Genomic DNA, 461,373 nt, shown 5'->3' on the forward strand with positions numbered 1-461,373 from the left:
TATCACAAAAGAATACAATATCAGATATATGATGTTACTCAACAACTTAGGAAAGGTACTAACGCAATAGGCGTGATATTGGGAGATGGTTGGTACAGAGGGGTGTTGAAGTGGAGAAGCCAACGAAATCACTATGGCGAAAAATTACAGGCTATCTTACAATTAGAAATCACTTATACCGATGGTTCGAAAGAAACGGTTGTGTCCGATAAGAGTTGGAAATCCAATACAGGACCTATTGTGAAGTCTGATATTTACAACGGAGAAAGTTATGATGCCCGATTGGAGATGAAAGGCTGGGATAATCCTCATTATCCGGATTCTCAATGGAGCGGAGTAATAATAAAAGAAGTAGACAAAAAATTGCTGGTGACTTCGGAAAGTGTACCTGTCCGAATCACTCAGACAATTAAACCCATTGCTAAGATCATCACGCCTAAGAACGAGTTGGTATTCGACTTTGGACAAAACTTTGTTGGTTAGGTGGAATTTAATTTAAAAGGTAGTAAAAATGATAGTATATGTTTAAATTTTGCAGAAGTGCTTGATAAAGAAGGCAATTTTTATACTAAAAACCTTCGTACAGCAAAGGCAGAAGATAATTATATTTTCAAAGGTGAAGGAGTTGAAAAATATGAACCACATTTTACTTTTCATGGATTCCGTTATATGAAAATAAGTGGTTATAAAGGCGAAATTACTTTGGATGACTTTATTGGCAAAGTTGTTACCTCAGATGTTGCTACTATAGGATACTTCACTTGTTCCGACACTTTGGTTAATCGTCTGCAGGAAAATATTAAGTGGGGATTGCGGAGTAATTTCTTAGATGTCCCGACTGACTGCCCACAGCGCGACGAACGTCTTGGATGGACAGGCGATATCCAAGCTTTTTCACCGACAGCTTGTTTTAACGTTCATGCGGCGACTTTTTTGAGCAAATGGCTAAAAGATTTGTCTGCCGATCAATTAGAGAACGGTAGTGTTCCTCATTTTATTCCGGCTGTAAAAACAGGTCATGGGGCTGCAGGTTGGGCAGATGCTGCAGTAATTGTACCATGGGAAGTGTATATGGCATATGGAGATAAGACTATACTGGAAACGCAATATCCTTCCATGAAGGCTTGGGTGGATTTTCTGAAACAAGGTGCAAATGAATATTTGATTGCAGATAACGGAGATAATTTTGGAGATTGGTTGGCTTATGCCCCGGCCCTGCGCGACTATCCGGGAGCGACTACTGACAAGGATTTGATTGCTACCGCTTTTTTTGCATATTCTACCAGGTTGCTAGCGCAAACGGCGAATGTATTAGACAAACAGGATGATGCAAAATCATACTTTGATTTGTATGAAAATATAAAAAAAGCGTTTCAGAAAGAATATATGACCCCGACCGGACGCCTGTCTTCTAATACCCAAACGGCTTATGCCCTGGCTCTGGCTTTTGAATTGATGCCTGACAGCCTGAAAGCATCTGGCGCTGAACGGTTGGCAGAGAATGTCCGTTCTTTCGGTCATATTACCACCGGATTTCTTGGTACCCCGTTGATAAACAATGTGCTGAGCCGATATGGATATAATGAAGAGGCATATACTTTGCTTTTTCGCAAAAAATATCCTTCATGGCTATATCCGGTAACTATGGGGGCAACCACAATCTGGGAACATTGGGACGGAATTAACCCGGACGGAAGTTTCCACACACCTGGTATGAATTCATTCAATCACTACGCTTACGGAGCCATCGGACACTGGTTGTACACACACGTGGCCGGTATTTCTCAAGCGTCAAATTCGGCAGGTTACAAAAAGATCGTAATTAATCCTGTTCCTGATAAAAAAATATTGCAGTATGCTGAGGCTAGCTACCATTCTGTCTATGGAGAAATTGTTTCTCACTGGGAAAAAAAGGATGGATTTTTTACGTTGAAAGTAGTGGTTCCAACCAATACAACAGCCACAGTATATCTTCCGGCCCGGACAATAACGGACATCACAGAAACTGGAAAACCGTTGGGTAAAGTGGACGGGATATTGAAATCTGAAGCACTGGGAGGCAAAGTGATACTCGAGATAGGTTCAGGAGAATATAATTTTTCTACACTTCTCCAACAATAGCTTTCTAAGCTAAATAGCTACAATCCGAGTTCCTGATTAGATATGCTCAAAGGTCTAATTTGGAACTCATTTTTTATTTTCTCCATTTTTTCATATTAAGCCATTATTGAGGGTACTGCCTATCGTTTTGGTTTCTACTGCACCCTCTATGGTACCAGAAAACGTTCCCCAAAGATATAGGGATAATCATACTGGGACGGAAACTATATTCTAATTTTCAGATAAAAAAGTACCATAATTATTCCGCTCAATTCTATTTTATGTGTGTTATTTACTTATTGTAATTTTTGTGTTCAGGCAACTTTATAATATGATTTTATCATATATTATTTTTATTTTTTATTTATTTGCTTACAATTGAGTATATTAATGTTTTATTGTATTGTTTTTGTTAATTATTTTCTTTGCTTTTATTTATATTTATTAGTTAATAAAGTATATTTGTATATAGATAAATAACAGATATGAATACTATTTTCAGAGAAGTGACCCCATTGTCGGCCGAAGATTGTTTTATGATCTTTTCGCGTGTGAAGTCGGAATTCAACTTTCCCATACATACTCATGCCGAATATGAGCTGAATTTTATTGAAAATGGAGCCGGCGCAAGGCGTGTAGTGGGCGATAGCGTGGAGGAAATAGGAAGCCTGGAACTGACGCTTATTGCGGGCTCTAACCTTGAGCATGGTTGGCTGAATCATTATTGTAAATCGGATCAGATTAACGAAATCACAATACAATTTCATAACAATCTGGTAAATAATGATTTACTTTCAAAGAACCAGTTTATTTCGATGAAAGAGATGTTTGATAAAGCCTCCTGTGGCCTTACCTTTTCCAATGAAGCTATTCTGAAAATAAAAGATAGGCTTTATTCTCTGGCAACAGAGCAGGAGGGGGTGCATTCGGTTCTGAAACTTATTGGTATTCTGTATGACCTGTCTCTCTCAAAAGCATCGAGAGTGTTATCCAGTACTTCTTTTGTGAAGGAGGTACAAACCTATGATAGCCGTCGTATAGAGCGCGCTTATACTTATATGCTCGAGAACTATAGTAAAGAGATATCTTTGTCCGATATTGCAGGCATTGTGGGTATGACAGAGGTCTCATTTAGTCGGTTTATCAAAAAAAGAACCAGTAAAACATTTATCGATTCGCTCAACGAAATCAGGCTGGGGCATGCTACCCGCATGTTGGTAAATACTACCCATAATGTGTCAGAAATTTGTTTAGCTTGCGGTTTTAATAATATATCCAACTTTAATCGCCTTTTTAAAAAGAAAAAAGGTTGTACGCCCAGCGGATTCAGGGAGAACTATAATGAAACAAAGATATTCTTATAGAGTACGCTTTTCCCTTTTTTAATTCTTTATGTATTGATGATAATGAGTTCTGTCTAATTATGTACTTATAATACAATGATTAGATAAAAAAGTATATTCAAAAAAGATATAAAGGATATACTTTTGTTTATCGCTAATCTATCGTATCATTCAATACATGAATCTATGAATTTTGAACAAAGACTACTTGACGTAACTAATGCTTACGAAACGCTTATTACTCGGAAAAACGAAACCTTATTGCCGGGAAATGGCATTTTTGAGCGCTATAAATACCCTGTATTGACAGCTAATCATACCCCTCTATTTTGGCGATACGACATGTCGCCCGATACCAATCCATATTTTATGGAGCGTTTCGGGATCAATGGAACGTTTAATGCCGGAGCCATGAAATGGGAAGAAAAGTATCTGATGGTAGTCAGAGTAGAAGGAAACGACCGGAAATCTTTTTTCGCCATAGCCGAAAGTCCCAATGGAGTGGATAATTTCCGTTTCTGGGATTATCCTATTGTTATTCCCGAAACTGACGATCCGGACACGAATGTGTATGATATGCGCCTGACAGTTCACGAAGATGGTTGGATATATGGCGTATTCTGTACCGAAAGGAAAGACCCTGCTGCTAAATTAGGTGATTTGTCGTCAGCCGTTGCAGCCGCAGGTATTGTGCGCACAAAAGATTTGAAGACTTGGACGCGATTGCCTGATGTTATCAGTAGTCATCAACAACGTAATGTGGTGTTGCACCCTGAGTTCGTAAACGGAAAATATGCTTTATATACTCGTCCGCAAGACGGATTCATTGATGCCGGAAAAGGAAGGGGCATTGGGTGGGCTTTGACCGATGATATTTGCAATGCGAAAATCGAAGAAGAGAAAATTATCAATTTCCGCTATTATCATACAATAAAAGAACTGAAAAATGGCGAGGGACCGCATCCTATAAAGACAGCTAAGGGGTGGTTACATATGGCTCATGGAGTGCGTGTATGTGCTGCCGGGTTGCGTTACGTCCTGTATTTGTATCTGACCGATTTGGAAAATCCGGAAAAACTAATTGCCGAACCGGCAGGACATTTGATGGCTCCGGTTGGTGAAGAACGCATAGGCGATGTATCTAATGTTTTGTTTAGCAATGGCTGGATCGCAGATGAGGATGGTACAGTATTTATCTATTACGCATCGGCCGACACCCGGATGCATGTGGCAGTTTCTTCTATCGATAGGCTTTTGGATTATTGCATCAACACTGCCGTTGATGGATATCGTTCGGCTACATCGGTTGAAACACTGACAACATTGATAAAGAAAAATAGAGAATCAGGTGAATCGGTCTGATAATAGTGATTGATTGAAGAAACTGAAACTTGTAAAGTAAGGAGCAGATAGTCTCGGTATAATTGTATATATGCATGCAAGTAAATAAACTTTCCATTTTTGTTTTCGGTACAAAAAGAGACATAACATATATTTGCCTTTTGTGAATTGTTAACCCTATATTCCTTTCAGGGAATTAAAATAGAACCATGCAAAATCTTTCAACCAAAGTGACTCTTAAGGAAAAAATCGGCTACGGATTGGGCGATGCAGCCTCTTCTGTGTTTTGGAAACTATTCAGTATGTATCTGCTGTTTTTCTATACTGATGTTTTTGGGATAGATGCAGCAATAGCAGGTACAATGTTTCTTATTACCCGCATTTGGGATTCTCTTCTCGATCCCGTTGTGGGAGTCATCGGTGATCGTACAGAATCGAAATGGGGAAAATTTCGTCCTTATTTGCTGTATTTTTCCGTGCCATTCGGTGTAATAGGGGTATTGACGTTTACGACTCCCGACCTTTCGGCAACAGGTAAAATCATTTATGCCTATATCACCTATTCGCTTATGATGATGATTTATTCGCTCATCAACGTTCCCTATGCATCACTTTTAGGGGTAATGTCTGCTGCTCCCAAAGAAAGAACGGCACTATCGTCTTACCGGATGATATTTGCTTTCTTGGGAAGTATTCTTGCTCTTGTCCTTATTGAGCCGTTGGTCAGGCTATTTAGTGGAAACGATGGCAATCTTCAGTCTGGCTGGTCCATGGCTGCATTGGTTTTTGCCGTGATATCCGTTGTCTTTTTCCTTTGCACTTTTTCTTGGACAAGGGAACGGGTGCGTCCTATAAAAGAAAGTGGCAACTCACTGAAAGATGATTTAAACGATTTGTTAAAGAACAAACCTTGGTGGATATTGTTAGGGGCAGGTATTGCCGCATTAATATTCAATTCGATTAGAGATGGGGCTGCAGTGTTTTATTTTAAATATTACGTGGCTGCATCCGAAACGTTTGATCTGGGAATCATCAGTTCGGCACTATCTCTTACTACCGTTTTTCTCGTATTGGGACAAGGTGCCAATATATTAGGTATACTTCTGGTAACCCCTGTTTCTAATCGTATAGGGAAAAAGAAAACATATCTGTCGGCCATGCTTATAGCTACTGTATTCAGCATTGCTTTCTATTTTGTAGATAAGAATAATATTTTAACAATGCTTTTCTTGCAAGTCATTATTAGTGCCTGTGCAGGAAGCATATTCCCGTTACTGTGGTCTATGTATGCCGATATTGCCGACTACTCCGAATGGAAAACTGGTCGTAGAGCTACAGGCTTGATATTTTCCTCTTCCTCTATGTCTCAAAAGTTCGGATGGTCTATAGGAGGCGCGTTAACCGGGTGGTTACTGGCTTTATATGGATTTGAAGCTAACGCAATACAAACAACTGAAACCCAGACTGGTATAAGGTTGATGATGAGTGTATTACCAGCTATAGGGACTATTCTGTCTGTGGTTTTTATCTCCATTTATCCTCTTACCGAAAGTAAGTTGAAAGAAATAACCGGGAATCTGAATGCAAAACGAAAGAAAAATGATTGAAGAATTCCATATAGAATTGACTGCTAATATCTTGCCGTTTTGGATGAATAAGATGGCAGATAGCGAAAACGGAGGGTTCTATGGGCGCATAGATGGTAGTGGAATATTACATAAACAAGCCAATAAAGGTTCGGTATTGAATATGCGTATCTTATGGGCATTTTCTGCGGCATATCGAATATTATGTAGAGAAGAATATCTCGAAATGGCAAATAGGGCATTTGATTATATACAGAGCCATTTCATAGATTACAAAAACGGCGGGGTGTATTGGGAGTTGAACTGCAAAGGCAAACCTGTAAATACAAAAAAGCAGGTTTACGCGCAAGGATTTGCCCTCTATGCATTTTCGGAATATTATCGTGCTACCCAAAATACAAAAGCGTTGGAATTGTCTAAAGAGTTTTTTTATCTGATCGAAGGACAATGCAAAGACAAAGAAAGGGGAGGCTATTTCGAGGCATTTACCGAAGATTGGAAGCCAATAGATGATATGCGTCTGAGTGGGAAAGACGCGAATGAGAAGAAAACCATGAATACGCATCTGCACATTCTGGAACCATATACAAATCTATATAGAGTATGGCCCGACAAAAACTTGCAGAGAGCCCAAACTGAACTTATAGATATTTTTTCAAACCAAATCTTGAACAAAAGGAATCATCATCTGAACCTGTTTTTTGATGACAATTGGAACTCTAAATCCACTATTGTTTCATATGGGCACGACATCGAGGCTTCATGGCTCTTGTTCGAAGCCGCAGATGTACTGGGAGACAAAAAGCTTCGTGCAAAAGTTAGAAGGATATCTCTTCGGATCGTTGATGCGGCTATGGAAGGCTTTCGGGAAGATGGCAGCCTGATTTATGAAACAGCCGGAGCTCATGCCGATACCGATCGTCATTGGTGGGTGCAAGCCGAAGCTGTGGTCGGATTAATGTATGCTCATAAAAACTCAGGAGATAAAGTGCATAAAGAAAAAGCCGCAAAAACTTGGGAATACATTAAGCGATATCTGATAGACTATAAAAGTGGTGAATGGTATTGGAGTGTATTACAGGATGGCAGTATAAACCTGAAGGATGACAAAGCAGGCTGTTGGAAGTGCCCTTATCACAACGGGCGGATGTGTATGGAAATGATAGAGCACTTTTCTGATGATAAGACTAATTAAATATAGATTTTTTATTTCATTGATATAATTAACCAGAATTTAAACTTTACTTAAAAATACGAGCCTATGGAATGATATAAATATTCAAATCTAATTGACTATGAAAAGATAAGTGAAAACCGGCCGCAATACAATCGAACCGGTTTGTAAAAGAAAAATTTAAGTATTAAACACTCTGTGGAATAATCGTAATAAAATCTACAGATTCTATTAACAAAAATCATCTATGAAAAAAAATAAAAAAAGAATACTCTGTTATAGGTGGCTAACTATGCTTCTGACTGTTTGTCTATTCTTCAATTTGGCAAATGCACAGAACGATAAAAGGACGCTCAAGGGAGTTGTTACAGATCCTTCGGGTGAAACCCTGATTGGAGTAACTATAATAGAAATAGGTACAAATAATGGAACAGTTACCGATTTAGATGGTAATTTCACGTTACAGGTAAAAGCCGGAGCAAAGATCAAATTCAGCTACGTGGGTTATAATGCCAATATAGTAACTGTTGGGAATCAATCTACACTAAATATAATAATGGAGCATGGTGCAGGATCGGAACTGGACGAGGTGGTAGTAGTGGGATATGGTGTGGTAAAGAAAAAAGACCTTACCGGATCTGTTGCATCTGTCAATTCACAGAAATTAATGGAAAGTCCCGGACTGACAGTTGCCGAAGCCATGCAAGGTAAAATTCCCGGAATGTTGGTTACAAAAAGTAGCTGGAAGCCGGGAGCGAGTGCTTCGGTTCTTATTCGTGGGACACGATCTATATCAGCGAAGAATGATCCACTATATGTAGTGGATGGTATTCCTGTAACCGGAGCCTTAGACGAAATCCCTCCGGGAGATATAGAATCTGTCGATGTGTTGAAGGATGCTTCGGCCACAGCAATTTATGGCTCTCGTGGAGCAAATGGAGTGATTATCATCACTACCAAAAAAGGAAAAACAGGAAAAGTCCAGGTCGACTATAATGGATACTTTGGTTTCCAAACAATTAAGAATAAATTGGAGTTAATGAATGGAGCAGAGTATGCCGACTATATACGAGAGTCGTATCGCGGGAAAGGTGAATATTCTTCGGCAACGCCTGATAAAACGCTGGACTTTACCATTGCGGCATTTGGCGGTAATCCGACTAAACCTAACGACTCCCCTCTTGATGCATATACATGGCAATCGATCGCAATGGCCTATGATGCCAATGGAAATTACAACCCGTCCAAAATTCGTTCCGGTGCATTGTGGTGGAAAGATGTAGAGCAAACAGGTATCGTAACCGACCATCAGGCAACAGTACGAGGTGGAAATGATAAGACTCAGTTTGCATTGGGTTTGACTTATTTTAGCAATGAAGGGGTATATAAAACACAGCAATACGACAGATATTCGGTTCGTTTGAGTCTCGATACAGAAGTGACCGACTGGCTGAAGATTGGAGGCCAGACACAATTCTCTCATTCGGTGAATAAAAGAGGACGCAATTTTCAAGACGATTGGCGGGTAAATCCGTTAGGGGCATTGTATGATGAAAACGGCAATCTGACAGAATGCACAACAGGTGTTGATGTTCAGTATTGGAATCCTTTGCAGTATTTAGTAAACGGGGCTATAGTGAATCCGCTGAAAGTAAATCGTTTTTTTGGCAGTTATTATGTAGAAGTAAAATTGCCTCTGGATGGCCTGAAATATCGTTTGAATGCAGGTATTGATTATTTTGGAGTTGAAGACAACAGCTTTTCTTCAAGTCTGGCAAATCAAGGTAGGGTGAATAGCGCGAGCAATTCTAAAACAAACACTTATGCATACACCATCGAAAACCTGCTGTTCTATAATAAGGAAATAGGCGAGCACTCGTTTGGAGGAACATTATTGCAGTCGGTAGAGCAAAATCGTAAAGAAAGCCTTAATGCTTCCGTAGAAAATTTACCATCGGATTATTTAACTTATAATGATATTGCATCTGCTCTTACTATCAAGGAAATAGGGAGCAATAATACTGTTGCAAGCTTAGCTTCTTTTATGGGCAGAGTAAATTATAATTATAAGGGGCGTTATTACTTAACTGCTTCAATGCGTTACGATGGATCATCGCGCCTGGCCGATGGACATAAATGGGTTGCTTTCCCTTCTTTTTCATTGGCTTGGCGTATGAATGAAGAATCGTTTTTAAACTATGAAAGCCTGGATAACTTGAAACTGCGTTTTGGATATGGCGTAACTGCAAATCAGTCAGTAGATCCTTATCAGACAAAGGGCTTATTGTCGAAGAAATATTATAATTATGGCAACGATTTGGTGATTGGTTATGCGCCGGGTGACCTGCCTGATAAAAATTTGACATGGGAAACAACAAAGCAATGGAATATTGGCCTTGACTTTGGATTCTTTAAAGGACGCATAAACGGTACTCTGGATATTTATAGTCAAAATACATACGACCTGCTGTTGCACAGGCAGATACCTGCGGTTTCGGGATATAGCCGAACTCTAACTAACATAGGAAAAACCAAAAATACAGGATTGGAGCTGAGTTTGAACACAGTTAATTTAAGCTTGCGCGATTTTCTATGGACTAGTAATTTTACCTATAGTACCAATAAGGAAGAAATTGTAGAGCTCTACAATGGAAAAACAGATGATATAGGTAATAAATGGTTTATAGGTGAAGCTGTGAATACATTCTATGATTATAATAAAATAGGAATCTGGCAAAATACACCCGAAGATTTAGCTGAAATGGCAAAATTCAATACTAATGGGCATAAATTTAAACCGGGTCAGATTAGGGTAGAAGATATCGATAAGGATTATAGAATCAGCGCGGATAAAGATCGGGTAATTATAGGACAAAGAAATCCAAAGCATATCTTTTATCTGGGAAATACGTTTGTATATAAAGGATTTGACCTAAATGTAGTTGCATACTCAACCCTGGGAGGAATGCTGTCTAACAATATTCGTTACAATCATCAATCGGATCGTAATAATAATGTGAAATACGATTATTGGACAGCCACTAATCCGACTAATGCTTATCCACAGCCTGACAGAGGTTTTCAAAACATCGATTATGAATCTTCTCTGTATTACGAAAAATCGGATTTCTTACGATTGAAAACAGTCACATTAGGTTACACTCTTCCTAAAAAACTAATAATAAAAGCTGCTCTATCAAGGTGTCGCATATACTTTACAGCCGAAAACCCATTGTTGTTTACAAACTATTCAGGGATAGATCCAGAGGGTGCAACCGGTTATGCGGCGCCAAGTTTAAGCAGTTGGATACTTGGTCTTAATTTAAGTTTTTAATAGTATATAAAGAAAAAATATGAAGAGCAATAATTATATAAAAACAATCAAAGCATTTTCTATTGCAGCCGGAATATTATTCCTAAGTGTTGGGTGTGATGATTTTTTGGCAGAAAAAGAAGTGCCTCGCATAGGCAATGAGTTTTATAAAACTAAACAAGGAGTACTTTCTGCAGTTGATGCTACATATAGCTATATGCGTTACGGAGTAGGGGGCGAATTTACAAACCTGTTTACCGAACTGGGTACTGACCTGATCGTTGGAGCGGTAGGAGGCATATCAAAACCAACTGATTCTTACAATTCCGGATTAAATCCAGCTTGGGAAAATCTCCATAATTGGTGGGAAAATAATTACAAAGCAATTAATATCACTAACGAAGTACTGCAAGCATTACCCGAAATAGAAGGCATGTCGGAGTCCGAAAAGAGACAATGTACCTCAGAAATGCGGTTTTTCAGAGGATACTATTATTTCGACTTGGTGCAGCAATTTGGAAGTATTCCTTTGGTAACAGTGGCAGATCCGGTCTCGGTAAGGACAGATTTTAAACGTGCACCGGTTAGTAATATCTATAATCAGATTATTTCGGATTTGCGTTATGCTGAAGAAAATCTGAATGAAACAGCAACTGAAAAAAAAGGGAAAGCGACAAAATATGCAGCAGCCCACTTGTTGGCCAAAGTATATTTGACCCGTGGCAGTGCGGTTGCTGAGCAAAGAGGTCAACAAACGACCGATATGGATAGTACCTTATATTATGCCCGAAAAGTGATCGGCAATACAAAATATGCCTTATTAGACAACTTTTCGGATTTATGGGATATTGATAATATGGGAAACAAGGAAGTAATTTTTTCAGTCCAGTTTACTTACGATCTTATTTATAATGGGGGGGGGAATTATGGGCATTTATACTGGTGTTCGTCGTACGAAAGTGTCCCGGGAATGGTCCGTGATATAGCTAATGGCAGACCTTGGGGATTTCACCGTCCGACCAATAAAGTAATGTTCGAATTGTTTGACCGCAAAAATGACTCTCGCTTTTATAAAAGTTTTCGTTGGGTAAATTATGCAAATAAAGCGGAAAAAGGTTTGGCAATAGGTGATACAGCAATATATTACAGCCTGAATGCACCAAAACCGGGAAGTACGCATAAATATACTTACTTTCAGTGGAACAAGGAAGATGAGACTAAGAACAATGACAGATATCCTTCGCTAATCAAGCATTTTGATCCTAAGCGTGCTACAGTAGCAGAACAGAGGGGTTCACGCGAATGGGTGCGTATGCGTTTGGGCGAGACATATCTGATAGCTGCCGAAGCCGCAGGTCGAAAAGGGGATTATACCACAGCCATAACCTATATTAATAAATTACGCGAACGCGCTGCCTGGAAAGCAGATGAGGCAAAATATCCTCAATATTGGATAGAAGAAGGGGGGGAGGAAGGAGATACAAATTCGACCTTTCCATTAATCAAAGTAACCGAGAACGATATAAAGACCAATTTCGTAGATTTTATGTTGGATGAGCGGGGACGTGAGTTGCTTGGCGAATATTATCGTTGGGAAGATCTTGTACGTTGCGAAAAGTTGGTGGAATATGTCACTAAGTGGAATGCTACAGCTGCCAGAAACATCAAAGACTATCACAGAGTACGCCCTATTCCACAAAAACATATCGACCGGTTGAATCCTAGAGGTCCTATAGAGGAAGAACAAAATAAAGGTTACTTCTAACAGCTATTATTGCCTTGTTATTGATATTATAGCAAGATAAGTGTCTTATCAGACCCAGATTACGAACCGCATGAGAAATGTCTCTCTTGTATATTGGAAAATGATACCGTAGCATTACGGATGGCTCATTATCCCTCAATAATATATTAATAAGAAGGTATGGCGAGTGTAAAAAACTCTTCATACCTTTATGTAAAACAAACTCTTTTTCATTATGAAAATATTAAAACATTTGCTTGTTTTTTTTATAGTAAACCTTATTATATTACCACTTTCAATACCAATACATGCCCAGCCGGGCAAGAACATAGAGAAAAGTTCCTTTAATGCCGCCAGACAATTAAATAATGCTACTGTTCAATACCGACACATGATAAAAAAACTGAACGAATCGGGTAAAGATCAATTTCCCAGAACCAATAATCCATATTTGCAGCGTTTGCAAACATCTAATTCTAGTTGGTGGTGCAGTGGATTCTATCCCGGTACATTATTTTATCTGTACGAAGAGATGGGCAAGAAGGAGCTATACGACGAAGGTTTGCGTATGCTGAAACTGTTAGAAAAAGAACAATTCAATACCGAAACACACGACATAGGCTTTATGATGTATTGCAGCTATGGTAATGCCAACCGCATATCGCCAAAACCTGAATACAAGGGAATATTGATAAACAGCGCTAAATCACTTATCACACGTTTCAATCCGAAAGTAGGTTGTATAAAATCACACAACCGCGAACCCGAAGATTTTATTGTCATAATAGATAATATGATGAATCTTGAATTGCTCTTTTGGGCAACTCAAGTAACTGGCGATAGTACTTATTATAACATTGCCGTTACGCATGCCAATACGACTATGAAAAACCATTTCAGAACAGACAACAGTTTGTATCATGGAATCAATTATCATCCCGAAACAGGTAAAATTGTTTACTATCAGGGAGGGCAAGGCTATTCCCAAACATCAGCATGGTCGCGCGGACAGTCATGGGGGTTGTATGGCTTCACGATGATGTATCGTTTTACCAAAGACCAAAAATATCTGGATACGGCAATCAAAATAGCAGAATTCCAATTCAACCATCCCAGTATGCCTCAAGACCTGATACCGTACTGGGACTTTAACGCTCCTGATATACCGGATTCTTTGTGTGATGCATCGGCGGCGGCTATTAATTGCTCGGGATTGCTGGAACTGGCGCAATATGTATCCCCGGCACTTTCCCAAAAATATGAGAACTATGCAAAAAAAATACTTATAGCGTTATCGTCGCCTAAGTATACGGCTCGCCCAAACACCAATGGAGGATTTATTCTTATGCACTCGGTAGGTAATATTCCGGCAATGACCGAATTGGATGTCCCGCTTACTTACGCCGATTATTATTATGTAGAAGCATTGAAGCGTTATAGAGACCTGAATAAATAAGGTTGCAGACCTCTTTTATAGCTTTACATACGCTTTGCTCCGGTGAATATTTTTAGTATGTATAACATTATGAGATAGTTATTCTATAAAAACATATCGTTAAATACTTTATATTATTTAAAAATCTTTTTTGATGCAAAATAAAATTATATCTCTGGGTCTTTTTTTGTTATTTACCGTTTTTGTAGCGGCTCAACAGCAGGATATAGACCTGATTACCGGACGTCTTGTCGATCAACATCTGCAAGGCAGTTACAGTCCACAACAGGTGAACCAGTACATGAGCAGCATAAAAGCCGATGGCAGCTGGAGTGATGTAGACTATGACGCCGTGGTCCGGGAGTTTCCTTCCGGCCCTCACCTCGAACGTCTCGTGCAAATGGCGCTAGCATACCGAAAAACAGGTTCTGAGTTTTCCAATTCTAAGTTTTTGTTGGATAAGATCCTTTTGGGAATCGATTATTATTTCAAAAAACACCCACGTTCTACCAATTGGTGGTGGAACGAAATAGGCGGGCCGCAAAATTATATGGCGGTACTCATCTTATTAAAAGGAAAAATCGAAAAGGAAAAATTACATCATTATTCATCTTATCTGGAAGATAGAACATCTAATGCAGCACATAAAGGGAAAAACCGGACTTGGATATCGTCTATCACCATGCACAAGGGTTGTATCGAAGATAATTATCAATTGATTTCCATCAGCTTCAACTCCATCGCTTCTACCATCATCATCGCCGACAGTAAAATGGTGGAGGGAATGAAAATAGATAACAGCATACATCAACATCGGCCACAGCTATATTCGGGCGGGTATGGAATGTCTTTTATGAGCGATCTTGCTCAATTTATCCATTTGTCACGTCAGACATCTTTTGCCCAACTGTTCACTCCCGAAAAAATGGAGATATTCAGGCAAACCATGTTGGGTGGACAGCAAATATTCGGTTACAGGAGAACTTATGATTTTGGTACCGAAGGACGTAATATCAGCCGTGTGGGGCATATGACCAACATATCGCCTGGCGTATTGGAACTGATGGCTGTGATAGATTCCGCAAATGCTCCGGCATACGATGCTTGGCGTAGACATTTAGATGGCGCTCCTTTTCCGCAGGTGGGCAACAAATTTTTTTGGAATTCGGCTATTATGACATATCATGGTGGCAATTATTACTTGTCGGCCAAAGTGATCTCGACCCGAACTAATGGGACCGAAATGCTGAACGGTGAAAACCTGAAAGGCTACAATTTGCCTTTGGGTACCACCAATATACTGACATCCGGGAAAGAATATTTCGATATCTTTCCTGTTTGGAACTGGGCGCGCATCCCAGGCACTACGGTACTGGCCAATCAGGACTCTACACGGTTGGAAGGATATCATTTCGGCACTAATAAGTTTGCGGGAGGAGTTAGCAACGGCAAAAATGGAGTACTGGCATATGAGCACCACTATAGAGGAGTGCAGGCAAAAAAAGCATACTTTTTTGCAGGCGACGCCATGTTATGTTTAGGTGCGGGCATTTCGTCTGTTGCACCAGACAAGGTAGAGACTACCCTGAATCAATGTTTTGCTAATGGCGATGTATTTTATTCAGAAAATGGGAAAGTCCAAAAATTAGATAATACTGGAAAGACCTCATCTCATATAGACTGGGTGCATCACGATAATGTCGGGTATATCTTTCCGCAAGCGTCAAACTGTGTCATACAAAGTACCGACCAAAAAGGTTCGTGGCAAATGATAAGAGATTTAGGCGATGAGGAAGAATTGACCGAAAAGGTGTTTAGCCTGTGGGTAGATCATGGCAACAAACCACAAAATAGCAGTTACGCCTATATCGTGATGCCCGATGTTTCGATATCCAATTTTGAGCAAAAGGCTAAACAGCATGGCTTCGAGGTACTGGAAAATACCAGTCGGTTGCAAGTAGTAAGGAATAAGGAAGCGGGCTCCTGTATGATTGTTTTTTATTCGCCGGGAACAGCGACGTTGGCAAAAGGCTTCCGGATTACTGCCGATAAACCGGCTATGGTGCTTTTGGAAGGAAAAGACGAAGAATACCAGATCTCGGTATCCGACCCCTTATACGAAGCCAGAGAAATTACTTTAAACGTGAGTAAAAAACTAAATGGGCCGGGAGCTACGGTTCTGGAAAAACAGACCGCAATTAAAATAGAGCTTCCTCAGGGAGAATATGCCGGTAGCATTGTGGACCGGAAATTTAATCTTATAAAATAATATACAGTAAAGCATGAAGAAAATCTGTTCGATCCTTATTTTATCTATGGTTGTTCTATGGCAATCGTGCGCCAACAAGACCGGCTTCAATGTGAAAAATTACGGGGCTGTAGGCGATGGGGCTACCATAAACACGCAGGCCATTCAGAAAGCTGTTGACGAGTGCCATAGCAAAGGCGGAGGCACTGTAATTATTCCCGAAGGAGTGTATATATCAGGAACATTGTATATGAAAGACAATGTGAACTTGCATCTCGAAGAGAGAGCCATACTAAAGGGCAGTGCTTCTTTCAGTGACTATCCCGACAATAAAGTGAAATACATAAACTCATTTACGCATCCACCGGGAAAAGAGTTTGGTTGCAAGGCTCTTATTTTTGCCGAAGGAGTGCGCAATGTGTCCGTTACAGGAAAGGGAACAATTGATGGAAATGGAGACAACCCTGCATTCCAACTGGGTAACGACTCAAGTCCGGAAAGCCGTAAACGCCCCTGTATGCTTCTGTTTATTGATAGCAAAAACATAAAAGTGCATGGCCTCCATTTGCGTAATTCGGCTTATTGGTTACAAAATTATTTGGGTTGTGATACCTTGCATCTGAAAGGGTTGAATATTTACAATCACACCAATTTTAATCAAGACGCTATGGATATTGATGCCAATAATGTATTGGTAGAGGATTGCAATATAGATGCTGATGATGATGGTATCTGCCTGAAAAGCCATGACCCGAACCGTATTGTAGAAAATGTAACAGTACGTAACTGTACTATTGCTACCAATTGCAATGCAGTGAAATTCGGTACAAAATCGGATGGTGGATTCAGAAATATCAATATCTCTAATTGCTTCATCAAAAAAGCATCGGAAGACAATATGCGCAAATGGCAAGAGAATCTGAAATTTATAGAATTGCCTACTACTGTAATTTCGGGTATTGCTTTAGAGTCGGTAGATGGTGGCATGGTAGATAATGTGACAGTCTCGGATATCACTATGCAAGATGTACAAACTCCTATTTTTGTGATAATGGGGCGTCGCAATGCGGGGCAGGCAGGTAATCAAGACTTCTATAATTCGGAGAAAAACGGATTAGAACCGTCTTTGAAGGTAGGCCGGGTTTCTAACCTCACTCTCCGCAACATTACGGCTATTAGCCACAGCAAAATGACCAGCTCGATAAGCGCGGTCCAGGGTTACTATGTAGAAAATGTGACATTGGAAAATATAAAAATAAGTACTATGGGCGATGGGACAAAAGCCGAGGCTGATGCTCCTTTGCCGGAATACGCAGGCTCATACCCCGAAAATCGTATGTATGGTTTTGTATATCCATCAAGCGGATTATTCTTGCGCCATATAAAAAATGTGACGTTAAAAAATATCGACTTATCAGTCAGAAAAGAAGATTTCCGCCCATCGGTTATTTTAGACGATGTGCATAAGATAAGCATAGACAATCTTATGGCGGCGCCTCCGGCAGGAAATCAGCCGATATTCAAGATAATAAACAGTACCGCCATAGATTTATCTAATACTAAAACTGGCACCAATCCTTTGGCTGTTCTTGCAGGAACAGATAAAAAGGAGGTGACAGGTAATCACGATCGTTGATACTATAACATGCCGATTTTTGTAAAAAATATTGACCGGTGATTTAAAATCAAAATTTAATTTATTTTTATATATGCGCTTATTGTCTATTTCCTTCATATTCTTTTTGTCTGTGCTGCTTGTGAAACCTCAGGCTCCTACCAATCTGACAACAGATTTATTAGAACATACCGACAGAGTATTTTTAGATGGCTATCTCACTACCATGTCTTTGTCTGATATAGATTCGGCTATAGAGCATTATCAAATAGCAGCAGTGCGCAGCGCACAGCCTTGTTTTGGGTGGGTGGTAAATAGTAAAATGCCTAACGCTTTACAAGTCGCATACCGCCTGGAGGTGGCTTCGTCTAAGGAAATATTGGAAGCGGGTAGGGCGGATGTATGGACTAGTGGAACAGTAGCAAGCGAAAACTCTGTTGCAGTTGAGTATAAAGGTGCTCCTCTTCAACCGTCAAAAGTTTATTTTTGGAGAGTGAAAACTTGGGATAATCATGGAAATGAAAGTCCGTTTTCGGTCATAAAGCCCTTTATGACCGCTTCGGAACTGGATGGTAAAACAACACAATATCCACTTCAAATCACCGACGAATATCCTGTCGATATAAATAAGACCGGAAACCAAAATACTTTTATTGATTTTGGAAAAGCGGCATTTGGAAGATTAAAATTAACGTTGGCTTCCGAAAATGGTGAAGATACAATCACTATACGATTGGGGGAGCGGAGCAAAGATGGGTTAATTGATAGAAACCCCGGAGGATATATCCGATACACCGAGTATAAGTTGCCACTGATGGCAGGAATTCATTCTTACACAATCAAATTCAGGCCTGACGAGAGAAACACAAGTAAGAAAAAGAACGAAAGTAATACAGACCCGGTCTACATGCCCGATTATATAGGAGAGGTTTATCCGTTCCGCTATTGCGAAATAGATAACTACTCTTATCCATTAACCGGCAAGAGTGTGATGCGTCAAAGTGTTCATTATCCTTTTAATGACATGGCGGCTTATTTTCATTCTTCAGATTCTGTTCTGAATCAGGTATGGGAACTATGCAGGTATTCGATAAAAGCAACCTCTTTTATGGGTACTTATATTGATGGCGATAGGGAACGTATAGCATACGAAGCAGATGCGCTTATAAATCAGCTTGGACATTATGCTGTAGACAGGGAATATACTATGGCGCGCCATACGCACGAATATCTTCTATATACTCCGACATGGCCTACCGAATGGAGTCTTCAATCGGTTTTAATGTCTTGGTATGACTATATGTATACCGGGAACAAAGCCTCTCTCGAACGTTATTACAATGACCTGAAAGCTAAAACATTGATGGCGTTGAAAGAGGACAATGGATTAATATCCACGAAAACCGGAAAACTAACTGAGGAATTTAATAAGAGTATACATTTCAAAGGAAAATCTATAAGGGATATCGTAGACTGGCCTCAGTCGGGAATTATCGGCGATGAGAAAGAAAATCCTGGTGAAGCTGATGGGTATGTGTTAACTGATTATAATACAGTAGTGAACGCGTTTCATTACGAAGCTGTGAGAGTGATGGGTATGATAGCCGGAGTATTAGGACATAAGGCAGATCTAGAGTATTGTGCAGCAGAAGCACAACAGATAAAGAAGCAATTTAACCAATTGCTGTTCGACCCCAAGAAGGGTTATTACAAGGATGGTATAGACACAGATCATAGTTCTTTGCATGCGAATATGTTTCCGATGGCTTTTAATATGGTTCCAGACAAAAATGTGACGCAAGTTGCAGATTTTATTAAATCCAGGAAAATGGCGTGCAGTGTCTACGGTTCGCAATTTTTGTTAGATGCTATGTACAATGCGCATGCTGCAGAGCATGCTCTACAACTACTTACTTCGACTAAAGAGCGTAGCTGGTACAATATGATAAGAGCTGGTTCTACAATTACATTGGAAGCATGGGACGACAAATATAAACCCAATTTAGACTGGAATCATGCATGGGGGGCGGCTCCAGCCAACCTGATACCAAGAAAATTGATGGGTATTGAACCTATTGAACCCGGATTTAAAAAGATACGCATCAAACCGCAGCCGGCACATCTGCGTGAAGCATCAATAAAAGTTCCTTCCATAAGAGGAGATGTGATAGTATCGTTTGTAAATAATTTGCAAGAACGTTTCTTGATGGATGTCCGGATTCCCGCTAATATGGAGGCAGAGGTATGGCTTCCGTATATAACAAAAGGATATAGGCTGGAGGTGGATGGGCTGAAGCAGAAAGGCGAATCAGTGAATGGTTTTGTAAAAGTAAATATAGGCTCGGGTAAGCATACTTTGGTGATTTTGGGAGCAACCAGCCGGCAATAAGTTTCGTTATATTGTTACAGGTACCGCCTTATGCTAAAAAATCTTCTACAATATATATGTGTCTATATGAATGTATTAATAATGCGAATCAGTAGTTGAGTTTTAACGATCTATTCTTCTGACGCTCCTGCGGGCTTGTTTTATTAAACGTTGCCTTGATGCAAAAGTTACAAAAAATCAAGGCTACACCTCCTTCGGCGACCCAAAACCGTAAGTTGAAGCGGGGCGCAAAAGCGTTTTTGTTTCCTTTTGCGGCCTGGGCAGGAAGTAACCTCGTATAAAAATTTGTGTTCTTTGTGATCAAACCTTTTTTGCCACAAAGAACACAAAGAAAAAGTATTAAGGACACAAATATTCGATTGTGTTATACTGATAAAGAATTGATTATATATTTTTCTTATATCCAGCTCACGTAAATATTGATATACAGCCTGTTACTCTTAAAGAGGATTATCCCTGTATATAAATTCTGTTATTTTTTCACGCCATTGCGAATCAACAATGCATCCACAGACGGTTCTTGTCCTCTGAATTTGACATACAGGCTCATCGGTTCTTCTGTATTTCCTCTTTCAAGGATATTTTTACGGAACGATTCTGCTGTTTCCTTGTTGAAAATACCGGTTTCCCTGAATAAGGCGAAAGCATCGGCATCGAGTACCTCAGCCCATTTATAGCCATAGTATCCGGCTGCGTATCCACCCGAGAATATATGACCGAATGAAGGAGACATTGCACTCCCATCTACCAGTGGCAGGAGAGCGGTTTTAGCCATTGCTTTACGTTCAAAGTCGATCACATCGCCTGTATAGGGCTGAGTAAGCGTATGCCAGGCCATATCCAGATATCCGAACGATAATTGGCGATAGCACAGGTAACCTGCATTATAGTTAGCAGCATCCACCAGTTTCTTTACCAGTCCGGCGGGAATTTTCTCTCCCGTTTTGTAATGTACGGCAAACTTATCCAGATATTCTTTTTCTGTCAGCCAGTTTTCCATTATCTGAGATGGAAGTTCCACAAAATCGTGTAAGACATTCGTGCCGGATAAAGATTCGTAAGTGCATTTTGTAAGCATGCCATGCAACGCGTGCCCGAATTCATGCAGGAATGTTTCTACTTCATCAAATGTAAGCAGGGCGGGATCTGTACCCGCCGGACGGGTAAAGTTCATTACAATAAGCACCTGCGGGCGGGAATCCTTACCTTTCTCTATGTATTGTCCTTTAAATTCTGTCATCCACGCGCCTTGTCTCTTTCCTTCGCGCGGATGGAAATCCGTATAAAGCACAGAAAGAAAGCTTCCTTTTTCGTCTAATACATCAAAAGCTTCTACTTCAGGATGATAAACCGGTATTTTCGTATTCTTTCTGAATGTGATGCCATACAAATCGGTAGCCAGGCCGAATACGCCTTTCTTTACATTTTCCAGTTCGAAGTATGGGCGTACCAGTTCGTCACTGACACTATATTTGGCATCTTTCAGTTTTTCGGAATAGTACGACCAGTCCCAAGGCTGAAGATCTATATCTTTATTTTCCATACCGACAGCGAAGCCTTCGACCATTTTCACATCTTCGCGGGCTGCTTTAGTATAGGCATCGAACAGATTGTCAAGTAGTTCATATACGTGTTTCTTATCCTTAGCCATTTTGTTACGCAATACATAAGTTGCATAATCGGAATAACCCAGCAGATTGGCGATTTCCATACGGATTTTGGCTATTCCTTTTACATTTTCCTGATTGTCGAATTCGCCGCCTGCGGCACATTGGGTCGTATATGCCTTATATAGCTTTTCCCGCAGATCGCGGCGTGAAGAGTATTTCATAAATGCAATATAGCTGGGAGCCGACAAGTCGAATAGCCATCCTTCCTTGTCCTTTGACTTGGCTTTAGCTTCAGCAGCATCCAAAGCCATTTTAGGAAGTCCGGCAAGATCTGCTTTATCGGTCAGCAGCATTTCGAATTTGTTGTTCTCTTTCAACGCATTTTGTCCGAAAGTCAGAGTTAATTGGCTCAATTTGGAAGATAATTCCTTATAGGTATCCCTGTCTTTGCCTGTGAGTGTGGCTCCTCTGTTTTCGAATCCCTGATATGTTTTTTCCACCAGACGGATCTGCTCAGGATTAAGGTTGGATTCGAACCGTTTGTCATATACAGCTTTCACTTTCTGAAACAACCCTTCGTTAAGGTTTATTTCATTTGAGTGTGCCGAAAGCTTCGGTTGCACCCGTTGCGCTATTTGTAGCATTTCGTCATTACTTTCCGCACTTAGCAGGTTGAAGAACACTGATGTCACACGGGATAGAAGTTTACCCGATTCATCCAGCGGTACTATTGTATTCTCAAAAGTAGGGACAGCCCTGATCATTACTATCTTGTTTATTTCCATAGTATGGTCTTTAATACCTTTCTCTATGGCAGGTTCGTAATGTTCGTTTTTTATTTTGTCGAACGGGGGAGTATCGTAAGGCGTTTTGTACGCCGAAAAGAACGGGTTTTGAGCTTGAATTGTTGTCATCGCTGTTATTAATAATAAAATAGATAATATGAGTTTTTTCATATAAATCAGGGTTTTTAAAGTTAATAAGTAATAGATAGAATTTAATAATATATTTTCTGTAAAATTTAAGCAGTTACTAAACAGGTCTGTGACCTTAACCGTGTTGTAAACTGTTTTACTTTATAGTTTGTTCACTGCACAAATTATTTCCATTGAGCAACTTCATTTACAGAGAAACGAACTGTATCTTTACTATCCTCTGCGGCTTTCCCTATAGATAAGAGTAATACAGGAATATATCGCTTAGGGTCAAGATTTAGGGTTTCGGTCAGTTCTTTACGCAAAAATCCGCCTATGGGATTGGTGTCATAGCCGTAATTTTTGGCGGCAAGCATCAGCTGCATTGCCACAAAGCCGCAGTCAAGTAAGATGGAATTTCTTAGTCTTTCCTCAGTATAACCGGTGCCATAGCCGTTTATGATTTCCAGCATTTTATCTTTGTGTTCCTGTGCCATCAAGTCATATTCCACATTGGCCGACAGTATTTTATCGGCAGAGGAATAATTGTCCATATCACCATAGATGGCTATTATGGCAGACGAAGTTTCCCATTGCAGCTGGTTAAACATCATATATGGCTTTATCAGTTCTTTACCTTCTTCGCTGTCGAAAATGAAAAAACGCCAGGGTTGGAGGTTGAATGACGAGGGCGCAGTCATTGCATCTTGGAGGATATCGGACATTTCCTCTTTACTGATTTTTATAGACGGGTCATATTTTCTGATTGAAGTGCGTTCTGTAAACAGATTGTTGGCCTGATTATTAACTTTCTTTAATTGCATAGCTCTCTTTTGGGATTAATAGACTCAGGCAAAGGTATAAAAACTAATCTAAAAACTTTATCTTTGCCCATTAAATAAGATATTTGCGGAGATTGAAGAGTCTGAAAAAGTTCTTTGCCGGGATATACTTTTTTTAATGTTTTTTCGTTATTAATTAACCAGTGTAATATAATAGTTCCTATGTTTAAAATCGGAAGCGACGGATAGGTAGCGAAGAAATAAGCTATACCATTTTAGTTAACTTTATTTTGAAAAGAAGTTTAACTTAAACAATATAGCTTATGAGAACAACACAAAGAAAAGGATTGGATTTCAAAGGACAAAATATTTATGTAGGAATTGATGTCCATTTGAAGAGTTGGTCGGTAACGGTGTTATCAGAAAATTCAGTCCTGAAAAAGTTCAGTCAGTCACCCGATGCAGGAGCATTGTTCAGGTTTTTATCAGCAAATTATCCGGGAGCGAGTTATCACTCGGTTTACGAAGCGGGATTTAGTGGATTTTGGATACATCGCCAATTAGTGAAGTTTGGAATCACGAATATAGTCGTTAATCCGGCAGATGTACCGACTATGAGTAAAGAGAAATTGCGAAAGACAGATTCTGTTGATAGCAGTAAACTAGCCAGAGAATTACGGTCAGGAAGCTTAAAAGGTATTTATGTTCCTGATGATGTGATGCTGGAAATGCGATCTTTGATAAGGTTAAGAAACACAATTGTAAAAGACAGTACACGCCAGAAGAACCGTATAAAGTCCCTGTTGCGTTTTCACGGCATAGAGATTCCGGATCAGTTCATGCGTCATTCTGTGGGTAACTGGTCCAAGCATTTTCTCAAATGGCTGGCAGAGGTAGAGCTATCTACCCAATACGGCAGACAAGCATTGAATTTGCATATTGATCAGTTTATTCGTCTTCGGGCAATGTTATTGCAGCAGACAAGGATTATACGCAGCATATCTCGCAGTGAAGCATTTACAGAATCAATAAGTTTGCTGACATCTGTACCTGGCATAGGCATAACTACAGGTATTACATTCCTGCTTGAAATAGATGATATCAGTCGCTTTGGCAGTGCAGATCAACTTGCCTCTTATGTGGGATTGATCCCCATGTGTCATTCTAGTGGAGACAAAGAAGGGATTGGAGATATAACGGTTCGTAAACATGCCATCTTGCGATGTTATATTATTGAAGCTGCCTGGATTGCCGTAAGGAAAGACCCTGCTATGACATTGGCTTATGAAGGATATAGAAAGAGAATGAATCCTCAAAAAGCGATTGTCAAAATAGCCCGCAAGTTAGTGAATAGAATATTTTTCGTACTTAAACGCAGACGGTTATATGTGCCATGTATTGTCAAATAAAGCATAATCTTATAGATAAACAGCTTTTTCATGAGAGATAACACTACATAACTCTTGCAGCTTTGAAGTCTGCTCAAATTAGAATGTGACTCTCACCTACAGTAAACTGATAGAGGAACTTGCAGCTCTCACTAGTGGGTAGTCTGCTATGGAAAGGCTGTTTACAATAGGATTTATTATTAGGTTTTTTTAGCCATATGGACAGTATCAGTAATAGAAAAGAGAGGCGATGATACGCCTCCCTAAGTAGCATTACTGCGTACCGTCAGGATGTTTATTGCTGACAAGTTGCTCCCCAGCAGAGCTTGTTTCCTCTTAACATCCTGATATAAAAGTAAAAAATAAAAGTTAAGTAAAATAATTGTCCAAGTTTATTTGGATTTTAAATGGAAAGTGTGCCGAAAGCTTCGGTTGCACCCGTTGCGCTATTTGTAGCATTTCGTCATTACTTTCCGCACTTAGCAGGTTGAAGAACACTGATGTCACACGGGATAGAAGTTTACCCGATTCATCCAGCGGTACTATTGTATTCTCAAAAGTAGGGACAGCCCTGATCATTACTATCTTGTTTATTTCCATAGTATGGTCTTTAATACCTTTCTCTATGGCAGGTTCGTAATGTTCGTTTTTTATTTTGTCGAACGGGGGAGTATCGTAAGGCGTTTTGTACGCCGAAAAGAACGGGTTTTGAGCTTGAATTGTTGTCATCGCTGTTATTAATAATAAAATAGATAATATGAGTTTTTTCATATAAATCAGGGTTTTTAAAGTTAATAAGTAATAGATAGAATTTAATAATATATTTTCTGTAAAATTTAAGCAGTTACTAAACAGGTCTGTGACCTTAACCGTGTTGTAAACTGTTTTACTTTATAGTTTGTTCACTGCACAAATTATTTCCATTGAGCAACTTCATTTACAGAGAAACGAACTGTATCTTTACTATCCTCTGCGGCTTTCCCTATAGATAAGAGTAATACAGGAATATATCGCTTAGGGTCAAGATTTAGGGTTTCGGTCAGTTCTTTACGCAAAAATCCGCCTATGGGATTGGTGTCATAGCCGTAATTTTTGGCGGCAAGCATCAGCTGCATTGCCACAAAGCCGCAGTCAAGTAAGATGGAATTTCTTAGTCTTTCCTCAGTATAACCGGTGCCATAGCCGTTTATGATTTCCAGCATTTTATCTTTGTGTTCCTGTGCCATCAAGTCATATTCCACATTGGCCGACAGTATTTTATCGGCAGAGGAATAATTGTCCATATCACCATAGATGGCTATTATGGCAGACGAAGTTTCCCATTGCAGCTGGTTAAACATCATATATGGCTTTATCAGTTCTTTACCTTCTTCGCTGTCGAAAATGAAAAAACGCCAGGGTTGGAGGTTGAATGACGAGGGCGCAGTCATTGCATCTTGGAGGATATCGGACATTTCCTCTTTACTGATTTTTATAGACGGGTCATATTTTCTGATTGAAGTGCGTTCTGTAAACAGATTGTTGGCCTGATTATTAACTTTCTTTAATTGCATAGCTCTCTTTTGGGATTAATAGACTCAGGCAAAGGTATAAAAACTAATCTAAAAACTTTATCTTTGCCCATTAAATAAGATATTTGCGGAGATTGAAGAGTCTGAAAAAGTTCTTTGCCGGGATATACTTTTTTTAATGTTTTTTCGTTATTAATTAACCAGTGTAATATAATAGTTCCTATGTTTAAAATCGGAAGCGACGGATAGGTAGCGAAGAAATAAGCTATACCATTTTAGTTAACTTTATTTTGAAAAGAAGTTTAACTTAAACAATATAGCTTATGAGAACAACACAAAGAAAAGGATTGGATTTCAAAGGACAAAATATTTATGTAGGAATTGATGTCCATTTGAAGAGTTGGTCGGTAACGGTGTTATCAGAAAATTCAGTCCTGAAAAAGTTCAGTCAGTCACCCGATGCAGGAGCATTGTTCAGGTTTTTATCAGCAAATTATCCGGGAGCGAGTTATCACTCGGTTTACGAAGCGGGATTTAGTGGATTTTGGATACATCGCCAATTAGTGAAGTTTGGAATCACGAATATAGTCGTTAATCCGGCAGATGTACCGACTATGAGTAAAGAGAAATTGCGAAAGACAGATTCTGTTGATAGCAGTAAACTAGCCAGAGAATTACGGTCAGGAAGCTTAAAAGGTATTTATGTTCCTGATGATGTGATGCTGGAAATGCGATCTTTGATAAGGTTAAGAAACACAATTGTAAAAGACAGTACACGCCAGAAGAACCGTATAAAGTCCCTGTTGCGTTTTCACGGCATAGAGATTCCGGATCAGTTCATGCGTCATTCTGTGGGTAACTGGTCCAAGCATTTTCTCAAATGGCTGGCAGAGGTAGAGCTATCTACCCAATACGGCAGACAAGCATTGAATTTGCATATTGATCAGTTTATTCGTCTTCGGGCAATGTTATTGCAGCAGACAAGGATTATACGCAGCATATCTCGCAGTGAAGCATTTACAGAATCAATAAGTTTGCTGACATCTGTACCTGGCATAGGCATAACTACAGGTATTACATTCCTGCTTGAAATAGATGATATCAGTCGCTTTGGCAGTGCAGATCAACTTGCCTCTTATGTGGGATTGATCCCCATGTGTCATTCTAGTGGAGACAAAGAAGGGATTGGAGATATAACGGTTCGTAAACATGCCATCTTGCGATGTTATATTATTGAAGCTGCCTGGATTGCCGTAAGGAAAGACCCTGCTATGACATTGGCTTATGAAGGATATAGAAAGAGAATGAATCCTCAAAAAGCGATTGTCAAAATAGCCCGCAAGTTAGTGAATAGAATATTTTTCGTACTTAAACGCAGACGGTTATATGTGCCATGTATTGTCAAATAAAGCATAATCTTATAGATAAACAGCTTTTTCATGAGAGATAACACTACATAACTCTTGCAGCTTTGAAGTCTGCTCAAATTAGAATGTGACTCTCACCTACAGTAAACTGATAGAGGAACTTGCAGCTCTCACTAGTGGGTAGTCTGCTATGGAAAGGCTGTTTACAATAGGATTTATTATTAGGTTTTTTTAGCCATATGGACAGTATCAGTAATAGAAAAGAGAGGCGATGATACGCCTCCCTAAGTAGCATTACTGCGTACCGTCAGGATGTTTATTGCTGACAAGTTGCTCCCCAGCAGAGCTTGTTTCCTCTTAACATCCTGATATAAAAGTAAAAAATAAAAGTTAAGTAAAATAATTGTCCAAGTTTATTTGGATTTTAAATGGAAAGAGTTATGATTGACTATATAAAAGGTGAAATCACGGAATTAACCCCGGCCTCAGTCACCCTTGAAACCTATGGCGTAGGATATTTTATAAGTATATCGTTGAATACATATTCGAACCTGACCGGCAGGAAAAGTGCACAACTTTTCATTTACGAAGCTATAAGAGAAGATGCTCACCAGTTATTTGGATTCTTTGATAAACAGGAACGTGAGTTGTTTATGCTGTTAATCAGTGTATCCGGTATCGGAGCCAGTACCGGGCGTATGATATTATCTTCGATGAGTACACAGGAACTTGCAAATGTTATTGCTTCAGGCAATTCAGATATGTTGAAGACAGTGAAAGGTATTGGATTAAAGACGGCCCAACGTGTAATTGTAGATCTGAAAGATAAAATAAAAGTGAGCGGAATAGAACAGGTCGATATGTTTACGTCGGGGCATCCGTCGGGAGAAGAAGCTGTGGCTGCATTGGTTATGCTGGGATTTACCCAGCAGGCATCCCAGAAAGTAGTAGCTAAGATATTAAAGGATAAGGCTGATAGCACAGTTGAGCAGATTATAAAGACAGCGTTGAAGATGCTCTGAGCCTGTAGTGTATTTTAACTTGACAAGGCAATAAATAGGTTTGGTACCTTATTATCGGTTATTTATTTTTAGAGTTGAAAAAATATATCAAATATTCATATGTAGTTACGCTCCTCATAAGTTCTGTAAGTTTGTTTTCCGGTATTACCGGTAAGACCGTATCCTTTTTTGCCTATGCGGATGAATTGCAATCGCAGGATACAGTACCCCGTTATCCTGTCAAGAAAATCCAGATAACTACATATGACGATTTGAAAGATAATCCGCCGGCCGATCTGAAAACTCCGTCTAATATTGAGACTTCGGTAGAATATGATCCCAATACAAAGCTATACATCTTTCGTACAAAAGTAGGAGAACAGGAGATCTCAACACCTTTTTCACTTACTCCTAAAGAATACATGGACTATACGCTGAAACGCTCTATGTCCAGTTATTTTAAGGGAAAGAATGCAGAGACCTACAACAATAAGGATGAAAAAGATGAATTTTCATTGAAGGATATAAAACTGGATATCGGTCCCGCCGAGAAGCTCTTTGGCCCTGGAGGAGTAAAGGTTAGGACACAAGGATATGTAGAGGCCACAATGGGAGTCAAGCATACAGGCACAGACAATCCGACCTTATCGGAACGCAACAGAAGTAAAACAGCTTTTGAGTTTAATGAGGATATACAGATGAACGTAACAGCATCTGTAGGCGATAAGATCAATTTCGATATGAATTATGACACAAAGGCATTATTCGATTTTGATTCTAAAAAACTAAAATTGGCATATGAGGGAAAGGAAGATGAGATAATAAAACGTATCGAAGCCGGAAACGTAAGCATGGCAACCACCAACTCCCTCATTAACGGAGGAACATCTCTTTTCGGTATCAATACAGAACTCCAGTTTGGTAAATTACGTATTAATACGGTAGTATCGCAACAAGAGTCGGAATCTCAGACTACGAGTTCGAAAGGTGGTATCCAAACCAATGAGTACGAATTCAAAGCCGATCAATATGATGCCAACAGGCATTTCTTCATATCCAACTATTTTAGGGACAACTATGATAAGGCTATGTCTAAACTGCCTTTTATTCAGTCGCCTGTCAATATTACAAATATTGAAGTATGGGTGACGAACAAGAGGGGGGATTATACGCAATCCCGTAATATAGTAGCGTTTGCCGATATCGGTGAACATACAAAAATCAAGAATGGTAAATGGTCTGCCGCCGTAGGTAAGCCGGACAATCCAGATAATGATGCAAATAATCTGTATGCTACCATTAAATCGGAAAAATCCGGAGCCAGAGATATATCCCAGATTACGGGACTTTTTAGCGGATATATAGAAAGCGGCCTCGATTATGAAAAAATAGAGAGCGCCCGGTTGCTGACCCAGGCTGAATATACTTTTAATCCTCAATTGGGTTACATATCGCTGACTTCGGCCCTGCAAGCCGATGAAGTGCTTGCTGTAGCTTATACATACAGAGCCAACGGCAAAGATTACAAGGTGGGTGAACTGGCTACTGATATTGTGGATAAATATGATTCCGGCAATCCAAAATCCGGAGCTTTGTTTATAAAGCTGATAAAGCCGGTTTCTCTTTCTCCTCGCTCCTACACCTGGGATATGATGATGAAGAACGTATATAAGGTAAGTGATAATGCTGTCCAACAAGACCATTTCAGGCTGAATATATCTTATCAGTCAGACACTATTGGTACGTATATAAATTACATTCCGGAAGGTAATATCAAGAATGAACTGCTGTTGAGAGTAATGAATCTAGACAGGCTCGATTCCCGCAACAATGAAGTAACGAGTAAAGAAGGCACTAAAGGTGACGGTATCTTCGATTTTGTGGAAGGATATACCGTTAAGTCGCAGAACGGACGTGTTTTCTTTCCTGTGGTCGAACCTTTTGGCTCTCATTTGAGGCAGATGATAGGAAATAATGCCATTGCGGATAAATATGTTTATCAGGAGTTATACGATTCCACGTTGACTGTTGCCCAGCAGATCGCAGAGAAGAATAAATTTAAAATATCAGGATCATACCGCGGGTCGGGTTCCAGTAATGCAGAGATAGACCTTAACGCCACCAATATACCTCAGGGTTCCGTGAAATTAACCGCTGCAGGAGCTACCTTGGTCGAAGGTGTAGACTATATAGTCGATTATATCGCGGGAAGGGTTACTATTATCAATCAGAATTTGCTGGATTCCAATACACCGATACAAGTTTCTTCCGAGGGGAGAACTTTTAATATGCAACGAAAAACTTTGCTGGGACTTAATCTGAGTTACGATATCTCAAAAAATTTCAATATTGGTGGTACTATTATGCACTACTATGAGAAGCCTCTGACGATGAAAACACAGATTGGAGACGAGTCTGTGAAAAATACTTTGTGGGGGCTGAACACATCCTACAAAACAGAATCGATGTGGCTGACAAATCTTGTAGATAAGTTGCCATTTGTAGAAGCGACCCAGCCATCGCAGATATCGTTCAATGCCGAGTTTGCCCAGATGATACCCGGACATTATCAGAGCAAAGAAGCGGGAGGATATTCTTATCTGGATGATTTCGAATCATCACAATCTAGAATAGATATAAAAAACCCTTATGCGTGGACTTTAGCATCGACTCCTTTGGGCGCTAAGGGTAAGGATAATAATATTCTATTTGATGAAGCAAGATTAAGTGACAGTATCAGGTATGGAATGAACAGAGCCATGCTCTCGTGGTTTATGATAGACAATCTTTTTACCCGGAAAGGTTCGTCTCTGACACCTAATCATATAAAAAATGACCAGGAACAATTATCCAATCATTTCGTACGGGAGATCAATATGTATGAGATTTATCCCCAAAAGGATATTCCGTCTAATGAAGCTGCTACTATTCCGGCCCTGAATTTGTCTTTTTACCCCAATGAGAGAGGCCCTTATAACCTCGACGCAACCAATATAGATTCGGATGGGAAGCTTGGGGATCCGGAAACCCGTTGGGGAGGGATTACCCGCCGGATGGATGTTCGCGATTTTGAAGCGTCAAATGTGGAATATATCGAATTCTGGCTGATGGACCCATTTGTCTATGACAGAACGGTTAAAGGGGGAGAATTATATATAAATCTGGGGGAAATATCGGAAGACGTACTCAAAGACGGTAAAAAATTCTTTGAAAACGGGCTTCCTGTCAATGATGATCCCGAAGCTACAGAAACTACCGTATGGGGTAAAGTGCCCAAACGCCAGTCGACTGTCTATGCTTTTGACGATAATGCCGGAAGCGATGCCCGCAGAAAGCAGGATGTGGGACTGAATGGGTTGAGCACAGAAGAAGAACGTACATTTGGTACATATAGTAGATATTTGCAGGATTATGACGCCAAACTATCGGCGGCGGCAAGAGAAAAATTAAACGCTGATCCATTTTCACCACTGAACGACCCTGCCGGGGATACTTACCATTTCTACCGTGGGACAGATTATGACCGCGATGAGGTAAGTATCCTCGACCGTTATAAATATTATAATAACACCGAAGGAAACTCCCCTGATACCAGGCAGACATCAGAGAGTTATTCTACCGCAGCCCGGCCTGTCCCCGATGTAGAGGATATAGATCAGGATAATACGTTGAATGAGACAGAAGCCTATTTCCAGTACAGGATAGAGCTTGACCCGAAAAAAATGAATGTCGGCGAGAATTATATAGCTGACAGCCGTAAAATGACAGTGCCGCTTCGTAATGGAACAAATGGGGAAATAACATGGTACCAGTTTAAAGTACCGGTACGTCAGGGTGAAAAAATCGGGAATATTTCGGACTTTAAGAGCATCCGCTTTATGCGTATGTTCCTGACCGGTTTCGATCAGGCAACATTCCTGCGATTCGGTACATTGCAATTAGTCCGTGGCGACTGGCGTACATACGAACAAACACTAAATAAAAATAATGAGCCGTCAGGGAATGGGACTCTTGATGTTGCAACAGTAAATATAGAAGAAAATTCGGACCGTAAACCTGTAAATTACGTACTTCCTCCGGGACTTAGCCGCGTCACCGATCCCGATCAGGCACAGATGACAAAGGAGAATGAGCAATCCTTGTCTATGCGGATACACGACCTGAGTGCAGGGGACGCGCGGGCGATTTATAAAAATACATATTATGATCTCAGGCGGTATAAACGCCTGCAAATGTTCACCCATGCCGAAGAACTTATCGACGGGGAGAAATTGGTAAGAGGCGACCTCACTGTATTTATCCGCCTGGGTTCCGATTATAAGAATAACTACTATGAGTACGAGATACCTTTAGTAATAACTCCCGAAGGCTCAACCGACAGGAATGTGGTATGGCCTAACGAGAATATGTTCGATTTTCCGTTAGAATTGTTGAAAGATGTAAAATTGCACCGTAACAGGGAAAAACGAAAAGCGGGTTCTGCCGTTTCATACACGACACTCTACTACGAGTATGACCCTGATAAACAAAACAACAGGGTAAGTGTGATCGGTAATCCTTCATTGTCCGAAATTAATGTGATAATGGTTGGGGTAAGAAATAACAGTACGGTGATCAAGTCGGGAGAAGTATGGATAAACGAACTTCGCCTAACCGATTTTGACGAAGAAGGCGGATGGGCAGCACAGGGAAATCTGAATGTGGCGCTATCCGACCTGGGTACGATCAATGTCTCGGGCCGGAAGGAAACAGTAGGATTCGGAGCTTTGGACCAAAAGCTGATGGAGAGACGTTCCGATGATTACCATACATATAGTATTGCTGCCAATATAGAATTGGGTAAATTCTTCCCGGAAAAAGCTAAAGTAAGCCTGCCTTTATATTATTCATATTCGAATCAGACGACTACCCCTAAATATGATCCGTTCGATCAGGACGTTACATTAAAGGAAGCTTTGAGCATAGTGGAAACCAAGGCTGAAAAAGATTCAATAAGGAGTCTGGCTGAGGAAAAAACTACTACGAAGAGTATTAGTGTGAATAATGTTAAAGTAAATATTCAGAGCAAGACCCCGATGCCATACGACCCGGCAAACTTTAGTTTCGGCTATTCATATAGCCAGAGTGAGACGAAGAATCCAACCACGGTGTACGATGTGAGTAAAAATTACAGAGCCACATTCAACTACTCATACAGCCCGATGGTAAAGACCTGGGAACCATTCAAAAATGCCAAGAGTAAGTCAGGGGCTGCGAAATTTGCCCGGTCTTTAGGCTTTAATTATTTGCCGTCCAATATTGCCTTCAATTCAAATATCGTACGGTATTATACCGAAACTGCGTTACGCGATATAGAAAGTTACAGGCTGGGAGGAGGTACCGCGAGCCAGTTTTTATCATGGAGCCAGTCATTCTTATGGGACAGGGACTTTAATATCGATTGGGACTTTACCCGTAACCTGAAGTTTTCTTTTCAGTCGGGAACCAGGGCAGAAATAGAAGAACCGTATCTGCAGGTGAATAAAAAACTGAACAGGGACCACTATGATACGTGGAAAGATGCGGTTATGCGTAGTCTGAGAAGCCTTGGAGATCCGCTTTCGTACCGGCAAGCAGTAAAAATTACATACCAGCTTCCTTTCAAGAATATTCCGGCGATGGATTGGGTTACGTCTAATGCCGGCTACACAAGCGGTTATCAGTGGGATCGCGGAGCTAATATCGATAGTGTGGAAATTGGCAATACCATAAGCAATACAATGACGCTGGAACTGACAAACCGGTTTAATATGACTTCGTTATATAATAAGTCATCATTCTTGAAGAGAGTAAACGACCGTTTCGATGCAAAGAGAAGGTCGCAGTCACCCGGCCAGCGTGAGCGCGAAAAACGGGAACCTGAAAAGCGCAGGTTTACTCAAGATGTAATATTGCACAGAGATACCACAACTACAGTAACACATGGCCTCGAGACTAAGAATATACAGGTGACAGCGAGAAAAGACGGAAAGGCATATACTGTCAAATTTAAAAAAGTAGATGATAATACAATCTTAATTAATAATAAAGACTCGGCCAATATCCGGTTAAGCATTGAAGGCAGGTATCGGGAGACCGGAACATCGAAGGTATTACAGGATATAATTGAATACTCGGCTCGTGGACTAATGTCGTTGCGTACGGTAGGTTTTAATTATTCAAGGCATAACGAAACGTATATTTCAGGTTTCAAACCGGGTATAGGCGACGCGTTTGGTCAGAAAGGTTCCGATTATGGAATGGTTCCGGGGCTTGGCTTTGCTTTCGGACTGGAGGGCGGTGATGATTTTATACAAAGGTCGATAGAAAGGGACTGGCTGGTAGGGAATACCCTGAATGTGTCGCCGTCGGTTTTTAATACTGCTGAAACATTCGAATTCAGAGCACAGATAGAACCGTTCAAAGACTTTAAGATAGAACTGAATGCCAAACATGAGGATAATAAGCGGACAGAAGTTCAATATACTGTTTTAGAAGATAATACACCGAATACAATGAGGACATTCGGCGGCAATTTCTCTATGACCACCGTGGCCTTGTCTTCAGCCCTTAAAAGCAGTAACGCTAAAAACGGTTATTATTCGGCTGCCTTCGAGAAATTCCTTGAAAACAGGTATCATATAAAAGACAGATTAGAAGCTAAATATAGAAATACATCTTATCCTGCGGGAGGTTTTATCAGCGATAATACTCCAGGCCTTATAAATAAGCCATATTCGGCTGCTAATGGGGAAGTTGATGTCAATTCCGCCGATGTGCTTATTCCTGCATTTATATCTGCTTATACGGGGCGTAGCGCGGATAATATAGCGCTTACAGCATTTCCGTCTTTGTTATCCATATTACCCAACTGGACAGTGGCATATGACGGGCTGACCAGTATCCCACTTATAAAAGAGAAATTTAAGAATTTACGGCTGAGTCATGCTTATACCTGTTACTATCAGGTGAGTAATTATAATTCTTTCTCAAATTGGGTACAGGCAGACGACGAACTAGGATATATACGTGATATACTCAGCGGGAATCCGGTACCATCTTCACCATACAATATATCATCGGTCGGCATATCCGAAGTGTTTAATCCTCTGTTCGGAGTTGAAGGTACATTGAATAATAATATGACAATAAATACACGTTATAATAATGCACGTACTTTAACCTTAAATATGTCATCTTATCAGATTATAGAGTCATTGCAGAAAGAATTTATAGTTGGGTTCGGATATCGTATCAACGAATTTAACCGCCTGATAGGACTGAGCCAGAAATCAACAGGGCAGTTCAACAACGATTTGAATATAAAAGCAGACTTGTCACATAAAACAGTCGAAGCATTACTTCGCAAGATACAGGAGAATTTTACGCAGGCAACAAGTGGCACGACTATTGTAACATTAAAAATATCGGCGGATTATGCAATGAGCAGGTCTTTGACTTTGAGGGCATTCTATGATCGTATTCTGAACAGGCCATTAATTTCATCATCGTCATATCCGACAACAAATAGTAATTTTGGAATAAGTTTAAAATTTATTTTGATACAATAAAAAAAATTTATAAGCTTGCATAGAAAAAATATTTCCTTTATGTTTATTTTTTCAAATGTTAAACAATATCTTTGTCTTAATTGTTAAATAGTAAAACCAAGACGTATAAAATTTATTTAATTAAAGTAAGCAAGTCTTGATAGAATAGAGAGGCTAAAATGAAAAAATCGACAATATGGATACTCGCCGGAATAATGGCATTCGCGTTCTTTGGCCTATTGTATTTGCAAATAACCTACCTTCGGGAATCTATAAGGATAAGGAGTGATCAGTTTAATGAGATCATTAACAGAAGCCTTCTGCAGGTCTCTCGCAGTTTGGAACTCGATCAGACACAAAAGTATCTGAATGAGGCTTTTCTCGAGAATCAGAAAAAACAGGCGGCCGCTTATAACAGATCACTATCCTTGCAGAATCAGGTGCAGGAAGAAACCGTAACGCATCAGCAAAGGGTGAAGATGACAGCTCCCGATATGGAGATAAATATGGAGTTGAATATGTCGACCACTACCCAGGCTCCGAAGAGCCAGATTTTCCAGTCGCCTAGCAAAGGTGGGACGAATGCTATATCGAAAACTATATTCGGTATGCAGGATGAACAAAAAAAGAAATATCTTTACGAGAGCGATATAATGAACGAGGTGCTGAACCGTATCATAAATACGGCAAGTAGCATACCTATAGCCGAACGGGTAAACCTGAAATCGCTAGAAGTTCTTATCAGAAACGAGATAAAAGGGAATGGTATAGAGTTGCCGTTCCAGTACGAAGTGGTGGACAAAAACGACAAGCCAATATATCAGCAGCCGTTTTTTACGATGCAAAACAGGAAGGACTATTATCTCCAATCGTTATTTCCTAACGATCCGCAGGATAAGGTTACATACCTGAAAGTATATTTTCCTGATAAGGATAAATACTTGTTTAGTGAGGTAAAATTTCTATATCCGTCAATTTTGTTTACCTTTATATTATTGGTAACGTTTATCATAATCATTTATATTACATTCCGCCAAAAGCGTTTGTCGGAAATGAAGAGTGATTTTATGAATAATATGACACATGAACTGAAGACACCTGTGTCGACAATATCCTTAGCTGCACAAATGCTGAAAGATGGTTCTATAACAAAGTCACCGGAAGTTTTCAAACATATATCAGGCGTGATAAACGATGAAACCGAACGGCTAAGTTTTCAGGTAGAAAAAGTTTTGCAGATGTCTCTTTTCGAGAAACAAAAGGCAACCCTGAAAATGAAAGAACTGGATGCCAACGATGTGGTTGTAAGTGTAGCTAATACTTTCCAAATAAAAGTCGAAAAATTCGGCGGTAATCTGGATATTGATTTGGAAGCCACAGAATCAGCTATTGAAGCAGATAAAATGCATTTTACCAATGTGTTATTTAACCTATTGGATAACGCGGTGAAGTACAGAAGGGAAGATGTGCCGCTGGAATTGATGATACGTACATGGAATAGCAATAATAAATTGTATATCTCAGTAGAGGATAATGGCATAGGTATAAAGAAAGAATTAGTAAAGAAGATCTTTGAGCGTTTCTATCGCGTATCCACAGGCAATAGGCACGATGTTAAAGGATTCGGCCTGGGACTGGCATATGTGAGGAAAATAGTTGAAGACCACAAAGGAACAATAAAAGCAGAGAGTGATTTAGGAAAGGGCACCAAGTTTATTATTTGCCTGCCTGTGATGAAGAATAATGAGCAACTCAAATAAATTGTATGTAAATAAGTAAGTTATGGAAGAAAAATTGAAATTATTTTTATGTGAAGATGATGAGAATCTTGGTATGCTGCTAAGAGAGTATCTTCAGGCAAAAGGTTACGACACTGACCTTTACATTGACGGAGAAGTTGGATACAAAGGGTTTGTAAAAGAAAAATACGACCTGTGTATCCTGGATGTGATGATGCCTAAGAAAGACGGTATCACTCTGGTAAAAGAAATCAGAGCAATCAACACGGAAATCCCTATTATATTCTTGACCGCTAAGAATATGAAGGATGATATCCTTGAAGGCTTTAAGGCCGGAGCTGACGACTATATTACAAAACCGTTCAGCATGGAAGAACTTGTTCTTCGTATCGAGGCTATTTTCCGTCGTGTAAAAGGAAAGAGAAGTAAAGAACAACAGGTTTACCAATTCGGTAATATGAACTTTGATACTCAAAAGCAAATTCTGACTATCAATGGTGAAAGTACCAAACTAACAACTAAAGAAGCAGAACTATTGGCTCTGTTATGTGCTCATGCTAACGACATATTGGAAAGAAATCATGCCCTGAAACAAATCTGGGTTGATGACAACTATTTCAATGCCCGTAGTATGGACGTATATATCACAAAGTTGCGTAAACTGTTAAAACCGGACCCAAGTATTGAGATCATCAATATCCACGGTAAAGGTTATAAACTGATTGCCCCTGTGAACGAGGAAGAAGGAACTGAATAATATCAGTCCGAATATAGAGTAAAAAGCCGGTTGATACCGGCTTTTTTTATTTAGTCAATAGCCTTTTTTCGTAAATACTTTGTCAGATATTCATTGAATATGATACCAAATACGATCAGGAATAATCCCACATATGTAGTCACGTATATTTGCTCCCCTAATATCAGATGAATCAGGAAAAGGGAAATAAACGGCGATAAATAGCACATCTGATTCACCAAAGCCGGATTATTGGTTTTCCTGATAGCCAGCCCGAAAAAGATGAACGGTATCCCCATCTCAAAAGCGCCTACATAGATACTGGATAATATTCCGGGCACAGAATTCAGACTGACTCCTATAAACAAAGCTCCTATCAGTAAGTATAATGAGCCAAACAGGAAACTGAGGAATAATGCGACTATCCCATCCACTTTTTTATTCTGATTATTTACTATCCAATATGTTGCCCACAAAAATGCACTTAGGAAAGCGAGTAGTAATCCTGTAATAGGTAAACTCTGTCCGCTTATACTTCCCGAACCTAACGATATAAGGGCAACTCCTCCGAGAGACAGCGCCATGCCGGCATATTTTGTCTTGGGTATTGGCTGGCGGGCAATTATTGCCAGCAGGACCAGCAATACAATCGGCCATGAATAGTTTATCGGTTGTGCTATTTGCGCAGGCAATAAAGCATACGATTTGAAAAGGACCAGATAATAAGTTACCGGATTGAGTAAGCCGACCAGTGAAAACCATCCCCACTGCCTTGCGGGAAGAGTTTGCAGGTCTGACCATTTTTTCAGTATAGTCATGGCTATGCTGAATATAAGTAGCGCGGTAAAACTGGCAACCAAAAGCATTTCGAAATGAGAGAAATACTTCAATGCCGTTTTAAACATCGTGGCTACTGTAGACCAGCTTAATACGGCAATGCCGCCATAAATAAGCGCTTTATTACTATCCTGCATCGTTATCTTAAAGCTTCTACTTCTTCGGTAGTCAATGGTATCTTTTTGCCTAACCTGCGGGAACCTGTTTCTGTAATGAGGAAATCTTCTTCGTTACGCAATCCGCCAAAGTCCCTGTATGCATCCAGCTTGTCGTAATTGATGAATTCTTCGAATTTCTTTTCACCTTTCCATAAGTCTATCAGTTCGGGTATAAAGTAGACGCCCGGCTCGATAGTGAGTACAAAACCCGCTTCCAGTTTCCGTCCCAACCGTAACGATTTCCGTCCGAACTGCGTACTTTTGGGCTCTCCGTTGTAACCTACCCAAACTTCACCCAGATTTTCCATATCATGTACATCCAGTCCCATCATATGTCCCAGTCCACACTGGAAAAACATCGCATGAGCGCCGGCCTGTACAGCTTCGTCCATATCACCTTTCATCAGGCCCAGCGATTTCATCCCTTCGCAAATGACCTTTGCCGAAAGTTCATACACTTCCCTGAACGGGATGCCCGGCCGTAATGCTTCTACCGATGCAATATGTGAAGCTACCTGAATATCATATACGTCTTTCTGGCGGGACGAGAATTTCTTTCCGGCAGGTATGGTAGACGACATATCGCCTGCATAACCCATTTCGGTTTCCGCACCGGCGTCGATGAGGAACATATCGCCTTCTTTTACTGTGTTTCCGTGATAGTGATTGTGCAATGTTTGTCCGTTTACTGTGGCGATAGTAGGGAAGGAGAGCCTTCCTCCGGCTGCATAGGCTACTTCTTCCAGTGCTGCCATCACCTCATATTCTTTCATTCCTACACGGACTTTCTTTATCGCGGTAATGTGCATATCGGCTGTAATATCACAGGCCTTTTCTATTTCAGCGATTTCTTCTTCCGATTTATAGATACGTTGATTTACCACACCCTGAATAAATGGGAGGGAGGCCTCTTGTTGTGCAGGTTTAAGACCAGTCCAGTCCATTAGCCTGAGTGTATGTTCCGCCCTGTAAGTTGGCAGGTAATGTACTTTCTGTCCTTTAGTTGCCGCTTTTGACAGATAACTGCCTAATGACGGATACGGTTGAATATTTGCTACTCCGATTCTTTCACTTTTTTCCTTCAATGTAGGCTGTGTCCCCATCCATACTATTTGGTCGATAGTAAGTTCGTCTCCGAATATGATCTCCTTATCTTCGTCTATATTGATAACGGCTGCTAGTCCGGCATATGGAAGCCCGAAGAAATAAAGAAATGTGGAATCCTGACGGAAAGGGTAGGTATTGTCTTCATAATTCATTCCGGATTCGTCGTTTCCGAGGAATAGGAGAATGCCCGAACCTATTGTTTTTTTCAATTGGTTGCGGCGGCGGATGTAAGTTTCTTTTGAAAACATAATATTATTATTTTATATTGATTAGCAATTTATAATTTTCTCACCGTATTTTACAGGGTGTGAGTTAATAAAAAGTTGACAAACTTTACATATTTTACACTTTTTCTTTATTGTCACTATTTCCTTCTATTAGCCGATAGCTTTTAGCCTTTAGCAATGCGGGCCGATAAAAATTTTTAGCTCGTTGCTGCTTGCAGGGAGAAGTAACACAAATTCTTTACTTAAAACTTATAACTTGTTAAAATCTGACAAACTTTACACTTTTTTCATATTTTTTATTCTTATGTACTTAGGGGATAAATTTTTCTTTACCACAAGTGTACAAAAATTTACAGAAGGACACTATATAAAAACTTGACAAACTTGACACATTTTGCACTATTTTTATTCCTTTATTTTTTATCCTCTGATAAACCAGGATACTAAAAACTTATACATTAAAGTCGTCAATACTTTTTATTTTAGTATTATTTTGTCATTGGCTCCGCTTCGCTCTGCCGAACGTTGTTTCTGAGGTACGAAGAATCTCGTTTCAGGGGATGTTTGCCTTGTCTCGCTTCAACGATTTTGACTCCGTCGATTTTCAATTCAATTCACTACCGTTCAACATGACAAAGAGAATAAAAACAGATAAAAAGAAACTTTTATTGAAAAGTCTGGACGGCTTCATTTAAAAGTATCAAAGGACTATCAATTATCAGCTAAATATATAGATAAAGTTTTCAAATACCGATCAGCATAATACATGGAATTTATATTTTCTTCTCTTGGTTCGGCATAGGCTCTGCCTACGTCGTGGTATAACTAAAGTTCCTACTTTTGATGTTCTCGTACATGCCGGTTCCAGCAATGATTATATATTTATCTATACTGTGAAACAAAGTTTTACCCCGCTCGCGCGGACTTCCAGTCCGTGTGTTGCGAAGCAAAACTTATTCAATAATAATTACATTTAACAAACCTTTCTCTCCCGAATAATCAACAGCGCTGCTATATACATAATCTTCTGCCCGAAAAACCAAGCCTTCTTCAACCGGATTATTATGCAAATAGTCCAACTTTTGATTAATAACCTCATTACTCCATAGTTCTATCGGATGGTTTTCTGTTGCCCAAAAACAATTACCTTCTACATCCCTAAATTTTTCCAATAACCACTCTTTGCGACTTTCTTGAGGATTATTACTGATTGCTTTTAATATTTCTCTGGATGTAAAGCCTTTAAAATCCCTCAATATATTTTGTAGCAAACACCCTTCCTCTGTTCTAACAATCAGATGAACATGATTGGTCATTATACACCATGCAAACAGTTCTAAGCCCTTATGGTTTTGGCAAAAATTCAAACTGTCAACCAATATATCTTTATATTCATTACGGGTAAAAACATCAACCCAATCTTTAACAGCAAAGCTGATAAAGTAAAGCCCATCCGGATTATGAAATTTATATCTTCTACTCATAATAGTTACAATCTATTTTTGCTGCGCAACACACGGACGAGACGTCCGCGCGAGCAGGCAGAGCCTATGCCAAACGATTATTCTATAAACGACTTAAATCTTTCAGGACTATTGCCTGAAAGATTTAAATCGTTATTAATTAGGTTGTTATTTAAATAAACAAAAAGGCTCTGGTGCGAATACAGTATTCTTATTTCAATGCAGATTCGCTGAATTTCAGAACTTCACGTACCGAGTGCGCCCAGAAATTGCGAAGACCAAATCCCTGTGCCTTACCATCAGCTTTCCAGCTATCGATAATATTGCGGGTTTTTATATCAAAAAACACGACATCGAAGTATCCTCTGTTCTTTGCCTTGCTTAATCTTTCGGCTATGATGATTACTCCGGTACCATCAGTCTCTTTTATCGAAAGGGATTTTACAATGTCCTTTATTGTATTGTCCTCCAGTTGATATGCAGCATCTGTAGTAAGAATATCATCGGCTTTAAGGTCTGATATACGTGTTTTAACAACATCAACATAAACACCCAGAACCCTTTTCTTCAAATACTTAGCAATGTCATATTTTTTTGCTTCTGTAATGAATAGATTGTTTATATCCTGAAAAGCATATTTGAAATGTTCACCGGATTCTTTTGCACCATATACTTTCGCATGAGAAAAGTCAACCCCGTAAAAATTGATGGCTTGAATGTCTTTTAAAAGCTCTTTCTTCTGAGAAAAACCGCATACACTTACCAGTAGCGCAATAACTAAAACTAATTTTTTCATATAAATAAGATTTTATTAGTGATTTTATACCAAATGTAAGAAAAAGCCTCTTCTTATCAAAGGAATTACCGTAAATCTATAAATTTAACAGCTTTCCGGCTCATAGGCGGAGTCTGAATCTGCGCTATATATTCAGGGGATTCGAAAGTTATGTTTGGTGCAACTCTAACCTTCGATCTGAACAGGTCCTTGATTTCTTTTATAAAAGCTTCGCTCCTGCTTTCATCACAGCCTACCCGCACTAATATTTCATCTGTTCCCAGATCGTTGGTAAATACTTCAACTACATAATTCTTGATATGCGGTATATTGTCCAGTATATCGAATAAGGCAGGCGGATAAAGCGTAGTACCCTTATATTTTATCATCTGTCCCCTGCGTCCCAATACGCTGCTCAGGCGTATGGTATTCCTGCCGCAGCTGCAAGGTTCGGTATAGTGATAGCATACATCTCCTGTCTTGAAACGCAGGAGGGGCATACCTTCCACTCCCAGAGTAGTAATCGTGACTTCTCCGGACTCGCCTTCTCCGACAGGATTGTCGTTATCGTCCAGAAATTCCACTATAATCAGTTCCGGCTGTAAGTGACCGCCGCAAAAGCCGTCGCATTCTGTGAAAGATGCCTGCATTTCGGTAGAGGCATATGTGGAATATAATTGCAGGGAATTCCATTTTTCCCGGATGCGTCTGCCCAAGGTATTTAGTTCGAAGCTTTCTTTGCGTAAAGATTCTCCTATACAAAGGCATTTTTTGATGGAACTGTTGTTGTAATCGATTTTATTTTTTTCGGCAAAATCTATCAGTTTTATGAGGAATGAGGGTACTGCTATTCCGCATGTGGGCTGTATCCGTTCTATCGTGTCCCATTGGAGTTCAGGTATTCCGTTTCCCACACGGGCTACACCCATACCTAGTTCGCGCGCTCCGAGGAAATAAGCCAGCCCGGCCATGAAACGGCGGTCTATGGTTGTCATCAATTGCATGATGTCATTTTTGGTAAATCCTGCGGTGGTAAAAGACAGGTATTCGTTATAGGCGAGGCGGTCGAGGTCTTTGCCGGTGAGGGCAAATGTGATGGGATCGCCCAGAGTCCCCGATGTAGTTACATAATCAATGATCCGGGATTTCTCTACACAAATAAAATCTTCACTGTATTTTTGCAGGTCATTCTTCGTGGTGACAGGTAATTGCCGTAGATCTTCGATTGTCTCGATTCCCTTTATATCGATATTCTGTTCTTTGAACATCCTTTGATAAAAAGCGGAGTGTTCCTTTAGGTATTGCAGAGCAGCCTGTAGTTTCGTTTCCTGATATTCTTTGATCTTGATGGCAGGCTGAAATTGTATGTCGGGGTGTTTTTCCATTACGTTGTTATTTACTTTTTTTCAATATCCGTTCCTTTTCGGAGACTTTCGGTATCTCTTTTGTTAATGCTTTTTGCCAGTAATCCTTAGCCTTCTCTATTTCTCCTTGCGACAGGTAATAATCCCCCACTATTTCGTACATATGATAATATTCGGGATTAGAGGCTTCGTATTTATTTAATATTCCCGAAGATACGGAACTCTTCTCTTTTGTCTTAGCTTTTATATCTTTTGTCAGTTCCTTATATGTCAGTAGGTTACTGAACATATCGCCATGTATCAACGAATCTTCGGGAATAGTGTATTCCGGGGAATATATCTCTTTCCTGAAATCCGTATCTTCGCCGAATATCTTATTCAGGTCATAAGCCACATATCTACCCATTTGCCAGGGGTGGGTAGACACCCATATTATCCGCTGTTCGGGCTTGAATATGACCGAGTGGTGCGCGATAAACTGGTTGATTGCCATTTCGTTCGTCAGGCCGATATCCTTATTTCCCGATCCTTTTGTGTTGCGGAGGATAGAGGCTGCTTTTGTTACATCTAAAGGTTTGTTTTTATCGAGGAGTTCGGTCAATCGCCGGAAACGGTATTGGCTGTCTGTCGTACGGATATTTTCGAGATTTCGCTCGTCCTTGGCGAATGTTTCGGATTGGAAATGATTGGTACATATAATTTGTTCTCCATCGGTAGTGAATAAACCTATCTTATCAGGCGATTTTTCTATAATGGCCGCTTTCTTGTCTTTCGCTGAACCTATAAGGATGGATTCGGATACAAAAGTCTCTCTCTTTTTCGCAATCTCATACGCTTCCTCAATTGTTGACGCATATTGCAATATCTCCCTTGTAAGGATAGATATTGGCGTTTTAGCGGATGTAGGCATGGACGATTTTGCGGCATTAATTGTTACAGTCAGCCCTTCTTCATTCATTCCTGATAATACGCCGGTCATCCCCGGCCAGGCTACAGATACGAATTTATAACCTTTTTCGGGCGCATAGAACTGCACTTCTTTATTCTTTGCAAAATCATCCCCTGCATAAAAATCGAAATTGCGGCCGATTACCAATGTTGAATCGGCGCTTGCCGTGCCCCATGTAGCAAAGGAACTGCATCCTACGAGCATATAGTCTTGCATGGCATGTCCTAAATCATGTGCAGCGTGGTAGTTTAACTGTCTTTCGTAGGGAGTGCCGATATAACTGAATTCATCGGAGCAGGAGTGGGATATTCCGTAAATTTCGCGTCTGTATTCCTCAGGTATGTTCTTTCCCAGATTACGGTTGTACAGGATGGTAAAGAAGCCGAGGAACCGCAGGTAATTTTCGGATGGGACAAGTACCTTTATCTGGTCTACAAATACTTTTTCCTGATAATATAGCAGGTCTTTCGACATCTCTCCTATAGCGATGCCCCGTTCATAATCGCTGCCGGATACTTTCAGTTCCCACAATCCGCTTTCACTCTTGCGGAGATAATTGTCGCCCCACTGACGGTAATCAGGTTCTTCTGTCAGTTTATAGGCGGGAACTTCTTCCGTTATTTCGGGGACACACATGTCCGCTGAAAAATACATATAGCCGGTAATTCCCCCAAAAGCGAGAATGAATATCAGCAGCACATATAATCCGGTCTTCAGGCCTTTTTTCAGCAATTTATGCATTTCCTACTTTTTTAGCTAAATATTCCTGACCTACAAATTCGGCGCAAGTGAACATGGATGTGAGCGTTACACCTAAAGCTCCGTGCACATTCATATTCTGACCTGTAAAGTAAAGGTTTTTCAGTTTCGTTTTTGTGGAAATAAAACCTAATTCGGGAAACTTACAATCTTTTACTATACCGTATGCCGAGCCGTAAGGCGTTCCCGTATAGTCACGGTAACTTAACGGTGTGGTGCTATATATGCTTTCTATCTTACCGGAGAAATCGAATCCTTTGCCTTTCAGAAACTCGAGGACATTATTTGAATAGGCTTTCTTGAAAGCGATGTAATCATCCCCCCGCTTGCCCACAGTAGTGTTTTCCCATTCTTTCAGTTCCGACATGTACATCGGTGTCAATACGGAGATTACATCCGTATAGTCACTATTGCTGTTGCATTGGAAGCAGAGCAGGGCGTTGTTGATCTTATCTCTGGACGAATCGTCATTATACCATACATTATCAGTTCCATGCACATAATAATTACTGTTGATATAGGGTTGGGAATCCGGCTTCATCACCAGATATGTTGTGAAGACTCCGAATGAATTAGGCAAAGCATTGATGCGTGATATATAAGCGTTTTTTATATAGCGGCTCTTTTCCAGTATCTCCAGTGTGCGTTTGGGGTGGATATTGGAGATAAAATGGTCGGCCTCGAATATTTCTTCATTGTTTACTTCCGCTGCCGTTACCTGATTGTCCGTTACTATCAGGCGGGTAACTTCCTTATTGTTCAATACGGTGCCTCCGTTTGCGCGGATAACGTCTATCAGCCGTTCGGCTATCTGCATCGTTCCGTCTACAAAACGGTATGGACTTTCGATATACGAGTTATTGGTCATCGCATGATGGTAGAAGGTAGAACTATTCTTTATTCCTCCATACAGCATGGATGTAGCGGCTAAAACACTCCTCAGTGTTTCATCCTTAACTGTATCTGCTATCATCTGAGTAGCCGACGCATAAAAATATTTCATGCCGTTTTGTGCTATATTTCCTTTTTTCAGGTTATCCACATCTATGAGCCTGCTCACATCTTTAAGGATAGAGGTATATGCTTTCAGGGTCTCCCGTTCATGGGGAAAAGATTGGGCCAGCGTATCTGCGAAATGGTCGTGGCCAACCGCGTAATTATATACTTTATCTTTATAGAATATGGTGTCGAAAGAATCGGTGTCGAGACGTTTTATGTTCAGCTTATCCATTATACCGAAGTATTTGAAATACTGGTTCATTATCTGTCCCTCATCCAGACTACCGATATAATGAATCCCTGTATCGAATTGATGTCCTTTCCGGATGTATGTTTGCAGGCATCCACCGAATAGCACGTTCTTTTCAAGCACGCATACATTGTATCCCTCTTTGCTCAGAATGGCAGCGCATTCGAGACCGCCCAATCCGCTTCCGGCTATAATGATATCGTATTTACCCATTTGTTTTCTCTTCTTTCTTCTTAAATATAAAAATAGTATTAGACGTATATTTATCGTTTTTGAAGCTCTCTATTGCCATATTACAGCTTTCTGCTATTTCATACAGCTTTTCAGCCGAAGTAAAACAAAGTTCTTCTTTTGTTTTATTAAAACCAAATATACGGGTAGAGAATATCTCCGATAACTTTGTCAGTTTTTGTTTTTGCTTATCCCGGCTATCTCCGTCACGAACGATAATCAACCCGTTGTCACGAAGATTCCATATGCATTTTTTTAATAACGATTCCTGTTTCCGGCTATCCATATAATGTAACATGTCATTCAATACAAACACATCGCTTTCAGGTAGCGGATATTCCAATGCGTCGGCATATACAAATACGGTATTCTCTTTATGTAAATATCCGTACCGGGCGACTCCGGCTTTATCTTCATCATAATCTATGCCTAATACCTGCCTGTCAGGCGATAACATGGCAAGCATATATCCTAAAGTGCCATATCCGCAACCGATATCTGTGATTTGCCCCCTCTCAGGTATCAGTTCATCGAATATTTTATAGCTTTTTTCCATTTTCACCTTTATGCGTACATACCATTCCATCACCGGCCCCTTATAGATGTAATTCTTTACCAGCATATGATAGAAATACGGGTTGATAGCTGTATTATATTCTGTACAAACTCTTATATATTCGGATGCGAAATAAGCCGCCGTGTTTTTTGTCCTTTCTTTATAAGTGTTTCCGAACGAGCGGTCTTCATAAGTAACGCGGGGCAGGATTTTAGTCGCTATTATTCCCCGTTTCAGATAGAATGGCTGTGATTTTGAAATAACCATCCCCGTGCCATATAATATGATGGGGATTATATCCAGTTTCAGTGCCTCAGATAGATAGAACGCACCTTTGTGGAAGCGCTTCAATCTTCCATCGTATGAACGTGTGCCTTCAGGGAATATGACAACGGAGTATCCTTCATCGATACGTTCTTTGATATGCGATACCGAATTTTCATATCCTTCGCCTGTATAAAAATAGCCTGCATACCTGATTACTGCGCCGAAGAACGGAGATCTCCATACCCATTCGTTTGTAACCATTACCATTTTAGGGTGGAGTGTAAGCAACAGGAGTATATCGAGGAAAGACTGATGGTTGGCTATGATAATGGCGGGTTTCTTAAATGTTTCGCCACCGGTATTTACTTTCTTTTTCTTCAGTATAAATCCTGCAAAGCAGATGAACCGGCAGTTGAGCATTATCAGGTAGCAAATGAATTGCCGCTTTTTACTTTTCTTTACAGGAACAAGATACAATAACAAAATCGTTATACGGAGGAATACGCATCCGGCAAAGAATAGCCCGTATATAAAGGCGGTTATCAAAATAGAGGCCAGTGTATATGGCGGCAGCCCTTTTGTTGTCTGTGAAGACATAAAGATGCGGAAGATGACAGGAGGGATAGTATATGAAACCAGAACCACGACTATCATTCCGAGGATAGACATCAATGAAATAGATTGCAGGGCGGGATGCTGTGCGAAAATCAAGGCTCCCATTCCTACAATAATGGTGAAAGCCGAAAAGAAGATGGCTGTTTTATGCCCGTTCAGCGCAGGCTTATTTGTCCGGTATTTATTCTGTAAACCGTCCATAATAAATATACTGAAATCGTCCCCGATACCAAATATGAAAGTGGACAGGATGATATTGATGATATTGAATTCCATCCCGGATATTCCCATGATACCGATAATGATAATCCAGCTGATAAACATTGGGGAGAAACTAATCAGTGTTAATTCGATACGTCCGTAAGATATAAGTAAAGTGATGAAAATGAGGAATGATGAAATGAATAATATCAGATAAAAATCATCATTGATAGCAGATACCCACTTCTTTGTAAAGAAGGAACGGTCTAAAATCACAACTTCATTGCCATTATTGAAGTGTTGATATACTTCTTCCTTATTTTTATCATCGAGCTGCACTTGTGAAATGAGCAGGGTAAGGCCCGGCACATTAGTTTGCCAGTCGTTTAATATCCGGTTTGTCTCTGTAATATCTTTATGCAGGGTAAAGTCAGAATCTATCCATTTGTAGAATGGGGCAAAAGCGTCCTGACGAAAATTAAATGTTGCAGACTCGCTTTTCAGCGTTGTTTTCAAAAATTCTTTCTTTCCGGCAGTCCAGTAATTATTCCATTTTTGTAAACGTTCTTGCCGGATATCTTCGGGGATAAGGAAGTAATCGGCGGAAGCGAAGTTGTTAATCAGGCCTTGTCCTTTTAGTACTGATAATTTTTTATTGGTCGCATTATAGTTTTGTATTGCTTCATCTGTATTTTTACCTACACTTACGAACAGGATATTTTTCTTATCGTTATCTACGATCTCCGCCAATTTCTGTTCGGCTCCTTTCAGATGTTCCGGTTCATAATTCATATGCATCATGTCGGCATCGAAACCCACATTGCGTGAAGTAAATATACAGATGACCGTTAATATTAAGATACCGCCTACAAGCCATTTGTTTTTATCGAAGCGGTAAGCATTGAAGCGCTCTATAAAGCGGAGCAATGCGCTTCTCTTCTGATGAACCCTTCCGTCAAGGAAGTGAGGCAGGTATATGAGGCAGAAGATAATTGTACCTATCAGCGTCATAGATGCAAAAAGTCCGAAGTCTCGTAATAATTCCGAACTGGTGAAAAGTAATCCTAAAAATGCGCCGATTGTTGTAAAACTACCGACAGTGAGAGGGTAGGTGAGTTCCTTTATCAGTTGCGTCACAGACGCGACATGGCTCTGGTGTACGACCATGTGTATGGAATAACTTAGGGCGACACCCATGATTATGGAGCCGGAACCGACGGCGATAGACGAAATACTGCCTTTCAAGAGTGAAATCATAAAGAGGGCGAACAATCCCCCGAATATAGTCGGTGTGATGATCTGGAAGATAGTTCTCTTTTGTCTGAAGGCCAGCAGGATGAAAACAATGATTATAACCAGTGCCAGAGTGATTGTCAGTATGGAGTCTTCTTTTATCTGACGGGCATTATATACACCGACAGAAGGACCTCCGTAGTATTGAGCTTTTACAGAAGGGTAGTCTTTGTTAATAGCGGCTATTTCCTTTTCGATGGCCGAGATAAGTTTATCGTTTTGTCCCGTACTTCCCATACTGTATGTAGGAGTAATGAACAACAGCAACATGGAGCCGTCTTTGGAGAAGATGTATCCGTCTTGTTGCTCGAAATTATTATCCAGTTGGAAGTCCTGTAGGCGTTTCAGTGCATTTCCTCCAAGACTGAGAGGGTCTCTCATAATGTATTCTTTGAGAAAGCCTCCGGCCGGAGACAACAGGTTGGAATAATTTCGGTGCATAACCGATGCGATTTTTTCTTTTGAAAACAAGGAATCTATACGCTGATAATCGCTGTCGCTGAGTAAGATCGGAAGATTGTCATAGACGAAATTCTGCATCTCGGTTTTCAGACTGTCGTCTATGCGGAGGAGTATATTGTTTACATATGTTCCTTGTGTCCGGGCCAACAGGCTATCTGCGAATAAGGTCGCGCTTTCTGTCAATACTGCGGTATCGTTGTCCTGTTCCTTATCCGATGACGAGAACGAGAACATGACAATAATCTTGTCCTTGATACGCAGGTTGTCGAAAACAGTATTCAGGTTTTGTTCGTTTTTGGTATCAGGAAAGAACTGGGTGATATTTTCCTCGAATTTGAGTTGCAGGGCAAAATAACCCATAATGGCTATACTTGCAACCAGCGACAAATAGAGGATTATCTTATGCCGGGTGAAATAATTATATAGATTGACGAAAAAGTTACTCATTTATACTTCTAAATTAAATATCTACTGCCTGTTTCCTTTTTCTGAATATCAGCAGTAAACTTGCCGAAATAATACCTGCCAGGATACTGCAAACCAAAGCGAAAACTATACTGCCGGTCAGATACTGGAACAGGACCGTCTTCATTCTTTCCAATGAAACACCGGTGAAATCGAACGATACAGGGCTATTTGTAAGAACGCAGCCGGTAGCATAGCTCCCATACAAAAGGAACGGCATTACCGGGGGAATACTGATATTGGAAGCAACCAGCGAAATTACTTTGTTCAGTCTCAGAAAATGGGCAAGGAAAACCGTCACAATCATCTGATACCCCCATATGGGAATAATTCCCATGAAGATACCCAACATAATGGATAGTGTCATGGTTCTGTTCGAATCTTTCGACTTTAGTATTTCCTTATCTATAAAAGCGCGGATATTTGCCCATGTCAGTTTCCTTAAAAATTTCAAGGGTAGTATCCACAAGAAGGTGGCTATAACAAGTATTGTATTCAGTATGCTGATGCGTGTAAAATCCCTTAACGGTCGGAAGTGTGATACCCGTTCGTCCTGTGGCGGGTAATATACATTTACAGGGATATTTTTTACATTCACGCCTTTCCATGCCAGAAATACGATCATTTCCAGTTCGAATTCATATTTGGCTGTGCAATACTTCATTTTTCCTATATGATGGAGCGGATAAAGGCGATAGCCGGATTGTGTGTCTTCCAGCTTTATTCCTGTTTCGAGCTGAAACCAGAAGTTCGAGAATTTATTGGCAAATGTATTTTTACCCGGCATATTATTGGCTGTCAGATTTCTTGCCCCCACAAGCATAGAATCGGGATGCATCTCTATTTCATTCACAAACGCAGGTATATCGGCAGGGTAATGCTGTCCGTCGGAGTCTATCGTTATCGCATATCTGAAACCCTGTTCTTTTGCTGCTGATAATCCATTTTTGAGAGCATAGCCTTTTCCTTTATTTTTTGTGTGGGTAATGATCTGAATGCCGGGGATGGATTTCAGTATTCCGGATGTTGTGTCGGTAGAGCCATCGTTGACCACTATAATATGTTTGCTGTATTGTTTTACCCCTTCGATAACGGATAGGAGAGTCCTGTCGTTATTGTATGTAGGGATAATAACAACGATACCGAGATTATTTAATATCTCCTGCCATATTATAGTATCTACGGATTCATTCATTTTCAATCTCTTTCAAAGTTGCTTTTACTTTGATGAATACGGTATCTGTGTTTTGATATTTTCCTTCTGCGGACAGGGAGATACGGTTATCATCTGTATTTTTTAACGAAATATTAAACTCTATCAGGTCGTTGACTACCGGGTCGACCAAAGACAGGAATTTTGAGGAGGCTATGTATGCGTACATGTACTCTTTACCGGATAGTTTTTCAGCGCAGTCTTTTATAATTTGTAATGTGCATACCCCCGGAACTATCGGTTGTCCCGTGAAATGTCCTTCATATATGCGATGCGAAGGATTCAGCTTCACTCTTAAACGATCAGAGGGCTCACCTCTCATTACATCGGTTATTTCGTAAAAATCATTCAATAACATTGTTTTCTCCCATTTTTTCCAGTCCGATAGTTAATCGTAACCAGAAGTGCTTTATTTGTATTTTCTCAGGAACGTTCTCTGTCTCAGGCGTGACGTAAATCACCCCCTTGGATATACCTCCTCCTGTTACAAATTTAGTATATTCTTTTGTTTTTTCTACTTTTTTAACGTTCCTGTCAGGTAAAAATAACAGTCTGAAATCAGTTTCAAAGATTTTCAGTACGCGGTCTTTCCGCATAGGCTCTATGCAACTATAAACATTCCAGTTTTCACCTTTTATTCCGAAATCGAACAGACTAAGCCCGAACATGGTAGATGCGACAATGCGTATTTCACCATCTTCCATTGTTTTTGCGATAAGCATACCGTTAAAATGTTTGCCTCCGAAATCCAGCGTCATATTATACTTCTGCGCTTTATTCCCAACGGATATAATAGGAGCAGGCCCTGTTTTCAGCGGATATGTATTCTTAGAACAGGAGACGAAAGTAAGGCATACCAACAAGAGACTAATTAACTGAAAACTTCTTGTCATCTGTCAGTGTATTAAACTTTTTGTTCTGAAACAGGTAATCGGTATAATCGGTGGCATTCTCGGATATACGCAATTTGGATACCGACATGTCTTTTTTGTCCATATAAATATCGAAGCCTGAGATATATGCCTGTACAGATTTATTGGTTGGTTTTATTTTTATCAGATAGGAGTTGCTATCTTCAAAGTATTCCATGTTATAACCTGATATTTGCGAAATATTGCCCGACATACACGCGGCGAGCATACTTCTCATTTCGCTCATGACTTTATTCGATTTCAGGTTCACAACATTTTTTTTACCATCCGAAACTATCTTTAGTTTATCAGCATTTATAACAATCAGGTATTTTGTCGGGGAACTATAATCGAGGCTTATTTTATCATTGTGCCTGTAATAGAATTTACCTTTCGAAGTTATATCTTCATTAAACAGGTCGAGATGCTTTATTTGAGTAAAATCACTTTCTATACTTTTTATAGATACAGCCTCCCGGAGAACCCGTTCATTAAAGGCTTTCACATCTTTCATCTTTTTCATCTGCGCGTTTATCTGCGGTATACAAATGAAAATAAGTAAATAACAAATATATATGCGTTTCATTTCGTTGTTTTAGGTATATCAAATAATTTATCTACTCTCTCTATGGTGTAATCGTTTTCTTTCAGAAGATCGAGCACTTTTCGTAACAGGCTGTCACTCTGCGGCAAGGGATCGTGTAAGAGAATGACCGCTCCCGGCTTTAGTCCTCGCTTTATTCGCTTCAATACCGTGTTTTCTTTCTTACATGTATCTAAAGAGCGGATACTCCAGCCAATAGTCAGATAACCCATTGTCCTGACCACCTTTGCTATGGTCGGATTGGTGATTCCGAAAGGCGGACGAAACAATATCGTTCTTTCTCCTGTTACCTCCTCAATAGCCTTTTCACAATCGCTTAGCTCCATTCTCATTCGTTGCGACGCATACAAAGGAAACGAAAAAAAGTGATTAAAAGTATGATTACCGATTAAATGGCCTTCCTCTTTCATCCTTGACAGGATACTCTCATTGCCTTTAATCTTGCTGCCGATACAAAAAAAAGTAGCTTTGATATCATATTCTTTCAGAATATCAAGCACCTTGGGCGTCTGCTCTTTGTCGGGCCCGTCGTCAAATGTGAGCGCTACGACTTTTCCTCTCTTTTCATTCCGGCATAATGCTTTTAAGTATATTCCCGACCGGATGCTGTAAGAGGCATAGATGAGGAATATAAGCAGTATAGCGGCTATGGATGAAATGAAAATCAGCATTTTCTCAATAATATCAATGAATGATTTATATTGTAATAATGATTGTAGATAAGCAGGTATCGTATATCACCGGATTCTTTTAATAGATTTAATCCTTTCCACATACCGAAAGCCGAAGCGGTCGGGTATTCCCCGCAAATATCTTTGAATGTCGAGTATGAGGTGGATGGGAATAATTGCTCCACAACATTATATACCAGGTCATCGGTCGTATTTCCGTTTCTGCCTGTAATAAGATGTTGTATATCTGCTGGCTTCAGATTGTTTTCTGTCAAAAATATTTTTATCTTTTGCAATATTTCCTCCGAAGACAGCTCTCCTGTGAATGTCCTGACAGCTGCGAGTTCGGCAACAGTATGTAATTCCTTTTCAGCCGCTAATGTAAAAAACTGGGAGCCTTCGCCCAATGTAATATTATCGAGCATACCCAGCCTTTTCAAGATAGTATGTCCGGCCGGTAACACTTCATCGGCAGCGCCGACCAGTACCAGATTGTCACCTTCCCATATCCTCATCATGCCGTCGATCAGGGCGCTTTCGAAGCTGAGGCCACGGTGCACATAGGTATTGTTATAAGAATGGCTGCCTGTAATCAGGGCGATCTGAGCGCCTATGACATTGAATGTAGATTGTATAAAAGCCGAAGGATTCAGCAGTTGCTCCTCATTTTCTATGAGATTATCCAGAAATTTTTCTGTATCGGTCAGGCATCCAAGTCCGGTGGCTGTAATAATGGCATCTATATTTTTGTTTCCACTTTGTTCCAGACAAATCAATCCGCACGCAACACCCATCCTTACAATGTGGCTCATACGGCGGCGCATATTCGCGTTGGTTATGATGTGCTTGTAATCAGGCTCCACCGCATGCAGCATCCCGCTTTCTCCGGTAATACCATCGGGGTGGATAGATGCGAATGAGTTTATATAACAAGGTCTTTTCATAACTAAGAGTCTATTCTATTGCCGAAAAAAGTAAAGAAGAATCATTCCCTCCGAATCCGAAAGAGTTGGATAAGACATGTTTGATCGGTAAGCCTTCGTCACATTCTGTAACAGGAATAAGATTCGTATCTTCTATCGGTTTTTTAAAGTTGAGGTTCGGATAAACGATTCCTTCAGATATGGATAATACGGATAAGGCCGCCTCTATCCCTTCCGAAGCTCCTAATGTATGCCCTATAAACGGTTTCAATGAACTGAATCCAGGTGTACCCTCACCGAAAAGATGTATGATCGCTTTCCCTTCCGACAGGTCGTTGTTAGGCGTTCCCGTACCATGCACGTTGATATAGTCCACATCACGGGGAAGTATATTTGCCATTTCAACAGCTTCTTTCATACACAGGTACGGCCCGTCTCCATCGGGAGAAGTGGCTGTCTGGTGATAAGCGTCATTTGCATTGGAATAGCCGGAGAGGATACAATATGGTTTTCTTTTTAATGTTTTTTCTGATTGTAATACAAGATAACCGGCACCTTCGCCCAGATTCAGGCCTTCACGGGATTTGTCAAATGGTTTGCACAGTTCTTTATCCAGAATCATCAGCGAGTTAAAGCCATTCAGGGTAAACTTACATAAAGCATCGGTTCCACCGACGATAACAGCGTCCAGCAATCCGTTTTTAATCATCCTTGCCCCCAGCATTATCGCGTTTCCTGCGGAAGAACAGGCTGTACTTATTGTTGTTACATAATCGGTTATACCCAGATAGGACACAATTTTTTGAGTACTGTCGCCGCAATCGTGCGAAACAATATCCCTTAAACGGCCCTTTTCCTCATCTTTCCGGAAATCGACGTAAAAGTTTTCACTTAAATCCATACCGCCCACCGAGGTGGAAGATATAAGTCCGGTGCGTTGGGCGTTTACGTCTATATCTGAATCCGATAAGGCTTCCTTTGCCGCCAGTATTCCAAGCAAAGCAGTCCGGGAGTATGTTTTACCGGAAGGTAGAGCCAATAGCTCTTTAAGCTGCTCATTTGTATATTTCACCTCACTTACAGGAACATCGAGGCTGGTAGGGAAAAGTGTAACTTTCCCCATTCCATGACTTTTGTGCCGGATAGCATGCAGGTTTTCTTCTGCATTTATGCCTATACCCGATACAATACCTATTCCTGTAATGTAAATCTTCATTATTTCTGATGTGTAGAAATAAATTCGGCTAATGATCTTACCGACCTGAATATTTCGCGTCCTTCACCTTCTCCCGGCTTTTTGATTTTGATACCGTAATTACGTTCGAGGATAAGGATAATTTCGAGAGCGTCGATGGAATCCAGACCCAAGCCGTCTCCGAATAACGGGGCATCGGCATCTATATCTTCGGGAGTCATTTCTTCAAGATTTAATTCCTGTATCAGTTCTTTTTTCAGTTTTTCTATCAATTCTTCCATATTTTATCTTTCTTTATGAGTATGAATTCAGCTTTGTATTTATTTGCAAAATATTCGCACCGACCGGTGATGCAAAATTGTAATTTACTCCTGTTCATGGCGAGTTTTACATATTTTTCCTGTCTTTCCGAACTATCGGGATATTCGATAAAGAAGGTATTTTCACCTTGTATTTTATGACGGATACATATTTCACCGGCAACAATGTTGGGCAGTGTATAAACGAATACAGCCGGACTGGCAGCATCGTCTCCACCTTCATCTATTATCCGCTGATGCTTTAAATCCGTATCTGATGACGAAGAGTAATTGGATAAGATAATTCCCATTTCATCGGAATTAAAAGTGATTCCATCTAGTAAATGCAGCGCTGCTATATATCCCAGTTTGCAGAGGTCATCCATCTTATAGAACTTCTGGTTGCTGTCGCCTGTATTTTTGTATGCTTCGCGGATGAAAACGGCAAAATCACCGGATGTGGAGTTAAATATGACTTCATCATTTACTTTTATAGAACTATTCTCTATAATACAGCGCTTTATTTCGTTGAATAAAAATGTTCCCTGCTCGATTGACTTATGCGAAGGTATTTTGGATAATATAATAGCAGCATTACAACCGCCAAAGCCGGAAGCCGTTTTTAAACAGGTGTTTATCGTCTTTTCACAGATGTGATTATTACTTACATTCAGGGATTGTGAAACACCATTTGTCTGATAACCTAATGTGCCGTATATGACGTTCTCTTTTAATTGGTGTGCGCAAATAATTGTTTCAATGATTCCCGATGCGCCTAATGTATGCCCGAAATACGACTTTAGGCTATTGACAGGAACCTTTTCTAATTGAGCCAGATGAACAGCTTTTGCTTCCATTTCATCGTTGAAAACGGTTGCAGTGCCATGCAGGTTTATGCAGTCAATGTTATTGGCTGTTACTCCGGCTTCATCCATTGCGTCCCTCATTGCATAGTACAGGCCATCACCTGTGCGTGATGGGCCTGATATATGATTGGCGTCGTTGCTTATAGCCCCGCCTCTGATAATTATATTGTTCGTTTCGGATTCTGCGGACAGCAGGATGCTTCCACAAGCTTCTCCCAGGTTTAACCCGTCCCTTTCACTGTCGTAAGGCCTGCAAAGGTTTTCACTCAGGGAACGGAATGACCGGAAACCAGTGGTAATAAAATGAGAAAGGACATCTACCCCCGTAACGATTATATGCTTGTAGTCACCATTCAGGAGTAAGCGGCGGGCAATAATAAGAGCTGATACCCCCGATATGCAGGCATTGGAGACAACCATAGCCCTATCGTCCATTCCGAAATAATCTGTAATCTTAGACGCGCTTTCCCTGAGAAAAACGTTCCTGTCAATGTTTTCTGTATGATGTTGCAGTAAGTCTACATTCCCTTTTGTTGTAGAAAGAATGAAGCCACACTGCTTCAGATCTATATCTTTTTGCGATAATAAGTCCTTAATTGATAATATGGCGAGTTGTTCGGCCTTGCTGAATTCTTGCAGGCTATGCTTTTCTGTCAGTCCGTTCAGAATACCGGAATTAATTAACCCGGCAAGAATTGGTGCATCGGAGATTTTTCCTGCTTCGACAGAGGCAATCCCGGATTTATTCAGATTAATGGCACCGACATTCTCTTTAGTCGTAAATCCTAAAGAACTGATAATGTTATCGGCAGTAATGTATATGTCATTCAGATATTCCATTTCTTCTTCCACTCCTGATAAAAATCGGGATTTGTCCACTCCAGTTCATTATTAGAATTTAAGAATACCTGAACCGTACTTCCTGTAGCAACAACTGTCTCACCATCACTTTTGTAAACAGTATATTCAAATATTATTTTTGCGGCATCCGAAGCTATATAGTTTGTTTCCACAATGGCTTCTTCCCCGAATGATAAGGATTGCTTATACTGGCAGGTGAGGTCGACAATGGGTGCAGTGTATCCGTTTTCGTAAATGTCGCAATAACCGATTCCATATCGTTTGCCAAAGGTTTCCCGGCCATCCTCAAAATACTTGATGTACTGGCCATGCCATACAATACGCATGGAGTCTACTTCACTGAAACGGACTTTTATAGTAGTTCTGTCTGTTAGCGCGGATTCTTTAGCTCTGTATTTATGTTTTTTCATTCCTTTTTCAAAAATATTTTCATACGGCATTCGGCGACAAGGTTATCTCCGATTTTTACTGTCGCACCTATCAGGGTGATTTCGGCGACTTCCTGTATTATTTTTATCTCGGTATGCAGTTCATTACCTACCTTTGGTAAGATGTGAATTGTCATCTTGTCTACAGATCCGATAAAGCCGAGTGGTACGGCGACATTATTTTGCCTACAGATATATCCCACACGTGCTGCGGCCGATTGCGCGATATGTTCTATAATACCGGGTTCCTTGAAATAATTGTTTTCAATGAAAATATTACCGGGGCTGATTGTCAGTCCCGTATATGAACAGTCACCTTCAATTCCATAAAACTTATCGACCATCACTATTGGTGGACGTTGCGGAATTAAGTCCAATATACCTCCTTCTTCTGTTATTACCAGTTTACTCATATTCGTTTACAAACCATAATGCTATGCCCCAATCCCAATCCGTCGTGTATTTCGTTAACTTCCAGTCCGGCTGCTTTTACACAGCGTATCATATCATCCGAATGATACATCTTGCTGTTGCCGTTTGCCAGTGCCGTAAAATACAGGCTGGTCAGAGTGAGGCAATAAGCTGCTGTTTCAAATTTCTGACGATCCCAGAATGTTTCCATAATGTAAAGGAACGAAGATTTTTCCATAGATGCCGCGGCGCGGGTCAAAATACTTGTAGCTTCTTCTTCCGAAAAACAGTCGAGAAACTGACTCATCCATATAGCATCGAAGCCTTTTGGGAAAGGTGCTTCTTTATCCAGCAGATTGCACCCATGCCCGTGTATGCGATCGGAGCCGGTTTGTCCGGAAGTTTGTTTTTTCATCAATTCAAGTTGCTGGGGTAAATCCATGATGGTTACATCTACTTCGGTGTTGAATTCAACGCACTTCATGGCCCAGCGGCCTGTATTACCTCCCACATCGAGCAATGTACGGGGATTGTTTGCAAAGACGATTTCCAATGCTTGTGAAAAAGAATTATCGGAATAAAAATGGTCGAAACCGAACCAGCTTTTTTGTACATTTTCGGGCAACTTTGACAGGCCTTCGTATATTGTCGGCCACTCACCAAATACTTTCAACCCTTCAGGTTTCCCATTCAAAAGAGCTTCTTCCAGATTGAATAGTCCCTGATAGTTTACATCATGATTAAAGTTCATATTGATACGTACCATTTCATCGTTCAATAAGAACCATCCGACCTTGGACAGCATATATTTATCGTCCTTTACCAATACTGTGCCAATCGAAAGCGAAGCCTCCAGCAATACTTGAACTGCATAACGGGATAGCTTCTTATATTCTGATATTTCATTCAATGTTAATCCCTCACGCTTCTCTGCTAACAATTCGAAAACACCGAATTTGAGCATAAGCCGTGATACCTGAAAAACAATAGGGCCAAAGGCTATTTCCTGGGCCATCCGCTGTGCTTCGGCCGCTGAAAACTGCTCTTCGGAATATCTTTTTTGTAAGGAAGGAAACAAGTTCATGATTGATTATATGTTAGTCGGATTGTTATGCTTTACTTTTCGTTCCAGAATTTATAGTAGTTGAACCATTGTTCCGGATATTTTTTTAGAATATTTTCCAGAGCCGGGATATATTGGTCAAGTAATTGTTGTTCAGGCTTTTCTTTTTCATTTTTAGAAACAGGTGCAGCCACAATGAAATGGAACCGGTACGATTTTTTAGGTTCGCGCATGGCAAAATAAAATACTACGGGGACTTTCATCTTTGTCGCCAATAGAAAAGGTCCGGATGGAAAGCTGGTTTCTTTTCCCATGAATATACCTTTCAGGCGTCTCTCTTCATTGATATACCGGTCGCCCTGAAAACAGATATACTCTTTATTATCCAAAGCTCCCTTTATAGCAAATACATGGTTCAGATCAGTATCATTTACAGGAATTACTTTAAAACCGGCCGGAACGGAATTTTTTTGAAGTAATTCTTTTATCCTCTTATATTCAGCGTCATATAAAAGGATGTTGATTTTTTTACCATATTCCTCAAAGAACGGTGTACCCATTTCCCAATTGCCGACATGCGCCCCGATTATAATTGCTCCCGTGTCGGCATTCAGTATATCAAGGAAACTTTCATAATTTTCGAAACGGAAAGTATATTTATCTTTCATTCCGTTGCCGATAGCAATTTTATCTATCAGCGTTTGCCCAAACCTGTAATAGCTACAAAAGAGCATTCCGATAGAGGAAAATATGCTTTTGTTTAGTACCTTACGGGAATAGTACCAGATACTTCCGGTAGCTTTTGGCGCAAAGGGGATAAAGTATAAGACGATAGTGCTTAAAAATATATAAGCCGCAGTAATTCCGATTTTCTTTATCAGGAAGATAAAGAAAAGGTATCCGAATACTCCTCCTCTGGTTTTACCCTTCCATTCCGTCATTTGGCTTGTCGAGATGTTCTATGATAAAATCATAGAAATCCTGAAAAGTTTTTATATTTACAAAGTCATTACCATTTACGGTAAATCCGAAATTCTGTTCTATCAGTACGACCATATCTACAAAGTCGAGGCTATCCATTTCCAGTGTCTCGATCAGAGGCGCATCCGGCTGGATAGTTTCTACATCTACTTCGAATTCTTCGGCTAAAGTAGTTCTTATTTTCTCTATTATCTCCTCGTTCGTCATTTCCATAAAAGACTAGTTACTCTTTGAATTTTTTAATTATCAGGGTTGAATTTGTCCCTCCAAAACCGAATGAGTTGGAAAGGAACATGTCAAATGATGTATCGATACGCTTATTAGGTATATTAAGCAAAGCCGAGGCTTCGTCTGCTTCTTCAAAATTAAGATTCGGGGCAATGAAATTATTATTCATCATCAATATCGAATAGATCGCTTCGCTGGCTCCCGCCATCCACATTTCGTGTCCTGTCATTGACTTTGTGGACGTTACAAAAGGCTTATGTTCACCGAGTACCATGCTGATCGCTTTAGCCTCATTCATGTCCCCGATAGGGGTAGATGTGGCATGCGCGTTTATATACCCGATTTCTTCCGGCTTTACATTTGCGTCTTTCAGGCACATCTCCAATGAACGGACTGGCCCGTCTATATTCGGGGTAGATATATGGTCCCCGTTTGAAGAGAATCCATATCCGATTACTTCTGCCAGAATATTAGCGCCGCGTTTTACCGCAGATTCGTAGCTTTCCACTACCAGACTGGCGGCACCGCCGCTGGGAATAAGCCCGTCCCTGTTCTTGTCGAATGGGCGGGATGCTCTGGCAGGTTCATCTGTCAATTTGGAAAATGTTCCCAATCCATCGAAGCTACCTACCGAATATGGGTTTACTTCTTGGGCGCCTCCGCAAAGGATACAATCCTGTAAACCGTTTTTGATGAGGAAGTATGCTAATCCGATAGCATGTGAACCACTCGCACATGCGCCCGAAACAGTGAGATTAATACCCCTCAGTTTGAAAATAACAGAGAGATTCATTGTTACGGTCGAGTTCATCGACTGGAAGATTGATCCCGAGCCAACGAGCACTGTATTCTTCTTGTTACGGATAATATCGGCGGCTTCTATGACAGGGAGCGCGCTGCTATCGTTGCCATAGAGTACACCTACCTCATTCGCTTCGAGGAATACATCGTCTATTCCTGCATTCCGGAAGGCTTCGAGAGTAGCGACATATGCATATTCGCCCTGTTCGGCTAAGAAGTTACGCTTTTTACGATCGAGAAGTTTTTTCATGTCAGGCCTTTCTATTATGCCTGTCAGAGGGGAAAGGAAACCGAAGTCCAGTCTTTCGGGGTCGATGCCTATACCCGATTTGCCATGATATAGCGAATCTTTTACCTCATCAAGATTTTTTCCGATGCAGGAATAAATTCCCATGCCTGTTATAACAACTCTCCTCATTTATGTATTTATAGTATTATCAGGTATATATACCGCCATTAATGGAAATCACTTCGCCTGTAATGTACGATGCTTCTTTCGAAGCCAGAAAGCCGACTAATGACGCTACTTCTTCCGCTGTGCCGAAACGCCCTGCGGGTATCAGTTTTTTCAACTCTTCTTCCGGCAGGTCTTTTACCATATCCGTTTGTATGAATCCCGGAGCTACGGCGTTTACAGTCACGTTTCTTGGGCCGACTTCAGCTGCAAGCGCTTTTGTCGCTGCTATAAGGCCGCCTTTGGCTGCCGAATAGTTTGCCTGTCCTTTCATTCCTTTAATGCCGGACAAAGATACAATATTTATAATTCGGCCGAATCTCTTTACCAGCATATTTTTCAACATATACTGGGTCACATGGAAGAATCCGTTGAGGCTGACGTTTAATACACTTGTCCAGTCTTCTTCGGGCATCCATATCATCAGGTTATCTTTTCTGATACCTGCGTTATTTACCAGAACTTCTATATATTCGTTTTTATGTCGGGCTGTCCATGTATCGAGAACCGACTTTGTTTCGGCGGCATCCGATACATCAAATTTCAGCAGTTCCCCGTCAGAGCCTTTTTCCTTAACCAACTCTAATGTTTTTTCTGCGTCTTCACGGCTCGAATTATAGTTGATGAGGATAAAATATCCCATTTCGGCAAGTCTGAGACTGGTTGCTCTGCCGATTCCTTTGCTGGCTCCTGTTACTAAAGCGTATTTCATAATGAAATTTTTTCTATCTCTTTATTCGTTAGGTAATTTGTCAGCTTACCGATCTCTTTGTATTTCGGTGTATCTTCTACAAATTTAGGGAAGATCTCCCTTATTTCATCATAGATTACTTTTGTATTCTTTGATAAGTCGTTTTGTATATCCAGACAGTCTATCGCCTGTGTTATCCCCATAAACAAAACAGACATAACCTGATATCCGTTGTCTATTACCGTTTTGGCAAGTAGGGCCGAATTTGTCCCCATGCTTACAATATCCTGATTGTCATTGTTATTCGGTATGCTGTGTACATACATAGGATAGGAGAGTGTCTGGCACTCTGCCGTGGTGGAGGTTGCTGTAAATTGCGCAGCCTGTAATCCGTAGTTCAATCCCAGTACACCCATATTAACAAAGGGAGGAAGTATATCGTTTATCCGGTCGTGAAACAGGTAATTGAGCTGCCTCTCGGAAAGCATAACCATTTTTGTTACAGCGATTTTCAGTTTATCCATTTCAAAGGACACATAATCGCCGTGGAAATTTCCGCCATGATATACATTTCCGCTTTCTTTGTCTACAATAGGGTTATCACAGGCCGAATTGGTTTCGTTAACCAATACCTCCTCGGTATTTACCAAAGTATCGTGTACCGGGCCTAATATCTGAGGAATGCAACGTAATGAATAATATGGCTGGACTTTATGCTTAAGTATTTTTTCTTTATTCTCTTTATTATACAGGTAATTCTCACGCTTGCGTAAGCTGGAACTTCCCTTGCTCCATTTACGCATCATCTTGGCTATCTCTTTCTGACCTTTATGATGTTTTGTCGCATTCAGTTCTTCGGACATAAAGTCATCATACGAAGAGGCTATCTCATTTATCATCACTGATGCCGCAACAGCCCAGTGCAGTAATCTCTTTGCGTATATGAGGTTTACAATACCGATTCCTGTCATTACAGAAGTTCCGTTGGTAACCGAAAGGCCCTCACGTATATGCATGGAGATTGGCTTCAACCGGTTTTCTTTCAATACCTCCGCCGTATCTCTCAATTCACCGTTGTAAAATACTTCACCCTCACCTATTAAAGCTAATGCGATGTGTGCCAATTGTACAAGGTCGCCACTTGCTCCTACGCTGCCATGCTCGGGTACAAACGGACAGATGCCGCGGTTGATAAATTCCGCTAATAAATGAATTAATTCGGGATGAATACCTGATTTTCCCTGCAACAGATTATTCAGGCGTACTATCATCGCCGATTTCACATAGAGGGCGTCCAGAGGTTTGCCTGCTCCTGTGGAATGGCTGCGGATAATATTGTATTGGAGATTGTTCAGGAAGTCATCATCGACACGGTATTGGGCCATAGGGCCAAATCCGGTATTGATACCATATATGATCTTATCCTCCGAAAATTTTTTCAGAAAGTCATAGCTTTGTTGTACTTGGTCAATACTATCTTTATCAACAACCAGTTTCTTTTCCTTAAATAAAAGTGTGTATATAGAATCAATGTCAAGGGCTTTTCCCATTTTTCTTTATAATCAGATTAAAGATTTGCAAAAGTATTACTTTTTGACATCTCCTGCAATGCGCTAAAGAAAAAAACAGTTAAATATAAATATAAAAGACTGAGATTAAAATGAGATATTTTATTTTATAAAGCCAAAAAAAGGTTGTATCAGTGTAAGTATTTCATCATGTATCACAGTATTGTTCGATGCTACAATATGGTGGTTATTAAAAAGGAATTCCTTTCCTTCAAAGTTTGTAATCCGTCCGCCGGCTTCTTCTACTATGAGTGCGCCTGCCATAAAGTCCCAGGGATTGATGAAGGCTTCACACCAGATATCGAACCGTCCGGCAGCTACATAACATAACGACATGGCGGCCGAACCATTGACGCGGATACTGGATGCTTTGCCGTATAACTGATCCATAAAGTGGTTCATCAGGGGTTTGTACTCTTTGTCGTTATATGGTAAATCAAGTCCCACCAGAGCCTTGTTTATGTCGTTCGTGGCAGATACTGATATCTGTTTTCCATTCAGGTACGCGTTGCCGCCTTTCCATGCATAAAAGCATTCATCACGGCATACTTCATATACAACGCCTACTAATGGCTTCGATTTGTAGGTAAGGGCTATACTTACACAGTACGGAGCGTTGTCGTGAATAAAGTTGGTTGTTCCGTCGAGTGGATCGATAACCCAGCAATAGTCTTTTTCTTCGGTTTTTATAGTTTCTTCTTCGGTGACAAATCCGGCTTCCGGCAACAGGGCCGATAATTTTTTTACCAGAAGTTTTTCAGTCTCTTTATCCACATACGATACATAGTCGTGTGCGTTCTTTTCTTCTACTCTGTTTCTTTGAAAAACTTTTCTCTCCTTTGCGAGAAAATGTCCGCCTTCGGTAGCTATTTTGCAGACTTCGGATGTTATATGTTCTAAATTCATAAGTTTATATTAAAAACGGTTCAAATTTAATGAAATAAAAAAGAGTTGTAACTTTATATCGCTATTTATTGTTTAATATTATCTATTAAAGTGTCCATCGTTCATTATTCTGTAATTGCATGGTATACTTTTTGCGGGTTTATAATATATAGATAAATTTATGGAAGTGTTATACATAAAAAATATGGTTTGCAACCGTTGCATTATGGTTGTGGAATCGGAGCTCGAAAAACTGAATATACAACCGCTTTCGGTTGAATTGGGAGAAGTCCGTCTCGATAAGAAACTAACCGCAGAGCAGAAAAATAAGCTGAGCGGGAGGCTCGAATCTCTGGGATTTTCGTTGATAGACGATAAAAAAGGCCGTTTGATAGAACAGGTCAAGAACCTTATTATAGAGTTGGTGCATTATAATAACAATAATCTGAAAATCAATCTGTCTGATTATATCAGTGCGAAGCTTCATCACGATTATAACTATACCAGCAATCTGTTTTCGGAAGTAGAGGGCACTACGATAGAAAAGTATTTTATCGCCCAGAAAATAGAAAAGGTAAAGGAATTGCTGGTATATGATGAGTTAACGCTGAATGAAATAGCTTTCAACCTGAATTATTCCAGTGTTGCTCATCTTAGCGCCCAGTTCAAGAAAGTAACGGGCCTCACCCCGAGCCACTTCAGGCAAATAAGAACAAACAAGCGAAAGCCATTGGATGAGGTGTAAATCTCATAAACTTTCCAAAGAATAGTATAACAAATTCCGGCTATTTTGTTGCCATCTTTGTACAATCAAAAGATGAAGATTATGAAAGCAACAGATAATACAGTAAAGAAGACGTTCCCCGTACTCCAGATGTCATGCGCGTCGTGTGCTATAAGCGCGGAGAGTATTGTTAAGGGACTGAAAGGGGTGGTAAATGCATCAGTTAACTTTGCTACTGCAACATTGACTGTAGAATATTTACCGGATGATATATCTCCCGAAAATATGCGTGATGCAATTCAGGACGGGGGATATGACCTACTTATTGAAGAAGACAAGAATACAACCACTGAAACTTTGGAAGAAATTCACCGGAAGAAATTCGGTGATCTGAAACGGAAAACGATATTAGCCATCGTCCTTTCTATACCGGTAGTTGTGATAGGGATGTCCTTTATGCATATGCCCTATGCCAACGAAATAATGTGGGTGCTTTCCACTCCTGTTATTTTCTGGTTGGGTAAAGATTTCTTTATCAATGCGTGGAAGCAGACAAAGCACAGATCTGCAAATATGGATACACTCGTGGCGTTGAGTACAAGTGTGGCTTATTTGTTTAGCGTATTCAATACGCTGTTCCCTGATTTCTGGATAGCGAGAGGAGTAGAACCCCATGTCTATTTCGAGGCTGCCAGCGTTATCATCGCATTTATTCTATTAGGACGGTTGCTGGAGGAAAAGGCAAAAGGGAATACTTCGTCTGCCATAAAAAAGCTGATGGGCTTGCAACCGAAGACCGTTACGATTATACAAGAAGATGGCAGTCACAATCAAATTCCGGTTGAAAATGTAAGTATAGGTGACCTGATCCTGGTAAAGCCGGGAGAAAAGATTGCGGTCGACGGACGGGTTACAGAGGGTACATCGTATGTAGACGAAAGTATGCTGAGCGGAGAGCCTGTACCTGTATTGAAGGAAGCAGATGAAAAAGTATTTGCCGGAACAATAAACCAGAAGGGAAGTTTCCGCTTCAAAGCAGAGAAAGTAGGTTCCGAAACCATGCTTGCCCAAATCATAAAGATGGTACAGGAAGCCCAAGGGAGTAAAGCGCCAGTGCAGAAACTGGTTGACAAAATAGCAGGGATATTTGTTCCTGTGGTGATAAGCATTGCGATTGTGTCTTTCATTATCTGGCTTGTGTCAGGCGGTAGCGGAGGGTTTACGCATGGATTACTGGCATTGGTAACGGTGCTGATTATAGCCTGTCCTTGTGCTTTGGGACTTGCTACGCCGACAGCGATAATGGTCGGGGTAGGGAAAGGCGCTGAAAAAGGCATCCTGATAAAAGATGCCGAAAGCCTCGAACTGGCGAAGAAGATAAACGCAGTTGTGCTGGACAAGACCGGAACCATAACAGAAGGTAAACCTCAGGTAACCGATATTCTCTGGCTGAATAATGATGACAGCCGCAAAGCCGCTTTGTTAAGTCTGGAGAAGCAGTCGGAGCATCCGCTGGCAGAGGCTGTGGTACGATATTTCGATGCATTGGCGTCTATTCCTGTTTCTGGTTTCGAAAGTATTACGGGAAAAGGAGCTAAAGGCTTTGTTGGCGGGCAGTTATATTTTGCCGGAAATTATAAATTGCTGAATGATAACAACATTGTTATAAATGAAGCCTTAGGCAAAAAGGCCGAAGAACTTAGTTCCCAGTCTAAAACCGTAATCTGGTTTGCTGATGATAAGCAGGCGATTGCTGTCGTTGCCATTGCAGATGAGATAAAGATGACTTCGCAAACCGCTGTGCGGGAATTACAATCCTCAGGAATAGAGGTGTATATGCTCACCGGCGACAATGGCTCCACAGCTAAGGAGATAGCCGCGAGAACCGGTATAAAACACTATAAAGCCGAAGTGTTGCCTCAACAAAAAGCTGAATTTATAAAGCAATTGCAAGCAGAAGGTAAAATAGTAGCGATGGTCGGAGACGGCATTAATGACAGTACGGCGCTGGCTCAGTCCGATTTGAGCATAGCGATGGGTAAAGGCAGCGATATTGCTATGGATGTGGCAAAGATGACAATTATATCGTCGGACCTCACCAAAATACCCGAAGCGATTAAGCTGTCGCGGCAAACTGTGACTACTATACGGCAAAACCTGTTCTGGGCATTTATATATAACCTGATAGGGATTCCTATTGCCGCGGGTATCCTTTTCCCAATCAACGGTTTTTTACTTAATCCGATGATAGCAGGCGCGGCGATGGCATTGAGTAGTGTCAGCGTGGTTAGTAATAGCTTACGCTTGAAATGGAAGAAATAAAGATTTATAACCCTCATAACTGGTAGGGCAAAGTAATTCATAACTTATAACTCATAACTCATTAAACATATGGAAACAAAGACATTTACATTTAAGACCAATATCAATTGTGGCGGATGTATCGCCAAAGTTACCCCATTCCTCGATGAAGTGAAGGGCATTTCAAACTGGAATGTTGATACCACGAATAAGAATAAGGTACTGACTGTAGTATCGGACGGCATCACCGAAAGTGAAGTAATAGATACTGTACAGAAGGCCGGATTCAAAATAGAAACGATATAAAGCATTATTTAACGGGCGGCTGATTATATAATTAGTCGCCTGTTTTTTGAGTGAATTCATCTCTGTTATTAAATATCTAAATACTTTTTAATTATTTATATCTCTGGTTATACTGAAGCTTTATAAACTTTTCAAAGAACGCTTTCTTTTTATATATAGATAAAGTTTTTACGAAAATATTCAGATAGTTACCAGAATTTTCATCCGTGTAATATTGGCGCATTCGTTTTTATTGTCTTACCTTTGTCGCAGCATTTCTAACGTTGTGTAATGTCATGGATTGGTTAATGGAGACCATTTTTGAGCCCTCGTCGGTTCAATCTATTATAGTTATTTCGGTCGTTTCGGCCATTGGGTTGCAACTGGGCAAGTTGAAACTGTTCAATATTTCACTGGGTATCACCTTTGTTTTCTTTGTCGGCATTATACTAGGGCATTTCAACCTTGACCTGAATAAAGATATGCTTAGTTTTGCACAGAACTTCGGGCTTATACTGTTTATCTATGCGTTGGGATTACAGGTTGGTCCAGGCTTCTTTTCATCTCTGCGGAAAGGTGGCCTTCGTTTAAATCTGCTGGCTTTGGGCGTTGTATTCCTCGGTTTGGTAATGGCGCTTATATTCAGTATCGTAAGCGATATTTCTTTACCTAATATGGTAGGCATCCTATGTGGAGCCACTACAAATACTCCGGCTCTTGGTGCTGCCCAACAAGCCTTGAAGCAAATAACCGGCGGAGATGCAAAAGCCATAGCTGATATGGCATTGGCTACAGCCGTTGCATATCCTTTGGGAGTAGTAGGTGTAATATTGGCTATCATATTTCTGAAGAAGGTATTTGTGGCCAAAGGAGCCTATGCTGTTCCCAGCGAGAAAAAAGACCATAATACATATGTAGGAGAGTTTCATGTGACTAATCCTGCTATAGAAGGAAAGACAATCCGTGATTTAATGAAGCTGTCTCCAAAGCGTTTTGTCATATCACGCATATGGCGCGATGGTAAAGTGACTATCCCTACGTCCGAAAGTGTGATGCAACATGATGACCACCTACTGATTATCTCCATTAAATCGGATGTAGAGCATATCAAGGTTTTGTTCGGTGAGCAGGAAAACGTGGACTGGAATAAGGAAGATATAGACTGGAATCATATAGATAACAGCCAGCTTGTATCGCGCCGCATCATTGTCACCCGCAGCAAGGTCAATGGTGTGAAACTGGGTGCTTTAAGACTTAGGAACAATTATGGGATCAATATTACCCGTATCAACCGCGCAGGTATAGACCTGCTTGCTTCCCCGGACTTATCGTTGCAGATAGGCGACAAGCTCACAGTGGTAGGAGAAAAGGCGTCGATAGACAATGTGGCTAAAATACTCGGTGACGAAGAGAAACGTCTCGACCGTCCCAACCTCATCGCTATTTTTGCCGGTATTGCCTTAGGTCTTATCTTGGGTGCATTACCATTGCCTTTCCCGGGTATGACATTCCCTGTGAAGCTGGGTATAGCCGGGGGACCTATCATTGTAGGAATACTGATGGGCGCATTTGGCCCACGATTCCGCTTTACTACATATACGACTCAGAGTGCAAACTTGCTGATGCGCCAGTTCGGGCTCACGGTCTATCTGGCATGCTTGGGAGTCAGCGCCGGAGAGCATTTCTTCGATACGGTATTCCAGACAGAGGGACTGATATGGATAGGCTTCGGCTTTATCCTGACCGTTGTTCCTATCATTATTATAGCCCTGTTTGCCATGAAGATGTTCAGACTCAACTATGCCAGATGTGTCGGAATGCTATGCGGCAGTATGGCAAACCCAATGGCGCTCAACTATGTAAACTCGATAATAGAAGACGATGAACCATCAGTAGCGTATGCCACTGTTTATCCCGTATCTATGTTTGCCCGGATAATCTTTACGCAACTGTTGCTGATGTTCTTTATATAGTTACGAGTTACTTCGCCTTTCGGGAAGTTACAAGTTACGAGTTTTGTCGCTTTGCGCCATTTATTCATGCGTCAGCCGACTTGTATCTTGTAACTCGTATCTTGTAACTATACTTCCTCTTCCGGCTTAGCGCCATTATAGCAATATGTACAAACGCATTCTTTGGGCAGTCCGATCGATGCGATCAGGTCCTCTACTGTAATAAACTTCAGTGTTGTTATATTCAGCTTTTTACGGATGCAGTCTATCATATTCTTATATTGCGGCGAATCGGTAGTCGCGTACTTATCCAGATCTTTTGCGTGATTACCTTCGAGTTCCTCCACTGTACGGCGGGCAATCAGTTCCAATGGTGAACGTGATGCCGAAAAACCCAGGTAAGGGCATGAGAACAAAATCGGCGGGCTACCTAAACGGATATGTACTTCTTTGGCTCCGTATCCGTAGAGTATATTCACATTGTCGTTGAGCTGCGTGCCCCGTACAATGGAATCGTCACAGAATATTACCCGCTTATCCCTTAGCAGTTCCCGGTTTGGGATCAGTTTCATCTTAGCTACCAGATCCCGCACTTTCTGATTTGCCGGTGTAAAGCTTCGCGGCCACGTAGGGGTATATTTGATAATGGCACGGCGATAAGGGATTCCTTTTCCTTCGGCATATCCCAGGCCCATCCCGATACCCGAGTCGGGGATAGCTGCCACATAATCCGCTTCCGTATCGTCTTTCTTAGCCATGGCTTGTCCACTGGCATAGCGCACAGCATCCACGTTTATCCCTTCATAGTCGGATACCGGATAACCATAGTACACCCAGAGGAAAGAGCAGGCCTGCATCTTTTTATTTGGTTTGCGCAGTTGGGTCATACTGTCGGCAGTAAGCATGACTACTTCTCCCGGCCCGACATTATATTCTAATTCGTATTCCAGATTGGGAAAACTGCAAGGTTCGCTTGTTGCCGCATATGCTCCGTCTTTCTTTCCTATAAGGACGGGGGTACGCCCCCATTTATCACGTGCCGCGATAATTCCTTCTTCGGTAAGGATAAGCATGGAACAAGAGCCTTTTATCTTTTCCTGAACAAGCTCTATCCCTTCTACAAAGGTATTGGCCTGTGAGATAAGGAGAGCTATCAGCTCCGTTTGATTAATTTGTCCGGCATTAAATTCCGAAAAGTGACAACCTTTATCGAGCAGTTCCTTTTCCAGCTCATCTATATTGTTTACTTTGGCGACCGTTACCACTGCATATTTGCCCAGATGGGAACTGATAAATATAGGCTGAGGGTCGGTATCGCTGATGATACCGATACCTGAGTTGCCCTGAAATTTATCCAGGTCGGCTTCGAAGCGCAGACGGAAATATGAATTTTCCAGATTATGAATAGCCCGTTTAAAAGTCCCGTCATGGAGTGTAACCATTCCTCCCCTGCGGGTACCTAGATGAGAGTTGTAATCCGTGCCGTAAAAAAGGTCTGTAGCACAGGCTGTTTTAGATATTGTTCCAAAGAAACCACCCATTTTCTATTGTGTTTTTTAATTATAGTCGCAAAAAGGTAATTTTATATTGTGCCTTAAAGTCATCATAACTGCCAATCATAGTTATACTTATATGGATAACATAAGGCGTGATGCCTTGTTTTTTCAGATTGGGATATAAAAGTACTGGTTTTCGTTGAAATATTCGCCCTGTAAGCAACAGATTAATATTTTTAATTAATATACTTATTGTACTTATGTTACCATTTTTTATCGTGAAATCCACGGTTAAAGGTAGCAAAACAACCGGATCTGCAAAGGCAAAGGGCAGTATAATCCATCCTTTGGCAATCGAATTTATCCGAAGGATTTTCTTTCCCTGTTTAGCCCTGTTTTTCATAACATTCTGTAGCTCATTGATATATAACTTAAATGTAAAAAATGAGCCTATGAAACCGGAACTAAAGGGTTTGTTCTACCTAAAAAAGAACCAACGCAACAAAGGAGGCCTCTGCCCTGTAATGGGATACATCCGTATCGGTAAATCCGTGTCGCAGTTCAGTCTGAAAATAGACGCTGATACTAACCTGTGGGATACCAAAGCAGGACGGGTGAAAGGCAAAAGCCACCAGGCTCTAGAAATCAACCGGGTTATCCACACCCGCTATAAAGAGTTGAGCGAAATTAATTCTCAGGTCGATGCCGATGACCTGAAAAATGCCGTACAGGGTATAGCTTCCATCCAGCCTACAGTACTGGATTCTTTCCGGACAATGAATGATGCTATTTCTGCACGGGTGGGAAAAGACTATAGTAAGGCGGGATTCGAACAATAATACATTGTCCGGAGAAAGCTTCCAGCATACGCCCTGCAACTATATCGTAAATCTTCCGTTCGTCATAATACTTTATAACCAAGAAAGAGATATTTCTTTTTCGAAATACCTCCTTCTTTCAGCGGCTAAAGCCTTGAATCCGGATCGTTCATATAGCTGTCTTTAAGCAAATCCAGAAATGGCGAGACATCCGCCATTTCGTTGATACGCGTTACTTTATTATGCGGCCGATTCACCTTCCTGTTGAAAAAGACTTCCAGTTATTTTTCAATATCTATAAACCTGGTTCTCTTTCCTTTATGAAAGGAGATATTGGCGACATACAGCGATCTGGCCAACTCTATAAGGTCGTTATCCGAAATTTGCCAGTCGAACGCAGAAGATCCTGTCATAGGTGAGACTTTCTTCCATGGCGTATCAATCTGTGTATAAAAGAGTTTCGGCTCCGCCAGCAATTGCCTTTCCACCCACTCAATATGTATGTCGACCAGCTTAATGGCTTTATACAGATAAGTCCTTACATTTTTTCCCGATACGCCTGTCAATCCTGCAAATTCAGCGCGGGTATAAGCAAGTGTGTTGCGATATACGGTCTTATCGGTAGAAGCGGTGCTTTGAGTAAACAGAAGCCCGGCAAACTCGTTATAGCTGCTTTCCAATGTCCGGGTGTCGATGTCGATATCTTTACGTGAAGCCTCCTGCAATGTGCAGAAGAACTTCGTAGTGATAAATCGTTTCATGATTATTTGAAAAAAGGAGATTGTCCGTTTATTCGTAGACAACCTCCTATTTATTTAATGTTTATAAATAATAACAAATGGAATTAAAGTTTACAACTGCCAGCTTCTCATAACTAATAATCAAAGAGAAGTACCTTTGATATATATAATTTCGGAACCGCCCTCCCATATTAATTTCAAAGTAATATCCCGGTCTGACTTTACCCGGATATCAGGCTTGTCTGTCTTTCTCTTCCTTTTATGACATATGAAATCGGCAAAATTTCCTTTCCCAACAGGTAGATTTTTTACGCCAAACGTATCGGTAAGCCGGACATCCCAGACAACGCTGTTTCCTTCAGGTTGGATATGTATCCCATAAATATATTCGAACAAAATGCTTATAGGGGTAATACCTGTCCAGCCGACAAAATCCTTACGGCTTTGTTTTGGGAAGAACCCTTTTTCAGGAGCATAGTTCTCCCATAATGTACCTGTCCTGTTATATACATCTATGACATTGTTATAATGATTCAAGGCAATCTCGTATGCCAGGGAATCCTGTTTACAATTAGTCAGCCCTTTTAATAGCATATAAGTTGTGGGGGCCCATACGCCGCCACGCCAATATCCGCCGTCCGGTTCGTATCCTAGATGATCTGCGGACAATGTGGGCGGACGGTGATTACGATTAAATTCCATAGGGTTGCTCAGATGTTCTAAAAAGCGTTCCAACTTATCATCCGGGACTATATTTGCCAGTAAAGACCAATATGCCGCTATACTTTTTACATAATTGGGGGTGCCGTCTCTATATAAATCATAATAGTAAGCGGAAGCTTCATCCCACATTTTATCTCGGACATACTGTCTCAGAAATTTATTTTCTTCTATTATATCCTTAACATCGTCCCTGCGATTAATGATTTCAGCTATTTCAACCAGAATATTTCCGGCAAATACCTGTTGAATTGTAATATCTACCCACGACATAAATCCATGGCTGAAATCAACACTGTAACCTTTTTGCAGACGGGGCTGGTTATCCATACCACAGCCCCAGCCTGAAGAGAAATACGATCCGTCCGGCCAACTGTAATTTGACCTGAACCATTGGTAATAGGCAAGCAATGCGGGAAAAACATCTTTTAACCTTTCCTTATTACCAAACATAAGATAATATTCCCACTCAGCCCAGGGTAACAGGTTGGGGCCTGTACTCGAGATATCGTATTTTTCAAAACTTTCACTCCCGTCTATTTGAGAAATTTCCCGGCTTATAAAGCCATCTCTATGTTGTTTTGCATAGAAGTTATCCAGTGTTTGCTGAAAATTAAAGGCGTTTTTCCCATAACGCCCAAACATTACCATAAAACTACTATCCCACATAAAAAGATGGCGATTGAACGCTGCATCTATATAAGGTGAGATCAATCCGCTTCCCGGTTCTACAGTATACAGATTTGAAAATGCAATTTCCCAAGCTTTCCAATAGGCGCTGATAGCATCGGGACACGCTTCCCATTCGGGTTGAGGGAGCTTCGCCTTACATTCTTCAAAGGACCGGGGAATCATATTGTCGGGACTCTTTTGGAGGAATTTGTTTTCAGAGACATAACGATTCGGGATATCGGTAAGAAGGCTTTTTTGAGCTGAAAGCGTATTTATGCTAAAAAGCGATAATAGTATAATTATACTGTTTCTTATGAAGAAGGTATTTACCATATATTTTATTTTTGGTACGACCAATTCAATCAGACATTAATTTGTTTACAAATGTGTAAAAATAGAGAGTCTCCGGTTGAATGGACGAACATTAATCTATATGGGGCGAAAAAAATATTCGCCCCATAAACCAATTTTATTCATTAACAACGAACCCGTGTAATTTTACGTCATCCAACTCAACAAAGCGGTCATTTCTAGGGTCAGCGTTACCGATACGCCAGAAATAAATACGGAATTCCACAGGCTTATCTTTCTGCGTAGCCAAAGAACTGATATCTACTTCATTCATAACCCATCCGCTAACCGTATTGACTTCATTTGCGAAAACTTCAACGGGATTTCCTAAGCGTTTACCCACAGAGAAACCATCTACATTGCTGTACAGGGCAGCAAAATAAGATAACTTATTATTTCCCAAGCGTTCAGTTGTGCGAGCCTGTAGCTTAAAGCTTAGCCATTTAAGATCGAGTCTTTTACCTGCTTCGGGGGTGACGGTAAAGGTCAGATAATCGCTTTTTTGCGATCCCGCTGTAGTAGCGTTAAGTACTTCTGTTTCACTCGTACAATTAATATGTTCGGGTAATTGCCCAAAGTCATGTATGCATCTTCTTACACCAATCCCCTCTGGAGCTTCGAATGGAACGAAAGTAACATTGTTTTTACCGTCCTCAATGTGGTTATCAAATGATGTAGCGCTCAGTTTAGCCTGCGTTCCTATCAGGGGATTGAAGGTTCCGTCCTCAAAATCATATTTTAACAGCAACTCTACTTCATCCGAAGGATATTTTGGCCAGTCAACCGAAGCAATTATAACTTTCCTCTGGGTAGATACTGGTCCCCCGTCGCACATACCTGTAAAAGTAATTGTATATTCACCTGTATAAGGTATAAATACCGTATCTATTTGCCTGGTAGATATTCCGGCTACGTAGTTCCAGTAAGGAGCGTACTGGGTAGTATTGTTTTTGAGCACAATAGCATTTGTCCCCGGCGTGAGTGGATAGACTTCTATATCAAACACGCTTTCCGAAGGAAGAGCTTCCAGACTCCGGTCCGATTCTACCGGGTCGAGGCAGGAAATCATCGAGAAAAGTACTACTGACAGTACTAATATTAATAGCTTATAATTTTTCATATTCCAACAATTTTAATTTTACAGTTAATATAGATGTTGTCCCGATTCCCATCCCGGATTCTGGGTAAGTACACCTTCCGATAAGTCTATCTGTGTTTGAGGTATTTGCAGAAAACCTCCTGTTTCAGTACGGAATACAATATTCCTTTTATAATCCACACCAACATCCTTCACGGGAATATCCGTTTGATTGGCAGTAAGGACATCCTGATCGTGCCAGCGTAAAATATCATAATAGCGTACACCTTCGAACGCAAGTTCATAGCGGCGTTCCTTTTTAATATTCTCCAGCGTAGCGGGAACAGAAGCCAAGCCTACACGGCCGCGTACCCTGTCCATATATTCCTGTGCCTTTGAACTGCCTAATTCGGCTGCCATCAACAACACATCGGCAAAACGTATTATGACCATATCCTGCGTATGTTGGAGTTGACGGTCTTTTTGAGCCATACCATAAAGTTCCATACTGTATGGACATATATTACCATCTTTATCCAGAACATTGAGGGGAATATACTTTTTCTGGATGTATCCAGTTTCATCCATATTCTGGGCAACATTCCATACAAATCCGTTAATTTCCCTTGCACAATCTACAACGGACGCTTCCTTACGGGGGTCATCGTTAGGCCACTCTGCCATCAATTTAGGATTTACATTTCCCCATCCCCAACCTATGGCGAAAGGCAAACACGTTTTCCAATTTGCGGCGTTTCTTAATCCAAAAAATTGTATCATGATATTCGAATAATGTTCCGCTCCGCTCCATCCTCCATAGATAGAATATTTGACAGCGAAAACAGTTTCTATATTATCGCCGGTTTCACGTATCCATTTTAACCCCTGTGACACGGGGTATTTACTATAGAATCCTCCTTCACTGCAATAAGAGTAGGGCCACAAGTTTCTAAAGTCAGAAGTAATCAGCCCGTGCCCGCTTCTTGAAATACACTCATCGATCCATTGTATTACCTGCTGTTTACTGATTTTGTCCCCATTTGTGGGCAGGGCATCCGTTTTATAATAGCCTGTATAGAACAGGAACACCTTTGCCACCAAGGCTTGGGCTGTCCATTTGGTAGCACGTCCCAGGTCTGATTCCGGCATTTCCTGAAAGGATTGTTCGGGCAACATATTTATTGCCCTTTGCAAATCTTCGGCTATTTGGGCATATATTTCATTAGCCGCGGTCTTGGGCTTATTCACCTTTTCTGTAGAGGTCAGAAGGGGAACTGAACCGAACATACGCACTAAATCGAAGTAAAAATATGCCCTTAGGAAATAAGTTTCGCCAAGTATTTTGTTCTTTACAGCCATATTATTTTCGGTCCACGGTACAAGGTCGATTGTTTCCAATAAGGAATTGGCCCGGTAGATAGCTTTATAATATGCTGCCCACGCGCCACTGAACATGTCATTATTCGTAACTAGAAAACGGTCTACAGCTTGTGCGTACCTGTCATCTGTTCCACCACCCCCAAGGCGGTCGTCAGACATAAGTTCCGATACCATGAAAAGGCTTTGCCGGTCAATACCGCCTGCCGTCTTAGCCAGCCCTGAATATACTCCTGTCAGTGCCTGCTGTGCGTCCTGTTCTGTCTTAGGAAAGTTCTCTGTACTCTTTTCCATCACATTTTCCGTATCCAAAAAACTTTCACCGCAGGAAGCAAATAATAGCACAAGGGATAGGAGCAAAATTATTTTGTTTATATATTTCATCATGATTGTCATTTTTTTAGAATTTTAAATTACATCCGATAAAGAAAGTTCTGGTACCCGGGAAATTACCTACATCTATACCCGACACCCAGCCTTTACCATCGCCATAGCCTATTTCCGGATCCATTCCTGAATACTTGGTGAAGGTATAAGGATTTTGAAGGGAGATATAAAGACGTACCTGTTCGCATGGAATACTTTTCAGGAGCCTTTTAAAATCATATCCTAATATAATATTGTTTATACGCCAGTAGTCCCCGTTTTCAAGATACAAACTGGAGATATACTGATGACTGATATCCGTTGAGGCTGTTAATTTTGGTATTTTGTTTGAGGTACCTTCTCCATGCCATCTGTCCAATATATCTTTCGTATAGTTATGAAGCGGGCTGGCAGCAAACTCCCGGTATGACTTGGCGATCTGGTTGCCTAACATTCCACTTGTAACAACCGACAGATCAAATCCTTTGTACCCCAGATTGAGTGAAAACCCAAAAAGGACGTCCGGATGAGGGTTACCTATCATTGTCCGGTCATCTACAGTGATAACGCCATCGTTATCATAATCGACAAAGCGAATATCTCCCGGACGGGCTTCCGGCAACAGCATTTCTCCTTTACTGTTTACATATGCCCTGACTTCATCTTCGTTTTGGAAAATTCCATCTGACTTATAGCCGTAGAAATAACCTATAGGATAACCTACCTGCGCACGGTACATTTCATCGGTGCCCTGACTCAGTACATTTTTTGCTCCATGAATAACCCCTTCCGAATTGGCTATCCTCAATACTTCATTCTTATTATAGCTGACATTCGCATTTACGCCATAACGAAAATCACTTATTTTGTCGTCCCAGGTCAAAGCGAGCTCAACACCTTTGTTCCTTACATCGCCACCGTTGATATAGGGAGCATCCGCTCCATAGGAGGCCAGAACGGGAGCCTGCACCAGCCAGTCCTTTGTTGTTTTATTATACAAATCTAAAGTCAGCCCCAGCCGGCTTTTTAAGAAACGGGCGTCCACACCGAAGTTTAACTGTTCGGATGTTTCCCATTTCACGTCAGGATTTGCCAGGCGATTCGGATATGCTCCTAAAGCCCTGACCGATTTGTCGGGCCCGAAGAAATAGTCTGCTAGGTCAAAACTTATAGGGGCTACATATTGAAACCCGGTAATACTTTGGTTACCGTTCTGTCCCCAGCTTGCCCTTATCTTTAGATAATCCGCCCAGCCACGGATACTTTCAGCGAAATTTTCATTCGTCAGAATCCAGCCGGCAGATATCGATGGAAAATATCCCCAACGGTGTCCTCTTGCAAAGTTGGAAGAACCATCGGCCCGCATCACTACTGTAGCCATGTATTTTTCCTGAAAATCATAATTGATACGGCCAAAATAAGAAACCAGGCTGCTTTTGCCCCACGGGCTACCTGAATAAGACGTTCCACCCACAAGTACCGCTGGCGTATTACCCAGATAGGCATGATCCATATCATCAAAAATAGGGTTCACATTGGATGCCCCGACGTTTTCGCCCAAACCGCTCTTCTCTGCTGTCATACCGGCCATAACGTTGAAGTGATGGCTTTCACTGAGTGCCAGATCATAGGTGAGCATATTCTCGAATACCCAGTTTGTACCAACAGACATATCCTGGCTTATTTTTTCATCTTTTTTATACCTGTACTGATTCGCGCTTATATAGTTTGCCATTTGATACGACCGGTTACTGGATGCCGACATATTTATCCCGAAGCTTGTCCTGTAAGTAAGATTTTTGACAGGTTCGAGAACTGCATATATGTTTCCTCTCAAACCATGTCTTTTACTTACTCCTTGTGAACGGTCATAATACAGGTTAGCAAGCGGATTCTTGGCTTGTGGTGCCCATCCGACAGGTCCGTGAAAATCACCGGACTCGGTGTAAGCGGGCATAAACGGACTTGTCGTCAGCGCCCAGTAAATATCATTACCGGTCTGTCCTCCTGTAGCCATGCCGAGTCCTGTCTTTTGAACGAAATTATAATGAAGGTTTTCCCCGACTTTCAGGATATTATGGCCTTCCCCCTTGAAAACCGTATATTCATTGTTTATGCGTAAAGTATAACGTTCGTACTGAGAATTTACATTTTTAGGTACCAGGGCACTTTCCTGCGAAGTGTACCCAACCCCGAAAGAGAAGACAGAGCGGTCTGTTCCTCCTGTTACGTTAATTGCATGGTTTTGAGTTAAGGCATCCTTGTTCAGCATCTCCCCAAACCAGTCTGTACCCTGCCACTCCCCACGTTCGATACGATCCCAGTCAGGTACCAGCGTAGAAAAATCATAAGGGGTAAGTTTGTCATTCATTCGGGCTTCATTCATTATCATCGCATACTCTTTCGCATTCAGCATACCCGGTTTTTTGTAAATATTCTGCCACCCTACATATCCGTCATAACTGATTTGCGTTTTTCCGGCTTTTCCCTGCTTTGTTGTTACAAGGATTACCCCATTTGCCGCACGTGCACCGTAGATGGCTGCGGATGCTGCATCCTTGAGTACATCTATGGATTCTATATCGGCAGCGTTCAGCGTGTTTATATCCGCTCCTATTATACCGTCCACGATGTACAACGGAGTAGAATTGCCAACGGTACCCAATCCGCGTACGGTAATTTTGAATCCTTCCCCGGGTTTTCCATTCGATTTAATAATATTCACCCCCGGAGTCTGTCCTTGCAAGGCGCCAATAGCATTGACAGTATTACGGCGCAATATATCGTCACCGTTTACCTGTATTGTAGCGCCTGTTATCAATTTCTTTTTTTGCACGCCATACCCTATGACGATCATTTCGTCCAATGCATGCCCGGCGGACTGCATTTCTACATTTATCCTTTCTTTGTCCGCTTTAACAGTAAGTGCAGTATAACCGACATATGAAAATTTCAGCGATTGCCCTTGTTTTACATTAATAGAATAGTTACCGTCTACATCAGTGATTGTACCTTGTGTAGTCCCTTCAATGACGACGGAGACCCCGATCAACGCTTCCCCGGTTTCGTCAACAACCTTTCCCGAAACGCTTATCACTCCCTTTTGTGTTTCTGAATTTGTGCTTTTCGACTGAGCGTTTGCAACATTGGTTATTCCGGTTGCGCAAATCAGCAGCAAGCACAGAATAGTCCCCAATAATGTTTTTTTCTTGGCTAACGTTTTTCTCATAGTTAAATAAAATAGGTTTATAAATAATACATTAATTCTTAACTTTCAACGTGATCTTTTGCAAGTCCTCGTCACGGGACGACGAACCTATCATTAGCGTGAAGGTGCCTTCTTCGACTCCGTATTCCATATCGGCGTTATAAAAAGCCAGCTGTTCAGGAGTCAGCCGGAATGAGATGGTTTTCCTTTCTCCCTTTTTCAGGGATATCCTGCTGAAGTCTTTTAATTCTTTTACCGGACGCGTAGCCGAACTATAATCGTCCCGGATATAAAGCTGAATAATCTCTTCACCGTCAAACTGTCCGGCATTAACTACATCTATACTAGCTGTCACAGATTCTTTCGATGTAACCTGTTCTTTTTCTATTTTGAGATTTTCATATTTGAATGTTGTATAGCTCAATCCATAGCCAAACGGATACAGAGGCCCGCTGTTACCGATAGCATACGGAAACCATTTTGTAGTATATTTATGGTTATAAACACACTGTATCTGCCCCACATTGCGGGGAATGGTGACAGGCAGCTTCCCAGATGGATTTACTTTACCATACAATATTTCGGCTATGGCCTGGCCACCGAAGGAACCCGGTTCCCAGGCTTCAACGAGGGCCTGTACATTTCCGGCTATCCACTCTACTCCTAACGGCCGGCCGTTGATCAAAACCACAATAGTCGGTACTCCTGTGTTATAAATAGTTTCGACCAGTTCCTGCTGTAATCCGGGGAGATTAATATCCATACGGTCGGTATTTTCCCCACATGTTTTTTCTCCCCAATGTTCACGCATCGAATTTTCCCCGACCACGACAATTGCCAGATCGGCCTGTTTTGCCATAACACCGGCCTGCTTTATTTTTTCTGGCTTCATAGTCCGAAGGTTCCAGCCAAACTCCAGTGTTGTGAACTGCGTTTCCGGTGAAATCCGTTTCAATCCGTCCAGGACAGTAACTATATTTTCCCGGGGTTGTGGAACAGCCCAGTCCCCCAGGATTACATGAGTGTCTGCATTAGGGCCTGTTACAAATACTTTTTTATACTTTGATTCCGTAAGAGGTAAGATATTATCGTTCTTAAGAAGCACAATGGATTTACGTGCTATGTCCAAGGCCGTCTTCTGATGGGAGGGATTAAACAGCACCTCTTTACTTTTAACCTCATCGTAATAGGGATTCTCAAATAGCCCCAGCTTGAATTTTGCAGTCAATATCTTGCGTACGGATTCGTTTATTCTTTTCTCAGATAGCTTGCCTTCACGGACAGCTTTTACAATTCCTTCCATAAATCCGGGACCATGCATATGCATATCCATTCCGGCACTGACTGACATTATGAATGCGTCGTCCATCGATTCCGCCACACTATGGTAATCATGCATCCGTTCTATATCCATCCAGTCACTGACAATAAATCCTTTAAAATTCCATTCTTTGCTTAATATGTCCTGCATCAGCCATTTATTACCATGTGCCGGTATTCCGTTCACTTCATTATGGGCAGTCATTATCGTATAAGCGCCTGCTTCTACGCAAGCTTTGAAAGGCGGGAAAAATATCTCGCGCAGTGTCCGTTCGGAGCCGTCGAAAGGCGCTCCATTGATACCGTTTACAGGCTGGCTTCCTCCTACAAAATGTTTGGCACAGGCCAGAACATTCTCCGGTGTATCGAAATTTTCTCCTTGCAGGCCTTTTATGGTTGCAACGCCCATTTTCGAGACAAGGAACGGATCTTCTCCGAAAGTTTCCCCAACCCTTCCCCAACGCGGATCCCGTGCTACTTCCACATTTGGGGTGAAAGACCAATGCGATCCCATAGCCCTCATTTCCAGTGCGGTCTCTTTCGAGACTTGCTCTACCAGAGCGGGATCGAAGGTTGATGCTTGCCCGATAGGGGTAGGATAGATCGTCGCTCCTACGCATTGCCCATTGCCGTGAATAGCGTCGATACCCATGAGCAATGGTATCTTCAGCCGGCTCTTCTGTGCAAGGCTTTGCAGGTAATTCGCCTCTTTCAGGTCTGTCGCATGAAGGAAAGAGCCGATCATTCCCTCTTCAACCATATGTACAAGATCAGAAGAATGTAACCCGGGGTAAAAACCCTGTGCATGGTTTTTCTTCAATTCCTTTACCGTCATATTTTTTTCGGCAATCTGCATATGCTTCAATCCTACGTATTGGCACATCTGCGCGACTTTTTCTTCCAAAGTCATCTGCGACAAAAGATTTTCAACACGCTTTTCCACAGGCTGGCCGGCAGACTTATACAAGTCTTTGTCATCGGTTGAACAACCGGCAACAGTTATCAAAGCGGCTGAAACAACCATCCATCTTATCAAATAATGTTTTTTCATATTCTATATATCATCTGTTTGTTTATCAATATGTTTTGTTTTATAGATTTTGACCGGAAATATTCCAGCCTTCTATCCGGAAAGAAACATCTTCCTGTCCGATAGCTTTATTATGAAGCTCTATACTGATTTCCTTAGACTCTCCGGGCATCAATGAAAAATAATTGTCACTGAAATAGACAGGTAGTATTTGCCCCTGGGACTGGGTGTCAATCGCTTTTATGCGAATCAGAAGTGCCGGACTATCCCCCTCGTTGGTTACTGTGATTTTATAATATCCGTTATCTGCCGGTCCTGAGTTTCCTTTCAGTTTTGCCTGTGGAATTTCCGATAGCTTGGTATAATCTTTTTTCCCGTCGGCATCAATCCATGTGAAGTTATCGGCAATAATCCTGCCTTTTTCATAAATCCCTGATTTTATGAAGATCAGTCCTGACAGTTCTTTCAACTCAAGTTTCGAAATAATGCTTCTGCTGTCTGCAACGGCTGATTTTACAAAAACGCTTTCTTTCAACAGTTTTCCGTTCAGATCGAAAAGCCGGATAACAATATTTAAGCCGTCCTTATCTTCCGTTGTATTATTCGTCAATACAAAATCCTGGGTAGATGGATTATAAATCAGATTAACAGGCTGATTGGCCTGCTTGACAGCAAAATACCCAGCATTCGTATCATAGTAATAATCATAAGTTTGCCAAACCATTGATGGCCACGATGACTGGCTCATCCACATGAGCATTCCGTTACTGTTATTGGTATAAACCGGTTCGAAAATACCTTTATGTCCAATATAATTTACCATCTGCGCTACCCTGGAAAAGGATTTCAGGTCATTGTATGTTCCATACCGATTCATTTCCTCAAGGAATTTCTTGCCATGTTGCGCCCCTTCCATCGTAAAGTCATGGATACCCCATACATCATCAACAGGCCAGTGGTTTTCAGGAGGAAGCATACGCGCCAGGCTTTCATAGGCAGGTATGTTGGGCATTCCCCTTTCACTGTGAATAGTAGGGAATGTATTCTCGAAATACCATTCGCGATCCTGGACAGCATATGGTCCCCAGCCGCTAACCGCTCCGTTTGCGGAATGGGATATGTAAGTCCGTGTTCCGTCCAGGCGTTCGGTAGATAAGGCAAGGTCTTTGTCCAGCGATTCAGGAGGATTCCCTTCGTTCCGTCCGCAGTATAAAGCCACTGAAGCATAGTGCCGGTTTCGCTTTACTTTATCGATGGCATTGTGCATGAACATAACTTCATTGTCCGGATCAGGGCCATCACCGGGATTTGCCAGCCAAAAGTCATCCCATATCAAAATCCCGTATTTATCACATGCACGGTAGAAAGCATCTTTCCGGGTCATTCCGATCCAATTGCGGATCATAGTCAGGTTTGCTTCGGCATGCATTTTGATCTTGATGTCGTAATCATCACTGGTTGCGGCCAAATTACCATCGTCCATACCCCAGTTCCCTCCCCGACATACAATACGTGTACCGTTGCAATAGATTGTCAGTGGCCTGTTCGTATCGTATGTAAATTCACGGACACCGAATTTAAAACCAATACTGTCCGACAGCCTGTCTCCAGTGACAGCTTCAAGTTGCGCAGTATAGAGGAATTGCTCTCCATATGTATTCGGCCACCATAGGCGCGGATTTACCATTGTCAGGTCAGCGACGGATAACTCCCGTGTTTCACCCGGCTCCAGGGTGAATACCGGACTTTGAAAATCTAATCCCGATGGCTGTATTTTACCTTTGACAAATACTTCCTGCTTTTTATCCGAGGAATTTCTCACTTCCGTTTTTACAGAAAGATATGCTTTTGAAAAATCTTTTTTCCCGGTATCGAGGTCTACGGTAATCCATGGATTTAATAACTGCACATCCTGAGTGTAGGAAATAAAAACATCGTCGTATATACCTATATTTCTACCACGTATGGTCGGGAGCCAGTCCCACCCGATACTGGCGTGGATTGTCGGATTATCTGCTCCCAGAAGTCCGCCGTTGTGTCCGGGATTTCCTTTTGTCTGAATAGTGACTTCTCCCGGGGTATCATTTTTATGAACAAGTACCGCCAGATAATTATCTTTTCCCCACTTTACATAGTCTGTAATATTGAACTGCCCGCGGATAAAAGCCCCGTCAATACGTCCGAGGTATGTTCCGTTAAAGAAAACATCGGCTTTCCAATTAACGGCATTAAAATTCAGCCAAGTTATTTTCCCTTTTTGTGAAGATGGTATTTCAAATTTGTTCCTGTACCAGAAATCGGCGGTGAAATAAGAGTCCGAAACCAGCCGTTGCTGCTCTCCATAATTCGGATCCGGTATGGCTCCGGCTTTCAGATAGGACATAAGAACTGTTCCGGGAACTGTTGCCGGAAGCCAGCCTGCATCATTGAAACCGGATAAGGAAAGTTTTTTTCCATCCTGGACAGGTACCTCGGATGCCCTCTGAATACGCCAGTTGCCTCCTGTCAAATATTGCGTTCCATTGGAAGACGGAGCTGGCACTGCTTCCGGTTTATGATCGATATTATTCGATCCGGATACTTCCATTTCGATGAGGGAGAAATTGCTCCACTTGCCCGAGATACAATTAAGACGGACGAAACGGGCTGTTTCCGTATTTTTTACCGGGCATAACGCTGTACCTCCATCGCCCTTTTGTTGTGAAAAAATGGTTTTCCACTCTTTAGCATCGTCGGATACCTGTATTTCATACTGGGTCGCAAAATTTTCAGTATCCCAATATAATTTTATATTTTCAATTTTACTCTGGGTCCCCAGATCGACATAAACCCATTCATCTCTGTTTGTCTTACTTACCCAACGGCTGTCCAACTGTTGGTTTTGACTGATACTGCCATACTTATTGACAGTATAGATGCCATCGGTGATGAGATGGCCTGTGGAATTGAAGTTAATGGCACTGGACTGATAAACAGCCCGCCGGAAAGCGATATTTTTTATTCCGTACAGATGTATGCAACCGGTCATTAGTATCATTGTAAGCAATGACAAGGTCAATACAAGTTTTTTAGGGTTGATCATAATTTTGAATTTGAATTTTTTATAACATATGAGGTTTCTTTATTCAATTGAACCATGCGGCCTGCGGTTTTCTCCTTCGCGTTTGGTGAGATTATCACCTAGGTCTGTTCTGGCACTGTCGGCTACAGCCGACAGGCGTTTAACGGCATCGGGATATAAGTCTGCGACATTATATTGCTCGCCCGGATCACGGCGCATATCAAACAATGACACGGATATCCTTGACCGGCCCCTTATGCCCGGAAAACCGTCGTTTCCCGGCAGGTTTGTACGGTAAGACTCATGTTCATGGGGAAAAATCAATTTAAACCGGCTGTCCCTAATGGCTTCCAGATCATTGCCGCCATAGTAGTAGAGAAAGTACTTGCGGGGCGATTCATCCATATTCCCGGTTAATAACGGTAATATGCTTACTCCGTCTATTTTATTCGAAGGTGAAGCAGCTTTTGTGATTTCTGCCAGAGTAGGCAGGATGTCAATGGCAGACGTTAGTTCATTGCAAATTTTTCCTTCGGGGATGACTCCTTTCCATCTCATAATACATGGTACCCGTTGCCCGCCTTCAAAAGTAGTGGCTTTTGCTTCCCGCAATCCTCCGGTGCTTCCTGCATGATTTCCGAAATTAGCCCATGGCCCGTTATCGGAAGTAAAGATGATAAGCGTATTTTCGTCTAACTGATATTCTTTAAGGGTGTTCATGATCTCCTGTAAGCTCCAGTCGATTTCCATCATCGCATCCCCATATAGCCCTTGCCTGCTTTTTCCCTTGAATTTGCCGGATACAGCCAGAGGCACGTGTGGCATGGAATGTGCAAAATAGAGGAAGAAAGGAGTTTCTTCATGTTTGCATTTCCTGATAAATTGTATGGCTCTCTGTGTATAGAGCGTGGTTAGCTGGCCTTGATCTTCCAGTGTCCATATTTCTTTTACCTTCTCATTTCCATCAATCAACGGTAACGCCGGGTGCCTTAATTTATGAGCCAGGCCGGAGTCTGGAGTAACCCTGTTCCCTTCATAATCGACTGGCCACATATCGTTGGAATAAGGTAACCCCAGATAATCGTCAAACCCGTTTTGCAAAGGCAGAAAGGGTTGCATACTTCCTAAATGCCATTTACCTACCATGCCGCACATGTATCCCTTTTTTTTCAATATTTCGGCAATCGTTTCCTCATCTTTGTTTAAGCCTATTTTACTTTGAGGATACAAAGCCCCGCTGATTCCCACCCTGTTGGGGTAACAGCCTGTCAGCAATCCGGCGCGTGACGCGCTGCTTATCGGCTGGGCCGAATAGAACTGCGTAAAGGTCATTCCTTCACCGGCCAGCCTGTCAATAGCCGGAGTATGATATTGGGTAGCCCCCGTTACAGTAAGGTCTCCATAGCCCATATCATCAGCCAGAATGAGGATTATATTGGGCGCTTTCTGGGCATATGCCTGGAAGGAGACTAATCCGCAGCAGGCAAACGTTATCTTTGTTATCTGATGCATCATTGTTTCTACCAGTATTTTTCGTTCAATCGTTCCATTTCAGGATAATTCTTATCTTCGTCTCCATATTTTTCTTTCAGTAACAGCAATTCTTCTTTGAGAAGTTTTATTAATTCCCTATTAGCCGGGTCGCTGTATATATTATGCATCTCGGCAGGGTCTTCCTGCAAATCGTATAGTTCCCATTCAGGTTTAAGCGCCTTTTTGCCGGTACCGCTCATCCCCAGGGATTGGGCATAGTAATAGATTAACTTATACCGGTCGGTACGTATTCCATAATTTCCGGGAACATGATGGTGCCAGTCGTCATTCATCCAGTAGCGGTAATACATAGACTTGCGCCAATCCCGAGTTGTCTTTCCCTGAAGATTTTTACGGAAGCTCTCACCTTGCATATAGCCGGGAGTTTCGATTCCGGCATAATCAAGAAATAAAGGGGCAAAATCCAGATTAAGAACAATATCCTTATTGATTCCCTTTGGTTTTATTTCTTTCGGATAACGTATCAACAGAGGCATACGCAGGCATTCTTCATACATCAGCCGTTTATCGAACCAACCATGTTCGCCGAGGAAGAAACCCTGGTCACCTGTATAGATTACAATTGTGTTTTCAGAAAGCCCATGTTCGTCCAGATAGTTCAGGATACGTCCTATATTTTCATCGACTCCGGCAATACAGCGCAGGTAATCTTTTATATATATCTGGTATACAAAATGTCTTTTTTCATCACGGCTCATATTCTCTGGAGGCATATTCCCTTTCAGATCATTCCAATCCATATTTTCCATAGACATGGTCAGAGAGTGCGTATACAGCCCTTTCCCTTCATAAGTGTCAAGCAGATTCCGGGGTTCAGGTATAGCCACGCTATCTAACAGTTTCCTGAAACGCTCAGCCGGTTCCCATGGACGGTGAGGTGCCTTAAAATGGCACATGACAAAAAACGGTTTGTCTTTGCCTGCCGATTGCAGGTATTTAATGGTTTCGTCAGCAATCACATCGGTAGAATGACCTTTGTATTCAGTTGTTTTTGGCTTGCCGCCTTCTCCTTTATCCCAGTCCCCTTTCTCTATAAATAAGGGATTGTGATACCTGCCCTGCCCGGGCAAGACATTATAATAGTCGAAACCCATTGGTTCTGTACCCAAATGCCATTTACCGATAATAGCGGTTTGATAGCCTGACCGTTGTAGTTCCTTTGCTACTGTAGGCAAAGCCGGGTTCAACGAGTCATCTAGGGTATACACTCCGTTTTTCTGGCTATATTGGCCTGTCAGAATACAGGCGCGACTTGGGGTACTGATGGAATTCGTAACGAAACAGTTATCCATTCTTACCCCTTCGTTTGCAATACGGTCTATATTAGGAGTAGGCAGATAAGGGGCTAAGTACCCTCCGTATGCACTTATCGCCTGTGACGTATGGTCGTCGGACATGATAAAAAGAATATTGGGCCTGTCTGCATTGGTTTGAGCATGCAGCAAACTTCCTCCGGCAACAGCGACAGATGCGGAATATAATCCGGCAAAAACTTTTTTATAAGGAAATCGCTTCATAATATTAAATCTATTGTTTAGATATATGTTCTTAGTTCCAGAATAATGCGGAACCTGTTTCCATGATGCAATTTTATGGTAATTCTACAATTATGAGGTTTGGATTTTGCTTAAAAGGGTTTGATTACAGCTAAAACATTCAATTAATTTCCGCATCTATATACAGACGTGACAATTTGTTGATTTTAAGCAGAGTTAACAAAATGAGGATGGGGCAATATGGCATTGGATGATATTTCCGGTGCAAAGTTATTTCCCCCGTTGACTGATATAGGTTAAGGTTTATACCGGATAATAAATAGTTGATGAATGTTTGTGTTCATATCAGGTCAAAAAATACTTATTTTATTAAAGTATAAATGCTTCTCAAAATTTCTCTACGGCTTTTCTTTTCAGGTTTGAAAGAAATGCCCGATTTCTCCATCCATATTATGGAAGTTTCCGGATCAATTTCCTTATCCAGCTCAGCCATCCATCCCGGCAGGTATCCACGGAGTCCCATATATTGAGCTATTTCGAAATCCGGGTCGTTTATTTTCATATCAGAGAAATAGAACAATGTAGTTTTCCCTTTCAACAAAATTTCCTGGACATCTTCTATATTCACCTGTCCCGGTTCGATATTCCGGTCTATAGAAACTGACGCGGCAACTCCCGCCGCTTGTCCAAGCGCCATCCAGCAAGGCTCCATCCTCAATGTTGAGAAACCGACATGTGTTGCAGAAGCAGGAACGGGTATTAATAAATTTTTCACGTCCCAGGGAAGTATTACCTCATAGGGTACCGTGTAAACTGCCGAGCCGTAACTGAAAAACCCATCGAGCGCCAGCTTCTCCTTCTCGCGCTTTCGGACGGCATGGGAATCCAATGCATAATGGCTGGATGTGATACTGGAACGATACAATGGCGGGCGTCCTTCCCTGGTTACCGGTAGAGCGTCATTTGCTGTAAAGATATGCTTGCCGTGTAAACGGCGTCCTTCCCGCACATAAACCTGACGTGGAAAATGGTGGTTATCAAGATATTCATCTTTAGCAAATCCCCATTCCTGACATGCCATCCTGAATGCTTCAGGTAATTCCTTATCGTTTTGGGCAAACCAAAGCAAGCCTGTAATATATTCTTCCAGTCGTTTGGCAAATTTGTCCCTCCATTCCCAATTGGCTGTAGGCCATTTCCAGTTTTCCTCAGGCAAGTCGGTTGAAATCAGGGCTAAATGCTGATTATTCGCGTCTGTTTTCCCGTTCGGTAACGCAACCATATTGATAATTTTGGATATTCCCCATGGGTCGCCCGGAATGGAGGTCTTTTCTCCGCCTTCCAACAGATATTTTTTATTAGCCTGCTGCATTTCAGGTGTAACCTTCAATATTCCCGACCCGGCATACCTCCCCAGATAAACGTCGTCAATCAAAGAAATATAATCGGAACGCTTATATCCCTCCGGCTTTTGAGGCAGTATTCTGTTTTCCGGATTTTTAGTCAGGCATAACCTGTAATTATACGCCTGAACGGCGTTATCCGCCGCATGAGTGGACCCTTCCAGCTCAGGGCTGTCCCAGAGTTTATATAATACGCCGCTTCCTATTTCATCATATTCATTCCTGCCTTCCCTCCCAATAGAGAAAGGAACACCTGCGGCAGCGCCCAGGTCTCCTTCATATGTGGCGTCTATGAAAACAGTTCCGGCATATTGTTCTGTTTTTTTTGTTTCCCGGTTGTATATCCTGATACTTTTTATAACGCCATCCTTTCTTTCTACATTCCGGGAAAGAGCATCAAACTGGCGTTGTTTAAAGACGGTGATTTTATCCTTCTCCGTTTCCAGCATACGATCTATAACTATCGCGGCGACATGGGGCTCAAAATGATACCCTCCATTACACACGCTTACCTGTTCGGAGTTTTTTCCATATTTTTCTATATAGTAGGATAATACCCCATCGACAAACTCCCTGAACAGTCCGGTGGTAGCTCCTCGTGTCGCGATATCGGTAGCTCCCAGCCCATTTACAGGAAGACCACCAATATTATTAGTCCGTTCCAGAATGACAGAAGTTTTTCCTTCCCGTGCAGCCGCGATACCCGCCATAATACCTCCGGGCGTTCCTCCGACTATAACAAGATCATAACTGGCAGTTTGTCCTGTAAGACTACCGGAAAATAACAAACATAAAAATTGAATAACAATAAATATTTTTTGCATAATAGATAAATTTTCAGTATTCCTTTATAAGTAAGCTCTTAAGTGATACAAATGAATAAGTTTGAAAATCGATAATTATAGTTTATTTAATTATTTTACTCGGACTTATGCCAAATCGTTCTTTAAATACGGTACTAAAATATTTGGGGTCGGTAAAACCGGTCATGATGGATACTTCGAATACATTATATTGTCCTATCTGCAATAATTCTCTTGCTTTACTCAACCTGATATTTCTGGTAAATGTATTTGGTCCTTCCCCCGTTAGGGCTTTAAGTTTATTATAATAAGTAGAACGGCTCATCCCCATTGTTAAGTAAAGGTTATTCATCGAAAAGGAAGGATCGTCCAGGTGTTCCTCTACGATACGGATGGTTTTTTCCAGGAACTCCTTATCGAGGGGATTGGTATATTCCGGATTTTGATCCGGGTTACCGGATGAGCTCAATGTCTTTTTCAGATTTTCCCGGAACTGTAATATATTCCTGATTTTAGCTTTCAGAATGGATATGTCGAAAGGCTTGGTAATATAATCGTCAGCTCCGCAACTCAATCCTTTCAATATATTTTCTTTTTCTGCCAATGCCGTTAACAGAATAACCGGAATATGGCTCGTCTCCATCGAGTTTTTTAACCGGGCGCACATTTCATCCCCATTCATATTCGGCATAAGGTTGTCTGAAATAATGAAGTCGGGATGCGTTTCGGTTATGATTGAAAGCGCTTCCTGTCCGCCCAGGGCTTCTATAATATCGTAATGTGCAGACAGATTATTTTTCAAATACAGGCGCATATCATCGTTATCTTCTACAATAAGCAGCCTGATTTTCTTTTTTTCTTTTTCATATTCTTCTATACCGGTATTTGTCCCGGATATTTCAGTATCCCTGTCACTATGAAGGCTTTCCTCTTCTATTACAGATACCTTTAACATTTCTTTCTTACGGAAAAATTCTTCACCTTTCTGGAAGGATAATTTAAATTCCGTTCCGGTATTTTCTTTACTTGTGAAGTTAATTGATCCTTCATGCAGCTTAACAAGCTTCTTTGTAAGCATTAGTCCGATCCCGCTTCCCGTTTCTCTTGAGTTTATCGCATTCCTGGCTCTGAAAAACTGTTTAAAGAGGTACTTTTGTTCCTGTTGCGGAATACCGATACCATTATCTGCAACTGATAGATACCAATATTTCTGGTCATGCGATACATTGACTATGATCTGACCGTCGTTTCTGGAGTATTTGACTGCATTTGATAACAGGTTGTTGATTATTTTATCCATTTTCTCACGATCAAACCAAACGTGTAGCTGCTCGAATCCCATTTCCAGTATAAGGGTAATATTTTTATGTTCGGCTTCTACTTTATAAAGTAATATCCTTTCCTGAATATATTCTTTCAATTCGTGTTTCGAGACTACCAGCCGTAGCAGCGATAGATCTGCCTTCTGAAAGTCCAGTAACCGGGTTATCATCAGTGCCAGTTTTTCTGTATTGCGGGTAGCGATATCCAATGCAATCTGTCCTTTTTCCGTTAGATTCTCATTTTCCGACAGATCATTTAAAGGAGCCTTAATTAAAGAGACAGGCGTTCTGATATCATGTGCCATATCGATAAAGAATTGATTCTTTTCTTTTGTATAGCGCTTTTCTATGGAACCCTTCATATACTGGGTAGCTAGTTTTATTATAAACGCGAATAGAACAATATATAAAATATATGCATAAGTTGATTTCCAGAAAGGGGGACTGATGTGTACAGCTATGGTTCTTTCATCGATAAGTGCCCTGCTATCTTTATTTAAGATCTTTAGCCTGAACTGATAGTTGCCGGGACTGATATTTGTATAACTAACTGTATTGTTCTCTGTAGCTGTGTACCATTTATCATCGAAATTCTCAAACATATAGGAGTAAATTATCTGCTTGGGGGAACTGTAATTAATTGATGAGAAGGCAAAAGAAAAAGAATTTTGTTTATACGTCAGCGATAAAGAATTTGTTTCGTTAATAGCATTTTTAAGTATACCGTTATCCTCTCCTATTTTTACAGAATTATAAAACAGCTTGAAATCCGTGAAGATAAGTTTTGCTCTTATATCCGTATTCGTGATTCCATCAATGGGAAGTTCCAGTACACCGTTGATAGTACCGAATACTAAATTACCGCTCTGCCTCCGGATAGACGTACAAGGTGTAAAACTAAAATTTTTAAGCCCCAGATAACTACTAATACCATAAAATTGTCCGGTTTGCGGATTAAACTTAAAAATATCCCGTTCGGTAGTTATCCAGATATTCCCGTTCTTGTCATCTTCGATACTGTAGATGTAGTTTGATGTAAGGCCCTGATCAGTGGTATATGCCTGAAACGATTCGGTACGCGGATTAAACAAGACTAGTCCGCTACCCTCTGTACCCAGCCACACTTCGTTTTCCCCGGCAACATAAAAATCACGAACTGCACTTTTCTTATTTTTTCCTTCAAATCCGGAATATTCCTTAAAATACGAAGTTCCGGTATCTAACAGACAAAAACCGGCAGTTGTTCCTATCAGCAGGTATTTTTCGCTTAAAGGCCTTATTTCCCCCAGGGTCTCTATGCTATAATACTGGAACGTATTTTCCCTGATATTATATCGTGTAAGCTTCCCCCATAATCCGCCGAACCAGACATTGTCCTTTTTATCCGTATAGATCGAATATATATAATTTGTATTGATCGAAGCCTGAAGTTTTTGGTCTTCTTTCTTATAATTGACTACTTCTCCGCTCTGCCTGTTTATCCGAAAAACTCCCATTCCGTAAGTTCCTGCCCAAATATTTTTATAACCGTCTTCATCAAGGGATATAACAACAGCTTTTCTTGTTTCATTATTCATCAAATAATGTTTCCATTTTTTTGTTTCCGAATGATAGCAGCTTATGCCGTTATTCGTACCGACCCATAAGTTCCCGTCAGAATCTTCGAGAAGGGCATTTACTTGGTTATTGGCTAACGAATTCGGCTCATTATATATATGCTTATAATAAGAAATACCTGAAAGTACGGGAACAATAATATTGACTCCATTGGCATAAGTTGTGATCCAGATATAATTATTTTCATCTACAGCGATGTCATATACAGAGTTACTGGTCAATTCATTCCCCGAATTATGATCGGAATCAAAATAAGATACCAGTGAGTCCGAATCACAATCTATTATATAGACCCCCGAGCCGTCTGTCCCGATTACAATTTTATTGTAACCGGCATAATTCAATGAGCGGATTGCAGCATGAGGTATTACAGGAAATAATGATTTTACCAGATTAGTGGACATATCGAATACAGATACTCCTTTCAATTCGGTTCCTATATATATTTTCTGTCCTTTACAGAGCAAACGGCTTACCTTTCCGTATTGCGATCCAATATCGACTTGTTGTACTATGACATAACCTCCGGTGATTTCCTTAGCCAGTTTATACAGGTGCTTATCTGTCCCTACATAAAAAGACCCTTTGCCATCTTCCTGTACGCAGGACGGAAGCTCATTATCAAAAATGAAAAGGGACTGGAAATCTTCACTTTGCGGATTGAAAACATATAATCCGAAATTCGAGACAATCCACAGCTGATCGTTAGAATCAAGGTACACAGACAACAGCATTAAATCCTTGTAATTAATTCTCTGCCTGATATCGAAGTATAATTCGAAATCATCCGTAAATTTATTATAACGGAATATTTTTCCTCCCTGTAAAGCGACCATAAACTCACCCTTATTGTTAAGTAATGCCCGGGTATAGGAAGGATAGTTTTCATATACCAAGCTGTCATCTTTCAATTTGTAATGCTTTACCTGATATCCGTCAAACCTGTCGATGCCCATATAGGTAATAAACCACATGAATCCGGTTGAATCTTTTTCAACCTGAAATACCTGATTACTGCTTAATCCGTCGTCCATATCAAGATATCTGAAACCCTGTGAATAAATATCAGGAATAATACATATTAAGAAAGAAAATAAAAACAGAATTCTCATATATGAAAGTTTTTCAACTCCTATCAAAAATTACAATATATTACTCAAGGTTCCAAATTCAAGTCTGTGTTGGATTTATATGTTGCAAATTAACGGAGATTTTTTATTTTAAACGTCAATTTCATGGTATTAAAATATTTAAGATAAGACATTAACAATGTCTGCTATCAGTTCCGGGACGTCTGTTAATGCCTTATTTTACATTTTATCAGGGTTGTCTTTCGATATAATACTATCTGGAATAACCGTGTACTTTTATATTATCGAATTCGAGCCATCTTTCGCTTCGTTGATTTGTGCTTCCGACACGCCAAACATAAATACGGAATTCGGCGACCTCTCCTCCTGCAAATTTCATCTTACTTATATCAAATTGCGCTGTAACCCAGCCGCTCACACTGTTTTCTGTATTCGATGATACGGAAACAGTCTTTCCTGTATGGTTAATTATTCCATCTTTACAGGTATAGAGTGCTGCAAAATAGGTAAGTTCGGGAGGAGTATCCGGTGCACCTGTCCGCGCCTGTATATCAAAGGTAAACCAATACAAATCCAGCTTCTTGTTATCCGAAGGGCTTATGGTGAAAGACAGATAGTTGTTTTTTTGGTTACCGCTGTTTATATTTACAGCCTCGTTCTCTGTAAGAGCGTTTATATGATCCGCTCCTTGTCCATGATCCCGTATCCATTTTCCTCCGTCCGAAGTATGCGGATCACCCTGCGTCGAAAACAACTCAAAACTTAAATTGTGATTATTTAGCCCACTCGCCGTAATAGTACCGGCATTATTGATAACAGGTTCTAAAGAGCTTCCGTTGAAATCATAGCTTAACAGCACATCTACTTGCCCAGGAGGAAGAGTTGGAGTATATTCCCTTTTCATCACCGGATTTTCTTCATTATGTAAAGAAACGAAGTTTTTCGCACGCAAATATACCTTATCTTCATCGCCATGTTTACGGATGTATTCGTCATTCATGAAAACCCATGCCCTTAGGCCATCTGCATATAAAGCGTCTAAGGATGCATTTGTAAACATATCGTCCATAAATAAATCGAACGCTCCCTGGGCATCAGCTATTTTTTTGTCTATCGGGTCTGGATTATCATCGGGGCCTCCACTCCATATCTTGAAATGAGAAACCATTACAGGCTTGTTATAGGTTCCGAGCTGGCTTACCGCATTACGTGTTTTCCCCGGTATCTGTTGCCAATTCTTATAACTTTGCATTTGCTGTACGCATGTGAAATCACTTGCTTCTATAGCTTCGTCCCAACGAGTTATATCGCGTGTCCCCGGTATTGCCTGCGGCCAGTGATAACCTCCCAGTCCAAGTCCGACCCACGCTTTATCATATGTGTCGTGAATCGTGCCTGCTGCTTTTATATAAGCGGCGGAAAGCTGCTTTTTGTAATTTTCCGCCGCTGCTTCTCCTGAAGGGGGATAGGTCTCCAACTCGGTAAAAAGGACTATATACAAAGGACCATAATTAGGACCGTTACCCTTAAATATTTCCGTCAGTTCTTTTATATCATCTTGAAACTGGTCTCCAATGGCATAATCGGCAGTCTCCCTGTTTTGGGCCAACCATACGATAAGTTGTATTCCATATCCTTGCGCGTAAATATCGGAAACTGTCGTTTGATTTTTATATCCTCGTATCCAGCTCATATCCTGAGGCCCATTATACCAATGGGATACTAACTTTATAGATGTTTCATTGAGAAGAGCGCTGCTTTTTGCGCCTGTAAAATTATCTCCGATTCCCCAAAGAATTTTGGTAGTTGACGGCAGTGTGTCAAGTTCCTCCTCTTCGTTATTATTTTCATTATTATTTATCAGCGGCTCGTCAATAGGTTCTTCGAAATCTTTACACCCCCCAAATAAAAATGATAAAAGAACAATATACAAGAGACAAAACAAATTTTTCATAAAGATTCAGGTTTTGGTTTTTAATCAAGTTAGTTTTCATGATGCAAATATACTTTGGCATTAACATAAAGCAGGTTTGTTTTTTGCCTGATTAGGTTTGTATTTTACTTTTTAACCCGTTTGAGGAAATTAAATTTCCAGATTCAGATTCTATCCTAAACCTTTTTGTAGACTGCCTTGTACTCAATCAGTGTTCAGTCAAATGGATATGCTGATATACATATTGCGATATAATTTTACGTAATAGTTATGTAACAATATTTGTCAGGTTTCTTGATAATTGTGTAATGTTCTGCATACTTAAGTAACAAAGGTAACAGTTTTTTAGCTTTCTTATCTTGTTATATTTTCTAATATATTCAGCTTTTCAAAGAACAACATACTGATGACTACGATATTGATAAAATCTTAAAAAAATCATGCACATTTTAAATATCAATATTAAGTTTGTATAAAAATAAAAGCATGGAAAATATCCCATGCTTTTATCTTTACTATAATATAATAATACTGTCTTCTATTTCTTCAGTGTAAAGAAGAATTCCAATCCCCCGCCGGCACGGTTTTTAACCTGTATCTCTCCTTTGTGGAACAGGACGGCATTCTTTACAATGGATAAGCCTAAGCCAGAACCGCCCGTATCGCGTGTGCGCCCTTCGTTAACGCGATAGAAACGTTCGAAAAGCCTTGCCAGATATTGTTCGTCAACGCCCCGGCCAGTGTCGCAGAAACTAAAATACAGATATTCATTATCCTCCATATAGTTTTTGATGTTGATCTCTATATGTTGTCCGGCATAGCTGATCGAATTATCTACCAGATTGCGGAAAATAGAATAGAGCAGTGTATAATTCCCGTCTATAGTCAGGTCGTCTTTGATAGACACGTTTAACTTTATGTCGTTTGCCGCCAATCCGTCAGCTAAATCTATCCTTACTTCGTCTACGAGCTGTGCCAGATTCACTTTCTCCAGTTTAAACTGTGCAGGAGCTTCTTCTATTTTACTGATAAGGCTTACATCGTCTATCAGGTTCGACAGGCGGATGGTCTGCTGATGGGCCCGGTGGATAAATTGCGCCTGCTTGTATGCTTCCAGTTTTTGGGAATCCAACGTCTCGAGATAGCCACGCAGGCTTGTAACAGGAGTTCTCAGTTCATGGGCGATATTATTTGTCATTTCCTGTTTCAGCAGGCGGGTTTTTTCGGTGCGGGTAATGTCTTTTATTGTAATCTCGAAGCTGTCGTCTTCGAAAACAATTGTCTGAATTGAGAAGGTCTTTCCATTCTTTTTCAGTTGGAAAGTATGGAAGTTCTCATCCTTTGTCCGTTTGCTGATAAACTCTATCGCAGGATCGAATATTTCTTCCTTGATAATGGCTTCCAGGTTGAAAACAGGCTGGTCTACAATAAAGTTGAAATACTGGAAGAAATGTGTATTGGCATAGATCTTCTTGAAATCTTTATCGAAGATGCAAATACCTTCATGTGAAAACTGGAAGTGTTGTATCAGTTTTTCCCGCTCAACTTCTATCTCCCGTTTGCTGTTTTCTTTCTGTTTGAGTATGGTTACCAGTTGCCTGCCGATTTCACCCAATTCATCGTCAGGGAATTCTATCTTCTCGGTCAACGGCTTGTCATCTTTAATTTTAGTGGTCAATGTTTTTAGCTGCGAGATAGACTTTCCGAATCGTCCCGCCGCATAATTCAGTAGAACCAGTACTATAATAAACATGCCGATGACAATATATATAAAGAAGCTGTCGGCTTTAAGCATGCTTTTTGTCTCTACCGTATATGGCAGGGCTACACGTACATAGTACTTTTTGTAATGTTTGGCATAATACAGATATTCGTGCCTGGTAGATACAGACATCCGGATATTGGAACCAGTATTCTGATACAGGGCATTGCGTATCTCCGGACGGTTGAGGTGATTTTCCAGTGTGCTGATATCCTTAACATCCTTGTCGAAAGTAACCTTACCATCCGTATTTATAATGCTGATACGGATATCTTTGGGTAATATATAGGCCAGGGTATCTATGTGTGTCATGTCGCTGTCGGTCAGTTGGCGCATTTCTATATATGTATGTATCATCTCGGCATAGCTGTCGAGCCTGTTTTCCATGGCTTTTGTACGTTGCGCCTTTTCCTCTTTCTGTTCGAATACTATAATAGACACCGTGAAAAGTGCGAATATGATGAAGAAATAGGAGAATATCCGTTGCTTGTAAGTCAGTTTCATAATCTTTTCGGTTACGAGTTACGAGTTACGGGTTACAAGAATAGGAACTTGTAACTTGTAATTATTTATTTTGTAAATTGAATGTATATCCATATCCGGTACGGTTTACGATATAATCGCCATAAGCACCGATCTTTTTCCTGAGACGCGCGATGTGTACATCTACAGTTCTTTCCAATACAATGCCATCATCTTTCCATGCCTTGTCCAGTATGTCGGTGCGTGAAAATATGCGGCCTGTGTTCTGTACAAGCAATACCAATATATTGAATTCGGTTTTGGTAAGCTCTACAACTTCCTTATCCACGGTAACGGTTTTGGTATCGAAATCTATTTCCAGATTGTTCACTGTCAGCAGATTTTTCTGAGCCGCGTTACTTTGGTTCTCTGTTCTTTTCAACACGCTTCTTACACGGGCCACCACTTCCTTTATTGAGAAAGGTTTGGAAATATAGTCGTCCCCTCCGATAGAGAAGCCTGTCAGCATATCATTCTCGGTATCTTTTGCAGTCAGGAAAATGATAGGGATACTATTGCCGTCTTTTCTTAACTGGTCGGCAAATTTAAACCCTGAAATACCCCCCATCATGACATCCAGTAATATCAACCGGTGTTTAGGTGTCAGCATTTTCACGGCCTGTTCGGACGATTCGGCGAGATCTATGTTGTACCCTTCGTTTTGAAGATTAAACTGGAGGATTTCGCGGATATCCGGCTCATCGTCCACTATCAAAATGGATATATTCTTATTGTTTGTTTCCATGTCTGATGTCTTTTCCTTCTGTTAAATAAATAGTGGCTTCAGCGATATTAGTGGCGCTGTCACCGATGCGTTCCAGATTGTGAGATATGGAGTTTACATTTATCATATTCTGTATTTCTTTTTTGCTCAGCTTCTTGTCAGCAAAAGTCTCTTGTAAAGATAAGCCTATTTGATGATATAATTCATCAACTTTATCATCATCTTCTATCACCTGATAAGCTATATAGCTATCTTCGTTGGAGAAAGAGAATATTGCGTTCCGGAGCATTTCGCTGGTATATTGTACCATCTTGCTGATAATCTTTTTTATATCCTCAAAATACGGAGTGGATAAATCCACTTTTTTAAGGAAATGGATGATATTCAGCAGCATATCGCCAATACGTTCCAGGTTTGTGGTCAGATCCTGATAAGTTATTATCTTACGCAGGTCGGCGGCAATAGGGTTGAACTGGAAAATGGTAAATACCACCTCTTCACGTACTTTTATTTCCAGCCTGTCCATGATTATTTCGTTCGATTCGGCTTCTTCATAAAGGGATTCGATTGTATTGTCGTTAAGCAATTTGGTGGTTATCTGCATCTGTATCATGGCCGTTTTTGACAATAGTTCGAAATCGTGGAGAAGAAGTTCGAGTTGCTTGGCTTTTATATTTGTTGTCATGTCTTTTAGCTTTTAGCCATTAGCTTTTAGCCAATAGCTTTTTGTTTTACATTATAATATTTTAGGCTAATAGCTAACAGCTATCAGCTAAAGGCTATATTAACTAAATACTCCTGTCAGGTAATCCTCCGTACGCTTATCTTTCGGTTTGGTAAACATCTGTTTGGTGGTACCATATTCTACCAGTTCCCCCAGATACATAAACATCGAGTTGTCCGATAAACGGGCTGCCTGAGACATATTGTGCGTAACAATTACTATAGTATATTCTTTCTTTAGTTCAAATATCAACTCTTCTACCCTGTTCGTCGATATAGGGTCGAGGGCCGAAGTCGGCTCATCCATCAGCAACAATTCGGGTTTCAGTGCCAGTGCGCGTGCAATGCACAAGCGTTGCTGCTGTCCTCCCGAAAGGAATGTTCCTTTTTTATTCATAGAGTCCTTCACTTCGTCCCAGAGGGCGACACTGCGTAAACTGCTTTCCACAACTTCGTCCCGTTCCGTTTTACTCAGCTTAATATTATTCAGTTTATATCCAGCAATGACATTGTCGTAGATACTCATTGTCGGAAAGGGGTTAGGCCGCTGAAATACCATGCCTGCAAGCCTGCGTACTTTCATAGGGTTCATATCAAAGATATTTTTCCCTTTCAGCAGGATTTCCCCGGTTGTTTCAATATCGGGATACAATTCATGCATGCGGTTTATAGCACGCAGAAGTGTACTTTTTCCACAGCCCGATGGTCCCATGATGGCCGTAACCGTATTCTCCCTGATATTGGCATTCACCATATTCACTGCATTCTTGCCGGGAGTATAAGATACGGATACATCTTTGAGTTCCAGTATATATTGTTCGTTCAAATTTACTGTATTTTCCATTTTTTAGCTATACTTTTTGCAAAAAGATTTATACCCAATACAAATAAGAGAAGCAGCAGGGAAGAAGACCATACCAGATTCGCCAGATTGGGATCGTTATAAAATTCCCATATCAGTAAGGATATGGCACTTGTGGGGTTGGTTGCATCCCAGTTTACAGTAGATGCTCCGAGTGCCGTAACCAGCAGAGGAGCAGTTTCGCCCATCACACGCGATATGGCCAGTAGCGAGCCGGTAAACAATCCGCTGAATGCCGAAGGTAATAATACCCGCAACACAACGGTTGTGTATGAACCGCCCAATGCCAGTCCGGCTTCCTTAAGGGATACCGGCAGCATTTTTAAACTTTCTTCGGTAGAACGTATTATCATCGGCAACATCATTATGGCAAGAGCAATACTACCTGCCAGAGCTGAATAGCCCGACATAGGGATAACTATCCAGATGTAAACCACAACCCCGATGACTATCGACGGTATTCCCTGTAAGAGGTCACTAAGGCTGCGTACAAAACCCGCCATACGTTTTTTTGGGTTTTCGGCAAGGTAAACGCCCACCATTATCCCGACAGGGATAGCTATTACTATAGCAATGGCGAGGATAAGCAATGTACCGGTGATACCATTCAGTATCCCCCCCGGTATAGGGCTGTCGCTGATACGGGCGAGCATGGCTTCCATAGAGGTAGGCGCTACTTCCGTAAACAAGTTTAGATTGAATTGTTTGTATCCTTTTTTTACTAGTTCCCAAAGGATAAGAAAAAGAGGAATCATAGTGATAGCCGACAAGGTGCAAACAGCGAAGAAGAATATTTTACTCTTCGTCAGCCTGTATTTGGCTGTGGATGTCAGTCTCTTTTTCTTTTTCATTTATTTACCATTTTCATGATGTATTTGGCTACAAAGTTGATACATGCCGTTATCAGGAACAGTAATAATCCGATAGCCATCAGCGAGCTTAATTTCAGTCCGCTGGATTCTCCAAACTGATTGGCAATGATACTTGCCATTGAATTTCCTGTATCTGATATACTGACAGGTATGTTATTGGTATTTCCTATCAGCATGGTCACGGCCATTGTCTCTCCCAGGGCGCGACCGAATGCCAATACATAGGATGCGAATATACCCGAACCTGCAACAGGCAGGTTTATAGAGGTTATTACTTCCAGATTGGTGGCTCCGAGGCTGTATGCTCCTTCTTTAAGATCGTTAGGTACCATAGCGATGAACTCGGCACTGAGCGATGATGCATAAGGGATAATCATAATTGCCAGAACGATAGATGATAGCAATATGCCGAATCCCTGATCGCTCACACCCATATCAATCAATATAGGGCGCAAGGTATAAAAACCCCACAACCCATATACTATCGACGGTATTCCCGCCAGCAGGTCTACAACAGAACTTACTATTGTCGATACCTTTTTATTTCTGAAATACTCCCCGTTAAACAATGCAACAGAGAGAGAGAACGGGATACAGAACAGCAGGGCCAGGATAGATGTCATCATTGTGCCCGCAATGAATGGCAGTGCGCCGTATACATTATTCCGTGAATCCCATTCGGTAGAGGTGATAAAGCCTAACCCAAATTCGGAGAATGCTCCGATGCTCTTGCTTACCAGCCCGTATATGACTCCTGCTGTGAGTAATATTATCAGGCAGGCTGCAATAAATAATGTGGCTTTAAATATTTTATCTTTGAGCCCGTCCGAACCTCCCCGGCGGGAGGCTTTGGTGGACTCTGATGAATTTTTAGTCTTCAAATAAAACATGTTGTATCATTTTATTGACCTTCCACTCAGGGGAGGTATGAAGGGAGCTTAGTGGGCAGCTCCTTTTGCTACTGATAATTGATATGTTTCTATTTTCTTTCCATCATAAGTCATCGACTCTATAATAGCTTTTGTTTTTTCTACAGCTACCGGAGGAAGCGGTGCATAGTGCGTCTTAGTGGCTATGGTCTGTCCTTCTTCACTGATGATATAGTTGAGTAATCCGGCAAGTGCTTTGGCCTGAACCTCAGATCTTACATTGTAATTCTGCTCTTTGTAAGCGATGATCCATGTAAATGTGCTGATTGGATAAGCTTCCGGATTCGGAGAGTTTGTGATAACTACACGTGTGTCGTTCGGGATATCTACATTGGCAGAAGCCGAGATACTTTTGCTGTCGGCCGCTATAAAGTTGCCGGCGCTGTTTTGCAATAATGCTGCGGACATATTTAATGCCAACGCGTATTCAGAGCCGATATATCCTATCGCGCCTTCTGTTTCGGCGATAATTCCTGCTACGCCCGGATTTCCTTTAGCTGCGATACCTACCGGGAATTTCAATGATTTGCCTTCGCCTATCTCTGTTTTCCATGTTTCATTTACTTTCGACATATATTCGGAGAATACAGATGTGGTTCCACTGCCATCTGAACGGTAAACAGCTGTAATGCCTTTATCCGGTAAGTTTAAATCAGGATTTATTTCCTTGATCCTGGCATCATTCCAGTTGGTTATTTTACCTCTGTAAATATCTGAAATGAGATCTGCTGTCAGTTTCAGGTCTTTTACATCTTTCAGGTTATAAGATAAAACCACAGCTCCCAGACAGGTTGGAATATGTACTATGTCCGCACCCATATCTTTCAATTCTGTATCCGATAAGAATACATCGGTTGCGCCGAAGTCCACCGTCTGGTCTTTGAGGCTGCGGATACCGCCGCCGCTACCGATAGCTCCGTAGGTAACGGGGCTGCCGATTTTTGCGTACTCTTTAAATACTATGTTGTAGAATGGTGCAGGGAATGTCGCTCCGGCTCCGGATAATGCCGATTCTTTCTTTCCGCACGAGCTTAGTGCGATAATTAATGTTGCTGCTGTGAATAATAAAACTTTTTTCATTTCCTTTTATTTTTAAATTCTGATGCAATATTATTATGTTATTATAACAAATGGACTAAGGATTTGTTACGAAACAGTTAAGATTGAAAATGATGAATGTAATTGAACATTAAAATTACAAATACTTTGTTCCTGCGGATTTTATTTCAACTACTGATTGGCATACAATGATAAAAAACGCCCATTAAAAAATGAGCGCTCAAGATTATTTTGTGCATCAGAAAATTTACAAATTAATCTCCAGGTTTATAAAGAAATACTGTTCAGCTTTGCCTCTGTCTGCATTTATGTTGCGAAAGTTTGGAGCGATTTTCAATTGCTTCAATGGCTGGAATTCCGCACCTATCATCATAAGCTGGCCATCGAGGCTGTTCCATGGCGATGTAAAATTATCGGGATTGGACGAATCCATCAGGTCGTACCGGGCGAATGTTCTCCATTTCGGGGCTACTTTGGCCGATGCATAAACGGAATATCCATAATAATCTTTTTTGTCTATAAAGCCTTTGTTATAAACTCTGTTATACTCCACACCTCCCGATATTTTCTTATCCTGGTAGCCCGCAAAGAGAGATAATGAGTATTGGTCTTTGTATTTAGCGTCTGTTATACCCGTAGGCAGGGCGTCTCGCTGTGTCTCATCATCATTATATACGTCTGCATAAACTCTCAATATTGTATTTTTTATCGGGTGCAGGCTTAGTCCGGCAGCATAACGCATGCTATTGTCCTTTTTTACTTTTTTGTATCCTTCTCCGTTGGTAAGGCTGAAGTCGGCCGAAATGTAATTATTGAAAGTATATTCTGCTGTAAAACCTAAATCTACGCTAGGTGCCATTTTATTCAAATCCTGAAAAGATTTCATCACATAGCGGTGCATCCAGTATTTTTCCTGAATGCTGAATTGCATCAGGTTGGTTTGTCCGAGATTTACATTGAAGCCTTTGTCGTTCCAGTTTACAAAAGCATTGCGTAGATATACTTCCAGTCCGTCGGATGATGTTTTTCCTGCCGCTCCGTCAATTATGACCTGTGCCTGTATTGTACGGGTAAATTTATAGTTATATCCGAGGAATGCCCGTGTAATATCAAATCCTTTTTCTTTGTTCACGTGTCCAAAACCTGTACTGTAATCTAAAAATCCCCGTGCAATAACATTACCTGACGGTTTAAACGAAACGGAGTCTTTTTCCTGAGCAAAACAAGGGCTAATGGCCTGTAAAATTATGAGGCTGAAAATAAAATAAAGTTGTTTCATGTCTATTTCCTGATTTTTTTTTGCAAAGTAAAGCTTAAAGATTTGAAAACAGCTTTGTATTATCATTAAGGTTTGGTTAAGATAAGGTTACGATTATCTACATCCTTCGCTATACAATGATTGCCATATCTAAAACAGTTACCTGACCAGCATGGGGAACCTACCTTCCGGATTTTTTATACCTTCCCCGGATAGTCGAAATTACGCTGATCTGATAAGGTTGTCCTTGATCCCTTTTAATAACGACCCCTCTCTGTAACCTAATCGGCTTTATTTTGGCCTATCCTCAAAAACGTTTTGTTTTTACTGAAAAAGCAATCGAGCGTATCATTAATATTATATATACGGAAACTGTTTGCATAACTCCAGGTGCCTCTTACATATACTTTGCAGAGATAGACTTCACCGGGGTTTTCGCGCTTATCTTCGGGTATTTCTTTGTATGACAATGCGTTCACCTCTTCTATTTTTGTAATAGTACCATTGTCGGCATCCCTGTATTTGAAATGGCTTTTTACAGCTTCGCCCATTTTATCCAGATCGCTTTGGCAAGAAGTTGATGAAAGCATGCCAAAGAGAATGATTATTGAAAATATACACTTTTTCATATTGGTTTTATTTTTAAATTAGCAAATCCGGATATTAGCAGATTAGCAAATAAGGTTGTCGCTTTGCATTATTTACCGATTTTCGAATCTGCTAATTTTCCAATTATCTGTACCAAATCTTATTGTTCCATCCGCTTCATATATACATTGTAATCATCACTTCCCGACGACTCTTCGTATATTGTGAGTCCGAAATACTGTACCACGCTTATCAGATGATTCATAATTTCGGCTAATATAGTCTCGTACTCTGCCCATATGGTTGTGCTGGTAAATGTATATAATTCTATAGGTAGGCCTTGTGTCGTTGATGCCAGCTGCCTTACCAAAAGTGTCATATCCTTATTTATATCCGGATGGTTGCGCAGATAATATATGCCGTATTGCATAAACAGGTCGCAATTGGTAATGGCATGTTTATTCAATGGTAAATCGCTATTGCTCTGTTTATTCAACTTTGCATACACACCTTGCTTCTCCTTAATATAATCGGAAAGCCCGTCTACTTTTTTAAATTTTTCAATTTCGTCTTCTGTCAAAAAACGGATACTGTCATATTTGATATTTAATGCCCGCCTGAATCGCCGTCCACCGGATTCCTGCATACCGCGCCAGTTTTGGAATGAATCGGAGATCAGGGCGTAAGTCGGGATCGTAGTAATTGTTTTGTCAAAGTTGCGGACTTTAACAGTGGTCAATGTTATTTCTTCCACATTTCCATCCGCCCCGTATTTGTTCATTGTTATCCAGTCGCCTATCTGAACCATGTCGTTGGTTGTAATCTGTATACTGCCGACAAAGCCCATGATAGAGTCTTTAAACATCAGTAGTAATACGGCCGAAGCGGCTCCCATAGCTGCAAAAAAAGCCGTGGCGGACCGTCCTGTAAGAATAGCGTATACAACTACCGCTCCGAATATGAAAAGAATGATTTGTATTACCTGGAAATAGCTTTTCATCGGCTTGTTCTTAAATGCAGGTTTCTCCTGTAAAACATCCCCGAACGATCTCACCAGTGCCATCACAGTCCATATAACCATAAAGACCAGGTAAATATCCGTCAATTTTATCAATGGGGTAATCAAACCTTTAAAGTCATAGAATACAATCGGTATTGCCCCTCTGACGAACGAGTATGGCACGACCAGAGCCAGATAGTGAGGGAGCTTATTGCTTATAGTGTACCCGAAAAATGATAATGTGGTTATTTTTTCGATACGGTGGAAAACAAATGTAAGTATTTTCCTTACTACGAGCTGTAACACATACACTGTGACAGCAACTATAACCAGCAATACTATCAGTTTGACATATTCAATCCATTGTTCGGGAACTCCCAGATCAGACAATATTTTTTGCATCCACCGGGCTATCGAGACAGTCATGGACTCGTAATCGGATTGTAAATCTTTTATATCCATATTATTTATACTTTTTTTAATATACTCTTTGTGTAAACAGATTTTGTCAGGCCTTAGTTTTTATTTTCTAAAATGAGTAACAGGAAGTATTTAATGAAAGGGATAGCTGCCTGTAATTCTTATCTCAATAAGCCAATAAATATAATGCCTGCGGCCTTGATTCCCCCAAGCCTCCCAAATTTAAGAATTAAAAATTGCCGATACAAGGGAGGATCGTAATTATGTATAAAAAACTGAATGTTTTGAATCGCACAGGCGGGGCAAAAGTAATGGATGCAATTGAACAGTTAGATTTGACATTACTCATATATTTTAATAAGTTTACAACTTATTTTTATACATTAGCGTGTCCTTAAGAACTACAGGAAAAAGAGTAAAAATGGAAAAAAGCAAAAAGAAGTTTTCTATAAAAGAAAGGCTATTAACATTCAAACATGTCTTTTGCGGCTTTAAGGTATTGTGGGCAGAGGAACACAATGCCCGCATCCATATTATTGTATCCGTCATTGTCGTTATACTAGGCGCCTTACTGGATATATCCCTGACCGAATGGCTAATTGTACTGGTACTGATCGGACTGGTTTTGTCTCTGGAAATTATCAACACATCCATAGAAAATATATGTGATTATATATCGCCCGAATGGCATATGATAATTAAGAAAATCAAAGACCTGGCAGCTGCCGCCGTTTTTCTGGCTGCTATGATATCTGTGGTTTGCAGAATCATTATTTTTTTACCCAAACTTTGTGATTTTTTTATATAAAATTGAGACTAATGTTAAATATTATGGACGTAAAATATTAAATTTAATTCCTATTACCCTTAATAAACAATAAAGAATCTCATAACAAACATATTATACTAAACTAAAACATTTAAGTATGAGGAAATCAATTATTTTATTTGCTTTTGTAGTTATAACCGGGCTGATAAAAGCGCAAATGCCTCAGCCATTACCGATAGATCCGCAGGTAAGATTCGGCACGCTCGAAAATGGTCTGACATATTATATCAGGCATAATGCATATCCGGAGAAAAGAGCTGATTTCTATATCGCTCAAAAAGTAGGTTCAATGCAGGAAGAGGATAATCAGGCAGGGCTTGCTCACTTTCTGGAGCATATGGCTTTTAATGGTTCAAAAAACTTTCCGGGCAAAAAAACAATCCTTAATTACCTGGAAAGTATCGGTGTGAAGTTCGGTGCAAACGTAAATGCTTATACATCTTTTGACGAAACCGTATATAATCTGTCGGATGTACCGGTTGTGCGTCAGACGGTCATTGACTCTTGTCTGTTGGTATTACACGACTGGTCGAGCTTTATTGCCCTCAAAGACGAGCAGATTGACGAAGAACGTCTGGTTATTAAAGAAGAATGGCGTACACGCAGCGGGGCGCAGTCGCGTATTTGGGACAAGCAGCTTCCTGTTATATTCAAAGACAGTAAATATGCCGACCGCATGCCAATAGGAAAGATGGAGATAGTGGAAAACTTCCCGTATCAGACACTAAAAGATTATTACCATAAGTGGTACAGACCGGACCTACAGGCTATCATTGTGGTAGGGGATATAGACGTAGATGCGATAGAAGCACAGATAAAAACTATGTTTGCCGATATACCTAAACCTGTCAGCCCTGCCGAAAGGGTATATTTCCCTGTACCGGACAATGAAGAACCCATTGTATCGGTAATAACGGACCCGGAAGCCGTGCAAACTGTTGTCAGCCTGTATATAAAGCATGATATTCTGCCCGAAAATCTGAAGAAAACACAAGCTGAACTTATGTCCGGCATTGTTAAGAATCTGGCATCCAGTATGCTATCCGACAGATTAAACGAAATATCTCAGAAAGCTGATGCACCATTCGCAGCATCATATGCCTACGATGGTAATTTCTTCGTCTCAAAGACCAAAGACGCATGGACAACAATGGCTTTGAGTAAAGAAGGGAAAGTAGACGAAACTTTGGCCAGTATGGTAAGGGAGAACGAACGTATCCGCAAATTCGGGTTCACCGAAGCCGAAGTAGAAAGAGCCAAAGCTACCCTCCTGCAAAGATATGAGGATATGTATAATAATAGGAGTAAAGAGTTGAACAGAAGGTATGTGCAGGAATATGTGCGCAGCTTTTCCGACAATGAAGGTATTCCGGGAATAGAATATGAATACAACTTCCTGAAACAGATAGCCCCGATGCTTGATGCCAAAATGATCAATGCAATGTCGCAGGGACTTATCAACAACAAGAATATTATCATTACCGTTACCGGACCAGAGAAAGAAGGGCTGGTATATCCGACAACGGATGAATTACTGAATGTTTTCAGGACTGTAGAAGCCGAAAACATTACTCCGTATGCGGAAACAGTATCCAATGAACCGCTTATCGCGCAATTGCCACAGGCAGGTAAAGTAGTTAGTACAACAAAAGACGATAAGCTGGGTGCTACAGTCTGGACGTTATCCAATGGCATTAAAGTCGTTCTTAAAAAGACCGACTACAAGGATGATGAGATCATCATGGCTTCGCATGGTTATGGCGGTACATCCATCATAGCCGATGCCGATATAGATAATGCAAACATGGCATCTATGGTGCCATATGTGGGTGGTATCGGAAATTTCAGTTCTACAGACCTGAAAAAAGTATTAGCCGGAAAGTCGGCAAATGTAAATGCCAATATATCAAGCTGGACACAGGGGATGAATGGTTCATCAAATATCAAAAACGTAGAGACCTTGTTGCAGCTTACATATCTGTACTTCACCGCGCCTCGTAAAGATGAGGGCGCATACACGACATTGATGGACGCGATAAAGAACCAGCTGAAGAATCTGGCTTCCGAACCGTCATATGTAATGAGCCTGCGTACTATTGCTGCCCGATACGGCGACAATCCGCGTATGAAGGAAATGACCCTGGAAGATGCGGAAAAATTGAATTACGACCGTATCATTGAAATATACAAAGAAATATTTGCCAATCCGGGCTCATTCACTTTCACATTTGTGGGAACTATAGATGAAGCTACTTTAAAACCACTGGTAGAACAATATCTGGCCTCTCTGCCGTCCGGCAATAAAGATGCTAAATACAAGGATGTAAAAGCGGATATACGCAAAGGTAAGTTTGAAGATATATTCGAGCAGGAAATGAAAACGCCTAAAACCTCTGTATTCGAATTGTATAGCGGGACATTGAAACGTGACCAGAAAACTCAAATAGCGCTTTCCGCATTGAAGCAAATTCTGGACATTGTATATATGCGTACCATCAGGGACGAAGCCGGTGGCACATATGGTGTGGGTGTGGGTTCGGATATTAACCGCATACCTGAGGGACAAGCCAGATTAGTAATGACATTCGACACTGATCCTGAAAGAGCTTCATCGATAGCTCCTATTGTTGACCGTGAAGTGAAAAACATAGCAGAAAAAGGACCTGAAGATGCCGACTTCCAGAAAGTGAAAGAATATATGGTGAAAAAATTCCAGGAAGATGAAAAGCAAAACGGCTACTGGGTGGGTACCCTGAGTGCATATCATTTCTATGGAGAGGATAATTATTCCGATTATTTGTCAATAGTAAATGCATTGACTAAAGATGATATCAAGGCTGTAACAAAACAACTGATATCGCAGGGTAACTTTATTGAAGTAATAATGAATCCTAAGAAATAACCTGTTTCATTATAATTTATACGGTAAAAAAGCTGCCTGGATTTATTTCAGGCAGCTTTTTAATTTATTAAAAAGATTTGGATTTGCTGCATCACAACCTTTTTGTCAGATAATGTGTCGTGTTTGTTTATCACCCGTTCTTATGCTAATTGCCACGAATTTAACCGAACCTGTTTTGACGCCGGAAGCCGGCGACTGGACACTTTCGCAAATATCAAATTCCGGAGAGAACAGGGGAAATACTCTGTAAGAGCAGCATATAAATTTTTGTCATGTACTTAGCAAAAAAATATTTTTTTCGAAAAAGTTTATCTATATATGAAGCCGATAGCCTTTAGCTGATAGTTCTTTGAAGTGTTGAAGAAGCCCCCTAAGTCCCCCTTGGGGGACTTACAGAGAGGGAAAAAAGGAACAGATAAAAAATAGTGGGAAAAGTGTAACTTTTGTAACTTTTTTGATATAGTTACGAGTTTGCCTCGCCTTTGCTTCGGCGAATGTTATTTCTGCGCCCTTTGAGCAGTTACAAGTTACAAGTTACGAGTAGACAAGATACGAGATACGAGTTGTTAACTGATAACTGTTTACTGTTTACTGATATATCTGTTACCTTTTGCGTCTTTGCATGAGAATACTGTTTACTGTTCACAGAAAAGTGTCAGGTTTTAACATAGTGCAGTTAATAAAAGTGAATATTTGACCGGTGGTTATAAGGGCCGATTTTCGTGCGTTTATTCAGATAAAAAACACGCTTATAATAACATATCGTGAACTTTTCATTATCTTTGTGCTTCGAAAAAGAGGTGAAGTATATGACTAAAAATAAGCAACAGCTGCTGGATGAACGTTATATGAGAATGGCAGCTATCTGGGCTGAAAATTCATACTGTGTACGCAGGAAAGTAGGGGCGTTAATTGTTAAGGATAAAATGATTATATCGGATGGATATAATGGTACTCCGGCAGGTTTTGAAAATATCTGCGAAGATGAGAACAATGAGACCAAACCGTACGTTTTACATGCCGAGGCCAATGCCATAACAAAAGTAGCATGCTCGCACAATAGTAGCATGGACGCAACAATGTATGTAACAACATCTCCCTGTATCGAATGTGCAAAATTGATTATCCAGGCAGGTATCAAAAGGGTTGTTTACAACCAGAGATACAGGCGTAGCGATGGCGCGGCTTTGTTGGAGCGTGCCGGGATCGAAGTTGTGCTTATCGAGATGGATGAAACTGAAAATAAAATAGAGTTAGAAAATAAATGAAAAGTAATAAAAAGATATACATTTGGCTGCCTTTGTGCATTGCATTGAGTATCGCTGTAGGAATTCTTATCGGAAATATATTTTCCGTATTTACCCCTGTACGGAAAATATTCGGAGGTAGCAACAAACTGGAGACTATATTTGAATATGTGAATAAGTCGTATGTAGACACAGTCAATGTAAATGAACTGGTTGAAGATGCCATTCCTACGATTCTGGCCGGGTTAGACCCTCACTCTGTGTATATTTCGGCAGAGAATATGGCGTATAACGGTGATGAACTGGAAGGCCATTTCAGTGGAGTGGGAGTGGAGTTCCTTATCAAGAACGATACGGTAAATATTGTAAACGTTATACCCGGAGGACCTTCTGAAGCAGTAGGGATTATCCCCGGCGACAGGCTGGTATATGTGAACGACAGTCTCTTTGTCGGGAAAGGGCTTAGCGAAGAGAGAGTTTTCAAAACATTGCGGGGAAAGAAAGATACCAAAGTAAAAATAAAAATAAAAAGGGATACAAGTCCCGACCTGATCGAATTTGAGGTTACACGCGCGGATGTACCTGTGAAAACAGTTCCGGTATCATATATGATAGACGATAAGATAGGCTATATCAAAGTTACGAAATTTGGAAGCACTACTTATAATGAGTTTATCACAGCTATAGCAAAACTGAAAAGTCAGGGTTGCGAATCATTCATCATAGACCTCCAACAGAATACGGGTGGTTATATGGGCGCGGCAATAATGATGACGAATGAGTTCCTTGCAAACGGTAATATGATTGTCTATACCGAAGGCCGTGCGTATCCCCGCGAAAATGTATTTGCCGATGGTTCGGGTACATGTAAAGATAATCAGTTGATCGTGCTTATAGACGAAGGAAGTGCTTCTGCCAGTGAAATTTTTGCGGGAGCGATGCAGGATAACGACAGGGGCTTGATTGTAGGACGTCGTTCGTTCGGAAAAGGTCTTGTGCAAAACCGGTTTATGTTCAAAGACGGTTCGGCTTTACAATTAACCATTGCCCGCTACCATACACCTTCGGGAAGATGTATCCAAAAAGCATATAAGAAAGGTGACCGTACCGATTATGATATGGATATACTAAACCGTTATAATAGGGGTGAATTTTCTAACAGAGATAGCATAAAACTGGATAATCTTCCTTTGTTCCACACTTTGGCGGGACGTCCTGTATATGGTGATGACGGTATCCTGGCCGATGTGTTTGTCCCCCGCGACACCACAGGGATAAACTCTTATTACCTGAAAGTGGCTAATAGCGGAATGATGCGTGAATACTCTTTCGTTTACTCAGCGAAGAACAGGGAAAAGTTGAAAGGTTATAAAACATGGCAGGAGGCTCATAAATATCTCGCTACACAACCGGTTGTCGATTATCTGGTTGAGTATGCGTATGGTAAAGGAATACGCCGCCAGCCATACCTGATCGAAGAATCGAGAAGGCTCCTGCAGGCACAGATGGAAGCGATTATCCTGCGGAACATTTTCGGGGAAGATGCATACTATCCGGTAGCCCAGAGAGACGACCTGATAATGAAAGAGGCCGTTAAACTGCTGAAAGCAAATAAAGCGACACCCGAAGCTATAAAGAGCGAACAGTATAAATAGGATAATATAAGAAAGGAGCATGAGTTATAAACTCATGCTCCTTTATGGGTTCACCGTTCTTCTGCTTTATTTGCCGGCAGATAGTGGCCTGATAATTCTTTTCCGGATGCCTTGCGGAATGTTGTAAGCTGATAAACCAGTATCAGCCATACCAGCAGGCTTGGGAATGCTTTGAGTGAATATGGCCTTATGACCTCTCTCCTTATAAAAGCCGGGATTAGATCCGAATTTGCGAAAAGAGTAAGAAATAAGGTGAATACAAATAAAATGAGCAGGTATTTATTCAAAGGCTTCTTTTGTATAAGGAACCATATAGCAACCCCGGTCACGGCTATGATGTAAGTGCTGTTTTCGGAGCCGGTGCTGAATAAGACGATAAAGATAAGTGTCGATGCTAAAAGGCCATATTGATAAACCGGGTTTCGGTATTCCTTTACCGGTATATATTGCAGGGCAAAGAGAATGACGGCAGGAATAAGAATGATCAGATTTGAGAACGTTAACCCCAAAACTTTTTGTATCAGGCCTATTGCTGATATATTTTGATAGACCGAACCCGTATTCAATGTATTCTTCAACATCAGCGATTCGTACCAGTCCGCATAGCTTTGTACGATAAACTGGGGAGAAGATATTACCATTGGCAATATGAAGAAAATAATGCCCCACAGAAACAAGTAACCGATAAACTTTGGCTTATGTTTTGAAAAAAAGAAGAATGCCAGCCCTGCAATGCCGTATAACTTTATAAATAGACCGAGCATAATAAAGCAGGCTGCCCAAAAGTCTTTTTCTGACTTGATGCAGATGAAAGCCCCGATTATCAATGCAGCTATAAGTGTATTTGTCTGGCTGTTGGTCGCATTCAGATATACTTCGAGCATGGCAATCCAATAGATGATAACTTTGCCTTTCCACGACATCGGAAGTTTATAGATCGCTACCAGTAGAGTAGCGGCAATTACCATTTCCCATAAAGGTATTCCCAAAAAATCAGGCAGCACGGCAAAAGGTGCTATTATAATACTGAACAGCGGCCCGTAGTGATTCGAGTCAAAATACTGGTCCGGGTATTCGGTATACAGGTTTACCTGCTCTATCGTATGGTAGAATACATATTTGAATATCTGATAGTTATTGGCCTTGTTCAGATGACTCAGTCCTGCCAGCAGAGCAGCCCCGATCCATAAGGCGAATATCAGACGTTTATCATAGAAAATCGGTTTCTGAAAGAATTTGACAATGGCATGCATAACAATTGCGTCTTGTTTTTTTAGGGTAATTTTTATTTTCAGCTTCAAAAATAGGATAATATTACCGAAGAAATGTATTTTTGTCTGATATTTCTATATCAGGCTGAATTATGGTACGTTATTTGTCAGCCTCAATAGTTAAAAAAAAATGAGCAATATACAACAAGCGAAAGATAAATTACGAAAAGAGATTTCTGCACTTAAAAAGAAATTTACTTCTGATGAATTATATAATCGTTCACAGGAAGTATTATCTGTCCTTGAATTGACAGGGATATTTCAGGAATCCAAAACGATATTTATATATAATAGCCTTGATGATGAAGTGCAGACTTTCGATTTTATTCGCAAATGGAGCGCCGGCAAAGATTTTTACCTTCCGGTGATTGAAAAAGACGAAATGGTTTTCAGAAGATGCACGACCAATACATGTTTCCAGCAATCGGCTTTCGGTATCATGGAGCCTGTAGGGGATAATTATACGGATTATAAGAAAGTTGATCTGATAATAATTCCTGGAGTGGCATTTGATCGGAAAATGAATCGGATGGGAAGAGGGAAAGCTTATTATGACCGCTTTTTACCTAAATTGAAAGCTCCCAGGCTCGGTATATGCTTCGAATTTCAGCTGTTCGATGGAATACCTGCAGATAAAAATGATGTAAAGATGGATTACATTGTATCAGAAAATGAGTTGATTTGGTAAGGAGTCAGTTAACAGAAGCTAATTCATAATTCATAAATTATGACTCGTCATTTAAAATATTATCTTTACGCCCAAAATAGAACCAGAAATTGAAGTATGTCTATAGTAGTTAGAGAAGTAAGTGAGAATGATAAGGCTTTAAAGAAGGCCTTTGTGAAATTCCCGATAAAATTATATAAAGATTGTCCGTATTATGTGCCCTCGCTGATACTGGACGAGTTGGACACCCTGGATATAAAGAAAAACCCTGCATTTGATTTTTGCGAGATGCAGATGTTCCTGGCTTATGAGGAGAATCAGATTGTAGGCAGGATTGCAGCGATCATTAACCATAAGGCCAATGAAGTATGGAACGAAAAACATGCACGTTTCAGCTTTGTTGATTTTATAGATGATAATGAGGTGGTAGATGCTTTATTCGCCGCAGCGATAAAATGGGTAAAAGATAAGGGTATGGACGCCATAGTAGGGCCTATGGGTTTTACGGATCTCGATCCTGAAGGTATGCTTATAAAAGGGTTTGATCAGGTGAGTACTATGGCCACTAAATATAGTTACCCGTATTATGTGACACAACTGGAGCGATTGGGCTTCGGGAAAGAAGCCGACTGGAATGAATATCGGATTCCTGTGCCTGATGCAGTGCCTGAAAGGCATCAACGCATCGCCAATATGGTAGCCACCCGCTATGGCCTGAAAGTTTTGAAGTTTAAGAATTTGAAGCAGATTGCACCATATGTAGACAGGCTGTTCAAATTGATGAACGAAGCCTATAAGCCTCTTTATGGTTTTGCACCTTTAACCCAGAAGCAGATAGATCATTATGTGAAAATGTATGTACCTCTTTTACGATGGGATATCGTATCTATCATTATAAAAGAAGAAACGGATGAAGTTGTAGGCTTTGGTATCGGAATGCCAAGTTTATCCCGGGGGCTGATTAAGTCGCGTGGAAAACTATTCCCTTTCGGATGGTATCACCTGTTGAAAGATCTGAAGAGCAAAAAGAATCCGGTTATAGACCTACTATTGATAGGTATTGCACCTGAATATCAGGGGAAAGGGGTAAACGCGATTATATTTAATGACTTTATACCATCGGCATACAAATGTGGTTTTCAGTTCGCCGAATCCAATCCCGAACTGGAAATGAATAATAAAGTGGCATCATTATGGGACGGCTTTAATGCAGAGAATCATAAGATGCGCCGGGCTTATATAAAACATCTGAATTGAGGATGAGGGGTGTCACTTTAACTTTTTCTTCCGAAGAATTTTTTATAATTTTACGCTGCGTTTTTCATTACTAGAGATTTTTAAAAAGTTTATGGAAGAAGAGAAGATCGAATTACCCGAAGTTAATTATTCCGATGATGATATAAAAACCCTCGATTGGCAGGAGCATATCCGTCGCCGTCCGGGGATGTATATTGGTAAGTTGGGCGACGGCTCATCGGCCGATGATGGTGTCTATGTACTTCTGAAGGAAGTGTTGGATAACTCTATTGATGAATACATGATGGGCTATGGCAAGACTATCGATGTCGCTATCGAAGAAGGTGTTGTCAGAGTGCGTGACCACGGACGTGGAGTCCCATTGGGTAAAGTGAAAGATGTATCATCGAAAATGAATACCGGAGCCAAATATGACTCTAAGGCTTTTAAAAAGTCGGTAGGACTGAATGGGGTAGGTATAAAAGCTGTAAATGCCCTTTCTTCATTTTTCCGTATTCAGAGCTTTCGCGATGGACAAACTACTTTTGTAGAATATAGTAAAGCGATTGTTACTGATGAAGATAAGGTGCACAGCACTACGGAAGAGAACGGTACATTGATAGAGTTTATCCCGGATAATACGATTTTTACGAGTTATAGCTTCAGGGACGATTATGTGGAAAGTCTTCTCAAAAACTATGTATTCCTCAACACCGGACTTACGATTATTTATAATGGTAAGAAATTCTTCTCCAAAAACGGGCTTGTAGATCTCCTGAACGAGAATATGACCTCCGAAGCCCTGTATCCGATCATTCACCTGAAAGATGAAGATATAGAAGTCGTTATTACGCATACCGACCAGTACGGGGAAGAATATTATTCGTTTGTGAACGGACAACATACCACACAGGGAGGGACGCATCAGTCTGCGTTTCGTGAATCATTATCCCGTGTAGTCAAAGAATACTATAATAAAAATTTCGATTATGCTGATATCCGTAGCGGTATTGTGGCAGCTATCAGTATAAAGGTTGAAGAACCCGTATTCGAATCCCAGACCAAAACGAAGCTGGGATCAAAAGATATGGGACCGGGGGGGCCTTCTGTACAGAAATTTATCGGGGACTTCCTCAAAAAGGAGTTGGATAACTATCTGCATAAACATACCGATGTATCGGAGACGTTACTTAAAAAGATCCTTGACTCGGAGAAAGAACGTAAGGCTATCGCAGGAGTAACGAAGCTAGCCCGTGAACGTGCAAAAAAAGCCAATCTGCATAATAAGAAATTGCGCGACTGCCGCATTCATTATAACGATACCAAGGGTGATAATCTGGATGAAACCAGTATTTTTATTACCGAAGGGGATTCCGCCAGCGGTTCTATCACAAAGAGCCGTAATCCGAATCTGCAAGCGGTATTCAGCCTTCGTGGAAAGCCATTGAACAGTTTCGGGTTGACAAAGAAGATTGTATATGAGAATGAAGAATTCAACCTGTTGCAAGCAGCTTTGAATATCGAAGACGGATTGGACGGGCTACGCTACAATAAGATAATAGTTGCTACCGATGCTGATACGGATGGTATGCACATCCGTTTGCTGATACTGACTTTCTTTTTGCAATTCTTTCCGGATTTGATAAAGAAGAATCATGTATATATATTGCAAACACCGCTTTTCCGCGTTCGCAACAAGAAAGAGACATTCTATTGCTATACCGAGGAAGAACGAATTGCTGCCATCAGTAAGTTGGGTGCAAATCCTGAAATAACCCGCTTTAAAGGTCTGGGTGAAATATCACCGGACGAATTTGTGCATTTCATAGGAAAAGATATGCGCCTCGACCGGGTGACAATGAAGAAAGAAGATTTAGTGAATAATATGCTCAATTTCTACATGGGTAAGAATACCCCTGAGAGACAAGAGTTTATTATTGATAATCTGGTGATAGAAGAAGACTAAATAAATTAAAATGAACAACGCCCACGCAATTATACTTATATCTTCACCCGACCAGCCGGGGCTGGTAGCTGCCGTTACCGATTTTATCAATGTGAATGGAGGTAATATCATCAATCTGGAACAACATGTGGATAAGCAGGAGAATACGTTCTTTATGCGTATCGAATGGGATTTAACCAATTTTATTATTCCCCGTGAGAAGATCAGCGATTACTTCCAGACGATGTATGCTAAGAAGTACGATATGACATTCCGGCTCTATTTCAACGACTATACGCCACGTATGGCCGTTTTTGTTTCTAAGATGTCACATTGCCTGTTCGATATACTGGCTCGCTACACAGCAGGAGAATGGAATGTGGAGATTCCCCTTATCATAAGTAATCACGAAGATATGCGGTGGGTTGCCGAACGCTTCGGTATTGAATACCATGTATTAAAGCTCAACAAGGATAATAAGGATGAAATAGAAGCTCAACAGCTGGCTTTGTTAAAAGATAAGGAAATCGATTTTATTGTTCTTGCACGTTATATGCAGATATTGACGGATAAATTCATCGAAACATATCCTAATAAGATAATTAATATCCACCATTCTTTCCTTCCCGCTTTTGTGGGAGCAAAGCCTTATCATGCGGCATATGAGAGAGGTGTGAAAATTATCGGCGCTACAAGCCACTATGTAACAGCCGAGCTTGATGCAGGGCCGATCATAGAACAGGATATTACCCGCATTACGCATCGCGATAGTGTGGAGAACCTGGTGCGTAAAGGGCAGGATCTGGAGAAGATAGTATTATCCCATGCTATCGAATATCATCTTACTAGAAGAGTATTGGTATATAAGAACAAAACTATCTTATTTGCATAAAAAATGCCGTTAGCAGGGTTTTATGTTCTTTAATATGTTTGGATAAAACGATTATCTGGTATGTTTTCTTACTTTTGTAAAGTTTAATACCATAGGAAGGAATGAAATAACTTATAATATTAATCTTAAATATAATTTTATGTTTAAAAATCATCCTAAAGGTTTATTAGCGGCCTCATTGTCAAATATGGGAGAGCGTTTCGGCTTCTATATAATGATGGCTATTCTGTCCCTCTTCTTAATGTCAAAATTTGGTTTGGATAAATCAAATGCAGGTATTATTTACTCTGTATTTTACTTTTCTATTTATGCTTTGGCTCTTGTCGGGGGTCTTATTGCAGATAAAACGAAGAAATATAAAGGTACAATTCAAGTAGGTATTATATTAATGGCCGTAGGGTATTTACTTATAGCGATTCCGACCCCTACCCCGGTTCCTAATTTAGCTTTATATCTAACTCTTACTTGTTTTGGCCTATTTGTTATCGCCTTTGGGAATGGTTTATTTAAAGGTAATTTGCAGGCCCTGGTGGGTCAAATGTATGATAATGAAGAGTATGGAAAAATGCGTGACTCCGGTTTCTCATTGTTTTATATGTTTATTAATATAGGTGCTATTTTTGCACCGCTTATTGCAGTAGGTATCAGAAACTGGTGGCTTAAAACAAACGGTTTTGTATATAATTCCGATCTTCCGGCTCTTTGTCACCAGCAAATCGGTGGAACTCTTACAGGTGAAGCCGCTGAACGTTTTACAAAGTTAGCTCCCGAAGTTAGTCTGAATGGTGCCCCTGCTGATCTGACTTTGTTTGCCAATGAATATCTTGGTGTATTTAATACAGGATTCCATTATGCCTTCGGTATAGCAATCTTTGCCATGCTGATCTCTCTTACTATTTATACTATAAATAAGAAGCGTTTTCCAGATCCGGCATTGAAGAAAGCTGTAAAGAAAGATCACTCAGCAATACAAGAAGCGCCTGCTATGGATGCGAACGAAGTGAAACAGCGCTTATACGCTTTATTTGCTGTATTTGCTGTTGTGATTTTCTTCTGGTTTTCATTCCATCAAAACGGATTAACTTTAACATTCTTTGCAAACGATTACACCGATTTGAGTAGTATGAAGCTTGATCTGTTTGGTTTAGTTACATTGGAAGGCGCAGAACTATTTCAGTCATTTAATCCGCTGTTTGTTGTTTTATTAACGCCGATAATTCTGGCTGTATTTGGCTGGTTACGGGCAAAAGGCAAAGAGCCTTCGGCTCCTAAAAAAATTGCCATTGGTATGGGTATTGCAGCTTTGGCCTATGTTGTAATGTCTTTGGGTTCCTTAGGTTTGCCATCAGCTAATGAAGTAAAAGCAGTGGGTGGATTAGCGGATTCTGCTCGTGTAACACCATTCTTATTGATAGGAACTTATCTGATATTGACAATAGCGGAATTATTTATCAGTCCTCTGGGGATATCATTTGTGTCTAAAGTGGCACCTCCACAATATCAAGGAATTATGCAAGGATGCTGGCTTGGTGCTACGGCATTAGGTAATCAATTGTTGTTTATTGGTGCTATTCTGTATGAAAATATTCCTATTTGGGCCACATGGTGTGTATTTGTTGCAGCATGTTGTATATCAATGTTTACAATGCTCTTTATGTTGAAATGGCTTGAGCGCATTACAAAGTAAATAATATATAAATATTAAAAATAAACCCCGGTTTCTGCTATGAAACCGGGGTTTATTTATCTCCAGATACTAATTTAAAGTATGTTGCAAATACAAAAAGAAGAGCAAAAGATCACGTTTCAATACATTGATTATCAAATATATAAACTATTTGGAGGCATTGTAAAAATTGCAACTATTAATAATTAGCTTGAACAGATTATTCACATTTCGCTAAATTGTATTATCTTTGACCCCGAAATACAGGATTATAAATTATCTAAGCGTAGATAATTGATTCTGTTCCCAAAAGTTGGGAGGGTCTTTTTCCCTTTTCTGTGAAGGAAGTGAGGGATAAAGACTTTAGTGGTAACCTAATGATTATTTTATGAAGTATTTGAAGTACTTCTTGATTGCGGGTGTAACTTTTATCAGTTTATCATCCAACATATCAAGAACTTCTAGTCTTTCGGAAGGTATTTATCCGGGAAACCTGTTGCCTGATATTAAAAATTTGGTAAATGAATCAGGAACAAAAATTAATTTGTCTGACCTTAGGGGTCAAAAAGTATTGGTAAACTTCTGGGCGGCTTACGACGCCTATTCGCACAAGGACAATGTGTTGCTGTCTCATATTATCGAGAATAAGCGGTATCCGGTGCAGATGGTTTCAGTTTCTTTTGACAAGAGCGAGTCAGTGTATGAGAGGACATTGGTCATGGATAAAATTGATACCAAGTATCAGTTTCTGGCCAAAGGGGAAGTTTCCTCCGGGCTGTATGATCGCTATCAGTTGGAACGAGGGTTTAAGAATTACCTGATTGATGAAAACGGGGTAATCGTGGCAATGAACCTTACGCCTAACGATCTGGGCAGACTGTTGAATGAGAATTAAATTATTTTACTTTTTATTAAAGCGTTTCATTTCCTGAAAATGAGACGCTTTATTCTTTTTGTCTAACTTGGCATAGTTATTGTTCTGGTAAATAAAATATTAGGGATTTAGAATAATGACTGACAACAAACAAAATATAAAGCCAAACAAAGGGCTAATGGCCAAAACGCTCGACTGGGCATATTCAAAAGCTGTAGTCGGCCTGACGGGTGTCGATTCAGCCTATGATCTGGGCAATAGCTATCTCCATCAGGATGGTACACTGAGCCAGCAAGTAGACTCGCTAATCAAATGGCAGGTAGCCAAGGCTGCTACAAGTGGTTTCGTCACCGGGCTTGGCGGCGTTATGATTATGCCCCTGACTGTTCCTGCAAATATTGCCAGCGTGATTTATGTACAAATACGCATGATCGCAGCTATAGCCTATATGGGTGGGCACGATATCAGAGACGATAGAGTCAAATCCCTAGTCTATATTTGCATGGTAGGCAATGGAGCAAAGGAACTACTGAAAGATGTAAGTATCAAGGCCAGTGAAAAACTGATAACCAGAACCATCGAAAAAGTCAGTGCCAAGCTGGCAGCAAAAGCAGGCGAAAAAGGAGTAACCTCCATAGGGAAAGCCGTACCTGTAGTCGGCGGTGTGGTTGGCGGCTCATATGATGCCATATCCACAAGGATCGTGGGCAAAGTAGCCAAAAAGATTTTTATCGACAGTTTCGACGGAAATATCCCAGCCAAAGAGTAGAACGAAAAGCTTATTTATTCACCCTGCCTATTGGCCTGCGGTTTGCTCCTTTCATATTCGTGAGATTATCGCCGATATCTTCTCTTGTTGTCATAGCTGCTTTTTCCAGCCTGTCGGCTATTTCGGGATATTCGTTTATAATATTATAGCTTTCACCCGCATCGCGGCGCAGATCGTACAATTGTGGTTCTTTCAATTCAAAATCTTCTTTCACTTCTCCCGGTTTTCCGTCATTACCCGGGGGAAACAGGCTGTATGTCCTGTGCTTGTGCGGAAATATAAGTTTATAAGTCCCGTCGGTTACGGCTTCCAGATCGTTTACCCTGTAATAATAGAAGAAATATTGGTGAGGAATCATTTCCATATCACCTTTCATCAGGGGCAGCAGGCTGACCCCGTCGATCTTGTTCTGTGACAGCGGCGCATTGCTTATATCTGCCAATGTGGGTAGTATGTCTATATTGGACGCCATCCTGTTACATACTGTCCCCGCTTCTATTTTGCCTTTCCAGTATGCGATGAAGGGAACACGGTTTCCACCCTCGAAGGTAGTTCCTTTTGCTTCTCTCAGTCCGCCGGTCGAACCAGCATGATTGCCGTAATTTATCCACGGCCCATTATCGGATGTGAGTATGACCAGTGTATTTTCTTCGAGGTTCAGGTCTTTCAGCGTTTGCAATACCTGACCTACACTCCAGTCCAGTTCCATCATTACGTCTCCGTAAAGCCCCTGTTCGCTTTTACCCTTAAACTTGCCGGATACCGCCAGCGGTACATGGGGCATGGAATGTGCCAGATAGATAAAGAAGGGTACATCCTTATTCTTTCGTATGAAGTTGATGGTGCGGTCTGTATAGTCAGTCGTAAATTTCGACTGGTCTGTATTATATCCTATAATCTTATTGTTCTCGATGGTCGGCAAATCCGGAAAGTTGAACCATATGCCGTTTTGAGGATGATACGGCCACATATCGTTCGAATAAGGTAGTCCGTAGTATTCGTCAAATCCGTTTTGAAGCGGGAGAAAAGGTTCGAGATGCCCTAAATGCCATTTACCGTAAACGGCTGTGGCATAATTCTTCTTTTTCAGCACTTCGGCAATCGTTTCTTCTCCGGCATCTATTCCTGTTTTGGAGTCCGGGCCCGGTGCCCCGGAAAATCCGATTCTGTTTGGATAACATCCTGTAAGCAACGCGGCACGTGACGCCCCACTGACAGGCTGGGCCGCAAGAAAATGCGTAAATTGCATTCCTTCTGCCGCCATTTTGTCAATGTTGGGAGTCCTGTATCCCAGTGCGCCTTTATAAGAAAAGTCCCCATATCCGACATCATCCAGATTTATAACGATAAAATTAGTGTGTACCTGCGCCTGTACGGGAATAAATGCGCACCCTGACAGTACGGATAAAATCAGTTTGTTTTTCATGGTATATGTTATGTATAAATATCAGTTGGTTTCAGAATTTATAGTTCACGGCTGTTTCGAAGCGGACTCCCATTCTTTTGGCTTTATCGAATATCGCTTTTGCGCTCTCATTCTCAGGATTGATCCAGGACATGCAATCCGTGAGAACCACAGTCTTCTTTGCCAATCCGCTACAGGTATCGAGTATGTCATTAAGAGAATTGGCGACGCAATAATCAGCGGCTTCCCCTATAAGCAATACTTCATCATATGAGTTCAGAATAGACAGTAATCTGCTATTCAATTGCGTTTTAGGTTGGAAATCCCATTCTACAGCCGCTCTGAAGATACTATAATGCTCTGTCGATTGCGAATAACCCTTATAGAATAGTTCATACGACTTATTATTATTCACGGCCCATTCAGTAAGGCTGTCGGTAATAGTTTTGTCTATAGACCAGCCGTTTGTTCCTAATATACAGTGCATAGGCCATATTGTACACACTTCGCCTTTGGTTTCAAGCTGTTCCAGATATGGAATGGCTAATTCCTTGTTATATTGCGCCTGCCATAATCCCGACTTAACATCCGCAGCGCTGATAATGGAGAACAATGGCGGGTGGTTCCCTCCCTTATCTTTCCAATAGATCTGATGCGCAATATGTATAGGCTGATGTGAGTCAAGCGTAAGGGCTATATAATCTATTTCAGTCTGGTTTTTCCGGATAAAGTCTGCGATACGGGCTACGTCTATATCGGCATCCTTCACAAACAGGGAACCTGCAGGAGTGGTGAAGTCGTTTTGCAGGTCTATGGCTAAGATGGCTGTTCTTTTCATTGCTTAAGTATTACATTCTGATGCAAATATAAGTAAAAAAGCAACCCCTAAAGGCAGGAGTGGTCGGAAGAAATATCTTCCGACTATTTTTTTATATAATCATTTGATATTAAGCTGATTATGTTTGTTTTTATCACATAGTTTTATTATCTTTAAGTATTGATAATCATATATTTATGGCAATATTTAAAGATCATAGGATTGGAATAAATCAACTATTGGGAGTTATTCCAGAGGCACTTTTAAGTCATTTATCCGAAAATACAAAAGTTGACTATTATTCAAAAGTTCTGCATGGCAAGAAATTGTTTTACCTTTTGATGTATGGCATTTTAGAGAATGACAGATTAAGTCAGCGAACCTTAGAGGATACCTTTAATGATCCAGTCTTCAAGATGCTTTTTAACTTAGACAAATCAGAGAGTGTTCGCCGAAGTTCCATATCAGAACGGCTTTCTAAGATTGATGCGGACTTCTTCAAACAAATATATGAATGTATTTATGAACAATTCTCAGCAGCCTATTCATCGACAGAAAAAGAGGAATATAATCTGATACGAGTTGATTCTTCAATGGTAAGTGAAGCTTGTAGCAAACTCTTAGAAGAAGGTATTGACCATAAAAACGGAAAGAAGTCAGTTAAGTATAGCATTGCTTTTGATGGCATTTTACCTTGTGATGTTAAGATATTTACAGACTCCAAATACTCTGGCGAAGAAACAGCTTTACCTGAGGTTATAAGAAGTCATGTGAAACAAGAAACCGGACATCACAATATTTACATTTTGGACAGAGGATTGCAGTCAGCTAGAACCATGAAAGATTTTTCCGGAGAATCTATCCCTTTTATAATAAGAGCAAAAGAGAATCGAAAACATGTTGAACTAAAATCCTTGAAAAGCGATGATATTGATCTAGACTTGGGTAGTTTGATGCTTTTGAAAGATAGTGAAGTTTATTTATATACCGGTAAGCCTATTAATAATAAACGAGGTAATATCCATTACAAAGAAGAGCTGGTAGAAGTACCTTTTCGCTTAATTGTAGCACAAAGCAAAGATGATCCTGATAAAGAATTTTGGTTTATCACCAATGTGCTTAACTTATCAGCCAAAGATATTACGGACGCTTACAGGCGAAGGTGGGATATCGAAGTATTCTTCCGATTTATAAAGCAGGAACTAAATGTGAGTACTCTTGTGTCACTCAATAAAAATGGAATAAAAGTTATCCTATATATGACTTTGATTGTGGCTATACTTATCTTGATATATAAACAGGCTAATAAACTTGGATATAAAACTGCTAAAAGAAGATTTTCCATGGAATTGAGAAACCTGATTATATCTATGATTGTTGTGCAGTGTGGTGGTGATCCTTCTATTTTCTTCAAAACGTAGAAAACAAAAAGTGATCGGAATTTCTTCCGACCACTCCTGCCCCTAAAGGCTGCTTTTCCAATATAATAAACACTACTTTATCAATAACGAGCTTCTACAGCGCTCCAGTCAATTATCTTCCATAATTCGGCAAGATGGTCTGCACGACGGTTTTGGTAATCAAGATAATAAGCATGTTCCCATACGTCGAATCCCAAAAGCGGAGTCAACCCCTTTGTAATAGGGTTTCCGGCGTTAGGTTCTTTTGTAATTTCCAGGTTGCCTGCGTTATCTTTAGCCAGCCATACCCAGCCTGAGCCGAATACTGCTGTACCTGCTGTAACGAATTCTTTTTTGAAGTTTTCGAACGAACCCCATTTTTTGTTAATGGCTTCGGCGAGTTTTCCCTTAGGCTCTCCACCACCGTTAGGGCTGAAAGAAAGGAAATATATATTGTGGTTCAATGTCTGTCCTGCATTGTTGAAAATAGCTCCGTCACTTTCCTTTACGATTGTCTCAAGGTCGGCATTCTCAAATTTGGTTCCGGGAACAAGATTATTCAGGTTTGTTATATAAGTCTGAAGGTGCTTACCATAGTGTAACTCGATAGTCTGTTGGCTTATAACCGGCTCTAAAGCATTTGTCGCATATGGCAACTTTGGTAATTCAAATTTCATAGCTTTTGTTTTTTGATTGTTATTATTATCGTTGTTTATATTTTGTGCTTTAGCATTACTAATAAGTAATACAGAGAGCGTTAGACACGTAAAAAATATCCTTTTCATAAACTTCTGTTTTTTAGTGTGTATGCAAAATTAACAATCTTAATCCGATATTTGTTTAACAATTAGCTGATAATTATCATAAATTGTTTTTAAGGGATTATCGCTAAAATCTATAAGTGTTGATTGTGATATAAATACAGACTATGTTTCTTAAATTATATAGATAAAGATTTTAGAAAAAGATATCAGAATAAATATGTATTTTTGTTCTCAAAATTATCGAGTATATGCTTTTTGTAGATTCGTCCTTTATTTTATCGGAAATCGTAGAAGAAAATCACCAGTTGATCCCTGTTATCAACCGTTTTGGAATAAAACTGGGGCTGGGGGATAAAACCATAGACGATATTTGCCGGAAAGCAAATATCAATACGGAGTTTTTTCTCGCCATACTCAATACTTTCCTCAACGAGGATTACTTCCCTGAGCGCAAACTCCAAAAATTCGATATTGAATTGGTGGTCACATACATAAAGCAGACTGATGCATACTTGATACACGGGCAGCTACACAATCTGGAAAAGCATCTGAACGCTTTCATATCTATGAGCGACCCCAATAACCCCCAGTTGAAACTAATAAGCCGTCTGTTTACCGAGTTTAAGAATGAACTGATAGGACAGATTGAGCAGGGGATGATGAAAGGGGATGCTCCGTTGGCTCTTCTTACCGATCTTAAAAGCATTATAATTAAACATATATCCGGAAACTTTAACGAAAATATGTGCTATGCCACTATATTTACCATAGACAGTTTTCAACGGGATTTGGAGAAGCATAACCGCATCAGGGAGAAAATCTTAAAACCCATGATTGCGGATTTGTCCGAATCGGGGATAGAAGACCTGCAGGAACTGATATCGGTTAGCCATGCTATTAAAGCAACAAAAGCACAGGCTCTGTCGCAGCGGGAGCTGGATGTACTTCGCCTCGTGGCTTTGGGGCTGTTGAACAAAGAGGTGGCCGATAAACTCAATATAAGCCTGAACACCGTATTGTCGCACCGAAAGAATATTACAGCCAAATTGGGGATAAAAACAGTATCCGGTCTGATATTCTATTGTATGACAAACGGATATATTACCGCCGACGAAATAGAACTATAATATTATGGATAAGTTAAACCGTTACATATCTTTCGAATTACTTTTTGCCCTGTTGTTTATAATAGCCTTTTCGTTGCCGTGGCTCGATATGGGATTAGTGAAAATTGTAGGTTGGGATATACCGGACATACAGAAAAAGGTAACGAAAGTAACAAATTTTTTCTCCCGCAACAAAGAGTCGGTTTATACTACATATGTTGTTTATCTCGTTCCTCTACTCAGTATCTTCAGCGCCGTATTATGGCTGTCCCTCAAAAAGAAATCAGCGCGGGTATTCCTGATGATAGCAGGCGTATTGGCTTTTGCAGTCTCTCTCAATCTTTTCTATAAGCTGCCGAAATACGGGAGCGGGGTATATCTGCTCTGTGCCACTTCTGTCCTGTCGGTAGTATATCTGATAATCGTATTCCGAAAAAAGAAAGTGCAACCGGTAATAGATGAAGATGATCTATTAGATAATCCCGGCCCGGACATTCTCAGTGAACGGTAAAGAATATTTTCACGCAAAGGCGCAAAAGGTAACACATATATCAGTAAACAGTAAACAGTCAGCAGTTAACAACTCGTATCTCGTATCTTGTCTACTCGTAACTTGTAACTGCCCGAAGGGCGAAGTAACTTGTAACTGTTAAAAGGTAACACTTATTTCAGTAAACAGTAAACAGTAAACAGTCAGCAGTTAACAACTCGTATCTCGTATCTTGTCTACTCATAATTTGTAACTGCCCGTAGGGCGCAGAAATAACATTCGCCGAAGCGAAGGCGAGGCAAACTCGTAACTATATCCAAAAAGTTACAAAAGTTACACTTTTCCCACTATTTTTTATCTGTTCCTTTTTTCCCTCTCTGTAAGTCCCCCTTGGGGAAACAACGTTCGGCGGAGCCAATTTAGGGGGCTCCTTCAATACTTCAAAGAACTATCAGCTAAGCGCTGTATATATAGATAAAATTCTAAAGATAAGATAACATATCCCTTCTGGCATAGAAATACGGATATATCGGGCACTGCAATATAGAGAGCATTTAACAAATTAAATTTGACATAGAATTATTAAATGTCATTCTTTTTTCATTTCTTTGTTGTGGAAACGATTTCAAAAAAAACAGCACGCACAATAAATGAGATATGTATATATAATATTAGGGTTTATAACTCTAAGTCTGGGTTTGTTGGGTATAGTTACACCGGGATTACCGACCACTCCTTTTATTCTTCTTACAGGTATTTTGTTTGCGAAAAGTTCGCCACGCCTGCATCAGAAGCTAATGGACAATAAGTTGACGGGTAAATATATTCGCCGGGTCAATGAAGGATTTAGCTGGAAAGGACTGGCAATTTCGATAGGAATCATGTGGAGTATGATTATATTTACGGCATTTGTCGTATTCGGATATGGCACTATGCGTTTTGTAATGCTCGGTTTAGGATTGATCGGTACCATTTCCCAAATAATAGTCCTGAGTAAAAAGAAAAGGAAAAAAGCGGTGCTGATGCCGATAGATTTACCTGATAGCAACGTGGATACGGAGGATGAACTCAAGGTATCATGAGACGCTTAAAATATGTATATTTGTGTTATAAAATATATATGCTTTCCTTTGATTTTATGCGATATTTCTGTTTCTTTGTAGAAAGGGCTACGGGAAAGGAGATTTTATTAGGTTGCAATAAATAATTTAGCTGTGCTGACCGTTGGTTCATAGAAGACATTTGTAATTTGCTGATGGACAAAATCCTGAAATCTTGAAATTAAATTTATATAATAGAAAAGTTATGGAAAATAGAAATGAACAGGACAATCAGATTCAGATAGAACTGCCGGAAGACGTAGCCCAGGGAACATACTCAAATCTAGCTATCATAGCCCATTCCTCATCCGAATTTGTCATTGATTTTGTTCGCATTTTGCCCGGATTATCGAAGGCAAAGGTACAATCACGTATTATATTGACCCCCGAGCATGCCAAGCGTTTGCTATATGCGTTAAATGAAAATATCAATAGGTTCGAAGCCCAGAACGGGCCTGTATCTGCCGATAATTCGGCCGGATTTCTTCCGCCGATAACAGGACCAATAGGAGAAGCATAAAGTTATATTTTTAACTATTAAATAAAAGATTCTTATGAAAATCGGAATTCCTAAAGAGCTGAAAGCTTTTGAAAATCGGGTGGCAGTTACACCGGCAGGTGTGTATGAGTTTGTTATTGAGGGACATGAAGTATTTGTACAAACCGGAGCCGGGCTTAGCAGCGGCTTCACCGATCTGGACTATACGGAGGCCGGAGCAACCATTCTTTCCACCATCGGGGAGGTATATGCTATCGCGGATATGATTGTGAAAGTGAAAGAGCCGATTAAAGAGGAATATGACTTGGTAAGGGAAAATCAGATTGTATTTACTTATTTCCATTTTGCCTCCAGCCTTGAGCTTACCAAGGCGATGATAAAGAGTAAAGCGATCTGTATAGCTTATGAAACAGTAGAATTGCCTGACCGCTCACTGCCCCTGCTTGTGCCTATGAGTGAAGTTGCAGGGCGTATGGCTATTCAGGAAGGTGCGCGTTTTCTCGAAAAACCGCATTTGGGAAAAGGTGTTCTTCTGGGAGGAGTACCGGGCGTAAAACCGGCACATGTAATTGTTATCGGAGGCGGTATTGTAGGCGCACAATCAGCTAAAATAGCAGCCGGAATCGGAGCCAGAGTGACTATTCTGGACAAGAGCCTGCCTCGCTTGCGTTACCTGAGCGATATCATGCCTGCAAATGTCACCACCCGTTATTCGGATGCCCATACAATCAAGGAATTGTGTAAAGACGCCGATCTGATTGTCGGAGCAGTACTCATTGCCGGAGATAAAGCCCCGCAGGTGATATCGAAAGATATGCTCAAAATCATGCAGGCCGGCACAGTATTGGTAGATGTGGCCATAGATCAGGGCGGATGTTTCGAAACATCAAAACCGACTACACATCTCGACCCCGTATTTGTTATTGATGATGTAGTACATTACTGTGTTGCGAATATACCGGGCGCTGTACCTATGACTTCTACTTTAGCCCTTACAAACGCGACATTCCCTTACGCCCTCAGTATTGCAAACCTGGGCTGGGAAGAAGCTTGCCGTCAGTATAAAGATTTACGGAAAGGACTGAACATTCTGAAAGGCGATATTGTTTACAAAGCCGTAGCCCATACATTCGGCCTTGAATATAAAGAATATTGATATCGGAAATGCGAAGTGAAAAACGGAGAATGATAAATGAAACATGAAAAATATTTTTCACTTTTTGTTTTTCACTTCAGCTAAATAATAATAGAAATCCTCATATATTTACTAATATAAAACTAATATTTATGGAACTACTAAGTACATCGTTAATAGACTGGTCAAGAGCCCAGTTTGCTATGACAGCAATGTATCACTGGTTGTTTGTGCCCCTTACCCTCGGGCTGGGGATCATAATGGCAATCATGGAGACAATGTATGTGCGTACAGGTAACGAACAGTGGAAGAAGACCGCTAAGTTCTGGATGGTCATTTTCGGTATCAACTTCGCTATAGGGGTTGCTACAGGGATTATCATGGAATTTCAATTCGGTACCAACTGGTCTAACTACAGCTGGTTTGTAGGCGATATTTTTGGCGCGCCACTGGCTATCGAGGCCACACTGGCATTTTTCCTTGAAGCCACCTTTATTTCCATTATGTTCTTCGGATGGAAACGGGTTGGCAAAAAAGCTCACTTGACAGCTACATGGTTAACTGTTACCGGAGCGACCCTTTCGGCGTTATGGATACTTATTGCAAATGCGTGGATGCAATATCCTGTGGGAATGGAGTTTAATCCGGATACTACCCGTAACGAGATGATTAACTTCTGGGATATCGCTTTATCTCCGGTAGCTATTAATAAATTCTTTCATACGGTGCTTTCGGGCTGGATACTGGGTGCGGTATTCGTAGCCGGAGTGGCTGCGTGGTATCTGCTGAAAAAGAGAGATACCGAGTTCGCCAAACAGAGTATGAAAGTTGCAGCAGGATTCGGGTTAGCGTCATCTCTTCTTATAGCCTGGACAGGACATGGTTCGGCCCAGCAGGTAGCGGATAAGCAACCGATGAAGCTGGCTGTGATGGAAGGCTTATATGAAGGTGGAGAAGGAGTGGGGCTTATAGCCTTTGCCATCCCTAATCCGGCGAAAGAGTCATATAAAGACGGTGTGGACCCATATCTAATCAATATAAGTATACCGAAAGGCCTGTCATGGCTTAGCTTTGGCGAACTGGACGCCTACGTTCCGGGTATCAAGGACATAATTGACGGCGGATACAAAGAGCCGGATGGTTCTACTGCCCTTTCATTTGCAGAAAAACAGATCAAAGGAAAAGCAGCTATCCAGGCACTCGCCGATTACAAAAAGGCTAAAAAAGAGGGAAATGAAACGGCAGCCAATGAATATAAAGAAATATTGAAGTCTAATTATTCATATTTCGGATATGGTTATCTGGATACTCCGGAGCAACTGATACCGAATATACCGTTGGTGTACTGGCCATTCCACATTATGGTTTACCTTGGGGGCTGGTTCGTATTGTTGTTCGTTGTGCTTTCCTTCTTTGTGTATAGGAATAAAGATATCGAAAATAAGAAATGGCTTCTGTGGGCGTGTCTGTGGACTATTCCTTTGGCATACATTGCCGGTCAGGCCGGGTGGATGGTTGCCGAAATCGGACGCCAGCCTTGGACTATACAGGATGTATTACCACTACAGGCAGCGGTATCGGCTATTTCTGTTAAATCGGTAATGATATCATTCTTCTTGTTCCTGGCTTTGTTTACAGCATTACTTATCGCGGAGATTCGTATTATGCTCAATCAGATTAAAAAAGGTCCGGAGGACTCTCACTAATTAAGATTTTAAGATTTAATAATTTCAAGATTTCAAGATTAAAGTCACGAAATCTCTAAAAGATATAATTATGGATTATTCATTTTTACAACATTATTGGTGGTTCCTCATATGCCTGATCGGAGGTCTCTTCGCATTCCTTCTATTTGTTCAGGGCGGACAATCGATGCTCTTCTCTTTAGCTAAAGACGAAAAAGAGCGCATGATACTTGTTAATGCTTTAGGTCGCAAGTGGGAATATACATTTACTACTCTTGTAACTTTTGGCGGAGCTTTGTTCGCATCTTTCCCATTGTTTTATTCTACCAGTTTCGGCGGGGCATATTGGGTATGGATGGCGATTCTGTTCTGCTTCGTATTGCAGGCGGTATCATATGAGTTTCAGTCGAAACCAGGTAACCTGTATGGGCGTAATACGTACCGTTGGTTCTTGTTTACCAACGGCTTGCTGGGTACGTTCCTCGTGGGGGCGGCACTGGCTACATTCTTTACAGGATCTGACTTCACAGTGAATAAAGAAAATATGACTGATGTGATAAACCCGGTTATCAGCCGTTGGGGAAGTGAATGGCATGGCTTGGAAGCTCTTGCCAATCCTCGTAATTGGCTGTTAGGGCTGACAGTTTTCTTCCTTGCACGTACGCAGGCTTGTTTGTTCTTTATCAATCGCCTTCAGGACGAAAAGCTGGTAGATCGTTCGCGTAAGTTCTTATTGTATAATTGTGTACCATTTGTAATATTCTTCTTGGCATTTGTTATCTGGGCGTTTATTGCAGACGGGTTCGCTGTAAACCCTGATACAAAAGAAGTATTTATGGAACCACATAAATACTTTAATAACCTGATAGAGATGCCTGTAACGGGTATTGTGTTTGTCGCAGGAGTTTTGCTTGTACTATTTGGCATCGGTAAAACATTATTGACTAAAGGTTATAGTTTCGGTATATGGTTTACAGGGTCAGGTACAGTGCTGACTGTATGTATGCTGCTTCTTATCACAGGGTTCAACAATACAGCTTATTATCCATCTGCTACCGATCCTCAAAGCTCGTTGACAATACAAAATTCTTCTTCGAGTGAATTCACGTTAACAGTGATGAGCATTGTTTCCATCCTTGTTCCGTTTGTGCTTGCATATATTATTTATGCATGGAATTCTTTGGAAAAGAAACGCTTCGATGTAAAAGACTTCAAAGATGACGGACATGTGTATTGATCTGTCTTGTTAAATAGAAGAGACGGGAATACCAGCAAAGTATTCCCGTCTCTTTTTTTGTCCGTTAGTTATGGGGTAGCCTTCGATACAGTCTTTGACTGTGCGTAGCATAAAAGAATCCAACATTTAAATACAACTACTGATCCGCACTTTTAGTCAGCCAGTGAGTAAAGGAGAATTTATTATTCTATTTCGGACTAATAGAAACTTTTTGTAAATTTGGGTTATGATAATCTCAATAAATGTATGAGCCAGCCATTAGCAGAACGTTTGCGTCCACGTACCCTGGACGAATATATAGGACAAAAGCATCTTGTGGGTGAGGGCGCTATCCTGCGCAAGATGATAGAATCGGGGCGAATACCGTCATTTCTTCTCTGGGGACCTCCCGGAGTAGGAAAGACGACGCTGGCCCAGATAATAGCCAACACACTGGATACGCCGTTCTATACATTGAGCGCGATAAACTCAGGGGTGAAAGATGTACGTGAGGTGATAGAACAGGCCAAAAAGAGCCAGTTCTTCAATACAAAAAGCCCTATCTTATTTATCGATGAAATCCACCGTTTTTCAAAATCACAACAGGATTCGTTGCTCAATGCGGTAGAAACGGGGGTGATTACATTGATAGGCGCCACAACGGAAAACCCTTCATTTGAAGTTATACGGCCATTGTTGTCTCGTTGTCAGGTGTACGTTTTACAATCCTTGGATAAGAATGACCTGATCGAACTGGCTCACCGTGCCGTGACACAGGATATTATACTTAAAGAGCGGAATGTCGAATTACAGGAGACCAATGCATTGCTTCGCTTTTCGGGAGGTGACGCCCGCAAGTTGTTAAATATACTCGACTTAGTGACGGGAGCAGATGTCGGCGATAAGGTTGTCATAACAGATAAGGTAGTGACAGAACGCTTGCAGGAAAATCCGGCAGCATATGATAAAGGAGGCGAGATGCATTATGACATTATTTCAGCCTTTATCAAGTCTATCCGGGGCAGTGACCCCGACGCGGCCATCTACTGGCTGGCACGGATGGTGGCCGGTGGAGAAGATCCGAAGTTTATCGCCCGGCGGCTGGTTATTTCGGCGGCGGAAGATATAGGGCTGGCAAACCCCAATGCCCTCTTACTGGCGAATGCATGCTTCGATACTTTGCAGAAGATTGGCTGGCCGGAAGGCCGGATTGTCTTAGCCGAAGCTACTGTTTATCTGGCAACTTCGCCAAAGAGTAACTCGGCATATATGGCTATAGATGAGGCTATCGCGTTGGTGAATGAAACGGGTAACCTGCCGGTCCCCTTGCATCTGCGCAATGCTCCTACCAAGCTTATGAAAGAACTGGATTACGGTAAAAACTACAAATATGCGCACAGCTTCGAGAATAACTTTGTACAGCAGGATTATGTGCCTAAAGAAATAAAAGGACGCCAATTCTGGAAGCCTCAGCAAAATGCATCGGAGAGCAAAATTGTGGAATGGCTGAAAAAATTGTGGAAGGACAGGTATTGAACAGTGTGCCGGTATGCCAATCGGTAAATGTACCAATGAAATATGGGACGGTAAAAGAACTTTATAAATGATGAAAAAAGCTGTAATCAGAATCTTTGTGGTTTTATTATCACTCTATATATTTCTATGTGGGTTTTTTTACTTTTTTCAGGAAAAGCTGATATTTTACCCTACAAAACTTGATAATAACTATATTTTCCGGTTTAAGCAGGATTTTGAGGAAATATATTTAAAAGCGCAGGATGGGACACCATTGAATAGCCTCCTGTTCAAAACAGAAAATCCGAAAGGATTGATTTTCTATCTGCATGGTAATGCCGGGGCTCTTGATTCATGGGGACATCTGGCTTCTGTATATACGGATTTAGGCTACGATGTTTACTTCCTCGATTACAGAGGATTCGGCAAAAGCGGAGGAGAGGTTGATAGCCAGAATCAATTATTCAGTGATATCCAGCTCGCTTACAATGAGATGAAGAAGCGATATGATGAGGACCAGATAATTGTACTGGGTTTCTCTATCGGAACCGGTCCGGCCGCAAAGATTGCCGCGACAAATAATCCTCACCTGCTGATTTTACAGGCTCCTTATTATAGCCTTACAAATGTTATACAGGACATTTGTCCTGTTATCCCGGGTTTTCTGGTCAAATACAACTTGGAGACATGTAAATATGTGAGTGAATGTAAAATGCCGGTTGTCATCTTTCACGGAAATAAAGACAAGGTGATTAATTATAATAATTCCATGAGATTGAAGGCTGTATTAAAAAAATCGGATTCGCTGATTACATTAGAAAATGAAGAACACAACAATATAACTGATAATGAAGTGTATAGAAGGGAAATAAAAAGGCTGCTGGATAAATGAAATAGATATGACTGTGTCCTTAATCATCTTTACAACAATCGCAACCCTCATGTTTATCCAATACCCGATGCGGAAAATCGCCGTGTCCGACAATTTCGATGGGGCAGGAGGAGTATGATTCTTCGAGCCATTCGGTCGTAATATTGGTACCGGAATGATAGTGAAGGCCTTCATTCACGCAGGCTATATTTTTAACGAGCGATATCACCGTACCCACATCATGTGAGACAAGAATAATGGCGGTGTCTTTATTTATATCTTCGAGTATTTTATAAAAATCAGTCTCAAAACGTTTGTCCACATACGAATTAGGTTCGTCGAGCACCAGCAGGTCCGGTCCGTCTATAATAGCGCGTCCAAGTAAGGTGCGTTGGAGCTGGCCTCCGGATAATGCGCCTATAGGCCTGTCGATAAGTTTATCCAGTCCCATCTGATTCGCGATTACCCCTACTTTTTCTTTTTGTTCTTTGGTATAAGGTGAAAAAATACGGTGTTTGATAGTCAGCCCCGATAGTATAACATCGTGTACAGATATGGGGAATTTTTTATCTATCTGATTTATCTGGGGCAGATAACCGATGTTTATCTTATCTGTTTTTACGTTATTCCTGAAAAAAGATATAGTGCCGTTCGCTGGTTTTACAAGCCCGAGTATCGTTTTCAACAAAGTGGTCTTTCCACCGCCGTTAGGGCCGATAATACCCAGAAAATCGTCTTGAAAAACATTCAGGTTCACGTTTTTCAAGACATAAGGGCTGTCATCATATCCGACCGATAGGTCTCTTATTTCAAGTATCTTACTCATCAGTTTTCCTGTGCCAATGCTTTGGCTATTTTTATCATTTCTTCGTCCCAATTATACGATAACAGGTTTATCCGGATTGTTTTCCCATTTATCGCTTCTGCTACGGTTTCTGCATTTTTCGTATCGAATTCCTGCTGAATGAATACAACTTTTACTCCTTCAGCTTTTGCTTTGTCAATCAGTTCCTTTAACTGGGATGGAGATGGATTTTTTCCCTCGTATTCTATTGAATACTGAGTCAGTCCGTATTCATCGGCAAAATAGCTGAGTGCAGGATGATAGATTATAAATGATTTGCTCGGGGCTTTGTCTAAATACGATTTTATAATGCTGTCGGTATTGTTTATTCCCGACACCAACTTGTTGTAATTAGCCGTATAATCAGCTTCATTTTCGCCATCAAGTTCTAACAATGCTTTATACATGTTTTCGGCTATGATCTTAGCCGACCTTACCGAACTCCATGTATGCGGATCACCTCCGGCATGTCCGTATGTATGATTGTGTTTGTGACTGTCATCTTCGCAATGTATATGGGCATCACCTATAGGTTCTATTCCTTGCGAACAGTTTACTATCTTAAGTTCCGGATTACTCTGCGATACTTTATCTATCAATGTATTTTCTATGCCCAAATAACCGATTTTGAAGTATGCCACACTTTTGTCCATAGCCATCATCTGTGATGGGGTGAAGTCTGCACTTTCGGGATTGGACCCGGATGGAACAATACAATTTATCTGATAATGGTCCCCGGCAATTTTACTCAGGAAATATTTTTGTGGTTCTATAGTTACCGACAGAGTCCGGATTTTATCTGCTTTAGATGGTTTACAACCACTAAGAGATAGAATACCCAGTAATATCATGGTAACAACTAATTTATAACTCATAACTTATAATTTATAACTTGCGTCAGACCTATTCTCCTTTTGTTAGATCGTATATCTTGCGGATACGGTTCAGTTCTTTTTCAAAGTCTATTTCCAGATCGTGGAGTATACCGTCGTTCAAGTCATAGACCCAGCCGGCCACACGCGGATATCCCTTTGCCAGATACGATTTCTGTACTTCCGCCGTCTTTATTATATTCAGACATTGTTCGTATACGTTTATTTCTACCAGGCGGTTATACCTGGCTTGCGGGTCGGAAATGGTATCCAGTTCTTTCTCATGCAGGCGGTATACATCACGTATGTTACGCAGCCACGGATTCAGTATTCCTAAATCTTTAGGCTCCATAGCGGCTTTTATCCCCCCGCAATTGTAATGTCCGCATACAATGATATACTTTACATTCAGGTACTCCACCGCATAGTTTATTACCGACAATACATTAAGGTCATTGTTGACCACCATATTGGCAATATTACGATGTACAAATACTTCTCCGGGTTGAAGCCCCATTATTTCATTTGCATGCACACGGCTGTCGGAACATCCTATATAGAGATAATCGGGGTTTTGTTCATTTGCCAGATGGGTAAAAAAGTCCGGATTGTCCTCGCTTATTTTCTCTACCCATTTTTTATTTGCATCGAATATACCCTTGTATGATTTTTGTATTTCCATTATGTTTTATAAGTCTTTTACTTGTTTCAGAATACCGAGCACTTGTTCAACCAGTGAACGTGTCCCATCATTAACAATTACAAAATCAGAAAGTTTAGCTTTCTCTTCATCCGGCATCTGGTTTTGCATACGTTCCAGTACTTTTTCGCGGGTAGTATTATCCCGTTTCATAGTGCGTTCCAGTCTTATTTCCAGAGGTGCGTATACCATCACTATCCTATCCATAAGCTTATTGAAACCAGACTCGAAAAGAATCGCGGCTTCGTGTGCTATCACCGGATAATGTGCATGGTCAGTTACCCATTCTTTGAAATCTTTTTCTACTTCGGGATGTATTATTGCGTTTACCTCCTCCAATTTGGCTTTATCATTGAATATATGGGAAGCCAGCAAAGCTTTATTCAGCACACCGCCCTCAAATAATTCCTTCCCATAGATATTAATCAACTTTTCCTTTATGACTGGGGAAGTTGCCACAAGCCTTTTACTTTCTGCATCGGCAATGTAAACAGGAACATTACAAAGAGAAAATATTTCGGAAACGGTAGATTTGCCACTGCCTATTCCCCCTGTTATACCCAATTTAATCATTTTGTGAAGGATTGTAATTAAGTAAAAGTATATAATTATAGATGTATTCCGGCCCTATATCAATTCTTGAAAAACATATCATTAACTATTATTTACTTAGTGTTGTATTTAAGCCTTTTCCAATCAGTTGATAGCTTAGTAAATAATAGGTCCGCAACCTATTTCTGCTCCAGCACAAATTCCACTTCGGAAGGAACAGGTCCTTTTGTCTGTATATAATCCGGACTTTCGGTTATCCGTACAGGAATTGAGGCTTCTTTCAGGTCTTTGAGGTCATTATAGTCTACAATTACCTGAAAATCGTGAGACGAAATATCGTTATATCTTTTGATACCGACAAAGAACGGGATCTTGATAGACGACGGGAAGAACTTGATTGTCAGGTTTTCCGGTAAATTGATGCACTCGACAGGAACTTCCACTTCTTTTGTGCTGAATTTATCTACCGATACATTTAATTCTACAGTGTTGGGTACAAAACGAATGCCTTTGGTCTGCTTCATCGCAACCAGCATTTTTTTATCCTCTGTTACTTCACGGAGCGTATCGCTGACCGTGTGAGCGTAATGCAGCGTATCCAACGCGGCACGGCTGCCGTATACAAGCACCGAATCGGGTTTGATTGTCAGCTCACCGTCGATCAGATAGCCTGATGCCAGGCTTATGTACCCGTCATATATAACAGGCAGTTTCTTCTGATGCAATACGGCATATGCATAAGATACGCGGGTAGGAGAATAGCTTATCAGTTCCGAAGAAGCAAAAAGTTTCCCCCGTACCAGCTGTTCGAAGTTTCGTCCCTGGATCACCTTTTCCTGTGTCCCTTTCACTATATCCCTTACATCTACTTCCAAAGAATCGTTTCTGTGAGTGAAATAGTATTTGAACATAGACGCCCCGTCATCTTTGATGCGTACATATATCTTCAACGGCAGTTCGTTTTCGAAAACTATACTGTCAGGTATATTCACATACTTAACAGGTATGGTAAGAGTAGACTCAAATTTTTGACGATAAACCTGCATCATCCAAAAAACTGAGGAAAGCAATACAAAAAACAAAAAAGTCAGCATCTTTTTCCATGAAATTTTTGTGAAAAACGATCTGACTTCCTGTATTATGAAATTTCTAGTATCGCTCATATAGCTATACCTGACTTATGTTTCGTTCAAAAGAATTATCTGTTGTTAGTCTGGGTATCGGCAGCAGAAACGTAAACAGAAGATTTTTCTATTGTAATTTTTATTCCGTCGGCAATTTCAAGTACAAATGTAGAGTCGTTTACCTCTTTCACTTTTCCGTGGATACCTCCGGCTGTAACTACTTTGTCTCCTACTTTGATGGCATTACGCGCTTCCTGCAATGCTTTTTGTTTCTTTTGCTGCGGACGTATCATAAAGAAATACATGATGGCAAACAATAACACCATCATCACAATCATGCTACCGCTGCTACCTAATCCCAGAAAACCTCCGCCGGCAGGTGCACCACCCTCGGCTGCTTGTAATAATACACTTAATAAAGTCATAAATTCTTTAATATTTGATTTATATTATTCTTGATTTATCTCCTTTTCTAAAAAAAGCTTTACAAATATAAGCGATTATTTTGAATTAGAGCGAAGGTGAAAATATGATAAATATTATTATTTCTTAATTATCTTCTTTTCTTCTTTCAGTTCTTTTACAATTGCATCCAAAATACCGTTTATAAAAGATGCGCTTTTAGCTGTACTATACGATTTTGCTATATCTATATATTCGTTCAGGGTTACGCTTATCGGTATGGATGGGAAGCTCACTATCTCAGCTATAGCTATCTGCATTATTACCATGTCCATGAGAGCGATACGTTCCGATTCCCAGTTTTTGGTGTATTTATCTATCAACCCGCGATACTCTTTGCCATTCCAAAGGGATTCCCGTAACAATTTCACAGCAAATTCCCTATCGGAATCGTCTTTGAACATAGGAAGCAATTCCTGAGCCGTTCCCTTATTTTCCTCAAATCGTTTAATTGTTTTCAAAACAAAAGACTCGATGATTTCAATGTCGTCATTCCAGTAAAGGCTTTCATCCTCCAGCAAGGTGTATAATTCTTCATCGGTACAAATGACGTGTTTGAACGTTTTACGCCAAAATTCGCGATCATTGTCATAATTGTGAGAATCACTTTCCATATATTCTCTATAAATATCCGAATTCAGAATATTGTCAAGCATCCTACGAACGAAAGTCTCATGTTCGTACCATGAGAACGGCCTGTCTTTAAGATATTTATTCAATTCGAGGTTTTCTCTCAACTGAAGAATAAATTTGTTTTTTAATAGTCTCGTATTTGGCTTTATATCTTCTTCTGTGGGCAAAAGTTTCGACTTGCGGTTATCGACTTTTTGGGCATAGGAGTCGGTGAGTTCAACCAAAAGTGATAGTAAATAGAAGTATAAATCGTATGATTTTTGCAGACTGAAAAGAAGCTCGTTTTCGGCTTTTCTCATGTCTGTAGTTTCACCCTGACTGTATGAAAACAGTATCTGGACAACTCTGATACGGATAAGAACGCGGTTTATCATTTCTACATTTAAAATGTTTCAGGCTGCAAAATTAAACATTTTTTTCAATAAAGTAACTATTTTCGGAATAGAGTTCATTATGGCGTCTGTAATATATTTCAGAAAACTTTATCTATACAGTCGGAATAGTCAGAGCCGGGGGCTTTAGCAGTTAGCTTACAGCTCTTTGAGAGATTGGAAACCAAGCGTTGAGTGAAAAGTGACAGAATAAAAAAAGAAAAAATGTCAGTTTTTTTTGAAAGAGTTACAAATTATTGCGCTTCAGGCTGTCTGACAAGGATGAAAAAGGTATCGGCCAATAGCTAAAAATAGCTATCTTTGTCCCCTGATAATTAAATAAATTTATAAGGGATAGACTAAACATTTATTCTGATAGAATGTTTTAAAATTAAATATGAAAAGAATAGTTATTGCAATCGACGGTTTTTCATCGAACGGTAAAAGTACAATGGCGAAAAGCCTGGCAAAACAAATCGGATACATCTATATAGACAGCGGGGCCATGTACAGGGCAGTTACACTTTTCTGCATCCAGCAAGATTTATTCGAAGATGGCAAATTGAACGAAGGTAAATTGCATGACGAAATAAAAAATATCAGAATAGAGTTTCAGTTAAACAAAGATACAGGAGCGCCTGATACGTATCTTAACGGAGAGAATGTTGAATCCGCTATCCGTAGCATGGATGTTTCATCGAAAGTAAGCATTGTGAGCGCCATTCCATTTGTGCGTCATGCAATGGTTGCTTTGCAACAACAGTTGGGTAAGGCTAAAGGCATAGTGATGGATGGGAGGGATATTGGTACAGTTGTATTCCCTGACGCTGAGATGAAAGTCTTTGTTACCGCGGATGCCACAATAAGAGCACAACGGCGTTTCGATGAGTTACGTTCGAAAGGTAATACGGAAACAACTTTCGATGAAGTATTGGAAAATCTGAAATCCAGGGACCATATGGATCAGACGCGTGCTGAAAGTCCATTGGTAAAAGCGGATGACGCCATCCTTCTGGATAATTCATATATGACCATTGATGAACAGATGCAATGGTTGCTGGAGAAGTTTAAACAAATAACAACAAACTAAATGAGTAATATAGAGATAGACGCAAAATCAGGTTTCTGTTTTGGAGTGGTCAATGCCATAAAAAAAGCGGAAGAGGAACTGGCAAAAGGAGGTACATTATATTGCCTCGGTGACATTGTACACAATAATCTGGAAGTTGACAGACTTGAACAACTCGGTTTGAAAACAATCAATCACGAGGAATTTGCAAAATTGAAAGATGCCAGGGTTTTATTGAGGGCTCATGGCGAACCGCCGTCCACATATCAGATAGCGAAGGACAATAATATTGAAATTATCGATGCTTCATGCCCGGTAGTGCTCCGCCTGCAGAAGAAGATACATGACAAGTATGATAATGAAAAAGATAATAATACACAAATAGTTATCTATGGGAAAAACGGGCATGCGGAAGTAAACGGACTGCTTGGGCAAACCGAGTCTACCGCCATTGTCATAGAAAAGAAAGACGATCTGGAGAAACTTGATTTCTCAAAAAACATCTGCTTGTTTTCTCAGACAACCAAACCGCTCGACGGATTTCAGGAAATCATTGATATCATGCAAAGCCGCATGATAGGCGATGCCAAATTTGAATTCTTTGATACCATCTGCCGGCAGGTGTCGAACCGCATTCCGAATATCAAAGAGTTTGCCTCAAAGAATGATATCATCTTCTTTGTTGCAGGAGAAAAGAGCTCGAACGGAAAGGTACTGTTTGCAGAATGTAAGAAATACAATCCAAATTCTTATTTCATAACCGCGCCGTCTGATATTGATCCCGATGTTGTCAGCAAAACCGCATCTATCGGAATCTGTGGTGCAACCTCTACACCAAAATGGCAAATGGAAGAGGTTGAAGCCAAGATAAATGAAATAAGATCGGTATTAGTTTAGCCAAATTGCTTTAAAAAATTACCGAATCAGCTATTTTATTCTTATTTTTGTACCGGATTTTCAAAAATGCAAAAGAGAATAAAATATTAGTAAAACTATGTCTACAATTAAGTGTATCGGTATTTTGACATCCGGAGGTGATGCTCCCGGTATGAATGCTGCAATCCGTGCTGTTACGCGTGCCGCTATTTATAACGGGTTGGAAGTAAAAGGTATTATGCGTGGTTATAAAGGGCTGATATTCGATGAAATCGAACCATTCAGAACCAATAGCGTAAGTAATATAATACAGCAAGGCGGTACAATACTGAAGACAGCCCGTAGTAAAGAATTTCAGACACCGGAAGGCCGTAAAATAGCTTATGAGGCCCTGCAAAGAGAAGGTATTGATGCATTGGTAGTTATCGGTGGTGACGGATCTCTCACCGGAGCTCGTATATTTGCGCAGGAGTTTAACTATCCTATCGTTGGTTTACCCGGAACTATAGATAACGACTTGCAAGGTACCGACCTGACTATCGGTTACGATACTGCACTGAACACCATTATGCAGGCTGTGGATAAGATACGTGATACAGCGAGTTCGCACGAACGTTTGTTCTTCATTGAAGTTATGGGACGTGAATGTGGTTTTCTTGCGCTGAACGGTGCTATTGCATCAGGTGCAGAAGCTGCCATTATCCCTGAAATGATGCTGCAGCAAGACCAGTTGGGAGACCTGATTTCCAATGGTTTCCGCAAAAGTAAAAACAGTAGTTTGGTCCTTGTTACCGAAGGTGACATTACCGGAGGTGCCATGGCCATGGCAGAACGTGTAAAGACTGAATATCCCCAATACGACGTACGTGTAACGATTCTGGGACATGTGCAGCGTGGAGGTTCTCCTACTGCCAATGACCGTATTCTGGCGAGCCGGATGGGTGCAGCGGCAATTGATGCTTTGCTGGACGGACAGCGTAATGTGATGATTGGCATACAGAACGACGAAATAGTGAATGTGCCGTTTTCAAAGGCGATCAAGAAAAATAAGCCGTTGCAGCAGGACTTGGTAAATACATTGAAAATTCTTTCAATATAATCAGAAAAATCTTTCGACTGTAATAGATACAGAATACAGAGCCTGCTAAAACAGGCTCTGTATTTCGTTTATATGAAGATTCATAATAGTTAGCATTTATAGATAAAGCACCTCTAATTTAATACATCTACTATCCAATAAATCATTCTCTTCATCTATCATTAACACATATTTCAAAACGTATTATTATACTGACTCATCGTTATAGCTCAAATTGTACATATTTATTTGCCCATCCAATTATTTAACCTGCAACCGTTTGCATATTTAATTAGGCGATTAAGCGACAGAACAAAGGCCTGCATAAATAAATTGAGCTAGTTTTACATCCGGTTACATTCTATTGATAATTCAATCTAATTTTAATCATGAAAAATCTTCATTTTATTTTCCTGTCTCTATTAATATTTGCCGGATGCAGTGATAATGATGACCCTGTTGTACCAGTGGTTCCCGAACCACCAACGTCAGGTTCTTCTATCGGAGATCTGAGAGATGGTATAACCGTTATCAGTGACGATTCTTTAGCTTTTGTATTATTTGCGCCGGGTAAGCAATCAGTATATCTCATAGGTGATTTCAACGACTGGAGAGTGTCTGAGGCATACAAAATGAATCAGAAAGATGACCGGTTCTGGATAAAGATCGGAGGTTTGGAGAAAGGCAAAGAATATATATGCCAGTATTTGATTGATAATAAAATAAGAGTCGCAGACCCTTATGCTTCCAAAATATCAGATCCGCAAAACGATCGGTATATAAACATGGAATACGATATATATCCGGGTCTGATTACACCGACAACAAAAACAACAGGCCTGTCTATGGTCGTAAACACTTCACCTGCCGGATACTCTTGGAAGGTATCGGATTTTAGCCCTCAGAATCCTGGGAACATGGTTGTCTATGAAGTGCTTATCCGTGATTTTACGGAGAAACGGAGTATAAAAGGAGTGCAGGAGAAACTTAATTATATAAAGAACCTGGGAGTAAATGCTATTGAACTGATGCCATTCAATGAGTTTGAAGGGAATGACAGTTGGGGATACAATCCGTCTTTCTACTTCGCCACGGATAAGGCATATGGTACCTCGAATGATTATAAAGCTTTTATAGATGAATGCCATGCAAATGGTATAGCTGTAATCATGGACATGGTACTGAATCACAGTTTTAGTCAAAGCCCTATGGTCACTATGTATAAGAACGATAATGATGATAATATCGAGGATAACCCATGGTATAACAAGGAATCTCCAAATCCCGTTTATTCCTGGGGTTATGATTTCAATCATGAAAGCAAATATACCCAGGCTTTCGTAGACAGTGTATGCTCGTACTGGATGAAGGAGTATAAGGTAGACGGATTCCGTTTCGATTTCACAAAAGGCTTTACTAATACAAAAGGAGATGGCAATGCATTAGATCAGGCCCGTATCAATATCTTGAAAAGGATGGTGGATGAGATTCGCAAACGGAATCCTGATGCAATTATCATTTTTGAACATCTGGCTGATAACAGCGAAGAGAAGGTATTAGCCGATTATGGAATCTATCTATGGGGCAATATCAATTACAACTTCAATGAAGCGACTATGGGCTGGGGTAAATATATTGGTGACTATAACAAACAAAACGGGGATATCAGCTGGGCCTCATATGCGGAAAGAGGCTGGACAAAACCAAACCTGGTGGCTTATATGGAAAGCCACGACGAAGAACGCATCATGTTCAAAAACAATAGCTATGGCTATAAGGACAACCCTCTTTACAATGTGCAGGAACCGGCCGTCGGATTGGCACGCACAGAGGCTGCCGCTGTAATCCTGATGTCACTTCCCGGTCCGAAGATGATTTGGCAGTTCGGCGAATTGGGATATGATTATTCTATCAATTCCCGTGAAGACGGCTACTGGACAAGCGACTATGAAGACGGGCGTTTTCGTACAGCTAAGAAACCAATCAAATGGGATTATTTAGAAGATACAAACAGGAAAGCCTTGTATGATGTATATGCCGAAATGAACAAACTGCATACGACCAATCCTATTTTCTCCACAACTGATTATACCATAGGCATTGCCGATAATTTCAAGCAAATACTACTGAAGTCGGCTGGTGGTTATGTATGCGCTATCGCCAATTTCGACATTGTCCCTGCAACTGCAACTGTAAACTTTGGCAAGACAGGAACATGGCAGGACTATTTTACAGACAAGACATTAGTTGTGACCGGATTAACGCAAGAAATAACATTGAACCCGGGTGAATATTATTTGTATTTCAGCAAGTAATCATCCGATAATGGTCGCCACAATACGGCGGCTGCCCCCGTGGTTGCGGAACTCGCACAAATAGATTCCCTGCCAGACACCCATATTAAGACGGCCCTTTGTAATCGGTATAGTAAGACTAACCCCTGCAAGAGTCGTCTTTGCATGTGCAGGCATATCGTCATCACCTTCCATAGTATGCACATAGTAAGGTTCGCGTTCACGTACCAGGCGATTGAAGATTGATTCCATATCTTCCCGCACATCCGGGTCGGCATTCTCATTAATAGTGAGAGCTGCTGAAGTGTGTTTTATGAATAGATGTAGTAAACCTGCCTGAGGTAAAGCGGGCAGGTTCCGGACTATTTCTTCCGTTATCAGATGAAACCCCCTGTTGCGGGGTTGTAAAGAGAATTCTACCTGACCGGCCATGATCACAAGCAGTTTTCGGCGTGATAAGACGATCGTACCAATGGCCCGCTCTCCACATAATCGAATCCTTTGCTTAGGGCAACTTCCTTGAAACGCTTAAACTCGTCCGGATGGATATATGAAACCACTGGCAAATGCTTGCGCGATGGCTGCAGATATTGGCCGATAGTCAACACCGAACAGTTCGATGCACGGAGATCATCCATTAACTGAAATATTTCTTCGGTAGTTTCTCCCAAACCGACCATCATTCCCGATTTAGCTTTCAGTCCATTATCCGCAATACGTTTCAATACCGACAGGCTTACATCGTATTTTGCCGCGCTGCGTACTTTCGGGGTAAGGCTTCTCACCGTTTCCATATTATGTGATATAACATTGGGTGCAGCCTTGCATACCATATCTACCAGTTCAAATTTACCCTGAAAATCAGGTATCAGCACTTCGATAGTAGTAGAGGGATTTACCTGACGCACCTTGTTGATGGTATCTACCCAGTGCTGGGCTCCCTGATCCGGGAGATCATCTCTGTCTACCGAAGTTATTACTGCATGCTTAAGTCCCATCAGCTGTATAGATTTGGCTACATTAGCCGGCTCGAAAGGGTTTAAAGCCAGTGGACGTCCGGTCTTTGTATTGCAGAACTTGCACGAGCGGGTACAAATATCACCGCCGATCATAAATGTTGCGGTTCCCCGTCCCCAGCATTCACCCATGTTAGGGCAACGTCCGCTGGTGCAAATCGTATGTAATCCATGTGATTCTACTATATTTAAAGTTTCGGAGAAATGATCGCTACCTCCCAGTTTTATTTTCAACCAGTCCGGTTTTTTTACATGTTCCATCTATATTGTGAATTATGATTTTAGAAAATATAAAACAAAGATAAGCCTTAGAATGTTTCCCATGAAAATAGTAAGGGTTAAAAAGTCATCTATTTATACTATCATTGATAGATGAACAAAATACAAAACTTAGAAACGGAACCTCATTTCCCAATCTAAGCAAAAAAGGAAGTTCACAAAATCACTTCGTTAACTCCGGGGCCTTAACACAAACTTTACAAAACTACATCCATAAAACGGCATACGCAGTAAAAAGTTTTACGGAAATTAAAATCAATATGAAAAAGATATTAGGCAATAGATAGGATATGCGGAAAGAATACAGTATATCCTGATTTTATTTATAGACAAACCAAGTCTTCAAGTGGACAATTATTATAAGAATTTTACAATTTGTAAGCACCATTTTGTTATATCAGGCAATATGTAAGCAATAAGGTGGTAAAATAAAGGTATTATACCCATAAAATAAAGCAATTTGAAAGCAGTTAGTCAAATGCCCCAAAAAAACTTATCATTATAATCACCTCCATGCAATCGGAAAAGACGGATGGACCGAAGAAAAGGAACTGCATTTCATGCAGAAATACTCGCCGCCGATACTTGACAGGATTCAAAACAAGCTTTCAAAAATAGCCCGACGCCGCAATTTCATTCCTGACCCTGATATCTACCAAGCCGTCACGTACATGCAGAACGAAATGGCAGATATCGGTAATATTCTTACCGCAGCCAACTACCAACTCGACAACAATGCCGTTGAACGGGTGAACTGCAGTATCTCTCTGATGCGACGCAACTCTTTGTTCTCCGGAAGCCATAAGGGAGCCGATCAGGCTGTGGTCTATTACTCGTTAGCATGTTCCTGTCGTTGTAAAGGTATAAATTTCTTTGAATACTTCTCTGACATTTTGAATCGTGTCGCCGCATTACGACCCACAACTCCTATTGAGCATTACCGCAATCCCTTGCCTGATAGATGGCATAAATAAAACATTGTACTCAAGGCCAAAAGCTATCCCGGTTTGCAATATTAATACGAATCGGGGATAGTTTTTATACTTAATCCAAGGGGGTATTAACAAATTTCTTATGTCATCCTCGAGACGCTTACCAGTGGCAGACCCTTTTATATTTTTGTTTGATGAAAAAAGAAACAAAGACCTTGTTGTACTCTTTGTACAGAAGGTAAAAAACGGAACAGATGCTACCTTTAACAATCGTTTCATTTGGGTCGGTGGTATGACATATAAGCGTATCATATCATCGATATTTGTTCCGTGAGAAAGCTCCATTGCCATAATCTTTTTCTACAAAATTAATGGTAAAATGTTGTCTACAAAAGATATAGTTGTCCAGTCGATTTCATAAGTCTGTCAAAGATTGAAAGAAAGGGCGAAACTTCCAAAAGTGAGGTTTCGCCCAATTATCTAAATTTATACGATTTGTTTTTTATTTGTACGATTTAAAGCGCCGATTATACATAAAGCGTATTGCTCATTTTAAATGTACAATAAGCACCTAAAGGAATATCGAAATACTTATTTGAGGACAAGAGTATTATCTTGGTCTGACAAAAGCCTTCATTAATATAAAAACCAGTCTTAGTGACCTTATTAGTGTATATATTTCAATAGTTTACTAAATACCAGTTACTTACGGTAGGACTGGCACCCTATTGCGTAACACTATGTTGTTTGTAAATGAAGAGGATGTGTCAGTAGTTAATAAAATGGCACACCCTCTTTTTATTTATCCGGCAATTTGTCAGTTAGCCTTTACCAGTTTGATATTATCTAGGAACCAACGGTTGGCTGTACTTAACTGCCAATTACTCTGCCGGATCGTGATGCGCGTGTCTTTGCTGATCGTAACGCCGTCGAGCCGCACTTCGGCTGCGATCCATTCGAGCCTGTGACCGCTCTCCCATCCCGCTACGGGTACGTCAAATGTCGTTTCGTTGCTTCCGTTTGTAACGATGACGATCAGGTTGACGGGATCGATTACACCCGAACCCTGGCGCATCGGGCACCAAACGAACGACAACACGGCGGTGGCACCGGATGGCACATCCTCTTCAAGTTTCGGAAGAATGATACCTGCCTGATAGCCGGTTTTACCGAATTTGAGGTAATTCTGCTGGAGATAGATACATTCGCTCGCGTTTGTGCTCGAAGGAGTGACACGCAGGAATTCATAACCCTTCGCGATAAGAGCGTTAAGGGCTGAAATGCCGTCAATCTTCGGGGTGGGCAGTTGTGGAGCGGTGGCATCGAGGTTGTTCATCTCGACAGTTTGCCCGGCTGTACCTGCTTCAGCCCAAGGTTGCAACCATTCAAAATCATCAGCGAAATATATGATTTCATAAAGTCCCTTGTCTTCTACTTTAGTCGCTATCAATCTGACAACCGGTGCAGCTACACCGGCAAAATAACCCGTAACTTTTACCTTATGCCCATTCAGCGAGGCAATCCCCAAACTTTCAGGCGCATCTATCACTGAAACAGAATAATTTGCGCCCTCTACCGTTATATTATTACCATTCAATATGCCGCTGACCATAACAAAAGCCCTCGAAGCGGAAGTGTAGGTATTCACCTTATCGGTAATATCTGTCGCAATAGGATAGGATACCGTCCCACCCGTAGAATTAACATTCACTTCGTCACACTCCACGTAAGGGAGCGAATAAGTATCGGAGAGTTTTGTTCCTTTTACCGAAACCTTATCGCCAACACTTACAGTGGAGGAACTCTGCATAAGGATATTAACAATTCCATCGCTAACAATGAAACCTTTTGTAGTGACAGTTGTTACTGTAATTTGCGGTACTGATACTACCTCTTCGTTTGCCAATACCGCTAATTCCGCAAGCGTATATTCCTTGCAGTCGCGATATTTATCTCCTTCCTGAAAAATTATCACTTCCGCCCTACTTGCCAGTGTGCTACCCTTGAATACAACAGCAGTCTTGCGAGGATTGTCAGCAGCACCACCGCGCATATTTTCAGTTACAGAAATTGTAACATCCATAGTTCCGGTACCCAAAGCGGGAGTGACTGTTACCCATTCGGGAACATCCGCCACCCAGTCAGCGTCAGCATAGACTGTGATGACTTTTTCTAACCTTCCGGTCGCTTCGAAATTCAGTGCACCAGTACTTGCCAATACAGCTTTGGAGAGTGTACTTTCTTCATCGCGGCACCCCTCTAAGAGATTCATAGACGCCAACAGGAGAAAGACCATTATATAATAACATATACGTTTCATAATCTTGCATTTTTTTCAATTACTATTTTTCAGTTAAAAAGAGAGACCATCATTCCAACCCGGATTCTGCGTGAGATTGTGATTAAGCGAACGTTCGTTGATAGGAATTGGGTAGAGATAATCACGTACCTCGTTGAAAGGTGTACGTTCGATATTTTTATGATAGTAGATGTAGCCCTTATCACCTCCGGAAAGAATTATTTCTTTTCCTATCTCATATGCTACTCCGGAAGAAACGGTTGGTTTGGGTGTTCCATTGGCATAGAGGGTAACATCAACCTTTCCGTCTCCACTCAGGTCGTATGCTCCGGGACCGGGAAAATACATACCATAAGTAGACTGGCCAATGCAATAACCGGCTTTCCAACGCACCAAGTCATTGAAGCGGAATCCTTCTTGGTTCAGTTCAATGGCCCGCTCACGACGGATTTCAAGGATGACACCCTTGTTCGTACCTGCAACATTCGGATAACCTGTCTCAGCTTCAGACAGGTATCTGTCCGGAGAGGCATTGGCAGTACCCATATTAAGGTCCGGCATTCCTACGCGTCGACGAATCAGGTTAATAGTTTTGTCCAGATCGGCTTGTGTCAAGGTACCAAGTTCAGCCTTTGCTTCGGCATAATTCAAGAGCACCTCCGCATAGCGGTAAACCGGAAGGTCGCATGTAGAGCGATCGTTACGATCGACATTCCCGCCGGAGGCCTTTGGATCTTGCACAAATTTGATGGGCTGATAACCGGTGACACTTGTCGAAAGATCGGGTGGCAGCACTATTGTGGTACCAATACGCGTATAGCCCGGTGTACGGATGCTTTGAGACAAACGGGGATCGCGATTCTTCATTTCGTCAATGAACGACATTTCCTGCCAGCCGGACTGATTGGTGAATGCCGTACCGTCTTTCATCAGATAAGTGTTCACCATCTTGCGGGTCAGTCCCGGGCGTCCCTGTGTAGGCACCAGCGTATGAGCTGTAGCGTTGTGGTAAATGCTGAGTCCGTAGTCAAATTTGATAGCGAGAATATACTCATCCATATTTGCATTCTCTTCGGCAAAAAGTGTTAGGTAATCGCTTTCAGGATGATTTGTGCTATATAGTTTGTAAGGATAATCGGAATCCTCCATTATCAGTTGCGCAGCCGCTACCGACTGCTCCAAATAATACTTGTAGTCGTGCCCTTCAAGACTGAGTTGGTGATATTTCCGGTAGGTACCTTCATATAAACAGAACTGAGCTTTCAGTGCCATGGCTGCATATTTATTGACACGATAAGGACTGCTTGTCTCCTTTTTTTTATTTGGGAGATTGGCAATAGCATAGTCTATATCTTCCATCATGTGAGTCATAACCAATTCCCGTGAATCGCGTGCCTTGTAGAGTAGTTCTCCATCCGCTGAACCCAATTCAACTTCATACCAAGGCACATCACCGAAACGTTTTACCTTCTCGAAATAGAAAAAAGCACGGAAAAAGCGAGTCAAAGCCTTGTATTTAATGACGGCATTCTCGTCTTTACACTGATCAGCGTAAGCCAACAGCGTGTTCATACGTCGCAAATCGGTCCATGTCCAACCACTACCTGAAGCGGGGACGGTACGTTTGGTACCTCCCAACATTTCATCCGGCAGGTTCTGGCAGACATATAGATCACTTTGTCTGTCGTAGGGTGATTTATTTAGCATATTATTGTAGAAAGGATTGCTGAATAACTGAAGATCTGTCTCAGTCTGGAAATAGTCCGATTGGGAAATCTCACTCAACGGCTGCAAGTCCAGCATATCATTGCAGGCCGTGAAACCCATGAGCAATGTCATGGATGCTATAATAATTCGTTTCATCTTAATCATAATTTTAAGAATTAAAAGGTAATATCAACACCAAACATCAGCGTCTTCTGCCAAGGATAGAAAGCATTGCTGGCCACCTCATCGGAACCAAATTTTTTCACGAAAGCTCCTTCGGGATCAATGTATTTAGTACGTTTCTTAAAAGGCGACCAATAGCTAAGATTCTCACCCGAAAAATAGAAACGAACCAAATCGACGCCAACTTTCTTTGTCAAAGTAATAGGAATAGTATAACCTACTGTCAGATTCTTAAGGCGCAGGTAACGTATGTTCTGGAGATAGCGATCATTGACTTTGCTAAGAGGACCTGACGTAGCTGAATATGCCATCGGTCGAGTGAAGTAAGCACTTGGATTATCTTCAGCCCACACATTTTTCAAGAAATCTTTTGGCAGATAAGTCTGGTAAGGATACGAATAAGGACCCCAGAATTGCATGGTTTGCCCAGATGGATACCAATAATGGTTGCCTGTCCCTTGTAAAAATATCGAGGTATCGAAACCATACCAACGGAGACTTACATTGATACCGTAAGAGAGGCTTGGAAGCGAGTTTCCCAAGATCTTGCGGTCGCCCGGATCATTGACATTATTGCTACCGATACCCAGTTTGTGGTCTCCATCAAGATCTAAGAACTTAAGGTCACCTGCCTGCCAACCGCCGGTGATACGACCATTAATATAGCTTAAATCTACCTCTTTGGCATAAGCCTGTGCCTCATCCGTACTTTGAAACAGTCCGTCGGTAACGAATCCCCATATTTCGCCCAAACGCATACCTTCGTAATAGCTCTTGGCAAAGGTCTTGTCTGCATTGTCATACTTGGTAATATAACTGCTGTAGTCACTGACATTGAAACCAATGCTGTACTCCAGAGGTTTATTTCCTATGGAAAACTTGTCTCTCCATAGGACAGACAACTCATAACCTTTCGTGCGCAAGTCGGCGGTATTCATTTTCGGTACACTGGCTCCGTACACAGCCGGCAGTTCAATACCATCGGTCAGCATGTCCTTTGTATTGCGCACATAACCGTCAAAAGTAACGTTCAACCGATTGTTCAACATACCAAGGTCAACACCAAGATTCCATTGTTCCGCTGTTTCCCAAGTCAAGTCGGAAGCAATCGGAGCTCCTAATGATGAGTATTTACCCATGGTGCTACCTTCGTTGAACGAATAGCCGGCGAAATCATTAATCGTAACCCTTCGGATAAAAGTATAATAATCAGAAACATTCTGGTTACCCAAGCTACCGAAAGAAGCTCTCAACTTCAAGTTATCAATGATGTTTCGAGTCTTCTCGAAAAAAGGTTCTTCGGAAATACGCCAACCTACGGAGGCGGAAGGGAACCATCCCCACCGACTACTGGCGGCAAAACGCGAAGTTCCATCGTAACGTCCGCTGATCTCTGCGAGATAACGACCTTTGTAATCGTAGTTAACACGACCGAAGATACCAGCTAAGGCATATTCATTCTGTCCACCACCTACTTCTGTGATTGTTTGACCCTCCGAATTTTGACCAACAAGGTTCAAGTCATCCAGCGTTGTGGAAGAGAGGTATTCTCCGGCTGCTGAAAGATTCTTTATATACAACCTTTCGTAGTTGAAACCTACTACGCCTGATACATGGTGTGTATTCTTGAACGTTTGTTCATAGTTGGCATAAGTATTCGCCGAATAGTAATTGCGTGTATTGGCTGATTCGTCTAAGCGATTGGCACCGGCACCGGTTGCATACACACCGAGTTCAGTGTCAGGATAGTCCCGATAATACATGTTATTGGAACGGCTTGTATTACGTGTTTGATACAGACGATAAGTGAAATCTGCTGTAAGGCTCAACGATTTGATCGGAGTAATGACCAGCCGGGTAGTGTTGGAAAAATCGTTCGCCCGATCTACGTTGCGGTGCGAACCTTCACCTACAATGATGTGGCGACCATTGGCTACTTTATAATTCAGATAGGGTGTACTGTAGAGCCATGATCCATCCGGATTTTTCATCGGGAAATTGGCCAATGCATGCCTGGCGCTGTATGCAATGGTATTCTCTACACTACCATCACCTTGGAAAGTGTATTGCGAACCGTAGAATGACGTGTTGTTTGTCATCGTCGCCCATTTGTTGATACGAAAGTCAATCTTTGAACGAAGATTATATTTTTTGTAGATATCCGGATTCGTCTTCAAAATACCTTTCTGATAATCATATGCTCCGGAGACGAGGTATTTGATGTCTTTCGCTCCTCCGCTGATAGAGATGTTGTGTTGTTGCACCGGATGAGTATCTGAAAACATCATGTGCCACCAGTCATAGTTACCGTAGTAAACCCACTGATTCCGTCCGTTTCTCACGTCTTCAACCACCCACGGACGATCAGGATGCTCTGTTTTATCGTTCACCCGAGCCAATAACTGCTGCATATCACGGTCTGTATAGTTGACATACAACGTTCCCGAATCAGCCTTCCAGAACTTGTTGATGGTATATACAGACCAATATCCGGTAGTCTCATAATCAGTGGAAGTTGTTGGACTCTCCCATCCGATGCGGCCGCTATAGCGAACAGTCGCTTTATTGTCTTGTGCCGATCCGGACTTCGTTGTAACAAGTATAACTCCAAAAGCCGCACGAGCACCGTAAACAGCAGCAGCCGAAGCATCTTTGATGACTGAGATGGATTCTACATCGTTCGCGTTGACAAGATTCAGGTCACCAACTGCACCGTCGATCAGCACAAGTGGCGAAGCCCCGTTAATAGATGTCACACCACGTACATTAATATCGGGCGAACTACCGGGTACACCTGAAGATGTGGTGATGTTAAGTCCTGCGACAGATCCTTGCAGCATATTGGTTAACGAATGGGATGCTCGGTTTTCGAGCGATTTGCCACTCACCGTTGTAACGGCTCCAGTCAAGTTAACCTTTTTCTGTGTTCCATAACCGATAACTACCGTTTCATCAAGTAAAATAGCATCTTCTTGCATATAAATCTTAATCTCATTTTGATTTGGGGAAATCTTGACTTTTTGGGACAAAAAACCCACATAAGAGATATTCAAAATGACAGCCTCTGATGGAACTTGAAGTCTGAAAGAACCATCCTCTGCAGTAATAGTAGCTCGAGTCATACCATTGACCTGAATGGTAACTCCCACGAGAGGATCTTGTTTCTCATCAAGTACTTGACCTAATATTACTCTGTCCTGGGCAGAAAGAACCGAAACACTCCCCACTATTAACAGTAGCCATAAAATAAATGATTTGAGTACTTTCATAAATTTACAGTATTAAAATTAAAGTAATTTTTATTTGGATTTATAGACATCTGTAGAGAAAGCCTTAGGACGTTGCATATTTTCTGTCCATGTGTGTCCGAATTCATCCTTGACAGTAATAACCAAGTCCGTATTGGCATTGTCTACTTTCATCTTGAAGAAATGACTGGCTTTTTCGGTAATAAAACTAGGAGTAGCAGTGAGAGTAGCCGAATTGAAACGTTTCACGGAAAGAGCAGCAATATGCAGCGGGTCATATGCCCAGACTTTTATAGGAGTCAGATCTTTCCCGGACTCATCAGTCACCGTCAATGTCCAGCGCGGGTTCCAGTTCCAGATATTTATCAGTACTTCATTATTGTTGTTTGCCGGATAAGCATTGACATACTGCATATATTTATTTTTAACTGTGCTGGAGATATTAGAAGGCATCAACGGAACATCCGTCAACGAGAAGCTTACATTGTTCAGGTCGTAACTGCGAAACTGGTAATCCTGCGTCCATCCCGTACCCTTGTAGAGATATTGAATATTTGTACCAGAAACATCCCAAATAGCATATCCGCCCGGGGTGCCATCAGGACTAATATGAACACCCTGAGTTAAGTAGTTTGACCACCACCATGAGGCACAAATAGCTCCCGAGTTGTGTTCAAAGAATTCCTTACCGCCTACAATAGAGGCTTCAGGCGTTACATTGAAGATCTCATGCGTATGTCCTGTCACAAAATGCACCTTATAGTCCTTCACAATATTAAGAAGCTGATTGGTACTAGTCACATCATGATCAATCTTGAAATCACCGGATTCTAAAGGATAGAATACTTGCGCATGCATCACGATGACCAGCGGTGTGGATTTGCTAATATAAGAGAGGTCTTTTGTTAACCAAGTCAATTGTTCAGCAAAAAGATTTTTTGAATAATTACGCGAATCCGTTCCATCATAATTGTTGCAATCGATGTCATCCAAGACAACATAATGTACCTTCCCTATATTAAAGGAATAATAGGTCGGTCCAATGAAACTCATATATTTGCTCTCTGCGCTAAAATCGTTCGTTGTCTTATAATCATAATCATGATTACCGATAGTATGGAATATCTGTAAATTCTTAATAAGACCGTTAATAGTATTCAGGTAATTAGGAAGCTCAAAATACTTATTTGAATACCAATACAAATCCCATGTCATATCTCCCAGCGTAATCGCATACATTTTCTCGCTTGGATGAGCATTACGGTAATTGTTCAAGTCGGTTGTGAAATCCTTAAATTGATTAATATCATTCGTACGATCGGCAAGGTGCATATCTCCAAGCATGAAGACTTTATAAATATCTTGTCCTGTAACCTTCTTGAGAGTAAAGTCTACTCGTTCTGCTGTGTTAGCATTGCCTTTTAATGTCTGAGAGAACAAAGGAAGCACTCCTGAAGAAGGGACTTCGTAATTGCTCGGAACAGAGATAAAGACATAATTTCTTTTTTTCGCAGACTTGAGTTGATAGATACCTTTTTCATCTGTAGTGGTCACTTCTACACCATCCGAAACCACGACATCTTTCACGCCACCCTCTTCCGATTTAACGATGCCATATATCGTAGTGCCTTCATCTGGCGTAAACAAAAAATCAACAATATTAATATATATACGTCCAATAGACTTCTTCTGTACATTCCTTTTAAGGTAAACATTGTAATTACCTGTTTCACATTCATTGGAAATCCTTACAGTAAAGTTTGTGGATGTAACAGCGATGATAGGACAAATGTAAGATATACCACCCGACTCCAGAATGAATGAGTCGGATGTTTTTAGTCCAACGCCCTCTTGTCCTATAAAGACATATTCATCACCTCTGATAATATCAATTGAGGACGGAAGGCTAATCCGTACATCAAAATTATCCGTAGGTTCTTCTGTACCGTTCCCACTCTTGCAACCATACAATGGTAAAATGGATACTAGTACCAACCCCAATAAATATATTTCAATATTTCTAATACTACTATTTTTCATGTCACTCAATTCAATAATTTAAAAGTATATTTTCTTATTTAGCAAGTAATTCCAGCAATCGTTCCGGATTATTCGTTGTAATGTAATCTACCCCCAGTCCTATAAAATATTTCAAGTCCTCATCCCTGTCAACTATCCAGACATTCACTTCCAAACCTAATTGCTGTGCTTCCTTTACTCATTCGGAATGCTGTCTTAATACATCTGCCGAATAATCAATCTCTGCCAAACCAAGTTTCTTGATTTTCTTCGGAGATAAACCCTATCCAAATAATAAATTTTGGTATTGGGCAGTAGTTTTTTGAAAGCCAAACAAGCATTAAGGGAAAACGCAAAGATGTCCTTACGATCCAACAATTTGTACTTCTTTAAAGCTTTGACAATTCTTGCCGCAGATTCATCTTTTCTGGAAAGATCTGTCAGAGATTTCATTTCCAGAATAACACGAGTATTCGGTTTACTTGCCGCCACTTTCAAATATTCATCAAGAGTGGGAATTTGTTCTCCGTTATCCAAGCGTACTTTACAGATTTTAGCAAATGGTGTAGTTTCCATATTAACCCCTTTGAACTTTATATAATGATTGACGACTAATTTTCCATCAGTTGTCATCCAAACATCAAATTCAGAACTAATAGAGCCATAGAATCAGCCTTTATAAAAGAAGACAGAGAGTTTTGAGCCGCCCCCTGTGTCATCAAATAACCACGGTGGGCTATTACCTTCACTAGAGCATAAGAGATAGAATACATCACGAAGAGTAATACAAATAATGGAACCCTTTTTTTATAACATATTAATTATTAAATAAATAATTGAATTCTTTGTTTCGAATTCGATATGTTAGTTCTAATCTTCCAACCCTCTGTATGGAATTTCACTTTTGGATTCGGAACGTCATTGCATTTTACAATGATCACACCTTCTTTTTCCCAGTGTTGCTTGACAATAAAGCCACTCATTGAACCTGCAGCATGTTTTGTCTCCTCAATGACTGCTGTTGCGCTAATTAATGGTTCTGATGTTTCCGGGTCGGTTATTATCCCGGATACAGATCCGTTTTGTTGGGCATAAACTGAGGTTATGCTCCCCATAATAATGAAGAGTAATAAGGTCAGTTTTATCCCTCTTCTGGATTGATTCCATCTGAAAATAAAAACATTCATAGTATTCCGTTTAGATTAAATGAATTAAATTCTTGTTTTAAGTGCATCACTTTCCTTTTTTTTATGAAGCACAAAATAAGAAGAGTTTTATTGTATGGTAATTTAGATTTAATTAAGAATTGGTTAAATAATGTGTTTTTTTATCTTTGAAGCCTTGCTTTTTCTTTATTCCATGTAGTTGCAGTAAACAGAATAGATAAAACGCAAGCTCCAACAAGAATGATGAACATATAGTCCCATGATAAATGTTCTACTACAAACCCTAAGCCTATATTCGCAAATAACGATGTTCCGAGAAAATATCCGAAGAATCCTGTTAGTCCGGCAGCTGTACCGGCAGCTTTTTTAGGAACAAGGTCTAGAGCCTGTACTCCTATCAACATTACAGGGCCATAGATGAGAAATCCAATTGCAATAAGTGCGATATTATCAACTATAATGTTTCCTGCCGGATTCTTCCAGTACACTATTACTGCAATCATAGTTAATAGCATATAGATAATAATGGCTGGAGCACGCCTTCCTCTAAATATCTTATCTGAAATCCATCCGCACAGGAGAGTACCCGGTATACCTGCATATTCATATGCAAAATAGGCCCATCCTGATTCTTTGACAGAAAAACCTTTGGCGTCTTCCAGATATGCCGGAGCCCAGTCTAATACACCATATCTCACCAGGTATATAAATGCATTAGCAAAGGCAATAAGCCAGAGTAATTTGTTGTTTAATACATATTTAAGAAATATCTCTTTGGTAGTTAGTTCTTCTTCCTGACTTTTAGAGTAGTCGGCCGGGTAATCATTCTTATAAGCTTCTATGTTTGGTAAACCGCATGATTGAGGGGTGTCTCTGATGAGTAAATAGGCTATGAATGCAACTATAATAGCTACAAAGGCAGGGAAATATAATTTACTATGCCAGTCTCCGAATATAGCAACTCCTAAAATAGCCAGAGGACCTATTATCCCTCCGCCAACATTATGAGCTATATTCCAAATAGACATCTTAGTCCCTCTTTCTTTGATTGAAAACCAATGTACCATTACACGTCCGCAAGGAGCCCATCCCATACCCTGAAACCATCCGTTCATAAAAAATAGAATGAACATAACTACTACGGATGAAGTTAGAACAGGTATTAGTCCTAAAAAAACAAGAGTTAGGGCTGAAAGAAGAAGCCCTAAAGGAAGAAATATTCTGGCATTGCTCCTGTCGGAAACACTTCCCATAATAAACTTACTGATACCATAGGCAATCGAAACCGCCGAAAGGACGATTCCTAAAGCAGCTTTAGAGGAGCCTTCTTCTATGAGGTCGGGCATTATTAGCGAGAAGTTTTTTCTTACTAAATAATATCCGGCATAACCAATAAATATACCCAAAAAGACTTGTAAGCGTAATTTCTTATATTCTTTATCTATTTTTTCGTTGGGTAATAAATCTTTGTGTGCTGGTGGTTTTAAAAAATTGAACATGATATTAATCGTAAATTGGTTTTGTATTTAAGCTTATTAGTACACATGATAAAAAAGTCAACGAATATCTTATCGAAATTAAATCGAAAGTCATTCACAAAGAAACGAATTTTTTCGAAATAAAATAATAATAAGTGTTATTTTTAATAAATGATTTCTTTTTTATATTATAATTCCTTGAATAAGTTTGGATAGTCTGAGATGATTCCGTCAACACCCATGTCCTTCAATTGTTTAATTTCGCTAATTGTATTTACTGTCCATGGCAAAACTTTTACATTTATTGAATGGCAATACTGAATCATTTCATCGGTGACCATTGTGTATTCCGGGCTGTAAGTATGAGGAATGAAGCCTAGTGTCTTAAATTGTTGTTTTACGCTTTCCTTATCCTTCTTGCTGACAAGCAAAGAAGTCTTTATGTCCGGATATTTATTGTGTATAATCTGTAGGGCTCTCATGTCGAAAGATTGTACAACTGTTCTGTTTCGGATACCATTGTCTGTAATTGTTTTTATGGCGAGGTTTACAAATTCTTCCACAGGCGGATGGTTGATGTAATCTCCTTTTTGAGATGATTTTATCTCTATGTTGTAAAGCATTGATTTTCCTTTTCTACGAGCGTGCTCTTCCGAAGCTATTATTAGGTCTGAAAGTAAAGGTTTAGATGCAGCAATGCTTTTCTTTTGAGGAAAATCAGGGTTGTTTTTTACACCGACATCATATTTTCGTATGCTGTCGTATGTCATGGTGTATAAGAGCCGTTTCTTTGCTTCCGAGGCTGTTAAGAATTTACCTTCAGGGGTGGTTGTTATTTTGTCGTTGAAGTATGGATCATGTGATACGATTACTTTTTTGTCTTTAGATATTTGAAGGTCGAGCTCTAGTGTTACGACATCTCTGTCTATAGCGTCTATCATGGCAGGTATTGTGTTTTCAGGCATAAGACCTCTTCCTCCTCTGTGAGCCTCTGTGTCGAAGATCGATTGGGGCTTGGTGCTGTTCGCTATATTTTCCCTTGTTTTGCAGCCTAAAAGAAGTGCAGAACAGGCTGCAGCTAGAAATATCTTCTTCATGTTATTTGCTTTGGTGTTTAATCTGATATGATTCAAAATGTCTTTTCTATATAATTACCTGTAAAAATAATAAAATTTCAAATCAAAACATAAATATTTCGAATTAAATGAATTATATTTCAAATGTATTAAGAATACCCTTTGGTATGGTTGTTTATTTTGCTTTTCGGTTAAATGTTTGTTATTTTGTATGAAAATATCTAATGTTATGAATTTGAAGCTGTCCGTGTTGAATATACTTTTTATATTGCCTATGTTGCTTTGGGCTTAAATATCTCAAGAAACATGGGTTAGGGTTAATTTTGTAAAAAGTGAATATATGATTCCGATGAGGGATGGAGTTCATTTATACACTGCTGTGTATGCTCCTGTGGATAGAGGAGAGAAGCATCCGTTTCTTCTAACCCGCACTCCTTATTCATGTAAGCCTTATGGAGTTCCATTTTTTAAGGAGGCTTTGTGGGATAGTTATCTATATGAATATCTGAAAGAAGAATACATTTATGTTGTTCAAGATGTGAGGGGTGAATGGAAGAGTGAAGGAGAATTTGAAAATGTTCGGCCTTTTATTGCTCAAAAACAAAATAATAGAGATATAGATGAGGCTAGTGATGCATACGATACTGTCGAATGGCTTGTGAAAATATATCTAATAATAATGGTCGTGTAGGTGTTTTTGGTGTATCTTACCCCGGATTTAATTTGGGCTGATAATTTATATCGTCTTCGGGCAATGTTAGGAATAGTCCGTCTGTTTCTTCTATACAATAGCTGGCTATTCTTTTCAGAATCATATTTTCTTTAATACACTCTTCGGCAGATTCCATATCTGTAACTGCATAACGGGCTCCACTATGCAATAGCCCATGATTACGTCTGGTAGCTCCGGGGGCTATATCATATCGTTCTATTAATAGTGTGTGAATCCCCTTCGGGAGCAATCACAGGCAACACCGGCTCCTGTAGCTCCTCCACCGATAATAATAATTACGTCAAATGGATCTGAAAGGTTTGTTAATCCCATACTGCTTATTTTAATAAATGTATTATGATGCAAAATAACGAACATTTCGAAATATACCGAAATAAAAATGAACCTTTTGTGTTGTTTTTCTTTTGTTTGGTTAAAAAATAAGGATATATAAAAGTGCTGCTAACACACTTCCGCAAATAGGAGCTATGACGGGAAGCCATGCGTATCCCCAGTTGCTGTCTCTTTTGCCTTTGATGGGTAATATGGCATGCGCTATTCTTGGACCCAAGTCTCGGGCGGGGTTTATAGCATATCCTGTTGTTCCTCCTAGCGACATACCGATGGCGACGATAAGTAAAGCCACGGGTAAAGGGCCTGCTATTTCAGCCCCGGCAGCCATCAATACGCCAAAAACTAAAATGAATGTTCCTATTATTTCACTTGCTAAATTAGAAATGAGAGATTTTATGGCAGGAGCAGTACAAAATACTCCTAGTTTCGCGTTCGGGTTTTCTTCTTCATCGAAGTGAGGTTTGTACATGAGATAAATTAAACACGCTCCAACTATAGCTCCAAGCATTTGTGCTATAATATAACCTAATATACTTCCTTTAAATTTTCCGGCTACGGCTAAACCTATAGTCAGGGCAGGATTGAGGTGTCCACCTGAATAAGGTGAGGATATGTAGGCAGCCACAAAAACAGCCAGTCCCCATCCGAATGCTATGACTACCCATCCCGAATTGTTTCCTAGTGTTTTTTTTAGAGACACATTGGCGCATACGCCGGCTCCAAAGAGTATAAGAATAGCTGTTCCAATGAATTCGAATAAAATATCTTGTCCCATAATATTAGTGTTGGTTAATTTGTGAATCCTTTATTTTGCCCATGATCGTGAGCGATAAACGGCATCTGCCCATTTTCTTTTTGCCAATTGCATATCTACTGCTTTGTCTGGGGTAAATTGTGTTTCGATGTGCCATTGCTGTTTTATTTCATTTACATCTGCCCAGTATCCGACAGCCAGACCTGCCAGGTATGCAGCTCCTAGTGCTGTGGTTTCTGTTGTTTGAGGGCGTATCACAGATTGTCCTAATACATTGGACTGAAACTGCATCAATAGATTATTATTAGCTGCACCACCGTCTACTCTCAGTTCTTTTAGTCCTACTCCGGCATCAAGGATCATAGCATTGATAACGTCCATAGTTTGGTAGGCTATGCCTTCCAGTGCAGCCCGGGCTATATGCGCAGAAGTTGTGCCTCTGGATATACCGACAATAGTTCCGCGTGCATACTGATCCCAATATGGAGCTCCTAATCCTGTGAGTGCCGGAATAAAATATACATCGCCACTATCTGGTACCTGCATTGCAAGTTGTTCTATTTCGGAAGAAGAGTTTATAATTTTCAACCCGTCTCTGAGCCACTGTACTATAGCTCCTCCCACGAAGATACTGCCTTCCAAGGCATAGGTTGTTTTTCTATCTAACCGCCAGCCTATAGTTGTTATCAGATTGTTTTTAGAAAATACAGGCTGCTCTCCTGTATTCATTAGAATGAAACAACCAGTTCCATAGGTGTTTTTTACCATACCCGGTTCTACACACATTTGTCCGAAAAGAGCTGCCTGCTGGTCGCCTGCAATTCCTGCAATCGGAACTTTCGATGCAAATATTGTTGTTTTGGTGTGTCCATATATTTCGCTTGAATCACATACTTTTGGTAACATGTTTCGAGGGATGTCGAATAGCTTCAGCAAATCTTCGTCCCACTCAAGTGTACTTATGTTGAAGAGCATTGTTCGCGAAGCATTTGAGACATCTGTAGCATGTACCTCTCCTCTTGTGAGTTGCCAGATAATCCAAGAATCTACTGTCCCGAATGCTAACTCGCATTTCTCTGCTTTGGCTCTGGCTCCCTCTACATTGTCCAATATCCATTTTATCTTGGTTGCACTAAAATATGCATCAATAATGAGTCCGGTTCTTTCTTTTATGTAGGGAAGCAGTCCTTCGTTTTTTAGCTTGTCGCAATAGTCGGAGGTTCGTCTGTCTTGCCATACGATGGCATTATAAATGGGCTCTCCCGTGTTCCTATCCCAAACGATGGTTGTTTCTCGTTGGTTAGTTATACCGATGGCAGCTATATTTTTCCCATTGATGTTTATTTTTGTGATGGCCTCGGCGGCTACTGCTGCTTGAGAAGACCATATTTCGTGAGGATTGTGCTCTACCCACCCACTTTGGGGAAATATCTGAGTAAACTCCTTTTGGGCAACAGAGCATATCTCTCCTTTTTTGTTAAAAACAATGGCTCTGGAGCTTGTAGTTCCTGCATCAAATGATAAAATATACTGTTCCATGGTTGTGATAGGTTTTAGTTGTTTTGTTGTTGAGGTTTATAAGGTACAAGCAAATAGTTCTGAGCAAGAGTGATAAATCCTTCTGTTTGTTCCTTTTCCCATTCTTCGCTTTTTCCCATTTCTTTGGCCATTATTGCTGCTACTTTTGGTGTCATGTCAATCGCTGCTCTTGCATCGAGGAATAGAGCCCTGAGCCTTCTTGCTAATACATCCTCTACAGTTAGAGCCATTTCTTCTCGTACAGCCCATACTACTTCCGAGGCTGTGTAGTCACATCTTTCATGCAGTTTTTCTGCTAATTGCGGCAGGTCTTGTTCCAGCTTTTTAATTTTTTCGAAATCACTTCCGTATACGTAGTTAAAATTGGATCTGTCAACATTTTCTTTGTAACCATGTATACGCAATAGTCTGGTTTTGCATTCTTTTTTTGAAAGATTTCCTATTTCAATGGCTTTGTTTACTACGTCTTCTGCCATATCCCGGTATGTAGTCCATTTTCCTCCGGTGATGGTGATAAGCCCACTTTCTGATATAACTACTTTGTGACTGCGAGATATTTCTTTTGTCTTTTGTCCGTCTGCACCTTTTTTAGGTGCGGCTAAAGGTCTTAAGCCGGCGAAAACAGAAAGGATGTCTTCTCGTTTTGGTTGTTTGGCAAGATACTGTCCTGCGGTTTTTAGTATAAATTCAATCTCTTCTTTCAAAGCCTGTGGTTCAAGTACGAACTCTTTTAAGGGAGTATCTGTGGTTCCTAATACTACTTTTCCGTGCCATGGAACGCCAAACATTACTCGCCCATCGCTTGTCTTAGGTATCATTATAGCTGTATCTCCCCCCAGAAAAGAATTGTCGACAACAAGATGAACTCCCTGGCTTGGGCGGACGATATTGTCTTTTTCGGCAGAATCCATCTTCATGAGGTCGTCCACAAATATACCGGTAGCGTTAATAACGACTTTTGCTTTCAGAGTATAGTTTTCTTTTCCTATCTCGTCGAAAACAGTTACACCGGATATGTCGCCTTTATCGTTTTTTGTAAGGTTGGTTACTTTGACATAGTTGGCGAGAGTGGCTCCTTGTTCTGCCGCTGTTTGCAAAAGATTTATAGCCATACGGGAGTCGTCGAACTGGCCATCATGATACACTACTCCGCCTCTTAGCTTGTTTCCTTCGATTTGAGGAATTTCTTTTATTACCGACTTTTTGCTCATAGGTAGGGATCTGCCCAAACCGCGTTTTCCGGCAAGGATGTCATATATAGTAAGCCCTATTGTATAGAATGGTTTTTCCCACCACTTGTAATTACCTATTATGAAGCGTTGGTCTTTTACTAAATGTGGTGCATTCTTTCTCATCAAGCCTCTTTCACGAAGAGCCTCTATGACCAGCCCTACACCTCCTTGTGCCAAATAACGCACCCCACCATGGACAAGCTTTGTGCTGCGGCTAGAAGTGGCTTTCGTGAAGTCCGCTTGTTCTAAAAGTACAACTTTGAAGCCCCGGGAAGCGGCGTCGACTGCTGCACCAAGTCCTGTAGCTCCCCCTCCTACTATTGCTATATCCCATACGATAGAAGGGTTTGCTATTTGCTTTATATGATTATCTCTTTTCATCTTATTGGGTTTTTTATATATATACAAAGATAATTAGTGATATGAAATAAAAAAACAAAATCGAAACTTATTTGATATTATCAACAACTTTATTGCTGTTTTTCGAATGGTTTTTTATTTAATATGAAGTTAAACGAAATAAAGTTGTTTCGTTTATGATTTTTTGATTGTTTTTATATTTAAAGGTGGAAACATAGAGCTGATATATGTAAGCTGTTTAGTGTTTACGTGTTTTGTTCCTAAATCGTGATAAAAGAAGTTTTTAGATAGTTGAATGTTTTATTAATGCTTTTTTAGTTGTTTCGAAGAGTAATTCTTTTGTATCATTTCTAGTGGTTGATTAAAAAAAATGTATCTTTATCCTCGAAAGATAGAAATGTTGTTAAATAGAAATTAATATATAAAACAAGAGTATCTGTATAATTCATTATAATTACGGATTAATTATCGTATGGGAAATATCGCAAAACGGCATAAATTAATATTAGAGCAGTTAAAGAAAGACGGGTATGTAAAAGTACAGGAACTTAGCGAGCTAATGCAGGTTTCGGAAGTTACAATTCGTAAAGATTTAAAGTATCTGGAAAGTAAAAAGCTATTGTATCGCAATCATGGAAGTGCGAGTAGCCTGAGCTCGATAATTTCTGATAAGCATATAGATATAAAAGAAAAAATGTATATGGAAGAGAAAGCTCAGATAGCGAAAGCTGCAAATGGGCTTTTAGAAGCAAATGATAAGATTATTATAGCATCGGGTACTACTCTTCTTGCATTTGCTAACGAAATAAATGTAAATGAAAATATCACAGTTATTACATCCTCGGTTAAGGTGTCCTTGGCTCTATGCTATAATACTAATATAGAGGTGATTCAATTAGGTGGTATTATGCGCAAGAATTCTGTGTCTGTGATAGGGTTTTATGCACAGAATATATTGGAAAGTCTTTCTTGCAATAAGTTGTTTCTGGGGGTAGATGGAATTGATCTTGATTATGGATTGACTACGAGCGATATGAGCGAGGCTCGTATCAATCAACAAATGATTGACGCTTCCCAAAAGATAATAATTATGACAGATTCGTCTAAATTTGGAAAAAGAGGTTTCTGTAAGATTTGCGATTTTGATAAAGTTCATCATATTATTACCGACAGAAATGCTCCGTCTCATATTATAGATGCTATTCGCGAGCGTAATATAGAAGTTACTCTTGTATAAGAATAATATATTATGCACTGGTTATCAATATGATGTTATTAAATTTTATTAATCCGCTGCTATTTCGTATCTTTATTAGGTATAATCGTTCACTTTTAATTGAACTTTGGTAGAATTGACTGCGATACATTGAATGAATATTACGAAAACTTAGGCCCCCAAAAAATTGGGGAAGGGTATTATACCCATCTAAATACAGGAAGCAACAACTACGGAAGGCAGACATCCTGCTGCTCAATCGAAGGGAAAGCCCTGTTCCCTAATCTGTCAGCCCGTCCAGCTTACCAACTGCTTCACGCTTATTCTTATCTATGACTTTGGCATATATCTGTGTCGTCTTCATATCGGCATGTCCCAATAATTTACTTACTGTCTCGATAGGTACATCCAGGGACAGCAAAAGGGTGGCGTTTGTGTGCCTTACCCGCGTGGAATGTCACGTGCTTCTTTATCCCTGTCGCCAATACCCAGCTTTTAAGGGCCTGGTTCGTAAAGCCGCTGGAAGACAATGGGTAGATAATATCTTCTCCCATAGCAGTCCCCCTCTCCGGCAGGAATTTTAAAGCTTCATCTAATATATAGATAAACTTTTTCGAAAAGATTAAATTTCATTTGCCTTGTTTATAAATAAAAAAGAACCGATAAAAACCGGTTCCTTTTATATAAACTAATCTTCTTTGTTTACTCTTTTTCTTTATACCATTTATACAGGCTTCCGTCTACAAACTGGAAATACCATTCATTTTTGAATTTGTCTTTGTACATGATAGTCTGGTTGTTATTATCTTTCTGTTCAACCACAGTGTATTTATCGCCCATCAATGTCACAATTTGCTGAGGGGTCATGCCCAACTGGACTTGTTTGAGCTGAGTGTTGTAAGCAGTCCCGCATGCTGTAAGCATTGCCGCTGTAAATAAAACGAAAAGGAATTTTTTCATAATCGATATAGTTTGTATTTATTTTACTTGATAAACAACCATTAACGGATATAAGTTCACCGAAACTTTTTCAGATACAAAATTACACTAAAAACCGATAGGCCGGTTGTTTTTTCAATTAAGTTAAAAACGGAATTATAAAGGATTTATTGTTAAAGTTCTCTGGCAACTGCTAAGGAATTTGTCAACAGACTTGAAAATAATTATCTATATAGTTAGAGCTGATAGCCTTTAGCTGTTAGCTGATAGCTCTTTGAAGTATTGAAGGAGCCCCCTAAATTGGCTCCGCCGAACGTTGTTTCCCCAAGGGGGACTTACAGAGAGGGAAAAAAGTAACAGATAAAAAATAGTGGGAAAAGTGTAACTTTTGTAACTTTTTGGATATAGTTACGAGTTTGCCTCGCCTTCGCTTCGGCGAATGTTATTTCTGCGCCCTACGGGCAGTTACAAATTATGAGTAGACAAGATACGAGATACGAGTTGTTAACTGCTGACTGTTTACTGTTTACTGTTAACTGAAATAAGTGTTACCTTTGTTACCTTTTAACTATATATAGTTAACGGATGCAAAAATAACAAGATGAAAACAATGAAAAAACTGTCAGATGTGTCAGGTTTTAACATTATATGGTTAATAAATATATATTCGGCCTATAGTTACAACTGCTAATTTTCGTATTTGCTAATTTAATTGGCACACCGGCATATTAGATAATTAGCACATTAATTTTACCTTTGTATCATACATAAAAACAGTGTCGATTAAATGATTCCATTTCTATACAATGTAGCGCAGGCATATTACAAATCTTACGGGCAGGAGATAAGCCGTTATACGTTTGTATTTCCTAACCGCAGGGCAGGGATATTTTTTCAGCACTATTTGTCCCAAATTGCAGGGCGTCCGATTTTTTCGCCCGAAATCCTGACCGTTACGGATCTTTTCGAAAAACTGAGTCCGTATAAAAAAGCCGACCGGATCGAGATGCTTTTCTTATTATATGATATTTATATACGGGTAAGCTCCTCTACCGAGACTTTCGATGAATTCCTCTATTGGGGTGAAATGCTGTTGAATGACTTCGACGATGTAGATAAATATCTGGTAGACGCACAGCAACTATTTCGTAATATACATGACCTGAAAGAGATTGATGCCGGATTCGATTATCTTACCGAAAGCCAGATAGAAGCTATCCGCCGCTTTTGGTCGAACTTTCTGCCAATCGGGGAGAATGATAAGAAAAAGGACTTTTTGGAGATGTGGGAGGTACTTTTCCAATTGTACACCTCTTTGCGCGAGCAGCTCCATAGCAGGGGAATGGCCTATGAAGGAATGATTTTCCGTGATGTGACCGAACGTTTAGCGAATGATACAGATTATAAGCTACCCTTCGAAAAAGTGATTTTTGTCGGACTGAACGGGCATAGTAAATCGGAAGAAACACTTTTGAAGTATTTGCATAAAGGTAAAATTGCCGATTTCTACTGGGACTATTCCTCCCCTTTGGTCCGTGACCCGCAAAACAAAGCCTCATTCTTTATAGACAGGAATAAGATGCTTTTCCCTACACAGCTGACTTTAGAGTCCGAAGAATTAAGCATGGATCTGCCCGTAGTTGAGGTGATAGGCATTCCATCGGCTGTAGGGCAGGCTAAATACGTACATTCCATCATCAGGTCACTGATGGATGAAAAAAAGATCACTTCGTCTACTCAAGCTATGAACACAGCTTTGGTGTTGCCTGACGAAAACCTGTTGCTTCCGGCATTATATTCCATCCCCGGAGAAATAGATAAGATCAATGTAACAATGGGCTACAACCTCGGTAATAGTTCTATTTCGGGATTGATGGAGCATGTGTTTGAATTGCAGCGTAATATACGCAGGTCGGAAAATTATACAGGCTTTTATTACAAGCCGGTACTGGCGATACTCAATCATCGTTATATAACCAATGTGGCAAGTGACGAAGCCAAAGCGTTACGGACAAATATTATCCAATATAATAAAACAACGGTTTCATCTCAGGACTTACAGGGTCATTCCTTATTTCAGCTCATTTTCAGGCCGGTGTTCAACTGGCAGGATATACCCGGTTATTTACAGTCGGTACTGTCGGCATTAAACAGGACATTATCCGTGAATGAGAAAAACGAAGGAAAAGAAGAGGATATAAATACACGTTCCATCGACATAGAATGCGAGTTTATTGTAGAGTATTATAAAACGATAAACAAGATGGACGAAGCTCTTAAAAACGTTTCGCCCGAAATGTCGGTAGATACTTACTTCAAACTGTTGCGAAGGCTGATAGCCGGCATTAGCGTTCCTTTCAGGGGGGAACCCCTGTCGGGATTGCAGATAATGGGCGTATTGGAAACACGTGCCCTCGATTTCGACAACCTTATTATCCTGTCGATGAATGAAGGTATATTTCCATTGAAGAAAGCAGCCAGTTCGTTCATTCCATATAATTTGCGTAAAGGTTTTGACCTGCCTACATACGAGCATCAGGACAGTATCTTTTCCTATCACTTTTACAGGATGATCAACCGGGCAAAGCGTATTTATCTGCTTTACGATACCCGTACCGAAGGCTTGCAGACAGGCGAAGTCAGCCGCTACTATAACCAGATAAAGCATTTATATAACGACTCATTCGATATCCGCGAGAAACTCGCTGTATATAAAGTATCGTCTACCGAAAGCCTTGCTATTTCCATACAGAAAACGCCCCAGATAATGGAAAAGATGAATGTCTTCCTGCAAGGCGGGGATAAACGATTATCAGCCAGCTCTATCAACACATACCTGAATTGCCCGTTACAATTCTATTTTTCTGTAGTGGAAAATATGGAGGAAGAGGACGAGATAGCGGAAACGGTCGAAGCCAGTACATTCGGTACCATATTTCACTCTATAATGGAATGGTTGTACGAGCCGTTTAAAAGTAAAATGGTAACAGCCGATTTACTTCACAACATCAGCAAAAACAATAAATTGCTGACGGAAATGATAGAACGGTCGTTTGCCGGGAACTATTTTAAGAGCGAGAAAGTAAAACGGCTGACAGGTCAGAACTACCTGACAGGAGAAGTTTTACGCAAATATATCAGGCAGGTACTGGCTACAGATGCCAAGCTTACGCCATTTATCTATATCGACTCTGAGGAACGCATAAGGAAAGACTATCTTTTGCCCTCTGGTAAGGTAGTTTCGCTGAAAGGTATTATCGACCGTGTGGACGAGGTAAAAGGTCATACCCGTATTATCGACTATAAGACAGGAAAAGGAGTGCTGCGCTATAAGAAAATGGAGGATTTGTTCGATAAGGAAATGAAAGACCGCCCTAAAGCTGTAATGCAGGTCTTTATGTATTCGCATCTATATCTGCTCGACCATCCGGACAAGATACTGGAGCCGGGCATTTATTACTTACGAAATCTTTTCGATACCAAGTTCGATCCTGATGTAATCAGTAAATCGGGCAGGGGAGACGGGCGTATTACGGACTTTTCGGAATACAGGGCGGAGTTTACAGAATATTTTGATGCTTGCCTCGAAGAAATATTCGATCCGCAGGTACCGTTTAGCCAGACACCGACAGGTGAGGCTTGTAAATGGTGTATATTTACGAATATATGCAAGAAATAGGATTATAAGTGCTCCTTTTATATTGGTATTTTCTCTTCCAGGACAGAGTTTCCCGATTTATCATAATAAGTACAGGTTTTAGCAAGTATGTCTACTGTCCATTTGTCTATTCCTGTTTCTGCCGAATCCCTGCAAAAAGTCAAGTAATCGGTTTTTCCTTGCTGATGGGCTTTTAGGTGATATTTAAAATTATCGCTATCTGCTTCAGGAGAAATATGCAAATCGGTATACCCGGCATTCGATACAATGGAATAATCTTCTTTTCCGATATATTCAGCATGCCCGTCACGCACATAAATGGTATATCTTAAAACTCCAAGGGATAATAACTCTTTGGTATATTGCGGAAAATCAGTCCCGCTTTTCACTTTTGCATGAGCTTCCTTTATTTGGGTTAATGTAAACATATATCCGGTTTTATTGATTGGATATGGATAGAACAATAATTTGGAGTGTAAAGTTTTATTGGAAGAAAAACAACCAGATTTTTAACCGTATTATCAGTTGAATGATAGGTTGAATTGTTGAACGATTTTATTGAGGATTGGAAGAGGATTATGGAATTTATTCATAGTTTCACTCTATTTAATAAATTATAAATTACAACATGGAAAACTTTATCATAATATTCATATTCCTTTGCACATTCATTTCATGTAGTAAATCAAGCAAACATATAAAGGAAGAAGATACATCTATATATTGGGAAACTTTGAGGATCGAATCAAGAAGTCAAACAATTATAATTGATAGATGTGAAGAATATGGTATACGAGATACTTGTGACTTCGAAGAAGTGAAGATAAATGAGTCTTATACTGAGTATAAGCCAATAAACAGAGGACAAGAATATTTTAAAATAAGTCAACAGGAGAAAGATTCATTATTTCTATATATTTATGATATTGTGATCAATCCTGTATACACAGACCAATTTGCCACATGTTATGTAGGCAACATTTCTATTGGATTTAGTGCAGGTAATACAACTCAAATATGTAAATACAATTCCGTTGGTAATTGGACTACAATATCCTTATCAACAGCAAAATTATATCGCCTACTAAAAGAAAAAATAAAAATATCAGAATATTAGTTTTATCAAACTTCTTAAACCACCGATATAAAACAAAAAAGCAACCGATTTCCCGATTGCTTTTCCCTTTAGTTGCGGAGACCGGATTCGAACCGATGACCTCCAGGTTATGAGCCTGGCGAGCTACCACTGCTCCACCCCGCGATATTGTGAGTGCAAAAGTATGCATTTTATTATAACACTCCAAATAAAAATGGCATTAATAAATAAAAAACTTTTGCTATTTACACTACTGGCTGATTAAAAACAGATTAGCTGCAGCTATTTTTTACCAACTATAATACAAACCAAATCCGACTCTCTGATAGTAGGAAAAATATCCCCACTTTGTATCTTTTCTGTCGTATGGAATATTATCGTCATATTTTACGTACAAATAAAGGGAAGTACTGAAATAACTGTTAAGCTTGAAATTTACAGAGTTTTCAAATTCTACATAAACCCTCTCATAATTTGTAAAATATTTCAGGCGGGAAGTGAAATTGGTATATCGGTTGCGACTATAGCTAACATTCAGGTTGTAAGTAGAACCATATTCTGTTTTTGCTTTGTCTCCCTCATCTATGCCAAACCAAGTTGCTTTGACCTTATCACTCCTCACATATTTGTAGTTAAGAGACAATACCGAGATATCCGCAGTTATATTAAATTTCCTGTATTTATCGGCTTTGGAAACTATTTCTTTGGCATATCTCATACCTACCCCGAGGTTCAGCTCAAACGGGGAAAGAAAAGCTCTTTGTCTTACCTTATTCGCGTCATTTACATTATATCTGTTAAACAAAGGCGTCTTCATTTCCAGATTCGAAGAATAGGACCAGTTTTTAAATGCATTTACACCAAAAGAACTATATGTCCTGAACAAGTCGTCCAGGATATTCACCTTATTCACTGTATCCGCCTTCATTTGCTGGATACTTAGCCTCCATTCCAGCAAATTGTTAAAATACACTTTATTCTTCTTGTAATTTAAATTGACTTTATGCTCACTATATATATTAAAATTGTTTTCTCCCGACCAATTGTCAGAAAAGCTATTTTGACTCAGGTCTAACTTATGAGAACCGTTTTTGAGCCAATATACAGGCTTAATTCTTATTTTTTCTATTCCGGGCGTACTGAATTCTACCGGGTTGTCTGCTGTAATAAGCTCTTTCCACGGGTTTCTTTGCTCCACCACCTTTTCTTTTATTACCGACCCATCCTTAAATGTCATGGCATTCAACCTTATCTGCTGCGGATTATTCATATAATATCTTCGTCTCATAGCCTCTATTTCTTCCGCCCGTTTGAGCATAGGGGCAAATGTACTATCAGGTGATATCAGGTAGAAGGGTTCAGATTGAATAGAAGTGGTATCCTTTGGGATAAAATCCAACTGTGGAGATAGTATCTTACCATCAAATACAACGGGTAAAAAAGCCGGCTCAAAAATAATCGTATCCCTGAATGATGTGTAATTATCGAAAGGAGTCCAGTCAGGCTCTACTATCAATAAACCATTGCTGTCGCGGAGCGGTAGTAAATTGGCTTCGTGTAGCTGATTAATATATGCCGTATCTATTTTCAGAGGAGCTGAAAAACCTTTGGTTGTATCTTTTGTTGAAATTTCCTTTAATCTGGTATCTATATCTGTTATTTTATTTAACAGGCTGTCTTTATTGGCTCTCGTATTATTTGTATGTTGGGCACTTACCGATACGAACACGATAAAAAATATAATAAAACTGAAAAAGAACTTGAATACTCTCATTTCATTTATCTTTTTTCTATAAAAGAACATTCTACTACTTTCCGAGATTTCAGATCCATTTGTTATTCATTTATATAAATAATTATTATTCATAGAAATAGGGAAACAAATGCATCCGCCTATTTACTAAATTGCAAATTTAGCAATTAAATCTTAATTTTCATTTTAATTTATATTAAATGAGCCACGTCTTACAGATAATCAAAAATTGTAATTATAACACGAAACATATCGATTTGCATGTTGTTTGAATATTTTGATGTAAATTTGTAACATATTAGAGAAACAATCAAAAATGAATACATTTGGTAATATTTTCAGACTCACATCATATGGCGAATCGCATGGTGCAGCTATTGGCGGAGTTATAGACGGATGTCCGGCAGGAATCGTGGTGGATATGGATTTCATCCAAAATGAACTGAATCGCCGGCGTCCTGGACAATCAAAAATAACCACACCACGAAAAGAATCCGACGAAGTAGAATTCTTATCGGGAATATACGATGGTAAGACAACAGGCACCCCGATAGGTTTTATTATTCGTAACAACAACCAACATTCATCCGACTATGACAACCTGAAAGATATTTACCGCCCGTCGCATGCCGATTACACCTATACTCAAAAGTATGGTATCCGCGACCATCGTGGCGGGGGGCGTTCGTCTGCCCGTGAAACTATTGCCCGCTGTGTAGGCGGAGCATTGGCCAAGCTGGCTTTGAAACAACTTGATATTGAAGTTACGGCTTATACGTCACAGGTAGGATACATCAAGCTTGAGAAAGCATATAATGAATATGACCTGTCATTGATAGAATCTACACCTGTACGTTGTCCCGACCCGGAAAAGGCTGCCGGAATGATATCCCTGATAGAAGAAGTTAAATCGAAAGGGGATACGATCGGCGGCGTTATAACCTGTGTGGTAAAAGGAACTCCGGTGGGCTTGGGTGAACCGGTTTTCGGAAAATTGCATGCGGCATTAGGTAGTGCCATGCTTGGAATCAATGCTGTAAAAGGGTTTGAATATGGCGATGGTTTCGATGTAAATCATCGTGGTTCGGAAGTTAATGATGTATTCTATAACGATAATGGACAGGTAAAAACGCATACAAATCATTCGGGTGGTATTCAGGGAGGTATATCAAACGGACAGGATATCTATTTCCGGGTGGCATTTAAGCCTGTGGCTACAATACTGATGCATCAGGAAACTATAAACAAGGAGGGTGAGCATACTGACCTTAAAGCTCGCGGGCGTCATGATGCCTGTGTGCTTCCCCGGGCTGTACCTATTGTGGAAGCTATGGCAGCGATGACCATCCTGGATTATTATTTGTTGAATCAGGTAAATAAGTCCTTTTTATAAGGAATAAAAGCAATCGAATTATCGGTTGTTTTTTCTTTTTATATTAGCCGGGTAGGGACTCCGATAGCTTTTAACAGGGAGCATACCGCTTTCTTATAACAAATTTTCTATCACCTTCCTCATCTTTTCTATCGCATTATCCCATCTGAAACGTTGGACATACTCATTGCCATTTTTCGCCATCGCTATACGGTATTCATTGTTCCTTATCAGGTAAATAATCCGTTCGGCCATCTGCTTCACATCCCTCACTTCTACAAGTAAGGCTGTCTTACCCTCGAAGGCATATTCCTGATGACCTTCTATATCGGTGCACACCAGAGCGCACCCACAGAACATGGACTCGACAGACACCAGCCCAAAGCCTTCCGTGAAGCTATTGGAAATGAAAATAGCATTACGGTTATAAAGGCCACAAAGATCGTCAGGTTCGCGGAAATACCGTATCCATTCCGGCAGGCCATCCGGGCAAGGTGAAATGCCGAACAATTCTACCTGTAGTTCCGGTATTGATTCTTTCACGAGCATTAATGCTTCCAACCCGTATTTAGAACCTTTAATTTCCTGTATAGAATAAGTCATCGCTACAGATGCCGGATTTCTGTTTTCAATCCTGTCTCTTATAAAATATTTTGTGTTATCTACTCCGTTTTCAATAAGTTCTATCCTGTTTTTAGTGTACTTACTTACAATATTTTTCAGATACGATGCCACAACCACATTTACAGTATCTTTCATATCATAAGAAGCAAACAGCAAGTCTTCGTGTCCTTCCCAGTTTTCGAAACCCTGTATCAGGTTTATCTTCCGGCCTTTACTTGTATTCAGGCGTCCCATTTCCAGCACTGTAGACCACCATGTGGCTATTACAATATCGGCATCAGGTATATACTTATCTTCTACCTGAAGAACATACGACATGGTAACAGATGGCTCGAAATCGAACCATATATCCTTTCTGAAACCTTCTATTCTGGATAATATACGACGTATGGAGTAGGGAAGGCGGTACTTCATATATTGCGTTCTTATCGGATATATAAGATGCACTTTAAAACCCCGTTTTGCCAGGCGGTTGGCATATTCATACATCACCCTGAACCCTCCGGCCGGACGTCGCGGCTTAAATGGCAAAATGAACGTTATTTCCACAGGTTCGCCTTTTATCGCAATAATTTTCCCATCAGAGGTTACAGCCAGATTTCCGCGCTTTATATCTTCACGTATTTCTTTTATCTTTTTAATGTATGCTTTCCTGTTTTCTAAGTCCTGTATAGTTTCCGGTCGTCCCATATTGCCATAGAAAGGAATAATGGGTTCTCTCCAGACATCATTTTCGGTCAGGCCAGATAGTCTATGTTTATATTTACGCATATAAGGATAGCTTTTTATAAAGACAAATATACGGAAAAATATTACTGAGAGTTACATTATACGGCAAACGCACGAAAATCGGCAACGTTTCAATTAACAGTAAACAGTAAACTGTCTGCCAGCCCGTAATTTGTAACTGCCCGTAGGGCGCAGAAATAACATTCGCCGAAGCGAAGGCGAGGCAAACTCGTAACTATATCCAAAAAGTTACAAAAGTTACACTTTTCCCACTATTTTTTATCTGTTCCTTTTTTCCCTCTCTGTAAGTCCCCCTTGGGGAAACAACGTTCGGCGGAGCCAATTTAGGGGGCTCCTTCAATACTTCAAAGAGCTATCAGCTAACAGCTAAAGGCTATCAGCTTAATATATAGATAAACTTTTTCAAAAAGAATTAAATGCTGTTTGCCCTGATTATATTACAATTAAGTTTAACCATATATCGTCCTAAATGGAGCAAAAGCACATGTCTTATATTAATCCTTAACGCATCTTACTGATCTGATACCGCCTTCTTGGACAGCCAGATTATTCTGATAGCTTTTTATAGCGTGGGCCGAAAGGAAAGTATCCGGCTTTCTTACGAAGTTTGTATTTGCGATACAGATTCAAAGGTTTCTTCTTTATCTTACCTTTATAATTAGCGATGAAGTCGTCGACAGAATCGAGAATACGAGCCGATGATTTGCCATCGCGAAAAGGATGTACCTGATCCATAAATAACCGGATATTCTCCATTAGATCCGCCGGACACTCAAATGCTTTTTCCAATGCTTCCTCGAGGAGATCAGGACTGTCTATATTTATAAGATGGCTGGCAGGAAAAGTGTTTTTGTATGTCACTGCAGGCTTGTTGAACCAGAGGTACTCATAAATGACAGATGAGGTATCGCTTAACATAACATCCGATTGCCGGAATAAGCCCGCTTTATCTTCTGTCTCACAAAAGGTGGCATTGTCGTACTGTTGAGCCAGGTTCCTGTAACGGCTAACAGTTTCTTCATCCATCTTCGGATGAAAAGAAAACAGCCATACCCAGTCTTTTTTATTGAGTAGCTCTTCTATCTTATCATAAAGGACTGAGGCCGATTCCATATTCTTTGTAAAAGTGGGTGCAAATATAATCGTCGGTTTTGTATTCGAAGTTTGATCTTCAGGAGAGGATAACCACCCGTCAAACTTGCACCAACCGGTTTCATATACTTTAAAGAATCCGTATTTTTGCTCCAATTCTTTGAAGCGGGGAGTAAACATCGGACTGGTGGTACAATAAATATCGAAAAATCCCCGGATTTTGTAATGGTCTCCATAATCGCCCCGTTTATAGTATAGTCCGTGGAAAACTTCTACTTTCAGCCCCGGGAAAAAATCATAGACCCGTACTCCCGGAACGAAAACCGCGATGGGATCGTATTCCATGACTTCCCTGATTGTTTTCAATTGCTTCTCATTATCATTCAGGTACACGGGAGCAGACTCCTCTATATACCACGCTACATCATCCCCTCTTCTCCATATCTCGTCCTGCAAAGGCCGGAGGATGGTATATGAATATGATAAGGAAACAAAAAACAAGTATTTTTTCATAGATACGGCGCATTAATTTATCATTTCGAGCACAAAAGTATAAAAAAGATAGGGGAGAACAACCTTGATACGAAATTAACTGACAGCTTTTGGCTCTCGCTATTTTTTACAGGTGAAAGCCAATAGTGTTTTGGTATTGCTCATAATAAATATAAGCGGTATTCGATTACGCATACCATAGAATTAACAAGTCGTAAGTTTTGAGTAATAAGTTGAGAAGGCTGTATTACTGTTTACTGCTAACTGTTTACTGTTAAAGCAATCAAAAAGAGGTTTCTTTTTTATACTGCGACTGACCGGCAGGCGAAAACTCCTAAAAATATTCCTATCTTTGAACTTCTGTTTTGAGTAATATTTATGAATCAAAGATATCCTTCCGTACTGCTGGAAAATGCGGTGAATGAATTTGCCCGGCTACCGGGTATAGGCCGTAAAACGGCCCTGCGTCTTATCCTCCACCTGTTAAGGCAGGATGATACGCTGGTAGATAGTTTTGCTCAGTCGCTGATAGCCCTGAAGCATGAAGTGAAATACTGCAAGGTATGCCATAATATAAGCGATGCGGAGGTATGTCCCATCTGCCTGGACAAATCACGGGATTCATCAACTATCTGTGTGGTGGAAAACATAAAGGAAGTAATGGCTATTGAAAATACGATGCAGTTTAAAGGGCAGTATCATGTACTAGGCGGTATTATTTCCCCCATAGACGGTATAGGACCTGCCGACCTTGAGATCGAAAGTCTCGTAAAGCGTGTGTCACACGGAAGTATCAACGAGATAATCCTTGCGTTGAGTACTACAATGGAGGGTGATACTACCAACTTTTATATTTATAAGAAACTTGCGCCATACGACGTAAAAGTATCTATGATTGCCAGAGGCATTTCGATCGGTGACGAAATAGAATATGCGGACGAAGTCACACTGGGACGTTCGATTCTGAACCGGACCCTATTCAACGAATCTTACAGGATGTGAAAGTGAAGATTAAAAAGTGAGAAGTGAAGAATTTCCTATAACCCATAACCGCAATTTATTCTTATATTTGTATCATGCTTAACAACAATACATTGAAACTCGTAACAAATCAAATATGGTAATCGCAGTAGATTTTGACGGAACGATAGTGGAACATGAATATCCTAAAATAGGGAAGGCAATACCGTTTGCCATCGAGACATTGCTCCAATTGCAAAAAGAAGGGCATATCCTTCTTATGTGGACAGTGCGCGACGGTGATATGCTTCAGGAAGCAGTAAGCTATTGTGAAAAAAAGGGGCTGAAGTTCTACGCTGCGAACAAGAATCATCCGGACGAAGATGTGACCACCTCATCCCGAAAGCTGAATGCCGATATGTTTATCGACGACCGCAATCTGGGCGGGTTACCCGACTGGGGGGTCATCTATCATGCGATAAAGGCTATGGAAAGAGGGGAAACTTCGTTTGAAAGAATAATGATGTCATCAGGCGAAAACCAACGCATCCGCCGCAGGAAGAAGAACTTCTTTATCCGTCTGGGGGAAATGTTTGAAAACAACAGGTACTGAAAATAATGATGAGTTGTAAGTTATGGGTTACGAATTGACCGGCATAACTTGCAACTTATAATACATCGTTCATAACTCATAATTAAGAATCATGGTGCTGAAAAATTCATATATATCGTTAAGAGCTGTAGAACCAGAAGATCTGGACCAGCTCTATGGCTGGGAAAATTCCACCGCATTGTGGGTTCACGGTAATACTCTTGCTCCGTATTCAAAGCTGATACTGCGCCAGTATATCAATGACGCCCTGGAAATGGATATTTTTCAGAGTAAGCAATTGCGCTTGATGATAGACCTTACGGATGAGAAAGTAACCATAGGAACAATCGACCTGTATGAAATAGACGCGCACAACCGCCGGGCCGGTATCGGAATACTGATAGACGAGGCTTTCCGGCAGAAAGGGTACGCTTCACAGGCTTTAAGCCTGATGGGCGATTACGCTTTCAACTTCCTGTATCTTCATCAGTTGTATGCATACATATCCGTTAGCAATACAAACAGTATCAGGCTTTTCGAAAAAGCGGGGTATAAAGAAGTCGGCATATTTAAAGACTGGATACAGAGAGTAGATAAGTTTGAAGATGTGCAATTATCTCAATTGGTTAACAATAAGTAATTCAAATAATTACAATGAATGAAGATATAAAGAATGCCTTCGATGTACTGGTTGCAGGAGGTCTTATCCTTTACCCAACCGATACTATATGGGGAATTGGCTGCGATGCAACTAATGAAGAGGCTGTGCGAAAAGTATATGAGCTAAAAAAGCGTACTGATAGTAAAGCTTTGATTACATTGCTGGATAATCCGGTTAAGCTGGATTTCTATATTGACGGAGTACCCGAAATAGCCTGGGATCTTATCGAACTGGCTGATAAGCCTCTTACCATAATATATGATAATGCGCGTAATGTGGCGCCCAACCTGATAGCGGAAGACGGCAGCCTTGCTATCCGCATTACCAAAGAGAACTTTTCGCAGGAACTTTGTAAACGTTTTCGCAAAGCGTTGGTATCTACATCCGCCAATATCAGTGGGGAGCCCTCTCCGGCGAACTTCGGCGAGATTAGCGATGAAATCAAAAACGGTGTGGATTATATTGTCCGATACAGGCAGGACGATATCTCCAGATCGAAGGCCTCGAGCATAATTAAGCTGGGTAAATCGGGTGAAGTAAAAATAATCAGGGAATGACGGGTATACACGAAGATGAATTATTAGAAAGCGTATCCTACAGCGATGGCATAAGCAAAGAAACATTCGACCAGTGTATATTCTCGAAATGTGATTTTTCCAATGCCAAAATTACAGGTTGCAGCTTTACGGACTGTACTTTTACCTTTTGTAACTTTTCAATGGCTGATCTGGCCCAATCTACACTAAATAATGTGGAGTTTAGTAATTGTAAAATATTAGGCGTGAAATTCAACCACTGCCACGACTTTATATTTCAGGTTGGCTTTGATAAATGCATACTGGACTACAGCTCATTCGAGAAACGAAAAATGATTAAAACAAGCTTCAAAGATTCCTCGTTAAAAGGTGTGGACTTCGCCGGTGCAGATCTCAAACAATCGAAATTTATCAACTGCGACCTGAACGAAGCCATATTCTACGATTCCAATATTCAAGAGGTAAATTTTACTACCGCCTTTAATTATACAATAGACCTTAGTCAAAACCAAATGAAAAAAGCCCGCTTTTCGAAAGACGGATTAGCCGGATTACTCAGACAGTTTGATATTGTAATTGAATAGCAGCAGGCAGAAGAACAATATTATTTTTTTGTAAAAGTTTATATATAGTAGACTGATAGCTTGCAGCAGTTAACAGTATTCTCACACAGAGACGCCAGGGCGCAAAGTCTGATTCATTCTATAATTTACATTTATTAACTGTATTTGGTTAAAACCTGACATATCTGACATATTTTTTACTGTTTACATAGTATTTAATTTACATATATTGACTATATATAGTTAAAAAGTAACAAAGGTAACACTTATTTCAGTTAACAGTTAACAGTAAACAGTAAACAGTAAACAGTTAACAACTCGTATCTTGTCTACTCGTATCTTGTAACTGCCCAAAGGGCGCAGAAATAACATTCGCCGAAGCGAAGGCGAGGCAAACTCGTAACTATATCCAAAAAGTTACAAAAGTTACACTTTTCCCACTATTTTTTATCTGTTACTTTTTTCCCTCTCTGTAAGTCCCCCTTGGGGAAACAACGTTCGGCGGAGCCAATTTAGGGGGCTTCTTCAATACTTCAAAGAGCTATCAGCTAACAGCTAATGGCTATCGGCTTAATATATAGATAAACTTCTTCAAAAAGATTAAATTGACGGCGTTCACCCTGACGCGGATGAAACCATGAAGAACCCCGTTTCTTACCGCATGGATTCAGGTTTTTTGCCTGATAAAAATTTCTGACAAATCGTCATATTTCATATTTTCCCTCAAAAAAATACCACTTTGGCACAGCATTTGAATAACAGATTGTGTCGCTGTAAAGCGTAAAGATGATCAATCAGAATGAATAAACAAATAAATATAAAAAAATTAAAATGGGAAAAATAATTGGAATTGACTTAGGTACCACAAACTCTTGTGTTGCCGTGTTGGAAGGTAACGAACCTATCGTTATCGCTAACAACGAAGGTAAAAGAACAACGCCTTCCGTTGTGGCATTTATTGAAGGAAACGAGCGTAAAGTGGGAGACCCTGCTAAACGTCAGGCTATCACAAACCCTGAAAAAACAATATACTCCATAAAGAGATTTATGGGAGAAACCTGGGATCAGGTTCAGACGGAAGTTACACGTGTACCTTACAAAGTAGTTAAGGGAGACAACAATACTCCACGTGTAGACATCGACGGACGCCTGTACACTCCGCAGGAAATTTCGGCCATGATTCTTCAGAAAATGAAGAAAACAGCAGAAGACTATCTCGGACAGGAAGTAACAGATGCTGTTATCACCGTACCTGCATATTTCAGCGATTCGCAACGTCAGGCTACAAAAGAAGCCGGAGAAATTGCAGGACTTAAAGTACAACGTATCGTTAATGAACCTACTGCCGCAGCCCTTGCTTACGGTCTTGACAAGGCTCATAAAGATATGAAAATAGCCGTTTTCGACCTTGGTGGCGGTACATTCGATATTTCTATCCTCGAACTGGGCGATGGTGTATTCGAAGTGAAATCGACTAACGGAGATACTCACCTCGGTGGTGATGACTTCGACCAGGTAATCATCAACTGGCTGGCGGAAGAATTCCTGAAAGACGAAGGACTCGACCTACGTAAGGACCCGATGGCCCTTCAACGCCTGAAAGAAGCTGCTGAAAAAGCAAAAATCGAACTTTCGAGCACAACATCCACTGAGATCAACTTACCATATATAATGCCGGTGAATGGTATTCCAAAACACTTGGTAAAAACATTGACACGAGCCAAATTCGAACAGCTGGCCGATACCCTGATACGCAAATGTATCGATCCTTGCCGTCAGGCATTGAGCGACGCAGGCTATTCAGCGTCCGATGTAGATGAAGTTATCCTTGTAGGGGGGTCTACCCGTATCCCTGCCGTACAGGCCGAAGTTGAAAAGTTCTTTGGTAAAACTCCGTCTAAGGGTGTAAATCCTGACGAAGTGGTTGCCGTAGGAGCTGCTATACAAGGAGGTGTACTGACAGGTGAAGTGAAAGACGTGTTATTGCTGGATGTAACCCCGCTTTCTTTAGGTATTGAAACGATGGGTGGTGTGATGACAAAATTAATAGAGTCTAACACGACCATCCCGACCAAGAAGAGTGAAACATTCTCTACCGCGGCCGACAATCAGCCTTCAGTACAGATAAATGTACTACAGGGAGAACGTCCGCTGGCCAGGGATAACAAACAAATCGGCGTATTCAATCTGGATGGCATTATGCCTGCACGTCGTGGCGAACCTCAGATAGAAGTGACATTCGATATCGATGCCAATGGTATCCTGAGTGTATCGGCAAAAGACAAAGCTACCGGAAAAGAACAGTCGATCCGTATCGAAGCTTCATCAGGACTTAGCGACGCTGAAATCCAGAAGATGAAAGACGAAGCTGCCGCTAATGCGGAATCTGATAAGAAAGAAAAGGAAAAGATAGACAAGCTGAATCAGGCGGATTCTATGATTTTCCAAACAGAGAAGCAACTGAGTGAACTTGGTGATAAAATTCCTGCTGACAAGAAAGCCCCTATCGAAGGAGCCTTGACCAAGTTAAGAGATGCTCACAAGGCTCAGGATCTGGCAGGTATAGATACTGCAATGAATGAACTGAACACATTGTTCCAGAATCTAAGTCAGGAAATGTACAATCAGGCCGGGGCAAATCCGGGCCAACAAGCCGGAGGCAATGCTGGAGAGCAGCCGAAAAACGGTGATAATGATGTAACTGATGTGGATTTTGAGGAAGTGAAGTAATAACGATTATTATCAATAATCAAATAGAGTGAAATAGCGGTAAATTATTGATTTACCGCTATTTCTATTTTAAATAATTATTGTTTATAATGCTTGTATGTTGTTTATTTATCGTATATTTGTACCAGATTTGTATCGCGCCTTATTTGATTGGAATGTGCGCCTAATACAGTCTTGTAGATTCTTATTAGTACTTATTAAGTATGTAAAACGAGATAAAAAACGATATATGGGAGTTAGTAAACTGAAATTACCAAAAGTATGCGAGCATTGCGGAAAAACCTTTGAAGCGAAAACCATCAATACTCGTTTTTGTAGTGATGCTTGTAACAATGCCTCACTTCGAATGCGGAAGAAAGAGGCATTGGAAGCAGAACGTAAGCAACAAATTTTACAAGAGAGTGCTGCTGCCATTGCCACCATCCAAACACGCCCTTACATTTCCATTGCAGAGGCTGTTGTATTGTTTGGCATTTCAAAAGACACCATTCGCCGATTGATAAAAGCGGGCAAAATCCCTGCTGTTAATTTGGGCGAACGCCTTACAAGGGTAAGCCGAACACATATCGAAGCAATGTTTACAGCCGTTGCTATGCCGGAAGAAAAGCCACAGAAACAGCAGCCTGTCAAATTGCAATATGAGCCAAGCGAATGTTATACGATAAACGAAATTTCCGAAAAGTACGGTGTTTCATTATCAACCGTTAGCGGTACCATTCGCCGAAACAGCATACCGAAAAGGCAGGTAGGCAAATTCGTTTATGTACCCAAAGAACAAGTAGATAAAATATTCGCAAGAAAATGAAAGAGTTATCGAACACCAAAGTAACTGTAAGGCTTCGCAAAGTCGAAGACCGCAAAGAGTGGTATCTCTATATTGAGAGCTACCCTGTCTTTGTGGCGGGGAAGAAACAACCACAGCGCATCCGTGAGTACCTTAACCGTACTGTTACGACTATGGAATGGGACAAAACCCGCACTGCTCGCACCGAAGCCGATGGAAGTGTAAGCTATAAACCCAAACGCAATGATAATGGTTTGATTATTTGTCGAAGTGAAATCGACCAAGAAAGCATCCTTTATGCCGATGGCGTTCGCAAACTCCGCCAACGTGAATATGATAATGCCGATTTATACAGCGATACAGAAACCGCACAAGCCGAGCAAAAAGAAAAATTGCAACAAAATTTCATTGAATATTTTGATGTGGCGGCAAAGAAACGCCACGCCAATAGTTCCGAATCAATCCGCACAAATTGGAAACGTACCCTTGAATTGATGAAACTATTTGCCGGCGAATATTTGCCATTCTCAAAGATAGACAACCGTTTGGCAGAAGATTTCAGAATGTTTATGTTATCAGCCCCTTGCGGTGGAAACAGGAGTGGCACAGTTTCAAGAAACACTGCTGCAACCTACTTTTCCATTTTCAAAGCAGGATTAAAGCAGGCGTTTGTCGATGGGTATTTAACAGTAGATTTGTCCGCAAAAATCAAAGGCATACAGGAACAGGAAACCCGCCGAGAGTTCCTGACAGTCGAAGAACTGAATATCCTTGCCGCCACGCCTTGCGAGCAGGACACAATGAAACGTGCCGCCTTGTTTTCGGCTCTTACCGGTTTGCGCCACTGTGATATTCAAAAAATGAAGTGGAAAGAAATACAGATTGATGGCGACCAAGCCCGCCTCAATTTTACCCAACAGAAAACCAAAGGAGTGGAATACATGCCCATTTCCGCACAGGCATTGCAACTTTGCGGAGAGCCACGCAAACTCGACCAACTCGTTTTTGAAGATTTACCCGACCCCTCGTGGATTTCCAAGCCATTGGAAAGGTGGATAAAAGCCGCAGGAATTACCAAGAGAATCACGTTCCATTGTTTTCGGCATACATTCGCAACCCTGCAACTTTCCAATGGAACAGACATTTACACCGTAAGCAAGATGTTAGGGCATACCAATGTAAAGACCACCCAGATTTACGCTAAAGTGGTGGACGAAAAGAAAAACAAGGCGGCACAAGCGATACAGTTGAACACCATTAATAACACAAAGGAATGAAACAAAATAGTCTTTTGCAGTACATTGTTCTATACATGATTGTAGCTTGTGTTGCTTTGGCTATTGCTACATTGGCTCGTGTCTTTACCGTTTCAATCGGCTTTGATAGCTTTACCGCCTTTATGGTTTTTATTGTGGTGTTGGCTATTCAGGTGGTAGTTTATTTGAGTATTCATGTGGTACTACAAAACACGATGTTGCCGTGGATTGGGGAATGGCTATCCAAAATACCTTACTTCCGAAAGAAGATTGAAAGCCGACAAGTTCCTATGATTGCGAAAGAAACACTTCTTGATGCACCGGAACAGCCATCTTTAGAAGATATTCGGAACAAGCAACTACAAAACAAAACTAAGGAACAGAGAGACAGACTGAATATAGCTCTAAACTATACTCGAAAATCTTTTGCTCTCTATCTATCAAATGAACATCTTGATGTGCTTTGCCGGAACTTACAGGCATATATCAACGAATTGGATGTAAAAGAATTGCAGCCTGTTAAAATCAAAGAACTAACTGCCATTGACATCCGCCACTTTGGTTGGAATATTTGGAACTATTCAAAACCAAGAAATCAGATGGATATTGCCCATTTTCTGAAAATCGTATTCCCCGATGTTTTCAAGGAAACGGAAGTTGATAGTATCAAACGGCATTTGAAAGATGATGAATTAAAGGGGGCGATTAAGATACAGGAAAACATTGATTGAGCTAAGAATCAGATATAAATGTGCATGTCTTTGTGAATGAAACGAAAATTGTGGATACAAAACAGTATAAAAAGAATAATGGAAACGACGAATTTTAACAACAAAGAGCCGAAAGAAATTCTATCTATTTTAGGTGGATTATTTGACTCTTCCTTAGAAGCAAGGAACTTGGACAGATTGCAGGAATCTATTAAAATTGCTAATGCTATAAATACAGAGGGGTTTGACAATAATTCATTAGCAATTTTAAATTATTTTTTAGGGAATGCTTGGTCTTATGTTTTCAAAATCAAAAATCCAATTCCAGATTTTGGTTTTGAGGATGAAGAAATTGAAAAAGAAATACTTTATTATAGAAAAGCACTTGAACTAATAAAAGACTGTGAAGATGACTTTATTACCTGTCAAATTCTAACAAATCTTGGAAATTTATTTAGTCATATTGGAAGAATTGTTGAAGCGCAAGAGTATTTCAATTTATGCCTGAGTATTAATGATAAGTTTGGTATGGCAATAGGAAATAGAGGTTTTGGGTTATTTCATTATGCACGAGTTATTTTTGAACCTGTACATCAATTTATTTTTTTACAATATGCAAGAAAATATTTATTGGAATCATTAAACTGTTCGGATGTCTATAAAGAAGCCAAACAAGATTTTTATTCTAAGGCAAAATATATTGAAACAGCTTATTCAATAAATGACTTAAATGATTTTAAAACATACAAAAACTATTACAAAGACTTAAAGCAAGAGGAAATTGATTATAGAAACTGGTGTGCAGAACATAAACTTTTTATAAACCCTTTAAATGATATTTTTACAGATAGTGTTGTCGCAAATGATTGTTTATTCATGCCTTCAATGGTTTTGAATGCTTCCGAAAAACCAATCTATCAAACAATATATAATCAAGTTAAACAAGAGTATGTCAGTGCACGTTTTCTTTTTTATGAATCTCTTTTTTATAATAATACTCATTTTTCGGATAAAGACGTAACCTTGATGGACACGCTTGATTATTCTGCATATTCATTGACTGCTGAAAAGACTAAAATAGCATTTCGAGTATGCTACTCTCTATTTGATAAAATAGCTTATTGCCTGAATTTGTATTTCAAGTTAGAAAATAAGCCAGATAAAGTAACATTTAAAAATGTTTGGTACAAAAATCTACGAAAGAATCAAGGCCTAAATCAATTATTATCTCAGACAGGAAATTGGGCATTAAGAGGGCTATATTGGTTGAGTAAAGACTTGTATGAAGAAGATTTTGGAACAACGATTGAGCCACAAGCAAAAGAAATTGCAAAAATAAGAAATTATATAGAGCATAAGTCTTTTAAAATCGTAGAAAGTTTTAATTGTAACTACACAGAAGAAACTGAGACATACGAAATTGATAGAGATATGTTTATAGAAAAAACGCTTAAGGTTATAAAATTGAGCCGTTCAGCATTAATGTATTTGGCGTATGTGTTTTATGAAGAAGAAAGTAATAGGGAGCAGTTTAGAGATAGGACAACAATAATGCCTGTTGAATTTATTAATTTGAAAGATGAATATAAAACATAGGGACTCTTGCACCTATCAATCAATATTCCAAAACGTTAGCAAAATAAAATATTGCTCTCAAAGACCAATAATAACCACAAAATATTACCATTTTCAGTGTTTTCAAAGTGTTTCTTTCGTGTATTGAAACACAGCGAAAACACTTTTTTCATTTGCACCATAACAATTAAAAACGATAAGTTATGGATACAAATGAAATTTCTTTTGAAAATCTACCAAAGGCGGTCGCCTATTTGGTCAATGAAGTGGCTGAAATCAAATGTTTAGTCGAAAAAGGGCAAATGTCCACTGTTCTCCAAAAGCGTGTTCCAATAAATATTGAAGAAGCTTGCCGGATTATTGGCAAAGCCAAGCCAACCATTTACACGCTTGTCCGCAAACGCTTGCTTCCCTGTTATAAAAACGGCAAGAAGCTCTATTTCTTTGAAGATGAACTGTTGGAATGGATTTCCAAAGGCAAAAAGAAAACCTTGGCAGAAATCAACGATGAGGTTGAAGCCACCTATCGAACTAAATCTAAAATGCCAAAAACAGGCGGAAGGAAATAGGCTATGGAAAAAGAAAATCAACAACAGCCATTGTCCTTGCCCGAAATTTGGCAGACCACGAGCCTGCGGATTACCGATGAATTTCCGTCCCCGCCTATCGTGCTTCGTGTTGATGATTCCATTATCGGCACTTTAGGCAATTTCAGCGCATCCACAGGAAAAGCGAAAAGCAAGAAAACTTTCAATATCTGCGCTATTGTTGCTTCTGCATTGAGTAACGGCACGGTTTTGAATTACCGAGCCTCATTGCCTGAAAGCAAAAGGAAAATCATTTACATTGACACCGAACAAAGCAAATTCCATTGCAAAAGAGTATTGAAGCGTATTTTGGCATTGGCTGAAATTCCAGATAACGAACATCCCGAAAACCTGAAATTTCACTGTTTGCGTAGATTAACGCCTCAAATGCGCCTGTCCGTCATCGAGAATGCAATTTACAATACCGAAAATTTGGGTTTGGTTGTAATTGACGGCATTAGAGATTTGGCTTACGACATCAACAGTCCGAGCGAATCAACCAATCTGATTACAAAATTGATGCAATGGACGGATGAAAGGCAAATCCATATCCATACGGTTTTACACCTGAACAAAGGCAATGATAATACGCGCGGACATTTGGGTACGGAACTCAACAACAAAGCCGAAACCGTTTTGCAGATTACGAAAGACGAATTTGACAAAGACATTAGTTCCGTTACGGCTATGTTCATCCGCGACCGCGATTTTGAGCCGTTTGCGTTCAGGATAAATGAAAACAGTTTGCCCGAATTGATAGAAGATTATCAACCTAAAAAATCGGAAAAGAAACAAACATTTGATTATCGGGAAGTTTCGGAAGAAAAGCACCGCGAGGCATTGGAACAGGTTTTCTCAATCGGCGAAAGTTTGTCATACAGCACTTTGATAGAACGTTTGAAAAAGTGCTATTCCTCTGTTTGTTGCGAGTTTGGAAATACAAAAGCAAAGCAGTTGAAACAATTCCTTTGCAACAAGCGAATGATTGTGCAGGGAATGGACAAACTTTACCGCTACAATCCCGATTTCTACTACTGAAAATCAGTTCGGTTCAAGTTGGGTATATATATAATAACCTAAACTGAACTGCTAAAACTTTTGCCTTTGAAAAAAGAAAAGTGATTAATCAACTAAAATTCAACAATATGAACGCAGCACAAGCAAAAACGATTAAAATTGCAGAATATCTGCAAAGTTTGGGATACAGTCCCGCAAAAATTCAGGGGTGCAACTATTGGTATTGTTCGCCATACAGGGAAGAACGGACGGCATCGTTCAAAGTGGATACCAATAAAAATACTTGGCATGACTTCGGAACAGGTGAAGGTGGGGATATAATCGACCTTGCACAAAAGATTGGAAATTGCTCTGTCGAAACGGCTTTATGCAACCTTGCCAATATTCAACCCAATTTTTCTTTTTTCCAAAGCAAAAATATTTTGCAGGATAATCCAACAACCATCATTACAGATATTCGTCCAATAGCCCACCCTAAACTAATCGAATGGGTAAAAGAACGTAGAATTGATTTGCATTTGGCAAACCTGTATTGTCGAGAAATCCACTATCAAAACCAAAGTGGACAATTCTTTTCCGTTGGGTTCAGGAATGATAAAGGCGGATATGAATTGAACAGCCCTCCAAGTTTCAAAAGTTGTATTTCGCCGAAAGAAATAACAACTTTTCAAAACGGGAAAGACAGTTGTCTGGTTTTCGAGGGGTTTTGGGATTTTCTTTCGTACCTCACAATTCAGAAAATCGAACGAACAAAGCACGATGTCGCCGTTCTCAATTCCACAGCAAACACTGAAAAGGCGATGAATTTTCTAAAAACTCACAGGGAGATTTACACCTATCTGGATAACGATGATGCAGGAAGAAAGGCGACAGAGTTAATCAAGTCAGCAAACTTGACTGTGTATAATCGCTCAACACAGTTTGCAGGATATAAAGACTTGAACGACTATTTGCGTGGGAAAAAACAGCTTCTCAAAAAGCAGGTTCGTAAAGGATTCAAACTTTAGACGGCTTGCCGCAGGGATGGAAAATCCAGTGAGCGTTGCCCCCTCGTGCCAAATCTAAATTGACCCCTGAAAAAACTTTATGATTACCCCTAAATTATCCTGGTCGACGGGGTCATTTTTATTTTAGATTTACTTGTTTTTGTCTACCTTCATTTTTCTCACACTCTCACCGGTAAGTTCTATCTGATGCGCCGAGTGGACGATGCGGTCAAGAATGGCATCAGCGACTGTTGGTTCTCCTATTGCATCATACCAGTTGGCAACCGGTAATTGTGAGGTCACAATGATAGATTTGCGCTCATGACGATCTTCGATGATGTCAAGCAATATTGAACGTTCTTTAGCGTCAAGAGGAACAAGAAAGAGATCATCAAGTATAAGTAACTGACATCGTTCTATTTTCTTGAGTTCGGCCTCGAAGATCCCCTTTGTCTTTGCAACTTTTAGCGCTCCCATAAGTTTGGATGCATTGGCATAGTTAGTTCGTATTCCGTTCTTACACGCCTGATACCCAATGGCTGTTGCAATATAACTTTTGCCGGTTCCGGATGAACCGGTAATGAACAGATTCTTTCCTTGACGGATAAAGTCAAGCGACGAGAGCCGTTCTATATGGTTGCGGTCGAGACTTCGATTGATGGTATAGTCTATATTCTCAAGATAAGCCTTGTATCGAAAGCCGGCCCCTCGAATCAGGCGTTGTATGGAGGCATCCGAACGATAGTCCCATTCACGAGCCAATAGTAATGAGAGGAAGCCGTCAGCAGTCATAGACTCGGCAACGGTGGACTGCAGGCTTTCCTTAAAGGCGGCAGCCATACCATGCAGCTTCATACGGTTCATCAGATCCAGAGAAATGATATTTTGGTCTTTCTCCTGAGTAACGGGTGCGGTTTTATTATTTGTTTCCATTGTTGTTGTTAGTTTTTGTTGTTGATTTTGAGAAGTATTCACGTCCACGGATGTTCTTGTGGTGCGGAAGTGATAAGTTGGTGTCCGAGTCCTGATCAGCCTGTGGCAGAAAGTCTGCATCATCGCCCCGGTTCAGGATACCGATAACATCTTGATATCCGTAAACGCGCATCAATGAAGCACAGGCGCATGCCGCCACAAGCCTGTCCTGTCCGAAGGTCTTTTCCAAGGCTAGGATACCTCTGCATGAGCGGAAGGCCTGAGGCATATATTTCTTCTGCGATGCTACATCCTTGAGATAAAGCAAGACGATATTATCTATCTGAGTAGCTCGTTCAAAAACCTCGTCCAGATCCTTTTCGTAGCTACCATGCCTACCGGGAAGATTGTGTGCCTCCTTCCGAGTGTAGCCATAGGGAGTGTCATCACGCTGGTGGGTTGTTACCAGCCGCAGGCCATAGAAGATATCGAGAGTATCAGCATCGTAAACAATATCGACACGCTTGCCTACATATTCCTTTGGCACGCTGTAATGATGCTTCTTGAGAGTTACATAGCTATTACGCATCACGGTCACAGATTTGCGTTCCTTCATCTGATACCGCACAGAGGGTAAAGTTCGTAGATAGTCTTTTTCTACCTCTTCAAACAACTGCCTGCGAGACTGATTGCGTCCGGTAAGTTTTCTCTCGTTGAAACGACTTAGAGATTGGATAATGCAGGCATTGAGTGATTCCAAATCATGGAACATCAGACCTTCGAGATCGGTATAAACAGACTTGTACATCAGTTTTACAGCGTTCTCTACAAGGGCTTTGTCTTTTGGGTGCCTGACACGTGCCGGATATACACTACAACCATAATGCTCGGCAAAAGCGGCAAAGTCTTCGTTAATAACCGGCTCATTGCGATTGCTCCGAGTTACCGCCGACTTCAAATTGTCAGGGACGATTGCAAAGGGCACACCCTCATAGAAGTGTAGTGCATTCTCACATGCTTTTATAAGGTCTTCTTTCTTCTGCGACCAGACTGCCTCACAGTAGGTATAGTGGCTACAAGGAAGGATGGCTACAAAAACTTCAACGGATCTGACTTCGCCTGTTTGCTCATCAACAACCTCTAGACGGTCGCCCGCAAAATCAATATACAGCTGGTCTGCGGCGTAATGCTCAACGTGACCCACCGGACGTGATACAAGCCGATAACGTTGTATGTACGCGCCGAAACTTGCATGACGGAATCCACCCGGATGCTCTCGCCGGTACTCTTCATACAAAGATTTTACTGTCACTCCTTTGCGTGTAAGTCTTGCGGCATACTCAGGTAAGAGCGCCTCCAGTTCCAACTGACGCACTGAAGGGGTACGTTCCCTCTCACCGCTGCTTCCAAACATCTCCTCAAGGCGCTTCGCCGGCATGGACTGAAGCTGCTCCATTGGCATACCACTCTCTTGAAACAAACGCACATACTTGCGCACTGTGTTACGGGATAGCTCAAAGGTCGCGCTGATACCTTTTATACCCATCCCCATTGCATAGCAATGAAGAATGTTTGCTAATTTTGTTGTCATAGTAATTTTAGTTTTAACCCATCGACCAGGAGGGTAAATCTAAATTACATAAAAATCCCCTGTTGGTTTATATTCCGACAGGGGACATTTTTATTTTGGCGAAAAGGGTCAAACATATTTTGGTACATGGGGTCAATTTAGACTGGCACGAGGGGGCAACGCTCACTGGATTTTCCAGCTGTTTCAACGCCTGCGAATTTACGCCAACAACCCGCTTACAATCGGCGAAATGGGAATCGGACACGAAGACACAAAAGAAATAGAGGCTTTGCGTGAAGCCTTGGTAAATCTGCTCATTCACACTGATTATTTCAGTCCGATGAAACCGCGAATCCGAGTTTTTACCAACCGCATTGAGTTTGAAAATCCGGGGAAATTGCCCCGCTCGGTTGAAGAACTGATGAGAACAGACGAAACTTTGCCGAGAAATCCGGTTTTGGCAAAATTTTTCCGTTTGGCAAAACTTTGTGAAAGCGCAGGTTACGGATTTGACAAAATGCTGCAATGGAAAAAGCAAACAGGGAATGAAGTCCTGTTTGAAACCTCTATTGATAAGACGAAATTCACATTCATACTCTCTGAAAATGAAAATCGACAAAGTACAGAGAAAGGTATAGAGAAAGGTATAGAGAAAGACGAAAATGGTATAGAGAAACCACAAGAAAGTACAGAGAAAACTATACAGAAACTTTCAAAAAATACAGAGAAAATTCTGAATTTAATGGCGGAAAATCCGTCTATCACAACCGCTCAACTTGCTGAAAAAGTCGAAATTTCTGTTGCTGCAATCAACAAACAAATTGCAAAATTAAAAAAACAGAATTTACTTCGCCGAGACGGTGCAGATAAAGGTGGTAAGTGGGTAATTATAAAAACAGATTGAATCCTATTATTTGTACCATATTTGCGACATGTGTTTGTAAGATGTTGAATATCAATAGTAAATACTTTTGAGGAAGTAAAATAAGATATACATACTTTTTATACTACTAAAGATAAGCTGTCGGATTAGATTCCGGCAGCTTTTTTTATTTAGAGGGCGTCTTCTTCTTTGAGGCTTTCATACCTTTGACAAGATGAGCGATAGCCAGCATGGGGCTATGGAATATCATACGCGGCCCGGAATAACGCATGACTTCCTGCATACGCGATTTCATGTCAGGCTTATAGCAATGGACAGGACATTTCTGGCAAGTAGGTTTATCTTCGCCAAAAGTACAGCGTTCGAGTCTGTTCATCGCATACTCATTCAGTAGTGAACAGCCGGCGCACAAGGTCTTGGATTTACCATGTTTAGCAGCACAGTATATCCTTATCATTTTCGTTACAGTCCTTTTTTCCGTATCATTCATCTTTTACAAAACCTCTGTCAATCATCCTTTCCGGATTCATAAAATAAGCCATCCCCGTTTTCATCCTCTTAAAGTTCAGCTTTTTGTAAAAGCCTTCTTTTCCTGGTGAAGCATATAGGATAAAATTACAACCGGGCGTAGCCGCCATTAACCGCGTCACTATTTCCTGTCCTATCCGATGTCCCTGATAAGCAGGGTCTACTGCAATATCGTATAGTGCTGACTGCCGTACTCCATCGGATATCATACGCCCAAATCCAATAAGCACAGTATCATTAAAAACAAAAATAACAGAATGACTGGCCTCAAAAGAAATCCGGTGTTTCTCCGCATCAACTGTAGACATGCCTACAATATCCAGCAAATTACGGACTCTTTCCCAGGATATATCCCGGCAATCCGTTTGGTATATTAAATCCATATATGTGCTAATTATTCAAAGTTGAAAATAAGTGAAATCATACGAGACTTCCCGGAAGATATTGCATCCCTGTATTTCAACATTTCTTTATCTGTTATATCTGACCTGTCTTTGTCTATTAAATCGGCTAAACCGAAAGAAAAACGTAATTCGGGGCATAGTTTGAACAATGGCAGATAGATGTTGCACCCCACGCCGAATTCCAATCCGTAGTCCATTTTCCTGAAACGTAATGCCTGATCATTTTTAGCGCCGATATCCAACGCTGCATAAGCTCCGCCTAATAGATAAGGGCGGTAGTTCCCTATGCGGGGAGCGCTGAATTTAAGATGTAACGGGACTGTGAGATAACTGGCCTTCAATGATGTTGTATATTCCTCACCCGAAGACTGCTCCCTGAATACAAAACGCCTTTCGCCCAAATGCATACTCGGGGATAAACGGAGGTTGAAATATTCATTCAGGTATCTGTCCCCTATCATGCCCACACTGAATCCGACCGAATAGGAAGGTATTTCGGCAAACCATGCATCGCCGTTTTCCCCTATATAGCCTGTATGGGAAAATATCAGATCAGGAGCATTAATACCTAGCGAAAAACCCAGATGGTACATCTTCTGATCGGCAAACGGCTGATTCAGAGCCTTGCGAGCCTGGGCCTCCATGTTTTCTGCCGAAGCAATGCAGAAGGCTAATAAAATCAATATGTATATTCTTGTTTTCAAATCAGGATACTTTTTTTATGAAACGCAGATCTACACCCGTTATTATACTAGAAACCAATATTAATATTACTTAGAAAGAGTAAAAATAAGCAATTTGTTAAATTATGTTCTAATCAGCCGGTACGAGTATAAAGTATTGTGAAACAATAAATTATTTAATAAATCGAAAATCAATATAGATAAAAATGATATTTTATTTATAATATCTAACAGTATCTATTTTGGCTGACCGAAAAAACTCTTTATATTTGTTGCATCAAAGTTAGTAATAATATTAAAAATCGAAAATCATGGCTTACGTAATTAACGAAGATTGTATTGCTTGCGGTACTTGTATTGACGAGTGTCCGGTAAACGCAATTTCAGAAGGCGACATCTATAAGATCGATCCAGATACTTGCACAGATTGTGGAACTTGTGCTGATGCATGTCCAACTGAAGCAATTCACCCTGCATAATATTATCAGGAGTATAAAATACAGAGGAAGCTTATATAGCTTCCTTTTTTATTTTATGACTACGACTGGCTCCCATAATAAAAAGCATGAGGCTGGATGCACTCATGCTTTTTTGTACTGTTGAAATTTTTTTCTACATATTTGTTTTCAAAAACTTAATTACTTTCTCATACAGATAAGTACGGTTGGCTGCACCGCGTATCGAGTGGTCTTTGTCTGTAAATACAAACATATCGAATTGCTTGTTTGCTTTTACCAGAGCAGCCGCATAGTCCATTGTATTCTGGAAATGTACATTATCGTCTGCCGAACCGTGTATCAATAAGAGGTTTCCTTCCAGCTTATTCGCAAAATTTACGGGTGAACCGGCTTCATATCCGGCATTGTTCTGCTGAGGTGTACGCATGAAACGTTCTGTATAGACCGAATCGTAGAAGCGCCAGTCGGTTACGGGTGCAATTGCCACTCCGGCTTTAAATGTGCCATTACCGCGGCTCATACTCATCAGCACATTATACCCTCCGTAGCTCCATCCCCAGATCGCTATTTTGCTACCGTCTATATATGGAAGTGTGGCAAAGTACTTAGCCGCAGCCACCTGGTCGTCCGATTCATAAATACCCAGATTCATATAGGTACATTTGCGGAATTCTTCGCCCCTGGCTCCCGTGCCGCGTCCGTCTACACAGGCTACTATGAAGCCCTGGGTGGTCAGGTAATCTGTCCAGTCCATGCCGTAACGGTCTTGTACCTGCTGCGAGTCCGGTCCGCTATATTGTACCATAACGAGCGGGTATTTACGGGACGGATTAAAGTCGGCAGGCTTCATCATATATGCATTCAAATCCCTGCCATCAGCCGATTTTACAGTTATAAACTCTTTCTTTGGAAGAGCCATTGATGCCAGTGTTTTGCTTAGAGCGGCATTGTCCTCCAGTACACGCAGCTCTTTGCCTGTAGCGTCGTGTACTGTAGTTATCTTAGGAACAGAGGCGTTGGAGTAGCTGTTGATATAATATTTACCGTTTTCACTGAATGTCGCTTCATTCGTTCCTTGTCGGGCAGATAGTTTTGTTTTGATACCTTTTACCATATCTACTTTATAAATGGCACGTTGCAAGGGACTTTCTTCCGCAGCTTCATAAAATACCGCTTTTGTAACAGGGTCTACTGCAAGCAGGCCGGTTACATCGTAATTGCCCGAAGTCAATTGTTTCTGCATTACACCTGTATTATCGTAGAGGTAGATATGCGCATATCCGCTTCTCTCGCTCACATATGTAAATTGATTTCCAAAAAAACAGATTGTATTCAGCGATTGGGAATCCACATAGCGGCTATTCACCTCGTTCAGTACCGAGCGGGGAACAGCCGACCGGGCATTGGTAAAGAACATCTCAAATTTATTCTGGTCACGGTTTAGTGTCATAATGGCGAGTTCGTCACCGGTAGGAAGGAATTCTATACGCGGAATGTATTCCGTGCTTTCAGGAATATTCATTTTGCGGATAGTCTTGGCTTCTATATCGAAGACATTACAGGTTACTTTCGAGTTTTGTTCTCCGGCTTTCGGGTATTTGAATGTAAACAGTGACGGGTACAACTGATTATTATACATCTGCATCGAATATTGCGGTACGGCGGTCTCATCGAAACGGACAAATGCCAATAAGCCTCCGTCAGCCGAAAAATCCATCAGTCTGGTCGTCCCGAATTCTTCTTCGTATACCCAATCGGTACCCCCGTTGATAATTTTGTTTATTTCACCGTCTTTGGTTACCTGCGATTCTGTATCATAGTCGAATTTGGCCAGCCAGATATTATTGTCTATCACATATGCTAACATACGCCCGTCGCGTGAGAAGACAGGCACAGACTGCTTTCCTTTGTTTTCGGTCAGTTTACGCACCAGATTGCGGCGCACATCATAGTAATAATAATTTGCTTTGAAAGAATGCCGGTATATAGATTCGGAATCATTATATACGATCAACCGTTTTTCATCGGGACTTATCACAAAACCCTGGAATGTGTCGATTGTACAATCACGGGCTTTTTTTACATTAAAAATCGTATCGGTAGGCAAGCCTGTTTTATACGAATATTTGATAATCATTTTATTATCCCTGTCGGCCTGAAAATATGATTCTCCGTCAGCTGACGATGTTACAGGCTGTACGCCACGGGCGTAATATTTCCCGGAATTGATATCCCTGAGGTTTAAATGCTGCGCGTTAGCTGTTGTAAAGAACAAGCTAATAATCAACAATCCAAAAATGTTCTTCATGCTTCTATATGATTTTTATTTCTTGCAAATATACCGATTTTTGACAGGTGATGTATAGATTATAATGTGATTATATTTTTATAACGTCAATTAGGGGTTGAATTATATAAGGCTTACAGCCTGTCAGGTTTATCGGCCGCCCTGTTATGAGCCGTATAATGGATTCTGGGCATATACAAAGTGAAAACCAATTAATAATATCAATCAGTCGTTAGATATTCAGATATTAACGTTCTACTTATCTTTCACGCACAACTGTTATTTCTGCTTCTCTAATTTTTTATATCTTTAAACCATTAATTAAATGCACATGACACAGAAAGAATACAAAAATCTCTTCGACGAAGACGATGCCGTAGGCTGGTGGGAAATAGACAAGGCAATTGAAAAACTATACGGTGATGTTGAACCTCGTCATTACGCCCCGCAATTGCACTATATGGTCGGAGGGGAAGACCCTTTGGACGGAGTCAGCATTTTCGATTCCCGTAACCAGGAATTTCACCGTCATCTGGTGAGTTATGGTATGTCGGAGCTTTACTATAATGAAGAGGCTGCGGGTGGTGAGTTTAGTAAATGGGGTTTCGAATTTACTTTTCGTCTCAAGCCTTTCGAAGAAGACGGGGAAGACCCTACATGGGTTGTCAATTTGATGAATAACCTGGCGCGCTATGTGATAAAAAGCGGCCGCTGGTTTGAAGAAAACCATGTAATCCCTGCCAACGGTCCTGTACGGGTAGGAGGGAAAAAGGAGATAGACATTGTGGGAGTTGCTTTTACGCTTGACCCCGAAATGGGAAAAATACAGACTCCGCATGGAGAAGTGGCTTTCTTGCAGATGGTAGGGCTTACCTCCAAGGAGATGGACCGGATAAAATCGAGTGGTTCGGCTTATGAAGAAGTGAAGAAAGTACTGGAAGAGATGAGGGACAATAATCCGTTGATGATAACAGATTTAGACCGGAGATAGTAACGTGTATTCTCAGAAATGCGATAAAACAGTCAAAACACCGGTTTGTATAAAATAGAAATGGCTGCCGATCATTTTCGGCAGCCATTTTTATCTTAGTATATCCCTTATTTTATAATTTTCAGTTCCTGAATCAAACGGGGACATTTCATTACCTTATCTATTGTATAAAGTACATAGCGAATATCCACGCTGATAGTACGTTGCACTTCCGGTTCAAATACAATGTCTCCGCTCAGTGCTTCCCAGTTACCGTCGAAAGCCAGACCGATAAGTTGAGCTTTTCCATCGAAAACAGGGCTACCCGAGTTACCTCCGGTTATATCATTGTTAGATAAGAAGTTTACATGCATCTTACCATCCGCGTCAGCATACTGGCCAAAGTCACCTGCTTTCAGGTCGTTAAGGATATATTCCTGTACTGCAAATTCGGGATCATTCGGATTTTCTTTTTCCAGAACTCCTTTCGATGTAGAATAGTAATCGTATGTTACAGCATCGGCAGGCTTGTATCCGCCAATGGAACCATAGTTGAGGCGTTGGGTGAAGTTGGCGTCCGGCGAGAATACTTTATTTGGTTCCATTTCCATCAATCCCGCCATAAACAAGCGCCCGCCCTTCTCTATTTGCGCGTGATATGGGGCAGAGTCTTTCTGAAGCAATTTCAGGCATGGCTCAAGCGATTTCGCCAGTTCTATCGCAGGATCTTTTTCTATATCTTTAACTTTACCGCTGGTAATAAGGCTTACTATTCCGTCGAGGCTTGTCAGCTTCGTATTTTTATAGAACCAGTCGGCGTATTTATCATAATCGCCTTTGAACTTCTTGTTGATGGTTTCATATATGGCTGGTTGGTAAGCAGCAGGCACTCGTTCTGCGTATAGTTTGAGCAATACAGGCATTACCTGACGGTCGAGAGACGGCTCGTAGTCTTTGTACGCGTTAGTCATGCGGCTTCTTAATTCTTCGCCTTTATCTCCTTCGTCCATTTTGCTGACAAACAAGGCTGTATTGGCAAAACGGGTTATTTCTATACCGTTGTAGAATGTTTCGAACAGGTATGTCTGTATTTTAGCAGCATCCATTGTAGAAGTATAACCTTCTTTCAGCATCTGTAATACATCCCCGTATTTGGCCTGGTTGTCCGATGAGGATGCCCATTGTGCAAATCTCGTTTCAAGGGCTTCTTTATCTTTTATTACATCCAGCTTTGCAATGGCTTCGTTCATGCCCATTGCATTTTTCCAATAGTTTGAACTACCTGCGTATTTAGAGGCATATTTGATGCGTACAGCATCACTTGCGTTCATCGCTTTTTTCCAGATGTCCTGTTTTGCTCCACGTACTTCGATGCGTGGCTTGTGCTCCGATTCTACCATTTGGTTGATACCCCACGATGACATGTAGCGTTCAGTACTTCCCGGATAACCGATAGTCATGGCATAATCCTTATCCTTGAATCCCTGTATGGATACAGGAACGGAATATTTAGGCTTGTAGGGAACATTATTGGCGCTGTAGCGTGCGGCCTGATTGTCTTTGTTCGCGTATACGCGGAATACAGAGAAGTCGCCTGTGTGGCGTGGCCACATCCAGTTGTCGGTTTCTCCTCCGAATTTACCTACGGATGAAGGCGGAGTAAAAACAAGTCTTACGTCGCGGAAGACATCATATATAACTGCATAATATTTGTTGTTGGAATAGAACGGTACTACCTGCGCACGTATGAATTCATTCCCTTTATATTTTTCTAAATATATATTCGATAACGAATCTATCTTTTGGTCGCGCACATCTTCGCTGTCATCAGGCAGTAAAGTGGAGGTCACGAAATCTGTGATGTCCTCTGTCTTTTGCAGGAAAGCAACCATTAATCCTTCTGCCGGTAATTCATCGGCAAATGCCTGACTGACAAAGCCGTCTTTCAGGTAATCGTGCTCTACCGAACTAAGTTTCTGAATATTTCCGTAGCCACAGTGATGATTTGTGAAGATCAATCCCAGATCAGAAACGGCAACTCCGGTACATCCGCCACCGAAGATTACCACCGCATCTTTCAGCGATGGGTTTGTCTCACTGTAAATACTATCGGCCGGGAATGAAAAACCCAGTTCTTTCATACGAGCCAGACTTTGTTTGTTCAGCTCTTTCAGCAACCACATACCTTCGTCAGCCTTTACTAACAGGGCCGAGAGGAAGAGGATTGAAAATAGAAATATCTTTCTCATTGGTTTATAATTATTATTGATTTATTAATTGTATTTTGTTTTATTTATTTTTCTTGAAGTATCTGTTGATAAGAGGTATTTCACTCAAAGGCAAATCCTTTTTAATCACAATCGCCGCAAAAGCGATGAGGAATAATGTACGGTATCCCATACGCAGCAATTCATTGTCTATCTGCGGATACATGGCGGCTATATAAAATACGGTTGCCAGAATGAAATAAAGGAATATATTTTTCAGGTCATATTTTATAGGGAAATACTTTTGCCCGATGAAGTACGATATGGCGGCTATTATCAGGTTGCAGGCGAACGTAGCCCATGCACTGGCTATATAGCCGTAAACGGGAACAAGTACAATATTCATTACTACCTGTATGATGCATCCCAGTATGGAGAAATATGCTCCGTATTTGGTCTTGTCCGTCAGCTTGTACCATACCGAAAGGTTGAAATAGATACCGAAAAATATCTCACCCATCATGGCATACGGCAGAACGTCCAACCCTATGGCATAATTACGGCCGATTTTATGCATAATATACTGGATGATATCTATGTAGAACATCACTACCAGAAAAATCAGCAGCACAAATATGATGAAATATTTCATTGCGTCCGCATAAGACCTGGTATTGTCCTTCCCATCCTTGTTTTTCCCGAAAAAGAAAGGCTCATAAGCGTAACGGAAAGCCTGGATGAACATAGATATTATGACCGAGAATTTGACACAGGCGCTGTATATTCCCAACTGGCGGTCGGCTTCTTCGACACTATCAAAAGGAAGATAAGGATACACCAGTTGCGCTACGGTCTGGCTGATAACTCCTGCCAGTCCCAGCATGAGCAGCGGAAAAGAATATTTCAGCAGGCGGCCCAGCAGGCTTTTGTCAAAGTCTATTTTCAACCCCTTCATTGTTGTTGGTATCAACAGGATTAATACAGCCAGCGTAGATATAAGATTAGCCAGAAATATATACCCTATACCTATATCCTGATGATAAAACTTATTGAGTATAAAATCGGGGTAAGCCTCTTTTATCCAGGGGCAAAATACTAAGAAGAACAGATTGAAAAATATATTGAAGAAAATAAAGGCGAGTTTCAGCGCGGCAAACCGTTTCGGCCTTTTTTGTTGTCTCAGGTATGCGAAAGGGATGGTCATAAACGCATCCAGGGCAACCACGATCGCCATAATCATTATATGTTCCCTGTGATCCGTATATCTGAGCCATTCGGAAATGGGCGTAATGAAGCAGATACAGAACAATATAAAGAGCAGTGAGGTGCAGCCTATGGTTATCAGTGAGGTAGAATATACCTTATCCGCGTTTTCTTCCTTTTTATTCATAAATCGGAAGAAACCCGTTTCCAGTCCGTAAGTCAGCAATACCAGAAACAGTGCCGTAAGCCCATATATGCGGCTAACTTTCCCATATTCTATAGTATTGGTGAAAATGCTGATGTGCAGTGGCATCAGAAACCAGTTGAGAACACGGCCGAGAATACTACTCAATCCGTAGATTGCAGTATCTTTCGCCAAACTCTTCATTCCACTACCTGCCATAGAAAATTATTTGGCTACAAAAGTAGTAAAATAAGTTATGAGTTATAAGCTATAGGTTATAAGTTTTTACCATGTTATGGAAAACGAGATACCAAACTGTTTATGTATCCTGATTTAATTGGCCTAACAACGGGTGTTTGTGCAACTATAAAAATTACAATTACATAATATATTTTCCATATTTAAGACTACCTTTGCAAGAATTACGAATCAAAAAGAATTTCCATGAACTATTATCATTTATCTATTTTGGTGCATCGCCAAGCCATCAGATATGGGAAAAGAACCGCCCTGAAGTATAGGAACCCTTACGAAAAAAAATGGAAGAGTATTTCATGGAAGAAGTTTTCAGATAACGTAATGAAGACGGCATGGGCTATGGCCGAAATAGGTGTAAATGAGGGCGATAAGGTCGCGGTTTATTCCCAGAATATGCCTCAGTACCTTTTTGCCGATTTTGCTTCGTATGCCAACAGGTGCGTATCGGTACCTATATATGCGACCTCTTCACCTACACAGGTGGAGTATATAGTCAATGATGCGAATGTGGAATTGTTGTTCGCTGGGGAGCAGTTCCAATATAATAATGCGTTTAAGGTGCAGCAGAGCGGATCTTCCGTCCTGAAAAGGATAATTGTATTCGATAACAAAGTAAAGTTCCATCCCGAAGATAAGACATCTATTTATTTCGATGATTTTATCGCCTCGGGGGAAAATTCCAATACGGAAGTTATTGTGCGTGTACGCATGAAATCGAGACAAGAAGACGATATCGCCTGCATAATATATACTTCAGGTACAACAGGCGAGCCTAAAGGTGTTGTGATACCTCACTCCTGCTTCTTGCAGGTATTCCGTATTCACGATATGAGGCTGGCTATGACATCCAACAAAGATGTATCGATGAATTTCCTGCCACTGGCGCATATCTTCGAGCGGGCATGGACATGTTATGCACTTCACAAAGGTATGACTATTGCCATTAATCAGGATGCGAAGGAGATACAGAAGTCTATACAACAGATCAAGCCTTCGATTATGTGTAGTGTTCCCCGTTTTTGGGAAAAGGTATATGCGGGGGTGCAAGAGAAAATTTCTGATTCCAAGGGAGTCATGAAGTGGTTGTACACTCATGCGATCAAAACAGGCAAGAGGTATAACCTCGATTATAAGAACAATGGAATCCGTGCGCCTTTTGGTCTGAGGATCAAATTCTTCTTATATAACAATACTGTATTCCGCGTGTTGAAGATGGTGGTCGGTATCCAGAACGGCAATATATTTCCATGTGCCGGAGCACCGTTGTCAGACTCTATAAATGAGTTCCTGCAATCGGTAAATATACCTATAATAATAGGTTATGGATTAACAGAGACTTGTGCGACAGTCAGTTTTTATCCGGAAAAAGGATTCAGAATAGGTTCCATCGGTACTATTATGCCGGAGGTGGATGTAAGGATAGATCCTGCAAACAACGAGATACTCGTGAAAGGAAAAACCGTTATGCGCGAGTATTATAAGAAACCGGAAGAAACGGCTAAAGTGTTTACCGGGGATGGGTATTTCCGTACAGGTGATGCCGGACGACTGGAAGGAAATGTCTTGTTTCTGACCGAGCGTATAAAAGATCTTTTCAAAACAGCTAACGGTAAATATATTGCTCCTCAGGCGATAGAAACAAAAGTGTCTGAAGATAAGTTTATCGATATGATAGCTGTTATAGCGGATGAACGCAAGTTTGTCAGCGCCCTGATTGTACCAGACTATAAAGCATTGGAAGATTATGCAGAGGCTCACAATATCCAATATGATAAACTGGAAGAACTGCTCTCAAATGTGGATATCCTGCGTATGCTCGATGGCCGTATCGAATTGTTACAGGCAAATTTTGCTCCTTACGAAAAGATTAAGAGATACTGGCTGCTGCCCGAACCATTCACAATGGAAGGTGGCGAACTCACCAATACGTTGAAGGTTAAGCGTAAGTTTGTCGCAGAGAAGTATAAAGATATCATCGACAAGATGTATAAAGAATAACGCTGTTAGCTTTTAGCTGATAGCTATCAGCTAATGGCTATCGGCTATCGGCTAAAACATGGCAGGCATTTATATACACGTTCCTTTTTGCAAGACAAGGTGCATTTATTGCGATTTTTATACCCGCACCGATATGTCTCCAAGGCATAACTATGTATCGGCTGTATGCAGGGAAATAGAGTTGCGCAGAGACTACATCTCAAGTGAGGTAGTAAAGACAATCTATTTCGGAGGAGGAACGCCTTCCCAATTATCATACGGGGACTTCCAAAGAATATTTGATACCATCCGGGCTAATTTTACGGTTGCCTCTGATGCTGAAATAACAATGGAGGCCAATCCGGACGACCTGGATGCAAAATATTTGGAGACGCTCCGGGGACTACCTTTCAACCGCCTGAGTATTGGTATCCAGAGTTTCGATGACAATGAGCTGAAATTCCTCAGGCGCAGACATTCCGCCGGAAGAGCAATAGATGCGGTCAGCTTATGTAAGTCGTCAGACTATAACAATATCAGCATCGATCTGATGTATGGACTGCCAAATCAGACAATGGATATCTGGCAACGAAATCTGGAACAGGCTATAAATCTCGGTGTGCAGCATATCTCGTCTTATCACCTTATTTATGAGCAGGGAACACGGTTGTACCGTTTGTTCAAATTGGGCGATGTAAAGCCTGTGGATGAGGATTTGAGCGTGCAGATGTTCTCTGCGATGATTGACAGCCTGAGTGATGCCGGATTCCAACACTATGAGATATCTAACTTTGCCCGGAATGGGCTGTATTCGAAACATAATAGTTCGTACTGGCTTGGAGAAAAGTATCTTGGATTAGGACCAGCGGCGCATTCTTTTGACGGGCAGAACCGTGCATGGAACATTGCCTCTATCTCTAAGTATGTGGAAGGGATAGGGCAGGGGAATCCGGCCGTAGAAACGGAATATCTTGATAAGAATACCGGTTATAATGACTTTATACTGACTGGCATGCGTACCATGTGGGGAGTAAACCTCGTTGTGCTGGAAAGCCGTTTTGGTACATCAATGAAAGATTATTGCATGAAGAATGTACGGAAGTATATCAATCAGGGATTCGTAACTAATAATGATAATGTATTGAAACTAACCCGCGAAGGCATCTTTATCTCGGATGGCATTATGAGCGACCTGATGTGGGTAGAATAATCTGGCTATTATCATACCGAATAAAAAAGCTCCGGATTTCCGGAGCTTTTCATATGCTGTGATATTTCTTTCAATATATTATTCAGCACTTTTTTCTTCAGCCGGAGCTTCTGTTTCAGTAGCCGGAGCCTCAGCGACTGGCGCTTCTGTTTCAGCAACTTCTTCAGCCGGAGCAGCCTCTGCTTCAGCTTGTGCCTGAGCAGCATTTTCTTCAGCTTTCTTTTGTGCTACTGCTTCTGCTTTAGCCTTATTTGCAGCTTTTTCAGCATCTAAACGGGCTTTTGCATCAGCTTTAGCTTTTGTTTCGTTTTTGTTGATGACAGCCTGGGTTCCTTTTTCTTTCTCAGCTTTCCATGCTTCGAATTTTTTCTCTGCATCAGCTTCTGTAAATGCACCTTTAGCAACACCACCAAGAAGGTGTTTCTTTAACAATACTCCTTCTTCAGAAAGTATGTTACGAGTAGTGTCGGTAGGTTGAGCACCAACTTGTAACCAGTACAAAGCCCTGTCGAAATTTATAGTTATTGTAGCAGGATTTGTGTTCGGGTTATATGAACCAACCTTTTCAATAAATTTTCCATCACGTGGAGCTCTGCTATCTGCAATGACGATGTGATAAAAAGGATAACCTTTACGTCCTCGTCTTTGTAAACGGATCTTTGTAGCCATTTTTCTTTCTTTTGTTAATTATTAATTAATACATAATTGTTATTAGCGGGTGCAAAGATAAGAATAAGTTTTTGGAATACAATGGAATATTGCCTGTTTATTCTGTCGGATATGAATTTAAAAAAGGCCAAACTCCGTAGAGCTTAGCCTCTGTTTTATATTGACAGTTCTTATATTAGTATCTTATGCTAATGATTTAACGTGAGCAGCTAATTTAGATTTCAGGTTACCCGCTTTGTTTTTGTGGATAACGTTCTTTTTAGCCAGTCTGTCAAGCATAGAACATACCGAAGGATACAATTTTTGTGCTTCAGCCTTATCAGTCAGCGTACGGAACTTTCTAACTGCATTACGGGTTGTTCTTGCTGAATATCTGTTTCTCAAGCGTCTTACTTCGGCTTGTCTGATTCTCTTTTCTGCTGATTTATGATTTGCCATGTTGACTAATCCTTATTTTTTAATTTTTGTATTTTATTTTGTAGCCCATAGGGGAGTCGAACCCCTCTTTCAAGAATGAAAATCTTGCGTCCTAACCGATAGACGAATGGGCCATCCTGCGGAGTTTCCGTTCTGTTTTTACAGCTGCTTTCTCCTTCGATTGCGGATGCAAAGGTAATTCATTTTTGATTACTTGCAAATGTTTGATGCTATTTTTTTGAAATTAATTTTAGTTATTTTATTATGATATTGATTTTCAATGTCATTTATTTGTCGCGAAAATACAAATTCATTTGTGCAAAAACGAAATTTATTTTAAATAAAATTGTCAAAGAACGATGAAAGGGGCTAAATGAATAAAAAAAAGTATTTAATGCAACATTATTTAATTGAAACCGGCCATTATTGTTGCAGAAAAAACGATAAATAGATTCGAGGTCTCACCTTTCCATATATTGATAAATGATAATTGGCTTTATGCAAAAAACAGCTATTTTTGTACCTGATTTTTATAATTAATACAATTTACAAATGAAAAAGATTCTTTCGGTTTTACTCATTATATATACTTTTAACTTAAATGCCCAGAATACATACCGTTCACCCCTCTAAAAGGGGCAGTTCAAATACCACAAATTATATATATTTATTAAAATACATTGAAAGCCTTATCTGGAAATGAATAACACAAATATATGAATAATGTACAAACGGAACAAATCCCACAAATACTTTAAACTTGGTTGATTTTGATTGAAGTTTTTAAACAGAGTTTAAAGCAATACTTTATATATAGTTTAAACCGGGATTAAACAATGTTTAAATATTCTTATATAACTCCTATAGACGGATGTATGAGGGATGCTCGGACGGGATTGTCTCGGTAGCCTTCTTCCACTCTCCCCTTGATGCTTCGCCAGCTTCGAAAGTTTTTTGATATTCTTCCTGTACAATGCGGCGGACGTCGCCAGTAGTTTGTGTTTCCGTTTTGGCTATTATAATGCGACTGGTGATGAATGGGAAGGCATCGAAGTCGTATTTGTCGAGCGTGGACTTAGAGACGCGCAAAATGGCCCTATTGGCCTCATATAACGCCGTGAGAGATGTGTATGTTGTAACCTTTAGCGGCTTTTGCCGGATACAGACGAAAACTTTCATATTTGCAAAATGAAAAATAATTATGCAAATATAGTATATTATTTTATCATTATTGGATTTTAAGATAGATAAAACACACGGACGAGACGTCCGCGCGAGCGGGGGGGGATTTTAAGATAGATAAAACATACGGACGAGACGTCCGCGCGAGCGGGGTATTTTATCATTATTGGATTTTAAGATAGATAAAACACACGGACGAGACGTCCGCGCGAGCGGGGTATTTTATCATTATTGGATTTTAAGATAGATAAAACACACGGACGAGACGTCCGCGCGAGCGGGGGAGACGTCCGCGCGAGCGGGGGCAAACAACGGAAAAAGAAGCCGGAAATAGCAAAAGACCCGTAATTAGCGGGCCTTTTTCATGTATTTTATGATACTCCTACATTTTCTCCTACATTTTTTTGATGTATTTTGACGAATAGATCCGCATTTAGATACGCATTTAGATACGCATTTTTTTATAGAAAAACGTTATTACTTTTAATTACTATATTTGAGATATTCTATTCCATCTGCCATAATACTTTTTGCAATCCATTTACTGCCGGACAACTCCATTATAACTGTATAATCACAACGCAGCATGACCCCTAATGGATTTTGAGCATCGACATACATGCTTACTGTATATATATTACCTGATATGGTTATATTGCAGTTGTCGTATTTTTGGTACTTAGCTGAATATGGAGCCTTAAGTGTCTTTTCAATAAATCCTTTAGCCGTAACATATGCATCAAACCTAACATCATATGAATATGAAGAAGATGAGGCGCACGACTTGCAGGATTCAGTAAGATATATACCTCCACAAATGATAGCTATACCACACAATAGGCGAAAGGCTATAACCCTGTTTTCCTTTACACTAAATGTTTCTTTTATAAAAAGAACGACCTTTGTCAAGAAATATTCCATAAAATATAATTAAGATATACAACTATATTTACTTATTATGTCATTGTATTATATCTGATGTTCGCCTGAACGATGGCTATTGCCATAACGGAGGATATCGGAATATCAACCGGGTTGTAGTGTTCGTTGTAAGATACCAGTTTCAGGTGATCCTTCTTATCCGATCGCTGGACATACTTAATTACGACATACTCGTCACCCTCGACTGAATATGACACGATGTAGATGTCTCCGTAATGCAAGTAATCGAGGCTATGAATCTGCCTATATACTGCGATGTCGCCCGACTTCATCAACGGGTACATACTATCCCCTGTAATAAAAATAGCGCCGTCGCTCTTTGTAATATACGGAATCTTGATCGTGTCGATTATATTCTGCTTCCCACTCTCGAATAGCAGGCGCATACCCGCGGCCGCATTGATATCGTAAAGAGGTATAACCGTTTCCCCTTCAATTTTATTTTCAGGTTCAGCGACTATTGAAGAGAGACTGTCGTCTATATTATATTTTTTTATTTCCGGCTTTTTCTCTGACTTTAGCATTTCGCCTCGCCCCGTAATAAGCCATTCGATACTTAGATCATTATATTGATAGCTTATTTTCTCGCATACATCACTACCAACATTCCCTTCTTTATCAAGATATCCGTTAGATAAGCCAACATCTTTATAGAATCTATATTTGCTAATGTTTTTACTTTCAATATATTTTAATATTCTTTCCCTTGTATTCATATTTAGATAGAAAATAAGCTACTAAATTGTTTGATAATAGAAATTAAGCTATTATATTTGTATTCGAATAACAAATGTTACTCGGCTGTAAATATACTAAAAAATAAAGAATATGAGGAATAACTGGATTAAACAAGCGTCATCCTGCAAGAGTCTATGTGAGGATAATTTGAAAGGACGCCGCAGGCACCGTCAAAAACCTTTAGTAAGTGGAAAATATTATCCTTCTGAGTCAACGTCCTGTGGATACGTACTTTCAGTAGATGAGGTGTGTATAAAAGTGGAGATTGAGGGCGAGGAACCGGTAACGGTAGGATTGAGTATTCGAGTTGGCAAGAAAAAAGTTCGCATAAATCTGTCAAAACAGGCAGGCATACCTCAGTCAGATGCTTCCCGTGATCTCCGTCATAGTGCTCTGATGAGTATGTGAAGATGTCGATGTGAAAATTATACATGATATATAGATTTTGAGATAAATATAACAAAAAATAAAGAAAGGATGAAAACAAACAATTTTTGGATGATACACATGCACCTGGTGCGCAAGGGCGAGCTGGCGATTGCCAGCTGGCTGCTAAGAAAGGTAATAGAGGGTAATAAGCCGGCAATAATATATCACGGGCTGTCGTGTGATCCGGCGTGGTTTGTAAGTGGAATTACCAAGGGGAACGGGTATAGCATTAAACTGACGTACTGATATGGCTGAAATATTAAAAATCAGAGTCATGGAGCATAACAGAGCTGATCAGATTCGCATCGGCAGGGAATGCCCTATAACCAGCCTGGAGTGTACTGTAAAAAATGTGGTGGCGCAATACGAAGAGAAAAACGCCTGGTGTGGAGGCTTCCTGAATGCCTGCAAGGAATACTACATGCGCGTGGCTATAGTCGACGCGGATACGCTGGAGATACTGCATATGATATATGACGAAAGGGCAGGTAATCAAATAAATAATTTATGAAAAGCATAATAAAAAAACACGCCTATAAAGCCGGATTCCATAATAATTATGGAAAGGGTTTTACCGGTAATACGCTTTTGAGTTCAATAGCATTGATCGTATCGATCGTAGTATTAATAATCAAGTTGATTAACTAATTTATTCTATTATGATAACAAAAGTTACAGAGCCGATAATCGAAAAATCACCTGTTTTCGGCTCGCAGGTTATAGGCTCACAAACAGAATACCGGCTGTGTGGTATTCTGCTGATGAGAAAGGTTGTGTATACGCCCGAAAAATACGGGATCAGGAATCGCGATAACGGAGCCAGTAGATCACAGGCCAAATACTAAATCTCTTTGGCCCTCTCGTGCGCTTTCCTTATCAATTCGTTTTTATCAGATTCGGGAAGATTCTCAATAATTATTTCACAGAGGGCTTGAGTGTAGCGAAGGTGTTTAATGATCCAGTCTAATTTTTCTTGAAATTCATCCATAATGATTAATAATTGAAAGTTTAGTAGCAACAAAATTAATCATTTTTCCAGATAGGCAAGCACCGGTGTTCGAGCCACCGGCTGGAGCAAAGAATTTTTAAATTTTTATACATATGGAAAGATACCAGCAAAAAGAAACGACAAAGAAAGTACCGCGTCACGGGTATATCAATGACCTGGCGCGGCTATGCGGGTGCTGCCGGCAGACGGTAAGCAAAGCCCTGTTTGAAAATGCCAAAGGCGAGAAAGCCGATTTTGTGCGGAAGATGTACCGGACGAATTATAAACAATGTGCCGATTAGCTAATGTGCCGATATGCCAATTTAAAAAGCTATCGGCCATTAGCTAACAGCTATTAGCTTAAACAATTTACTAATCAATAATTAAAGATTATGGGAGTACCACAATGGAATATTAAAGAAAGACGCTTGCTTCGCAAGTATTACCCGGATGTGAACACGTTGAAGGGTTTAATTAATAAATCGCCCTATCTAATAGAAAAAAAGGCGACAGAACTGGAATTGCCGGGCAGTAAACAGTTAGCAGTAAACAGTAAAAGCACAAGGGGCGGGGATCACCGTAGCCCGGGATACAGGAACGCGGCAGGCGGCTCGTGTGTATATAACCCGAAGCGGCGGAGCGTGAAGGACATAGAGAGCGATCTCGCGCAGATAGAGCAATGCATAGCCACAGGTGTGGATATGGAGCACTGGAACGGGCTGGTAAATAAATACAACGCCCTGCAATACGAATACAGCCGCGCCCTGGAGGCGGAAGGCTGTAAGGAACCGAAACGCAAAAATAGAATCAAAGCCTGAAAGACATGGAAAGAATGACAGTTAACGGCCACTATGTAAGCCAGTACAGGAAGAACATCACCAAGTTTGCACAAGGCCTGAAGGATAAGGCCGTATCCATGCTGGAGGAAGGCAAGAGCCTGAAAGAAATCTACGATGCCCTGAACCCTGATATCCGTGCCAAAGCAAACGGCATATACGCAAGCTACCGCGCTGCCTGCGAATGGGCCAAATATGATGCCCTGTACATACGCAACGCCAACGGCGACTATACGATAATAACCATAATACCTGTAAGCCATGAGAGCTAAACTGATCATAGCCGGCTGGTTGCTGGCATTAATGCTGACGACATACAAAGGCGTAGACCTGAGGGTATGGGGGGGGGATTATCGCCCTGATGGGTGTAATGACATACCTGATGAACAGGTACTGGCGGGAAGTGGCCAGGGAGGTGATAAGGATGGAGCGACGGGTGATGGCGATCTGCAAGAAATTGACAACTAAATAATTGATATTATGTACAACGAGAAACGATTTTTACTACCCCAAAGCCCTAACAGCATGGCGTGTTACCATGCCAAGATAGACGCTGACGGCAAGATGAAGCTGACTATCCACGACTGTAACAACTCGATCAGGTTGCATAATGACCTGAGCGCTGTGTCCGGAGTTCGCGAGGCACTCGACAAGCTGGCAGCACTGGAGGCAGGTATAGCAGACCTGAAGATGTATATTATTGACAATCAAAATAGATGGCTATGAAAACAAAAGACTTAAAGCCGGGAAAGGATTACCTGTATAACGGCAACAGCGTGCTGGTAAAGGTAAGGTATAACGGGAATTGCAAAGAGGGGCATTCCTTCACGGAAAGGGGCAGGAAAGGTGAGACGCATAGCCTGAGCGCTAAGGAGGTGGATGCGTATATAGAATCATAATCATAAAGCCGGTAAGTATGAAAAGTATAATAAAAAAACACGCCTATAAAGCCGGAGAATTGCTTATTGTGGATTTCCGGTTTATAGGCATTGTGGTGTACAGGAGAGAACTCCCTTTTGAATTATTCAAGGTTATAGACCCTCATTCTTTTCTAAATGGACGGTAATAACCAAATCGGTCGCTTTAGCTGTTCCGTTGACGCCATAAGGAGTAACGAACATCTGCTTCACACGCCAGCCTTTGGCAAGATGGCTGTCTATCTCGGGAAATGGCACAATAAAGGCGCTAGGTTCCTTGTTATCAAGGCTTCCGATACTCAAATCCGATTTTTCGGTAATGATTTTCTCCATAATGATTAATTTTTTTGAATTAGACAGCGCAAAGTTAATCATTTTCCCGATAGGCAAGCACCGGTGTTCGAGCCACCGGCGGGAACAAAAAAGTAAAAACAGCATATGCCGGAGTACAACAGAAATATACTTTGTGTGACAGTGGACGAGCTGGTCGGTTGCGGGATAAGTGATCGTACAATTGGCGATGGTTTGTTACGCCAGCGTCAGGGCCTGGTCTACTGCTGGCCTCACCATAAGGAGGGGCGCAAGGTGTACCTGCATTACGACGGGCTGAAAGATATTTACAAAAACCTTATAAAATCGCTGGTCTGCGGGGATGTGGAGCCTGCCTTATGGATCAGGAACCGCGAGGCCGAGAAGCTGGCGCGCGAACTCGACACGCTGTGCAGCAACCTTAACCATATGGTGGAGGTAAGCCCCGAAGAGGTGAAGGCGCTGAGCGATAGCAAGCTGTTCACCCCGCAGGATGTGCAGCGCATCGCCCGCGCCGCCGGATGGCTAAGGCTGTGGCGGCGCATGACGGTAAAGACCGCCCGGGGCTATGGCTTTGCTTCGGTGACCGAGTTGCAGGCGGAAGTGTTTAAACGCTGTTTAAACGAGCAGAAAGCGGGCTTTGTGAAGTTTCCGAAGCCGATAAACAGCGAACGGACGCTCGACCGCAAGGCGCGGGAATATGAGAAGCAAGGCCTTGATTGCCTGATCGGCGGCTACTTCGGGAATGCGAACCGGGAGGCCATAAAAGGCGCGGTACATGCCAAGCTGATGGAGCTGGCCGGCAGTCCGTTGAAATTCTCTTTCGAGGATATAGGGCTGTTTTATAACTCATGGGCGCAGGAAAAGGGCTTACCGCTGCTGACAGTCTCGGCCATCAAGCAACACCTGAACAGGCCGATGCATGAGCGCGTGTGGTCGTATGCGCGACACGGAAAAGTATATTCCGACCTGAAATTCCAGCCGCAGATAGAACGCGAACTCCCAAGCCGCCCGGACGCCCTGTGGTCGCTGGACGGTACGTCGATGCAGTTGTATTATAAAGACGCGAACGGCAAGATAAAATCGGATTTGTACGTGTATTTCGTGGCCGATGTGCATAGCTCCGCGATCCTGGGCTACTCGGTGGCGTTCTCGGAAAGTACCGGGATGATCGCCGAAGCCCTGAAGATGGCAATCGACAAGTACGGTTACAAACCCTACCAGTTGCAGTACGATGCAGGGAAAGCCAATGTGAGCGACGCGATGCAGGGCGTAATGTCAAATATGAGCCGCGTACACTTCCCCTGTATGCCGAATTCGGGAAACCACAAGTATATAGAAACATATATCGGCCATTTCCAGCAGCGTGTATTGAGGCTGTACGAGGAATTCAAGGGCGGAAACATAAACACACGTTCGGAAAACTCGAAGGCGAACCCGGAACTGCTCGCCAGGCTGAAAAAAGAAAACCGGTTTAAGACTGAAAGCGATATTATCTCCCTGTTTGACGAGGCTGTAAGCAAATGGAACGAACGGGGCGAGAAACGCAACAAATACGGACAGTTTACCGGGGAGTCGAAGATCGCACGGTATATGAAACCGCATGCCGACCGCGTGGAACTGAACTACTTCGAGAAAATCAGCCTGTTTATGGGCCAACTGAAACAACCCTACGAATACAAACAGCAAGGTATCACCATTACGCTGGGCGGTGTGAAAAGAAATTACATCGTTCCCGACGCGGACAGTATCGGCGACTTTATGTTTAATGGGCTGTACGTAGGTGAGCAATTTAATGTTCGTATCAATCCGCTCTCCCCGGACTTTATCACGCTGTACCAGAAAAACAAGCTGGTAGCCACGGCGCACGAGAAAGATAAATTCGCCGCCTGTGCGGCTGATATGAAGCTAAGGCCGGGAGACGCCGCAAAGATCAGGCAGTTTATCGCCAAGCAGGAACAATATGGTTATGAACATGCCATGAAAGAGATGGAACGCCAGCGTGAGATACTGTTTAAACAGGATTTAAAAGCTACCGGCACGGACGGTTTCGGATGGCAGGATATGCCTAAAAAGGAATGGAACGACGTGCAGGGATCGGCGGAAGATACCCGCAACGGAATGGCGGACGAAACAATCGACGCACGGCGGGCGGCCCTGATGGGAATGTGATTAATATGCCGATGTGCCAATTTAAAAAAAAGCTATTGGCTATTAGCTAACAGCTATTAGCTTAAATAATTTACTAATTTTTAAATAAAAAAATATGGAGGTAACAGCGCAAATAAAGCAAAAAGTAGTAGACGCCCTGCTTCAGGATATGAAGGAACGCGGCTATGATTCACAGAACAAGTATGCCAGGTATATCAAAAACCTGCTCAATATCCCTTTCGACAAAGCGGCCCTGTCGCAGATAAAGAAAGAGGATAAACGCAATGTGATAAAAGACGCCACCTGGCTGACGCTCGCCGGATATTTCAACCTGCTGGGCGACGGACACTGGCAAACGGCTCGGACACATGCGTACGAGACTATGACGGCATACCTGGAGATGTGCAAGAACCACGGCGTGTGGCGTACCGTGTGCGACCATGCCAGCCTGGGAAAGACATACTCCGCCGAGCAGTTTGCCAAAAGGAATAAAGGCTCGGTATTTTACATAAAATGCTCTGATTGCGAGACGAAACCGGAATTTATAAAAGCCCTGGCCATGCAGTTCGGTATCGAGCGGCGCAGTTCGCTGCGGCAGATGTGGGTAGACGCGACAAACGAACTGCTATTGATAAAAGACCCGTTGCTGATACTGGATGAATTCGGGGACACGCACGACCAGATAATCACCCTGATGAAGTCGCTGTATAACAAGGCCGACCGGGGCGACCATTTGTCGCTGGGCGTGCTGCACATCGGCGCCGACAACCTGATGAAGCGCATGGATGACGGGCTGCGCCTGAGAAAGCCGAGTTACGCGGAATATTTCAGCCGCACGGGCAGCGAGTTCCTGACGCTCAACTACCAGAGTGCGAAGCTGTCGAAAATAGAGAACCAGGCCCGCATGAACCTGATCCTGAACTCCGATATAGAGAAAATAACCGACCTGAACCTACCCGAAACGCTGCTGAGCCACCGGGAGGAAATTATCGACCAGGCATTTAAGAAGCGCAACCTGAGGATAATAAGGGATAAGATAGGGATATTAAGCTCATTATAATGTGCCGATTAGTAAATATGCCAATGTGGCAATTAAAAAAAATGTAATTATGAGCGATTTTGCAAAGTTTTACGCCCTTTTGAAGCAATTGCCTTACGCGGACAAGGAAGAGATCGTACTGTCGTACAGCGGAAAAAGAACGGCCTCCCTGCGTGAATTTAAGCGCGTGGATGCTACAGGCTTCCGGTATATGCTGGCCGACCTGGAACGTAAAGCGGCCCCTCCCCAACCCTCCCCGGAGGTGAGGGAGCAGGCTGACGCGGAGACAGAGGTAAAGAAACGTAAATACCGCAGCCTGATACTGCGTGCCATGCAGGAACAGGGCGTTACGGTAAAAAACCGGGACTGGTCGGAGGTGAACAACTTTGTGGTACGGTATGCCGGCGAGGGCAAGACGCTCAAAAACATGAGCCTGGAGGAACTGAAGAAATTCAGCCGCCAGGTACATAAGTTACTGGAGTGGCATAACAATAAGCGCCAGGAGATGCTTATAAAGGCGATAATGAACTAATAAAAAAGCGATGGCCTCAGGTTACAACAGATATAATATATTACTTAAAATAAAGGATGTGAACGAGATATACCTCCGGTATGAGAAGAACTGGCCGGTGGACTATATCTACCGGAATTATATCTATCCCCGGCACTTTATCTCCAGGTCGACATTCTATGATTACCTGGGTACGCCATACAAAAAAGAACTGGCGGAAATAGAAGCGCGCCGGGCCAAAGAAGAAACAGAAAAGAAAAGGCAAAAAAGCCTGTTTGACGATGATGATTTTTAGAGTATTGACCAAATAAATTTTAAGTTATGAGTGAAAAATTAATAGACGTGTCCATGTTGACACAGGAGCAAAAGGACGCGCTCCTGCACGAGTTGCAAAGCGACAGGAATACCCGGATGCAAAAGCGCAGGGAAGCGTACGAAACATTGAAGGCTGATTTTGTGAAGTCGATATCCGCCCGGATATTGACAATGTCGGACGACGTGAAAGCCCTGTTTGACTTTGTGGTGAAAGAATGCGGGGTATTTTATGAGGTGATGAAGGAATACGCCCAGTTGCGCAATGAAGGCCAACTGAATTATAAAGTAGAACACGATAATTTTAAAATCGAAGTAAAATCCAATAAAGTGAAAGGTTTTGATGAGCGTGCCAATGTGGCCGCCTCCCGCCTGATCGAGTTTCTCCAGGGCTGGATAGATGGCTCCGACCGGGGCACGGATGATCCGATGTACCAGTTGGCAATGACGTTGCTGGAGCGTAACAGGTACGGGGATTTCGATTATAAGTCGATCAGCAAGCTGTACGACATGGAACAGAAGTTTAACAACGCCGAGTACAGCGACATCATGCAGTTGTTCAAGGAATCGAACACAATAGAGGGCACAGCGACGAACTTTTATTTCTCACAAAAGGATACGTTGGGTGTATGGCGTAAGATAGAAATTAACTTCAACAGGTTATAATCATGGGTAACATTAAATGTATCACATTCGACCGGGAGGCACAGGAAGCCCTGCCGGAACATATTAAGGCGAAGATGAAAGCGGACAGGGAAAAGGCCCGGGCCGAAGCTGATCAGGAATTACGGGAGGCGGCTTTGCCCCTTATTAAGTTCCTGAATGAGAAACATCACCCGCATGCGATAGCGATAGTGTCTGTCGATAGCGTGGAAATTATGGAAGGCGTCTGTATAGTTAATAATATTAATGATTTTATAAACGATTGATTATGGCAAAGAAAGAATTATGCGTGCGCCTGATCGTGGACGAGTGCCACGTAAGTATGGCGGCCTCGATGCTGGGCTTAACGCTTAGCCCGGAGGAACAGGATAAGAAGTTTTACAACCGCGATGAGCCGCTGGCGGTAGACGTCAGCGAGATGAGCGACGGCGACAAAGAGTCGGAGATGGGTATGACAATGGCATTCGCCCTGTTTGTTATTGCGAAGGACGCCGAAAAAGAAGAGAACAACGGATGATTATCGCAATAGATTTTGACGGAACGCTGCACACAGGGGAATGGCCGGGTATCGGCGCGCCCGCTCCTTGTGCGGCTGATGTGATGCAGGCGCTGAAAGATAAAGGGCATTACCTTATCGTCTGGACGTGCCGCGAGGGTGACGCGCAACGCGACGCCGTTAACTGGCTGCTGGAAAATAATATCCCTTTCGACAGGGTGAACGATAACAACCCTGCGCAAACGGAGATACACAACGCTAACTCCCGCAAAATATCGGCACATCTGTATATAGATGACAAGCAGGTGGGCGGATTGCCATCCTGGCCGGATATATTGGATTATGTGGAAAAATTGGAAGCAGATTATAAACAGTTGCAACATGGAAAGGAAAGTACGTGATATAATCTACAGGCTTCGCAAATCGGGGGGGGTGAAAATCAACACCGAGACGCGGACTATTTTCTACGAATACCAGAACGAGGCCGATATAAATAAGATGCACCGGAAGGCGGTTGAGCGACTGTGTAAAGAATTCGGGTTCGTGAGGCAGGCGGAGATAGTTTAATGTGCTAATTAGTAAATATGCCAATGTGCCAATGGCGCTAGGCGGGATAAAAAAAGGTGAGCAGATCTGCTCACCTTTTTTTATGGTATGTCGAACGTAAGGCGTTCTTTGATATTGCCTACGATCGGAATGTCTTCTATCGTGCCGTCGACATAGCGTCGCGCGCCTGTGATCTTCCGGCTGATGGTGCACTCGAATGTAAGAATATGATAGTTGAAATAGTCGGTCGATTGCGGGCGCTCATGCCTCAGGATCAGTTGTGAGGTTTCTTCCGTGGCAATACCTTCGAGGATATTGACACAAGTCTCGTAATAGTTGATCTTTTTGCAATCGTCAGGAAGCCCGGATATGTTCGTTGTGTTCTCCATCGCGTCGGTAACGACATGCGCTTCCAACGTAAGCGTACCTATCCTTAACGAGCCGTTGCGCTCCCAGGCTATGGAGTAGTCGATAAACAGCGCCGGGCATTTAAACCCCTCGAACTGGTCAGGCATTTCGGGTTGGCTGTCGAACAGGTCTATCAGTACCGGCGGCTCGGCGTCGATCTGCCGGAACAGGGATTTGTCCGGGTTATTGTCGTACAGGTTATTCTCTTTTTCAAAGGCCGAGAGTATGGCCTTGTATAAAATTTTCATAATATCAATGTGTTAATATGCCAATATGAAAATGTGCCAATTACGCAAGTAATAATAATTTTCACATTTTCGAATTTGCTAATTAAAAAATATTCTTACCTTTGTCATGTCGGGGATGCGTCCCGGACGCTCCTAAGCGGGAAGGTAACTTGTTTATCTTACCGCTTTTGTATTTCCGGGCGTTCATATTTATGCGTCTTACCGTCGTTTATAATGATAATACGTTTTACATTCAGCCTGTCGTCGTGATCCCATTGCCCCTTGATAAACATATCTATATAGCCTTCCGTTAATACTTCCTTTGTTTTGATCACAACAATATCAGCCTGCCTGGATGCATCAAGTACACGTTTAGACATATTGGCTTTTCCCGATTCCTTAAATTCCGCCGGCTCGCCGCCTATAAAGCTATCCGGGCATTTTGCAGGATGTTCCCTCACATACTCCTCGCCGTAATACTTTTTTCTGAGGTCGATCTCTTTCTCGTGTAGCCGGGGCAATAGCTTAATATCCTTCTCTCCGTTTCCGGCCAGTATCTCCGCGATGGCGCGGTTTTCTTCCGCTTCCGGCTCATGTTGCAGCATCGCGTGTTCTTCGTACCCGTCGCGCGTCCTGTATGCGTAATCCTCCGGAAGGTACTGCATAGCCCGGCGCAGTACATCTTTGGGCACACCCTCGTAATAGGGGTGATTCTTTGGGAACAGTAGGCCATTTTCGGCCAGATTGGTTTTGAACATCGGCGGCACTTGCGGCAGATGCACCGGTAAGCCCGTTTCGGCCGCGTCGCTGTCCGGTTCCTGTAATGCCTCGCAACGGCAGCGGAAGCCATTAGGCGGGTAGTAGGTCTGCCAGAACACATCCTTGATATGCCTTACAATACCGTCCAGAAGCCTGTGTTCCGCACGTACGCGGTTATCGCCTACGGTTTCGTATCGCAACATCGGGAAGAGGTCGGCCTCCCGGTTGTATTCCACCCAGCGAGCCGCCGCCGTCGCCGAAGCCACGGCCGTATAATATTCCGTCTGCAACCACTCCCGGTTATACTTATACCCGAGCGCGTCCACTGCCTCCATGAAGTCGCCCGGCTCGCGCAGGTTGCCTTCGCCGTCGCGCAGTGCCAGCGTGATGTCGCGCAGTTGCTGGTAGCTTTTAGCAGCAGAAAACTGGAATACATTTTCCGTAAGCTTCTCCAGCATCAGGTGATCCGGTGTATCCCAGTCGACGGCAATGTCTCCGTAACCCTCGCTCAGGGCGTCGGTCAGTTCACCGGCAGTACCCTGCACCAGTTCCGGGGAATACACCCCGTGTTTCGACTTATACACCTCGTCGGCCAGTTGCCGGATAAGGTCTTCGAAGTCGTCGCCGCCGTCGAACTCATCCGCAGGAATAAACCCGCCGCAGCACGGGCAGGGCTCGTATAACTTCCGCACTGTATTATCTATTATCCCGGGGGCAAACGCGGCGGCCTTATCGTTTGCCCCTACCGGAAATTTGCCGAAAACCCGCCGCCGTGCGCTTTCGGCTTCTTTTCATTCGCCCCTGGCTCCGGAGGATTCGGCGCGGCCTGTTTCTTCAGCCCCGTTATCGGCATGTTGAACGTTTTGCTTATCCATTCTACAGGGACGTCGAAGTAAGATATTGCGTCTGATACGATTTGCCAGTGAGCCTCGACAGATAATTCGAACGTGTCGTTGTGTACGAATTTATCCGTATCCGGGTTCACGGCATGTCCCCAGCGCTGCATAATGGGTATCAGTTGGCCGTTGACAATATATTCAATCATCAGCTTGTCCCGCGCGGCGATCTTCTCGTTCAGGTTGCGCTCGTGTACTTCCGACTGACTGCGCGACGATCCGTCGCTGGTCAGCATGGTACCGCCTATCATCGGCTTGCTGATCTCGGTGTTAATACGCTCTATCTGCATGTCGTAGACCTTGTACGAATCGCCCCCGGTAAACTGCTCTATCTTGATCGTCGTACCCTCCGGCAGTACCGCCCTGGCTGCCTCTCCCAGTGTGTCCAACATATCCTGTATATGCTGTATATCGCTATCGGATATTTTATTTGTTGTCGCTGTAATCAGCGGCTGTCCGTATTTCTCTGTATATTCCGCCCAGGACTGCTGGGCGTTCCGCTTCCATATCAGCTGGCCGCACAGGTCGGCCATCAGGCCCAGGCTGTCATTCTTGCCGGCCTGGATGATGCGCCCGGCATACAGGCCTGACCGGTAATCGATATACTTGCTGCCTGACGCCTCCAGGAATACGCGCCCTGTATCCGCCTGGACGTTCCGCCGCGGGACGACCTCGAAGTCCAGCGACAGCGGGTTGGTGAGTTCCAATATAGTGACGCCTTTAAATATGCAGTCGAGCAGGTCGGCGCGGAGGCTGTAAAACCATTCTTCGCGAAACAGGTCTGTCTTTTCATTGTTCACGGCGCCTGTACTCCGGTCGATAATGGAGAACTCGGCGCAGAGCGTGGCCGCCTTGCGCAGCTCGCGCTCCGATATGAAGTGCCCGTCCGATTCCAGGTTGTCGTACAAATCCTGTAACAGGTAGGCGCGGGGGTCGTCAGGATTCCTGATTGCTGCCATCGCCTGCTGCCACTTCTTTATTTCGGCACGCTGGCGGTCTTTGAATTCGCCTATAATCTTCGCTACTATCGTTTTGTCGGCGGATAATTTACGGGCGTTTTGCTGAACGTTCGGCAACGCTGCCATAGGATTACCCCATTTGTCGATTAAAATAGGGTTTAAACGGTCTTTAAACGGCTTATTATTCATGTTTCATCACTCATTACTCATTAATACTTGTTATCATTAGGTTTGTACAGCGACCATATCTTGAAGGGCCCCCTGTAGTCTTCGTCGGGTACGGGTGGCAGGTCGGTCGGGTTGGTGCCGTTGCCTACGTCGCGGAGCCATTCCAGGGCGTTGTCGTACCTGATCTGCCTGTATTCCGGTATCTGGCGCGGCGACTTCTGCGCGTACAGGTGATAGATCGCGATATCGATCGTTATCATCACAATATAGGCGTCGCGGTCGTCGTCCGTCTTGTTGAATACGCTGGCCATGTCGTAGCGGCCGGCCAGGCGCTTATTTATTTCACCTATCGCGTACTTTTCCGCCTGGCGTAAGCGGTGCTTATCGTCGGAGCCGTCCAGCAGCTTCAGCACGTCAGCCTGTGCCTGTACGTCGTAATCTTCGTCTGTTATGAACATAATTAATTAGTTAATATGAAAATGTGCCAATGTGCCAATGTCTTTTTGTCGCTCTGCGCCAATTGGCATATTTACTAATTGGCATATTTACACATTAGGTTAGTATCTATTTTTCGACCTCGATATAATATCCTTTCTGGAAGTCGTCCTTACACCCTTATTCGCCTTGTCGGATTTTTCGGACTTGTTCAGCTTGCTTATCGCGCCCTGTACGGCGTCGGCTCCGTCGTCATGCGCGCCGCTGCCTTTCTCGAATGCCAGGAACTGGTCTATCAGGGTTGTCTGGTCGAGGTAATCCTGTTCCTTTACGTTGAAAATAACGTGGTGCCGCTCGAAGTGCCCGCTGATACTCTCTATACGGTCGAACTTATCCGCCTTGCCGCGCTTGTCGGCCGTGACGGGGATATAATAACCCCGGCTGTCACCCTCTATATCGAAATCGTTTATAAAGTCATCCATCGCAAAAAGCCCCTCTATCATGTACTGGATATTGAAGCGCTCCAGCTTCTTGTCCTCATACAGGTTGTACAGCCATTCGGCGCATTTGGCGCGGCTTCCCTGCCTCAGGTAGGTGTGTATGATGTGGAACTCGCGCCCTGTACGACCGACCAGAACCAGCGCCTTGAAGTCGCCGGTATCCTTGTAGGACAAGTCGCCGTAAAAACAGAGCGCGTCGTATTTGTCAAGCCGGCATATCTCGCCGAATACCATATCTTCCTGTTTGAATATCGCCCCGTCCTGTATATGGGCGTGCATATACTCGCGCATGAAGGAACGGTAAGGCGTGGAATTGAATTTTTTGCGCCAATATTCCGCCGATGTCTTTTCTTTCCATGCCGGCTCGAATGTCGCCAGGTCTTTAACGGCCTTCACCGTGCTGATATGGAATATATCCTCCTCGCCCTCTTCCCTGGCCCGCTGCTTGAATTCGAGGAATATCTTCTTCAGGCGGTTGGTGATACTATTCTTGTTGGTGTTGTTATTGGCATGGATATACCGCTCGGTAGCATTATCGGCAGCATCGAAACAGCCCATAACGTCCTCTGTTATGTAATCGACCGATTCGCGCATGATACGGTCGTTGTTCATGTGTTTTTTTGTATCCACGTCATCGGTGGTGATATAGTCGGGGCGTTCGCCGTCTTCGCGTGATCCGCGCGGGTCTTGACCGAAGCCCAACGCCATAAAGCGCACGCCGTCGACAGTGGCAAAGTCACCGTCCGCCCACTCGCCGTACTGGTACCGTGCGCCGTAATCGTTTATAAGCCGCTTGTTATACTGCAACTGCCCCTGTATGGAAGAAAGCAGTTTCTTTGCTTTCGGGGAGGTCGCCCCTATTATCAGCATGAATTTAAGGTCGTGCTTTACAAAATACAGATACAGGGGTATCCCCATATTGATATGCACCGACTTGGCCGCCGAACGGTACCATTCGGCCAGGACGCGGCAGCGCTTGTGCTTCACGATATACCTGGCAAGCGCCTTATGGAAGGGGGCGCATTTCGATTTGGCAAAATTGGGGAAATAATACTCGAACCATTTCGCGTAATCGCTTTCCAGGTCGTTTATACGCTTTATCTTTTCCTGTACGCTTTCCTGCTTCCTGATCTCGGTAGCCAGGGCGACACGCAGACAATGCTTTTCGTAGTCCTGGATTATTCTTTCATATTTACCCGATGCGGCCATGATTTTATGATTCTAAAGCAATTAAATGTTGCAGGAACTGTTTGTTATACTCGAGGTCTTCGATTGCCCTTTCCGGGGCCACCTCCGCCATAAAGTTGTCGCGCATCTGCAATACGGACATGGCGATACGCGGGTTTACAGACTTATCCAGCCTGTCGATCGCCGCCATGAATTTCGATAACTGGTCGGCGTTTACATTCGAGGTTTCACCCTTTACGATCTTGTAGGATTCTTCCATCAACAGCTCTTTGAGTTTTACCGGGGTTAACTGGATTTCCTTTTTCCTGTCGTCCCACGGTTTTTCACCTGTTCGCCCTTTCTTCCAGTTCGAGACTGTTTGCTCCGATACGTCCAATATTTCCGCGATCTCCCGCCCCGTTTTATTGAGCCTGATATAATAGTCCTCGGCGATCTCCCTGAGGCGTTCGAGTTCCTGTTTCGGTCTGTTTTTCTTTGCCATACATCCTGTTTTTGATTCAAAATTGCATCTTAAACCGCACGCATGTAAATAAGTGTCCAACCGTTGGACACTTATTTTTACTAAAGGTGTAGCTTCTTTTCCTTTGCTGAAAAATCGAACGAATGGCAAAACAAGTATTAAAGCTTTACGGCAATATATGGCAATGGGGCGATAACTCGGCCGAGGCGTTTATCGCCCGGCTGAATTATGCGGTGAGCTTCAGGCCGGAGGTAATCGAACTGCATATACATTGCAATGGCGGCGGGGTACTGGAAGGTATTGCGATCCACAACGCGATAAAAGCCTGTGAAATCCCCGTAGATGCCTATATCGACGGCGTGTGCGCCTCGATGGCTACTATCATAATGCTGGCCTGCCGCAATATCTACATGGCCGACAACGCCTTCCTGATGATACACGCCCCGAACGGATATGCGGAGGGTACAAGCAAGGATTTTGTACGCACAGCGAGGCTGTTACGGTCTATGGAAGCGAATTTCCGCGCCGCCTATATGGCCAAAACGGGTAAAACGGAAGCGGAGGTCGCCGCCTGGATGGATGGCGAGAACTGGTTCTCGGCAAAAGAGGCGATGGACGAAAAACTGATAAACGGTATTATACCGTCGGTGGATCAGTCCACCGTGCAGAAGGAAGAAATAAAAACGCTTACGCCTGCCGGATTACTACAGCGTTATGCGGCACTGGCAAAAGAGAAGGTTCAACCAATTAATAAGAATAAAATGGATAAAGAAGCATTAATCAAAAAGTACGGCCTGAAAACAGTGACGGCCGAAAATTCCGAAGATGAAATCTATGAGGCGATCGCCAACGAATCGAAGGCGAAAGCCGAGGCGTCCTTGCAGGCTGAGCGCGAAAAGCAGGTAACAGCCGTGATAGAGGCGGCGAAAGGGCCTAAAAAACTGACTAAGGAACAGGCGGAAACATTTACCCGGATCGGCAATACGCTCGGCATGCAGGCTCTTCAGACAGCCCTCGACGCAGTCATGCCGCCTCTGACAATCGGGAAGGTGATTAAGAATCAGGGCGGTGATTCCCAGGCGACAGGCCGCGAAGGCTGGACATGGGATGATTACCAGAAGAATGACAGCGCCGCGTTGGAGGCCCTCGAAAAATCAGATCAGGAAACCTTTCGCGCGCTGTATGAAGCGAAGTACGGGAAGTAATTAACAGTTAACAATTAAAAATTAAAAAAATGAGAATCAAAATTTTAGCTCTTATATTGGCCGTGCTGGCCAATACGGTTATTGGCACTGCGGCCGCGTGCGCCGCCGGCATACCGCCGGTATACGGCATACTGGGGATGAATGCTGTCGGCCTGGCCATGTCGTTCGTGCCGATGCCGTCGGGTGTACGCGCCGGCGTGTATGTGGAAGTATGGACAGGTAAGGTTGTAGAGAGGTTTACGTACATCGAACAGGGAAGCTTCCTGGACGGGGTGCCGGATTTCAGCAGGTATGTGGATAACGACGTCATACACCTGGTAGATGTCACAGGCGACCCGACGGTATTAATAGACAATACAACCTACCCGCTGACAATAGAGAACCTGCCGGACGGCGACATCGCTATTTCGCTGCATAAATTCGAAACTAATCCTACGCGCATCACCGATGATGAATTGTATGCTCTCAGCTACGATAAGATACAGGTGGCCAAAGACCGCCACGCGGACAAGCTGGGCGAGGCGCACCTCGATAAGGCGATACATGCATTCGCCCCGGTCAGCGCCACAGCGGATACCCCTATCGTGTATACCAGTGGCAGTGCTATAGACGGGCGCAAGGCCCTGAGGCGTGAAGACCTGATCGCCCTGAAGAGGAAGCTGGACAAATTGAAGGTTCCAAAAACGGGGCGTCGCCTGGTGCTGTGCTCCGACCACGTTAATGACCTGCTGGAACTGGATCAGAAATTCAAAGATCAGTACCACAATTACGAGAGCGGCAAGATCATGAAGGCTTACGGCTTCGAAATATACGAGTTCGTCAACTGCCCGCTGTTCGACCAGACAGGCAATAAGAAGTCGTTCGGTTCGGTTCCTGCCGCCGGCGATTACGAGGCCTCCGTATTCTTCTACGTGCCGCGCATGTTCAAGGCCAAAGGTACGACCAAGATGTATTACAGCGAATCGAAAACCGACCCGGTAAACAAACAGAACCTGATATCATTTACGAATCGTTTTGTCGCATTGCCTCAGAAGAGGGAACAGGCCAGTGGGGCCATTGTGACAAAAACAGCTTAGGTAAAACATTTGCTAATTTTCAAATATTCAAATTAAAAACATGGCAACAGCAAAGAAAAAAGAGGTCGCGGAAGACCTGAAGTCGATAGCAAAAAAAATAGCTGAAACAAATGGCGTCGCTACCGTATACGTGAACTCCAGAGGCGAGTTTTTTACGAATAAAAACTATGCTCTCAACTCCGAGAAGGGTAAGGAGCAGAATATTAAGACGTTCTCCTTCGAAAATTCCGCCGATCCGGAAGAGGACAAAACCGACGACGATGAGTAACAGGGTTATTATCAATAAAGGCAAGGTTGGCATTTCCATCCTGGGCGGATATGAAAAAATATCCGCCCTGGTGGGAGCTTACGGCGCGATCTCCGGTCCCTCCGGTGAACTGGCTCCGGGCATAGCGGTACAGTTCCGCAATGCCGAAGAGGCAGAAGGCTACGGGGTGTCCGGCAATGCACTGTTGCAACGCCATATCTCCGAATACTTCCGCGTCGCGGCAGTAGGCGGAGGCGGTGCCAGCCTGTATGTACTGAACCTGGACAACAGCGGCGGCACGTTTGCCGACCTGGTGAACGATGATGCCGTCAGGCAGATGGTCGCGACGGCGGACGGGCAGATATTCAATATCGCTTTCGACTGCATCCCGGCAGCGGCTACGCTTGTCGACGGGCTGAATATAGAAACATTGCCGGCGATGAAGGCGGCGCAGGCCTTTGCCGACTGGTGCTGGGATACGAACAGGCCATTGCATTGTGTTGTCTCCGGTAGCGGGTACGGCGGCCCGGCAGCGGCGGCCCTCGACCTGAGGGCGATAACCGAGAGCGGCGCGGCGGTGGAACTTTCGCAGGTATCACTCTGTATAGGTCAGGATTGGGATTTTGCCGATGCGTTGCCTGATGCACAGAAGAAGTACGCTGATGTAGGCACATTGCTTGGCTGTATGGCCGCACAGCCTGTCAGTTATAATATAGGCGAGGTGCAGACCATGTCGCTGACCAATGCGCCGCGCGGTGTATGGCTCAACGCGGCGCTTTGCTCGCATGAGAAAATCAGGGATGTGGAAGCGCAGCTCGACACGCTGAACGCGAAAGGCTATATCTATGGCGAATATTACAGCGGGCAGGTGGTCTTCAATGATGATCATGTATGCGCGCCTGTGAAGATCGACGCCGAGGGCAATATGAACGAACATACGATGGCGTTGTCCCGGACAAACGCGAAGGTGAAGCGGGAACTGTACAAGGTTTACCTGCCGAAGATAAAATCGACCGTACCGGTAGACCCGGACAGCGGGAAGCTGGGAACAGGTATGCTGAAGTATTTCGAAGGTATCGGCAACGATGTGTTCGGACGCTTACAAAATGCTGCTGAGATCAGCGGCGGGATAACGACCGTAGACCCGGAGAGCAATCTCCTGTACGGCGACAAGGAGCTGAAGGTATTTTATGACTGGGTACCGATGGGTACCATCAGCCGGATAAAGGGAACTGTAAACATTAAAAGGGCGCTGCAATGAGAATAATAAAGAACGGAAAGGCTTACGACGGCGCGGATGCCATCTTTACCGCGTTGGGGCAGATATGGGACGAGGTTGTGGAATTCAGCTACAACATCACCCGCGAACACCAGCTTAACCATACCATCGGCGCGCACAAGCCTACCTCGTGGAGCATGGGAAAAGAAAGCTACGAGGGCAGCCTCACGCTGATGATGAATCAGGCGGTATCGCTTGAAAAAGCCGTACCCGGAGGTGAGCTGATCAACATCAAGCCTTTTGATGTGAACATCACCTTCGCGGATGATTACAACGAGCTGATCAATGACACGGTCGTTTGCAAGTTTGCCAGCCAGGGACGCACCGTAAATACCGAGATGGGGCTGGCGCAACAGTACGATATGTTCGTGCTGGAAATAAAACCAAATAATTAGTAAGTAATTAAAAATTAAAAATTAAGAATTGCTCGTAACTCGTTTACTTGTAACTCGTAACTAAAAAAAGTATGAAAAATAATTTGCCGGAAGGCGTAACCCCCGAAATGATAAAGGCCTGGAAAGAGCAATACGGCCCCGATAAGGTAAAACTGGCGACACTGGCGCCTGAAGTTCCGGAAAAGACAAAAGACGTCGTGGTACGCGTGCCCGACCGCCAGACTTACAACCAGTATGATAAATGGGTAGGCACCGACCCGGGAAAGGCAAAGGATATCCTTATCAACGCCTGCCTGTTGTCGAACAAGGAAGAGGTGAAGGCTGACGACGTGCTGTACTTCTCGTGCTACTGGGCGCTGAGCGAACTGCTCCCTTTGCACAAAGCTATTGTCGGGGACTTGTAGAAGTCTTTCCGCCGCTGATCGACAATAGCAATAAAGACTATATCCGTAAATGGGACGCCCTGATAGCCTACTTCTTCAAGATACAGTTCCCGGAGGAACTGACCGACGAGCAGTGGGCCGAAAGGGTCAAACAACTGGAGTGGCTGGCAAAGCGGGGTATTTTAGGTATGCAGCATAAAAAAGGCTTGATATGAGGTATGTAATTGATATTTTCAACCGGTTCCAGAGCGCTTACGGCGTCATCGGGGCTAACGCGCAGGGTTTTGTAAACCATGCGCTGTTCGCCGCCGGTGTGGCGTATAATGATGCAAAGTACCAGCGTCAGAGCGCCTCACGACCTTATGAGGGTATCCGCACGTATGAAAACCTCGATTACAACTTCGCCGACATGGAACTAAAGTACCAGGATCGCATATTGAAATTTACGTACGGCTCGCTGCTGGAAGATACCGACGGGGTTATCGCCCCGCCGCCGGTAGTGAGATTCAGGCGCGGCAAGAACATAGGGGAAACGACGATCGACGACGGCGACACCGATTCGGAGATCGCCGAGTTCTTCTCCCTCAAAAACTACGAGATAGATATCCAGGGCTTGCTCATCGACATGAACGAACACCGTTACCCACAATCGAAAGTAAAGGAGCTTACCGGGTTTTTTGAGATAAACGACATCATCAAGGTGGTGTCGCCATTGTTTCAGGATCTGAAGATCAATTCGATCTACTTCCGCGATATGCCGGTATTCGAACCGCTCGAAGGGTTCCCCGATACTGTACGGTATTCATTGCAGGCCAAGAGCATCAAGCCTGCCGAGTTTTCAATCATTAACGGAAAATAACATGGGATTGTATCTGAGGCTTAACAGCAGGCTGACTATCACGAATACGGAAACCAAACAAGGCATCCGGTTCGACCATATCGCGGCAGCGGATATCCGCCAGTCGGTGAATACCACCGGCGACACGGCCGAGGTCACTATCCCGCGACGCTATGGGAAGCTGAAAGACCAGGAGGTGCTTCAGTATATCAAGCCGGGATATGCCGTATCGCTCGAACTTGGTTACAACGGTGAGTATAACAATGAGTTTAGCGGCTTTGTGCGGGAAGTGGGAAGCGGACATCCGCTGAAACTATACCTGGACGACGCCTTTTACAAGCTCCGTAAAAACAGTTTCAATAAGTCATGGAAAAGCATCACGCTGCGGCAACTCCTGAAGGAGATCGCGCCGGGCTACAAGATAGAATGTCCGGACGTAAACCTGGGAGCCTTCCAGGCCGACAACGAAAGTACATTAGTTCTTTTGCAGAAGCTGAAAAACTCGCCTTACGGTTTCTCTTCCTTTCTAAAAAGCGACACGCTTTACTGTCAGTTTACCTACGATGTGCGTGGACTTGGCCGGAGCCATACGTATGATTTTTCGAAGAACGTCAAGAAATCGGGCCTTACATTCCGTCGCAAGGAGGATTTCAAGATACGCATACAGGCAATCTCGAATCTGGATACCGGCAAGAAAATAAAGATTGAAGTAGGCAATAAGGAGAAGGAGGCCAGCATCCGCTCGCTGAACTTCCGGAACAAAACAGAGAAGGAACTGCGCGAGCTGGCGCTGAAGGAACTCGACAGGCTTGTGTTCGATGGCTTCGAGGGTACGGTAACCGGTTTCGGCTATCCCCGCGTAACGGCCGGCGACACGCTGGACATCGTATCGCCCAGGCAGCCGGAGCAAAACGGCAGCTACCTGGTAGAATCGGTTAATATCCGCTACGGGAACCCGTATTTTGAAAGAGTATGTACACTTAAATACAAAATAAAATGAGTGCGGAAGCTGCATTCCTGGAATTATTCAAAAAGCTGATGCCGGAAGCGGCGACAGTGACGATCGGCACCGTAGAGAGTGTCGACCGGGAAAACCGGACATGCGATGTAGAACGTGATGGACAGCCGACGCTGTTTAAATGCCGTTTAAACGCGGTTATAGACACACTCGGCAGCTATGTGGCAGCAATTCCCCGCGTCGGTTCTTATGTGCTCTGTCTGACGCTCGATGACCCTGCCAATTGCCTGGTGATCGCCATGTCTGAGCCTGACGAAGTGGCTGTTAAGATCAATAATACGACTGCTGTGATTACAAGCGATGATATTACATTGAATGGCGGTGCGCTGGGCGGATTGGTGAAGGTTAGCGAGCTGACGGCAAAATTAAACGAGCTGGTGACAACATTCAATTTACATACGCACGCGGTAGCCGGAACAACAGCATCACCGACGCCTAACCAGGCCGCGTCATTCAGCCGGGGTGATTACGAAAATTTAAAAGTAAAGCAATGAAAGGCATTCTATTAAACGAGGCAACAGGCGATCTGGATATTAACGTTATCCGGGACGCGGACGGCAGGATATTGTCGGGCCTGACGCCTGGAGATACCGATTATCAGAACATCCGGCTGTTGATGCTCTCGGATAAGGGCGACTTTAAAGAACAACCCGTGCTGGGCGTAGGCGCGGAGAAGTACCTGAAAAGTACCGGACGAGAGAACGACCTGCGGCGCGAGATAGCCGTACAACTGGATGCGACAGGCTACGGTAGCGCGGATGTGACGGTAGCCGCAGACGGGATAATAGAAATCAATATTTAAAAGGATATGTATATGAAACTAAAAGTACAACTAAGCATCTCGGTATTTCTCATTATCGTGGGCTGCGGATTACTGATCGCCGGGTTCTGCGTGCCGCCGCGGGGCGTGATCGATAATTCCGTATTGATCGCGTTCGGCGAGATACTGACATTCGTAGGGACAGTGTTCGGTATAGATTATTCATACCGGGCGAAAATATTTAATAACGAAAACAAAGACAAAGAAAATGGCAAAGATTAAATTACTGATTCCGATTATCAATCGCTGGAGCGGCGGTTATGTAAATCACCCCAACGATAAAGGCGGCCCTACAAACAGGGATGTCACCTTAGCTACTTACACAGCATACAGGAAGAAAAAAGGATTTCCGGTGCCAACCATCGAGGATCTTAAGAACATGACCGATGAAGAATGGGGCGATATCCTTAAGCCGATGTTCTGGGACAAGTGGCGGGCTGATGAGATAAATAACCAAGCAATCGCAAATCTTGTAGTCGACTGGTACTGGGGTTCCGGCGTCTACGGCATCAAATACCCTCAACAGGTATTGGGTGTCGTCGCCGATGGTATTGTAGGCCCTAAGACACTGGACGCTATAAACAAATACCCCAACCAGTCGGAGCTGTTTAAAAAACTATGGCTGCGCAGGAAACAGCATTTCGAAAATATTGCGGAAAAAGACCCGACGCAAAGGGTATTCCTGAAAGGCTGGCTGAACAGGTTGAATGACTTTAAATTTTCCGGACAATGAAAGAGAGAATTTGGCTTATAATAACATTCGTAGTGATGTTGATTGGATTATTTGCCTGCAAATCCCCGCAGCCTAAAAGCGAACATTCGGTTATTGCCAATAACAGCCGGGCGGACAGTACCAGCCGCGTCGAGCGGGAGCGCGCCCGCCTGCTGACGGTTCCGGCCTCGGCTGCGTCGCTCGACCTGAACTTCGGCAGCCTGGCAGACCTGCCCATCGGTGCGAAATACACCGGAAAGCAGGGACAGGCCACCGTAACGGTAGAGCGCACCAGCGGGGACAGTATAAAGGTGACAGCCAACTGCGACAGCCTGAGCCAGTTAATTGTAGAGAAGGAAACGGAGATATTCCATCTGCAAAATAGGGTGAGCGAACTGGAGGACAAGGAACTAAAAACGGTAGAAGTGTACAGGCAAACCAACTGGCAGATCGTCTGCGGCTGGTTCGGCAAGGTATTTATGGCGGTGATCGGTATTGGTTTAATCACATTATTCCTGAAATGGAAACTAAAGCCCTGAACTCGCAATCCCTTCCCGATCTCTCCCTCCAGGAGAGCGGCACGCTGGAGGGTTTATTCCCCCTGGCAGTAGCCAATAACCTGAGCATAACCGACGCGCTGGAACCGGGGCAGGCAATAGAGCGCACGGACGTTATCCAACGCGAGATACAGAGCTATTACACCATCCGCAACTTACACCCCGCCACGGGTGCGGTAGACCTGCCCGGAGGTATCGGGTATATGGGAGTGGAAATCGACTTCGCAGTCAGTTAACAGTAAACAGTAAACAGTGAAAAAATGGAAAAGCAAGGCAATTTATTTAATGACAATATTCCGCCTGTACTACAGGTGAAAAAGAAGCTATCCAGACATGAGGATTACGAGGCTTTCGTTGAAAAATTCAAGCCGAAGAAAACGACGGATGATTGTTACACGCCTCCGGCTGTGTATGACTGCATACTGAAGTATGTGTCCACGAAAGTAGACCTTAGCGGCCGCGAGATAATAAGACCCTTCTGGCCGGGAGGCGACTATGAGAAAACAGACTACCCGGACAATTATATCGTGATCGATAACCCGCCGTTTTCAATCATAAGCAAGATAGCGCGGTATTATCTCGAAAAGAATATTGATTTCTTTCTTTTTGCGCCACACCTTACATTATTTTCTGCTAACATCGATTGTACAGCGATCGTGTGTGCCGCTGATATTGTGTACGAAAACGGTGCCAAAGTAAAGACCTCTTTCTTATCTAATCTGTTCGGTAACGCCCGCGTTATCGGCGACCCTGCGCTTTATTCCGCTCTGACAAAGATTAACGAGAAGCAAAAGGCCAACCTTCCGAAATACCAATACCCGGAAAATGTATTAACCGTGTCGATGGTTGCAAAATTTGTTGCTTTAGGTATTCCGGTACAATTTGACAAAAAGGAATTGTACCATACCGGCGGCCTGGATGAACAAAAGAAATATAATACTTCGCTGTTCGGCTCCGGCTTCCTGTTGTCAGACAAAGCAGCAGCAGACAAAGCAGCAGCAGATAAGGCAAACATTATAGAGTGGAAGTTGTCCGACAGGGAAAGAAATATTATAAAATCGCTGGGATAATGGCTAGAACAATAGCACAAATAAAGAAAGAAATGACCGACGCCTGGATATCCGATCCGGCCATCCGGGATAAATACGAACTGGACGCTACAAAGACATTCGAGGAGCAGTTTTCTGTTGTCTCCATCGAAAGCATTTTGTTTTTCGTCGTGGCCGCTTCTACCTGGACACTGGAGACGCTGTTTGACATCCACCGGCGCGAGGTGGAAGATACCTTGTCGGCGCAAAAGCCGCACCGCCTGAAATGGTACAGGGATAAGACGCTTGCCTTCCAGGACGGCTACTTGCTGCCGGAAGACAGCGACATTTACCCGGTGATCGACGAGGCAGCAAGGGTCGTTAAATATGCGGCAGCCGTGGAACCGCCGGACAGTTCCAAAATCCTTATAAAGATAGCCGGGGGCGACGCCCTGCGCGATAAGTTGCCCGATGCAACAGCCGCCCAGGTGAAGGAATATATCGACTGGATAAAAGACGCCGGCGTGCGCATCGACCTGGTTAATTTGTCCCCTGATGCGTACAAGTGTGAGGTGGATATCTACTTTAATGCTATGCTGCTGGCCGACCGCGTGCGGGATGCCGTGCGCGCCGCGATTGTTAGCTATATCGAAAACCTGCCCTTCAACGGTGAGTATTCGAACATGGCGCTGGTCGACACCTTGCAGGGCGTCGAGGGGGTAGTGATCCCGGAACTGACGGCAAGTTACAGCAAACCGGCCGCCGGCGACTTCGATTACTCGCTGATCAACGCGCGGCGCATACCTGAGGCGGGCTACTTCCGGGCATACCAGGAAGCGGATATTACAATTAACATGATAGCGTATGAACTGGTACAGGATTAATTATAAACGGCTTGTTTTGCTGCTATCGCCTACGATGCTGCGTCGGCCGCGGCTGGTGGCGTTACTGAATGCTACCGGGCTGCCTGTGTCGCGCCTGCATGTCCTGTTCTCGTCCTTCCGGGGCGATGTGCGTTACAAACTGACACACAATGGCCAGGTGTGTTTTTTACAGGCTGTTTTAAATGACAGTTTCGACTTTACGGCGCGCAGGATACGCATAACGGACGCGGATACGTTGGAATGGGGACAGTTCGCCTGGCGCGAAGCGGAAGACAGGCCCATTATGCTGGGCACATTCCTGCTGAACCGCGAGGGCTTTATGGGAGCGGACGGTATCGACTTTGTTGTGCATATACCCTATGCGATCAGCCTGACGGACGACAATTACAACATGATACACTCACTACTCAGGTATTACAAGCTGGCGGGAAAACGGTATATTATACAGTTAACAGTAAACAGTTAGCAGTTAGCAGTTAACAGTAACTCATAATTCATAACTTATAACTTATAACCAAAATACATGAACAGTGTAAATTTTTTAGGCCAGAGCAACTTTCCGCTGTCGAGCGATACGCTGGACTTTATGCAGGAAATGATATTCCTTGCCTCGAAGCTGGCACAACTGGGAGGCAGTGATAAATACATCCTTTCCGGATGCGCGGACGACGGGCTGAACGTGGCGCCGGGCTATGTAGCCATAAACGGTGAGTTGCTTCCCTTCGCCGGAGGTGCCAAGCAAACAACCGTGTATATCAACGAAGTGCGGCGCGATGTGGACGCCTCAGGCTACCACTTCCCGCAGGTATATAAAACGCGTACCGTGGCTTTCGGATTAGGCAACCCGCAGTACAACTGGGCTGACTTCAATCGGGTACAGACCAATACGCAACTGGCGCAGGCTATTGCAGACCTGGCAACGACGGTAGACGGATTGCGCGGCATTCCCGCCGGTGTTATTGTGATGTGGTCGGGCAATCCGGGCAATGTACCTCCGGGCTGGGCGCTGTGCGACGGATTGCTGGGGCGGCCGAACCTGATGGGAAAGTTTATAGTGGGTTTCAGTCAAACGGATGATGATTATAACGCTATCGGCAAAACAGGCGGCAGCAAGCAGGTAGCGCTTACGGTAGACCATATTCCGTCTCACTCACATGGGATGCGTTGGAATTTGAAGAAAAGCGACAACGCCAATGACCGCGATTTTCAGTATTTTGAGTCCACTGGCGCGAACGAGTTTGCCTCTACCTCTGCCGGTGGCGGCCAACCGCACGAAAACCGTCCGCCGTACTATGTACTAGCATATATTATTAAATTATAAATGAAGAATGAAAAATTGCGCAAGCGGCTCATATTCTTAATTCTTAATTATTCATTCTTAATTACTTAAAATTATGGCAATAAGAGAAAGAGACTTACTAAAGTCGTGGTTCCGCACAGGGATGTACCCCACAGAGGAGCAATTCGCCGATTTTATGGACAGCTATATCCATAAGCTGGACAGTATCAACTTTGAAGATATCAGCGGGCTGGATGAATATATCAACGCGCGCAACGAGGCGCTGGCGGCAGCCATTAACGAGTTTGTGGCCAATGCCCTCCAGTCTGCAAAAGACTACGCGGACGAGCAAGACGCCGCCGTCGTTCAGGAAGCGAAAGACTATACTAATGAAAAGATAACGGAAATACAACTGTCGGAGCATTACCAGGGACAAATGGATTATGTGGCTATGGCTACCGGTACATTGCCCGTAGCCGCCGCCGGGCTGAAAGCCCTGGTCACCGGTGAGAATAAGATATACACATCCGACGGGGCTGTCTGGGGCGACCCGGTGGAGATCACCCCGCAGGCGGGATGGTACTTTTACGCGTTATGCCTTACCGATTACAGCAATCATGCCGGTAATATAACCTATGATGCCGGCGGCGCGAAATGGGACTTTGCCCCGGACAACTACAACGAGATAGACGACGATACCATTGTGCGCGATCCCATAACCCAGGTGATCAAGATAAACGACGACATGGCCGCCTTGCTCCGTTTTATGCTGGCGGTGCAAAACCTGTCTTCCGTTGTAAATATACCCGCTACATCAGCAAATACGAATATAAACATATCGGCCGATGCCACGCTATCGCTATACAATGTGAACGACCTGAAGCCGGGCTACGAGATGGTTATCATTGTGACAAACAACCAAAACACTACGGTAAATGTCACATTACCCTATACCGGCGCATACCGTAACGACTATGCGATGGGGTTTGTATCCATTCCGCCAAGCGACAGGAAGGAGATATCTCTGCGGTGTTATGCTCCCGGAAGCGTATCGATAAGGGTGTCAGATTAACAATTAACGGATATAACCATGAGCAGACGATCTACATATGACATAATGCATGCATACAGCATCGAGAATGCCGGCATTAACCGGGACTATTACGTGCCTACGTATTATAATGGCAGGATATACGTCTTCCGGAAGAATCAGGTAATGATAATCGATGAAGATGATACGCTCGAATTCAAAGACCTGGCGCTGAATATTTCGTACCATATCCTAAGCAGCATGGTGATAGGAGATAAAATTTACCTCGGCGACAGCGATCAGTTCCATATATATGACACCGGTACGGATACCGTATCCACGGTAAGTAGCCCGGGATTTATGATATGTGGAATGGCGCTGTCGCCTGCCGGTAAGATTTATTGCACACACTGGAGTCCAGCCGGCGGTAGCAATGATCGCAAAATACTGATTATAAATACTGCCGATAACAGTATCAGTTATTTGCCGGGGTATAGCTTTTCATCTGAATTCACCAGCGGGGATACCGGTGTTACAGGCCCGGACGGGTTCTTATATTTTTTCGATAATACGAATTTGCTGGTTATCGATCCTGCCGGTAACAGCTTTGAACGAATACCGCACGGATTGAATGCTCCCTCGCGGGTGATAGTTCATAACGGCAATATATACATCTACGGGCAAGCCAGGAAATTGTACCGGTTCGACAGTTCGAACCGCCAATACACTGAAATACCTATCCCGGGAAGCCAGGTGTCATCTTTGTATTTTTTTTACAAAATGATATCGCTAAACGATACCTGTATATTATTCACCCCCAGCGGGGCCAAGGGTATCATGCTGCTGAATACAGCTACAAATACATGCAGGGTATCCCAGAATTACATAGGATCGCTTTCTACCAGCACTGGCGATCTGGATGCCGCCCGCATGGGGGAGACAAACAAAATATACCTGATACCGAGGAGCTCGACAGCCAAAAGGAGTATACTCGTAACGGTATTGAACGCATCGGCATATATGCCGCCTGCGCCCTGATTGAATTGCCGCAAAGCGGCTTATAGCTTATTACTAACAACTTATAACTTAAAAAATTATGTTACAAATCACAACTACCAATAAGGCTATCAAGATCGTCAAGGACGGCCAACTGGTAGCCATCAAACAAAAAGGCAAAATATGGTATAATTATACCGTCAACGGCGTGTATCTGTATCTCTTTGCGGACAAAAACGACTTCATAACCGAGACCTGGGCCAATGGCGTGACGCTCGACGGCGCCGATATCACGCCCGGCAATGTAGAAGAAAAATTCGAGGATTTTTTTTTGACTAGTGGTGGCGGGGGTTCCGCCGCCTGGGGACAGATTACCGGGACGCTGTCTGACCAAACCGATTTGAATGATACATTGACCGGCATACAGGAAGACACCAACGGGCTTACTGTCATAATTACAGGCGGTACGGCCGGGCAGGTGCTCACATCTGCCGGAGACGGAGCATCTCCTTCCTGGCAGACTCCAAGCGTGGAGATGCCGAACGGAAGCGTTAATGATACATACCAGGATACACCCGTAGATCGATACTATTGCGTGGCTAAAATAACGTCCGACCCCCGGCCGGAGGGCAGCTTCTGGTATAAGGACATGTTTAAGTTTGACTTTATTATTGCTAATCAGGCGGCAGATATAAACGGATACTCTGCAATAGGTAATGTCAGCGTGTATGCGGGGCAGTGGCCCAATGATGCGCAGGTGATAAATAAAGTCGTTTCAGTTGGTACGTTAGAAAGCGGGAACATGTATATTACGCAGGAGGAAGTCTCCCGGGGCGACGGCACAAAGCGCGTAGTGTATAAAATCTGGATGCGCAAGCATATAATTCAAACACACGACAGTAACATGTGTTTTCTTCAGGTATCAAATATACTGTATTATTCCGGAGAGGGCGGTATGGTCGATTACCTTATAGAATATTTCAAACCGACGGCCCCCGATGAGTTCATTGGCACTTTGCCATCTACAACACAGGCAGGAGCCCCTGTAGAAGAGTTCACATTCAAGGATAGCGTAAACCAAGATCTGGAGGTGCCCGGAGGGCAACAGCTGGAAGCAATCAACATACAAAACGATAGCTTGAGGCTAATGGTAGTCAGCCAGGATTGGCTGGAAGGTAACAGTGAGACAAAGATCGGACAGATATCTTTAGTTGACTACGGCGGCGGGGAGGCAATCATCTGGGACTACCAAAATGGATGGAACCCTGACTTTGACTTCCTGTATGCCGATACTGACAAAGAGTATTATGTAGCATGGGACACAGTAACTAAAACTATAACATTCACCCCGGGGGATGTAGTTACGAATGTAAGCCCTGATATAGGTGTATTGGATGGGATGTTATGGGTGAACGGGTCGCCGGGAGAATCGGTAGAGGTGTGATAGGAAAGCCTGTCATCGCGACAGGCTGACTCTAAAAACAATCGTTTCATATATTTCTAACACATTTTAAACGATGTAAATATATAAAAAATAATTTGCTAATCTGCTAATTTTCAAATTAAAATCATGGCTTCAGGACAATCAAAAATAGAACTTATACTCGACCTTAAAAACCGTATTGGGGTCGGGCTGTCTCAGGCAAAAAAACAGATCAACACGGATACCAGCCAGATGCAACGCCGCCTGAATGAGTTTTCAGCGTCATCGGTTAAGAATTTCAAGTCGGCGGCGGCGGAGATTCCCATGCTTGGCAATGGGTTGAGGCTAATGTCCAACCCTATAGCTATCGCGTCCACGCTGGTAACAGGCCTTGCGGCTGGATTTGTCAAGGCGACCGACCGGGCTGCGGAATTTAACCATGAATTCCGCGACCTGGCAAACCTGAACCTCGACAAGCCGCAATCGGAAATCAACGACCTGCGTAAGATGGTGCTCGACTCGGCATGGCGCAAGGGTTTTAACGCGGAAAAGACGGCCAATGCTTACAACGAGCTGCAATCTACCGCCGGGATATACGGGGCGGAAGCGCGGCCGATCGTGGAAAAGCAGGGCGAATTTGCCCTACTCATGAAAACCAGCATGGACAGCTATGTAGCTGGTACGGCCAAAGCGATGGCAAACTGGCGCTTCGGGGTGGATAAGCTCGACGCCTTCAATAAGTCGAACTACGCGGCTATGCAGGTCGGTGTGGTGTCGTTCGAGGAACTGGCGAAGGTGCAATCGACCTTTGCGGGTTCTGCCGCGTCTATCAACCAGTCGTTCGACACGGCGAATAAGTTGTTTTCCCTGTTCACCGTCAAGACGAAATCGGTAGACGAGGCGGCCACGCTGACAAAATCGCTGTTCAATGACCTCACCAAAGCAACGACGGTTAAGGCTTTCAAAAAAATAGGTATCGACCTTTTCGACAGTAATAAGCGCCTGAAGCAGGCCGACATGATCATGCTGGAGCTGAACGATAAATTCCTGAAGCTAAAAAATGACAAGTCTATTGTCAGCCTGAAGAACCAGTTCCACGGTTCGGAGGGTTTGATAGCCATGATACAGGCCGCGACCGACAAATCAGGCGAGCTGCGCAAGATGCTCGACGAGTTCAAGGACTCGAAATTCAATACCGACGCGGCATTGCTTCAGGCGCAAAACGATATTGTCGCCCGGCAGGAAAAGCTCGCCAACAGGATCGACTTGCTCGTTATAAAAATGGGGCATATAATGTTGCCTATTAAAGAATGGTTTGTGGATAAAGCTTCAAAATATGTAGAGTATGTCGGACTTGCGACTAAAAGCCAGGCAGAGCGCGAGCAAGAATTCAGGGTACAACAGGATGAAGATATACAGAAAAAATACGGGGGTATTCTCTCGAATGTTGGCAATATGTCTGAGGAGCAGTATAATAAATATCTTGGCGCAATGCGCTTTGAAGCTAATAGATATTTTGATAAGTACAGCCAAAAAACAGAATATATAAAAAATGCGAATAGGTTGACGCTTCCTTCTCAAATGTTGTTTTTGGGCGAAAAAGACAGATTAGAATCATATGATAAATATGATAATTTTGCCCGACAAAAAGATTTAGCCCGGTCAAAATCTCTCACGAAGCTAATGTCTGATTTCGAGGATGCAAGGCTCAATAAAGACAATATCCCAACAGCACCTACCAAACCGCCTGCCTCCGACACCTCGGGCGATCTATCCGGCATTAGCGACAAATTAAACCGTGTTGTAGGGGCTTCACAAGCGCCGCGTAACATTACAGTTAACATCGACGCGTTCAACAAAGGCGGGATAAACACGCAGAACACCTCACTGCAAAATATGGACGCCAAACAGATCGAAGACTGGTTCATCGATATGTGTTACCGCGCTATCCGTAATGTAGAACTCGGTTATAATTAATTATCGTTTAAACAGCATTTAACTATGGCATCAATCAGGGAAGCACAGGAGTACGTCAGAATATTTAATCGCATCGAATCGGCAGTCAGGGCCATACCTGCACGAGTGGCAGTCCTGGCCGTCAATTTCTCAAAGGAGCGTTTTATAAAAAAGAACTGGATAGACCGGAGTGTAGAAGGCTGGCCAAAGACAAAGAAAAAGAAAGGTTCTACGCTGGTCGCATCCGGCCGGCTGAAGCAATCTATCCGCAAAGTATCGGTAACGCCCTCTCGTGTCGTTATCGGCACGAACGTTCCTTACGCCCGCATCCACAACGAGGGCGGCGAGATCAGCGGCACGGAGCGTGTGCGGTCGTTCGTGCGTAAATCGCACCGCCGCCGCTCCCATACCCGCAAAGGCAAGCGTATAAAGGCTACAACGGTAAAAGAGTATCGTGTTAAGTCATTTTCCCGCGAATATCACAGGAAATTTATCAGGCGACAATTTATAGGCCAATCTCAGGAACTTGGCAACAGGATAAGTAAGCTTATTCAATCGGAAATAGATAAAGCGATAAGGGGTTTGTGATAAAGCCCTTACTATACCTGTTATCCATCAGGCAATAATAACCCCAATTTAATACAAAGTATAAAAATAAAGGCGAAATCTCCAAAAATGAGATTCCGCCCGATTATAAGAATTTGTGGGATTTGTTCTTTTTTTTTGTGGGATTTGAAATGCCGATTATACCTCGATATCCCGCTTATCCTTAGTGCAAATTTCGGGGAGCTGCGTCCTAATCACTTTCATTCAGGTATTGACCTGAAAACTCAGGGTGTGATTAATAAGCCTGTATATTCTATTGCAGACGGATATGTATCGCGTATATCCGTATCTCCTTCGGGCTACGGATTGGCAATTTATGTGACTCATACTAATGGGCAGACAAGCGTGTATGGTCATATTGAGAAATTTGCTCCGAAGATTGCCGGGTATGTAAAAGAGAAACAATATGAGCAGGAGTCTTACAGGGTAGATCTTTCATTGGATCAATCGGTATTTCCCGTTAAGAAAGGAGATCTGATTGCTTATAGCGGTAACACCGGTTCTTCCGGCGGACCTCATGTACATTTCGAGATAAGAGATACAGAAAGCCAGTTGGCTCTCGATGCACTTGAGTATTATAAGGGTCAGATAGAGGATAATGTTCCACCTGTAGTAAAAGGCTTTGCTGTTTATCCCGTGGAGGGCAAAGGTGTGGTCAATAATGGTTATGAACCCTTTCGTCGTATTGTTGGAGCAACACCGGGGAAGAAAGGCGCGAAAGTAGTTCCCGATTCAATAAAGGTATGGGGAAAGATCGGTATAGGTGTTTATGCAAACGACCGTATGACAGGAACAAGCAATATATACGGGGTAAAGATAGTACGCCTGTTCTGCGACGGTAAGGAGATATTCTCTTCGGATATATCATCTGTAGACTTCAGAAATACGAGGATGATAAACAGTATGATCGATTTCGACTATTGGTCCCGTAAAAAGAGTTTCTATCAGAAGTCATTTATTGAGCCGGGCAATAAGCTGTCTATATATAAGACCATCAATAATGGTTATATCGACATAAACGAGGAAAAGGTGTACAAGCTGAAATACGAACTCGAAGACCTCTATGGCAACAAGACGACTCATTCTTTCGATGTGTACGGCAAAAAGCAGGATATCCCCCGGCGGAAAGACTGTACACAACTAATGGCATGGGACAAGGATAACCATTATGAAGGCAATATGTTCTCTATTTCCATTGCCGGCGGGTCACTGTATAAAGACCTGTGCTTCAATCTGAAGAGAACCATGTCAAAGAATTATATGTCTGCCATCTATGAGGTCAACGATAGTTATGTCCCACTTGATAAATCCTGCGATATAACCATCAAGATGACCAAAGACAGTATGACCAACAAATCCCGGTACGGTATCGTACGCATCACCGGCAGCCGTGAATCCTGGATAGGTGGTAAGTACAACAATGGCGCTGTTACCGCTCGTATCAGGGAATTGGGTGATACCTATGCTGTCGCGATTGATACCGAGGCTCCCACCATCACTCCTGTACTCCCTGCCAAATGGGTAGCTAAAGGAGAAATAAAGATAAGACTATCAGATAATAAAAGCGGTATTGCTTCTTATCGTGGAACTATCGACGGAGCGTTTGCACTGTTTGAGAATGATGTGAAATCTCCTGTTTATACCTACAAATTCGATCCGAAACGTTTGACACGGGGGCAAACCCATAAATTGGTATTCACCGCTACCGATGCCTGCGGGAATGAGAGTAGTTATGAATATGAATTCAAATATTAGGGGTTAATTTCAAGATTTCAAGTTTCAAGATTTCAAAATTACAGAAGAACTAATCTTGAGATTTTGAAACCTGAAATCTTGAAATTCATAAATATTTTATCAAATCCCTGCTATTCATTCCCTCCGTTCCATATTTTTTAGCCGCTTTATCTCCGGCCAGACCATGCATATATACGCCTAAGATAGCAGCGTGCTCACTACTATACCCGCGTGCCAGCAGGCCTGTAATATAACCGGTGAGTACATCGCCGCTACCGCCTTTTGCCATGCCGCTGTTGCCTGTAGAGTTGAAATAGCAGTTGCCGTCCGGCAAACAGACCATGCTATGAGCCCCTTTTACAATGATGACGGATTTAAGATTGGCGGCAAGCCTTTTCACCTGTTCTATTTTTTCCTCTTCACTGGTCCATTCCCCGATCAGCCTTTTCAGTTCTCCGATATGCGGTGTAAGGATAGAACCGGCGGGAATATTATGCCTCATCTTGTAGTGATCCGATATAATATTCAGTGCGTCGGCGTCTATCACAACCGGTTTATAGACCGAAACCAGTAATTGCTTGAGAGCATCGGCTGTTTGCGGGGCTTGTCCCAATCCGCAACCGACACCTATGGATGAATATTTGGAAGCATTTGCAGGCAGGCCGGAAAAATAAGATTCGTCATCTAGGCTTAGTATGGCGGATGGATACACCATATTTACGGCATACCGTTCTTCGGCAGGAATGTGTGTGGTTACCAGTCCGCAACCTGAGCGCAAAGCCGAGCCTGTCGCCAGTATTGCGGCTCCGGCCATTCCTCTCGCCCCACAGATGAGCAAGGCATGTCCGTAAGTTCCTTTGTGAGCGAATTTATCCCTTGTCTGCTTTATTTCCCCGATGAAACCGGGCGCTATATAATGATAGGAGGTTTCTTCATTGGATATGTATTGTGAACTGAGTCCAATCGGTAATATCTTGATTTCTCCGCAGTATTCCCCGGCTTCGGGCAATAACATCGCCAGTTTGGGAAATTCAAGGGTCAGGGTTATGCCGGCTTTAATAATCTTTTGATTTTTGTTTCCGTATTCACTGATCATGCCGGAGGGTAAATCGATAGATATAACACTGTTTCGCAAAGAATTTACTTTGTCGATGATGGGCAATAAAGGTTCTTTTATTGCCCCTTTTACTCCCGTACCCAGCAGGGCGTCGATAATGACAGTATTCCCGCTTATATTCTCTAAATCACTGCTGGTGACGCCGGAGGGCAGGCGCTCCAGATTATATCTGCACTCCTCGGTGAGTTGTTCTTTATCAAATGCCATATGCACAGAACAGTTGTATCCTGCATGGTACAGGATACGGGCTACGGCCAGTCCGTCACCACCGTTGTTACCTTTTCCGGTAAGGAAGAGCAGGGGATAATCTTTCTCTACATTGTTGCATATCCATTGTGCGATGGAATTGGACGCTCTTTCCATTAATTCTATCGAACTGATAGGTTCATTTTCGATAGTATGCCGGTCAGCTTCCTTTATTTGTGCGCCTGTTAGTATTTTCATATATCAAAGGTTTATATTATCGGTTAACAATCAGCAGTAAACAGTAGCTGATGACTTATTATTTTAAAATTACGACTTGTTAAAACTTGACAAACTTTACACTTTTCAGTAAACAGTCAGCAGTGAACAGTAAACAGTCATCAACTTGTATCTCGTGTCTTGTCTACTCGTATCTCATATAACTTTCAAATTTTATTTATATAACTTATTTAGTATAGATAAAGTTCTAAATGATTCCTTACAAAAAATTGACTAAAAGAAAATAACTTCCCCGCCATCCGAATCTGCAAAATCTTTCAGTAAGGATTGCATATATTTTACGGCTTCATCCAAACCCTCTTTTCCGCTATATCCGTTTATAATAGCCAGAAAACTTATTGTGCTTAGTTCTATCTTTGTCCGCTCATTGTCACTTGTCGGTGTTCCCACACCACCGGTAGCATCGCGATATACCGGGATTCCTTCAATATTCAGCATACCCCGCCCGATCCCTTCATAGGGTTCATCGGTCATCCCGACACCTAATGTCAGCGTGTTGCCTTTTATCTTATCTGCATCGAATCCTCCGATAGAATAACCTGTACGGATAGAAACCAGATTAATGAGGTCTACCAGTGTATCTATCTGATACAAGGGCAATTCTCTGACTATTCGGCGGCAAAGGGCTTCAGACGATGGACGGTAGCGGTTCGGGTCTTTTCCGAACTTTTTATATGCTGCACGGGTAGCGGCGATAGCCGGATTCTTCTTTATATCTTCTATCTGGTGATTTGCCTTGTATTCAGCGACACAGTTATCTATGAGTTTCCATAATTCCTCATTGTGAGGGGTATTCTTTACTTTGGCACAAATGGCTGCTCCGGCAAAAGCGGGGCAGGATTTCCTTATTTCCTCCGACACCTTTATTTCTATCATTCTAATAATATATCTCGATTAACAGAATTTCAAAGTTACAATTTTCGTATTGTATAACCTCAATAAAAAGCTATCTTTGTAACTGTTTTGGTGATGTAAACAGATACTCGTCTTTTACATGAAAAGGGAATCCGGTCAGAATCCGGAACAGTGCCCGCTACTGTGGTCTCTATTCAGTTAACAATGTTTCTGAAAAAAGTCTTTGAGCAATACCAAATACCACTGTTTCACAGTAATCAGTGATACAGTAATCAGTTAACAGTTTTTTTGACTGTTTACTGATAACTGCTAACTGTTTACTGAAAATGGGAAGGCCGTTCAAAGATGGAGCAAGTCAGGAAACCTGCCGGACAAAATATTCGGTTTTTATATCCCCGGGGTCAGGGGTGTATTAAAATACATAAGAACTAAAATATCAGAGGATCTAAAATAATGACGAAAAGGCTCAATCCCATCATGTTTGCGGGAACAGGCAGTGATGTAGGTAAAAGTATTATTACATCGGCCTTTTGCCGCATATTTCTGCAAGACGGTTATCAGCCGGCTCCATTCAAGGCGCAGAATATGGCTCTCAATTCATATGCTACCCCCGAAGGGCTTGAAATAGGACGTGCGCAGGCCGTTCAGGCCGAGGCTGCGGGTGTTCCCTGCCATACCGATATGAATCCTTTGTTGCTGAAGCCTACGACTGATAAGGTCTGTCAGGTCGTGTTGAATGGCAAACCGGTGGGAAACCAGCATGCTTATGAGTATTTCAGGGTGGAAGGGCGCGAAGAATTACGGAAGGAAGTAAATGATGCATTCGACCGTCTGGCCCGGCGGTACAACCCTATTGTAATGGAAGGGGCGGGCAGTATCTCCGAAATCAATCTGCGGGCTGTGGACCTTGTGAATATGCCGATGGCGATACATGCCGGGGCTAATGTAATATTGGTAGCGGATATAGACAGGGGCGGAGTGTTCGCTTCGGTGTATGGTTCTGTAATGTTACTTACTGAGGAAGAGCGCAGGTATGTGAAAGGTATCCTTATCAATAAGTTCCGGGGTGATATCAGGCTTTTCGAATCGGGAGTGAAAATGATTGAAGACTTGTGCGGTATTCCTGTTATCGGGGTGGTACCTTATTATAAGGATATATATATTGAAGAGGAAGATTCAGTGATGCTGCAAACCAAGAACTTGCAGGCAACACATGGCAAGGTGAATGTGGCTGTTATCCTGCTTCGTCATTTATCCAACTTTACCGATTTCAATGTGCTGGAACGTGATCCCCGCGTACATCTGTATTATACCAATAATACGGATGAAATAGAAAAGGCGGATATTGTGCTTGTTCCCGGAAGTAAGAGTACTCTTTCCGACCTGTACGAACTGCGTCGCAACGGTGTAGCACAAAGTATTGTGAAAGCACATAAGAACGGAGCTACGGTAGTAGGCATCTGCGGTGGTTATCAGATAATGGGGCAGGAGGTATGTGACCCCAATCATGTGGAAAGCAATATTGAGCGCCTGCCCGGATTGGGCTTGCTGCCTGTAACTACGCAGATGGAAGGGGAGAAAGTGACCCGTCAGGTGAAGTTTTCTTTTCTTGGTTCTGATACTGTTTGCGAAGGATATGAGATACATATGGGGGCGACTGTCCCTGTCGGGAATGCAGGTCTTTCGCTGCTGAATAAGCTGGAAGGCGGCCGTACTGACGGCTATTTCCTGAATGAGAAATGTTTTGGTACATATATACATGGTATTCTTGATAATGGGGCTGTCATAGATTATCTGTTAGCTCCTTATGCCGCAAAGTTGTCCGATGTGCCATTCGACTTCAAGGCGTTTAAGGAAGAACAATACGATAAACTTGCCGACCATGTGCGTAAGCATGTAGATATGGAACTGGTGTATAAGATAATCACCCCCTCCTGCCTCCCCCAAAATGGGGAGGTAACAGAGGATGGTATTGACCAAAAGCCCCCTCTGTCGGAAGGGGGTTGGGGGAGGTGGCAATGATTGACGGACACGGCGATGATATATATACTCACGGAAAGAAGATTGTAAGCAATTTCAGTTCCAATATACGCAGCGGGCAGGATTTATCCGCCTTGCAGAATCATCTATGTGCTCATATCAGTGCTATACATTCTTATCCCGAACCCGGTGCATCCTCTCTGGTTGAATTGTTGGCTGAGAAATACAAGGTTAATACGGGTAATATATGTGTAACCAATGGGGCGACAGAAGCTATTTATCTGATCGCTCAGGCGTTTAATAATGCCAAATCGGCTATAATATACCCTACTTTCAGTGAATATGGCGATGCCGCAATTATCAACAATCATACAATATACTGGTCAGCATCTCTTGATAAAGTACCTCAGGATGCGGGTTTGGTATGGCTTTGCAATCCGAACAATCCGACGGGTACGGTAACGGATAAAAATATACTGAAAGCATATATTGAAAATCATCCGTCTCAATATATTGTTATCGACCAGTCGTATGAGCATTTCACAATCAGGGACTTATTTGATATTGAAGAAGCTGCGCAATATAAGAATGTGATATTATTGCATTCCATGACAAAGCATTTTGCCATACCCGGACTGCGCCTGGGGTATATTACGGCACATGCGGATACTTTGGCTCAGGTAGCAAAATACCGTATGCCGTGGTCTGTAAACGGATTAGCGGTTGAAGCCGGAAAATTCTTGTTGAATGGCGGTCTGGAGACAATAAACATCAATGAATATCTGCGAGAAACAAAACAATTACAGGAATCTTTAGGGAAAATAGAAAAATTTCTTGTACAACCTACTGATACACATTTCTTTTTGTGTAAATTTGAAGATGGGAAGGCATCCATGTTGAAAAAGTATCTTATAGACAAGCATGGGATTTTAATTCGCGATGCTGCCAATTTTTACGGGCTGGATGAGCATTATTTTCGTATTGCCACACAGTCGTTTGAGGAGAATATAATATTAATTAATGCAATAAAAAATGCCCTTACAGACCTCTCCTGAAGAGGGGTTTCCCCCTTTGGAGGCTAGGGGCCGTTACTTGTATGGATTTGAATCTGCTATATATTCTGCTCCCCCTGCTTTTGGGATGGATTATCGATAAACTCATCGGTGATCCTGCCTGGCTGCCGCATACAGTGGTAGCAAAGGGTAAGATAATAGCATGGGGCGAAAAAATATTGAATAAGGGGAAAAGCAAAATGCTGAAAGGAGGATTATTTTCCATAGTCCTTATTCTTTCCTGCTATTTCCTTATTTATTTTATAATTGAGGGCCTAAATGATATTTACCCCTGGCTTTCCATCGTATTTTCTACAATCATTGTGTTTTATTGCCTTGCCGGAAAAACGCTCATTGATGAAGTAAAGAAAGTGTTTATCGCAGTAGATTCATCGGTAGAAGAGGGCAGGATACAGGTTGCACGTATTGTAGGACGCGATACATCTAACCTGTCACCGCAGCAGATCCGTACGGCAGCATTGGAAACCCTGGCCGAGAACCTGAGCGATGGAGTTATAGCTCCACTATTCTGGTATATGATACTGGGAGTTCCGGGTATGTTTGCCTATAAGATGATAAATACGCTGGATTCGATGATAGGTTATAAGAATGAGCGATATAAAGAATTCGGTTGCTGGGCTGCGCGGATCGATGATGCCGCCAATTATATTCCCGCCCGTCTTACCTCTCTACTGATGATCATAGTTAGCGGAAGACTTTCATTGTTTCCGTTTATCGAAAAGTTCGGAGGACAGCATGCCAGCCCCAACTCGGGTTATCCCGAAGCCGCTTTGGCTGGGATTCTGGATTGTCGTTTCGGGGGTCCCAATACCTATTTTGGAGAACTGGTAGATAAGCCCTATATAGGTTATAAAGAAAAAGAATTGACTACCGCCGACATGAAAAAAGCCGTACAGGTAAATATATGGACTGAAATATTGATGGTGGCTTTGATTGTAGCGATTGAAACTATTTATTATATAAATTTTAAGTAATTTCGCCCTTTGGGCAATTACAAGTTACGAGTAGGAAGTAATAAATTTTTAGCATGCTAATATACCAGGCATTCGTAAACCAGAACCTTATACACAAGTATACTAAAAGCTTGTAACTTGTAATTGCCCAAAGGGCGAAGTAACTTGTAACTAAAACATTATAATATACTTATGAAAATCTATACCCGCGGGGGAGATAAAGGCAAAACCGGAATTTTTGGAGGGCAGCGTGTCGATAAAGATGATGTACGCATCGAAGCCAACGGCACAATCGATGAACTCAACTCGGTGATAGGAGTTGTAAGAGCCAATCTTCCGGCAGACCATGAATGGCAACCTCTTTTATTTAAAATCCAAACCGAAATGATGTCTGTAATGTCCCAGGTGGCAACCCCTTCTGCGATCAGGGATACTAATACAAATACATTGGATGAGAATTTGGATAAACTTTGCGAGGAATGGATGGATCGAATGACCGATGAGATGGGGCCCAGCGAAACTTTTATCCTGCCGGGCGGCACTATTGTCTCGGCACACTTACAACTGGCAAGGGCTGTCGCCCGACGTGCGGAACGCCGTCTGTGGACATTGAATAAGCAGGATGAAGTTCCGGCTGTTGTTATGCGATTTATTAACCGTCTGTCCGATCTTTTCTTTACTATGGCGAGATATGATATGTATAAGGCCGGAAATATAGAGGAACGCTGGAAAGACTTTTTATACAAAAGAAAGAAAACACCCCCTCCAACCTCCCCAAAAAGGGGAGACATTTAATACATCTCCAAATAATATCTATAATGAAACAACAAATATCCCATTCGGACGCAGTACCCCCTCTTTTGGAGGGGGCAGGGGGAGGTGCCATCCTTATTACCGGAGGGCAACGTTCGGGAAAAAGCAGTTACGCGCAGAAGCTGGCATTGTCCTTGTCCCCAAATCCTGTCTATCTCGCTACTTCCCGTGTATGGGATGATGAACACCGTAAGCGTATCGAACGGCATAAAGCCGAACGGGGCTGTGAATGGACTAATATAGAAGAGGAAAAAGAACTGAGCCTGCATGATTTCACAGGACGGGTTGTGCTGTTAGATTGTGTGACCCTGTGGGCAACAAACTTTTTCTTCGATATGCAGGCGGATGTTCAAGCCTCTTTACAAGCATTGAAAACAGAATTCGATAAACTGATAGGACAGGATGCCCGGTTCATCATTGTCACCAACGAGATAGGTATGGGTGAGATGTCGCAGAATGATGTGCAACGCAAGTTTGCTGATTTGCAGGGATGGCTGAATCAGTACATTGCGGAAAAAGCTGGCAAGGTTTACCTGATGGTTTCAGGTATCCCATTGATGATTAAGTAAAAAAAGACAAACAATGAATATAGCGGATATCACTACTATGCGGCTTGCTAACCAGCAACTTGTTAAGACCAGATATAAAACTCCACGTGAAATAGTATCATGGATGGGCGCCATGCAGGCCCAGGATTTCAATATGGCAAAATGGGGTGTTGGTGTGCGGCTCCCCGGAATAACCGATAAGCAGGTGGAAAAAGCTGCGGATGACGGCGAGCTTATCCGTACTCATATTTTACGTCCTACATGGCATTTTGTGTCACGCGATGATATACATTGGATGCTTCAATTAAGTGCCCCCCGGGTAAAGTTGGCTATTCGTTCAAGTGATAGAGATTTGGAGCTTTCCGATGATTTGCTGAGGAAGACAAGCTCTATTATCCGTAAAGCATTGGAAAGGGAAAGTAACCTGACTCGTCAGGAACTTGGCACAATATTGAAAAAGGCGGATGTTGAGTGTGATAGCCGCCGTTTGAGTCATATTATGTATCATGCCGAATTAGACGGTTTGGTGTGTAATGGTGCGGTAAAAGATAAGAAACAGACATATGCCCTGCTGGAACAACGTGTGCCAAAGACTTCGAACTATAATGTCGATGAAACATTGTACCGTTTAGCATATAAGTATTTTCAGAGCCATGGTCCGGCAACAATACAGGATTTTATCTGGTGGTCGGGATTGACGGCTTCTGAAGCAAGAAGTGCTTTAGCATTGATAAAGCCGGATTTTATATTCGAAACGGCGGGTGAGCAAACGTATATATTTCATCAGTCTTCATCGGATTACAAGCACAAAGACCATGTTGTGCATTTCCTTCCGGCATTCGATGAATTACTGGTCAGTTATAAAGACAGGAAGGAAATTCTGGCTCTTATTCATCATAAAAAGGTGATAACAAGCAATGGCATATTCAAACCTGCTATTTTCTATAATGGGGAAATAATAGGCGTGTGGAAGAAAGTTTCCGGTAAGAACGGCGTATTATCCGAGACCGACTGTTTTTCACAACCTGACAGAGCTTTGAGCAAACTGATAAAAAAAGCGTCGGATGACTTTGACTCTTATATGAAATAGCCTTAGTGGTGATGAACAAAAACCATATAGATTCCCAGAATAGCATACAGGGTGGTTATCAATATAATCATGAAGCTGTTTATCAGAACCAGTACCCCTGATTTCAGATTGGAGATGATCCTGTTGTCGTCATAGAAGCGGCGGCATCCCCTGAAAAAATAGAACGTGATATAAAAGACCATAAATGTCCATAGCAGGCCCGCGGGCCATTCAGTACCTATCCAGTCAAAAAGGCAGGTGAAAATGTTGCAAATAGTAATAGATAACAATACTACAGAAAAGAAATGGAGGGTAAAGACACCACTATCGAAATAGAAGCGTTTTCTTTTATTATGAAACAACCACAACCAGAAAGCAAATATAGGCATATAGACAAATAAAACCTTTGGCATATTGTGGATTAGAAATTCAATCGCCTCTTTGTTTTTTTGTTTATCCTTGGAGTTTTCTACTATCGCAAGCCCTGTTTTATACATTATGCCGTCAGGGGATAAGATCTGTTTTTCCTTAGGCAGAGCCTTGTATTTAGCATCTATTTTTTCTGCTGTAAGTTTACCTTGCGTATCGGTGGCGATAAGGCTGTCTCTCAGTCTCATTGCTTCATCCACTTCGGCTTCCACTACTATATTTTTATTGCTTTTGGAGGCATCCGGTAAAACAGATGGTATAAAAAACGTGATAAAGCTGATGAATATATAAAGGGTAAACGGATTGACATAAGATTTCCGTTTGCCGTTCATATATTCTATCGAAAGTTTTCCCGGGGACAGAAACAGGTACTTAACCGTTCTCCAGAAAGAACTGTCGTAATGAATAAAGTCGAATACGAAATGAGTAAACAGATGGTGGAAAGACTGGCGGCTTTCACTGTTCTCCTGCCCGCATTTAGGACAATAATGAGTTTCTACAAAGGCTCCACAGTTTAAACAGGTCTTCTTATGTCTGATTTTATGTTTACCCATATTCTATCCCAAAAATAAATAAGTAAAGGAATATCTGCCGGAAAGGTTGCAGCCCGTGTTTTATTTCTCTGTTGTTATCTCTACCGAAAACTCGTTTGTAGGTTTGGAAAAGATGGAGCCGCTATATTCAATTATGGCTGTTTTCCCATCCTGGGAGAATACAGCATCCGGATTGCTTATCTTTTCTATTTTCTTAGGAAAATGATATTTTACCACCATCTTTCCTTTTTCTAAAAACATGCCGAACGGATTATTACCTTTCAGCAGATTATCCGCCCCATTTTCCGGCTCTATATCGTTATTCGGTTCTACCGTTCTTATCATAACCGAACCATCCCATGTAAGTGTGCTTTGGCTGTATAGCTTATCTATAGAAAGATTTTGACTAAGGGCTTGTGCTTCATCATCTCTCGATTTAATCTTATCTTCCAGTTTCTTCATAGAAATGAAAGCCTTATTGAAAGCCCCGGCATCCTTGAAAGTGCCCGACAAAGATATCCCAAGCTTCTTGTTTGCCATATCATTCTGCATCCTTATAGCTAACGGAGCAATATTTACCATATCTTCTTTCATATCATCTGTGATATTCAGCGTATCTTTAATGATGTCGGACAGATAAATGACACTGTCTGCCGGTATTTTGTCAGCCATATTCATATTCATGTCCGATGTCATGGATAGTATCTCACTGGCGTCGATAGACATATCATACTTTACACTTCCGTCTTCCTGAAAATATATATTTTCGTATATGGCACAACTGTTAAAAGATGCACTAATGAGCAATAGAAGAGCTGATAAATATTTTTTCATAGTTGTGGGTTTTAAAAATAATCCCCCTCCACATACTAATGGAGAGGGAATATAATAAAGATTGCTTATTCCAAATATGTGTATCCGTAGAGACCTGAGCGATAGTTGGACAGGAATTCCTTCCCTTCTTCTACTGTTATGGAACCTTGCTTCACACAGCTGGTAACCCATGTTTCCACTGTGCGTACAAGTTTCTTGGCATTGTACTGGGCATAGTCGAGGACTTCGGCCACAGTTTCACCGTCTATCATTTGCTCTATCTTATAGCCTCCTTCGTCTACCGATATATGTACGGCATTGGTGTCGCCGAACAGATTATGAAGGTCTCCCAGTATTTCCTGATACGCACCTACAAGGAATACGCCCAGATAATACGGCTCGTTCTTTTTCTTTGTATGTACAGGCAGATAAGAAGACTGGTTGCCGTTCGATATGAAGTTATCGATTTTGCCGTCCGAGTCACAGGTTACATCCTGTAAAGTGGCTGTACGTTCGGGTTTTTCATCCAGACGGTGAATAGGTATAATAGGAAATACCTGGTCTATCGCCCATGAATCGGGTAACGACTGGAATAAAGAGAAGTTACAGAAGTACTTATCCGGCAACAGTTTCGATAATTGCTTCAATTCTTCCGGCGCATGCTTCGATCGCCCTGCGATATGGAATATTTCGCGGGCAATGGAGAAGTATAAGCGTTCGACCTGCGCCCTTGTTTTCAGGGTGAGCAGTCCCAGGCTGAACAAGTCCAACGCCTCTTCACGGATTTGCTGAGCATCGTGCCATGCTTCCAGCATACGTGACTGGCTGAGGTCGTCCCATATCTGATAGAGTTCGCGAACCAGTTCGTGGTCATCGTCCGACAACTCTTCGTCTTCATCCCATTCGGGCAAAGTAGCCGTTTCCAGAACTTCGAACACCAGTATAGAGTGATGTGCGGTAAGTGAACGTCCCGATTCGGTAATGATATTAGGGTGGGGGATATCGTTCTTGTTTGCGGCATCTACCATTGTGGCGATAGAGTCATTCACATACTCCTGTATGGAATAGTTGACGCTGCTTTCATTATATGATGAACGTGTGCCGTCATAGTCTACACCAAGTCCGCCACCGATATCCACAAATTCTACTTTGAAGCCCATTGAATGCAATTGCACATAGAATTGAGCGGCTTCGCGCAGCGCTGTCTTGATACGGCGGATTTTTGTGATCTGGCTGCCGATATGGAAATGAATCAGGCGAAGGGATTCCTGCATATTATTCTTCTCAAGGTAGGCAAGGGCTTCAAGCAATTCACTCGAATTCAATCCGAATTTGCTGCCGTCACCTCCCGATTCTTCCCATTTGCCGCTGCCGGAACTGGCCAGCTTAATGCGGATGCCGATGTTCGGCCTTATTTTCAATCGTTTGGCTACCTTGGTAATGAGAGCCAGTTCGTTCAGCTTTTCAACAACTATAAAGATGCGCTTGCCCATTTTCTGCGCCAACAGGGCCAGTTCAATATAGCTTTCGTCTTTATATCCGTTACATATGATCAGCGAGTCAGAGTCGGTATTGATGGCGATAACGGCATGAAGTTCCGGCTTCGAGCCGGCTTCGAGGCCGATATTGAATTTTTTACCATGGCTGATAAGTTCCTCGACCACAGGGCGCATTTGATTTACCTTGATGGGATAGATTATATGGTTCTGCGCCTTGTATTCGTATTCTTCCGCAGCCAGTTTGAAACACGTCGATATCTTTTCAATCCTGTTATCCAGAATATCGGGAAAACGAATCAGTACGGGAGCCGATACATCGCGAAGTTGCAATTCGTCCATCAGTTCTTTTAAATCAACAGCCACTCCGTCTTTACGAGGAGTTACGACAACGTTACCTTTCTCGTTGACAGAAAAGTAATTAATTCCCCATCCCGGGATGTTATACAACTCGGATGAGTCTTCGATGCGCCATTTTCTCATTCTTTCTTGTAAAGTGATAAATTATAAATTAGTTACGGGTTACTATGCCCTATGGGCAGTTACGAGTTACAAGTTGTTTTTAACTAACTGTTCACTGACAAATATGTGGTGATTTTCGCATTGGCAGGATCTTTTGCTTCCTTACCATATACGTCGAAATCAGCCAGGTATCGTCTGTCTACATCCGATTGCCAGATGTGCGCCCATGTTTTACCAACGGCATATGGCAATTCACCTTCGGATATATATTTATAATATTTGCAGGAAGGTATCTCTTTGATAGTCAGGCTCAGGTTGGTGGGGATGCTTCCGGCGTCCGCGACCTTATAGCCCAGTACAGTGGTGTATTCACCTGTATAATCACTCTCGTAATCGGTGTAGATACAATAGATATCATCCGATACCTTCGGCATCGACTCCAAATAGCCGTTTCTCAGGAATATTTCCCACAATTTGGCTATATCATCCTGTGACTTATAATCCTGATTGGTAGTCCTTACGGAGATGCCAACAACAGAGAACTTATCCAGGACTACTTCCTCTTGTTTCATTTTTCCAAAACTTTAGTTATTTCGGCAATATATAAATAATGGAAATCTTTTTCGGGATACCATCTGTCTATTATCTTTTCATCAAGGAAAGCCCCTTCTTTGATACGCTGTACGAAAAGTTTCTTTGCAAAGATTACCCTTTCTGCTTCTTGGAAGTAAGGTACTTCATTATCCATAACAACGGATAGTCCTGCTTTTGTTATCTTGTCCTCGTCTCTTCCCGATGCTTTTCCCAGATAAGCAAGAGCTTTTTTATAGCTGTCGTCGAAGAATGTCAGCGACAATGATTCTGAACTTTCCACAAATTCCCTGGTAAAACGCTGGGGACGTATAACAACAAAAACCACTTCTTTGTTCCACATAACGCCGAAACTGCCCCAACTGGCAGTCATTGTATTTACCGAGCCATCGGGTTTGGCAGAGGAAATCAGCATCCATTTGTCTTTTATTTCAAATGGGTTTGGGGAGAAGTCTTTTATGTTTATTTCTTTGAAGTTGCTCATTATTATGCTCTTAATCCAGTTTTAATACTGCAAGGAATGCCTTCTGCGGCACTTCCACATTACCCACCTGCTTCATGCGTTTCTTACCTTCTTTCTGTTTCTCCAGCAATTTGCGCTTACGGGAAATATCACCGCCATAACATTTGGCAGTTACATCCTTACGGACGGCCTTTATTGTCTCACGGGCTATAATCTTAGCGCCGATAGCCGCCTGTATGGCAATGTCGAATTGCTGGCGGGGAATCAGTTCTTTCAGTTTTTCGCACATACGGCGTCCGAATGTTACGGCATTATCCACATGTGTAAGCGTAGATAAGGCATCTACCGATTCACCGTTAAGCAGGATATCCAGTTTGGCAAGTTTCGCCTCGCGGTAATCGTGCATATGATAGTCGAACGAAGCATAACCTTTCGATATGCTTTTCAGTTTGTCATAGAAGTCGATTACAATTTCGCCCAGAGGTATATCGTAAGTGATTTCCACACGGTCGCCCGATATGTAATCCTGTTTCAGTAAGATACCACGCTTACCGAGGCACAGTGTCATAATAGGGCCTATATAAGTCGTGTTTGTAATCACGGAGGCGCGTATATAAGGCTCTTCTATATAGTCGATCAATGTCTGGTCGGGCAATCCGGCCGGATTATGCACCTCCTTCGTATTTCCTTTTTTATCGTGTACAATGTAGGATACGTTCGGCACGGTGGTTATCACATCCATATTGAATTCCCTGTCGAGACGCTCCTGTATGATCTCCATATGCAGCAGCCCGAGGAATCCGCAACGGAAGCCAAAGCCGAGGGCAACCGATGATTCAGGCTGGAAAGTAAGGGAGGCGTCATTCAACTGAAGTTTTTCGAGTGAGGCGCGCAAATCTTCAAAGTCTTCACTTTCGATGGGATATACTCCGGCAAATACCATCGGCTTCACTTCTTCGAATCCGTCGATAGCCTCTTTACACGGGTTCTTGACATGCGTAATGGTATCACCTACTTTTACCTCTTTCGATGTTTTAATGCCGGATATGATATAGCCGACGTCTCCGCATGTCACTTCATTGCGGGGCGACATTTCCAGTTTCAGGACTCCGACTTCATCAGCGTCGTATTCCTTGCCGGTGGAGAAGAATTTAACCAGGTCCCCTTTACGGATTGTACCGTTTACCACTTTAAAGTATGCGATGATACCACGGAAAGAGTTGAATACAGAGTCGAAGATCAGAGCCTGTAAAGGTGCTTCCGGATCTCCTTTCGGCGCAGGGATACGCTCGATTATGGCATCGATTATATCATATACCCCTTCTCCGGTTTTCCCGCTGGCACGGATTATCTCTTCACGCTTTACGCCAAGTAATTCTATAATCTGGTCTTCCACCTCGTCCGGCATTGCGCTGGGCAGGTCTATTTTATTCAGAATCGGTATAATCTCCAGATCATTTTCTATAGCCATGTACAGGTTGGAAATGGTCTGCGCCTGTATACCCTGTGCGGCGTCTACGATAAGCAACGCACCTTCGCAAGCCGCTATGGAACGCGATACTTCATACGAAAAGTCGACGTGTCCGGGAGTATCTATCAGGTTGAGGATATATTTTTCGTCTTTATATGTATATTCCATCTGGATGGCATGGCTTTTGATCGTGATACCGCGTTCACGTTCCAAATCCATATTGTCGAGTACCTGCGCCTGCATATCTTTTCCCTCGACAGTGCGAGTGTATTCCAGAAGCCTGTCTGCAAGCGTACTCTTACCATGGTCGATATGTGCTATAATGCAAAAATTCCGTATTTTATTCATTTATATAATTTGATTCTTTTAATCCTCTTCAAACCGGGATAGAAATACTACCCCAAATTAGAGTGCAAATATACAAAAGAAATATCAACTTTTAATTATCGGACATTGCAAGCTTAGGGCAAATGCATGAAATTTAATCTTTTTGAAAAACTTTATCTATATATCAAGCCGATAGCCTTTAGCTGTTAGCTTATAGTCTTTGAAGTATTGATTAAAGCAGTTACGAGTTTGCCTCGCCTTCGCTTCGGCGAATGTTATTTCTGCGCCCTTTGGGCAGTTACGAGTTACAAGTAAACGAGATACGACATACAAGTTGTTAACTGATGACTGTTTACTGCTAACTGATATATTTGTCACTTTTGTTACTTTTTATATAGTGTTCTTTGTGTAAATCTTTGTGCCCCTTGTGGTAAAGAGTTTTAACCACGAAGTACACAAAGGCTAAAAAGACTGTTACTTTTGTTACCTTTTTTAAGAGTTACAAGTTTGCCTCGCCTTCGCTTCGGCGAATGTTATTTCTGCGCCCTTTGGGCAGTTACAAGTTACGAGTAGACAAGACACGAGATACAAGTTGTTAGCTGTTAAGTTCTGAATCCTTATATCCTCTTTGTCATGTTGAACGAAGTGAAACATCTCTTAAATCGAATGAGATCCTTCGTTCCACTCAGGATGACAGCAGAGAATAACAAAATAAAGCGGAGAACTTAACAGCCCTGCGCGCCAGCGGGGGGGCACTGCTGACTGTTCACTGAAATGTGTCAAGTTTGTCAAGTTTTGTAAGATAATTGTTATTACTTACCGGATTGGCCAGATTTTTATTCAGTGTCCTTGATATAGATACTGGTACTTTGTGGACTATATAGAAAGCAACAGGGAAAAAAGACATAAAAAGTGTAAACTTTGTAAAGTTTTTTACCCCCTAAACTTGCCAAAAGGGCAGGCTGCACCGAGAGTATAGTTTATATTCGGGATGTGACAAAATGTTAAATAATAAATATGAATTAAACCCCTGCTTTCTTATTGCATCTAAACACTATAAAACATTTAAAATAAAGATTATGAAAAGATTATTTTTATCATTAGTTATAATAGCATCTGTTTCTCTTACGGCATCAGTTAGTGCTCAGGGAGAAAAAAGAGACGGGAAGCGCAGGGCGGATTTTCAGAAAGAGTTGAACCTGACAGCCGAACAGAAAGCAAAAGTAGAGTCTGCCAATAAGGACTTTAAGGCTAAAATGGCCGGACTAAAAGCTCAGTCTGATTTGTCGAAAGAAGATAAGCTGGCAAAAGTAAAGGAATTGAGGACACAACACCAGACGGCAGTAAATAATATACTGACTCCGGACCAGCAAACCAAGATGAAAAAACTCATGGCTCAAGCTCAAAAAGGGAACAGAGATATGAGGAAAGGGGGGAAAGATTTGGGTATGAGCGGTAAAAAAGGTGACCGGAACAAAGTCATGAGAGCTGACAAACATGGTGACCGGATGAAGGATTTAAATCTGACAGACGACCAGAAGCAAAAAATTAAAGCACTGAATGAAGATTTCAGAACAAAATCGAGAGAACTGGCGAAACAACACATGGAGGAACTGAACAAAGTATACACTCCGGAGCAGCAGACAAAACTGAAAGAATTCAGAAAAGATTTCAATAAAGAAGACGGCCGCTTTGTATTCAATGGAAGAAGAGAAATGAGCAAACTTGATGAAGCGGGCAAAACAAAACTAAAATCGTTGTATGAGAATTTTGAAAAAGAAAAGAAAGCAATAGAACTTAGCCGCATTGCTCCCGATGCGCAAAAGCAAAAAATTGCCGATTTACGTCAGAATTTCAGGAAAGAAAGACTGGAGATAATTAAAGAAGCGCGTAAAACACAAAATAACAAACCTGCATAACACATTTATATATTTTCAGGAAGGCTATCAGTGATACTGATAGCCTTCACCTTTTGTGAATAGCTACTGCCTGCTTTGTTTTTCAAACTCTTTAGGTGTTATTCCATATTGGTTTTGAAACAATTTAATGAAATAGGATGGAGTGTTTATTCCAACCAGATAGCAGATCTCATTTATCCTGTATTTCCCTTCCTGAATCAGCTGGGCTCCTTTTTGCAAGCGGACCAGCCGAATAAAATCGGTAGGAGTGGTATCTATAGTTGCCTTTATTTTCCGGTGAAGGCTCGACCGGCTCATATGAATACGGTCGGCTAAACCTTCTACATTGAAATCGGCATCTGTTATATTATCATGTATGATTTCTATTATTTTGTTCAGAAACTCTTCATCAGCCTTATTCATACTCGATTGCTGGATTGGCAAGAATGGTTTTTTCAGGAATAGTTCTATCTCCCGCTTCCTGTTGTTCATGAGCGATGTCAGCAATGTTTGCAGATACTGGAACGAAAACGGTTTTTCGACGTAAGCATCGGCACCGGTTTCGAGCCCTTTGATTTTACTTTGCAGGTCATTTTTAGCCGTGAGCAGAATGACTATTATATGGCTGTATTCGATATCGGATTTTATAAATTCGCACAGATCGAATCCGTTCATTTCAGGCATCATGATGTCGCTGATCACGATATCAATGCTTTTCATCTTTAATATTTTCTGAGCTTCAACTCCATTCCTTGCGCGTTCTACAATGTATTGTTCATTCAGCTTGTCGGAGATGAAGCTGAGCATATCGGCATTATCTTCAACCACTAAGATAGATTCTGCACTTCTTTTTTTTGCAGGAGTTGTTTCATGCTCTACGATGTACTCTGATTGGGATTCCGGATATGTTGGTGTTCCGTCCTCTATCTTGTTTTCCTGATACAGAGGTATTTTTAGAATAAATGTATTCATACCCGACTGGGAACTATAGAATAAGTATCCGTCATGAAGTTCTGCTAAAGAGCGGGCGAGAGATAAACCTATTCCGGAGCCGGAGGTTTCACGGAAAGTTGTTTTTAACTGGAAAAACGGCTCGAATATTTTATCTTTTAACTCTTCAGGAATTAATGGTCCATCATTTGATATCTGGAATGTGAAGTATGTTTTGTCGCGAAAGAGAGCAATGTCTATTGATGTATCGGAATATTTGAAAGCATTGGATAATAAGTTAGTTAATATCTTGGTCAATCCTTCCTTGTCTACCAGTGCAAAAACAGGATTGCTATCCGGTAACTCTATACTGATCTCTTTTTTTGCGGACATAAACTGTTCTTCGAATCGTGACAGAATTTCGTTTATCAGCAGGGATATATTTGTATTTCTGAAGCTCAACAGGAATTTATTACTATCTACTTTCCTGAAATCCAGTAACTGATTGATAAGATTAAGCAATTGCTTTGTATTTTGTTCTATGATGGTGAGATTCCTCTTAACTGATTCATTGGGTATATCCATTTCTATAATAGACTCTAAAGGCCCGTTGATGAGGGTTACCGGGGTGCGTATCTCGTGAGCTATGTCAGTGAAGAAATTAACTTTGGCCTCATACAGTTCCCTTTCTTTCTCTACTTCGAACAGCTTTTGCCTTTCATTGTTCCTTTTCTGATATTTCTTCAATGAAAATTTCATGGAAAGGTATAATATTGTAATGAACAGAATGAAGTATATGAGGTAGGCAATGCTTGAGGCCCACCAAGGCGGTAATATGATAATCTCCAGCGAAGCCCCCTCTTCGTTCCATAATCCGTCGTTATTTGAACCTTTGACCCTGAATATGTATTTGCCCGGAGGAAGTTTGGCATAAGACGCACTATGATTGTTTTGTGTATATATCCATTCTGTATCTATATTCTCCATTTTGTATGCATACATATTGGCTTGGGGCGCCGTATAACTGAGTGATACGAAGTCGAGTCTGATATTTGCCTGATTGTATGGTAATTCTATTTTGTCTGTATGCGGGATACTCTTTTTCAGAGGAGAGCCTTCCATATTGGAATCTACTTCCTTATTCAATATGGATAACTTGGTGATATATACAGGCGGGACAAAATTATTCGTTTTAAATTCTTCCGGCTTAAAGGCGATCATACCTTCCATACTGCCGAAATAGAGTTTTTCCGAACTGCTTACCAATCCTGATTTATAGTTAAACTGGTTAGATAATAATCCTTCGTTTTGAGTAAATATTCTTATAGCCTTGGTTTCGGGGTTGAATTGTACCAGCCCTGAATTAGTACCAAACCAAAGATTATAATTTTTATCTTCCAGTATTTTATACGCTACATCGTCGGGTAATCCGTCCTTTATAGAGTAAGAAGTGAACTGCTTATCTTTTTTATTATATACGCAGATGCCCCCACGGTCGGTCGAGAACCAAATCTGTCCCAGATGGTCCTCTGTTATACTACTTACGGAATTAGAACTCAGGCTGTTTTCTCCTCCCGTTTTGTGATGGATAATTATATCTTGTTTTTGGTCATACTGAAAAACGCCGTTGCCCATAGTTGCGATCCATATATAGCCTTCGGAATCTTCCATGATGTCGTATGTGTAGCTCAGGCTGAATCCCGTCATATGCCTGAATTTCATACTGCCTTTGTCCGCAACGAAAATACCCCAGGCGTTTCCCAGCCAGATTTTCCCGTTTCGGTCTTCACACAGGGCATATATACTTTCCTCGTTCAATCCCATATCGAAATGAGAATAATGCTGTACATTATTTTGAGGCTGATGGATTATATCCAACCCGTTTTTAAAGAAACCGATCCATATTTTGGATTCCTGGATCAGCAAGGCCAGGGTCTTATTATCCGAGAGGTTGTTTACTGAACTGAATTTTTGTGTATCCGGGTTGAATATGGAAATGCCGGCATCTTCTGTTCCTATCCATATTTTTCCGTTTTTATCTTCTTTTATTTCCCGTATCCGCTTCGATTTGAGTGAGCCGGGTTCACTGGTAGGAAAATATTTCTCAAATTTATTGTTCCTGTTCGGAAGATAATTTACACCGCCGAAATTAGTACCCACCCATATACCCCCTTCTCTGTCCTTGTATATCTTTTCTATTTTATTATCCGATAATGAATGGTTGTTCAGAGGGTCTTCTTTCACATGGTCTACAGTTTGCGTCTTTTCGTTTATGATGTACAGCCCGGCTTGTGTGCCCACCCATATTTCATCATCGTTGATAATTGTCACATACCTGATTATTTTATAATTCACATCGGGGACATTCATCTCTTTGAGTATGTTCCGGCGTTTGTCGAGTTTTAATAATTTTTCTTCATGTATTCCGATAATAATATGGTCATTGTCATGGCAAATCGTATATATATTTTTCCCGGCAAGGCTTATATTGCCTGTCCCATCCCCCAGATACTGGGTAAAAGTATCGTCGGAATCATTGTACCGGAATACTCCCGAACCATTCGAGCCGATCCATACTCTGCCGTTTTTTTCTATGGCAATACATTGCGGATTACTTATACTGGGCTTAAGTTCTTTAACAACGGTATATAAATGCAATTTCCCGGTCGTAAGCTCATATCTGAATACACCTTGATTGGGTACTACGATCCAGATATTATCGCTCTGGTCTTGCTGTATGTCAGCTATCCATTCATTAATGTTCACCCCTTGCGCTGTCTTTAAGTCGAAAGAACTGAACCGTTCGGTTACCGGATCGAAGATAAAAACTCCTTTATCCGTCCCCAGCCATAATTTCTTATCAACGCTTTCAAATATTGTGCTGATATTATTATTCCCTTTTTTTGTTATGTTGTCATAGCAGTTGTAAACTTTAAGGGAGACCCCGTCGTAACGATTGAGGCGGTTACGTGTTCCAAACCACATGAATCCGTAACTATCCTGATAAATGGATTTTACATTGTTCTGGGATAAGCCCATATTACCGTCAATAATAGAAAAGTAATAGTTATTGGCAGGTATATCTATTGTGAAAAATAGAAATATAAGTGTGATTAAAATTATATTTTTCATGGAATTATATGGTAGATGTCGTATTTGTAGCAAATATACATATTATATAAATCACATATGTCGCAATAAATAGGACAAATGTCCGATTCCGGACGAAAAACATCCCGATAGGACATGTCTTCCATTTTTTGACAGGATGGGAATTCCTATTACAGGGGGTTCGGTTTACATTTGCACCAAACTAGAATTGATTATACTTGTTAAACATATTTTAAGCCAAGCAAAGAACACCCTTTATTTTATCTAAGTAAAAACACTTTAAATTGATTTTTATGATAGGAAAAAAAACGTAGAACCAAAGAAGATCTTTTTTTTGAAGAACCTGATTTACTGCATTTTATATTTCGAATAATTAAACCATAAATCTTTTTATCTAAAATAAATAACTTATGAACGAGTGTATTAACATTAATTCCAAACTGAAAATGGCATTAATAATAATGATGCTATTTATTGTTTCAGGGGGTGTAGCTTTCGCACAGAATATGACTGTTACGGGAGTTATAACTGATAGCCAGACAAAAGAACCTGTAATTGGAGCATCAGTGGCTGTGAAGGGTACAACCACCGGAACATTTTCTGATGAAAACGGACAATATTCTATATCTGCGGCGAGAAATAGCACATTGACTTTTTCTCTTTTGGGGTATGAGGCAAAAGAAGTCACCGTAACCGGTGAAATAATGAACGTTACCCTTATGTCACTGGATTTCCAGATAGATGAGGTTGTAATAGTAGGTGCAACTTTCAAAAAAAGCGATCTGACCGGAGCTATAGGCAGTGTAAGTAGTAAAGTGCTGGAAGAGAAACCGGTAACCAATATCAATCAGGCTCTACAAGGCCGTGTAGCCGGTGTTTTTATCTCTAACCCGACACGCCCGACAGATGATGCTTCCATCAAAATTCGCGGAATCAATACAATCAATGGTTCTACCGATCCTATATACGTAGTAGACGGCATGGTAATGGATAATTCGTTCTCCGGCTTCAATGCCGTGAACCTGAACGATGTTGCGTCCATCGAAGTTCTGAAAGATGCTTCTGCCACAGCTTTGTACGGATCGCGCGGTTCTAACGGGGTTGTTGTAATTACCACCAAGAAAGGTAGAAAAGGAGAAGGCCGGGTAACATATGACGGTTGGGTAGGTTTCCAGACCTATGCCAATACACCAAAGACAATGAATACCTCTCAGTTATTTGAACTTCGTAAAGAGGCCTATACAAACGGTTATAAGCAGACAAATCCGAATGGGGATGTGAATGCGTATATTAATGATGTTATTATGGGTTCAAATACCGTATTTGCCGATTATGAATTTAATGCTTACAAAAACAATGAAAACTATGACTGGCTGGATGCGGTGAGCCGTACAGGTGTGCAACAAAGCCATGTCGTAAGCTTGTCAAACGGTGACGACAGAGGTACTTACTATCTCAGCTTCGGTTACACGGATAATAAAGGGGTGATTGAAAAATCCGGGCAAAAAAAATATTCGGGACGTATCAATGCCGACCAACAGATCAAACCCTGGCTGAAAGTTGGTACCAATACTTCTTATACACGTACAAATAATACATTGGTTGATGACGGTATTATGAACCGCGCGCGTTTGGCTAATCCGATGCTGGCAATTTCCGATGAGCTCAAGACATTGAACTGGCAGGGAATCTTCGATCAGAACAATTTTAATCCTTTGCGATCTTTGAAAGTTGACAATGATTTAGCATATAATCGCTTGCTTAGCTCTAACTATATCAATATTAACCCAATAGAAGGATTGAACCTGCGGTCCACTTTCTCTGTCGACTATGCTCAGAAACAACAAAATAAATATACTCCTAACGATATTTATGAATCGGAGCGTTACGGAACTCAGGGTGAAGCTGTCGACAATCGTGACACACGTACCGTATGGCAGTGGGATAACACAATTTCTTACGCAACTACTATTAATAACCTACATAAACTGAATGGAATGTTGGGTACAAGTGCTACCCAAACAAATTACAGTTATATTAATGGAACTTCTACAGGTTATGGTTCTAACCTGTTCGGGTATCACAGCTTACAATCAGGCTATAAGAAGGACCAGCGTGGTTTGAGTTCGGGATGGTCAAAACAGACTTTATTATCCTACATTGCACGTGTAAATTATACCTACGCAGATAAATATTTATTGACGGCTACTGCCCGTTACGATGGTTCATCTAAATTTGCTGATGGTAATCAGTGGGGCATATTTCCGTCACTGTCGGCTGCATGGAATATTACGCAGGAAGACTTTATGAAAAATCAGACTTTGTTTGACCAGTTGAAATTACGTGCCGGATTTGGTGTTGTAGGTAATCAGAATATCGACGACTTCGCTTATCTGTCTCTATATAATGTCAGCTATACCGGTACTTCGGAGACAGGTTATACCAATTCATTCGTGTCTAACGGGCGCCGTGGCACACCGGATATTAGCTGGGAAAAACAAAAACAATGGAACCTTGGTCTGGATATGGCGTTCTTAAAAGGCCGTATCAATCTGTCGGTGGATGCCTTCTTAATAAAGAACAAAGACTTGCTTATGAGCCATTCATTACCTACTACCACAGGTTATTCAACTACAATTGAAAACATTGGTGCTATCGAAAATAAAGGACTGGAGTTTGCATTAAATGCGAATCTGATGAGGACAAAAGACTTTGAATGGAACTTCGCGGCTACGCTGTCGATGGATAAAAATAAGGTTACTCAACTTTACGGAAACACAGGCGTAGTTTATAATGTAGATGGTGACCGTAATATCCAGAAAGAAGGCAACCTGTTCCTGGGGGAATCGCGCAACACACTTTATATCTGGAGGACAGGCGGTATTGCTCAGGCGGTGGATATGGATCGTTTGAACGGAATCAACTGGAATGGATATAATGTAAATCCGGGAGACCTTTATCCCCTGGATGTAAACGATGATAAGCAAATAGATCAGAATGACCGTGTCGTCGTAGGTTCTACAGACCCTAAGTTCTATGGCGGTTTCTCTTCCGATTTCAGTTGGAAAGGTCTTTCCTTGAATGCCGTATTCAGTTATTCCTACGGTGCGAAAAAATTAAGTCCGTGGTACGAGTCCCTCATTGGCAGCACCGGTTCGAGCGTTGCTTCGGCCGACCTGCTGGATCGTTGGACCCCTGAGAATACAGATGCTAAATTCCCGCGTGCATTGGCTGGTTTCGATTATAACCACTATAACGCGGGCCAGATGGATTTCAGTGTGCAAAAAGCGTCATTCCTTCGTTTGTCTGCATTGACACTGGCTTATACATTTCCTGCTAAAGTAGTGAATGCAATGAAGCTCTCCAACCTTCGTGTTTATACTACCGGTTCCAACATCTTTTGTCTGACCGACTATAAAGGATATGACCCTGAAACAGGTGATTGGTATCCTCCTACACGCATGTGGACTTTCGGTGTAAATATAGCTTTCTAACGGAACAGGAGATAAAAACATTTAAATTTTAAAGAGAATATACAATGAAAAAGATATATAAATATAGTGCAATATGTGCATTGGTTTGTACATTTGCTCTGAACATAACTTCCTGTGCTGATTTTTTGAAAGTAGATCCGACAGGGTCATTAGCTGAAGAACAGGTTTTTGAAAAGATTGATAATGTAGAGCCGTTAGTTCTCGGATTATATAAGAGTTATCGCAATTGTAAAGAAGGACGTAACGGTTTGATGCCCTATTTGGGAACTGACGAAACCCAGCAAGGCAACTTCCAGCTGATTTCTTCCGGCGACCAGGCAGGTATGGACAAATACAACGGACAGTTGAATGCCACTTCTACTCAGGTTTCGAGTATATGGAACAATCGCTGGCCAGCTGTTGTATCGGCCGCGAAAGCTATTTATGCATTAGGCATGACTACCGAACAGCCCGAACGTGCGGCGAAATTACTTGGAGAAGCTTGTTTCATCCGTGGAATGTTGATGTTTGAGTTGAGTATGTATTGGGGTGAGATCCCGGTTATTGATATAGCAAAGACTGACGAGTTAGGACTTGGACGCCAACCGCTGGATATAGTATGGAAATACATTATTGATGATTTTACAACTGCTGCCCGGAATTTACCGGATTCCTACAACGGCGAGCCACAACGTGCAACGAAAGGAGCCGCTTTAGCTATGCTCGGAAAAGCTTATATGGCAGCTCCCGAATCTACCAACTTACGCGATTTTTCTAAGGCGGATGATTGCTTTAAACAGATAATCGATATGGGCCGTTACAGATTGTTGAATAACTATAGCGATTTGTTCCGTTATGACAACCCGAATTCAGCCGAATCACTGTTCGAATTGCAATTCAATAACGTATGGCCTGATTGTAATTACTGGCAGTTCGATACAGGTTCACGTGCTTGCGACTCATGGTTCAGTCAGGCATGTTCTTTCTCCGGTTATGACTTCCTTGTCCCTACACCCTTTGCTTACAAAACAGTAACAGAAGGAGGTATTTGGGAAGATGGCGACCTTCGTAAAAACGAAGCATTGCGCTACGACTTCACTTACTATACCCGTAAATATTCGGGAAACGGTACTTACCAATATGTAACTCCGGACTTGTCAAAGACCCAGTGGACAGGTACAACAGATGAATTGGACCCGCATATAAAGAAATATGAAGATTTCCGTACAGACAGCCTTTCAAATCTTGGAATCAACAATATGTGGAATTCCGGCAAGAATTTTACTGTGATACGTTATGCGGATGTTCTGCTTCTGCATGCCGAATGTCTGAATGAATTAGGACAAACTTCTGATGCGGTAAATCTTGTAAATAATGAGATCCGTACACGTGCATGGGGTGGGACATTACCGGCGGATAAGAAGTGGAACAATATGTCTCAGGGCGATTTCCGTATAAAAATCATGGATGAACGTATGCGTGAATTATGTTTTGAAGGATGGCGTCGCATCGACTTGTTGCGTACCAACAAATTTGTAGAACTGATAAAAGAGCGTAACAGATGGGCAAAAGAATCGGGAACAATACAGGATTTCAACAAACGTTATCCGATTCCGGACACTGAGATCAAAACCAATGAAGCATTCAGCAAAGAAGATCAGAACCCGGGATATAATTAACTGAATAATTAAAATAAAAACGAGATGACGAAAACAACAGGTCTGATAGTTTTTATTTGTATGAGTTGCATATGCCTTTTGGCATATGCATCTTGTGCAAGTGGAAACAATATAGGAAATAAACAGTGGGCTATCATTTATAATGAAGATTCCAAAACTTTAGACTACAGGCACAATGGCAAGAGTATATTATCCGGTGTATTTGTAAAGGCAAAAATTGGGGATGATTTTATCGAAAGTACTGCTTACCCGGTAGTCAGCATCACGGAAGAATCTGTTTCCGATGTATTGGGAAAAGGAGAAAAGTTTACTGTTAGCTATACCGGATTATCCGGTAAGCCTGATATCCGGCAGGTGTATTACTTTTACTCAGATAAAGAATATTTTCTGACAGAAGTATATCTGGAATCCCCCACGGACATCTCTAGTAATTATATAGCCCCGGTGTACACTGTGGCAAAAAATGCTTTTCTGCCTCATGATGAGAGCAACCGTGTATTACGTGTGCCCTTCGACAACGACGCCTTCGTACATTATCTTTCATCTCCTCTGACAGGAGAGGACATGTCTTTCGAAGTAACGTCCGTATTCAATGGAAAGGGCCGTGCCGGATTAGTTATCGGCTCGGTGGAACATGATACATGGAAGACCGGTATCCGCTATAAGGGCGAGGATAATCAATATATAACCGAATTGGAGTGTTATGGTGGTGTAACTCATGAATTGACAAGGGATATCAGTGAAAAACCCGACAGGCCATCGAAAGAGCATGGCAGTATAAAAGGCAAAAGCCTGAAATCACCTAAAATATTTATCGGATTTTTCTCCGATTGGCGTAAAGGATTGGAATTGTTCGGCGAGGCGAATGCCCTGATAACTCCTCCCCGTAAATGGAATGGAGGAACACCTTTCGGCTGGAACAGCTGGGCTGCGATGGCTGCGAAAGTGAACTATGAGGGCGCGACTGAAGTTTCCGATTTCTTCAAAAACCAATTACAGCCGAATAATTTTGAAAACGACAATACGGTATATATAGGACTGGATTCTTTCTGGGATAATTTTTCCGAAGAGCAACTTGGTACATTTGCAGAACATTGTAAGGCCAACGGACAGAAAGCCGGAATCTACTGGTGTCCCTTCTCCGATTGGCATGGAAATGCAGAAGCGACTGTTGAAGGTACCGATGGTAAGTGGAAATATAAAGATATTTATTTATATGCCAACGGCAAGCCCCGTAAGGTAGAATCATTGGCTGTAGATCCCACCCATCCGGCAACAAAGCAGAGGATGGATTATTATATCAACAAGTTTAAGAAACTGGGATATACTTATGTGAAACTCGACTTTATCAATAACGGAACGCTTGAAGCCGATTCTTTCTACAATCCCGATGTAACCACAGGCATACAGGCATATAACGAAGGCATGAAATACCTGTCTGACTTGTGTGGCGAAGACATGTTCATGGCATTGTCCATTGCGCCCACATTCCCATCTCAGTACGGAACTTCGAAGCGGATCAGTTGCGACGCCTGGGGTGCGATGACCGAAGGCGAATGGGGAACAACAGGCTATATGCTCAATAGCCTTTCGTTCGGCTGGTGGCTCGACCGAGTTTATCCATTTAATGACTCCGACCATATCTTACTTTATAAACCTCAGGAAGCCGATGATTATAAAGAAGGAAGCAACAGGGGGCGTATTACCTCGGCCGTTATTACCGGTATCTATATGCTGGGTGATAATTTCAGTCTGAAAGGAAGTTTCCCCGGAGATAAGGAAGCCCGCGATAAAGCCATGAAAGTGGCTACAAATAAAGATATCAATGATATAGCCCGTATAGGCAAGTCTTTTTATCCGGTAGAAGGCTATACTGCCGCCGGGCCCGGCAAAGCGGAGCCAATGTACATGCTGGATACTAAAGAATATATTTATGTGGCTATCTTCAATTTTGACAAAAATACGGTTAAAGAAGGAAATCTGGACCTTAGCCGCGTAGGTCTGGAGCATGCTGATAAATCTGGAGTGAAAGAACTATGGACATCCACTCAACTTTCCGTTAACAATAATAATTTACAATATTCGGTACCATCACAGGATGTAAGGGTATACAGAATAGATAAATAATCCGCATAAATAGAGAATGATGAAAGTTTGGTTATCATGATCTGGCGTGGCAGATATACATATATACCTTTATATGTAAAACAATAATTGCATAGTAAATGCTTATCGTTGTTTTTCAGAGGTATATATGTATTCTCCATAAAAAAATGAAAACGAAGGAATAAACATTAATAATAAAAAGAAGGTCTTTTTGTATATCCATATAATATTAGGCATTTCTACTAAACATCTATTTTAAATGAGAACATCTGTATTAAGCATTCTTCTGTTGTTTCTGACGGCATTAAATGTATTCAGTCAGGAAAAGAACGTTATACAAGTGGAAACGGACAATCTGTCGATGATATTCACAGCTTCACCCAACGAAAAGGTAATTTTTCAGTATTGGGGGAACAAACTGAATGGGGTCTCCTCATTCACGGACAAAAAAATTAAAGGGCAACCGGATACAAGTGACGATTTTGCATCACAAATGTATCCTGCATACGGTGGTCGTTATTATCTCAATCCTGCATTAAAACTAACACACGATGACGGGGTACTGACTACCGAACTCGTTTATGCCGGTACACAGACAAAGCCCTTGGATAACAATACAACGGAGACTGTAATCAGCCTGAAAGACAAGATGTATCCCGTCTATGTAGATGTTCGTTTTATTGCTTATAAGAAGGAGAATATTATTGCACAGTCGGTTACGATATCCCATAAAGAAAAAAGCAGTATAAAAGTGGAAAATCTGGCGTCATCATATATCCCGATTCATGCCGGATCATATTATCTTACCCATTTTAGCGGAACATGGGCTGCCGAAATGCAGATGGAAGAAGAAGAGCTTACTCATGGTATAAAAGTTGTGGAAACAAAGAAAGGAGTAAGAGCAACACAGTCGGAGAACCCATCGTTTCTTCTTTCATTAAATGGACCTGCAAATGAAGACTCGGGTGAAGTATACGGCGGCTCGTTGGCATGGTCGGGCAATTATAAATTATCGTTTGAACTCGATGAGACAGGCAAACTGGGTATTATAGCGGGGATGAATCCTTTCGCTTCTACCTTCTATCTGAAACCGGAACAAAAACTGGAAACACCCGAAATGATTCTCACCTATAGCGCCACTGGTGTGGGTCAGCTATCGAGAAATTATCATGACTGGGCACGTAAATACGCTCTTGTTCATGGAGATAAATTGCGTCCTGTTATCCTCAATAGCTGGGAAGGCGCTTATTTTTCATTCGACGAAAAGACTATAACGGACATGATAGATGACGCCGCTAAATTTGGAGTAGAAATGTTTGTCTTGGACGATGGATGGTTTGGCAATAAATATCCCCGTAATGCAGATAATGCGGGTCTCGGCGACTGGCAGGTGAATAAGAAAAAACTGCCGCGGGGTATTAACTACCTGGCAGACTATGCGGTAAATAAAGGGGTGAAATTCGGTATCTGGATTGAGCCCGAGATGGTAAATCCTGATAGTGAACTGGCTAAAAAGCATCCGGAGTGGATTGTAAAAAGTGGTAAACGGGATATTCTTCCGATGCGTAACCAATGGCTTCTGGATTTAAGTAATCCTGAGGTGCAGGATTTTGTCTTTAAAACATTTGACGATGTGGTCTCCATGTCTAAAAACATAAGTTACATCAAATGGGATGCCAACAGGCATGTAGATAATGTAGGGTCCGATTATCTGCCCAAGGATGAGCAAACTCATTTCTGGTATGAATATGTGAAGGGATTGTATAAAGTATACGATAGAATCAGGGCAAAATATCCCGATATAGATATGCAGTTATGTTCTTCAGGGGGTGGTCGTCTGGAGTTTGGTGCGTTGAAGTATCATACAGAGTTTTGGACGAGCGATAACACAAATGCCCTGGACCGTATTTTTATACAATACGGGACGAATCTGTTCTTTCCCGCAATAGCTACTGGATCACATGTATCTACCAGTCCCAACCATCAGACAGGTATGATAACCCCGCTTAAATTCCGCTTCGATGTAGCTATGTCGGGCCGCCTGGGAATGGAATTGCAGCCGAAAGATATTGGGGACGAATACCAATTTGCAGCTAACGCGATAAAAGACTATAAAACAATCAGGCCGATTGTACAGCTCGGTGATTTGTACAGGCTGGTATCCCCGTATGGAAAGAATGGCTGGGCATCGCATATGTATGTTTCGAAAGATAAGAAGCAATCGGTGTTCTTCGCTTACAGCCTGAAATATCACGGGCGTACGACATATCTCGAAACTAAACTGAAAGGACTCGACCCTGATAAGAATTATAAGATAACGGAACTGAACGTTAAACCGGGCGGTAGTTCTTTCTATGGAGACGGGCAGGTGTTTTCAGGTGACTATCTGATGAAAGCAGGTATTAGCCTGAATATAGGGAATCCGTTCGATAGCACAGTGTTGCTTATTTCTCAGGAATAAGGATCTGTATAAGTTGACCCTGGTGTCCTGACCCAACGTAATTTATCGGAAATTAATTCATATTCAAGAATGCTGAAACTATTAAGAAATTATTCTCTCAAATTGACCTTATTGGCACTGGTCATACTATTTTGTGATCCGGTATCGGCTATACCCATAAAGAAAGAACTCAACTCGGGCTGGAAATTTCGCCAATGGCGGCTAAACAATTGGTATCCGGCCTCTGTTCCGGGTGTAATCCATACCGACCTGATCGCGAACGGGATAATTGAAGATCCGTTTTACAGATTGAACGAAAGAAGTGTACAATGGGTAGACAAGGAAGACTGGATGTATGAAACTCATTTCGACCTGGATGACGACACATTCGGTAGGGAAAATATCCGCCTGCACTTTATGGGGCTGGATACCTATGTGCATGTTTATCTGAATGGGGAGAGTATCCTTGAGGGAGATAATATGTTCCGCGAATGGAAAGTGGACATTAAAGACAAGGTGAAGCGGAAAGATAATAAGCTGGAGGTCTTTTTCCGCTCACCGATCAAAGAAGATATTCCCAAATGGGACGCTTTGCCTTTTCAGTATCCGACCGGACCCGACCAGTCCCAACAGGGTGGGATCTTCAATAAAACAGTCAGTACATTTGCCCGCAAGGCAGGATACCATTACGGCTGGGACTGGGGTCCCCGTTTGGTAACGTCGGGTATCTGGCGTCCTGTGTATCTCGAGGCCTGGAATGATGTGAAGATAGAAAATGTATTTATAGAACAGAAAGAAGTCAGTTCTAAAATAGCCCGGATTACGGCTCATGCTGAACTCCTGTCCGATAAAGAGCTGGCGGATGTCAAGATAATAATAAAGGATAAAAATAACAATACGGTTTATGGGACAAAGAATCTGGATCTGAAAAAAGGGATAAACACGGTTCCTGTCGATTTTACGATCGATAATCCCCGCTTGTGGTGGAGTAACGGACTGGGAGAGCCTAATTTATACGAGTTTACGACAATAATAGACCTGAAGTCGGCAACCGTTGATACCAAAAATATACGGACAGGGATACGTTCTATTAAAGTCGTGAATGAAACGGATAAAGACGGAGCTTCATTTTATTTTGTATTGAACGGTGTTCCTGTGTTTGCCAAAGGTGCGAATTATATTCCCTCCGATAACTTCCTTCCCCGTGTTACCCGCGAAAAGTACAGGAAAACAATACAGGATGCCGTAGATGTAAATATGAATATGCTCCGGGTATGGGGTGGAGGTACTTATGAAGAAGACTATTTCTATGACCTGTGCGACGAAAACGGCATAATGGTATGGCAGGATTTCATGTTTGCGTGCAGTATGTATCCTTCGGAAGGCGCATATCTCGAAAATGTGAAATATGAAGCAATAGATAACATTAAGCGTTTACGGAATCATCCTTCCATTTCTATTTGGTGCGGTAATAATGAGGCTTATGACGGTTGGTTCGGATGGGGACGCCGCGAAGATTACACAAAGCAGAACCCCGAATATGCCCGTATTATGTGGAAACAATATGCCGATCTGTTTCACAAATTACTACCCGATATGGTAGCGCAATATGCTCCTCAGTCTTTTTACTGGCCTTCTTCTCCATACGGCTTGCCGGGACAAGGCTGTGACGATAAGCACGGCGACAGGCATTATTGGGATGTATGGCATGGACGCAAACCTATTGCTCAATACAATGTGGAACGCAGCAGGTTCTTTAGCGAATATGGATTCCAGTCGTTCCCCGAATTTGAGTCGGTAAAGATATACGCGCCTGACAAAAAAGACTGGGTAATTACATCGGAAGTTATGATGGATCATCAGCGGGCAGGTACTTATGCCAATAATCTGATAGAAGAATACCTGTTGAACGAATATCAGAAGCCAAAAGATTTTGAATCATTTCTTTACATGAATCAGGTGTTGCAGGGCGATGCTGTGAAAATAGCTATGGAGGCCCATCGCCGCGATATGCCTTACTGTATGGGTACTTTGTTTTGGCAACACAACGATTGCTGGCCCGTGGCTTCATGGTCGAGCCGGGACTATTACGGCCGTTGGAAGGCGCAGCATTACTTTGCCCGCGAAGCATATAAAGATGTGCTGGTTTCCCCCATTGCTAAAGATGATAAGCTGGATATCTATGTTGTGTCGGACAGGCTTTCCGAATCGAAGGGAACTCTAAGCATAAAGATCATAAAACTGGACGGACATATTATAGACAGCAGAAAATTAAATATAACAATACCCAAGAATACAAGTAAAAATGTATTCACTGGTTCTGTAAATGATTTACTGAAAGGAACGGCAAAAAGCGATGTGGTAATTCATGTGGAACTGGCGGACAATAGGAGTAAGATTTATAAGAATAACTACTTCCTGTTGCAACAGAAGAATATAAACTTCCCTCACGCAAGTATATCTAAAACGGTAAAGACTTTGGAAGGAGGCTATGAGGTATCCCTGTCGGCGGACAATTTTGCCCGCGCGGTATTTATGTCCGTTGAAGGAATAGATAATTTCTTTGAGAACAATTATTTTGATATTCTTCCGGGACAAACAGCAGTAGTAAAAGTAAAAACATCTTTATCCCGGCCCGAATTTGAAAAACAGTTGAAGGTTGTATCATTAAGGGATGGCTTTTAAGATGCCTGTCTTTATGAGCGATAGAGTCGGAAATTGAAAACTTTATCCCATGCATCCTCTCTACAGAATGAATATATGCTAATTGAATTTAAAATTATGAGAAAGACTTGTTCTATATTATTAATATCGATAATAACAATTTTAATAACGAATGTCCAATTCGTGTTTTCGCAAAATGTCCCGTCGTCAACCCTTTGGTATGAGCAGCCGGCTGATGAATGGATGAAATCTTTGCCTCTGGGCAACGGACGCATAGGTGCAATGGTATTTGGCGGCATAGAAACGGAAACGATAGCACTGAACGAGGTGACGATGTGGTCGGGGCAACCTGATAAATTTCAGGAGCGCCCATTGGGTAAAACAATGCTGAATGACATCAGGCAATTATTCTTTGAAGGGAAATATGCCAAGGGTAACCGTGTTGTTTCCGAGTTTATGTCGGGCACGCCTCATTCTTTTGGGTCACATGTCCCGGCAGGGGATCTCAAACTGAAATTCAGATATCCTGCCGGCACAATTTCAGGTTATAAAAGGGAATTGAATCTCGATAATGCTATCAATACAGTATCATATAAGATTGGTAATGTACAATATACAAGAGAATATTTTTGCAGTAATCCCGATAATGCTCTTATTATTCATCTTACCGCAAGTAAATCAAGATCGCTCAGTCTGGATATATCATTGGATATGCTTCGTGAGTCTGTCATTACAGATGTGGATAACGGATTGGAGTTTTCCGGTAAAGTGTCTTTCCCGAAACAAGGCCCCGGCGGAGTAAACTTTAAAGGTAAAGTGGCTGTGTCGGCTAAGGATGGTAAAGTCTCGGCTGCGAACAGCATGATAAACATCGAGGGCGCAACAGAAGTGACTCTGATCCTAGACCTGCGGACGGATTACAATAATAAGCAGTATAAGGAAGACTGTACCGGGACGGTGGATAAAGCATTATCCCAGACTTATAATCTTTTAAGAAATAGGCATATAAATGATTATTCAAATCTGTATAAAAGGGTAGACCTGTTTTTGGGACGGAGCGAAGCTGATAAACTGCCTACCGACAGGCGGTGGGAACGGGTAAAAGCCGGGAAAGAAGACGTAGGGCTGGATGCCCTGTTTTTCCTGTATGCAAGATATCTATTGATTGCCGCGTCACGCGAAAATTCACCATTGCCTGCTAACCTGCAAGGGATATGGAATGATAATCTGGCTTGTAATATGGGGTGGACCAATGATTATCATCTGGATATCAATACCCAGCAAAATTACTGGCTGTCTAATATCGGCAACCTGCACGAATGCAATGTACCCTTGTTCGGTTATATCAAAGACCTTTCCGTTCATGGACGGAAAACAGCAAAGAATGTGTACGGAGCAAGAGGATGGGCTGCGAATACCGTAGCTAATGTGTGGGGTTATACGGCTTCGGGACAAGGTGTTAACTGGGGGCTTTTTCCTCTGGCCGGTTCATGGATAGCATCTCATTTGTGGGCGCATTATGTATATACGCTTGACGATGGTTTTCTGCGGGACGAGGCCTATCCGATATTGAAGAGTAATGCGGAATTCTTGTTGGACTATATGGTACAAGATCCTGAAAGTGGTTATTTGATGACAGGCCCCGGTACTTCTCCCGAAAACTCATTCAGATATAAAGGTGATGAACTATCGGTTTCATTAATGCCTGCCTGCGACCGGCAACTTGCTTATGAGGCCTTTACATCTTGTATCGAAGCATCGAAAATATTGAAGACAGATGACAAATTCAGGGATAGCCTGAATATGGCGTTGAAAAAGTTTCCTCCTATTATGATAGGCAAGAATGGTGCCGTACAGGAATGGTTCGAAGATCTCGAGGAGGCACAGGCTAACCACCGCCATACCACGCACCTGCTGGCGCTCTATCCATTTTCGCAAATCAGTCCGGTAAAGACACCCGATCTGGCCAATGCCGCCCGCAAGACAATAGAATACCGCCTGGCCGCGCCAAATTGGGAAGATGTGGAATGGAGCCGTGCTAATATGATTTGCCTCTATGCGCGCCTGTTCGACGCAAAGAAAGCATATGAGAGTGTTGTGCAACTTCAGCGTGAATTTACCCGTGAGAATCTGTTGACAATATCCCCTGAAGGTATTGCAGGAGCTCCATACGATATCTTCATCTTTGACGGGAATGAGGCCGGGGGCGCCGGAATAGCCGAGATGTTGATTCAAAGCCATGAAGGGTATATTGAATTGTTGCCGGCTTTACCTCAGCAATGGAATACAGGTTATTTCAGAGGTCTTTGTGTCAGAGGCGGGGGTGAAGTGGATTTGAAATGGAAAGAAGGCCGGGTCCGGAATATAGTGATTAAGGCTACTGCGGATAATGAATTTACATTTAAGGTTGCCAAAAGCCATGGCGATATATCCTTTCCCAAAGGAGCGGATAATGTAAGAATACAGAGGAATACGGAAAGGAACCATAACTTTATAACTGTTTCACTGAAAAAAGGCCAAAGCCTGGAAATGAACTGCAAATAAGAGGCGTTTTTTTTAGAGTGTTAACCATATAAGTGTAAAAAAGCAGAGTATGGATTTCATATAGAGGAATATAGCCCGGCTAAGTATATCATCGTACCGGAAAAAGTGCTTTATCATTAAGGCACTTTTTATTTTTTATCCTGTCCTGAATAAATTTTTGTAACATTTTCACTTTTCTTTCGTCATATAGCTAGTATCTAGCTATATTTGATACGTTAAATATAGGATATCCGGGTTCAATGCTCTGATTCCTTTATGGTTGTATCTACCGGATATAGTAGTGCCCATAACATCAAAAGCTTATTATTACTTATTTAATTAAAATATTATGAGAAAACTTTTGTTCACTGCTTTCTTCCTCTTTTTTATAGTGGGGTTAAAAGCGCAGGAGGCTCCTTTGTGGCTGCGCTATTGCGCTATATCGCCCGATGGTAATCAGATCGCGTTTTGTTATAAGGGAGATATTTATAAAGTACCCGTAACCGGCGGCCGCGCCATGCAGATCACTACCCACCCCGGATACGATACCCGTCCTGTATGGTCGCCCGACAGTAAAAGTATCGCTTTTGCTTCCGACAGGGAGGGTAGCCTCGATGTATATCTCGTATCGGCTGAAGGGGGTACGCCCAAACGTCTGACTACACACTCCGCAGGCGAATATCCGGTTGCTTTCCGTGATAATGACAGGTTGCTTTATTCGGCCAGTATCATACAGGATGTGAAAGACGGTGAGTTTCCGTCGGGACTCTTTGCCCAGATCTACGAAATTAGTACATTGGGAGGGCGTCCGTCTCTTTTCTCATCACTGACAATGGAAGATTTGTCTATCGATCCCAGCGGGACAAAGGTTCTATATCACGACAGGAAAGGGTATGAAGACCCGTGGCGTAAACATCACCAATCGTCTATAACACGCGATTTGTGGTTGTGCGATTTGAGTGGCGAAAGAACATATAAGAAGCTGACTACTTTCAGGGGGGAAGACCGTAATCCGGTTTGGGCCGCGGACGGACAAAACTTTTATTACCTGAGTGAGCAAAGCGGCTCGTTTAATATTTATAAAAGCGGTTTAGATGTATCTGCACCCGCAAAACTTACGAATCTGGAGAAACATCCGGTACGCTTTCTTTCATCAAGTAAGCAGGGAAAGCTTTGTTTTTCCTATGACGGTGAAATATATACGATGAATGAGGGTCAGCAGCCTCAGAAGGTGAATATTCGGATTGCTACTGATAATCAGGAAAATAAATTGAAATATATCAACTTCTCTACCGGAGCAGGGGAAATGGCAGTTTCACCGGGTGGAAAGGAAGTTGCCTTTGTGATACGCGGCGATGTGTTTGTCGCTTCTGTAGAATACGGCACTACAAGACGGATAACCAATACGCCGGAACAGGAACGCAACGTATCCTTCAGCCCGGACGGACGTTCGGTGTTGTATGCCGCGGAACGTAACGGGTTGTGGAATGTATATCAGTCTACACTCACGCACAAGGAAGACGAATCGTTTGTTTACGCCAAGGATTTTAAAGAGGAACAGTTGACAAATTCCACCCTGGCCTCTTTTCAGCCATTATACTCGCCGGACGGCAAGGAGATAGCATATCTCGAAAACCGTACGATTTTGCGGGTGTTGAATCTGGCCAGCAAGGAAATACGCACAGTACTGGACGGCAAGTTCAATTATTCGTACGCCGACGGGGATCAGTGGTTCAGGTGGGCACCGGACAGTAAATGGCTTTTGACCCAATATATAGGCATAGGAGGCTGGAACAGTACGGATGTCGCTTTGGTAAAAGCGGACGGCAGCGGAGAGCTTACTAATCTGACAGAGAGCGGCTATAGTGATGCTAATCCGCGCTTTGTGCAGGACGGAAAGGCTATGATCTGGTTTTCAGACAGGGCCGGATACCGCAGTCATGGCAGTTGGGGTGCATACATGGACGCATATATCATGTTTTTTGATGGGGAAGCATACGACAAATTTCGTATGAGCAAAGAGGAGTTCGCATTACAGGAAGAACAGGAAAAGAAAGACAAGAAGAAAGAAGAGGGAAAAGATAAGGATAAGAAAGACAGTAAGGGCAAGAAGGATGATAAAAAGGATGACAAGAAAGATAAAGAAGTAAAACCGCTGAAATTTAATCTCGATAACAGACGGGACTGGATTATCCGCCTGACGCCGAACTCTTCGTCCCTGGCAGATGCCATGCTCAATAAAAAAGGCGATAAGCTTTATTACCTGACCCGATTCGAAAAAGGCTATGATCTGTGGGTTTATGACCTGAAAGATAAATCTTCGAAGATATTGGTAAAAGAAGCAGGAGCCGGCGAACTGAACACAGACAGCATCGGAAAGAATATCCTGTTGCTGGGAGGCGGCCAGTTGAAGAAAATAGATATGGAGAACGGAACTGTGACTCCTATTAAGATCAATGCGCAGTTTGAATATCAGCCCGAAGAGGAACGCAGTTATATTTTCAACCATGCATGGAAGCAGGTCAAAGACAAGTTCTATGTAACGGATTTGCATGGTGTGGATTGGGATGGATATAAAGCTGCTTATGAACGTTTTCTTCCTCATATCAATAATAATAATGATTTTGCTGAAATGTTGTCGGAAATGCTGGGAGAACTAAATGGGTCGCATACCGGGGCACGAAGTTCCGGGCAGGGTTCTCCGATGCCTACGGCTTCTCTGGGAGCGTTCTTCGACGAAGCTTATCTTGGAGACGGTATCAAGATTAAGGAGATCATTAATCAGGGACCGTTGACTAATGCGAATACGAAAATAGGAGAGGGGACAATTATATTGAAGATAGACGGCAAACCAATAATGAAGGGACAGGATTATTATCCTTTGCTGGTAGGAAAAGCCGGAAAAAAGGTGCTGCTTACATTCAAAACATCCGAATCGGGTAGTGAGATAGAAGAATGGGTAAAACCCGTTTCTTACGGTGAACAAAATAACCTGCTTTATAAACGTTGGGTAGAACAACGCCGCCAGATGGTAGACAAACTGTCGGACGGAAAAGTTGGATATGTACATGTACGCGGCATGAATAGTGACAGTTTCAGGGAAGTATATTCCGAATTGTTGGGCCGTTGCCGGAACAAAGATGCTGTCATAATAGATACCCGTCACAATGGTGGAGGCTGGTTACACGATGATCTGGTTACCCTCCTGAGCGGAAAAGAATATCAGCGTTTCGAACCCCGCGGACAATATATAGGCAGCGATCCGTACAATAAATGGACTAAGCCGTCAGCCGTATTGGTCTGTGAAGATAATTATTCGAATGCTCACGGATTCCCGTGGCTGTATAAAGAATTGAAAGTAGGTAAACTGATAGGAACGCCTGTTCCGGGAACGATGACCGCAGTATGGTGGGAATCGCAGATCGATCCGGGTATCGTTTTCGGTATTCCGCAGGTAGCAGTGAAAGATATGCGCGGGCAGTATCTGGAAAATCAGGAATTGCAGCCGGATATTGAAATATATAATGATCCTGCTTCTACATTACAAGGAAAGGACAGCCAATTGGAAAAAGCTGTGGAAGTATTATTACAGGAGAAATAAGGAATAAATACTATACATTATAATTACAGAGTTGCAAGTGAGAATTTGTGACTCTGTTTTTTGTATCTGCTTATTGGTGCTAATCAGTCGTTAAAGCGATTATTGTAGTATAAAAACGTTCTATTTTTAGTTACAAGTTACTACGCCCTATGGGCAGTTACAAGTTACGAGTAGGCTTATGCACATAGGGTTAAAGACTGAAGAGCCTTTGTCTTGTCGTCGCATCGCGATTCCGGCCTCGTCCCGCAGGCGGGGCACCCAATCCGTAAAGCGGAGGTGTAGGGCAAAATATGGCAGATGCTATACCCTGCCGGTAATCCGGCTAAAGATGACTTCGTATTATTTTGCCCCACCGGAGCTGCGGTTTTGGGTCGCTGTGGGATGCAGCCTTGATCTTTTGTTTCGTTTTGCATCAAGGCAAAATGAATTGGAGCGAAGCGGAATTGAAAATCGGCGGAGCCAAATGCAAGCTGACTGGCGCGTTAGAAAAAATCCAACAATAAAACTCAACTATTGATTCACATTAATAACAGAACGACCAATTTCTACTTCCGGTTCGCCTTAACAATTAATCTTTTGGAAATCACGAGATATAACTTTGTCTAAAAAATTTACTTATAATTTCTTACTTATTCTTATCCCCGAACAGCAAAAAAAATGCTACTTTTGCTCTTTGTAATATTAACATTGCATAGAACTATAAATAATAAAACAAACACGCATGGAAAGTAATGATTTGCTAATGCAAGTGACAGCCAAAGCCAAAACGTGGCTTTCGGACAAATACGATGAAGAGACGAGGAAAGAAGTGCAAGCATTATTAGACAAAGAAGATAAAACAGAGTTGATAGAGGCTTTCTACAAAGACCTTGAATTCGGAACAGGAGGTCTTCGCGGTATTATGGGAGTCGGTACCAACAGAGTTAACATATATACTATAGGTGCAGCCACACAAGGCCTGACCAATTATCTGCTGAAAGAATTTTCTTCACTAAAACAGATAAAAGTAGTCATCGGACACGATTGCCGGAACAATAGCAGGAAATACGCCGAAATATCGGCAGACATACTATCTGCTAACGGAATCAAAGCCTATTTGTTCGAAGATTTACGTCCTACGCCCGAAGTATCCTATGCCATCCGTAAATTGGGTTGCCAGAGCGGTATTATGATTACGGCATCACACAATCCTAAAGCATATAACGGATATAAGGCCTATTGGGAGGACGGGGCACAGGTTATACCTCCGCACGATAAGAATATCATCGCTGAAGTGAATCGTGTAAATGTAGGGAACATCAAATTTAAAGGCGATAAGAACCTGATAGAGATATTAGGTAAAGATATGGATGAAGCATACATAAAAGAGTTGAAAACCATACTGCTTTCACCTGATGCCATCAAACGCCACAGCGGAATAGGTATTGTGTACACTCCTTTACATGGGACAGGATTCACTGTAATACCCCAGGCTCTTAAAGCATCCGGATTTACAAATATAATCAATGTACCGGAACAAGACGTACTAAGCGGCGATTTTCCTACTGTCGTATCTCCAAATCCTGAAGATCCCGCAGCTATGGCACTGGCCGTAAAAAAAGCCGTGGAAACAAATGCCGAGTTAGTATTCGCGACTGATCCCGATGCCGACCGTTTCGGGGCAGGTATCCGTAACGATAAAGGAGAGTTTATCCTGTTGAACGGAAATCAGACAATGCTTATCCTTATCTATTATATCATTACCCGCAAGAGGGAACTCGGACAGCTTACCGGAAAAGAATATACCGTACGGACAATTGTAACCAGCGCTCTGACACAGGTAGTTTCTGAAAAGAACGGAGTAGAGATGTTCGAATGCTATACAGGATTCAAATGGATCGCAGCTATCATGCGCGAGCTTGAAGGTAAACGCCAATATATAGGAGGAGGCGAAGAAAGTTACGGTTTCCTTGCCGAAGATTTTGTTCGCGACAAAGATTCCGTCTCAGCGGCTATGCTGTTCGGTGAAATTGCGGCATGGGCGAAAGATAATGGTAAAACATTGTACGAAATGCTTCAGGACATCTATGTAGAATACGGTTTCTCTAAAGAAAAGGGAATTTCGGTAACTAAGGAAGGACGCAGCGGGGCCGAAGAGATAGAAACTATGATGAAGAATTTCAGAGAGAATCCGATCAAACAGATTGCGGGCTCTAAAGTTACACTCATCAAAGACTTTGTAACACTAAAAGCCCAGGATCTGGCCATCAATGAAGAATATACATTGGAAATGCCAACGACTTCAAACGTATTGCAGTACTTCACCGAAGACGGAACAAAAATATCGATCCGTCCTTCAGGCACAGAACCGAAAATTAAATTCTATATAGAAGTAAAAGCCAAATTGAGGTCCAGAGCCGATTACGATGCCATCGACGCCAGTACAGAAAAGAAGATAGACCAAGTCTGTAAAGATCTGGGTATATAAAAAATACTAAGCAAAGCCGGATAGTAATTATCCGGCTTTTTTACCCGGTATATTTGCGAAAATAGTAACACAAAAAACTTATTATCCGTATAAAGCGGAATTTCTAAATAAATACTTCCAAACAGACAACAATTATTAAATCAGAATTGTTATGATATTTTAAAGGATCACATTAGCAACACATTAACAATTAAACGAAAACAGTTTTAGCAAAGGATTACAGAAAGAATTATGTCCTCCCTGCTTTATTGCCCACGACCATTTATTTCTACAAAATATGTTTTACAACAGGTTTTTTAATAAAAAATGTTAAGAAAGTAAATTTTACTTACTATCGTGTGAACTTATTATAAGTACACTTACTATATTTGCACGAAAATTTTTAAAAATGAATAAATGGAAGTAAACTGCAAACTGGGGAATCCAAATGAGGAGGTGGGATATCTAATCTGGCGTGTTTCCAAGTACTGGCAAAGAGGTAAGCACAAAGTATTGGATGAATTTGGATTAACATCATCACAGATGGAGTTATTAGGAGCTATATATCATATGTCCAGGCAACAAAAAGAAGCTACACAAATCGTTTTATCGCAAGAAACGGATATAGATCCTATGACTACTTCGACGATATTAAGAAATCTTGAAAAAAAGAAGCTAATAAACAGACGGGAGAGCATTACCGATACAAGAGCACGCATCGTTGAACTAACCGATGAAGGGAAAGAACTTTTCGAAAAAGCAATAGAAAAAGTCAAAACCGGACAGGAACTTTTATTCAAAAATATTGATGTGGAAGTATTAAAAACGCAACTAAGCATATTATTACAGGAAATGGACAGATTAAGTAAATCAAACAATTAAATAAATTTAGGTATGAATGTGAAAAAGATTGTTATCGGAGCAATGGCTCTATTGGTTATGGTATCTTGTGGGAACAAGGGCTCCAATCCCTTCGGAGGTGGAGACAAAACTCCTCAGGAATATCCGACACAGGTATTAAGTATACAGGACACAGAACTGGAAACTGTTTATCCAGTGACTATAAAAGGACAGGAAGATGTTGAAATCAGGCCCCGTATCGATGGTTTTATAGATGCTGTTTACGTGGATGAAGGAGCAGTGGTGAAAAAGGGACAGATTTTGTTTAAAATCAATTCCCCTACAGCCGAACAAGTTTTGAGAACAGCACAGGCTGCAGTTGAAAGTGCCAGGGCACAGGTGGGCACAGCCCAATTGAATGTCGACAGGTTCAAACCTTTGGCCGAACAAGGTATCGTAAGCCAGGTACAACTCGATACTTACCAAAACACATTGCTTACATCAAAAGCGGCTTTGGCTCAGGCTCAGGCCCAACTCACAAGCGCACAGGCACAGATGAGCTGGACAAATGTTTCCAGTCCGGTAGATGGCGTTGTAGGTACGATCAATTATCGTCAGGGGAGTCTGGTAAATAATAGCAATGCTCTGACTACAGTATCGAGTACAGGTAATGTATTTGCATATTTTTCACTGAATGAGAAAGACCTTGTTACTTTATTGGCAGACCTGCCGGGTAAAACCCAGGCTGAAAAAATAAACAACCTGCCTGCAGTTACCCTGAAAATGGCTGATGGTAATGTATATGAAGAGAAAGGTAAGATAAAAACAATTTCCGGCTCAGTAAGCGTATCGACCGGATCTGCAAACTTCAGGGCCGAATTTCCAAATCCTCACGGAGTGTTGAGAAGCGGATTCAGCGGAAACCTGTCTATTCCTCAGCATGTAGAAGAGGCTATAGTAATACCGCAGGCAGCCACATTTACAAAACAGAATAAGCGCCTGGTTTATAAAGTGGTCAGCGATTCTATTGCTGTACAAACACTAATTGATGTTACTGCTACACCTGACGGGAAAAGCTATGTTGTAACAAACGGCCTTTCGAGCGGAGACCGCATTGTAACAGGTGGAGTTGCCACCCTGTCTGATAGTACAACAATCATTGTGAAAAAATAAGACTATTTATTTAATAAATAAAATAAAGAACTAATGTTAAAAACATTTATAGAAAGACCTGTACTCTCCACGGTGATTTCTGTCATTATTGTGGTACTGGGGATTATTGGGCTGGCAACCTTGCCAGTAGAGCAGTATCCCGATATCGCTCCTCCGACAGTGCAGGTGTCAGCTACCTATCCCGGTGCAAACGCGGATGTGGTAATGAATAGTGTGGTTGTTCCACTCGAAGAACAAATCAATGGTGTGGAGGGGATGACATATATGACATCGTCTGCAACAAGTGGATCTGCTACGATCAGAGTTTATTTCAAGCAAGGGGTTAATCCCGATATTGCTGCTGTGAACGTGCAAAATCTCGCGGCACGCGCAAATCCGTTATTACCGCAAGAGGTAACTCAATTGGGGGTAACTGTTGCAAAACAACAGAACAGTACATTGCTGGGGCTTACAATCAGTACAAGCAATCCTGACTATGACGGGGAATTCCTTCAGAACTATGCTAATATCAATATTCTCCCTCAGATAAAACGTGTATATGGTGTTGGTAATGCCAGTGTTTTTGGAGCAAGGGACTATGCTATGCGTGTATGGCTCAAACCGGATGTGATGGCTGCCTACAAAATTTCCGTACAGGAGGTAAGCGCAGCATTGGCCGATCAGAATATAGAAGCTGCTCCCGGTGAGCTGGGACAAAATAGCGACCAGTCTTTCCAGTATACAATGAGATATACCGGAAAACTGCGGACAGAAGACCAATTTGGTAATATTATCCTGCGTTCGCAGGATGGACATATTCTAAGGCTGAAAGACATCGCGGATATAAAGTTAGGTTCTTTGAACTATAGCGTTATTTCCCAGACCGACAGGAATCAGTCTGTATTTATCATGATCAACCAGACAGCCGGCTCAAATGCCCAGGAGGTAATTAAGAATGTGAAGGATGTACTGAATAACGCAGAAAAATTATTACCTACAGGTGTTAAATTTAACTATATGATGGACTCCAGTGAGTTTCTGGATGCATCTATCGAAAAAGTTATCCATACATTGCTGGAAGCCTTTGTCCTCGTATTTATCGTAGTATTCGTATTCTTGCAGGACTTCAGGTCTACAATCATTCCTGCGGTAGCAGTACCGGTGGCCATTGTAGGTACATTCTTCTTCTTACAGGTGTTTGGTTTCTCTATCAACTTGCTGACTTTGTTTGCATTGGTGCTTGCTATTGGTATTGTGGTCGATGACGCCATAGTCGTCGTCGAGGCTGTCCATGCACAGCTCGACGCAGGAGAAAAAGATCCTAAAAAGGCGACCATGACTGCTATGAAGGAAATCGCACCGGCTATTGTATCCATTACACTGGTTATGTCGGCGGTATTTATTCCGGTCAGCTTTATCGGCGGTACCAGCGGTATATTCTTCAAGCAGTTCGGTCTGACTCTGGCTATTGCCATTCTTATTTCGGCTGTAAATGCCTTGACGCTGAGCCCGGCTCTTTGCGCCTTGTTCCTGAAAGCGCACGACGAAGAGCATCAGAAAAAAGGTTTCTTGCAGAGGTTCTATTATTATTTCAATATTACGTTCAACAGTGCAACGCAAAAGTACAAAAAGAGCCTCCAGTTCCTGGGAAGAAGAGGCCATCGCTGGATTACGGTAGCTATTATAGCCGTTTCTTCAGCCATACTATTCTTTCTGATGAATATGTTGCCTACCGGTTTCGTTCCGAATGAGGATAGTGGAGGTGTTATCGGTTTCGTGACTTTACCTCCGGGTTCATCCCTGGAGAGAACAGATTCTGTTGTAAATCAGGTTGTCCATATGGCACAGGAAATTGATGGTGTTAAGAGTGTGACTAATATCTCGGGGGTTAACTTTACCGCCGGTATGAACAGTTCTTATGGTACTTTGATTGTAAAAATGGAGTCATGGAATGATCGTAAACTATCAACCAATGAAGTATCTGCCATCTTGAAAGAAAAGACAAGCCATATCAAGGATGCGACATTCTTCTTTGTAGCTACTCCTACCCTTCAGGGATTTGGATTGAGTGCAGGGGTTGATATGCAGTTGCAAGACCGTACAGGGGGAGATATTAACGAATTTAATAAAATAGCTCAAAACTTCCTCCATAAACTACAAAGCAGAAATGATGTCATACTCATGGCTATGACAAACTTTAACCCTGCCTTCCCGCAGAAAGAAATATCAGCTGACTTACCTAAGATTAAGGCAGCAGGATTAAGTCTCAGCGAGGTGATGGGGACATTGCAGGCTTATATCGGTAGTTCGTATATCTCAACATTCAACTTATATGGGAAGCAATTTAGGGTCGTATTGCAGGCTTCTCCTGAGTACAGAAGAAAATTGGATGACCTGAGTGGTTTATTCGTCAAGACCGGAAGTGGGGATATGGCTCCTATCACAGAGTTTATTCATGTAGAAGATATCGATGCCCCTCCTACATTGAGCCGTTTCAATATGTATACATCTATAGATATGACCATTATACCTAATATGCTTGACGGAAAAAGTACCGGGGATGTATTGAAGCTGATAGAGGAAATGTCTCAGGATAAAAGCATCTTCCCTGATGGCTATACATACGAATTTGGTGGAATGACCCGTGAAGAAGCTAATACCGGTAGCCAGACCGTCCTCATATTTGGTATCTGTATCATTTTCGTATACTTGCTGCTTTGCGCCCTTTACGAAAGTTATATTATACCATTGGCGGTATTATTCTCACTTCCTGTCGGATTGGCCGGAGTATTTATCTTCCTGATGATATTCGGTGTATCGCAGGGTATTGTGAATAACATTTACGTCCAGATATCGATGATCATGCTTATCGGACTCCTGGCGAAGAATGCGATTCTGATTGTGGAATATGCATTGCAACGCCGTCAGCAGGGAATGAGTATTATAGAAGCTGCCGTAAACGGAGCTGTTGCACGTCTTCGTCCTATTCTGATGACATCGTTTGCATTCATAGCGGGATTATTCCCTCTGTTTATTGCATCCGGTGCAGGTGCCATCGGTAACCGCTCTATCGGTATCAGTGCTATCGGAGGTATGTTTATCGGTACTATGATCGGGGTATTGGTTATACCGTCATTGTATATCATATTCCAGTCTCTACAGGATAAAGTAAGTAAATCGGGAATGATAAATTCGAACGACGAATTCATAAACAAACAAGGACAATAACATTATGATAAGTAAACAAATAAAAGGTGCGGTTCTGTTGGGAGTAATACTCTCAATGGGATTCACATCCTGCGGAGTTTTGAATTCCAACAAATATAAATCTCCGGAAGTAGATGCTTCAGGGATGTTCAGAGATGAAAATCCAACGGATACTACTACTATAGCAAATATACCCTGGCGGGAATATTTCAGCGACCCGGCTCTTCAGGCATTGATAGATGAAGGCCTTACCAACAACTATGACCTGCGCCTGGCATATAACCGCATCCAACAGGCCGAAGCCGGACTATATATCGCCAAATCGGCATATTTCCCTACTGTTGCTTTAGGTGCTCAGGTTACACATACTCAAAAAAGTATCAGCAATGGCAAGGAAAGGGTACTCGGATATAATGGCGGCGACCAATGGGGTTTAGGCTTTGTAGTACAATGGGAAGCTGACATCTGGGGTAAACTGAACAGCAAAACAAAAGCCCAGTATGCCAACCTCGTTAGCACGCATGCTTACCGTAATCTAATTCAGACATCCCTGGTTGCCAATATAGCTACCACCTATTACTCGCTGCTGGCACTCGACGAGCAGTTGAAGATTACATTGGAAACTATTGAATTGCTAAAGGAAAGTACTGCAACAATGCAGGCCATGATGCAGGCCGGGCTCCTCAATCGTGCCGGTGTAAAGCAAAGTGAGGCTTTGCTCTACAGTACACAGGTCAGCGTACCGGATCTGCAAATGCAAATCAATCAGCTGGAGAATTCACTTAGCCTGTTATTAGGACGCAAACCGGGACCCATTACAAGGACGTCCATCGACAACCAGGCGGTTCCTGCCGGACTACAAGCAGGTATCCCTGCACAGATGCTGGCAAAACGCCCGGATGTATTGCAAGCCGAAATGGGATTCAGATATGCATTCGAAATGAGAAATGTAGCTCAGCGCTCTCTGTATCCGTCTTTGACATTAGGCACTTCTACTGTTGGATTTGCATCCAATACGCTTTCGCAGTTCTTTAAACCGACAAACATTCTGGCTAATATCGTAGGAGGGCTTACCCAGCCTATATTTGCCGGTAATCAGCTGAGAGGGCAATATAAGATAGCAAAGGCTCAACAGGAAGAAGCATTACTTACTTTCGAACAAACAGTATTGACCGCAAGTCAGGAAGTATCGAACATTATGTTTACATACGAAACCTCACTCCGCAAGAATGAGGACCGTGCTAAACAAGTAGATGCTCTTTCCCTTGCCGTAGGTGATACCCAGCAGTTACTGAAAGCCGGTGAAGCCAATTATACAGAAGTATTACAAGCTGAACAAAGTTTGCTACAGGCACAACTTGGACAGGTAAGCGATAAACTTGAACAACTGCAGGCATCTGTAAATCTTTACAGAGCACTTGGAGGAGGTATCGAGTAACAACAATCTGATAACATTCTTATTTATGAAAGAGGATATTTCCACCGGGGAATATCCTCTTTCTTTTATTTCATCTTTTTGGAAATACTTTATCTATGTATATAGCTGATAATCTTTAGCTGTTAGCTTATCGCTCTTTGAAAAGTTTTAAGTAATAAGTAAAAAGTCGACAGGAGAAAAATAAGAAAAAGTCGTTAGTTTGTGTCAGGTTTGTCAGATTTTCAGACAGTGTCCTTTGTGTAGACCTTTGTGCCCTTTGTGGTAAGGAGTTTTTAATCATTAAGTACACAAAAAGAAATCACAAAGGGCACAAAGGTGGAAAAATCCGTTACGTTTGTTACTTTTTTGAAATAGTTACAGGTTACTGCGCCCTTCGGGCAGTTACAAGTTACGGGTTGATGACTGTTTACTGTTCACTGAAAAGTGTCAAGTTTGTCAAGTTTCAGATTCCCGGAAATATGTGATGCGGTTATCCAGATAGAAATAAATAGTTTTCACTAAAGTGAGAAAAATCAACTATATTAGAAGTGAAATAATAAAGAGATGGCGAAATGGAAATAAAATCCCTTATTGAAACAGACTTTGATACAATATTCCGGGCTTTTAATCAGGCTTTTGCCGATTATGAAATCCAACTGGACAAGGAACAACTCCAAACCATGATAAAAAGGCGCGGTTTCAATCCCAGTTTGTCTTTTGCTGCATTTGAAGGAAATGAAATCGTAGCTTTTACGCTTAATGGAACAGGAAATTTCAACGGGATTGCAACAGCCTACGATACAGGTACAGGTACATTGAAAGCATACAGGGGAAAGGGTTTGGCTACAAAAATCTTTGAATACTCGATTCCTTACCTGAGAGAACAGAATATCAAACAATATTTGCTCGAAGTGTTACAACATAATACAAATGCTGTGTCTGTTTATAAAAATACAGGGTTCGAAATAAGCCGGGAGTTCAATTATTTCAGACAAAGTAATGAGAAGATCAATAATGAAATAAAAACCTCCGGCATATCCTGTTCGATAAAACAAATCAATATCGGGGATTTTAACTTCCTTCCGAATTTTTGGGACTTTTATCCATCATGGCAAAATAGCTTTGGGTCCATCAGCAGAGTAACCGAGGATTTTGTGAGCCTGGGCGCATTTATCGAAAATAAATTGGCCGGATATTGCGTATTCGAACCCATTTCGGGAGATATCACCCAGATATCGGTTGATAAGCAATACAGACGGAAAGGAGTAGCATCGCTGTTACTCAGGGAAATGACCGGGCTAAATAAGAACGATGCTGTAAAGGTTATAAATACAGATATTTCCTGTAGTTCCATTACAGCGTTTCTGAAATCAAAGAATATAGGGATTACAGGAATGCAGTATGAAATGATAAGAGGGATATAGACAGCCCTCTACCCCGCCGCCTCACTGAGAATCACGTTCGCACGGGCTATTGCAATATTAATGTTATCGCATATATTCACCTCTCCTATCATAGCTGGTATGCCTGAAGTCTCTATCATGGCGTGTACTTTCGGCCTTACGCCCGACAAAATAACCTGTATGCCATCCTTCATTGACTTCTGACAGAGGCTTTCCAGGTTATGCAGCCCTGTGGAATCGATAAACGGAACTTTGCGCATCCGTATAATGCGTATCTTCGATTTATCTCCAATTACACGCATGCTTTCCTCAAACTTGTTGGCAATGCCGAAGAAGAAAGGACCGTCGATCTCATAGACCTCTACGCCGTCGGGCAAGGTGAGTATCTCTTCATCCTGGGTAAATTCGCTTTCATCCGTTAAATCCAGTTCGTTCTTTATCACAGAAACATGAGTTACCTCGTTGATCCGTCTCATAAAGAGTACCACAGCCAGTAATAAACCCACTTCGATAGCAATGGTCAGGTCGAATATTACCGTCAGGAAAAATGTGATAAGCAATACGGCGACATCCGATTTCTGGTTTCTCAGAAGAGCTTTGAATGTACGCCATTCACTCATATTATATGACACAATGACCAATACTCCGGCAAGGCAGGCCATCGGTATATATTGGGCCAGAGGCATCAACAGGAGTAAAATAAGCAATAAGACAACGGCATGGATTATACCCGCCACCGGTGTCCGTCCCCCGTTATTGATATTCGTCATGGTGCGGGCAATGGCTCCCGTAGCCGGAATACCTCCAAACAAAGGAGTAATGATATTTGCCACTCCTTGTGCTATCAGTTCCGTATTGGAATTATGCTTCTCCCCACCTATCACACCGTCGGCCACTGTAGCCGACAATAGCGATTCAATAGCGCCGAGCAAGGCAATCGTTATAGCTACAGGAAGCAAATCGGTTATCGCCGCCATATTAATATCAGGGATAGCAGCATCGGGCAACTCCGCATTTATTCTGAAGCGGTCGCCAATAGTATCTATAGCATTGATACCGAAATACGTTTTCATGAAATAGACGATGGCCGTAACGAGGATAATGGCTACAAGTGAACCCGGTACCTTCTTTACAATGCGTGGCGTAAGTACAATAATCAGGATACTGCCTATACTTACTGCTGTGTTCCACCAGTTGATGGTATCGAAGTGCTTAATGTATATAATCCATTTACCGATAAAATCCCCGGGAGCTTTCTCCCCGCCGAAGTTGAGTCCGAAGATATCGGCAATCTGCGTCGTAAAAATGGTGACGGCAATACCACTGGTAAAACCGACTATGATAGGGTAAGGGATGAACTTGATTATCTTCCCCAGTTTGAAAATACCCAGTAAAACCAGAATGACTCCCGCGATAATAGTAGCTATGAGTAATCCCTTTATTCCGTGCGTCTGTACCACTCCATAGACAATAACGATAAAAGCGCCCGTCGGCCCTCCTATCTGCACGCGGCTGCCTCCCAGAAAGGAGATGACAAACCCGGCAATAATAGCCGTGATTATACCTTGTTCAGGAGTTACACCCGACGCAATACCAAATGCCAGAGCCAGAGGTAGGGCAACAATACCAACAATAAGACCTGCCATGAGGTCATTTATGAATTTTCCTTTATCGTACGTCTTCAGTGAAATAAATAACTGGGGCGTGAAATCTTTGAGAAGATCTTTTTTCATATCAAAACAAAAAACACTATTAACTTACATTAGTAATCGGCTCGCAAACATACAAGATACTAATAAATAACCGTTTATCAAAATATAGGCCAAACTAGTTTAGAATGCGTCTAATTTACTTATTCGAAACAGGTTATTGATTACACATTTTTAAGAGCGCAAAGTTACAAAATGATTTGGTTTCATTTCTTTTGATTGATAATAATTATTAATTTTGTAAAAACTATCAATTTAAACTATCAAAAAGTTATGGAAAAAAGTATCAAAGGTACAGAGACCGAAAAGTGCCTGTTAAAATCATTTGCGGGAGAATCTCAAGCCAGAATGCGTTACACAATGTTTGCCAGCCAGGCGAAAAAAGAAGGACTGGAACAAATTGCGGCTATATTTCTTGAAACAGCAGATCAGGAAAAGGAACATGCAAAACGTATGTTTAAGTTCTTGGAAGGCGGTATGGTAGAGATCACCGCAATGTATCCCGCCGGAAAGATAGGAACAACTGCCGAAAACCTGATAGAAGCTGCAGCCGGAGAACATGAAGAGTGGGCTGTCGATTACCCTGCATTTGCTGAAATAGCAGAAAAGGAAGGCTTCAAAGAAATAGCCGTAATGTACCGCATGATAGCTAAAGTAGAAAACATCCATGAAGACCGTTATAAAGCTCTTCTTGCACGCGTGGAAAGCAACGGTGTATTTACCCGTGAAGAGGCTATCGACTGGCAATGCCGCAATTGCGGATTCGTTATCAAGAGCAAAATGGCTCCTAAGACCTGCCCGGCATGTTTACATCCTCAGGCATACTTCGAACCATTGAAATGGAACTTTTAAGTAAGAAATGTAGTAAAAAGCGGTTAGTGGCAGATTATAAGCCCCGGCTTTTTTATATCTCATTTTGCAGATAAAAAATGCGGGTATTCCAATAAGGAATACCCGCATTACTTAAATAGAGGTTAGAAATCCGATTTGAGTTTCTTCACTTCCTCTACGAGTTTTGAAAAGGATTTATCCCTTTTACGTTTTTCATGCTCCGATACCGAGAAGTGCCACGCTTCGCGCCGGAGTTTCAAATAGCTTTCATAAACTTTATAGTCTAATATGCCATTATCCACTGCTTCCAGTACCGCGCAACCGGGTTCCCTTATATGTGCACAATCCTTGAAACGGCATAATGCCGCATAGTCGGAAATTTCGAGCATTTCCGCGAGTGAGCCGGGATTATCAACAGCCAATCCAAATTCCCGGACACCCGGGGTATCAATTAAAACACCTGAACCGTCCATCAATACCATTTCCCGGCGGGTCGAAGTATGCCGTCCTTTTCCCGTGGACAAGCTGATACCGGATGTAAGTAATTCCGGCTTCCCACAGAGGGCATTCACCAGAGAACTTTTGCCGACACCCGAAGAACCTACAAACACTACTGTTTCACCTTCCGATATGGATTCCTGTAACTGGCGAATCGTTTTGGGATGATGTACACTTGTTATGAACACCGGCATCTGGCGGGCAATATGTTTGATTGCTTTATCTATTTCCTGTCTGTCAAAGCCCAAATCGGCTTTATTGAGTACCAATACAGGTTTGATATCCGCTTCCAATATCTGAACCACAAAACGTTCGGCTCTGCGGACATTGAAATTATCATCAAGGCTTTGCACAATAAATGCCTTATCTACATAAGAAGCAATAGCCTGTTTCTCTGCAACTGCTCCACTTTTCTTGCGATACAACATCCGTTCGCGCGGCAGTAAATCCACGATAATTCCTTTACTTTCATCAAATGGTTGAAAAACAACCCAATCACCCACAGAAGGCAATTCAAAGTCCGATTTCCCATACATCATATTTCCCGTTAGCTCACATTGCAGTAGTCCGCTTTCGGTAATAATTTCGTAGCATGTACGATGTACAACTGCTACTCGTCCGTGAGACAAGACTTTATGTATTGATTCCTGTTTTAATTGGTTTAACTTATCGTTCCAACCATAATTATTCAAATTAATCATTGTCATATCTTTTTCGCGATGTAGAATACATAGCCGTAGAATTCTTTATACTTGCGGTATATTTCCGCATCGTAACGTTGGAATTCAACAAATTCTCCGGCGATCTTATTTCCTGCATATTTATCAAGAAACATCTCCTGAGCCTTAATCAATGGCGTAAAATAATGCTCTGTCCAGCAAGTCTCAGGCAGAATAAATGTAGCGACGGGTACATACCCCGCTTCCTGTATACGGGCTATTTTATTAGAAATAGTATCCATCTCCGGAAAATGAGGCATACAGTAATTCTCAATTTCCGCCGGACGTTTCTCCGTAAACCATGAGCCTTCCGAAACGGCAATATATCCTCCTGCTTTCAGAAATTTACGCCATTCGTTCAGTCCCCGTTCAAAACCGATGTTATAAATTGCTCCTTCACACCAGATCAGGTCTAGCTCTTCATTTTGAAAAGGAAGATCGTCCATCGAACGGACAATACCTTTCACTCTATCCTGAAGACCCAGCTTTCCGGCATTATAATTAAACCTGTCAATAAATGCCGGGAAAAGATCGAAACCGGTAATATGCCCCGGTGCATGTCCGGCTAACACCATGGTCTGGCCACCTGTTCCGCAGCCGACGTCGGCAATAAGCGATGTGTCGGTAAGGTTATCTATAAAACTCAATGCTTTAAGGGTTATCCCCGGACTTCCGGGCCCTTGTCGTTCTGTATTTAAAAAGAATTCACAGATTAAATTAAAATCGAATTCGTGAATAGTTGTAATATTTTCGTTACTCATTGTTTTAATATATTGTGCATACACAGAGAAGCATAGCAATGCTTTCACCTCTGTACACAGGTAAAAAACTAAAATTATAATAACAGGAAAATACCCTCGAAAGGAGTTATCCGAGAGTAAACGAAAGGACAATCTGTATCAGAAACACAGATTGTTTATTACACCAAATCCGCTTTAAAAGTTTTTGTCATGCGGCAAAGATACAGAATATTTTGATCAGTTTAAAATGGGACACACAAAATCTCATTTTGAAGGTTGATCTTTCTTTGATTTGTCTCTCAAGAATTTAGTCCTATAACAAAATAAACAAGCACTCCGGATTGATATTATTATCAAATTCCAAATCATTTATCTATAATATAAAACGGTTAGTTCTTTGAAATGATGTTTAAAGTTACAAGCAATAAGGCTCGAGATACAGGTTCGTAAAAATTCGAATTGGATTATCAATCACCAAAGAGTAAGCAAGGTAAAATCGGCGAAGCCAAGCAGGTATTACTTTTAGGGAGTTCACAAAGTAGTGGTTCACTAATCGTTAAATACAGGAAGATACCGATACTTAGATTGTTTATCCTTTTTATATTGGCTATCTTTGCGGCTATTTTGTAAAATTATGACTATCGATATATCAGAAAAAGCTACACGGGATATTAACAATACGCCCATTGTACAGCAAACTGCCTTTTGGTCGGAAGTAAAAGCTCATCAGGGATTGGGGACCAAAGCCTTTGATTTTAAAGTAAAGAACCGCGATATATATACCAATGTAGGAGGACATTCCTATACCGACGCAGACTTGCTGGTCTTGCAAAAGCCCCTCGGTTCGCAATACAGCATAGCATATGTGCCTTATGGCCCCGAAATAGAGCCCTCTGAGGAGTATCAGGGACGTTTTCTGGAAGAATTATCGGAAGTTATGCGTTCATATTTACCGAAGAGTTGCATCGCTATCCGTTACGACCTCAACTGGCAGTCGCATTGGTGCGATGATAGTTATTTTGACGAAGCGGGCTTGTGGACGGGGCCTCCGGACAAGAAGTTTCAGGAATTCAATTTAAATTATAATACAATAGAGTGGAATCTCCGTAAGAGTAATTCTGATATCCTGCCTTCTACAACGGTTTTTTTGGACTTATCTCTTTCCGAAGAAGATATATTGATGCAGATGAAACCTAAGACCCGCTATAATATACGGTTAGCCGAAAAGAAAGGTGTACGTGTCTGCCGGGCCGGCATGGATAAAATATCCATCTGGTACGAACTATACAAAGAAACGGCATTACGTAACGGGCTTTTCATAAATGATATCGAGTATTTTGTGTCTGTCCTTACAGCCCGTGCAGATGATACATCTTCACCCGCTCATGTAGAGTTACTAATAGCCGAACATGAAGGTGAGCCCTTGGCTGCTATATTTCTGGTGATGTCGGGACACCGGGGGACCTATCTCTACGGGGCTTCCTCTTCACGTAAACGGAACTATATGCCGGCTTATGCCTTACAATGGGAAGCTGTAAGGATAGCTAAGGCGAATGACTGTAGGGAGTATGACATGTTTGGAGTCTCCCCCGGCCCGGACAGGTCACATCCAATGTACGGGCTATATCAGTTTAAAACAGGATTTGGCGGGGAACTGTTCCACCATTTAGGATGTTGGGATTACTTATTGGATGAGGAGAATTATAAATACCTCCAGATAAGCGAAATGAATGCGCAGGGGTATTATTTATCATAGTAGAAAGCTGGTAGGGATAAAGTATCAAATTCTTTTTGTGAGGGTTTTATGAGAAGATTCTTAACTTTGCAGAAGATTTTAATTTTGTAATGAATATGTCTGATTGGTATAGAAAAACAACATGGACAAGAGAAGATGAAGAAGATTTCTTCCAGAGGCTTGGAAGGGCAAGAGAGTATAATAGGGCTCAATATCTAAGAATTCAAGCTATAACATTCATAGAGACGCAACAAGAAAATCTGTTGAAAGTAGCTGAAATGCTCCTCAATAAGATTTTGAAAGATTATCCTGAGAATAAACTCGATAGGGGGCTTTCCTTCTATGCTTTAGGAGACATTTACAAGTTTCATAAACACTTTACTAAGGCAATCGATTATTATAAACAGGCTCTTGATTTCGAGAAAATTTTTCCGAATGTCATAACAAAGGCATATTTAAATTATTCTGAATTAATAATAAAAACAGGTCAAATAAATTTATACAATACTGTTGAAAATATATTAAAGTCAAAATTATCAGATTTAGCTTTTCCTATTGAGAAATATAAAGTTTATTCATTTTTATCGATAATAAATAAACAAAATGAAAATTTAGAACAAGCTAAAAAGTATGCTATATTGGCAGAACAATCTGCAAATGAAAAAACCTCAGGATTTAGATATCATAAATATTTAGGAGTTGTTGAAGAAAGGGATAATTGGTTAGATCAATTTATAGACAATTAAAAAAGACCTTATATGATTAATTATATCTCGGCGAAAGAAACTGATTTATATCTTGAAAAATATAAAGGTGCGGATTTTCAGGCATTTGCATACAGCCTATCTCACCGAAAATTTCTATTAAAATTAGAAAAAGAAAATTTGGAAACTGTATTATGTATCAATTGTGTATCATGCGAGTCCTTTTCAGGCAATTTAGATTTCAATAACGCTGACATAGTTTTAACGAAACAGAAAAAAGATGAATGGACTACTAGTTTTAAAGTTTCAGATAAAAAAAATAATTTCGAAATTATCTGTGATGGAGGAGTCGGTTTAGTCGTAGGCTTATTATCCGACTTTGATAATTCTTTTATAAAGAGTTATTCTTTTTGGAAATAAACATTGAAAAAATCCCCACATTTTCCAATGCAGGGACTTAATCTTCTGTGGAGAATATCGGACTCGAACCGATCACCTCAACACTGCCAGCGTTGCGCTCTAGCCAGATGAGCTAATCCCCCAATTCGGATACAAAGATAATATTTTTTGTTATCCGATCATACTTTTACAGAAAATCTTAGATATCCACTACAAACTTTTTCAGTTCAAGGTTCAATAACGGCTGAGGTACAGACTGTTTTATCTCGGAGATAATAATGTCGAGTACCCGTTCGCGTAAAAATTCCTTACGGGTAACAAGACTCACCTCACGAACAGGCGACACCCCTTTTAACGGGCGTACATTACGTCTTTGCTTTTCGTTCAGTTCCTCTATGGCCATTTCAGGGATTATAGTCAGCCCGCTGTTATTATCCACGATATTGATCAGGGTGCTGATGCTTCCCGCTTCGTATGAGAAGAGTGAATGAGAGCTCTTACGTTTGCGCATATTACATATACGCAATATCTGACCGCGGAAACAATGTACTTCTTCGAGCAGCCACAGGCGGTTGATATTCAAATCTTCCTCCTCCAGTTCTTTCTTTGCATACAATGATGTTTCACGAGGCGAAACATAAGCATAGAACCGTTCATAATAAATCGGATGCTCCGTGATCTTTTCGTTTTTAAGCGGAGTAGCCAGTATAGCGCCATCCAAGGCACCATTGAGCAGCTTTTCGATTATCTGAGCCGTAGTGGTTTCTTCTATTACCAACACAATGTCATAACCATTCTGGTCGTGCACCTGCATCAGTTTTGGCAACAGATATGGAGCAATGGTAGGGATAATACCCAGTTTGAATACACCCTGCACCACGCCTTTCTCTTCCTGGATAATTTCTTTGATCTGCTTCACCTGCGAAACGATCACCCTGGCCTGATTGATGATTTGCGTGCCTATTACCGTAGGCTGAACCGGCAGTTGGCTGCGGTCGAATATCTTTACACCCAACTCATCTTCCAACTTCTGAATCATCATACTCAGCGTAGGCTGGGTAACAAATGAAGACTCTGCTGCTTTAGCAAAGTGGCGGTGATTATCCACTGCTATAATATATTCCAGTTGCTGTATATTCATTTTCTTTATATTTTGTGTTAATATTCGCGTTCTCCAAAAATAGACGAGCCTACCCGTATCATTGTAGACCCCTCTTCGACTGCTATCATATAGTCTCCCGACATACCCATTGATATTTCAGAGAAGCAATCATCCTCTGCAAAATAGTCATTTTTTATTTCATCGAAGAATAGTTTCAGACTTTTAAATTCTTTTCTGACCTGCGATTCCTCTTCGACGTTGGAAGCCATACCCATTACTCCTCCAAGATAAGCAAATTTACAGTCTTTCCACTGGTTTGCAGACAGGAAACTGCGGCACTCGTCAAAAGTAAATCCGTACTTGGCATCTTCTTGCGCTATATGGATCTCCAGCAAACAACAAATCCTTTTTCCTATACGGGCTGCGGACTTCTCTATTTCGGCAAGCAATTTCCAACTGTCAACACTGTGTATTGTATGTGTATAAGGTATAATCGACTTTACTTTATTCGTCTGTAAATGCCCTATGAAATGCCATTCTATATCCTGAGGCAGCAAGGAATGCTTTTGGCTTATTTCCTGCATCCGGCTTTCTCCGAAAATATGCTGACCGGCATTATACGCCACCCTGATAGCATCCACAGGGTGAAATTTAGATACTGCCACCAGTTTTACATTTGCCGGCAAGCGGCCTTTTATACTATGTATATTTTCGGAAATGCCCATTCGGTATTTTTTAGACAAGAATTACTTTCTTCTTCTGATCTTCAGAATAAGGGAATACATCCATTATCATGGTTTCGCTCAGAGAGGCTATGGCATAATCGGCCAAAGTGCCTTCCATCCCTTTTTCCACAACTTTCAATGCCTCTTTCAGATCCGAAGCCTGGGCCAGCATGTTCACTGCTGTTTTTTTCTCCGTGCCACTTTTTTCATCCAGAGAGATAAACATAACTTTGGCTTTAAAAAAACGGTCACCATTGTCATTGAAAAACAATTCCGACAATTTAGCCCGCTTAATATCCGTGATAGTAAATTCCCCTGTTATATAAGGCTTTATTTCTTCTATAATACGTGCTTCTGCCTCAGTAAAAGACATGGCATCGACTAGATAAGGTTCGGTAACTTTTTTCTGCATACCGTTTTCCAGCATTTTTTCGTAACTTACCTTACATTCAAACCAATTGTGCATATAAATGTATTGTTATTATTAAAATCTATAATTTGTCGTTGCAAATTTAACAAATTTAATTTATAAAATCTATCATACAATAAAAGTTCTCTATTTAATTGATTTAAATATTGTTATAATTCGCATTCTTTTTATATATGGGTATAATCTCCGTTGGCTGTCTGTTTAATTTACTATATATCGTAATTGGTTTTTAGCCGCTAGCTGTAGTTATAGCATAAGTAACCCAATACTTATTTATTTGAAACTTACTCCCTGTTAAAACTTGACAAACTTGACAACTTTTGCACTATTTCCATATTTTCGACTCACTGCTTTTCAACTTTCAACTCAATCCGTTCTCGATGTATATCCCGGTGGCAGAAACGGGTAAAGATTCGGCTTAGGTTTTTCTACCGGAGCGGCAGGCGGTTCCACAACAGGCGGCTGTTCCTGTGCTTTATCCTGTTTGTCTGCCTGCTCAATTTTCATTTTCCGTTCTTCACTTTTCACTTTGCCTTCCTCCTCCAGCTCCTTATCCACGGCCGCCACAACCTCCGGATCGAGCAAGCCGCCCGGACGGAAGCCGTTCTCCTTTAATATCATCAGTTGCCGCCTGGTTTCCTCGTCCTGTACCTCGATGATCAACGGGCGTTTTTCCCTGCTTTCCAACTGCAACTGCTCTTTCCTCCTTTCCTCATGGTCGAGTACGTACTTTATCGCACGGATACTCGGCGGGCAGAATTTCTTTTCCACTACACGGCATTTCACCACATCTTCCGCAGGGTTGTCTTTATCCGGGACATAGGTGATCTTCTCTTTTTTCTGTATGTAGCCTTCGAGTAATTGTTTCAATCCTATGCGGGCATTGGCTACCAGCGCCTCTTCCCTGCGGATAAACGCTTCTTCGACTTCTTCCTTAAATCCGGGCCTGTTCTTTTTCCAGTCATAGAAAGTCTGGCGGCTGATCCGGAGTATCTTACATATTTCAGATACTCCGTGAAGGTCTTGTTCTATCATTTCCACGATACGTACTGCGGTTTTGTCGTTATATTTCATAATGTTAAAGGTTTTGCCCCTTCCGTCCTCCCCACAGGGCCGGACTGTTAAGTTCTCTCAGTTTTTTGTTACACTGAGGAACACTGAGGTATATTCTCTCAGTGCATCTCAGTGTCTTCTCAGAGAAACTCAGTGTAATAATTCTCTTTGTATTCATCATTTATCAGAACTTAACAGCCCTACCCCATAGGGGAGGCTACAAAAAGGATATTGTTTGTTAATATACTATTTATAAAAGCTGATGGCTAGCAGCTTTTACGTATAGATAAATGATTGGGATTTTGATAATATGAATTCATAGTGATATTATTATTGCTGTATAAAAACGTTGGATTGTTTTCTACTACGCGCAATCAGAGATTGCTTGTGTTCCTTTTTCTGCTAATATAAATACTTTAATAAGCAGTGAACCTGTCAGCTGTCGTTTGTGGATAAAATGTTGACGACCATATGATATACGCTATTCCTATTGTTGTATGGCCATAATTTAAAGTCATTCGGATTTTATTTTTTTTATTATCTTTGAACCAAACTCAAAATAGATATGCTGTTCAGGGGGCTACTTGTTTTCTTTACCATATTCTTTGTGCAATCCGGCATTGTACAGGCACAAACACATACTTACAGTACTGTTATTTCCGATGAGGAGATTTATGCCTTCCTGAACTGGATGACCAATAATGATAAAAAATCCGAGATTAAATTCCTTAAAAATAACAAAAAAGTATCCGTGAAAATACTGCCTTGGGATACAGCCAACTTTATCAGTAAATATATCGGTGAATACGATATCAGTCATCTTGAACCCGACAATAAATACCTGTTCAAAAAATCTTCCGGTCTGGATACATTATTTGCACAGGCCGACAAAGACTATTTTTACGAACAATTTGTATCTATCAAAGATTCTGTCTGGCAAAAGGGCATGTCAGGCAAGAAAATGCTTCCGGCCGATAAAAAGGATTATGCGGATGTGAATTATTATTCTGTTCCTCTATTTTCCCGGAACAAGGAGTATGTTATCATTTACAAAGTTTACACATGCGGGTACGGATGTGCTTATGGAAAATATTACCTGTATAAGTATGATGCAGACCGATGGAGGTTTTTAATGTCGGTAAATCCGTGGAACAGTTAACTTCGGATTCATTTTCGTCCGAAATCGGCAGGGATTTCCCCCCATTCGTCCGTTTTCCATTTTATTATCTGAGTAGTATATGTATTGTCCCGGAGCCATTTTTCAGCACGTTCTATCATATAGAACAGAGACTCATTTTCGGGAAGTCTTTCCAATTTTGTCTTACATTTTTTCTCTTTTACCCATTTTATAGCATTAGCACTATCCGAATAGATAGGGATTTTAAATTTCTTTTGTTTTAGCAAAGCCAATCCATGTACCAGGGCCAGGAATTCACCTATATTATTGGTGCCTTTCTCAAACGGTCCCTGATGGAACACCTGTTCTCCGGTCTGCACATATACCCCCCTGTATTCCAGTAAACCCGGATTTCCGCTACAAGCGGCATCTACAGATAAGCTGTTTTTTATTATTTCGGGAATATTGTGAATGGAGATCTTCTTTTTTTCAGCATTCTTTCCGATATACAACCATGGATTGTCGTTATAGGCTTTCTCTGCCTCTTCTTTGGTAGGAAAAGATTTATATATAGCCCCTTCGTACCCTTCAATCTGAGCTTTTGCCTCATTCCATGACGAATACACTCCCGGAGTCACTCCATTCCACACCACATAAAAATTCTTCTTTGCCACTAATTATATTCTACTTAGTAAAACAACCATTGGTTTCGGATGCAAATTAACGAAGAAAGCCGGAAAATACGAAATAATAGAATCTTTAAAGAGCATTACGTTTGATTTATTCTGACTCAGCCCTAAACTTAATATCTCATTGAAATGTTATTTCAATATAAGAAAAAAGTAACAGTATGCCGGAATAGACACATGAGCTATTCTTATTTAACAATCTAAATAAAACACCAATGGATACCGAAGATTTGTCAAAACGCTACATGGAGAAATACAATGAGCTCGCAGCCAAATTTGAAGAACTGGAAATAAGCAATCTCGTGGAGAAGCTTAATAATGCGATCTCCCGGTCTGATATGGCGAAAACAAATGAATTGTATGATAAGGTACTTGAGTGGAATGCCAGAGTGGAAAAGCTTTCCGGAGCTAAAATAGCATTGGATATGCAGTTTAGTTATCTGCGGTTGCCTTCACCTGCTCTATTTGGCGTAACATTTGATGGAGAAGAAAAGATATGGAAATTTAACACCTGATTACTAAGCGCTTGTTTAAATCCTATCGGAAATAGTTGTATTTGATGCTGATTAAAAATATTTTTTAACATTAAAAATAGTGCGCAATCAAATTTTATGTCGCAATTTTGCATTGTGAACGATTGTTCACGTATTTAAAATGTTTGATTAATGAAATATAGCAGGGAATACATATTAAGACGAGCTTTCGATGTTTTTATGAACAAAGGATATGATAGTGCATCAATTTCTGTTCTGCAAGAGGAATTGGGCATGTCTCGCGGAGCTATGTACAGGTACTTTAAAAATAAGGAAGAACTGTTTTTTGCTGTCATTGACGAATATTTTTTCAAAATATTTGATAAAATGCTTAATGGTATCAAAGGAGATATCACGGTGCCCGAATTAATTGAAGCTATGCACAGACGTCAGAAAATTGTAACGAATGCATTTATGAGGGCAGGCGTTACGCATACGGTTTTTCTGAATTATACAGCTTTGATAATACAGGCTGCCAAGCATTACCCGGATTTTGTCAACCGCTTCAGGTTTATCTATGCCCGCCTGCTCGATAATTGGCGGAATGCCTTGCTTAAAAGCATAGAGATCAAAGAAGTGAGGGCCGATATAGATGTTGAGATAATGTGTATCCTCTTCAACAATACCGGAGTAAAAGAGACTTCGGATCAAGCTTGTGACGAATCCCAGTTTGTGACAAATGTGGTGAAAGATATGGAAAGGAGAAAGGAAGTGATGGATTATCTATACTGTTTGATTAAAGTTTAATTTTTTTATTTGGGAGTGAACTATCGTTCATTAACATAACAAAGACAAGCTTTTGTTTTATATAACTAAATGAACAATTGTTCATAATTCAAACAACGATTTTATGAAAAAAATAATAGCTGTCCTCACTCAAAAAGGGGCATTAAGTATAGGGATTCAAGGAAATACTACTGTAAACCTGTTTGAATTGGAAGATGAAAACGTAAAGGGTGTTGAATGTATAACGCTGGAAAGTACCGGGAATAACTATTTTTCGTTACTTATGGCTATCAAAAAGGTCAGTCTTGTGTATGCGGATACAATTAACTCCGATCTGAAAAAAATTCTGAATGAAATAGGGATCAAAACAAAATGTAAAGAAGATATACCAAACGACAGGTTTATCAGTCAATTTATCTTCGGCTAGCCTGCCTATTATCTTCGATTAATAGTAACAAGTATTCAGTAAATTAAAAGTGAGGGATCATTTAGCTGATTTTTTAACTTATGCGAAAGGTCTATTTATTTATTTTATTAGCAACAATTTCTGTCTCTATATCTGCTCAGGACGATCTGCTGTACGCCGATGACAGTATCAGGGAACAATACAATATAGCTATGCGGGACCCGAATATATTCAGGCCCAGACACTTTGAGATATCGGAGGCTGAAGCTATAAGAATGGCTGACAGAATGCCGTCGTTTGCAGTGTATAAAGATACATACTTTGTAACCGGAATACCGTTGAATGAGGAAATTACAAACACCTCGGCCGATGCCAGCTTTCAGATCAGCATCAGGCAGCGGCTGACTAAGAGCGTGCTTCCGTTCAAAACATTCGCTTACCTGACATATACACAAAAATCATTTTGGGATATATATGCCGAATCCAGTCCTTTCAGGGATACTAATTATAACCCGGGATTAGGTTTGGGTAAATACATATTTCATGATAAAAAGCTGGTGGGGGCTATGTTTGCCCAGCTTAAACATGAATCGAACGGGCGCGACGGGGAAGATTCGCGTAGTTGGAATTACCTGAGCATATCTATGAAGTATTATTTCAATGCACGCTTCAATCTGTCCGGCGAATTTTGGATACCTTATGTAGACGGGGGTAACAACAAGGATTTGATCGATTACAGAGGTATCGGTTACTTGTCGATAAACTATATAAGCGATAAGCACAAATGGTGGTTGTCCGCTGAATTAAACCCCAAAAGAGGTTTTGGCAATGTGAATACAACGCTCACGGCAAGTTTCAGGATTTCAGAGAAAGCCAACCAGTACCTGTTTGCACGTTTCTTTCATGGATATGGTGAAAGTCTGCTGGATTATGATAAATATTCAATGAATATCCGGTTGGGAATATGCATTAAACCTGATTTTTACAGCATCTTTTAGGTTTAGAATTGCTTCTTCTGAAAAATATCTATGGCTGACAGCTTTGGTTTCCAAGCACAGCATTAAAAACTTTTTTTACTAAACTAAACAGTAATGAAAACTTTTAAACTTCAGACATGGCATTTCGGGCTAATGCTTATTGCATTAAGTATAGTTACTAATATTATAGGAACCTGGGCGGTAAACAGTATTCCTGATAAAATTGAAGATAGCCGGTTTGTAGAACTGAATGATAAAACCTTTGATGAAGCGATCCGTTCCGGTACCGGTTTTGTCCTTTTTTATAAAGAAAATTCAGATTTGTGTGACAAAATGGAATATAATCTCAACCAATTACCTGCAGATGATAATGAAAAGATTAATTATTATAAAGTAAATATTGCCCAATTCTACGCTCTGGAAGCAAAATATCGTATATCCGGTGTCCCGAGTGTACTGATATACAAAGACGGAAAAGAAGCTGAGAGGATTTTGGGAGTTATTCCTGAATCTAATTTAAAAATAATTTACAACAGAGTTATAAAATGAAAGTATGTATCAATCCCAAATATAGCGGACTCTCGGAATTTGTAGGTTCGATCCCTGAAATTTTTTCCCGGCAAGGAGAATTGGTATATGATGCGCGTAATACGATCAAGCTGTTCCGGATAAATGGTTTCTCTATAAATGTAAAATCGTTTAAAAGGCCTATTCTAATCAACCGCTTTGTATATAAATACATCAGGAAGTCCAAGGCCGAAAGATCTTTTAATAATGCGATATCTGTTCTGGATAAAGGGGTTAACACCCCTGAGCCTATCGCGTATATCGATATTTGTAAAAACAGGCTGTTGTCCGAGTCATACTATATCTCCATCCACGAAAATGTAGAAGGTACAATGAGAGAAGTATACAGGCAGACGGAGAAAGAAAGCAAGGAATTAATACAGGCTTTTACGACGTTTACAGCCGAAATACATAAAAGAGGAATACTTCATAAAGATTATTCACCGGGAAATATCTTGTATAAAACTACCAAAGATGGCTATCAGTTTTATCTGGTAGACCTCAACCGGATGTCGTTCGGATACATCAGTTTACTGGATAGCTGTAAAAGCTTCAGACGGATCAAAGCCAATGATAATACATTGAATTATATTGGTGAAGAATATTCAAAAATCCGTAAATATGATGAAAAAATATGCCAAAAACTAATACATCAGTATAACCGGCGTTTTTGGAAGAAATATCTATTGCGTCATCCCGAATGTGAAAACCAATATTGAGAATTTAAATATATAGAATATGTATATTAACGCAACCGGGTACTATATCCCTCCCACAAGAGTTACCAATGACTATTTTACGGAAATGAATGGTCTTAGCAGTGACTGGATTTTGCAAAGAACCGGCATACGCTCACGTTCAAGAGCTACCGAAAAAGAAACGATGAACTATATGTGTGCTGAAGCGGTAAGTAATGCTTTGCCCAAACTGCCTTACAATATCAACGATGTGGATTTGATCATATTTGCTTCATATACACCGTCAGATACAATTGCCACGGCCGGGCATTACATACAACGGGAATACAATATATCCGGCGCCAAAGTATTTCACATATCTTCGGCCTGTTCTTCTGCGATCAACGCCATGGAAATCATATACTCGTTTTTCTCTTCCGAAATAGCAAGTAAGGCCTTGTTGATATGTGCCGACCGGAATTCGACATATTCGGATGATACCGATTGTATGTCAGGCCATCTATGGGGAGACGGGGCTGTCGCCTATTTCTTCTCAGACACTGCACAGACCGGAAATGATCCTCATGTCATTGATATAACAACTCAGGGGTTGGGACACGTAGGGTTGGGACCGCAGAGCGTTTTTCTCACACCCGGCAATGGCGGACTGCAAATGCCATACGGGAAAGATGTGTTCCTGTATGCTTGCAATTATATATCTCAAAATACGAGAGAGATCGTAGAGAACAGCGGATATACTCTCGACAGGCTGTCTTATTTTATAGGCCATCAGGCCAATATGAGAATATTGAAGAATGTAACCAAGCAGCTCGATTTGAGCACTGATATAATATTATCCAATATAGAAGAATTAGGCAACACAGGTTCGGCCAGCGCCTTATTGGTATATGCACAGAATACCGGCAGGTTCCGGTCCGGAGACTTGATATGCATATCCGTTTTTGGCGGAGGATATTCCGCTGGTACATGCTTATTAACAATGCCTTAAGATACAAAAACAATAAAAAGATTTGTTATGGTTAATCAAAGAACTTTAAAGAATAGTTTTTCACTAAGTGGAAAAGGGTTGCACACAGGACTTAATATCAACATTACGTTCAATCCTGCACCTGAAAACCATGGGTATAAAATCAGACGTACAGATGTTCTGGGACAGCCGGTAATAGATGCTTTGGCCGAAAATGTATCGGCTACACAACGAGGCACCGTATTGTCGGCCAATGGCGTGCAGGTCAGCACCGTAGAGCATGCATTGGCTGCCCTCTACGCATGTGAGATAGATAACTGTCTGATAGATGTCGACGCACCCGAATTTCCCATCTTGGATGGAAGTTCTATTGCCTATGTAAGCAAGATAAAAGAAACCGGCATACAACAGCAAGACACTGAAAGAAAATATATTACATTCAAACGGAAAAGAATCAAGGTAGTAGATAAAGCCACTGGTTCCTCCATGCTCTTATTACCTGACGATTCATTCAGTATCCAATCACATATCGCATTCAACTCGGCACTACTGAGACGACAGGATGCAAGTCTGAATGATTTGTCCGAGTTTACTAAAGACTTCGCCTCTGCCAGAACATTTGTCTTTGTGCGCGAAATAGAGCCTTTATTACAGAATAATCTGGTAAAGGGCGGTGACCTGGATAATGCTATCATAATATACGACAAGCCAATCGAACAAGATAATTTCGACCATTTGGCAGACGTAATGGGCGTAAAGAGAAAGGATGCCAATAAATTAGGATATATCATGAATAAACCGTTACTTTATCCTAACGAACCGGCCAGACATAAACTTCTCGATATCATAGGGGATATAGCATTGGTAGGCCATTTTATAAAAGGAAGGATTATCGCGAATTGCCCGGGGCATAAAATCAATAATCTGTTTGCCAGAGCTATACGCGAAGCAATAAAAGAACCTAAATCAACGAAAGTTGCTATGCTTGCAGAACCGGTACATTCCGGGCAATTTTATTGGAATCATCCCTAAAAATTCTGATTATGAATAAGATATTGGCTTTCATTACGAATAATAGTACCATACTATTAGGCATGTTGACCGGAATGGTTATAGGTTTTGTCTATTGGTTCTATTTTGCATGTTATTGGGGTACCTATCCCTTATCGGCCGAGTGTTGGGTCAATTGCTGCTATGGCGCTCTATTGGGCGGGTTTGTATCAAGCCTGATGGATAACAAGAATGTATGATTCATTTTATAAATTAAAACTAGTAAATTATGCTGAAAAATGACATTGGAATTAATGCAGGTATAATATGGAATTTACTGGCTGAAAAAGGTAAGTTAACCATAAGGGAAATCGGGGAATTCTCCGATTTTAAGGACTCTCTTATAAATATGGCGCTAGGATGGTTGTCAAGAGAGAACAAAGTTCGTTTCTTTGACGAAAATGGTCATCTATACATCGAATTGAATCACTCCGTATCAGAAACATATTATTGATTAAATTTATTCATTATAGAAAAAAGCGTTATTTAGATAATAACGCTTTTTTTGTTTTCAATATAAGGGATACGGAAAACCAAAAAGGTTCAATAAGGTGAAATTTCCTTATAATTTAATTAAAATTCCAAAAACAAATAAGTAAGCTGGCATGTTTATCTCGAGAAGACATAAGGATCTATAAATTCTATCACATCTATACACTACATACCTTATCATTTTATTTTACGAACTACAGGTTTTTGGTATAAAATAAAAGGAAGGAATAGAAAATGGAAAGGAATATTATAATTTACTTATTGTCATTAATAGGGTTGTATGCATGTACAGATAGCGGTGACATTGAAATGGCTCACTTCACAATCTCGGCTAGAGATGTAGTGACAAACGAATTTATCGGTGGAGGGAAGTATCAGGTACTCGATTACAACAATGAAGTTGTTGCCACATATACTCTCCACGAAGGTAAAATAGAGGTCACAAACCTGCCGGCTAAAAATTATACAGTAGTAGAAGTTACACCTCCCAGTGGTTATGTGGGGAATGAAAAAGAAAAGAAGTATCTATATTTCAATAAGAATTCAGAAGATTTCGTTTTTCGATATATAGACAAAAATACAAGGGCTTTACCTGAATCGATGAAGGTAAACTTTTTTACTACTGAAGGAAACCAGCTTCTTGGCGAATACAATGCAGTGCGTGTGGGCGAATATTATTGGATGGACCGTAATTTTTACCATACAGTGAAATGGGGCAATGATTTTGAAAATATCTATCCTATCACCCAAAGCGTTCTTAACCGCTATTTGGAACGCATCAGGATAGCCCCGTCACAATTCCAGTTACAGGATATTGGCGATTTTGAAAAAAGTTATGGCCGATATTACAGCTACCCAAGTATATTATATATGAATAAATATGGCGTAATGCGCGACCAGAACGATCAGGATATCAAAGGATGGAAAATACCTGCGCCGGAAGATTACAGGCAATTATTCGCCATGTGCCCCTTCAACACCACGTACGACGGCCCTCATACCAGACTTAATGAACGTGATGTACGCTTTGCATTGGGTGCCGGGGCCGGAGATAACCCTTTGGCTTATAATATCGCTAATCCGGGCGGTGGCCCATATAAAACGTACTGGTTTGATCAAAAAAATACGACCAATAAGTATAAATTCAATCTGATGCCCGGGGGAGCAAGATTAAACGGGGATGGCCCTTGGTGTAACGGATTGGGACCTACAAACGGCTGCTATACCGATGGGAAGAAAGGAGATATTTACCACCTTTTTTACTCAGCATACATGGCTGTACAACTTTGGAACGACGAATTGTCCATGGGCGTGGTCATGCTACATGACTTTGTAGATACTAAAGATGTATTAAGCTACCACATGATGAATGTGCGCTGGTGCAGAAGGCTTAGCGATATAGAACTCGGCTATAAATTATATATAAATGCAGATCAGACGGATATAAAGAAACTTGATCTGGAAACACCTGCCCCAAGCGGATATATAGAACTGCCTCACGGATATGTGCGGGGTTTTTATGTGCAGTATATCCTAAACAATCCGGCATCAAATATAACAGTGAGTAATATTGTAGATTATGCGAGGAATGTAGAGGATAATTATACATTTGAAAATAGAGCGAATTTGAGTGTCATCTTGTAAATAGAATTAAACACAGTTCTGATGGCAAAGGCGGATGGTTTCATATAAACTATCCGTCTTTTTATTATTTTCAACTGAACATAAATCATTGTGGCCGTGTTTAGTATATATGTTTAATTAAATCTGCCATTAGTCATGAAAAAGAATGAAATAGTAAAGTCGCCACAGGATTTTGTGGCCTATGAGGAAGCCAGAAAAGATAAAGGTAACAGCTCCTGTCCGGCCATCATCAGCGAAAAAGAGGTTAAGGCTGCCCTGAATAAAATTAATCCTGATGAAGACAGTATGAAAAGCAGAGGTTAATATCAAAATTATGCTGCAATACTCCCTGTATGTGCACTCTATAGGGAGTTTCTATATACATGCCGGCTAAAAACCATAACACTCATAAATATCCGATGGCTGTAAAAAGCTGAATCCTATTGTGATAATACCAGTCAATGATACTTTTTCATCTACTTTATAAATACATTTTCATTTTTTATTATCTATTTATTATACGATATATCAGTTAACTTATATATATTTGTTATATTCAAAAAGGCAAAAAACTACTATGAGCAAATATAACATCTTAACGTCACTGCTATGCATCACTATTATATGTCTCACTACAATAGGTGCCTCAGCCCAGAAAAGAACTACAAGCAAAAAAGAACCTGTTATAGCCAAGGTCGATTCTACCGAAATCATATTAACCCAGGCCAAGGGCGCGCCCGTAGCTCCTTTCACCGATACACTATTCCTTATACATGGCGGAGTAGGATCTTTTACCGTCGATCAGAGAGCATCTGCTATTGAAGACAAAATACGATTGCTGGAAGAGTATCCCCTTTTTAATCCGGATTCTCTAAAACTAGTTGAGTTTAGCGACCAGATAAATATAGTATATGACGACCAGAAATACCAAAATTCCAGAATCATAATCAGTATAGATACGTTGCAGGCTCAGATATACGGCAGGACAAAACTGGAGTTAGCCGCTTCGTATCGCAATATTATAATAAGTGCCATTGACAAGCGGCAGAGCGAAACCAGTTGGCAACGGATAGGACTGCAAGCCTTGTTCGTTATACTGATAATTGCAGGAGAATATTTCTTCCTGCGGGGATTCCGGTTCGGATATCGCAGATTGAAGATTTTCGTACGGAAACAGCGGCATAAGAAAGTCAAAGGCCTGTTTGGCATTATCGAAGCTGAGAAAGCCGAACAAATCATATTTGCCTTGCTCAAAATTCTGCGCTTCGTATTGATAGTAGCCTCTTTGTTCGTGTGTACCCTGTTGTTCTTCAAGATATTCCCACATACGACAGGCTTATCGGACCAACTTCTCGACTATGTTATATCGCCTGTAAAAAGGATCGCGATCAGTATTAAGAACTATCTGCCAAACCTGTTTACAATATTGGTTATTGCTTTTATATTCAGGTTTATAAAGAAATTCCTCCGTTCTATTACAGATAAAATATCAGACAATAAGATTACGTTCAAAGGCTTTTATCCCGATTGGGCTAAACCTACATACAATATTGTCATAGCCATACTTATGGTATTCACATTTATCCTGATATTTCCCTATCTCCCTAATTCGGACTCACAGATATTCCAGGGCGTATCCGTATTCCTGGGGTTGATGATATCGCTGGGTTCCACATCCGTTATCGGGAATATCATTGCCGGGTTTGTAATCACATATATGAGGCCTTTTAAAATAGGAGACCGTGTGAAAATGGATGATACCGTGGGCAACGTGATAGAGAAAACGGCTTTGGTGACCCGTGTGAAAACAGCCAAGAATGAGGTAATCACTATACCCAATTCCAGTGTAATGAGCACGAAGACTGTTAATTATACTTTCTCCGCGAGCCAGTATGGGCTGATACTCTATACAACAGTCACTATCGGCTATGATGTGCCATGGAGACTGGTACACGAGTTATTGCTAAAAGTCGCATATAAGACTGACAACCTGAGCCGGAAGCAAAAGCCTTTTATCATGCAAACAGCCTTTGAAGACTTCTATGTAGAATATCAGCTGAATGTATTCACAAAAGATGCCAATAAGATGAACGATATATATTCCGACCTTCGAAAGAATATACAGGATGTTTTCAAAGAAGCCGGTATAGAAATACTATCGCCTCATTACCGGGTTAACCGCGTTGTAAACATACATGAATTTAACGAAGACCCTCAACCTGAAGACGCTTCCGGAGAAGGTTAAGCTATTTAAAAGAAACAAATTTAAGACATACCGGCATATCCAGTTTTATATCTTTAAATGTATCTTCCAGTAAGCCTGTATTTTCGTTTCGGAGGAATATCTGGATTATATCGCTGTCACGGCTTGCCACAAGCAGGTATTTACCATTCGGTGTGATGGCAAAATTACGGGGATGTACCCCTGTTTCCTGATAGCCCGCCTTAGTCAGTTTCCCGTCGGCCTGATTGATTGAAAATATCGCCAACCCGTCACCTTTCAGGCGATTGGACGCATACAGGAATTTGCCATCGGGAGATATATGTATATCTGCGCTTCCCTTGGCGTTAAGAGTATCAGCCTGTACAGATTGTATTTCGGTAAGATTTCCCTTTATCCCGTCATAATTAAAGGCAATTACAGCACCGGACAACTCATTGATGAGATAGGCGTATTTACCGCTCGGATGAAATTCAAGATGGCGCGGTCCCGATGCACCGGTAACCTTAAACGATGAAGGTGTTCCCTGTTTCAGATAGTCACCTGTGGCATTTGGGTTTACATCGAATTTATGTATTTTATCTGTTCCCAGATCGTCGGCAAGCAGATATTTTCCGTCGGGCGAAAACATCACACAATGTATATGCGGCTTTGTCTGACGCTCTGTATCTGCACCTTGGCCGGTAAAACTTATAACCTGAGAGACAGGAGTAAGCGAACCGTCTTCTTTTACGCCAAATACGCTAAGGCTTCCTCCCGAATAGTTCGCCGTAATCACATGCTTACCTGTGGCATCTACTGAAATATAGCAAGGATCTGCGCCTTTAGCCGGTTCTGTATTCAGGTGTTTCAATTCACCTTTATTCTTATCGAAAGAATAAGCATTGGCGGCGGCGCTATTGTCACCCGTTTCGGTCACTGCATAAACAAACTTTTCATCTTTACTGACAGTCAGGTAAGACGGGTTTGTAACTTTAACCATGCTTTTATATTGGGAATATCCCGATACCGTATCGAACTGATATACGTATATTCCTTCACTCTCACCTGAGGTATAGGTGCCGACAAGAAGATACATGCTGGTTTTGTCTGATATAGATTCCATATTTATAGTGTCGGTTTGATTATCTGTCAAATTATCTGAAGCATTTTTTTTATTATTACATGACAATAGTGAAAGTGCAACAGCTGTTGATAATAAAATGTATTTACACATAATTTTCATATTTACTTATTTAAAAACGTTTTACAAAACAAAAGAAAGCAAAATTTATCAGTCTGGCACATATTTAGCTAATAAAATTAAGGACGCAACGGATTCCTTAAAAACCTTACAAACTTTACACTTTTCAGTGAACAGTAAACAGTCATCAACTTGTAACTCGTAACTTGTCTACTTGTATCTCGTGTCTCTTTTACTCGTAACTGCCCGAAGGGCGCAGAAATAACATTCGCCGAAGCGAAGGCGAGGCAAACTCGTAACTGTTCGCATATATAGATAAAATTCAAAAGGAAATATTCATATATTTATCCTAAATTTGAGAGAAATATTTTGTTTTAATAGGATAAAAGGACTATCTTTGTCGGCTGAAAAAGAAGAAATAACTTAAACTACTATAAAATGAAGAAAGATATTCATCCAGAGAATTACCGTCCGGTAGCTTTCAAAGATATGTCAAACGATGAGGTATTTATCTCGCGTTCAACTATCAATGCTAAGGAAACTATCGAAATAGATGGTGTTACTTATCCGCTGGTTAAGCTTGAGATCACCAGTGCGTCTCACCCGTTCTACACAGGTAAACAAAAACTTGTGGATACAGCCGGACGTGTTGATAAGTTTATGAATCGTTATGCAAAACGTACTCAGCCTAAGAAATAACTGATTTTTGCATCGGTCGAAACAATTTAAAAAGCTCTAAAGTTTAACTTTAGAGCTTTTCTATTTTATTCCGGTCAGTCACTCTCCTTGTGTTTGTTTTCTATTAAATGGATAATAATTATGGAAATATAGCAATGAATAAAACCCAACTATTGATTCGTATAAATATTTTATTCTACTTAAAACGCGATATTATTTCACTGCTTTTTTCAATCGGCTTATTATCTCATTACCCAGTTTTGTCTTGGTGTCTATATGCGTCAGAACAGCCTTCACAAAAGCATTCTCTTCGAATACACCACGCACCTGTTCAAAGTCATCTTTCTGCTGGTTACGGTCGCCATCCAGTCCAAAACCGGTACGTGAAGACAGCGAAAATTCCTTTTTAGCATCTTCATATATCATCTTATCCAAGTCTACAACAACCGTTTTCCAACGCTCAACGATATTTATGATATCCTGCGCTGTAATTGTTTCCAAAGACAATCCGTAATATTGCCGGATCTTATCCCATGCCCAGGTCCATTCCAGTGAATAATAATCTTTATGGAGCCGGGCAAAAATAGCATTTATCTCTGCTACCTGTGTTATCTTTTCCGATTCTATATCTGATATCAGCTTGTCTATTTCGGAGCGGGGAGCAAGCATGCCGCCTATATCACTCCATACAAATAGTCCTATATTCGTGTCGGGTTTCAGATAACTCCGTATTTCCTCGTTGCTTGTACATGGACAATTGCCGAGCCGCGATATGATAGAGTTGCCCAAGAACTTATTTATAGCCATATCATAGAGCTTTATGCCTTTATTCAACGACGAGTTTTTAATCCGGCAACCTTTATATGAATAAAAATCGCTGGCTTCGCCACATGTGTCGAGCATTTCCCTTAATATAGATATTGCTTTGAACATTTTTTGTACTGTATAGGGGCTTAACAGATTAAAATTAATCTGGTCCAGCTTCTCCGGGTCTTTGCGCTTATCACGTTTTGGAAATTTTTGCGCGTCGCGGATAGTGCCTACACTTCGCAAGTTGACTCCCGGTACTAAAACCGTTTCGTTCTTATCTTCTATCAGATACGAAAACGGCATGTTCGATGTATCGGTATTGTGGTAGTGGCGCCCCATTATAAGGGAAAACGCGCCGATACGGGACGGCCACAATATATACGAATCGCTGGTTGTTTTGCCTCCGCGCTCCACGATGCCCTGATGTATGGGGCCTAACTTATACATATGATTACTCTGATTAGAGCCCGAACCGGCATTCATGAATGAAAACATTCCGGCAATCAGCAGTGTCGATTTATGGTGTGTAACTGTGTACGGCCCTGCAAATAAGGCGCATGCCTCGCCATTCTCACCCTGGCAATTACTGAAAAACAAAGAATCGCTGGCTGAATATGTGTGTCCCAGCTGGCATGCCTGACCTACAAAACAACGGGAGAGCATTGTTCCGTCTTCTACACGAGATCCCGAGCTTATAATAAAATCGTTGGCCATTACACTATACCCGATATGTACAGGGTCGTACCTATTGCTGTTTATGCTACCGTTTTCCAAATGGCGGGCACCTTCTATAACGGCGCAATCCCCGATACGGACATTCTTTATGGCGCCGGCATTTACTATTGTAACATCGTTGCCGATAGTACCCGTGGTAGAAGTATTTTCTGCGGCATATGCCATTACCATATCCTGCAATTTCTTGGTCAATACCGGACGGTGGCGGTAGAACGAAAGGATATATGCAAAATGCGCGCTTAACTTATCATATATCAATACCTCACGCCCTCCGGTCTCGTTCAGTACACAGGTTTCTACTCCGTTACCAAAAGAAGTCTGCCCATCTACATACAAATGGTGTATATTCTGGATCAGTACATTGTTGCCTATCTTGTAATTTGCAATATAATTCTGAATGTTCTCGATAAGTACATTGTCGCCTAACTCACAATTGTGGAGACAGGCGTGGTGGATGCCTGAATGTTTCTTTAGTCCTCCGGGCAGGGAGAATTCTTCCTCGAAGACACCCATTCTTATTTTACCCGAAAAATTTACATGCCTGATATAATCCGGCCTGAAATTGTCGGCAACCTCTATATTGTCCCAATTATCGGCTATACAGCTTTGCGATTTTAATACGTTTATTTCCTGAGGAGTCAGAGATCTGTAATTCATATTGTTGATTATCAGTTTTATTGTTCGTTGGCCATTCGGATAGCTAATGAATCGTAAAAATAACAAGAAAGAAAGAAAATGTAAGCATAAAATCCTAAAAACTACCCGTTGTATTCTCTATGCCTGAATATTCCGGACAAAAAATAACCTCAACCGTTTATAGTTGAGGTTATTTTTATTATTAAGGTTCAATCACTTTATTCCTGATCCGGCAAGCTAACCGGAGATGCATCTGCACTGTTGTTTAATCGTTCCTGCAAATTATATTTGCGTACCAATCCTGCAACTTCAGGATCGAGTGGGGCGCGGTACGCTTTTGTAGGGTCCAATTCGCAGGCTTTTACCAAATGCCCGATTGCTTCATTGTCGTTACCCGCGCGAATAGAGAGTATTGCTCTCAGATATTCGGTATTTCCTGTCTGCTGCAAATCGTTTAACAGATCCAGGGCCTTGGCGTTGTATCCCATGCACACAAGGCATAATGCCGTATTGTAATCGGGATAAGCCTGCAATATATCCAATGCTTTCCAGTATTCCCTGTCTTGCAGGAAACGGAGCGCCTGTTCATAATCAGGGCGTACTTCGGTATTTACGGTGATTTCTTCCGCCATTCCCGGGCGGGTCATATTGAATATGATATCCGCTTTATTCAATAATGGATATATTGAATCCCTGATGATTTTGAAATCAGCCGGATAGTTTTTCTTTATCTCCTCTTCACATTGGTCCGGATTTACTGCTTGTGTCAGCATATCCAGTATTTCAGACTTGTTAGGCATATCGGTCCTCTTAACAACCAAACGAGCCATTGTATTCCAGTCCTCACCACTGTAGCGTGTTTTGAATGCCATTGCCACATCTGCCTTGTTGCCTCCCAGCGACTTCACAAAGTAGTCTTTCAGTGCATTTGCACGCTTCATTGACAATTCGATGTTATCATCGTACGAGCCATCCAATGCTGTTGATACCCGTATAACAACACTATCCATCAATAATTTACCCTCTCCCGTAAATGTACGGTAAGTATCTAATACTTTATCTGCCTGTTTTTTATTGTCCCTGTAATTTATATTGAATGAGGATTTTCCTGCCGCGAATTTAGGATATACGACCATTGTATTATACACATCCCTATGGATTGTTGTGGTCTTGGATATAAGCGTAGAATCCGCCAACTGCGACAAAGACGAGATAAAATAAGACAATGTATCGGACAGAGGGGTGATAAAGCTGCTGCGGTCTATCGCATCTATTTTTGTATTCATAGTCAGACGAAGCCTTCTCATCCCCGGACTTACCGGATAGTCCTGCCTATATACAAAGAAGAAATCACGGTCAGTCTGGATAACGGTATCGAGGCGTGTATTTTCTTCATAAGGAAAGACTATCAGCTCGCGCCTTTTCTCTTCGCGCCTTTCCTTTTTCATCTCGTTAAGCGCTATATCTTCAAATTTATAGCGGCTTTGGGCTATTTCTATAGAGTCCTTAGCTGTCAGATATTGATTTTTGATCTGGTTCATGGCGCGGCCTTCCCTGTAAATGTCCCTGAATCTATCCGGAATCCTTGTCAGGTCTTCACCTTCCAGCATCAGCGTTTTCAGGTTCTTATCGAAGTTCTTCATATAACGGGTATAGGCACCTACTGTATCTTTCCCGGTAGCCCAGTCGCGCAGTACCTGCTCTTTAGCACGGTTCGAATATTCTTTATAAAAATCGAGACGGTAATCATTCTTCTGTTCTACGACAGCCCGGCCTTTTGTCAAATCGTCGGGTTTAGGAACATTCTTCATGTATTTTGCAAAAAAGCCGGTCGTATCTTTTCCTTTTGCAACCTCTTTCATCGCTTTTTCTCTTGCTTTACGTACATTCTCGTAATAGAGTTTTTTGTCGACCCCCGTCTGTTTGGCAGCCATTAATGCTTCCGCATCTTCTTTATTGGTCTTCCATTCTTCAAAATCGGCCTGCCTGCTCCATTCTTTATGATACTGGTTGTAATAGAAGTTTTGCTGAAAAGCGATATCTTCCTCTACCCCTTTATAGTCGACAAATACGCTGTCGTATTGCGATTCATCTACGATGGAATTTACATAGTCTTCATAATCTTTATATGATTGCTTCTGCTTATTGGAGAATTCCTGCCCCTTTAGTACAATAGTTTTAAGCGGCACCACAGAGTCGTTATGCAACAAATTAGGGGACATTGTTACCCTGAAATTAGTGGAGAGCAGTTCTTTCGGTACTCTCATCACAAAGTCCACGTTTACTCTTCCGTTTTGCTCCGGTGTAAAACGCGATTTGGCTGTAACCACTACTTCACTCAAATGTTGTACTTGGCTCAGGTCGAGTACAACATTTGCATTTGGCTTAGATTGGGGTATTGCTTCTGCATTGGTGTAGGTAACCTGTTCGGCTATAACAACCTGGCCTTTATCCTGCCCCTCTATATAAGGCAATTCTATATTAGGCCGCTTTGACTGGGATTGCATAAATAGCTCCTTAGTCATAGCATCATCCTTTGTGACCGGAACTTTGACCTTTACAGGGGGTACATAATTAGCGTATGGGTCGCGGGAAGCCCGTATCTCACGCACTGAATTGGACGTGGAACACGACAACATCAAAGTCAGCGCGGCAATAGGGATGGACAACATACTAGTAAACGATATTCCGGATAATAGTTTGTAAGTTTTTTTCTCCATAAAGTTTATTTTTGGCTCGAAAATCGAAATCGTAAAGTTTGCAATATTTATTGATTTTAAAAACGCTGCAAAGATAATTATTATATAATAAAATTTTGATAACTCCAGGTCTAAATTTTGGAATAATACATATTTTTAAAGCTATTTTCAACAAATATATGCCTGTTTAACACTTTATTGAATATTTTAAATATATTGTAAGGCCTTTTCTTGTTTTCGTCTTAACTATCAGTCGCTTAAACCGGGATAGATCGGCCTGTACTCTTCGTTGTATAGTAATAAGCATACATACACATTCTTTTGCAATATATAAAACGGAATGGATATGCCATGTCGTATCTGAAAATTATCATGTGGCAGACAACCTGTTTATATAGAGATGAATATTGCGCTGAAACAGTATTTATCATTTTTTCGTTCCCGAATGAAGTGCCGGATTATCACTTTAAATTGTATCTTTGTATCTGAAAGAAAAAAGTAAGCTCATAAACAGCGTATTAAGTTTATGAAAAAATATAGAAACCTTATATTTTACACATCTATCATAGGCCTGTTTTCGGCACTGATATATTTTATCGTCAGAGTTGGAAGGTATAATCTGGAAGCTAAACAAAACGTATACGGGCTGGCATCGACCACTTCTGCGTGGAGTGATTTTTTACATCATCTGACCGAAGACTTCGCCGCTCCTGTAGCTGTATTATTATTACAGATAGTAGTTATTTTGTTGGCTGTTAGGGTATTCGGATGGATATGCCAGAAAATAGGGCAACCTACGGTTGTAGGTGAAATTTTTGCAGGAGTAGTTCTCGGCCCTTCTCTCCTGGGACATTATTTTCCTCAGGTATCCGAATTTCTTTTTCCTGCCTCCTCCCTCGAAAATATACGTTTTCTCAGTCAGATAGGCCTTGTCCTGTTTATGTTTATAGTAGGCATGGAACTGAATTTGAGAACCTTAAAAAACAAAGCCAATAATGCCCTTATAATCAGCCATACCAGTATTGCCGTCTGCTTTACATTGGGTGTTCTTGTCGCCTACTGTCTTTTTGGAACTTTTACACACCAAAGTACCATATTTCTCCCTTTCGCGTTATTTATGGGCATTGCCATGAGTATTGCCGCATTTCCCGTCATGGCGCGAATTATACACGAGAGAGGAATCAATAAAACGCCTTTAGGTGCCATTATCATCACATGCGCCGCGATAGATGATATTACGGCCTGGTGCTTATTAGCCGCCGTTATAGCCGTTGTTAAGGCCGGCTCGTTTGCAAGTTCATTGTTTATCATACTTCTCGCTTTGTTATACGTGCTGGCTATGTTCAAGATTGTACGCCCTTTCCTCAAACGGATAGCTGATCTGCAATTGTCTGGCAGAACCATAAGCAAGTCGGTTATCGGTGTGTTTTTCTTGATATTGTTTCTGTCGGCCTATGCTACCGAAATAATTGGTATACACGCGTTGTTCGGTGCATTTCTGGCAGGTGTGATTATGCCGCCCAATCTCAATTTCAGAAATCTGTTTACCGAGAAAATAGAAGATGTCTCATTGGTACTGTTACTTCCTTTATTCTTTGTCTTCACCGGCCTGCGCACTGAAATAGGCCTGCTCAACGAACCGGGCTTATGGATGATCTGCGGGGGGATTGTTTTCCTTGCTATATTTGGGAAAACAATGGGAAGCGCAATTGCCGCACGGTTTGTAGGCAATAATTGGAAAGATAGCCTTACTATCGGGGCACTGATGAATACGAGGGGATTAATGGAACTGGTGGTTCTCAATATCGGGCTCGACCTGGGCATCCTTACCCCCGAAGTCTTTGCTATGATGGTTGTGATGGCGCTAACCACTACATTTATGACCTCTCCTTTGCTTAGTCTTATAGATAAAGTATTTAAGAAAAAGCATGCCGATACAGATTTGGTTGAGGAAGATAAATATAAAATACTGGTATGGTTCCAAAGCCCTGAAATGGGGCGTAAACTAATGTTTCTAGCGAATAGTTTCATAAGGAAGAAGCAAGCGGCTTCGGAACTTACCATGCTTCATCTTTCGGAAGGAAACCTGCTGTATCAATATGGTATAGAGGAAGAAGAAGAGGAGATGTTCAAACCGGTGGAAGAGGAGGCTCACAGCCTGCAACAAAGCTTCATCCCTATATTCAAAGTTGTGGGAGATACCAACAACAGTGTTGCCAAGATTGCAAACAAAGGAGAGTATGACTTTCTGCTGATCGGTTATCAAGGCTCTGTTTTATCAGATAATGTTTTGGGGCGTTTCCTCGGCTTCTCTAACAGGATACTTCATCTACCTAATTATTTACTTACAAAATTAGGGAACCAGAAAAAATGGAGCCGCATGCTGCTGGCACCCCTCGACGAAGGACAAAGGACCATTGTTTCCAAGAGCGATATGCCGGTTGGCATATTTGTTGATAGAGGTATAGATAAAGGACTGGTAAGTATGAGGAATATATTTGTTCCCATACTCGACGAGGACGACATCTTTGTAGGAAGTTTTATGGAACGGCTGGCTGAAAACTCATATGTGCGCATCACTCTTTGGGATGCCATCGGACTGATGGATACTTCGATGGATTTTATAAAATCCGTTCGCGCTATTAAGGCTATAAACCCTTATCTGTTCCAACTTTGGAACAATAATATTCCTATCGATAGTGATATTCTGAAGAAGCAGGATCTGATAATGATCAGCCTCAATAGCTGGAAGGAACTGGATAGCAGAAACCCTAAACTGATGAAAGATGCACCGTCCACTTTAGTCCTTACTAATTAATTGCCGGGACTCTGGTAAACTTGTAACTTATAACTCGTAACTAAAGTATGAATAGCCGCGACATAATTTCATTAAAGAAAGATATTCTTCAAAACCTGTCAAAAAGACAGTTAAAAGATGCCTTTGAGTCATTAATGAAACTGACAATAAATACGCAGGACTGGAAAATTACTGAAACACTCAGTGAACTGGAGACAAACTATAAATTTATGCTCCATTACCTTTTTGAAGGGGTTGAAGACCCTGAGCGGGAGAGTGTGTATCATAACTTATTGCGTTCATTATATGAACTGGCGGATGATTCGGCTGATGAGTTACTCAGAATCGAGTCTTCGAACGTCTTTTACGAAAAACTTCGTGTCAATGCACTGAAAAGTGGTACAATATCCGACTATACTTCACAACTAAAAGATGTGGCCGACTCTATTGCCCTGATTGATCTACTCGAAGACGGTGAAGAGAAAACAAATAGGAAACGTGAGCTGGCTGTAAAACGTGAACGGATAGCATCCGACATGTTCAATATGGTATTCGTCTCGCCGCGCTCCGATGTGAATGACTTTAATAACTATATTTCGTTTATAAATAATTTCGACCTGCCTGTACGTGAAAAAAGCCTGTTCCTGTCGGCGGTTACTTTGAGTCTGTTTCATCGTTTCGATTTCCGCAAAATACAGGTCTTGATGCAGGCTTCAGTTTCAGAAAATATACAACTGAGGGCCAGGGCAATCGTGGGTCTGGTCGTAGTAATGCAAATGTATGACGTGCGCTGGCCGTTATACCCCGAATTGCAGAATCAACTGGATATACTCTCCGAAAAGCCGGAGTTCCGGAAAGCCGTATTAAGAACTATCATACAACTTATCCGTTCGCGGGAAACAGAGCAGATAACCAAAAAGATCAAGGAAGAAATACTTCCTGAGATGATGAAATTCAATAATCTGGCGGGAAGGAAACTCAATATGGATGAACTGATGGGAGGCGATACCGACTTCTCTGAAAAGAATCCCGAATGGCAAAAAGAATTGGAAGAATCCGGCCTGGGCAAAAAATTACAGGAATATTCCAATCTGCAGATGGAAGGAGCAGACGTATTCCACTCTACATTTTCGGGATTAAAGAATTTTTCATTCTTCTCCGATATAGGCAACTGGTTTCTGCCATTTGATCCTTCATACTCTGAATTTTCCACCCTATTCCCTGAAGAAAAGAAAAGCGCCCTGTTACAGGCTGCTGTAGTGGATTCGGGACATATGTGCAATTCCGATAAATATTCATTCTGTCTGAGCCTTCTGCAAATTCCGGCGGCTCAGCGTGAAATGATGCTCGGACGTATGGGGGCTGAATCGGAAGAGATAAAACAGTTGCAAAAGGAGGCCAAGGAAATGAATCCTGCAGTAGATGAAGAAGTGGTGTCGAATCAGTATATCCAGGATTTGTACCGTTTTTTCAAACTGAATCCTTCCCGAAACAGTTTCTATGATATATTCAGGCTGAGTCTCAATTTCTATGATAAGAAATCGATAGCCCCGCTTATATCAAACATAGAAGATATGAAGAAAATAGCACTGTATTGTTTCGAAAAAAATAATTTTGGTGAAGCCCTTGATATCTTCAACCGGCTTATAGCTATCGACGATAAGAGTGATGATATATGGCAGAAGATCGGTTATTGCCGGCAAATGATTAATGATCTGGACGGTGCTCTCGATGCTTATCTGCAAGCAGATTTACTCAAACCTGATAATTCATGGATAATCAAACGTATTGCCCAATTGTACCGTTCGCAGAAACAACCCGAACTATCACTGGAATATTATAAGAAAGCGGCGAAACTGACCCCCGATAATATAAATATAGAATTGAATATCGGTCATTGCTATCTGGAACTGAACGACTACGAACAGGCGTTAAATACTTATTTCAAAGTAGAATTGCTCGACAGTAAAGGGACAAAAGCCCAGCGTCCGATTGCATGGACAGCTTTCCTGCAAAAAAAATATGATCTGGCTCAAAAATACTACATCCGGATATTGGCGGGCAAGCCGACAGTGCATGATTATCTGAATGCCGGACATGTGGAACTATGTATGGGAAACAAAAAGAAATCAATCGAATATTATAAGCAGGCTTTGTATCAGGACAATGATTTTGAATTGTTCCAGATGCTTTTCGATGCTGACAGAGTCACTCTTATCAATCACGGTGTAGACGGGCGGATATTTCCTTTTTTATTCGATCAGGTGAAATACGGAATGGGATAAGTTGGCTGTTTTATAGGCTGTCGCATTTAGCTGAAAGAATATAGAAAAGCCTCTGGAGAAATATATCTCCAAAGGCTTTCAAAATCTAACTGAAAATTTTTATTTAAAATAAGAAGCATCCATAAGAACAAATTCCGGCTGGTCGGCCTTGCGTATCGAAAGCATTACCGGGTCCCATTGAGTAGGCCATCCTCCGAATATTGCTCCCAATCTTATTATCTTGATAGCATGAGCGCCTTTTGCCAGAGCGATGGATTTGTTGCTACGGGAGAAACGGCGGGCAGTGCCATTATTATCCTTCTCATTAGAGATTAAATATGTACCGTCGATCCAGAATTCACTATCTGTATTGAAATAATATATTCCATCCTCAGGGATATTGATATAGCCGGTCAGGATATGGGAATAGAAATCGTCGGCATATACTTCCACATAGTTTTTAACTCTGTATTTGGCATCCAGAGGTGTGGCTATCTGTTCGGTTTCAGCCGGTGTTTTACCATTCAGCTCAGCAACCGTTCTTGCGTATCCTTTGTAATATTCTGCTTTTAGCCCGGGTTTAGCATCTTTCTCCTTTTCTACCGCAGGGGCGTATGTCTGTTTTTCTATTGTAATAGTGCGTACAGGGCTCATTTTATCGGAAAGTAGTACCGAACGTATTTTCAGTGTCGTATTTTCAGTGAATGTCAACGGTTTTGTAAATACTTCCGATTTTAGTGTAGGTTCACTGCCGTCTGTCGTATAAACCATTCTGGCCGGTTCGGTTGTCTTGAAGTCAAGTGTTGCCTGATCTGTAAATGCTACGAAATTACACGAGAATGGCGCACTGACAGAGTCACCCCAGTATTTTATCGTATAAGGGCCTTTATCCTCCGGCATAGGTATGTAGTAATTGATTCCGTGCATATCGAGACGTACACGTTGGTTGTCGATACGTCGTTCAAAATCTTCATAGTTCTTATTTTCCTTTGCGGACCATGTCAATTCAGACAGGGCTATAGCGCGCGGATACATGTCGAGTTCCATCTCCTCACCGGTATAATTATATTCGTTCCACATATTCGCCTGAGCTCCAAGTATGTGATGTCTCTTGTCATCGGCAATTGATTCAGGAACGGGTTCGTAATTATATACCTTCTTCAAAGTCAGAAGTCCGCCTATAGTTACTGTCTGAAGATTAGCATCTCCTTGATATTTATCCACATACAGCCATGCTCCCGGGGTCATAATTACATCATGTCCCATATTTGCCGAAGCGATACCGCCTTCTTCTCCCCGCCAACTCATTACAGTTGCAGATGGAGCAAGTCCGCCTTCGAGTATCTCATCCCAGCCTATCATTTTTTTGTTGTGTTTCAACAGAACTTTTTCTATCCGCTGAACGAAGTAGCTTTGAAGCATCTCTTCCGCACTGTGTTCTTTATTGCCTTTCAATCCAAGTTCCCTGATACGGGCCTGGCACTTAGGGCATTTTTCCCAGCGTATTTTCGGACATTCATCGCCGCCGATATGGAAATATTCACTTTCGAACAAAGGAACTACTTCGGCAATCACATCTTCAAGAAACTGAAATACTGAATCGTTTCCTGCACAGAAAACATCATTTGCAACACCCCAGATGTTACGCACTTCGATTGGTTTTCCGGTGCATGATAATTCCGGATAAGCATGTAATGCCGCCACAGCATGACCGGGAAGTTCTATTTCGGGTATCACTTCTATAAACCGTTCTTTGGCATAGGCTACTACTTCTTTCACCTGTTCCTGCGTGTAGAAGAACGGTCCATAGGTATTTCCTTCACCTTCGGTACGGACAGATCCCATTTCAGTCAGTTTAGGGTATTTCTTTATCTCGATGCGCCAACCCTGGTCTTCTGTCAGATGCCAGTGGAATTTATTGATTTTAAACATAGCCAGTACATCCAGTTGCTTCTTGAGAAAGTCTACATCGACAAAGTGCCGGCATACATCGAGATGTTGACCTCGGTATTTGAAACGGGGTTCATCTTTCACTGTCACGGCCGGAATATTCCAGGCTATGTTTTTTACCAGAGTAGGGCTTTCTATTTCGGCCGGTAGCAATTGCATAACCGTTTGCATACTGTAGAATAATCCCTGAGGTGTTTTTGCCTGTATGTCTATGCCCTGATTAGTTATGTCTAATGTATATCCTTCGTCGTTGACATCCAGTTCAGGAGTGATACTCAGATCGATATAGCCGGAAGCCGGTTTATCTTTTACCGTTTTGATATCGTAGCCTGTCGAAGCCTTTATCTTTGCGGAAAAATAAGCAGCGACCTTATCTATATCTGCATTACCGGAGACGAAAACTATACTTTTTGAAAGTTTAAAAGTATCCTCCTTTTGTGTCAGTTCTAGCGGGATAGGAGTAATGTTTATACCTTGGTTGTAGGGTTTCTCCACAGTTGGTTCCGTTTCGCTGCACGATGTTATCAGCACCATAGCTGCCAGAGAAAACAAAGGAACGAGTTTTTTCATTAGCATAATGATTTAATTTTAATTAAAGGTTCTCTATAATACATACAAATATAAGCATCGTTTAGCTTAGTTGTATTTTAAAACTGTTAATTAACATTTGGAAAGTATACCGTCTCAAATGTTAAAACCTGAGAAGGCTACCTATACAGACTCTATAAAAGCTTCAGAAAAAGATACCAATTACCTCTTTAAAAAAGTAAAAAGCAAGAATGAAAGCTACAGCCAGTTTCATTACTGTTCCGGCCATAAATCCAATGAAGGCTCCAAATCCGGCTTTAAGAGCGGGTTTCGGTTCTTTGCCGTCTATCAGTTCTCCGATGAAAGCTCCTAGAAATGGGAAAAGGATGATACCGAAGGGTTGAAGAAAGAACAGACCGAAGATAATTCCTATTGCACTACCCCAAATACCTTTCTTTCCTCCGCCGAATTTCTGGGTACCCCATATAGGGATATAAAAATCCAGTATCTGTACAATGATGACAACAATGGCCCATATGATTAGAAACCGGGAGGAAAATTCAACCTTCGATGTGAGGTGTAACAGGAAAATACCTGCATAACTGAGCGGAATGCCCGGCAATACGGGTACGATACAGCCGATTATACCCGTGATAATGAGTATCGCGCCTATTATGGTAAGAATAATATCTATAGCCATCCGTTATATATTTCTACAAATATAGTAACTAAATGGATGCCTAATAGTCACCGGTTTTAAAATAAGTCCATCAGGTTATCCATATCTGCCCAGTACAGATGCGTGTAACCTGCGATGACATTCTTATAGCGCAATAGTTTGGTATCTGTGGGTTGCCCTTTGGCTGTGTATTGTTGTACAACGCTTTGTTGTTCGCTTTTTATGGAAGAATAGTGGAATTCGTGTCCTTTGAGTAATACGCCGTTATATTCGAATTGCCTGTAACCCAGTTTGAGCCTCATATTCTCCATTGTGGCTTTTTGGTCGAAAATATTTACCATCGCGTATTCAGTACCGTCTTCATCGGAAATGGATGATGAAAGGTACATCATGCCACCACATTCGGCGAGTGCTTTACCTCCGGCTTCAACGTAATGGCAGATACTGTCCTGCATCGTCCGGTTATTATTTAATTCGCTAAGATATAACTCCGGGTATCCTCCGGGCAGATAGACAAAATCAGATTCAGGCAGATGCTTGTCGTGCAGCGGGCTGAAATAAGACACAGCGCCTATCCTTTTCAGGTATTCCATATTTTCATGATACATGAAGTTAAAAGCCGCATCACGGGCTACGCTTATCCTTAACCCCTGTAAGGGTACGTTAATTTCTTTTATTACTCCTGCATCCGATTCTCTTTTTGCTGTAACGGACAGTAGCCTGTCTATGTCTATATGTTTTTCTATCAGGGCAGCAGCCTTGTCGGCGAAATCATCGAAGCGGTATTGTTCGTCGATATTCAATCCCAAATGGCGGGACGGTATTTCTATATCAGTATTTTTAGGCAGATAGCCCAATGGCTCAAGTCCTGCATCGTGGCAGGCATCTTTTAAGAAATTGTAGTGGCTTTCGGAAGCTACAAAATTGAATATGACGCCTGTAATATTTATCTTATCGGAGAAATTCTTGAAGCCATAGAGCAGGGCCGCTGCCGAATAGGCCATCGATTTTGCATTCAGGACTAATATGACAGGTATATCCAGTTTCTCTGCTATTTGCGCGCTGCTTCCATTCATGCGGTCGTATCCATCGAATAGCCCCATGACACCTTCGGTGATACAGACATCTTTATCCGACGAATATTTATTATACAAATACTTTATATGGCTTTCCGACGATAAGAACAGGTCGAGATTGACAGATTCCTTTCCTGCCGCCAGGACGTGATATTTCGTATCTATATAATCCGGCCCGCATTTAAAGGGTTGTATGTTCAGCCCTCTGTTCCGGAGTGCTCTTAATAAACCTAAAGTAACTGTAGTTTTACCGGAGCCGGAAGCTATCGCCGAGATAAGGAAATTGGATGTATATGTCATGATTCTTCTTTTTCTTCAGCAAAAGTATAAAATATGGGATATGAAACCCGTATCGGTGTATAGAAAATAATATACTTGCAAATTATTTCCTTAAATACTTTTTTCTGATATTTAAAAAAATTAACTTTGCTGCCGCTAAGGTGATGTAAACAGACATCCGTCTTTTACATAAAAAGGGAATCCGGTTAAATTCCGGAACAGTGCCCGCTACTGTAAGCTCTATTCAGTTAACAGTTAACAGTCATCAGTTAACAATGTTTCTGAAAAAAGTCTTTGAACAAGACCAAATACCACTGATTGAAAGTTATCATGCATCAGTCAACTGTTATCAATTCTTTGTTGACTGTTAACTGCTCACTGTTAACTGAATGTCGGGAAGGCCGTTCAGAGATGGAGTAAGTCAGGAAACCTGCCTAGCATACAATAAATTAAATATTCTCGGGGCCAAGAATATAATTACTAACATTATACTTCGCATTTTAATGAGAAAAAAAGTATTGGTTACAGCCATCCTGTGCTGTATTGTAAGCATGGCATTTGCCCAAATGACCTTAAAGGGAAAAGTCGTGGATGAAAATGAGAACCCTGTTGCGGGTGCCAGTGTATGGATCGAATACACCACACTGGGAACTTCGACGGACGAGAACGGAGAGTTTAGTTTGCAGAGAGTACCCGAAGGAAAACACACTTTAAGAGCATCTGCTCTCGACTACAATGGAGATAAGATTGATGTTGCTTCATCCCGGGGTGATATCTTATTTATCTTAAGGAAATCACCTCTAAAGTTAAATGAAGTAGTAATTACAGGTACAGGTACGCACAACAGACTAAAGAATACCCCTGTAGCAATGGATATGATTACCAAAAAGGAACTGGAGAATATCAATATTCCCACATTCGATAATGCCATGATGGCTGTCAGCCCGTCATTTTCTTTCATGACCACGGCTATGGGTTCTTATATGCAGATGAACGGATTAAGTAATCGTTATATACTTGTATTGGTAGATGGGAAAAAGCTTGCAGGAGATGTGTCGGGTAATACAGACCTGTCGCGGATAAACATGAAGAATGTAAAGCGTATAGAGGTGCTTAAAGGTGCGGCATCGGCATTATACGGATCGGAAGCAATGGGAGGAGTTATTAATATTATTACTGAAAATCCTAAAGAGTCAGTATTTATCACATCCGATACCCGTTATGCCGGATATGGACAATTTTCACAGGCTATAAACGCTGATGTAAATTACAAATGGTTTTCATCTTCAACATCCTTTCAGCGTAACCAGAGCGATGGCTGGCAGTTAAACACGCAGGAGACATCGGGTGATAAGCTGATAGATACAGATAAAATGGCCGTGAATACAAATTATTCTGATGTGGTGAGCCAGAAATTCACTGTGAGGCCGAATAAATCCCTAAGCATATACGCAGAAGGAAGCCTCTATGACAAGAAGCTGAAAAGGCCTGTATCGTCATATGCGTATGATATGAAATATGAAGATTATAATATAAGTGCGGGAGCAAGGTATCTCCTTAAAGATCTGGCTGTAATCACACTGGATTTATATACCGACAATTTTGAATATTACCGTGAATATATCAAGGATGATGGTAATTATAAAAACGGGGATGAATCGAAGGAAAGAAGACAGAAATATTATGACGCTAACCTGAAAGGCATATTCAGCTTAGGTAAATACAATCGCCTTTCGGTAGGAACGCAATATCAGTTGGATTATATTGAAAGTCAGTCGGATACAAAAGATGGTTCGAGAGATGTATATACATATTCGGTATATGCGCAGGATGAGATAAAGCTGCTGGATAGCAGGCTGCAATTCGTGCCCGGCTTCCGCTATGTTTATAATGAAGCATTTGGAAATAGGTTTACGCCGAAGTTGTCGGGAATGTATTCACTCGATCATTTCAATTTCAGGGCGTCTTATTCGGCCGGATTCCGCGCTCCGGATATGAAAGAATTATATACAAGAACCATAACGCGTTCTACACTAAGTCTTGGTAATTCCGGTCTGAAGCCGGAATCATCCAATTATTACTCATTGAATACCGAATATCACAACGATTTTCTGACAGTCTCTGTTACAGGATATATCAATCGGATAAAGAATATTATCCAGACAAGGGATGTTACCGAAACGATAACCCAAGATGAAAAGAATGAAGGGATAAAGAAAAAACAGGAATACACCAATTCATCCAGAGCCCGTGTAAACGGATTCGAAACCTCCGTGAATTCATACCTTGGTGCGGGACTCAGTATAGGGCTGGGTTATAGTTATGTAAATTCCAAGGATTACGATACAGGTAAGCCGTTGGTGCGTTCCAGCAAGCATATCGGTACAGGAAATGTAAACTGGAATAAAAAATGGTGGATTGTAGATTCGAACATAAACTTTAACGGACGGATACAAAGCAGCCGTTATATGGGAGATAAAGATCCCGCGCGCGCATATAATCAATGGAACGTGGCGACCCGCCATCGTTTGAAGAATTTCAACGGTTTTGTTGTAGAACCGGGCTTCGGTATCGAAAATATTTTTGATTTCGTGGACGACAAGCCTTTCGGGGCAAATTACGCTACACTGTCCCCCGGACGGGTCTTTTATGTGAGTTTGTCTCTAAAGTTCAGTAAATAATCTGGATATATGAAAAATATTTTAGCAACTATACTATTATATATTGCAGTATTACCGGTTCTTGCCCACGGAGGCGGAAATTATGAACACTCCGATTTCTTCAAGACGATGAAGCCGGGAGATAAGGCTGCTATTCTGATGGTGCATTTTGGAACTACACATGCCGATACCCGTGAACTGACCATAGATGCACTGAATGATAAAGTGAGGAAAGAATTTCCTGAAGTGGAACTGCGTGAAGCTTATACCTCGCGCATAATTATCAAACGCTTAGGCGAACGGGGTATAAACAAACAGAATCCGTTAGAGGCTTTGAAACAATTACATTCAGATGGATATACTCATATTTTGATACAGGCATCTACGATTATCGACGGAGTGGAAATGGAGTCACTGGACAAGAATGTGGCCGAAATAGAACCCTTATTTAAAGATATACGCGTAGGTAATCCCTTGCTTTATACCCCTGAGGATTATGAAAAGGTGACAGAAATACTGACAGACGATACTGACGGTAAGATAGCTTATGTCTGGGTAGGACACGGAACATACGATGCAACTACGGCTCAATATGCAATGCTTGATTACATGCTGAAAGCCAAGGGTCATAAAAATCATTTTGTAGGTACGATAGAAGGGTATCCCGCTTTCGAAGACATGCTGGCGCAGCTGAAAGCTTCGGGGCTCAAGAAAGTTGTGCTGACTCCTCTTATGTTTGTGGCTGGTGAACATGCAAAAAATGATATTGCCGAAGACTGGAAGAATGATTTGGAAGAAGAAGGATTCACTGTGGAACTACAGTTGAAAGGCTTGGGGGAAAATCCAGCGATACAGGACTTGTATATTTCCCATCTCAAATTTAAAACCGGTCACCGTAAAATCGGGATAATGAAGAAAAAAGCCATCTATGAAGTTACGGGGGAAGTAATGCATTAATAAAAGACAAAAAACAAATGAAAAAATATCTATATATAATCATCGGTACCATGATGATAGGCAATGTATTTGCCCAAAATAAAACTATGACAGACACGATCTTCTCTATTCGGGAAGTAGAAGTTGTGGGTACTAATCTGAAAAAGAACGAAGTAGGCAAACTCAACGTACCTCTCCAATATTTGCCGCTTTCTGTAACTACAGTATTGGCAAATACCCTGGATATGAGAGGTATCGTGAATATGCAGGATGCTGTAAAGTTCTTGCCTAACACCCGTATGCGTACTACCTATGGTGCATATCAGCAATTTGAAGTTCGGGGATTCGACTATACACCGATTATGATAGATGGAGTGAGGGACGAGCGTACTTCTATTACTAATTCTGCTCCCTTACCCGATTTGTCTTCGGTAGAGTCTATCGAATTGCTCAAAGGTCCGGCTTCTGTTCTGTACGGCCATTCTACAGTCGGTGGTGTTCTGAACGTAATCAGAAAAGCACCGACATCAAAGAATACATTGAATGCCCTGATGAGTTATGGGTCATGGGATAATAAGAGGGCTATGATTGATTTTGGAGGAAAATTTTTCGGGCCGTTCAATTACAGGGCTGTCGTTAACTGGTCGGATAACGAAGGTTACAGATATACCAACGACAAACGTTTCTCCGGCTATTTCGCTTTGGGCGGACAATTGGATGCTAAGCAGGAACTGGATATACGGGCCGGTTTTAACCGTGACTGGTATGGAACGGAGATTGGCCTGCCCCAGTTTATGGCGAATGATATTTATAATGCTGATGGTAGTAAATATTTGTCGAAAGGGGATATGCTTCCCGGTCTGAACAGGCGGTGGAGGTACAACAATGAATCTGATTTCATGATAAATAACGGCTCGAATATCTCTGTCCGCTATAGTAATAAGGTATCGGAATCATTGAAGATTGAAAACAGACTGGCCTATAATTACGATAATATAGACTACTTCAGTACCGAAACTTTGACATATCGTGAAAGTGGAGAGGATAAGCCTATATACGATCATCATTATATAAGAAAGAGTAAAGACGGATTACGTGACTCTACAGTCTATATTCAACTTGATACGGTACAGCTCACATATCCATTACGTTTTGCTTATACAGTGCATGTGATAAACGAACAGCTTGAGGCATCGGGGAAAATTGAGTTTGACAACGGTATGAAATATAATTATTTGGGAGGATACAATTTCGTTTATTTTCATCGCAATACTTATCGTGGTTATGGAGGTACAAATCCTCAAACAAACAAGACTTATCAACTTTCTGATTTAATTGACGGGCCCGGCCTGAACTCTAAAGTCCCTGTTTATAATCCTCACAGTATGGGATATATGGACCCTCATTTTAGTGCAGGAACCGCGACACGTAATATTACAAATGGTGTTTATCTTCAGAACTTACTGGAACTCTCGAATCAGTTTAAAGTGATGGTTTCCGGCCGTTTCGATCATTTTTTGTTTAAAACAGCCACAGCCACAATAAATCCAATATCTAAAGAACGGAAATATTCAGATCAACCTGAATTCGACAAAACTACAACTTCCGCTTTTACATACAGGCTTGGCGCGGTTTATTTACCTGCTACAAATCTTTCTGTATATGGATCTTTTGCCAATTTCTTTATGCCGTACCGGGATATAGTAAGTTCTAACATTATCTATATCAATGCCGAAGGTAACAGGTTCGAACCCAAAGACGGAGATCAGGTATTCAAGCCTCAGACGGGATATCAGGGGGAAATCGGTGTACGATATTCTCTCAATAACATCTTACAGGCGACAGCAAGCGCATTCTATATCCGCAAAAACAATGAGAAGAAAACGTTGAAGACAGGAGTGGTCGAAGACGGAGTAACAAAAAGTGTAGTAGGCGTTGTAGGATCATCGGAATCGAAAGGCCTTGAGTTGGAACTGACCCTTACCCCTGTAGATAATACAGCCCTGTCTTTCGGTTATGGTTATACCGATGCTGCAATCCGTGATATAAAGAAGAATGAATACATGGAAGAAGAGGTGCAAAAAGGAATGCGTTTGGCTGGAATCCCCAAAAATACATTTTTTGCGGCGGGAAACTACCGGATATCTAAGGGGGTGTTCAGCAATCTGGGTTTCAATCTGACAGTTTCATACACGGATAATGTATACAGGACAGTCGACAAAGGTGTCGTATATCCCGCATATTGGCTGACCGACCTGGGTGTTTCATATAAGCTGAAAAATGGAATACAGCTAAGGGCGAATGTCAATAATGTATTTGATGAGAAATATTATAATCAGTCATTGGGTACACAGATGGTGCCGAGCATGCCTCGCAACTACCTGTTTACTCTGGCATACAGCCTGTAGAATATGCTGAAAAATATACTATATTCTATTCACAGGATACTGGGGACACTCCTCAGTATCCTGTTCCTCGTTTGGTTCCTGTCCGGATTTGTAATGATATACCATACATTTCCAAAAGCGACCGAGCGGGATAAAAACAAGCATATGTATCCATTGCAGGGAGATATGCCGGCCCTTGATTCCGTACTGGCTAATAATATCCCGAAGGGTGAGGAAATATCCGCACTTTCGCTGAAATCCTATGCCGGAACTTCTTTTTTTGAAGTAAAAACATCCGATAGTATTTACCGGATTCCCGCAAGTCCGGACATGGAATTGAAAACCCCGCCGGATTATCCGGAGATAAAGGCCTATGCCCAACGTTGGTGTCAGGCGGAAATTGTCAGGGTAGATACTTTGCGGGAATTGGAGCAATGGATTCCTTTCGGGCCCTTACGAAAAGATTTTCCTATCTATAAATTCTACTTCGGAGATGAAGGGAAGTCGCAGTTATATGTTTCGTCCGTATCGGGAGACGCCTTGCAGTTTACAGACAAAGACAGCCGCTTCTGGGCATGGCTGGGCGCGATACCCCATTGGGTATATTTTACATCGCTCCGTCAGAATTCGCAGCAATGGATGGATGTTGTCATATGGCTTTCGGGAATAGGTTCCGTTATGTGTATTGCCGGGCTGATACTGGGCATCCGTTCGTATATAAAAGAATATCGCCGGAAGAAAAAGATGAAGAGCCCTTATCGGAAGTTTGCATATAAATGGCATCATATATTGGGCTTCATGTTCGGTATATTTGTTTTTACCTTCGTTTTCAGCGGCATGATGTCTCTGGCCAAAGTGCCCGGATGGATGGTAAAAGTACATGATCCATCGGCTGAGAAAAGGCTGTATTCAAAACAAAAAATAGAGTCCGATACTTATACCTTGGATTACAGGCGTCTTTATGAGAAATATCACGGCCAGATAAAATCCATAGAATGGAGTTCTTTCGGCCAAAAGCCAATATACAAGGCTGTAATAGATGACCGTTTGCATACAATCGATGCTTCCGGTACATCTGTGCTTGCCATGCAGCTGGACGAAGCAGCTATTAAGAGCCGTATCTCATTGCTTCATAAAGAACCGGCGGTTATATCCTTAATGGACGAATACGACAACTATTATGTAGGATTGACAGATCACCTGCCTCTCCCTGTATATAAAGTACAGGTCGAAGATGCCGACAACAGTACATATTACATTAACCCGAAGAATGGGAATACACGTTATTTTAATAATAATACCAAAGTAAGACGCTGGTCTTATCAGGCTTTACATAGTTTTAAATTTAAATTTCTGGCAGAACGCCCTGTCCTTTGGAACATAGTGATGTGGACAACTATGATTGGTGGAACATTGGTTTCCCTGACGGGAGTGTGGTTAGGATTCAGGTATATAAAGAGGAAAATAAAGAGATTAAAAAAGTATATTTGTTCAAAGAAAAAAAACAATACGAATATATGTCAGTAGGAAGAATTATTGTTGCGGGGATAGGCCCGGGTTCGCAGGAGGATATTACTCCTGCCGTACTGGATGCGCTGAAGATATCGGACGTAGTTGTAGGTTATAAATATTATTTCCGGTTTGTAGAAGATATTCTCCGTCCCGGGACGCTTTGTATCGACACGGGAATGAAGAAAGAACGGGAACGGGCAGAAGAAGCTTTCCGCCATGCCGAAGAAGGGCGTACCGTTTGTGTTATCAGTTCGGGCGATTCCGGAATTTACGGAATGGCTCCTCTGGTGTACGAAATGAAAAAGGAAAAGCAAAGCGATATAGCCGTCGATGTCTTGCCGGGTATCAGTGCTTTCCAGAAAGCGGCGGCATTATTAGGGGCACCAGTCGGACACGATTTCTGTATTATTTCCTTATCTGATCTGATGACACCATGGGACAGGATAGAAAAGCGCATTATAGCCGCGGCCTCCGCCGATTTTGTAACGGCAGTTTATAATCCGAGGAGCAATGGCCGTTACTGGCAACTATACAGGTTGATAGAAATTTTTCTCCAGGAACGATCACCCGAAACCCCGGTCGGCTATGTACGTCAGGCGGGACGGGAGGAACAGGAGGTGGTCGTAACCACTTTGGGAGAGCTCGACCCCGAGGAAATAGATATGTTTACCATAATTATTATCGGGAATTCCCAGTCTTATATTTTCGACAATCAGAACATTGTAACACCGAGAGGATATTATCGGGAGTCTAAAACAGATGATGTCGGTATCGGGCAAGATATAATGATCCGCAGTTTCAGAACCATAGAAAGCGAACTGAAAAAGAAGGATATTCCTTTGGATAAGAAATGGGCTTTGCTGCATGCGATACATACGACTGCCGATTTCGATATGGAGAATATACTATATACGGATGAAGGGGCTGTTGAGAAACTCCATAATCAATTTATATCGGGAAAGGTAAAAACGATTGTTACGGATGTGACTATGGTTGCCTCGGGCATCCGCAAAGGAGCATTGGAGCGTCTTGGCGTTGAGGTGAAATGTTATCTGCATGATGAGCGTGTTGCGCAACTGGCAAAAGATAAGGAGATTACCCGCACTCAGGCAGGTATCCGTCTGGCGGCGGAAGAACATCCCGATGCCTTGTATGTGTTTGGTAATGCCCCTACGGCATTGATGGAATTGTGCGAACTCATACGCAAGAAGAAAACGCATCCGGCAGGTATTATCGCTGCTCCGGTCGGCTTCGTAAATGTCAGGGAATCCAAGCATATGACCAAACCCTTTAAAGATGTGCCTAAACTGATCGTTGAAGGACGTAAAGGTGGAAGTAATCTGGCGGCGACACTGGTTAATTCCATTCTTACCTTCGATGATGCGGAGCAATTGAAACCGGGCAGGGATGTTTAACTAGATCCCCTAATCCTCCGGAGGGGGACTTGCAAATAGGGTAATAGATAATACATTAATTAGAAAATATGACGAATGAAATTCTATGTTATAGGTATTGACGATAACCAGTCTCAACATTTCTCTCCTGAAATAACAGATGTGATTAACTCGCATACTGTTTTTTCGGGTGGAATACGCCATCACGAAATAGTGAGGCCTTTCCTTCCGGAAGATTATTCGTGGATAGAGATAACTGTTCCCCTGAACAAGATTTTCGGGCAATACCGGACTTATGATGAAATCGTGGTGTTTGCTTCGGGAGATCCTCTTTTTTATGGTTTTGCCAACACCATTCGGCGGGAGTTACCGGAGGCTGAAATACTGTTGTATCCATACTTCAATTCCTTGCAATTACTGGCTCACCGCCTGTTGATGCCATATCACGATATGCATATCGTTTCGCTTACCGGACGCCCGTGGCTTCGTTTCGATGAGGCGTTAATCTGCGGATATAATAAGATAGGGGTGCTTACCGACAATAAGGAACATACACCTGCGGCTATCGCCGAACGAATGCTGTATTATGGGTATGATAATTACAAGATGTATATAGGTGAATTGTTGGGGAATAAAGAAAAGGAGAATGTAACTGCATTGGAATTATCCGATGTTACGGGAAAAACATTCTCGTTTCCCAATAATCTTATTTTGCAAAAGACATATGAACGTCCACGTCCTTTCGGCATCCCTGAAAGCGAGTTCGATTTGCTGAATGGCAGGGCTAAGATGATAACAAAAATGCCGGTGCGCCTGCTTTCTTTAAGTTTACTGGATTTGAGAAACAAGTCGGTATTCTGGGATATCGGTTTCTGTACAGGTTCGGTATCTATTGAAGCAAAGATGCAGTTTCCTCATTTAGGGGTTTTCTCTTTCGAAAAACGGGAAGAAGGACAAGAACTTATGGAAAATAACTCCCGGAAATTCGGTACGCCGGGCATAAATACCATCATAGGTGATTTTGTGGAAACGGATATTTCTGACTTTCCCCGTCCCGATGCTGTTTTTATCGGCGGGCATGGCGGACGCATGAAGGATATAATGTCGAAAGTATTTTCGGTATTAGTCCCGGGAGGAACAATAGTATTCAATTCTGTATCAGCCGAAAGCAAAGAAATGTTTCTGGCAGCGGCAAAGGATAATGATTTGGTAATAAAGGAAAGCATCACTGTTGCTGTGGATGATTTTAATGCTATTGAAGTGATGAAAGCACAAGCTCCCTAAATTGGCTCCGCCGAACGTTGTTTCCCCAAGGGGGACTTACAGAGAGGGTATATGAAATTAAAAATTAAGAATGAAATTAATAATTGCGCAAGCATCTTGTAACTTGTAACTGCCCATAGGGCGAAGTAACTCGTAACTGAAAACATATGAAATACGCTATAATACTAACATCTGAAACTAGCCTTCCTTTAGCTGAAACCATCAGGAAAGAATTAGGTGAAACTAATATATACACAAAAGCCGGCTTAAAAGGAACGGATCGGATTTCTTCTATAAACGACTGTGTAAAAGACTTATTCGGCCAATCGGAGGCAATCATATTTATAGGGGCTATGGGTATTTGCGTCCGTAGCATCGCCCCTTATATCAAAGACAAGCATACCGACCCTGCCATTGTAAATGTGGACAGTACCGGGCGCTATGCGGTGTCCGTGCTTTCGGGACATGTGGGAGGTGCTAACGAACTGACAAAGAGGATCGCCAATATTACAGGCGCGGAAGCGGTTATCACTACCCAAAGCGATAATACTAACCTTTGGGCGCTGGATACAATCGGTGAAAAATATAATTGGGTAACGACTTCCAACGCAGATAATTTCAATGAACCGCTTACGGCTTATGTAAACAGAAAGCCCACCGCGCTATTGCTCGATATTGTGGACGAAGGAACTGAATTTATGGAGCGTACAGTTGCCGGGCATGTGAAGATATATTACAAGTATGAAGACATTGATTTACAGGAATATGAGATGTTGATAACAGTTTCTCCATACCTTTATCCTGATGCGGGCATACCTGTTATCAGCTATCATCCGAAAGTATTGCATCTGGGTATCGGATGCCGCAAAGACTGTAATCCTGAGGGTATAAACGGATATATTGCCGGTACTCTGTTGCAAAAGCATATTGCTATTGCTTCCATAAGCAGTATTTCGACTATAGATATTAAAAAGGATGAGCCTCTGCTTCGTGAGTTACAATCGTATCTCGGAGATATTCCGGTACATATATATAACGCGGAGGAACTGAAAGACATTGAAGTACCTAATCCATCGGATAAGGTGAAAGAAGTAACAACAGTTGCCGGAGTTTCCGAGTCCACAGCCATTAAAAGTTCTGACGGAGGACCTCTTATATTGGAAAAACAGAAAGGAGTATTGAGTCAGGGCAATGATTTTACTTTTGCTATTGCCGTCGGACGTATGGCAGTCCGGCAAGGACATATCGAGATAGTAGGCGCGGGGCCGGGCGACCCGGATTTGATTTCGGTGAAAGGCCGTTATTTTCTGGAAGCTGCCGATCTGATTTTATATGCAGGAAGCCTTGTTCCGGTGGAGCTTACTTATTGTGCAAAACAAGGAGCGGTTGTGCGTAGTTCCGCTTCGATGGATCTGGAAGAGCAATTTGATTTGATGAAAGAGTTTTACGACAAGGGCAAACTGGTAGTACGTTTGCACACGGGTGACCCGTGTATTTACGGGGCTATTCAGGAGCAGATGGCTTTTTTCGATAAATATAATATGTCTTATCATATCACTCCGGGCATATCGTCATTTCTGGCTGCTGCAGCTGCTTTGGAATCACAGTTTACGATACCCGAAAAGGTGCAGACTATCATACTGACAAGAGGGGAGGGGAGGACTCCGATGCCCGAAAAAGAAAAGCTTCATTTACTGGCGCGCTCACAAAGCACGATGTGTATCTTCCTGAGTGCAACTGTCGTGGAGCAGGTACAAAAGGAACTGATGGAACATTACCCGCCCGAAACCCCGGTAGCAGCCTGTTATAAGCTCACATGGAAAGATGAAAAAATATACCGTGGGCAACTAAAGGATTTGGTTAAGATTGTCAAAGAAAATAACCTGACACTGACTACCATGATTGTAGTAGGTGACGCGATCGGAAACAGGGAAGGATTGTCGAAATTATATTCTCACCAGTTCAAACATCTGTTCAGAGGATAATATTCCCATCTTCGTCTATGAGCATAATTATCAGCTTTCCGTTTGGCAAAAGCGGAACGCATGTATCATAACATTGTTTGATAAGAAGTGTAAAAAAAACTTCCTCTTGGGTAATAATAATATCCCATAACTGCCGGGCTAGAGTCATTTCCTGTATCGCTGCAATTGTTCTTTCGGAGCAATTACTTTCGTAAGCCAATCCGGTAAGGAACTCTTTGTTCATCACCGTTTTTTTACTGTGTGTATCCAGTGAGCCTTCGGCAAGTTTCACGGCCTTCCCGAGCATAATACCCAGCGTCAGGCTTTTGAAACCAAGGTCAGACGCTATCTTTATCGTTTCGCCGATGAAATTCCCGTAATGGATAAATGCCTGTGCAGGCAGATCAGGATATCTTTGTTTCACGAAACGTTCGCTCTTTGCTCCCGAGTTAATCACTACCCGCTCGCATCCCAGGGCTTTGGCTACCTGCATTTCGCGGCGGATGGAGTTGATGAATGCTTCCGAAGAAAAGGGTTTCACTATTCCCGAAGTGCCGATAATAGATATTCCGCCTGTAATACCCAGTTTGGGATTGAATGTTTTTAGTGCAATTTCTTCTCCGTTGGTAACGGAAATAGTGACATCTACACCTGTCTTTAAATTCCCGTCCGGTAATTTGTCCTGATTATGGCGCAAGACTTTGAAGATTTCCCGCTTTATCATCATACGGGGCGTCTTGTTGATGGCCGGTTCACCAATTTCTATATCCAGTCCGGGAAGTGTTACTGTACCCACGCCTTTTCCCTGTAAAAAACGGACGCCTTTATGAGTATCGCAGAGTTGTACCGTAGATACTATTTCGCATCCGTTGGTAATGTCCGGGTCATCTCCGGAGTCTTTTATGACTGAACAACTGACTGTATTTTCTGAAAACCGTGTGGTAGCAACAGGAATGCGTATCCATTCGCCGTTTGGCAGTGTCAGGCCGATTTCTTCCTGTATCTCATTGGTGAGCAGGGTTGTGAGTGCCGCTTTAGCAGCAGCAGTGGCACATGTTCCTGTAGTATATCCTGTCCTTAAATCGAAGAACCCGGGTGCATATTTTTCAATTTCTTTGCGTAGTCCGTTTTCGCCATAAACGGAAATGAAAGAAGGGGATAGAGGGGGCCGTTTGAGGACTAAAAAGGGTATATTCAGTTTGCGGGCGGCATCTGCTTTTTCGTTAAATCCACCGGAGTCGCCACTTTCTTTTGTTATAATCGCCTGTGGCTTTATTCTTTCGAATAAGGGAGTTTCATCCTCTCCCTGTCTGTAATATAATATTTTGTCATATGGAAAATTGTTTGCCTGTGCAATAGTGCGGGATTCTTCCCTGTCCAGAATTCTGAACCAGCAGTTGTGCCGTTTCCAGTACGGTTTAAGTTTTGCTATCGTATTTACTCCTGTCAGCGCAAGCAGGTTATCTATCTTATTATTTTCGAGATAATGGATTGCATCGTTGTAAGAATCGAACCAGAGCAAATCGTCCGTATGTTCCGGATAACTGCGTTCATACCTGACTACGGGTATTTCCAATTTTGCGGACGCGGAAGCTATATTCCCGTGCAGGTTCCCGGCAAAGGGATGCGCTGCGTCTATAATAAGCTTAATGTTATTCTCCTTACAGCATGTAATCATAGACTCTTCATCGAGGCCTCCGGAGAGAAGAATAGCATACACACTCTCCACTTTCTGCAAATCGCCTTTCGTGGAATAATAATATGGTTTGGCCGCTCCATCGCACACCGATAGGGCTTTGCGTCCTTCTGTTGTTCCTCCGAATATAAGTATCATAGCCGATGTATATTGTCCAGTAATTCTTCAATGCTGGAAATTAATAAGTCCGGTTGCTCCGGCATACAAATTTTTATCCCGTTATCTGTAATATCAATGTAAGAATCGGTGTTAAACTGCCGCGAAGCCAGTATTCCATTCCGTTGCAGCGCTTTTCTGACCATTGTATATTTTTGTCCGTGCCCAAGTAGTTTTATCTGTCTGTCGGATTCATTTTCTATTCTAAACAGTCCGGTGTCCTGGTCGAAAATAATCCCTTTTCTGGCAAAGAAACTACTCAGGCTGCCATCCAGGGACAGATCTTCGGGTGTCCCTATCTTTATTCCGCTCTGCTTGTCCATCAGCCATATTTTATCAGCTATCTGGAGCGCCAGTTCCAAATCGTGAGTGGAAAGAAAAATAGTTTTATTCGTCTTGCGGGATAGTTGGTGCAGCAATTGCATGATTTCTACTTTGCTCGGGAAATCGAGAAAAGCAGTAGGCTCATCCAGAAGGATTATCGGTGTTTCCTGCGCCAGCGCTTTCGCGATCATCACTTTCTGCCGTTCCCCGTCACTTAGTGTATGAACCATCCTGTGCGCCAGATTTTCTATTTTCACCATCGCGATGGCCTTATCTACGATCTCTTTATCTTCTTTATTCAGTTTTCCCCAGAATCCTGTATATGGGCTGCGTCCCAAGCCGATAAGTTCGCGGGCGCTCATGTTTTTTATATCAAATTTTTCGGTCAGGACTACACTGGCGAGGGTAGCAAATTCCTTTTCGCTATATTCTTTTATTTCCTTTCCGCGTATATAGATACTGCCCGACAATTTGGGCTGGAAAGCCGAAAGTGTCCGCAGCAAGGTAGACTTGCCTATCCCGTTGGCTCCGAGCAAGCAGGTAAGTTCCCCGCTGAAAATGGATGAAGTTATACTTTCGGCGACAGTGATGATATTCTTTTTTGAAGAATATCCTATCGAAAGATGCTGTATATCGATTGTCTTTTGTTTCATCTTCCTATTCCGTTATCTCATTCTTACGTTTTCCGAATAATACCGATATAACTATCGGCGCACCTATGAGTGCCGTCACCGAGTTGATAGGTAATGCCCCTTCAAATCCCGGCATGCGTGCTATAAGGTTGCACAGCAGGGCAAGGGATGCCCCTGTGAGTGTGACGGCAGGCATCAGTATCCGGTGGTCGGATGAGACAAATATTGTACGGCACAGATGAGGTACGGCCAGTCCCAGAAAGACGATAGGTCCGCAATAAGCTGTGATAATAGCCGTGATAACGCACGAACAGCAAATCACGTACAGGCGGGCACGTTTTATATTCAGCCCTAAATTACGGGCATAGCCATCGCCGAGCAGCATAAGGTTCAGGGTCTTGATAAGCAGGAATGAAAGCGGGATAAGTACGGCCATTATAAAGACGAAAGTATAGACCTGATTACCCGATACTTTCGCGAAACTGCCCAGTCCCCATATTACATATGCCCTGACATCTTCATCGTTGCTGAAAAATTTAAGGACGCCGATAATGGCGGTCGCTATATAGCCTATCATGACTCCGATAATAAGGAGTATGACATTTCCCCTTACCCGTTGCGAAATGGCTATTATGATTGCCATCACAGTCATTGCCCCGGCAATAGCCGCCACAGATACAGCCACTTCCCCGAAAAAGCCTAAAGTACTCAACGCCGTTCCTGCAATGCTTCCCGACAGAAGGATAATGAAAGCTACACCGAGGCTTGCGCCCGAACTGATACCCAGTTCGGAGGGACCGGCCAGGGGATTACGGAATACGGTCTGCATCTGCAACCCGCTTATAGATAAACCTGCTCCCGCAACCAAGGCTGTCAGTGTCTGGGGAAAACGGGATTTCCAGATTATATTCTGCCATATCAGCGGTTCATCTCCTGTTCCGGATAATATGTTCCAGATAGAGCCTACGGGTATGGAGATAGTTCCCAATACAAGATTGAGTATGAAAAACAGCAGGATAGATGCAAAAATAAGTGCGAGTAAAACTATATGATGTTTCATTATTTCAATAGTTCATAATATACAGGTGTGTGTTCCGGTAACAGCTCGGGGTGGAATATCTTTATCAGGTCGGCCAGTACGACTTCCGGCTCTACAGGCGTATTTTCATAGAAGGGTTTTTCCCTGAGATTGCAATAGATAAGTTTTTTATCTTTGTATGCTTTGAAATCTGTGTAACGTGCGTCGCTTTGTTTCAGCGCTTCATAGCCGAACGTTCCGTTGTGGCTGTTTACCATACGCCAGTATTCGGCATTCGCGCCCTGAGAATATACAGTTTCGAAATCCACATAAAATCCGCCCGATTCGTCATCGTTTTTCATAAAATAGGATGCTCCCGCATCGCGGAAGAGTTGCGCCAGATAGCTGTTCCCTCCTACGACATACCAATTGCCCGAATGCAGTTCCCCGCTAAGCACTGCCGGCTTATGCGCCACTGGTCCGGCCAATGATTTCAGTTTATTATATTTTTTTTCTATTTCATCGAATTGTTTACCTGCCTGTTCTTCCATTCCCAATAAAAGCCCTGTAAATTTTATCCATTCGGCCTGTCCCAGAGGAGACGATTCTTTATATCCTAAAAAGCTGATCAGAGGAATATCCAGATTGCGGATAGCATCATAACCTCCGCGCTTGAAGGGCGAAACAAGGATAATGTCGGGATCGATAGCCATAACCACTTCGTTGTCAAACTCCCCTTCGATACCGATTTTGCTTGTTTTCCCGGTTTTCAATTGTTCATTTAGCTGAGGATTAAACAGGAAACGGGTACTGGTTATCCCCGCTATTTTGTCTACAGCGTCTAATTTGATAAAATTGGAAATTTGCAGGGTGGTCATACACACCACGCTTTTTACGGGGACTTCTATAATCTGGTATCCGGCAGGTATGCCCGTTTTATCTTCCCCTCTTTTCAATAAAGCATATTGATACTTGGTATCGCTTTCGCCGGAAGGATCATGTATATCCACCAGTTTGTAATTTCCATGTTCGGATACGGTAAAGCCTTTTGCATATTTGATATTTAATGTATCATGCATGCTGGAAATATTGTTGCTGTCTTTCTTATTCGGGTTACATGCTATGAAGCAGCCAAAAGCAAGCAGGATTATTGAACGGGCAAGGAATTTCATATTTGTTTATTTGCGGATTATTATTAGTGAAAAGTAAGGGAATTTACGATTGAGTATTTCTTCCCTGTTCTGAGTATAGACTTCTTTGCCGGAGATTCCTGCATTTTCAAAATAGTGGAAAGTGATGTCCTGAATATTTTCTAATGCTTCCTTTATTACTTGTTCGCACTGGGAAGCTTTCATCAGTACAACGGTTTTGCCGGTTTTGATCTTTTCTTCCAGACCATCTGCTGATGTTATGATACCCGGAATAACTTCGAGTTCTTCCTCTTGTTTCACAATATGAATGTTGGCCAGAGTGCCACAGGCTATAAACGCAGGTACGCCCGCGATGCGGCTGACCGGTATATTCTCCTGTGTAAGATATTCGCTTATGTAATAGATGGTAGAGTAGAATCCGGCATCACCTTCGGCTGTAACAGCTATTTTATGTCCGGATTTATACCTGTCCGATATTTCTTCCGCCACAGCCTTGTAGCTCTCAATGGCCAGAGAACGGTCTTTGTTCATAGGTACATTGAATGTGTTCAGCTTTGATTCGCCGATGCTCAATTGCAATAGGACATCTTTTGCCCGTGAGGAGCTTTTTCCTCCGGGAAGGGCGGTTGACGGACAAAATATCAAATCTGCTTCTTGCAGTGTTTTCAAACCTTTCAAGGTTATCAGTTCCGGGTCTCCGGGACCGAGGGATACGAACGTAACAGGATCAAACATCTTTAAGATTCATTTTATAAGAGTTAGAATCAGATGCCTTTAGTATAGGACTAAAATAGACGAACAGGTATGTGTGTTGTCTGTAAATAGTATTTAAGCCTAAACCTCGAGCTTTCAACTAATAATGTTCCGGCAGGTTTTCTGACTTACTCCATTTTTGAACGGCCTTCCCATTTTCAGTAAACAGTTAGCAGTAAACAGTTAACAAAAATTATTAACTGATAGCTGATGACTGATGACTGTCAATCAGTGGTTTGAGTATTGTTCAAAAACTTTTTTCAGAAACATTGTTAACTGATGACTGTTAACTGTTAACTGAATAGAGCTTACAGCAGCGGGTCTGTTCAGGATTTGCACCTGATTCCCTTTTAATTACTCGTCCGGCACGCGGATTTGTAACACCAGAACTTAGTGCAAAGATATGGAATTAAATTTATAATGATTTATATAATGTATGTGAAATAACTTTATCTATATATTTAGCTTCTAGCTCATAGCTCTTTGAAAGAATGAATCAGCCCCCTCAATCCCCCACCTTAGCTTTGAGGAGAGAAACCTTGGCTTTGAGGAGAGAAAATAATTGATAAAAGTGTAACTTTTGTAACTTTTTAACAGTTACAAGTTACTTCGCCCTAGGGCAGTTACAAGTTACGAGTAAACAAGATACAAGATACGAGTTGTTAACTGATGACTGCTAACTGTTAACTGAAAAGTTGTCAGGTTTGTAAAGTTTTATATCTATATGAAAATATGTAAAGTTTGTCAGATTTTTGGAAGATAGTTACCAAAGGACAAAATACGGGTTGTTCACTGTTTGTTGTAATAAATCAGGGTATATCTGCGCTTTTTGAGTGTAATCAACTTTTTACTGCGGAGGGCGCAAAGATTTACGTAAAGGGTACAGGGAAAAAATGTAAAATGTGTCAGGTTTGTCAAGTTTTTTAGAAAATAAGTTGCTGGTTGATGCACCTTGTGTGTGGTTAGGGATAACGAAAAAAAGATTTGCTAATTGAATTGGAGCGTCGACACATTTGTTGTATGTATTGCAAAAAACAAATATCTTTGAACCTATAAAATATAATTTAACTATATGAATAAATCAATTATGGCATTATTACTCGGCGCATCAGTCGTTTCGTGTGGCGGTAAATTTTCCGCAAAAATAGAAGACACGGAGAAAGATGCCCCCCTGATCGGCAAAGCCACCGTAAAAGTAGAAAACGGTATCATGACCCCCGAAGTCCTTTACAGCTTCGGACGCGTATCCGACGTACAAGTTTCGCCTGATAAATCAAAAGTACTCTATGGAGTCACTTATGTGAGCATCGAGCAGAATAAGACCAACCGGGAGTTATTCACCATGAATATTGATGGCTCGGACAAAAAGCAGATAACCCAAACTGCCAAAAGCGAAAACAATGCTGTATGGGTGAAAGGTGGTGCCAAGATCGCATTCCTAAGTAGCGAAAGCGGCTCTTCGCAAATTTGGGAAATGAATCCTGATGGCAGTGAACGAGTGCAGATAAGCGACATAGAAGGCGGTGTCAACGGATTTTCTTATTCGCCTGATGAGAAGAAAATCCTGTACATTAAAAATATAAAGTACGGAGAACGTACTGCCGATAAATACCCCGATCTGCCTAAAGCATCGGGCCGCATCATAGATGATTTGATGTATAAACACTGGTCGGAATGGGTGGAGGAAATCCCCCACAGCTTCATAGCCGGTTATGACGGTACAAAAATGACAGACGGTATAGATATTTTAGGCGATGAACCTTACGAATGCCCTATGCTCCCGTTCGGCGGAATAGAGCAACTCGCCTGGAGTCCCGACGGTAAATCCATTGCATACACCTGCCGGAAGAAAAAAGGGATGGAATATGCCTTGTCTACCAACTCCGATATATACCTGTATAATATAGATACAAAAGAGACGAAAAATCTTACAGAAGGTATGATGGGATATGACATCAATCCTGTTTTCTCTCCTGATGGCAAATATATTGCATGGCAAAGTATGGAGCGTGACGGATACGAATCGGACAAAAACCGGATGTTTGTAATGAATCTGACCACTAACGATAAAATTTATGTAACCGAAAAGTTTGATTATAACACCGATTATCTGGCCTGGAACGATAATGAGAGTATTTATTTCGTTTCATGTGTAGAGGCTAAGACGCATCTGTTCAAGGCCTTTGTGCATACCAAGGAAATAAATCAGATAACAAAGGGTGATTACGATTATGAATCATTCGGCATAGCCGGAGATAAACTTATCGCAATACGCCATTCGTTATCGGCGCCAAATGAAATATATTCTGTAAATACAACTAACGGGGAAGCCACCGAATTGAGCTTTGAAAATAAAGAAATACTCGGGCAGTTAAAAATGGGTAAAGTGGAAGAGCGTTGGATTGCTACTACTGACGGGAAGAAAATGCTGACATGGATCGTCTATCCGCCAAACTTCGACCCAAATAAAAAATATCCGGCTCTTTTATACTGCCAGGGTGGTCCTCAAAGTACTGTGAGCCAGTTTTGGTCGTACCGTTGGAATTTGCAGATGATGGCTGCAAACGGGTATATTGTCGTTGCCCCTAATCGCAGAGGTCTTCCGGGTTTTGGTCAGGAATGGCTGGAACAGATCAGCAAAGATTACGGCGGACAGAATATGAAAGATTATCTTTCGGCTATAGATGCTATGGCTAAGGAGCCTTTTGTAAATGCGGATAAACTTGGTTGTACAGGCGCAAGTTATGGCGGATTTTCCGTTTATTGGTTGGCCGGAAACCACAACAAGCGCTTCAAAGCATTTCTTGCTCATGCCGGTATCTTCAATGTAGAGGCGCAATACCTCGAAACAGAAGAGATGTGGTTCGCCAACTGGGATCTGGGCGGCTCTTTCTGGGACAGGAGTAATTCTATCGCACAGCGTTCGTATGCTAACTCTCCTCACAAATTTGTGGAGAAATGGGATACTCCGATAATGATTTCGCATGGAGAACTGGATTACCGCATCCTCGCCTCGCAGGGCATGATGGCATTCAATGCCGCTAAGCTGAGGGGGATTCCGGCACGTATGCTTATTTATCCGAATGAAAACCATTGGATTGCCCAGCCTCAAAACGGGATACTATTCCAACGGGAGTTTTTCCGCTGGTTCGATACTTATCTGAAGTAAAAATATTGAGGGCTATTATATAAAGAAGCTTATCAGATGACTTGTCTGATAAGCTTTTGTTTTGAATAGCTTCAGTCTCCGGGTATAATATAAAGGATATAGATGTATAAATTCTCTTTATTTGGTTTCTGTATTAAATAAAATCTATATTATTTTTATAATATATCTTATTATTTATATGTTATATCTCTTGTTTTGCTAAATTTGCAGGATAAACTTACACTAAGGATAGAGACAAAAAATGGATGTAATCAGAGTGTGATTGGCCGGTTTTCGAGCCAATAAGGATATCTTTTATCGAAAATCCGAATAAAATGGATACCATACTTCCTAAATGTTATACCATATTTCCACTAGATGAAAATTGTAAGGAATGATGTTATATATTTGCACCCGATATTGAGGAGAGACAAGACTGAGATGGAAGACAAGGCGAAAATGTACGGAGAAAAAAAATCTCTGTCAGAGGACAAGGAAAATTCTGTATATTCTTTTGGGTATGATTTTAATATTTGTGTGGGGGAAAATGCTCTTCCGGTTACATATACCCAGACGTATCTTCCTGTCGGAATCTTGGGGCTTTGTATAGAAGGCTCTGCGATAATAGATGTATATATGCAGGAGCATCGTTTGTTGAAAGGTGAGTTAATGGTAATTCTTCCCGGACAAATCATTTCGCTGAAAAGCAAAAGCGCTGATTTTTCTATCAACTATTTTACGGTGTCGCATCTATTAATAAATGATGTCCTTAGCGGAGTAGCGCGTCTTTCACCTCTATTCTTTATCCATATGAGAAGAAAGTATCACTACAAGCTGTCGAAAGATGAAGTGTGCCGGTTTTCCGGATATTACGATCTCGTATATAGTTGGGTGAAGTCGGCCGATAATCTGTTCCAGAGGGAATATATAGTCAACCTGTTGAGGCTTTTCTATCTTGATCTTTATAATAATTATAGGAGCAATCTATTATCTAAAAATGCCATAAGGGATCTTGATAGCCGGAAAGAAAAGCTTGCATACGATTTCTTTCTCCTGATAATGCAATATTTCAGAGAAAACAGAGAGATTGCTTTTTATGCCGAAAAGCTCCATATTACACCTAAATACCTGACATCGGTAGTAAAGGATGTTAGTGGCCGGTCAGCAAAAGATTGGATTGTAGAATATAGTATAATGGAGATAAAGTCGCTATTGAAGAATCCGGCATTGAATATACAGGAGATAACCGTAAAGACTAATTTTTCTAATCAAACTTCTTTAAGTAGGTTTTTTAAGAAGCATACGGGGCTGTCTCCTACACAATACCGGATGGATAAATAAGAATGAACAAAAAAATATATATGTAGTTTTGTAAAGTTTGTGTTAAGGTTGGGTCCTGTGAGTCGAGAGATTCGCGGGACTCATTATTTTCAACTAAAAATTATTCTTATGAAACAGAAAGGCACATGCTCACGCATATGCCATCCCAACCTTAAGACAAATTAAAAAAACTACACAGAGTAGATAAATCTTATCTATATCGAATTATTCTTTTACACATCGTACCGAACTTCCTTTACCCCTGTTGTCCGTTGCGTCTACCTGGACATAATAAGATTTGAAAAACAGCCGGTATATTGTACTGTAGAAGGCTGTGGCAGACCAGTTATACCCTTCCAGCCCCACCATTGTCAAATTTCCGGTAGTTGGTTCGCGATATCCGGCAGCCGGATAATATCCAGCCGTAGCCCATTCTTCTCCTTTGCCTTTATCGAAGGCAGGTCCACCACCGCCTAAGCCGTTCCAGGCAGAATTACTGCCAGATCCGCTCCGAGGTACACGCCATCCTTTAGGGCACGGGTCATAGGTGCCTTTTGTATCGTCGGTATTATTCCACAAATGGTTATTGGTTGTACCGGAATTACTATACCAGTCCTGATTACCTTCGGTGCTAAAATAGAATGTATGCGGATTGATAATCGAATTAGGCATATTGAGATTATTATTCACTTTGCTCTTCTCAATAGAGACATTTGCCCCGGTCAGATTATAAAGTGTTATCTCTATATTATCGTCTACGGCCGAAGATCCTGGGAACGGATCTTTTCTTCCCCATTGGTAAAGTAATCCCAACGCACCGATATTACCCGGTATCGTATTTATCGCACCCAGGTTACGGTCCATAAATGTAGCATTGTTAAATACTTTTTCTCCGGCAAGGACTTCAGGATCATAATTGGTGATCCATATATGCCAGCTCCAACGTATCACATTATTTATTTTCACGGCCACAAGTGCGTTCCCCTGCAGGCTATTGTTATTGGTTGTAATTCTCAGCATCGAAGCTGTCCCTTTGTCTCCCGAAGCAAGGGTCACTTCTTTAATTAAATCCTTTTTATCTTCCCATAACAATTCGACACTAACAGTTCCTTGCAATCCTACCTCATTCAGGTTCAATAGTTGATTCCACACCGCATATGCCTTTATTACAGGGATATCTATCGTTTTGTTGTAGCCCACAATGAATGAGTTGGATAATTTCAGTGCCGCAGGATCTGTCATGCTGGATGGTGCATTCGGTTCTACAGGGACACTGCCTGGATTATCTCTTGTGGGAATAGAGTCAGAAGCTGTTCTCAGTATATCCCACTTTTCCCCGTCCCATAAATATAACCCCGGAACAAAGGGTGTTGTTTTAGTCATATTATATACTAATAGACCTATATTTTTTGATTTTTCGCTATCATATCCGGACTCTGCAGGATTGACAAATGGTTCTAAGGTTCTCAGGTTCACTAATGCCACTCGAGGTAAGATAAAGCCTCCTGTTTTACATGTTACATTATTCGCATCAGGTTCCTGTTCTTTCAGTTGTAATAATCCTGCCTTGGCAGGGGCTGTTCCCAGGCCAATTGTAACCTGTGCATGAAGTCCAAATGAGTGAAGAGCGAGCGTAACAAACCCTAACAAAGTGAATCTTATTGTTCTTGTGTAAGTGTTCATATGTAGATAAAATTATTTTTGTTTGTATCTTGATATGTAGTTCTTTCATATAGTAACATTCCTAAGGATGGGTTAAACTCTTAAAATACAAATCTTTATGTGTATAGTAACTAAGCGGCATAGTTGTATTTTTTGTGATTTCATATTAAAATTTCCGCAAAATTAGAGAAATATTTCATAATTAAAAATAAATATAATGAAATAATTCTACATTAACCATTTTTTACTTTATCTTTATTCTATACACACCAAAATTAACTTTTTTGATATTTCAATAATTAAAGTTATTTTTGTTAGAAATCTTACAGACTATATTGCAGACTATATCTCAACGGATATAGTTATAATACATTATTGATTACACTCAATGAACGAAAACTTAACTCAAAAGGACAGAATTATACAGTTTATAGACAAACAGGGGATTAGTAAAAATAAATTTTATAATCAGACGGGCGTCTCTAACGGTACTCTGGACAAGAAAAGCGGTGTCACAGGTGACACAATAGCTAAGATATATACTGCATATCCTGAAATAAATCTCGAATGGCTTATTTCAGGTGAAGGGGAGATGATAAAATCGTCAATATTCTGGTTGTATGACAATCTGGAGTCGGTACGGGAACAATATGCCGCAGTAATGAACATAGACCCGTCTACTGTCTCAGATAAGAATCTGCTCAAAGCCGAGTCTCCTTTGGAATTTATACCGATATTTTCCCATAAGGGATCACACAAATGTCAGGGGTATTTGTCCATACCCAATCTAAGTTCATGCGATGGTGCAGGATTTGTAAAATCCGACAGTATGTATCCACTGATTAAACCAGGCGATATCGTATGTTATAAAACAGCAAATCACACAAATGATATAAATTGGGGCGAAATGTATATCATATATCTCATTATCGATGGAGAAGAATTTCTCACCATTAAATATTTGAAGAAATCTGAGATAGCTGATGACTATGTCTGCCTTAGCGGATACAATCAAAAATATCATCCGAAAGATGTGCCGATACAAAGTATACGATGGAAAGCTATTGTTAAGGCCTGTATCAATTACAACACAATGATATAAGAAAAATAGGCAGTGCTTACGTTATTATATATAAAAAAGGATATCTGAAAAATCACTCAGGTATCCCTTTTTTATATCGTCTATAAAATTTTAGAGTTAACTATTGAAGTGGTACAGGAATATGACTGTTTCTTCCAATGCATTTTTCGGACAGTCTTTTATCTCTAAAACAACCTTTAATTCAGCTTTGGCTATTCCTCTCAGATTAACAAGGGATGCCAATGTAACCCGTAAGCGAACTTCATTATCGACAATGACAGCCTGGTTGAATTTCAATTTTTCGATACCATAATTTATCAGCATCTTTATGTTGTTCACCTCTATTATCTGATCCCAAAGATAAGGCAGAATAGATACCATCAGATACCCGTGTGCAATAGTGCTTTTGAAAGGACTCTCTGTCTTCGCTCTTTCTTCATCTACATGGATCCATTGGTAATCGAGTGTAGCTTCCGCAAATTTATTAATACGGTCCTGAGATATTTTCAGCCAGTCGGAAGTCCCCAATTCTTTCCCTACGTACTGTTCAAAATCAGCGTAGGAATTAATAATAATTTTAGCCATAAAAAGTTAATTAACAAATACTGTATAAAAATATCTATATTATATGATATTACCAAATAAACATAATAAGTATTGTGAAATTAACCATATTTTAATCGATTAAAACTCCGTTTTACTACAACCTATTTCAGATGATTTTTTTAACCTAAGCTCTATATACGTACTCAGCTTTCAATGAACGCTTTAATATTCGAGAACAGGAGGATATAGATAAGCTTTTAATAAATGTGGGATATGTAAAGCGGATTCAATATTATTCATAAAAGTTTGGCGGTGCATTCAAAACAGCATATCTTTGTTGAACGATTATTCAATTATATGATATGAATACAGAAGAACTTATATTGAAAAAAACATTCGGACTTTTACTGCTAAAGGGTTTCGATGCTACTTCCATTACCGATATTCAGGCTGCGACCGGTTTATCGCGAGGGCTTCTTTATCATTATTTCAAAAACAAGGAAGAACTGTTTATACAGGTAACCGAGAAATTTTTTGTTCAGATATTTGATTTTGATATCCGCAAGACCAAGGATTATACAGTCACTGAATTTATTCGTTTTATGTGCGATCGATTTAGCAAGATTAATAAAACGATATCAGATATCATAGAAGAAACCGGAAGTATAAAAGATATTTCGGTGCTTAATTATCATTTTCTGTTCTATCAGGTAATGCAACGGGATGCCATCTTCAGGAATAATTACAGGGTAACCACTGAAAAAGAGCGCACAGGATGGGAATTTGCTCTGGGTAATAGTATAGAGAGAAGTGAGATACGGCAAAACGTAGATATTAACATTTCAGCGAATCAGTTATTTACACTCACGGATGGTGTCTGGTTTCAGGGTATTTTTTCGCCGGACGGACAAGGTATTATACGGAATCTGGAAAATGCATTGCTCCATTATGTCGCATTATTAAAATAAGGAATATATATTTTTTGCACCTGTATTGAACATCTGTTCAATATATACTGCAATACTTTTAAAATAAAATTATCATGAGTTGGGTTTATTTATTATTGGCTAGCGCTTTCGAAGTAGGTTTCACATTTTGCATATCAAAAGCAAAAATCGTATCCGCGCCGCAATCCACATACTGGTATCTTGCATTTGGCGTATGTCTGATATTGGGAATGGGCTTGTTGGTGAAAGCCACCCAGACGATCCCGATGGGGACTGCATATGCCATATTTACAGGTATAGGCGCAGCCGGAACTGTGCTTTTGGGGATAATTGTGTTTAAAGAGCCTGCCAATATGATGCGGATATTTTTCATCGTCACATTGATAGCATCGGTAGTCGGGTTGAAGGCGGTATCACATTGATAATATGGATATGGGATCATTCTGAGTCAGTTTTGTTTAAACTAATACCGACAATATTTCGACAATGTGTTCCCTTCAACGGCAGAAGGCCGTTTGATGCTTACCTGTTAATTTTAGACAGTTGCTATGGCCTTTTCACCAGTACTTTGTCGATGCGTGCACCATCCATATCCACAATTTCGAAAGAAAATCCTTTCCACGTTAGCAGTTCTCCTGTTTTCGGTATATGCTCCAGCAGATCGAGTATCAGGCCGCTAAGCGTGTTGTATTCATATCTGGAATACAGATCGCCTTTCTTGAAATAAGTAAGGAAATCATAGAATGAACATTGCCCGTCCACAAGGCAGCTACCGTCCTGCCGTTGCACTATGTCGGGCTCTTCATGCGGGTCGAGTATTGTGCCTACCAATGCTTCCAGAATATCTTTGAGGGTGACGATCCCGCGTACAATACCGAATTCATCACAAACAAGGGCGTACTGTATATGCTTCATCTTCATCTCTTCCAAAGCACTGTAGACTTCCATATTTTCGTAAAAGTAATGAACGGGACGAACCACCTGCATGATATCAAAGCCGGGGTCTTCTATTTTCCCGAACATATCCTTCAAGTGCACAATACCTTCTATATGATCTAAATCCTTATTACCCACAGGATATTTGTCGAATGGGTTATTCTGTATAATCCCGATTATTTCCTGATTGGTCATATCAGTATCTATCCATACTATTTCGCCCCGGTAGGTCATAATAGATTCCAGATCCCTGTCGCCCAGGGTGAAGACGCGCTCCACTATATCTTGTTCCACTTCCTGTACTTCACCTCCTTCGGTTCCTTCCTGTATCATCGACTTTATCTCTTCCTCCGTTACCTTGGTATCAGAATTTTTGATGCCCAACAGGTTAAAAATGAGAGAAGTGCTCTTGGAAAGAATCCAAACGAAAGGAGATACAACGATGGAAAGATAATGCATCGGGCGAGCTATAAACTTGGCTATCTTTTCAGACGCGCTTAAGCCAATCCTTTTAGGAACCAATTCACCGAAGACAATCGTAAAATAGGTAACTACAATGACAATACTAACTTTTGCGATGGTCAGCACATACTGATTCGGAATACCTGTGCTGTTCAGTATCTTGGCAAAATCATCGGCTAGTACATCTCCCGAATAAAGACCGGTCAGGATTCCTATTAATGTGATCCCAACCTGTACAGTCGACAAAAAACGGTCTGGGTGATTTGCCAGATTCACAGCGGCCTGAGCAGCCTTGTTGCCTCGTTTGGCTTCGTTATTGAGACTGGACTTACGGGCGGATACGACGGCTATTTCCGACATTGAGAAGATACCATTCAATAGTATCAGTGCAATAATTATTGCGATTTCCATATATATTCTTTATTGAAACCGTAAAGATATCGGCTATCGCTATTTTTTCCAAATGCCGGAGAGAAATATTTGCAAATTAAAGGAAAAGGAGGGAGGATTCTTATCAATCCTCCATTATCAGATCATTCAGAAACTCACTCAATGGTTGCATCAATTTATACATCTCTCTGATATACGGTACCAGATCGTCACTGAACAGCTTTTCAGCAGGGATCGGCTTGTACGCATAGAAATGTTTCAACTTCAGGTATTCTGCCGCGGGATGATTTTTGTCGAATCCATTAGGAACACGTTGCAAGGCGTCTTCGTCACGGAAGAGATCTCCTATTTCCTTTTTGAAACGCTTCTCGTTGAGTATTTCCTGAAACAGTTCGAAGTCCTCATATATGCCCCGTCTCACTTTTTTCAATTGGTCGGGCGTCAGCATATAATGTCCGCACGAAATGAAACTTTCTTCCGGGTCGATATGCAGGTAATAGCCCGATGATTTATCCAGACCACGGGGACGGAATACTGCGCCGAAGTGTGTTTTATACGGCGACTTATCAGAAGAGAAGCGTACATCCCGGTAGATCCGGAAGATACATTTCTTCGGCTCCAGTAATCCTGTTTCAGGGTCGAATGTGGCTATCGCCTGTATTGTTTGCCCGACCAGCTTCTCGTAGTCGGCACGTGCCCGGTCATACCATTTCTTATTTTCGGTAAACCATTCGCGATAGTTGTTTTCCTTTAGTGCGGCGAGGAAATCGAGGGTATCCTTTTTCAGCATGATCTATATTGTTTCGTTTGAGAATATATGTTTACGGTTTTTTGTGGGATGCAAGGTACTTATTTTTTTACATAGCCGAACCCCGATCCCAAATCTTTTTAGGGTAAATGGGCGAAAATTGATAGTTATAATTATATTTTCGTCATTTTACATTAATTAACTATTTGGTGTTAAAATCTGACATATCTGACACTTTATTTACTGTTTTTATATTGTCTATTTTATATCTGTTAACTAAACCCAGTTAAAAGGTAACGGGAAATCAGTTAACAGTTAACAGTCATCAGTTAACAATAAAATCCTCCTGCTCTTATAACAGTCATTGTCAATTTTCAACTTTGGCTCCGCCGATTTACGTTTCGCTTCAATTCAGCTTTCAATTAAAAAAGGTAACAAAAGTAACACTTTTTTCAGTTAACAGTCGACAGGTCGTATCTTGTCTACTCGTAACTTGTAACTGCCCGTAGGGCGAAGTAACTCGTAACTATTAAAAAGTAACACCTTTTTAGCTATTAGCTGATAGCTGTCAGCCAATAGCTTATGGATAAAACCTGACAAACTTGACACATTTCCCACTATTTTTTATCTGTTACTTTTTTCCCTCTCTGTAGGTCCCCCTTGGGTCATGTACTTGGCAACTTTTTACGGTATTTAAATTTTTAAATTATTAAACCCTGAATCTTTAAATCTTAAATCAATTTTTCAAAGAACTATCAGCTAACAGCTAAAGGCTGTCAGCTACATATAGATAAAATTGTGCGAAAAGATTAAGGGACTGTTTGATTAAATGTATGTAAAAATAAGTTTTATTTTGTTATACAGGCTGATAATCATCGCCTTTTTCCATTTGTAATGGATGCATTTTCCATACATTTATCACTTAAACGATAAAATGATGCCGCTATGGAACTATTAAAACCAAAAAGACTGCTTACCCTGATTTTCTCTCTTCTCGTTTTCGCAGCTGCTTACTCACAAAAAAAGGATGACGACAGGGTATATTGGAATGACAGGCAAAAACTGATTGTCGACGATTTCGGTATCAAAACCAGGAATCTGGAAAGTGGGGCAACTTCGGCTGATTTTGCTATCGATTATGATGTGAGCCGTTTCAACTTCATAAGTAAGAATTTCAATAAGAATGTTCGCAACTATATGGTTAAATCGACTTCACAGATTGATACTACCGGCAATGTGCAGCAATATTTGCTTTACCAGCAGACACTTTTCAACCTGAGTGAAATATATGCCCGTGAACTGAGAAAAGCATTAAAAGAAAATCGCAAACTGTTGATTTCGGGTACTAAGGTTGCCGATGAACTAAACTGGAAGGTGATGTCGGAGTTCCTCGACCGCAGGAGTAAATATACGCAGGAAACTAATTCGGCAAGTGATCCGGTTAAGCAAAAAGAGTGGGAAGATCAGATTGCCTATGAACTGAACGAACTGAAAGATTTTGTCTACGGGAAGTAGAAACTAATAATCGGAGCCGGCATAAAGAAAGAAAACATTAACGGGCTCCGTTAAACATTAAGATGTATATCGCTGTTTTATAGTAGATAAGTAACTCATTACTTTAAAAAACGCCTATGCATATTTTTATTACCGGAGGCACAGGGCTGATTGGTACGGCTTTGGTTAAGACACTCATCAGACAAGGACATGACGTTATGGTACTGAGCCGTAATCCTCTTAAAGCTGAGAAAAAACTTGATAAACAGGCAAAGTTTTGTACTTCATTACAGGCTATGAAGTCTCTCGACGGTTATGAAGCTGTCATAAATCTCGCGGGAGAGCCTATTATCGGAAAGCGCTGGACCAAAAAGCAGAAAGAGCGTTTGTGTAATAGCCGGTGGAATATTACCCGCCGGTTGACAGAGTTGATAAAAGCCAGTGATATACCCCCTAAAGTATTTATTTCCGGTTCTGCTGTCGGGTATTATGGTGCGCAGGATAATAGTGTACTGACAGAGCAATCGGGCTTTAACGATGAATTTACTCATCAGTTGTGTAAAAAGTGGGAGGACCTGGCATTGGCAGCCCAAAGCGACAAGACGAGAGTCTGCATATCGCGTACGGGGGTCGTCCTTTCAAAAGAGGGTGGGATGTTATCTATTCTGACCCTCCCTTTCCGCCTGGGCCTGGGATGTACACTCGGCAAGGGTAACCAGTATATATCGTGGATACATATACAGGATATGGTAAATGCGATTGTTTACCTGATGGATATGCCTGAAGCCCGGGGAATATTCAACCTTACTGCTCCCAATCCGGTAACAAATAAGCGGTTTTCAAATATATTGTCTGCAACACTGTATCGTCCGCGTATATTTCGCATGCCTGCATTTGTAATGAAGCTTGTTATGAGTGAGGCTGCCACGATGGTAGTTGACGGGCAGCGGGCAATACCGCAACATCTTACCGCCCTGCATTACCGGTTTACCTTCGAGCATCTGGATGAGGCATTGAATGCCATACTGAAAGGACGGAAGTATAAAAAGCAGCTTGTTAGGGCCGGTTCTCAAAAAGGTATTAATGTTTAATTACACTTGTTGAACGTATGATTTATTTCATGTCTTACGTTCCGTTTTTTCCTGTTAAGATATTACATTTGTAGTCAGTTAAGTAAAAGAACGTATTTAATGACGGAATAGATCAACAAACAGGTCTGCGACCTTAATAACTACAAATAGACATGATATACAGTTTTGCAAACGATTATGCAGAAGGGTGCCATCCCTCCATACTAGAGGCTTTGTTAAGCAGCAATTATTCTCAGCAACCCGGATATGGTGATGATGAATATAGCCGTAATGCCGAAAGGAAGATCAGAGAATTAACCAATAGTGAAGCCGATGTCCATATGATCTCGGGAGGTACTTTAGCTAACCTGACGGTGCTGGCTTCTATACTTCGCCCATTCGAATCGGTGGTGGCTGCCACAACAGGCCATATTTATGTAAATGAAGCCGGGGCTATAGAAGCTGCGGGGCATAAGGTGGAAGCGGCTCCGGTTAGTAACGGCAAATTGCGCCCGGAAGATATAAAGCCGTTCCTGAATAAGATAAGAGGGCACCATGTGGTGCGCACGAGGGTCGTATATATATCGAATTCCACAGAGCTGGGGACAGTATATACAAAACGGGAACTGACTGATTTATTCACGTTTTGCAAGGCTAACGATCTTATATTATTTATGGACGGAGCCAGGTTGCCGATGGCTTTGACCGCGCCCTCTAACGATATGGACCTGGCGGACATAGCGGCATTGACCGATGTATTTTATATAGGTGGAACCAAATGCGGGGCATTGCTTGGTGAGGCTGTCGTAATAACAAATCCTGAATTGAAGAAAGATTTCAAATTTCATCTGAAGCAACGGGGGGCACTTACAGCAAAAGGCCGGGCAATGGGAATACAGTTCGACCAGCTATTGCGGGATAATTTGATCTTTGACCTGGCCGGCCATGCCAACCGTATGGCGGCAAAAATGGCCGCGGCATTCAAAGCGAAAGGATTTTCCTTACTTATTGATTCGGATACGAACCAGATATTTCCAATATTACCAAACGAATTATTAAAGCATGTGCAGGATAATTACGGATGCTTGGTATGGAGTATTGTGGACGAAGAACAAACGGCTGTACGCTTTATTACATCATGGGCTACTCCGGAGCATGTAGTAGATGAATTTGTTGAAAAACTGAATGTGAGAGGAAGATTATATTGATCTATATAAAACGAAAAAGTCCGCAACATCACATCGCTGACTTTCCCAACCTTAACACAAACTTTACAAAACTACACAAACATAAAACCACTATCAGGATAAAATGTTCGCTGTATATTTCGATTTAACAGTGTTAAAATTTACGGGGATTAATATTGCGCTGTAAATCAGTTGTTCATTTGGCCGGCCTATTTTTGTATTTAATATCTGTTAACATTGTATGGTGTTTTTAAAGAGGATAAATCAGAAGTAAATCCTTAAAGTCCGGTCAAATCTATCCATTATTTTATACAGTCGTTTGCCTAAAATGCGTTGCTGTTCTTTTTTGGAGTTTTGTTCCATTTCTGCGTAAGTTGTAGCTGTACTTTTTGTGTAGGCATAGCCATATTGCCGGGTGTTGATCTGTATAAGTATAAATATGATAGTAAAAGATAAGATCGTGGTGGTAATGGCCTTTGCATTGTCCCTTAAAGTTCTGAACATAGGAATAGTAAGATTGGCAATGGTACAGCATGTGATAAGCAGGAATATATCGTAATTGTTCCACCACCATATTTTCCCATATCCTCCGGTATAGTTTTCCGACGGCCACCAAAGTGCTATGCCTCCCCATGCCGAGGCGGGAGTAGGCAGGTCTCCGGCCAGATGTGCCCAGATGCCCAGAACAAACACAACGAAATAGATTATGTGGCTCCTGGTAAAGTCAATAATATGCAAATCAGATTTTTTTGATAGTTTTCGTATGAGGAACATGCTGAGGATAAGTAATATCCCTAAAAGGATACTGGCCGTTAAAGAATGAAAGAATGCGTGATGCGAATACCAGAATTTATTGCTGTAAATAATTTTACCTGTATCTGCGAGCCCGAATAATTTACCAAATGTAGCATCGAAGCGCGGCCACATACTGATAGCATCTATATCTGGGAGCATGCCGCCGAGAGTACCCGTCAGTATTATTTTCACTTTTCGGAGGGGGGTAGTTTTTACAAAAGTTGAAGCGCTGGTTGCCACGGCTGCACCGGACAAGGCGTGGGTAAGTATATCCATAGGGTAGGGGTTATTCGGGTTGAGCTTGTTCTGTTTTTTTAGACAGTCTGTTATTAAGGTTTTCTATCAGGGCTTCTTTGTTTGCAAGCGATAATAAACTGTTTATATATCCTAATGGCGCGGGTATTTCATCGTTACTTTCTATAACGACGGTTGAGCCAGTTAATCTGCTTTTTCTCATGTATGCGCGGCCTATATTAGCGTATGCTACATAGTTTTTGTGTATTTGCATCTGTCCCTTCATTTCGGAAAAGAACAGGCCTTCATCGGCCAGGCGGGCTATTTCTATTTTCTTGAAAAGATTGACATAGGCCCTTATCCCAAACAGCATTGTCGCCATTATAAATAATAAGGAAATAAGTACGAGGCCGGATATGGAGCCTATTATTCCCTCCCCGGCCGGGTTGGTATGAACAGCCCTGATCCCGTCTGATATAAAGAGGTATGAAAAGATTATAAAAGCACAGGTAATAAATAAAAAGATAGTACCGAAAATATAGTCCTGTCTTTTGTTCGAATAGTATATGATGTCGGTTTCTCTCTTTTTCATAGACATAGGTTTGTATCTGATGATTCTTCAAATATACGATAAATGTTTTATTTTATGCTTTATCGGTGTATATCGTAATATAAACATAAGCTTATATATAGATATGGATAAGCGCAGATTCCATATTTTATTCTGATTTTTTTTTCTGTCATATTATAAGATTGATTGCATTCCGGTTCTCATAGCATTGATGCGAGAGCGTTGTGTGCTGAAAGAAGAGAGTGTCAATGTATAACTGTATCTTTATGAGAATAACAAAAAAAGCCTTCCGGTAGTAAATCCGGAAGGCCTCAATACTTATTTGTTTACGAAATTATTTATAATCTTTCAGGATCTCCTGTAATCTTTTGCGTGCAAAAAATATCCGGCTTTTTACCGTACCTAAAGGTAAATTCAGAGATTTGGCTATTTCATTATACTTGAAACCTGTAAAGTACATAGAAAACGGTATTTTATAATCATCATTGAAAGTATCCAGCACTTTCATTATTTCATGATATGTGAAAGAACCTTCCGGTGAGTCGAAGCCGGATTCCTGAGGCATATTTAATTGATATAAGTTGTCGGAGTTATCCAGAACTGTTTGCATGCGTACAATCCGGCGATAGTTATTTATAAACAGGTTGTGCATTATAGTGAAAACCCATCCTTTAAAGTTTATATTGTCGTAATACTTGTCTATATTACTCAAGGCTTTCAGTGTAGTTTCTTGAGTAAGATCTTTAGCTTCATCTCGGTTCGTCGTGAGAGTCAATGCATAATTTAACATGTTGTTTTGCATTAGTACCAAGTCGTGTTCCAGTGTTTGTTTGCTAGTCTTCATTACTCTTCTTTTTTGTAAATGTTTTATAATTCTTCTAGTCTTTGATATTACAAAGATATATGTTTTTTTGCATATGATTGCATAAACAACTAAAAAGTAAGCCTTAAATGTTAAAAAATATATATAAATAAATTGCTAGTAATCAATAAATAAAACTAAGGCTTGTTTTCATTAACATATGATTTCTGTCCTGGGTCGAATTAGTTTGATCGATTATAGTATATGATAATTTTATCTGTTTATATGTCTTTTGTAAAAATATGATATATTAACTTAAAACAATAGAACAAGCGATAACGCCTTTTTGTTCTCTTGATACGTTATGTTTATTAGTTTATTGAAAAATAAAGAACTATTATTGCATCAGAAGTCTAAAATTTGCGAGATGATAGTTACTCCATTTTTTTTAAGAGGGTAGCTGAGAAGGTAATCTGTAATAATCGTAACTTTGGCTGCCGGTTATTTAATTATAATGTGTAAAAAGAGTACTTAATCGTGGATAATTTGTCAAGGTACACCAGAAAATATGTAACTATACTGTTTATTTTTTCGATATGTCAGTTATTGCTGCCTGCAATTCTATTGGCACAGACTGGCGGAACGAATAATGATACGATACCTTTATATTCGGGCGATACGATCCGTAAATCTATTTATTCGCAGCAAATGAAAAATAGAAGTACTATCTATGACTTCGTTTGGGGTAAACATTACAGGGAGTTGTATACTATTCCCGTTTCGGTAGGCTCATCGACATTAAAATCTCTTTTTGGAAGGCTTGAGGTCACCGGTCAGGCAGAAGAATTTCATGGCCTTTATATGGTAGATAAGAATGGACGAAACTATCTGGTGAAGCCTTTAAGCGGTTCTTCCAGCTTTCTTCAGTCGGAGTTTTTTCAGGAAATGTATAATAAAAACGACTTTAAGGATACATATATCAATAGCTTTATAGGAGACGCCTATACTATCGTAAACCCCTATACCTTCATTGCTTCCGACTATATGGCTAAAGTTCTGGATCTGAATTCGAACAATCCCCGCCTTTACTATATAGCTCAGAATGCTACGTCGGATACTATAGTAGATGGTACGGAGATTCAGGATAAGCTTGTAAGTATAATGAATGTTCCCGACCTGGCCACACGGAAAGATATAATCAGTACGGCTGATCTGTTGAAAAATATGCAGGGTGACAAATCTCATGTTGTAGACAGGGATCTTTATATACGTGAACGGTTATTTGATATGCTGATCGGCGACTGGAACAAGACGCCAGAGAACTGGAACTGGCAGATGAGTATCAAGGATGACAAGGTTCTGTATAAACCTATTGTAATAGACCGCAGCCATGCTTTTATGAAAGTGGATGGTTTGCTGACAGGACAAATGCTGAGTGTATTGTCTCTCGGATTTATATCCGATTACAAGGATCATATTGCCAATCTGAAAAAGTTCAATAAGCTGGGATTTACCCTCGATGTAGCCTTAGCCGGCCAAAGTAAACGTGCCGATTGGCTCCGGCAGGCGCAATATCTGAAGCGCAAACTGACCGACCGTGTAATCGATGATGCGTTTGCCCGTCTGCCTAAAGAGATACAATGCGGCGAAATAGATGAGATAGAGCAAAAACTGAAAAAGCGGAGGGATAATCTTGTAGAAATAGCTTTGGAATATTATAAAGAATTACAGTTCAATCCGGTAATAACCGGAACGGACAATGACGATAGGTTCATAATAGATAAATTCCATCGTGACAGCATACAGATAGACGTATATAACCGGAATACGAACAAACTCGTATTCAGTCACAGGTATACGAAGAAAAACTCGAAAGAAATATGGATGTATGGTATGGGTGGAGATGACAGCTTTGAGGTGAGGGGCAACGGAAAAAATAAAATACCATTGTATCTGCTGGGAGGGAAAGGAGACAACAGATTCGATATGCAGCCCGGCAGTAAAATAAAAATATTCGGTTATAATTCTCAGAAACAGGCATTAGACTCCATAAAGAAAGCAAAGGTAATAATTACCGATAATGCTAATATCCACGATTATGATTACGAGAAAACCCGTTATAAAAGTGTTTCATTCAGCCCGTGGGGAGTGTATGACTCTGACTGGGGGCTGAGCCTTGGCAGTTTTGTGACATATACCCGTTATGGACTGAAACGCTCCCCTTTTTCATACCAGCACCGTATAGGCTATAATTATTTGAAAGGATTTATGTATAAAGGTATTTTCCCGATGTACGACGATCGCAAAAGTATTTATTTAGATGCTTTTGTAGGTTCTCCTGCAAACTTCTCCAACTTCTTCGGATTTGGGAACAATACGGATGGATTTAAAGATGAAAAGAGGGTATATAACCGCGTGAAGGTGGGGCAGTATTCATTAGCGCCATCTTTTCATTATACATTGGCGAAAGATCATCAGCTCGTATTAGCATCCTCAATCGAAATGTTTAAAATCAAGCGGGTCGACGGCAGGTATATCAATGAATACTACAATAACGATTATTCAATATTCGATACCCGTTATTTTGCAGATTTGAGTGTGTCGTATGAAATAGATAAGGAAATTTCCAATATTGTTCCCGCTTTTACGGGAGTGCTTACTGCCGGATGGAAAATGAATATACTCCATCCCGGACGGAATTTTCCATATGCAGAGTTTGATGTGTCTCTTAATGTGAAACTTACAGACCGGATTACCTGGGCTACAAAGATGAAGGGAAAAGCTATATTTAACGATAAATACGAGTTTTACCAATCGGCTTCTACCGAATTGCGGGGATATCGTGACAGCCGGTTTATAGGGCGGCAATCCTATTATCAGTATTCCGATTTACGTTTGGATATGGGGAAAATAAAGAACCCGTTCACTCCTCTCAAATACGGGTTGTTTGCCGGATTCGATTTCGGGCGGGTGTGGTATCCGCACGAGTCTTCGAAAAAATGGCATGCATCTTATGGTGGCGGTGCATGGATGACCATTATCAATAAAATAACCACTAAATATTCATGGTTCGGTTCGGGTGATGATTTCCGTTTTATGTTTGGTTTGGGAATGGGATTTTGATATCTTTGGGTAAATAAAGGTATAATCATGAAAGCACTAGGCCCCAAAGGTATAAAATACCTGAAAATATTACATCTTCTCCTGGCTATTATGTGGATCGGCGGAGCGCTGGCAATGTCGGTTCTTGCTTTGACAGGCAAGCCTGGAACGGATGATGAACTGTATATGTTTTCGCGCATGCTGCAAATTATAGACGATTACCTGATTATTCCCGGCGCGATGGGAAATATACTGATAGGTATCGTTTACGGTATATGGACAAAGTGGGGCTTTTTCAAACACCGCTGGCTGACTGTGAAATGGATACTGACTATCGTTCAGGTCTTGTTCGGTACATTTGTATTGGGTCCCTGGATAAACGGGAATGTAGAACTTGCACAGACGCCGGGCCGGGACATACTGTCCGGTACCGGCTATTTCCACAATCTGGAGATGACACGTATATGGGGTACGGTACAGACAACTATATTGCTTGGTTTTATTGTCATATCGGTTTTGAAGCCATGGAAGAAGGCGGCAAACGGAACGGGTAAGAAGCAGGAGTCTTAATACGGGATAAATGTCCTGGTCTGAATAAACACTTATATAATATAACGATTTATGTACAAACTGACTTTTTTATTATTCTTTATTTCTGTCTCTCTTTTTGCCCAGAATATAGAGCAGACATACCGTAATCCGGTTATTGCCGGCGATTTGCCGGACCCGACTGTTATCCGTGTAGGTGACAGTTACTATGCGGCAGGGACAACTTCCGAGTTTGTTCCCGGTTATCCTTTATTTCACTCCAAAGACCTTATCAATTGGGAACGTATAGGCGCGGTATTTAATGATCCTCCGGCCTGGATTAAAGGTGACTGCTGGGCTCCGGAATTGTATTACAACAATGGCACATATTTTGTCTATTACACGGCTCGCAAAAAAAGCGATAATATATCGTGTATAGGTGTAGCTTCCACAAAAGACATTACAAAAGGATTTACCGATCATGGCCCGCTTATAGAATGGGGTAAGGAAGCGATAGATGCCTATATATTTAAAGATGATGACGGTAAGCTTTATATAACATGGAAAGCTTACGGGCTCGATGAGCGTCCGATAGAGATACTGGCTTCCGGGTTGTCGTCTGACGGTTTGTCTCTTAAAGGAGAGCATTTTACACTGACCGATCACACTAAAGGCTGGATCGGGCGCGGCGACGAAGGGCAATGTATTGTGAAACGTAACGGCTATTATTATCATTTCTACTCTATCGGTGGATGTTGCGACAACCGTTGCGATTACCGGATACATGTTGCGCGTGCAAAAAGCCTCAGGGGCGAATGGGAACAATATGAGCCTGACCCGATACTGCAAGGAGGTAAAGACTGGCGGTGTTCGGGGCATGGTACGCTTGTGCAGACTCCCGATAACAGATATTTTTACCTCTATCACGCATACAACGCTTATGATTTCGAATATGTAGGCCGTCAGGCGCTTTTAGACGAGTTGGTATGGAACGATACCACAGGATGGCCCTATTTCAGATATGGCGATACTCCTACGGCTCAGGCTCCGGTACCATTCAAAGGTACAGTGCAGAAGAGGAATATAGATTTCTATGACGACTTTACTGTTGCAGATGAGGGAAAAGATAAATACTGGCAATGGGATATGTATTTATCCAAACCATTAACGGAGAAGAATAATGGTTCTCTGACTATAACAAATACCAAAAATGGCCTTGGTTTTCGCGGAATAAATGTACAGACAGGTAATTACACTATGGCCACTATGGTGAATACTACAGGTTCCAACTTTAAAGGATTGACCATATATGCGGGATTTGAAAATCTCTATGCATGGGGTGTTGAAGGCAAAGAAGTAAAACTATTCAAACTGGAGAAAGGGCAGAAAACAGAATTGTATTCGACCGCGTTCGGCGATAATCAATCTGTAATGCTAAAAGCCGAAGCCATAAATGCCAGGCTATACCGTTTCTATTGGTCGGCGGACGGAACGGAGTGGCATATATTCCCGTCCGGTAACCAGCGGGTAGACATAACCGGGCTTCCTCAGTGGGGACGCGGATTGCGTATAGGCCTGCTTACCGGAAATAATGGAAAGGATAATAAGGCGGTATTCGGATATTTTAATGTGGAAAATAAATATTAAGAACCTTTTTTTATTTTATTGACGCATTATGTACCGGGGGCGAATGATCAGATACTCCTGAAAAATGAGGTATTAATTCTTGATTGATAACTTAAATAACAAGTCAGGGGCAGGTTTTAAAGGGACTTGCCCCTGACTTTTATAAATGCCTGATAGCGGTAACGATGCGCAATATCCGGGTATGCGCGATTATTCTGGTCGCCCTTGTTTACGTGCAGGAAATACCTTTGTAAAAAATATTACTTCCGGTCATTTTTTTTCTGATAAAAAATGAATTACATTGTTGTGTTTATTCATATATTTGCTGCCATAGAGTTTGAGTAAAATAACATATGAGTTTTAAGAGCAGTGTAAATGGCAAAAGAAGGGCCATCATGCGGGGATTGACCAGAAATATTGGCCGTTCCGCGTTTAATAAGTACGCCCACGGTATATCTGATTCTGATATCAGAAGAGTTTTGATCTCAAGGCCGAACAGCCGTTTGGGAAACCAACTGTTGATAACACCTTTGGTACAGGAAATCTCCGGCACATTCCCCAATTGTAAAATAGATTTGTTTGTCAGAGGAAATATCTCCTTTATTTTATTCGAGAACTATAAAAATGTTGATCGAATAATTAAGTTGCCCAAGAAACCTTTCAGGGAATTGTTTAAATACTTGAAAGTCTGGTTTTCATTGAAGAAACATAATTATGATATTGTAATAAATGTAGATAATAATTCTTCATCCGGAAGGCTTTCCACGCAATTTACGAATGCCCGCTTTAAATTTTTCAATGATCTGGATAAGGATCTTCTGGCGAAGTATGAAGATTATGAGCATATAGCGAAATTTCCGGTCTATAATTTTCGGGGCAACCTTATCCGGTTAGGATTTAACGGGACAGATATTGATAAACCGATTCCGGTTTTGGACATAAAACTGAGCCTTTCCGAAATTGCTACAGGGAAAAAAATAATGGATAGTCTGGTTGACAAGGAGAAAAAGACAATATCTGTTTATACTTATGCTACAGGAGATAAATGTTACTCAAAGGATTGGTGGTTCAATACTTATGAGAGACTTAAAGCCGAATATGGTGAAAAATATAATATTCTGGAAATTTTACCTGTCGAGAATGTTTCGCAGATAGACTTTAAAGCTCCATCGTATTATAGCAAAGACATTCGTGAAATAACTGCTTTTATCAATAATACGGAAGTCTTCATTGGAGCCGATAGTGGCATTATGCATTTGGCGAGCGCGGCACAAACTCCTGTTGTGGGATTGTTTTCCGTTACAAATGCAGACAAGTATAAGCCTTATAATGAAGGAAGTGTGGCTGTCGATACCAATACTATGGATATTAATGATATAGTTGCTGCCATCGATAAAATACTTGGAATAAAGAAATAAGCATTCTTTCCCAACAGGAAAAACAAAAAGCCGGAGAATTTACTATCTCCGGCTTTTTATTTTCATTAGAAGTATATTATCAGAAACTCCATTTCTCCGATGTTTTAGCCGCACCCGTTTTGCCTGTCCCTCCTTTATAATATTTCAAAGCTGCAGGGAGGTCTTTTTGTATCTGTTTGATACGGGTATCGTCCGAAGGGTGGGTACTCATAAACTCTGGCGTGCTGCTTCCTTTTTGTGCCATACGTTGCCAGAATGCAGATGCGGCACTGGGGTCGTATCCGGCCATAGCCATGAATATAAGTCCCAGCTGGTCAGCCTCAAGTTCCTGCTTGCGCGAATACGGCAACAGAATTCCATATTGTGCCCCCAATCCTAATGCCGCCGCCGCTACCTGTTGTGTAACCGCGGATGTGCCACCAAGGGCTGCTCCGACAGCAGCAGTACCATACTGTGTAGCCATCTGGTTGCTCATGCGTTCGTTCGCATGTTTTGCAACGGCATGTGCAACCTCATGTCCTAAAACTACTGCCAGTCCTGTTTCGTTCTGAGTATAAGGCAATATGCCTTCATATACTACTATTTTTCCGCCGGGCATACAGAATGCATTTACATCAGCACTCTTTACCAGGTTGAATTCCCATGAGTAATCTTTTACCTGATCGGCATAGCCGTTATTATTCAGATAAGTTTCTACAGCGTTGGCTATATTGCGGCCTACTTTCTGTACAAGAGCCGTATTGGCCTTGTCTGTAGATATAGGAGCCGATTTTATGAATTCGCCGTATTGTTGCAGGCTAAGAGTCAGCACTTCGCTGTTCGAAACCAGGTTCAGTTGCTTCCGGCCCGTTACCGGAACACTTCCGCATCCTGTAAATAGTAGCGTATAGCCGAGGAATAATATGAGACATTTTTTTACCATAATAGTTTGTTAGTTTGATCTGTTAAAATTATTTATTATTCTGTTCTTTCAGTAAATCCCTTATTTCTGTCAACAGTGTCTCTTCTTTAGTCGGAGCCGGAGGTGCAGCCGGTTCTTCCGCTTTTTTTGTTTGTAAAGCATTTATTCCTTTGATGGCAAAGAAAATAGCTGTTGCAATTATTACAAAGTCCAAGATAGTCTGTATAAAAGTACCATAGTTGATGCTCACTGCCGGAATATCACCTACCGCATCTTTAAGCACGAATTTTAGATCTGTAAAATTTACTCCGCCTAAGATAATCCCTATTGGGGGCATTATAATATCACTTACCAGAGATGATACTATTTTTCCGAAAGCTCCACCGACAATGACACCGACTGCCATATCGACTACGTTGCCGCGCATCATGAAATTCTTCAATTCTTTTAATACTGCCATATTAATTTTTATATGTTTTAGTTTGTTAAATACTACAATTAGAATTAAAACACAAACTTAATATATTTTGTTTAATTTAATTTTAATGGCTGCCGGTTTATTTTCATCCGATATTATATAGTCTTCTACGCATATGCTATCCGGCAGGTTTATCATAAAAGGGATCAGGTTCGGGTTTGGAGTAAAAGAGCCATGCTTACCATGGTTAAGTATGTATCCTTCCATATATATGGTATCGTCATGTACACTGTAATCTATAGCCAGCATATTACCGGGCAATGTCATATACATACTGACAGGCGCGCTAAGCCTTACTTTTTCTATGATCTCTTTATGCTCTTCTCCGGAGAAGAATGTGTTTTCGGGATCAGAATTCAGAATATTTTCAACAGGCATGTAATGATGGCTTATAAAAAACAGCCCTTTATAAAAAGAATATACAAGAAATTGATTATCGGCTAGTGCGTGTATATATATTTCTGCATCTTTATATCTTATTATTTTAGGGGAAAAGGGTAGGGACACCACTTTTTCTATATGCTCCCTTATCGCATATTCTTCTTCATGGCTGGTCTTTACCGCTAAGAGCATATTTCCGTTGGCATATTTTGAGATTATGACCGGGTAATGGATATTGTTTCCCAGTATATCTATCAATCCGGTCAAGGATGGTGCATAACTAAACAGCTTTTCCAGATTATAGCCCCTGTTTATATTTATTACTTCCGTAGCCTGGGGCGATACATAGCTGTACAAGTCAGTATCGAAAGATTGCTTGTTGTATTTCAATCTTTTGTACATCTGCCATCCGCCAATAAGAATAGTGATTATCAGAACAAATAAAATAACTATCTTTATCCTCCGTTTAGTCATAGATAAGTAAAAGAATGTATTCTTACAAAGATATATGAAAGCTTTAGTATTGAGAGAACTTAAGTCTGTTTTTTGCTCCGCTGCAGGTGCTTTTTATGCTTTGGCCTTTCTTTTAACAGCGGGAGTGATGCTCTGGGCTTTTTCGGGTAGGTATAATCTGATCGATGGCGGATATGTCGATCTGAACCGTTTCTTCGGTCTGGCCCCCGTGTTATTTGCAGTGTTGATTCCGGCGCTGACTATGCGCTTGTTCTCCGAGGAAAAGAAAAACAAGACACTCGATATTTTGAAGGCGAGACCGGTGAAGGCTTCGGAAATATATTTCAGTAAGTTTCTGGCTGCTGTTGTTTTTGTATTGGTTACTCTCCTGCCTACTGCCGTTTATGCCTGCTCTTTATATCAGCTGGCGAATCCTGTGGGGAATATCGATTTGGATAGCATAATGGCTTCATATATCTCTCTGGTATTAATAGCTTCGGTATTTATTTCCATCGGTTTGTTCGGGTCGGTGATTACGAAGAATCAGGTGGTTGCGCTCATCGTATCTGTTTTCCTTTGTTTATTTTCCTTTTATGGGTTCGATATGCTATCGGGCTTCTTCCTTTCGGGGAAAATACAGGCGTCGGTAGCTTCTTTCGGATTGTCGGGGCATTATAATCTGATGCAGCGCGGGGCAATAGAAATCAAGGATTTAGCGGTTGTGATTAATTATCTGGTAGTATTCGTTTTGTTGGCTGTTTTATATTTGAAACAGAATAAACCGCGACTGCTGATTGCTTTGGCGTCGGCGGTACTGATCTTAAATATAGTATTTTTCTTTGCTCCAAATTCCAGATTGGACTTCACCGCGGATAAACGTTATACATTGAGTGATTATTCCAAAGATATACTTGAGCGGGTGGGAGACGGGAGTTTATTAAAGGTTGATGTTTATTTGACAGGGGACTTAAATTATGGCTTTCAGCGATTGAAAGATGCTACATCAGATCTGCTCTCGGATTTTAACCGCTTTGCGGATGATAATATTCATATCAGATATATAAATCCATATGAAAGCGGCAAGTCAATGGAGGATACATTCGAATCCTTTTCCACAAAAGGAATGACCGGTGTTATGCTGAACGAAGTAGACCGTGAGGGGAAAGCCAGCCGGAAGATGATCTATCCTTACGCGCAGATTACAAACGGGAGGGATACGTTAATAGTCTCGTTGCTTAAAAATATGGCAGGCAATACGGCTGAAGAAAACTTAAATGCATCCGTTGAAAGTCTTGAATTCGAATTTACAGATGCTATACGGCTGCTAAACCGGGAGAATCCTAAAACCATAGCATTCATTGAAGGACATGATGAATTGCCCAGAACATATGTATATGATGCCGAAGAATTACTGTCCAAATATTACTCCGTCGATCGTGGCGAAATAGGTAACAATACCGGAATACTGGATGGGTTTGCAGCGGTTATCATTGCCGGCCCTCTATCGGAATATACCGAGGCCGAAAAGTATATTATCGACCAGTATATAATGAATGGAGGAAAAGTGTTGTGGCTGGTAGACGGCGTGTACTATTCGCATAAGGATTTAGCCACGACAGGGCAATCGGCTACAATGAAGAACAATGTGAACCTTGACGACCTGTTATTTACCTACGGGGTGCGTATAAACCCGGACCTGATACAGGACAGGCAATGTGTATCCACATATCTGATGACGGACGAAAAAATACAGGCAGGGACACTCTTGCCCAGTTTTTTTCAACCCCTGCTGATTCCTTCTCCAGATCATCCTGTAACTAAGAATGTAAGGGACGTAAAGGCCGGTTTTGCCAGTTCGGTAGATGTGGTAAATAATTCGCCTGCTGTGAAAAAGACCATATTGCTGACAAGTTCGGCTAATGCCCATTTGATGCAGGTACCTGAAATAATCGATTTTGATGTGGAACGTGTACAGGATATACCAGATTATTTTAATCAGCCGTTTGTGCCTGTAGCGGTAAGCCTCGAAGGTACATTTGCTTCGGCGTTTACAAACCGGTTGATCCCCGATAGCATAGAGGGAGGGGATAAAACTATAGGCCGGAGTAAGGAGACTAAGATGATAATCGTTTCGTCTTCCGATATTATCAGTAACGAAGTACAGGGACAGGGGCAAAACTCCCGGGTATTGCCAATGGGATATGACCGTATATCGCAGCAGCAATATGGTAATCGTGATTTTATTGTGAATGCCGTTAACTGGCTGACTGATGAGGATGGATTGATGGCGTTGCGCACCAAACGGCAGAGGCTTTATCTGTTAAATAAGAAAGAAGCTTTTGATAACAGGGATAGATACATGGTATTGAATATCGGGTTTCCTATCCTGTTTATGACTTTGCTTATGGGAGGAACTTTTATATACAGGAAGAGAAAGTATGAAAAGTAAGAACTTTATTGTTGATTAAAATAGAATTGATTTATCTATAATAGTATAGCTGTTAGTCTATAATTCATTGAAATATTGAACGAAAGGTGATAAACGGAAAAATATAATAAGTGTCAGGTTTGTCAGGTTTTTATTTCCTCCGGGAAGTTATGGTGAAATCGAAAAATGGGGAAAAAACCGACAGATGAAAAAAGGTGTAAAATATGTCAGGTTTGTCAGGTTTTTAGAAAATAGCTATGAATTACAGAGGTGGAAATTGCCTGAATGAAAAAATGTGCATCCGTTGTTTACTGCTAACTGATAACCGTTTATTGCTAACATATATCCATCAATTCTGAAAAATAACTAATTATTTGTTTGATAAACCTATTTCTCACTATATTTGTATATACACTTTTAACATTAAGAATGGACCATATAAAACAACGGATAGAAGCTCTCAGGGAAGAGCTTAATAAACATAATTATGATTATTACGTTTTGTCTGCACCCACAATATCTGATTTCGAATTCGATAAAAAATTAAAGGAATTATCTGAGTTGGAAGCTTTGCATCCCGAATATTTCGATGCTAATTCCCCGACTCAGCGTGTAGGCAGCGATATTAATAAATCGTTCAGGCAGGTAAGACATAAATATCCTATGCTTTCACTCGGCAACACTTATACCGAAGCCGAAGTAACGGATTTTTACAACCGTGTACAAAAAGGATTGAACGATGAATTTGAAATAGTCTGTGAACTCAAATATGACGGTACATCCATATCCCTGACATATATAAACGGTGAACTGACACAGGCGATAACCCGCGGTGACGGAGTACAGGGGGATGATGTGACGGCCAATGTGCGTACTATCCGCAGTATTCCATTACGTTTGCGTGGCAATGATTATCCTGCCGAATTTGAAATACGTGGCGAGATACTTATGCCCTGGTCTGTATTCGAAGATCTGAACAAGGAAAGGGCAGAGCAGGAAGAGGCGCTTTTTGCCAATCCGCGTAATGCAGGTTCGGGCACATTGAAGCAACAAGACCCTAAAATAGTGGCTACCCGTAAGCTCGATTCTTACCTTTATTTTATGCTGGGAGAGAATCTGCCGACTGATGGGCACTACGAAAACCTGATGAAAGCCAAAGAATGGGGATTCAAAATTTCGGATGCAACGAAGAAGTGTAAGACGCTGGACGAGATATTTGCCTATATTCATTACTGGGATATTGAGCGCAAGAATCTTCCTGTAGCTACCGATGGAATTGTATTGAAAGTAAATTCGCTTACGCAACAACGGAATCTCGGATATACCTCGAAGTTTCCACGTTGGGCGATAGCGTTCAAGTTTCAGGCCGAAAAGGCGGTGACTACCTTGGAATCTGTCTCTTATCAGGTGGGTAGGACAGGGGCTGTTACTCCTGTTGCCAATCTGAAGCCTGTGAAGCTATCGGGTACGACAGTAAAGCGTGCTTCCCTCTATAATGAAGATTATATAAACCTGCTCGATTTACATATTAACGATCAGGTATATGTGGAAAAAGGCGGTGAAATCATACCCAAAATAACAGGGGTGGATATATCGAAAAGAGGAATATTCGATGAAAAGGTAGAATTTACCAAAAACTGTCCTGAATGCGGTACTCCATTGGTGAAGGACGAAGGGGAAGCTATTTATTATTGTCCGAATGATATATCATGCCCGCCGCAGATCAAAGGGCGTATAGAACATTTCCTTACCCGCAAGGCAATGAATATAGCCGGAGGATCGGAGACGGTAGAGCATCTGTACAACGCGCGTCTTATACATAATATTGCAGACCTGTACACATTGAAATGGCAGGATGTATCCCGTCTCGAACGCTGGGCGGAAAAAAGCGCCAAAAACCTTGTGGATAGTATCCATGCATCGGTCTCGGTACCTTATGCCCGTGTCCTTTATGCTTTGGGTATCCGTTATGTAGGGGAAACCGTGGCTAAAAAGCTGGCTCTCGCATTTCCTGATATCGATGCGCTTATGGCAGCCCCGGCAGAAGACCTGGTGCAAGTGGACGAAATAGGTGACAGGATAGCGCAAAGTATTGTCAGATATTTTGGTGAAAGCAGTAATGTGGAGGTGGTAAATAGACTAAGGGAGTTTGGCATACAATTTGAACTTAGTGAAGACATCGTTTCTCAGCGAACCGAAAAGCTGAAAGGTCTGTCAATTGTTATCAGCGGTACCTTTGAAAAACATTCACGGGACGAATATAAAGCCATGATAGAACAAAACGGAGGAAAGAACAGCGGTTCTATCTCTTCAAAAACGAATTATATACTCGGTGGTGATAATATGGGCCCGGCTAAGTTGGAAAAGGCGGAAAGCCTGGGTGTGCCTATTATAACAGAGGACGCGTTTCTGGAAATGATAAATGAAAAGTGAATGATTAAGAATGGTGCAGGCAACTCGTGACTCGTTTACCCGTATCTTGTATCTCTAATAAATAGAAACTTATTTTTTATAAACCTAAATAAAAAACAACCATGGAATTGAAACCAATCCAAGAAAAATTTAAATCACTTTACGGGACTGATGGTGTAACATATACATCGCCCGGACGTATCAACCTTATCGGAGAACATACAGACTACAATGGTGGTTTCGTACTACCCGGAGCAATAGATAAAGCTATGTATTGCGTGATTAAGCCGAACGGTACACCGGACCGTATCAGGGCATATGCTATGGACTTGTCGGAAATGGACGAATTCGGATTGGACGATATTCCAATCAAGCAGTGGGGTAAATACATATTCGGAGTATGCAACGAGATGATCAAACGCGGAAAGAAAGTTGAAGGATTCGACTGTGTATTTGCGGGTGATGTGCCGCTGGGAGCAGGCATGTCTTCTTCCGCTGCTTTGGAAAGCTGCTTTGGCTTCGCTATCAATGATATGTATAACTTAGGTTTCGACCGTTTCGAACTGGCATTGATAGGTCAGGCTACCGAACACAATTATGTAGGTGTTAAATGCGGTATTATGGATCAGTTCGCATCTTGCTTTGGTAAAGAAGGTTCGCTTATCCGTCTCGATTGCCGTTCACTGGAATACGAATATGTGCCATTCGATCCGGTAGGATATCGTCTGGTATTATTGAATACATGTGTAGCTCACGAATTGGCTTCTTCAGCTTATAACAAGCGCCGTGAATCGTGCGAGAATGCGGCTTCTTATATCCGCAAATATCATCCGGAAGTGGAACTGCTCCGCGATGCGACACTGGATATGCTGAAAGAGGTGGCCAATGAAGTGAGCGCGGAGGACTATATGCGTGCAGAATTCGTAATTGAGGAAATACAGCGTTTGCAGGATGCCTGCGAAGCATTGAAGAAAGGTGATTACGAAACAGTGGGTAAGAAGATGTATGAAACCCATATCGGACTGAGCCGTAAATATGAAGTAAGCTGCGACGAACTTGACTTCCTGAACGATGTAGCCCGCCAATGCGGTGTGACAGGTTCACGTGTGATGGGTGGTGGTTTTGGAGGTTGTACAATCAACCTTGTGAAGAACGAACTTCACGATAGCTTTATCAAGCGTGCGACCGAAGCTTATGAACAAAAGTTTAAAATCAAACCTAAAGTCTACGATGTCGTAATCAAAGACGGTGCTAGAAAACTTTAATAATCAGGCCGGATTTTAGATGGATTAAAATTCATGGCTTTTGATACATACTAATATTTAGGGTCCCCCCGTTCGTATTAGACGGGGGGATTTGAAACACAAATACAACAAACTATGCAATAATAAAAATAATATTTCAACCATATATTCAATCATATGTTTGGCTTTAAGGTTAAAAAGAAGATACATGCTGCTCTTAAGAGCAACGAACGTACACATATCTTTCATAAACTGGACGATATGAAAAAAATCCTTATACTATTTACCGGTGAAGACTGGAATGAAGTGCTTCAGATCAGCCGGGATTTAAAAGATAAAGGCAAGGATATCATATTATGGACGGTTCAGTTGGGGAAAAATGGGGATAGCCTGACATATCCTCCGGATGTAAGGGTTATCGGTCAGAAAGATATTTCTAAATGGTTGGGATTGTCTTCCCGGGTTATTGACGAATTCAGAAAACTGTCGTATGATACATTGTTGGACCTGACGACAAAGAACGATAAGTCTTTGCTGTATCTGCTGGCCAATAATTCTGCTGAATTCTGTATCGGCATCAGGGAGCAGGATTTTAAAGTTTACGACCTTATTATCCTTAAAGAAGAGGATTCAAATCTTCTTGAAACATATAAGCAGATAAAATTTTACCTGAACAATATACGTTGAGGAATAAATTAATTCTTAATTTTGCACAAACAAAATGCAGAAAGTCTTTTTGGAAGAAAAGATAAATGTCTTGAACTATTTTTATGCCTAGAATAAATCTCAGAGGAATGGGGGTTGCTTTGATAACTCCTTTTAAAGACGATGAAAGCGTAGATTACGATGCACTGCTTCGTCTTGTAGATTACCAACTGCAAAATGGTACTGATTATCTCGTTGTGCTGGGAACTACAGCCGAAACCCCTACATTGACCGAAGATGAAAAGAAACAGATTGTGGAACTGGTAGTGAGCCGTGTGAATGGCCGGATTCCTGTTATTCTGGGTGAAGGTGGTAATAATACACGTGCCATCGTAGAGAAACTAAAAAAGAACGACTATGCAGGTATCGATGGTATTCTTTCCGTTGTGCCATACTATAATAAACCTTCGCAGGAAGGTATTTATCAGCATTATAAGGCGATTTCAGAGGCTTCGTCCCTGCCTGTTATATCATATAATGTACCGGGACGGACGGGGGTAAATATGACTGCTGATACGACATTGCGTATCGCTAATGATTTTCCGAATATAGTTGCGGTGAAAGAGGCTTCGGGTAATATGAGCCAGATGGATGAAATCATCAAGCGTAAGCCCGAAAATTTTGATGTCATATCGGGAGATGACGGAGTTACCTTCCCTTTGATAACCTTAGGGGCTATAGGGGTTATTTCCGTTATAGGGAATGCTTTTCCCAAAGAATTTAGCCGGATGACACGTCTGGCTCTTGAGGGTGACTATAGTAGTGCTCTAACGATACATCATAGCTTTAACGAATTATTCAATCTGCTTTTTGTGGATGGTAACCCGGCAGGAGTGAAATGTATGCTGAATATGATGGGATATATTGAAAATAGGTTACGCTTGCCTCTTGTGCCAACGCGTATTACCACATATGAACAAATAAGGAATGTTCTTATAGAGTTGAATATCAAGTGCTGATCAAGGTTTAGGTAATTTTTTTGCGAAAAACTGCCTTTCAGATTTGGAGAATATATAAAACTATTTTACCTTTGCATCGCAATTAAGCAATGGCTACGTAGCTCAACTGAATAGAGCATCTGACTACGGATCAGAAGGTTGCAGGTTTGAATCCTGCCGTGGTCACAAAATAAATATGAATAGGCGTGTAAATCAATGGTTTACACGCCTATTGTTTTAGGTACTTGTATGACGCTCAGTATTGATACGGTTCAGCCAGATAGGAGCAGGATTATTTATACTGGACCGTATCAGCTTATAATTCGGCCGTATTGACGGATTATACAGCGCAGTCCTATTATTTGTATGAAAGTCTCTAAAACATACACACCGAACCCTGATAGGCTTAAAATTGCCATTGGCGGATACTTTATATCTCCGACAAAGGTAGATTTCGACAGTGATCCTGATAATTATAGCTTGTCGCTTTCATCAACTCGGAAGAGAGCGGTGAAAGGCAGATTCTGGAAACAACCGACGAAGATTTCTACGCGCTTTAGCTTTCTCTTGGAGCTTGATGTAATATTTATCTATTAAATCCTTGTAGTTCCAGGCGTAGCCGGCACATATCATTTTTTTTATATGAATTTTATGTTTTAAAACCTGTTATCATATATTTAATATTAATTAAATTATGTTATTTTTATGCTTTGTTGGTGAAATATGAAGAAGACATTTATCACTATGATGGAAAGAGATATATTTCTTTTTATACAATATTGCTTGTAATCGTAATTTAAAGATTAATAATTAATATCTTAACTATGAAGCCTGCTCAAATTTTCTTCTTGCTGTCCCTGTGGGTGGCATTGCCTGTCCTCGGTCAACTTAACACTTCGCACAATTATTACCGTCCCGGTGATGTGTTAATAAAACAACAGGTCGAATTTGTAGATCCGGGAAAAGCCGGAGTGAACCGGATTTGGGACTTTAGTAAACTCAAAACCGTTAACGATGAATATACCCTCACCTATGGCTTGCCACCGCTGGAAGGTGACTCGGTCTATATACTGGGTAATATCCGCTACAACAAGAAGAAAGTATCGGATAATGAACTGATAGTAGGTACAGAGCATAATACCATGTATTACTACCGTCTTTCCAATGATTCTCTGCTACAGCAGGGCCATGAGAACCCCTCTGTCAAGCTGGCATATATTACTCCAATGACACTGATGCAATTCCCATTGAATTATGGTCAAACTGTTTCATCTGTTTATAAGTCGGAAGGTCTGTATTCGGGCACGGTGGATATCCGCACACAGGGAACTATGACCACTACAGCCGATGCCTACGGGAGAATGATACTGCCATCGGGGGATACGCTCAGCCCTGTGTTGAGGGTAAAGACCGTCCAGACAATTTATGATATACCCGCAGAAGGAAGTTTCACGGTAAATGAGGCTGACAGCAAAGGCAAATCCCTTGAGACCTGCCGCTGGTATAGCAAAGGCTACCGTTATCCGGTATTTGAGACAATTCGTAATATCAACCTGAATGACAGTACCGAAATCTTCTCGACAGCTTTCTTCTTCCCCCCGCAAGACCATCTGTACCTGGAAACCGACCCCGAAAATTTAGCCTTACTGGATGAATTATGGAAAGAGACGGAAAACAATAATCAGACAGATGATCCAACGGTAAAAACAGTTACACTGGATGATATAATGAGCTGTAAGCTATATCCTAATCCGGTAGAATCGATGCTGAACATCGAGTATGAACTCAAAGAGGATGCCAGGGTATCGTTTGAGTTATACTCTATTGAGGGACTACCGGTAAAAAAGATAGCAGCTAAAAGCAAAACGGCGGGCACTTATTATGAGACGGTAGACTGTTCGAACCTGCATCCGAAGAATTATGTACTCAGGATTACGGCGAATGGGGTGTTTGTGAATGAAGTAATTATTAAAAAGTAAAAAGATAATGCTATGAAAAGATATATTGTATTGGTATATATGCTGGTTTTAGCTCTAACTATACAATCACAGGACGTTAATGACTATTCTCACTATTTTTTATCACCGAATGCCGCATCGCTCCAAAAATTTGGAGATTATCCGGTAAGCCACCACAATGGATTAGTAAATATTTCTATTTCCCTATATAGCATTAAGTTGAACGAAGATGTAACCTTGAATGTACAGTTAGATTATCATGCATCCGGTATTAAGGTAGACGAAATAACAAGCTGGATCGGTGCAGGATGGGCATTATCAGCAGGAGGCGTAATCAATAGAGAACAAAGGGGATATAGGGATGAAGCAGGAAGCGGATTCTATTCTTATTCCATTAAAAATAAGGGGCATGTATTTCCGGAAGCCCCTTTGATGCCACATAGCAGCGATAACGATTATGCATTCTTAAACAAAATTACTAATGCCGGGTTTGACACGGAACCGGATATATTTACCTTCAATTTTAACGGGCAGACAGGTAAGTTTTTTGTAGACAATACCGGGGAATTCAGAATGTTGCCTCATTCTAATATTAAAATTGTGAAACATCCCCTGGGAAACAGGTTAGCAACGGGTAGCTGGGAACTTGTCGATGAATCAGGCACCAGGTATGTTTTCGGGGATTCGCCGACAGCCGGAATTGATATAATAAAATATTATGGATGGGAAGTTCCCGTTTCATGGTATCTTAGCAGTATCTATTCTTCCAGCGGAGAATTGCTGGCCAGCTTCTCTTATAATACTTCCCGGGAAGTATCATATACCACCACTTCATATACAACGATATTAAAACTTAAACATACAGATTGCTTATACACGAAAGAACCTACAATTGAGTATACCGGAGGAAAAACCGTAGATCTTACAGGCTGTAGTAATTTAACAGCTATAGACATTCCCAAACAGGGGAGAATCACATTCTCAGGAGGAATGAACAGGAGAGACGGCGTATCTACAACTGCACAATTGCTTGGCACAATTGAGCTTTCTGATAAAAGCAATAATAAAGTGAGCAGTTACTCCTTTGAGTATTCATTTTACAATAAACATTTTCTTGACAAGATAAAATATTCAGGAAAGGATAACTCATCAATAGATTACAGACAATTTGAATATTATGATAAAGGCACATTCCCTCCACGTGGTTCAAACGCTGTTGATATCTGGGGATATTATAACGGCATTATGACCAATACTACGAAGTTTCCCCGCTATTCCAGTTATGACCTGTCTATTGCTTATAAAGCGGCAGACCGTAGACCGACAGAAAAAGCAATGACAGGAACCCTTAAAAAGATAATTTACCCGACAAAAGGATATACGGTTTTTTCCCATGAAAATAATATTGCCAAAGCAAGGGAAAATGCCGACTATTTGATAGGTGAGAAAAAGCTATCCTCTTCTAATGCTCTTGATAGTTACGGAACCACTACCAAATCATTTATTATTGACAGAAAACAATGGGTTGCATTTAATTATAAATATGCATTCCATGAGGTAGGACTTTACACTTCAAAGATAGAAGTTCGTAAAGACGGAAAGCCTGTAGTAACCTGGGATGGAAATGGAAATGATTTTATCAGATGCCAAAATGAAGGAAACTGTACCGCCTCGAAAGATAGTTACAGCAACATGATTATGACGGGTGTATATGAACTCGAACTGGAACCCGGCACTTATAACTACACTATAACTGTTAGCGGTTTGAAGCCTGTGAATTTCATGGTTGGAACATCTCTCACTGTTAATTATACAGGGCTGGAAAGAATAGGAAGCAGTTTGGAACAATGGCTGGGAGGACTCCGAATAGCAAAAATCGAAAATTATGATGCAGATGGGAAGAGATTGAGTGAAGAAAAATTCTCATATGCCGATTCAAATGGAAATTCATCAGGGGTGGATGCTCCGGGGCCTTACTTTAAAATTGACAGGACTTATATAAAATGCATGGACCCATTGTTTGGCGTTGACGTTGTTGCTAGTCCCATGTATTCCTGTTATAATGTATATGAAGGTATATCTGAGCAAAGTGTAAGAAATGTTACATATCCTGTAGTACAATATGAGAATATAATTGTTGATAAAATGGAGGACTCAAAGCCGGTCCTTCGTTCCGAATATAAATATAAAGTAAAACAGTATACGGAATACCTCTTTGGCATAGCTCATTCTGTTTTAGGTTATCTTGAAGCCTATCGCCAGAGTGAAGATAACTATCAATACGGATTCCTGGTAAGTAGAAAAGATTACGAAAAGCGGGACAATTCTTTCATTTCAGTCAGGGAAGAGTATAATGACTATACACCTCTGCCCATAAAGAAGATTACCGCGTATCATGTAGAGAAAAAATATGTGGAGTATGACTCGCAATGTAGAAATTTAAATGACCAAAGAGTCGATTTTAAATATTCCGCATACAAACTGGTTTCCGGAGCTTCATACTTAGCAAAGAAAAGTATTAAAACAACGGATAAAACGGGTAATTCAATAACGGTAGTTCAGAACTATTCATATAATAATTCATTCTATTTACAACCATCGGACATAGTACAAACTGATAGTAGAAATAATGAAGTAAAACAAGAAATGAAATACCCTTATGATAAATCGGATGCTGTATATATAAAGATGAAAGAACTGAATATCATTAACAAGCCCGTTGAAAAGATAAATAAAGTGAATAATATTAATGCTGAAACAAACAGATATAACTATAGTTTTTTCAATGATAATAAGAATATAGAAATAGCCTCAATTGAGAACAAGTACAATGGAAATGATTTTATAGCAGAAAATACCTTCACAAGATATGATAAATCAGGCAATATCCTTGAGCATATAACAAAAGACGGCGTTATCACAATATTGGTCTGGAGTTACAGCGGCCAGTACCCGATAGCTGAAATCAAGAATGCCACATTCACAGAAGTGGAGGTTGCAGCAAAAACGGTATTTTCAGTAGCCAATACCGATGCCTTGTCCGCGCAATTAACACCGAATGAGGCCAAACTTAAAGACGGTAGCCTGCAAAGAGCTTTGGCTAACGCCCTTGTCACCACCTACACATACAAACCTTTGGTAGGGATGCTTACGGCTACCGGCCCGTCGGGTGTAACTACTTACTATGAATATGATGCTTTCGGGCGGCTGGAAGAAACCTATATCAAGGACGCCTCGGGCAATAAGCAGACTGTCCAGAAATACGACTACCATTACCAGAACCAGTAACCAGATACAGCTATGAATACAAAATATATTTATATCATCCTGTTCCTCATACTATGTGTTGGAACATTGTCCGGGCAAAACACGATGTCCAGCCCTGTGGATTTAGGCACTAAAAGCGGTTCGTTCACCTATACCGATACGAAGAACACAAGCAGCTATACGAATAATTACACAGGACGTTCGACCAGTGATGTATATTATAAATTCACTACCACCACAGCGATGGATGTGGTTATCTCGCATTGCGGCTCGGCTGTCAGCGACACCTATGTCTACCTGCTGAACTCTTCCGGGGGACTTTTAGCTTCCAATGACGACTATAGCGGGGAAGGTAAATGTTCGACCACGACACAGTCCTACCTGAAAATGACGAACCTTGCGGCAGGGACCTATTATGTGGTTTCGGAAGGTTACAGCCAGAACGGGAATATCACAACCACGATACAGGGAACGGTCCAAAAGGTTGAATACGACCTGGGTAGTAAAAGCGGCTCGTTTACCTATACCCATACGCAGAATACAGCCAGTTGCCCGAACAGTTATACGGGGCAATCCTCCAACGATGTATTTTATAAGTTCACAACCACCGTTGTAATGGATGTAGTTATCTCGCATTGCGGCTCGGCTTTATCCGATACCTATGTACACCTTCTGGACGCTTCGGGAACCCGGATTGCCTACAATGACGACTATAGTGGGGAGGGTAAATGTTCGACTACGACACAGTCCTTCCTGAAAATGACGAACCTTGCACCGGGAACCTATTATGTAGTCTCGGAAGGCTACAGCCAGAACGGGAATATAACGACCGCCATACAAGGCATAGTCCCGGTTGTCGGCATGGGTGTAGGTTCTACCGACCGGAACTACATCCATACCCGCACCTATACCGATGAAGCGGGGACTACTTACCTCGACCAGGTACAATACTTCGATGGCCTGGGACGTCCTGTGCAAACAGTACAGAAAGCCATCACACCGGGAACGGATGTATCGGCAAGGAAAGACCTCATTAGCTTGCAGGAATACGACGCTTTCGGGCGGGAAGATAAAGCATGGCTTCCTGCCGTTGTTTCCGGTAACAATGGTGCTTATGTGACGCCCGAAACCGTAAAGACAAACGCCATAACCTCTAATGCCAGCGACCAGAAGCCTTATTCCTATCCCGTCTATGAAGCCTCGCCATTAAACAGGGTACTGAAACAGTTCGGCCCCGGGGCTGACTGGCAGAATACAGCCAATGAAAAAGCCGTGCTAACCGCATATAAAACCAATATAGCAGGCGATGCCACTTTGAACTGCAAGCTATACTTCATCACAGTGACAAGCCAGAGCCCGACCCTGGGCCAAACCACCAATTATACCACAGGGCAACTCTATGTAACAGAATTAAAAGATGAAGACGGCAATGCATCCTATGAGTTCAAGGACAAACTGGGACAGGTAGTCCTTACCCGCCAGATGGACGGGACAACGCCCCTCGACACCTATTATGTCTATGACGATTTTGGCAACCAATGCTATGTGTTACCCCCACGGATACAGGACGAAGGGATAGCACAAACAAAGCTCGACGAACTGGCTTACCAGTATAAATACGACAACCGCAACCGCTGTATATGGAAGAAGCTTCCCGGTTGTGAACCTATCCGTTACGTTTACGATAAAGCCGACAGGCTGGTATATACACAGGACGGAGTACAGTACAATAAAAGTCCGAAGGAATGGACGTTCATTATCCCCGATGCTTTCGGGCGGGTGGTACTGACAGGCATATGCAAGGATACCATCCCGGTAAGCAACAAGGTGGTCAAAGGCGTATATGCAAGTACAGGCAGCTACAAAAGGTATAATATACAGGTCGATGGCGTCAACAAGACCTTTACCAATACCCCGTCTATCCTGTCCGTTAATTTCTATGACAACTACGATTTCCGGGGCATGGCTGAAATACCGGCAAGCGGAACGGAGTATAACCCCGAAACAGGCTACGGTACATGGTATGGGACGGATTATTCCGATGCCAACAAGTATAAGAACAAAGGAATACTGACAGGCACACTTACTGCACAGATGAATTACGACGGCACAATATCTTCCACCCCTTCCTCTTATCTCTATTCGGTGATGTATTATGACAGCAGGGGAAGACTTATCCAAACAAAGGGTAACAACCAGCTTGCCGGAGGAATTGAAAAAGAATACATCGCCTATAACTTCACCGGGCAGCCGGTCAAGAAACTGCATGTGCACACCAAGGATGCCAACGGAGGAGGAAAGCTGACCGAGCTGTATACTTATACCTATGACCACGCAGGCCGCCTGCTGACAACCACACATCAGCTAACAGACGGGACAACGGTAAAACCGCAGGTAACACTGGCGGAAAACTCTTATGATGATTTGGGTAGGTTGAAGACTAATAAGAAAGGAGGAGTGGCAGGTACGCTGGCTACTTACGCTTATAATGTGCGTTCGTGGACGAAATCAATCTCCAGCCCGCTGTTTACCGAAACGCTGTATTATAATGAATCCTACGGAGGCAGCGCCAGGCTGTATAATGGCAATATCTCGGCAATGAGCTGGAAGCATAATACCGAGACCAATCCACGCGGTTACGCCTTTGTTTATGACAACCTGTCGCGGCTGACAAAAGCCAGCTATCTGATCAACGGTGCCGTGCAGACTTATAATGCAAACACCCCAACCAACCCTATCTATCAGACAGCTTACAGTTATGATAAGCATGGGAATATGAAAACCCTACAACGTTATGGTAATATCGATGCAGCGAAATACGGATTGATTGATAACCTGACAATGACTTATGTCGGTAATCAGATGACAAGGGTAGATGAGGCGGCAGCAGCCATCAGCATTGCTGAATCAATGGACTTTAAGAATGGCAGTAATGTAGCCAACGAATACACCTACAATGCCAATGGGGCGATGAATAAAGATTTGAATAAGGGGATTACCGAAATCCAATATAATTCGTTAAATTTACCAAGGCAAATGATAATCAATAGTTCTTCGGTAAAGGCCAAGAATTATTATACTTACTCGGCTTCAGGCGTGAAGCTGAGGACAGAGCAGCGATACGATCCTAATTATACGGTAACGCCGTCCAATGCGACCAATCCGACAAATGATGGATTGGCTGACTATAAGAATACGGATTATGCAGGCAATATCATCTATGAAACAGTAAAGAGCGGTTCTACAATAACGAATAAAACGCGGATACTGGTTTCCGGAGGATACATCGAGGGTGGAGTATATTACTACTACCTGACCGACCACTTGGGTAACAACAGAGTGGTAGCCAATGCCAGCGGTACTGTTATACAAAGGAACCACTACTATCCATTTGGCATGTCCTTTGCCGATACACCGTTGGCTGAGCAGGGAAAGCAGCCGTACAAGTACAATAATAAGGAGCTGGATCAGATGCACGGGCTGAATATGTATGATTATTCGGCTAGATATTTGGCTTTGGATGTTCCAAGGTTTACAACTGTGGATCCATTGGCGGAGAAGTATTATAGTTGGAGTCCATACTGTTACGTTGGTAACAATCCGTTGAGACTTACTGATCCAACAGGGATGGATTGGGAAGATGAAAAAAGTAGAAAATATGCCGAGAAATTATCTGCTGATATGAGTAATCGTGTATCTTCTTTAAATAAAGAGAGGCAAACAGTTGCAAATAATTATGTAAAAGCCCTTAAGAGTGGAGATTCAGAAAAGGCTGGTCAATTACTTGCCGAAGGTTTAGGGCTTCGTGCTAGTATAGAAGATTTAGAAAGTGGTATTACTGAATTAACAGCAATGGGTGACACCAAAGATCAGACATTTGCTTTTAAAAAAATATCAGGAAATGAAGGTAGCACAGAAAAAAGAGACGGGGTCATAGAAATGCAAGTTACTGGTACTTCTATTGGGGTTCATGAGTCTGCCCATGGCTATGATCTTTGGAAAGGGGGAGGAATCACAAGAAGCAATTTTGCTCCCCGAGAGATTAAAGCATACGGCAGGCAGTTTTCTTATGATAAATCTTCTTTGCCTAATTCATATTGGGGTGGTATTTCTAACCGGAGTAACATAACGGAAGGTTGGGTTTATGGAGTTTATAATGAGGTGGGAGGAGTCAGAAATTATCTGTATGCTGATAAGTTATTAGAAAATTCAAGAGTTCAGTATACATCTGCCGCAGTAGAACGATTGTTAGACCAAAGACGTAAAAGCGGATTGCCATGAAAAAGAGTTTTGTATACTTATTGTGTTTTATTTGTATCATATGTTACTCATGTGTGTCTTCCTTTAAATTAGGTAGATACAATGGTAGAAACAATAGTGGAAATCCCAATGATTTCACCTTTTTTGCAGACTCTACATTCAGTTATAATTATTATGGCTCAATAGGGAAGCATTCTTCGGGCAAATATGGAATAAGGGACAATAGAATAATTTTGAATAGTAACATTAGTAACACGACTATACCGGTAGAATGTTTGGTTATTCCATCAGATTCATTAATAGAGAAAAACAGGGTAACTTTTTCATTTAATCTTTCAGAAGAAGAGCAAAAGGGCTACAAATGTATACCTATTCTGAATAATGATACTTTAAATAATAAAGAGGGAATAATTTATTTTACTCAGGGCATACAAATAGATGAAAAATGGGGAAACTATACAATATATTACACAGAGCCTATAGATAGTATAAAATTATGGATATTGAAAGATCCATTTATTGGCCGTCCAACAAGGATCCTAACAACAAAGACTATGTACTTTGATAAAGTAATAGGGAAAGATATTACCTTCAATCTAACAATTAATGATTCTCTATTTGGCTATAGAGTTTTTGATAATATAGAATTAGCCATAAAGAGAAATAAAATCATATTTATAGACATAGAGGAAAATAAAAAAAATGCTCTTTATTTAAGGCAAGATTGAGAAATGCTAAAAGTATACCCCCGCTCGCGCAGACGTCCCGTCTGAGTGTTGCGTAGCAATAATTATAATCCTGTCGGTATCATCATCGGCAGGATAATTTATCTATAGTATTATACATTTTGTTCAACGGAACGGAAAAGATACAGGATGAAAATTATTGAAGAATCTGTTACGTTTGTTACCTTTTAACTATATATGGTTAATTAATATGAAATTAGCTGTGGAGGAAAGAAATAGAAAAAGTGTAACTTTTGTAACTTTTTTCGTTAAATTTACCGCAGGTAATGATAATAAACAGCCCGACGGCCAAAGCTAAAAATTATTACACCTACTCGGCATCAGGCGTGAAGCTGAGGACAGAGCAGCGTTATGACCCGAACCTGAATGTGTCGCCTGTTAATACCACAAACCCGGCTAATGACGGATTGCCGGATTATATGAATAGGGATTATGCAGGCAATATTATCTACGAAACGGCAAAAAACGGATCGGCGATTACCAACAGGACAAGGATATTGGTAGACGGCGGATACTGGGAAAATAATGTTTACTATTTCTATGTGACCGACCATTTGGGAAATAACCGTGTGGTAGTAAACCAGAGTGGGACAGTTACCCAGAAAAACCATTATTACCCGTTCGGTACTGCTTTTGCGGATAAGTATGATAACGGGACAAACCAGCCGTACAAGTATAATGGTAAGGAATTGGACGGTATGCACCAGTTGAACCTGTATGATTATTCTGCGAGGTATTATGAGAGCGCATTGGGAAGGTTTACAAGTGTCGACCCGCATGCGGAGAAGTATTATAGTATCAGTCCATATGTGTACTGTAATAATAATCCATTGAAGTATATTGACCCAGATGGGAAAGATGGAATTTTTATAGCTTTCCCTGATTATAAGATTTCTACTCCTGTTGGTAAAGTTGGAGGATTAGGTCATGCTGGAGTTTTACTTATTGACAATAAAACTGGATATACTAAATATTACGAATATGGTAGATATGACAAAGAAGAAAAGGGCTTAGTTCAAACACATTCTGTTTCTAATGTAAAAATAGGAAAGGATGGAAAACCAACAGAGGAATCCTTAAATAAAGTATTAGGGCAAATATCAGATAAAGCGGGACAAAAAGGGAAAATAGAAGGAGCATATGTAGAGAGTGACAAATTTGATGAGATGAAAGATTATGCAGAATCTAAAAAAGCGGAAAACAGCAATTCTGATAGAAAAGAATATACATTGACAGGAAACAATTGTGGAACATTTGCAGCTGATGTCTTAAAGCAAGATCCAGATGTAAAAAAGAAAGCTCCAACAACTATTATCGCACGACCAAACGGTATGGTGAAAGATTGGCAAAGTAATTTTGAAAAAATCACATATGACCCTAATAAAGATAAAAAGGAATAATGATGGAAGATAAAAGTATTTCACTGATAGAAATGTTCTTATTAACAGTATATTTAGGTTCTATTGTATATCTAATAGGATTGATTATTTTTATTTTTTTGATTTATAGAAAATTTAATAATAAGCTTAATTTAGTCATATTAAGCTTTGTTCAACTCTTATTATCTATAATACTTTCAATCCTTATATGGCGATTCTGGCCTTTAGAAATTGATATTATACAAGGTTTAATCTTTTTACCAAGTATCTGCGCAGAAGTTATATCTGTATTATTATTGTATCTAATCATTCAGGGATATAAGAATAGAAAGCCAATAAACTAACCGATGACAAACGGCTGCTCAAATAAGTAGCCGTTTATTTTTTATACGCCTGCCTAGTTTTGGCATGCTGAATCAGCCTATCCACCGCATACATGAATTCGACTACTCCAGTTATCGGTTCGGCTATAAATCCTACCGCCCTGAATGTGACCCAGACAACGGATTATGTCGGGAATGTTATCTATGAAAACGGAACCCTGAAAAGAATATTAGTTGACGGAGGATATAATGACGGAGGAAATTATTACTTTTACATCAACGACCATCTGGGTAACAACCGGATAGTAGCCAATGCGGCGGCATCGGTGGTTCAGAGTACACAGTATTATCCTTTCGGGATGCCGTTTGCGGATGCAACGGGGCCGGATGTTCAGCCGTACAAGTATAATAATAAGGAGTTGGATGGCAGGAACGGACTGAATATGTATGATAATTTTGCCCGTTTGTATGACCCTGTGATACCACATACGCCTATGTCAGACCCGCATGCGGAGAAATATTATAATATGTCTCCGTATTCGTGGATAGGGAATAATCCGATGAAAGTAATTGACCCGTCCGGAATGGATACGACCCATGTAGCGTATAATAGTATGGATAATCAGGACTATCAAATTCAAGCAAATCTGTCTGGAGGAGAGGGAATGATTGTTGTAGACAATCCTTTGCCTGACGTTTTTATTGATGGGGTTGCACCTATTAAGTCTCCTTTTGATTATTGGGCTATTTCTTTATCAGGTTCTGCTGTTTGTGGTGTAGGGTTTTATGGGGATATTACAATCGGAATAATAGGAAAAGATGGCATTTTTATTCAACCTTCAATAGGTTTTGGAGGAGGTCTTGATATTTCGGGTTCTGTTAATATTAAACAAGGTGTCTATAAAGGAGCGGGAAAACCTACAGCAACAAGCTTAGAAGGAACAAATAGAGATATTTCTGGAGGAGCTTCATTCGTAAATATGGGATATAGCGAGGATCGGGTTGAAACCTATAATTCAAGAAACATTGTTACTAGTGTAACTAATGGAAATGCTTGGAATGTATATTCTGGAGGGGTAACTTTTGGTTCTAAGAGCATTGTTGGAGGCCATTTTGGACTTTCTCAAACATTTGGGACTACTTATTTATATAAAAAATAATGAGCTATGAAACATATATCAGTATATTTATTGATGTTTTTATGTGGATGTATCTGTTTTGGATGTCATAAAAATAAGGAAGTAATTCTAAATATGGAAGTAGAAGGTGTTATCATCAGTATCTATCAAGATAGAAAAAACCATGAAGTCTACACCTTTACCATAAAGTCAAATAGTTGGTACGATGGGACTTTTATTGCAGATTTTTATCCAAAGAGTTGGTTATACGCTTCAATAGGAGATTCTATAATTAAGAAGAAGAACGAAGATTTTATAACAATAAAAAAAGAAACGGTTCCTCTATGACATTTAAAACACGAATAAAATAATAAAATACCCCTGTCTTTCGGGATATGTAATTCTTATCACAAAAATCCTGCCGATATCATTATCGGCAGGATAATTTATCTATAGTATATACATTTTATTCAGCGGAGCAAAAAAGATACAGCATGAAAATTATTGCAAAATATGTTACGTTTGTTACCTTTTAACTATATATGGTTAATTAATATGAAATTAGTCATGGGGAAGAAAGAGATAAAATAGTGTAACTTTTGTAACTTTTTTCCTTAAATTTACCGCAGGTAATGATAATAAACAGCCCGACAGCCAAAGCTAAAAATTATTATACCTACTCGGCATCAGGCGTGAAGCTGAGGACGGAACAGCGATACGACCCTAATTATACGGTAACACCATCTAATGCAACCAATCCCGCAAATGACGGGCTGGCTGATTATATGAATAGGGATTATACAGGCAATATTATTTATGAAACGGCAAAAAACGGATCGGCGATTACCAACAGGACAAGGATTCTGGTAGACGGCGGATACATCGAGGGTGGAGCATATTGCTACTACCTGACCGATCACTTGGGTAACAACAGAGTGGTAGCCAATGCCAGCGGTACTGTTATACAAAGAAACCACTACTATCCGTTTGGTATGTCCTTTGCCGACACACCACTGGCAGAGCAGGGAAAACAGCCGTATAAGTATAATGGTAAGGAATTAGATCAGATGCACGGATTAAATATGTATGATTATTCGGCTAGACATTTGGCCTTAGATGTTCCGAGGTTTACGAGTATTGACCCTAAAGCGGAATTATATTATAGCTGGTCACCATATGTCTATGTGGCAAATAATCCTTTGAAATTTATAGACCCAACAGGCATGATTAAATTATTAGCTATAACAATGGGCTATGAGTCGAAATATAGAGGACAAATGCTATCTTCCAATCAAAAAGGAGTTGAACATCACGAAGTTAACAAAGGTGTCGGAGATTTAGTGTCTATCTTAAAAACAGCAACTAGTTCAGACCCTGAAGGTATTGGCTTTATATCCCTATGGTCTTATGGCTCTGCTAATGGGGTATTTGGTGAAGATTTTAAAAATAATAACATATATACATCCGCTTTAAGTGAGTTAAAAACAGCTATTGAAAAGGGGGAAGTCGTATTTCATGAAAACGCTATTATATATCTTGGAGCTTGCAATGCCGGAACCAGAGAATTCGCTTCAACCTTAGCTCAAATAACAGGGGCAAGGGTTATCGCGGCAAATGATAAGGTAACTCCGATAACGGAAAATGCCAACGAGATGGTATACAGTACTGGTTTTCCGAAAAAGAATAGCTTCTATGAATTTTCTATGTACGACAATCCTAAAAAAATAGGAGGTAGAACTGATGTTATAGAATGGCTAGATAAAGCCAAAAGAGCAACCTCTTCTAATATTGAGCCTATTTCTGCCCAACAAACTTGGAATGAAGTCATGTCTTTTATACAGAATGCAATGAGTGTTAATTCCAATATAAAATTAATAATTCAATGAAAATCATTTGTATCATATTAGTATTGTTAGGCTTTAATTTTAATTTTTCTTTTGATAATGTTAAAGTCAACATCTGCTCTATTCAGAATAGAGATGCTTTTAGTTTGAATTGCGATAGCCTAATCAATGTGTACAGAGATAATTCTATTCGTAGCATTTTACCTGATAGTTTAAGCTTCATTTATATGCAACCTTCAATTGAAGGACAGTTTGTCCGTTACATACTTATTGCAGACTCAATGCTTTATGATGAGCCGGCCGGTGATATAATTGGCTCTTTAATCGTTTATGAAACAAAGAATTGTAACAAAGGAAGTTTATTTGTAGAGTTTATATCAAATATCTTTCCTACAATTTCAGTGTATAACAATCAACTTAAAGTCGGATCATCTACTGATGATTTGATAAAAGTATTAGGAACCCCTTATAAAATAATCGAGGATCACTATTTATATAAAAGCTTAAGTAACAATTTTATAGGCATATATTCCACTAAAAATGGGAATATAACAAATTTTAGAATAGGGATATATAACAGGAAAATACTAAGTTCTATTGAAGGCAACTTGGAATTATTGCTAAAACACAATCCTTAAAGTTTATATCTCCCGCTCGCGCGACGTCCCGTCTGAGTGTTGCACAGCATAATTATAATCCTGCCGGTATTATCATCGGCAGGATAATTTATCTATAGTATATACATTTTGTTCAACGGAGCAAAAAAAATACAGGATAAAAGTTATTGCAAAATCTGTTACTTCTGTTACCTTTTAACTATATATGGTTAATGAATGTAAAATTAGCTATGGGAAGAATGAAATAGAAAAAGTGTAACTTTTGTAACTTTTTCCTTAAATTTACCCCGGATGATGGATATAAAAAGTCCCGTTGCAGAGGCAAGGAACGAATATACCTATAGTGCGTCAGGCAGGGAACTGAAGTGGTACAGAAATGGAACCCTAATTTTTCTACAGCTCCTGTTATCGGTTCGGGTATCAACATGACATCGCTGACTCAAGCCAGGACCACTGATTATATAGGTAATATCATCTATGAAAATAATGCGTTGAAACGGAGAAATGAGAGTTATTAACAGTTTATTTTATTTACCTCAAATATTTCGCTGTATTTTGTCTCGTAAAAAAAGCTATTGTTTTGAAATATATTGTATATTGTATTACCAATTTTGATCACTAATTGCCCATATATTAAACTCTACTTAATTAGAAGATAAATGACCGGATAAATTATATTTCTTAAACCAAAATTTAATAAAAAAATATGAGAACAAAACACCAATTACTTCTATATTCTTTCTTGTTCTTTTTGACATTTAATTATATGTTTGTTGATAGCATTTTTTCTCAAGGTATTGATAGGGGTGATCCTACTTTCCCGGAAGAACCGATACCACATGCAGATTATTGGCAAGAAGGATATGACTATGGATTCAAATTAGGCAAATATTATGCAACTTCAGGGCAAAAAGAAACTATTATTGCCTATGTGGGCACAGATGCTAAAGGTAAAATGCAGTTTACAACTATAAAGAGAATCATGCCGCTGAAAGATTACTATGACGCTATGGGTAATGCGTTTTATCAAGCAAAAATAAAGAATAGTGGAGATTTCAATATGATAAGGTATTATGATGGAGCCATAAATGGTTTGTATGATGGTTTCCATCTTAATATAGGAGGTTCTGGAGGTTCTGGAGGCAGCCCTAAGCCACCTAAGGATACGGGAGACATGACAGAAAATCCTCATGAGCCTTAAATTCTTGCTATAACTCAATTATCCGGTCATTTAAATTTACATATCTATTTATAACTTCGGGGTAGTCCCTTGCTCTAATTTCTTATTAAAAGCGAATGTTGTTGGAAATTAATAATTTACCTTTTTTTTATTGAGGTGAGCGGAAGGTTTTGAATGGTTCTGATTGTTTAGGTCAATCCAAATGTCAACCAGGATGTCAACCGAAAGATACTTTTCTAAAATTGAGTTTCTCCTCTTCTTTATATTTTTCTATGCAAGATATCAGTTTGTTTATGTTTTAAGGTATAACTGAATTTTAAATTGAAAGCGTGAAATACTTCAGTGATTTTTGCATTAAAAAAACTGCTTGAATATTCAATATTAATTAAATTATGTTATTTTTATATTTTAGTTTGTAAGGTCTCAAGATGGCATTTATCCATAGGAAAAGAAAGAAGCGTATCTCTTTATATAAAGTGCCTGAAATTGCAATTAAAAGACTAATAGTAAATGTTTTAACTGTGAAGCCTGCCCAGATTATCTTCTTGCTGTCCCTGTGGATGGTGTTATCCGGTTTTAGTCAATTGGACAGTTCTCTCAATCATATATACCCAGGCGATGTGTTAATTAAACTGCAGCTAAATATAATAGTGCTATGAGAAAATATATAATACATGTAATTATACTGTTCTTCTGTTCATTATCTGTATTTCCCCAATACGATAAAGTTGATATACAAATGCCCACAGCCACATCATTAATGCGGTATACTGATTACCCCGTAAGTTATAAAACCGGAATTCCTGATATTAAAATTCCACTACACACATTAAAGGCCGGGGATAAGATAATTCCTATCGAATTGAGTTTTCATATAGACAATTTTATGCGCTCGAATCAAATCCCTGAATCTACAGGAGCAGGATGGACTTTGAATACAAATATACAAATCAGCAGGAGTATAAACGGGAAAGACGATTTTAAAGCAGGAGGATATTGCAACGTCCCTGCATATCCCGGCCCTTTCGATTATAACGATCAGGGGAGCAACAAGGATGTCATAAGAGACAATTTTTATAAATCAAAGTTATTTGTGGAAGGAGGAATGGGTGGTATTGACGGCGAATCGGATAAGTATTATTACAATATACTCGGCAAGAGCGGAACCTTTTATCTGCAAAGAGTAAAAGATAAGCCAAATGAAATTAAATGTATTTCGGTTCCTTTAGATGGTGTGAAAATAATATTAGTAAAACCTTGGGTATTTACAATCATAGATACCGATGGAACTAAATATTTATTTGAAGGCGGGGGACGAGACTACAGAACACCTACAAATTATTATGATGAAAGTGTTATAGCATGGAAATGTAAAAAAATAGTTAGCCCTAATGGAGACGAGATCGAATTTATATACAATACGGTTTATAAGCCTAACGGGGGAAGTATTGTAGAGTTTGCTTCTCGTCTGGAATTATATGATGATCAACGAAATTATGCCGGGCCTTATGATGACCGGTATAGTCAATGTAATGGTGGAAATTATTTGTTGGTAAAAGAAACTCCTTTCTGGAAAATAATCGGGCCTAAGATGAAGCGTTATGCCGGTTTTGGGAACGATCTGAAAACTATGAATGCCGGTGGTGCTTTTGAAGATTCTTTTTCCGACTATCCGGTGGGAGGCTCCCCGTCCGCTACTTATTGGTATATGAGTTCGGATTACCTTGATGAGATCAGGTTCAGAGGAGGAAAAGTGTTGTTTACATATGAGGATAACTCAATAATGACTTCTATAAAAATTGTAGATAATCAAGGAAAAGTAACAAAAGCAATTATATTAGAACAAGAAGGAGGGGGAAATAATCAGGTATATAGTGACCAATTTTATAATAGGATATTAAAGACGCTGAAAATTAATGGTGAAACTTACTCTTTTCATTATGGTTATCAAAGGAAAGGATATGTGGAAGCTGATTTCTGGGGATATAACGGATACTACCCGGGGAGTGGATATGGAGGTGCGGGCTCTATAGCCAACTTAGAACAAGATATAGATGTACAATGGGGGCAGAATCCTTGGGGGGTAAAATCCTTTTGGGGGTGTGAACCGGTTAGCGACCCTTATGTCTGGTATCATCTTTTAGGAAAAACATCTAGTGATATCTTTTATGTCAGGCCGGACTTTACATTGCTGAAAATTAAGTACCCGACAGGAGGCAGCACCGAGTTTATTGTAGGCCAGAATTTATTCCGGAGTAAGTTTGATAGCCAGATCAAAGGTGCGGGAGGTTATAGAATACAACGGATAAAATTTTATGACGGAATAAATACCAATCCGATTAAAGAAAAAATATATAAATATGGGCCAGATGAAGATGGAACAGGTATAATAAGAGATGAACCATCATTTTCTTATTATCCTAAAACCGATTATACAGAACAGCTTATAAAATACTATTTGTCAGATAATAATCCATCATCCCTCTTTCAAACAGAACGTAAGCGTGTTTTTTTAGGAACAAGTACCAGAGCTATGACTTTTGGTAATGGTTCGCCTGTTAATTATAATGAGGTTTCTGAATATGAATCTGATATGGGGAAAGAAACTGGTAAAACAGTATATAAATACGATTTAAAGAATTATATACCTGCTTATGCTTCACCAACTGATCCTTATCCGTTCGAACAAGAAGAATGGGATATGGGAATGCTGGATTCAGTTATTATTTATAAATATAACAGTAGTTTAAATAAATATGAATGGCAAAGAAGAAAGAAGTATGTGTATGGCGCATATTATCAGCCTGTTCAGATATTCAGGGAGAAAGTATGGATGCATGAAGTTCCTGAGGTAATAGTCGGATTAACCAGACATTATTTGGATGTTCTGACCGATCTTGCAACCATTTACCATAAATATGATGGCCTGAAAACAGGAGTGATGCAACTTATTAAAGAAGTGGAGTATATTAAAGAAAAAGAAAATATACTGATCGAAGAAACAGAATACTACTACGATAATCCTAATAAATATACGACTGGCAGAAAAGTTAAAAAGCTAAGTGATGGAACGGTGTTGACTGAGCAGACTACTTATCCGGAAGACTACTTATCCGGAAATTTTATTGCTGATTTACTTGGTAAGAACATGATATCTTTTCCAATTGAAAAGATATCGTACCGTAATGGAAACATCATTTCAGGAGAATTTTTAAATTACGATATGTCAGGCCGGATATCTGCAGTCGATCATTTGGAAGATAATATTGCTGTTACCGATTTTAAGTTATCAAATAAAGGAACTAACGGTAAATATACCCCGGATACTCCTAATACCATCATAAGTAAAGATAATCACTATAAGCAAAAATTTGCTCTGGCTTATGATAGCTATGGCAATATAAAAAATATAATGCCACAGGCTACATTTCCAGTCGTCTATCTTTGGTCATACTCGGGCCAATATCCTATAGCAGAAATTAAGAACACTACACTAACCGAAGTTACTGCGGTTCTGAATTCTATTTTTGGAGTAAACAGTGTCGATGCATTATCCGCATTAACCACGCCAAACGAAGGAAAGTTGAAGGATGGCAGCCTACAGCGGGCATTACCCAATGCTCATGTTACCACCTACACTTACCAGCCTCTTGTCGGCCTATTGACGGTAACAGCCCCATCCGGTACTACTGTTTATTATGAGTACGATACCTTCGGCCGCCTGAAACGAACCAAAGATGTAGATGGAAAAACCATTCAGGAATACGATTATCATTATCAAAACCAATAAAGGTGTAGCTGCGAAAAAAAATATTGATCCATATCATATGCCTGCTAAATTTAGCTAAAATGATTGTTGTACGGACAACAAGTACCGGTAGATTTTTGTTAATGTTATAACAAATAAAGCGGATTCATTCAACAGCCTATGTTTGCTGTGCTTAGGGAAATTTTAGAATGATACAAACTTACATTTATTAAAAAGATGTATCTTTGTCGGAGTTTTGTATTATTGCACAAAGAAATAATCAATATATGTTGACATCTCTTTTAGAAAAATTGGGACGATATACGCTTCTCATGCAAAAGGTTTTTACCAGGCCTCAGAAATGGAATGTATTTTTTCGTCAGTTCTTTACCGAAATGAGCAAGCTTGGAGTAAATTCCATCTGGATAGTTATCATTATCTCATTCTTTATCGGAGCCGTAATCGTAGTACAGATTAAGTTGAATATAGATTCTCCTTTTATGCCGCGATATACAGTGGGATATGTATCCCGTGAAATCCTGATCCTGGAATTCTCGTCCACTATCATGTGTCTTATATTAGCCGGGAAAGTAGGATCTAATATAGCCTCGGAAATAGGAACTATGCAGGTGACCGAACAGATAGACGCCCTCGAAATCATGGGTGTGAATTCGGCAAATTATATAATCCTGCCTAAAATTACAGCTTTGATGGCTTTCATTCCGGTGCTGGTGGTGTTGAGTATGGTGTTTGGTGTTATTGGTGGTTTTTCTGTTTGTATAATAGGGCAGATAATGCCTGCCGATACATTTCAATATGGTCTGCAATCATTCTTTAAAGAGTTTTATGTCTGGTATGCAATTATAAAAACGATAGTGTTTGCTTTCATCATAGCCTCCGTAGCTTCTTTTTACGGTTATTCGGCCAGAGGGGGTTCGCTGGATGTGGGTAAAGCCAGTACGGATTCTGTTGTGATGAGTAGTATCCTTGTGCTCGTGTCAGACTTGTTAATCACTCAATTGATGATGTCATGATAGAAGTAAAAAATTTAGATAAGTCGTTCGACGGCAGGGAAGTGCTGAAAGATATAAATATCGTATTCGAAGCAGGAAAAACCAATCTTATAATAGGCCGGAGCGGTTCGGGAAAAACTGTACTTCTCAAGAACTTAGTAGGTTTGATGCGACCTACCAGCGGGCAGATTCTGTACGATGGACGAGACCTTACAAAAATGAAAACGGCTGAGGTAAAAGCATTGCGTCAGGAGATGGGCATGATATTTCAGGGATCTGCATTATTTGATTCCATGACAGTATCTGAAAATGTCAACTTTCCGCTGATGATGTTTTCCGACATGTCGAGAGCCGAACAGGCAAAGCGTACACAATTCTGCCTCGAAAGGGTAAATCTTGCCGATTCAGGCCATTTATATCCCTCCGAAATAAGTGGAGGCATGATGAAGCGTTCGGCTATTGCCCGGGCTATTGCACTCAACCCGAAGTATCTGTTCTGTGATGAACCTAATTCAGGACTTGACCCTCAGACTTCATTGGTTATAGACGACCTGATACACGATATCACGAAAGAGTATAATATGACAACGATTATCAATACCCATGATATGAATTCGGTGATGGGGATCGGTGAGCGTATCAATTATATCAAAGAAGGAAATCTGGAATGGCAGGGTACGAGCGCCGACGTGATGTCTTCGACAAACGAAGATTTCAATGATTTCGTCTTTGCCTCCGACTTATTCAAAAAAGTGAAAGCTGCAGAAAACGAAGGAATAAAACTAACATAATAATTAGCAGATTCGGAAATTAGTAAATTTGAAAATGATGTTATTTACTAATTGATAGATATGCTAATTCGCTGGATTATAAACTATGAAAATAATATCATACAACGTTAACGGTATACGTGCTGCCGTAAATAAAGGGTTATACGAATGGATGGAAAAAGAATCGCCGGATATTCTTTGTCTGCAGGAGATAAAGGCGATGGAAGAACAGATAGATGTGCTGACCATTCAATCGTTGGGATATCATTATTATTTTCATTCTGCAGAGAAAAAAGGATATAGCGGAGTCGGCATCCTGACAAAAAAGAAACCCGATTTTGTGAAATCAGGTATGGATATGCCTGTATATGATAGAGAGGGTAGGGTACTTCGTGCCGATTATGGAGATATGACGGTGATCTGTGTCTATATCCCTTCCGGAACAATGGGCGATATACGTCAGGATATAAAAATGAAATTTCTGGCCGATTTCACCCATTTCATAAATGAACTACGGAAAGAAAGGCCTCAGATACTTATCTGCGGTGATTATAATATTTGTCACAAGCCAATAGATATCAGCCATCCTGAGCGTCATACCAAAGACTCAGGCTTCTTGCCTGAAGAGCGTCAGTGGTTTGACGAATATATTGCCACAGGATTGATAGATACTTTCCGTGTATATGACGAAAGTCCCGATAAATACAGTTGGTGGAGCTACCGGGCCGGAGCCAGAAGTAAGAATCTGGGCTGGCGTATCGACTACCATATCATATCGGAAGAAGCCAGACCCCGCCTTAATGGAGCGGCAATATTGAGCGATATAGATTTTTCGGATCATTGCCCGATAGTCGTGGAAATGGATTTTTGAAATAAATAGTCTGAATTATGTCTTTGGAGATATAGATTTAATAAATAACTAATAGCTTGTCATAAACAAGCTATTTTGCTTTTTATTTATTAATTTTGTGTCCGGAAGTCGTTACGACTTGAACATATATTATTTCTTAGTGTTAAAATGGTTAGTAAACACTGGGATTATTATTTAAACAACATAAAATTTATAATGGCAAACTTATTAAACATAAAAGACTTGCACGCCAATGTTGAAGGCAAGGAAATACTGAAAGGATTGAACCTTGAGGTTAACGAGGGCGAAATTCATGCAATTATGGGGCCTAACGGAGCAGGTAAAAGCACACTTGCTTCTGTACTTGTAGGTAATCCCAACTTTGAAGTAACAGAGGGAGAAATAGATTACAGAGGACACGATTTGTTGGATATGGACCCGGAAGACAGGGCGCGTGAAGGCCTTTTCCTTAGCTTCCAGTATCCTGTGGAAATACCGGGTGTAAGTATGACTAATTTCATGCGTGCTTCCCTTAACGAAATTCGTAAGCACCGGGAACAAGAACCGATATCGGCTTCTGACTTCCTGAAAATGATAAGAGAAAAAAGAGAACTTGTAGAACTGGATAAGGATCTTGCCGGACGTTCGGTAAACGAAGGTTTTTCGGGTGGAGAGAAAAAACGTAACGAGATATTTCAGATGGCCATGCTTGAGCCAAAGCTTGCAATACTGGACGAAACCGATTCCGGGCTTGATATCGATGCCCTTCGTATCGTTGCAGCCGGCGTTAACAAGCTGAGACGTAAAGATAACGCTACAGTGGTGATTACTCACTACCAACGCTTGCTGGACTATATTAAACCGGACTTTGTACACGTTCTTTACAAAGGGCGCATTGTAAAAAGTGCGGGGGCGGAGCTGGCTTTGGAACTGGAGGAAAAAGGTTACGATTGGATTATTAAAGAATTTCAGGAATAATGATAGAAAATCAATATATAGATATATTTAACCAGTACAGGGATAAAATCGATGCTAAATCTGCGCCGGAGCTGAACAGCCAACGCGATAAAGCATTCGAAGCCTTTCAGAAACAAGGTTTCCCCACAAAGAAACTGGAGGATTACCTTTATTTGGATGTGGCGGCGGAGTTTATGCCTGATTTTGGTCTCAACTTGAACCGTGTTCCGTTTCAGGGAAATCCATACGTGGCATTCAGGTGCGAGATTCCTAATATGACAACGAATCTGTATTTTGTACTGAACGATTTGTTTCATCAGGAACACAGTCCACACGTAGAATACCCTAAAGGTGTATTTGTAGGTAGCCTGAAAGAATTTGCAGAGCAGAAACCCGAAGTTTGCAGTAAATATTACGGACAAATAGCAGATGTGAATAACAATGGTATCATTGCATTTAATACTATGTTTGCCCAGGATGGCTTTGTAATATACGTGCCTAAAGGAGTGATCGTTGAAGAGCCGATACAATTAATCAACATTCTGAAAAGCGAGTTTAATTATCTGGTAAATCGCCGCATACTGATTATTGCGGAGGACGATGCTCAGGTGAAACTGCTTATTTGTGACCATACCGTGGACGAATCCCACTTTCTGGCTACTCAGGTAACTGAAATATATGCCGGACGGAATGCTATTGTAGACTGTTATGACCTGGAAGAAAATTCGGATAAGGTGACTCGGTTGACAAATACATTTGTATTACAAGAGGAATCTTCGAACGTACTGGTGAATAACATGACTTTGAATACAGGTGTAAGCCGTAATAACTATAATGTAAAACTGAACGGTGAACACGCCGAAGCATATGTATGCGGAATGGTTATCGCCGACAGGCAGCAATATGTAGATAACTTTGCATTCCTGGATCATGCTAAGCCACATTGCACCAGTACGCAGTTGTTTAAATATGTATTGCAGGATGAAGCTAAAGGTTCTTTTTGCGGTCGTATTCTGGTAGAGAAAGATGCTCAGAAAACAATGGCATACCAGTCTAATAACAATCTTTGCATCTCGCCGAATGCAAAAATGTATGCTAAACCACAGCTCGAAATATATGCCGACGATGTAAAATGTTCTCACGGACTTACTACCGGACAACTGGATGAGGAAGCGCTGTTCTATCTCCGTTCGCGTGGTATAGGATATGACGCCGCCAAACTGATGTTGATGCAGGCCTTTACGGCAGGAGTTTTGGAGCATGTGCGTATTCCGCGCCTGAGAGAAAGATTGCAGGATCTCGTTGAAAAACGTTTCCGTGGAGAAAATGCGCGCTGTGGAAATTGCCTGGTGTGCAAATAAGATTAGTAGTTATAAATTATAAGTTATGAGTTATAAGTCGCAGGTGCTTATTCTGTTGACTGCTAACTGCTAACTGCTAACTGAAAAAAATGAACATTGAAAAAATAAGAGCCGACTTTCCTATTCTTTCCACTGCTGTTTATGGTAAACCACTTATCTATTTCGATAATGGTGCTACCACTCAAAAACCCAAATGCGTAGTAGAAGAAATAGAAAAAGTATATTACACCACGAATGCAAATGTGCATCGTGGTGTACATCATTTAAGCCAACAGGCCACTGATTTGGCAGAAGAATCCCGTGCTGTGGTGCAGCAATTCATTAATGCAGAGCATAGTAGGGAAATTATCTTTACCAAAGGTACCACCGAATCAATCAATCTGGTGGCGCATAGTTTTTGCCAGCAGTTTTGTAAGGAGGGTGATGAAATCATTATTTCCGCAATGGAGCACCATGCCAATATTGTTTCGTGGCAATTACAGGAGGAGATAAGAGGCATACGGCTAAAGGTTATTCCGATCAACGAAAAAGGTGAGTTGAGGATGGATGAGTTTAAAAAGCTTATATCTCCCAAAACACGCTTGGTATCGGTTATGCATATTTCGAATGTATTGGGTACGGTGAATCCGATAGAAGATATTATTGAGATTGCGCATAGCCACGATATTCCGGTGCTAATAGATGCGGCACAGTCTGTGCAACACATGGAGGTGGATGTGCAAAAACTCGATTGTGATTTTCTGGTTTTCTCGGCACACAAAGTGTACGGGCCGAATGGAGTAGGGGTGCTTTACGGAAAAGAGAAGTGGCTGAACCTCATGCCCCCTTATCAGGGAGGTGGGGAAATGATAAGTCAGGTTTCATTTAAGAAGACGACATTCAATGAATTACCATTCAAATTTGAAGCAGGTACACCCAATTATCCGGATGTAATAGCCTTCGCAAAAGCTATAAACTATATAAAAAATATAGGACTGGACTCAATAAAAGAATACGAAGATCAGTTATTAAACTATTGTACCGATGAATTGAAGAAAATAGAAAATATCCGTATTTTCGGCACTTCTGACAATAAGAGCAGCGTTATTTCGTTTCTTATAGGAAATATTCATCATTACGATATGGGAATGCTTTTGGATAAAATGGGAATAGCTGTTCGTACAGGCCACCATTGTGCCCAGCCGCTTATGGAAGAGCTTGGTATAGAAGGTACTGTAAGGGTTTCGATTGCATTTTATAATACAAAGGAGGAGATAGATAAGCTTATTGAAGGCATAAAAAGGATAGTAACTATGTTTGGCTGATCATAGCTTTGAATCTCAAAAAAACATAATTGTAAAAGTTTATTTTCAAATTATAAAAGCTTTGTGTAAATTTGCAAACTAATTTTTGAGTAGAATGAAGATTAAAATTCTGTGTACACTGTTATTGGCCTTATTACTAGCTTCGTGCGGAGAGTATAATAAAATACTGAAAAGCCGCGATGCCGAGCTGAAATACACATATGCCAAGAAATATTTCGATGAAAAAAAATATGGTAGGACTACTACCTTGCTGGACGAAATTCTTTCTACATACACAGGCTCCTCCAAAGAGCAGGAGATTTTATTTTTGATGGCGCAAGCCTATTTCTACGATAAAGATTATACTACTGCTACTCAATATTATACAAGATACTATAACAAATTTCCTAAAGGGGACTATACCGAGCTGGCGAGGTTTAACGCTGCATACGGTCTGTATTTAGATTCACCTGATGCCCGTTTGGATCAGACAAGTACAATAAAGGGAATCCAGGAATTCCAGAGTTTCCTCGAGTATTTTCCTCAAAGTGAGAAGGCTCCCGAAGCGCAGGATTTAATGTTCAAACTGCAGGAAAAATTATCATACAAAGAGTTTTTGGCTGCCCGTCTTTATTTCAACTTAGGGTTGTATATGGGAAATAATTATGAATCCTGTATCGTTACAGCCCGTGAAGCATTAAAGAATTATCCGTTTTCGGAATTCTCTGAAGAATTTCAGATATTAATCGTGAGATCGAGATACGAACTGGCATATTATAGTATTGAAGAAAAGAAACCTACCCGCTATCGTGAACTGATGGACGAACATTTCAATTACAAGAATATGTTTCCCAGCGGAAAATACCTGAAAGAAAGCGAAAGATACTACCGCCAGGCTTTAAAAGCTCTCGGACAGGAAGTAGATCAGGTTACAAATGAGGCAGTACAACAGGAGTTAAGCAAATAAGCAAGATATTCTACTAATATAAATTTAAGGATTAAAATGGATTACAGAAAATCAAATGCAGCCAGTAATACAGTTACCAGAGACATGATGACTTTGTCGGAAGATACAGGTAATGTATATGAAACTGTGAGAATCATATCAAAACGTGCTAATCAGATCTCTGTTGAAATGAAACAGGATTTGGATAAAAAGCTGCAGGAATTTGCTTCATATAACGATAATTTGGAAGAAGTTTTCGAAAACAGGGAACAAATCGAGATTTCCCGTTATTATGAGAAGCTACCTAAGGCATCGCTGATCGCTGCCCAGGAATATACAGAAGGTAAACTTTACTACAGAAATCCAAATAAGGATAAAGACAACTTCTAAAAAATACGAATGATACAACGTATACAGACAGTATTTCTACTTTTGGTAGTGGTATTGATGGGGGCTACGGCTTTTTGCCCATTGGTTGAAATCGTAAACGGGACCCCTCAGTTGTCCACTGCTTTCCACTCTTACGGGATAGGAGTTGATTTTCCTACATGGGGAGTTCTGATTTTCGCTATTGCAAGCGGATTATTGGCATTCGTCAATATCTTTCTTTATAAGAAAAGAAAGTTGCAGATAAATATAGGCTATTTGACAGCTATCATGATAGTTGTATATTATATCACAGCTCTGGTATATATGAATGCTTTTTTAGCAAAAATAGATAGTGCTTATACTATGAATCTCCAGTTTGGCATTATACTTCCGGTTGTAGCGCTTATTTTTGATCTGTTGGCTATTTCGCGGATAAAGAAAGACGAAAAGCTGGTGAAATCATTGGATCGTATACGGTAATAAATAAGAAATAATTAAAAAAGGAGAAGATTTCAATCTTCTCCTTTTTTGTGTTATATGATTATTTTTTCTTTGCACCTATCCATGTCAGTTTCTTCCATACATATTCAAGTGGCCCATGTTTGTGGTTTTTCATCCACCAGTAGCAGAAGAAATATTGCAGTATAAATAATACTATTCCCAGCAGGAACGAATAAGTAATGCCCAGTTTATTATGCATTCCCAATCCCCAGTTATAGAAAATAAAGGAGCCTATTATAGATTGCATAATGTAATTAGTCAATGTCATTTTCCCGTAAGGGCGTAATTTATCCAGCAGGTTATGTCCTTTAGTAGTATGGTAATAGATAAGGATCACCAAAGAAACAAGGAAGGCCATAAAGCCCATATTGGCAAGCGATCTGATAATTAATCTTAATGGTGTCAGTATCGCGTCGTTTTCTATAAATCCGGAGAGCATACCTGCCAATCCATTCAGTGGGAAGAAGCAAATAATACCTATAACCAAAGCTTTCATCCAGAAACGGCTGTTCTTCTCATTATACAACAGTAAGCCTGCTTTTCCGATTACTATACCAAACATGAACAATGCCGGGGTCTGAAAGAAGCGTGCGTTCTCCCATGCCCATGTAAGACTGGCCAGTTGTCCGTCCCAAAGATTCATTTTCGCAGTCTCCAAAAATGTACCGTTAGTCTGTACTTCATAGGCTATTTTAAAATATTTGTCGGCCAGAGGCGCGTCCGAAACATAATCCGGATTGGCCAGCGCATATATGAGTTTGCCCCATTCCATCGGTTGTAACATGAGTACTGTAGCAATAATAACGACAGTCTTAATTTTTAGCCGGGCGACAAAGATGAGTGATATGCCCACGATGGAGTAGAGAACGAGTATTTCACCTGTAAAGAACATGGCATTTATATTTCCCCAGATAAACAACAGGAATAGCCGCCATAGGAAACGCAGCCTGAAATCATTACCGCGTTGCAACTGGTTGTTGTCCTGTATAAAGAAGCTGAATCCAAATAAGAGGGCAAAAATGCCATAGGCTTTCCCTCCAAAAATAAAGAAAAGGGAATCCCAGATGGATTTGTCTGTAAACTGTAACCAGGGACTGTCAATCTCCGGAAATGAATAAAAATTAAAATGTTCAATACTGTGAAGGAGAAAAATTCCCATAATGGAGAAGCCTCTCAGGGCATCCGCGACATCTATTCGCTGTTGTGTTTTAATCATGATAATCAGTTACAAAATTTAGAATTGCAAGGTATTACTATTTTTTATAAATAAATGTAGAATAATTATTCATCTTGGATGTACGGATTCGTCTTTTTAATATACGGACACGTTTTTACCCTATTATCTCCATCAAAACCATACAAGCCGTTTCTACATTCGGAATATGCTGGATACTTACCGAACGTTTGCCATTGCGTTCTTTCAGTTCGCAACTGCGCGGATATTTCTGTATATAATCCAGTAGTTTATCAAAGGCTTTCGACTGATAATAAGGAGATTCCGGATTGGATACGAGGAACAGGCTCATACGCCCGCCTTTCAGTACCACCTTTTCTATACCGAGTGTTTTCGCCAGTATTCTCAGGCGAACAATCATAATTAATTCACGCCCTTCGGGTGGTATTTTGCCAAAACGGTCTTCAAGACGTAGTGTGAAATTCTGAATGTCAGTTTCCCATTCCATATTGTCCAGCTCGCGATAAAGGGTGATACGTTCCGAATCGTTGGGGATATATGTGGCAGGGAACAGTAATTCCAGATCGCTTTCTATCTGTACGTCGTCCACGAAGTTATCCCCGGCTATTTTTTCGCCACTTTCTGCTTCATGGTAAATATCGGCGAATTCGTCATTCTTCAGTTCATTAACAGCTTCTGTCAATATTTTTTGATATACCTCATATCCTAAATCGGCGATAAATCCGCTCTGCTCTGCTCCGAGTAAATTTCCGGCACCCCGTATATCCAGGTCCTGCATGGCTATATGGAAGCCATGACCAAGTTCGGAAAAATTTTCTATTGCCTGTAAACGTCTTCTGGCCTCGGGGGTCAATGTATGGAGGGGAGGAGCAAGGAGGTATGCAAAAGCTTTTTTATTGCTTCGTCCCACACGTCCGCGGAGCTGGTGCAAATCACTCAGTCCGAAGTTCTGGGCATTGTTTACGATGATTGTATTTGCATTCGGGATATCTATTCCCGATTCTATGATGGATGTTGCGATCAATACGTCATATTCATGGTTTACGAAATCTATAATAACCGATTCCAGTTTGGCCGGGTCCATTTGTCCATGGCCGACTACCACCCGCGCATCTGGAACTTCGCGACGGATAATATCCTCCAGTTCGTAAATATTTTTTATCCGGTTGTTGATGAAGAATATCTGGCCATTACGGCTCATTTCAAATTCGATGGCTTCACGTATTATCTGCGGATCGAATGTATGCACTTCGGTCTGGATAGGGTAACGGTTTGGTGGCGGGGTAGTGATAGCCGATAAATCCCGTGCACCCATCAAGGAGAACTGTAATGTGCGTGGTATAGGAGTGGCTGTCATTGTGAGCGTATCCACATTCGATTTCATCTGTTTCAGCTTTTCCTTTACTGCTACCCCGAATTTTTGTTCCTCGTCTATTATCAGTAATCCGAGGTCTTTAAACTGTATATCCTTGCTCACTATGCGGTGAGTTCCTATAAGTACATCTACCTTACCCTCCTTCAGATCGTTCAGAGTTTCTTTTATCTGGTTTGCACTGCGGGCGCGGCTGATGTATTCTACACGGCACGGGAAATCCTTTAACCGCTCCCTGAATGTCTGGTAATGCTGGTATGCCAGTACGGTGGTAGGTACTAACACGGCTACTTGTTTATTGTCCGACACAGCTTTGAAAGCCCCCCGGATAGCAACTTCCGTTTTTCCGAAACCTACATCGCCACATATGAGGCGGTCCATCGGTTTGCTGTTTTCCATGTCCTGCTTTACATCCGAAGTAGCTTTTACCTGGTCGGGCGTATCCTCATAGATGAAGGATGCTTCCAGTTCATGCTGCAAGAATGAATCGGGGGAAAATTTGAACCCTTCTTCCTGACGTCGCTTAGCATATAGTTCTATCAGGTCGCGGGCAATATCTTTTACTTTGCTTTTAGTCTTCTCCTTTATTTTGTTCCATGCGCCGGTCCCCAGTTTGTTGATACGGGGCGGTTCACCTTCTTTGCCTCTGTACTTGGATATTTTATGCAGGGCATGCAGTGATACAAAGATGGAGTCGTTGTTGAGATATATCAGCTTGATAAGCTCCTGCATCTTCCCGTTCATATCGGAGCGGACAAGCCCGCCGAACTGTCCTACACCGTGGTCGATATGCACAATGTAGTCGCCTATCTGAAATTGTTGCAGTTCTTTGAGTGATAGGGCGAACTTACCGGAGCGTACCCTGTCCGATTTCAGATTATATTTATGATAGCGGTCAAATAACTGGTGGTCGGTAAAGCAACATATTTTCAATGTTTCGTCACTGAATCCTTCCGATAATGTTCTTTCTACAGGTATGAATGTAATATCGTCGCCCCTGTCTTCGAAGATAGATTGGAGGCGCTTGTGCTGCTTTTCGCTATCGCTCAGGATGTATATTTTGAAGCCTTTCTCTATATCCTTGTGAAAAGTCTCGCTTATCAGGTCAAAGTTTTTATGGAAAGGTGGTTGCAGGTTTGTTTCAAACTCAATGGTTGCTTGGGGTACACCGCCTGCTCTTGCTCCGAAATGAATATGCCTGAATCCGTTTATCAGGTCTGCATACTCTTCCCTGTCTGATAATTTATTCTGTATATCTTTTTCATATTCGGGATTATCCAGTATCGTAGAATCATTATAGACAGATTCTATTTTTTCTTCTGCCCATGCAAAGTCCTTGAATCCGATAACACTGTCCCCGGGTATCAGCCTCAATAAAGAGTCCCTGTCCAGGTCATCTTTCTGCATATCAGGTATAATCTGTATCTGCTGCAAACGCTCTTTCGATAACTGTGTTTCTATATCGAATGTGCGTATTGTGCTTACCTCATCGCCGAAAAAGTCGATGCGATATGGGAATTCATAAGAGAATGAGAATACGTCGAGAATACTTCCGCGAATAGCATACTGCCCCGGTTCGTAAACATAGTCTACATATTCGAATCCGAAGCTGTCCAGCATTTCCGATACAAAGCTGCGGTCTACTTCTTCATTTACATTGATGTGTATTGTATTTTTTTCCAGAATGCTTTTTGCAACAACTTTCTCTGCAAGCGCCTCCGGGTATGTGACTATAATCAGATGCTTGTTATCAGTTTGCAATTTACCCATCACTTCGGTACGGAGTATTTCATTTGCAGCATCTATCTGCCCGTATTTGATCGCACGTTTATAGGCTGACGGGAAAAACAGTACTTTGTCCGTATCCAGTATCTGTATCAGATCGTGATAAAAATAGCCTGCACTTTCGAGGTCGTTCAGAATGTACAGGAAACAATCGTTTGTTTTGTGATAAATGGCTGCTGCAAACATCGCAGCCGATGATCCGTATAATCCTTTTGCATAAATATTTTTATATTTTGGTAAAATATTTACAACAGCAGGTATGTTTTTGTGAGACTCGAAAACCTCTTGTAAAACAGCTAATTTCAATGTAGTAAATTTATAAAATTTCGGGATACAAAAGTAGTAAAAACATACTACAAATTCTATACCAATATTTAATTCTGACTTGAATTAACCAGGTGAATCAATAATAAAAGAGCGAGAACCATAAATCCTCACTCTTTCTACTGGATAAAATACGATATTATTTTCTTAATGTCAGTATTTCTTTTATGGTATCGGATGTAATATTGTGGCATTCGCCTAATTTCCAGCCGCGGTCAGCTAAGCGTTTACTCACCTTTTCGATGGCTTCATCACCCAAACTATAATCGCCCAGATGTGTTTTGACTCCCATCGTTTCAAAAAAGTTCTCCACAGCCTTTATTGTCTTTTCTATTGCCCCGTCACCCTGTATGCCGAATACTTCACGGCCGAGGCGGATTATCTTTTTCGACTTCTGTTCTTTCAGCACGGCCATTACTCCCGGTAATACGATGGCTAATGTTTGCGCATGGTCTAAGCCGTAGAATGCTGTAATTTCATGTCCGATCATATGTGTAGCCCAGTCCTGAGGTACGCCACAGTTTATCCATCCGTTCAGTGCCCATGTTGAAGCCCACATCAGATTCGCCCGCACATCATAATTATCAGGGTTGCTTAAAGCCTTCGGACCTTCTTCTACCAGTGTTTTTACAATGGCTTCGGCCATATTGTCCTGCAATAAGGAATTACTCTCGCTATATGTGAGGTATTGCTCCATCACATGTACAAACGCATCTACAACACCATTCCCTACCTGGCGTGCAGGCAGGCTGAATGTTACTGCAGGGTCGAGTACAGAGAATAAAGGATAAGTAAAATCGGAAGAGAAGGCCAGCTTTTCTACTGTAGATACACGGGTGATAACTCCTCCGTTGTTCATTTCCGAGCCTGTGGCCGGCAAAGTAATAATGTCGGCAAAAGGCATCGCTTTTTTTATCTCACTGCCTTTCGACAGGATATCCCAAGGTTCGCTACCTTCGAAAAGGGCAGCCGCCGCAATAAATTTTGTAGCATCAAGCACCGAGCCTCCACCAACGGACAGAAGAAAGGTGATCCCTTTTTTCTTGATAAATTCCACAGCTTTCATACAAGTTTCGTAGTGCGGATTAGGTTCTATTCCTGCGAATTCGTACCATTCAAAGCCTTCGAGGGCCTTCACCGTCTGGTCGTATACTCCGTTCTTTTTGATACTGCCACCACCGTAAGTAATCAATACTTTGCTACCCTGTGGTATTTCGTTTGTTATTTCCTTGATTGTATCTTTCCCAAATATGATTTTTACGGGATTTGCATAAGCGAAGTTGTTCATAATTGTATCTTTTGTAATTGGAACAAAGGTATATCATTTGATAGAATATGTATATGCTTTAATTATTAAAGTTGTTAAAAACTATTCAAATGAGAGACAGTTTCCGGATACTCCGCAATAAGCCCCTTTTTAGTAGAAGCGATTAGTCTATAAACAGTCTTGTCGCTCATATATAAGTGAAACAATCTATTCCTTTCCGAATATTCCCTCTGTAGTCCTTATGCAAAATAAAATTCAAAAAATGACACAAATATACCTGATGTAGTGGTTGGTTGTCAATAGTGATGCGGTAATAATCAGGGAGTGTTCCGTAGAAATGGAGTAGACTCTTAAAATTCTGCCAGCAACCGCACGTTCAGCTGTCTTCCCGTCAGGTAATTAGGTACGGCATGGTGTTGATTATTCACATCGGTTATCCAATAATAAGTATTTGTATTCTGCATGTCGAAGATGTTAAACGCATCCAGTCCCAGCCATATATTTTTAAAGGCTTTACAGAATGAATTCCTGTCACGGATAGCAAAATCCTCTCCCAGTACCAGCCATGAGAAACCGATGTCGATACGTTTATAATCCGGTGTGCGGAAATATCCGGTTTCGTATCCTTTGTACGGGGCGGATACAGGTAATCCTTGCGACCATAGACCGCGCAGACTCATTTTCAAGCGTTCATATCCGGGAAAATAATCCTGGTAGAAGAGTGCGAGGTTGAATCGCTGGTCGGTAGGCAGAGGCACTTTTACCCCGTTTATATCCTGTTCGGTTTTCATGAATGACAGGCTTATCCAACTATCTGCCCCGGGAATAAATTCACCGTATAATTTTACGTCAGCTCCCATCGAGTAGCCTTTGGAGGAGTTCTCGCCTGTGTATCTTATCTTTACATTGTTGACAGTATATGGTACAAGATCGGATAATTTTTTGTAATATATTTCACCTGATAATTTGAACGGGGGAATGTTCTTCTGTATATCCCGTCCGAAGTAATAGTCGGCGCCCAATACGATATGTATCGATTTCTGTGACTTGATATCTTTATTCAGTTCTATGATATTATTCCCGTCTATATTAACAATGCGCTGGAATTCTTTATAAAAAGGAGCCTGGTAATATATTCCTCCCGCTACCCGCAATGAAAGACTTTCCAACTTTGCAGGGACAAAAGCCAAAGCTCCGCGCGGACTTACAATCAGTTCTTCGTTGAAAGTCCAGTAACTGGCCCGCACCCCGGCGTTTAGAATGAATAAGCCTGCGCCTGTACTAAAATTGTAGGTGTCCTGTATATATCCCGAAATACGGGTGGGGTTGATTTTATTATCCGATTTCAGGTTTGAAAATACATTCACATCTGTTCCGGTACTCGGTAAGGAGAATCCCGCCGAGTCGCGCATTTCCCATTCCTTTATTTTATCGTTTATTTTTTCCTTTTGATAGCTGATACTCCATTTCAGCATGTTCCGGTCTATTTTCAGATTACCGGAATGAGTGAAAGTATATACATCCGATTTTAATTTATTTCGTGCGTGTTCATGGTAGGTGCCTATAGCCAGTTGTGAGCCGATATTTTCATCCTCGCCCACTAAACTTGTTTCCTGTAAAAGATAACGACCGTCTATATCGTAACGTTCCTGTTCATCTGATGAAAAAGCGGAGGCTGTAAGTCCGATATTCAGGTTGTCTGTGATCTTTCCTTTTAATATTAAAGCCCCTTGGTAAGTGAGAAATTTATCATTTTCCCAGCCGTTGAAATGTACCGTAAATGTGCGGGGAGACGTTAATGTTCCAAATGATGTTTTGCGTGTTTCGGGTGTAAATTCATATTTATTATGGGAATAATTCCCTAGGAAACCGGCTTCCCATTTAGTACCCGGCTTATAGGTGATATATGTCTGGAAATCGAGGAAAGAAGGATCATACTCGGCTTTGGTATCGGTGGTACTCAACAGGGAGCGCAATGTCTTATACCTGACACTGGTAACCTGGGAAAATTTTTCGGTGGAATTACCTGCATATATCTCTCCGCCGAGCAGCCCTGCCGAAACAGCGCCTTCGAACCGTTGTGGCCTTTTATAGGTAATATCCAATACCGACGACATCTTATCCCCATACTCGGCGCTGAAGCCTCCGGCAGAAAACCCCACTTTTTGAACCATATTGGGATTGATAAAACTAAGTCCTTCCTGCTGCGCTGAACGCACAAGCAGGGGACGATATATCTCTATGCCGTTCACATAAACGATGTTTTCATCAAAGTTCCCGCCACGTACCGAATATTGGCTACTCAGTTCGTTTGTAGAGCTTACCCCTCCCATAGTGGCCAGGAGTGATTCTATGCTGTTCCACGGATTTGAGGGACGCTTGGCGGCTATATAGTCGATTCGTCCGATTACAGTAGTTACCATGCGTTCACCTTCCACAGTGACAGGTGCAAGGCTGTTATCTTCCTCGTGGAGTGTAACACTCAGGTTGAAATCTTTTGTTAACTCAGGTATGACATACAGGTGCTTCCGGTAGCCGATCAGTGAGAAAATGAGCTTGACGGAATCGCCGGGAAATGCTTCCAGTTCATAGAATCCGTAACTATTTGTATATACTCCATTGCTTGTGTCCGGTTGCGATACCGACACTTGTTCCAACGGACGGTAATGCTTATCTGTAACTATTCCTGCAATTTTCACTTTCTGCGCATAGGAAGAAACCGAAATAAAAAAGAGTAATAACAGGAATTGTTTCTTTGACATTGCTTAGTTTTTGGTTTTTATAAAAAACAAATTTATGGATATATTTCCGGAGAACAAATAATTATTACGGATTATATTTATCTATATCTACGGGTATTGGCGAATACCCGTAATGCTCTTTATATTTGATGAAAGGGTAAAAGTAACAGTTAGAAAAATATGTTACATGTGTTACTTTTTAACATGTCGTAAGTTTTAAGCAATAGGTTGAAAGTTATATGAGATACGAGTAGACAAGACACGAGATACGAGTTGTTTACTGCTAACTGTTTACTGTTTACTGAAAAATGTGTTACTTCTGTTACCTTTTAACTATATATTGTGAATATAGGTTAATTTTAAGCGGTCTTTGATATATTGATTATTAAATACGGGTTACCTGTTATTCTGGGAAGTGTTACCTTTTTAGGTTTTCAGTATGGGGCGAGCTTTGCGACTGTTTTCTGTGGAGTGGGCAGACGTAATATTTGTTACATCTGTTACTTTTTATGAAGAACAGGCAGGGACTTATTGCATGAAAATCAAAAAAGGCTACCCGAATATCGAGTAACCTTTTCTATTCACCTAAAAACCTAAATTAAAACCTATGCAGTTATTGTATCTCTATCTTCTTCACTTTGTCTTCGATAGCCTTGTCTTGTTTAGGCAGTGTGATTTGCAGAATTCCGTCTTTTTGCACAGCTGAGATATTGTCAGTGTCTATATCTTCCGGAATAGTGAAGCTACGGGTGAAAGAAGATTTTTTGAATTCGCGGCGAAGCACTTTTTCGTTTTCGTCTTTTTCTTCACTTTTTACTTCATTCTGAGCCGAGATTTTAAGCACATCATTTTCTATTTCTATTTTGATGTCTTCTTTGTTGAATCCTGGAACAGACAATTCAATGCTGAATGCCTTTTCATTTTCTGAAACATTGGTGGCCGGAAGGTATGTATTCCCGAAACCGTTCAATACTTCATCATTGATGTAATTAGAAAAGAATGCAGGGAAAAAACTACCGCTTCTGTCGTACCTTCTAAGTTGATTTCTCATAATCTGATCCTCCTTAAATTTATTTTTAGTTTAATCTTAATATTATACATTTTCATATCTGTAAAGTATATAGCAAAAAGTATGCAAAAGTGACTAATTGGCATATATTAGCTGTGTGAAAATATTTTAAATATCAAATTCAAATGTTAACTATTTTGTAATGAGTTGTTTTTAGCTATTTGTAGTGTGGCATGTATAAATCAATTATAGTGACATAATGTCATGTTGTGGGGTTGGAGTTTAAAATGGACGAGAAAAAGACTGTCCGATGTGTTGGAAATTTAAAAATTGAAAAAGTGACAGAGGAGGAAAATGGGTATAATCTGTAACTTTTGTCAACTTTTAGACGATACTTACAAGCATGCGGGTAAAAAGGGCTTCATTATTCATTTTTCTACCATCCGTAAAAGGAATATATTAGCAGAATATACGACATTGTTTATCTAGAATGTCTGTAAATCAATATTTTCGGTGCTAATGAAAACTTTTCCGATTTAAATTTTGTTTATATACAAACAAGAAACCCAGCGCATCCGGGTGCTTATATTTCGTGTTTCGTTTTACAGATTACGACAAATTTTTAAGAAAAAAAGCACAATAATGATTAAGAGACTTTTTTTAACATGCATTGTTCTCGCAATTGTGCATATAGTATATGGTCAGGAGGAACGGAAAGAGGCTTACTTACCCATTTTTGCATTGAAGACAAACGCGTTGTACTGGACCACAACTACCCCAAACCTGAGTATCGAATTCGGCTTATCCGGGAAGTTTACATTGGAAATATCGGGTAACTATAATCCGTGGACATTTTCCGATAACAGGAAACTGAAACATTGGCTTGTCCAACCCGAACTGAGATATTGGCTTTGTGAACGATTCAATGGCCATTTTTTCGGTTTACACGGCCACTATGCCGAATATAATGTAGGTGGTATCAAGCAACTGGGATTAAAAGAACATCGTTATGAGGGTAATCTTTGGGGAGGAGGCATATCGTACGGATATCATTGGATTCTGAGTAATCACTGGAGTATAGAAGCTACTATCGGGGTCGGTTATGCTCACCTGGACTACGACAAATACAAATGCGAGCAGTGCGGAACAAAAATCAAAGATGATACGAAAAATTACTGGGGTCCTACAAAAGCCGGCTTAAGCATAATTTACGTTCTCAGATAAAAGTAAGATCAGGATGAAAAAAATATTAAATATCGGCATAATCGTATTGTTGTTTGTATTGGCTATGCCTCTTATGTCACAACAGATTTACAAAGGGCAAATAAGTATAGCTTCGGGCGAAATGATACGTGAAGGCGATTTCCTGTATGTACATATGATAATAGATATGTCAGGCTTGAGACTGGATAAAAACCGTTCACTTACCCTGGCTCCGCTATTGACCAACGGCAGCCATGACAAGGAATTACCCGATGTGCTTATTAATGGTACTACGCGTCATAAAGCCTATCTAAGGGCACAGGCTCTGGGTGGTGGGAAGAGTGCGAATACATCATATAGTGTGGTCAAACTGGATAGAAAATCGAAAGGTCCGCTGCATTATAAACAAACCATCCCTTACGAGAAGTGGATGGATACGGCTCATCTGGATATGAAAGAAGTCCTTTGCGGATGTGGAGGATATGAACAGGAAGTAGCTATGGAGAGGGTAATAGAAAATGTGCCGCCGCTGGTGATAACTCCATATATAATGATTCCTCAGCTGGCGTATATACAGCCTAAGGTGGAAGATGTGAAATCGCGTAAAGAACAATGGGATGTATATTTGGATTTTCCGGTAAATAAGACGGATATCTTGTCCGATTATATGGGGAACCCCGTAGAACTATCTAAAATAGAGCGTATGCTTAAGGCTGTGAAGGCTGATAATAATCTGACTGTAACGCGCATTGATATTTCGGGTTATGCTTCACCTGAAGGCCTTGTAGGGGATAACGAAAAATTGTCGAGGGGTAGGGCAGAGGCATTTAAGAAATACCTGGCATCGAAACTGGATTTTTCTGCTGGTATATATAAGGTAGAATATGGCGGGGAAAACTGGGATGGACTGCTTGCCGCGTTAGAGGCCTCGGATATGGAAGATAAAGATGCGGTTATTGATATAATAAAGAATACACGCGATTTAGCCACACGTAAAGCAAGACTCAGAGGCCTGAATAACGGATTGCCTTATCAGCAGATGCTGAAGGAAATATACCCGAGATTGCGTAAAGTGGAGTCGTCAGCTATTTATAATGTGAAAGGATTTGACGTAGCAGAGGCAAAAGAAGTGATCAAGTCGCGTCCGCAACAGTTGAGTCTGGATGAAATGTTCCGTATTGCAAATTCCTATGAGGCAGGTAGTAACGATTTCATCGATGTATTTGAAACAGCAGTAAGAATGTTCCCGGATGATGAAATCGCCAATCTGAATGCTGCGGCTGCGGCCTTGTCGGCAAACAATCCGGTAAACGCAGAGAAGTATCTGAAAAAATCGAATGTGAATTCCGCGGAATATGCAAACAATATAGGAGTCCTGTATCTTTTGAGCGGTGATGTGGACAGGGCGAAAATCCAGTTTGGCAAGGCTGCCGAAAGTGGCATAGAGGCTGCGAAATATAACTTGAAAGAAGTGGAAAAGAAAATAGAAAATGACGCTCAGATTAAATAATCAGGTTAGTTTTTATAATTAATGAGAATCACCAGTTGGATTTTAACGTTCTGTTTTTAGTTACAGGTTACTACGCCCTGCGGGCAGTTACAAGTTACGAGTCGGCTGATACACATATGGCTAAAGCCTGAAGAGCCTTTGTCTTGTCGCCGCATCGCGATTCCGGCCTCGTCCCGCAGGCGGGGTACCCAATCCGTAAAGCGCCCGCTCGCGCAGACGTCCCGTCTGTGTGTTGCGTAGCAAACATTTTGCCCCACCGAAGCTGCGGTTTTGGGTCGCCGGGGGATGCAGCCTTGATTAATTATTTCAGCTACAAATTGAGACGATTACTTATTATAAAAAAAGAAGCTGCCCCATCGGGGCAGCTTCCTTCTATTATTTAGGCTTATTGATATTAAGCTTTTCCTGCACTACCAAGCACTGCTTCTATTTTGTGCTTGTATAGTTTTTTCATGTTATCGCGGGCTGGTCCGAGATATTTACGAGGGTCAAACTCAGCTGGTTTAGTAGCAAATACTTCACGTACAGCAGCAGTCATAGCCAGACGGCTGTCTGAGTCGATATTGATTTTGCATACTGCTGATTTTGCAGCTTTGCGAAGTTGCTCTTCAGGGATACCGATTGCATCTTTAAGCGCACCACCATATTTGTTGATAGTTTCAACTTCTTCCTGTGGTACAGAAGATGCTCCGTGAAGTACGATAGGGAATCCCGGAAGTTCTTTTTCGCATTCTTCCAATACGTCGAAACGCAATGGAGGCGGAACAAGGTGACCGTTAGCGTCTCTTGTACATTGTTCCGGAGTAAATTTGTTTGCTCCGTGAGAAGTACCGATAGAAATAGCCAATGAATCACATCCGGTTTTTGTAACGAAATCCACTACTTCTTCAGGTTTTGTATAAGTGTGGTGTTCTGCAGACACTTCGTCTTCTACACCGGCCAATACTCCTAGTTCTCCTTCAACTGTTACATCGAACTGATGAGCATATTCCACTACTTTTTTAGTAAGAGCTACGTTTTCATCATATGGAAGGTGAGAACCGTCGATCATCACAGAAGAAAATCCTGAATCGATACAGTCTTTACAAGTTTCGAAAGTATCGCCATGGTCTAAATGAAGTACGATTTGCGGTTTTTCCCAACCTAAGCTTTTTGCATATTCTACAGCACCTTGAAGCATATAACGCAACAAGATAGGGTTTGCATATTGACGGGCACCTTTAGATGCCTGTACGATAACCGGTGACTTTGTTTCAGCAGCAGCCTGAACGATAGCCTGTAACTGCTCCATGTTGTTAACATTGAACGCAGGAATAGCATATCCGCCTTTTACTGCTTTAGCAAACATTTCTTTAGTGTTCACTAATCCCAAGTCTTTGTAACTTACCATTGTTTTTGAATTTTTTATTTATAATAATTATGAATAGAATAAATCTTTTAATCGTTACAAAAGTAACAAATTTATACGATATTAAGTACCTAAAAAAGATAAAATAACCTAATCCGCGTTATTTCCACAATGGGCTTGGGTACTCTCCGGTCTCTACCAGTTTATGCAGTTTTTCCACCACACCTTCCCTGTCTTCGGCATATGTCACTCCAAACCATTTTGAAGGAGTATCCAAAACCTTCACATCGGCTGTCTTATTTACTATAAGGTGGTCTACCATCAACGGGATAAAGTATTCAGCCTTGTGATTACCGGCGTTCTGTTCGAGGAATTTGATAAAATATTTTTCGGAATGTTCGAAATAATCCGGTGTGAATCCCCACATATTCATCGATACAGGAGCATTTTCAGGCAGTTCGAACCAATAATTTTCGGCATCTTTATATTGAATCTTTCCGTCTTTAAGTTCGATATGCGTACGTTCAACCACGCTTTTCAGAAAATGATTGCTATCTGTTTCGCAAACACCTCTGGCTACTGCCCCGCTTTCAGACAATGTATTGCTCAAACGATAGCCCACCATGCAATAATGGTTTGCGGTACCGTTCATTTTATTCAATTGCTCAGCCAGGATAGCATAGCTCTCACGGCCGTAAAAGTCGTCGGCATTGATAACCGCGAATGGTTCTTTGATAACATCTTTAGCCATCATCACGGCATGATTCGTACCCCATGGTTTTTGCCTGTCGGGATGCAGTTCAAATCCTTCCGGCAGATTGTCCAGTTCCTGATAAACTACTTCTACCGGAATATGGTCTTCATATTTGGAAACGATTTTTTCACGGAAGTCCTTGTCAAATGATTTACGGATAACGAAAACGACTTTCCCGAATCCTGCTCTAAGGGCGTCATAGATGGAATAATCCATGATCGTTTCGCCGTTAGGCCCAAGCCCGTCCATTTGTTTAAGGCTGCCATACCGGCTTCCCATACCGGCAGCTAATACATACAAAGTAGGTTTCATAATAAATATTTTTCAGTTAAATTTTTGAAGCCACAAAGATAAACTTTTAAGGCTTAAATCTGATAAATTTCCACAATTATTGAACTTTCATCTGTCAAAAAGATAAATATTATTCTTACAGAATATTGATAAAACTGTCTTTTGCGCTTTTGCGGGTATAATTACTTTTATTATTTAACAGCTAAATAATGGCAATAATATGAGCTTATTTACTTTTCAACATCATATCAATTTTTAATGTTATTTGATACAAATCTGTCATCTTAAATGCTTTCCTTTGTAATAAGATGAATGATAATGTACTCGAAAAACTAAAAGTATTGGCAGAATCAGCGAAGTACGATGTTTCCTGTTCTTCCAGTGGTACTGTCCGCAAAAACAAAGCGGGCGGGATGGGAAATACTGTTGGCGGGATGGGTATTTGTCATAGTTTTACAGAAGATGGAAGATGCGTTTCCCTACTTAAAATCATGCTTACAAACTTTTGTATCTATGATTGTGCATACTGCATAAACCGCAGGACAAACGACATTCGCCGGGCAACGTTTACCGTACAGGAACTGGTGGAACTCACCATCGAGTTTTATCGGCGTAATTATATAGAGGGGCTTTTCCTTAGTTCGGGTGTCATCAACAATCCCGACTATACAATGGAGCGTATGGTGCGGGTAGTCAAAGACCTGCGCACAGTACACCGCTTCAATGGGTACATACATATGAAAAGTATTCCCGGAGCAAGTCAGGAGTTGATAAGTGAAGCCGGGCTTTATGCCGATCGTATGAGCGTGAATCTGGAAATACCTACCGAAGCGAACCTGAAACTGTTGGCTCCCGAAAAGGATCACCGCAGCGTATATAAACCGATGCGCTACATACAAATAGGTATGCAGCAAAGCATTGAGGATCGGCGTAAATTTCGTTCTGCGCCTCGTTTTGTCCCGGCAGGACAAAGCACACAGATGATTGTGGGAGCCACAAATGAAAAGGATAAGGACATTTTGCGGGTATCGTCCATCCTCTATCAGCAGACGCAGATGCGGAGGGTTTATTATTCGGGGTTCATTCCGGTGAATAGCTACGACAGCCGTTTACCTGCCCTGAAACAAGCTCCCCTGGTAAGAGAAAACCGTCTCTATCAGGCCGATTGGCTTATGCGGTTTTACCAGTACCGTGCCGATGAAATTGTAGATGATGCTTACCCCGATCTGGACCTAGAAATCGATCCTAAACTGGTCTGGGCACTCCGGCATCCCGAAGCATTCCCTATAGATATAAATAAGGCGGATTATGCAATGATTCTTCGTGTGCCGGGTATTGGCGTAAAGTCCGCGCAATTTATCGTGATGTCACGCAGGCATGGCCGGATAAATGCATCGCAACTGAAAAAGATAGGTGTGGTAATGAAGAAGGCGCAATATTTCATTACATGCAACGAACTGCCAATGTACACTGTAAATGAAGCGACTCCGGAGTATATTCGCAAAATCCTTACAGAACCGAAGAAAAAGGAAATAGATGATAAACAGTTGTCGATTCTTTTTCCGGATTAGGATCATACTGAAAATCTTAATTCTTAATTAAAAAATTGCTCGTCTTTTTTTACGATAAAACATTTGAAGGTTTGCTTACCGCAATCTTCGACGCCTATAGCCGGAAAACTTTTCCTGACAGACTATTAGGTGAAGGAGAGATTGCACCTATGTTTATGGAAGACTGTCATACCATAACCACTCAGGAAGATAAAGCTACCCGCGTATGGACTTCCCTGCAAAATAAACTAAGTAAAGGAGCGCAGAATATGGTGACATATGCCTGGTTGTCTGAAGAAGAAGGAAGTGACGAACTGCTGTTCAGATTTATCAGGAAATCATTTGACAGTAAAATATCTATCGAAACCAATTTTGGGGATGAGGATGTCCTCAAACTGCACCAACTGGCCAGAAAGGTTTCCCATGAAGAATTGTATATAAAACAATTCGTACGCTTTCAGAAGGCAGCTGACGATATTTTCTTCTCTGCCATATCACCCCGTCATAATGCACTGCCTTTGGCGATAGAACATTTCAGGGACCGTTTTTCGGACCAGAAATGGGTTATTTACGATCTGAAACGCAGATATGGTTTTTACTACGATCTGCACACAGTAGTGGAAATGACTCTCGATAACGATGAACATCTGCTGAGCGGTAAATTAGACGAGAACCTGATGGCAGAAGATGAGAAGATGTTTCAGGAATTATGGAAAGGATACTTCAAATCGATGACAATAAAAGAGCGGATCAACCTGAAACTGCAACGTCAGCATATGCCAAAACGCTTTTGGAAATATCTAACCGAGAAACAATGATTCTCACATCCGTAAATCCAATTTCAAAGCGCTCAGGATATAGAATACTCCTTTAAAATCAATTATCAGCATCCATATACTTCAAAACCTGACCACTGATTTGCATCAGGGAAATTTCACACAGTTTTGTATTGAATTCAGCCTGAACCAAACGTTCCTCGGCCTCCAACAAACTATTCTGGGCTTCCCTCAACTCTATCCCCGACAAGTCTCCAAGTTTGTAACGTTCTATCGCTATTTCGTGGTTTTCACGGGCAGTTTCTACATTCTCCTTTTCCAGATTGGTCAACTCTATATTGTTACGGTAAGCCATCCACATATTGGCCAGATCTGCTTTCAGCGACAGTGTGGTTTGTTCATATTCCAGTTGCCTGTTCTCAATCTCGATTTTAGCATTCCGCTGTTTCCTTCTGCTATTGAAGCCGTTAAACAGGTTGAATCCCAGTGTTAGTCCATAATTAAGCCCTAATGTACGCTGATTGCCTATGGTTCCTGTATTATAAATATTCTTCGTAATTCCATATCCTGCATTGAACTTCAGATAAGGATAATTTTCGCTCTGGGCAGTCTTCAGGTCCAATACACTTAGTTTCTTATTTTTGTCGGATAACAGCAGGAACGTATTATTCGAAAGCATACCCTGCATTATATCGTTCTGGTCGAGGAACTCGTTGTATATAATAACCGAATCCTTAGTTTCTATCATCTGGTCTATCTTCTTCTGAGCCATCAGCTTATTCAGCAATACACGGGATGTGTACAGCACTTCATATTGCTTGATTAACTGTGAACTGTCACTGTTGAAGTCTACACGCGCCTGCTGCATATCCAGCCGTGAACCTGCTCCTATTTCATAACGGGCTTCTACTATCCGCAAGCGTTCTTTCGATAATTTCACTGCCGATTTCAGGTTTTTCAGGCGGATGGTTTGCTGTATATAATTATAATATTCGGAAGTAATATCAGCTATAAAAGTTTCGATAGCCAGCTGGGTATCCAGTTTACCCATTTGTTGCAGTTCTTTCAGCCGGTTATAATTCGTCTGTATATTGAAGCCATCGAAGATAGTCCAGTTAAGGTTTATACCTGCGTTGAGATTCTGATTATTCACTCCATTGCTTGTATTCGTCTCCCCCGACTCCAGTTTCTGCTTTACATTGTTCGAGGTACCCGAGTAGCCGCTCGTAAGGTCTACCGTAGGTAAATATCCGGCATTCCCTATAGTCATATTATTATCGGATACTTCCTGATTGTTTCTTGATATACGGATATCATAGTTATTCATTAAACCCTCCTGTATACACCTGTTCAGGTCATATATATTCTGGGATTCAGATATGGCAGGCAAAATAAATAACAGTAATATAGCAGATAAATATTTTTTCATATACGATTGTAATATAATACATTAACCATTAAGAGCAATCTTTGCGTCTTCTTTTTCTTTCTTCCTTCCCCTGTCTGTCGAAATATACAAATACATGGCAGGCACTATAAATATCGTCAGCAACGTAGATACCATCATCCCTCCGATAACAGCCACACCCATTGCCATACGTCCGTTTGCACCTTCAGCACTTGCAAATACAAGAGGCAGCAGCCCCAGCACGGTACAAAAACTGGTCATAAGGATTGGACGCAGACGCTGCACGGATGCTCCCTGTATAGCTTCCAGTTTACTCATTCCGGCTTCCTGCCGCTGGTTAGCAAATTCAACGATAAGGATACCATTTTTGGCTACCAGACCAATGAGCATGATAATACCAATCTGGCTGAAAATATTCATTGATATATCTTTTATGTACATAAACAGCAACGCCCCTGCAATAGCCAGCGGAACCGTAAGCATGATAACGAACGGATCTTTGAAACTTTCGAACTGCGCGGCCAGAATAAGGAATATGAGCAATATAGCCAGTACAAATGCAAACATCAGGCTGGATGAACTTTCCCTGAAATCTTTCGAATCTCCGGCCAATGCCGTACGGAAAGTATCATCGAGAGTTTCTTTGGCTATGCGATCCATTTCGTTGAGTCCCGCGCCTATAGTCACACCCGGAGAGAGTCCGGCGGATATTGTAGCCGAGTTGAAGCGATTGTAACGATAAAGTTGCGGAGGAGCCACGCTTTCTTCCAATTTTACCAGATTACCTAACTGAATCATACTACCCGTAAGATTTTTGAGATATATCGATTTCAAATCGACCGGTGTATTCCGTTGCTGACGGTTTATCTCACCTAGTATCTGGTATTGTTTTCCGTTCATGTAGAAATAGCCCATACGCTGTCCGCTGAGCGCATACTGGAGCGTTTGTCCGATATCTCTCGTGCTGACACCCAATACGGCCGCCTTGTTGCGGTCGATGATTATCCGCGTTTCGGGTTTGGTGAATTTGAGGTTTACATCGGCCATTTGGAATAAAGGACTTTCCTGCACTTTCTGCATAAATGCAGGGATAAACTCTTCCAGTTTGGCAATATTAGGAGCCTGCAGTACATATTGTATAGGCATACTGGAACGCCGGCCTCCGAATGTAGATTGCTGCTGGACAAAGGTACGGGCACCCGTTTCCTTTCTTACGGCTTTGGATAGTTCGTCGGCTATTTCCATCTGGCTCCTGTCCCTGTCTTTAATACCGGACAGGTTGAGGTTGACGTTACCTCCCCCGGTCCATACACGCATCGTATTTATCAGTCTTTCGGGCGCTACGGAATCAGCTATAGTCGCTATTTTTTCCGTATAATTTCTCATATATTCATAAGTAGAGCCTTCCGGACCGCTGGTTCTTATTGTTATTTGTGAACGGTCTTCCAACGGAGCCATTTCGGATGGAATAACCTTCATCAAATATACGATTGACACTAATGTAATGATAATAATAGGCCATATGATAATCTTGATGCTCAGAAACTTATGCAGGGCATTATGGTATCCGTTCATCAATCCGTTGAAAAACGGCTCAGTCTTTCTATAAAACCAATTGGGCTTGTCTTCTTTCTTCAACAATTTGGTGGAGAGCATCGGGGTAAATGTCAGAGCCACAAATGCAGAAATGAGCACGGCTCCGGCGATGACGAAGCTGAACTCGCGGAAAAGCCGCCCTGTCATTCCTTCCAGGAATACGATAGGAAAAAATACGGCTACAACACTAATAGTTGTAGATATCACGGCAAAGAATATTTCCTTCGAGCCCTCTATCCCGGCCTCTTTAGGGGACATTCCTTCTTCTATTTTCAGATATATGTTCTCCGTGACCACAATGGCATCGTCGACCACCAGCCCCACGGCAAGCACTACGGCAAGCATGGATAGTACATTGATGGAGAATCCGGCCACATACATGACGAAAAATGCACCTACCAGCGATACGGGTATCACCACGCATGGCACGAGGGTCACGCGCCAGTCGCGCAGAAAGAGAAAGATAATGATAACAACAAGGGCAAAGGCAATATACACGGTTTCTTCCACTTCGGCTATCGACGCGCGTATAAATTTAGTATTATCAAAAGCCACATCGATGAATACATCTTCAGGCAGGTCTTTTTTCAGTTGTTCGAGACGTACCATTGCTTCGTCCGATATTTCTATCTGATTTGCACCCGGCTGAGGTATGATAACGGTACTTACAGCCGGTACCCCGTTGCGGCGCATGAGGCTGCGCTGATCTTCCGTTCCCAGTTCGGCGGTACCCACATCCTTGAAGCGCACCACATTAAAATTATCTTCCTTGATAATCATATTGTTAAACTCTTCCGGAGTCTGCATCAGACCTAGTGTACGGATAGTAAGTTCCAGGGCATCGCCTTCTATACTTCCCGAAGGTAATTCTACGTTCTCGCGGTCGACGGCATTTTTCACATCCATAGGAGTAATACCGTACGAAGCCATTTTTACAGGATCTAGCCAAAGGCGCATCGAGTAACGGTTTTGTCCCCATATTTCCACCGCGCTCACGTTTGGTATTGTCTGCAAACGTTCTTTTACTGTAAGTTCGGCTATTTCGCTGAGCTCCAATAACGAACGCTTTTCACTCTGAATACTGATCTGGATAATCGGGTTTGCATCGGCATCTGCTTTCGATACGGTAGGCGGATCGCAATCGCGGGGCAGATAACGCTGTGCTCGTGATACTTTGTCACGCACATCATTAGCTGCCGTCTCCAAATCTACTGTAAGTTCGAACTCCACCGTAATACGGCACGAGCCCTGGCTACTGCTACTGGTCAGCGACCTGATGCCCGGAATACCGTTAATATTCTGTTCCAGAGGTTCGGTTATCTGATTCTCTATAATTTCGGCATTCGCACCGGGATAGGTGACGTTTACCGAGATAATGGGGTTGTCTATATTGGGATATTCACGTACGCCCAGATATGTATACCCAATCATACCCAACAGGAATATGACCAGTACGAATACTGTTGCCAGTACGGGGCGTTTGATACTTACTTCGGATATTGTCATATTTTAAATTCAATTAGCAAATTAGCAAATTAGCAGATTAGCAGATTATATATTCCTGTACCTGTCGCTTCGCGCCATTTACAGATCGGCTAATTCTCAAATTTACCAATCAATTATTGTCTACAAAATTATCTATTGTCACGGGTAACCCGTCACGCAATTGCATCACTCCCGTAACAAGCAAAGTATCACCTATGCTCAGTCCATTGAGTACCTGTACCGAAGCGGCCGTACGCATTCCTTTTTTCAATGTCACCTGATGAGCTTTTCCATCTTTGTACACATAGGCTATGTCACGCCCCATCTCCGCTATAGTAGACAAACTGGGCACAACAATAGTATTCTTTATTTCCTGCAATCTTATCTCCACGTTTGTAGATAAACCCGGTTTGAGGCGTCCGCCGACATTGGGATATAAAGCACGGGCTTTTAGAGTCAGTGTGACTTTGTCAAGATTCGATTCCACGGCATACACGGTGGCTCCGTATGTACTCAGGTCGTTGTCGAATGTAAAAGTGATAGGCGTCCCGGCCTTTATATTGTTTACATAGGCTTCACCCACCGAAAACTCGACTTTCAGCGGTGATATTTTAGTCAGCCGCGTTACAATCGTCGACGGGGAAGCGTATGTGCCTTCACTTACCAAACGCAGGCCCACAATACCATCGAATGGAGCACGCAGCTCGGTTTGCGCAATTCGCGATTCGGTAAGTTCGATGTCAGCCATAAGTTTATCCAGTTCCGTATTTACGGACTCATACGCTTCCTGGCTCACAGCATCCTTAGCCAGCAGCGCTTTTTGACGAAATACACGGTCTTGCGCCAGAGGTATCTGCGCTTTCAGTTTTTTTAGTTCAGCCTGTAATGGCTTGTCGTTTACTTTGGCCAGCAATTGCCCTTTCCGCACATTGGAACCTTCGTTGAAATGTATTTCCGTGATTTTCCCGGAAGTCTCAAACGACAGGTCCACCTCTTCGTCGGGTATCAGTAAGCCTTTTTCACGAATCGTTTCGGTCAGGTTATCCGGCTTTAGTATCATGGCGTTTACATTCAATGTATTCCGCACACGGTTGCCACCCGGACCACTGTCTTTTATTGTAGTGTTTTGTTCTTCTTCAGGCGATACGATCCTCTTTATCTGAGGATAAAATGCCATTCCGGCAATAAGCAGCACAATTATAACGATAAGTGCTATTTTCGTCTTTTTGTTCATAGTAAATATTCAATTTCATTAGTCGTTTTTCGTGACCCGGCATAATCAAAATAAATTTTGCTCTGCTCTCGCTACTTAAAACGTTCAATTTCACTAGTCGTTCTTCGTGACTCGGCATATCAAAATGAATTTCGTTTCTACCCATGGCTCAACGAAAACGGTCTCTATTTAGGGCCTCAAAAATATACTCTCGGAAAATGTGACGGCAAGTAAATAAAAAGGTTTAATGCCGGAGTGCAATTTTAGTGTTTCTTCACATTGGTAAACAAAAATTACGCAAAGGATTTTGTCTGAAAATATAAAAGCTCAATGACATTTGTTCATTAAGCTTTTATTGTGTGATTGTTTGCTGCATTTCATATTTAAAGTGATACGGCTATCTTTTCCAGAATATCACCTGCTCCAGCTATTTTATTCCCATTTTCGGAGAATATACCTATTATATATTGCCCTTTCCAGATAGCTGGGATATCTCCATTATAGCGGTCTTTTATCATTAGATTCCCCTCTGTGAAGTCTAGAGGTTGTTTAGTAAAAGTGAAATACTTTTCCAGTACCGCCTTTGCCCCGTCGGCCGATTTAGCGTCGACAATGAATGCCTGAAACGTCATGTTATCCTTCTCATACTTGGCTGTATAAACCATATTGAGAAAATTATGACCTATATAATTGGCAGTAACGTATGTTTCGGAATGAGGGAGCATATCCTCTCCGGGAAAAGCTTTAACGACCGGGGGATAATCTGCATTTGCATCGATACTTCCGGCTAAACGCGTTGCTATTGCTCTCATCGTTTCCGATACGTTTTCCTCTGCGCTGCTCCACATTTTCACATATACATTGCCTGCAAAAAAGAAAATACCGGAATCGTCCCCCTGAGCTTCACCCCCGACAGGAAAAAACTTCAGTTCGGACGAACGCTCCGATGCATACATTCCGAATGCATCTTCCGGGCTCGCATGGCGGTATGCCTGTATAGAGATATAGTCGTCGCCCCGGGTGTATTCCATCTGGGTCATTTCCCTGAAATTATTCTCTAAATATAAAGGTGCCGCACCGTTGATACGGTCGAACAGGTTCTCGGGGCTGAATACTTCAACCTTATCCGAAACCGTCCAGCCACTGATTGCAGGCAGCCACGATTTCAACTCGGCAGGTGTTTGCGCCGACACCGACAGGGAGTATATTACGCAGAAGAAGAAAATAACAGTGCATTTAAAGGGTTTCATATATATCTGATATAATTAAGTTAAGAACTCGGTGGGTACATGCATCACAGGAGTGATCGCTGCTATCTTTTGCGCTACATTGAACCCCGATGGGCAGTCCACGGCACATGAGTTACAACCTGAGCAGGTATTTTCCGCCAGATTTAGCTCTGTAAGCGTCTCTTTCGACAATTGCGAATATTTATATCCGTAAGTGTACATATACGCGCGCATAATATCGGGGATAGGAAGATGTTCGGTGCATTGGGCCACACATTTATTACATTGCTGGCAAAACATCATTTCCTTATCACATAAGGCCGCCAGATATTCTTGTTCACCTGATGTCAGTTGCGGACTTTGCGCTGCTGCCAGACACTCGTCAAATTCATCATAATTGGAAAATCCCGGGATTGCCGTTGTAATATGTTCATTCTGCCATGCCCACTTCAGGCATGCCTGCGCGTTTATTTTTTTCTTTCCCTCGGCATCTTCCACACCACCGGTCATCGTTTTCATGGCTACAATGCCAATACCGGCTTCGGCGGCACGTTTGACAGCGGCGTCCGTTTCTTTCAGATTATTCAGTTTGAAATTGTAGCTGATAAGTAATACATCATATATCCCGGCCTTTATGGCTGCATCTATTAGTTCCGGTTTATGAGCGTGCGTGGAAAAACCTATAAAACGGGCTTTGCCTTCTTCTTTTATTTTCCTGAGAGCTGCGATTATCCTTTCGTCCAAAACTTCTTCCACATTGCTGTAGGCATGGGCGTAAAAAATATCTACATACTCCATTTTGAGGCGCTTGAGGCTCAATTCTATTTTAGCATTGAGGTCTTGTTCAAAATCGGCTTTTAATGGATAGTCGATTTTAACTTTTGTACCCATAAAATAGCTTTCGCGCGGTTTCCCTTCAAAGAAGTTGCCAAGCATTTCTTCGTTCCGTCCGTTCTGATAACCGTGTGCGGTGTCGAAATGAAAAATCCCCGAATTATAGGCCGCTCTTACTACATTCGGATTATCGGCACGCATGACACCCATACTCAGAATCGGGAGTTTAATGCCTGTGCGGCCTAACGTGCGCACGGGTATCTCATCCATTTTAAGCTGTGTGGTCTTACTTAATGTAGACGCTGTAGCTCCGGGAACAATCAGGGCACCTGCACCCACGGTTGCCGAAAGCCGGAGGAAATCTCTTCTGTTAACACCTTTCTTTTCCATCTTTGTAGTCTAATATTTTAAGGTTTTGAATATATGTGCCGGAATGTACATCTTGTGATCAATCGGTTTTCACAAATATAACAATATTTTTTAAATCAAGATATTAGGGTGTAAAAAATATAGCAGTATATTTTCATTTTTACAAAAAAAAAAATGTGGGCGGTGTTAAGACGTAATAAAATTAGTTATTCATATGTCAATATGTTTATATAAATGACCGATATTCAAGATAGATTTATATTTTTGTAAAACAATTCTAAATTGCCTAATTTAACGATAAATATACCCTATGAAGAAAAACATCTTTAAACTGAAAACAAAGCAATTAAAAGAAATTGCGCAATCACTCCAAACCAAAGTAGAAAACGGCCTTGTAAAAGACAATACCGAAATTCAGTGTATTCCTACTTATATCAATCCCAAAACATCGGGAATAGAAGGATCGGCACTGGTACTCGATTTGGGAGGAACGAATTACCGTGTTGCCACAATTGATTTTGTCGACGGAAAAGCGTCTATACATCCCGAAAATGGATGGAAGAAAGACCTGTCGGTAATGAAAACACCGGGCTTTACCGAAGCTGACCTGTTCAAAGAGCAGGCTGACCCGATCGGCGAGATAAAAATGGAAGGAAAGATGCCAATCGGTTACTGCTTTTCTTATCCGGCAGAATCCATGCTCAATGGCGATGCATCCCTCATACGCTGGACAAAAGGCGTAGATATCAAAGAAATGCTGGGAAAACCTGTTGGCCAGCCACTGCGTGATTATCTGAATAAGGAAAACGGAGGCAAGTTTACAGAAGTAAAAGTCATAAATGATACCGTAGCAAGTCTTTTTGCCGGTCTGACCGATAGCAGTTACGATGCTTATATCGGATTGATAGTAGGTACAGGAACAAATATGGCTACATTTATCCGCCCTGATAAAATAAAAAAACTGAATCCCGACTATAAAGGCGAAGGCCTGATCCCCGTAAACCTGGAATCAGGTAACTTCTATCCGCCGCATTTAACCGTTATAGATGATAAGGTAGACGCCTGTTCGGACAGCAAAGGGGCGCAACGGTTCGAAAAAGCCGTTTCGGGTATGTATCTGGGTGAAATTCTGAAATCGGTTTTCCCTTGTGATGAATTTGAAGAAAGATTCGACGCACAAAAGCTGACCAATATCATGAATTACCCTGATATCCACAAAAAAAGATATGTAGATGTATCGCGCTGGATATATAAACGTTCGGCTCAACTGGTAGCCGCATCGCTTGCCGGATTGGTGATGGTACTTGTATCACATGACAAATCGATAAAGAAAATCCATCTGGTAGCTGAAGGAAGCCTTTTCTGGAGCGAAGACCGCAAAGGAAAAAACTACAAAGACCTGGTGTCGGAAGAACTTCGCAAGCTGTTGATCGAATTTAATCTCAGCGATGTACATGTTCATATCAGTAAGATGAAGAATGCCAACCTTATAGGGTCGGCTATCGCTGCTTTGTCCTGATTCGATTAAAGATACGGATATATTACAGGATGCTGATATGATGTCAGCATCCTGTTTTTTATTTATTATAAATCTTATTTTCAATTAAATACTCATATTCCCCAACCGGCAGAAAACTGCGGATATCCCTATCCTCCTTTATCGCATTTCTTATAAAAGTAGAAGATATTTCGATCAGCGGAGCATTTACTTTCCGTACATTTTCAGGTAAATCAGAACCTGTCTTGCTGTCTTTTCTTGGATAGACGAGTATAGACACTTCGTTCCTTATATCTTCACTTCGGTACCAATAATGAAAGTTCGCCCAATTATCTTCACCCAATAATAAAACAAATTCACGTTCGGGATACTGTTCTTTCAGCGCAATTATCGTATTTATCGTATAATAAGGCGGAGACAGACGAAACTCTATATCACAGGGCGATATCCGGGGATACGGGTTACAAAAACGGCTCAATATACCGGATCGCACTGTTGCATCGGCCATATCATCCCCTTTATCTGAAGGACAGCGAGGGGTGACTATCAGCCACACTTCTTCCAGATTTTCGAAGGCATACATATAATTGGCTATCATAATATGCCCCATGTGTAAGGGGTTGAATGAGCCGCACATAATGCCTGTCAGTATTTTTTCAGCCGTTTCTTCCTGCATGAATGTAGATATTGATACAAACGCAACAGGAACAAATGTATGAATCTTATAATGAAAAAGAAAAAATCAGATCGGTTTTATGCATCATCTTTTTCAAATTCAAAATCATCGGAACATAATTCTTCCAGGGCTATAGCCAGTTTTACATACGGGCTGTCCGTATTTTCGGAAGGTTTTGTTTTCTGGTTTTTCTTTTTTCCTGTTTTATTGTCGTCCATTTTGTCTTTATAACCTCTCATCTTCGTATCGTTTCAAATGTTAAATCACCTATTTATTTAGACGGATGAAACGGAAAAATATTTTAAGTATTCTGCGTTTATTTTTATGAATAATGCAAATTTCCTAAAATAAATAGATAATGACTTTGCGGCAACAACAAATATTTTGCCCGCCATATCTTCCTGTCACTAATTGTTTGTTTCTTTTTCCTACCTTTGCAGCTCTAAAAAAATAAAAAGGTAAATTTAGATGTTAATTGTAGACAGTTTAAAGGTAGAATTAGGCGACAGGATATTGTTCGATAATATCAGCTATATAATAAACGATAAGGATAAAATCGCTTTGGTCGGTAAAAACGGGGCAGGAAAAAGTACCATGCTCAAGATACTGGCCGGGGTGAATACTCACTATAAAGGCTCGGTAACAGGGCCCGACGGTGTAACTGTCGGCTATTTACCTCAGGTAATGAAGATCACCGATGAACGTACGGTAAGAGAAGAAGCCTCCCTGGCATTCTCTCATATATTCGATTTACAGGCCGACATAGAAGATATGAACAGGCAACTGGAAACCCGTACCGATTACGAATCAGATGATTATGCCAAACTGATAGACGACTTTAGCCATGCGCACGAACGCCTGGCAATGGTGGAAGGCATCAGCTTCGAAGGAGAAGTGGAAAAAGCATTGCTTGGATTAGGCTTTAAGCGTAGCGATCTGGACAGGCTGACCAGTGAATTCAGCGGAGGATGGCGTATGCGCATCGAGCTGGCCAAGCTTCTGTTGAGAAATCCCGATGTTATGCTGCTCGATGAGCCGACCAACCATCTCGATATAGAATCTATCGGCTGGCTCGAAGACTTCATCAATACACAAGCCAAAGCGGTGGTACTGATTTCGCACGACAGGGCATTTATAGATGCCGTTACCACCCGTACCATCGAGCTTACGATGGGGCGTATTTACGACTATAAAGTCAATTACTCCAAATATGTGGAACTTCGTCAGGAACGCCGCCAGCAACAAATACATGCATGGGAAGCCCAGCAAAAACAGATTGCAGAAATAGAGGAATTTATCGAGCGCTTCCGTGCGCAGGCAGCTAAAGCCGTTTTGGTTCAGAGCCGTATCCGCCAGTTGGAAAAGATGGAGCGCGTGGAAATAGACGAAGAAGATAAATCACAGATACGCATTCGTTTCCAGCCTGCTACCCGTTCGGGAAACTATCCGCTGACAGTGGATATGGTAACAAAGAAATATGATGATTACCTTGTGTTCGAAAATGCCAACCTGATGATTGAACGAGGCGAAAAGATAGCTCTGGCGGGAAAAAACGGCGAAGGTAAATCGACATTCGTAAAATGCGTGATGGGTGAAACTCCCTATGAAGGGAATATTATGCCGGGTCACAATGTGGAAGTCGGATACTTCGCCCAGAATCAGGCCGATCTGCTAGATGAAGACCTCACTGTTTTTGAAACTATCGACCGTGTTGCCGAAGGGGATATACGCACACAGATACGCAATATATTAGGCGCATTTATGTTCAACCGAGACGATTCCGAAAAAAAGGTCAAAGTGCTTTCGGGGGGTGAACGCACACGTCTGGCAATGATAAAACTATTGCTTGAGCCTGTCAACCTGCTTATTCTCGATGAGCCAACCAATCATCTCGACCTGAAAACAAAAGAGGTTTTGAAAAATGCCTTGTTAGATTATGACGGTACAGTTATATTAGTTTCCCACGACCGTGATTTTCTTGACGGCCTAGTAACCAAAGTATTTGAATTTTCTGATAAGAAAGTAAGGGAGCACATCGGAGGTATAAGGGATTTCCTGGCAAAGAAAAAGAATTTAACATTTTAATCTGTTATTTTTCCAGCTATTTTATTTATTTTTACCGAAGGCCATTTTTTATTTAATTGCTAAAACAGAACCTAACATGAAAAAAAACTTATTTTATTTACTGACTGTACTATTCATTCTGTCTTCTTGCGGTCCTGATGCTGTAAAGTTCAATGACGCCATTGCCAAAGCAAATGCGGCAATCACGGAGATGAGTGTTTCTTATGACGGAGACCTGACCAATGCAGTTAACAATGAGGACTTTGCCTCCATTGCAGCCAAGACCGACAGCGCCCTGGCCAAGATAGACGCAGAGATAACAATTGTAAAAGCGCTGGATGTTCCTAAAGGCGGTGACAAGTTTAAAGAAGCTGCACTCAAAACATATGAAAGCCTCAGAGGGGTTGTAGAAGCCGGAAAAGGTTTTGCAGCTTTAACTAAGGAATCTGCAATCGAAGATATGGATAAATTGCAGGAAACATATCAGGCAAAAGTGGATGAGTATTCAAAATCATTCGAGGATTTAGCTACAGCCCAGATGGAATATGCCTCTGAAGCAGGTTATCAGGTAAAAAAGTAAGTTTCCGTAATACTTAGTAAAAGCCAACGAGTTATCGTTCATAACTCATAGTTCATATATACTTCCGAAAGTAATAAAAAAGGATGCCCTTTCAAGGGCATCCTTTTTTATTACCGGAATACGGTTAACACTTATTCTTGATAATCATTACTTCGATGATAGAAATAGCTGTTTTCTCGTCTACTGCTAATGCTTCGGCAAGTTGATTAATAATATCCTTTTCATCATCTTCGAGTACCCCGTCGGCAAGAGCGATATCTACCGCACAAGCGAATGCGGTCATTTTCAGATCATCTCCTAACCCGTCTTTGGCTGCTTCGACCAAAGCACCGGGACCTTCTTTTTTCAGTTTGGAAAACAATTTATCGAATAATTTGTCAAACGCAGGACCCGAAAAATTGTCATAGATACGAAGACGTCTGATGTAAGTTACGATGCTGTTCCATTCTTGTGTAGATACTGAACCGTCTGCGCCTGCTACTGCTAATGCCACTGCTGCGAAAGACTCTTGTTGTGTAAATTTCTCATCCCCGCTTGGTGCTGATTTAAACACCTTGTCAAATAAACCCATAGTTTTTAATTTAGTTTGTTAATAAAGTTTTATATCAGTAATAAATTACTGATGAACAAATATAATCCATTTTATGAAGAATGCAATATTCCTTTCTGATATTTAGGCAAATTTTCAGTTAATATAATAACAATACCCTGATATATAATGACGTAATATTGGCAAGGCTTTTTTTAGGTTCATTCTTACATTTATTTTATAACTTTGCCCTGATTTTTATTAATTAATTCAAGTTGCTATTTATAGAATTATCCAATAAAAAAGGTCAATCCCTTAACTTTGCGGTGCTAACACACAAAAAAGGACTGACCATGGTTACAAAAACCATTGCAATATACGTATTTTTTGATGATATATTGAAATCGATGAACCACAAAGAGCCTGAGAGCCGTAAGACCAGTGATGCGGAAATCATTACGGTAGTTCTGATTGCCGCCCAGTATTTTGCAGGCAATATAGAGAAATCCATCTGTTTTGTCCGTTCTACCGGATTGATGCCTCGTATGCTTGGCAAAAGCCGCTTCAACCGCAGGTTGCACAATATAGGAGAATTTCTTAGCCAACTCTTTTTCTATACAGGCCAGGCAATAAAGGGTATGAGCCTTGAGACAACTTATAGCATCGATAGCTTTCCTGTAGAGGTCTGCCATAATATACGCATAAGTAGATCCAGGATTGTCAAAGGGGAACAATACCGAGGTAAATGTGCTTCCAAACGTGTTTATTTTTATGGTTTTAAAGTTCATATGATAGTTACTTCGGATGGTATTCCCGTAGAATTTACCTTTACAGCAGGCGGAATCCATGATATTGACGGTATAAAACAATTGCCGGTCAACCTGCCTGATGGAAGTCAACTTCTGGCTGATTCCGCTTACACTGATTATTTGCTTGAAGACATGCTGGCCGATAATAATATTTATCTGAAAGCTGCCAGGAAAAGTAATTCCACAAAGCCGCATAATCCGTGTATGGAATATCTGATATCTATTCACAGAAAGCGGATTGAAACAGCTTTTAGTGATATTACCAAGTATTTGCCTAAGAAAATTCATGCCGTCACTCAAAAGGGGTTCTTGATTAAACTTATTGCTTTCATTTGGGGATATACTTTTGATAAAATTTACAATCTATAAATAGCAACTTAAATTAATTAAAAAAGAAAAGATATGTCTACATACACCGAGGATAACCGCAAGGTTACAACACGCCGCCTGATAGAAATGAAGCAACGCGGCGAAAAGATCTCAATGCTTACAGCATATGATTATTCTATGGCATCTATTCTGGATCAGGCCGGGCTGGATGTTATTCTTGTCGGCGACTCAGCATCCAATGTCATGGTGGGGAACATTACCACTTTACCTATGACTCTCGATCAGATGATATATCATGGACGTTCGGTGATGAATGGGGCAAAACGCGCTTTGGTTATCGTAGATATGCCTTTCGGTACAGTATCGGGTAATCCGCTTAAATCGCTGGAATACGCTATCCGTATGATGAAAGAGACAGGTGCAGATGCTTTAAAAATAGAAGGCGGGGAAGAAGTTATTCCCGATATAAAGAAAATTATAGACGCGGGTATTCCTGTAATGGGACATCTCGGCCTGATGCCACAGTCTATTAATAAATACGGCACATATAATGTGCGCGCAAAAGACGGTGCTGAAGCAGACAAACTGATAAAAGATGCTCTACTACTTCAGGAAGTAGGCTGTTTCGGCATGGTATTGGAGAAGATACCGGCCGAATTGACAAAGACCGTAAGCTCGCAACTAACAATACCAACTATCGGTATTGGCGCCGGTCCGCATGCAGATGGTCAAGTGCTTGTCGTACACGATATGCTCGGTATCAATAAAAATTTCTCACCCAAATTCTTACGCCGTTATGCCGACCTGCATACAGTAATGACTGAGGCCGTGCAGGGATATATCAAGGATGTGAAGTCTTCGGATTTCCCGAATGATAACGAAAGCTATTAAACTTTATCTATATAGTAGCCGGTAGCCTTTAGCTATTAGCTGATACTTCTTTCAAGTATTGAGCTAAAATAACAAGAGAAGCTGACAAATAAAAATATCGAAAAAAAGTGTCAAGTTTGTCAAGTTTTAACAAGTAATGAGTTTCAGATAATGGGTAGTAAGTTGAAAGTTATTTAAGATACGAGTTGTTAACTGCTGACTGTTTACTGTTAACTGATAAGGTGTTTCGCCCCACTCAGTAAGGGGTATTTCAACGATTTATTTGCTAATATACGAATCTTCAAATTTGCCAATTAATAATTTATATGAAAGTCTGTATAGCCGAAAAACCAAGCGTGGCACGCGAAATAGCCGGAATACTGGGGGCAAATGCCCGTAGGGACGGATATTTTGAGGGCAACGGCTATCAGGTGACATGGACGTTCGGGCATTTCTGTACGCTCAAAGAACCGCACGAATATGCACCCCAATGGAAACAGTGGTCACTGGACTTGTTGCCGATGATTCCTCCCCGTTTTGGTATCAGGCTTATTGAGAACGAAGGAGTGAAAAAGCAGTTCGCAGTAATAGAGAAACTGATGTCTGAAGCAGATGAAGTAATCAACTGCGGTGATGCCGGACAAGAAGGAGAACTTATCCAGCGATGGGTGATGCAGAAAGCGCAGAATAAGGCTCCGGTAAAGCGTTTGTGGATATCTTCACTGACAGAAGACTCTATCCGCGAAGGGTTCAATAATCTAAAAGATCAGGCCGCATTCGATAAGCTTTATGAAGCCGGATTATCCCGGGCTATCGGTGACTGGCTGCTGGGAATGAATGCAACACGGCTATATACGGTCAAATACGGTCAAAACCGTTCCGTACTGTCCATCGGGCGGGTACAGACACCAACCTTAGCCTTGATTGTAAACCGTCAGCTTGAAATAGAGAATTTCAAACCTGAACCGTATTGGGAACTGAAAACAGTTTACAGGGAGACGACATTTTCGGCGACTAAAGGTCGTTTTACTTCGAAGGAAGAAGGAGAAAAGTTCCTTGAAGAAATAAAGCTGTCTGAATTTGAAGTAACGGACGTCAGCACAAAAAACGGTGAAGAGCTGGCCCCCCGCCTGTTCGACCTCACAGCTTTGCAGGTGGAATGTAATAAGAAATTTGCCTTTTCAGCCGAAGACACATTGAAAACCATACAATCCCTGTACGAAAAGAAACTAACCACCTATCCCCGCGTAGATACTACTTATCTGAGCGACGATATGTATCCGAAAGTACCCGCTATATTGAGAGGCCTGGCAGGGTATGAAGAATTGGTCAAGCCTGTATTGGCATTGCCTAAAATCCCAAAGTCGAAGAAAGTATTCGATAACAGCAAGGTCACCGACCACCATGCCATCATCCCCACAGGGGTAAGGGCAAGCGCTATTTCAGCCGAAGAACGCAAAGTGTACGATCTCATTACCCGGCGTTTTATCGCTACATTCTACCCGAATTGCAAGATTTCAACCACTACCGTATTGGGTGAAGCTGCCAAAGTGGAATTTAAGGTGACAGGTAAGCAAATACTCGAACCCGGATGGCGTGTGGTATTCGAAAGACCGGCCAATAACCCGAATAGCCCTAACCAGGAAGAAGAGGAAACAGACAAAGATGATGATAACATACTCCCTCCGTTCGTAAAAGGTGAAAAAGGCCCGCATGAGCCTGCACTGAATGAAAAATGGACGCAGCCTCCCAAGTATTATACTGAGGCCACCCTGCTGCGGGCGATGGAAACCGCGGGTAAACTGGTAGAAGACGATGAACTGCGTGATGCCCTGAAAGAGAACGGCATCGGACGCCCGTCGACCCGTGCAGCTATAATAGAAACATTGTTTAAACGCAACTATATCCGCAAGGAACGTAAAAACCTCTATGCTACACAGACAGGAGTGGAACTGATAGGTACGATTAAAGAGGAATTACTGAAATCGGCTGAACTTACCGGACTATGGGAAAAGAAACTCCGCCAGATAGAGAAGAGCGAATACGACCCGCGCCAGTTCATCGACGAACTGAAACAGATGCTTACCGAGATCGTAACCAATGTAAAAAGTGACTGGGGCAGCCGGATAACAATAGAAGCAGCCGTGAAAGAGGAAGCCGAGAAGCCAAAACAAAAAGCGCCAAAAGAGAAAAAGCCTGTACCGGAACGAAAACCGAGAGCAAAAAAGGATAAAACGGAGAAAGCCGCCCAGACAGAAGCCGCCCAGCAGCCTCTTGTGTGTCCCCTATGTAAAAAAGGGACGGTATTGAGAGGAAAAGCAGCCTACGGCTGTTCGGAATGGAAAGCCGGATGCACATTCAGGCTGACATTCGATGAAGCGGGCGAAAACCTGACTGACGAGGAACTAAGAAAAATTTTATATAAATGAAAAAGGTCTTGTGTGTGTTTTTGATGAGTATAGCGCTGTCTGTGCATGCACAGACAGATTGTAGTGCTGACGAATGGATAAAGGATTTTATATTGGAAGCGGAAACCGTTTCTCCGGAACCGGGTTTTCTTAATGATCTTGATTTCTCTCCCCTGTGGCTCGACAACCAGACATGCTATCTGGGATATATAGGGGATGATTTTCAACGCTTGCATATCTATTTCACAGAGATAGAGCGTACCTCGGCAAATACCTACCATGTAAAAGGCAGTTCGAAAGTAAAAACCAATATTTGCGATTTCGAAGGTACTATTAAAATTACAGGTGTCAGAGAATACAGTAATATAGATGCGGATGCGGGCGAAGAAGAGGAAACACAACCTGTCAGTGAGGGTTATATTATGGCTGATTTTTCTTTCAGCGAAAATAAGGAACAAAAATACAGTGGTATATTTTCGGGTAAACTGGTTACATACTGGTATATAGATGAAGACGGAAATCTTTTGTACGACGATCTGATGTCCGATGCCGACGGCTATTGCAATAACCAGTTCCTCGGCACATGGACAAGTTATAATCCTGCGACAAAATCGTCGAAACGTTGTGCATGGGGACATTACAGAATCCCTTGTTCAAATGATCTGGATATCGGCGCTGCTGAATTTTCGGTTGATCCCAAGTATGTTAAGAACGGATGGGAAGCAGTTGTGGAATACGATTATTGTACAGAGTAGAATATCGACCGGACAATAATCTTTCGACATATTTTCGATTATATAGAGTTTGTCCTGTCCTCCGAAATGGGAAGCTAAAATATAAAAAAAGCCTGCAAAATTATGCAGGCCTATAATCAAAGTAGAAATAACATCATTCCCTGTCCTGATATTTATAATCAGCTAATAATTCCTGAAGACGTTTTCTGGCGAAGAAAATACGGCTCTTCACAGTACCTATAGGCAAACTTAATTGCTGAGCGATTTCTTCATATTTAAATCCTGTAACATGCATTGAGAATGGAACTTTATATTCATCCGAAAAACTATTTATTACTCTGGATATTTCAGATACGGTATATGCACCTTCCGGTGTATCGAATCCCGAATCCTGAGGCATGTTCAGATGATATAAATTCTCCGTTTGATCGATCATTGTCTGGCTGCGAACCACACGGCGATAGTTATTTACAAATATATTATGCATTATAGTAAATACCCAGCCTTTGAAATTAACATTTTCGTAATACTTTTCCCTGTTATCCAAAGCCCTCAATGTTGTTTCCTGTAACAAATCTTTTGCTTCTTCTCTGTTCGATGTAAGGGTGAGTGCGAAATTCATCATATTGTTTTGTAAGTCTATTAACTTATCTTCAAAACCTTTATTGTTTTTATCTAGTGTTGCCATCGTTTATTAAGTATTTAGTTGGCGAAATATAGTTTAACTCATTCTATAGTTGCAGCAGGTATTTAAATTTTCCTGTCGTTGAAACAAAGATATATACTTTTTCTCATCTTGGTTAAAAATTAGTTGATTTGTTAAATTAAAACGTTAATTACAGAATTTTATTTTCACAATATCTTGATAATCAAGAATCTAAACAATAGCTAGAGAGAGTGTATGTATTATAAATAATATCTATTAACTAAAAATGTATATAAATAATACTATTAGGCCTCCGACAAAATGTCATTATGGATATATTTGGCACTTATTTTGTCCCCAACATCATTAAAAACAAATATACGAATTAAAATATTAATAATATGCAACAAAACGGTAAAATTGGGGTTACTACTGAGAATATTTTCCCAATAATAAAGAAATTTTTATATAGCGATCATGAAATTTTTCTACGAGAACTAGTGTCTAATGCTGTAGATGCTACTCAAAAGTTAAAAACGTACGCTTCTCTAGGCGAATTTAAAGGTGAGCTCGGAAATCTTTCAGTAAAAATTAAAATAGATAAAGAAAACGGAACAATTACTATATCCGACAACGGTATAGGTATGACAAATGAAGAGATAGATAAGTATATCAATCAAATTGCATTCTCTTCTGCAAACGAGTTTCTTGATAAATATAAGAAAGATGCCAACTCTATCATCGGGCATTTCGGCCTTGGATTTTATTCTTCTTTTATGGTATCCCAAAAAGTGGAAATTATAACCAAATCATTTAAAGAAGGGACCGAAGCTGTTAAATGGAGTTGTGACGGTTCTCCGGAATATACTATCGAAGTGATCGAAAAAGCAGAACGCGGTACAGACATTATATTATATATAGATGATGAAAACAAAAATTTTCTGGAACAAGGAGAAATCGATAAGTTATTGAAAAAATACTGTCGTTTTTTGCCGGTTCCGATTGTATTTGGTAAAAAGACAGAGTGGAAAGACGGAAAATCAATAGAAACTGGCGAAGACAATATTATAAATGACACCAACCCGCTTTGGACACGTAAACCTGCCGACCTGAAAGATGAGGACTATAAGAAATTCTATCAGGAACTCTACCCTTTTTCTGACGAACCAATGTTCTGGATACACCTGAATGTAGACTACCCGTTCAAATTAACAGGTGTTCTTTACTTTCCGCAGATAAAGAGCAATGTGGATATGAACCGTAACAAGATACAACTCTACAGTAATCAAGTCTTCGTTACCGACTCGGTAGAAGGTATTGTTCCGGAGTTCCTTACATTAATGCATGGGGTACTCGATTCTCCGGATATCCCGCTCAATGTATCGCGGTCCTATCTGCAAAGCGATCAGAATGTAAAGAAAATATCGAACCACATTACAAAGAAAGTAGCCGATCGTCTGGAAGAAATATTCAAGAACGACCGCTCCCGGTTTGAAGAAAAATGGGACAACCTGAAAATATTTATAGAATATGGTATGCTTACTGATGATAAATTCTATGAACGGGCTCAGAAAATCTGCCTGCTAAAGAATACGGACGGCAAGGCATTTACTTTCGAAGAATACAAGACGTTGATTTCGTCCAATCAAACCGATAAAGACGACAATCTTATATATCTGTATGCAAATAATAAGGATGAACAATATTCTTATATCAATACAGCCAAAGATAAAGGTTATGATGTGATCCTTTTCGACGGACAACTCGATGTGCATATGGCCGGAATGCTGGAACAAAAATTCGGAAAAAGTAAATTTGTCAGAGTAGATGCGGACACTATCGACAACCTTGTCAGGAAAGAAGACAGCAAAGAAGTCAATCTGACCGACAAGCAAAAAGAAGAATTGAATGAAGCCTTTACCTCCCAGCTTCCAAAAATAGAGAAAACCGAATTTACCATAGATTATAAAGCTTTGGACGCCAGGGCTCAGCCGGTACAGATAACCCAAAACGAATTTATGCGCCGTATGAAAGAGATGTCGGCAATGCAAACCGGCATGGGCTTCTATGGTGAGATGCCCAATAGCTACAATCTGGTGCTGAATATAGAACATCCGCTCATAAAAAAGATAATGAGTGATATAGAAGGTAAAAACAAAGAGGCTGTAGATTCATATGCTACCGAAAGCGCTAATATCCGTCAATTGATAGATCTTGCACTCTTATCCAACGGCATGCTAAAAGGGGAAGCTTTAAACAACTTTGTAAAGAGAAATATGGAAAATATCTGAAATACGGAGATTATATAAATATGAAAAAGGCTTGAAATATCATATTTCAAGCCTTTTCTTTTTGTAAATAAGTAATTATAGTCTGGTACGGACAGCTTCAATTTGTAATTCCCAATTTAGCCTTCACCTGCCCGTTTGCATCCTTGGCGGCTGTACCCATATGAAGCAGGCTAGCCGAATTGAGGATATAAGTATAGCCGTTTTCGGCCCCAACATCTTTTATAGCTTTCATCAGTTTTTGTTGTAATGGAGCCATCAGTGCCTGCTGCTCTTTTTCCAGTTCCTGCTGGCTGTTGTTTGAAAAGACACGATACCTTTCCTGGAAATCTGTCATCTGTTTATGCCTGTCTTCCGCAATGGCCTGAGTAATGCTATCGGTAGGAGTCTTTCCATATCTTTCGAGCATCTGATTATATTCGGTTTGCATGGCAGTCAGGCTCTTTTTTATAGTTTCACTTTTTGCCATTAGTTTTGTCTCCACATCTTTCAATTCCGGCATTTTGGAAAAGACCTCGTCAACATTGACATATGCGAGTTTATCCTGGGCAAAAAAGGTCAGAGGAAAAAGTAGGAGAAATGTTAATAATAAAGGTTTCATAGTGCATTCTTTAAGTAAATAATGATATATATTTCCGCAAATGTAAGATACTTTTCTAAATTACCTCATCAATTTGAAAGTAATAAATTTGCGTTTAGATATTATTAATAATAGTGTTTATTTGTGTGATAATATAGAGTAATCCCGGCTTATTTATTAAAGTTTATTATTTATCTGCAATCCTGAAAGCTGTAAATCTCCATTTCATAATGCATTATCTGATTCAATGAATAAAAAGAGTGTGCAGGATCATGCAAGGTTTGCAAAGCAAACAGCAATTTGTTCCGATAAAATCCCGATACATTTTTATAATATACAAAAATCATAAAATCTATTAAGCCTTAAAGAGCTAAACTGCATATCTATTTTTTATATCTTTGCAGAAAATAAAATAATGAACTTGTGATCTTAATCGCAGAAAGTGGCTCAACAAAAACCGAATGGTGCTTGGTAGACAGAGAAGGTGTCGCAGCCCATTTCTTGTCGGATGGCATAA

Annotated in this window: 374 protein-coding genes, 4 tRNA genes, 3 pseudogenes and 3 riboswitches (2 of these 384 cut by a window edge); of the genes and pseudogenes, 217 read left to right on the top strand and 164 right to left on the bottom strand. The window is 41.2% G+C overall.

Annotated elements, in window-relative coordinates:
- The 13 genes from ACYQ3L_RS13270 to ACYQ3L_RS13330 form a co-directional block, all read left to right on the top strand.
- Positions 1–483 carry the final stretch of an alpha-L-rhamnosidase N-terminal domain-containing protein gene (locus ACYQ3L_RS13270; protein WP_379999303.1) on the top strand. 621 nt of this gene lie to the left of the window's left edge, so only the last 483 of its 1,104 coding nucleotides appear in the window; its start codon lies beyond the left edge, outside the window; the stop codon is at positions 481–483.
- The gene (locus ACYQ3L_RS13275; RefSeq protein ID WP_379999305.1) at positions 484–2,121 is read left to right on the top strand and encodes a family 78 glycoside hydrolase catalytic domain; all 1,638 of its coding nucleotides are present in this window, start codon (positions 484–486) and stop codon (positions 2,119–2,121) included.
- 464 nt (positions 2,122–2,585) lie between these two features.
- The gene (locus tag ACYQ3L_RS13280) at positions 2,586–3,464 is read left to right on the top strand and encodes an AraC family transcriptional regulator (RefSeq protein WP_379999307.1); all 879 of its coding nucleotides are present in this window, start codon (positions 2,586–2,588) and stop codon (positions 3,462–3,464) included.
- 165 nt (positions 3,465–3,629) lie between these two features.
- Positions 3,630–4,805, top strand: coding sequence for a glycoside hydrolase family 130 protein (locus tag ACYQ3L_RS13285; protein WP_379999309.1), 1,176 nt, complete (start codon positions 3,630–3,632; stop codon positions 4,803–4,805).
- A 188-nt stretch (positions 4,806–4,993) separates the two neighbouring features.
- Positions 4,994–6,391 (top strand): MFS transporter, encoded by a 1,398-nt coding sequence (locus tag ACYQ3L_RS13290; protein WP_379999312.1) that lies wholly within the window; start codon positions 4,994–4,996, stop codon positions 6,389–6,391.
- Positions 6,384–7,565 (top strand): AGE family epimerase/isomerase, encoded by a 1,182-nt coding sequence (locus ACYQ3L_RS13295; protein ID WP_379999314.1) that lies wholly within the window; start codon positions 6,384–6,386, stop codon positions 7,563–7,565. Before ACYQ3L_RS13290 ends, ACYQ3L_RS13295 begins: the two co-directional genes overlap by 8 nt.
- A 226-nt stretch (positions 7,566–7,791) precedes the next feature.
- A complete protein-coding gene (locus ACYQ3L_RS13300; RefSeq protein WP_379999316.1) occupies positions 7,792–10,878 on the top strand; it encodes a SusC/RagA family TonB-linked outer membrane protein in 3,087 nt (1,028 codons plus the stop codon).
- Positions 10,879–10,897: 19 nt separating this feature from the next.
- On the top strand, positions 10,898–12,622 hold the full coding sequence (locus ACYQ3L_RS13305) for a RagB/SusD family nutrient uptake outer membrane protein (protein ID WP_379999318.1): 1,725 nt from the start codon (positions 10,898–10,900) through the stop codon (positions 12,620–12,622).
- A 214-nt stretch (positions 12,623–12,836) separates the two neighbouring features.
- Positions 12,837–14,057 carry a glycoside hydrolase family 88 protein gene (locus tag ACYQ3L_RS13310; RefSeq protein ID WP_379999321.1) on the top strand — a complete coding sequence of 407 codons (1,221 nt, stop codon included), beginning with the start codon at positions 12,837–12,839 and terminating at the stop codon, positions 14,055–14,057.
- A 133-nt stretch (positions 14,058–14,190) separates the two neighbouring features.
- Positions 14,191–16,305: a polysaccharide lyase family 8 super-sandwich domain-containing protein gene (locus ACYQ3L_RS13315; RefSeq protein ID WP_379999323.1), complete on the top strand. Its 2,115-nt coding sequence runs from the start codon at positions 14,191–14,193 to the stop codon at positions 16,303–16,305.
- Positions 16,306–16,318: 13 nt separating this feature from the next.
- A complete protein-coding gene (locus tag ACYQ3L_RS13320; RefSeq protein WP_379999326.1) occupies positions 16,319–17,920 on the top strand; it encodes a glycoside hydrolase family 28 protein in 1,602 nt (533 codons plus the stop codon).
- A 73-nt stretch (positions 17,921–17,993) separates the two neighbouring features.
- A complete protein-coding gene (locus ACYQ3L_RS13325; RefSeq protein WP_459952422.1) occupies positions 17,994–20,288 on the top strand; it encodes an alpha-L-rhamnosidase-related protein in 2,295 nt (764 codons plus the stop codon).
- 158 nt (positions 20,289–20,446) lie between these two features.
- The gene (locus ACYQ3L_RS13330; RefSeq protein ID WP_379999330.1) at positions 20,447–20,569 is read left to right on the top strand and encodes a hypothetical protein; all 123 of its coding nucleotides are present in this window, start codon (positions 20,447–20,449) and stop codon (positions 20,567–20,569) included.
- Between the two features lie 191 nt (positions 20,570–20,760).
- Here ACYQ3L_RS13330 and ACYQ3L_RS13335 read toward each other — a convergent pair whose 3' ends face one another.
- Positions 20,761–22,854, bottom strand: a complete 2,094-nt coding sequence (locus ACYQ3L_RS13335; protein WP_379999333.1) for a M3 family metallopeptidase — start codon at positions 22,852–22,854, stop codon at positions 20,761–20,763.
- Positions 22,855–22,997: 143 nt separating this feature from the next.
- A complete protein-coding gene (locus ACYQ3L_RS13340; RefSeq protein ID WP_379999335.1) occupies positions 22,998–23,636 on the bottom strand; it encodes a nitroreductase family protein in 639 nt (212 codons plus the stop codon).
- A gap of 281 nt (positions 23,637–23,917) precedes the next feature.
- Between ACYQ3L_RS13340 and ACYQ3L_RS13345 the strand changes: the two genes are divergently transcribed.
- Positions 23,918–25,003, top strand: a complete 1,086-nt coding sequence (locus tag ACYQ3L_RS13345; RefSeq protein WP_379999338.1) for an IS110 family RNA-guided transposase — start codon at positions 23,918–23,920, stop codon at positions 25,001–25,003.
- Positions 25,004–25,351: 348 nt separating this feature from the next.
- On the opposite strand, the gene ACYQ3L_RS13350 is transcribed toward ACYQ3L_RS13345, so the two are convergent.
- Both ACYQ3L_RS13350 and ACYQ3L_RS13355 read right to left on the bottom strand, forming a co-directional pair.
- Positions 25,352–25,753: a hypothetical protein gene (locus ACYQ3L_RS13350; RefSeq protein ID WP_459952423.1), complete on the bottom strand. Its 402-nt coding sequence runs from the start codon at positions 25,751–25,753 to the stop codon at positions 25,352–25,354.
- 143 nt (positions 25,754–25,896) lie between these two features.
- Complete coding sequence (locus tag ACYQ3L_RS13355) at positions 25,897–26,535, bottom strand: nitroreductase family protein (RefSeq protein ID WP_379999335.1); 639 nt, start codon at positions 26,533–26,535, stop codon at positions 25,897–25,899.
- A gap of 281 nt (positions 26,536–26,816) precedes the next feature.
- On the opposite strand from ACYQ3L_RS13355, the gene ACYQ3L_RS13360 reads away from it, so the two are divergent.
- The 5 genes from ACYQ3L_RS13360 (at position 26,817) to rprY (ending at position 38,925) form a co-directional block, all read left to right on the top strand.
- Positions 26,817–27,902 (top strand): IS110 family RNA-guided transposase, encoded by a 1,086-nt coding sequence (locus ACYQ3L_RS13360; RefSeq protein ID WP_379999338.1) that lies wholly within the window; start codon positions 26,817–26,819, stop codon positions 27,900–27,902.
- 398 nt (positions 27,903–28,300) lie between these two features.
- Positions 28,301–28,882 carry a Holliday junction branch migration protein RuvA gene (ruvA, locus tag ACYQ3L_RS13365; protein WP_379999341.1) on the top strand — a complete coding sequence of 194 codons (582 nt, stop codon included), beginning with the start codon at positions 28,301–28,303 and terminating at the stop codon, positions 28,880–28,882.
- A gap of 74 nt (positions 28,883–28,956) precedes the next feature.
- The gene (gene sov, locus ACYQ3L_RS13370; protein ID WP_379999344.1) at positions 28,957–36,450 is read left to right on the top strand and encodes a T9SS outer membrane translocon Sov/SprA; all 7,494 of its coding nucleotides are present in this window, start codon (positions 28,957–28,959) and stop codon (positions 36,448–36,450) included.
- Between the two features lie 158 nt (positions 36,451–36,608).
- Positions 36,609–38,189 (top strand): sensor histidine kinase, encoded by a 1,581-nt coding sequence (locus tag ACYQ3L_RS13375; protein ID WP_379999346.1) that lies wholly within the window; start codon positions 36,609–36,611, stop codon positions 38,187–38,189.
- A 22-nt stretch (positions 38,190–38,211) separates the two neighbouring features.
- Entirely contained in the window at positions 38,212–38,925 is a 714-nt protein-coding gene (rprY, locus tag ACYQ3L_RS13380) for a response regulator transcription factor RprY (RefSeq protein WP_379999348.1), read from the top strand.
- Between the two features lie 50 nt (positions 38,926–38,975).
- On the opposite strand, the gene ACYQ3L_RS13385 is transcribed toward rprY, so the two are convergent.
- The 26 genes from ACYQ3L_RS13385 to ACYQ3L_RS13510 form a co-directional block, all read right to left on the bottom strand.
- Entirely contained in the window at positions 38,976–39,878 is a 903-nt protein-coding gene (locus tag ACYQ3L_RS13385) for a DMT family transporter (RefSeq protein WP_379999351.1), read from the bottom strand.
- 2 nt (positions 39,879–39,880) lie between these two features.
- The gene (locus ACYQ3L_RS13390) at positions 39,881–41,254 is read right to left on the bottom strand and encodes an aminopeptidase P family protein (protein WP_379999353.1); all 1,374 of its coding nucleotides are present in this window, start codon (positions 41,252–41,254) and stop codon (positions 39,881–39,883) included.
- 932 nt (positions 41,255–42,186) lie between these two features.
- Positions 42,187–42,717: an REP-associated tyrosine transposase gene (locus ACYQ3L_RS13395; protein WP_379999355.1), complete on the bottom strand. Its 531-nt coding sequence runs from the start codon at positions 42,715–42,717 to the stop codon at positions 42,187–42,189.
- Positions 42,718–42,907: 190 nt separating this feature from the next.
- Complete coding sequence (locus ACYQ3L_RS13400) at positions 42,908–43,492, bottom strand: hypothetical protein (protein WP_379999357.1); 585 nt, start codon at positions 43,490–43,492, stop codon at positions 42,908–42,910.
- Positions 43,493–43,557: 65 nt separating this feature from the next.
- Entirely contained in the window at positions 43,558–44,856 is a 1,299-nt protein-coding gene (gene flxY, locus ACYQ3L_RS13405; RefSeq protein WP_379999359.1) for a flexirubin biosynthesis putative acyl-CoA ligase FlxY, read from the bottom strand.
- Between the two features lie 7 nt (positions 44,857–44,863).
- Positions 44,864–46,525, bottom strand: coding sequence for a C45 family autoproteolytic acyltransferase/hydrolase (locus ACYQ3L_RS13410; protein WP_379999361.1), 1,662 nt, complete (start codon positions 46,523–46,525; stop codon positions 44,864–44,866).
- Complete coding sequence (locus tag ACYQ3L_RS13415) at positions 46,518–48,005, bottom strand: phytoene desaturase family protein (RefSeq protein WP_379999363.1); 1,488 nt, start codon at positions 48,003–48,005, stop codon at positions 46,518–46,520. The genes ACYQ3L_RS13410 and ACYQ3L_RS13415 overlap by 8 nt, the downstream gene beginning before the upstream one ends.
- Positions 47,998–51,864: a 1-acyl-sn-glycerol-3-phosphate acyltransferase gene (locus ACYQ3L_RS13420; RefSeq protein ID WP_379999365.1), complete on the bottom strand. Its 3,867-nt coding sequence runs from the start codon at positions 51,862–51,864 to the stop codon at positions 47,998–48,000. The genes ACYQ3L_RS13415 and ACYQ3L_RS13420 overlap by 8 nt, the downstream gene beginning before the upstream one ends.
- Before the next feature lie 13 nt (positions 51,865–51,877).
- Complete coding sequence (locus tag ACYQ3L_RS13425; protein WP_379999367.1) at positions 51,878–53,077, bottom strand: DUF2062 domain-containing protein; 1,200 nt, start codon at positions 53,075–53,077, stop codon at positions 51,878–51,880.
- Entirely contained in the window at positions 53,070–53,453 is a 384-nt protein-coding gene (locus tag ACYQ3L_RS13430) for an ApeI family dehydratase (RefSeq protein ID WP_379999369.1), read from the bottom strand. The genes ACYQ3L_RS13425 and ACYQ3L_RS13430 overlap by 8 nt, the downstream gene beginning before the upstream one ends.
- A complete protein-coding gene (lolB2, locus tag ACYQ3L_RS13435; protein ID WP_379999372.1) occupies positions 53,440–53,988 on the bottom strand; it encodes a flexirubin biosynthesis protein LolB2 in 549 nt (182 codons plus the stop codon). The genes ACYQ3L_RS13430 and lolB2 overlap by 14 nt, the downstream gene beginning before the upstream one ends.
- A complete protein-coding gene (gene lolA2, locus ACYQ3L_RS13440) occupies positions 53,963–54,592 on the bottom strand; it encodes a flexirubin biosynthesis/transport protein LolA2 (RefSeq protein WP_379999374.1) in 630 nt (209 codons plus the stop codon). Before lolA2 ends, lolB2 begins: the two co-directional genes overlap by 26 nt.
- Positions 54,589–55,281 (bottom strand): polysaccharide deacetylase family protein, encoded by a 693-nt coding sequence (locus ACYQ3L_RS13445; protein WP_379999376.1) that lies wholly within the window; start codon positions 55,279–55,281, stop codon positions 54,589–54,591. Before ACYQ3L_RS13445 ends, lolA2 begins: the two co-directional genes overlap by 4 nt.
- Positions 55,275–56,225 carry a beta-ketoacyl synthase chain length factor gene (locus ACYQ3L_RS13450; RefSeq protein ID WP_379999378.1) on the bottom strand — a complete coding sequence of 317 codons (951 nt, stop codon included), beginning with the start codon at positions 56,223–56,225 and terminating at the stop codon, positions 55,275–55,277. Before ACYQ3L_RS13450 ends, ACYQ3L_RS13445 begins: the two co-directional genes overlap by 7 nt.
- 10 nt (positions 56,226–56,235) lie before the next feature.
- Entirely contained in the window at positions 56,236–57,420 is a 1,185-nt protein-coding gene (locus ACYQ3L_RS13455; protein ID WP_379999380.1) for a beta-ketoacyl-[acyl-carrier-protein] synthase family protein, read from the bottom strand.
- Positions 57,420–57,680 carry a phosphopantetheine-binding protein gene (locus tag ACYQ3L_RS13460; RefSeq protein WP_291110700.1) on the bottom strand — a complete coding sequence of 87 codons (261 nt, stop codon included), beginning with the start codon at positions 57,678–57,680 and terminating at the stop codon, positions 57,420–57,422. The genes ACYQ3L_RS13455 and ACYQ3L_RS13460 overlap by 1 nt, the downstream gene beginning before the upstream one ends.
- Positions 57,668–59,404 (bottom strand): beta-ketoacyl synthase N-terminal-like domain-containing protein, encoded by a 1,737-nt coding sequence (locus tag ACYQ3L_RS13465; RefSeq protein WP_379999481.1) that lies wholly within the window; start codon positions 59,402–59,404, stop codon positions 57,668–57,670. Before ACYQ3L_RS13465 ends, ACYQ3L_RS13460 begins: the two co-directional genes overlap by 13 nt.
- Positions 59,392–59,835 (bottom strand): acyl-CoA thioesterase, encoded by a 444-nt coding sequence (locus tag ACYQ3L_RS13470; protein WP_379999382.1) that lies wholly within the window; start codon positions 59,833–59,835, stop codon positions 59,392–59,394. The genes ACYQ3L_RS13465 and ACYQ3L_RS13470 overlap by 13 nt, the downstream gene beginning before the upstream one ends.
- The gene (locus ACYQ3L_RS13475; protein ID WP_291110696.1) at positions 59,832–60,266 is read right to left on the bottom strand and encodes a hotdog family protein; all 435 of its coding nucleotides are present in this window, start codon (positions 60,264–60,266) and stop codon (positions 59,832–59,834) included. Before ACYQ3L_RS13475 ends, ACYQ3L_RS13470 begins: the two co-directional genes overlap by 4 nt.
- Entirely contained in the window at positions 60,263–61,348 is a 1,086-nt protein-coding gene (locus ACYQ3L_RS13480; RefSeq protein ID WP_379999384.1) for a FlxJ family methyltransferase, read from the bottom strand. Before ACYQ3L_RS13480 ends, ACYQ3L_RS13475 begins: the two co-directional genes overlap by 4 nt.
- 32 nt (positions 61,349–61,380) lie before the next feature.
- Complete coding sequence (locus ACYQ3L_RS13485) at positions 61,381–62,268, bottom strand: lysophospholipid acyltransferase family protein (RefSeq protein ID WP_379999386.1); 888 nt, start codon at positions 62,266–62,268, stop codon at positions 61,381–61,383.
- A complete protein-coding gene (locus ACYQ3L_RS13490) occupies positions 62,249–62,515 on the bottom strand; it encodes an acyl carrier protein (RefSeq protein WP_006801508.1) in 267 nt (88 codons plus the stop codon). Before ACYQ3L_RS13490 ends, ACYQ3L_RS13485 begins: the two co-directional genes overlap by 20 nt.
- Before the next feature lie 16 nt (positions 62,516–62,531).
- Positions 62,532–63,755, bottom strand: coding sequence for a beta-ketoacyl-[acyl-carrier-protein] synthase family protein (locus ACYQ3L_RS13495; RefSeq protein WP_379999388.1), 1,224 nt, complete (start codon positions 63,753–63,755; stop codon positions 62,532–62,534).
- 19 nt (positions 63,756–63,774) lie between these two features.
- Entirely contained in the window at positions 63,775–64,503 is a 729-nt protein-coding gene (gene flxB, locus ACYQ3L_RS13500) for a flexirubin biosynthesis SDR family reductase FlxB (protein ID WP_379999390.1), read from the bottom strand.
- Positions 64,500–66,032, bottom strand: a complete 1,533-nt coding sequence (flxA, locus tag ACYQ3L_RS13505) for a flexirubin biosynthesis tyrosine ammonia-lyase FlxA (RefSeq protein ID WP_379999392.1) — start codon at positions 66,030–66,032, stop codon at positions 64,500–64,502. The genes flxB and flxA overlap by 4 nt, the downstream gene beginning before the upstream one ends.
- 120 nt (positions 66,033–66,152) lie before the next feature.
- Positions 66,153–66,956, bottom strand: coding sequence for an inositol monophosphatase family protein (locus tag ACYQ3L_RS13510; RefSeq protein ID WP_379999394.1), 804 nt, complete (start codon positions 66,954–66,956; stop codon positions 66,153–66,155).
- Positions 66,957–67,116: 160 nt separating this feature from the next.
- Here ACYQ3L_RS13510 and ACYQ3L_RS13515 point away from each other — a divergent pair, with 160 nt between their 5' ends.
- The 4 genes from ACYQ3L_RS13515 to ACYQ3L_RS13530 all read left to right on the top strand — a co-directional run bounded on the left by ACYQ3L_RS13515 (position 67,117) and on the right by ACYQ3L_RS13530 (position 72,218).
- Positions 67,117–67,680 (top strand): helix-turn-helix domain-containing protein, encoded by a 564-nt coding sequence (locus ACYQ3L_RS13515; protein WP_379999396.1) that lies wholly within the window; start codon positions 67,117–67,119, stop codon positions 67,678–67,680.
- Positions 67,681–67,761: 81 nt separating this feature from the next.
- A complete protein-coding gene (locus ACYQ3L_RS13520) occupies positions 67,762–69,981 on the top strand; it encodes a heavy metal translocating P-type ATPase (protein WP_379999398.1) in 2,220 nt (739 codons plus the stop codon).
- Positions 69,982–70,050: 69 nt separating this feature from the next.
- A complete protein-coding gene (locus tag ACYQ3L_RS13525) occupies positions 70,051–70,266 on the top strand; it encodes a heavy-metal-associated domain-containing protein (protein WP_379999400.1) in 216 nt (71 codons plus the stop codon).
- Positions 70,267–70,541: 275 nt separating this feature from the next.
- Positions 70,542–72,218, top strand: coding sequence for a putative transporter (locus ACYQ3L_RS13530; protein ID WP_379999402.1), 1,677 nt, complete (start codon positions 70,542–70,544; stop codon positions 72,216–72,218).
- Positions 72,219–72,325: 107 nt separating this feature from the next.
- On the opposite strand, the gene ACYQ3L_RS13535 is transcribed toward ACYQ3L_RS13530, so the two are convergent.
- On the bottom strand, positions 72,326–73,738 hold the full coding sequence (locus tag ACYQ3L_RS13535) for an amidophosphoribosyltransferase (protein ID WP_379999404.1): 1,413 nt from the start codon (positions 73,736–73,738) through the stop codon (positions 72,326–72,328).
- A 19-nt stretch (positions 73,739–73,757) separates the two neighbouring features.
- Positions 73,758–74,096 carry a hypothetical protein gene (locus tag ACYQ3L_RS13540; protein WP_459952424.1) on the bottom strand — a complete coding sequence of 113 codons (339 nt, stop codon included), beginning with the start codon at positions 74,094–74,096 and terminating at the stop codon, positions 73,758–73,760.
- A 49-nt stretch (positions 74,097–74,145) separates the two neighbouring features.
- Here ACYQ3L_RS13540 and ACYQ3L_RS13545 point away from each other — a divergent pair, with 49 nt between their 5' ends.
- Complete coding sequence (locus ACYQ3L_RS13545; protein WP_379999406.1) at positions 74,146–74,532, top strand: Arm DNA-binding domain-containing protein; 387 nt, start codon at positions 74,146–74,148, stop codon at positions 74,530–74,532.
- Between the two features lie 260 nt (positions 74,533–74,792).
- On the opposite strand, the gene ACYQ3L_RS13550 is transcribed toward ACYQ3L_RS13545, so the two are convergent.
- The 22 genes from ACYQ3L_RS13550 to ACYQ3L_RS13655 all read right to left on the bottom strand — a co-directional run bounded on the left by ACYQ3L_RS13550 (position 74,793) and on the right by ACYQ3L_RS13655 (position 110,414).
- A complete protein-coding gene (locus tag ACYQ3L_RS13550) occupies positions 74,793–75,272 on the bottom strand; it encodes a hypothetical protein (protein WP_379999408.1) in 480 nt (159 codons plus the stop codon).
- 120 nt (positions 75,273–75,392) lie between these two features.
- Entirely contained in the window at positions 75,393–76,976 is a 1,584-nt protein-coding gene (locus ACYQ3L_RS13555; RefSeq protein ID WP_379999410.1) for an MGH1-like glycoside hydrolase domain-containing protein, read from the bottom strand.
- A gap of 136 nt (positions 76,977–77,112) precedes the next feature.
- On the bottom strand, positions 77,113–78,114 hold the full coding sequence (locus ACYQ3L_RS13560) for a hypothetical protein (protein ID WP_379999412.1): 1,002 nt from the start codon (positions 78,112–78,114) through the stop codon (positions 77,113–77,115).
- 24 nt (positions 78,115–78,138) lie between these two features.
- The gene (locus tag ACYQ3L_RS13565; RefSeq protein ID WP_379999414.1) at positions 78,139–79,836 is read right to left on the bottom strand and encodes a RagB/SusD family nutrient uptake outer membrane protein; all 1,698 of its coding nucleotides are present in this window, start codon (positions 79,834–79,836) and stop codon (positions 78,139–78,141) included.
- Positions 79,837–79,849: 13 nt separating this feature from the next.
- Complete coding sequence (locus ACYQ3L_RS13570) at positions 79,850–83,044, bottom strand: SusC/RagA family TonB-linked outer membrane protein (protein WP_379999416.1); 3,195 nt, start codon at positions 83,042–83,044, stop codon at positions 79,850–79,852.
- Between the two features lie 31 nt (positions 83,045–83,075).
- A complete protein-coding gene (locus ACYQ3L_RS13575; protein WP_379999418.1) occupies positions 83,076–85,394 on the bottom strand; it encodes a glycoside hydrolase family 3 N-terminal domain-containing protein in 2,319 nt (772 codons plus the stop codon).
- 40 nt (positions 85,395–85,434) lie between these two features.
- Positions 85,435–88,455 carry a glycosyl hydrolase 2 galactose-binding domain-containing protein gene (locus tag ACYQ3L_RS13580; protein WP_379999420.1) on the bottom strand — a complete coding sequence of 1,007 codons (3,021 nt, stop codon included), beginning with the start codon at positions 88,453–88,455 and terminating at the stop codon, positions 85,435–85,437.
- A gap of 39 nt (positions 88,456–88,494) precedes the next feature.
- Positions 88,495–89,949, bottom strand: coding sequence for a sulfatase family protein (locus tag ACYQ3L_RS13585; protein WP_379999422.1), 1,455 nt, complete (start codon positions 89,947–89,949; stop codon positions 88,495–88,497).
- Between the two features lie 5 nt (positions 89,950–89,954).
- Positions 89,955–91,505: a sulfatase family protein gene (locus ACYQ3L_RS13590; RefSeq protein WP_379999424.1), complete on the bottom strand. Its 1,551-nt coding sequence runs from the start codon at positions 91,503–91,505 to the stop codon at positions 89,955–89,957.
- A 340-nt stretch (positions 91,506–91,845) separates the two neighbouring features.
- Positions 91,846–93,711, bottom strand: coding sequence for an FAD-dependent oxidoreductase (locus ACYQ3L_RS13595; RefSeq protein ID WP_379999426.1), 1,866 nt, complete (start codon positions 93,709–93,711; stop codon positions 91,846–91,848).
- An 82-nt stretch (positions 93,712–93,793) separates the two neighbouring features.
- Positions 93,794–97,741, bottom strand: a complete 3,948-nt coding sequence (locus ACYQ3L_RS13600) for a hybrid sensor histidine kinase/response regulator transcription factor (protein ID WP_379999428.1) — start codon at positions 97,739–97,741, stop codon at positions 93,794–93,796.
- Positions 97,742–97,973: 232 nt separating this feature from the next.
- Positions 97,974–99,674: a hypothetical protein gene (locus ACYQ3L_RS13605; RefSeq protein ID WP_379999430.1), complete on the bottom strand. Its 1,701-nt coding sequence runs from the start codon at positions 99,672–99,674 to the stop codon at positions 97,974–97,976.
- Positions 99,675–100,191: 517 nt separating this feature from the next.
- On the bottom strand, positions 100,192–101,919 hold the full coding sequence (gene phoR, locus ACYQ3L_RS13610) for a sensor histidine kinase (RefSeq protein WP_379999432.1): 1,728 nt from the start codon (positions 101,917–101,919) through the stop codon (positions 100,192–100,194).
- A gap of 61 nt (positions 101,920–101,980) precedes the next feature.
- Positions 101,981–102,682 (bottom strand): two-component system response regulator PhoB, encoded by a 702-nt coding sequence (gene phoB, locus ACYQ3L_RS13615; protein ID WP_379999434.1) that lies wholly within the window; start codon positions 102,680–102,682, stop codon positions 101,981–101,983.
- Positions 102,666–103,346 (bottom strand): phosphate signaling complex PhoU family protein, encoded by a 681-nt coding sequence (locus ACYQ3L_RS13620; protein WP_379999436.1) that lies wholly within the window; start codon positions 103,344–103,346, stop codon positions 102,666–102,668. Before ACYQ3L_RS13620 ends, phoB begins: the two co-directional genes overlap by 17 nt.
- 99 nt (positions 103,347–103,445) lie before the next feature.
- Entirely contained in the window at positions 103,446–104,228 is a 783-nt protein-coding gene (gene pstB / locus ACYQ3L_RS13625) for a phosphate ABC transporter ATP-binding protein PstB (protein ID WP_379999438.1), read from the bottom strand.
- On the bottom strand, positions 104,213–105,097 hold the full coding sequence (gene pstA, locus ACYQ3L_RS13630) for a phosphate ABC transporter permease PstA (protein ID WP_379999440.1): 885 nt from the start codon (positions 105,095–105,097) through the stop codon (positions 104,213–104,215). Before pstA ends, pstB begins: the two co-directional genes overlap by 16 nt.
- A complete protein-coding gene (pstC, locus tag ACYQ3L_RS13635) occupies positions 105,094–106,008 on the bottom strand; it encodes a phosphate ABC transporter permease subunit PstC (protein WP_379999442.1) in 915 nt (304 codons plus the stop codon). Before pstC ends, pstA begins: the two co-directional genes overlap by 4 nt.
- 48 nt (positions 106,009–106,056) lie before the next feature.
- On the bottom strand, positions 106,057–107,127 hold the full coding sequence (gene pstS / locus ACYQ3L_RS13640; RefSeq protein WP_379999444.1) for a phosphate ABC transporter substrate-binding protein PstS: 1,071 nt from the start codon (positions 107,125–107,127) through the stop codon (positions 106,057–106,059).
- 226 nt (positions 107,128–107,353) lie between these two features.
- Positions 107,354–108,385, bottom strand: coding sequence for a hypothetical protein (locus ACYQ3L_RS13645; RefSeq protein WP_379999447.1), 1,032 nt, complete (start codon positions 108,383–108,385; stop codon positions 107,354–107,356).
- A gap of 260 nt (positions 108,386–108,645) precedes the next feature.
- On the bottom strand, positions 108,646–108,993 hold the full coding sequence (locus ACYQ3L_RS13650; protein ID WP_379999450.1) for a hypothetical protein: 348 nt from the start codon (positions 108,991–108,993) through the stop codon (positions 108,646–108,648).
- Positions 108,994–109,112: 119 nt separating this feature from the next.
- Positions 109,113–110,414: a mechanosensitive ion channel family protein gene (locus tag ACYQ3L_RS13655; RefSeq protein ID WP_379999452.1), complete on the bottom strand. Its 1,302-nt coding sequence runs from the start codon at positions 110,412–110,414 to the stop codon at positions 109,113–109,115.
- A gap of 379 nt (positions 110,415–110,793) precedes the next feature.
- Between ACYQ3L_RS13655 and ACYQ3L_RS13660 the strand changes: the two genes are divergently transcribed.
- From ACYQ3L_RS13660 to ACYQ3L_RS13675, 4 genes are all read left to right on the top strand, one after another.
- Positions 110,794–111,180 carry a diacylglycerol kinase family protein gene (locus ACYQ3L_RS13660; RefSeq protein WP_379999454.1) on the top strand — a complete coding sequence of 129 codons (387 nt, stop codon included), beginning with the start codon at positions 110,794–110,796 and terminating at the stop codon, positions 111,178–111,180.
- A 118-nt stretch (positions 111,181–111,298) separates the two neighbouring features.
- Positions 111,299–114,103: a M16 family metallopeptidase gene (locus ACYQ3L_RS13665; protein WP_379999456.1), complete on the top strand. Its 2,805-nt coding sequence runs from the start codon at positions 111,299–111,301 to the stop codon at positions 114,101–114,103.
- An 809-nt stretch (positions 114,104–114,912) separates the two neighbouring features.
- Entirely contained in the window at positions 114,913–115,371 is a 459-nt protein-coding gene (locus tag ACYQ3L_RS13670) for a deoxycytidylate deaminase (RefSeq protein ID WP_379999458.1), read from the top strand.
- Positions 115,368–117,005: a S41 family peptidase gene (locus ACYQ3L_RS13675; RefSeq protein WP_379999459.1), complete on the top strand. Its 1,638-nt coding sequence runs from the start codon at positions 115,368–115,370 to the stop codon at positions 117,003–117,005. The genes ACYQ3L_RS13670 and ACYQ3L_RS13675 overlap by 4 nt, the downstream gene beginning before the upstream one ends.
- A gap of 50 nt (positions 117,006–117,055) precedes the next feature.
- Here the strand turns inward: ACYQ3L_RS13675 and ACYQ3L_RS13680 are convergent, their stop codons facing one another.
- The gene (locus ACYQ3L_RS13680) at positions 117,056–118,258 is read right to left on the bottom strand and encodes a glycosyltransferase family 87 protein (protein ID WP_379999460.1); all 1,203 of its coding nucleotides are present in this window, start codon (positions 118,256–118,258) and stop codon (positions 117,056–117,058) included.
- 148 nt (positions 118,259–118,406) lie between these two features.
- On the opposite strand from ACYQ3L_RS13680, the gene ACYQ3L_RS13685 reads away from it, so the two are divergent.
- The 7 genes from ACYQ3L_RS13685 (at position 118,407) to ACYQ3L_RS13715 (ending at position 126,325) form a co-directional block, all read left to right on the top strand.
- Positions 118,407–118,964, top strand: a complete 558-nt coding sequence (locus ACYQ3L_RS13685; protein WP_379999462.1) for a 5-formyltetrahydrofolate cyclo-ligase — start codon at positions 118,407–118,409, stop codon at positions 118,962–118,964.
- Between the two features lie 96 nt (positions 118,965–119,060).
- The gene (locus ACYQ3L_RS13690) at positions 119,061–120,200 is read left to right on the top strand and encodes a hypothetical protein (protein ID WP_379999464.1); all 1,140 of its coding nucleotides are present in this window, start codon (positions 119,061–119,063) and stop codon (positions 120,198–120,200) included.
- Positions 120,201–120,291: 91 nt separating this feature from the next.
- A complete protein-coding gene (locus tag ACYQ3L_RS13695) occupies positions 120,292–122,145 on the top strand; it encodes a DNA topoisomerase IV subunit B (RefSeq protein ID WP_379999466.1) in 1,854 nt (617 codons plus the stop codon).
- Positions 122,146–122,155: 10 nt separating this feature from the next.
- A complete protein-coding gene (gene purU / locus ACYQ3L_RS13700; protein ID WP_379999469.1) occupies positions 122,156–123,016 on the top strand; it encodes a formyltetrahydrofolate deformylase in 861 nt (286 codons plus the stop codon).
- A gap of 139 nt (positions 123,017–123,155) precedes the next feature.
- Positions 123,156–124,703 (top strand): peptide MFS transporter, encoded by a 1,548-nt coding sequence (locus tag ACYQ3L_RS13705; RefSeq protein ID WP_379999471.1) that lies wholly within the window; start codon positions 123,156–123,158, stop codon positions 124,701–124,703.
- A 367-nt stretch (positions 124,704–125,070) separates the two neighbouring features.
- The gene (locus ACYQ3L_RS13710; protein ID WP_379999473.1) at positions 125,071–125,577 is read left to right on the top strand and encodes a peroxiredoxin family protein; all 507 of its coding nucleotides are present in this window, start codon (positions 125,071–125,073) and stop codon (positions 125,575–125,577) included.
- 115 nt (positions 125,578–125,692) lie between these two features.
- Positions 125,693–126,325: an EcsC family protein gene (locus tag ACYQ3L_RS13715; protein WP_379999475.1), complete on the top strand. Its 633-nt coding sequence runs from the start codon at positions 125,693–125,695 to the stop codon at positions 126,323–126,325.
- A 10-nt stretch (positions 126,326–126,335) separates the two neighbouring features.
- On the opposite strand, the gene ACYQ3L_RS13720 is transcribed toward ACYQ3L_RS13715, so the two are convergent.
- Positions 126,336–127,751 carry a sulfatase family protein gene (locus ACYQ3L_RS13720; RefSeq protein ID WP_379999477.1) on the bottom strand — a complete coding sequence of 472 codons (1,416 nt, stop codon included), beginning with the start codon at positions 127,749–127,751 and terminating at the stop codon, positions 126,336–126,338.
- A 31-nt stretch (positions 127,752–127,782) separates the two neighbouring features.
- On the bottom strand, positions 127,783–128,568 hold the full coding sequence (locus ACYQ3L_RS13725) for a cysteine hydrolase family protein (protein WP_379999479.1): 786 nt from the start codon (positions 128,566–128,568) through the stop codon (positions 127,783–127,785).
- A gap of 176 nt (positions 128,569–128,744) precedes the next feature.
- Between ACYQ3L_RS13725 and ACYQ3L_RS13730 the strand changes: the two genes are divergently transcribed.
- Positions 128,745–129,968, top strand: a complete 1,224-nt coding sequence (locus tag ACYQ3L_RS13730; protein ID WP_459952373.1) for an IS4 family transposase — start codon at positions 128,745–128,747, stop codon at positions 129,966–129,968.
- A gap of 80 nt (positions 129,969–130,048) precedes the next feature.
- Here the strand turns inward: ACYQ3L_RS13730 and ACYQ3L_RS13735 are convergent, their stop codons facing one another.
- Positions 130,049–130,624, bottom strand: a complete 576-nt coding sequence (locus ACYQ3L_RS13735; protein WP_194225796.1) for a superoxide dismutase — start codon at positions 130,622–130,624, stop codon at positions 130,049–130,051.
- 335 nt (positions 130,625–130,959) lie between these two features.
- Here ACYQ3L_RS13735 and ACYQ3L_RS13740 point away from each other — a divergent pair, with 335 nt between their 5' ends.
- From ACYQ3L_RS13740 to ACYQ3L_RS13780, 9 genes are all read left to right on the top strand, one after another.
- Positions 130,960–131,838, top strand: coding sequence for a LuxR C-terminal-related transcriptional regulator (locus ACYQ3L_RS13740; protein ID WP_379993978.1), 879 nt, complete (start codon positions 130,960–130,962; stop codon positions 131,836–131,838).
- Between the two features lie 4 nt (positions 131,839–131,842).
- Positions 131,843–132,328, top strand: a complete 486-nt coding sequence (locus ACYQ3L_RS13745) for a hypothetical protein (protein ID WP_379993979.1) — start codon at positions 131,843–131,845, stop codon at positions 132,326–132,328.
- Positions 132,329–132,957: 629 nt separating this feature from the next.
- Positions 132,958–133,389, top strand: coding sequence for a YbaN family protein (locus ACYQ3L_RS13750; RefSeq protein WP_379993981.1), 432 nt, complete (start codon positions 132,958–132,960; stop codon positions 133,387–133,389).
- Between the two features lie 223 nt (positions 133,390–133,612).
- Positions 133,613–133,927 (top strand): DUF3467 domain-containing protein, encoded by a 315-nt coding sequence (locus tag ACYQ3L_RS13755; protein ID WP_379993982.1) that lies wholly within the window; start codon positions 133,613–133,615, stop codon positions 133,925–133,927.
- A gap of 34 nt (positions 133,928–133,961) precedes the next feature.
- Positions 133,962–135,062: an alanine dehydrogenase gene (gene ald / locus ACYQ3L_RS13760; RefSeq protein WP_379993983.1), complete on the top strand. Its 1,101-nt coding sequence runs from the start codon at positions 133,962–133,964 to the stop codon at positions 135,060–135,062.
- 131 nt (positions 135,063–135,193) lie between these two features.
- Positions 135,194–136,747: a cytochrome ubiquinol oxidase subunit I gene (locus tag ACYQ3L_RS13765; protein WP_379993984.1), complete on the top strand. Its 1,554-nt coding sequence runs from the start codon at positions 135,194–135,196 to the stop codon at positions 136,745–136,747.
- 70 nt (positions 136,748–136,817) lie between these two features.
- Complete coding sequence (cydB, locus tag ACYQ3L_RS13770; RefSeq protein WP_379993986.1) at positions 136,818–137,963, top strand: cytochrome d ubiquinol oxidase subunit II; 1,146 nt, start codon at positions 136,818–136,820, stop codon at positions 137,961–137,963.
- 246 nt (positions 137,964–138,209) lie between these two features.
- On the top strand, positions 138,210–139,478 hold the full coding sequence (locus tag ACYQ3L_RS13775; RefSeq protein WP_379993987.1) for a replication-associated recombination protein A: 1,269 nt from the start codon (positions 138,210–138,212) through the stop codon (positions 139,476–139,478).
- A gap of 67 nt (positions 139,479–139,545) precedes the next feature.
- On the top strand, positions 139,546–140,349 hold the full coding sequence (locus ACYQ3L_RS13780; protein WP_379993988.1) for an alpha/beta hydrolase: 804 nt from the start codon (positions 139,546–139,548) through the stop codon (positions 140,347–140,349).
- Between the two features lie 19 nt (positions 140,350–140,368).
- On the opposite strand, the gene ACYQ3L_RS13785 is transcribed toward ACYQ3L_RS13780, so the two are convergent.
- The 7 genes from ACYQ3L_RS13785 to nusB form a co-directional block, all read right to left on the bottom strand.
- Positions 140,369–141,154 carry a metal ABC transporter ATP-binding protein gene (locus ACYQ3L_RS13785; RefSeq protein ID WP_379993989.1) on the bottom strand — a complete coding sequence of 262 codons (786 nt, stop codon included), beginning with the start codon at positions 141,152–141,154 and terminating at the stop codon, positions 140,369–140,371.
- Complete coding sequence (locus ACYQ3L_RS13790) at positions 141,154–142,047, bottom strand: metal ABC transporter solute-binding protein, Zn/Mn family (RefSeq protein ID WP_379993990.1); 894 nt, start codon at positions 142,045–142,047, stop codon at positions 141,154–141,156. The genes ACYQ3L_RS13785 and ACYQ3L_RS13790 overlap by 1 nt, the downstream gene beginning before the upstream one ends.
- 28 nt (positions 142,048–142,075) lie before the next feature.
- On the bottom strand, positions 142,076–142,726 hold the full coding sequence (locus ACYQ3L_RS13795) for a carbonic anhydrase (protein ID WP_379993991.1): 651 nt from the start codon (positions 142,724–142,726) through the stop codon (positions 142,076–142,078).
- Between the two features lie 6 nt (positions 142,727–142,732).
- Positions 142,733–143,317 (bottom strand): dephospho-CoA kinase, encoded by a 585-nt coding sequence (gene coaE, locus ACYQ3L_RS13800; protein ID WP_379993992.1) that lies wholly within the window; start codon positions 143,315–143,317, stop codon positions 142,733–142,735.
- Positions 143,318–143,475: 158 nt separating this feature from the next.
- A complete protein-coding gene (locus tag ACYQ3L_RS13805) occupies positions 143,476–144,459 on the bottom strand; it encodes a CdaR family protein (RefSeq protein WP_379993993.1) in 984 nt (327 codons plus the stop codon).
- Between the two features lie 35 nt (positions 144,460–144,494).
- A complete protein-coding gene (gene yajC / locus ACYQ3L_RS13810) occupies positions 144,495–144,845 on the bottom strand; it encodes a preprotein translocase subunit YajC (protein WP_379993994.1) in 351 nt (116 codons plus the stop codon).
- A 117-nt stretch (positions 144,846–144,962) separates the two neighbouring features.
- A complete protein-coding gene (gene nusB, locus ACYQ3L_RS13815) occupies positions 144,963–145,889 on the bottom strand; it encodes a transcription antitermination factor NusB (RefSeq protein WP_379993996.1) in 927 nt (308 codons plus the stop codon).
- Positions 145,890–146,283: 394 nt separating this feature from the next.
- On the opposite strand from nusB, the gene cmk reads away from it, so the two are divergent.
- The 4 genes from cmk to ACYQ3L_RS13835 all read left to right on the top strand — a co-directional run bounded on the left by cmk (position 146,284) and on the right by ACYQ3L_RS13835 (position 151,224).
- Positions 146,284–146,976, top strand: coding sequence for a (d)CMP kinase (gene cmk / locus ACYQ3L_RS13820; RefSeq protein WP_379993997.1), 693 nt, complete (start codon positions 146,284–146,286; stop codon positions 146,974–146,976).
- Positions 146,977–147,852: a 4-hydroxy-3-methylbut-2-enyl diphosphate reductase gene (locus ACYQ3L_RS13825; RefSeq protein WP_379993998.1), complete on the top strand. Its 876-nt coding sequence runs from the start codon at positions 146,977–146,979 to the stop codon at positions 147,850–147,852.
- Between the two features lie 97 nt (positions 147,853–147,949).
- Positions 147,950–148,930, top strand: a complete 981-nt coding sequence (pfkA, locus tag ACYQ3L_RS13830; protein WP_379994000.1) for a 6-phosphofructokinase — start codon at positions 147,950–147,952, stop codon at positions 148,928–148,930.
- Positions 148,931–149,298: 368 nt separating this feature from the next.
- A complete protein-coding gene (locus ACYQ3L_RS13835) occupies positions 149,299–151,224 on the top strand; it encodes an alpha-amylase family glycosyl hydrolase (protein ID WP_379994001.1) in 1,926 nt (641 codons plus the stop codon).
- On the opposite strand, the gene ACYQ3L_RS13840 is transcribed toward ACYQ3L_RS13835, so the two are convergent.
- Positions 151,225–151,635, bottom strand: coding sequence for a secondary thiamine-phosphate synthase enzyme YjbQ (locus tag ACYQ3L_RS13840; RefSeq protein WP_379994002.1), 411 nt, complete (start codon positions 151,633–151,635; stop codon positions 151,225–151,227).
- Positions 151,636–151,637: 2 nt separating this feature from the next.
- On the bottom strand, positions 151,638–152,480 hold the full coding sequence (gene lipA, locus ACYQ3L_RS13845) for a lipoyl synthase (protein ID WP_379994003.1): 843 nt from the start codon (positions 152,478–152,480) through the stop codon (positions 151,638–151,640).
- A gap of 578 nt (positions 152,481–153,058) precedes the next feature.
- On the opposite strand from lipA, the gene ACYQ3L_RS13850 reads away from it, so the two are divergent.
- A complete protein-coding gene (locus tag ACYQ3L_RS13850) occupies positions 153,059–153,472 on the top strand; it encodes an IS66 family transposase (protein WP_379994004.1) in 414 nt (137 codons plus the stop codon).
- Positions 153,473–154,247: 775 nt separating this feature from the next.
- Here the strand turns inward: ACYQ3L_RS13850 and ACYQ3L_RS13855 are convergent.
- From ACYQ3L_RS13855 to ACYQ3L_RS13895, 9 genes are all read right to left on the bottom strand, one after another.
- Complete coding sequence (locus tag ACYQ3L_RS13855; protein WP_379994006.1) at positions 154,248–155,750, bottom strand: BACON domain-containing protein; 1,503 nt, start codon at positions 155,748–155,750, stop codon at positions 154,248–154,250.
- Positions 155,751–155,783: 33 nt separating this feature from the next.
- A complete protein-coding gene (locus tag ACYQ3L_RS13860) occupies positions 155,784–157,592 on the bottom strand; it encodes a RagB/SusD family nutrient uptake outer membrane protein (RefSeq protein ID WP_379994007.1) in 1,809 nt (602 codons plus the stop codon).
- 20 nt (positions 157,593–157,612) lie between these two features.
- A complete protein-coding gene (locus ACYQ3L_RS13865) occupies positions 157,613–160,888 on the bottom strand; it encodes a SusC/RagA family TonB-linked outer membrane protein (RefSeq protein WP_379994008.1) in 3,276 nt (1,091 codons plus the stop codon).
- 30 nt (positions 160,889–160,918) lie between these two features.
- Positions 160,919–162,907 carry a calcineurin-like phosphoesterase C-terminal domain-containing protein gene (locus ACYQ3L_RS13870; protein WP_379994009.1) on the bottom strand — a complete coding sequence of 663 codons (1,989 nt, stop codon included), beginning with the start codon at positions 162,905–162,907 and terminating at the stop codon, positions 160,919–160,921.
- A gap of 34 nt (positions 162,908–162,941) precedes the next feature.
- Positions 162,942–163,055 (bottom strand): hypothetical protein, encoded by a 114-nt coding sequence (locus ACYQ3L_RS13875; protein ID WP_379994010.1) that lies wholly within the window; start codon positions 163,053–163,055, stop codon positions 162,942–162,944.
- A gap of 47 nt (positions 163,056–163,102) precedes the next feature.
- The gene (locus ACYQ3L_RS13880; protein WP_379994011.1) at positions 163,103–163,462 is read right to left on the bottom strand and encodes a hypothetical protein; all 360 of its coding nucleotides are present in this window, start codon (positions 163,460–163,462) and stop codon (positions 163,103–163,105) included.
- A gap of 248 nt (positions 163,463–163,710) precedes the next feature.
- A complete protein-coding gene (locus tag ACYQ3L_RS13885) occupies positions 163,711–164,073 on the bottom strand; it encodes a hypothetical protein (RefSeq protein ID WP_379994012.1) in 363 nt (120 codons plus the stop codon).
- Between the two features lie 140 nt (positions 164,074–164,213).
- Complete coding sequence (glpT, locus tag ACYQ3L_RS13890) at positions 164,214–165,551, bottom strand: glycerol-3-phosphate transporter (protein WP_379994013.1); 1,338 nt, start codon at positions 165,549–165,551, stop codon at positions 164,214–164,216.
- A 167-nt stretch (positions 165,552–165,718) separates the two neighbouring features.
- Entirely contained in the window at positions 165,719–166,627 is a 909-nt protein-coding gene (locus tag ACYQ3L_RS13895; protein WP_379994014.1) for a glycerophosphodiester phosphodiesterase family protein, read from the bottom strand.
- Between the two features lie 319 nt (positions 166,628–166,946).
- On the opposite strand from ACYQ3L_RS13895, the gene ACYQ3L_RS13900 reads away from it, so the two are divergent.
- Positions 166,947–167,297 carry a CocE/NonD family hydrolase gene (locus tag ACYQ3L_RS13900; RefSeq protein WP_379994015.1) on the top strand — a complete coding sequence of 117 codons (351 nt, stop codon included), beginning with the start codon at positions 166,947–166,949 and terminating at the stop codon, positions 167,295–167,297.
- A gap of 37 nt (positions 167,298–167,334) precedes the next feature.
- Here ACYQ3L_RS13900 and ACYQ3L_RS13905 read toward each other — a convergent pair.
- The 4 genes and pseudogenes from ACYQ3L_RS13905 to ACYQ3L_RS13920 all read right to left on the bottom strand — a co-directional run.
- Positions 167,335–167,651, bottom strand: a pseudogene (locus tag ACYQ3L_RS13905) (FAD-dependent oxidoreductase); the annotation flags it as partial.
- A gap of 100 nt (positions 167,652–167,751) precedes the next feature.
- On the bottom strand, positions 167,752–168,447 hold the full coding sequence (locus ACYQ3L_RS13910; protein ID WP_379994016.1) for an MIP/aquaporin family protein: 696 nt from the start codon (positions 168,445–168,447) through the stop codon (positions 167,752–167,754).
- Positions 168,448–168,477: 30 nt separating this feature from the next.
- Positions 168,478–169,965, bottom strand: a complete 1,488-nt coding sequence (gene glpK / locus ACYQ3L_RS13915; protein WP_379994017.1) for a glycerol kinase GlpK — start codon at positions 169,963–169,965, stop codon at positions 168,478–168,480.
- A 14-nt stretch (positions 169,966–169,979) separates the two neighbouring features.
- Entirely contained in the window at positions 169,980–171,578 is a 1,599-nt protein-coding gene (locus tag ACYQ3L_RS13920) for a glycerol-3-phosphate dehydrogenase/oxidase (protein WP_379994019.1), read from the bottom strand.
- A gap of 451 nt (positions 171,579–172,029) precedes the next feature.
- Here ACYQ3L_RS13920 and ACYQ3L_RS13925 point away from each other — a divergent pair, with 451 nt between their 5' ends.
- The gene (locus ACYQ3L_RS13925) at positions 172,030–172,794 is read left to right on the top strand and encodes a DeoR/GlpR family DNA-binding transcription regulator (protein ID WP_379994020.1); all 765 of its coding nucleotides are present in this window, start codon (positions 172,030–172,032) and stop codon (positions 172,792–172,794) included.
- A 259-nt stretch (positions 172,795–173,053) separates the two neighbouring features.
- Here the strand turns inward: ACYQ3L_RS13925 and ACYQ3L_RS13930 are convergent.
- A pseudogene (locus ACYQ3L_RS13930) lies at positions 173,054–173,215 on the bottom strand (tyrosine-type recombinase/integrase); the annotation flags it as partial.
- 260 nt (positions 173,216–173,475) lie between these two features.
- Positions 173,476–173,733 (bottom strand): hypothetical protein, encoded by a 258-nt coding sequence (locus ACYQ3L_RS13935; RefSeq protein ID WP_379994021.1) that lies wholly within the window; start codon positions 173,731–173,733, stop codon positions 173,476–173,478.
- A 766-nt stretch (positions 173,734–174,499) separates the two neighbouring features.
- On the opposite strand from ACYQ3L_RS13935, the gene ACYQ3L_RS13940 reads away from it, so the two are divergent.
- The gene (locus tag ACYQ3L_RS13940; RefSeq protein WP_379994022.1) at positions 174,500–177,391 is read left to right on the top strand and encodes a PD-(D/E)XK nuclease family protein; all 2,892 of its coding nucleotides are present in this window, start codon (positions 174,500–174,502) and stop codon (positions 177,389–177,391) included.
- 17 nt (positions 177,392–177,408) lie between these two features.
- On the opposite strand, the gene ACYQ3L_RS13945 is transcribed toward ACYQ3L_RS13940, so the two are convergent.
- Complete coding sequence (locus ACYQ3L_RS13945; RefSeq protein WP_379994023.1) at positions 177,409–177,798, bottom strand: DUF1398 domain-containing protein; 390 nt, start codon at positions 177,796–177,798, stop codon at positions 177,409–177,411.
- 200 nt (positions 177,799–177,998) lie between these two features.
- On the opposite strand from ACYQ3L_RS13945, the gene ACYQ3L_RS13950 reads away from it, so the two are divergent.
- Positions 177,999–178,487, top strand: coding sequence for a hypothetical protein (locus ACYQ3L_RS13950; protein ID WP_379994024.1), 489 nt, complete (start codon positions 177,999–178,001; stop codon positions 178,485–178,487).
- Positions 178,488–178,559: 72 nt separating this feature from the next.
- Here ACYQ3L_RS13950 and ACYQ3L_RS13955 read toward each other — a convergent pair.
- Both ACYQ3L_RS13955 and ACYQ3L_RS13960 read right to left on the bottom strand, forming a co-directional pair.
- Positions 178,560–178,631, bottom strand: a tRNA-Met gene (locus tag ACYQ3L_RS13955).
- Between the two features lie 124 nt (positions 178,632–178,755).
- Complete coding sequence (locus ACYQ3L_RS13960; protein ID WP_379994025.1) at positions 178,756–180,240, bottom strand: DUF3078 domain-containing protein; 1,485 nt, start codon at positions 180,238–180,240, stop codon at positions 178,756–178,758.
- A gap of 295 nt (positions 180,241–180,535) precedes the next feature.
- Here ACYQ3L_RS13960 and aroC point away from each other — a divergent pair, with 295 nt between their 5' ends.
- Positions 180,536–181,612: a chorismate synthase gene (gene aroC / locus ACYQ3L_RS13965; protein WP_379994026.1), complete on the top strand. Its 1,077-nt coding sequence runs from the start codon at positions 180,536–180,538 to the stop codon at positions 181,610–181,612.
- A gap of 93 nt (positions 181,613–181,705) precedes the next feature.
- Here aroC and ACYQ3L_RS13970 read toward each other — a convergent pair whose 3' ends face one another.
- Positions 181,706–182,986 (bottom strand): glycosyltransferase family 4 protein, encoded by a 1,281-nt coding sequence (locus tag ACYQ3L_RS13970; RefSeq protein WP_379994027.1) that lies wholly within the window; start codon positions 182,984–182,986, stop codon positions 181,706–181,708.
- 525 nt (positions 182,987–183,511) lie between these two features.
- Positions 183,512–184,570 carry a CDP-glycerol glycerophosphotransferase family protein gene (locus ACYQ3L_RS13975; RefSeq protein WP_379994028.1) on the bottom strand — a complete coding sequence of 353 codons (1,059 nt, stop codon included), beginning with the start codon at positions 184,568–184,570 and terminating at the stop codon, positions 183,512–183,514.
- A 357-nt stretch (positions 184,571–184,927) separates the two neighbouring features.
- Here ACYQ3L_RS13975 and recR point away from each other — a divergent pair, with 357 nt between their 5' ends.
- The 13 genes from recR (at position 184,928) to ACYQ3L_RS14040 (ending at position 197,527) form a co-directional block, all read left to right on the top strand.
- Positions 184,928–185,551 carry a recombination mediator RecR gene (recR, locus tag ACYQ3L_RS13980; protein WP_379994029.1) on the top strand — a complete coding sequence of 208 codons (624 nt, stop codon included), beginning with the start codon at positions 184,928–184,930 and terminating at the stop codon, positions 185,549–185,551.
- Positions 185,552–185,666: 115 nt separating this feature from the next.
- Positions 185,667–186,122: a BT0820 family HAD-type phosphatase gene (locus tag ACYQ3L_RS13985; RefSeq protein WP_379994031.1), complete on the top strand. Its 456-nt coding sequence runs from the start codon at positions 185,667–185,669 to the stop codon at positions 186,120–186,122.
- Positions 186,123–186,213: 91 nt separating this feature from the next.
- A complete protein-coding gene (locus ACYQ3L_RS13990) occupies positions 186,214–186,741 on the top strand; it encodes a GNAT family N-acetyltransferase (RefSeq protein ID WP_379994032.1) in 528 nt (175 codons plus the stop codon).
- Between the two features lie 14 nt (positions 186,742–186,755).
- Positions 186,756–187,319 (top strand): L-threonylcarbamoyladenylate synthase, encoded by a 564-nt coding sequence (locus ACYQ3L_RS13995; protein ID WP_379994034.1) that lies wholly within the window; start codon positions 186,756–186,758, stop codon positions 187,317–187,319.
- Positions 187,316–187,882 (top strand): pentapeptide repeat-containing protein, encoded by a 567-nt coding sequence (locus ACYQ3L_RS14000; RefSeq protein WP_379994035.1) that lies wholly within the window; start codon positions 187,316–187,318, stop codon positions 187,880–187,882. The genes ACYQ3L_RS13995 and ACYQ3L_RS14000 overlap by 4 nt, the downstream gene beginning before the upstream one ends.
- Before the next feature lie 810 nt (positions 187,883–188,692).
- The gene (dnaK, locus tag ACYQ3L_RS14005) at positions 188,693–190,591 is read left to right on the top strand and encodes a molecular chaperone DnaK (protein ID WP_379994036.1); all 1,899 of its coding nucleotides are present in this window, start codon (positions 188,693–188,695) and stop codon (positions 190,589–190,591) included.
- A gap of 229 nt (positions 190,592–190,820) precedes the next feature.
- Positions 190,821–191,396 (top strand): helix-turn-helix domain-containing protein, encoded by a 576-nt coding sequence (locus tag ACYQ3L_RS14010; protein WP_379994037.1) that lies wholly within the window; start codon positions 190,821–190,823, stop codon positions 191,394–191,396.
- A complete protein-coding gene (locus ACYQ3L_RS14015) occupies positions 191,393–192,652 on the top strand; it encodes a site-specific integrase (protein WP_379994038.1) in 1,260 nt (419 codons plus the stop codon). The genes ACYQ3L_RS14010 and ACYQ3L_RS14015 overlap by 4 nt, the downstream gene beginning before the upstream one ends.
- Positions 192,649–193,362 (top strand): hypothetical protein, encoded by a 714-nt coding sequence (locus ACYQ3L_RS14020; protein ID WP_379994039.1) that lies wholly within the window; start codon positions 192,649–192,651, stop codon positions 193,360–193,362. Before ACYQ3L_RS14015 ends, ACYQ3L_RS14020 begins: the two co-directional genes overlap by 4 nt.
- Positions 193,363–193,440: 78 nt before the next feature.
- The gene (locus ACYQ3L_RS14025; RefSeq protein WP_379994040.1) at positions 193,441–194,937 is read left to right on the top strand and encodes an LA2681 family HEPN domain-containing protein; all 1,497 of its coding nucleotides are present in this window, start codon (positions 193,441–193,443) and stop codon (positions 194,935–194,937) included.
- Between the two features lie 182 nt (positions 194,938–195,119).
- Positions 195,120–195,485: a helix-turn-helix domain-containing protein gene (locus ACYQ3L_RS14030; RefSeq protein WP_379994041.1), complete on the top strand. Its 366-nt coding sequence runs from the start codon at positions 195,120–195,122 to the stop codon at positions 195,483–195,485.
- A gap of 3 nt (positions 195,486–195,488) precedes the next feature.
- The gene (locus ACYQ3L_RS14035) at positions 195,489–196,541 is read left to right on the top strand and encodes an AAA family ATPase (protein ID WP_379994042.1); all 1,053 of its coding nucleotides are present in this window, start codon (positions 195,489–195,491) and stop codon (positions 196,539–196,541) included.
- Between the two features lie 107 nt (positions 196,542–196,648).
- Positions 196,649–197,527, top strand: a complete 879-nt coding sequence (locus tag ACYQ3L_RS14040; RefSeq protein WP_379994043.1) for a toprim domain-containing protein — start codon at positions 196,649–196,651, stop codon at positions 197,525–197,527.
- Between the two features lie 129 nt (positions 197,528–197,656).
- Here the strand turns inward: ACYQ3L_RS14040 and istB are convergent, their stop codons facing one another.
- Together istB and istA are read right to left on the bottom strand one after the other, a co-directional pair.
- Positions 197,657–198,439 carry an IS21-like element helper ATPase IstB gene (gene istB / locus ACYQ3L_RS14045; RefSeq protein ID WP_459952321.1) on the bottom strand — a complete coding sequence of 261 codons (783 nt, stop codon included), beginning with the start codon at positions 198,437–198,439 and terminating at the stop codon, positions 197,657–197,659.
- Positions 198,426–200,009: an IS21 family transposase gene (gene istA / locus ACYQ3L_RS14050; RefSeq protein ID WP_380002093.1), complete on the bottom strand. Its 1,584-nt coding sequence runs from the start codon at positions 200,007–200,009 to the stop codon at positions 198,426–198,428. Before istA ends, istB begins: the two co-directional genes overlap by 14 nt.
- A gap of 268 nt (positions 200,010–200,277) precedes the next feature.
- Between istA and ACYQ3L_RS14055 the strand changes: the two genes are divergently transcribed.
- Complete coding sequence (locus tag ACYQ3L_RS14055) at positions 200,278–200,892, top strand: ATP-binding protein (RefSeq protein WP_459952425.1); 615 nt, start codon at positions 200,278–200,280, stop codon at positions 200,890–200,892.
- 145 nt (positions 200,893–201,037) lie between these two features.
- On the opposite strand, the gene ACYQ3L_RS14060 is transcribed toward ACYQ3L_RS14055, so the two are convergent.
- Genes ACYQ3L_RS14060 through porT form a run of 3 tightly spaced genes read right to left on the bottom strand, consistent with a single transcriptional unit; the run spans position 201,038 to position 202,507 of the window.
- A complete protein-coding gene (locus ACYQ3L_RS14060; protein WP_379995087.1) occupies positions 201,038–201,361 on the bottom strand; it encodes a nitrous oxide-stimulated promoter family protein in 324 nt (107 codons plus the stop codon).
- Positions 201,354–201,782 (bottom strand): GNAT family N-acetyltransferase, encoded by a 429-nt coding sequence (locus tag ACYQ3L_RS14065; RefSeq protein WP_379995085.1) that lies wholly within the window; start codon positions 201,780–201,782, stop codon positions 201,354–201,356. The genes ACYQ3L_RS14060 and ACYQ3L_RS14065 overlap by 8 nt, the downstream gene beginning before the upstream one ends.
- 11 nt (positions 201,783–201,793) lie before the next feature.
- Positions 201,794–202,507 (bottom strand): type IX secretion/gliding motility protein PorT/SprT, encoded by a 714-nt coding sequence (gene porT / locus ACYQ3L_RS14070; protein WP_459952426.1) that lies wholly within the window; start codon positions 202,505–202,507, stop codon positions 201,794–201,796.
- A gap of 290 nt (positions 202,508–202,797) precedes the next feature.
- Between porT and ACYQ3L_RS14075 the strand changes: the two genes are divergently transcribed.
- Complete coding sequence (locus ACYQ3L_RS14075; protein WP_006799560.1) at positions 202,798–202,965, top strand: 4Fe-4S ferredoxin; 168 nt, start codon at positions 202,798–202,800, stop codon at positions 202,963–202,965.
- Between the two features lie 133 nt (positions 202,966–203,098).
- Here the strand turns inward: ACYQ3L_RS14075 and ACYQ3L_RS14080 are convergent, their stop codons facing one another.
- Positions 203,099–205,252, bottom strand: a complete 2,154-nt coding sequence (locus ACYQ3L_RS14080; protein WP_379995082.1) for a S9 family peptidase — start codon at positions 205,250–205,252, stop codon at positions 203,099–203,101.
- Positions 205,253–205,562: 310 nt separating this feature from the next.
- Between ACYQ3L_RS14080 and ACYQ3L_RS14085 the strand changes: the two genes are divergently transcribed.
- Positions 205,563–206,222, top strand: a complete 660-nt coding sequence (locus ACYQ3L_RS14085) for a suppressor of fused domain protein (RefSeq protein ID WP_379995080.1) — start codon at positions 205,563–205,565, stop codon at positions 206,220–206,222.
- Between the two features lie 107 nt (positions 206,223–206,329).
- Here ACYQ3L_RS14085 and ACYQ3L_RS14090 read toward each other — a convergent pair whose 3' ends face one another.
- Positions 206,330–208,450 (bottom strand): S46 family peptidase, encoded by a 2,121-nt coding sequence (locus ACYQ3L_RS14090; RefSeq protein WP_379995078.1) that lies wholly within the window; start codon positions 208,448–208,450, stop codon positions 206,330–206,332.
- Between the two features lie 40 nt (positions 208,451–208,490).
- Complete coding sequence (locus ACYQ3L_RS14095; protein ID WP_379995075.1) at positions 208,491–210,014, bottom strand: lipopolysaccharide biosynthesis protein; 1,524 nt, start codon at positions 210,012–210,014, stop codon at positions 208,491–208,493.
- A gap of 225 nt (positions 210,015–210,239) precedes the next feature.
- Here ACYQ3L_RS14095 and ACYQ3L_RS14100 point away from each other — a divergent pair, with 225 nt between their 5' ends.
- Both ACYQ3L_RS14100 and hemW read left to right on the top strand, forming a co-directional pair.
- The gene (locus ACYQ3L_RS14100) at positions 210,240–212,051 is read left to right on the top strand and encodes an AMP-dependent synthetase/ligase (protein ID WP_379995073.1); all 1,812 of its coding nucleotides are present in this window, start codon (positions 210,240–210,242) and stop codon (positions 212,049–212,051) included.
- A gap of 58 nt (positions 212,052–212,109) precedes the next feature.
- On the top strand, positions 212,110–213,240 hold the full coding sequence (gene hemW / locus ACYQ3L_RS14105; protein WP_379995071.1) for a radical SAM family heme chaperone HemW: 1,131 nt from the start codon (positions 212,110–212,112) through the stop codon (positions 213,238–213,240).
- A gap of 78 nt (positions 213,241–213,318) precedes the next feature.
- Here hemW and ACYQ3L_RS14110 read toward each other — a convergent pair whose 3' ends face one another.
- From ACYQ3L_RS14110 to ACYQ3L_RS14135, 6 genes are all read right to left on the bottom strand, one after another.
- Entirely contained in the window at positions 213,319–213,909 is a 591-nt protein-coding gene (locus ACYQ3L_RS14110) for a 30S ribosomal protein S16 (RefSeq protein WP_379995069.1), read from the bottom strand.
- A gap of 183 nt (positions 213,910–214,092) precedes the next feature.
- Positions 214,093–214,347 carry a 30S ribosomal protein S20 gene (gene rpsT, locus ACYQ3L_RS14115; RefSeq protein WP_006799499.1) on the bottom strand — a complete coding sequence of 85 codons (255 nt, stop codon included), beginning with the start codon at positions 214,345–214,347 and terminating at the stop codon, positions 214,093–214,095.
- 41 nt (positions 214,348–214,388) lie between these two features.
- A tRNA-Glu gene (locus tag ACYQ3L_RS14120) sits at positions 214,389–214,460 on the bottom strand.
- A 727-nt stretch (positions 214,461–215,187) separates the two neighbouring features.
- Positions 215,188–215,415, bottom strand: a complete 228-nt coding sequence (locus ACYQ3L_RS14125) for a hypothetical protein (RefSeq protein WP_379995067.1) — start codon at positions 215,413–215,415, stop codon at positions 215,188–215,190.
- Between the two features lie 576 nt (positions 215,416–215,991).
- Positions 215,992–216,429, bottom strand: coding sequence for a hypothetical protein (locus tag ACYQ3L_RS14130; protein WP_379995065.1), 438 nt, complete (start codon positions 216,427–216,429; stop codon positions 215,992–215,994).
- 35 nt (positions 216,430–216,464) lie between these two features.
- Positions 216,465–217,166, bottom strand: a complete 702-nt coding sequence (locus tag ACYQ3L_RS14135; RefSeq protein ID WP_379995061.1) for a S24 family peptidase — start codon at positions 217,164–217,166, stop codon at positions 216,465–216,467.
- Between the two features lie 112 nt (positions 217,167–217,278).
- Between ACYQ3L_RS14135 and ACYQ3L_RS14140 the strand changes: the two genes are divergently transcribed.
- From ACYQ3L_RS14140 to ACYQ3L_RS14195, 12 genes are all read left to right on the top strand, one after another.
- The gene (locus tag ACYQ3L_RS14140) at positions 217,279–217,596 is read left to right on the top strand and encodes a hypothetical protein (RefSeq protein ID WP_379995060.1); all 318 of its coding nucleotides are present in this window, start codon (positions 217,279–217,281) and stop codon (positions 217,594–217,596) included.
- Positions 217,597–217,665: 69 nt separating this feature from the next.
- Positions 217,666–217,863: a hypothetical protein gene (locus ACYQ3L_RS14145; protein WP_379995058.1), complete on the top strand. Its 198-nt coding sequence runs from the start codon at positions 217,666–217,668 to the stop codon at positions 217,861–217,863.
- Positions 217,864–217,891: 28 nt separating this feature from the next.
- On the top strand, positions 217,892–218,128 hold the full coding sequence (locus tag ACYQ3L_RS14150; protein ID WP_459952427.1) for a hypothetical protein: 237 nt from the start codon (positions 217,892–217,894) through the stop codon (positions 218,126–218,128).
- Positions 218,125–218,265: a hypothetical protein gene (locus ACYQ3L_RS14155; protein WP_379995054.1), complete on the top strand. Its 141-nt coding sequence runs from the start codon at positions 218,125–218,127 to the stop codon at positions 218,263–218,265. The genes ACYQ3L_RS14150 and ACYQ3L_RS14155 overlap by 4 nt, the downstream gene beginning before the upstream one ends.
- A gap of 11 nt (positions 218,266–218,276) precedes the next feature.
- Entirely contained in the window at positions 218,277–218,462 is a 186-nt protein-coding gene (locus ACYQ3L_RS14160) for a hypothetical protein (RefSeq protein ID WP_379995052.1), read from the top strand.
- Between the two features lie 256 nt (positions 218,463–218,718).
- Complete coding sequence (locus tag ACYQ3L_RS14165; protein WP_379995050.1) at positions 218,719–218,907, top strand: hypothetical protein; 189 nt, start codon at positions 218,719–218,721, stop codon at positions 218,905–218,907.
- A 90-nt stretch (positions 218,908–218,997) separates the two neighbouring features.
- Positions 218,998–219,423 carry a hypothetical protein gene (locus tag ACYQ3L_RS14170; RefSeq protein WP_379995048.1) on the top strand — a complete coding sequence of 142 codons (426 nt, stop codon included), beginning with the start codon at positions 218,998–219,000 and terminating at the stop codon, positions 219,421–219,423.
- A gap of 5 nt (positions 219,424–219,428) precedes the next feature.
- Positions 219,429–219,713, top strand: a complete 285-nt coding sequence (locus tag ACYQ3L_RS14175) for a hypothetical protein (RefSeq protein WP_379995046.1) — start codon at positions 219,429–219,431, stop codon at positions 219,711–219,713.
- Positions 219,703–219,909, top strand: a complete 207-nt coding sequence (locus ACYQ3L_RS14180; protein WP_379995044.1) for a hypothetical protein — start codon at positions 219,703–219,705, stop codon at positions 219,907–219,909. The genes ACYQ3L_RS14175 and ACYQ3L_RS14180 overlap by 11 nt, the downstream gene beginning before the upstream one ends.
- Positions 219,910–219,921: 12 nt before the next feature.
- Positions 219,922–220,167 carry a hypothetical protein gene (locus tag ACYQ3L_RS14185; protein ID WP_379995042.1) on the top strand — a complete coding sequence of 82 codons (246 nt, stop codon included), beginning with the start codon at positions 219,922–219,924 and terminating at the stop codon, positions 220,165–220,167.
- On the top strand, positions 220,164–220,340 hold the full coding sequence (locus ACYQ3L_RS14190) for a hypothetical protein (RefSeq protein ID WP_379994908.1): 177 nt from the start codon (positions 220,164–220,166) through the stop codon (positions 220,338–220,340). The genes ACYQ3L_RS14185 and ACYQ3L_RS14190 overlap by 4 nt, the downstream gene beginning before the upstream one ends.
- Before the next feature lie 17 nt (positions 220,341–220,357).
- On the top strand, positions 220,358–220,507 hold the full coding sequence (locus ACYQ3L_RS14195) for a hypothetical protein (protein ID WP_459952428.1): 150 nt from the start codon (positions 220,358–220,360) through the stop codon (positions 220,505–220,507).
- Here ACYQ3L_RS14195 and ACYQ3L_RS14200 read toward each other — a convergent pair.
- Positions 220,473–220,691 carry a hypothetical protein gene (locus ACYQ3L_RS14200; protein ID WP_379995040.1) on the bottom strand — a complete coding sequence of 73 codons (219 nt, stop codon included), beginning with the start codon at positions 220,689–220,691 and terminating at the stop codon, positions 220,473–220,475. The genes ACYQ3L_RS14195 and ACYQ3L_RS14200 overlap by 35 nt on opposite strands.
- 519 nt (positions 220,692–221,210) lie before the next feature.
- Here ACYQ3L_RS14200 and ACYQ3L_RS14205 point away from each other — a divergent pair.
- The 8 genes from ACYQ3L_RS14205 to ACYQ3L_RS14240 all read left to right on the top strand — a co-directional run bounded on the left by ACYQ3L_RS14205 (position 221,211) and on the right by ACYQ3L_RS14240 (position 226,240).
- Entirely contained in the window at positions 221,211–222,839 is a 1,629-nt protein-coding gene (locus ACYQ3L_RS14205) for a DDE-type integrase/transposase/recombinase (protein ID WP_459952429.1), read from the top strand.
- A gap of 94 nt (positions 222,840–222,933) precedes the next feature.
- Positions 222,934–223,878 (top strand): AAA family ATPase, encoded by a 945-nt coding sequence (locus ACYQ3L_RS14210; protein WP_379995036.1) that lies wholly within the window; start codon positions 222,934–222,936, stop codon positions 223,876–223,878.
- Between the two features lie 49 nt (positions 223,879–223,927).
- Positions 223,928–224,389: a hypothetical protein gene (locus ACYQ3L_RS14215; RefSeq protein ID WP_379995035.1), complete on the top strand. Its 462-nt coding sequence runs from the start codon at positions 223,928–223,930 to the stop codon at positions 224,387–224,389.
- A 58-nt stretch (positions 224,390–224,447) separates the two neighbouring features.
- A complete protein-coding gene (locus ACYQ3L_RS14220) occupies positions 224,448–224,663 on the top strand; it encodes a hypothetical protein (RefSeq protein ID WP_379995033.1) in 216 nt (71 codons plus the stop codon).
- 26 nt (positions 224,664–224,689) lie between these two features.
- Positions 224,690–225,346: a DUF3164 family protein gene (locus tag ACYQ3L_RS14225; RefSeq protein ID WP_379995031.1), complete on the top strand. Its 657-nt coding sequence runs from the start codon at positions 224,690–224,692 to the stop codon at positions 225,344–225,346.
- Positions 225,347–225,348: 2 nt separating this feature from the next.
- Positions 225,349–225,609: a hypothetical protein gene (locus ACYQ3L_RS14230; RefSeq protein WP_379995029.1), complete on the top strand. Its 261-nt coding sequence runs from the start codon at positions 225,349–225,351 to the stop codon at positions 225,607–225,609.
- A gap of 2 nt (positions 225,610–225,611) precedes the next feature.
- The gene (locus tag ACYQ3L_RS14235; protein ID WP_379995027.1) at positions 225,612–225,860 is read left to right on the top strand and encodes a hypothetical protein; all 249 of its coding nucleotides are present in this window, start codon (positions 225,612–225,614) and stop codon (positions 225,858–225,860) included.
- Positions 225,857–226,240, top strand: coding sequence for an HAD family hydrolase (locus ACYQ3L_RS14240; RefSeq protein WP_379995025.1), 384 nt, complete (start codon positions 225,857–225,859; stop codon positions 226,238–226,240). The genes ACYQ3L_RS14235 and ACYQ3L_RS14240 overlap by 4 nt, the downstream gene beginning before the upstream one ends.
- A gap of 246 nt (positions 226,241–226,486) precedes the next feature.
- On the opposite strand, the gene ACYQ3L_RS14245 is transcribed toward ACYQ3L_RS14240, so the two are convergent.
- From ACYQ3L_RS14245 to ACYQ3L_RS14270, 6 genes are all read right to left on the bottom strand, one after another.
- Complete coding sequence (locus ACYQ3L_RS14245; protein WP_379995022.1) at positions 226,487–227,041, bottom strand: hypothetical protein; 555 nt, start codon at positions 227,039–227,041, stop codon at positions 226,487–226,489.
- 158 nt (positions 227,042–227,199) lie between these two features.
- Positions 227,200–228,471 carry a phage minor head protein gene (locus ACYQ3L_RS14250; RefSeq protein ID WP_459952430.1) on the bottom strand — a complete coding sequence of 424 codons (1,272 nt, stop codon included), beginning with the start codon at positions 228,469–228,471 and terminating at the stop codon, positions 227,200–227,202.
- 50 nt (positions 228,472–228,521) lie between these two features.
- Positions 228,522–229,823 (bottom strand): phage portal protein family protein, encoded by a 1,302-nt coding sequence (locus ACYQ3L_RS14255; RefSeq protein WP_379995018.1) that lies wholly within the window; start codon positions 229,821–229,823, stop codon positions 228,522–228,524.
- Between the two features lie 20 nt (positions 229,824–229,843).
- Positions 229,844–230,260: a phage protein Gp36 family protein gene (locus ACYQ3L_RS14260; RefSeq protein ID WP_379995016.1), complete on the bottom strand. Its 417-nt coding sequence runs from the start codon at positions 230,258–230,260 to the stop codon at positions 229,844–229,846.
- Positions 230,261–230,359: 99 nt separating this feature from the next.
- Positions 230,360–231,946 carry a phage terminase large subunit gene (terL, locus tag ACYQ3L_RS14265; protein ID WP_379995014.1) on the bottom strand — a complete coding sequence of 529 codons (1,587 nt, stop codon included), beginning with the start codon at positions 231,944–231,946 and terminating at the stop codon, positions 230,360–230,362.
- 4 nt (positions 231,947–231,950) lie between these two features.
- Positions 231,951–232,406, bottom strand: a complete 456-nt coding sequence (locus ACYQ3L_RS14270) for a helix-turn-helix domain-containing protein (protein WP_379995012.1) — start codon at positions 232,404–232,406, stop codon at positions 231,951–231,953.
- A 122-nt stretch (positions 232,407–232,528) separates the two neighbouring features.
- On the opposite strand from ACYQ3L_RS14270, the gene ACYQ3L_RS14275 reads away from it, so the two are divergent.
- The 24 genes from ACYQ3L_RS14275 (at position 232,529) to ACYQ3L_RS14390 (ending at position 251,872) form a co-directional block, all read left to right on the top strand.
- On the top strand, positions 232,529–233,590 hold the full coding sequence (locus ACYQ3L_RS14275) for a head maturation protease, ClpP-related (protein ID WP_379995010.1): 1,062 nt from the start codon (positions 232,529–232,531) through the stop codon (positions 233,588–233,590).
- Between the two features lie 137 nt (positions 233,591–233,727).
- Entirely contained in the window at positions 233,728–234,666 is a 939-nt protein-coding gene (locus ACYQ3L_RS14280; protein WP_459952431.1) for a hypothetical protein, read from the top strand.
- A 40-nt stretch (positions 234,667–234,706) separates the two neighbouring features.
- A complete protein-coding gene (locus tag ACYQ3L_RS14285; RefSeq protein ID WP_379995006.1) occupies positions 234,707–234,934 on the top strand; it encodes a hypothetical protein in 228 nt (75 codons plus the stop codon).
- Positions 234,834–236,174, top strand: coding sequence for a DUF2586 family protein (locus ACYQ3L_RS14290; protein ID WP_379995004.1), 1,341 nt, complete (start codon positions 234,834–234,836; stop codon positions 236,172–236,174). Before ACYQ3L_RS14285 ends, ACYQ3L_RS14290 begins: the two co-directional genes overlap by 101 nt.
- Complete coding sequence (locus ACYQ3L_RS14295) at positions 236,171–236,587, top strand: hypothetical protein (protein WP_379995002.1); 417 nt, start codon at positions 236,171–236,173, stop codon at positions 236,585–236,587. Before ACYQ3L_RS14290 ends, ACYQ3L_RS14295 begins: the two co-directional genes overlap by 4 nt.
- 71 nt (positions 236,588–236,658) lie before the next feature.
- A complete protein-coding gene (locus ACYQ3L_RS14300; protein ID WP_379995001.1) occupies positions 236,659–236,991 on the top strand; it encodes a hypothetical protein in 333 nt (110 codons plus the stop codon).
- A 190-nt stretch (positions 236,992–237,181) separates the two neighbouring features.
- Positions 237,182–237,829, top strand: a complete 648-nt coding sequence (locus tag ACYQ3L_RS14305; protein ID WP_379994997.1) for a DUF6046 domain-containing protein — start codon at positions 237,182–237,184, stop codon at positions 237,827–237,829.
- 1 nt (position 237,830) lies between these two features.
- Positions 237,831–238,808, top strand: coding sequence for a hypothetical protein (locus tag ACYQ3L_RS14310; RefSeq protein ID WP_379994995.1), 978 nt, complete (start codon positions 237,831–237,833; stop codon positions 238,806–238,808).
- Between the two features lie 56 nt (positions 238,809–238,864).
- Positions 238,865–239,320 carry a hypothetical protein gene (locus tag ACYQ3L_RS14315; RefSeq protein ID WP_379994993.1) on the top strand — a complete coding sequence of 152 codons (456 nt, stop codon included), beginning with the start codon at positions 238,865–238,867 and terminating at the stop codon, positions 239,318–239,320.
- Positions 239,317–239,628: a hypothetical protein gene (locus tag ACYQ3L_RS14320; RefSeq protein ID WP_379994991.1), complete on the top strand. Its 312-nt coding sequence runs from the start codon at positions 239,317–239,319 to the stop codon at positions 239,626–239,628. Before ACYQ3L_RS14315 ends, ACYQ3L_RS14320 begins: the two co-directional genes overlap by 4 nt.
- A 12-nt stretch (positions 239,629–239,640) precedes the next feature.
- Positions 239,641–239,868: a hypothetical protein gene (locus ACYQ3L_RS14325; protein ID WP_379994989.1), complete on the top strand. Its 228-nt coding sequence runs from the start codon at positions 239,641–239,643 to the stop codon at positions 239,866–239,868.
- Positions 239,855–240,379, top strand: coding sequence for a glycoside hydrolase family 108 protein (locus tag ACYQ3L_RS14330; RefSeq protein WP_459952432.1), 525 nt, complete (start codon positions 239,855–239,857; stop codon positions 240,377–240,379). The genes ACYQ3L_RS14325 and ACYQ3L_RS14330 overlap by 14 nt, the downstream gene beginning before the upstream one ends.
- Positions 240,376–240,897, top strand: coding sequence for a hypothetical protein (locus ACYQ3L_RS14335; RefSeq protein WP_459952433.1), 522 nt, complete (start codon positions 240,376–240,378; stop codon positions 240,895–240,897). Before ACYQ3L_RS14330 ends, ACYQ3L_RS14335 begins: the two co-directional genes overlap by 4 nt.
- Positions 240,879–241,151 (top strand): hypothetical protein, encoded by a 273-nt coding sequence (locus tag ACYQ3L_RS14340; RefSeq protein WP_379998205.1) that lies wholly within the window; start codon positions 240,879–240,881, stop codon positions 241,149–241,151. Before ACYQ3L_RS14335 ends, ACYQ3L_RS14340 begins: the two co-directional genes overlap by 19 nt.
- Positions 241,152–241,175: 24 nt before the next feature.
- Positions 241,176–241,985, top strand: a complete 810-nt coding sequence (locus tag ACYQ3L_RS14345) for a chromosome partitioning protein ParB (protein ID WP_379998203.1) — start codon at positions 241,176–241,178, stop codon at positions 241,983–241,985.
- On the top strand, positions 241,985–242,827 hold the full coding sequence (locus ACYQ3L_RS14350; protein ID WP_379998201.1) for a hypothetical protein: 843 nt from the start codon (positions 241,985–241,987) through the stop codon (positions 242,825–242,827). Before ACYQ3L_RS14345 ends, ACYQ3L_RS14350 begins: the two co-directional genes overlap by 1 nt.
- Positions 242,808–243,293, top strand: a complete 486-nt coding sequence (locus ACYQ3L_RS14355; RefSeq protein ID WP_379998199.1) for a hypothetical protein — start codon at positions 242,808–242,810, stop codon at positions 243,291–243,293. The genes ACYQ3L_RS14350 and ACYQ3L_RS14355 overlap by 20 nt, the downstream gene beginning before the upstream one ends.
- 57 nt (positions 243,294–243,350) lie before the next feature.
- On the top strand, positions 243,351–244,148 hold the full coding sequence (locus ACYQ3L_RS14360) for a phage baseplate protein (RefSeq protein WP_379998197.1): 798 nt from the start codon (positions 243,351–243,353) through the stop codon (positions 244,146–244,148).
- 73 nt (positions 244,149–244,221) lie between these two features.
- Complete coding sequence (locus tag ACYQ3L_RS14365; protein WP_379998195.1) at positions 244,222–245,178, top strand: hypothetical protein; 957 nt, start codon at positions 244,222–244,224, stop codon at positions 245,176–245,178.
- A gap of 18 nt (positions 245,179–245,196) precedes the next feature.
- Positions 245,197–246,174 (top strand): NHL repeat-containing protein, encoded by a 978-nt coding sequence (locus tag ACYQ3L_RS14370; protein WP_379998193.1) that lies wholly within the window; start codon positions 245,197–245,199, stop codon positions 246,172–246,174.
- Between the two features lie 58 nt (positions 246,175–246,232).
- Positions 246,233–247,576 carry a hypothetical protein gene (locus ACYQ3L_RS14375; protein WP_379998191.1) on the top strand — a complete coding sequence of 448 codons (1,344 nt, stop codon included), beginning with the start codon at positions 246,233–246,235 and terminating at the stop codon, positions 247,574–247,576.
- A 126-nt stretch (positions 247,577–247,702) separates the two neighbouring features.
- Positions 247,703–249,532, top strand: a complete 1,830-nt coding sequence (locus ACYQ3L_RS14380; RefSeq protein ID WP_379998189.1) for a phage tail tape measure protein — start codon at positions 247,703–247,705, stop codon at positions 249,530–249,532.
- Between the two features lie 24 nt (positions 249,533–249,556).
- Positions 249,557–250,099: a phage virion morphogenesis family protein gene (locus ACYQ3L_RS14385; protein ID WP_379998187.1), complete on the top strand. Its 543-nt coding sequence runs from the start codon at positions 249,557–249,559 to the stop codon at positions 250,097–250,099.
- 144 nt (positions 250,100–250,243) lie between these two features.
- Positions 250,244–251,872, top strand: coding sequence for a M23 family metallopeptidase (locus ACYQ3L_RS14390; protein WP_379998185.1), 1,629 nt, complete (start codon positions 250,244–250,246; stop codon positions 251,870–251,872).
- Positions 251,873–251,957: 85 nt separating this feature from the next.
- On the opposite strand, the gene ACYQ3L_RS14395 is transcribed toward ACYQ3L_RS14390, so the two are convergent.
- Together ACYQ3L_RS14395 and ACYQ3L_RS14400 are read right to left on the bottom strand one after the other, a co-directional pair.
- Positions 251,958–253,412 carry an NAD(P)H-hydrate dehydratase gene (locus ACYQ3L_RS14395; RefSeq protein ID WP_379998183.1) on the bottom strand — a complete coding sequence of 485 codons (1,455 nt, stop codon included), beginning with the start codon at positions 253,410–253,412 and terminating at the stop codon, positions 251,958–251,960.
- Positions 253,413–253,664: 252 nt separating this feature from the next.
- A complete protein-coding gene (locus ACYQ3L_RS14400) occupies positions 253,665–254,327 on the bottom strand; it encodes a B3/B4 domain-containing protein (RefSeq protein WP_379998181.1) in 663 nt (220 codons plus the stop codon).
- Between the two features lie 71 nt (positions 254,328–254,398).
- Positions 254,399–254,692, top strand: a riboswitch (cobalamin riboswitch).
- A gap of 67 nt (positions 254,693–254,759) precedes the next feature.
- Between ACYQ3L_RS14400 and ACYQ3L_RS14405 the strand changes: the two genes are divergently transcribed.
- The 6 genes from ACYQ3L_RS14405 to ACYQ3L_RS14430 all read left to right on the top strand — a co-directional run bounded on the left by ACYQ3L_RS14405 (position 254,760) and on the right by ACYQ3L_RS14430 (position 260,763).
- Entirely contained in the window at positions 254,760–256,328 is a 1,569-nt protein-coding gene (locus ACYQ3L_RS14405; RefSeq protein ID WP_379998179.1) for a cobyric acid synthase, read from the top strand.
- On the top strand, positions 256,325–257,341 hold the full coding sequence (locus tag ACYQ3L_RS14410) for an aminotransferase class I/II-fold pyridoxal phosphate-dependent enzyme (RefSeq protein WP_379998177.1): 1,017 nt from the start codon (positions 256,325–256,327) through the stop codon (positions 257,339–257,341). Before ACYQ3L_RS14405 ends, ACYQ3L_RS14410 begins: the two co-directional genes overlap by 4 nt.
- A gap of 41 nt (positions 257,342–257,382) precedes the next feature.
- On the top strand, positions 257,383–258,333 hold the full coding sequence (gene cbiB / locus ACYQ3L_RS14415) for an adenosylcobinamide-phosphate synthase CbiB (protein ID WP_379998175.1): 951 nt from the start codon (positions 257,383–257,385) through the stop codon (positions 258,331–258,333).
- A 171-nt stretch (positions 258,334–258,504) separates the two neighbouring features.
- On the top strand, positions 258,505–259,107 hold the full coding sequence (locus ACYQ3L_RS14420) for a cob(I)yrinic acid a,c-diamide adenosyltransferase (RefSeq protein ID WP_379998173.1): 603 nt from the start codon (positions 258,505–258,507) through the stop codon (positions 259,105–259,107).
- A 23-nt stretch (positions 259,108–259,130) separates the two neighbouring features.
- Entirely contained in the window at positions 259,131–259,694 is a 564-nt protein-coding gene (locus ACYQ3L_RS14425; protein ID WP_379998171.1) for a bifunctional adenosylcobinamide kinase/adenosylcobinamide-phosphate guanylyltransferase, read from the top strand.
- Between the two features lie 13 nt (positions 259,695–259,707).
- On the top strand, positions 259,708–260,763 hold the full coding sequence (locus ACYQ3L_RS14430; protein ID WP_379998169.1) for a winged helix DNA-binding domain-containing protein: 1,056 nt from the start codon (positions 259,708–259,710) through the stop codon (positions 260,761–260,763).
- A 2-nt stretch (positions 260,764–260,765) separates the two neighbouring features.
- On the opposite strand, the gene ACYQ3L_RS14435 is transcribed toward ACYQ3L_RS14430, so the two are convergent.
- From ACYQ3L_RS14435 to lepA, 6 genes are all read right to left on the bottom strand, one after another.
- On the bottom strand, positions 260,766–261,725 hold the full coding sequence (locus ACYQ3L_RS14435) for a DUF3667 domain-containing protein (protein ID WP_379998167.1): 960 nt from the start codon (positions 261,723–261,725) through the stop codon (positions 260,766–260,768).
- A 60-nt stretch (positions 261,726–261,785) separates the two neighbouring features.
- Positions 261,786–262,538, bottom strand: coding sequence for a hypothetical protein (locus ACYQ3L_RS14440; RefSeq protein WP_379998165.1), 753 nt, complete (start codon positions 262,536–262,538; stop codon positions 261,786–261,788).
- Between the two features lie 65 nt (positions 262,539–262,603).
- A complete protein-coding gene (gene speA, locus ACYQ3L_RS14445) occupies positions 262,604–264,496 on the bottom strand; it encodes a biosynthetic arginine decarboxylase (protein WP_379998163.1) in 1,893 nt (630 codons plus the stop codon).
- 83 nt (positions 264,497–264,579) lie between these two features.
- Positions 264,580–265,047, bottom strand: a complete 468-nt coding sequence (locus ACYQ3L_RS14450) for a GyrI-like domain-containing protein (protein ID WP_379998161.1) — start codon at positions 265,045–265,047, stop codon at positions 264,580–264,582.
- A complete protein-coding gene (locus ACYQ3L_RS14455; protein ID WP_379998159.1) occupies positions 265,044–265,550 on the bottom strand; it encodes a flavin reductase in 507 nt (168 codons plus the stop codon). The genes ACYQ3L_RS14450 and ACYQ3L_RS14455 overlap by 4 nt, the downstream gene beginning before the upstream one ends.
- 10 nt (positions 265,551–265,560) lie before the next feature.
- A complete protein-coding gene (lepA, locus tag ACYQ3L_RS14460) occupies positions 265,561–267,348 on the bottom strand; it encodes a translation elongation factor 4 (protein ID WP_379998157.1) in 1,788 nt (595 codons plus the stop codon).
- 1,058 nt (positions 267,349–268,406) lie between these two features.
- On the opposite strand from lepA, the gene ACYQ3L_RS14465 reads away from it, so the two are divergent.
- The gene (locus ACYQ3L_RS14465) at positions 268,407–269,246 is read left to right on the top strand and encodes a hypothetical protein (protein ID WP_379998155.1); all 840 of its coding nucleotides are present in this window, start codon (positions 268,407–268,409) and stop codon (positions 269,244–269,246) included.
- A gap of 63 nt (positions 269,247–269,309) precedes the next feature.
- Here the strand turns inward: ACYQ3L_RS14465 and ACYQ3L_RS14470 are convergent, their stop codons facing one another.
- Positions 269,310–273,287 (bottom strand): hybrid sensor histidine kinase/response regulator transcription factor, encoded by a 3,978-nt coding sequence (locus ACYQ3L_RS14470; protein ID WP_379998153.1) that lies wholly within the window; start codon positions 273,285–273,287, stop codon positions 269,310–269,312.
- Between the two features lie 425 nt (positions 273,288–273,712).
- Between ACYQ3L_RS14470 and ACYQ3L_RS14475 the strand changes: the two genes are divergently transcribed.
- The 13 genes from ACYQ3L_RS14475 to ACYQ3L_RS14535 all read left to right on the top strand — a co-directional run bounded on the left by ACYQ3L_RS14475 (position 273,713) and on the right by ACYQ3L_RS14535 (position 302,238).
- A complete protein-coding gene (locus ACYQ3L_RS14475) occupies positions 273,713–276,760 on the top strand; it encodes a SusC/RagA family TonB-linked outer membrane protein (RefSeq protein ID WP_379998209.1) in 3,048 nt (1,015 codons plus the stop codon).
- A 44-nt stretch (positions 276,761–276,804) separates the two neighbouring features.
- Positions 276,805–278,418, top strand: a complete 1,614-nt coding sequence (locus tag ACYQ3L_RS14480) for a RagB/SusD family nutrient uptake outer membrane protein (RefSeq protein WP_379998150.1) — start codon at positions 276,805–276,807, stop codon at positions 278,416–278,418.
- A 24-nt stretch (positions 278,419–278,442) separates the two neighbouring features.
- Positions 278,443–280,545, top strand: a complete 2,103-nt coding sequence (locus ACYQ3L_RS14485) for an alpha-galactosidase (protein WP_379998147.1) — start codon at positions 278,443–278,445, stop codon at positions 280,543–280,545.
- Between the two features lie 238 nt (positions 280,546–280,783).
- Positions 280,784–282,985 (top strand): alpha-galactosidase, encoded by a 2,202-nt coding sequence (locus ACYQ3L_RS14490; RefSeq protein ID WP_379998145.1) that lies wholly within the window; start codon positions 280,784–280,786, stop codon positions 282,983–282,985.
- Between the two features lie 69 nt (positions 282,986–283,054).
- The gene (locus ACYQ3L_RS14495) at positions 283,055–285,649 is read left to right on the top strand and encodes a beta-mannosidase (protein WP_379998142.1); all 2,595 of its coding nucleotides are present in this window, start codon (positions 283,055–283,057) and stop codon (positions 285,647–285,649) included.
- Positions 285,650–285,745: 96 nt separating this feature from the next.
- On the top strand, positions 285,746–288,172 hold the full coding sequence (locus tag ACYQ3L_RS14500) for a glycoside hydrolase family 95 protein (protein WP_379998140.1): 2,427 nt from the start codon (positions 285,746–285,748) through the stop codon (positions 288,170–288,172).
- Between the two features lie 328 nt (positions 288,173–288,500).
- Complete coding sequence (locus tag ACYQ3L_RS14505; protein ID WP_379998138.1) at positions 288,501–291,752, top strand: S41 family peptidase; 3,252 nt, start codon at positions 288,501–288,503, stop codon at positions 291,750–291,752.
- Positions 291,753–292,473: 721 nt separating this feature from the next.
- The gene (locus ACYQ3L_RS14510; RefSeq protein WP_379998136.1) at positions 292,474–294,219 is read left to right on the top strand and encodes a phospho-sugar mutase; all 1,746 of its coding nucleotides are present in this window, start codon (positions 292,474–292,476) and stop codon (positions 294,217–294,219) included.
- A 396-nt stretch (positions 294,220–294,615) separates the two neighbouring features.
- Entirely contained in the window at positions 294,616–295,080 is a 465-nt protein-coding gene (locus tag ACYQ3L_RS14515; RefSeq protein WP_379998134.1) for a MarR family winged helix-turn-helix transcriptional regulator, read from the top strand.
- A 12-nt stretch (positions 295,081–295,092) separates the two neighbouring features.
- The gene (locus ACYQ3L_RS14520; protein WP_379998132.1) at positions 295,093–296,211 is read left to right on the top strand and encodes an efflux RND transporter periplasmic adaptor subunit; all 1,119 of its coding nucleotides are present in this window, start codon (positions 295,093–295,095) and stop codon (positions 296,209–296,211) included.
- Positions 296,212–296,244: 33 nt separating this feature from the next.
- Entirely contained in the window at positions 296,245–299,418 is a 3,174-nt protein-coding gene (locus tag ACYQ3L_RS14525; protein ID WP_379998130.1) for an efflux RND transporter permease subunit, read from the top strand.
- 4 nt (positions 299,419–299,422) lie between these two features.
- Positions 299,423–300,835, top strand: coding sequence for an efflux transporter outer membrane subunit (locus tag ACYQ3L_RS14530; protein ID WP_379998128.1), 1,413 nt, complete (start codon positions 299,423–299,425; stop codon positions 300,833–300,835).
- A gap of 551 nt (positions 300,836–301,386) precedes the next feature.
- Entirely contained in the window at positions 301,387–302,238 is an 852-nt protein-coding gene (locus ACYQ3L_RS14535; RefSeq protein WP_379998126.1) for a GNAT family N-acetyltransferase, read from the top strand.
- Between the two features lie 8 nt (positions 302,239–302,246).
- Here ACYQ3L_RS14535 and ACYQ3L_RS14540 read toward each other — a convergent pair whose 3' ends face one another.
- Positions 302,247–303,950, bottom strand: coding sequence for a SulP family inorganic anion transporter (locus ACYQ3L_RS14540; RefSeq protein WP_379998124.1), 1,704 nt, complete (start codon positions 303,948–303,950; stop codon positions 302,247–302,249).
- A gap of 249 nt (positions 303,951–304,199) precedes the next feature.
- Between ACYQ3L_RS14540 and rbr the strand changes: the two genes are divergently transcribed.
- Positions 304,200–304,778 (top strand): rubrerythrin, encoded by a 579-nt coding sequence (gene rbr / locus ACYQ3L_RS14545; RefSeq protein ID WP_379998122.1) that lies wholly within the window; start codon positions 304,200–304,202, stop codon positions 304,776–304,778.
- 122 nt (positions 304,779–304,900) lie between these two features.
- Here rbr and rsgA read toward each other — a convergent pair whose 3' ends face one another.
- Positions 304,901–305,956 (bottom strand): ribosome small subunit-dependent GTPase A, encoded by a 1,056-nt coding sequence (gene rsgA / locus ACYQ3L_RS14550; protein WP_379998120.1) that lies wholly within the window; start codon positions 305,954–305,956, stop codon positions 304,901–304,903.
- Between the two features lie 2 nt (positions 305,957–305,958).
- Positions 305,959–306,735 carry a class I SAM-dependent methyltransferase gene (locus ACYQ3L_RS14555; RefSeq protein ID WP_379998118.1) on the bottom strand — a complete coding sequence of 259 codons (777 nt, stop codon included), beginning with the start codon at positions 306,733–306,735 and terminating at the stop codon, positions 305,959–305,961.
- A gap of 613 nt (positions 306,736–307,348) precedes the next feature.
- On the opposite strand from ACYQ3L_RS14555, the gene ACYQ3L_RS14560 reads away from it, so the two are divergent.
- The 3 genes from ACYQ3L_RS14560 to ACYQ3L_RS14570 all read left to right on the top strand — a co-directional run bounded on the left by ACYQ3L_RS14560 (position 307,349) and on the right by ACYQ3L_RS14570 (position 309,573).
- Positions 307,349–308,470: a lipid II:glycine glycyltransferase FemX gene (locus ACYQ3L_RS14560; RefSeq protein ID WP_379998117.1), complete on the top strand. Its 1,122-nt coding sequence runs from the start codon at positions 307,349–307,351 to the stop codon at positions 308,468–308,470.
- Positions 308,471–308,565: 95 nt separating this feature from the next.
- Entirely contained in the window at positions 308,566–309,195 is a 630-nt protein-coding gene (locus ACYQ3L_RS14565) for a hypothetical protein (protein WP_379998115.1), read from the top strand.
- Between the two features lie 12 nt (positions 309,196–309,207).
- Positions 309,208–309,573 (top strand): hypothetical protein, encoded by a 366-nt coding sequence (locus tag ACYQ3L_RS14570; protein WP_379998113.1) that lies wholly within the window; start codon positions 309,208–309,210, stop codon positions 309,571–309,573.
- A gap of 48 nt (positions 309,574–309,621) precedes the next feature.
- Here ACYQ3L_RS14570 and ACYQ3L_RS14575 read toward each other — a convergent pair.
- The 5 genes from ACYQ3L_RS14575 to ACYQ3L_RS14595 all read right to left on the bottom strand — a co-directional run bounded on the left by ACYQ3L_RS14575 (position 309,622) and on the right by ACYQ3L_RS14595 (position 312,883).
- Positions 309,622–309,695, bottom strand: a tRNA-Ala gene (locus ACYQ3L_RS14575).
- A 56-nt stretch (positions 309,696–309,751) separates the two neighbouring features.
- The gene (locus tag ACYQ3L_RS14580; protein WP_379998111.1) at positions 309,752–310,693 is read right to left on the bottom strand and encodes a hydrogen peroxide-inducible genes activator; all 942 of its coding nucleotides are present in this window, start codon (positions 310,691–310,693) and stop codon (positions 309,752–309,754) included.
- 17 nt (positions 310,694–310,710) lie between these two features.
- Positions 310,711–311,379 carry a YggS family pyridoxal phosphate-dependent enzyme gene (locus ACYQ3L_RS14585; RefSeq protein ID WP_379998109.1) on the bottom strand — a complete coding sequence of 223 codons (669 nt, stop codon included), beginning with the start codon at positions 311,377–311,379 and terminating at the stop codon, positions 310,711–310,713.
- A 10-nt stretch (positions 311,380–311,389) separates the two neighbouring features.
- Positions 311,390–311,845, bottom strand: coding sequence for a DUF4494 domain-containing protein (locus ACYQ3L_RS14590; protein ID WP_379998107.1), 456 nt, complete (start codon positions 311,843–311,845; stop codon positions 311,390–311,392).
- Between the two features lie 330 nt (positions 311,846–312,175).
- Positions 312,176–312,883 (bottom strand): helix-turn-helix domain-containing protein, encoded by a 708-nt coding sequence (locus ACYQ3L_RS14595; RefSeq protein WP_459952434.1) that lies wholly within the window; start codon positions 312,881–312,883, stop codon positions 312,176–312,178.
- A 544-nt stretch (positions 312,884–313,427) separates the two neighbouring features.
- Here ACYQ3L_RS14595 and ACYQ3L_RS14600 point away from each other — a divergent pair.
- Positions 313,428–314,021, top strand: a complete 594-nt coding sequence (locus tag ACYQ3L_RS14600; RefSeq protein WP_380001743.1) for a hypothetical protein — start codon at positions 313,428–313,430, stop codon at positions 314,019–314,021.
- Between the two features lie 8 nt (positions 314,022–314,029).
- Here the strand turns inward: ACYQ3L_RS14600 and ACYQ3L_RS14605 are convergent, their stop codons facing one another.
- The gene (locus ACYQ3L_RS14605; protein WP_296938480.1) at positions 314,030–314,653 is read right to left on the bottom strand and encodes a ribonuclease H family protein; all 624 of its coding nucleotides are present in this window, start codon (positions 314,651–314,653) and stop codon (positions 314,030–314,032) included.
- 230 nt (positions 314,654–314,883) lie between these two features.
- Between ACYQ3L_RS14605 and ACYQ3L_RS14610 the strand changes: the two genes are divergently transcribed.
- The 13 genes and pseudogenes from ACYQ3L_RS14610 (at position 314,884) to ACYQ3L_RS14670 (ending at position 324,952) form a co-directional block, all read left to right on the top strand.
- Positions 314,884–315,183 (top strand): hypothetical protein, encoded by a 300-nt coding sequence (locus ACYQ3L_RS14610; protein ID WP_380001741.1) that lies wholly within the window; start codon positions 314,884–314,886, stop codon positions 315,181–315,183.
- 150 nt (positions 315,184–315,333) lie between these two features.
- Entirely contained in the window at positions 315,334–315,948 is a 615-nt protein-coding gene (locus ACYQ3L_RS14615) for a TetR/AcrR family transcriptional regulator (protein ID WP_380001739.1), read from the top strand.
- Between the two features lie 103 nt (positions 315,949–316,051).
- Positions 316,052–316,354, top strand: a complete 303-nt coding sequence (locus tag ACYQ3L_RS14620; RefSeq protein ID WP_380001737.1) for a hypothetical protein — start codon at positions 316,052–316,054, stop codon at positions 316,352–316,354.
- Positions 316,355–316,434: 80 nt separating this feature from the next.
- Positions 316,435–317,331, top strand: a complete 897-nt coding sequence (locus ACYQ3L_RS14625) for a phospholipase A (protein WP_380001735.1) — start codon at positions 316,435–316,437, stop codon at positions 317,329–317,331.
- A gap of 93 nt (positions 317,332–317,424) precedes the next feature.
- On the top strand, positions 317,425–317,859 hold the full coding sequence (locus ACYQ3L_RS14630; RefSeq protein ID WP_380001733.1) for a thioredoxin family protein: 435 nt from the start codon (positions 317,425–317,427) through the stop codon (positions 317,857–317,859).
- Positions 317,856–318,596: a lipopolysaccharide kinase InaA family protein gene (locus tag ACYQ3L_RS14635; RefSeq protein WP_380001731.1), complete on the top strand. Its 741-nt coding sequence runs from the start codon at positions 317,856–317,858 to the stop codon at positions 318,594–318,596. Before ACYQ3L_RS14630 ends, ACYQ3L_RS14635 begins: the two co-directional genes overlap by 4 nt.
- 19 nt (positions 318,597–318,615) lie before the next feature.
- Positions 318,616–319,563 (top strand): 3-oxoacyl-ACP synthase III family protein, encoded by a 948-nt coding sequence (locus ACYQ3L_RS14640; RefSeq protein WP_380001729.1) that lies wholly within the window; start codon positions 318,616–318,618, stop codon positions 319,561–319,563.
- A gap of 27 nt (positions 319,564–319,590) precedes the next feature.
- Positions 319,591–320,499, top strand: a pseudogene (locus ACYQ3L_RS14645) (UDP-3-O-acyl-N-acetylglucosamine deacetylase); the annotation flags it as partial.
- 86 nt (positions 320,500–320,585) lie between these two features.
- On the top strand, positions 320,586–320,792 hold the full coding sequence (locus ACYQ3L_RS14650) for a hypothetical protein (protein WP_380001727.1): 207 nt from the start codon (positions 320,586–320,588) through the stop codon (positions 320,790–320,792).
- A gap of 29 nt (positions 320,793–320,821) precedes the next feature.
- The gene (locus tag ACYQ3L_RS14655; protein ID WP_380001725.1) at positions 320,822–321,046 is read left to right on the top strand and encodes a winged helix-turn-helix domain-containing protein; all 225 of its coding nucleotides are present in this window, start codon (positions 320,822–320,824) and stop codon (positions 321,044–321,046) included.
- Positions 321,047–321,318: 272 nt separating this feature from the next.
- A complete protein-coding gene (locus tag ACYQ3L_RS14660; RefSeq protein WP_380001723.1) occupies positions 321,319–322,728 on the top strand; it encodes a SpaA isopeptide-forming pilin-related protein in 1,410 nt (469 codons plus the stop codon).
- Between the two features lie 135 nt (positions 322,729–322,863).
- Positions 322,864–323,031, top strand: a complete 168-nt coding sequence (locus tag ACYQ3L_RS14665) for a hypothetical protein (RefSeq protein ID WP_380001721.1) — start codon at positions 322,864–322,866, stop codon at positions 323,029–323,031.
- 253 nt (positions 323,032–323,284) lie between these two features.
- Positions 323,285–324,952, top strand: coding sequence for a mechanosensitive ion channel family protein (locus tag ACYQ3L_RS14670; RefSeq protein ID WP_380001719.1), 1,668 nt, complete (start codon positions 323,285–323,287; stop codon positions 324,950–324,952).
- 1 nt (position 324,953) lies between these two features.
- Here ACYQ3L_RS14670 and ACYQ3L_RS14675 read toward each other — a convergent pair whose 3' ends face one another.
- Positions 324,954–326,144: a lactonase family protein gene (locus tag ACYQ3L_RS14675; protein ID WP_380001745.1), complete on the bottom strand. Its 1,191-nt coding sequence runs from the start codon at positions 326,142–326,144 to the stop codon at positions 324,954–324,956.
- Positions 326,145–326,549: 405 nt separating this feature from the next.
- Between ACYQ3L_RS14675 and ACYQ3L_RS14680 the strand changes: the two genes are divergently transcribed.
- Positions 326,550–326,810, top strand: coding sequence for a type B 50S ribosomal protein L31 (locus ACYQ3L_RS14680; protein ID WP_380001717.1), 261 nt, complete (start codon positions 326,550–326,552; stop codon positions 326,808–326,810).
- A 192-nt stretch (positions 326,811–327,002) separates the two neighbouring features.
- Here ACYQ3L_RS14680 and ACYQ3L_RS14685 read toward each other — a convergent pair whose 3' ends face one another.
- Together ACYQ3L_RS14685 and ACYQ3L_RS14690 are read right to left on the bottom strand one after the other, a co-directional pair.
- Positions 327,003–328,991, bottom strand: a complete 1,989-nt coding sequence (locus ACYQ3L_RS14685; RefSeq protein ID WP_380001715.1) for a DUF4954 family protein — start codon at positions 328,989–328,991, stop codon at positions 327,003–327,005.
- A 197-nt stretch (positions 328,992–329,188) separates the two neighbouring features.
- Positions 329,189–331,690, bottom strand: a complete 2,502-nt coding sequence (locus tag ACYQ3L_RS14690; RefSeq protein WP_380001713.1) for an OmpA family protein — start codon at positions 331,688–331,690, stop codon at positions 329,189–329,191.
- Between the two features lie 505 nt (positions 331,691–332,195).
- Between ACYQ3L_RS14690 and ACYQ3L_RS14695 the strand changes: the two genes are divergently transcribed.
- Together ACYQ3L_RS14695 and ACYQ3L_RS14700 are read left to right on the top strand one after the other, a co-directional pair.
- On the top strand, positions 332,196–334,487 hold the full coding sequence (locus ACYQ3L_RS14695) for a cation:proton antiporter (protein ID WP_380001711.1): 2,292 nt from the start codon (positions 332,196–332,198) through the stop codon (positions 334,485–334,487).
- 47 nt (positions 334,488–334,534) lie between these two features.
- Complete coding sequence (locus ACYQ3L_RS14700) at positions 334,535–336,751, top strand: tetratricopeptide repeat protein (RefSeq protein ID WP_380001709.1); 2,217 nt, start codon at positions 334,535–334,537, stop codon at positions 336,749–336,751.
- 99 nt (positions 336,752–336,850) lie between these two features.
- On the opposite strand, the gene ACYQ3L_RS14705 is transcribed toward ACYQ3L_RS14700, so the two are convergent.
- From ACYQ3L_RS14705 to ACYQ3L_RS14715, 3 genes are all read right to left on the bottom strand, one after another.
- Complete coding sequence (locus tag ACYQ3L_RS14705) at positions 336,851–339,250, bottom strand: family 20 glycosylhydrolase (protein ID WP_380001707.1); 2,400 nt, start codon at positions 339,248–339,250, stop codon at positions 336,851–336,853.
- Between the two features lie 163 nt (positions 339,251–339,413).
- A complete protein-coding gene (locus ACYQ3L_RS14710) occupies positions 339,414–339,908 on the bottom strand; it encodes a DUF456 domain-containing protein (protein ID WP_380001705.1) in 495 nt (164 codons plus the stop codon).
- Between the two features lie 56 nt (positions 339,909–339,964).
- Positions 339,965–341,263, bottom strand: coding sequence for a cobyrinic acid a,c-diamide synthase CobB (locus tag ACYQ3L_RS14715; RefSeq protein ID WP_380001703.1), 1,299 nt, complete (start codon positions 341,261–341,263; stop codon positions 339,965–339,967).
- A 121-nt stretch (positions 341,264–341,384) separates the two neighbouring features.
- A riboswitch (cobalamin riboswitch) is annotated at positions 341,385–341,694 on the top strand.
- 51 nt (positions 341,695–341,745) lie between these two features.
- On the opposite strand from ACYQ3L_RS14715, the gene ACYQ3L_RS14720 reads away from it, so the two are divergent.
- The 7 genes from ACYQ3L_RS14720 to cobM all read left to right on the top strand — a co-directional run bounded on the left by ACYQ3L_RS14720 (position 341,746) and on the right by cobM (position 353,379).
- Complete coding sequence (locus ACYQ3L_RS14720) at positions 341,746–343,923, top strand: TonB-dependent receptor (RefSeq protein WP_380001701.1); 2,178 nt, start codon at positions 341,746–341,748, stop codon at positions 343,921–343,923.
- A 9-nt stretch (positions 343,924–343,932) separates the two neighbouring features.
- Complete coding sequence (locus ACYQ3L_RS14725; RefSeq protein WP_380001699.1) at positions 343,933–344,859, top strand: sirohydrochlorin cobaltochelatase; 927 nt, start codon at positions 343,933–343,935, stop codon at positions 344,857–344,859.
- 17 nt (positions 344,860–344,876) lie between these two features.
- Entirely contained in the window at positions 344,877–347,246 is a 2,370-nt protein-coding gene (locus ACYQ3L_RS14730; protein WP_380001697.1) for a TonB-dependent receptor, read from the top strand.
- Between the two features lie 3 nt (positions 347,247–347,249).
- Positions 347,250–348,752 carry a PepSY domain-containing protein gene (locus tag ACYQ3L_RS14735; protein WP_380001695.1) on the top strand — a complete coding sequence of 501 codons (1,503 nt, stop codon included), beginning with the start codon at positions 347,250–347,252 and terminating at the stop codon, positions 348,750–348,752.
- Positions 348,743–350,152: a precorrin-3B C(17)-methyltransferase gene (cobJ, locus tag ACYQ3L_RS14740; protein ID WP_296938455.1), complete on the top strand. Its 1,410-nt coding sequence runs from the start codon at positions 348,743–348,745 to the stop codon at positions 350,150–350,152. The genes ACYQ3L_RS14735 and cobJ overlap by 10 nt, the downstream gene beginning before the upstream one ends.
- Positions 350,153–350,227: 75 nt before the next feature.
- Positions 350,228–351,415, top strand: a complete 1,188-nt coding sequence (gene cbiE, locus ACYQ3L_RS14745) for a precorrin-6y C5,15-methyltransferase (decarboxylating) subunit CbiE (protein ID WP_380001693.1) — start codon at positions 350,228–350,230, stop codon at positions 351,413–351,415.
- A gap of 146 nt (positions 351,416–351,561) precedes the next feature.
- On the top strand, positions 351,562–353,379 hold the full coding sequence (cobM, locus tag ACYQ3L_RS14750; protein WP_380001691.1) for a precorrin-4 C(11)-methyltransferase: 1,818 nt from the start codon (positions 351,562–351,564) through the stop codon (positions 353,377–353,379).
- On the opposite strand, the gene cbiD is transcribed toward cobM, so the two are convergent.
- The 5 genes from cbiD to ACYQ3L_RS14775 are packed head-to-tail and all read right to left on the bottom strand — an operon-like array spanning position 353,369 to position 359,070.
- A complete protein-coding gene (gene cbiD / locus ACYQ3L_RS14755; protein ID WP_380001689.1) occupies positions 353,369–355,192 on the bottom strand; it encodes a cobalt-precorrin-5B (C(1))-methyltransferase CbiD in 1,824 nt (607 codons plus the stop codon). The genes cobM and cbiD overlap by 11 nt on opposite strands.
- Positions 355,189–356,187, bottom strand: coding sequence for an ABC transporter ATP-binding protein (locus ACYQ3L_RS14760; RefSeq protein ID WP_380001687.1), 999 nt, complete (start codon positions 356,185–356,187; stop codon positions 355,189–355,191). The genes cbiD and ACYQ3L_RS14760 overlap by 4 nt, the downstream gene beginning before the upstream one ends.
- 4 nt (positions 356,188–356,191) lie before the next feature.
- Complete coding sequence (locus ACYQ3L_RS14765; protein WP_380001685.1) at positions 356,192–357,226, bottom strand: iron chelate uptake ABC transporter family permease subunit; 1,035 nt, start codon at positions 357,224–357,226, stop codon at positions 356,192–356,194.
- A complete protein-coding gene (locus ACYQ3L_RS14770; RefSeq protein WP_380001683.1) occupies positions 357,226–358,356 on the bottom strand; it encodes an ABC transporter substrate-binding protein in 1,131 nt (376 codons plus the stop codon). Before ACYQ3L_RS14770 ends, ACYQ3L_RS14765 begins: the two co-directional genes overlap by 1 nt.
- Positions 358,357–358,362: 6 nt before the next feature.
- Positions 358,363–359,070, bottom strand: coding sequence for a precorrin-2 C(20)-methyltransferase (locus tag ACYQ3L_RS14775; RefSeq protein ID WP_380001681.1), 708 nt, complete (start codon positions 359,068–359,070; stop codon positions 358,363–358,365).
- Between the two features lie 114 nt (positions 359,071–359,184).
- A riboswitch (cobalamin riboswitch) is annotated at positions 359,185–359,491 on the bottom strand.
- Between the two features lie 669 nt (positions 359,492–360,160).
- Here ACYQ3L_RS14775 and dpp5 point away from each other — a divergent pair.
- Both dpp5 and ACYQ3L_RS14785 read left to right on the top strand, forming a co-directional pair.
- On the top strand, positions 360,161–362,257 hold the full coding sequence (dpp5, locus tag ACYQ3L_RS14780; protein ID WP_380001679.1) for a dipeptidyl-peptidase Dpp5: 2,097 nt from the start codon (positions 360,161–360,163) through the stop codon (positions 362,255–362,257).
- 357 nt (positions 362,258–362,614) lie between these two features.
- Positions 362,615–363,577 (top strand): AraC family transcriptional regulator, encoded by a 963-nt coding sequence (locus ACYQ3L_RS14785; protein WP_380001677.1) that lies wholly within the window; start codon positions 362,615–362,617, stop codon positions 363,575–363,577.
- Between the two features lie 204 nt (positions 363,578–363,781).
- On the opposite strand, the gene ACYQ3L_RS14790 is transcribed toward ACYQ3L_RS14785, so the two are convergent.
- Positions 363,782–365,239, bottom strand: a complete 1,458-nt coding sequence (locus ACYQ3L_RS14790; RefSeq protein ID WP_380001675.1) for a fibrobacter succinogenes major paralogous domain-containing protein — start codon at positions 365,237–365,239, stop codon at positions 363,782–363,784.
- 367 nt (positions 365,240–365,606) lie between these two features.
- Between ACYQ3L_RS14790 and ACYQ3L_RS14795 the strand changes: the two genes are divergently transcribed.
- A complete protein-coding gene (locus tag ACYQ3L_RS14795; RefSeq protein ID WP_380001673.1) occupies positions 365,607–366,320 on the top strand; it encodes a S24 family peptidase in 714 nt (237 codons plus the stop codon).
- 96 nt (positions 366,321–366,416) lie between these two features.
- Here ACYQ3L_RS14795 and ACYQ3L_RS14800 read toward each other — a convergent pair whose 3' ends face one another.
- Entirely contained in the window at positions 366,417–366,884 is a 468-nt protein-coding gene (locus ACYQ3L_RS14800; protein ID WP_380001671.1) for a MaoC family dehydratase, read from the bottom strand.
- Between the two features lie 323 nt (positions 366,885–367,207).
- Here ACYQ3L_RS14800 and ACYQ3L_RS14805 point away from each other — a divergent pair, with 323 nt between their 5' ends.
- Together ACYQ3L_RS14805 and ACYQ3L_RS14810 are read left to right on the top strand one after the other, a co-directional pair.
- Positions 367,208–367,813 (top strand): TetR/AcrR family transcriptional regulator, encoded by a 606-nt coding sequence (locus tag ACYQ3L_RS14805; RefSeq protein ID WP_380001669.1) that lies wholly within the window; start codon positions 367,208–367,210, stop codon positions 367,811–367,813.
- 74 nt (positions 367,814–367,887) lie between these two features.
- A complete protein-coding gene (locus ACYQ3L_RS14810) occupies positions 367,888–368,214 on the top strand; it encodes a DMT family transporter (protein ID WP_380001667.1) in 327 nt (108 codons plus the stop codon).
- A gap of 124 nt (positions 368,215–368,338) precedes the next feature.
- On the opposite strand, the gene ACYQ3L_RS14815 is transcribed toward ACYQ3L_RS14810, so the two are convergent.
- Both ACYQ3L_RS14815 and ACYQ3L_RS14820 read right to left on the bottom strand, forming a co-directional pair.
- On the bottom strand, positions 368,339–369,601 hold the full coding sequence (locus ACYQ3L_RS14815; protein ID WP_380001665.1) for a hemolysin family protein: 1,263 nt from the start codon (positions 369,599–369,601) through the stop codon (positions 368,339–368,341).
- Positions 369,602–369,704: 103 nt separating this feature from the next.
- Positions 369,705–370,370, bottom strand: a complete 666-nt coding sequence (locus tag ACYQ3L_RS14820; protein ID WP_380001663.1) for a DUF2461 domain-containing protein — start codon at positions 370,368–370,370, stop codon at positions 369,705–369,707.
- A 903-nt stretch (positions 370,371–371,273) separates the two neighbouring features.
- Between ACYQ3L_RS14820 and ACYQ3L_RS14825 the strand changes: the two genes are divergently transcribed.
- From ACYQ3L_RS14825 to ACYQ3L_RS14835, 3 genes are all read left to right on the top strand, one after another.
- Entirely contained in the window at positions 371,274–371,843 is a 570-nt protein-coding gene (locus ACYQ3L_RS14825) for a hypothetical protein (protein ID WP_380001661.1), read from the top strand.
- A gap of 116 nt (positions 371,844–371,959) precedes the next feature.
- A complete protein-coding gene (locus ACYQ3L_RS14830) occupies positions 371,960–372,913 on the top strand; it encodes a TIGR01777 family oxidoreductase (RefSeq protein WP_380001659.1) in 954 nt (317 codons plus the stop codon).
- A gap of 152 nt (positions 372,914–373,065) precedes the next feature.
- Positions 373,066–374,100, top strand: a complete 1,035-nt coding sequence (locus ACYQ3L_RS14835; protein ID WP_380001657.1) for a threonine aldolase family protein — start codon at positions 373,066–373,068, stop codon at positions 374,098–374,100.
- Positions 374,101–374,343: 243 nt separating this feature from the next.
- On the opposite strand, the gene ACYQ3L_RS14840 is transcribed toward ACYQ3L_RS14835, so the two are convergent.
- The 3 genes from ACYQ3L_RS14840 to ACYQ3L_RS14850 all read right to left on the bottom strand — a co-directional run bounded on the left by ACYQ3L_RS14840 (position 374,344) and on the right by ACYQ3L_RS14850 (position 376,523).
- Positions 374,344–375,150, bottom strand: a complete 807-nt coding sequence (locus ACYQ3L_RS14840) for a metal-dependent hydrolase (RefSeq protein ID WP_380001655.1) — start codon at positions 375,148–375,150, stop codon at positions 374,344–374,346.
- 10 nt (positions 375,151–375,160) lie between these two features.
- A complete protein-coding gene (locus ACYQ3L_RS14845; protein WP_380001653.1) occupies positions 375,161–375,700 on the bottom strand; it encodes a hypothetical protein in 540 nt (179 codons plus the stop codon).
- 313 nt (positions 375,701–376,013) lie between these two features.
- The gene (locus ACYQ3L_RS14850; protein ID WP_380001651.1) at positions 376,014–376,523 is read right to left on the bottom strand and encodes an RNA polymerase sigma factor; all 510 of its coding nucleotides are present in this window, start codon (positions 376,521–376,523) and stop codon (positions 376,014–376,016) included.
- A 495-nt stretch (positions 376,524–377,018) separates the two neighbouring features.
- Between ACYQ3L_RS14850 and ACYQ3L_RS14855 the strand changes: the two genes are divergently transcribed.
- The 4 genes from ACYQ3L_RS14855 (at position 377,019) to ACYQ3L_RS14870 (ending at position 383,155) form a co-directional block, all read left to right on the top strand.
- Positions 377,019–379,604, top strand: a complete 2,586-nt coding sequence (locus ACYQ3L_RS14855; RefSeq protein WP_380001649.1) for a hypothetical protein — start codon at positions 377,019–377,021, stop codon at positions 379,602–379,604.
- A gap of 27 nt (positions 379,605–379,631) precedes the next feature.
- A complete protein-coding gene (locus tag ACYQ3L_RS14860) occupies positions 379,632–380,153 on the top strand; it encodes a DUF2269 family protein (protein WP_380001647.1) in 522 nt (173 codons plus the stop codon).
- 51 nt (positions 380,154–380,204) lie between these two features.
- Positions 380,205–381,758, top strand: a complete 1,554-nt coding sequence (locus ACYQ3L_RS14865) for a family 43 glycosylhydrolase (RefSeq protein ID WP_380001645.1) — start codon at positions 380,205–380,207, stop codon at positions 381,756–381,758.
- A 332-nt stretch (positions 381,759–382,090) separates the two neighbouring features.
- The gene (locus tag ACYQ3L_RS14870) at positions 382,091–383,155 is read left to right on the top strand and encodes a glycosyltransferase family 9 protein (RefSeq protein WP_380001643.1); all 1,065 of its coding nucleotides are present in this window, start codon (positions 382,091–382,093) and stop codon (positions 383,153–383,155) included.
- 79 nt (positions 383,156–383,234) lie between these two features.
- Here ACYQ3L_RS14870 and ACYQ3L_RS14875 read toward each other — a convergent pair whose 3' ends face one another.
- Genes ACYQ3L_RS14875 through ACYQ3L_RS14885 form a run of 3 tightly spaced genes read right to left on the bottom strand, consistent with a single transcriptional unit; the run spans position 383,235 to position 385,389 of the window.
- A complete protein-coding gene (locus ACYQ3L_RS14875; protein WP_380001641.1) occupies positions 383,235–384,077 on the bottom strand; it encodes a M48 family metallopeptidase in 843 nt (280 codons plus the stop codon).
- A gap of 28 nt (positions 384,078–384,105) precedes the next feature.
- Complete coding sequence (gene mscL, locus ACYQ3L_RS14880) at positions 384,106–384,516, bottom strand: large-conductance mechanosensitive channel protein MscL (RefSeq protein WP_291112526.1); 411 nt, start codon at positions 384,514–384,516, stop codon at positions 384,106–384,108.
- A 57-nt stretch (positions 384,517–384,573) separates the two neighbouring features.
- Positions 384,574–385,389: a hypothetical protein gene (locus ACYQ3L_RS14885; protein WP_380001639.1), complete on the bottom strand. Its 816-nt coding sequence runs from the start codon at positions 385,387–385,389 to the stop codon at positions 384,574–384,576.
- Between the two features lie 34 nt (positions 385,390–385,423).
- Here ACYQ3L_RS14885 and gldG point away from each other — a divergent pair, with 34 nt between their 5' ends.
- The 27 genes from gldG (at position 385,424) to ACYQ3L_RS15020 (ending at position 421,564) form a co-directional block, all read left to right on the top strand.
- Entirely contained in the window at positions 385,424–387,817 is a 2,394-nt protein-coding gene (gldG, locus tag ACYQ3L_RS14890; RefSeq protein WP_380001637.1) for a gliding motility-associated ABC transporter substrate-binding protein GldG, read from the top strand.
- 408 nt (positions 387,818–388,225) lie between these two features.
- A complete protein-coding gene (gene ligA / locus ACYQ3L_RS14895; protein WP_380001635.1) occupies positions 388,226–390,229 on the top strand; it encodes an NAD-dependent DNA ligase LigA in 2,004 nt (667 codons plus the stop codon).
- 101 nt (positions 390,230–390,330) lie between these two features.
- Positions 390,331–391,473: a galactokinase gene (gene galK, locus ACYQ3L_RS14900; RefSeq protein WP_380001633.1), complete on the top strand. Its 1,143-nt coding sequence runs from the start codon at positions 390,331–390,333 to the stop codon at positions 391,471–391,473.
- A gap of 156 nt (positions 391,474–391,629) precedes the next feature.
- Positions 391,630–392,139: a DUF6913 domain-containing protein gene (locus ACYQ3L_RS14905; protein WP_380001631.1), complete on the top strand. Its 510-nt coding sequence runs from the start codon at positions 391,630–391,632 to the stop codon at positions 392,137–392,139.
- An 83-nt stretch (positions 392,140–392,222) separates the two neighbouring features.
- On the top strand, positions 392,223–393,116 hold the full coding sequence (dapA, locus tag ACYQ3L_RS14910; protein ID WP_380001629.1) for a 4-hydroxy-tetrahydrodipicolinate synthase: 894 nt from the start codon (positions 392,223–392,225) through the stop codon (positions 393,114–393,116).
- A gap of 91 nt (positions 393,117–393,207) precedes the next feature.
- Positions 393,208–393,281: transfer RNA gene (locus tag ACYQ3L_RS14915), tRNA-Arg, on the top strand.
- A gap of 180 nt (positions 393,282–393,461) precedes the next feature.
- Positions 393,462–393,692: a hypothetical protein gene (locus tag ACYQ3L_RS14920; protein ID WP_380001627.1), complete on the top strand. Its 231-nt coding sequence runs from the start codon at positions 393,462–393,464 to the stop codon at positions 393,690–393,692.
- A 227-nt stretch (positions 393,693–393,919) separates the two neighbouring features.
- Positions 393,920–395,074, top strand: coding sequence for a T9SS type A sorting domain-containing protein (locus tag ACYQ3L_RS14925; protein WP_380001625.1), 1,155 nt, complete (start codon positions 393,920–393,922; stop codon positions 395,072–395,074).
- A gap of 12 nt (positions 395,075–395,086) precedes the next feature.
- The gene (locus tag ACYQ3L_RS14930; protein ID WP_380001623.1) at positions 395,087–398,341 is read left to right on the top strand and encodes a hypothetical protein; all 3,255 of its coding nucleotides are present in this window, start codon (positions 395,087–395,089) and stop codon (positions 398,339–398,341) included.
- Positions 398,342–398,353: 12 nt separating this feature from the next.
- Positions 398,354–402,601, top strand: a complete 4,248-nt coding sequence (locus ACYQ3L_RS14935) for a DUF6443 domain-containing protein (RefSeq protein ID WP_459952435.1) — start codon at positions 398,354–398,356, stop codon at positions 402,599–402,601.
- Positions 402,598–403,308, top strand: coding sequence for a hypothetical protein (locus tag ACYQ3L_RS14940; RefSeq protein WP_380001021.1), 711 nt, complete (start codon positions 402,598–402,600; stop codon positions 403,306–403,308). The genes ACYQ3L_RS14935 and ACYQ3L_RS14940 overlap by 4 nt, the downstream gene beginning before the upstream one ends.
- Before the next feature lie 284 nt (positions 403,309–403,592).
- Positions 403,593–404,726 carry an RHS repeat domain-containing protein gene (locus ACYQ3L_RS14945; RefSeq protein ID WP_380001019.1) on the top strand — a complete coding sequence of 378 codons (1,134 nt, stop codon included), beginning with the start codon at positions 403,593–403,595 and terminating at the stop codon, positions 404,724–404,726.
- Positions 404,727–405,141: 415 nt separating this feature from the next.
- Positions 405,142–406,188: an RHS repeat domain-containing protein gene (locus ACYQ3L_RS14950; protein ID WP_380001018.1), complete on the top strand. Its 1,047-nt coding sequence runs from the start codon at positions 405,142–405,144 to the stop codon at positions 406,186–406,188.
- 6 nt (positions 406,189–406,194) lie between these two features.
- Positions 406,195–406,494: a hypothetical protein gene (locus ACYQ3L_RS14955; RefSeq protein WP_380001016.1), complete on the top strand. Its 300-nt coding sequence runs from the start codon at positions 406,195–406,197 to the stop codon at positions 406,492–406,494.
- 284 nt (positions 406,495–406,778) lie between these two features.
- Entirely contained in the window at positions 406,779–408,032 is a 1,254-nt protein-coding gene (locus ACYQ3L_RS14960) for an RHS repeat domain-containing protein (protein ID WP_380001014.1), read from the top strand.
- Positions 408,033–408,217: 185 nt separating this feature from the next.
- Complete coding sequence (locus ACYQ3L_RS14965; RefSeq protein WP_380001012.1) at positions 408,218–408,628, top strand: hypothetical protein; 411 nt, start codon at positions 408,218–408,220, stop codon at positions 408,626–408,628.
- 685 nt (positions 408,629–409,313) lie between these two features.
- Positions 409,314–409,808 carry a hypothetical protein gene (locus ACYQ3L_RS14970; RefSeq protein WP_380001008.1) on the top strand — a complete coding sequence of 165 codons (495 nt, stop codon included), beginning with the start codon at positions 409,314–409,316 and terminating at the stop codon, positions 409,806–409,808.
- A gap of 634 nt (positions 409,809–410,442) precedes the next feature.
- Positions 410,443–413,577 (top strand): hypothetical protein, encoded by a 3,135-nt coding sequence (locus ACYQ3L_RS14975; RefSeq protein ID WP_380001006.1) that lies wholly within the window; start codon positions 410,443–410,445, stop codon positions 413,575–413,577.
- 248 nt (positions 413,578–413,825) lie between these two features.
- Positions 413,826–414,569: an MlaE family ABC transporter permease gene (locus ACYQ3L_RS14980; RefSeq protein ID WP_380001027.1), complete on the top strand. Its 744-nt coding sequence runs from the start codon at positions 413,826–413,828 to the stop codon at positions 414,567–414,569.
- Entirely contained in the window at positions 414,566–415,339 is a 774-nt protein-coding gene (locus tag ACYQ3L_RS14985; protein WP_380001004.1) for an ABC transporter ATP-binding protein, read from the top strand. Before ACYQ3L_RS14980 ends, ACYQ3L_RS14985 begins: the two co-directional genes overlap by 4 nt.
- Positions 415,340–415,424: 85 nt before the next feature.
- On the top strand, positions 415,425–416,189 hold the full coding sequence (locus ACYQ3L_RS14990) for an exodeoxyribonuclease III (RefSeq protein WP_380001002.1): 765 nt from the start codon (positions 415,425–415,427) through the stop codon (positions 416,187–416,189).
- Positions 416,190–416,384: 195 nt separating this feature from the next.
- On the top strand, positions 416,385–417,146 hold the full coding sequence (gene sufC, locus ACYQ3L_RS14995) for a Fe-S cluster assembly ATPase SufC (protein ID WP_296938290.1): 762 nt from the start codon (positions 416,385–416,387) through the stop codon (positions 417,144–417,146).
- A complete protein-coding gene (gene sufD, locus ACYQ3L_RS15000) occupies positions 417,146–418,486 on the top strand; it encodes a Fe-S cluster assembly protein SufD (protein WP_380000999.1) in 1,341 nt (446 codons plus the stop codon). The genes sufC and sufD overlap by 1 nt, the downstream gene beginning before the upstream one ends.
- Before the next feature lie 89 nt (positions 418,487–418,575).
- Positions 418,576–419,790: an aminotransferase class V-fold PLP-dependent enzyme gene (locus tag ACYQ3L_RS15005; RefSeq protein WP_380000997.1), complete on the top strand. Its 1,215-nt coding sequence runs from the start codon at positions 418,576–418,578 to the stop codon at positions 419,788–419,790.
- A gap of 94 nt (positions 419,791–419,884) precedes the next feature.
- A complete protein-coding gene (locus ACYQ3L_RS15010; protein ID WP_380000995.1) occupies positions 419,885–420,736 on the top strand; it encodes an outer membrane protein assembly factor BamD in 852 nt (283 codons plus the stop codon).
- A 36-nt stretch (positions 420,737–420,772) separates the two neighbouring features.
- Positions 420,773–421,105 carry a DNA-directed RNA polymerase subunit omega gene (locus ACYQ3L_RS15015; RefSeq protein ID WP_380000993.1) on the top strand — a complete coding sequence of 111 codons (333 nt, stop codon included), beginning with the start codon at positions 420,773–420,775 and terminating at the stop codon, positions 421,103–421,105.
- A 9-nt stretch (positions 421,106–421,114) separates the two neighbouring features.
- A complete protein-coding gene (locus tag ACYQ3L_RS15020) occupies positions 421,115–421,564 on the top strand; it encodes a DUF4293 domain-containing protein (RefSeq protein WP_291111267.1) in 450 nt (149 codons plus the stop codon).
- 61 nt (positions 421,565–421,625) lie between these two features.
- On the opposite strand, the gene ACYQ3L_RS15025 is transcribed toward ACYQ3L_RS15020, so the two are convergent.
- The 5 genes from ACYQ3L_RS15025 to ACYQ3L_RS15045 all read right to left on the bottom strand — a co-directional run bounded on the left by ACYQ3L_RS15025 (position 421,626) and on the right by ACYQ3L_RS15045 (position 431,320).
- Positions 421,626–422,801, bottom strand: coding sequence for a DUF418 domain-containing protein (locus tag ACYQ3L_RS15025; protein ID WP_380000991.1), 1,176 nt, complete (start codon positions 422,799–422,801; stop codon positions 421,626–421,628).
- Positions 422,802–422,916: 115 nt separating this feature from the next.
- Entirely contained in the window at positions 422,917–426,123 is a 3,207-nt protein-coding gene (gene mfd / locus ACYQ3L_RS15030; protein WP_380001025.1) for a transcription-repair coupling factor, read from the bottom strand.
- A gap of 277 nt (positions 426,124–426,400) precedes the next feature.
- Positions 426,401–427,549 (bottom strand): iron-containing alcohol dehydrogenase, encoded by a 1,149-nt coding sequence (locus tag ACYQ3L_RS15035; RefSeq protein WP_380000989.1) that lies wholly within the window; start codon positions 427,547–427,549, stop codon positions 426,401–426,403.
- Positions 427,550–427,878: 329 nt separating this feature from the next.
- Positions 427,879–430,290: a TonB-dependent receptor gene (locus ACYQ3L_RS15040; protein WP_380000987.1), complete on the bottom strand. Its 2,412-nt coding sequence runs from the start codon at positions 430,288–430,290 to the stop codon at positions 427,879–427,881.
- A 592-nt stretch (positions 430,291–430,882) separates the two neighbouring features.
- Entirely contained in the window at positions 430,883–431,320 is a 438-nt protein-coding gene (locus tag ACYQ3L_RS15045) for an Hsp20/alpha crystallin family protein (RefSeq protein ID WP_380000985.1), read from the bottom strand.
- A gap of 600 nt (positions 431,321–431,920) precedes the next feature.
- On the opposite strand from ACYQ3L_RS15045, the gene ACYQ3L_RS15050 reads away from it, so the two are divergent.
- Together ACYQ3L_RS15050 and ACYQ3L_RS15055 are read left to right on the top strand one after the other, a co-directional pair.
- A complete protein-coding gene (locus ACYQ3L_RS15050; protein WP_380000983.1) occupies positions 431,921–432,502 on the top strand; it encodes a DUF3575 domain-containing protein in 582 nt (193 codons plus the stop codon).
- A gap of 13 nt (positions 432,503–432,515) precedes the next feature.
- Complete coding sequence (locus ACYQ3L_RS15055) at positions 432,516–433,991, top strand: DUF3868 domain-containing protein (RefSeq protein WP_380000981.1); 1,476 nt, start codon at positions 432,516–432,518, stop codon at positions 433,989–433,991.
- A 394-nt stretch (positions 433,992–434,385) separates the two neighbouring features.
- On the opposite strand, the gene ACYQ3L_RS15060 is transcribed toward ACYQ3L_RS15055, so the two are convergent.
- Entirely contained in the window at positions 434,386–435,381 is a 996-nt protein-coding gene (locus tag ACYQ3L_RS15060; RefSeq protein ID WP_291111341.1) for a class II fructose-bisphosphate aldolase, read from the bottom strand.
- 118 nt (positions 435,382–435,499) lie between these two features.
- Entirely contained in the window at positions 435,500–436,405 is a 906-nt protein-coding gene (locus tag ACYQ3L_RS15065; protein WP_380000978.1) for a glycosyltransferase family protein, read from the bottom strand.
- 287 nt (positions 436,406–436,692) lie between these two features.
- Between ACYQ3L_RS15065 and ACYQ3L_RS15070 the strand changes: the two genes are divergently transcribed.
- Entirely contained in the window at positions 436,693–437,955 is a 1,263-nt protein-coding gene (locus tag ACYQ3L_RS15070; protein WP_380000976.1) for a putative DNA modification/repair radical SAM protein, read from the top strand.
- A gap of 35 nt (positions 437,956–437,990) precedes the next feature.
- Positions 437,991–438,752: a TIGR03915 family putative DNA repair protein gene (locus ACYQ3L_RS15075; RefSeq protein ID WP_380000974.1), complete on the top strand. Its 762-nt coding sequence runs from the start codon at positions 437,991–437,993 to the stop codon at positions 438,750–438,752.
- A 58-nt stretch (positions 438,753–438,810) separates the two neighbouring features.
- On the opposite strand, the gene ACYQ3L_RS15080 is transcribed toward ACYQ3L_RS15075, so the two are convergent.
- The 5 genes from ACYQ3L_RS15080 to ACYQ3L_RS15100 all read right to left on the bottom strand — a co-directional run bounded on the left by ACYQ3L_RS15080 (position 438,811) and on the right by ACYQ3L_RS15100 (position 446,865).
- Positions 438,811–440,139, bottom strand: coding sequence for a TolC family protein (locus ACYQ3L_RS15080; RefSeq protein ID WP_380000972.1), 1,329 nt, complete (start codon positions 440,137–440,139; stop codon positions 438,811–438,813).
- Positions 440,140–440,160: 21 nt separating this feature from the next.
- Entirely contained in the window at positions 440,161–443,220 is a 3,060-nt protein-coding gene (locus ACYQ3L_RS15085) for an efflux RND transporter permease subunit (protein WP_380000970.1), read from the bottom strand.
- 109 nt (positions 443,221–443,329) lie between these two features.
- Complete coding sequence (locus tag ACYQ3L_RS15090; RefSeq protein ID WP_380000968.1) at positions 443,330–444,433, bottom strand: efflux RND transporter periplasmic adaptor subunit; 1,104 nt, start codon at positions 444,431–444,433, stop codon at positions 443,330–443,332.
- Positions 444,434–444,795: 362 nt separating this feature from the next.
- Entirely contained in the window at positions 444,796–445,662 is an 867-nt protein-coding gene (locus tag ACYQ3L_RS15095; protein WP_380000966.1) for a DUF6599 family protein, read from the bottom strand.
- A gap of 15 nt (positions 445,663–445,677) precedes the next feature.
- The gene (locus ACYQ3L_RS15100; protein WP_380000964.1) at positions 445,678–446,865 is read right to left on the bottom strand and encodes an aldo/keto reductase; all 1,188 of its coding nucleotides are present in this window, start codon (positions 446,863–446,865) and stop codon (positions 445,678–445,680) included.
- A gap of 289 nt (positions 446,866–447,154) precedes the next feature.
- Between ACYQ3L_RS15100 and ACYQ3L_RS15105 the strand changes: the two genes are divergently transcribed.
- Complete coding sequence (locus tag ACYQ3L_RS15105) at positions 447,155–448,363, top strand: hexokinase family protein (RefSeq protein ID WP_380000962.1); 1,209 nt, start codon at positions 447,155–447,157, stop codon at positions 448,361–448,363.
- Positions 448,364–448,421: 58 nt separating this feature from the next.
- Here the strand turns inward: ACYQ3L_RS15105 and nadD are convergent, their stop codons facing one another.
- Entirely contained in the window at positions 448,422–449,018 is a 597-nt protein-coding gene (gene nadD / locus ACYQ3L_RS15110; RefSeq protein WP_380000960.1) for a nicotinate (nicotinamide) nucleotide adenylyltransferase, read from the bottom strand.
- A 77-nt stretch (positions 449,019–449,095) separates the two neighbouring features.
- Positions 449,096–449,257 carry a hypothetical protein gene (locus tag ACYQ3L_RS15115; RefSeq protein WP_380000958.1) on the bottom strand — a complete coding sequence of 54 codons (162 nt, stop codon included), beginning with the start codon at positions 449,255–449,257 and terminating at the stop codon, positions 449,096–449,098.
- A gap of 229 nt (positions 449,258–449,486) precedes the next feature.
- Between ACYQ3L_RS15115 and ACYQ3L_RS15120 the strand changes: the two genes are divergently transcribed.
- On the top strand, positions 449,487–451,103 hold the full coding sequence (locus ACYQ3L_RS15120) for an ABC-F family ATP-binding cassette domain-containing protein (protein WP_380000956.1): 1,617 nt from the start codon (positions 449,487–449,489) through the stop codon (positions 451,101–451,103).
- 76 nt (positions 451,104–451,179) lie between these two features.
- Positions 451,180–451,662: a hypothetical protein gene (locus ACYQ3L_RS15125; protein ID WP_380000954.1), complete on the top strand. Its 483-nt coding sequence runs from the start codon at positions 451,180–451,182 to the stop codon at positions 451,660–451,662.
- 124 nt (positions 451,663–451,786) lie between these two features.
- On the opposite strand, the gene ACYQ3L_RS15130 is transcribed toward ACYQ3L_RS15125, so the two are convergent.
- Positions 451,787–452,233 carry a tellurite resistance TerB family protein gene (locus ACYQ3L_RS15130; RefSeq protein ID WP_380000952.1) on the bottom strand — a complete coding sequence of 149 codons (447 nt, stop codon included), beginning with the start codon at positions 452,231–452,233 and terminating at the stop codon, positions 451,787–451,789.
- Positions 452,234–452,544: 311 nt separating this feature from the next.
- On the opposite strand from ACYQ3L_RS15130, the gene ACYQ3L_RS15135 reads away from it, so the two are divergent.
- The 4 genes from ACYQ3L_RS15135 to ACYQ3L_RS15150 all read left to right on the top strand — a co-directional run bounded on the left by ACYQ3L_RS15135 (position 452,545) and on the right by ACYQ3L_RS15150 (position 457,363).
- Positions 452,545–453,369, top strand: coding sequence for an IS982 family transposase (locus ACYQ3L_RS15135; RefSeq protein ID WP_459952367.1), 825 nt, complete (start codon positions 452,545–452,547; stop codon positions 453,367–453,369).
- A 33-nt stretch (positions 453,370–453,402) separates the two neighbouring features.
- The gene (gene panB / locus ACYQ3L_RS15140; protein ID WP_380001587.1) at positions 453,403–454,221 is read left to right on the top strand and encodes a 3-methyl-2-oxobutanoate hydroxymethyltransferase; all 819 of its coding nucleotides are present in this window, start codon (positions 453,403–453,405) and stop codon (positions 454,219–454,221) included.
- Between the two features lie 305 nt (positions 454,222–454,526).
- Positions 454,527–456,629, top strand: a complete 2,103-nt coding sequence (locus ACYQ3L_RS15145) for a DNA topoisomerase 3 (protein WP_380001585.1) — start codon at positions 454,527–454,529, stop codon at positions 456,627–456,629.
- Positions 456,626–457,363, top strand: a complete 738-nt coding sequence (locus ACYQ3L_RS15150; RefSeq protein ID WP_380001583.1) for a hypothetical protein — start codon at positions 456,626–456,628, stop codon at positions 457,361–457,363. Before ACYQ3L_RS15145 ends, ACYQ3L_RS15150 begins: the two co-directional genes overlap by 4 nt.
- Before the next feature lie 133 nt (positions 457,364–457,496).
- Here the strand turns inward: ACYQ3L_RS15150 and ACYQ3L_RS15155 are convergent, their stop codons facing one another.
- Positions 457,497–458,030, bottom strand: coding sequence for an RNA polymerase sigma factor (locus ACYQ3L_RS15155; RefSeq protein WP_380001581.1), 534 nt, complete (start codon positions 458,028–458,030; stop codon positions 457,497–457,499).
- A 359-nt stretch (positions 458,031–458,389) separates the two neighbouring features.
- On the opposite strand from ACYQ3L_RS15155, the gene htpG reads away from it, so the two are divergent.
- Positions 458,390–460,279 (top strand): molecular chaperone HtpG, encoded by a 1,890-nt coding sequence (htpG, locus tag ACYQ3L_RS15160; protein ID WP_380001579.1) that lies wholly within the window; start codon positions 458,390–458,392, stop codon positions 460,277–460,279.
- Between the two features lie 97 nt (positions 460,280–460,376).
- On the opposite strand, the gene ACYQ3L_RS15165 is transcribed toward htpG, so the two are convergent.
- Complete coding sequence (locus ACYQ3L_RS15165; protein WP_380001577.1) at positions 460,377–460,877, bottom strand: OmpH/Skp family outer membrane protein; 501 nt, start codon at positions 460,875–460,877, stop codon at positions 460,377–460,379.
- Between the two features lie 402 nt (positions 460,878–461,279).
- Here ACYQ3L_RS15165 and ACYQ3L_RS15170 point away from each other — a divergent pair, with 402 nt between their 5' ends.
- Positions 461,280–461,373, top strand: the start of a protein-coding gene (locus ACYQ3L_RS15170) for a hypothetical protein (protein ID WP_380001575.1). The gene runs 752 nt beyond the window's last position; the window shows 94 of its 846 coding nt (coding positions 1–94); the start codon lies at positions 461,280–461,282; its stop codon lies off the right edge, out of view.

It is taken from the genome of Dysgonomonas termitidis, assembly GCF_054657735.1.

Coding starts and splice junctions, on each gene's coding strand:
- recR (WP_379994029.1), top strand. CDS start 184,928: ATGAATCAAAGATATCCTTCCGTACTGCTGGAAAATGCGGTGAATGAA.
- ACYQ3L_RS15035 (WP_380000989.1), bottom strand. CDS start 427,549: ATGAACAACTTCGCTTATGCAAATCCCGTAAAAATCATATTTGGGAAA.
- ACYQ3L_RS13730 (WP_459952373.1), top strand. CDS start 128,745: ATGGCAATATTTAAAGATCATAGGATTGGAATAAATCAACTATTGGGA.
- ACYQ3L_RS13600 (WP_379999428.1), bottom strand. CDS start 97,741: ATGAGAATTCTGTTTTTATTTTCTTTCTTAATATGTATTATTCCTGAT.
- ACYQ3L_RS13310 (WP_379999321.1), top strand. CDS start 12,837: ATGAAAATATTAAAACATTTGCTTGTTTTTTTTATAGTAAACCTTATT.
- ACYQ3L_RS13620 (WP_379999436.1), bottom strand. CDS start 103,346: ATGACAACAAATATAAAAGCCAAGCAACTCGAACTTCTTCTCCACGAT.
- ACYQ3L_RS14570 (WP_379998113.1), top strand. CDS start 309,208: ATGATTAATTATATCTCGGCGAAAGAAACTGATTTATATCTTGAAAAA.
- ACYQ3L_RS14700 (WP_380001709.1), top strand. CDS start 334,535: ATGAATAGCCGCGACATAATTTCATTAAAGAAAGATATTCTTCAAAAC.
- ACYQ3L_RS14035 (WP_379994042.1), top strand. CDS start 195,489: ATGGAAAAAGAAAATCAACAACAGCCATTGTCCTTGCCCGAAATTTGG.
- ACYQ3L_RS13375 (WP_379999346.1), top strand. CDS start 36,609: ATGAAAAAATCGACAATATGGATACTCGCCGGAATAATGGCATTCGCG.
- lolB2 (WP_379999372.1), bottom strand. CDS start 53,988: ATGACAAGAAGTTTTCAGTTAATTAGTCTCTTGTTGGTATGCCTTACT.
- ACYQ3L_RS14345 (WP_379998203.1), top strand. CDS start 241,176: ATGGAAAAGCAAGGCAATTTATTTAATGACAATATTCCGCCTGTACTA.
- ACYQ3L_RS14325 (WP_379994989.1), top strand. CDS start 239,641: ATGAAACTAAAAGTACAACTAAGCATCTCGGTATTTCTCATTATCGTG.
- ACYQ3L_RS13645 (WP_379999447.1), bottom strand. CDS start 108,385: ATGAAACAACTTTATTTTATTTTCAGCCTCATAATTTTACAGGCCATT.
- ACYQ3L_RS13990 (WP_379994032.1), top strand. CDS start 186,214: ATGGTGCTGAAAAATTCATATATATCGTTAAGAGCTGTAGAACCAGAA.
- ACYQ3L_RS14195 (WP_459952428.1), top strand. CDS start 220,358: ATGAAAAGTATAATAAAAAAACACGCCTATAAAGCCGGAGAATTGCTT.
- ACYQ3L_RS13325 (WP_459952422.1), top strand. CDS start 17,994: ATGCGCTTATTGTCTATTTCCTTCATATTCTTTTTGTCTGTGCTGCTT.
- ACYQ3L_RS14515 (WP_379998134.1), top strand. CDS start 294,616: ATGGAAGTAAACTGCAAACTGGGGAATCCAAATGAGGAGGTGGGATAT.
- ACYQ3L_RS14260 (WP_379995016.1), bottom strand. CDS start 230,260: ATGTTCATAACAGACGAAGATTACGACGTACAGGCACAGGCTGACGTG.
- ACYQ3L_RS13390 (WP_379999353.1), bottom strand. CDS start 41,254: ATGTTTTCAAAAGAAACTTACATCCGCCGCCGCAACCAATTGAAAAAA.
- cbiE (WP_380001693.1), top strand. CDS start 350,228: ATGAAATTCTATGTTATAGGTATTGACGATAACCAGTCTCAACATTTC.
- ruvA (WP_379999341.1), top strand. CDS start 28,301: ATGATTGACTATATAAAAGGTGAAATCACGGAATTAACCCCGGCCTCA.
- ACYQ3L_RS14955 (WP_380001016.1), top strand. CDS start 406,195: ATGAAACATATATCAGTATATTTATTGATGTTTTTATGTGGATGTATC.
- ACYQ3L_RS13400 (WP_379999357.1), bottom strand. CDS start 43,492: ATGAAAAAATTAGTTTTAGTTATTGCGCTACTGGTAAGTGTATGCGGT.
- ACYQ3L_RS14245 (WP_379995022.1), bottom strand. CDS start 227,041: ATGAAAATTTTATACAAGGCCATACTCTCGGCCTTTGAAAAAGAGAAT.
- ACYQ3L_RS13590 (WP_379999424.1), bottom strand. CDS start 91,505: ATGAAGCGATTTCCTTATAAAAAAGTTTTTGCCGGATTATATTCCGCA.
- ACYQ3L_RS13860 (WP_379994007.1), bottom strand. CDS start 157,592: ATGAAACGAATTATTATAGCATCCATGACATTGCTCATGGGTTTCACG.
- ACYQ3L_RS14365 (WP_379998195.1), top strand. CDS start 244,222: ATGGCAATAAGAGAAAGAGACTTACTAAAGTCGTGGTTCCGCACAGGG.
- ACYQ3L_RS15115 (WP_380000958.1), bottom strand. CDS start 449,257: ATGAGAGGTTATAAAGACAAAATGGACGACAATAAAACAGGAAAAAAG.
- ACYQ3L_RS13445 (WP_379999376.1), bottom strand. CDS start 55,281: ATGCTGATTTTCATTTCATCCATAGCCGCTATACTGCTTATATTCCTC.
- ACYQ3L_RS13850 (WP_379994004.1), top strand. CDS start 153,059: ATGCAGAAATACTCGCCGCCGATACTTGACAGGATTCAAAACAAGCTT.
- ACYQ3L_RS14585 (WP_379998109.1), bottom strand. CDS start 311,379: ATGGGCATTTCCGAAAATATACATAGTATAAAAGGCCGCTTGCCGGCA.
- ACYQ3L_RS14675 (WP_380001745.1), bottom strand. CDS start 326,144: ATGTGTAAATACATTTTATTATCAACAGCTGTTGCACTTTCACTATTG.
- ACYQ3L_RS15020 (WP_291111267.1), top strand. CDS start 421,115: ATGATACAACGTATACAGACAGTATTTCTACTTTTGGTAGTGGTATTG.
- ACYQ3L_RS13720 (WP_379999477.1), bottom strand. CDS start 127,751: ATGAAAAACAAACTGATTTTATCCGTACTGTCAGGGTGCGCATTTATT.
- ACYQ3L_RS14440 (WP_379998165.1), bottom strand. CDS start 262,538: ATGAAAAAATATTTATCAGCTCTTCTATTGCTCATTAGTGCATCTTTT.
- ACYQ3L_RS14360 (WP_379998197.1), top strand. CDS start 243,351: ATGAACAGTGTAAATTTTTTAGGCCAGAGCAACTTTCCGCTGTCGAGC.
- phoB (WP_379999434.1), bottom strand. CDS start 102,682: ATGGAAACAAACAATAAGAATATATCCATTTTGATAGTGGACGATGAG.
- ACYQ3L_RS13470 (WP_379999382.1), bottom strand. CDS start 59,835: ATGAAAAAACATAAATACAGAGCTAAAGAATCCGCGCTAACAGACAGA.
- htpG (WP_380001579.1), top strand. CDS start 458,390: ATGCAACAAAACGGTAAAATTGGGGTTACTACTGAGAATATTTTCCCA.
- ACYQ3L_RS13895 (WP_379994014.1), bottom strand. CDS start 166,627: ATGAAGAAGATATTTCTAGCTGCAGCCTGTTCTGCACTTCTTTTAGGC.
- ACYQ3L_RS14430 (WP_379998169.1), top strand. CDS start 259,708: ATGAATATAGCGGATATCACTACTATGCGGCTTGCTAACCAGCAACTT.
- nadD (WP_380000960.1), bottom strand. CDS start 449,018: ATGCAGGAAGAAACGGCTGAAAAAATACTGACAGGCATTATGTGCGGC.
- ACYQ3L_RS14135 (WP_379995061.1), bottom strand. CDS start 217,166: ATGAATACAAGGGAAAGAATATTAAAATATATTGAAAGTAAAAACATT.
- ACYQ3L_RS13515 (WP_379999396.1), top strand. CDS start 67,117: ATGGAAGTGTTATACATAAAAAATATGGTTTGCAACCGTTGCATTATG.
- ACYQ3L_RS14150 (WP_459952427.1), top strand. CDS start 217,892: ATGGAGCATAACAGAGCTGATCAGATTCGCATCGGCAGGGAATGCCCT.
- ACYQ3L_RS14290 (WP_379995004.1), top strand. CDS start 234,834: ATGCTCTCAACTCCGAGAAGGGTAAGGAGCAGAATATTAAGACGTTCT.
- ACYQ3L_RS14940 (WP_380001021.1), top strand. CDS start 402,598: ATGAAAAAGAGTTTTGTATACTTATTGTGTTTTATTTGTATCATATGT.
- dnaK (WP_379994036.1), top strand. CDS start 188,693: ATGGGAAAAATAATTGGAATTGACTTAGGTACCACAAACTCTTGTGTT.
- ACYQ3L_RS13920 (WP_379994019.1), bottom strand. CDS start 171,578: ATGAAAAGAGATAATCATATAAAGCAAATAGCAAACCCTTCTATCGTA.
- ACYQ3L_RS14630 (WP_380001733.1), top strand. CDS start 317,425: ATGAAAACTTTTAAACTTCAGACATGGCATTTCGGGCTAATGCTTATT.
- ACYQ3L_RS14835 (WP_380001657.1), top strand. CDS start 373,066: ATGATATACAGTTTTGCAAACGATTATGCAGAAGGGTGCCATCCCTCC.
- ACYQ3L_RS13750 (WP_379993981.1), top strand. CDS start 132,958: ATGAGATATGTATATATAATATTAGGGTTTATAACTCTAAGTCTGGGT.
- ACYQ3L_RS14455 (WP_379998159.1), bottom strand. CDS start 265,550: ATGAGCAACTTCAAAGAAATAAACATAAAAGACTTCTCCCCAAACCCA.
- ACYQ3L_RS13480 (WP_379999384.1), bottom strand. CDS start 61,348: ATGAACTTGTTTCCTTCCTTACAAAAAAGATATTCCGAAGAGCAGTTT.
- ACYQ3L_RS13535 (WP_379999404.1), bottom strand. CDS start 73,738: ATGGGTGGTTTCTTTGGAACAATATCTAAAACAGCCTGTGCTACAGAC.
- ACYQ3L_RS14095 (WP_379995075.1), bottom strand. CDS start 210,014: ATGGCAGGTAGTGGAATGAAGAGTTTGGCGAAAGATACTGCAATCTAC.
- ACYQ3L_RS13970 (WP_379994027.1), bottom strand. CDS start 182,986: ATGCGTAAATATAAACATAGACTATCTGGCCTGACCGAAAATGATGTC.
- ACYQ3L_RS14555 (WP_379998118.1), bottom strand. CDS start 306,735: ATGAGTAACGAAAATATTACAACTATTCACGAATTCGATTTTAATTTA.
- ACYQ3L_RS14720 (WP_380001701.1), top strand. CDS start 341,746: ATGAGAAAAAAAGTATTGGTTACAGCCATCCTGTGCTGTATTGTAAGC.
- ACYQ3L_RS15080 (WP_380000972.1), bottom strand. CDS start 440,139: ATGAAAAAATATTTATCTGCTATATTACTGTTATTTATTTTGCCTGCC.
- cbiD (WP_380001689.1), bottom strand. CDS start 355,192: ATGATACTTATATTCGGAGGAACAACAGAAGGACGCAAAGCCCTATCG.
- ACYQ3L_RS13940 (WP_379994022.1), top strand. CDS start 174,500: ATGATTCCATTTCTATACAATGTAGCGCAGGCATATTACAAATCTTAC.
- ACYQ3L_RS14865 (WP_380001645.1), top strand. CDS start 380,205: ATGTACAAACTGACTTTTTTATTATTCTTTATTTCTGTCTCTCTTTTT.
- ACYQ3L_RS13975 (WP_379994028.1), bottom strand. CDS start 184,570: ATGAAAAAATACTTGTTTTTTGTTTCCTTATCATATTCATATACCATC.
- ACYQ3L_RS14770 (WP_380001683.1), bottom strand. CDS start 358,356: ATGAAATTCCTTGCCCGTTCAATAATCCTGCTTGCTTTTGGCTGCTTC.
- ACYQ3L_RS14385 (WP_379998187.1), top strand. CDS start 249,557: ATGGCATCAATCAGGGAAGCACAGGAGTACGTCAGAATATTTAATCGC.
- ACYQ3L_RS15130 (WP_380000952.1), bottom strand. CDS start 452,233: ATGGGTTTATTTGACAAGGTGTTTAAATCAGCACCAAGCGGGGATGAG.
- ACYQ3L_RS14710 (WP_380001705.1), bottom strand. CDS start 339,908: ATGGCTATAGATATTATTCTTACCATAATAGGCGCGATACTCATTATC.
- ACYQ3L_RS14765 (WP_380001685.1), bottom strand. CDS start 357,226: ATGAAACATCATATAGTTTTACTCGCACTTATTTTTGCATCTATCCTG.
- ACYQ3L_RS13330 (WP_379999330.1), top strand. CDS start 20,447: ATGCAAAAGTTACAAAAAATCAAGGCTACACCTCCTTCGGCGACCCAA.
- nusB (WP_379993996.1), bottom strand. CDS start 145,889: ATGATAAACCGCGTTCTTATCCGTATCAGAGTTGTCCAGATACTGTTT.
- ACYQ3L_RS13520 (WP_379999398.1), top strand. CDS start 67,762: ATGAAAGCAACAGATAATACAGTAAAGAAGACGTTCCCCGTACTCCAG.
- ACYQ3L_RS13565 (WP_379999414.1), bottom strand. CDS start 79,836: ATGATGAAATATATAAACAAAATAATTTTGCTCCTATCCCTTGTGCTA.
- ACYQ3L_RS14230 (WP_379995029.1), top strand. CDS start 225,349: ATGGGTAACATTAAATGTATCACATTCGACCGGGAGGCACAGGAAGCC.
- ACYQ3L_RS14425 (WP_379998171.1), top strand. CDS start 259,131: ATGAAACAACAAATATCCCATTCGGACGCAGTACCCCCTCTTTTGGAG.
- ACYQ3L_RS14040 (WP_379994043.1), top strand. CDS start 196,649: ATGAACGCAGCACAAGCAAAAACGATTAAAATTGCAGAATATCTGCAA.
- ACYQ3L_RS14680 (WP_380001717.1), top strand. CDS start 326,550: ATGAAGAAAGATATTCATCCAGAGAATTACCGTCCGGTAGCTTTCAAA.
- ACYQ3L_RS14375 (WP_379998191.1), top strand. CDS start 246,233: ATGTTACAAATCACAACTACCAATAAGGCTATCAAGATCGTCAAGGAC.
- ACYQ3L_RS14200 (WP_379995040.1), bottom strand. CDS start 220,691: ATGGAGAAAATCATTACCGAAAAATCGGATTTGAGTATCGGAAGCCTT.
- ACYQ3L_RS14280 (WP_459952431.1), top strand. CDS start 233,728: ATGAATGCTGTCGGCCTGGCCATGTCGTTCGTGCCGATGCCGTCGGGT.
- mscL (WP_291112526.1), bottom strand. CDS start 384,516: ATGGCAGTATTAAAAGAATTGAAGAATTTCATGATGCGCGGCAACGTA.
- ACYQ3L_RS13835 (WP_379994001.1), top strand. CDS start 149,299: ATGAAAAATCTTCATTTTATTTTCCTGTCTCTATTAATATTTGCCGGA.
- yajC (WP_379993994.1), bottom strand. CDS start 144,845: ATGACTTTATTAAGTGTATTATTACAAGCAGCCGAGGGTGGTGCACCT.
- ACYQ3L_RS15155 (WP_380001581.1), bottom strand. CDS start 458,030: ATGGCAACACTAGATAAAAACAATAAAGGTTTTGAAGATAAGTTAATA.
- rsgA (WP_379998120.1), bottom strand. CDS start 305,956: ATGATTAATTTGAATAATTATGGTTGGAACGATAAGTTAAACCAATTA.
- hemW (WP_379995071.1), top strand. CDS start 212,110: ATGGCAGGCATTTATATACACGTTCCTTTTTGCAAGACAAGGTGCATT.
- ACYQ3L_RS14885 (WP_380001639.1), bottom strand. CDS start 385,389: ATGACTAAACGGAGGATAAAGATAGTTATTTTATTTGTTCTGATAATC.
- ACYQ3L_RS14935 (WP_459952435.1), top strand. CDS start 398,354: ATGAATACAAAATATATTTATATCATCCTGTTCCTCATACTATGTGTT.
- ACYQ3L_RS14100 (WP_379995073.1), top strand. CDS start 210,240: ATGAACTATTATCATTTATCTATTTTGGTGCATCGCCAAGCCATCAGA.
- ACYQ3L_RS14185 (WP_379995042.1), top strand. CDS start 219,922: ATGTACAACGAGAAACGATTTTTACTACCCCAAAGCCCTAACAGCATG.
- pstB (WP_379999438.1), bottom strand. CDS start 104,228: ATGGAAAATACAGTAAATTTGAACGAACAATATATACTGGAACTCAAA.
- ACYQ3L_RS13745 (WP_379993979.1), top strand. CDS start 131,843: ATGGATAAGTTAAACCGTTACATATCTTTCGAATTACTTTTTGCCCTG.
- ACYQ3L_RS13725 (WP_379999479.1), bottom strand. CDS start 128,568: ATGAAAAGAACAGCCATCTTAGCCATAGACCTGCAAAACGACTTCACC.
- ACYQ3L_RS14300 (WP_379995001.1), top strand. CDS start 236,659: ATGAAAAATAATTTGCCGGAAGGCGTAACCCCCGAAATGATAAAGGCC.
- ACYQ3L_RS14075 (WP_006799560.1), top strand. CDS start 202,798: ATGGCTTACGTAATTAACGAAGATTGTATTGCTTGCGGTACTTGTATT.
- ACYQ3L_RS14085 (WP_379995080.1), top strand. CDS start 205,563: ATGACACAGAAAGAATACAAAAATCTCTTCGACGAAGACGATGCCGTA.
- ACYQ3L_RS14175 (WP_379995046.1), top strand. CDS start 219,429: ATGGAAAGAATGACAGTTAACGGCCACTATGTAAGCCAGTACAGGAAG.
- ACYQ3L_RS14590 (WP_379998107.1), bottom strand. CDS start 311,845: ATGCACAATTGGTTTGAATGTAAGGTAAGTTACGAAAAAATGCTGGAA.
- ACYQ3L_RS13840 (WP_379994002.1), bottom strand. CDS start 151,635: ATGGCCGGTCAGGTAGAATTCTCTTTACAACCCCGCAACAGGGGGTTT.
- ACYQ3L_RS14065 (WP_379995085.1), bottom strand. CDS start 201,782: ATGGATTTAATATACCAAACGGATTGCCGGGATATATCCTGGGAAAGA.
- ACYQ3L_RS14825 (WP_380001661.1), top strand. CDS start 371,274: ATGGAACTATTAAAACCAAAAAGACTGCTTACCCTGATTTTCTCTCTT.
- ligA (WP_380001635.1), top strand. CDS start 388,226: ATGGACCATATAAAACAACGGATAGAAGCTCTCAGGGAAGAGCTTAAT.
- ACYQ3L_RS13605 (WP_379999430.1), bottom strand. CDS start 99,674: ATGAAAAATTTGTTTTGTCTCTTGTATATTGTTCTTTTATCATTTTTA.
- ACYQ3L_RS15085 (WP_380000970.1), bottom strand. CDS start 443,220: ATGACAATATCCGAAGTAAGTATCAAACGCCCCGTACTGGCAACAGTA.
- lipA (WP_379994003.1), bottom strand. CDS start 152,480: ATGGAACATGTAAAAAAACCGGACTGGTTGAAAATAAAACTGGGAGGT.
- ACYQ3L_RS14320 (WP_379994991.1), top strand. CDS start 239,317: ATGAAAGGCATTCTATTAAACGAGGCAACAGGCGATCTGGATATTAAC.
- ACYQ3L_RS14285 (WP_379995006.1), top strand. CDS start 234,707: ATGGCAACAGCAAAGAAAAAAGAGGTCGCGGAAGACCTGAAGTCGATA.
- ACYQ3L_RS13295 (WP_379999314.1), top strand. CDS start 6,384: ATGATTGAAGAATTCCATATAGAATTGACTGCTAATATCTTGCCGTTT.
- ACYQ3L_RS13935 (WP_379994021.1), bottom strand. CDS start 173,733: ATGAAAAAATTCCTTTTCGTTTTATTTACAGCGGCAATGCTTACAGCA.
- ACYQ3L_RS13320 (WP_379999326.1), top strand. CDS start 16,319: ATGAAGAAAATCTGTTCGATCCTTATTTTATCTATGGTTGTTCTATGG.
- ACYQ3L_RS14875 (WP_380001641.1), bottom strand. CDS start 384,077: ATGGTAAAAAAATGTCTCATATTATTCCTCGGCTATACGCTACTATTT.
- cobM (WP_380001691.1), top strand. CDS start 351,562: ATGAAATACGCTATAATACTAACATCTGAAACTAGCCTTCCTTTAGCT.
- ACYQ3L_RS13655 (WP_379999452.1), bottom strand. CDS start 110,414: ATGGATATAAAAGATTTACAATCCGATTACGAGTCCATGACTGTCTCG.
- ACYQ3L_RS13925 (WP_379994020.1), top strand. CDS start 172,030: ATGGGAAATATCGCAAAACGGCATAAATTAATATTAGAGCAGTTAAAG.
- dpp5 (WP_380001679.1), top strand. CDS start 360,161: ATGAATAAATCAATTATGGCATTATTACTCGGCGCATCAGTCGTTTCG.
- ACYQ3L_RS14965 (WP_380001012.1), top strand. CDS start 408,218: ATGCAACCTTCAATTGAAGGACAGTTTGTCCGTTACATACTTATTGCA.
- ACYQ3L_RS14805 (WP_380001669.1), top strand. CDS start 367,208: ATGAATACAGAAGAACTTATATTGAAAAAAACATTCGGACTTTTACTG.
- ACYQ3L_RS14145 (WP_379995058.1), top strand. CDS start 217,666: ATGAAAACAAACAATTTTTGGATGATACACATGCACCTGGTGCGCAAG.
- ACYQ3L_RS13460 (WP_291110700.1), bottom strand. CDS start 57,680: ATGGAAGAATTGATAGAAAAACTGAAAAAAGAACTGATACAGGAATTA.
- ACYQ3L_RS13675 (WP_379999459.1), top strand. CDS start 115,368: ATGAAAAGTAATAAAAAGATATACATTTGGCTGCCTTTGTGCATTGCA.
- glpK (WP_379994017.1), bottom strand. CDS start 169,965: ATGGAACAGTATATTTTATCATTTGATGCAGGAACTACAAGCTCCAGA.
- cydB (WP_379993986.1), top strand. CDS start 136,818: ATGGATTATTCATTTTTACAACATTATTGGTGGTTCCTCATATGCCTG.
- ACYQ3L_RS13530 (WP_379999402.1), top strand. CDS start 70,542: ATGGATTGGTTAATGGAGACCATTTTTGAGCCCTCGTCGGTTCAATCT.
- ACYQ3L_RS14340 (WP_379998205.1), top strand. CDS start 240,879: ATGGAAACTAAAGCCCTGAACTCGCAATCCCTTCCCGATCTCTCCCTC.
- pstC (WP_379999442.1), bottom strand. CDS start 106,008: ATGTTTTATTTGAAGACTAAAAATTCATCAGAGTCCACCAAAGCCTCC.
- flxB (WP_379999390.1), bottom strand. CDS start 64,503: ATGAAATACGCTTTAGTAACAGGAGCCAGCAAAGGAATCGGCAGAGCA.
- ACYQ3L_RS13995 (WP_379994034.1), top strand. CDS start 186,756: ATGAATGAAGATATAAAGAATGCCTTCGATGTACTGGTTGCAGGAGGT.
- ACYQ3L_RS14060 (WP_379995087.1), bottom strand. CDS start 201,361: ATGAATGATACGGAAAAAAGGACTGTAACGAAAATGATAAGGATATAC.
- ACYQ3L_RS13880 (WP_379994011.1), bottom strand. CDS start 163,462: ATGGAAACTACACCATTTGCTAAAATCTGTAAAGTACGCTTGGATAAC.
- ACYQ3L_RS13395 (WP_379999355.1), bottom strand. CDS start 42,717: ATGAGTAGAAGATATAAATTTCATAATCCGGATGGGCTTTACTTTATC.
- ACYQ3L_RS13785 (WP_379993989.1), bottom strand. CDS start 141,154: ATGAGTAAGATACTTGAAATAAGAGACCTATCGGTCGGATATGATGAC.
- ACYQ3L_RS14160 (WP_379995052.1), top strand. CDS start 218,277: ATGATAACAAAAGTTACAGAGCCGATAATCGAAAAATCACCTGTTTTC.
- cobJ (WP_296938455.1), top strand. CDS start 348,743: ATGTCAGTAGGAAGAATTATTGTTGCGGGGATAGGCCCGGGTTCGCAG.
- ACYQ3L_RS15100 (WP_380000964.1), bottom strand. CDS start 446,865: ATGGAAAAGAAAGGTGTTAACAGAAGAGATTTCCTCCGGCTTTCGGCA.
- ACYQ3L_RS13795 (WP_379993991.1), bottom strand. CDS start 142,726: ATGGAAATACAAAAATCATACAAGGGTATATTCGATGCAAATAAAAAA.
- ACYQ3L_RS15045 (WP_380000985.1), bottom strand. CDS start 431,320: ATGAGAAATCAACTTAGAAGGTACGACAGAAGCGGTAGTTTTTTCCCT.
- ACYQ3L_RS14595 (WP_459952434.1), bottom strand. CDS start 312,883: ATGAAATATAACGACAAAACCGCAGTACGTATCGTGGAAATGATAGAA.
- ACYQ3L_RS13865 (WP_379994008.1), bottom strand. CDS start 160,888: ATGAAAGTACTCAAATCATTTATTTTATGGCTACTGTTAATAGTGGGG.
- ACYQ3L_RS13490 (WP_006801508.1), bottom strand. CDS start 62,515: ATGACGAACGAGGAGATAATAGAGAAAATAAGAACTACTTTAGCCGAA.
- ACYQ3L_RS13790 (WP_379993990.1), bottom strand. CDS start 142,047: ATGAGTTATAAATTAGTTGTTACCATGATATTACTGGGTATTCTATCT.
- ACYQ3L_RS14725 (WP_380001699.1), top strand. CDS start 343,933: ATGAAAAATATTTTAGCAACTATACTATTATATATTGCAGTATTACCG.
- ACYQ3L_RS13580 (WP_379999420.1), bottom strand. CDS start 88,455: ATGATCAACCCTAAAAAACTTGTATTGACCTTGTCATTGCTTACAATG.
- ACYQ3L_RS14025 (WP_379994040.1), top strand. CDS start 193,441: ATGGAAACGACGAATTTTAACAACAAAGAGCCGAAAGAAATTCTATCT.
- ACYQ3L_RS13525 (WP_379999400.1), top strand. CDS start 70,051: ATGGAAACAAAGACATTTACATTTAAGACCAATATCAATTGTGGCGGA.
- ACYQ3L_RS13350 (WP_459952423.1), bottom strand. CDS start 25,753: ATGAAAAAACTCATATTATCTATTTTATTATTAATAACAGCGATGACA.
- ACYQ3L_RS14500 (WP_379998140.1), top strand. CDS start 285,746: ATGAGAAAGACTTGTTCTATATTATTAATATCGATAATAACAATTTTA.
- ACYQ3L_RS14635 (WP_380001731.1), top strand. CDS start 317,856: ATGAAAGTATGTATCAATCCCAAATATAGCGGACTCTCGGAATTTGTA.
- ACYQ3L_RS15040 (WP_380000987.1), bottom strand. CDS start 430,290: ATGTCAAAGAAACAATTCCTGTTATTACTCTTTTTTATTTCGGTTTCT.
- ACYQ3L_RS13305 (WP_379999318.1), top strand. CDS start 10,898: ATGAAGAGCAATAATTATATAAAAACAATCAAAGCATTTTCTATTGCA.
- ACYQ3L_RS15065 (WP_380000978.1), bottom strand. CDS start 436,405: ATGAAACCTACTTTGTATGTATTAGCTGCCGGTATGGGAAGCCGGTAT.
- ACYQ3L_RS14695 (WP_380001711.1), top strand. CDS start 332,196: ATGAAAAAATATAGAAACCTTATATTTTACACATCTATCATAGGCCTG.
- ACYQ3L_RS14470 (WP_379998153.1), bottom strand. CDS start 273,287: ATGAAAAATATAATTTTAATCACACTTATATTTCTATTTTTCACAATA.
- ACYQ3L_RS14580 (WP_379998111.1), bottom strand. CDS start 310,693: ATGAATATACAGCAACTGGAATATATTATAGCAGTGGATAATCACCGC.
- ACYQ3L_RS13540 (WP_459952424.1), bottom strand. CDS start 74,096: ATGAAAAACAGGGCTAAACAGGGAAAGAAAATCCTTCGGATAAATTCG.
- ACYQ3L_RS14620 (WP_380001737.1), top strand. CDS start 316,052: ATGAAAAAAATAATAGCTGTCCTCACTCAAAAAGGGGCATTAAGTATA.
- ACYQ3L_RS13660 (WP_379999454.1), top strand. CDS start 110,794: ATGGAAAAAAGCAAAAAGAAGTTTTCTATAAAAGAAAGGCTATTAACA.
- ACYQ3L_RS14795 (WP_380001673.1), top strand. CDS start 365,607: ATGAACGAAAACTTAACTCAAAAGGACAGAATTATACAGTTTATAGAC.
- ACYQ3L_RS13570 (WP_379999416.1), bottom strand. CDS start 83,044: ATGAGAAAAACGTTAGCCAAGAAAAAAACATTATTGGGGACTATTCTG.
- ACYQ3L_RS13690 (WP_379999464.1), top strand. CDS start 119,061: ATGTCTATAGTAGTTAGAGAAGTAAGTGAGAATGATAAGGCTTTAAAG.
- ACYQ3L_RS13340 (WP_379999335.1), bottom strand. CDS start 23,636: ATGCAATTAAAGAAAGTTAATAATCAGGCCAACAATCTGTTTACAGAA.
- cmk (WP_379993997.1), top strand. CDS start 146,284: ATGAAAAGAATAGTTATTGCAATCGACGGTTTTTCATCGAACGGTAAA.
- ACYQ3L_RS15120 (WP_380000956.1), top strand. CDS start 449,487: ATGTTAATTGTAGACAGTTTAAAGGTAGAATTAGGCGACAGGATATTG.
- ACYQ3L_RS14215 (WP_379995035.1), top strand. CDS start 223,928: ATGAGCGATTTTGCAAAGTTTTACGCCCTTTTGAAGCAATTGCCTTAC.
- ACYQ3L_RS14090 (WP_379995078.1), bottom strand. CDS start 208,450: ATGAGAAAGATATTTCTATTTTCAATCCTCTTCCTCTCGGCCCTGTTA.
- rbr (WP_379998122.1), top strand. CDS start 304,200: ATGGAAAAAAGTATCAAAGGTACAGAGACCGAAAAGTGCCTGTTAAAA.
- ACYQ3L_RS13550 (WP_379999408.1), bottom strand. CDS start 75,272: ATGAAACGATTTATCACTACGAAGTTCTTCTGCACATTGCAGGAGGCT.
- ACYQ3L_RS14990 (WP_380001002.1), top strand. CDS start 415,425: ATGAAAATAATATCATACAACGTTAACGGTATACGTGCTGCCGTAAAT.
- dapA (WP_380001629.1), top strand. CDS start 392,223: ATGCCTAGAATAAATCTCAGAGGAATGGGGGTTGCTTTGATAACTCCT.
- ACYQ3L_RS14950 (WP_380001018.1), top strand. CDS start 405,142: ATGAATTCGACTACTCCAGTTATCGGTTCGGCTATAAATCCTACCGCC.
- ACYQ3L_RS14735 (WP_380001695.1), top strand. CDS start 347,250: ATGCTGAAAAATATACTATATTCTATTCACAGGATACTGGGGACACTC.
- ACYQ3L_RS13650 (WP_379999450.1), bottom strand. CDS start 108,993: ATGAAAAAGTGTATATTTTCAATAATCATTCTCTTTGGCATGCTTTCA.
- ACYQ3L_RS14165 (WP_379995050.1), top strand. CDS start 218,719: ATGGAAAGATACCAGCAAAAAGAAACGACAAAGAAAGTACCGCGTCAC.
- rprY (WP_379999348.1), top strand. CDS start 38,212: ATGGAAGAAAAATTGAAATTATTTTTATGTGAAGATGATGAGAATCTT.
- ACYQ3L_RS14080 (WP_379995082.1), bottom strand. CDS start 205,252: ATGAAGAACATTTTTGGATTGTTGATTATTAGCTTGTTCTTTACAACA.
- flxY (WP_379999359.1), bottom strand. CDS start 44,856: ATGGAAAAACACCCCGACATACAATTTCAGCCTGCCATCAAGATCAAA.
- ACYQ3L_RS14625 (WP_380001735.1), top strand. CDS start 316,435: ATGCGAAAGGTCTATTTATTTATTTTATTAGCAACAATTTCTGTCTCT.
- ACYQ3L_RS15125 (WP_380000954.1), top strand. CDS start 451,180: ATGAAAAAAAACTTATTTTATTTACTGACTGTACTATTCATTCTGTCT.
- ACYQ3L_RS15095 (WP_380000966.1), bottom strand. CDS start 445,662: ATGAAACCCTTTAAATGCACTGTTATTTTCTTCTTCTGCGTAATATAC.
- ACYQ3L_RS14530 (WP_379998128.1), top strand. CDS start 299,423: ATGATAAGTAAACAAATAAAAGGTGCGGTTCTGTTGGGAGTAATACTC.
- ACYQ3L_RS14655 (WP_380001725.1), top strand. CDS start 320,822: ATGCTGAAAAATGACATTGGAATTAATGCAGGTATAATATGGAATTTA.
- ACYQ3L_RS15025 (WP_380000991.1), bottom strand. CDS start 422,801: ATGATTAAAACACAACAGCGAATAGATGTCGCGGATGCCCTGAGAGGC.
- ACYQ3L_RS14015 (WP_379994038.1), top strand. CDS start 191,393: ATGAAAGAGTTATCGAACACCAAAGTAACTGTAAGGCTTCGCAAAGTC.
- ACYQ3L_RS13280 (WP_379999307.1), top strand. CDS start 2,586: ATGAATACTATTTTCAGAGAAGTGACCCCATTGTCGGCCGAAGATTGT.
- ACYQ3L_RS13545 (WP_379999406.1), top strand. CDS start 74,146: ATGAAACCGGAACTAAAGGGTTTGTTCTACCTAAAAAAGAACCAACGC.
- ACYQ3L_RS13475 (WP_291110696.1), bottom strand. CDS start 60,266: ATGAGTAAACTGGTAATAACAGAAGAAGGAGGTATATTGGACTTAATT.
- ACYQ3L_RS14000 (WP_379994035.1), top strand. CDS start 187,316: ATGACGGGTATACACGAAGATGAATTATTAGAAAGCGTATCCTACAGC.
- ACYQ3L_RS14960 (WP_380001014.1), top strand. CDS start 406,779: ATGATAATAAACAGCCCGACAGCCAAAGCTAAAAATTATTATACCTAC.
- purU (WP_379999469.1), top strand. CDS start 122,156: ATGAACAACGCCCACGCAATTATACTTATATCTTCACCCGACCAGCCG.
- ACYQ3L_RS15050 (WP_380000983.1), top strand. CDS start 431,921: ATGATTAAGAGACTTTTTTTAACATGCATTGTTCTCGCAATTGTGCAT.
- ACYQ3L_RS14600 (WP_380001743.1), top strand. CDS start 313,428: ATGCTGTTCAGGGGGCTACTTGTTTTCTTTACCATATTCTTTGTGCAA.
- ACYQ3L_RS14380 (WP_379998189.1), top strand. CDS start 247,703: ATGGCTTCAGGACAATCAAAAATAGAACTTATACTCGACCTTAAAAAC.
- ACYQ3L_RS14020 (WP_379994039.1), top strand. CDS start 192,649: ATGAAACAAAATAGTCTTTTGCAGTACATTGTTCTATACATGATTGTA.
- ACYQ3L_RS14235 (WP_379995027.1), top strand. CDS start 225,612: ATGGCAAAGAAAGAATTATGCGTGCGCCTGATCGTGGACGAGTGCCAC.
- ACYQ3L_RS15150 (WP_380001583.1), top strand. CDS start 456,626: ATGAAAAAGGTCTTGTGTGTGTTTTTGATGAGTATAGCGCTGTCTGTG.
- ACYQ3L_RS13495 (WP_379999388.1), bottom strand. CDS start 63,755: ATGAGGAGAGTTGTTATAACAGGCATGGGAATTTATTCCTGCATCGGA.
- ACYQ3L_RS13715 (WP_379999475.1), top strand. CDS start 125,693: ATGACTGACAACAAACAAAATATAAAGCCAAACAAAGGGCTAATGGCC.
- ACYQ3L_RS14170 (WP_379995048.1), top strand. CDS start 218,998: ATGGGAGTACCACAATGGAATATTAAAGAAAGACGCTTGCTTCGCAAG.
- ACYQ3L_RS13345 (WP_379999338.1), top strand. CDS start 23,918: ATGAGAACAACACAAAGAAAAGGATTGGATTTCAAAGGACAAAATATT.
- ACYQ3L_RS14535 (WP_379998126.1), top strand. CDS start 301,387: ATGGAAATAAAATCCCTTATTGAAACAGACTTTGATACAATATTCCGG.
- ACYQ3L_RS14140 (WP_379995060.1), top strand. CDS start 217,279: ATGAGGAATAACTGGATTAAACAAGCGTCATCCTGCAAGAGTCTATGT.
- ACYQ3L_RS14860 (WP_380001647.1), top strand. CDS start 379,632: ATGAAAGCACTAGGCCCCAAAGGTATAAAATACCTGAAAATATTACAT.
- ACYQ3L_RS14450 (WP_379998161.1), bottom strand. CDS start 265,047: ATGAAACAAGAGGAAGTAGTCCTGGATAAGTTCTCTGTTGTTGGCATC.
- ACYQ3L_RS14520 (WP_379998132.1), top strand. CDS start 295,093: ATGAATGTGAAAAAGATTGTTATCGGAGCAATGGCTCTATTGGTTATG.
- glpT (WP_379994013.1), bottom strand. CDS start 165,551: ATGTTCAATTTTTTAAAACCACCAGCACACAAAGATTTATTACCCAAC.
- ACYQ3L_RS14180 (WP_379995044.1), top strand. CDS start 219,703: ATGAGAGCTAAACTGATCATAGCCGGCTGGTTGCTGGCATTAATGCTG.
- ACYQ3L_RS13885 (WP_379994012.1), bottom strand. CDS start 164,073: ATGAATGTTTTTATTTTCAGATGGAATCAATCCAGAAGAGGGATAAAA.
- ACYQ3L_RS14840 (WP_380001655.1), bottom strand. CDS start 375,150: ATGGATATACTTACCCACGCCTTGTCCGGTGCAGCCGTGGCAACCAGC.
- ACYQ3L_RS14490 (WP_379998145.1), top strand. CDS start 280,784: ATGAGAACATCTGTATTAAGCATTCTTCTGTTGTTTCTGACGGCATTA.
- ACYQ3L_RS14395 (WP_379998183.1), bottom strand. CDS start 253,412: ATGAAAATACTAACAGGCGCACAAATAAAGGAAGCTGACCGGCATACT.
- ACYQ3L_RS14400 (WP_379998181.1), bottom strand. CDS start 254,327: ATGATAGAAATAAAGGTGTCGGAGGAAATAAGGAAATCCTGCCCCGCT.
- ACYQ3L_RS14335 (WP_459952433.1), top strand. CDS start 240,376: ATGAAAGAGAGAATTTGGCTTATAATAACATTCGTAGTGATGTTGATT.
- ACYQ3L_RS14010 (WP_379994037.1), top strand. CDS start 190,821: ATGGGAGTTAGTAAACTGAAATTACCAAAAGTATGCGAGCATTGCGGA.
- ACYQ3L_RS14485 (WP_379998147.1), top strand. CDS start 278,443: ATGACGAAAACAACAGGTCTGATAGTTTTTATTTGTATGAGTTGCATA.
- ACYQ3L_RS14240 (WP_379995025.1), top strand. CDS start 225,857: ATGATTATCGCAATAGATTTTGACGGAACGCTGCACACAGGGGAATGG.
- ACYQ3L_RS14610 (WP_380001741.1), top strand. CDS start 314,884: ATGGATACCGAAGATTTGTCAAAACGCTACATGGAGAAATACAATGAG.
- ACYQ3L_RS14465 (WP_379998155.1), top strand. CDS start 268,407: ATGAAAAGATTATTTTTATCATTAGTTATAATAGCATCTGTTTCTCTT.
- ACYQ3L_RS14810 (WP_380001667.1), top strand. CDS start 367,888: ATGAGTTGGGTTTATTTATTATTGGCTAGCGCTTTCGAAGTAGGTTTC.
- ACYQ3L_RS14270 (WP_379995012.1), bottom strand. CDS start 232,406: ATGGCAAAGAAAAACAGACCGAAACAGGAACTCGAACGCCTCAGGGAG.
- ACYQ3L_RS13510 (WP_379999394.1), bottom strand. CDS start 66,956: ATGAATTTAGAACATATAACATCCGAAGTCTGCAAAATAGCTACCGAA.
- ACYQ3L_RS15165 (WP_380001577.1), bottom strand. CDS start 460,877: ATGAAACCTTTATTATTAACATTTCTCCTACTTTTTCCTCTGACCTTT.
- ACYQ3L_RS13315 (WP_379999323.1), top strand. CDS start 14,191: ATGCAAAATAAAATTATATCTCTGGGTCTTTTTTTGTTATTTACCGTT.
- galK (WP_380001633.1), top strand. CDS start 390,331: ATGGAATTGAAACCAATCCAAGAAAAATTTAAATCACTTTACGGGACT.
- ACYQ3L_RS13285 (WP_379999309.1), top strand. CDS start 3,630: ATGAATTTTGAACAAAGACTACTTGACGTAACTAATGCTTACGAAACG.
- ACYQ3L_RS14155 (WP_379995054.1), top strand. CDS start 218,125: ATGAAAAGCATAATAAAAAAACACGCCTATAAAGCCGGATTCCATAAT.
- gldG (WP_380001637.1), top strand. CDS start 385,424: ATGAAAGCTTTAGTATTGAGAGAACTTAAGTCTGTTTTTTGCTCCGCT.
- ACYQ3L_RS13710 (WP_379999473.1), top strand. CDS start 125,071: ATGAAGTATTTGAAGTACTTCTTGATTGCGGGTGTAACTTTTATCAGT.
- ACYQ3L_RS14255 (WP_379995018.1), bottom strand. CDS start 229,823: ATGAATAATAAGCCGTTTAAAGACCGTTTAAACCCTATTTTAATCGAC.
- ACYQ3L_RS14715 (WP_380001703.1), bottom strand. CDS start 341,263: ATGACATATACATCCAATTTCCTTATCTCGGCGATAGCTTCCGGCTCC.
- ACYQ3L_RS14905 (WP_380001631.1), top strand. CDS start 391,630: ATGTTTGGCTTTAAGGTTAAAAAGAAGATACATGCTGCTCTTAAGAGC.
- pfkA (WP_379994000.1), top strand. CDS start 147,950: ATGTCTACAATTAAGTGTATCGGTATTTTGACATCCGGAGGTGATGCT.
- ACYQ3L_RS13855 (WP_379994006.1), bottom strand. CDS start 155,750: ATGAAACGTATATGTTATTATATAATGGTCTTTCTCCTGTTGGCGTCT.
- ACYQ3L_RS14355 (WP_379998199.1), top strand. CDS start 242,808: ATGAACTGGTACAGGATTAATTATAAACGGCTTGTTTTGCTGCTATCG.
- ACYQ3L_RS13360 (WP_379999338.1), top strand. CDS start 26,817: ATGAGAACAACACAAAGAAAAGGATTGGATTTCAAAGGACAAAATATT.
- ACYQ3L_RS13575 (WP_379999418.1), bottom strand. CDS start 85,394: ATGAAAAAACATTATTTGATAAGATGGATGGTTGTTTCAGCCGCTTTG.
- ACYQ3L_RS14475 (WP_379998209.1), top strand. CDS start 273,713: ATGGCATTAATAATAATGATGCTATTTATTGTTTCAGGGGGTGTAGCT.
- ACYQ3L_RS13870 (WP_379994009.1), bottom strand. CDS start 162,907: ATGAAAAATAGTAGTATTAGAAATATTGAAATATATTTATTGGGGTTG.
- ACYQ3L_RS14650 (WP_380001727.1), top strand. CDS start 320,586: ATGAATAAGATATTGGCTTTCATTACGAATAATAGTACCATACTATTA.
- ACYQ3L_RS14310 (WP_379994995.1), top strand. CDS start 237,831: ATGGGATTGTATCTGAGGCTTAACAGCAGGCTGACTATCACGAATACG.
- ACYQ3L_RS14705 (WP_380001707.1), bottom strand. CDS start 339,250: ATGAAAAAACTCGTTCCTTTGTTTTCTCTGGCAGCTATGGTGCTGATA.
- ACYQ3L_RS13900 (WP_379994015.1), top strand. CDS start 166,947: ATGATTCCGATGAGGGATGGAGTTCATTTATACACTGCTGTGTATGCT.
- ACYQ3L_RS14820 (WP_380001663.1), bottom strand. CDS start 370,370: ATGCTGAAAAAGGATACCCTCGATTTCCTCGCCGCACTAAAGGAAAAC.
- ACYQ3L_RS14505 (WP_379998138.1), top strand. CDS start 288,501: ATGAGAAAACTTTTGTTCACTGCTTTCTTCCTCTTTTTTATAGTGGGG.
- ACYQ3L_RS13485 (WP_379999386.1), bottom strand. CDS start 62,268: ATGACGGAATGGAAGGGTAAAACCAGAGGAGGAGTATTCGGATACCTT.
- ACYQ3L_RS14510 (WP_379998136.1), top strand. CDS start 292,474: ATGGAAAGTAATGATTTGCTAATGCAAGTGACAGCCAAAGCCAAAACG.
- ACYQ3L_RS14130 (WP_379995065.1), bottom strand. CDS start 216,429: ATGGAATATTTCTTGACAAAGGTCGTTCTTTTTATAAAAGAAACATTT.
- ACYQ3L_RS15070 (WP_380000976.1), top strand. CDS start 436,693: ATGAATGATAATGTACTCGAAAAACTAAAAGTATTGGCAGAATCAGCG.
- pstA (WP_379999440.1), bottom strand. CDS start 105,097: ATGAAAAAGAAAAAGAGACTGACATCCACAGCCAAATACAGGCTGACG.
- ACYQ3L_RS13560 (WP_379999412.1), bottom strand. CDS start 78,114: ATGAAAAATTATAAGCTATTAATATTAGTACTGTCAGTAGTACTTTTC.
- ACYQ3L_RS13780 (WP_379993988.1), top strand. CDS start 139,546: ATGATGAAAAAAGCTGTAATCAGAATCTTTGTGGTTTTATTATCACTC.
- coaE (WP_379993992.1), bottom strand. CDS start 143,317: ATGATTAAATTGGGTATAACAGGGGGAATAGGCAGTGGCAAATCTACC.
- ACYQ3L_RS13945 (WP_379994023.1), bottom strand. CDS start 177,798: ATGTTTACATTAACCCAAATAAAGGAAGCTCATGCAAAAGTGAAAAGC.
- ACYQ3L_RS15055 (WP_380000981.1), top strand. CDS start 432,516: ATGAAAAAAATATTAAATATCGGCATAATCGTATTGTTGTTTGTATTG.
- ACYQ3L_RS14305 (WP_379994997.1), top strand. CDS start 237,182: ATGAGGTATGTAATTGATATTTTCAACCGGTTCCAGAGCGCTTACGGC.
- ACYQ3L_RS13450 (WP_379999378.1), bottom strand. CDS start 56,225: ATGAAAAGACCTTGTTATATAAACTCATTCGCATCTATCCACCCCGAT.
- ACYQ3L_RS14565 (WP_379998115.1), top strand. CDS start 308,566: ATGTCTGATTGGTATAGAAAAACAACATGGACAAGAGAAGATGAAGAA.
- ACYQ3L_RS14640 (WP_380001729.1), top strand. CDS start 318,616: ATGTATATTAACGCAACCGGGTACTATATCCCTCCCACAAGAGTTACC.
- ACYQ3L_RS14920 (WP_380001627.1), top strand. CDS start 393,462: ATGAAAGTCTCTAAAACATACACACCGAACCCTGATAGGCTTAAAATT.
- ACYQ3L_RS14210 (WP_379995036.1), top strand. CDS start 222,934: ATGGAGGTAACAGCGCAAATAAAGCAAAAAGTAGTAGACGCCCTGCTT.
- ACYQ3L_RS15005 (WP_380000997.1), top strand. CDS start 418,576: ATGAACATTGAAAAAATAAGAGCCGACTTTCCTATTCTTTCCACTGCT.
- ACYQ3L_RS14985 (WP_380001004.1), top strand. CDS start 414,566: ATGATAGAAGTAAAAAATTTAGATAAGTCGTTCGACGGCAGGGAAGTG.
- speA (WP_379998163.1), bottom strand. CDS start 264,496: ATGAGAAAATGGCGCATCGAAGACTCATCCGAGTTGTATAACATCCCG.
- ACYQ3L_RS15145 (WP_380001585.1), top strand. CDS start 454,527: ATGAAAGTCTGTATAGCCGAAAAACCAAGCGTGGCACGCGAAATAGCC.
- panB (WP_380001587.1), top strand. CDS start 453,403: ATGTCTACATACACCGAGGATAACCGCAAGGTTACAACACGCCGCCTG.
- sufD (WP_380000999.1), top strand. CDS start 417,146: ATGATAGAAAATCAATATATAGATATATTTAACCAGTACAGGGATAAA.
- rpsT (WP_006799499.1), bottom strand. CDS start 214,347: ATGGCAAATCATAAATCAGCAGAAAAGAGAATCAGACAAGCCGAAGTA.
- ACYQ3L_RS15090 (WP_380000968.1), bottom strand. CDS start 444,433: ATGAACAAAAAGACGAAAATAGCACTTATCGTTATAATTGTGCTGCTT.
- istA (WP_380002093.1), bottom strand. CDS start 200,009: ATGACAACAAAATTAGCAAACATTCTTCATTGCTATGCAATGGGGATG.
- ACYQ3L_RS13695 (WP_379999466.1), top strand. CDS start 120,292: ATGGAAGAAGAGAAGATCGAATTACCCGAAGTTAATTATTCCGATGAT.
- phoR (WP_379999432.1), bottom strand. CDS start 101,919: ATGAAACTGACTTACAAGCAACGGATATTCTCCTATTTCTTCATCATA.
- ACYQ3L_RS13775 (WP_379993987.1), top strand. CDS start 138,210: ATGAGCCAGCCATTAGCAGAACGTTTGCGTCCACGTACCCTGGACGAA.
- ACYQ3L_RS14410 (WP_379998177.1), top strand. CDS start 256,325: ATGATTGACGGACACGGCGATGATATATATACTCACGGAAAGAAGATT.
- ACYQ3L_RS14660 (WP_380001723.1), top strand. CDS start 321,319: ATGGAAAGGAATATTATAATTTACTTATTGTCATTAATAGGGTTGTAT.
- cbiB (WP_379998175.1), top strand. CDS start 257,383: ATGGATTTGAATCTGCTATATATTCTGCTCCCCCTGCTTTTGGGATGG.
- ACYQ3L_RS14850 (WP_380001651.1), bottom strand. CDS start 376,523: ATGAAGACTAGCAAACAAACACTGGAACACGACTTGGTACTAATGCAA.
- ACYQ3L_RS13555 (WP_379999410.1), bottom strand. CDS start 76,976: ATGGTAAATACCTTCTTCATAAGAAACAGTATAATTATACTATTATCG.
- ACYQ3L_RS13595 (WP_379999426.1), bottom strand. CDS start 93,711: ATGCAAAAAATATTTATTGTTATTCAATTTTTATGTTTGTTATTTTCC.
- ACYQ3L_RS13385 (WP_379999351.1), bottom strand. CDS start 39,878: ATGCAGGATAGTAATAAAGCGCTTATTTATGGCGGCATTGCCGTATTA.
- ACYQ3L_RS13740 (WP_379993978.1), top strand. CDS start 130,960: ATGCTTTTTGTAGATTCGTCCTTTATTTTATCGGAAATCGTAGAAGAA.
- ACYQ3L_RS13765 (WP_379993984.1), top strand. CDS start 135,194: ATGGAACTACTAAGTACATCGTTAATAGACTGGTCAAGAGCCCAGTTT.
- ACYQ3L_RS14190 (WP_379994908.1), top strand. CDS start 220,164: ATGAAAACAAAAGACTTAAAGCCGGGAAAGGATTACCTGTATAACGGC.
- lolA2 (WP_379999374.1), bottom strand. CDS start 54,592: ATGAAACGCATATATATTTGTTATTTACTTATTTTCATTTGTATACCG.
- ACYQ3L_RS14030 (WP_379994041.1), top strand. CDS start 195,120: ATGGATACAAATGAAATTTCTTTTGAAAATCTACCAAAGGCGGTCGCC.
- ACYQ3L_RS14815 (WP_380001665.1), bottom strand. CDS start 369,601: ATGGAAATCGCAATAATTATTGCACTGATACTATTGAATGGTATCTTC.
- mfd (WP_380001025.1), bottom strand. CDS start 426,123: ATGTTTGCAGCAGCCATTTATCACAAAACAAACGATTGTTTCCTGTAC.
- ACYQ3L_RS14975 (WP_380001006.1), top strand. CDS start 410,443: ATGAGAAAATATATAATACATGTAATTATACTGTTCTTCTGTTCATTA.
- ACYQ3L_RS13335 (WP_379999333.1), bottom strand. CDS start 22,854: ATGAAAAAACTCATATTATCTATTTTATTATTAATAACAGCGATGACA.
- ACYQ3L_RS14110 (WP_379995069.1), bottom strand. CDS start 213,909: ATGGCTACAAAGATCCGTTTACAAAGACGAGGACGTAAAGGTTATCCT.
- ACYQ3L_RS13950 (WP_379994024.1), top strand. CDS start 177,999: ATGGAAAACTTTATCATAATATTCATATTCCTTTGCACATTCATTTCA.
- ACYQ3L_RS14925 (WP_380001625.1), top strand. CDS start 393,920: ATGAAGCCTGCTCAAATTTTCTTCTTGCTGTCCCTGTGGGTGGCATTG.
- ACYQ3L_RS13960 (WP_379994025.1), bottom strand. CDS start 180,240: ATGAGAGTATTCAAGTTCTTTTTCAGTTTTATTATATTTTTTATCGTG.
- ACYQ3L_RS14930 (WP_380001623.1), top strand. CDS start 395,087: ATGAAAAGATATATTGTATTGGTATATATGCTGGTTTTAGCTCTAACT.
- ACYQ3L_RS13685 (WP_379999462.1), top strand. CDS start 118,407: ATGAGCAATATACAACAAGCGAAAGATAAATTACGAAAAGAGATTTCT.
- ald (WP_379993983.1), top strand. CDS start 133,962: ATGAAAATCGGAATTCCTAAAGAGCTGAAAGCTTTTGAAAATCGGGTG.
- aroC (WP_379994026.1), top strand. CDS start 180,536: ATGAATACATTTGGTAATATTTTCAGACTCACATCATATGGCGAATCG.
- ACYQ3L_RS13415 (WP_379999363.1), bottom strand. CDS start 48,005: ATGGGTAAATACGATATCATTATAGCCGGAAGCGGATTGGGCGGTCTC.
- ACYQ3L_RS15060 (WP_291111341.1), bottom strand. CDS start 435,381: ATGGTAAGTTACAAAGACTTGGGATTAGTGAACACTAAAGAAATGTTT.
- ACYQ3L_RS14615 (WP_380001739.1), top strand. CDS start 315,334: ATGAAATATAGCAGGGAATACATATTAAGACGAGCTTTCGATGTTTTT.
- ACYQ3L_RS13355 (WP_379999335.1), bottom strand. CDS start 26,535: ATGCAATTAAAGAAAGTTAATAATCAGGCCAACAATCTGTTTACAGAA.
- ACYQ3L_RS14845 (WP_380001653.1), bottom strand. CDS start 375,700: ATGAAAAAGAGAGAAACCGACATCATATACTATTCGAACAAAAGACAG.
- lepA (WP_379998157.1), bottom strand. CDS start 267,348: ATGAATAAAATACGGAATTTTTGCATTATAGCACATATCGACCATGGT.
- ACYQ3L_RS13670 (WP_379999458.1), top strand. CDS start 114,913: ATGACTAAAAATAAGCAACAGCTGCTGGATGAACGTTATATGAGAATG.
- ACYQ3L_RS14665 (WP_380001721.1), top strand. CDS start 322,864: ATGAAAAAGAATGAAATAGTAAAGTCGCCACAGGATTTTGTGGCCTAT.
- ACYQ3L_RS14205 (WP_459952429.1), top strand. CDS start 221,211: ATGACGGTAAAGACCGCCCGGGGCTATGGCTTTGCTTCGGTGACCGAG.
- sufC (WP_296938290.1), top strand. CDS start 416,385: ATGGCAAACTTATTAAACATAAAAGACTTGCACGCCAATGTTGAAGGC.
- ACYQ3L_RS14525 (WP_379998130.1), top strand. CDS start 296,245: ATGTTAAAAACATTTATAGAAAGACCTGTACTCTCCACGGTGATTTCT.
- ACYQ3L_RS14350 (WP_379998201.1), top strand. CDS start 241,985: ATGGCTAGAACAATAGCACAAATAAAGAAAGAAATGACCGACGCCTGG.
- istB (WP_459952321.1), bottom strand. CDS start 198,439: ATGGAAACAAATAATAAAACCGCACCCGTTACTCAGGAGAAAGACCAA.
- ACYQ3L_RS15010 (WP_380000995.1), top strand. CDS start 419,885: ATGAAGATTAAAATTCTGTGTACACTGTTATTGGCCTTATTACTAGCT.
- ACYQ3L_RS14945 (WP_380001019.1), top strand. CDS start 403,593: ATGATAATAAACAGCCCGACGGCCAAAGCTAAAAATTATTACACCTAC.
- ACYQ3L_RS13300 (WP_379999316.1), top strand. CDS start 7,792: ATGAAAAAAAATAAAAAAAGAATACTCTGTTATAGGTGGCTAACTATG.
- ACYQ3L_RS14295 (WP_379995002.1), top strand. CDS start 236,171: ATGAGAATAATAAAGAACGGAAAGGCTTACGACGGCGCGGATGCCATC.
- ACYQ3L_RS14800 (WP_380001671.1), bottom strand. CDS start 366,884: ATGGCTAAAATTATTATTAATTCCTACGCTGATTTTGAACAGTACGTA.
- ACYQ3L_RS13665 (WP_379999456.1), top strand. CDS start 111,299: ATGAGGAAATCAATTATTTTATTTGCTTTTGTAGTTATAACCGGGCTG.
- ACYQ3L_RS14970 (WP_380001008.1), top strand. CDS start 409,314: ATGAGAACAAAACACCAATTACTTCTATATTCTTTCTTGTTCTTTTTG.
- ACYQ3L_RS13410 (WP_379999361.1), bottom strand. CDS start 46,525: ATGCATAAATTGCTGAAAAAAGGCCTGAAGACCGGATTATATGTGCTG.
- ACYQ3L_RS14830 (WP_380001659.1), top strand. CDS start 371,960: ATGCATATTTTTATTACCGGAGGCACAGGGCTGATTGGTACGGCTTTG.
- ACYQ3L_RS14330 (WP_459952432.1), top strand. CDS start 239,855: ATGGCAAAGATTAAATTACTGATTCCGATTATCAATCGCTGGAGCGGC.
- ACYQ3L_RS13705 (WP_379999471.1), top strand. CDS start 123,156: ATGTTTAAAAATCATCCTAAAGGTTTATTAGCGGCCTCATTGTCAAAT.
- ACYQ3L_RS14785 (WP_380001677.1), top strand. CDS start 362,615: ATGAAAATTGTAAGGAATGATGTTATATATTTGCACCCGATATTGAGG.
- ACYQ3L_RS13805 (WP_379993993.1), bottom strand. CDS start 144,459: ATGAGCGATACTAGAAATTTCATAATACAGGAAGTCAGATCGTTTTTC.
- ACYQ3L_RS14480 (WP_379998150.1), top strand. CDS start 276,805: ATGAAAAAGATATATAAATATAGTGCAATATGTGCATTGGTTTGTACA.
- ACYQ3L_RS13825 (WP_379993998.1), top strand. CDS start 146,977: ATGAGTAATATAGAGATAGACGCAAAATCAGGTTTCTGTTTTGGAGTG.
- ACYQ3L_RS14405 (WP_379998179.1), top strand. CDS start 254,760: ATGACGAAAAGGCTCAATCCCATCATGTTTGCGGGAACAGGCAGTGAT.
- ACYQ3L_RS13585 (WP_379999422.1), bottom strand. CDS start 89,949: ATGATGCATCAGATAACAAAGATAACGTTTGCCTGCTGCGGATTAGTC.
- ACYQ3L_RS13290 (WP_379999312.1), top strand. CDS start 4,994: ATGCAAAATCTTTCAACCAAAGTGACTCTTAAGGAAAAAATCGGCTAC.
- flxA (WP_379999392.1), bottom strand. CDS start 66,032: ATGGGAAAAGCCCTTGACATTGATTCTATATACACACTTTTATTTAAG.
- ACYQ3L_RS14435 (WP_379998167.1), bottom strand. CDS start 261,725: ATGGGTAAACATAAAATCAGACATAAGAAGACCTGTTTAAACTGTGGA.
- ACYQ3L_RS14370 (WP_379998193.1), top strand. CDS start 245,197: ATGAGCAGACGATCTACATATGACATAATGCATGCATACAGCATCGAG.
- ACYQ3L_RS14790 (WP_380001675.1), bottom strand. CDS start 365,239: ATGAACACTTACACAAGAACAATAAGATTCACTTTGTTAGGGTTTGTT.
- ACYQ3L_RS14730 (WP_380001697.1), top strand. CDS start 344,877: ATGAAAAAATATCTATATATAATCATCGGTACCATGATGATAGGCAAT.
- ACYQ3L_RS13465 (WP_379999481.1), bottom strand. CDS start 59,404: ATGGAATATCTGAATGACATATACATTACTGCCGATAACATTATCAGT.
- ACYQ3L_RS13680 (WP_379999460.1), bottom strand. CDS start 118,258: ATGCATGCCATTGTCAAATTCTTTCAGAAACCGATTTTCTATGATAAA.
- ACYQ3L_RS14670 (WP_380001719.1), top strand. CDS start 323,285: ATGAGCAAATATAACATCTTAACGTCACTGCTATGCATCACTATTATA.
- ACYQ3L_RS14225 (WP_379995031.1), top strand. CDS start 224,690: ATGAGTGAAAAATTAATAGACGTGTCCATGTTGACACAGGAGCAAAAG.
- ACYQ3L_RS14540 (WP_379998124.1), bottom strand. CDS start 303,950: ATGAAAAAAGATCTTCTCAAAGATTTCACGCCCCAGTTATTTATTTCA.
- ACYQ3L_RS13425 (WP_379999367.1), bottom strand. CDS start 53,077: ATGAATGAATCCGTAGATACTATAATATGGCAGGAGATATTAAATAAT.
- ACYQ3L_RS14690 (WP_380001713.1), bottom strand. CDS start 331,690: ATGGAGAAAAAAACTTACAAACTATTATCCGGAATATCGTTTACTAGT.
- ACYQ3L_RS14495 (WP_379998142.1), top strand. CDS start 283,055: ATGCTGAAACTATTAAGAAATTATTCTCTCAAATTGACCTTATTGGCA.
- ACYQ3L_RS14685 (WP_380001715.1), bottom strand. CDS start 328,991: ATGAATTACAGATCTCTGACTCCTCAGGAAATAAACGTATTAAAATCG.
- ACYQ3L_RS13985 (WP_379994031.1), top strand. CDS start 185,667: ATGGTAATCGCAGTAGATTTTGACGGAACGATAGTGGAACATGAATAT.
- ACYQ3L_RS14870 (WP_380001643.1), top strand. CDS start 382,091: ATGAGTTTTAAGAGCAGTGTAAATGGCAAAAGAAGGGCCATCATGCGG.
- ACYQ3L_RS14420 (WP_379998173.1), top strand. CDS start 258,505: ATGAAAATCTATACCCGCGGGGGAGATAAAGGCAAAACCGGAATTTTT.
- ACYQ3L_RS14275 (WP_379995010.1), top strand. CDS start 232,529: ATGGCAAAACAAGTATTAAAGCTTTACGGCAATATATGGCAATGGGGC.
- ACYQ3L_RS15105 (WP_380000962.1), top strand. CDS start 447,155: ATGAAGAAAAACATCTTTAAACTGAAAACAAAGCAATTAAAAGAAATT.
- pstS (WP_379999444.1), bottom strand. CDS start 107,127: ATGAAAAAAGTTTTATTATTCACAGCAGCAACATTAATTATCGCACTA.
- ACYQ3L_RS14775 (WP_380001681.1), bottom strand. CDS start 359,070: ATGTTTGATCCTGTTACGTTCGTATCCCTCGGTCCCGGAGACCCGGAA.
- ACYQ3L_RS15015 (WP_380000993.1), top strand. CDS start 420,773: ATGGATTACAGAAAATCAAATGCAGCCAGTAATACAGTTACCAGAGAC.
- ACYQ3L_RS13420 (WP_379999365.1), bottom strand. CDS start 51,864: ATGAGTAACTTTTTCGTCAATCTATATAATTATTTCACCCGGCATAAG.
- terL (WP_379995014.1), bottom strand. CDS start 231,946: ATGGCCGCATCGGGTAAATATGAAAGAATAATCCAGGACTACGAAAAG.
- ACYQ3L_RS13755 (WP_379993982.1), top strand. CDS start 133,613: ATGGAAAATAGAAATGAACAGGACAATCAGATTCAGATAGAACTGCCG.
- ACYQ3L_RS15135 (WP_459952367.1), top strand. CDS start 452,545: ATGGTTACAAAAACCATTGCAATATACGTATTTTTTGATGATATATTG.
- ACYQ3L_RS13735 (WP_194225796.1), bottom strand. CDS start 130,624: ATGAAATTTGAATTACCAAAGTTGCCATATGCGACAAATGCTTTAGAG.
- ACYQ3L_RS14560 (WP_379998117.1), top strand. CDS start 307,349: ATGACTATCGATATATCAGAAAAAGCTACACGGGATATTAACAATACG.
- ACYQ3L_RS13910 (WP_379994016.1), bottom strand. CDS start 168,447: ATGGGACAAGATATTTTATTCGAATTCATTGGAACAGCTATTCTTATA.
- ACYQ3L_RS14760 (WP_380001687.1), bottom strand. CDS start 356,187: ATGAAACAAAAGACAATCGATATACAGCATCTTTCGATAGGATATTCT.
- ACYQ3L_RS13430 (WP_379999369.1), bottom strand. CDS start 53,453: ATGTTATTGAATGATTTTTACGAAATAACCGATGTAATGAGAGGTGAG.
- ACYQ3L_RS13455 (WP_379999380.1), bottom strand. CDS start 57,420: ATGAAGATTTACATTACAGGAATAGGTATTGTATCGGGTATAGGCATA.